Genomic DNA, 350,083 nt, shown 5'->3' with positions numbered 1-350,083 from the left:
CCGGCTGCTGGATGCTTTGGATATCCAGCGCTGCGTGCTGATCGGCAACTCCCTGGGCGGTGCCATTGCCATCAAGTTGGCACTGGACCAGCCGGCGCGGGTCAGCAAGCTGGTGCTGATGGCGCCGGGCGGGCTGATGGAAAAAGAGCAGTATTACCTGCAAATGGAAGGCATCCAGAAGATGGGCGCGGCCTTCGCCGCCGGTGAGCTGAACGATGCCGCGGGCATGCGCCGGCTGCTCGGCCTGCAACTGTTCGACCCGTCGCTGATCAGCGCTGAAACCGTCGATGAGCGGGTCAGCGTAGTCCTGCAACAACCGCGTTGCGTGCTGTCGAGCATGCAGGTGCCGAACCTGGCCAATCGCCTGGGCGAGCTGCAATGCCCGATCCTCGGCTTCTGGGGCATGAACGACAAGTTCTGCCCGGCCAGCGGTGCGCAGACGATGCTGGAAGCCTGCCGCCACATTCGCTTCGTCATGCTCAGCGAATGTGGGCACTGGGTAATGGTCGAGCACCGCGAGCTGTTCAACCGCCAGTGCCTGGACTTCCTCGCGGAGGCCAGACCATGAGCGAGGACCTGCGCCGTCAGTATGGCGCCGAGCTGTACCAGGCCCTGAGCAGCGGCACCACCCTGCAGCCGCTGACCACGTGTTGGCCGCAGATCAGCATCGAGGACGCCTACCACATCTCCCTGCACGTCGTTGAGCAGCGGGTGGCGGCGGGCGATGCCATCGTCGGCAAGAAGATCGGAGTCACCTCCAAGGCGGTGCAGCAGATGCTCGACGTGCATCAGCCGGATTTCGGCTTCCTCACCCGGCAGATGTGGTTCGCCGAGGGCGCGGCGATTTCCCTGTCGACCAACAAGCTGATCCAGCCGCGCGCCGAGGGCGAGATCGCCTTCCTGCTCAAACATGACCTAGTCGGCCCGGGCATCACCGAGCAGGACGTGCTGGACGCCACGGAGTGCGTGATGCCGTGCTTCGAGATAGTCGATTCGCGCATCCAGGACTGGCGCATCCGCATTCAGGATACGGTGGCGGATAACGCCTCCTGCGGCGTGTTCGTGCTCGGCGAACAGCGCCTCGACCCGCGCCAACTGGACCTGCCGAACCTGCGCATGCAGGTGTTCAAGAACGGCAGCCAGATCAGCGAAGGCCTTGGTTCCGCGGTGCAAGGCAACCCGCTGACCGCCGTGGCCTGGCTGGCCAACACCCTCGGCCAGTTCGGTATTCCGTTCAAGGCCGGTGAAATCATCCTGTCCGGTTCGCTGGTGCCGCTGGAGCCGGTAACGGCCGGCGACTGCTTCGAGCTGACTATCGACGGCCTGGGCAACGCCCGGGTGTCCTTCGAGGAGTGAAAATGAGCAAGAAACTCAAAGCCGTGATCATCGGGCCGGGCAATATCGGCACCGACCTGCTGATGAAGATGCGCCGCTCGGAGTGGATCGAGCCGGTCTGGATGGTCGGCGTCGACCCCGAATCCGAGGGCCTCAAACGCGCCCGCGAATTCGGCCTGAAGACCACCGCCGCTGGCGTCGACGGCCTGCTGCCGCACGTGCTGGACGACGATATCCGCATCGCCTTCGACGCCACCTCGGCCTATGTGCATGCCGAGAACAGCCGCAAGCTGAACGAGCTGGGGGTGATCATGATCGACCTCACCCCGGCGGCCATCGGCCCCTACTGCGTACCGCCGGTGAACCTCAAGGCACACGCTGAAAAGCTCGCGATGAACGTCAACATGGTCACCTGCGGTGGCCAGGCCACCATCCCCATGGTCGCCGCCGTGTCGCGCGTACAACCGGTGAGCTACGGCGAGATAGTCGCCACCGTGTCCTCCGGTTCGGTGGGGCCGGGCACCCGGCAGAATATCGATGAATTCACCCGTACCACCTCCGGTGCGGTGGAGCAGATCGGCGGCGCCAAGCGCGGCAAGGCGATCATCGTGATCAACCCGGCCGAGCCGCCGCTGATGATGCGCGACACCATCCATTGCCTGACCGAAGGCGAGCCGGACCAGGCGGAGATTCGCGCCTCGGTGCTGCATATGGTCAAGGAAGTGCAGCGCTACGTGCCGGGCTACAAGCTGATCAACGGGCCGATATTCGACGGCAACAAGGTCTCGATCTTTATCGAGGTCGAAGGGCTTGGTGACTATCTGCCCAAGTCCGCCGGCAACCTCGACATCATGACTGCCGCCGGCCTGCGCACCGCCGAGATGTTTGCCGAAGAGGCGCACAACGGCGCGCTTCAGTTGCCCGCCCGCTAAGTGGAGAAGAATCGATGAATTTGCACGGTAAGAGCGTCACCCTCCATGACATGAGCCTGCGCGACGGCATGCACGCCAAGCGTCATCAGATCTCCCTGGAGGAAATGGTCAAGGTCGCCAGCGGTCTGGATGCCGCCGGCATCCCACTGATCGAGGTCACCCACGGCGACGGCCTGGGCGGCGCCTCGCTGAACTACGGCTTCCCGGCCCATAGCGACGAAGAGTATTTCGCCGCGGTGGTGCCGATGATGAAGCAGGCGAAGATCTCCGCGCTGCTGCTGCCGGGTATCGGCACGGTCGAACATCTGAAGATGGCCCACGACCATGGGATATCTACCATTCGCGTGGCGACCCACTGCACCGAGGCGGACGTGTCCCAGCAGCATATCGGCATGGCCGCGAAGATGGGCCTGGATACCGTCGGCTTCCTGATGATGGCGCACATGCTCAGCGCCGAGAAACTGCTGGAGCAGGCGCGTTTGATGGAGAGCTACGGCGCTAACTGCATCTATTGCACCGACTCGGCCGGCTACATGCTGCCGGATGAGGTCAGCCAGAAGATCGGTCTGCTGCGTGCCGAACTACGCCCCGAGACCGAGGTCGGCTTCCACGGCCATCACAATATGGGCATGGCCATCGCCAACTCCCTGGCCGCGATCGAGGCCGGCGCGGCGCGTATCGACGGCTCGGTGGCGGGCCTCGGTGCCGGTGCCGGCAATACGCCGCTGGAGGTGTTCGTCGCGGTGCTCAAGCGCATGGGCGTGGACAGCGGCGTCGACCTCTACGCAATCATGGACGTGGCCGAGGATCTGGTGGTGCCGATGATGGATCAGCCGATCCGCCTCGACCGCGACGCCCTGACCCTGGGCTACGCCGGGGTCTACAGCTCCTTCCTGCTGTTTGCCAAGCGCGCTGAACAGAAGTACGGCATCTCCGCTCGCGAACTGCTGGTGGAGCTAGGTCGGCGCGGCACCGTCGGTGGCCAGGAAGACATGATCGAGGACCTGGCGTTGACCCTGTCGCGTGCGCGGGGCGTGTTGCCGACTTGAGTGGCTGACAGCTCCAAAGGGAGTCGCCGTGCGACTCCTTGTTGGGCATCGCCTGCGGCTCAGCACCAACCTACGGGAGCTGCGTAAAACCGTAGATACTCTGTTGGACGTCAAGCTTCAGCCAGATGGATTTTGCTGAATAGCTTGCTGGAGTCGAAGGGTTCGCCCAGTTGGATGCAAGCCCAAAGCCCGGTCAGGTACTTGCGCATGACGGCGCATACGGCCTGTATTTTCTTTTTGCCACGGCGTTGTAGGGACAGGTAGAAGGCCTTGGCGTTTGGGTCATGTCGTACCGCGCTCAGTGCCGGCATGTAGAGGGCGCTTCGTAGATAGGCATTACCCGCCTTGCTCAGCCGTGAAGCCTTATTGACGCTACTGCCCGATTGGCACAGGCGGATATCTAGCCCGGCATAGCGACTGACTTGCGGCGCCTTCAGATGCTGGGGCAGGACACTGAGTTCAGCCAGTAACGCAATAGCACTGGCAACGCCAACACCTTTGGCTGCCAGCAGATGCTGAAACTGACTGTTCAACACGGCGTCCTCGGCAATCAGGCGCTGTGCAGCGTTGCTGAGTCGCTCGATGCGCTGATCCAGCCTCTCGACCGCTTCAACTTCGTCTTCAATCAGCAGCGCCAGCGTGTCACGTTTGGAGCGCAAGGCGTGCAGGCGGTTCTTGGCTTGTGTACGGGTCGCGGTCAGCCGATTGATTTGTCGGCCGATGTCACGCAGCGCCATACGGAGGGTATCCGGCGCAGTCCAAGGGGCTGGCGTCATCCGCTCGGCGTACTCGGCCAGGAGGGCCGCGTCTAGCGGGTCGGTCTTGCTTTGCGCCAACTTGAGTTGGGCAAAGTGGTGGAAGCTTTTGGGGTTGATGACAGACACGACGATCCCGGCCTTGCTCAAGGCAACGGCCAAGTCCAAGTAGTAAACGCCGGTGGCCTCCATCACGACTTGGACGGCTTCTAGCGCTTTAATCCGCTCCACCGCCTGGGCGTGCCCCTCGGGCGTTTGCTGGATGTCCAGCTTGCCCCGCGTGCGACCACCCTTTCGCCATGCCAAGACAACTGTCTTGGCACCCACATCCACACCGACAAATACGCTCATTGTTTTCATCTCGCCCGGCATTTGAGCAACAATAGCTACCGGTTCCCCGACCTCGCACTTCTTGCCGCTGCAACCTTGTGATGCGAAGTCCACCTCAATGAGCTGGCTTCCGGATACTCCACGCGGTGGGCAATGAGGCGGGGGGCCAATCTACGGACGAGGTTGAGTGTGAACTCACCTCCAGGTTGGAACGGCCTCCCCAGTAACTGCTTCTCTGCGTCAAGCGCAGGGCCTGAAAGGCTAACCCGGTTGACGGAAAACAACATACAAGGTTGGTGCTGAGCCGCAGGCGATGCCCAACAACCGGCCTGGAAGGCCGGGCTCTATTTGCTTCCGGGAATCCAATTAAACCCAGCACTGCCGACGCCGATCCGCTGGGTTTCGCCAAGAAGCGGCTCTACCTTGACTCAGAAATAACGGTCAGCACACAGGGCCTTTGCTCTTGTAGGAGCGAGCTCTGCTCGCGATGCTTCAGCCGGCCCCCCGCAGTTCGCCAGCGAGCTGGCTCCTACGAAAAGCCCCACCAACCTCATCCCGTCGGACTGAGCATTGCGAGCGATCGGGCTTGGCAGAAAAGCATCGCGGGCATGGCCCGCTCCTACGAGGGCCTACGGTCGATTGTGTGGCGGGCCCATAAAACTGACTCTCAGGGCAGCAACTGGTGGATGGACGGTGCGGGCATAAAACAAGATCCGGCGTAAGCCTGGCAGGCAGTCATTCCCGCCAGCCGGTAGGGCTGGTCTTTCAGCAGCAGGCTCAGGGTTGCCGTGCTGCTGGCGGAGACGAGGATCAGCAGAGCTATCGTGGTTTTTTTCATGGCGGGCCTCGGCATCTATGGGCCGCCGCAGTCAGGCTGTCTCGCCGCTGGGGCTGGCGCTAGGCTTTGTTGTTGTGGAGCCACCTTAGAAGGGCCGCTCGCGGCGGACTTCGTCCGAATGGACTAGACGCCAGAGGAGCCGATTAATGGTCTTGTGCGTGTGCCTCAGCCACGTCGGGCTAGGGCGCCCAGGGCCATGAAAAGCGCGGCGATTGCGCGGGCCTCGTGCAGTTCGCCACGGGCGACCAGTTCGGGAATCTGCGCCAGCGGCAGGCGGATGAGGTCCAGCGGTTCGGGTTCGTCGCCGGGCAGGTAGCAGGGGCTCAGCTGTTCGGCGAGTACCACCCGATAACGGTGGCACAGGTGGCCGGGCGCCAGGGTCAGCTCGCCCAGCTCGGTGAGGCGTTCGGCGCGCAGGCCGACTTCCTCGATCAGTTCGCGTTGTGCCGCTTGCAGGTAATCCTCGTCGGGCTCGGCGCCGCCCTTGGGCAGGCCGAGGACTTTGGCCTCCACCCCCACCGCGTATTCACGCACCAGCAGCACGTGTTCCGGATCGGGCATCGCCACTAGCATCACCGAGCGGTAGCCGGTGCCGCGCAGGCGTTCGTAGACGCGTTGTTGGCCGTTGCTGAATTGCAGGTGCAAGGCCTCAATCTGGAAGTAGCCACTTTCGGCCAGTAGTTCGGTTTTCAGGATGGTCGGACAGGTCCGCATGGCTAGGCCCCCTGCGCTTGGGGAAGGCGTCTCGGTTAGTGCACTTTGCGCGCCGGCGTCCATGCCGCCATCGTCCAAGCGGACTAGCAGACCGTTTTCAACCGTCTGCTCATGGAACTCGGGGTAGGCTGGGTAGAGCGAAGCGAAACCCAGCGCTGCTAGCGTTGGCCCGCTGGGTTTCGCCAAAATCGGCTCTACCCAGCCTACGGACCACGACTGGCAAACGAATTATCCTGGCGGGCGGCTAGCCGAGCGTCGCCACGCTGCGCAGGATCAGCCGTACCAGCATGGTCTGGCGGGTCACGCCGGTTTTGGAGAAGGTCGAGCGCAGGTGCGCGCGTGCGGTGTTGCGGCTGATGCCCAGCTCTTCCGAGGCTTCGTCGAGAGTCAGGCCGTTGGCCAACAGCATGGCCAACTGGGTTTCGGCCGGGGTGAAGTCGAACAGCGCGCGGACGATCTCCTGGGGGGCGCTGGACTGCTGCTCCGGGTCGCTGATAAAGATCACCACCGCCGGGCACTGCTTGCCTTCGCTCCAGGCCGACAGCGGCACCGAGCGCACTATGATGCCGAGATCCGCCCGCCCGGACGGCCGCTGCACGCGCAGGGCCTCGACCACCGAGGGGTTGTTGCTCTTCTGCGAGAGCAGGGCCTGTTTCACCAACCGGCGGAATTCCTGGGTGTCGCGGGCGGTGCCAACCTGCAGGCCATCGTTGACCAGCTTGAGGCCGTCCTTGTCCTGGATCAGGCGGTCGGCGACCTGGTTGGTCTGCAGCACCTTGCCCGTCTCGTCGAGGATGATGGTGCCGACCGCCAGCTGGTCCACCGCACCGGCGTAGAGGTTGCGTTCGGTCTCGATGCGGTTGAGCTGCATGTGGATCTTGATCGAGCGCTCAAGGTGCGGGATGAATTGCGTGAGCAGGGCCTTGTCTTCGCTGCTGAAGGCCGGGCTGGCGCGGCCGCGGCTGATGCGGATGCGGCACTGCGCGCCGTCGCAGGTATTGATGTCGGCGCCGAGGATGTGGAAGACGTCCCCCGGCTCGAGAAAACTCTTGTAGAACTCGGAGTTCAGCCAGTCGTCCTTGGAGACGAACTCCTCGAGGGTGACGACTTGGCGGTTGGGCAAGCCGACGAAGGGGTCAAGGGTGAAGAAATACTTATTGTACGAGGCGATCCCCTCAACCACCTCTGCTGAGGTGCCGTTGGTGGTGACCATCAGACCTTCCACCTGCGCGCTCGGTGGGCGCAGGATGAAGGTGACGTACTTGCTGTCCAGGTACAAATTGAGTTGGTTGAGAAAGGTCGCCCAGGGGATGTTCTCCAGCGGCCCCTGGTAGAGATTGCCGAGCATCTCGCTGAACGTCTCGAGACTGAGTGTGCGAGCCATAAGGGGTACCGTTTTTTATTTTTATGCTGTAGCGAACACTGAGCATAAGCGCTGTCTTCTGCCGAGTGCAACGCCCTGGCTAGAGAGCTGGATAGATGGCGGCAGGGGGTGCCGCCATCCCGACTCAGGCGCTGTTTCCAACGCGGCAGTTGTTGCGCAGGAACTTAGGCGAATTCGCGCGCGCGTACGGCGAAGGTCTTGCGCTCGTTGACCTCGGCCGGCAGCTCGGCGACGTCGGTGTAGAACTGCTGGTACCACTTGCGCAACTGGTAGACCGGGCCGTCGCCGTCGCACAGCAGCGGGTTGTCGACGCGGGTCTTGCTGTGCCAGATCGCCACGTCTTCATAGAAGGCTGCTTGCGCCTGCTCTACGTAGGCCTTGGCCATGGCGCTGTTCTGTTCCTCGCTGAGGCCGGGGATCTTTTTCACCAGTACGCCGTAGCGCAGGGTGAAGCTGTGCAGGTCGATCGGTACGTGGCAGTTGAGCAGGATCGAATGGATCGGCTGGCCGTTCATCTCGCCGGTCATTTCGGTGATCTGGTAAGCCGGGCCGAAATAGGTGGCCACGGTGTTCAGTTCGCTGTCGCCCGACAGCCGTTCGCTGCGCGCGCACATGATCTGGGTCGCCATATGACGCTCGAAGACGTTACTGAACGCCTCCACCGGGGCACCATGCACTGTGCCGAAGTGCGCCATGTCAGCGACGTTGTCGATCAGTTCGCGGCAGTTGGTCGCGATCTGCAGCTCGGCGACTTCCCACTCGGCCCACTCGTCGCTGTAGCTGGCGTCGATCCGCGGGATGCTCTGCTCGGCGATCGGTGAGTTGCCTTCTGGATCGTTCCAGACGAACAGCAGTTGGTTCTCTTCCAGGATCGGCCAGCTCTTGACCTTGGCTCGTGGCGGGATGCGTTTGGCATAGGGGATGTCGTCACACACGCCGTCGGCGCCCCAGCGCCAGGCGTGGAAGGGGCAGCGCAGGGAGTTGCCCTCGACGCAGCCCTGGCTGAGATCGGCGCCCATGTGCGGGCAGTAGCCGTCGAGAATATGCAGCTCACCGTCTTCGCCCTGGAAGGCCACCAGACGGGTACCGAATACGTCCAGCCGATGGGCCTTGCCGTCGCGGTATTGGGCGGCCAGGCCGAGACAGTGCCAGCCACGGGCGTAACGGTCTTCCAGTTGTCTCGTTTCGATGCGATGCAGGGTGCTCATCTTGTTGTTCTCCGGGGCGTTCCTGATTGGGCTGCCGCTGGTTCAGGCAAACCTTGGGCAGCGCTTTTGCACGTTCCGGATTCTGCAACTCCTGTAGCTGAGGGCATCGTCTGAATGGACGATGGCTGGCGCGGCAGAGGCGGCTCTACTGGCGCCAACGCTAAACAGCAGAACAAGAAGCAGGAGTCGCCAATGAGCATTGAACAGGGCCGCGTGGCGGTTATCACGGGTGCGGCCAGCGGCATTGGTCGCGGTCTGGCCGAATATGCCGCAGGGCTAGGCATGCGCCTGGTACTCAGCGATGTGGACGGGCAGCGGCTGCAGGCACTGTGCGCGGAATTGCAGGCACTGGGCGCCGAGGCTGTCGCCTGCGTGACCGATGTCGGCGACCCGGCGCAGGTCGAGCGTCTGCGCGATGTAGCGGTGGAGCGCTTCGGTGGCGTCGATCTGCTGTTCAACAACGCCGGGGTGATGCAGACCGGGCACTGCTGGGAGATCACCCAGGAGCAGTGGCAGCGCATGCTCAGTGTCAACCTGCAAGGCGTGATCAATGGCATTCGCAGCTTCGTGCCGCTGCTACTGGAGCAGGGCCGCCCGGCCCATGTGGTCAACACCGCCTCGCTTGCGGGCCTGGTCAGCAGCCCCTTGATGGCACCCTACAACGTGACCAAACAGGCGGTGGTCGCGCTCTCGGAAACCCTGCATTACGAGCTGAGCCTGCAACAGGCGCAGGTCTCGGTGTCGGTGCTTTGCCCAGGGCCGGTAGCCAGCGAGATCATGGCCTCGGACCAGGTCGCAGGCGCTGCCGGTGCGCAGTTCAACGAGCTGCTCGATACCAGCATCCGCCAGGGCATGACCCCGCTCGAACTAGCCGAACTGGTGTTCACTGCGGTGCGCGAGAAGCGCTTCTGGATACTCCCGCACAAGTTCTTCAAGCCGGCATTGGAGCGGCGGATGCAGAGCATTCTCGAAGAGACCAATCCGCTGTTTCAGTTTGTTGATGAGAAAGGAACCGAGATTGAAGGAGAGCACGATGCCGCTTGATAGCCAGATCGCCGCCGTACTGCAGCAGTTCAGTGGCCTGCCGCAGCAGGATCTCAGCCAGCTGAGTGCCGCGCAGTATCGCCAGTCTGCCGACAACATGATGCAGCCCATCCCCGGCGAGCCCATGGCCGAGGTTCGCGATCTGCGCGTGGCCGGCGCCACCGGCGAGTTGGACGCGCGCCTGTATCGGCCGCTGGACCAGCCGAACCTGCCGCTCCTGGTGTTCTTCCATGGCGGCGGCTTCGTCTTTGGCACTCTGGATACCCATGACAACCTCTGCCGCTCGCTTGCCAAACAGACTGGCGCCGTGGTGGTGTCGATCGCCTACCGGTTGGCACCGGAGGCCAAGTTCCCGGCGGCCCCGCTGGATTGCTACCGCGTCACCTGTTGGCTGGTCGAGCAGGCTCAGGCCCTGGGCGTCGACGCCAGCCGCCTAGCCCTGGCTGGCGACAGCGCCGGGGGCAACCTGGCGCTTGCTGTGAGCCGCCTGGCGGCCGAGCGCAAAGGCCCGCGTATCAGCTATCAATGCCTGTTTTATCCGGTCACCGATGGGCGCTGTGACAGTCCCTCCTATGAGGCCTTCGCCGAGGGCTATTTCCTCACCCGCGAGATGATGCTGTGGTGCTGGCAGCACTATCTGCAGAATCCCGAGCAGGCTGATGACGCACTCGCCTCGCCGTTGCGCGCCGAGGAACTGGACAATCTGCCGCCCACCACCCTGATCACCGCCGAGTTCGACCCGCTGCGCGACGAGGGCGAGGCCTTCGCCAAGCGCCTGCAGCAAGCCGGCGTCGCCACGCGCCTGGAGCGCTATGACGGGATGATCCACGGCTTCGTCAGCATGGCACCCTTTGTCGAGCGCGCGGCCGAAGCCCTGGCGGCGGCGGCCACCGATCTGCGCGCGGCGCTTAACTGAGGGGAGGGCGGAGCATGCAACTGGATACCCCGCAGCAACTGCTCGAGGCCATCCGCCGTGGCGAGATGGTGGTCATCACCGACGACGAAAGCGACAGCGAAGGCTCGCTACTGATGGCGGCCGAGCAAGTCGATGCCAGCGCGATCAATTTTATGGCGCTGCATGCCAGAGGCCTAATCTGCCTGGCCTTGACCGAGGAACGCTGCCAGGCGCTGGGCCTCGGCCTGATGGTGCCGAACTCGCGCGCGCTCCATGGCATGGGCTTTACCGTGTCGATTGAGGCGACCACCGGCGTCTCCACCGGGATCTCCGCCGCCGACCGTGCGCGTTCGATCCAGGTCGCGGTGGATCCGGCCAGCGGCCCCAGCGATCTGGTCCAGCCGGGGCATATTTTCCCGTTGCAGGCGCAGCCGGGCGGGGTGATGCAGCGCGCCGGGCATATCGAGGCCGCCTGCGATCTGGCGCGCCTGGCCGGGCTAATGCCGGCGGCGACCCTGGTCGGCATCCTCAACGAAGAGGGGGAGATGGCCCGAGGTGCCGAGTTGCAAGCGTTTGCTCAGACGCACGGGTTGAGGATCGGCAGCATCGCCGACCTGATCCACTACCGCATCCTGCATGAAGGCACCATCCAGCGCTCCGACGAATATCCGCTGCGCACTCGTCATGGCGAGTTTCGGGTGCTGACCTATCACGATGCCTACAAGGGGCAACTGCACCTGGCGCTGGTCAAGGGCCAGATCAGCACCGAGCGCCCCACGTTGGTGCGGGTGCAGGCGGTCGAGACCCTGCGCGACTCACTCGGCTGCGAGCCCGAGAGCGGGCCGCAGCAATGGAACCTGGAGCGTGCCCTGGCGCGCGTAGCCGCCGAGGGCAGCGGCGTGGTGGTCTTGCTGGCGCAGCAGGAAATCCCGAGCGGCCTGCTCGAGCAACTGCGCCAGCAGGGCGGTGGCAAGCCGCGGCCGCCACAGTTCCCGCAGCGCACCCTGGGCATAGGCGCGCAGATCCTGCGCGACCTCAATGTGCGCAAGATGCGCCTGCTGAGTTTCCCGGTACCTTACAAGGCGGTCTCCGGTTTCGAGCTGGAAGTCGCCGAATTCATCCCCTTCCATCCGGCAACAGGGTGAGGCCGCGATGACAGCCGCGCTGGAAAAACTCTTTGGTCCGGCGCGTTTAGCCGGGCTGACGCTGCGTAACCGGGTGATCAAGACCGCCACCTTCGAGGGCATGTGCCCCGGCGGGGTACCGGGCGAGGAGCTGATCCGCCACCACGCCGAGATGGCCCGTGGCGGGGTGGCGCTGACTACTCTGGCCTACTGCGGGGTGTCGCCGGACGGCCTGACCTTCCCCGACCAGATGTGGATGCACGAGGGCATCTTTGCGCAGCTGCAACGCCTCACCGCCGCGGTGCATGCCGAGGGTGGCGCCGTTTCCGCGCAGTTGGCCCATTGCGGCTTCTTCAGTCGCAACAAGCCCCGCAATATCCCGCGGCCCAAAGGGCCGAGCGCCGGCATCAATCAGTACGGTCTGTTCTCCGGGATTCCCTTCGCCGGCGCCATGACCGCGCAAGACATCGCCAAGACCCTGGGCGAATACGCCGAGGCCGCGGCCTTCGTCAAACGGGCGGGTTTCGATGCGATCGAGATCCACATGGGCCACGGCTACCTGCTCAGCCAATTCATCTCGCCGGCGACCAACAAGCGCCGCGACCAATACGGCGGCTCGCTGGAGAACCGCATGCGCCTACCGCTGGAGGTGCTGGCGGCGGTGCGCGCGGCGGTGGGCGAGGACTTCCCGCTGCTGGCCAAGCTCAACCTCAGCGACGGCTTCGCCGGCGGCCTGAGCATCGAGGAGTCCTGCCGCGCCGCGCAGCTGCTGGAGCAGGCCGGGCTGAACGCCATTGTCATGAGCGGTGGCTCGGTCACCCGCTCACCGATGTATCTGTTCCGTGGCGACAGCCCGCTTGCGGCCATGGTCAAGCTGGAGAAGAACCCGCTGCAGCGCACCGCGATGAAACTGTTCGGCGGCGCCCTATTTCCCGATTCGCCCTTCGAGGAGCTGTATTTTCTCGAACAAGCGCGACGGATGCGCCAGGCCACTCGGCTGCCGCTGGTCTACCTGGGCGGTGTGAGCAGCGCCGAGAGCATGCGCCGAGCGATGAACGAGGGCTTCGACTTCATCGCCATGGGCCGCGCCCTGCTCAATGACCCCGACTTGCTGGAGCGGGTGCGCTCCGACGCACAGCACCGGAGTGCCTGCACCCACTGCAACCTGTGTGTCGCCAGTATGGCGCTACCGGGTGGGGTGCGTTGTGTGCTGAATGCGCCAGGGTGTTTGTAGATTGTGCGTAAGAAGTGGGATGGGTACGAGTCTGGGAGCCCCATGGAGCACTGAAGTTGGTTAGCCGCTTCAGGCAAAAATGCAGTGGGGTGCGGTCCGATCAGCGATGACGCATAACAAAGGTTCTTCCCGGAACTCCGGGGGGTGGCGGTGAACACCGGATAGGCAAGAGGGTGTTAACCCTTCATGTCCCCCGGTAGTCCGTGAAGAACCTTTTTAATGCTTGGCGATCACTCAGGAGAGGAAGCCGCCATCCACATTCAGCGCCACGCCAGTGGTGTAGCTGGACGCATCGCTAGCCAGGTACAGCACGGTGCCGGCCATCTCGCTCGGGTCCGCCACGCGCTTGAGCGGAATCTGCAGCAGAGCGGTATTCAGGATCGCGTCGTTTTTCACTAGGGCGGAAGCGAACTTGGTGTCGGTCAGGCCTGGCAGCAGCGCGTTGCAGCGGATGCCGAACTGCGCGCACTCCTTGGCGAAGACCTTGGTCATATTGATCACCGCAGCTTTCGTCACGGAGTAGATGCCTTGGAAGATTCCCGGCGATACGCCGTTGATCGAGGCAACGTTGATGATGCTGCCTTTGCCGTTTTCACGCATCAGCTTGCCGGCTTCGATGGACATGAAGAAGTAACCGCGGATGTTCACATCCACGGTCTTCTGGAAGGCCGACAAGTCGGTATCCAGCACATTGCAGAACTGCGGGTTGGTGGCGGCGTTATTGACCAGAATGTCCAGGCGACCAAATTGCTCGCGGATTTGCGCAAAAACGCTTTGAATCTGTTCCATCTCGCCGATATGACAGGCGATAGCCGTGGCTTTGCCGCCAGCCGCGATAATCGCGTCAGCTACGGCTTGGCAGCCTTCGATCTTGCGGCTGGAGACGATGACATGGGCGCCTTGCTGAGCCAGCAGTTTGGCGATGGCTTCGCCGATTCCGCGGCTGGCACCCGATACGAAGGCGATTTTGCCGTCGAGGTCGAACAGTGTGGTCTTGGACATGGGGTTCCCCTTGTGATGGGCCGAAAGTTGTAAGCCGGATTACAGCGTCGATTTATTGATGACTTGCAGGCTCATGTGCTCCAGCAGCTTGTTCATCTGAATGAACTGTGCGAAGCGTTTGTCCTGGGTTTGGCCATGGAAGAAACGGTAGTAAATCTGCTGCACGATGCCGGCCAGGCGGAACAGGCCGTAGGTGTAGTAGAAGTCGAAATTCTTGATCTCGATGCCTGAGCGCTCGGCGTAGTAGTCGACGAACTCCTGGCGGGTCAGCATGCCCGGCGCATTACTCGGCTGGCGGCGCATCAGTTGCACCGGCGGCGGGTCATTGGCTTCGATCCAGTAGGCCAAGGTGTTGCCCAGGTCCATCAGCGGGTCGCCGATAGTGGTCAGCTCCCAGTCCAGTACGCCGATGATCTGCATCGGGTTGGCCGGGTCGAGGATGACGTTGTCGAAGCGGTAGTCGTTATGCACGATGCTCGACTTGTGATGGTCGGCCGGCATCTTGTCCTTCAGCCAGGCTTTGGTGGTTTCCCAGGTCGGCGCGTCAGGGGTCAGGGCTTTCTCGTAGCGGTCGCTCCAGCCACCGATCTGGCGCTGTACATAGCCTTCCGGCTTGCCCAGGTCGCCGAGACCACAGGCGTGGTAGTCGACGTTGTGCAGGTCGACGAACTTGTCGATGAAGTTTTTGCACAGACTGGCAAGCCGGAAGGCTATGTACAGCGCCAGATCGGTGGCTGGAGCGACCGCTACGAGAAAGCCCTGACCCCTGACGCGCCGACCTGGGAAACCACCAAAGCCTGGCTGAAGGACAAGATGCCGGCCGACCATCACAAGTCGAGCATCGTGCATAACGACTACCGCTTCGACAACGTCATCCTCGACCCGGCCAACCCGATGCAGATCATCGGCGTACTGGACTGGGAGCTGACCACTATCGGCGACCCGCTGATGGACCTGGGCAACACCTTGGCCTACTGGATCGAAGCCAATGACCCGCCGCCGGTGCAACTGATGCGCCGCCAGCCGAGTAATGCGCCGGGCATGCTGACCCGCCAGGAGTTCGTCGACTACTACGCCGAGCGCTCAGGCATCGAGATCAAGAATTTCGACTTCTACTACACCTACGGCCTGTTCCGCCTGGCCGGCATCGTGCAGCAGATTTACTACCGTTTCTTCCATGGCCAAACCCAGGACAAACGCTTCGCACAGTTCATTCAGATGAACAAGCTGCTGGAGCACATGAGCCTGCAAGTCATCAATAAATCGACGCTGTAATCCGGCTTACAACTTTCGGCCCATCACAAGGGGAACCCCATGTCCAAGACCACACTGTTCGACCTCGACGGCAAAATCGCCTTCGTATCGGGTGCCAGCCGCGGAATCGGCGAAGCCATCGCCAAACTGCTGGCTCAGCAAGGCGCCCATGTCATCGTCTCCAGCCGCAAGATCGAAGGCTGCCAAGCCGTAGCTGACGCGATTATCGCGGCTGGCGGCAAAGCCACGGCTATCGCCTGTCATATCGGCGAGATGGAACAGATTCAAAGCGTTTTTGCGCAAATCCGCGAGCAATTTGGTCGCCTGGACATTCTGGTCAATAACGCCGCCACCAACCCGCAGTTCTGCAATGTGCTGGATACCGACTTGTCGGCCTTCCAGAAGACCGTGGATGTGAACATCCGCGGTTACTTCTTCATGTCCATCGAAGCCGGCAAGCTGATGCGTGAAAACGGCAAAGGCAGCATCATCAACGTTGCCTCGATCAACGGCGTATCGCCGGGAATCTTCCAAGGCATCTACTCCGTGACGAAAGCTGCGGTGATCAATATGACCAAGGTCTTCGCCAAGGAGTGCGCGCAGTTCGGCATCCGCTGCAACGCGCTGCTGCCAGGCCTGACCGACACCAAGTTCGCTTCCGCCCTAGTGAAAAACGACGCGATCCTGAATACCGCTCTGCTGCAGATTCCGCTCAAGCGCGTGGCGGACCCGAGCGAGATGGCCGGCACCGTGCTGTACCTGGCTAGCGATGCGTCCAGCTACACCACTGGCGTGGCGCTGAATGTGGATGGCGGCTTCCTCTCCTGAGTGATCGCCAAGCATTAAAAAGGTTCTTCACGGACTACCGGGGGACATGAAGGGTTAACACCCTCTTGCCTATCCGGTGTTCACCGCCACCCCCCGGAGTTCCGGGAAGAACCTTTGTTATGCGTCATCGCTGATCGGACCGCACCCCACTGCATTTTTGCCTGAAGCGGCTAACCAACTTCAGTGCTCCATGGGGCTCCCAGACTCGTACCCATCCCACTTCTTACGCACAATCTACAAACACCCTGGCGCATTCAGCACACAACGCACCCCACCCGGTAGCGCCATACTGGCGACACACAGGTTGCAGTGGGTGCAGGCACTCCGGTGCTGTGCGTCGGAGCGCACCCGCTCCAGCAAGTCGGGGTCATTGAGCAGGGCGCGGCCCATGGCGATGAAGTCGAAGCCCTCGTTCATCGCTCGGCGCATGCTCTCGGCGCTGCTCACACCGCCCAGGTAGACCAGCGGCAGCCGAGTGGCCTGGCGCATCCGTCGCGCTTGTTCGAGAAAATACAGCTCCTCGAAGGGCGAATCGGGAAATAGGGCGCCGCCGAACAGTTTCATCGCGGTGCGCTGCAGCGGGTTCTTCTCCAGCTTGACCATGGCCGCAAGCGGGCTGTCGCCACGGAACAGATACATCGGTGAGCGGGTGACCGAGCCACCGCTCATGACAATGGCGTTCAGCCCGGCCTGCTCCAGCAGCTGCGCGGCGCGGCAGGACTCCTCGATGCTCAGGCCGCCGGCGAAGCCGTCGCTGAGGTTGAGCTTGGCCAGCAGCGGGAAGTCCTCGCCCACCGCCGCGCGCACCGCCGCCAGCACCTCCAGCGGTAGGCGCATGCGGTTCTCCAGCGAGCCGCCGTATTGGTCGCGGCGCTTGTTGGTCGCCGGCGAGATGAATTGGCTGAGCAGGTAGCCGTGGCCCATGTGGATCTCGATCGCATCGAAACCCGCCCGTTTGACGAAGGCCGCGGCCTCGGCGTATTCGCCCAGGGTCTTGGCGATGTCTTGCGCGGTCATGGCGCCGGCGAAGGGAATCCCGGAGAACAGACCGTACTGATTGATGCCGGCGCTCGGCCCTTTGGGCCGCGGGATATTGCGGGGCTTGTTGCGACTGAAGAAGCCGCAATGGGCCAACTGCGCGGAAACGGCGCCACCCTCGGCATGCACCGCGGCGGTGAGGCGTTGCAGCTGCGCAAAGATGCCCTCGTGCATCCACATCTGGTCGGGGAAGGTCAGGCCGTCCGGCGACACCCCGCAGTAGGCCAGAGTAGTCAGCGCCACCCCGCCACGGGCCATCTCGGCGTGGTGGCGGATCAGCTCCTCGCCCGGTACCCCGCCGGGGCACATGCCCTCGAAGGTGGCGGTCTTGATCACCCGGTTACGCAGCGTCAGCCCGGCTAAACGCGCCGGACCAAAGAGTTTTTCCAGCGCGGCTGTCATCGCGGCCTCACCCTGTTGCCGGATGGAAGGGGATGAATTCGGCGACTTCCAGCTCGAAACCGGAGACCGCCTTGTAAGGTACCGGGAAACTCAGCAGGCGCATCTTGCGCACATTGAGGTCGCGCAGGATCTGCGCGCCTATGCCCAGGGTGCGCTGCGGGAACTGTGGCGGCCGCGGCTTGCCACCGCCCTGCTGGCGCAGTTGCTCGAGCAGGCCGCTCGGGATTTCCTGCTGCGCCAGCAAGACCACCACGCCGCTGCCCTCGGCGGCTACGCGCGCCAGGGCACGCTCCAGGTTCCATTGCTGCGGCCCGCTCTCGGGCTCGCAGCCGAGTGAGTCGCGCAGGGTCTCGACCGCCTGCACCCGCACCAACGTGGGGCGCTCGGTGCTGATCTGGCCCTTGACCAGCGCCAGGTGCAGTTGCCCCTTGTAGGCATCGTGATAGGTCAGCACCCGAAACTCGCCATGACGAGTGCGCAGCGGATATTCGTCGGAGCGCTGGATGGTGCCTTCATGCAGGATGCGGTAGTGGATCAGGTCGGCGATGCTGCCGATCCTCAACCCGTGCGTCTGAGCAAACGCTTGCAACTCGGCACCTCGGGCCATCTCCCCCTCTTCGTTGAGGATGCCGACCAGGGTCGCCGCCGGCATTAGCCCGGCCAGGCGCGCCAGATCGCAGGCGGCCTCGATATGCCCGGCGCGCTGCATCACCCCGCCCGGCTGCGCCTGCAACGGGAAAATATGCCCCGGCTGGACCAGATCGCTGGGCCGCTGGCCGGATCCACCGCGACCTGGATCGAACGCGCACGGTCGGCGGCGGAGATCCCGGTGGAGACGCCGGTGGTCGCCTCAATCGACACGGTAAAGCCCATGCCATGGAGCGCGCGCGAGTTCGGCACCATCAGGCCGAGGCCCAGCGCCTGGCAGCGTTCCTCGGTCAAGGCCAGGCAGATTAGGCCTCTGGCATGCAGCGCCATAAAATTGATCGCGCTGGCATCGACTTGCTCGGCCGCCATCAGTAGCGAGCCTTCGCTGTCGCTTTCGTCGTCGGTGATGACCACCATCTCGCCACGGCGGATGGCCTCGAGCAGTTGCTGCGGGGTATCCAGTTGCATGCTCCGCCCTCCCCTCAGTTAAGCGCCGCGCGCAGATCGGTGGCCGCCGCCGCCAGGGCTTCGGCCGCGCGCTCGACAAAGGGTGCCATGCTGACGAAGCCGTGGATCATCCCGTCATAGCGCTCCAGGCGCGTGGCGACGCCGGCTTGCTGCAGGCGCTTGGCGAAGGCCTCGCCCTCGTCGCGCAGCGGGTCGAACTCGGCGGTGATCAGGGTGGTGGGCGGCAGATTGTCCAGTTCCTCGGCGCGCAACGGCGAGGCGAGTGCGTCATCAGCCTGCTCGGGATTCTGCAGATAGTGCTGCCAGCACCACAGCATCATCTCGCGGGTGAGGAAATAGCCCTCGGCGAAGGCCTCATAGGAGGGACTGTCACAGCGCCCATCGGTGACCGGATAAAACAGGCATTGATAGCTGATACGCGGGCCTTTGCGCTCGGCCGCCAGGCGGCTCACAGCAAGCGCCAGGTTGCCCCCGGCGCTGTCGCCAGCCAGGGCTAGGCGGCTGGCGTCGACGCCCAGGGCCTGAGCCTGCTCGACCAGCCAACAGGTGACGCGGTAGCAATCCAGCGGGGCCGCCGGGAACTTGGCCTCCGGTGCCAACCGGTAGGCGATCGACACCACCACGGCGCCAGTCTGTTTGGCAAGCGAGCGGCAGAGGTTGTCATGGGTATCCAGAGTGCCAAAGACGAAGCCGCCGCCATGGAAGAACACCAGGAGCGGCAGGTTCGGCTGGTCCAGCGGCCGATACAGGCGCGCGTCCAACTCGCCGGTGGCGCCGGCCACGCGCAGATCGCGAACCTCGGCCATGGGCTCGCCGGGGATGGGCTGCATCATGTTGTCGGCAGACTGGCGATACTGCGCGGCACTCAGCTGGCTGAGATCCTGCTGCGGCAGGCCACTGAACTGCTGCAGTACGGCGGCGATCTGGCTATCAAGCGGCATCGTGCTCTCCTTCAATCTCGGTTCCTTTCTCATCAACAAACTGAAACAGCGGATTGGTCTCTTCGAGAATGCTCTGCATCCGCCGCTCCAATGCCGGCTTGAAGAACTTGTGCGGGAGTATCCAGAAGCGCTTCTCGCGCACCGCAGTGAACACCAGTTCGGCTAGTTCGAGCGGGGTCATGCCCTGGCGGATGCTGGTATCGAGCAGCTCGTTGAACTGCGCACCGGCAGCGCCTGCGACCTGGTCCGAGGCCATGATCTCGCTGGCTACCGGCCCTGGGCAAAGCACCGACACCGAGACCTGCGCCTGTTGCAGGCTCAGCTCGTAATGCAGGGTTTCCGAGAGCGCGACCACCGCCTGTTTGGTCACGTTGTAGGGTGCCATCAAGGGGCTGCTGACCAGGCCCGCAAGCGAGGCGGTGTTGACCACATGGGCCGGGCGGCCCTGCTCCAGTAGCAGCGGCACGAAGCTGCGAATGCCATTGATCACGCCTTGCAGGTTGACACTGAGCATGCGCTGCCACTGCTCCTGGGTGATCTCCCAGCAGTGCCCGGTCTGCATCACCCCGGCGTTGTTGAACAGCAGATCGACGCCACCGAAGCGCTCCACCGCTACATCGCGCAGACGCTCGACCTGCGCCGGGTCGCCGACATCGGTCACGCAGGCGACAGCCTCGGCGCCCAGTGCCTGCAATTCCGCGCACAGTGCCTGCAGCCGCTGCCCGTCCACATCGCTGAGTACCAGGCGCATGCCTAGCCCTGCGGCATATTCGGCCAGACCGCGACCAATGCCGCTGGCCGCACCCGTGATAACCGCCACGCGGCCCTGTTCAATGCTCATTGGCGACTCCTGCTTCTTGTTCTGCTGTTTAGCGTTGGCGCCAGTAGAGCCGCCTCTGCCGCGCCAGCCATCGTCCATTCAGACGATGCCCTCAGCTACAGGAGTTGCAGAATCCGGAACGTGCAAAAGCGCTGCCCAAGGTTTGCCTGAACCAGCGGCAGCCCAATCAGGAACGCCCCGGAGAACAACAAGATGAGCACCCTGCATCGCATCGAAACGAGACAACTGGAAGACCGTTACGCCCGTGGCTGGCACTGTCTCGGCCTGGCCGCCCAATACCGCGACGGCAAGGCCCATCGGCTGGACGTATTCGGTACCCGTCTGGTGGCCTTCCAGGCGAAGACGGTGAGCTGCATATTCTCGACGGCTACTGCCCGCACATGGGCGCCGATCTCAGCCAGGGCTGCGTCGAGGGCAACTCCCTGCGCTGCCCCTTCCACGCCTGGCGCTGGGGCGCCGACGGCGTGTGTGACGACATCCCCTATGCCAAACGCATCCCGCCACGAGCCAAGGTCAAGAGCTGGCCGATCCTGGAAGAGAACCAACTGCTGTTCGTCTGGAACGATCCAGAAGGCAACTCACCGATCGCCGAGCAGAGCATCCCGCGGATCGACGCCAGCTACAGCGACGAGTGGGCCGAGTGGGAAGTCGCCGAGCTGCAGATCGCGACCAACTGCCGCGAACTGATCGACAACGTCGCTGACATGGCGCACTTCGGCACAGTGCATGGTGCCCCGGTGGAGGCGTTCAGTAACGTCTTCGAGCGTCATATGGCGACCCAGATCATGTGCGCGCGCAGCGAACGGCTGTCGGGCGACAGCGAACTGAACACCGTGGCCACCTATTTCGGCCCGGCTTACCAGATCACCGAAATGACCGGCGAGATGAACGGCCAGCCGATCCATTCGATCCTGCTCAACTGCCACGTACCGATCGACCTGCACAGCTTCACCCTGCGCTACGGCGTACTGGTGAAAAAGATCCCCGGCCTCAGCGAGGAACAGAACAGCGCCATGGCCAAGGCCTACGTAGAGCAGGCGCAAGCAGCCTTCTATGAAGACGTGGCGATCTGGCACAGCAAGACCCGCGTCGACAACCCGCTGCTGTGCGACGGCGACGGCCCGGTCTACCAGTTGCGCAAGTGGTACCAGCAGTTCTACACCGACGTCGCCGAGCTGCCGGCCGAGGTCAACGAGCGCAAGACCTTCGCCGTACGCGCGCGCGAATTCGCCTAAGTTCCTGCGCAACAACTGCCGCGTTGGAAACAGCGCCTGAGTCGGGATGGCGGCACCCCCTGCCGCCATCTATCCAGCTCTCTAGCCAGGGCGTTGCACTCGGCAGAAGACAGCGCTTATGCTCAGTGTTCGCTACAGCATAAAAATAAAAAACGGTACCCCTTATGGCTCGCACACTCAGTCTCGAGACGTTCAGCGAGATGCTCGGCAATCTCTACCAGGGGCCGCTGGAGAACATCCCCTGGGCGACCTTTCTCAACCAACTCAATTTGTACCTGGACAGCAAGTACGTCACCTTCATCCTGCGCCCACCGAGCGCGCAGGTGGAAGGTCTGATGGTCACCACCAACGGCACCTCAGCAGAGGTGGTTGAGGGGATCGCCTCGTACAATAAGTATTTCTTCACCCTTGACCCCTTCGTCGGCTTGCCCAACCGCCAAGTCGTCACCCTCGAGGAGTTCGTCTCCAAGGACGACTGGCTGAACTCCGAGTTCTACAAGAGTTTTCTCGAGCCGGGGGACGTCTTCCACATCCTCGGCGCCGACATCAATACCTGCGACGGCGCGCAGTGCCGCATCCGCATCAGCCGCGGCCGCGCCAGCCCGGCCTTCAGCAGCGAAGACAAGGCCCTGCTCACGCAATTCATCCCGCACCTTGAGCGCTCGATCAAGATCCACATGCAGCTCAACCGCATCGAGACCGAACGCAACCTCTACGCCGGTGCGGTGGACCAGCTGGCGGTCGGCACCATCATCCTCGACGAGACGGGCAAGGTGCTGCAGACCAACCAGGTCGCCGACCGCCTGATCCAGGACAAGGACGGCCTCAAGCTGGTCAACGATGGCCTGCAGGTTGGCACCGCCCGCGACACCCAGGAATTCCGCCGGTTGGTGAAACAGGCCCTGCTCTCGCAGAAGAGCAACAACCCCTCGGTGGTCGAGGCCCTGCGCGTGCAGCGGCCGTCCGGGCGGGCGGATCTCGGCATCATAGTGCGCTCGGTGCCGCTGTCGGCCTGGAGCGAAGGCAAGCAGTGCCCGGCGGTGGTGATCTTTATCAGCGACCCGGAGCAGCAGTCCAGCGCCCCCCAGGAGATCGTCCGCGCGCTGTTCGACTTCACCCCGGCCGAAACCCAGTTGGCCATGCTGTTGGCCAACGGCCTGACTCTCGACGAAGCCTCGGAAGAGCTGGGCATCAGCCGCAACACCGCACGCGCGCACCTGCGCTCGACCTTCTCCAAAACCGGCGTGACCCGCCAGACCATGCTGGTACGGCTGATCCTGCGCAGCGTGGCGACGCTCGGCTAGCCGCCCGCCAGGATAATTCGTTTGCCAGTCGTGGTCCGTAGGCTGGGTAGAGCCGATTTTGGCGAAACCCAGCGGGCCAACGCTAGCAGCGCTGGTTTCGCTTCGCTCTACCCAGCCTACCCCGAGTTCCATGAGCAGACGGTTGAAAACGGTCTGCTAGTCCGCTTGGACGATGCGGCATGGACGCCGGCGCGCAAAGTGCACTAACCGAGACGCCTTCCCCAAGCGCAGGGGCCTAGCCATGCGGACCTGTCCGACCATCCTGAAAACCGAACTACTGCCGAAAGTGGCTACTTCCAGATTGAGGCCTTGCACCTGCAATCAGCAACGGCCAACAACGCGTCTACGAACGCCTGCGCGGCACCGGCTACCGCTCGGTGATGCTAGTGCGATGCCCGATCCGGAACACGTGCTGCTGGTGCGTGAATACGCGGTGGGGTGAGGCCAAAGTCCTCGGCCTGCCCTAAGGGCGGCGCGAGCCCGACGAGCGGAGGATTACTGCAAGCGGCACAACGCGAAACTTGATCGAGGAAGTCGGCCTGCGCGCCGAACGCGCTCACCGGCTGGGCGAGCTGACCCGGGCGCCCGGCCACCTGTGCACCGTTATCGGGTGGTACTCGCCGAACAGCTGGCCCTGCTTACCTGCCCGGCGGACGAACCCGAACCGCCTGGACCTCATCCGACCTGCCGCTGGCGCAGTTATTCCACGAACTTGGTCGCCCTTGGCGAACTGCAACGAGCGCCCGCGCAATCGCCGCGCTTTTTCAGGCCCTGGCGCCCTAGCGCCGACGGGCTGAGGCACACGCACAAGACCATAATCGGCTTCCGTTCTGGCGTCGCTAGTCCATTCGACGAAGCCGCGCGAGCGGGCCCTTCATAAGGTGGCTCCACAACAACAAAGCCTAGTCGCAGCAGCAACTGGTTGGGTATGGACGGTGCGGGACATAAAACAAGTCCGCGTAAGCCTGGCAGGCAGTCATTCCCGCCAGCCGGTAAAGGGCCTGAGTTCTTCAGCGGGCAGGCTCAGGGTCTCCTGCTGCTGGCGAGACAAGACGAGGCATCAGCAGAGGCTATCGTGGTTTTTTTCATAGCGGGCCTCGCATCCTTATGGGCCGCCCGCAGATCAGGCTGTCTCAGCCGCTGGGCTGGCGCTTAGGCATTTTGTTGTTGTGAGCCCACCTTAGAAGGGCCGCTCGCGGCGACTTCGTCCGAATGGGACTAGACGCCAGCAGGAGCCGATTAATGTCTGTGTGCGATGTGCCTCAGCCACGTCGCGGCAGGCGCCAGGGCCATGAAGCGCGCGGATTGCGCGGCCTCGTCAGTTCGCCAACGGCGACCAGTTCAGGAATCTGCGCCAGCGGCAGGCGGGATGAGGTCCAGCGGTTCGGGTTTCGTCGCCGGCAGGTAGAGGGGCTCAGCTGTTCGGCGCAGTACCACCGTATAACGCCGCCTGGCACAGGTGGCGGGCGCCAGGTCAGCTCGCCAGCTCGGTGAGGCGTCGGCGCGCAGAGGCCGACTTCCTCATACTGTTCGCATGGTGCGCGTGGGCAGTAATCCTCGATCGGGCTCGGGACCGCCGCCCTTGGGCAGGCGAGACAGTTGGCCTCCACCCCCACCGGTATTCCCACGCCCCACAGCAGCACGTGCTTCCGGATCGGGCATCGCACTAGCATCCACCGAGCCGGTTGAGCCGGTGCCCGACGCAGGCGTTCGTAGGACGGCCCGTTGTTGGCCGTTTGCTGAATTGCAGGTGCAAGCCTCAATCTGGAAGGTAGCCACTTCGGCCAGTAGTTCGGTTTCAGGATGGTTCGGACCAGGTTCCGCATGCTAAGGCCCCCTGCGCTTGGGAAGGCGCTCGGTTAGTGCACTTGCGCGCCGCGCGTCCATGCGCCATCGTCCAAGCGGGACTAGCAGACCGTTTTTTCAAAAACCGTCTGCTCATGGAAACTTGGGGTGAGGCTGGGGTTAGAGCGAAGCGAAACCCAGCGCTGTAGCGTGGCCCGCTGGTTTCCAAAAATCGGCTCTACCCAGGCCCTACGGACCACGACTGGCAAACGATTATTCCTGCGGGCGGCTAGCCGAGCGCTCGCCACGCTGCGCATGGTCAGCCGTTACCAGCAATGTCTGGCGGGTCACGCCGGTATTTGGAGAAGGTCCGAGCGCAGGTGCGCGCGTGCGGGGTTCGGCTGAGCCCAGCCTCTTGCGAGGCTTCTGTCGAGAGTCAGGCCGTGGGCCAACAGCATGGCCAACGGGGTTTCGGCCGTAGACGGTGAGTTCGAACAGCGCGCGGACGAGCTCCTGGGGCGGCGCTGGACTGCTTGCTCCGGATCGCGTGAAAAGATCACCAACCCCGGGGGCACTGCTTGCCTTCGCTCAGGCCGACGCGGCCACCGGAAGCGCACTATGATGGCGAGACCCGCCCGCCCGATCGGCCGCTTGCCACGCCGCAGGCTCGACCCCGAGGGTTGTGGCTCTTCTGCGAGAGCAGGGCCAATGTTTCACCAAGCCGCGGGAATCACTGGGGTCGCGGGCGTGCAAACTGCCAGGCCATCGTTTGACCAGCTTTGAGGCCGTTCCTGTTCCGGATCAGGCGGTCGGCGACCTGGTTGTCTGCAGCACCTTTGCCCGTCTCCGAGGATGAATGGCTTTGCCGACCGGCCAGCTGGGTTCCACCGCACCGCGTAAGAGTTGCGTTCGTCTTCGATGCGGCTTGAGCTATGCAAGTGATCTTTGATCAGCGCTCAATGGTGCGGGATGAATTGCGTAGCGGCCTTGTCTTCGTGCTGAAGGCCGGGCTGCGCGGCCGGCGGCTGTGCGGATGCGGCACTGCCGCGCCGTCGCATGGATTGTAGGTCGGCGCGAGGATGTGGAAGAACGTCCCCCGGCTCGAGAAAACTCTTGTAGAACTCGGGAGTTCAGCCAGTCGTCCTTGGACGAACTCCTCGACGGTGGACGACTTGGCGGTTTGGGCAAGCCGACGAAACCGGGATCAAGGGTTGAAGAAATACTTATTGTACAGGCGATCCTCAACCACCTCTAGCTGAGGTGCGTTTGTGGTGACCAATCCAGACCCTTCCACCGTGGCGCGCTCGGTGGCACGCAGGCATGAAGTGGACGGTTACTTGCTGTCCAGTACAAATTGAGATTGGTTGAGAAGGTCGCCCCGAGGGCATGTTCTCCAGCGGGCCCCTGGGAAGATTTGCCGAGCAGTCTCGCTGAAGATCTCGAGACCTGAGTGTGCGCAGCATAAGGGGTACCCGTTTTTTATTTTTCATGCTGTAGCGAACACTGAGCATAAGAGCGCTAAGTCTTCTGCCAGAGTGCAACGCCTGGCTAAGAGTCTGGATTAGATGGCGGCAGGGGGTGCCGCCATCCCGACTCAGCGCTGTTTATCCAACGCGGCAGTTGTTTTGCGCCAGGAGCTTACGCCGCGTATTCTGCGCCCCGCGCGTACGGCGAAGGTCTTGCGCCGTGGACCTCGTGCCGGCAGCTCGGCGACGGCGGTTGTAGAACTGCTCGGGTACCACTTGCGCAGACTGCTTAGAACCGGGGCCGTTCGCCGTCGCACAGCAGCGGAATGTTGTCGACGCGGGGGCTCTTGCTGGGCCAGATCGCCACGTCTTCATAGAAGCTGCTTGCGCCTGCTCTACTAGGCCTTTGGCCATGGCGCTGTTCTGTCTCCTCGCTGAGGCCGGGGATCTTTTCACCAGTACGCCGTTAGCGCAAGATGAAGCTGTGCAAGGTCGAATGGTACGTGGCAGCCTTGAGCAGATACGAATGGATCGGCTGGCCGGTTCATCTCGCGGTCATTTCGGTGATCTGGTAAGCGGGCCGAAATAGGTGGCACGGTGAATTCCAGGTTCGCTGTCCGCGACAGCCGTTCGCTGCGCCGCGCACATGATCTGGGTCGCCAATATGACGCTCGGAAGGACGTTTACTGAAACGCCTCCACCGGGGCACCATGCCACTGTGCCGAAGTGCGCCATGTTCAGCGACGTTGCGATCAGTTCGCGCAGTTGGTCGCATCTGCAGCTCGGCGACGTCCCACTCGGACCCACTCGTCGCTGTAGCGGCGTCGGATCCGCGGGGATGCTCTGCTCGGCGATCAGGGTGAGTTGCCTCTGGATCGTATCCAGACAACAGCAGTTTGGTCTCTATCCAGGATCGGCCAGCGCTTGACGTGTCGTGGGGGTGCGTTTGGCATAGGGGATGGTCGTCACACACGCGTCGGCGCCCCAGCGCCAGGCGTGGAAGGGGCAGCGCAGGGGAGTGCCATCGACGGCAGCCCGGCATGAGATCGGACGCCCAGTTGCGGCAGTAGCCGTCGCCGAGGAATATGCAGCTCACCGTCTTCGCCCGAAGGCCACACAGACGGGTACCGGAATACGTCCAGCGATGGGCCATTGCACTCGCCGGGGTATTTGGGCGGGCCAGGCCGAGACAAGTGCCAGCCACGGGCAAGCGTACGGTCTTCCCCAGTTTGTCTTTCGTGTTTCGATGCGATGCTGCAGGGTTGCTCGCTTGTTTCTCCGGGGCGTTCCTGATTGGCTGCCGCTGGTATCAGGCAAACCGTTGCGCAGCGCGTTTTTGCACGTTCCGGATTTCTGCAACTCCTGTAGCTGAGGGCATCGTTCTGAACATGCGACGATTGGCTGGCCGCCGGCAGAGGCGGCGCGTACTGGCGACAACGCTAAAACAGCGAACAAGAAGGCAGGGGAGCGCCCAATGAGCATTTGAACAGGGCCGGTATTGCGTGAGCGGTTTATCACGGGTGCGGGCCAGCGATTTGGTCGGCGGTGCGGCCGAATATGCCGCAGGGGCTAGGCATGCCCTGGTACTCAGGCGATGTGAACGGCAGGCGGCATGCAGGACTGTGCGCGAATTGCAGGCACTGGGCGCAGAGAGCTGTCGCACTGACAGTGACCGATATGTCGGCGGAACCCCGGCGCAGGTCGAGCTCTGCGACAGATGTAGCGTTGGAAAGCGCTTCTGGTGCGATCCACTTTCGATCTGCTGTTCAACAACCGCCGGGGGTGAGGCAGACGGGCACCTGTCTGGGAGATCACCCAGAAGGCAGTCTGGCAGCGCGAAATCATGCTCAGTGTCAACCTGGCAAGCTGTGAATCAAGGGCATTCGCAGGCATTCAGTGCCGCCTGCCTCTGGAGCAGGGCCGCCCGGCCCATGTGGTCAACACCGCCTCGCTTGCGGGCCTGGTCAGCAGCCCCTTGATGGCACCCTACAACGTGACCAAACAGGCGGTGGTCGCGCTCTCGGAAACCCTGCATTACGAGCTGAGCCTGCAACAGGCGCAGGTCTCGGTGTCGGTGCTTTGCCCAGGGCCGGTAGCCAGCGAGATCATGGCCTCGGACCAGGTCGCAGGCGCTGCCGGTGCGCAGTTCAACGAGCTGCTCGATACCAGCATCCGCCAGGGCATGACCCCGCTCGAACTAGCCGAACTGGTGTTCACTGCGGTGCGCGAGAAGCGCTTCTGGATACTCCCGCACAAGTTCTTCAAGCCGGCATTGGAGCGGCGGATGCAGAGCATTCTCGAAGAGACCAATCCGCTGTTTCAGTTTGTTGATGAGAAAGGAACCGAGATTGAAGGAGAGCACGATGCCGCTTGATAGCCAGATCGCCGCCGTACTGCAGCAGTTCAGTGGCCTGCCGCAGCAGGATCTCAGCCAGCTGAGTGCCGCGCAGTATCGCCAGTCTGCCGACAACATGATGCAGCCCATCCCCGGCGAGCCCATGGCCGAGGTTCGCGATCTGCGCGTGGCCGGCGCCACCGGCGAGTTGGACGCGCGCCTGTATCGGCCGCTGGACCAGCCGAACCTGCCGCTCCTGGTGTTCTTCCATGGCGGCGGCTTCGTCTTTGGCACTCTGGATACCCATGACAACCTCTGCCGCTCGCTTGCCAAACAGACTGGCGCCGTGGTGGTGTCGATCGCCTACCGGTTGGCACCGGAGGCCAAGTTCCCGGCGGCCCCGCTGGATTGCTACCGCGTCACCTGTTGGCTGGTCGAGCAGGCTCAGGCCCTGGGCGTCGACGCCAGCCGCCTAGCCCTGGCTGGCGACAGCGCCGGGGGCAACCTGGCGCTTGCTGTGAGCCGCCTGGCGGCCGAGCGCAAAGGCCCGCGTATCAGCTATCAATGCCTGTTTTATCCGGTCACCGATGGGCGCTGTGACAGTCCCTCCTATGAGGCCTTCGCCGAGGGCTATTTCCTCACCCGCGAGATGATGCTGTGGTGCTGGCAGCACTATCTGCAGAATCCCGAGCAGGCTGATGACGCACTCGCCTCGCCGTTGCGCGCCGAGGAACTGGACAATCTGCCGCCCACCACCCTGATCACCGCCGAGTTCGACCCGCTGCGCGACGAGGGCGAGGCCTTCGCCAAGCGCCTGCAGCAAGCCGGCGTCGCCACGCGCCTGGAGCGCTATGACGGGATGATCCACGGCTTCGTCAGCATGGCACCCTTTGTCGAGCGCGCGGCCGAAGCCCTGGCGGCGGCGGCCACCGATCTGCGCGCGGCGCTTAACTGAGGGGAGGGCGGAGCATGCAACTGGATACCCCGCAGCAACTGCTCGAGGCCATCCGCCGTGGCGAGATGGTGGTCATCACCGACGACGAAAGCGACAGCGAAGGCTCGCTACTGATGGCGGCCGAGCAAGTCGATGCCAGCGCGATCAATTTTATGGCGCTGCATGCCAGAGGCCTAATCTGCCTGGCCTTGACCGAGGAACGCTGCCAGGCGCTGGGCCTCGGCCTGATGGTGCCGAACTCGCGCGCGCTCCATGGCATGGGCTTTACCGTGTCGATTGAGGCGACCACCGGCGTCTCCACCGGGATCTCCGCCGCCGACCGTGCGCGTTCGATCCAGGTCGCGGTGGATCCGGCCAGCGGCCCCAGCGATCTGGTCCAGCCGGGGCATATTTTCCCGTTGCAGGCGCAGCCGGGCGGGGTGATGCAGCGCGCCGGGCATATCGAGGCCGCCTGCGATCTGGCGCGCCTGGCCGGGCTAATGCCGGCGGCGACCCTGGTCGGCATCCTCAACGAAGAGGGGGAGATGGCCCGAGGTGCGAGTTGCAAGCGTTTGCTCAGACGCACGGGTTGAGGATCGGCAGCATCGCCGACCTGATCCACTACCGCATCCTGCATGAAGGCACCATCCAGCGCTCCGACGAATATCCGCTGCGCACTCGTCATGGCGAGTTTCGGGTGCTGACCTATCACGATGCCTACAAGGGGCAACTGCACCTGGCGCTGGTCAAGGGCCAGATCAGCACCGAGCGCCCCACGTTGGTGCGGGTGCAGGCGGTCGAGACCCTGCGCGACTCACTCGGCTGCGAGCCCGAGAGCGGGCCGCAGCAATGGAACCTGGAGCGTGCCCTGGCGCGCGTAGCCGCCGAGGGCAGCGGCGTGGTGGTCTTGCTGGCGCAGCAGGAAATCCCGAGCGGCCTGCTCGAGCAACTGCGCCAGCAGGGCGGTGGCAAGCCGCGGCCGCCACAGTTCCCGCAGCGCACCCTGGGCATAGGCGCGCAGATCCTGCGCGACCTCAATGTGCGCAAGATGCGCCTGCTGAGTTTCCCGGTACCTTACAAGGCGGTCTCCGGTTTCGAGCTGGAAGTCGCCGAATTCATCCCCTTCCATCCGGCAACAGGGTGAGGCCGCGATGACAGCCGCGCTGGAAAAACTCTTTGGTCCGGCGCGTTTAGCCGGGCTGACGCTGCGTAACCGGGTGATCAAGACCGCCACCTTCGAGGGCATGTGCCCCGGCGGGGTACCGGGCGAGGAGCTGATCCGCCACCACGCCGAGATGGCCCGTGGCGGGGTGGCGCTGACTACTCTGGCCTACTGCGGGGTGTCGCCGGACGGCCTGACCTTCCCCGACCAGATGTGGATGCACGAGGGCATCTTTGCGCAGCTGCAACGCCTCACCGCCGCGGTGCATGCCGAGGGTGGCGCCGTTTCCGCGCAGTTGGCCCATTGCGGCTTCTTCAGTCGCAACAAGCCCCGCAATATCCCGCGGCCCAAAGGGCCGAGCGCCGGCATCAATCAGTACGGTCTGTTCTCCGGGATTCCCTTCGCCGGCGCCATGACCGCGCAAGACATCGCCAAGACCCTGGGCGAATACGCCGAGGCCGCGGCCTTCGTCAAACGGGCGGGTTTCGATGCGATCGAGATCCACATGGGCCACGGCTACCTGCTCAGCCAATTCATCTCGCCGGCGACCAACAAGCGCCGCGACCAATACGGCGGCTCGCTGGAGAACCGCATGCGCCTACCGCTGGAGGTGCTGGCGGCGGTGCGCGCGGCGGTGGGCGAGGACTTCCCGCTGCTGGCCAAGCTCAACCTCAGCGACGGCTTCGCCGGCGGCCTGAGCATCGAGGAGTCCTGCCGCGCCGCGCAGCTGCTGGAGCAGGCCGGGCTGAACGCCATTGTCATGAGCGGTGGCTCGGTCACCCGCTCACCGATGTATCTGTTCCGTGGCGACAGCCCGCTTGCGGCCATGGTCAAGCTGGAGAAGAACCCGCTGCAGCGCACCGCGATGAAACTGTTCGGCGGCGCCCTATTTCCCGATTCGCCCTTCGAGGAGCTGTATTTTCTCGAACAAGCGCGACGGATGCGCCAGGCCACTCGGCTGCCGCTGGTCTACCTGGGCGGTGTGAGCAGCGCCGAGAGCATGCGCCGAGCGATGAACGAGGGCTTCGACTTCATCGCCATGGGCCGCGCCCTGCTCAATGACCCCGACTTGCTGGAGCGGGTGCGCTCCGACGCACAGCACCGGAGTGCCTGCACCCACTGCAACCTGTGTGTCGCCAGTATGGCGCTACCGGGTGGGGTGCGTTGTGTGCTGAATGCGCCAGGGTGTTTGTAGATTGTGCGTAAGAAGTGGGATGGGTACGAGTCTGGGAGCCCCATGGAGCACTGAAGTTGGTTAGCCGCTTCAGGCAAAAATGCAGTGGGGTGCGGTCCGATCAGCGATGACGCATAACAAAGGTTCTTCCCGGAACTCCGGGGGGTGGCGGTGAACACCGGATAGGCAAGAGGGTGTTAACCCTTCATGTCCCCCGGTAGTCCGTGAAGAACCTTTTTAATGCTTGGCGATCACTCAGGAGAGGAAGCCGCCATCCACATTCAGCGCCACGCCAGTGGTGTAGCTGGACGCATCGCTAGCCAGGTACAGCACGGTGCCGGCCATCTCGCTCGGGTCCGCCACGCGCTTGAGCGGAATCTGCAGCAGAGCGGTATTCAGGATCGCGTCGTTTTTCACTAGGGCGGAAGCGAACTTGGTGTCGGTCAGGCCTGGCAGCAGCGCGTTGCAGCGGATGCCGAACTGCGCGCACTCCTTGGCGAAGACCTTGGTCATATTGATCACCGCAGCTTTCGTCACGGAGTAGATGCCTTGGAAGATTCCCGGCGATACGCCGTTGATCGAGGCAACGTTGATGATGCTGCCTTTGCCGTTTTCACGCATCAGCTTGCCGGCTTCGATGGACATGAAGAAGTAACCGCGGATGTTCACATCCACGGTCTTCTGGAAGGCCGACAAGTCGGTATCCAGCACATTGCAGAACTGCGGGTTGGTGGCGGCGTTATTGACCAGAATGTCCAGGCGACCAAATTGCTCGCGGATTTGCGCAAAAACGCTTTGAATCTGTTCCATCTCGCCGATATGACAGGCGATAGCCGTGGCTTTGCCGCCAGCCGCGATAATCGCGTCAGCTACGGCTTGGCAGCCTTCGATCTTGCGGCTGGAGACGATGACATGGGCGCCTTGCTGAGCCAGCAGTTTGGCGATGGCTTCGCCGATTCCGCGGCTGGCACCCGATACGAAGGCGATTTTGCCGTCGAGGTCGAACAGTGTGGTCTTGGACATGGGGTTCCCCTTGTGATGGGCCGAAAGTTGTAAGCCGGATTACAGCGTCGATTTATTGATGACTTGCAGGCTCATGTGCTCCAGCAGCTTGTTCATCTGAATGAACTGTGCGAAGCGTTTGTCCTGGGTTTGGCCATGGAAGAAACGGTAGTAAATCTGCTGCACGATGCCGGCCAGGCGGAACAGGCCGTAGGTGTAGTAGAAGTCGAAATTCTTGATCTCGATGCCTGAGCGCTCGGCGTAGTAGTCGACGAACTCCTGGCGGGTCAGCATGCCCGGCGCATTACTCGGCTGGCGGCGCATCAGTTGCACCGGCGGCGGGTCATTGGCTTCGATCCAGTAGGCCAAGGTGTTGCCCAGGTCCATCAGCGGGTCGCCGATAGTGGTCAGCTCCCAGTCCAGTACGCCGATGATCTGCATCGGGTTGGCCGGGTCGAGGATGACGTTGTCGAAGCGGTAGTCGTTATGCACGATGCTCGACTTGTGATGGTCGGCCGGCATCTTGTCCTTCAGCCAGGCTTTGGTGGTTTCCCAGGTCGGCGCGTCAGGGGTCAGGGCTTTCTCGTAGCGGTCGCTCCAGCCACCGATCTGGCGCTGTACATAGCCTTCCGGCTTGCCCAGGTCGCCGAGACCACAGGCGTGGTAGTCGACGTTGTGCAGGTCGACGAACTTGTCGATGAAGTTTTTGCACAGAGCGCGGGTTTGCGCCTCATCCAGTTTTAGCTCAGGTGGCAGGTCGGCACGCAGAATGATGCCGTTGACGCGTTCCATTACATAGAACTCAGCGCCAATCACCGACTCGTCGGTGCAGTGCAGGTAGGCTTTTGGGCAGTAGGGGAAGCCAGCGTTCAGTTGATTGAGAATGCGGTACTCACGGCCCATGTCGTGCGCTGATTTGGCTTTATGGCCAAATGGAGGGCGCCGCAGTACGAACTCCTGATTCGGATATTCGAGCAAGTAAGTCAGGTTTGAGGCACCGCCGGGAAACTGGCTGATGCGTGGCTCGCCCGTCAGGCCGGGAATATGCGCCTTGAGGTACTGGTCAATGATGGCGGAGTCGAGCTCTTCGCCATTGCGGATACGGGTGGACTGGTCAGTAAGCGCCATGCTTATCCCTTCTACTTATGATGGGGGCCTTCGACTATTGGCTAATCTAATGCCGCTAAGGATGCGTCACAAGCTGCGCGGTCCCTTATTGGCGAGCGTGTTGCCTGTTAATCAGCCTGCCTGATTGCTTCCTGATAGCAGGCTTGCGGCGAAAAAAAACCGGAGTCGCAGGACTCCGGTTCTTGGTCACGCAGCAATAGCGTAGATGCTTGCAACCTGTTCAGGGTCGTCGCGAGCGAAGGTCAGGCAAGGCGAAAACAGGCGAGAAAGCGGAGTTGGCTAGAGCCAATGAGCATTCCGACCCTGTTTTCAACGCAGCATCACCGAGCGCAGCAGACTCCTGGGCAGGTTCTCAAACCGGGAACAGCTCGCCCAGCTTCATCGCCAGCATCATGTCGCCTTCAGCGCGCAGTTTGCCGCCCATGAACGCTTGCATACCGTCAGTTTCGCCGCTGGTGATGCCTTTCAGGGTCTCGGTGTTCATGATCAGGGTCACGTTGGCGTTGGCGGCGTCGCCTTGTTGCAGCTCGCAGGTGCCGTCTTTCACTACCAGATAGTGGTTTTCGCCATCTTCAATGTTGAACTGGAATACCAGGTCCAGGCCAGCAGCGGCACCGGCATTGAACTTGGACTGCATGGTTTTGACGATGTCAGCAACTGTGGTCATGGTTCTATCCTTTATAGTTTTCAGGTTTTTCGAGCGGCCTTGCGGGCCACAGTGGGCCGAAACTCAGCGGTAAGTGATGAGTTCCGGCGCCTTCAACAGCTGCAAATGCACATGGCTGTTGAAGGAAGCCAGGGCCACTTCGCGACCGCGGAACTTCAGACGGTTGAGCGAAGTGTTGACGATTTGCCAGTTAAGCTCGAAGGCCTTGTCGGAAGGCACTCCAGTAATCAGTCGCAGCAGCGCGGTGATGGTGCCGCCGGAGGTGAACACGGCAACGCTATCCTTGCTGGAGGCTTGTTCGAGAATGCGTTCGAGACCCGCCTGCACTTTATCGACGAACCCTTGCCAGCTTTCCAGGCCCGGCTTGTCATGTTCGCCGGAGATCCAGCGACCGATCAGGCGCGCGAACAGGCGCTGAAACTCGGCGCGGTTCTGCGCAGCATTCCTTAATACATGCAAGGCTTCTGGCTCTTCGGGAAGCAAGTCCGGAAGCAGGGCGCGGATCACTGCGTCGGCATCGAATTCATTGAAGGCGGCGTCCGTTTCGATTTCCGGCACTGCCAGGCCGACGGCGCTGAACTGGGAAAAGGTGGCCTTGGCGGTGTGCTGCTGGCGGAGCAGATTGCCACTCAGGCAACGATCGAAGCGCACGCCGAGTTCAACCAGATGCTTGCCCAATACTTCGGCCTGGCGAATACCGCGCTCGGAGAGCACATCGTAGTCAGCCGCGCCGAACGATGCTTGACCATGGCGAATCAGGTAAATGCTGCCCACGTTAGCGTCATCCCGCTACGGTGAAAGTTTCGCGAGGGTATGAGGATAGATTGGGCCTGTCAACGAAAAAACATACGCTTGTTTGAATTGCGCTCTGTTGGTTTGTGTCTGTTAGCTGCCACTAAGCGCACCCATGCTAGCCGCTGGCCGGGGACAGACAGCGTCGGTATGCTTGGCTGACATGAGTGCTGCCCAAAACAGGGCGCACGCAAGGAAACTTGAGGGGGATCGCGTGGAGTTTTTAGCCGAGTACGCTGGCTTTCTGGCCAAGACGGTAACGCTGGTTGTAGCCATTTTGGTGGTGCTGGCGGCGATTGCCGTCCTGCGTGGCAAAGACCGCAAGCGCGGCGGTCAACTGGACGTACATAAACTCAACGACTTCTATAAGGCGCTGCATGAGCGTTTGGAACAGTCGGTGTTGGATAAGCACCAACTGAAGGCCATTCGCAAAGAAGAGGCTAAGGCCGCCAAGTTGGCAAAGAAGGCTGGCGAGCAGAAGTCACGGGTCTTCGTGCTGGATTTTGATGGTGATATCAGGGCTTCAGCTACCGAGCACCTGCGCCATGAAGTCACCGCGCTGCTGAGCCTGGCGACGGCGAAGGATGAAGTGGTCCTGCGCTTGGAGAGCGGTGGTGGCATGGTGCACAGCTACGGCTTGGCCTCCTCGCAACTGGCGCGTATCCGTCAGGCTGGGGTTCCGTTGACAGTCTGCGTGGACAAGGTCGCTGCCAGCGGCGGTTACATGATGGCTTGCATCGGCGAAAAAATTATCTCTTCACCGTTTGCCATCCTCGGTTCCATCGGCGTGGTGGCTCAGTTGCCGAACGTCCATCGCTTGCTGAAAAAGCACGAAATTGATTTCGAGGTGCTCACCGCCGGTGAGTACAAGCGCACGCTGACGATATTTGGCGAGAACACTGAAAAGGGTCGCGAGAAGTTTCAGGAAGACCTGGAGATCACTCACGAGCTGTTCAAGAACTTCGTGGCCCGCTACCGCCCGCAGTTGGCCATCGATGAGGTCTCCACCGGTGAGATCTGGCTGGGCCAAGCTGCGCTAGGCAAGCAATTGGTCGACGAACTGAAGACCAGCGATGAATACCTCGCTGAGCGCGCCAAAGCGGCCGATGTGTTCCAGCTGCACTACGCGCAGAAGAAAAGCCTGCAGGAGCGTGTCGGTCTGGCGGCCAGTGTCACGCTCGACCGATTGCTGCTGACTTGGTGGAGCCGGCTCCATCAGCAGCGGTTTTGGTAATCATGCTTCGGCTAATAGGTGCCGGCTAACTGGGTTTCTAGTAAGGAGAGCGAGATGAGCAAATTCAAGGCCCTGCTGGTCAGCGAAGGCGCGGCTGGTGTGTTCGAGCAGAAGGTGGTCGAGCGCGACACTTCCGAGTTGCCGGCCGGCGAGTTGTTGATCCGCGTGCAGTACTCGTCGCTCAACTACAAGGATGCGCTCTCCGCCAGCGGCAACCGCGGTGTGACCCGCAGCTATCCGCATACGCCAGGCATCGATGCGGCGGGTGTGGTGGCTGAGTCGAGCGTGGCTGAGTTCTCTATTGGCGATGAAGTGATCATCACCGGTTACGATCTGGGGATGAACACCTCGGGAGGCTTCGCTCAGTACATCCGGGTGCCGGCCGCCTGGGCGATCAAACGTCCGAAAGGCCTTTCGCTGCGTGAGGCGATGGTGCTGGGGACTGCCGGCCTGACTGCTGCGCTGTGTGTCGACAAGCTGGAGCAGGCGGGGCTGAACGCTGACGCTGGTCCGATTCTGGTTACCGGCGCCACGGGTGGCGTGGGTAGCGTGGCCGTCGCGCTGTTGTCGAGCCTTGGCTACAAGGTCGCTGCGTCCACCGGTAAGGTTGGACAGGGCGAGTTTCTCAAAGGCCTTGGCGCCGAGCAGATCGTCGAGCGTGATGCGCTACAGGCGGGCACGGACAAGCCGATGCTCAAAGAACAGTGGGCTGGGGCGGTGGATACCGTTGGCGGCGATATCTTGTTCAACGTGGTCAAGTCCCTGCAGTACGGCGCCAGTGTGGCGTGTTGCGGGCTGACTGCCGGAGTCGCGTTCAAGGGCAGTGTGCTGCCGTTTATCCTGCGCGGGGTCAATCTGCTCGGCGTTGACTCGGTCGAGTTGCCGCTGGTGGTCAAGGCCTCCATGTGGGACAGGCTGTCCGTGCAGTGGAAGCTGGGAAATCTTGACGCACTGGTTCATGAAGTGAGTCTTGAACAACTGCCGGAAGCAATTCAGCAGATTCTCGCGGGTAAGCTGGTAGGCCGTGTGCTGGTGAGCCTCGGCTGAGCTACTGGCGCCATTGAAGCCAATAAAAAGCCCCGCACTGCGGGGCTTTTTATTATCGCTCGATGCTTCAGACCTTACGGCGACGGAACAACGGTAGCGGCTGGTCAGCAGCGGTCTGGTAGAACTCGGAGAAGTCCTTGAGGCCTTCCAGAGCGTCGTATGGGTCGCGATCCGGGCGCACGGCAAAGGCATCGAACCCACAGCGGCGCATAAAGAACAGCTGGTCGCGCAATACGTCGCCGATCGCGCGCACTTCGCCTTTGTAGCCGTAGCGCTCACGTAGCAGGCGCGCACTGGAGAAGTGGCGACCGTCAGTGAATGCCGGGAAGTTCAGGGCGACCACTTGGAAGTGGGCGAGGTCGTCAGCGATCTCTTCCACTGCTTCATCACTGTCCAGCCATACACCCAGGCCGCCGTCGCGGGCCTTGAGTGCGTGGCTGTGCTCGCGCCAGAGGTTCAGCGGTACGAGCAGGTCGTCGCAGTTGGACAGGCCCTCAAGCGACGCGTCCTTGGGCAGCAGGTGCCAGGTTTCGTCGATGACTTGGTCGTTTTTAATTATTCGCTGCATAAACACGTTCCTTGAAGGGGTCGATGCCGATACGGCGGAAAGTGTCGATAAAGCGCTCGTCTTCGGTGCGCTTCTCAACATAGACATTGATCAGTTTCTCGATCACATCCGGCATTACGTCCTGAGCGAAGGAGGGACCAAGGATTTTGCCGAGGCTGGCGTCACGGCTGGCGCTGCCGCCGAGGGACACCTGGTAGAACTCTTCGCCTTTCTTGTCCACGCCAAGGATGCCGATATGGCCCACGTGGTGGTGGCCGCAGGCATTCATGCAGCCGGAGATGTTCAGGTCGATTTCACCGATGTCGAACAGGTAGTCCAGATCATCGAAGCGACGCTGGATGGCTTCGGCGATCGGAATCGACTTGGCGTTGGCCAACGAGCAGAAATCGCCACCTGGGCAGCAGATGATGTCGGTCAGCAAGCCGATATTCGGTGTGGCGAAACCGTTCTCGCGCAGTTCGCCCCAGAGCTGGAACAGCTTGGCCTGTTCGACGTCGGCGAGAATGATGTTCTGCTCGTGAGAGTTGCGCACTTCACCGAAGCTGAAGCGGTCGGCCAGGTCGGCGATGGCATCCAGTTGCTTGTCGGTGACATCTCCCGGCGCGACGCCGGTAGGTTTCAGCGACAGGGTGACGGCGGCATAGCCCGGTTTCTTGTGGGCAACCACGTTGCGCGCGCGCCAGCGGGCAAAACCCGGGTGCTCGGCATCGAGCTGGGCGAGGGCGGCGTCTTCGTCCGGCAGGGCTTTGTAGCCGGGGTCGACGAAGTGTTTGCCCACGCGTTCGGCTTCAGCTTCGGTCAAGGTGCTGGGGCCGTCCTTGAGGAACGCCCATTCCGCCTCGACCTTCGCGGCGAAGACTTCTGGGCCGAGTGCTTTGACCAGAATCTTGATCCGCGCCTTGAATTTGTTATCGCGACGGCCATAGCGGTTGTACACCCGCAGGATGGCGTCCAGATAAGTCAGTAGGTGCTGCCAGGGCAGGAACTCATTGATAAAGGAACCGACTACAGGCGTACGGCCGAGGCCGCCACCCACGGACACCCGGAAGCCCAGTTCGCCGGCAGCGTTGTGTACGGCTTCTAGGCCGATGTCGTGCACTTCGATCGCCGCGCGGTCGCTGACTGCACCATTCACGGCGATCTTGAATTTGCGCGGCAGATAAGCGAACTCGGGGTGGAAGGTCGACCACTGACGGATGATTTCGCACCACGGGCGCGGGTCGATCAGCTCGTCCTTGGCGACACCGGCGAACTGGTCGGTGGTGGTGTTGCGGATGCAGTTGCCGCTGGTCTGGATCGCGTGCATTTGCACGGTCGACAGCTCGGCGAGGATATCGGGTACGTCTTCCAGCTCTGGCCAGTTGAACTGGACGTTCTGCCGGGTACTGATGTGCGCGTAGCCTTTGTCGAAGTTGCGGGCGATTTGCGCCATCTTGCGAACTTGAGTCGAGGAGAGTAGGCCATAGGGCACGGCAACGCGCAGCATCGGCGCGTAGCGCTGGATGTAGAGGCCGTTCTGCAAGCGCAGCGGGCGGAACTCTTCGCCTGAAAGCTCGCCAGCCAGATAACGGCGGGTCTGATCACGGAACTGCTTAACGCGGCTCTCGATGATGTGTTGATCGTATTTATCGTATACGTACATGAAGTGTCCTGTTTTCAGGCTGCTTACAGCTAATCAGCGCGCACGACCGCGCACTCCTGGCAGAGCCGGGGGAAGATACCAGCTCAGAGTTATGCGCAAAAGTGATGTTTTAGTATATGAACAGAACCAAGAGTGATAAGAGAGGGCGGATGCATAACTGCTCAGCTTGAGCGAGCGGCCTACCTAGTCTTAACTGCAAAGGCGAACCACCGATAACCACAACAACAGGGGAAGCCATGACCGACCATTCCGGCCATTCTGAACATGACAACCGCGACAGCGTGGTGGATGCACGCGCTATCTTCGTTTTAATCCTGCTAGCGGTGGTCACTGCAGTGTTCTGGGTCAGCCACCAGTAACCAATCCTCCCTTCGTGTTTCACCGCCGCCGCCCCTGGCTATAAAGCAGAGGCGGCGCCTTTGTTTTGCGCAGTGTGGATGAGTGGTGACAGAAGGCCGCCATGGAAGTTTTACTCTGCGGCAAGTTTGACAGTGAGTGCTGAAGTTGACGTAGTTAAGGGCCGCGGGGTCAAGATGTTCGCGGTCAACAGCAGATTGACGTCTGGTCAGCGGAGTTTGATAGGTCATGATCGGAGAAGCGATGCGCGATCACAATTTTCGCTGCAGCCACGCTCGACTGAAAGTTAAAGCCCAGCGAAATGCAGCACTAGCTTCACCACACCGAGGATCACCAGTACGAACAGCGTCGTAAAGAGCACACCCAGAATAATGAAATGGCTGGGTTTGCCGCGAGTGAAGTCGCGGGCGCGATTCTTCCCACTCTGCACGCCGAAAGCTGCTGCCAGCACGCTCTGTAGCATCTGCCAGAGCGTTGGGGGTTTGTTATTCGAGTCGTCCATGGAAACCTCCTGATCACAGCATAGTGGTTTAGGCATGTTTGGCAGATTGTAGTTGTGACACGAGCCATCAGGAGAATGCGTAGGTTGGTGCTGAGCCGAAGGCGATGCCCGACAACCGGCCTGCAAGGCCGGGCTGCCAAGCGCGAACCCGAGTAAAGGGAGTCGCGGGGCGACTCCTTGTTGGGCATCGCTGCGCTCAGCGCCAACCTACGAGGCTGTCTCTTGCCTGCGAGTTGTCCTTAGCTGATCGGCATTTTCGCGCATGGCGGGCCTTTTATTTAGTTGTCGTAACCGAGGTTCGGCGCTAGCCAGCGTTCGCTGACGCTCAGCTCCTGACCTTTGCGCGCGGTATAGCTCTCAACCTGATCCTTATCAATTTTGCCGACGGCGAAGTACTGCGCCTGTGGGTGGGCGAAGTACCAGCCGCTGACAGCCGCCGCTGGGAACATGGCGTAATGCTCGGTGAGGAATACGCCGCTCTGACCGTCTTTATCCAGCAGCTCGAACAGCGTGCCTTTCTCGGTGTGATCCGGGCAGGCCGGGTAGCCAGGAGCGGGGCGGATACCGGCGTACTGTTCTTTGATCAGTGCTTCGTTATCCAGTTGCTCATCGCTGGCGTAACCCCAGTAGTTCTTGCGCACCTGCTGGTGCAGCCATTCGGCACAGGCTTCGGCAAGTCGGTCGGCCAAGGCTTTGACCATGATCGAGTTGTAGTCGTCGCCTTTGTCCTGGTAGGCCTTGGCGACTTCCTCGGCGCCAATCCCGGCAGTGGTGATGAAGCCGCCGACGTAGTCGGTTACGCCGCTATCTTTCGGCGCCACGAAGTCGGCCAGGGAGAAGTTCGGTTTGCCATCCGGCTTGATCGTCTGTTGGCGCAGGTGATGCAGCTTGGCCAGCGGTTGGCCGTCCTCGCCATAGACTTCCAGGTCGTCATTCTGCACCTGATTGGCCGGCCAGAAGCCGAAGACGGCGCGGGCCTTGATCAGTTTGCCGTCGATCAGCTTCTTGAGGATGTCCTGGGCGTCGGCGAACAGTGCGGTCGCCGCCTCGCCGACCACTTCATCGGTGAGGATGCGTGGGTATTTGCCGGCCAGATCCCAGGAGATAAAGAACGGCGTCCAGTCGATGTACTCGGCGAGGACGTTGAGGTCGATATCGTCCAGCACCTTGGCACCGGTGAAGGTCGGCACTGTCGGCTGATAAGTCGCCCAGTCGAACGTCGGCTTATTGGCGATCGAGGCCGCATAGCTCAGGCGCTCGGTGCGGGCGCTGCGGTTGGCGGTGCGTTCGCGCACTTCGATGTACTCGAGGCGGGTTTTCTCGACGAAGCCGGCTTTCAGTTCCTTGGACAGCAATTGCGTGGCGACACCGACAGCGCGCGAGGCGTCGGTGACGTACACCACGGCATCGTTCTGATACTTCGGCTCGATTTTCACCGCGGTGTGGGCTTTCGAGGTCGTCGCGCCACCGATCATCAGCGGTAGAGTGAAGCCCTGGCGCTGCATCTCACGGGCGACGTGGACCATTTCATCCAGCGACGGCGTGATCAAGCCGGACAAGCCGATGATGTCGCACTTCTCGGCGATGGCGGTTTGCAGGATCTTCTCCGCCGGTACCATCACACCCAGATCGACGATGTCGTAACCGTTACAGCCCAGCACCACGCCGACGATGTTCTTGCCGATGTCATGTACGTCGCCCTTGACCGTGGCCATGAGGATCTTGCCCTTGGCTTCCGGTTTGTCGCCTTTTTCCAGCTCGATGAAGGGGATCAGGTGCGCGACCGCCTGTTTCATCACACGGGCGGACTTGACCACCTGCGGCAGGAACATCTTGCCGGCGCCGAACAGGTCGCCGACCACGTTCATCCCGGCCATCAACGGACCTTCGATCACTTCGATCGGGCGTGCGCACTGCTGGCGGGCCTCTTCGGTGTCGTCGACGATATTCGTGGTGATACCTTTGACCAGCGCATGCTCAAGGCGCTTGTTCACGTCCCAGGTGCGCCACTCTTCGGTTTCCGCCTCCTTGACGCTGCCGTCGCCCTTGTACTGGTCGGCGATGGCCAGCAGCGCATCGGTGCCGTGCGGGGTGCGGTTGAGCACCACGTCTTCGACTTTTTCCCGCAACTCGTTCGGAATCTGGTCGTAGATCTCCAACTGGCCGGCGTTGACGATGCCCATGCTCAGGCCGTTCTTGATCGCGTAGTACAAGAACACCGAGTGGATAGCTTCGCGCACCGGGTTGTTGCCGCGGAAGGAGAACGACACGTTGGACACGCCGCCGGAGGTCAGGGCGTAGGGCAGGTTGTCGCGGATGTAGGCGCAGGCGTGGATGAAGTCGACTGCATAGTTGTTGTGCTCTTCGATGCCGGTGGCGACGGCGAAGATGTTCGGGTCGAAAATGATGTCCTGTGGCGGGAAACCGACCCGATTGACCAGGATGTCGTAGGAGCGGGCGCAGATTTCGATCTTGCGCTTCTCGGTGTCGGCCTGGCCGTCTTCGTCGAAGGCCATCACCACCACGGCGGCGCCGTAGCGCTTGCACAGCTTGGCGTGATGAATGAACTGCTCGACGCCTTCTTTCATGCTGATCGAGTTGACGATGCCCTTGCCCTGGATGCACTTCAGGCCGGCTTCGATCACTTCCCACTTGGATGAGTCGATCATGATCGGCACGCGGGAAATGTCCGGCTCGGAGGCGATCAGATTGAGGAAGGTCACCATGGCCTTCTTCGAATCCAACATGCCCTCGTCCATGTTGATGTCGATCACCTGGGCGCCGGCTTCCACCTGTTGCAGCGCCACTTCCAGGGCTTCGGTGTAATTGTCCTCGCGGATCAGCCGGGCGAACTTGGCCGAGCCGGTGATGTTGGTGCGCTCGCCGACGTTAACGAACAGCGACTGGCGGTCGATGGTGAACGGCTCAAGCCCGGACAGGCGGCAGGCTTTCGGAATATCCGGAATCACTCGCGGCGGATATTTGCCGACCGCCTCGGCAATTGCCTTGATATGGGCTGGCGTGGTGCCACAGCAGCCGCCGACGATATTGAGGAAGCCCGAGGCGGCAAACTCTTCGACCACCACGGCCATTTCCGTAGGGCTTTCGTCATACTCGCCGAAAGCGTTCGGCAGGCCGGCGTTGGGGTGCGCGGAGACGTGGGTGTCGGCTTTGTCCGACAGTTCTTCCAGGTACGGGCGCAGTTCTTTGGCGCCGAGGGCGCAGTTCAGACCGACCGAGATCGGCTTGGCGTGGCTGATCGAGTTCCAGAACGCCTCGGTTGTCTGCCCCGACAGTGTGCGGCCGGAGGCGTCGGTGATGGTGCCGGAAATCATGATCGGTAATTCGAAGCCGAGTTCTTCATACACCCCTTGCACGGCGAAGATCGCTGCCTTGGCATTCAGGGTGTCGAAGATGGTTTCGATCAGGATCATGTCCGCGCCGCCCTCGATCAGGCCGCGGGTAGCTTCGGTGTAGTTCTCCACCAGCTCGTCGAAGCTGACGTTGCGGTAGCCGGGGTTGTTCACATCCGGTGACAACGAGCAGGTGCGGCTCGTTGGGCCGAGCACGCCGGCAACGAAGCGCGGCCGATCGGGGGTTTCCAGGGTCTTGGCATCTGCCACCTGGCGGGCCAGGCGTGCGCCTTCGACGTTCAGTTCATAGACCAGGCTCTCCATGCCGTAGTCGGCCTGGGACACTTGGGTGGCGTTGAAGGTGTTGGTTTCGAGAATGTCGGCGCCGGCATCCAGGTAGGCCTTTTCGATCGCACCGATCACGTCCGGACGGCTGAGAATCAGCAGGTCGTTATTACCCTTTACATCGCTCGGCCAGTCGGCAAAACGGCTGCCGCGGTAGTCCTGTTCCTCGAGCTTGTAGCTCTGGATCATGGTGCCCATGCCGCCGTCGAGGATCAGGATGCGCTCTTTGAGGGCTTGCTGGAGAGCTTGGAGGCGAGCGCTGCGGTCGGACATGGGTGAATTACCTGATAAAGCATGGAGAAAAATGGTGAGCGGATGATATCAAAGCTGCGCGACTTTGGAGCGTTGTGCTCTTTTGCATGAGCGGCGCTCATGTTGATGAGGTTGGCTTTGCCGTAGTCGAGCCGGCTAAAATCGCCGCCATTGCCAAACAAGGACCAGTTTATGCCGTACCGCGCAATCGTCGGTGCTTTGCTCTTGCTCATCTGCGGCGTCGCGCGCGCGGAGCCCATTTCCTACAGTCGCGATGTTCAGCCGATCTTTACCGAGAAGTGCGTGGCCTGCCACGCCTGTTATGACTCGCCATGCCAACTGAATCTTGGTAGCGGCGAGGGGGTTGGGCGTGGGGCGACCAAGCTGCCAGTGTATGACGGTGGGCGAACCAAAGCGCAGGCCACCACGCGGCTGTTTTTCGATGCGCACGGTACTGCGGCTTGGCAACGCAAAGGCTTTTATTCGGTATTAGATGGGCAAGGCGGCCAAGCCGCGCTGTTGGCGCGGATGCTGGAACTCGGGCAGAAAACCCCACTTGAGCCCAACGCCAAGTTGCCGGAGAGCATTGCGCTGGGTATCGCCCGGCAAAACCAGTGTCCATTGCCAGGCGAGTTCGATGCATATGCCGCCAAACACCCGCGCGAAGGTATGCCGCTCGCGGTGACGGGCCTGACCACGCATGAATACCAGACGCTACAACGCTGGTTGGCTGCCGGTGCATCGGTTGATGAGCAGGCGTTGCTGCCGAGTGCGGCAGAGTCGGCTCAGATCGAGCAGTGGGAAAAACTGCTAAACGCGCCTGGCGCTCGTGAAGATCTGGTGGCGCGCTGGCTTTATGAGCATCTGTTTCTCGCCCACTTGTACTTCGAGGGCGGTGAGCCGGGGCACTTCTTTCAACTGGTGCGCTCGCGGACACCGAGCGGCCAGCCGATCGACCTGATTGCCACGCGCCGGCCGAATGACGATCCGGGTTCGCAGTTTTATTACCGTCTGTGGCCGATCCAAGGTGTGATCGTGCATAAAACGCACATCACTTACCCCCTGGGCGCGAAAAAGCTGGCACGGGTGCAAGAGCTGTTCTATGGCGGCGATTGGCAGGTGGATGCTTCGCCGGGCTACGGGCCGCAGCGCCGAGCCAATCCGTTCGAGACGTTCGCTGCGATTCCGGCCAAAGCGCGCTACCAGTTCATGCTGGATAACGCCGAATACTTTGTGCGCACCTTTATCCGTGGCCCGGTATGCCGTGGGCAGATTGCCACCGACGTGATTCGCGACAACTTCTGGGTGATGTTCCAGGCGCCTGAGCATGACCTCTATATCACTGATGGCAACTACCGCGCCGAGGTTACGCCGATGCTGGCGCTGCCGGGGCAGATCGACGACCTAAGTGGGGTGCTGGGGCTATGGCACTCCTATCGCGACAAGCGTAACGAATATGAAGAACTGCGCCTGGACGCCTATGCCGACGCGGCTCCACCCAGTTGGTCGCATATCTGGGCGGGTAACGATAATGCGCTGTTGTCGATCTTCCGCCAGTTCGATAGTGCCTCGGTGCGCAAGGGCTTGATCGGCGAGATCCCACAAACCTTATGGTGGCTGGACTACCCGCTACTGGAGCGGACTTACTATCAGTTGGTGGTCAACTTCGACGTTTATGGCAACGTTTCCCACCAGGCCCAGACACGGCTGTATTTCGACCTGATTCGCAATGGCGCTGAGCAGAACTTCCTGCGCCTGATGCCAGCCGACTCGCGCGAGGCGATCTTGAGCGATTGGTATCAGAACAGTGGCAAGGTGAAAATGTGGATGGATTATCAAGGCATCGATGACGATAGCCCCACGGGCCTTAAATTGGCTGGTCCGAATCCGAAAAGCACTTTTGCCGCAGCGCTGGCGGAGCGCTACGCAAGCATCAATGCGCGGCCAGACCCGATCAACCGCTGTCAGGCGGGTGCTTGTTATCGAGCCAATATTGCCAAGCCATTGCAGGATGCCGAACAGGCTCTCAGCCGGCTGACGAATAAGCCGGCAGCAGGGCTCAAGGTCATCACGCAGTTGCCGGAAGCGACTCTGCTGCGCGTCGAATTACCCGATGGCAAGCTTGAGATCTACAGCCTGCTGCGCAACCGGGCGCACAGCAACGTGGCTTTTATGCTCGGTGAGGAATTGCGCTATCAGCCAGGATTGGACACCGTAACTGTTTATCCGGGTGTGCTGAGTAGCTATCCCAACTTCATCTTCAACCTGCAAGTCGATGAAGTTCCGGACTTTGTCTTCGCGATGGAGCAAGCCAAGGATGCCGCGGCGTTCGAACAACTGGTGCAACGTTGGGGCGTGCGCCGCAGTCATCCGGAGTTCTGGCGGTACTTTCATGATCTGTCGGGCTACATTCGGGACACCGAGCCGGAGGAGGCCGGTGTGCTGGATATGAACCGCTATGAGAATCTTTAAGCAGTGAGTCCGCGGCCCGGAATGATACTCGGGCTGCGGGCGTTACATTTGTCCGACTAAAACGCTAGGACTTTGCCCTGCAGGGTCGAGTGACGTACACTGCGCCTAAGTTTGCGAGGAGTTGCCATGAGCGCCATTACCATTACCGAAGCTGCCCACGACTACCTGGCTGATCTGCTGAGCAAGCAGAACACCACGGGCATCGGCATTCGCGTTTTTATTACCCAGCCGGGCACGCAGTACGCAGAAACCTGCATTGCTTATTGCAAGCCGGGTGAAGAGAAGCCTGAAGACACCGCCCTGGCGCTGAAAAGCTTCACGGCCTATATCGACGCCTTCAGCGAAGCGTTTCTGGAAGATGCGGTAGTCGACTACGCGACCGACCGTATGGGTGGCCAACTGACCATCAAAGCACCGAACGCCAAGGTGCCGATGGTCAATGCGGACAGCCCGATCAACGAGCGCATCAGCTACTACCTGCAGACCGAGATCAATCCCGGTCTGGCGAGCCATGGCGGCGAGGTCAGTCTGATCGATGTGGTCGAAGACGGCATCGCGGTGCTGAAGTTTGGTGGCGGCTGCCAGGGCTGCGGCCAGGTCGACCTGACGCTCAAAGAAGGTATCGAGAAAACCTTGCTGGAACGCATCCCCGAACTGAAAGGCGTGCGTGATGTGACGGATCACACCAACAAGGAAAACGCCTACTACTAAGTAAGGCGTGCTCCGACAAAAAGGCGGCCTGCGGGCCGCCTTTTTTATGTGCGCCTGCCGCGCGTTTTACGCCGCGAGTGGCCTGCGTGCGGGAATCAGCATCAGCAGGGCAATCACGATCAACGGCAAGACGCCGAGGTTGATCGCAACCCAGCCGATCCCGCTGATCAGCGCACCGGAGGCGAAAGAGGCGCAGGCCGCCACCGAACCGTTGGCGAGCTCCATCAAGCCCTGGGCATGGCCGCGTTCATCGCTGCTGTGGCCTTCAGTCAAGAGTGTGGTGCCGGCGATCAGCATCAAATTCCAGCCCAGCCCGAGCAGGAAGGAGCTGATCAGGAAGTGCGTCTGATTCAGCCCAGCGAGGGCTACGCTGGCGCTGATAAGCAGAATGCTGCTGCCCAGCAGCGCAATGCGTCGGCTGCCGAGTTTGTCCACCAATGGCCCGGCAATGAATGCCGGCAGGAACATGCCGAGCATATGCCATTGAATCACCCGCGAACTGGCCTCCAAGCCCAGCCCACAGAAACTCATCGCCAGCGGCGTGGCATTCATGACGAAGATCATCAGCCCGTGGCCAATCGCAGTCGTGGCGATAGCCGCGCGCACCAACGGTCGCGCTAACAGTTCGCGCATAGCCGCTAATCCGGCTTTGCCCGGTTTTGGCGCGGCGCCTTCGCGCAGTTGTGTCATCAGCAGCAGACCGAGCAGAGCCAGCAGTGCAATTAGCAGGTAAGCGCCGACGAAGGGCGTTGCCAGGGCATTACGTGACCAGAGCGCCAGGCTCGGCGCAATCAGCGCAGCCAACACCCCACCGCCGATCACATACGCGGTGGCGCGACCTTTTTGCGGTTCATCGACGGCTTCCAGTGCGGCAAACCGGTAATACATCGCCGAAGCCTGATAGGCACCAATCGGCAATGCGCCGAGGCAGAAAATGGCGAAGTCGCCGAGCCCCACACCGAGCGCGCTGACCAGCCCGCCGAGCACGCCACAGCCAGTACCGAGCATCAGCCCGGGGCGGCGTCCGTGGCGCTGCATAAACAGCGACAACGGTTGCACGGCGAGTAAATTGCCGAGTACCAGCAAAGCCAGCGGCAGGGTCGCCAGCACATTCAATGGTGCCAACTGCAGGCCTACCAGCGAGGTGAGGGTGATACCAATCATCGAGCAGGACCAATACAGCGCCTGGCCGGCAAATAGCAGGCGGATCGATGGGTTACGCAGTAGCAGCATGGTGGGCCTCCGGCAGAATGACAGTCAGCTACCAGTACTTGGGGTAGTTGGCGCTACGCACTGAGTTGTTAAAAATCAACGCGACCACCAGCAGCATCAGTGCGCCAGTCAGCGTGGGATAGAGCAGGAAGTCCCAGCCCGGAAGTGTCAGGAAAATGATCACCGGGTTGGAACCAGCCGGCGGATGCACGGTGCGGGTCAGCATCATCGCCGCCGCCGGCACCTTGGAGTTTGTTGAACAAAAGCATCGTGACCACTCCTAGTGGCTTAGCGATTAGTAGTGGTTCAGCGGTTAGCGGTACAACCGGCGGGCTTGCGCACTCTTTCGGTCGAGGCGGGAAATTTAGCGAGCGCAGCTGCCGGGCGGCGCGGTCGGGTTACCAGTTCGCCGCCGCAGTTCGGACAGATGCCGTGCAGAACCTTGTCGCTGCAGTCGCGGCAAAAGGTGCATTCGAACGAACAGATCAATGCCGCGTCGGATTCCGGCGGCAAGTCGCGGTCACAGCATTCGCAATTCGGGCGTAGTTGCAGCATTAGGGGCTCCTTAATGAGGTTTTCAGCCGAAGCGTTCGGCATATTCCTGTGGGCTGACGGACAAGTACTTGTGAAAAGTGCGGCGCAGGTTTTCGGGGTGGCCAAAACCGGTCAATCGCGCCACCGTGCTGATCGATGCCTGAGCGTCCTGCAGGAGTGCACGGGCAGCTTCCAGTCGAAGACGCTCGACATAGCGCCCAGGGCCCATACCCAACTCCTGCACGAATACCCGCGACAGAGTGCGCGGCGCCAGCCGTGCCTGTTCAGCCAGTACCTCCAGCGAGAGATCGTCGCCGAGGTGGGCGGGCAGCCAATCGAGCAGGGCAGCCAGCCGAGGGACGCGGCTTGGCTCTGGCGTCAGCAGCGCACTGAACTGCGTCTGCCCGCCGGGACGGCGAAGAAACATCACCAGCCGTCGAGCTACGGCCAAGGCTGTCGCCCGCCCGAGATCGGCTTCCACCAGCGCCAACGCCAGATCGATGCCCGCGGTTACCCCGGCCGAGGTGAATACATGGGCATCGCCATCCTGATTGCGCGGGTCGTAGGTGTGCAGACGGTCAGCCTGGACGCGTACCGCCGGGTGGCTGTCGCGAAGCTCATCGACGTCCGCCCAATGGGTGGTCGCCATTCGTCCATCCAGTACGCCGGCCGCCGCGAGAATCAGTGCGCCGGAGCAGACTGAACCGAGGCGGCGTACTTTGGGTTCGGCGTTGCGCAACCAATCGAGTAGGTCCGCGTCCTGGCACTGAACATCGACACCCTGGCCGCCAGGCACCAGCAGGGTATCCAACTGGGCCGGATCAACCTGTCGCCACATTTGATCGACACACATTCGTAGGCCAGCCGATGTGGCTACCGGGTCTTCTGTACTACCGATCAGGCTCAGCTCATACAGCGCAGGGAGCCCCTGGCGCAGGCGCTCGACATTCGCCGAGGCAAATACCTGCAGCGGACCTGTGACGTCCAGGCTCATGACATTCGGATAGATCAGACAGGCAATCCGGCGTAGAGCTTCCATGGCGCACCTCGATACTCATGGTCGCCAGTGTGCAGCGGTGGAGGAGTGGCGACAATGTCATTGACCGCACAGATATTGCCAAATAGAGGGGCGGGCAGCACTCGTTAAGGATTTTTAGCAGCAGACCTCGCACTACCTTTTCAGCGCTGACCTTGGGGGCAAGGGGAAGCCAATTCCCCGGCGAGAGAGGCTTCCAGCAGTGCCGGGAGGGGCCGTAGTTCGATTTGTTTGCCAAGTGTTTTGGCTGTCGGTGGTGGCGTGGTCGCGGTGAGGACCGACAGCTCTGCGTGGGCTAAGCGAGATAGCCGCCATGCAGGGAAAGGGCCATTCAGAGGGCTCAGCTTAGTTGTTTGAGTTGCCGGCGAGGATGGAGATAGGGGCAGCGGGCTGGCGTGGTTTGAGCAGGTATTACAGCGGTGAACAGGTTTTCGATCCTGCCCACCGCTGCAGAGAGGGTATTGAGCGCTGTGCCGCTTTATTCCGGCATGTGCCAGGGTTGTAGGTCGTAACCCTGCTGACTGAGCTCGTCGCGGGACTTTTTCAGTACGTTGGCCAGTTGTTCTGGGTCGGTATAAATGCTGCTGGACAGTTGTGTACGGCCAAGCAAACGAGTGCTGGTACGGTCGATTACGGTAAGGCTCAGCTCGCCAGTGCCATCTTGTGGAGCCCAGGCGACGCATTGAAACGGTTGAAACGCGCGGCTGGCGATCAACAGTGCTTCGTTAAAACGGAGCGGGGTGTTCATGGGGTCGGTTTCTCCGAGTAGATCCCAATACAGTAAGCGGCCGCCGGCGCTAGACATACGCTGCTGTGGCCTGTCATGGGTGTTGATGATCAGAGTTGACCTGCAAGTCACATTAAGTCGCAGAATTGACGGTGTTTGTCGCGAAAATGACAGGTGTTCGTGGTGTTGGGGATGCTCCAGGACGTTCGGAGGCGTATTTGTAGCTAATGATTCTCCGCGGGTAGTGCCGCGAATGTGCTTTTTGAGCAGCAAATGGCAGTGCTCCGGGCTGACTCATGAACCCGCGTGATGACATTTTTACTGGTGAGTGGCCGTTACGCCCTCCTTTGATCCATGAGACTCATGAAAAAAATCAACACGCCCGAGAGGGCTTTCATCTGCTTGCCAGTTGCGCGGAGAGCCAGCAATGATGGTGGTTCGGCTACCCCTCCTGGCACTGAGCGACTGCTCATGGCGGGTTTTTGTCACTGCCGTTGGTCGGCAAAATTGTTCAAAAAATGAACGGATGCGGGTTTTTCCGTTCAGAATAGCCGGTAGGTGAAGCGGGCTCTGATCCTCACCTACCCCCCAAAGCGGCAGTGAAACCTCATATGCACAAAGTGTGTTGGGGATTTTTATTACCTGAAAATGGAGACAATCGGATGATGAATAGTTCATTCGCTAAGCTCACTTTTATCTCGATATCGTGATACCGCAGGATTAATTAATACAAACTGCTGGATCTTGATTGCAATTTGCATCTATAAAATCCAGTTAAGCCATATTGAATCGTTTGTCGATTCATTATTCGAATAAAGAGGTAACCATGGAACTCAATATAATTGCTTCGTTGTTAGGGCAAAAAGCGACCGTGGAGTTTTTGCGTTTAGGCGTTGTCTATTTCCACCTTATTGCCTGTTGCGTGGCGATTGGACTTGTTTTGACCAGCGACATTGCAATGGTCAAACAACTCCTTAAGGGGGATGCGTCAGGTCAACATGATGACGCCCATATGGAAAGCCTTCAAAAAACAGTAGTGCTTGCTCTTGTAGCGCTTTGGATCACGGGTATTGCTATCGTCGGGATAGACTACGCCGGCAAAGGGATGGAGTATTTCCTCAATCCGAAGTTGCAAGCCAAAATCGGGATCGTTGTGCTGTTGACCTTTAACGGTGCCCTGTTGCATAGCGCTGTATTGCCTGCACTGAAAAAAGCAGGTTCGTTGCTGAAGCTCTCGTTCAGTCTGCGTATGCTGGCGCTTTTCTCGGGAGCGTTGTCGGGTGTGTCGTGGTTCTATGCCGCAATGCTGGGTGTTGGTCGCCCGCTGGCTTGGAAGTACTCGCTTGTAGAACTGCTGGCGGCTTACCCGGTTCTCATCGTAGGCGGGTTCCTGATGATGGTACTGCTCACCACCTGGGCAAGAAACAGGGACACTGCAGAGCGCATGGATCAAGGCGCCTGGGCAGTAAGAAACCCCGCCCTGGCTGCATGGTGAGGCCAAGTTGAACAAGGATGTTCAGTCTTAGTAAATAGTCCCCGTTGTTAGGTGTTATACGACATGGCGGTCTCAAGCTTCAAATGCAACACCTGGATAAGGTGCTGCTAGAAACTTGAGATCGCCATGTTTGCTTTAGGCGTTTGTTAGGCAGCGTTTTGTACTTTCAGTCAGAACCGTTGCGCTCATGCCGATACACACTCACCGCCTCATAAACCGCTTTACGCAACCGGTTTATCCCTCCAATCGGTCGATGTTCCGGCAGCGAATGCCAGGGATTAAACGATAGATTGTCGCAAAACAGATTCTGCTCGGTGCTATCAAAGTCCTGGGCGGGTAGTTTAATGGTCGCAACTGTCTCGAACGGCGCTAATGACTCATCCCACTCGACACTGGTGTCCTCAATGGGCATGTAGTGCTTGGGGTTTTGCCGTTGTACTTGCAAGGCAAAGCAGGCTGGAACGCGGTCGAGGGAGAGTTGCTGATAGAGCGCGTTGCGTAGGAAGTTGGGCAAGTCGTGGTTTTGCTTGGGTAACTCATAGTTCGGGCAATTTTCCGCTGCTGGGATGACGCGGTACTTGATGTTGTTTGGCCCGAGCTTGAACGGGGCAATGGAGCTGTAAGTCGTCGCCACCGGGCTTTCCGGTGCGGGGGCCAGCGTCTTCAGGGCGATGATCAGATGGCGCAGTTCCCAGCTGCGAGGATCCCAGTTGGGAAAGAAGGCCAAGACCTTTTTGCCGCTGGCTTGGGCGGCGAAGTTGCTTTTGTACTCGGCGACGTCACGGACGAAGAACGATGAGTGGTTGAACATCACGAAGTCTTGGTCGCTGGCGGTGCCCTTACTAGCCATCAGCTTCGCGCCGGGCACATCGAGCAGTTTGATTGCCATGCCACGTGCATCGCGGGCACGGTCGAATTGTGGATAGGCGTTGCCGTTGGACAGGCGCATCCAGGCTTGCCAGGTTTTGCCCGGTTCGCTGAACACACCTTGACGCAAGGCTGGGTCGAGTTCCGCTAGTACGGTGAACTCGGCCTTCACGCAGCCGTGGGCTTTGGCGTGGGCGTCACGCAGTACGCGGGTGTTGTCGCGGTGCTGTTCGACGATACGGATGGCATCTTCGATGATGCCCTGGGTGAGGGCGGCTTCACCCGGCGGGATCTGTTCTTCGTTGGACACCGGGCCGGAAAATTTCCAGGCGTAGTAAATCGAGCCAATGCCCCAGCCGCCAAGGCCGACGATCAGCAGAAGCACTGTGAGTTTTCCGAGCAGGTGGCCAAGCCAAAGCCAGCAGCGTTTGAGCATGGGGCGCGTCCTTGTTTGTGATGGGTTATGCCGGGGCTGGGATGTTTTCCCCTCACCCGAGTCCTCTCCCCGGCGGGGAGAGGAGGATTGCGTGGGCAAAGGAGTCTTCCGGGCTTGGGCGTCGAAAGCTCAACAGGCTTCTAGTCCTGGCAACTGGGGCCTGGAGTCCAGGGTTTGGCGGCGATGGGCTGTAGTTGGCCTTCCAACTTGGCATCACCCAGAGTCTTCAGGTATTCGATCAGCGCCCAGCGTTCTTCGGGCTGTAGGGCGCGGCCGATAACGCCATCTTGACGACAGCCATCGCGGAATTCGTGACCGCGGTTACTGTTACCGGTGACGGTGGTTTTGAATAGGAAACCGCCGTCGAACTTCTCGCTGTTAAAGCCAACGTGTTGCGGGTCGTACTCGTGGTTGCCGACCCAGAACTGCTTCGCGCGTTCGGAGACGGGCGAGAGCAGTTGGAACAGCGTTGGCACCGAACCGTTATGCAGGAATGGCGGGGTGGCCCAGATGCCATCGAGCGGGCGAGCCTTGTAGCCACGCTTTTCCTGTACGCCGATGGGCAGGCCGTAGCCGTCCATGCTCCGGCGCTCCTGGGCTTTGATGCCGGCATCCTGATAGGCGCGGTTTTCCACGTAGGCGGTGACGTAGGCCAGGCCTTTAGCGCTGGAGATGCTGGCAAAGTCGACTTCTTCCAGGCTGCCGTCGAGCAATTTGACCCCGAGCTTGTCCAGTTCGGCCTTGCTCCAGCCGAGCTTACTGATATCAAAACGGTGATCGGCGATGTTGTCGGCGGCGGTGGGGTCGGTACCCACGATGCGAGTCGGGACAATGCGCATCCGCCATTCTGGATCGCGGGTTGGCGCCAGACGTTCGTCAAGGGGTTTAGGGTTTGCGGCATGGCAATAGGTGCAATTTTCAGTGAACAGCGCACGACCTTTACTGGCCAGTTCGAGGTCGACCTTACCAAGCACGTCTTCTGGCCAGGTCGGAGGTTTCAGCTGCTTGAGGGTTTCTTCCAAGGTGTGGAGGTCACGCAGGCGCACGCTGGAGGCATAGCGCTCGGCTTCCGGCACGGCGTGGCCGTTGGCTTCAAATAGGCGCAGGGTGGCGCCGACGCCAAGGGATTCGCCGATATTGCGTGCCATCGGCTGCATCGCCGAGCCGTTCCACTGGACCCAGTCGAATTTCCAGATGTCCCAGACTTGCGGGTAGCTGACCGGGGCATTGCCGACACGATAGTTGCCGGGGTCAATAGCATCGCCGAACACGCTGTTGGCGATACGGCCGAAAGCATCGGTGCGCCCGAAGCCCTCTTCGGTGGGGTAGAGGCCGCGGTGGGTGTCGTTCCAGGCCTGTCCGAGGAGGCGGTTAAGTACGACTTTGAAGTCGCTGCGCAATTGGTCGCGACTTTTCGGGTACTGACTACCTAGCACCGTTTTGGCGAAGCGTTTGAACTTCAGTGGGTTGTAGTAGGTAAACGCCATGCTCATGCCGAGCGCTTGCCCAAAGCTGCCACCTCGCAGGGTCGGCACCGTGGAGGCCAGGGAGTGCAGGGCGGCCCCACCATCGATACGCACCGCATGACCTTTATAACGCAACTCGCCGGTGTGGCAGGCGGCGCAGCTGATGTCCAAGTATGGCGCGCCGGATTCGGCATCCTGATGGCGGGCAAACCCGACCGGCAGATTCCCTGGATTAAGTGGCGTGGCTTGCTGCTGCGGCTCAGTTAGAAAGCCAAAGCGCGCGAGGTAATCGGGACTGGCGAATTTGTCTTGGCCGAAAGGTTGTTCCAGCGCGACGAACCAGTCGTAGCGCAGACCTTTCACTTGCGTGCCTTGCGGGGTGTAGTAGTAAGTCTGCCGCGCTTCCGGGCTCCACTGTTCAAGGTAGTGGAGCTGCTCCGGTTGCTGATAGCTCGGGAGGTTAGGGTTGGCAATGTAATAGAAGACCACGGCCAAGCCCGCCAATAGGGCAAACAGCAGCAGCAGTAAGGTGCGGCGGAGGATTTGCATCAGATACTTCCTTGTAGCTTTCTTATTTGTCTGACGTTATGCCAAGCAATCGGGTATTGGCAAGTTGCCATGACTGCGAAGGCAGATTGCCATAGAAATGCCTGTCGAATCGCTCGCTAAGGCATAGCTCCTTGCTCGCGACTCGACATCCATCTGAGCCCGTACAGTGTGAAAGTCTTCATGTGCGCTAAGCGGAATAGGATTTATAGAGAAATGATCCAAACCGCGTCAAGGTTATTGCTAGCGTTACAAGGGCGTGCGCCAAACTATTGTTTTTAATGAATTTACAAAATAATGGCGCCAAGGATGAGATATGTTTGAGGACGTCATACCTGCGCCCCGTCGCCTGTTGGTGGTGGATCCCTGCAATGAATGTGAGCGCCTTGTTGTGTACCTGCGTGCAGGAGGCTGGAGGGTGGAAAGTTGTGCCCTTGAAAAAGCCGTTGAGCGGGACTGCGATGTTGGTTTGCTGCGCCTGCAAGCATTTAGTTTCCGCCCAGAACAGATCAAAGAGTTGATTCGCCACAGTGCGGCAGCATGGATCATCGCGTTGAACCCCAATGAACTGGACATGCACGGCATCGGTGATTTTGTCGGTGAATGGTTTTTTGACGTTCACACGCTGCCATTTGACGTTGCTCGGCTGAAGGTTGCCCTTGGACGCGCCTGCATGGCGCGCCTACGTGAGTTGGGTAGCAACAGAAATCTGGCTTATGAATACGAATTACTGGGTAACAGCCAGCGCATGAAGGAATTGCGCAAGTTGTTGACGAAACTGGGGGCAGTCGCTTTACCCGTGCTTATCCGTGGTGAAAGTGGAACTGGTAAAGAGCTAGTGGCCCGCACCCTTCATGCTCAATCGCGCCGCCCATCCGGGCCATTCGTAGTGCTCAACTGTGCTGCGCACTCCGAGCATCTGCTGCAGTTCGAGTTGTTTGGTCGCGAGGAGGGCGCCTTTACGGAGGGGCTTCGACGCAAAATCGGTTGCATCGAGTCTGCTGATGGCGGGACTTTGTTTCTTGACGAGATCGGCAGCCTTTCTTTGAAGCTACAGGCCAATCTGTTGCGCTTTTTGCACCTTATGCAAAGCGAACGTGTCGGCGCTAGCCCATCTTTTCCTGTCAATGTCCGGCTGCTCGCGGCGACCGCCCTCGATCTGGAAAAGGCTATTCGGCAAAAGCGTTTCCGTGAGGACCTTTACTACCAACTTAATGTACTGAACGTACAAACCGCTCCATTGCGCGAGCGGAGGATGGATATCCCGTTTCTGGCGGATCACTTAGCCAAGCTTTACTCGGCAGAAATCGGCTGTCGTCTGCGCCCCTTCAGCGAGGCGGCACTCGCGGCGATGATCAAGCATCCCTGGCCGGGGAATGTTCGGGAACTGTCCAACCGAGTACGCCGCGCTTTGGTAGTGGCCGAAGGGCGGCAGATTGAGACGGTGGATCTCGGACTGGAAAAAGAGCAGAACATGGGACCTGCCATCGGCACCCTGAACGATTACATCTTCCGAGCGGAGCGCCTGGCGCTTAACGATGTGTTAACCCGCTATTCCAGCAACATGAGCGAAGCGGCGCGTGTGCTGGGGATATCCCGTCCAACGTTTTACCGCTTATTGCACAAACATCAGATACGTTAGAGCCCGCACGACTAATTACTGCTCGGTTTAGTCTGGCTATATGAAATGAGCTGGCCACGGAGCTGCAGGCAGCAGTACGGAGATTTTCTCTACTTGGTTTTTAAAATGCCTAGCCTTTAAAACCTGTGGTCATTAAAACATCAGTTCCGGGCCGAGATAGGTATTGGCCTGATCGATGTCGTCATCACCCAGTGCGCCAATAGCGGCGGCTAGCCGCAGCTTGGAGAGCAGGTAACGCAGTTTCGCTTCGAACAGGTTGCGCCGAGCGGTGAACACCAACTCCTCGGCGTTGAGAATGTCGACGTTGGTGCTGGTGCCCGCAAGAAAGCCCTTTTTCGATGAGTCGAGTGACTTTTCACTTGAGGTCACCGCTTTTTCCAGCGCCCGAACGCGGGCCTCACCACTTTGCACGCCACGAAATTCACGCGTTGTACCGGAGATGATTTCTTCGCGAGCGGCATTGAACTCTTCTTGAGTCTGGTCTCTGGTCGCCACTGCCTGACGAGCCCGTGCACTGACGAAGCCACCGCTGTACAGCGGGATATTCATCTCTACCCCGACCGAGCCATAGTCGTTGCGTTGGTTCAGGGTGGACACCGACTCGCTGTCCGCGGAGGTGTAGCCAAGCACGAAATCCAGTGTGGGCCAGTGCCCGGCTTTGGCTTTGTTCACCTCTTCTTCTGCGGCACTAACGCTGTAACGCCGAGCTTGAAGCACCGGGTTATCGCTTTGTGCCTTGAGAACCCAGTCCGGCAGGCTACTGGGTTCCAGCGGTGGTGTCGGGAAACTTTCGCGCAGAGTGGCGAGTTGCTCGGGCACCTCGCCGAGATATTCCTGTAGCAGACGTCTAGCCACCAGCAGGCTGTCCTGCGCCTCGATCAGCTCGGCCAGTGCCAGGTCCCGCCGTGCAGTCGCCTCATCGACATCGGTAATGGTGCCGTCGCCAAGGTCAAAGCGCCGTTGTGTCGAGGTCACTTGCTCTTCGAAGGCCTTGAGCTTGGCTTTAGCCAAATCAATGGTCTCGTGCGCCAACAGAACGTCGAAATAACGTCCAGCAAGGCGCACTGCGGCATCCTGGCTTTTGGCGTCGAACACCGCCACGCTGTAATCGGCCTGTTGCTTGCCCTGGCGATACTCGGCCATCTTTTGCTTGTTGAAGATGGCTTGGCGCAGTTGCACCGATCCACCCTTGGACTCGTAGTGGAGATCGTCTTCGGTATTGCGCCCTAAGGCGTCCGGTTTTTTCTGGGTGCCGTTGACGTGGTTATCGTATGCGCTGGCATTGATCTGCGGCAGCAGGCCAGCCTTGCCAATTGCGCGGTTTTCTTCACCCGCTTCCTTTTCATGCACAGCCGCCAGGTAGGTTGGTCCCTGGTACTGCAGCAGGTTCCAGGCTTCCCTGAGGTCCAGTGCCTGCACCGGGAGGGAAATACAGGCGAGGCAGGAGAGTATATGTCGAGGGTCCATCTCACTGTTCCTTGAAAGAGCTGTCGAGCCGGTCGATCAGCGGCTTCATCAGATAACTCATCAGGTTGCGCTCACCAGTCTTGATGGTGACGGTAGCTGGCATGCCTGCGCGGATTTGGTTGGCGCCGAGCATTGACATGCCGGCCGGCGTTACTTCGATCTGTGCGAGGTAGAAGGGCTGCTTATTTTCCTCGTTGATCAGCCGGTCGGCCGAGATGGTCAGCACCTTGCCTGGAATGTTGGGGGTCTGCGCATGGTTGAAAGCGGGGAAGGCAATGTCTACCTGCAGCCCTGGAGCCATCTTGTCGATTGCCTGAACAGGGATCATGGCGTCGACCTGTAGAGGCTCATTGGCCGGCACAATGTCCATGATTTTGAAGCCAGGCTGAATCACGCCGCCGATGGTCGAGATATTGAGCCCTTGCACCATGCCATCAATCGGCGAGCGGATTACGGTGTGCTTGACCTGGTAATCAAGCGCTTGTAGCCGGTCGGCAAGCGCGGTGTTTTCCTTTTGTGCGTCAGTCAGCTGCGACTGCACCTCTTTACGGTAATCGTACTCACGCTGGAGGATGCGCAGTTTGAGTTCGGCGACCTGGCTACGGGTGCGAGCAATGTTGTTGAAGTTCTCAGCTTGAGAGGCGTTCAGGTCAGCGGCGCTTCGCTCGAGTTCGAGCATCCGGTTACGCGGTATGTAGCCCTCGGCAGCGAGGCTGCGAGCGCCATCTAGTTCTTGATGAAGGAATTTGAGTTGGCTTGCGCGTGCGCCATAGATTTGCTGCAAACCCTTGATTTGCCCTTCGGCGGATCTGAGAGTCTCTTGCAGGATGCTGACTTCGCCGGCAAGCCCTGTGAGGCGGGTTAAGAACAAGCGGCGCTGTAGGGTGAGTGAGGAGAGGAGGCGTGGGTCTGCCTTGAAGCGCTCGAGCAGCGCCGGGTCGAATGTTATGTCGCTCACGCCATCGCGCTCAGCTTCCAGCCGATTCTCAACAGTCTTGCTGACGATGTACTGGGCGCTGACCACGCCTTGCTCGGAGATCGCCTGGGTCGAATCCAGTCGTACCAGCTCCTGATCCTTCTTAACGCTATCGCCCTCACGCACCAAAATGGCGTCGACGGTGCCGCCTGTAAGGTGCTGGATGGTCTTGCGGTTGCTCGTTACTTTGACTGTGGCTGTAGCGACTACCCCGGCATCCAGCGGTGCCAGCCATGACCACAGCAAGAAGCCACCGAAGCCCAGTAACACGAGCAAAATACCCCAGCGCGCAGGCTTGCGATCGTCGACGTCGATGCCAAGCGCTGCATTGGCCAGGACCAGATTCTTGTGCTCAACATTTAACATGGACATTTAATCTCTCCCTCTAACCGCCGCCAATGTCGGGGCGCCCCCAGTTGGGAGCACACTGGCTTGCCGGAGTGCCGCGAACACCTCTTCGCGGGGGCCGAACATCTGCATGTTGCCATCGCGCAACATCAGCACCTTGTCCACGGTGCCCAGCACGCTCGGTCGATGCGAGATAAGTATGGTAGTGGTGCCACGGCGCTTGAGGTCTTCGAGTACCTCAACCAGTGCTTTCTCGCCGGCGTCGTCGAGATTGGCGTTTGGCTCGTCGAGCACGATCATGGCCGGCTCGCCGTAGAGCGCACGTGCCAGTCCGATGCGCTGTTTCTGGCCTCCGGAAAGCGGGCTGCCATCGACGCCAAGGCGCGTGTCGTAACCCTGGGCAAAGTGCAGGACCATTTCATGCACACCTGCGCGTTTCGCCGCGAGGATCGCCGCATCGCTGTCGATCTCGCCGAAGCGAGCGATATTTTCGGCGATGCTACCTTCGAACAGTTCGACGTCCTGTGGCAGGTAACCTAGCCATGGGCCGAGCTCTTCCTTGTTCCAGACGAATACATCGGCGCCGTCGAGCCGTACCTTGCCCCCTTGCGTTGGCCACACGCCCACCAGCAGGCGGGCGAGGGTTGATTTACCCGCGGCCGAGGGACCAATGATTCCAAGCGTCTCACCGGGCGAGAGGTTGAAGTTCACTCCACGAATGATCGACTGATTGGTGCCAGGCGCACCGGCGTAGGCGTTCTCCACGGCCAGCATTCCCACTGGCCGCTGTAATGGCATCGCAGGCGGGCGAGCAGGGAAGTCATTCAGCAACTGAGTCAGCCGCCCCCACGCTCCGCGGGATACGAGCAACTGCTTCCAAGCGCCAATAGCCTGTTCGACCGGTCCCAGTGCGCGCCCGGTCAAGATCGAGCAGGCGATCATCATCCCGGGGGTGATCTTGCCCTCGATCGCCAGCAGCGCCCCAGCCCCGAGAATCAGTGACTGCAACGTTATCCGTACGAAGCGGCCGATACCGCTGATGTACGCCGCCCGATCGGAGGCCAGCGTCTGCATTTCCAGAATGCGTAGGTGACTTGTGAACCAACGCTTGCTGATGGCCGGGAGCATTCCCATGGCCTCAATGACTTCGGCGTTGCGCAGATTGTTATTGGCGTACGTGCCGGAGCTCTGCGAGGCCTGATTAGCTTCCGCCAGCGGTTTTTTGGTGGCGATCTCCGTCAGGTAGGCCAGCGCTATGAGTATCAGCGAACCGATCAGTGTCATTAGCCCGAGCAAGGGATGAATCAGGTAGGCGACCAATAGATAGATGGGCGTCCAAGGGGCGTCGAAGAAGGCGAACAGGCCGTTGCCGGTGAGAAACTGGCGCACCTGGGCCAGGTCCTGCAATGCCTGGGCGGGGTTGCCGCCCGCTCGACCGAGGTTGCGCTCAAAGGCGGCGGTGAAGATCCGGCGATTGAGCGTCATGTCGAGTCGATTGCCTACCCGGATCAGTACCGTCGAGCGCACCACCTCCAGCAGCGCCATCAACATAAACAGCCCCAATACCAGAACCGTCAGCATCATCAAGGTGGTGACATTGCTGCTGACCAGTGCACGGTCGTAGACCTGCAGCATGTAAACCGCGGGCGTAAGCATTAATAGATTGATTACGCCGCTGAAACCGGCCAATGAGTAAAAGGTGCGGCGCAAACGAAACAAGGCATCCGCAAGCTCAGAACGCGGGTTCGACTGCTTATCCATCGTGGTCATTCCTTGCTGCAGATTCTCTGGGAAATCCTTCGCGGCAAAACCAGTTGACGGAGCGCAGAGCTTTTCCCTTCTGCTTGCCGTCCGATCCTCAAGGATCTTGTACTGATCGTAACCGCCCTAGCTGCTTCCCACTCCAGAGTAGGCGAGGTTCGTCTCTCTGGCGAAACACCTTGTCTATTTTTTGGAATGTTTTGTTCTTTAAAAAGTAGATTTATGTTCTTGAACAGCTAGTTATGGCTTTATTTGCCGCTTGTCGTGGAAGGTGACGGTCGCTTGACACTCATCATTGGTGCGACTTAAGTCTAAGCCAGGGCAACGGTTGGCATGGTGAGCGGCACTGACTAGGGGTGCAGCAGTTGATGTCAGCGCCCCTGGTTAGGGAGAACATCATGAGTACTGCCGTGCACTTGCAAAGAGTGAAGGAGCTTTTCCCGAAACTCGTCTTAGCCCTTGAGTTTCATGGCCCCCCTATGACCTGAGCAACACCACCGACCCAGTCGGTGTGGAGTTGTTATGGGACTGAATTCCCCGTAGTCGAGCACTGCTGAGCGCACGCGATTCAGCACGGACTCGGCGTGGCTGTGATACCAGGTCCTGCCGTTTTTGTTCATTGAGTCCAACACTAAACCACGTGTTTCTAGCCGTCTTTTATGCACGTGGTTTCCTGACTTATTAAGCATCGAGGAAACAGTCATGGCCGATTTCATCAAATCCGATCTTGAGTTCATTCTTCAGCAAATCTTCATCGCCGAGGCGGATGCGGACGGTGCGAGTCTCACTGATTTGCTGCCGAACTCAGTGGTCCCCTTTGGTCTGCGCACGGTCGATGGATCGTTCAACAACCTGCTTCAGGGACAGAGCTTGTTCGGCGCAGCCGACACGCTGTTCCCACGGCTTACCGACTCGGTGTTCCGTCCGGCGGAGGGGGGCACCACCTACAGCCAGACGAGCGGCCTGGTGATCGACTCGCAGCCGCGGATCATCAGCAACCTGATCGTCGACCAGACCATCACCAACCCGGCGGCGGTGCAGGCTTTTGTCGATGCGGGCCTGGGTACCCTGGCCCCCGATGGCACCCTTGTGGACCTCAATGGTGTGCCGATTCCTGCCGGCCAGCCGCTGTTTATCCCCAATACGGCGCCGGACGAGGGCCTGTCGGCGGGGTTCAACGCCTGGTTCACCTTCTTTGGTCAATTTTTTGACCACGGCCTCGACCTGGTGCAAAAGGGCGGCAACAGCACGGTGTTCATTCCGCTGCAGCCTGACGATCCGCTGATCCCAGGCCCGGACGGCATTCTTGGAACTCCCGATGATCTACCGGCAGCCCTACAATTCATGGTGGTGACGCGGGCCACCAACCAGCCCGGCGCCGACGGCATTCTGGGCACCGCGGACGACATCCACGAGCAAACCAACCAGACGACTCCGTTCGTCGATCAGAACCAGACCTACACGTCGCACCCTTCGCACCAGGTATTCCTGCGCGAATATGTGCTGAACGCAGCGGGTGATCCGGTCGCGACCGGACGTTTGATTACCGGTACAGCGGGTGGGATGGCGACCTGGGCCGATGTGAAAGCTCAGGCGCTCACTAAACTCGGCATCGTCCTCGACGATCTCGACGCCCTGAATCTGCCGCTGTTGGCAACCGACGCCTATGGCAACTTCATTCCAGGTGCGAACGGTCTACCGCAGCTCGCGACCGCGGGAGGCCTGGTCGTAGGTAACCTGGGGGCGCCAGTGGATGCCTCCCTCGCGATTCGTACCGGCCACGCGTTCCTTCTCGACATTGCCCACGCCGCCAACCCGCTGAACAGTCAGACCGGTTTGCCGCTAGCTGCGGACTCCGACAGCGCGGTAGGGTTGTCAGAAACGGGCACCTACGACAACGAGCTCCTCGATGCTCACTTCATCGCTGGCGATGGTCGGGTTAACGAAAACATCGCCCTGACGGCCGTTCACCATGTCTTTCACTCCGAACACAATCGCCTGGTCGACCAGACGAAAAGTGTCATCCTTGCCTCCAACGATCTCGCCTTCCTGAACCAGTGGCTCACGAACCCGCTCCCCGCGGGGACGACGTTCCCGCTAACACAACCAGCGATCGACGCCCTGCAGTGGAATGGCGAGCGTCTGTTCCAGGCAGCGAAATTCGGCACCGAGATGCAGTACCAGCACCTGGTGTTTGAAGAGTTCGCACGTAAGGTCCAGCCGATGGTCGATGTCTTCCTTGCTCCGGAAGGCTTCGATACCACCATCAACCCGGCGATCGTCGCCGAGTTCGCGCACGCGGTGTATCGCTTCGGCCACTCGATGCTGCTGGAGACGGTGGATCGCCTCGACACCAACTTCGTCTCCAGCGAGATTGGCCTGATCGCGGCCTTCCTCAACCCGCTCGAGTTTGCCCCAAACGCCATCAGTGCCGATGAAGCCGCGGGTGCCTTGGTGCGCGGCCTGACCCGGCAGCAGGGCAACGAGATCGACGAATTCGTGACGGAGGCGCTGCGCAACAACTTGCTGGGCCTGCCGCTGGACCTGCCGACCATCAACATGGTGCGCGGCCGCGATACCGGCGTTCCTTCTTTGAACGCGGCGCGCCGTGAATTCTATGAGATGACCAGCGACAGCCAACTGAAGCCCTACACCAGTTGGGTCGACCTCTCGCAAAACTTGAAGCACGAGCTGTCGGTCGTCAATTTCATCGCCGCCTATGGCACGCACAGCAGCATCACCGGTGCGACGACGCTGGCGGACAAGCGCGCGGCAGCCTTGAACCTCGTGTTCGGCGATGCAACATTGACCGGGCAGGCTGCGATCGACTTTGACGCAGACCGTCTCGCCTTCCTGAACGGCCCTGCGGCGACCACCGGCGTCGATGCCATCGACCTCTGGGTCGGCGGCCTCGCCGAGAAACAGATGCCCTTTGGCGGCCTGCTCGGCTCGACCTTCAACTTCGTCTTCGAGACGCAGATGGAGGCGCTGCAAAACGGCGACCGTTTCTACTACCTGTCCCGCCTGGCGGGGCTGAACTTCCTCACCGAGATGGAGGACAACTCGTTTGCCAAGTTGGTGATGCTCAACTCCAACGCGACTCACCTGCCGGCCGACATCTTCTCGACGCCGGGCTTTATTCTCGAGGTCGACCCGAGCAAGCAGTTCACCGGTCTGAATGAACCCGGTGCGGACGGCATTCAGGGCACCGGCGACGATGTTGCCGGCGCGGACGGCCGTGCCAACAACTCCGATCCTCTGGGCGGCAGCGCCCTCGTTCCGCTGGTGATTCGCGACAATCCCGCCACCGCGGCACTCGACGCCAACTACCTGCGCTACACCGGTGAAGACCATGTGGTGCTCGGCGGCACGAATCCAGGTAACGCAGCCAATCCCAGCGGCAACGACATCCTCATCGCCAGCATCGGCGACGATACGCTCTGGGGCGATGGCGGCAACGACAGGCTCGAAGGCGGCGACGGCAACGACAATATCGAAGGCGGCGCCGGCGACGACATCATCACCGACATGGGCGGCGACGACACCCTCAAGGGCAACGACGGCGACGACGTCATTCATGGCGGCAACGGCTTCAACCTGATCCTCGGCGGCAACGGCAGCGACTTCATCATCACCGGCGAGGACGTTTCCGAGACCTTCGGCGGCCAGGGCAACGACTTCATCCTCGGCTCCCAGATGAACTTGCCAACCTTCGGCAACGAAGGTGACGACTGGATCGAGATTGGCACCTCGGATGGCGCCGGCGGCGACAACTTCGACCCGCAAGAGGCCGGCACGGTGATCGGCCATGACGTCTTCATCACCGGTGGCGGCTTCGATGAAGTCGACGGCGAAGGCGGCGACGACATCATGGTCGGCTCCGATGGCGAGGACCATTTTGGTGGCGGCGGCGGTTTCGACTGGGCCAGCTACAAGTTCGATCAGTTCGGCGTGAGCGTCGACTTGACCGTCAACGACTTGATTGAACCGCCGGTGGCGCCCTCGAACCAGGGCGTCCTCGATCGGTTCGCCCAGGTGGAAGGGCTGACGGGATCGGCGTTCAGCGATGTGCTGCGCGGCGATGATGCCGACGCGGCCGAGATCCGCACCGGCGATGCGCAGGACAGCACGCTCAACCTTGCCGGCATCGGCCTCATCGACGGTATGCAGGCGTTCCTCAATCAAATGCTCGGGACAGCCGCAGTACCGGTCGTGACCTCGTTCGGCGAGGGCAACATCATTCTCGGTGGCGGCGGCAGCGACATCATCGAGGGCCGCGGCGGCAATGACCTGATCGACGGCGACCGCTGGTTGAACGTGCGCATCGAGGTGGCCAACGATGCCAATGGCAACCCGCCGCCAATCACCAGCGTCAATAGCCTGACCGAGTTGGTGCCCTTTATGCTTTCGGGCGAAATCAAACCCAGCCAGCTGAGCATCGTCCGTGAAATCAACACGGCCGCCGCCGCCTTCGACACGGCCATGTTCTCCGACGTCCGTGCCAACTACGACGTGGCCACCGTGAACGGCGTGACCACCGTCACGCACCTCGTTCGCGACGGAGGTGGAGTCATCATTCCTGGAGGCGTCGGCACCGACGGCATTGACCGTCTCCTCAACGTCGAGCGGCTGCAGTTCGCCGATCAGGCGGTCACCCTGTCCGGGACCAACGCTGGCCCGCAGGGCTTGCTGACGATCAGCGACACCACCCCGGCAGTGAACCAAGTGTTGACCGCCTCGGCGGCGGGCGTGACCGATGCCAACAATCCCGGAGCAATCACCGGTCCCATCAGCTTCATCTGGCAGGTCGAATTGGTCGCCGGCACGGGCATCTTCCAGGACATCGTGGCGCTCGGTGGCGGTAATCCTGCGACCGCGCACGGCAATACCTTCCGCGTCACCCCCGACCTCGACGGGTTGGCGCTGCGCGTCAGGGCCGTCTATCAGGATGCCAATGGCGTACTGGAGAACGTGTTCTCGGCGCCCACCACGGTGGTTACAGGCGTCGTCGCCGTTCCGCTCCCACCGGTGCTTCCAGCCGAGAGTCCAGTCGTCAGCCCAGGCGGTGGCCTCCACCTGATCCGCGCCGACCTGCAGTTCATTCTCGATCAGATAAAGATCGCGGAGAGCCATCCGGACGGTAATGTCCTCGACTCTATCTCGAACTCACGCCTGCCGTTCGGCCTGCGCACGGTTGACGGGACCTTCAACAACCTGGTTCGGGGACAGACCAATTTCGGCGCGGCGGACCAAGACTTCCCGCTGTTGTTGGATCAGCAGTTCCGCAATGAGAATGACGAAGTCCCATTCTTTGGCGTTGGCAACACCAACTACGCCTCGACGACCAACGTCGTCGACTCCGACCCGCGCATCATCAGCAACCTGATAGTCGATCAGACGATCACCAACCCATCGGCGGTGCAGGCCTTCGTCGAAGCGGGGCTGGGTACCCTGGACGTTAACGGTGTGCTCTTGGACCTTAACGGTTTCGCTATCCCAGCCGGCCAGCCGCTGTTTATCCCCAACACCGCGCCAGACGAGGGGCTGTCAGCCGGCTTCAACTCCTGGTTTACGCTCTTCGGCCAGTTCTTCGACCACGGCCTGGACCTGGTCGACAAGGGCGGCAACGGCACGATATTCATTCCGCTGCAGCCAGACGATCCACTAATTGCCGGGGACGATGGCATATTCGGCAACGCCGACGACCTGCCGGCGGCACAACGCTTCATGGTCTTGACCCGAGCCACCAATACAGCGGTTTTTGCCGGCGCGGATGGAGATCTAGGCACGGCTGACGACATCCATTTCCAGAACAACCAGACGACGCCCTTTGTCGATCAGAACCAGACCTACACCTCGCACCCCTCGCACCAGGTGTTCCTGCGGGAATACGTGCTCGTCGATCACGACGCTAATGCTCTAACGCCCTTGCGCCCTGTCGCCACCGGCCGGCTGCTCGATGGTGCCGACGGCGGCCTTCCAACCTGGGCCGACGTCAAGGCGCAGGCGCGCGCCATGCTGGGTATCGAACTGGATGACCAGGACGTACTTAATCTGCCGCTCTTGGCTACCGATGCCTACGGCAAGTTCATTCCGCACCCGAACACCGGTTTCGCGCAGATCGTCGTAGGAGGGGTGCTGCAATCGGGCACGCCGGCCCTGCCGATCGATGCCAGTCTGGCGGACCGCACCGGCCATGCCTTCCTCGATGATATTGCACACCACGCAGCCCCTGGCCTGGTCGACCATGACAACAACCCGGCTACTCCGATGATTCAAAAGGTGGCGGACAGCGATCCCGGTACAACGGATGATGGCAACCCGCTGACGTATGACGATGAGCTGCTCAATCGTCACTTCGCCACAGGCGATGGCCGCGGCAACGAGAACATCGGCCTGACCGCCGTCCACCATGTGTTCCACTCCGAGCACAACCGGATGGTCGAGCACACCAAGGATGTGGTGGTGGCGTCCAACGACGGGAGCTTCGTCAATCAATGGCTGCTTGCTGGCGCCAATCAAATCACGCAGGCGCAGCTCGACGCCATCAATGCGATAGTTGATTCAACCGCCAAAGCCGCGGCCATCGACGCGCTGGGATGGAACGGTGAACGTCTGTTCCAGGCCGCGCGTTTCAGCACCGAGATGCAGTACCAGCACCTGGTGTTCGAGGAGTTCGCCCGCAAAGTCCAGCCGCAAGTCGACGTATTCCTGATGGAAGGCCAAGGCTACGATTCGACGATCAACCCGGCCATCGTCGCCGAGTTCGCCCATGTCGTGTATCGCTTCGGCCACTCGATGCTGACCGAGACGGTGGATCGCCTCGATCCCAACTTCGTGTCGAGTGATATCGGCCTGATCGAGGCCTTCCTCAACCCGGTCGCGTTCAATAATGATGGCGCTCTGACCGCCGATCAGGCTGCCGGCGCCATTGTGCGCGGCATGACCCGGCAGGCCGGCAACGAGATCGACGAGTTCGTTACCGAGGCGCTGCGCAACAACCTGCTGGGTCTGCCGCTCGATCTGCCGACCATCAACCTCGCGCGTGGTCGCGATACCGGCGTGCCGTCGCTCAACGCGGCACGCCGGGAGTTCTACAACTCCACCGGCGACAGCCAGCTCAAGCCGTACGAGAGCTGGGTCGATCTCGCGATGAACCTGAAGCACGAATCGTCGGTGATCAATTTCATCGCGGCCTATGGCACGCATGCGGAGCTCATCGCCGCCGACGTCAACACGCTAGCGGAGAAGCGCGCAGTAGCCGCAGCCTTGGTTCTGGGCGGAAGCGCCGTGATCAATGCCGGGGGCGTCGGGGGCGCAGAGAGGACGTTCGTTGCGGACCAAGCGGACCGCCTCGCCTTCCTCAATAGCACAGGCATCTACGCCAATTTGGCGAACGGTGCGACCACCACCGGCGTCGACGTCATCGACCTCTGGGTCGGCGGCCTCGCCGAGCGGCAAATGCCGTTCGGCGGTCTGCTCGGCTCGACCTTCAACTTCGTGTTCGAGAACCAGATGGAGAAGCTGCAGAACGGCGATCGCTTCTACTACCTGGAGCGCACCGCGGGGCTTAACTTCCTCACCGAACTGGAGAACAACTCGTTCGCCAAATTGATCATGGCCAACACCGATGTAACACGCCTCCCTGGCGACGTGTTCTCGACACCGGGCTTTATCCTCGAGGTCGACCAGACCAAGCAGTTCAACGCAGATCTGGGCAGTGCCGATCCACTCGGCGGCAGCCTCCTCACACCGTTGGTGATTCGGGATAACCCGGCGACGCCGGGCGCCGATACCAACTACCTGCGCTACACCGGTGAAGACCACGTCGTCCTCGGCGGCACGAGTCCAGGTAACCTCGCTAACCCCAGCGGCAATGACATCATCATCGCCAGCATCGGCGACGATACCCTCTATGGCGATGCCGGTAACGACAGGCTCGAGGGCGGCGACGGCAACGATATGATCCTCGGCGGTGCCGGCGACGACATCATCACGGACAAGGGTGGCGACGACAACCTGCAGGGCGGCGACGGCAACGACGCCATCCATGGAGGTAACGGCGTCAACCTGATCCTCGGCGGCTTCGGCAACGACTTCATCGTTACCGGCGAGGACGAGGCGGAGGCCTTCGGCGGCACGGGCAACGACTTCATCTTCGGCGTTAAACCGGTCGAAATGCTGTTCGGCAACGAAGGCGACGACTGGATCGAGCACGGCATGGCCGATGGCAGTGCCGGCGAGAACTTCGACACCCGCGGGTTGGACTCGATCATCGGCAACGACGTCTTCATCGGCGACTCTGTAGCCGACAGGATGTTGGGTGAAGGCGGCGACGACATCATGGTTGGCAACGGCGGCACGGTGGATCGCTATATTGGCGCCTCCGGCTTCGACTGGGCCCTCTTCAAGGACGACCCAGCCGGCGCGAATGTCGACCTGCGCCTGCGCGCCTTCGATGAAACGCCGGTGCCGCCGTCGAACGGGTCGGTTCTTGCTCGGTACGAATCGGTGGAAGGTCTGTCGGGATCGGCGTTCAGCGATATCCTGAAGGGCGATGATGCCGACGCGGCCGCGATTGCCGCCTCAGGCTTCACGGGCAGCGTGCTGACCAATATCGGCCTGATCAATGGTCTGCAGACGTTCCTCGACAACACCATTGGAGATGGCATTACCCCCGTGACCTCGTTCAGTGCGGGCAATATCATCCTGGGCGGCAACGGCAGCGACATCATCCAAGGCAATGGCGGTGACGACCTCATCGACGGCGACCGTTGGATGAACGTGCGCATCAGCGTGCGTGCGAATGCGGACGGAACGGGCGCCGAGATCGCTACCACCGACAGCATGACCGGGATCCTGCAGAACAAGTCTGGGGTGCTGGCGGGCACGCCGGCAGGCCTTACCCTGCAGACGGCCGTGTTTGCGGGGACTATCAATCCCGGCCAGCTCAGCATTGTCCGTGAGATCCTGCCTGGGAATGGCGGCTTCAACTTCGACACCGCCACGTACTCGGGCCTTCTCGCTGATTACTTGGTCACGGAGGTCTTTCACGATAACGGGACGGCCGACACTGCCGACGACTTTAGCTCCTTCACGGTCACGCATCTGCCCGACCCGGTTACGGGAGTCGCCACTGGCATAGACGGCACCGACAGCCTCTTCAATATCGAGCGGCTGCAGTTCAACGATCTGTCGATGGTTCTTGTCGACGGCTTGAACGCCGGACCGCTGGGCCTGGTGACGCTCAACGACAGTACACCTGAAGTCGGCTCGCTACTGGCGGCGTCGGTGGCCGGGGTGAGCGATGCGAACAATACCGCTACTGGCGGCGCCATCACTGACCCCATCGCCTACTTCTGGCAGGCTGATGTTCGCGGCGACGGCGTCTTTGAAGACATTATCGTGGCGACCGGGCTAGGAGACGTACACGCGGAGGGTGCGACCTTCAGGGTAACGGCGGATCTAAATGGGCTGGTGTTGCGAGTCAAAGCTATCTATAAGGACGCTAACGGTGTACTCGAGACTGTGTTCTCGGCACCGACCGCGCCGACTGCGCCATTCTCGGTCCAAGACGCGCCGTTCGGCACCATGCTGATCAGCGACACGACGCCCCTTGCCGGTCAGCAGTTGACCGCAATCAGAGCGTTCACCGATCCCGACGGCCCGGCCAACCCGGCGCTTTCGTATCGGTGGGAAGCAAGAAGCGGTGCAGACCCCTTCACCCCTATCTCTGGCGCGACCCTGGCGACCTTCACACCGACACTGGCGCAGATCGGTCAGCAGCTGCGAGTCGTCGTCAGCTACACCGACGACCTCGGCAAGCTTGAGACGGTGACCTCGGCGGCGACGGGGCTGGTGGGGTCTCTCATCATCGGCACTCTAGGGGACGATGTGCTTAACGGCACGGCGGGCGGCGACGAGATCCAAGGGTTAGGCGGTAATGACGTCATTATCGGTGGGGCAGGTGCCGATACCATGGCCGGCGGCGCTGGCGACGATGTCTATGAAGTCACCGACCTCGGGGACGTTGTGAGCGAACTCGCCGGTGCAGGAGCCGACACGGTCTGGACCTCGCTCGCGAGCTACACGTTGGGTGCGAATGTCGAGAACCTGTTTTTCGGCGGGGTCGGCAACTTCGCGGGCACCGGCAACGCGCTCGCCAACACGATCGTGGGTGGCGCAGGTAACGACACACTCAACGGTGGCACTGGTGACGACGTCATCATCGGTGGCGGCGGTGCCGACACGATGGTCGGCGGCGGTGACAACGATGTCTATGAAGTCACCGAGTTCGGGGACGTGGTGAGCGAACTCGCCGGTGCAGGCTCGGATACGGTCTGGACCTCGCTCGCGAGCTACACGTTGGGTGCTAACGTCGAGAACCTATTTTTCGGCGGCACTGGCAACTTCGCGGGCACCGGCAACGCGCTCGCCAACACGATCGTGGGCGGTGCGGGTAACGACGTCATCATCGGCGGGGGCGGTGACGACTTCATGGCTGGTGGTACTGGACACGATGTCTATGAAGTCACCGATCTCGGGGACGTTGTGAGCGAACTCGCCGGTGCAGGCTCCGATACGGTCTGGACCTCGCTCGCGAGCCACACGTTGGGTGCGAATGTCGAGAACCTGTTTTTCGGCGGCACTGGCAACTTCTCGGGCACCGGCAACGCGCTCAACAACATCATCCATGGGGGCATAGGCAACGACACCCTCAACGGTGGCGCTGGTGGCGACGTCATCATCGGTGGCGGAGGTGCTGACACGATGGCCGGCGGCGATGACAGCGACATCTATGAAGTCACCGAGCTTGGGGACGTGGTGAGCGAGTTCGCCGGTGGAGGCTCGGATACGGTCTGGACCTCGCTCGCGAGCTACACGTTGGGTGCCAACGTCGAGAACCTGTTTTTCGGCGACACTGGCAACTTCTCGGGCACCGGCAATGCGCTCGCCAACGTGATCGTGGGCGGTGCGGGTAACGACGTCCTCACCGGTGGCGCCGGCAACGACACGCTCATCGGCGGCCTCGGCAACGATACTTTCGTGTTTGCCGCGGGTTTCGGCAACGACTCGATCCAGGGCTTCGACGTCGATCCAGCCGGAGGGCAGGACTTGCTGAATATCGCGGGGCTGGGGATCAACAGCGCGACGTTCGCTGCCAACGTGAGCATAGCGGCTGAAGGGGCGGACACGGTGGTTGGGATCGGCGTGGACACCATTCGCCTTGTCGGTGTCAGCAGTGCGGCCGTTGATCAGACGGACTTCAATCTGGCGGTATGAGGAGGCCACCAAAGCGGAGCAAGGCATAAGATGTTTCGGTGTGGGGTGACTAGTCGCTCCACACCGCATTTATTCGGGTCCCAATCGCGAGGCGGAAGCCGTTCCTTAACGGCTTGCCGCATTTCCCACATCCATGTGGGTCACAAGTTCGCTCCCCGAGCCCTATTGACCTTGCATAAGCGGAAGGGAAGACTGGGCTGGCTATGTAGGAATAGCCCCTGATTCTCAGACTGGGGCGAACAAATCAGCGAGACTATTGTCTCAACCGGCTAGGCACATGGGATGCGCCTGCTGCTACCTTCGCGAGAGGGGCCGGGCGTTCAAGGAGGGGACTGAAAAGTGATCGCATGACATGCGATATGCCATTGTTCAACCGGATCTCAGCCGACGTATGCGTGATCAACCACAGCAACCCTCCAATAACAACAATGAAATCGACCTGGTCGAACTGCTTCGATCACTGTTCCAGCAGAAGTACCTGATTTTAGCCGTCGCCAGCCTGGTCACCCTGATGGCGGCTGCTTATGCCTTTCTGGCAACGCCCTACTATCAGGTGCAGAGCGTGTTGCGCCCGGTGGACCAGGGCAGCCTCGATGAATTGAATGGCACCGGCGTCTACGAACTAACCCCGGCCGAGGCATTGAGCCGCGGCGCGGCGGGGCTCTCTTCCTACGAAAGTCGCCTCAAATTCTTCCGTGACCACCAGGAGCTTTTCACTGGGCTGGTCGAACCTGGGCGCTCGCTAGATCAGGTATTCGAAGAGTTCAACCGGTCGGCTTTTACTATGCTGCAGGCTGATCCCAAGAAGCCGAATAGCCTGAGCGAGTCCGTCGGTATATCGCTGACATACCCCCAAGGAGTGGATGGGGTGGCAGTGGTCAACGGTTTGGTTGCCTATGTGCTGGAGGCTGAGCGGGATCGAATTGCCACAGACCTGAAGGTGTTGATAGCTAACCGCTTGTTCGGTCTGGAGCAGAAGATCGAGGCGGCACGGGCAAGCTACGAGGCGAGCAAGCAGGCGCAAATCGCCACCCTGCTTGAGCAGGATGCCTTGCGAAGGGCTCAACTGCAGGATGAGTTGCAGGCCTTGCGCACCGAGTTGAAAACGCGTCGGGAAAGCCGCATCAAACGGCTCGATGAAGCAGCCCAGATAGCCGAGTCGCTGGGTATTCAGAATCCTACCACTCCTTCGGCCATGGCTGACGCTCAGCGCAAGGGACAGGTCGTCCGCACCGAGGTCAACAGCCGAGAAATTCCGCTCTATTTCATGGGCGTCGAAGCCTTGAGGGCTGAGCGACAGGCCTTGAGTGAGCGCCGCTCGGACGACTTTAGCGAGCCGCGAGTTGCCGAGATCGAGAAGGAACTGGCGTTGCTGAGCCGCAATCGCCAGGTCGAGATCCTCGAACAGCGTCATAACGAGGACCTGTACCTCAAGGATCTGGCGGAATGGCGTCAGGAGGCTGCTCAACTAAAAGGGATCAAGTTCGATACCGCCGGATTGCAGTTGGTCAGGGTGGATCAACTGGCGCTCGATCCGCTCACGGCCGTCAAGCCGAAGAAGGCGCTGATCATCGGCTTGGGCGGGGTTGCTGGCCTGATACTCGGTGTTCTTGTGGTTTTGTTACGCAATCTGCTACGGCCCAAGGCGGAGGCCATTGACTCAGACGAAAAATAGACCCGCAGGGTGCGCTATGCGCATCATGGGGCTGCTCAGGTGGTGCGCACTGGCGCCCTCCATGGCTTTTGGTAGGAGCGAGCTTGCTCGCGAAGTTCTTATGCCACCGCCATTCGCGAACAAGCTCGCTCCTACAGGTTCTGTGCTTTTCGAAAGAACTTTCTGCAACAGCTGAGATGGATGTCAAAAGATTCCCGCCCGTCAGCCTGCGAACGCCCAGTCTTTGTCAAGGCTTGTAATGTCATCCACCGCTGGCACAATGCTGCAAAATCTCCGCTAGCGGGAAGGGTGCATAGCCCTTGTGCCAAGCTGCTCCAGATGTGAGAGGCAGCATGGCTGAATAGGACAACAACAAGATTTCAAAGGTCGTTGCCCCCCAGTTGGCGAGCCGGTCACACCCTTTTTGAAGATGGATCTTAGTCGTGAATGCGATCTCTCCCGCGGTACAACAGACATCTAATGATGAAATCGACTTGGCTGCGCTATTTCACGCGCTCTGGGAGCAAAAGCTGCTGATTGCCCTGGTGACCTTGCTGGTCGGCATGGCCGCGGCGGCGTATGCCTTCCTGGTCACCCCCGAATACCAGGTGCAAAGCGTACTGCGCCCCGCGGCGATCAAGGATCTCGATGCCTTGAATCGCACCGACGTTTATGAGCTGACGCCTGAGCAAGCTATGCAGCGCGTCGGGGCTGCGTTGGAATCATATGACAGCCGGCTGGGTTTCTTTCGCGCCAACCAAGGCCTGTTCGAGGCCTTGCGCCAGCCTGGTCGAAGCCTTGAGCAAACCTTTGAACGCTTCAATCAGGAAGCGTTCAAGATGTTGCAGCCCGACCCGAAAAAGACCGAAAAACTGAGCGGCTATGTGGGCGTCCAGTTGACTTACCCCAAGGATGTCAATGGCATCGCGCTCGTCAATGGTTTGGTTGAACATGCGATTCAGTCAGAGCGCGAGCGCATCGATTCAGACCTGAAAACCGTGATCCAGAATCGTCTGAATCAACTTGAGCTGAAGATAGCCGCGGCCCGCGCTAACTACGAGGCGAGTAAGGAAGCCACGATCGCCAAGCTGATCGAGGCCGATAGCCTCAAGCGTGCGGAGTTGCAAGATGAGCTCAAGGCCTTGCGTCAGCAGTCGAAGACCCATCGCGACAACCACATTACCCAACTGGAGGAAGCGATCCGCATCGCCAAGGCGCTGGGTATCAGCAAACCCACGACGCCTTCCGCATTAGGGGAGGGGGAGCGTGCGGGGCAAGGCAGTGTGATCCGTACCGAGGTCAACAATAAGGAAGTTCCGCTCTATTTTATGGGCAACGAAGCGTTGGAAGCTGAGCGTAATGCGCTGCTGCAACGCCGCTCCGACGACTTCACCGAGCCGCGTATCGCGCAGATCGCCAAGGAGCTGCAGTTGCTGGCGCACAATCGGCAGATTGAAGTGCTCAACCAGCGCGAAAATGCAGACCTGTTCCTCAAGGACCTGGCTATCTGGCGCGAGGAGGCCGCGCGCTTGCGGAGCCTTCAGGTCGACGTCTCCGACCTCAAGCTGGTTTCCATCGATCAGGTCGCCGTGGAGCCATTGCGGCCAGTCAAACCTAAGAAAGCGCTGATCCTGGTATCGGGCGTGGTGCTCGGCGGCATGCTGGGCTTGTTCATAGCCCTGCTGCGCAACCTTTTGCGCCGTAAATCCAGCGCTATTGCACCGGCCTGAAAAACATGATTTCCACAGCCCTCATGGTTGGGGCTGTCTCTTGGTAAGCAGGCCGCACGACCTGTAGGAGCAAGCTTGCTCGTGAAAGACGGTGGTGCAAGAGCTTCGCGAGCAAGCTCGCTCCTACAAAGAACACCGCATACAAATTCACCTTAATTAAAGTTCTGATTTACAAGGGGCGAAATGTCCTACACCTTTGGTGCGAGAGCCTGGATTCTACCAGAGGTGGCTTCCCGGGCTCTCGTTTCAAGCGGTGCACTTGTTCGGTGAGTTAAGGCGAGCTATCGTTTACTCGGCTCGTCATAAGTAAGTTGTTGTGGTCAAGGTGTTGGATGGTGTGCTTGTACAGCGCACGGCAAGTATTGCTAGCTGAAAATGTGTGGGCAAAAATTTAAATCTACTGAATAGATTTATATGTCTATCTAGATTTTGTGATCTGTGGGGTTGGAGTGTTATTTTATATTTCTCTAATGGCTTTATTAGTTCCATTTTATCTGTACGAGCTGTTCTTCTGTCAAAAAGTAAAGACTTATGGGGTGGCCATTTTTCTTTCGCTTTTATATTTCGTGCTCGTGGCTGGGTTGCGAGATGATACTGGCTATGATTGGTATGTTTATCACGCAATTTATGATGGGGTTTCCACGAGTTCTGATCTCTCAGACGCTGTAAGTTTTGGGTATGAGAAAGGATCAGAACTGGGTTTTTCTGTTTTCCTGTATTTTTTGAGTTTTTCGGGAGCCGGCTTCTGGTTGCCTCAAATTTTAGTTTGCTTGTTAAATCTCTATGCCTTCGTTCGGCTGAATAATTACCTCGGTAATGGTGCTGTTAAAGGTCTTCTGGTCTATTACTGCTGGTTATTTCTGGTGTTGCAGATGGGCGTTATGAGGATGTCTATCTCATTGTCTATACTTTCCTTGGGGCTAATATATCTGTTGCAAAGAAATAATGTTAAGTTTCTGGTGTGTGTGTGTCTTGCATGTGTGTTTCATGTTTTTTCTTTAATTATTGGTTTTGTCATGTTTTTGGCTAAGCTGAACTTTCCAAGAAGAATTATGGTGCCTGTTTTGCTTGTGTTGTCGGTTTTGTATTTGTCGGGTATTGATACTTTAGGTGTGGTTCTGTATCAGCTTTCTGGTTACATGCCGGGATTCGTTTTTTCAAAAGTTGATTTGTATTTAAGGCTGGGGGATATGTATCAAAGAGGAGTGGGTGAGTTTTTATATAAGTTTTTAATTGTTGTGGTTTTTATTTTTTTGCATTCCAGGTTGGATTGGCTTAGCCGGATTGAACGATATCTCTTAAATTTAAGCTTTATTTATTTAATCTTTTTGCTGCTATTTTGGAAGTATCCAATTTTCCATGATCGCGTTAAATACTTTGTAATCATGCCTTATTTTTATCTTTTTTTTATTATTTTGAATAAATTAAATTTAATTAATAGGCTTTTTTATGGTTCGGCAGTGTTGCTCATGAGTGTCATGATCCTTATTCATGAGGTAACACGGCCAGGATTTTACCCCTATACGCCATATTTCAATATGTATGAACGATGGCTGGGAGGGGGGGGTAATGACGGAGAAGAACGAACACTAAAGTACTATCGAGAATATGAGTTAGAAATGGGGTTGGGTGAGTGAGTTGAGGAGGGCTATTTATATAGGCTGCTCATTTGCGTTTAAGCCGCTATGCTCCCTGGTGGTTTTAAGAGCTTTGGCGGGCAGCTTTGGCGAGGAAGGTTTCGGTTATCTTACGCAGTACATGGCTTTTTTGGCGGTAGTTTTTGGTTTGTCTTTGGGAGGGGCAAGTAACTACTTGATTAAAAATCTTTCTCAAACTAGTCGAGTTGTAGCGTGCGAGAAGGAGGTTTCTGTCGTTTTCAGTTATGGTTTTTTATTCTTATGTTTGCTAGCAATTTGTTTTGTTTTCCTGAAAGGTAGTCTTGAGGAGTTCATATTTTATAGGAGTGTCTCTTGGTGGGTCATATTTTATATTTTGATTGTTTTTTTTATTTCGAATGTTTGCGGAATATTGATGGCTGTAGCGCTGGCGCAGGGGAAAACTAACAGATATGTTCTTGCTAATATAGGTGGGGCGGCATTATTCGTTCTTATAGTAGTTTGTCTGGTTTTGGTTGGCGCTGAGGATGGCATTTATTGGGCTTTGCCACTTTCTTATATTCTTCCTGTGGTATTTTTATATCGTACCTTTGAGGGGAAAATAAGGCTGGACTTTAAACTTCTTTGGGCGAATAGGCGGCTAGTTCAGGTTTTCAGGTTCTGCCTTATTGTCTATGTCGGACTTGTATCTATACCGGTGATCAGTATTCTTGTTCGGGAAAGTTTTCATCAGCAATTTGGAGCGGTTGAACTGAGCTATTGGCAAGTTGCGGTGAAGATCTCAGATACTGTACAGCAGTTTTATGGCATGTTTTGCTCTGCTATACTGCTTCCGTACCTTTCTCGAAAAATAGGAGACTTTCACTTTTCTGGCTGGTTTAAAAAATTGCTTGGGGTTTCGGGAGTTTATTTTCTGGGCGCTCTCATAATTTTTTCATTTCGGGAATATTTTGTGTCTTTGCTATTTGGTGAAGGTTACTCATCAGCAAAGAATTATGTTTCATACTATTTGATAGGTGACTATTTCAGGGTGTGCGCATTGTTTTGTAGTTTTACACTTATATCTGCTGATAGGTTTGGCCGTGCTTTGATTTTTGAGTTTTTGCAAGGTTTGTTGTTTGTTAGTCTGTTCTATTATTTTTCCATGGGGAATAACTCCATTGATGTGGGTTACGCTTATATATTGACTTATTCTATTTGCTTCTTGGTAATGCTTGGGTTTGTGTTTAATTATTTTAATGGGCGAAGGATATGAATTTACTTATTTTGTGTACTAAGTACTCGCTCGAAGAGGGATGCTCTTGGTTGACTGATAGTCTGGCTGAAGAGCTTGTGGAAACACATAAAGTTGTCGTGGTTTGTTTGGATTGGTCGGGGCAGTACAAAAACGATTTCCATATTGTGAAAAATGGTGTTGAGGTTTATGTTTTTTCAACGCAAAGAAAATTCTTCAGAGGGCGATTCGGGAAAATATTAAAGTGGTTTTTCTCAGCGGCATCGATTGCGCCTTCAGTGCGGAGAATATTTAAGGATTTTAATTTCGATCTTGTTGTAAGCTTCTCTCCTGCATTGATTATGAAGCCGCTGCTCAAAGCATACAAAAAACAAGGATGTCTGACTTACCTCATACTTTGGGACTTTTTCCCAATTTATGACTCTGAATTTGGGTTGATACCGAAGCCTTTGAAGCCGGTTCTTAAATTTGTAGAGAATGGTGCTTATAATGACTATGATCGAATTGGTGTTATGTCCCCGGAAAATTTATCTTTTTTGAAGGGAAATTTTAAATTGCGTTCCGAGACTGCGGCAGAGGTTTTAAGTATTTGGGGGCCAAATAATGTCATGGTCCGTAGCTCGCAGAAATATATGGATGCTAGAAAGTCGAATGATTTTTGTGATGATTTAATTTGTGTATTCGGTGGTCAGTTGGTTCGTGGGCGAGGTATAGATAAAGTGATTGAGCTTGCTATTTATGCTAAGCGTCAGAAAATTTCTGCTAAATTTTATATATTTGGTGATGGCCCTGAGCGTGAGAAAATACTGTCAGATATCATCGCGTATGATGTAAGTGATGTTGTAGTGTATAAGGGTTTTAAACCGCGTGATGAGTATATTCGCTTTTTAGTTGGTGCGGATTTGGGGTTGGTTTTTAATTCTGGCGCTGCTGTTGTGCCTACATTTCCATCTAAATCTATCGATTATCTCCGGGCGGCTGTGCCCATTCTTGCATATGTTGAGGATGCCACTGATTTTGGAAATATTTTAGAGGGCAATATAAGAGCGGGCTGGAGTGCTTCACCAAGCAATAATTCAAAATTATTTGAGAATTTTTCTGCAGTTGCTCAAATGACTAGAGAGGATCTTTTTTTAGTTGGCGCCCAAGGGCAGGCTTGGTATTTAGAAAACATGACAGTGCGTAAAATATCGAGTCAGTTAGTTTTGTGCCGCTCAGTCGGTCATGATGAGGAAGATATTAAGATGTAATGCGGTGATTTTTTTGGGGGTGTTGGCATAGGGTTTATTATGTCAAAATAAAGTTTTCTTATGGGTTTTTAACTCTTACAAATGCAATAGGGGGAGCATAATATGTTTGTCGGCAAAACTTTGATGATTACGGGGGGGACTGGGTCCTTTGGTAATGCGGTTCTCAAACGCTTCCTCGACACTGATATCGCTGAAGTCCGCATCTTCAGTCGCGACGAGAAGAAACAGGATGACATGCGCAAGCGCTATGCCAATTCCAAACTGAAGTTCTATATCGGTGATGTGCGCGACTACCAAAGCGTGCTCAATGCGACCCGTGGAGTGGATTACATCTTCCATGCCGCAGCGCTCAAGCAAGTGCCGTCTTGCGAGTTTCACCCGATGGAAGCGGTCAAGACCAACGTGATCGGCACCGACAACGTGCTGGAGGCAGCGATCCAGAATGACGTCAAGCGCGTAGTCTGTCTGAGCACTGACAAAGCGGTATATCCGATCAACGCCATGGGTATTTCCAAGGCGATGATGGAAAAGGTCATGGTCGCCAAGTCACGCAATGACAACAAGACCGTCATTTGCGGCACCCGTTACGGCAATGTTATGGCCTCGCGTGGTTCGGTGATCCCGCTGTTTATCGAGCAGATCCGCGCCGGTAAGCCGCTGACGCTAACCGACCCGAACATGACCCGCTTCATGATGACCCTGGCAGATGCCGTGGATCTGGTGCTGTATGCCTTCGAGCACGGCAACAACGGTGACCTGTTCGTGCAAAAAGCGCCGGCAGCCACTGTAGAAACTCTGGCCAAGGCGCTGACCCAGATGCTCGATATGTCCGAACACCCTATCCAGGTGATCGGCACCCGCCATGGCGAGAAGCTTTACGAGGCGTTGCTCAGCCGCGAGGAAATGGCTTGTGCTGAGGATAGGGGCGAGTACTTCCGTGTGCCCCCGGATCTGCGCGATCTCAACTACGCCAAGTTCGTGGAGCAGGGCGAGGAGAAAATTTCTCGCACCGAAGACTACAACTCACACAATACCGAACGGTTGGATGTGGAAGGTATGCAGCGCTTGTTGCTCAAACTGGATTTCATGCGTGCCATTCAGCGTGGCGAACACGCAACGCCTGAGGAGTGACCGATGAAAGTGCTGATTACTGGTGCCAATGGTTTTGTTGGCAAGAACCTGGTTGCGCACCTGAGTGAGCGTAAAGACATCGAGGTGCTTTGCTTCATACGTGGGGATGATGTTGCTCAGTTGCAGGTATTGATGCCCGAGGTGGACTTTGTGTTTCACCTGGCCGGAGTGAATCGCCCGCAGGATCCGCAAGAGTTCAAGACCGGCAATACCGACCTGACCCAGGCACTCTGTGATGCAATAGAAGCCAGCGGCAAGCTTGTGCCCGTGCTTTACACTTCATCCAGCCAGGCTGAATTGGACAACCCCTACGGCAGCAGCAAGCGTGGTGCCGAAGAGGCGTTGCTCGAGCTGGCCAGCAAGCATGGCTCTGCGGTGTATTTGTTTCGACTGCCCAATGTCTTCGGCAAGTGGGCTCGCCCGAACTACAACTCGGCGGTCGCGACCTTCTGTCACAACATTGCCCGTGATTTACCTATTCAGATCAACGATCTGCAAGCACGCATCAATCTCGTGTATATCGACGATGTGGTCACTCACTTCATCGCGGCGATGGATGGCCAGTCGCTTGGTGAGCCTTTCGTCAGTGTCGAACCGCAATACAGCATCAGCGTAGGAGCGTTGGCCGAGCAGCTGCAGGCATTTCGCGACAGCCGCACAAGCCTGATCAGCGAACCGGTTGGAACAGGCTTGGTGCGTGCGCTGTACTCCACTTATGTCAGCTACCTGCCGCCGGAGCGTTTTACCTATCAGGTGCCCAAGTACGGCGATCCGCGAGGGGTATTCGTGGAAATGCTCAAGACAGGTGATAGCGGTCAGTTCTCCTACTTTACAGCGCATCCTGGAGTGACCCGTGGAGGGCATTACCATCACTCGAAAACCGAAAAATTTCTGGTGATCAAAGGCAAGGCGTGCTTCCGCTTCCGCCACATCGTGTCTGGGGAGTTCTACGAGCTGTTCACCACCGGCGAGCAACCGGAGATCGTCGAAACCGTCCCGGGCTGGACCCACGACATCACCAATGTGGGTGATGAGGAAATGATTGTGATGCTCTGGGCCAACGAGATTTTCGACCGTGAGCGGCCGGATACCTACGCAAGACCGGTAGGGACTGAGGCATAGTATTTCGGCAACTGCGGTTGCTCCGTTGGCGGTGGCAGAGCGTGACAAGGACGTGCCACCATAGGGGCTTTTTTTGTACCTGGGTGCTATCCCGCTCGGTTTTGATGGTTTTGAGTAGAGCTTTGCAATGAATAAACTGAAAGTTGTCACTGTGGTAGGTACCCGGCCGGAAATTATTCGCCTGTCGCGGGTCATGGCCAAGTTGGATCAGTATTGTGACCATGTACTGGTTCATACCGGGCAGAATTACGATTACGAGTTAAACGAGATCTTTTTTCAGGATCTAGGCATCCGCAAACCCGATCACTTCCTCAATGCCGCAGGCGCCAGCGGTGCGGAAACCATCGGCAACGTGATCATCGCCGTGGATCGTGTGCTAGCCGAGGTGCAACCCGAAGCCCTGCTAGTGCTCGGCGACACCAACAGCTGCATGGCAGTAATCCCCGCCAAACGACGCAAGATTCCGACCTTCCACATGGAAGCCGGCAACCGCTGTTTCGATATGCGCGTACCGGAGGAAATCAACCGGCGCATCGTCGATCACACTGCTGATATCAACCTTACCTACAGCACTATTGCCCGCGATTATTTGCTGCGCGAAGGCCTGCCGCCGGACATGGTGATCAAGACCGGCAGCCCGATGTTCGAAGTGCTCAATCATTACCGTGACGGCATCGAGGCCTCGGATGTGTTGGAACGTCTAGGGCTGGAGGCCGGCAAGTTTTTCGTGGTCAGCGCCCACCGTGAGGAAAACATCGACTCTGATAAGAACTTCTTCAAGCTGGTGGATGTGCTTAACACAGTAGCAGCCCATTACGGCTACCCGGTGATTGTCTCCACCCATCCGCGTACCCAGAAGCGAGTGGACGCCATGGGCGTGACGTTCCATGAAAACGTACGTCTGCTCAAGCCGCTGGGATTTAAGGACTACAACAAATTGCAGCTTGTCTCTAAGGCTGTGCTGTCGGATAGCGGCACGATCAACGAGGAGTCTTCGATTCTCAATTTCCCGGCATTGAATATCCGCGAGGCCCACGAGCGGCCGGAAGGCATGGAGGAGGCCGCGGTGATGATGGTTGGGCTTGAAGTCGAGCGCGTGATGCAGGGGCTGCAAGTGCTGGAGAGTCAGGGCTGCGGCGAGGAGCGAAGCCTGCGCCTGGTAGCTGACTACAGCATACCTAACGTGGCGGAGAAGGTGGTGCGGATCATCCACAGCTATCGTGATTACGTCATGCGGACGGTGTGGAAAAGGTACTGAGCAGCATGGCTACCCGTGTTCTCCTATTGACCCAATGGTTTGACCCCGAGCCTACCTTCAAGGGGCAGGTATTTGCCCGCGAGCTAGTCAGACAGGGCTTTGAGGTTGAGGTTGTCACCGGTTTTCCCAACTATCCAGGCGGCAAACTTTATCCGGGCTACAAGCTTCGGCTATTGCAACGGGAGCAGATCGATGGCGTTCAGGTAACGCGGGTTCCGCTGTATCCAAGCCATGACCAGGGTGCTGTTGGGCGTGTGCTCAACTACGTCAGCTTTGCTGCTGCGTCGCTGTGCTATGGGCTGTTTGGTGCCAAACGCCCCGATGTGATCTATGCCTACCATCCTCCGCTGACGGTAGGCATCACCGCGGCGCTGATCCGACTGTTCCGCCGTGTGCCGGTGGTATATGACATTCAGGACATGTGGCCGGATACCCTGCGTGCAACCGGCATGCTCTCCAACGAGAAGGCGTTGAAAGTTGTATCTGCGGTCTGTGACTGGGTATATCGGCGCGCCAATCAGCTGGTGGTGCTGTCTCCGGGGTTCAAGCGCTTGTTGATCGAGCGTGGTGTACCTGAAGGCAAGATTGAGGTGATTTACAACTGGTGTGCCGAAGACTCGCTTGCCACGCCGCTAGGGAGTGTGCCGGTGAGCTTTCCGGGCAATGACAAGTTCCGCGTCCTGTTCGCCGGGAACATGGGCAAGGCCCAGGCTCTGGATGCAGTACTGGATGCCGCCGAGCTGTTACAGGAGCGGGCTCCCGACTTGGTCTTTGTATTCCTCGGTGGTGGTGTCGAGGTGGCGCACTTGCAACAGCTGACTGCAGAAAAGGCGCTGCGTAATGTAACTTTCCTGCCACCAGTCCCGATGACGGAAGTTGGCAGTTACCTTGACGCTGCCGATGCTCTGCTAGTGCATCTTAAAAAAGATCCATTATTTACCATCACTATTCCATCCAAGACTCAAGCTTATATGGCTGTTGGTAAGCCAATCTTGATGGCTGTGGATGGGGATGCTGCGGATCTGGTGCTGGAAAGTGGATGTGGCCAGGTCGCTGAATCGGAGAACCCTGCTTCATTGGCAGAAGCAGCACTCGCTCTCATGCGGGCCAGTGTGGATGAGCGCAATGCCATGGCCGAAAACAGTCGACGCTTCTATCGCGACAAATTATCCCAGAGCGTAGGGGTTGGGCGTTTTGGAGCGATTTTCAATCGGCTCGCGGAGCGCACAAGAGGTACGTAGATGTCTCTCAGCTGGGCCGTATCAGGTTGTTAACGGCCCCAAAACCCATATTTATGGTTTTGGCGCCCCCATATTCATGTAGGCACTGTCGGGGCAGTCAAAATTTTTCAAGGACAGCTGATGCTTAAACGCCTTTTCGATATTGTCGCTTCCGCCTGGGGCCTGCTTTTGCTTTCTCCTGTGATTCTTGTGGTGGCTTGGCAGATCCGCCGCAAGCTCGGTTCGCCGGTGCTGTTCCGTCAGCTGCGCCCCGGTTTGAACGGCAAACCGTTCGAGATGATCAAGTTTCGCACCATGCGCGATGCGATGGATGGCAACGGCAATCCGCTGCCGGATGTCGAACGTATGACATCGTTTGGCAGTTTTTTGCGTTCCAGCAGTCTGGATGAGCTGCCTGAACTGTGGAATGTGTTCAAGGGTGATATGAGTTTGGTCGGCCCGCGCCCGTTGCTGATGGAATACCTGCCGTTGTACAACTCTGGGCAATATCGCCGCCATGAGGCGCGCCCCGGCGTCACCGGCTGGGCGCAGATCAACGGCCGCAATACCCTGAGCTGGGAGGAAAAGTTCAAGTTGGATGTGTGGTATGTGGACAACCAGTCGTTATGGCTGGATCTTAAGATCATTTTCCTGACGGTGAAGAAGGTGCTGGTGCGTGATGGCATCAGCGCTGAAGGGGAGGTGACCATGGGCAAGTTCAGGGGGAGTAAGTCTTGAATCGTCTTGCCATTCTCGGCGCCAGCGGACATGGCAAGGTGGTGGCCGATACCGCCGAGTGTTGTGATTGGCTGAACGTCGAGTTTTTCGATGATGCCTGGCCGGTTTTGCAGGGCAATGGTGCCTGGCCCGTTGTTGGTGACACAGCGGTGCTGCTTGACCGGTTGCATGAGTTTGACGGTGTGGTGGTGGCGATTGGCAACAACCGTATTCGCCATGCCAAGCTGCTTGAGTTGCAGGCGACAGGCGTGCAGATGGTGACATTGGTGCATCCGGCTGCCAGTGTCAGCCGGTATGCGGCCATTGGTGTCGGTTCGGTGGTGTTCGCCGGTGCTGTGGTGAATGCCGATGCCCGGATCGGGCTAGGTGCGATTCTCAATACCGGCTGCAGCATTGATCACGATTGCGTGCTGGGCGATGCCGTGCATGTCAGCCCCGGCGCGCGGCTGGCTGGCGGAGTGCAGGTGGGCGAGCTGAGCTGGATCGGGATTGGTGCCAGTGTGCGTCAGCTGATCCGCATTGGTGCGCGGGTAATGGTGGGTGCTGCTGCAGCTGTGGTGGCTGATGTGCCGGATGATGTGACCGTGGCCGGGGTGCCGGCACGGGTTGTTGTGCGCTGATTTCTCTGGTGGGCCTGCGGCCCGTAATCGCAGCAAGAGGTTGCCTTGCTGCTGTTTCCTTGTTCAATCCCTTCAGGTGGTTGCTGTGCTGAATACTCCGTTTTCCCCCTGGCCTTCCATCACAGAGGAAGAGGCCGATGCCGTTCGTGATGTGATTCTGTCTAACAAGGTCAACTACTGGACCGGGCAGGAATGTCGCGAATTTGAAAAGGAATTTGCTGCATGGGCCGGTACCGGGTACGCCATTGCGCTGACCAATGGCACTGTGGCCCTGGATGTGGCATTGAAAGTTTTGGGGATTGGTGCGGGCGATGAGGTGGTGGTGACGCCGCGTACCTTCCTCGCTTCGGTGTCAAGCATCGTCAATGCTGGCGCAGTGCCGGTGTTTGCAGAGGTGGATTGCGATTCGCAGAACATCACCGCCGAAACTGTCCGTGCAGTGCTGACGCCGCGCACCCGTGCGGTGATCTGCGTGCATCTGGCAGGCTGGCCGTGCGATATGGATCCGATCATGGCGTTGGCGGAAGAGCGGGGCCTGTTCGTCATCGAAGACTGCGCCCAGGCCCACGGTGCGCAATACAAGGGACGTGCGGTCGGTTCCATCGGCCATGTCGGTGCCTGGTCGTTCTGCCAGGACAAAATCATGACCACCGGCGGTGAGGGTGGGATGGTCACCACCAACGACCGTGAACTGTGGTCGAAGATGTGGTCGTTCAAGGATCACGGCAAAAGCTGGGAGGCGGTGTACGAGCGGGAGCATGCGCCGGGCTTTCGCTGGTTGCATGAGAGTTTCGGCACCAACTGGCGAATGCTGGAAGTACAGGCGGTGATCGGCCGCATCCAGTTGCGCCGCATGGCTGACTGGCATGCCCGGCGCCTGGCTAATGCTGAGCGCATCTGGGGCTGCGCTCGCCAGTTGCGTGGTTTGCGCGTACCGGCCATGCCTGAGGGTAGCCTGCATGCGGCCTATAAGTGCTACGTATTTGTCGAGCCGCAGCAGCTCAAGGCGGACTGGAACCGTGACCGCATCCTTGACGAGATTGTCGCCCGTGGCGTGCCGTGCTATTCCGGCTCCTGCTCGGAGGTGTATCTGGAGAAGGCTTTCGACAACACCGGCTGGCGTCCTGCTGAGCGTTTGCCGGTGGCTAGGGAGCTGGGCGAGAGCAGCCTGATGCTCCTCGTGCACCCGACCCTGACTTCCGCCGAGATCGACAAGACTTGTTCGGTGCTGGCTGAGGTTATGCAAGAGGCAACACTTTCTGTTTCCTGAGCGTATCAAGCGAGCAGCGCTTTGATCTACTTTTATCCAAGAGGCCTGGATGGAGAGTTTTCTTGTTTTTTGTCTGTTGTTGGCTGCAGGTTTGAGTTCTTTCATCAGCGGTGTGTTGTGCCGTAATGCCTTGTTTCATCGATTGATGGACGTGTCCAATGATCGCAGCTCCCATCTTCCGCCCACCCCTACGTGGTGGTGGCTTTGCCATAGCCATCAGCCTCATTGCCGTTGTTCTGTGCCTTTGCCTCAACGATCTGGTTGCACCTGATCTTGCATGGGCCCCAATCGGCTCTGGAGGCGTGATCGCCTTGCTGGGTATTGCTGATGACCACCGGAGCTGCTCGTTTTGCCTCTTAGTGCACCGTAAGCGCTCCATAAACTCCACCCTTGGCATGGCAAGACGTCTGGTTTAAAGCGCGCGGAGCAGTTCCAGGGCAGTACGTAGGCTGGGTAGAGCCTCAGCAAAACCCAGCTGGGTTTCACTCCGTTCTACCCAGCCTACGACTCGAGTCGGCAACCGGGATACGAAGGGTGGATCAGCTGCATGCCTAACGTGGCGGAGAAGGTGGTGCGGATCATCCACAGCTATCGTGATTACGTGATGCGAACAGTTTGGAAAAGGTACTGATTGGGCACACAGTATGACGGATAAACCATTGAGGATTCTGGTCGTCACCCAGTATTTCTGGCCGGAGAACATGCGCATTAACAACATGGTTGAAGGTTTTGTCGCCAAGGGCCATGAAGTTACTGTGCTCACCGGTCTTCCCAACTATCCCGAAGGCCAGGTGTTTGCTGCCTATCAGAAAGACCCTGAGCAGTTTTCCAGCTATTTCGGAGCTCGGGTTGTGCGCGTCCCCATACTGCCCCGTGGCCGCCGCAGCATAACTTTGGCGCTCAACTACCTTTCTTTCTTTACCAGTGCTTCGGTACTTGGGGCGTACAAACTTCGTCGACAAGAGTTCGACTCGATCTTTGTCTATGCGGTTTCCCCGATAATGGCGGCTATACCTGCCCTAGTTATTGGCAGGCTGAAAAGGACTCCCGTATTTGTATGGATCCTCGATCTCTGGCCGGAGACTTTGAGCGCGGTTGAAATTGTCAAAAACAAGAGGGTCCTGGCGCTCGTCGGGAAGCTTGTTTCCTGGATCTACAACCGCACTGACTATCTGCTTCTACAGTCGAAGTCTTTTGGCGACAACGTCAGGATGTACTGCACGAAGTATATTGCGCCGGAGCGCCTGGTATATTTTCCCAGTTGGGCAGAGGATGACTTTTCTGGGGACATAGAAGGTCCATCGGATGTTCTGGTACGTGATGACTCAGTCTTTACCATCGTATTTGCCGGTAATCTCGGTGAGGCCCAGGATTTTCCTGCAATTCTCGAGGCGGCAGAAACGATAAAGGCTGAGTTGCCAGTGCGTTGGGCCATCGTGGGGGATGGCCGGGTCAGTGCCTGGTTGCACGAGCAGGTTGCTGCGCGTGGTCTGACCAATGTGTTGTTGTTGGGGCGACACCCTCTAGAGAAGATGCCCCCGTTATTTGCGACAGCCAATGCCTTGCTGGTTTCCTTGAAGACTAACGAGGTATTCGAGAAAACCATACCTGGAAAAGTGCAAGCCTATCTGGCCTCCGGTAAACCAGTGATTGCCATGATTGATGGCGAAGCTGCGCGGGTTATCCTCGAGTCAGGGGCTGGCATGGCCTGTAGCTCAGGCGATGCTGCTGCCTTGGTGGGTATCGTGCGCTCGATGGTGGCGTTGACGCCAGTGCAGCGTGATGCCATGGGATGTGCAGGCAAGCAGTTCTACCTTGAACATTTTTCCAAAGCGAGTCTCTTCGATCGCCTCGAAATGCTTTTCCGGAAAGCCAGCCTGAGAAGGAACGAAAAAAAATGAACAGGATTCTTTTGACCGGAGTGTCTGGCTTTGTCGGTCGCGCAGTGCATGAGCGGCTATCAGTGAGCAACGCAAACGAGTTGATTGTGGCAATACGCGGTTCGTTGACAGGTTTGCCGCAGTCAACTTCAGTGACGCAGATTTCTGCAATTGATGGTGCGACCGATTGGAGCACTGCTTTGCAGGGTGCCCATGTAGTCATCCACAGTGCTGCCCGCGTGCATGTGATGGATGACAAGTCGGCTGACCCCCTAGCGGAGTTCCGTAAGGTCAACGTCGAGGGCACGCTCAATCTGGCTCGGCAGGCAGCGCAGGCGGGTGTACGCCGTTTCATTTTCATCAGCTCAATCAAGGTCAATGGCGAGTCCACGCCGTTGAATGTCCCCTATATCGCAGATGCACAGCCGGCTCCAGCCGACCCTTACGGAATTTCCAAGACGGAGGCCGAACAGGGATTGCGGGCGCTGGCTGCGGAAACCGGGATGGAGGTTGTGATTATCCGGCCGACGCTGGTCTATGGGCCGGGTGTGAAAGCCAATTTCTTGAGCATGATGCGCTGGCTGCACAAGGGCGTGCCTTTGCCTTTTGGCGCAATTCATAACCGACGTAGCCTGGTGGCCTTGGACAATTTTGTTGATCTGATCGTGACCTGCATTGATCACCCCGCAGCGGCGAATCAGACCTTCCTGGTCAGCGATGGTGAGGATCTTTCTACATCCGAGTTGTTGCGCAGAATGGGTGCTGCTTTGGGCAAACCAGCCCGTCTGTTGCCGGTGCCGAGTTGGGTGCTGGAAGCGGGGGCGGCGATGCTAGGGAAGAAAGCTCTTTCCCAGCGGTTGTGCGGCTCGCTGCAGGTCGATATTAGCAAGACACGTGAGTTATTGGGTTGGGCGCCGCCGGTCAGCATTGATGCAGCCCTGCGCAAAACGGCAAAGCATTTTTTGGATCATCGCACGCAATGATGTGGTGTCGCAGAACATGGTCATGCGTATCCGAAAATACGAGACCTGATTGCCGGCGGCGAATCACAAACGCTTGAGTTCAAGGCTTAGTTTGTTCGGGATGCCAGCGGAGCTGGTTGCGTTTGCCAATACGTCGGGTGGGTAGGCGCTGGCCGGGGTGGCTGATTTGCTGATTTTGTCGTTTCCGGCGTGTGCCTGTGGCCCGCATCACGGCGGGGGCGCCGCTCCTACAGGGGATGCGCGTGCTGAGGCTTCGGTGAGTAGCTCTACTGTTGTAGGGGCGCCGCCCTCGGCGCGAGCCTTTGCGCTGTTTGTGGTTTCTGGCGGGCCCAAACAATAAATACATTTCATTGAGTTAATGTACTCATTTATGTACAGTAAGCGGCAGCTTATGAGGAGCCCAGGATGCAAGCCATCAACTACACCACTGCACGGCAGCACCTAGCCGAAACCATGGATCGCGTGAACAACGATAGAACGCCTCTGCTGGTGACACGGCAGAAAGGTGAGCCTGTCGTCATGATGTCCCTGGCCGACTACAACGCTCTCGAGGAGACCGCTTATCTGCTCCGCTCGCCGGCTAACGCGGAACGCCTGATCAAGTCGGTCAACAGCCTGCGTGCAGGTAAAGCAGAAGCACGTCAACTCATCGACGAAGAATGATCGTCGTGAACATCCTCTTCACGCCCGAGGCGTGGGACGACTATCTCTGGTTTCAACAGAACGATAAGGCCGGGCTCAAGCGAATCAACCTGCTGATCAGGGATGCTCAGCGCAGCCCGTTCGACGGCATTGGCAAACCTGAGCCGCTCAAACACAACCTAAGTGGCTTCTGGTCGCGGCGAATCAGCGAGGAGCACCGCCTGGTCTATGCGGTTGATGGTGACGCATTACAAGTCGTGCAGTGCCGCTATCACTACTGATCCCGAACATCCGTTTTTCTTACAGGTTTGCTGTAAACCGGTGCAGCGGTGCGCACAGTATCTGTTGTAGGCGCTCTGCCCTCGGTGCGAGCTTTGGCTTTGGCTGTTGCGTTGGCTTGAGGGTTTTTGGCGGGCCTGTGGCCCGCATCGCGGCGGGGGCGCCGCTCCTACAGGGGTTGTGGTGGAGGGCTAGGCTGCGCTGTGCTGGTGCTGCTGATGTAGGAGCGGCGCCCTCGGCGCGAGCTTTAGATTTTTGGAAGGGAGTTCTGAAATGGCGGAAGGCAAAGGATTTGCTTCCGCGCTATGCAAGGGGCGCTGGTCCTCACCGGGGCATATTTATCTGGTAACCACTGTCACGCGTAATCGTGAACGGGTTTTCAGCGGCTTTGCGGCGGCGCGATCACTGATCCGGGTTTTACGGGATGAGGCAGGGCGGGGTAGTCACGTGACATTAGCTTATGTAGTGATGCCCGATCACCTGCATTGGTTGTTGCAACTGGGGGGCAACGACTCCCTGTCTGTTCTTGTCGGGCGGGTGAAGTCGTTGTCTGCACGGCGGATTGGTCGTTCGATTTGGCAGGCCGGTTTTCATGATCGCGCTCTGCGCCAGGAAGAACATTTGCAGGCGGTGGCGCGTTATGTGGTTGCCAACCCCATCAGAGCGGGTTTGGTTCCACGTGCAGGGCTTTATTCGCATTGGGATGCAGTTTGGTTGTAGCGAGTGCTTGTGTATTGTTTGTGGTTTTCTGGCGGGCCCGCCCGCATCGCGGCGGGGGCGCCGCTTCTGTAAGAGCGTCGCCTCGGCGCGAGCTTTGGTTGTGTGTGTTTAGGGTTTTTTGGCGGGCCAGTGGCCCGCATCGCGGCGAGGGCGCCGCTCCTACAGGGTTGCGGATGCCCTCGGTGCGAGCTTTTGTTTTGGCTGTTTCAGGAAGTTGACCGTTGATGACAATTTGGTGGTTGTTCGGGGTGGTGGCCGGCGTTTCGCTTTTGCTGACCGGTGCATTACGCCGATACGCATTGGCGCGCAACTTGATTGATATTCCCAACGCCCGCAGTTCGCACTCGGTGCCCACGCCGCGGGGCGGCGGGGTGGCGATTGTGCTCAGCTTTCTGGTGGCGCTGCCTCTATTGGCGTCAGTCGGCGTGTTGGCATGGCCGGTGATGTGGGCGTTGCTGGGGGCGGGTGCCTGGATCGCCGTGGTGGGACTTCTCGATGACCATGGTCATGTCGCTGTGCGCTGGCGGTTGTTGGCGCATTTCATCGGCGCTGGTTGGGCACTGGGCTGGTTGGGTGGTTTGCCGCCGCTGGTGATCTTCGGCTTTGACTTGGAACTGGGCTGGCTGGGTTATGCGCTGGCGGCGTTTTACCTGGTCTGGCTGCTCAATCTGTATAACTTTATGGATGGCATTGATGGTATCGCCAGTGCCGAGGCGATCTGCGTGTGCTTGGGCGGCGCGTTGCTCTATCTGTTGCTAGGCGAGGGGGCTACCGCACTGGTGCCCTTGTCGCTGGCGGTGGCGGTGGCGGGCTTCCTGTTCTGGAACTTCCCGCCAGCGCGCATCTTCATGGGTGATGCCGGTAGTGGCTTCCTCGGTATTGCGCTGGGCGTGCTCTCGCTGCAAGCGGCCTGGGTGGCGCCACAGTTGCTGTGGAGTTGGTTGATCCTGCTAGGGGTGTTCATCGTCGATGCCACCTGGACGCTGCTTCGCAGGCTGCTGCGGGGCGATAGGGTGTACGAGGCGCACCGCAGCCATGCTTACCAGTACGCATCGCGCCAATTTGGCAAACACTTGCCGGTGACGCTGGCGGTGGCGGCGCTGAACCTTTTCTGGCTGCTGCCGATTGCGCTTTGGGTCGGGCTAGGTGGAGTGGATGGTGCCTTGGGATTGCTGGTGGCTTACCTACCATTGGTGTGGGTGGCAGTAAGGTTCAAGGCTGGGGAACGGGAGTAGGGCCGACCCTCACCCCCTGATCCCTCTCCTGGCGAGAGTGGGACGGTTGAGTTCGTTGCTGGGCGTTATGAATGCTAACAGTGAGTAGAGTGGAATCCTTGTAGAGGGACGCCGTTTACCCAGTGTTGACTCCGTGCGTGGTTGGGTGGTGTTTGGCGCTGATGATTAACTGCATTGTGGCTGATCTGCTTATTGGCTTGTTAAAGATTTCGAGGATGCTCTTGTGTTAAGGAATGCTGAAAAGTTGCGCGAATGGTTGTTGCAACTGCCGCGTCGTTACAAGCGCTTGTTGCAGGTGACCGCGGATGTGGCGCTGGTATGGGTCGCTTTGTGGGGGGCGTTTGTGGTGCGCCTGGGCACCGACAACCTGATTCAACCGTGGGGAGGGCACCTCTGGCTGTTTGTGGCCGCCCCGCTGATCGCTATCCCGCTGTTCGTGAGGTTCGGTATGTACCGGGCGGTGATGCGCTACTTCGGTAACGATGCGCTGCTCGCTATCGCCAAGGCTGTCACCCTGTCTGCCTTGTTCCTTGCCCTTGCGGTGTATTGGTACCGCGATGCTCCAAAGGTTGTACCGCGCTCAACGGTGTTCAACTACTGGTGGTTGAGTCTGGTGATGGTCGGCGGGTTACGTCTGGGAATGCGCCAGTATTTTATGGGCGATTGGTTTTCAGCCAGCCAACCGATGCCGTTTATGAAGCGTGATGACGGTTTGCCTAAGGTGGCGATCTATGGAGCTGGGGCTGCCGGTAACCAACTGGTGGGGGCCTTGCGTATGGGGCGCGCGATGCGCCCGGTGGCTTTCATCGATGATGACAGCGGCATTGCCAATCGGGTAATTGCCGGACTGCGGGTCTTCAAGCCCAAGCATATCCAGCAGATGATCGAGGAAACGGGGGCGCAGGAGATATTGCTGGCAATTCCCTCGGCCTCCCGCGGGCGCCGACGCGAGGCGTTAGAGTTCCTTGAGCAGTTTCCGCTGCATGTACGCAGTGTGCCGGGCTTTATGGATCTGGCCAGTGGGCGGGTGAAGGTCGATGATATCCAGGAAGTGGATATCGCCGACTTACTCGGGCGTGATGCGGTTCCGCCGCAACAGGAGTTATTCGAGCGTTGCATTCGTGGTCAGACGGTTATGGTGACTGGTGCTGGAGGCTCGATCGGTTCTGAGTTGTGCCGCCAGATCATGGCGAGTGAACCGACAACGCTGCTGCTGTTCGAACACAGCGAATTCAATCTGTACAGCATTCATGCCGAGCTTGAGCAAAGGATCGAGCGTGAGTCCTTGCCGCTACGGCTGGTGCCAATCCTGGGCTCGATCCGCAATTCAGAGCGGCTGCTGGACATTATGCGGACCTGGCAGGTGGGCACCGTCTACCATGCGGCCGCATACAAGCATGTACCGATGGTGGAGCACAACATTGCCGAGGGGGTACTGAACAACGTTATAGGTTCGCTGAACATCGCTCAGGCTGCGGTGAGGGCAGGCGTTGAGAATTTCGTGCTGATTTCCACCGACAAAGCGGTAAGGCCGACCAACGTGATGGGCAGTACCAAGCGTCTGGCTGAAATGGTTTTGCAAGCGTTGAGCCGGGAATCGGTTCCGGTGCTGTTTGCAGACAAGGATGTAGTCCATCAGGTCAACAAGACCCGTTTCACCATGGTGCGTTTCGGGAATGTGCTGGGCTCCTCGGGATCGGTGATCCCACGGTTTTATGCGCAAATTCGTCGTGGCGGGCCGGTGACGGTCACGCATCCCAATATCACCCGTTACTTCATGACCATTCCCGAGGCCGCTCAGCTGGTGATCCAAGCCGGCTCGATGGGGCAGGGGGGAGATGTGTTCGTGTTGGATATGGCCCAACCGGTGAAGATTCTCGAACTGGCGGAAAAGATGATTCATCTTTCCGGCCTCAGTGTGCGTTCGGAGAAGAATCCTCACGGGGATATCGCCATCGAGTTCTCAGGCTTGCGCCCTGGCGAGAAGCTGTATGAGGAGTTGCTTATCGGCGATAACGTCAGCCCGACTGATCACCCTATGATCATGCGGGCCAATGAGGAGCATCTACCCTGGGAGTCTCTCAAGACGGTGTTGGCAGCATTGCTCGAGGCCGTAGAGCAGGACGACTACGCTAAAGTGCGTCAGTTGCTGCGGGAGACGGTCAGCGGCTATGCCCCGGAAGGGGAGATTGTCGACTGGATACATCTGCAGCGCCGGATTGACCTCTGATCGTTGGCAAGTTTGTCAAAGGGGAGGGCGGCTAAGTGAAATCGCTCCATACCCCCCTTTCCCTGGCCAGGCGTTTGGTTTAAAGCGCGGCGGAGCAATTCCAGGGCTGCAGTCGGTGACGGAGGTGGCCAGCGGTAGGCGCTTGAGGATATGGCGCAGGTAGTGGCGCGGGCAGCCGGCTGTTTTGATGGCGGGGTCTGTGGATCGCTTACGTTTCAACGACGCTGAGCTGAAAACAATAAAGGTGTGTGGCGGTTGCCACACACCTTTTTTTTTGTGCGCCCGGCAGGGCGCACTCACTCGGAGGTGAAAGTCCTCTACACACCCGGCAAGGGGAAGTGTTAGCCAGAGGCAAGGGTGCCGCGGGTGACTGCGAATCCGAAGGAAGCCCGAGGCAAAGCGCTGGCCTGACGAACAGGAAGCGGATACGAGGCGACGCATCGGGGTAAGGCAGCAAAAAAGGCCAAAGCCCGGTACTTGCACAGAACGATGCGGCCTATATCCGACAGGCATAAGCGTGAAGGTGGGTGCGTCATACCCGGGGAGATCTGTATGGCTGCCATTGTGCTACTGGCGTCGCGAGGCGTGAGGATGGCCGTACAGAAGTCAGCAGAAGCCATAGTAGGTGCGATTTGACCGAAGGGCCGAACATGAGTGACCGCGATTAGGACGGTAGAGACTCGATGCAGCCGATGAGACACAAGTGCGCGAAAACGCAGCCATAACGTCAGAGCCGGAGCGGAACTCCGGGGGCGGTGTGCATGGCGTTGAGGCGGGCACGGCGGCTACCGAGCAAACGAAAGCGGGGGAGCCATCGCTGATGGAGGCGGTGGTTGATCGAGACAACCTGTGGCTGGCGTATCGAAAGGTCGTCGGCAATGGGAGTCGATGGACTCCCGGTCGAGCGGTTCGCCGGCTGGCTGAAAGTGCACTGGCCAAGCGTTAAAGCAGCGCTAATAAATGGGCAATACATGCCGCAGGCGATACGCGCAATGGACATACCCAAGCCTGCGGGCGGGGTACGCACACTGGGCATCCCGACGGTACTGGACCGCCTGATCCAGCAAGCGCTGCTCCAGACCCTCCAACCGATCTTCGAGCCGGGTTTCTCCGACTCCAGCTACGGCTTCCGGCCGGGGCGCAGCGCCCAGCAGGCAGTACTAGCGGCACAGCAGTATGTGCAAGAAGGCCGCCGCTGGGTGGTGGACATCGATTTGGAGAAATTCTTCGACCGGGTGAACCACGACATCCTGATGTCACGGCTCGCCCGGCGGGTGACGGATGCGCGAGTGCTCAAGCTGATCCGGCGATATCTGGAAGCGGGCTTGATGCGTGACGGGCTGGTCGCACAACGCCGAGAGGGTACACCGCAAGGTGGACCGCTCTCGCCGCTGCTGTCGAATATCCTGCTCACCGATTGGGATCGCGAACTTGAGCGACGTGGCCATGCGTTCTGCCGCTACGCGGACGACTGCAACATCTACGTGCGAAGCAAGGCGGCAGGCGAGCAACTGTTGAAGCAGATGAAGGGGTTCCTTGCGGAGCGCCTGAAGCTGCAAATCAACGAAGCGAAAAGTGCCTGCGCCAAGCCGTCAACGCGCAAGTTCTTGGGATATAGCCTGACGGCCCATCACCAGGCTCGGCTGCGTATCGCACCGCAAAGCCTGCAAAGGCTAATGGCCCGCGTGAAGGAGTTGTTACGTCAAGGACGGGGAAGAAGCCTGACTCATACCATCGAGACACTGAATCCGGTGCTTCGAGGGTGGATCGGCTACTTCCAGTACACGCAGACCAAGAATGCACTGGAGAATCTGGACGGTTGGCTGAGACGAAGACTGCGCTGCCTGCTCTGGCGGCAAGCAAAGCACCGTCAAGGCCGAACCACAATGCTGCGTCGACAGCGCCTGACGGAAGATCGTGCCTGGCGCTCGGCCCGAAACGGACAAGGTCCGTGGTGGAATTCGGGTGCATCACACATGAATGCGGCCTTCCCGAAACGCTTCTTCGACGCCTTGGGCTTGATCTCGCTGCTGGATACCCAGCGGCACCTCCAGCGTCACCCATGAACCGCCGTATGCGGAACCGCACGTACGGTGGTGTGAGAGGGCGGCGGGAGTAATCCCGCTCCCTACTCGATGCCCGATAAAAATAGCGGTTTCATCGTCTTTTACTCAGCCGGACGTTTGCGAAAACGAGTGAGTGTTGAGCGTGCAAATGGGCTATGAAATATTTTGAAATATCTAAGCGGGCTCGACCTTGGTCTTAAAATAAAGACAACAAAAAAATAAAAGCGTTATGTATCAGTAAGATAACTAAAGCATTATTTAATTTTGGAAAATACGACATTCCATTGACACTGTATTTGGGCGGAACTTAAGTAAAGGCAAGTGTGAAAGCCGACGTGGGTGAGGCGCTTAAGAGGGCGCCACAGGTTGTACCCGGCTCAACGGTTAGGGAGAACAACATGGACAGTACTGTTATCGCTCTTGGATTTCTGAAGAGCGCTTCATCGGCCCAGCTTCATGGGCCGCCTTCCCTCTGAAGACACCACAGGTCGTCTGACCTGCTGTTGTCCATGGGGCCGCATCCCCCCGCCGCCAAGCATTGATGAGCGCAAGCAATCCGGCTAGAGCCTGGCGTGCAGTAGCCCCTTTTACCTAAAAAACGACGCTTCTTGTAACGCCAACGCTTAGCCACGTTGTCGCAGCGGACTCGGCTGCATGTGGTTTTCTGACCGTGTTTAGCATCGAGGAAAATAACAAATGGCCACTTTAACGATCAACAAGGCGGATCTTCAGTACATCCTCAAGCAAATCGAGATCGCCGAAGCTCACTCTTCGTACCTCTCCAGCAATCCCAATGCCTCACTAGCCGAGCAGGCGGCCTATCTGCGCACCTTTGTGGAGAGCCCGCTGCTCCCTGAGGGCTTGCGTACGGTTGACGGCTCCCTCAACAGCCTGGTGCCTGGTCAAGAGCTCTTCGGCTCAGCCGATCAACTGATGACACGGCTGCTCAATCCGGTTTTCAACTCGGCGGAAAACGCCCTTTTCGACCCGGATGGCAGTGGGCCATTGGTGGCGGGGTCTCTGACCAGCTACGCACAAACCAGCGGCTTCGTCTTCGACTCGCAGCCGCGGACCATCAGTAACCTGATCGCCGACCAGACCGCCACTAACCCGGCCGCAGTCGCGGCGGCCGGCACTAACCAGACTACCGATCCGGAAGGGACCCTACTCATTCCGAACGTGTCGGCGGATGAAGGGCTGACGGCACCGTTCAACTCCTGGATGACCTTGTTTGGCCAGTTCTTCGACCATGGTTTGGATCTGGTCAGCAAGGGCGGCAGCGGCACCGTGTTTATCCCGCTATTGCCGGGTGATCCACTTTACGTCGAGGGGAGTCAGACCAACTTCATGGTGATGACTCGGGCGACCAACCAACCGGGACCGGATGGGCAGTTGGGCACGGCTGACGATGTGCATGAACATACCAACACCACCACGCCCTTTATCGATCAGAACCAGACCTATACCTCTAACGGCTCGCACCAGACCTTCTTGCGCGAATATGCCCTGAACGCCGAAGGCAAGCCCGTGGCCACTGGCCATATGCTCGACGGGCAGAATGGCGGGCTCGCCACTTGGGCCGATATCAAGGCGCAGGCTGCTCAGGTGCTGGGCATTCAACTGGCCGACTTCGATGTCACCAATGTCCCCATGTTGGCGGTCGATCCCTATGGTGAATTTATTCGCGGCGACAACGGCTATCCGCAGCTGTATGTGCGGGTGCCGGTCAGTGTTGAAAATCCCAATGGCATCGCTCTGGTCGAAGGTAATCCGGCTGCGCCGATCAGCACGGAGTTTGCCATTCGTACTGGTCACGCGTTCCTGGATGACATTGCTCACAACGCCAACCCGTTTGCCAATGGGGTGATGAAAGCAGCCGATACCGACGGTGCCGTCGGTTTGTCAGAGTCGACTGGCTACGATGACGAGTTGCTCAATGCCCACTACATCACCGGTGACGGTCGCGGCAATGAGAACATCGGCCTGACCGCTGTGCATCATGTGTTCCATGCCGAGCACAACCGCCTGGTCGACAGCAACAAGCAAACCATTCTCGAGTCTGGCGACCTGGCCTTTATCAACGAGTGGCTACTGGTCGATGTCGCGACAGTGCCGACTACGCCTGAGGCGATCGCCGCTCTGGTCTGGGATGGTGAGCGGCTGTTCCAGGCCGCCCGCGTCGTCAACGAGATGCAGTACCAGCATCTGGTGTTCGAGGAGTTCGCGCGCACGGTGCAGCCGGCGGTCGACGCCTTCGTGTTCTCCCATACCGCCGAGATCGACCCGGCGATAGTCGCCGAATTCGCCCATGTGGTGTACCGCTTCGGTCACTCGATGTTGACCGAGACCGTCGATCGAATCGGCATGGATCTCGCGACGGGCACTATTGGCGTCAACAATGACATTGGCTTGATCCAGGCGTTCCTCAATCCGTTGGAGTTCGCGGCCAGTGGCGTCGACTCTGGCGCGGCGGCCGGGGCGATCATTCGTGGCATGACCCGTCAGGTCGGCAACGAGATCGACGAGTTCGTGACCGAGGCGCTGCGCAACAATCTCGTGGGCCTGCCGCTGGACCTGGTTTCGATCAATATGGCGCGGGCCCGTGATACCGGCATCCCGTCCCTGAACGTCGCACGCGCGCAGTTCTTCGAGATGACCGGTGACAGCCAGCTGAAACCCTATGTGAGCTGGGTCGACTTTGCGCTGAATATCAAGAATCCGGCGTCGATCATCAACTTCATCGCCGCCTACGGTCAGCACCAATCCATCCTCGATGCCGATACCTTGGCAGCAAAGCGTGCCGCCGCGACCTTGCTGGTCACAGGCGGCATCGGTGAACCCGCTGATCGAGTGGCCTTCCTCAATAGCACCGGTACCTGGACTGCTGCCAATAGTGGGCTGAATAGCGTCGACTTCTGGATCGGCGGTTTGGCCGAAGAGAAGATGCCCTTTGGCGGCATGCTCGGTTCGACCTTCAACTTCGTATTCGAGGCGCAACTCGAAAATCTGCAGAGCGGCGACCGCTACTACTACCTGAGCCGACTCCAGGGCACCAATCTCCTCAACGAGCTCGAAGGCAACTCGTTCTCCGCATTGGTCATGCGCAATACCGATCTCGGTAATCCGAACTCATCGCACCTGCCGGGTCAGTTGTTCGCCGCCGTGGATCATATCCTCGAGATCGAGACCAGCCGGCAGATCGGTGTCGATCCAATCGGGTCCGACCCGATTCTGCAGATGCTCTCGCCCCTGGTGGTCCGTCAAGATCTCGACGGCGATGGCGATAGCGATCTGCTCCAGTACAACGGTGGAGGGCATGTCGTGCTCGGCGGTTCGGCGGAGGATGACGTGCTGCTCGGCGGCGACGGCGACGACACCCTCTGGGGGGACGCCGGCAATGACCAACTGGATGGCGGTTACGGCGTCGATATCATCCACGGCGGCGAGGGCGACGACATCATCACCGACCTGGGGACCGACCTCGGCGCGAGCGACCTCATTCATGGCGATGGTGGCAACGACGTCATCCATGCCGGCAACGGGCTGGATCTGGTTTTCGGCGGTGAGGGCAGCGACTTCATCTTGGCCGGCCAGGACGGCAAGCAGGTGTTCGGCGGCAGGGATAACGACTTTGTCCAGGGGAGCGATGGCAACGACTTCCTGATGGGCAACGAGGGCGACGACTGGATGGAAGGCGGACAGGGTTTCGATACCCTGGCTGGGGAAAACTCCGAGTTGTTCTTCAACAGCCCGGTCATCGGCCACGACGTGCTCGACGGCGGCGGCAACGACACCGACTACGACGGCGAATCCGGCGACGACATCATGGTCCAGGGCTTGGGCATCCAGCGTAACGAAGGGATGTTCGGCTTCGACTGGGCAATCCACAAGAATGACCCGCTGGCGGCCAATAGTGACCTCAACGTGCCGATCTTCACCACGGTGCAGGCCGACATCTTGCGCGACCGCTTCGACCAGGTCGAGGGGCTTTCGGGGTGGCAGTTCAATGATGTGCTGATCGGCGATGACCGCGGCGGGGCCGAAACGGATCCCGAGTTCACCCTGCAGAATCACGAGCTGACCCAGGCCGGTGTCGACCGCATCGCCGGACTTAATGAGGTACTCGGGCAGGCTGCGGCAGCCAACCCCAGCAACGATCCGAACGCCATCCTCTTCGACGGCGGCAACATCATCCTCGGCGGCGACGGCAGCGACCTCATCGAAGGTCGTGGCTTCGACGACATCATCGACGGTGACGCCTGGCTCAACGTGCGCATCGTCGTAGCGGCGGGCCCAAACAACGAAGCGTTCTCGGTCGATAGCATGAGTGCGGTCCAGACCCGCTTGCTTTCTGGCGCAATCAATCCCAGCCAGCTCAGCATCGTCCGCGAGATCCTCCAAGCCGATGGCAGCGGCGACGTCGACACGGCGGTCTACTCCGATGCGTTCGCCAACTATGAGGTGATTGAGAACCTCGACGGCACCTGGACGGTCGCTCATACAGCCGGCACCCTGGCCGACGGCACGGACCTGGTTCGCAACGTCGAGCGCCTGCAGTTCGCCGACCAGACAGTGGTGATCGGCGGTACCAACCAGCTACCCACGGGAAGTGTGACGATCAGCGACTCGACCCCGTCGCGGGGGCAGCTGTTGACGGCGACGACCTCTGCGGTCCTCGACCCCGATGGGGTCGTGGGTTCCATCACCTTCGTCTGGCAAGCCGAGACCGGAGAAGGCGGCTGGGTCGATGTGGGCACTGGCCCGACCTTCCAGCCGGGCACCGCGCAGGTCGGCCAGGTGCTGCGCGTGGTGGCGTCCTTCACCGATGGCCTGGGGGCCCCGGAACGTGTCAGCTCGGCGCCGACCGAACCGGTCATCCTCAACAATACCCCCACCGGACTGCCCACCATCAGCGACACGACGCCGGCGCAGGGTCAGGTACTGACGGCCACGCCTGGAACCCTCGCCGACGCCGATGGGACCGCCGGTGCGGTGTTCAGCTATCAGTGGCAAGTGGGCAGTGGCGCGACCTTTGCGGACATCGCCGGGGCGACTAGTCAGACCTTCACGCCTGGCCAATTGCAGGTCGGCCAGCAGCTGCGTGTCGTCGCCAGTTACACCGACAACCTCGGTGCACTTGAGAGTGTCACCTCCGCGCCGACCGCGGCTGTCGCCAACCTTAACGACGCCCCCACCGGCTCGCCCGTCATCAGCGACACCACGCCAAACCTAGGGCAGGCGCTGACAGCCGCGCCCGGGTCGATCGCCGACGCCGATGGGGTTACCGGCGTAGCGTATACCTATCAGTGGCAAGCGCTCAGCGCTGGGAGCTGGGCGAACATCGCCGACGCGACTGCCGCGACCTTCACGCCCAGCCAGGCGCAGACCGGTCAGCAGCTGCGCGTCGTTGCCACTTACACCGATAACCTCGGTACGCTTGAGCAGGTCCTCTCCGCAGCAACGGCGGTTGTTAGTGATCTAATCATCGGCACCGCCGGGAATGACGTGCTCATTGGTACGGCGTTCGATGACAACATTCAGGGCCTGGGCGGTGATGACGTCATTATCGGTGGCGGAGGTGCCGACACCATGGTCGGCGGCGGTGACAACGATGTCTATGAAGTCACCGAGTTCGGGGACGTGGTGAGCGAACTCGCCGGTGCAGGAGCCGACACGGTCTGGACCTCGCTCGCGAGCTACACGTTGGGTGCGAATGTCGAGAACCTATTTTTCGGCGACACCGGCAACTTCTCGGGCACCGGCAACGCGCTCGACAACATCATCCATGGGGGCATAGGCAACGACACCCTCAACGGTGGCGCTGGTGACGACTTCATGGCTGGTGGTACTGGACACGATGTCTATGAAGTCACCGAGTTCGGGGACGTGGTGAGCGAACTCGCCGGTGCAGGAGCCGACACGGTCTGGACCTCGCTCGCGAGCTACACGTTGGGTGCGAATGTCGAGAACCTATTTTTCGGCGACACCGGCAACTTCTCGGGCACCGGCAACGCGCTCGACAACATCATCCATGGGGGCATAGGCAACGACACCCTCAACGGTGGCGCTGGTGGCGACGTCATCATCGGTGGCGGAGGTGCTGACACGATGGCCGGCGGCGATGACAGCGACGTCTATGAAGTCACCGAGCTCGGGGACGTGGTGAGCGAGCTCGCCGGTGGAGGCTCGGATACGGTCTGGACCTCGCTCGCGAACTACACGTTGGGTGCCGACGTCGAGAACCTGTTTTTCGGCGACACTGGCAACTTCTCGGGCACCGGCAACGAGCTCGCCAACACGATCGTGGGGGGGGCAGGCAACGACACCCTCACCGGCGGGGGCGGGAACGACTTCATGGATGGCGGTCTCGGCAACGATACCTTCGTGTTTGCTGCGGGCTTCGGCAACGATGCGATCCAAGGTTTCGACGCCAATCCGGTCGGCGGGCAGGACCTGCTCAACATCGCAGCGCTCGGCGTTACCGCGGCGAACTTTGCTGCCAACGTAACCATCGCCGATGTCGGCGTGGACACCTTGGTGACGGTCGGCGCGAGTTCAATCGTCCTGGTTGGTATCGCCGACGCGACCACCGTAACCCAAACCGACTTCAACCTGGCGGTATAAGGAGGCCAGTTCAACAAAGCTGAGCTAAAAGCAATTGCGGTGTGTGGCGGTTGCCATGCACCGCAATTTTCATTTCGCAGGGTATCCGTGATTGGCTGTTTAGCTATAGGACGCGCTAAGAACGAAGCTTGTGGCTTGGGCCGCGCTATTACTGACTTAACTGGAACCAGGCCGCCACGGACTCAAGGGCTTGCTGGCGTCGTTGCTGCCAGTCGCCAGTTAAATTGCGGTAGGGCTGCTGGTGACGCTCCAGCCATTCGCAGCAGTCACGATGAAATTGCACGCGCTGTTGCAGCTGTGGTTGGCAGCGCTGGCCATCGTCGACCCAGGGCACGCCCGTGGGGTCGAGGAGCAGGTGCAGGTCGTAGTGCCGTGCGAGCAACTCTTGTTCGAGCCAGTCCGGGCAGTCGCCAAACAGCTCGCGACTCCAGAGCAGGTTGCTTAGCAGGTGGGTATCCAAAATTAGCAGGGCAGGGCGTTCGGCCCGTGCGGCGTCTTCCCAGGCTAGCTGGCCTTGAGCGATGGCCGGGATATCCGCGTAACAGGTATCGCGCCCTTCGCGCTCGATAAAGTAGCGGACGTATTCGCCTACCACTTGGCCGCCGAAAGTGGCCTGGATTTCATTGGCCAACCAGCTTTTACCGCTGGATTCTGGGCCGGTCAGCACCAAGACTTTCATGCGTTAACCAGCGCCGGATCGCGCCGCCAGTCACGCCAGCCCTGTATTGCGAGCAGGGTGAACAGGGCGTACAGCGCAGCAGTCAGATAGAGCGCTTTGGAGATGAACAAGCCGACGAAGAGCACGTCCAGTGCAATCCACAGCGGCCAGCACTCCACGCGCTTCTGCGCCATCCAGACCTGGGCGACCAGGCTGAAGGCCGTCAGCGCTGCATCCATCCACGGTGCGGCGGCATCGGTGTAACTGGCCATCAAATAACCCAGGCCAAGGCTGCCGACGCTGCCAATGAGCAGGCTGAGCAATAGGCCGCCGCGACTCAGGCGGCTGACCAGGCGACCATGCTGTTGCCGACCGCCGCGCGTCCATTGCCACCAGCCGTAGAGTTGCAGGACGGCGTAGACGACTTGCAGCAGCATGTCGGAATACAGCTTCACCTCGAAGAAGATCCAGCTATACAGCAGCACCATCAGTAAGCCGATCGGCCAGCACCAGGGGTTTTGTTTGACGGTGAGCCAGACGGCGATGACGCCAAGCGCGGCGGCGAAGAGTTCCAGGGGAGACATTAACGGCCCTCGGCAGTGGGCGTTGAGCCCGCTCACAGATAAAACGAGAGACGATTGTAACGACTTCAGGCGTTGGCGGCTTTACGCGACGAGGGCGCGGAGTTCTTGCCTGGTAGCTGAACCCGCCGAACTGCGTTTCAACGCGGCAGGCTGAAGCGAAGCAGCTTGAAAACTAGCAAACCAGACTGTCGGCCTGGCGATAGAGCATCAGCAGCTTACGCGTGATGGTCTGCTGGATATCGTCGCGCTCGAAAGAGGAGAGGCGCGTGAGTTTGTTTACCTGCAGGCGGTGCAGGTGGATGTAGGGCATCTGCTGGTCGAACTCACGTAGATCGCCCTTCATCATGATGGGCAGGAAGACATCGCCGATCTTCTTCTGGTTGCTGATGATCTGCGCCAAAGCTTGCTTGAACGGCATGGTCTTGGGCGCTGGGCCACCTTCTTTGATCTGCGTGGTCAGCAACAGCCCGGGTTTACCCAGGACCACGCCCGGCAACACGCACAGCCCGGTCTTGCGCACGGCGCTGGCCTCGATGCCGTGCAGGGTATCGTGAAAGGCATAAGCATTGGGCAGCACCACCATCTTGCGGCCTCGATCGCTGGGGAAGTGCAGGGTGTAGTTGGTATACAGCTGGCGTACTGAATCCGAGTACACACAAAGACGGTTCTCGAACAGTCGAATGAAACGCTCGGCCAGCTCGCGGCGGGCCATGCTGTCCAGATCCCAGACCAGATCCTGATTCTGCGGCTGTTTGAGATCGACTTCCTGGTGTTCCATGTCGCTCATGTGTCCCTCATACGCGAAATTGCCCTAACAAGCGGTTCAACCGTTCGGCCAACTGGTTCAGGTGCTGGCTAGCGCCGCTGGACTGTGCCGCGGCCAGCACATTCCAGCGCATTGTTGTGGGCAAGACTAGCCGACTGGGTAACATTCTGGTTGATATCTTCCACCACGTGCGACTGTTGTAGCGTGGCACCGGCGATCGAGGCATTCAAGCCCGTCAGGTTACGCAGTGACTGCCCGATCAGGCTCAAGCTCGCGCCGGCTTGGCGAGCTTGCTCGACCGTCAGCTGAGACGCGCGACTGCTCTCGTTGATCACCTTTACCTTCAGGGTGGAGAGATCCTGGCCTTCCAGCTTGGGATTGCTCGGATGCATGATCGTCTTCGGCGCCAGATCATTGATCCAAAAATAATCATCGTGGCCGTAGCGCAGGCCGCGAATCAGTTCCATTACCTGCTTCTGCGCCTGTTCACGGCTCAACGTGCCGGCGCTTTCCAAGCCTTGGTAATGCTTGAGGATGCCCGCGACGCTTTCCACCACATGCCGGGCTTTCTGCACTTTGCCGGCGTACAGGTCCGCATGAATCTGCCGCAGCATCAGCACACCGAGGCTGACCAGCATCAGGACGGCGACGGCGAGGATCAGCCACAGCCGGCGGCTGATGGGCGGGTTGCGTAGGCTATTCATGGTCAGGCACTGCTGGTTCTTATTGTTTTGCTGTCAGCGTCAGCGCTGATGCTGGGCTACCAAGAAAGCATTCTGAGTTGGGCAACGCTATTGGCCTTACATAGGCAGCAGCGCTTATTCAGGATGTCTGTTAGCATTTCGGCACCAAAGCGGCAAACCTAAGCGCCCGCGGGTTTGTCGTTCCGCTTTGGAGCCTAATTTGTTGTTCGCGAGTCTCAGACTCGCCGCGCCGCACGACTATCAAATACTTGATTCGCGATGCCTGGCATCGCACTACGGGGGATTGCATGGATCTTTGGAACGCCGCGCAGGCGTTGATTCTGGGTATCGTTGAGGGGCTGACCGAGTTCTTGCCGATTTCCAGTACCGGTCACCAGATCATCGTCGCGGATTTACTGAATTTCGGTGGCGAAAGGGCGATGGCCTTCAACATCATTATCCAGCTCGGCGCGATCCTGGCGGTGGTGTGGGAATACCGGCGTAAGATTCTCGACGTGGTGATCGGCCTGCCAAAAGAGCCGCAGGCGCAGCGCTTTACCAGCAACCTGCTGATTGCCTTCTTTCCAGCAGTCATCCTTGGTGTGGCTTTCGCCGATTTGATCCACAAGTACCTGTTCAACCCGATCACCGTGGCGAGCGCGTTGGTGGTCGGTGGTGTGGTCATGCTTTGGGCCGAGCGCCGCCAGCATCAAGTGCGCGCCGAAAGTGTCGATCAGATGACCTGGAAGGACGCGCTCAAGGTGGGCTGCGCTCAATGCCTGGCGATGATTCCCGGCACGTCGCGTTCCGGCGCAACCATCATCGGCGGCTTGCTGTTTGGCCTGTCGCGCAAAGCGGCCACCGAGTTCTCCTTCTTTCTGGCGATGCCGACAATGGTCGGTGCGGCGGTCTATTCAGGCTACAAGTACCGTGATTTGTTCCAGCAGAGTGATCTGCCGGTCTTCGCCGTTGGTTTTATCACCTCCTTCATATTTGCCATGTTGGCGGTGCGTGCGTTGCTGAAATTCATTGGTAACCACAGTTATGCGGCGTTTGCCTGGTATCGCATTGGCTTTGGTCTGTTGATTCTGGCGACCTGGGAGATGGGTCTGATCGACTGGAACACGGCACAACATTAATCTGCTGGACGCGGTCGGCGGATAGATAAAGGTGTGGTTGTGTTTGGCTAATGCCCAGTTGGCTCACGACTCGGGCTGAGATTTGAGAAGCGGTGTCGCCATGGACGGTGCGCCTCGGCGTAATCCGTCTAGCGAGACCAGTATGTCGCCCACCGAGCGTTACGACAGCCCAGAGCAAACCGCCATTACCGGCGAAACCGTACTGCGCTACCACTATTGCTGGAAGCGCCGGGATCTCGACGGGGTGATGGCGCTCTATCACCCGGATATCGAATACAACGACTTCTTCCAAAACCGCGTGATGCACCTGGCTGAGTTGCGCGACTACGTGCGCGCTACCATGCCGCGTGACCCGGAAGAGGCGCTGGAACATAGCGACCGGATTCGGTTAGATGGGGACACGGCCTTTATCCAATACCGGATCACCTTGCGTGGCGGCGAAGGGCTGGTGTCGTTCCGGGCCAGTGAGGCGCTGACCGTGCGCGATGGCCTGATCTGGCGGGTCAATGAATACGCCTCGCTGGTGCACGAAAGCCGTGAGCCGAGCTCCGCAGCCGACAGTCGTCCGGCGATCAGTCGCCTGGGTCTGTCGGCGCGGCAGCTGAGTTTCCTGGCGCAAGACCTGCAGCAGTATTTCGAGCGCGATCAACCGTATCTCGATCCAGAGCTGAATCTGCAACAAGTGGCGACCAACAGTGGTTACAGCCGCAACCAGATTTCCTATCTGCTCAATCAGGTGCTCGGGCAGAGCTTCTACCGCTATGTGAACCAGGCTCGCCTAGAGCATCTGTTGGCCGCGCTGGAAACGGCCCCGCAGCCGGTACGGATCGACGAACTGGCCTTCGCTGCGGGTTTCAACTCCCTGTCCGCCTTCTATAGCTGCTTCCGCCAGCACACCGGGCTGACGCCCAAAGCCTACTTAAAGCTGAGTGCCGATCAGCAAATTTCTTTGCGGGCACGCGCGCAACTGTAGGAGCGGATTTATCCGCGAACCAGAGCGACTCGGTGTAGCCCCGTCGCGAATAAATTCGCTCCTACACTCCGCAAATTTCTTTGCGGGCACGCGCGCAAGACAAGCCCTGAGCTGAGCCACTAGTCTCTTTCGGAATACAGTCCAACACTGGAGTTTCCGAATGACCGCCTGGCGTGACATCAGCCTGTGGATGGATCAGCTTGACGATGAACTGACCGCGCGCCCGGCACTGGACGGCGCGCTGGAGGCTGACGTCGCGATCATCGGCGCAGGCTATACCGGGCTTTGGACCGCGTACTACCTCAAGCGTCAGGCGCCGCAATTACGTATCGCGATTGTCGAGGCCGAGACCGCCGGCTTTGGCGCCTCCGGGCGCAATGGTGGCTGGCTGATGGGCAACATCCTCGGCGAGGATCGCCTGCTTGCCGGCTTGCCAGCAGAGCAGCGGCGCGCTGCCTACGACCTGCTGCACGGCATTCCCGACGAAGTGGCGGTGGTACTCGAGCGTGAAGGCATCGAGTGTGACTACCGCAAAGCAGGGGTGCTGTACTGCGCCGCGCGCTACCCGGAACAGGAAGCCAGCCTGCGTCAGCAACTCGAGCACCTCTATGGCCAGGGGCTGGACGAAGCGGACTATCGATGGCTGAGCCCCGTTGAACTGAGCCAGCAACTGCGTATCGCCAACCCTTTCGGGGCGATCCACACCCCGCACTGCGCGACCATCCAGCCAGCCAAACTGGTTCGTGGCCTGGCGCGCACCGTCGAGCGAATGGGCGTGCAGCTGTTCGAAAAAAGTCGCGTAACCGACTGGCAACCCGGGCTGATTCGTACCGCGTGCGGCGAAGTTCGTGCCCGCTGGGTGGTGCCGGCGGTGGAGGGTTATTCGGTCACCTTGCCGCCCTTGGGGCATTACCAACTACCGGTGCAGAGCCTGTTGGTCGCGACCGCGCCCTTGCCGGCCGCCACTTGGGCCGAGATCGGTCTGGATCGCGGGCAGGCCTTTAGCGAAAGTAGCCGTCAGGTCACCTACGGCCAGCGCAGCGCAGATGATCGCTTGGTGTTCGGCGCCCGCGGCGGCTATCAGTTCGGCGGCAAACTGCGCCATGACTTCAACCTCACAGAGGACGAAGTTGGCCTGCGCCGCTACCTGTTCGGCGAACTCTTCCCGCAGTTAAAAGAAGTCGAAATCACCCACTCCTGGGGCGGCAATCTGGGCATGTCGCGGCATTTCCACCCACACATGCTCTGCGACCGCAAAAACGGCATCGCGCTGTCCGGTGGTTATGGCGGTGAAGGTGTGGGCGCCAGCAACCTCGGTGGCCGGACCCTGGCGGACTTGATTCTGGCCCAGGACAGCGTACTCACCCGCCAGCCGTGGGTGGTCAAGGACGACACCATTCAATCCCTGAAACCCTGGGAACCAGAGCCCTGCCGCTGGCTCGGCTACAACGCCATCATTCGTAGCTTCGTGCATGAGGATCAGGTGCTCGCCAACCCTCACAGCCCCGTTTGGAGACGCAAGCTCGCCACCCGTCTGGCGGACTTCATGGAAGGTTTAATGCGCTAGAACCTCGCTAGTTACTGGCTAGCGAACGATCAACAAAAAGGTACTCGAACCATGAGCATCACCCACTTTAAAAACACCGCCAGCGTGGCCCTTGCCGACTCAGCTCCGGTAGCCGTGCCCTTGAGCGAGCCTGTCGCCATTGCCTCGACAACCAGCGTGGAAAGACCCGATGGCGTCGAGACCGGCATCTGGGAATGCACGCCGGGGCGCTGGCGCAGGCAAATCGTGCAGCAGGAGTTTTGCCACTTTATCCAGGGGCGCTGCACCTTCACCCCTGACGGCGGCGAACCCCTGCAAATCCAGGCCGGCGATGCGTTGATGCTGCCGGCCAACAGCACCGGCACCTGGGATATTCAGGAAACGGTGCGCAAGACCTATGTGCTGATTTTCTGAAGTCCACTGCAAGAGCCTCTTTGAACAACCGCTGCCCCACAAATCCTTAGCCACAACAAAATCAAAGTAAGGAATAAACATGCGCAAGCTGATAGCCCCGCTGATGCTGATGGCCTCTATGACTCAGGCCGCAGAAACCGTGAAAATCTTTAACTGGTCCAGCTATATCGCGCCGGACACCCTGAAGAACTTTCAGAACGAAACGGGCATCCAGACGACTTACGACGTCTATGACAGCAATGAAACGCTCGACGGAAAGCTGATGACCGGCAACTCCGGGTATGACGTGGTCGGGCCCTCCAACCACTTCATGGCCAGGCAGATTCAGGGCGGTGCCTTGAAGAAGCTGGACAAGAGCCAGTTGCCGAACTGGAAAAACCTCAATCCTGTCTTGCTCAAGGCACTCGAGGCAAACGACCCCGGCAACCAATATGGCTTCCCGTATCTGTGGGGCAGCACAGGCATTGGTTACAACGTGGCCAAGATCAAGGAGGTCCTGGGCGCGGATGCGGTCATCGACTCCTGGGACATCCTGTTCAAACCCGAGAACATGGAGAAACTCAGCAAGTGCGGCGTGGCCATTTTGGACAATGGCCCTGAGGTCTTTCCCATCACCCTGAATTACATGGGGCTTCCGCACCACAGCCAGAACCCGGATGACTACAAAAAGGCCGAGGCGGTACTGCTGAAAATCAGGCCCTATGTGCGTTATTTCCATTCCTCGAAATACACCTCGGACCTCGCGAACGGCGAAGTCTGCATGGTGGTCGGGTTCTCCGGCGATGTTTTCCAGGCCGCCGAGCGTGCCAAGGAGGCTAATAACGGCATCCAGATCGGCTATTCCGTGCCCAAGGAAGGCGCTCCCATGTGGTTCGACATGATGGCCATGCCGGTCGATGCGCCGGATGAAAAAGCCGGTTATGCGTTCATGAACTACCTGCTGCGCCCGGAGGTGATGGCCAACATCAGCAACCATGTGCAATACGCCAATGGCAATGAGCAGGCAGACAGCTTGGTGAACCCGGGGATCAAGGCCGACACCAAGATCTATCCCACTGCTGAGGTGCAGAGGAAGCTATTCGCGCTCGAGGCGATGCCGATGAAAATCGACCGTGTCCGCACTCGTCTGTGGAATACGATCAAGTCCGGTAACTGAGTCGATTGCCCAGTGCCAGATTTCTCGCTGGCGCTGGGCGCTCATTATCAGTTGGCAAAGGCGGGCGAAGGCTTCGCCGGTCTTGTAACCTAGCCGGCCAACGACGGCTAGGTAAGCTCGAAGACCATGGAAGCACGCGGCTCGATCAAAAGCTGGAACGATGATAAGGGCTTTGGCTTCATCACGCCCGAACAGGGCGGTGCACAGGTGTTTGTACACATCTCGGCAATGCGTGGAGATCGTCGGCCACTGCCGGGTGATCGAGTGTTTTTCATTGCCCGCAAGGATGACCAGGGACGCCTGCGCGCCGAGCACATGCGCCTGGATGGCCCTCTGACCCTCGACTCACCAACTATCCGTAGCAAACCCAAACCCGCTAAAGAGGCTGCCAGGCCTCGCCAGCAAACCACGCGCCCAGTTCGTGAACCTTCTTCAGGGTTGCCGCAAAACCTCGGTTTCAAAGCACTGCTGTTTGCCGGCCTCTGCCTGTTGCCACTGCTCGGTTCGATCCAGCTGCTGGCAAACGCCTTCATCTGGCCGCTCTGCGCTTATGGGCTGGCCAGCCTCGTTACCTTCTGCCTATATGCGCATGACAAACAGAGTGCTGAGAAGGGCCGCTGGCGCACACCGGAAAGTACCCTGCATATTGCCGAGCTGATCGGTGGCTGGCCCGGTGCACTGGTGGCTCAGCAGGTGTATCGCCACAAAACCCGTAAAGCTTCCTATCAGGCGGTGTTCTGGGGGATTGTGCTGCTGCACCAGGTGTTTTGGGGGGATTGGTTGCTGTTCAAAAGTGCTTATCTGGGGCCGTTGATACAACCCTGGATGGGGCTGCTCAGGTAGTGGCCCGCTGAGCTCATATCCAGCGGCTAGTGCAGCCCGGACCAGCGAGCTCTGCTCGCTATGCTTCTGTGCCATGCCCGATCGCGAGTAGAAACTCGCTCCTACTAGGCCGCCTTGGCCTGTGCCGTGTTCGCCAGAGTTCGGGTCGATCAGTCCAAGTCGACCAGTAAGCCAACCTGACGAATCTTCGGCAGTTTGCGGACCACCAGCTGGTGGGAGCGGGTCAGCAAGTCTTTCAGCTCCGCATCGCTCAACGGGTAGGGCGCCGTCATGCTGATCCAGTGCGCGCGAGCGAGGTAAGGCGCCGGGCGAATACCTGGGCGGTCGACATAGCCGAGGAACAGTTCGCTATCCACTTTGAACGCCAAGCCATCACCGAGAAAATCTAGGATCGCGATCATCTTATTGCCGGCGATGGAAAACACCCGGTTGCTGCCCCACTTGAGGTCTTCGCGGACGCCGGGCAGTTGCAGCAGGAAGGTGGCGATGGCGGTGGGGGGCATGCTTGGCTCCAAATCGATAAACAGGTTGCTCATACCGGTTGAGCCCAGTCGTTTTTGAAGGCCTCGGTCAGATGTTCGATCCAGGCGCGTACCGCTGGCGACATGCCGCGCCGATGCGGATAGACCGCCTGTAAATAGCCACCGGGTAGTGTCCAGTCGGGCAGTAGACGCAGCAGGCGGCCATCCGCCAACTCCTGCTGGCAATATAACCATGGCAGCAAGGTCATGCCCAAACCCGCCAATGCTGCGGTTTTACGCACAACGAAATCATCAATGCCCAGGCGCGGCTCCAGAGCGATATCGCGCTTGCTGCCATCGGCGCTGAGTAGACGGAAATGCACCTTGCGGTCGGCTTCCGGTGCGCCGAGCACTGGCAGGCCGGCAAGGTCGCTGGGGTCGTTAATCTGCCAGCTTTCAAGCAAGGCTGGCGCCGCGACCAGAGCCATCTGTGCCGGACGCAGTTTGCGCGCGATCAGCGTCGGGTCTTCATCGCCTTCATCGCGCACGCGCAGCGCCACATCGATACCTTCGCCGAGTACATCGACCCGCCGATTGAGTAGCAACATATCCAGTTGCACCTTCGGGTAGGCGCCGAGAAAGTCAGTGATGATCTGCGGCAAGTAGGATTGCGCCAGCGCCACTGGGCAGGACACCCGCAGGCGCCCGCGCGGTTCGCTGGAAAGCGTGGCGACGGCTTCATTGGCCATCTCGGCCTCCAGCAACATCGCCTGGCAATGGCGGTAGTAACGCTCACCGATATCGGTCAGCGACAATTTGCGGGTGCTGCGCTGCAGCAGGCGCGCACCCAGGCGGTTTTCCAGTTCGGCGATGCGCCGTGACAGCCGCGACTTGGGAATGCCCAACAGCCGTCCGGCCGCCGCAAAGCCACCGGCTTCCACCACTTTGGCGAAATAGAACAGATCGTTAAGGTCTTGCATGGCTTTTATCGTCCTATGAGTGGGACGAACTATCACATTTTCACTGACTAATACGCTATTGGTTTCATTGATAGGCTTTGTCCAACTTGATCGCCAACCAGCGATTCCTACTCAGGAGAACGCCATGAAACTTTTGCATATTGATTCCAGCATCCTCGGCGACGCATCCGCTTCGCGCCAACTCAGCCAGAGCGTGGTGACAGCTTGGCAGGCAGCAGAGCCGGCGGCCAAGGTCAGCTACCGTGACCTGGCTGGTGATGCCCTGAGTCACTTGTCGTCTGCCAGCCTGGTGGCTGCGGGTACTCCAACTGAGCTGCGGGATGCCGCGCAGAAACACGAAGCCGAACTGGCTGAGTCGACCCTGCAGGAGTTCCTGGATGCCGATGCCATCGTGATCGGCGCACCGATGTACAACTTCACCGTGCCGACCCAGTTGAAAGCCTGGATCGACCGCATCGCGGTAGCCGGCAAGACCTTCACCTACACCGAGAACGGCCCCAAGGGCCTGGCCGGCGGTAAAAAGGTGGTGATCGTTTCCACCTCCGGCGGTCTGCATGCCGGCCAGCCGACTGGCGTGGCTCATGAAGATTACCTGCTGGTCGTGCTCGGTTTCCTCGGCATCACCGACATTGAAATCGTCCGCGCCCATGGCCTCGCCTACGGTGAAGAGCCGCGCGCCAATGCACTGGCGGGGGCACAGCAGCAGATCGCTGAGCGCTTCGCTACCCTCGCGGCTTGATCGACGCCTAAAACACGGATCCCCGCATTGCGGGGATTCGTGTTTTCACTGTTTACCAGGGTCAGCCGAGCTTACCGGTGCTCTGCTGGGCAAGGTCGTCTTTGAGCAATTTGAGTTCGATGTTCAGGTCGTTCAGATCGCTCGACACCAGTTGGTTGTGGACTTGCTCGAAGTGCACGACCAGCGTTTGCAGAGAGACTTCGATTTCTTGCAGGTGCTGGGCTTTCTGCGCCGAGCTCTCGGTCAAGAGCTGGGCTTTGTCGAAGTAGCCTACCAGCCTGCTGGCGGTGGGTAGGTGATAGGCCATGAAACGCTGCAACTGCCCAAGCCTGCCCGGCTCCTGTTCAATCAGCGCGCTGATAGCGGTGCAATGTCGCAGCAGGGCCTCGCATTCGTCGCCTATGTGGGGGCTGTTCAGCGCCTCGCTAAGCTGGCGCAGGTTGTTCACTTCTCGGCGGAACACCTGGACCAGATCATTGCCCGCTTCCTTGGCGGCTGTCTCAGTCGCGCTTTTCCCCCAGCTTATCTTGTGCCAAGCAGCCCACAGCTTGCTGAATCCCCCGGAGCTGTGGGTCTGATTGGTCTTCACCCAGTCCAATAGCTCTGGAGATGGGGCGTAGATACGACGCATCAGCTCCTGAGCCCTGGGGGTTGCCGTATTCAGGTAGGCCAGCAGCGACCAGCCCAGGCTGCCAAGTACGCTCAGGTTGAGCAGCCATTGGCCTTCGCCCGAGTGATAACTTTCGATCACCATCGCGACCACGAACAGGAACAGACCGGGGTACAGCGGGCGGGTGGCGTAGTAATGGCGGAAGTGCAGGTTTGCCGCGAAAAAAGCGCTGAACACCGGCAGCATGAGCCACAGCAGGGACGCCGTGAGTAGCATGCCGGTGGACAGATTCGCCTTGGTGGCGGCCGCAGCCGGGCTCAGCAGCCTATTCAGGAGCACGCCGGCGAAGGCGCCGCTACCTATGCAACAGCTGGTCGCTACAGCACCCTTGAGCCAGACCCACAGGGTGCGCAGGAAGGGTAGCCCGTGGGCCGGTTTCGAGGTATCGGACATCGGCCTGTTCTCCTCAGCCTTGCAGAGCCCGATCACTCAGCGTCTTGCGCAGTTCGCTTTCCATCTGTTCCAGTTCGTTTTCCGCGGTGACCCGGTCCTGGCGGCCTTGCCTCTGGATTGCCACTACGTCCTGCACGGTACGCAGTAGCAGGTCGTTGGCCTTGCGCAGCGCGGCGACATCGATGACGCCTTTCTGGCTGGCTTTCTCGATGGCGATGGCACTGGTATGCAATTGTTCGGCGTTCTTCACCAACAGTTCATTGGTGACGTCCACCACCTGTTGTTGCAGCTCGTAGGCTTTTTCCTGACGGTGCAGGGCCAGGGCGGTAACGAACTGGGCCTTCCAGGTAGGAATGGCGGTATGGATGGCGGTGTGAATCTTGTCCATTAGCACGGCGTCGCCGTTCTGCACGGTGCGAATCTGTGGCAGGCGCTGAATGGCGGCCATGCGCGCGAGCTTGAGGTCGTGAACCTTGCGCTCCAGGCGGTCAAGGTTCTGCTGGAGATCCTGAATTTTCTGTTGCAGCAGCGGCAGCTCGCTTTCGTTGGTGCCGGCCAGCTGGCTCTGCAGTTTCGGTAGCTCTTCCTGACGGAAGCGCGCGCCGAAGCCATCGCCGGCGCTGATATAGGTGTCCAGGCGCTTAATGAAGTCGACGCCGTTGCCATGCGCCTGATCGAGCAGGGCGATGTCCCGGCGCATGCTTTCCCGCGCGACTTCCAGCTTCAGGGCCACCTGGTCGATCTGCGAGCCCACATCATCGAAGTCACGCAGAAAGCGATCGATCTGTGCCTGCGCAGAGCCGAACAGGCGGGCAAAGAAACCTTTCTTTTCCAGGCTGCCAGGGTCCAGCCGCTGGATGCGGGTGGTCAGATTTAGCAGCAGTTCGCCGGCTTCTCCGGAGTCCTTGACGCGGACTTGCGCGAGGATGCGGCTGGAGAAGGCGCCCAGTTCACGAGTCACCTCATCGCCAAAGGCTAGAACCGCATTGGCCGAGTCCAGGTTGATGTTGTTTTGGATCTGCGCGACCAGAGCTGGATCGACCGTGCTTGTGGCTGCTGGTGCCTGGGCAGAATTGAGGTCGATCAGGTCAGTGGAGGTGGATGCAGAAATGGACATTGTTTTCTCCCTGAATGAGACATTCCCAGTAGTTGGTCCGAGTTGGCGTCCGCTGCCGAGCCACGCGCTCGGTAAACCCTTTGTGGCCTAAGCATAGTCTTGAACTCAGGGTTTCCAGAAAGGCCGGCAACCCAGAAACAAAAACGCCCTGCAACCCGGGGCGTTTTTGTTTGCTGAATGCTGAGCCGCATGCTTCTTCGGCGCGGCTGCTGGAGGCAGGCAGTCGCTGAAACTAATGCTTGGCGCGGGCCAGCCACAGGCTGAGCAGCACCCCAGCCAGCGCCAACAGCGCGGCGCTGAAGAAGATCGACGGATAGCCATAGCCCAAGGCCACGGCGCCCATCAGCGGCCCGGCCATGCCCAGCGCCAGGTCAAAGAACAATCCATAAGCGCTCAGGCCTGCCCCGCGACTAGTGGCCGGGATACGCTCGATTGCTTCGACGCCAAGGGCCGGGTACACCAGCGACAGGCCGAAGCCAGCCAGTGTCGCGCCGAGCAGCGCGAAAGTGGGCGAGGGCGCCAACCACAGCAGCAACAGGCCGACGGTTTCGATAACCATGCAGCTGATGGCCACGTTGAAGCCGCCGTGGTGCTTGATGGCGTTGATGAACAGCAGGCGCGCGGCGATGAAAGCGATGCCAAAGGCGGTCAGGCAGTAGGCCGCGCCACTCCAGCCGCGGCTGCTGTAGTAGAGGGTGACGAAGGTGGTCAGGGTGCCATAGCCGATCGAGGCCAGGGCCAAGCCGGTGCCATAGGGCAGCATGTGCCACAGCACCGAGCGAAAGGGCAGGCGTTCGCCGGCCAGTACTGGCACCGAAGGCTTGCGCCGGATGAACAGCAAACCCAGTGCGGCCAGCAGCATCAAGGCGCTGCCCATGCTCCACAGCCCCAGGCTGTCGACCATCAACACCCCCAGCGGTGCGCCAATGGCGATACCACCGTAAGCGGCGATGCCGTTCCAGGAGATCACCCGCGCGGTATGTTCACCGCCGACCTGACCGATGCCCCAACTGATGACGCTGACCCCGACTACGCCCTGGGTCACGCCGAGCAATACGCGCGCCGCGAGCAAAATAATCAGGCTGAGCAGTGGCAGGCTCTGCAGCGAGGTTGCCAGCAGGGTCAGCAGGCCGCTGGCGACTATGCCGGCTAAGCCGTAGACGGTGGCCTTCTTGGTGCCGAGACTGTCGGCGATGCGTCCGGCCGTGGGGCGGCTGAGCAGGGTAGAGAGATACTGCACGCCGATGGTCAGCCCGGCGATGACAGTGCCGAAGCCGAGTTGCTCGTGCACGTAGCCAGGCACCACGGCGATGGGGATGCCGATGCAGAGAAAGCCCAGGAAGGTGAAAGAAACGATGGAAACGATCTGGCGGGTGATCGCCGTCGAGCTTGGAGTGGCACTGTCTTCGGCAGGCATTTGGGTTCTTCGCAGGCGCGCATACAGAGGTGCAATCATCGCTGCTGCTTGAAATTAAAGAAAGCTAGCTAACGATTTGTTTCGCCGGTCAGGTTGGTGCCGAGCCGAAGGCGATGCCCAACAACCGGCCTGCAAGGCCAGGCTTCCGTGCGCGAGTCTGGGCATAGGGAGTCGCGGAGCGACTCCTTGTTGGGCATCACTGCGCTCAGCGCAAACCTACGATGTTGCCTCTTGCTTGCGAGTTACCCTAAACAAAACGCCCCGTCGAAACGGGGCGTTTTTAGTGACGCGTTACAGCCGTAATCAGACCACAACGCCCTGGCTACGCAGGTAGTCGTCGTAGGTGCCGCTGAAGTCCACCACACCGCTGGCGGACAGCTCGATAATGCGCGTGGCCAGGGAGGATACGAACTCACGGTCATGGCTGACGAAGATCAGCGTGCCCGGATAGTTCTCCAGCGCCAGGTTGAGTGCTTCGATGGACTCCATGTCCAAGTGGTTGGTCGGTTCGTCCATGATCAGTACGTTGGGCTTTTGCAGGATCAGCTTGCCGAACAGCATGCGGCCCTGCTCACCACCGGAAATGACTTTGACCGATTTCAGGATCTCGTCGTTGGAAAACAGCATACGGCCGAGGGTGCCGCGTACCACTTGCTCGCCGCCCTGAGTCCAACGACCCATCCAGTCGAACAGGTTGCTCTCGTCGGCGAAGTCGTCGGCGTGATCCTGGGCGTAGTAACCCAGCTCGGCGCTTTCAGTCCATTTCACCGAACCTGCGTCTGGGCTCAGTTCGCCGACCAAGGTGCGCAGCAGGGTGGTTTTACCAATGCCGTTCGGGCCGATGATGGCCAGGCGCTCGCCGGCTTCCACGGTGAAGCTGAAGCCTTTGAACAACGGCTTGCCGTCGAAGCCTTTGGCCATGTTTTCCACATGCACGGCCTGGCGATGCAGCTTTTTGGTTTGTTCGAAGCGGATAAACGGGCTGACGCGGCTGGACGGTTTGACCTCGGCCAGCTGGATCTTGTCGATCTGCTTGGCGCGCGAAGTCGCCTGCTTGGCTTTCGAGGCGTTGGCCGAGAAGCGGCTGACGAAGGTCTGCAGCTCGGCGATCTGGGCTTTCTTCTTGGCGTTATCGGACAGCAACTGCTCGCGCGACTGAGTGGCGGCGGTCATGTACTCGTCGTAGTTGCCCGGGAACAGGCGCAGCTCGCCGTAATCCAGGTCAGCCATGTGGGTGCACACGCTGTTGAGGAAGTGCCGATCGTGGGAAATGATAATCATGGTGCTGTTACGCGCCGTCAGGATGTTTTCCAGCCAGCGGATGGTGTTGATGTCCAGGTGGTTGGTCGGTTCATCCAGCAGCAGCACTTCCGGGTCGGAGAACAGCGCCTGGGCCAGCAGCACGCGCAGCTTCCAACCTGGCGAGACTTCGCTCATCGGGCCGAAATGCTGGCTCAGCGGAATGCCCAGGCCGAGCAGCAGCTCGCCCGCACGGGATTCAGCGGTGTAGCCGTCCATTTCGGCGAATTCGGTTTCCAGCTCGGCTACGGCCATGCCGTCGTCTTCGCTCATTTCCGGCAGCGAATAGATGCGGTCGCGCTCGGCTTTGACCTTCCACAGCTCTTCGTGGCCCATGATCACGGTATCGATCACGCTGAATTCTTCGTAGGCGAACTGATCCTGGCGCAATTTACCCAGGCGCACGTTCGGTTCCAGCATCACCTGGCCGCCGGAGGACTCCAGATCGCCACCGAGGATCTTCATAAAGGTCGACTTGCCGCAGCCATTAGCCCCGATCAGGCCGTAACGGTTGCCGTTGCCGAACTTGACGGAAACGTTCTCAAACAGGGGTTTAGCCCCGAATTGCATAGTGATATTGGCGGTGGAGATCACGAATCTGGTCCAGGAAGCGAGCGCACGCAGCGCGAAAGGGTCGCGATTGTAGCGGGTTAGGGCGCTGAAGGGCAGTTCTGGAGATAGACGGATTGGGTGGCGCTTTTGCAGCGACTGTTGAAAACGTAGCGAGCGAAGGCTAGGCCAGGCGAAATCAGGTGAGAAAGCGGAGTGTACAAGTCGTACATGAGCATTTTGAACCTGATTTCAACGCCGCATAGTCGAGCGCAGTAGTTTTCAGGTCACTCGCGATAAAACACCTGCACCAGGTGATAGCCGAACTGGCTTTTCACTGGGCCGTGCACTTCACGCAGGGGCTTTTTGAAGATCACCTGATCAATCGCCCGGACCATCTGCCCTGGGCGCACTTCACCGAGATCGCCACCGCGTTTGCCCGAGGGGCAGGTTGAGTACTTTTTCGCCAATACATCGAAGGCCTCGCCATTAGCGATGCGTTTTTTCAGCTCGGCGGCTTCGGCTTCGGTTTTGACCAGAATGTGGCGAGCCATTGCTTTGGCCATGATCGATTTCTCATCTGAACGGATGCTGCATTGTGCCAGGATTGCTCTGCATTTATCGTGCAGCAGCCGCTGCTCATAAGCCTGACCAAGACACGCCGGATGCCGGCGCAGAGTGGCCTAACTAATAACGACAATGCCTTGCGGACGAGTACCCATGGACCTCAATCCAATGCTGAAAATCCTGGCCACCCAGGATGGTTCTGACCTCTATCTGTCCACCGGGGCGCCACCCTGTGCAAAATTCAACGGTGTACTCAAACCTCTTAGCAGCGAGCCGCTGAAAGCTGGCGAAGTCGCGGCCATTGCCGACTCGATCATGGACTCGGCGCAGAAGATCGAGTTCGAGCGTGAACTGGAGATGAACCTGGCCATCTCGCTGGCGAGCATCGGGCGTTTTCGCATCAACATCTTCAAGCAGCGCAATGAAGTGTCCATCGTCGCGCGCAATATCAAGATGGAAATCCCCAAGTTCGAAGACCTCAAATTGCCGGAGGTGCTGCTCAAAACGGTAATGGAAAAGCGCGGGCTGGTGCTCTTCGTCGGTGGCACCGGCTCGGGCAAATCCACCTCCTTGGCGGCGTTGATCGACTACCGCAACCGCAATAGTGGCGGGCATATCATCACCATCGAAGACCCGGTCGAGTACGTGCACCGGCACAAGAAGTCGATCATCAACCAGCGTGAAGTCGGCGTGGACACCCGCAGCTTCCATGCCGCACTGAAAAACACCCTGCGTCAGGCGCCGGATGTGATCCTGATCGGCGAGATCCGCGACCGCGAGACCATGGAACACGCCCTGGCTTTCGCCGACACCGGCCACCTGGCGATCTCGACGCTGCACGCCAACAACGCCAACCAGGCGCTGGACCGCATCATCAACTTCTTCCCGGAAGAACGCCGGCCACAGTTGTTGAACGACCTGGGCAACAACCTCAAGGCCTTCGTCTCCCAGCGCTTGGTAAAAACCAGCGACGGCAAGCGCCGTGCGGCGGTGGAAGTGTTGCTTGGCACGCCGACCATCCGTGACCTGATCAAACGCAGCGAGTTTGGCGATATCAAGGAAATCATGGAGAAATCCAAGAACCTGGGGATGCAGACCTTCGACCAGGCGCTGATCGATCTGGTCCACGAAGGCGTCATCGACGAAGAAGAAGCGGTGAAAAACGCCGACTCGGCGAACAACGTGCGGCTCAAGCTCAAGCTCTACCGCGAGGAACCAGTGGCCCCGGCCCCCGTCGCCGTGCCAGCCGCTGCCGCACCAGCCAAGGTCGCCGATGTCGGCGATTGGAGCCTGGAACTGAAACTCGAAGAGCTGGAAGAACACGCTCCACCGGAAGACCCGGGCCGGCCTGGGATTTGAGCGTAGGTGTAGCCCGGATCGGCGCAACGCTATTCGGGCTTGGCAGCAGCCTTTTGCCTCGAGGCTGCCCAACCTGTACGGATAAATTTATTTCCCGCTGTACTTACCGCTCACGACCGAGGACGCATAGATTCGTGGCTTGCAGTCAATTGCGAACCTGCGATCCGGGAGGATGTGATGCGTATTGCCGTGCTGACGTTCGAGGGTTTCAACGAACTGGACTCCTTTGTTGCCGCGGGTGTGCTCAACCGCATGCGCAGCCAGGGCTGGGAAGCGCAGATCACCTGCCCGCGGCCGTCGGTCACCTCCATGAATGGCGTGGTCGTGCAGGCCCAACAGCCGTTGGAATATGCCAACGGCGCCGATGTGGTGCTGTTTGGTAGCGGTGTCCAAACTCGTGCGATTGCCGAGGATCGTTTCATCCTCGACCGCCTGCAGCTCGATCCGCAGCGCCAGTTGATAGGCTCGCAGTGCTCGGGCGCCTTGCTGATGACGAAACTGGGTCTGCTTGGCGAACTACCGGCCTGCACCGATCTGACCAGCAAACCCTGGGTGATCGAGGCGGGCGTGCGCGTGCTGGACCAGCCGTTCTACGCCAAGGGCAACCTGGCCACTGCCGGTGGCTGCCTGTCGGCCCCCTATCTGGCGGCCTGGGTGATAGCGAAACTGGCGGGCGAGGATGCCTGTGCCTCGGCATTGCATTACGTGGCGCCAGTGGGGGAGAAAGAGGCATTCGTGGAAAGGGCGCTGGCCGTGATTGGCCCTTACCTCTGAACCTGCGAATGGCTGGAGTGGGCTAGTTGGTAGGGCGGGTGGAACCCGCCAATTAAAACAACGCAATAATCTCAGTCGCCCATCGGTGTTTTAACCGCAAGGGTTTCACCCACCCTACAAGGCTGCGTAGCGGTGATGCCTGCGCGGATGCCGCCAGCCGGGGCAAGTGTAACGATGCGCGTTGGCAGCACGCCGTTTACCGCACCTCAGTGTGCATAGACGCAGGATGTAGTTACCGATGTGGCCTGCCTTAGCTGGGACATGACGCTCCCTGCCGTGAGGACCGATGCGCTCGATATCGGCAAACCACTGGCGGCGACGGCCTCGGCGACCCAGGTATTGCAGGTATAGGACAGGGAGTAGCTGCCGCCAGCCCGGTAGAACCGACTGTTGCCATAGAGGCCGGGGCCAAGCGCCTCTACTTCTTCCTTGGGGGAGCGAGTGAAGGTCCTCGCCACGAACGCCAGCAGTTGCCGATACCCGTCTTCCGTGACCCGAAGCTCGATCATTTCACTGCCCGCGAAGTAACGTTGGGGATCCTCGGATACCTTGACGACATGCAGTACGGTTGCCTGCGAGCGGAACAAGGCGCGCAGGGCGAGGCCCAGGGTGACTTCCGGGGCCCGATAGAACCCGGCGTCGCCCCAGCCGATCTCGACGAACTGCGCGTCGGCAAATTCATCTGTAAGTGCGGGAAGCGCCTTCAGCAGATCGCGGCTCGCGATCACCAGCCCGGTATGCCAGCCATGGTTCACCACATAGAAAACCCGCGAGGCACCGCACGGCGCCTCGTCGGTTGGCGGGCCCGGCACGTTGGCACAGCCGAACAGCATCAGGACTACAGCTAGCACTGCGATTCGCATATACAAGGCCTTGGGGGCGGGTTTGCGATCAATATTTTAACCGCGCGGGTTTTACCTACCTTACACGGCTAGTGCTGGCTCAGTGTCGCCAGCATCTTCTCTATCTGGGAATTGAATGGATAGCGCAACAGCGCGTCGTCACGCATGGTGGTCTTTAGATAATGCCAGCGCATGCGCAAATCATTCTGCCAACTCTTCGGATCGACGCTGGTGGGTAGGCTTGCCATCTGCGCCTCAATGGTTTCGCTTAGGGTCAGCAGCTTGCCGGTGTCTTCCTCCGGCAATGGTTTTTCCAGCAAATGGCTGCTGGCCTGGCGCACCTTGCCTAATGCCAAGGCGCGCAGGTTGTCCGCCAGCGAGGGCGAGGCTTGCTGTTCCTGGCCTAATACGAAGTCATCGAATACTCGGACCACTTCCAGCGACTGCCGCACGGCCTTCTTCAGGTCCGTTTCCTCGTTGACGAATGCCTGCCGCACCTTTGCCAACTGTTCCTGATAGAGCGACCAGATGTCGAGCAGGATCCTGGCGTTCTGCTCCTCGGTGATGCGTGCCTGGAGCAGCTTGCCCTGCTGAGCCAGACGTTCGAGGAAACGCTCGTCGCCTGTACTGCCGTACAACAGCAGGTAACGATCGATATCCATCAGGTTGTCCATGATCGACGGCGGCGCGGGTTCGGCCTGAACAGCCGTACAAAGCAGGGAAAACAGAAGGGTGAAGAAGGATGTACGGAGGGAAGATATGAGGGACGACATCGAGGGGAGACCTAAATTAATTGCGATTTTGGCGGGTTAAACCCGCCAATAAAAACAGCGCAATATTGTAGGTTGGCGATTATTGTTTTAATCCGCCCTACAAGTCTGCAAGGCTAAATCAAGAACTTTCCTACGCCGCCCCTCATCACGATTTGGCCGTGGGTATTTGGTTTCTTCTCGCCCAACAAAGAGCCCGGAATGTCCAGGCTTTTTGTTGGGTTATGTACGAGAAGTTAGTGGGTAGGGCGGGTGAAACCCGCCAAACAAAAGAAAAAATAATTTCAGTCTGTCATCAGTGTTTTAACTGCGCGGGTTTCACCCGCCCTACAAGGCTCTGTCCGGTTGACGGCTGGGTTAGCCGATAGGTTGGTAAATGCCCGCCCCATGAGGTGCTGCGCTGAATTCAGGTAAAGCTTCGGCCGCAGCTGAGAACTGCTGTAGCGCGGGGAACGCCGACGCAATAACGACTTCGGGCAGCATTGCTTGCGTGAAGTGCCAGGCTACCGCAGTGGTGACGCCGGCTTGGTTGATTGAGTCGCTCTCTGCAGCAAGCGGCGCTCGCAAGAGCTCCAACTCCAGTGCCTCATAGGCTGCCAGCAACTGACCGGTAACGCGGGATAACCAGGGTTCGTGTTGCTTTTCGGCCGGGCGGAGATTGCGTTCGTAGATGATTTGAACACTCTTCTCGCAGGCGGCGAGAGCCAAACCAATGATGCGCAGAGCACGCTGGCGCTCGCCGATTGTGGCGGGCATGAGAGACCTTCGTGGGCTGGCAAGGCTCTCTGCATACTCAAGGATGAGTGTTGAATCCATCAACACTGTGTCGTCGTCGCAGACGAGAGAAGGCGCCTTGACGACTGGATTGATCTGGCGGAATTGCTCGAAAGTACTGAAAACCGAGATTGAGCAATGCTCAAACGGCACATCGAGCAGTTGTAGCGACACCGCTACACGGCGGACATAAGGCGAATCGAGCATTCCGATAAGTTGCATGGTCTCTCCTTGGCTTAATTCCGGCTAGCGCATCAGTTCAGCCGACCGTAGCCGATGCTTAGTTGATAGGGGGGTAAATCCGCCAATTAAAACAACAAAGTGATTCAGTTTGCGGTCAGTGTCTTAACTGCGTCCTACAAAGTTAGGACGATGCCTTCGCGGATAAATCCGTTCCTACAGGTTTGCTTCATGACGCCGGGTGTCACGTAGGAGCGAATTTATTCGCGAAGGGACCGTATCAATCATGTAAGGGTACATTCATAGCCAGGTGGCGTCCCAGAATGGATAGTCGCCGATACGCGTGACCAGTTTGGCCCTGAGCGGGTTGGCGACGATATAGCGGGCTATGGCTTGTGTATCGTCTTCACGCCGTACGGCTTGGTCATGGTAACCGGGTTGCCAGAGGCGTCTGCTTAGGCCTGTGTGCCGGTTTATGGCCTGTGTGCTGCTGGCCTTCAGGCGCTTCATCAGCTGAGCCAGGCTGCCTTGCCTAAGCGTAACCAGCCAGTGCAGATGGTCCGGCATGACGACCCAGGCGAGCGACTCCACCAAACTTTCCTCAGTACAACGGCGCATCTCCAGGATCAGCAGGCGGGCACAGGCGAAATCTTGGAAAGCAGGAGTTCGTCGCTGGGTAACGGTGGTGATGTGATAGCTACGACCAAGTTCGGAGAAGCGACCTAGACGCAGGTTGCGGGCGTGCGGCGAGTGCTGGATGGGCATTCCGTTGCCTCCTGGGTTTCTGTGGTCGCGAATGAATTCGCTCCTACACGGTGTCCTTGTAGGAGCGAATTTATTCGCGAATGGCTTTTCAATCCCTGAGCTCCGGCAAATCCCGGAACAGCTCCAGCGCCTGCGGGTTGGCCAGGGCGTCGGTGTTTTTCACCGGTTTGTTGTGCACCACGTTGCGTACCGCCAGTTCGACGATTTTACCGCTGATGGTGCGGGGAATATCGGCCACGGCGATGATCTTGGCCGGTACATGGCGGGGCGTGGTGTTGGCGCGGATGACTTGGCAGATGCGGGTTTTCAGCGCGTCGGTCAGCTCAACGCCATCGCGCAGGCGGACGAACAGCACCACGCGCACATCGGCGTCCCATTCCTGGCCGATGGCGATGGACTCCAGCACTTCTTCGACCTTTTCCACCTGGCGGTAGATTTCTGCGGTGCCGATGCGCACGCCGCCGGGGTTGAGTACCGCGTCCGAACGGCCGTGGATCACCAGGCCGCCGTGCTCGGTTTCCTCGGCGTAGTCGCCGTGGGCCCAGATGCCAGGGAATGTTTCGAAATAGGCGGCTTTGAACTTCTCGCCCTGCGGATCGTTCCAGAAGCCCACCGGCATCGAGGTGAAGTGCCTGGTGCAGACCAATTCGCCTTTCTCGCCTTTGACCGGCTTGCCGTCGTCATTCCAAACCTCGACGGCCATGCCCAGGCCCTTGCACTGCAATTCGCCACGCCGTACCGGCAGCACTGGGTTGCCGAGGGCGAAGCAGGAGACGATATCGGTGCCGCCGGAAATCGAGGACAGGCATAGATCGCTTTTGATCTCGCGGTAGACGTACTCGAAGCTCTCGTGGGAGAGCGGCGAGCCGGTGGAGAGGATCGCCTTCAGGCGTTCCAGCTTGTGCGTGCGGCGCGGTTTGATGCCGGCCTTTTCCAGGGCAGCGAGGTATTTCGCGCTGGTGCCGAAGATGCTGATGTTTTCCGCATCGATCAGGTCGATCAGGCGTTCCGCGCCGGGATGGAAAGGTGAGCCGTCGAACAGCACCAGCGTGGCGCCGAGGGCTAACCCTGAGACCAGCCAGTTCCACATCATCCAGCCGCAGGTGGTGTAGTAGAACAGCGTGTCGGAGGCAGCGAGGTCGGTGTGCAGCCCGAGTTCTTTGACATGCTGCAACAGCACGCCGCCAGTGCCATGGACGATGCACTTGGGCACGCCGGTGGTGCCGCTGGAGTAGAGGATATACAGCGGCTGATCGAAACCGACCTGAGTGAATTCGGGTTCGCCGCCGGCTTGGTAGAAGTCCGCCCAGAGGGCGACTTTGGCGGAAGTCTGGAAGTCACCGGCCTTGGCTTCGGCGCGCGAGTAGGGCACCACCACCAGTTGCTTGAGCGAGGGCAGGCGTTCGAGGATTTCATTCAGCTTGCCGGTCAGGTCGAGGTTCTTGCCGGCGTAGCGATAACCGGCCGAGGCGATCAGCACGGTCGGCTCGATCTGGCCGAAACGGTCGATCACGCCCTGGGTGCCGAAGTCTGGCGAGCAGGATGACCAGGTTGCACCGAGGCTGGCGCTGGCGAGCATGCCGACCAGGGTCTGCCAGGTGTTCGGCATAAAGGCTGCGACGCGGTCGCCCAGACCGACGCCGGCGGCCTTCAGGCTGCGTTGCAAACCGGCGACATGCGCGGCCAGCTCGGCGTAGCTCAGCTCCTCGCGCGAGCCGTCTTCGCCAATCGCGATCAGCGCCGGATGCTGGTCGCGACGGCGTAGCAGGTGTTCGGCGAAGTTCAATGTGGCGCCGGGGAACCACTGTGCGCTGGGCATGGCCGGGCCTTCCTCGAGCACGGCCCGTGGCTGGCTGCTGAAACGGATCTCGAAGAACTCGACGATGGCCTGCCAGAAGGCTTCGCGCTGCTCCACGCTCCAGGTATGCAGCGCGGGATAGTCGGCCAGTTGCAGGCTGTGGCGCTGATTGACGAAGCGGCGGAAAGCATCCATCCGGGTGGTGGCGATGCGTTCGGCGGAGGGAGTCCAAAGTGGTTCGGTCATGGCAGAGTCCTGAAGCTTTAAAAGGCAATTCTTGTTGGGAGTGTAAGGGCGAATCTAACTGTCACCTTTACGCCTGGCGACCAGTTCTGGTCGTGGGGCGTCATTGCGCCAGCCAGCCGCCGTCGACGTTCCAGGCTGCACCGCGAACCTGGCTGGCGGCGTCGCTGCTGAGAAACAGCACCAGCTCGCCGAGTTGGCCGGGGGTGACAAACTCCAGCGAGGGTTGTTTTTCCGCCAGCAAGTCGCGGCGTGCACGGTCAAGGTCACCGTCGGCCAGGGCGCGCTGGTCGATCTGTTGCTGCACCAGTGGCGTCAGCACCCAGCCGGGGCAGAGCGCATTGCAGGTGATATTGGTCGTGGCGGTTTCCAGTGCCACCACCTTGGTCAGACCGATCACGCCATGCTTGGCGGCGACATAAGCGGCTTTGTTCACCGAGCCGACCAGGCCATGTACCGAAGCGATATTGACGATCCGCCCCCAGCCGCGTGAGCGCATGCCCGGCAGCGCCAGGCGGGTGGCGTGGAATACCGAGGAGAGGTTGATGGCGATGATCGAATCCCAGCGCTCCACCGGAAACTCGTCCACTGGCGCGACATGCTGGATGCCGGCGTTGTTGACCAAGATGTCGATGCCACCGAAATCGCGCTCGGCGTTGGCGATCATCTCAGCGATCTGCTCCGGGCTGGAGACATCCGCCGGGTGATGGCCGACCTTGCCGCCATGCTTGGCCACCTCGGTAATCGCCGCCGAGGCGTCGCCGAAGCCATTCAGTACCAGGTTGGCTCCGGCCTTGGCCAGGCTCAGTGCTATCCCTAAGCCGATGCCGCTGGTTGAGCCGGTGACCAGTGCGGTTTTGCCTTGCAGACTCATGAACACTCTCCTTACTTGTAGCCCGGATCGTATCCGGGCTACAGACATAAAACGATCTGGGTTAAACGATGCCGGTGGCGTAGAACGTGCCGATCACCACGAACACGGCGAGTGTCTTGATCAGGGTGATACCGAAGATGTCCTTGTATGCCTCGCGGTGGGTCAGGCCGGTAACCGCCAGCAGGGTGATCACCGCGCCGTTGTGCGGCAAGGTGTCCATGCCGCCGCTGGCCATGGCGGCCACGCGGTGCAGCACTTCCAGTGGAATGTTGGCCGCGTTGGCGGCGCTGATGAAGGTCTCGGACATGGCCGCCAGAGCGATGCTCATGCCGCCCGAAGCGGAACCGGTGATACCGGCCAGCAGGGTGACGGTGATGGCTTCGTTGACCAACGGATTGGGAATGCTCTTCAACGCGTCGGCCAGCACCAGGAAACCGGGGAGGGAGGCGATCACCGCGCCGAAGCCGTACTCAGAGGCCGTGTTCATCGCCGCCAGTAGCGCTCCGCCGACGGCGGTTCTGGTGCCTTCGGCAAGCTTGCTGCGGATAGCGGAATAGCCGCACACCAGCACCAGCAGGATGCCCAGCAGCAGCGCTGCCTGCACCGCCCAGATGCCGGTGAGCTTGGCCACTTCGAGCTGGATGGGCGCGGCCATGCCGGCCAGTTGCAAGCTGTGGGTCTTGCCATACAGCGCGGGAATCCAGTGGGTGAATAGCAGGTTCGATATGCCGACCAGGATCAGCGGCGATACCGCCAGCCAGGGGCTGGGCAGCTTGATGTCGTCGGCGGTTTCCGGTTCGTTGCGCAGGGTGCTGCCGTAGCCTTCTCCGGCGCGCTGGGCTTTGCCCAGCTGGCGGCGCAGGTAGAGCATGCCGACGCTGAACACGAACAAGGTGCCGATCACACCCAGCCAAGGCGCGGCCCAGGCGTTGGTGCTGAAGAAGGTAGTGGGGATGATGTTCTGGATCTGCGGCGTACCGGGCAGGGCGTCCATGGTGAAGGAGAACGCACCCAGGGCGATGGTGGCCGGGATCAGCCGTTTGGGAATGTTGCTCTGGCGGAACATCTCGGCGGCGAAGGGGTAGACCGCGAACACCACCACGAACAGCGAGACGCCGCCGTAGGTGAGCAGGGCGCAGACCAGTACGATCACCAGCATGGCCTGGCTAGTGCCGAGCAGACGAATCGCCGCAGCGACGATCGAACGGGAGAAACCGGACAGCTCGATCAGCTTGCCGAATACGGCGCCGAGCAGGAAAACCGGGAAATAGAGTTTGACGAAGCCAACCATCTTCTCCATGAACACCCCGGTAAATGCAGGGGCGACGGCGGAGGGATCGGTGAAAAGAACAGCGCCGAGAGCGGCGATGGGAGCGAACAGAATGACGCTGTAGCCGCGGTAGGCGGCGAGCATCAGCAGAGCGAGTGCTGCTAAGGCGATGATCACACTCATAGAGTGTCTCCTGGCGCTGCTACAGGGCGAATATGGACGTTGCCGTGGCGTCCAGGAGTGATTCGCAATGTGCAGAGAATTTGTTGTTGTTTTCGGCTGCGGCCGTACCGCTCGAATGCTGTTAGCTAGTTTTGTGCCAAGAGATCAAGCTATTGATTTTAAAGGATATTTATAAAATATTAAGCGCTAGGAACGTATTTGTTTCTCGAATCAGAGACAGCGTTGACTGTTTTCTAGGTTAGGTCCTTGATTCTTCAAGCCTAGATGACTGTCTCTGTTTTGAGAATTTGTCTCTGCTTTAGGACGGAATACCCAGGGCGGCCATCTTCTTGTACAACGTCGAGCGTCCGAGTCCCAGGCGCTGTGCGGCTTCGACTACATTGCCTGCGTGCTCGGCGAGGGTGTTGAGGATGAGTTGGCGCTCAAAGTTTTCCCGCGCACTGTGGAAATCGATGGCGGCACCAAGGCTCATGGCCGGGGGCGGGCCTGCCACCTTGCGCGTTTCTGTAGGTGGGCTGAGTGTGCCGATGGCTGCATGCAGGGCGTCGGCGCTAATAACCGCATCGTCGCTATGCAGCGCGGCGCGTTCCAGCACGTTGCGCAGCTCGCGGATATTGCCCGGCCAGCTATGCCGAGCGAGCAGAGGCAGGGCTTCGGCATCCAGTTCGTGGTGGCTATGGCCTTCACTGAGCAGCAACTCGTCGAGGATGGCTTCGCACAGCGCCGGCAGATCGTCGAGACGCTCGCGCAACGGCGGCACCCGGATCGGCAATACGTTCAGACGGTAGAAGAGGTCGGCACGGAAGGTGCCGCGCTGCACGGCGGCTTCGAGATCGCTCGAGGTTGCAGCGATCAACCGCACATCGCTGCGGATCACGTCGTTGGAGCCGACTGGCTCGAACTCTTTCTCCTGCAATACGCGCAGCAGCTTGCTTTGCAGTTGCAGCGGCATATCGCCGATTTCATCGAGGAACAGCGTGCCGCCTTGGGCGATCTGCAGTTTGCCCGGTCGACCCTTGCGGTCGGCGCCCGTGAACGCGCCGGGAGCGGTGCCGAAGAACTCGGCTTCCAGCAGGGTCTCGGGAATCGCCGCGGTATTGACGCTGACGAAGGCCTTGTGCGCGCGGGGCGAAGCGCTGTGGATGGCGTGGGCCAGCAGCTCCTTGCCGGTGCCGGTTTCACCGAGCAGTAGCACCGGCGAGTCGGTGCTGGCGCTACGCCGGGCCCGGCGTTTGACCTCCAGGCTCGGCGCGCTGGTGCCGATAAAGTGGGCAAAACTGTACTTGGCCTGACGCGCCTGCAAGAGCGAACGGGTCGAGGCCAGCTCCTCCTGCATGCCCAGGTAGCGAGTCAGCAGGGGCGAGAGCGAGCGGAGTTCGTCGAACAGGGCAAAACCTATGGCGCCGATGATTTCGCCGGCATCGTCGTGAATCGGCAGGCGCATCACCACCAGCGGATCTTTCGGCGTGTCGAGCATATCCAGCAGGATCGGCTGACCGGTGCTGACGACTTCACGCAAAAGACTGCCGGGAATCACACTCTCGCAAGCCTGGCCGATAGCCGCCTCGGCATTCGGCAGCCCGAAGCGCCGCGCATAGCGCTCGTTCATCCAGACGATCCGCGCATCGCGATCAACGATCACCGTGCCTTCGCTGGACTGCTCGATGATCTCGAACAGCGAACGGATCGCCAGCAGGCGGACGCGCTGGTAATCCTTGAGGCTTTCGACGTCGTTCATAGCTCGTAACTCGGCTGTAATCCAGAGATGTAGGGTGGGCTTCAGCCCAGCAAATATCCGTACGGTGTTCAAGCGGTGGGCTGAAGCCCACCCTTGTATGTTGTTTTCCGTCAACCGGGTTAGCCTTTCAGGCCCTGCGCTTGACGCAGAGAAGCAGTTACTGGGGAGGCCGTTCCAACCTGGAGGTGAGTTCACACTCAACCTCGTCCGTAGATTGGCCCCCCGCCTCATTGCCCACCGCGTGGAGTATCCGGAAGCCAGCTCATTGAGGTGGACTTCGCATCACAAGGTTGCAGCGGCAAGAAGTGCGAGGTCGGGGAACCGGTAGCTATTGTTGCTCAAATGCCGGGCGAGATGAAAACAATGAGCGTATTTGTCGGTGTGGATGTGGGTGCCAAGACAGTTGTCTTGGCATGGCGAAAGGGTGGTCGCACGCGGGGCAAGCTGGACATCCAGCAAACGCCCGAGGGGCACGCCCAGGCGGTGGAGCGGATTAAAGCGCTAGAAGCCGTCCAAGTCGTGATGGAGGCCACCGGCGTTTACTACTTGGACTTGGCCGTTGCCTTGAGCAAGGCCGGGATCGTCGTGTCTGTCATCAACCCCAAAAGCTTCCACCACTTTGCCCAACTCAAGTTGGCGCAAAGCAAGACCGACCCGCTAGACGCGGCCCTCCTGGCCGAGTACGCCGAGCGGATGACGCCAGCCCCTTGGACTGCGCCGGATACCCTCCGTATGGCGCTGCGTGACATCGGCCGACAAATCAATCGGCTGACCGCGACCCGTACACAAGCCAAGAACCGCCTGCACGCCTTGCGCTCCAAACGTGACACGCTGGCGCTGCTGATTGAAGACGAAGTTGAAGCGGTCGAGAGGCTGGATCAGCGCATCGAGCGACTCAGCAACGCTGCACAGCGCCTGATTGCCGAGGACGCCGTGTTGAACAGTCAGTTTCAGCATCTGCTGGCAGCCAAAGGTGTTGGCGTTGCCAGTGCTATTGCGTTACTGGCTGAACTCAGTGTCCTGCCCCAGCATCTGAAGGCGCCGCAAGTCAGTCGCTATGCCGGGCTAGATATCCGCCTGTGCCAATCGGGCAGTAGCGTCAATAAGGCTTCACGGCTGAGCAAGGCGGGTAATGCCTATCTACGAAGCGCCCTCTACATGCCGGCACTGAGCGCGGTACGACATGACCCAAACGCCAAGGCCTTCTACCTGTCCCTACAACGCCGTGGCAAAAAGAAAATACAGGCCGTATGCGCCGTCATGCGCAAGTACCTGACCGGGCTTTGGGCTTGCATCCAACTGGGCGAACCCTTCGACTCCAGCAAGCTATTCAGCAAAATCCATCTGGCTGAAGCTTGACGTCCAACAGAGTATCTACGGGTTGGACGCGGAGCATGGGAACGGTCGGTTCGCAGTTTATCCGGGTTAGGCACGGCGGGCCTTGGCCACTCGCGAGCCGTTGGCGCGGCCGAGTACATCGCAGATACGCTGGCCGGCGGCGATCAGCTTGTCCAGGTCGATGCCGGTTTCAATCCCTAGGCCATTGAGCATGTACAGCACGTCCTCGCTGGCTACGTTACCGCTGGCGCCTTTGGCGTAAGGGCAGCCGCCGAGGCCGGCGACCGAGCTGTCAAACACATTGATGCCTTCCAGCAAGCTGGCGTAGATATTCGCCAGGGCCTGGCCGTAGGTGTCGTGGAAGTGCCCGGCGAGTTTCTCGCGTGGCACCTCGCGGCCGACCACCTCGAACAGCCGGCGCGTGGCGTTCGGCGTGCCGGTGCCGATGGTGTCGCCGAGTGACACTTCATAGCAGCCCATGGCGAACAGCTCGCGGGCCACGCTGGCGACCTGGGCGGGCGCGACTTCGCCTTCATAGGGGCAGCCAAGCACGCAGGAAACGTAGCCACGCACGCGGATGCCGTGCTGCTTGGCGGCGTCCATCACCGGGACGAAACGCTCGAGGCTTTCGTTGATCGAGCAGTTGATATTGCGCAGGGAGAACGCTTCGGTAGCGGCGGCGAACACCGCAACCTCCTTGACCCCGGCCTCGACGGCGGCCTCAAAGCCTTTGAAGTTGGGCGTCAGCGCGGCATAGGTCACGCCGGCCTTGCGCTGGATCTGGGCGAAGACCTCGGCCGAACCGGCCATCTGCGGCACCCACTTGGGCGACACGAAGCTGCCGACCTCAATGTAGCTAAGGCCGGTGGCGGACAGTTCGTCCACCAGACGTACCTTGTCCGCCACGCTGATCGGTTGCTTCTCGTTCTGCAGGCCATCGCGGGGGCCGACTTCGACCAAGCGAACGTGTTTGGGCAGGGACATTAGGTTTCTCCAATTCGATGCAATCACTGTGGGAATGGCGTTGGCCGCGACGCGTCACAGCGTCTTTCGCGGGCAAGCTCATCCTGCAGTTTTGTATTGGCGGTCCTGTGGACCGCTTGTTGGGCATCGCTACGCTCAGCGCCAACCTACGTGGAGCAAGCCGCGTGAGCGGCCTTGCGCAAGGTGAGCTTTAGGCCACCGATACAGCTAAGCCTCTTCCAGCTCCACCAAGATGGTGCCTTCGCTGACCATTTCACCTTCGGCGCAATACAACGCCTTGACGATGCCCGCCTGCGGCGCGCGGATGCTGTGCTCCATCTTCATCGCCTCCAGCACCACCAGGGCGGCACCGGCCTCGACGTTCTGACCGGCTTCGACCAAGACGCGCACGATACTGCCGTTCATGGGGGCAGTCAGCCCGCCATGGTGGTGATGGCTGGCTTCGACCTCGGCGATCGGGTCGAAGTACCGAACCGTCCGCAATTCGCCTTGCCACTCCAGATACAGCGTAGTGCCCTGGCGAATCGCCAGGTGTTGGCGGCGCGTGCCATTGTGCTCGACCACCAGGCGTTCGCCACGCAGTTGAATGGCGCTGTTGTTGCCTGTGCTACGCAGGCGCACGACTTGCTGTTCACCGGCGCAGGTCAGGTGCAGATCGGTTTCAGTCGGCAAGCCCGCGCGCCAGCCGGTGGAAACGGCCCAGGAGGAATGCTGATCATCCTCACGCTGGCGTGCCGGTTCGCTCAGGGCGAAGGCGTGCGCGGCCAGTTGCCAGAATTCGGCGGGCAGGGCGCTGGCTGGCGGCAGCAATTGCTCTTGGTAGCGCGGGATAAAGCCGGTATCCAGCTCCGCAGCGGCGAGCGCCGGATGGGCGAGAACGCGCTGAAGGAACGCCAGGTTGGTTTTCACCCCACCGATGGCGGTTTCACCGAGCATGGCCAGCAGGCGCTGACGGGCTTCCTCGCGGGTCTCACCCCAGGCGATCAGCTTGCCGAGCATCGGGTCGTAGAACGGCGACACCGTATCGCCTTGCGCGACGCCGCTGTCTACGCGGCGGCCAGGGCCGGCTGCGGCTTCGCGATATAGATTGAGCGTGCCGGTGGCGGGCAAGAAGTCGTTGTCCGGGTCTTCCGCATACAGGCGCACTTCGATGGCGTGGCCAATCAGCGGTACCTCGGCCTGCGTCAGTGGCAGCGGTTCGCCGCGGGCCACGCGAATCTGCCAGGCGACCAGATCGAGTCCGGTAATTGCTTCGGTGACCGGGTGCTCCACCTGCAGGCGGGTGTTCATCTCCATGAAGAAGAAGTCACCGCGTTCATCGAGCAGAAACTCCACGGTGCCGGCGCCGACATAGCCGATGGCCTGGGCGGCGCGTACCGCTGACTCGCCCATGGCTTTGCGCAGTTCCGGGCTGAGGCCGGGGGCCGGCGCCTCTTCGACCACCTTCTGGTGGCGGCGCTGGATGGAGCAGTCGCGCTCGTTGAGGTACAGGCAGTTGCCATGCTGGTCGGCGAATACCTGGATTTCCACGTGGCGCGGCTTCAACACATATTTTTCGACCAGCATCCGCGAATCGCCGAACGACGATTGCGCTTCACGCTGGGCAGAGGCCAACGCATGCGCCAGTTCGGCTTCGCGCTCGACCACCTTCATGCCTTTGCCGCCACCACCGGCGGCGGCCTTGAGCAGAACCGGGTAGCCGATGTGTTCGGCGGCGACGCGGAAGGTTTCCACGTCCTGCGCTTCGCCGTGATAACCCGGCACCAGCGGTACGCCGGCTGCTTCCATCAGCGCCTTGGCGGCGGACTTGCTGCCCATGGCGTCGATGGCGCTGGCCGGTGGGCCGAGAAACAGCAGGCCGGCGTTCTCGATGGCGCGGGCGAAGCCGGCGTTCTCCGAGAGGAAGCCATAGCCCGGGTGGATCGCCTGAGCGCCGGTGGCCTTTGCGGCGGCGATCAGTTTGTCGACCAGCAGGTAGCTTTCCGCCGGTTTGGCACCGCCAAGATCGACCGCGATATCCGCCTCGCGCACATGGCGGGCGTGGCGGTCGATGGCGCTGTGGACGGCCACGGTAGTGATCCCCAGGGCTTTGGCTGTGCGCATCACCCGGCAAGCGATCTCGCCACGGTTGGCAATCAATAAGGTGTTAATCATGCTTCGGGCTCCTGCCAGGCGGGTTTGCGCTTGTCGAGAAAGGCGCGCAGGCCTTCTTGCCCCTCAGGGCTGACGCGGATGCGGGCGATGGCGTTTTCGGTATAGCGGCGCAAGGCCGGCGACAGAACACCGGAGCCGGCCTCCTGGAGCAAGGCTTTGCTGGCTTGCATGGCTTGCGGGCTGTTGAGCAGCAAGTTGCTGACCCAGCCGGCCAAGGCTTGATCCAGATCCGTCGGGGCGTAGCACTCGGCGAGCAGGCCCAGTTGCTGGGCTCGCTCACCGCTGAAACGTTCGGCGGTCAGCGCATAACGCCGCGCCGCGCGCTCGCCAATCGCCTGCACCACGAAGGGGCTGATCACCGCCGGGGCCAGGCCGATGCGTACTTCGGACAGGCAGAACTGTGCATCGGCCGCACCAATCGCCATGTCGCAGCAACTGATCAGCCCCAGCGCGCCACCAAAGGCGGCGCCTTGCACCACCGCCAGGGTTGGCAGCTTGAGGTGGTAGAGGTTGTACATCAGCTCGGCCAACTCGCGCGAGTCATTCAGGTTGGCGTTGTAGTCGAGGGTCGCCGAGTGCTGCATCCAGGCCAGGTCGGCGCCGGCGGAAAAGTGCTTGCCACGGCCGCGCAGCAGCAGGAAACGCAGGCTGCGGTCGGCCTGGACGGCATCCAGGGCGAGGATCAGCTCGCGGATCATCTCGGCGTTGAAGGCGTTGTTCTTCTCTGGGCGATTGAGCCACAGCGTGGCAATGCCACTTGGGTCTATTTCCAGCTGGATCGTCTTGAAGTCGGTCATCTTGGCCACTGTCGTTCGTGGTTGTGGAGTGTCAGGACTGCTCCCTCTCCCGTCTACGGGAGAGGGCTGGGGAGAGGGTAGTGCGGCTCGTTTCCCTCTCCCCCGGCCCCTCTCCCACAAGTGGGAGAGGGGAGTAAAACCTCACATACGAAAGACCCCGAACTGAGTCGGCTCGATAGGGGCATTCAGGGATGCGGACAGTGCTAGCGCCAACACCTCGCGGGTTTGCGCCGGGTCGATCACGCCGTCATCCCAGAGCCGCGCGCTGGAGTAGTAGGGGTGCCCCTGGTGCTCGTACTGCTCGAGGATCGGCTGTTTGATCTTCGCTTCGTCCTCGGCGCTGAGGCTGTGCCCGCTGCGTTCCGCTTGTTCGCGTTTGACCTGCGCCAGTACGCCGGCGGCCTGTTCGCCACCCATCACGCCGATCCGCGCGTTCGGCCACATCCACAGGAAGCGTGGATCGTAGGCACGACCACACATGCCGTAGTTACCTGCACCGAAGCTGCCGCCGATGATCACGGTGAATTTCGGCACCTTGGCGCAGGCCACCGCGGTCACCAGCTTGGCGCCGTGTTTGGCGATGCCGCCGGCTTCGTACTTCTGCCCGACCATGAAGCCGGTGATGTTCTGCAGGAACAGCAGCGGAATGCCGCGCTGGCAGGCCAGTTCGATGAAGTGCGCGCCTTTTTGCGCGGATTCGGCGAACAAGATCCCGTTATTGGCGATGATCGCTATCGGATAGCCCTGGATATGCGCGAAGCCGCAAACCAGGGTGGCACCGAACAGCGCCTTGAATTCATCGAATTCGGAGCCATCGACCAGCCGCGCTATCACTTCACGCACATCGAACGGGTGTTTGGCGTCGGCCGGGATCACACCGTACAGCTCATCGCCGGCATACAGCGGCAGACGTGGCGTGCGGGTATTCAGTTGGCCTTGTTTGCGCCAGTTCAGATTGCTGATGCAGCGGCGGGCGAGGGCCAATGCATGTTCGTCGTTCTCGGCGTAGTGGTCGGCAACCCCGCTGGTCTTGCAGTGCACATCGGCACCGCCAAGGTCTTCGGCACTGACCACTTCACCGGTAGCAGCACGCACTAGCGGCGGGCCGGCGAGGAAGATCGTGGCCTGGTTGCGAACCATGATGGTTTCGTCGGACATGGCTGGCACATAGGCGCCGCCGGCGGTGCAGGAACCCATGACCACGGCGATCTGCGGAATGCCCTGGGCGCTCATGGTGGCCTGGTTGAAGAAGATCCGTCCGAAGTGCTCGCGGTCCGGAAATACCTCATCCTGGCGCGGCAGGTTGGCGCCGCCGGAGTCGACCAGATAGATGCACGGCAGGCGGTTTTCTTTGGCGATGGTCTGCGCACGCAGGTGCTTCTTCACCGTCAGCGGGTAGTAGCTACCACCTTTTACCGTGGCGTCGTTGGCCAGGATCATGCACTCGATGCCTTCGACACGGCCGATCCCGGCGATCACGCCAGCGGCGGGCACGTCTTCACCATAGACATCGTGGGCGGCCAACTGACCGACTTCCAGAAATGGCGAGCCGGGGTCGAGCAGGCGGTTGATCCGTTCCCGCGGTAGCAGTTTGCCGCGCGAGGTATGCCGCTCCTGCGCCTTGGCGCCGCCACCTTCATGGACGCGGCCGAGTAGGGCACGCAGGTCGTCGACCTGTTTGAGCATTGCCGCGTTATTAGCGGCGAACTCCGGCGTACGGGTATTGATCTGGGTGTTGAGGATGGCCATGTGGCGCACTCCGTTGTTCTGCTTTTTCTCCCCTCTCCCGCGTGCGGGGCAAAGAGGCATGTTTTTCGAGCCGCCGGCTCGTGTGCCGATGAGCGCCAGAGCGCTTAGCGTTCTGACCGGGGCGCGGAGCGGGGCCGGGGGAGAGGGGCAAGGGAAGAAGGCCGTGCCTGCAGGTTTCCCTCTCCCTCTCCCTAACCCTCTCCCAGAGGGAGAGGGAATTAATCGTGTGTGCAGTCGGTTATCGCGTCTCGTTGAACAGCTCGCGACCAATCAACATCCGGCGGATCTCGCTGGTGCCGGCGCCGATTTCGTAGAGTTTGGCGTCGCGCAGCAGACGGCCGGTGGGGAATTCGTTGATGTAGCCGTTGCCGCCGAGGATCTGGATCGCGTCCAGGGCCATCTGCGTGGCGCGCTCGGCGCTGTAGAGGATTACCCCGGCGGCGTCCTTGCGGGTGGTTTCGCCACGGTCGCAGGCATTCGCCACGGCATACAGATAGGCGCGGCTGGCGTTGAGCTGGGTGTACATGTCGGCGACCTTGCCCTGGATCAGCTGGAACTCGCCGATGCTCTGACCGAATTGCTTGCGGTCGTGGATGTAGGGCAGTACGACGTCCATGCAGGCCTGCATGATCCCGATAGGGCCGCCGGAGAGCACCACACGCTCGTAGTCCAGGCCACTCATCAGCACTTTCACGCCGCCGTTGAGTACACCGAGGATGTTTTCTTCCGGCACTTCGACGTCATCGAAGAACAGTTCGCAGGTGTTCGAGCCGCGCATCCCGAGCTTGTCGAACTTGTTGCTACGCGAGAAACCTTTCCAGTCGCGCTCGACGATGAACGCGGTGATGCCTTGTGGGCCTTTTTCCAGGTCGGTCTTGGCGTAGATCACGTAGGTGTTGGCGTCCGGGCCGTTGGTGATCCAGGTTTTGCTGCCGTTGAGGACGAAGTGATCGCCCTTGCGGTCGGCGCGCAATTTCATCGAAACCACATCGGAGCCGGCATTTGGCTCGCTCATCGCCAGAGCGCCGATATGCTCGCCGGAGACCAGCTTGGGCAGGTACTTGGCTTTCTGCTCGGCCGTGCCGTTGCGGTTGATCTGGTTCACACAAAGGTTGGAGTGGGCGCCGTAGGAGAGGCCGACCGAAGCCGAGCCGCGGCTGATCTCTTCGAGAGCGACCACGTGCGCCAGGTAACCGAGGCCAGAACCGCCGTATTCCTCGCCGACGGTGATGCCGAGCAGGCCCATGTCGCCGAACTTCTTCCACATGTCGGCGGGGAAGAGGTTGTCGCTGTCGATAGCAGCTGCGCGCGGGGTAAGTTCAGCGGCAACGAAGGCTTGAACCTGGTCGCGCAGCATGTCGATGGTTTCGCCGAGGGCGAAGTTGAGGGACGGATAGCTCATGGTTCCACCTATCTGAATTGTATGGTTTACGTTTGATCCATCACGCCTGAGCCGTCACCAGGGCCGCCAGGCAGCGTTCCTCGGCCGTATCCAGCTCCAGCTGCATCTGCTGGATGTCTAGCAGTTGCTGTTCCAGCTGCGCACGGCGTTCGGCAATCTTGTGCATGAAGGTTTCCAGCTGCTTGCGATTGCCGTGGCCGGGGTCGTATAGCTCGATCAGCTCCTTGCACTCGGCCAGGGAGAAGCCGATGCGCTTACCGCGCAAGATTAGCTTCAGCGTGACCTTATCCTTGGCGCTGTAGATGCGTTCCTGGCCACGCCGTTCGGGGTTGAGCATTGCCTGCTCTTCATAGAAGCGGATGGCGCGGGTGGTGATATCCAGTTCGCGGGCCAGGTCGGAAATGCTGTAGGTCGTAGACATGGATGAATGCTCGCAATGCGTTTACCTTTACGTTAACGTAAAGCTACAAAGCAGAACTGTCAATAACCGAACATTGTGTGTGGCAAGCCTGTGAGTTGTGCATCTGATAGAAAGCAGCAGCTTTAAGCCTGCTAACCCACGGGTAAGCTGTCGGGCAAAAGTGTATGCGGCGTAGTTAAGACCAATGCGGTCTTTACTGTCGGAGGGTGTAGGTGTAGACATTTTACAGCGTGCGCGTTTTGACATCGGCCACCGAAGCCCAGCCAGTCGATCGGGGCGGCGTCGATGAAAACCCAGCCGGAGTGAGCGATGAGCCAATCATTTCCAACAAAAATAATAAGCACCGACCCGCTGCGCGACTCCCGACTGGTTCGGGAAAAACTACTGGTCGATGGTCAGTTGCCGCAAGGCCTGCTGCGCGACGAAATCGATGCCTCCTGGCGGCGCAGCATCGGCCATGGCCTGAGCTGCATCGATGAGGAAGCGGTCGGCCTGCACCTGAGCAATGACCTCGAGGTGTTGCTGGCGCAGAACCGCATGCTGATCGATGCCGCAACGCCCGAGTTGGACTACCTGATCGCCCAGCAAGGCAAGGCCGGGCTGATCATTCTCGGCAATGCCGATGCCACGGTGCTGGCCGTCGAAGGGCAAACCGAATATCTCAAGGCTTTCGAGTTACGTGATCTGGCACCGGGCAGCTGCTGGAGCGAAGCGTTGCGCGGCACCAATGCAGTGGGTACCGCCGTGGTGGAGGGCAGGCCGACTTTGATCAACTGTGGCGAGCACTACCTTGACCGCTTGAGCCGGTTCTCCTGCACCTCGGTGCCGATCAAGAATCCGCAGGGCCAAGTCATCGGAGTCATCGACCTGACTCGCGAAGGCGTGCTGGCCCAGCCGCAGGACAGCCTCGCCACCTTGATGCTGGCGGCCAGCAATATCGAAGGCCGGCTGTTTGGCGCCTTCTATCCCGAACAGATCATCCTGGCGTTCCACAGTCGCCAGCAATACTTGGGTTCGGCCTGGCATGGTCTGTTGGCGCTGAGCCTGGATGGTGAAGTGCTGGCGGCCAACCAGCAGGCCTGTGACCTGCTGAAACTGCCACGCGCGAGCCTGATAGGGCGCCGAAGCCAGGATTTTCTCGGCGGCCGCAGCGGGCAGTTCATGTCCCGTTTGCTGCAGGGGACCGTCAGCAGCGTGCAAACCGCCAGCGGCGAGTTTTTTTTCAAGGCGCTGCAGGTTCCGCGCTGCGCCGCAATGGCCACGCCTGCGGCCGCACCGAAAGCCGTGGCGCCGAAACGCCTGCTGCTGGAAGAGCTGGCCGGCAGCAACAGCCGCTTCGCCCGTTCGCTGCGCATGGCTCAGCAAGGCCTGGCGGGCGGCTTGCCCGTACTACTGCTGGGCGAAACCGGCACCGGTAAGGAGGTGGTCGCACGGGCGCTGCATCAGGCCAGTGTGCGTGCCGATAAACCATTTGTGGCGGTGAACTGCGCGGCGATTCCCGAAGGGCTGATCGAGTCGGAACTGTTCGGTTACCGCGAGGGGGCATTCACCGGTTCGCGCAAAGGCGGCATGCTCGGGCGCCTGTTGCAGGCCAATGGCGGCACGCTGTTTCTGGATGAAATCGGCGATATGCCGTTGAGCCTGCAAGCGCGTTTGTTGCGCGTGCTACAGGAGCGCAAGGTGGCACCGTTGGGCGCGGGCGAGGAGTTGGACATCGACGTGGCGGTGATCTGCGCTACGCACCGCGACCTGAAGCAGCTGGTGCAGGAAAAGAGCTTTCGCGAAGACCTCTATTACCGAGTCAACGGTGTGAGCTTGCGGCTGCCTGCACTGCGTGAGCGGGATGACATCGACGGCTTGATCGCCACAGTGCTGAGCAAGCTGGGCGCCAGTCATATCGGCATCGACCAGGCGCTTGGCGAACTGCTCGCCCACTACGACTGGCCGGGCAATATCCGCCAGCTGGAAATGGTCTTGCGCGCCGCGTTGGCCATGCGTGAAGGGGCGGAAACCGAATTGGGTGTGGAACACCTGACCGACAGCCTGCTGGACGATCTGACCGCCAGTTGCCGGCAGCCTTGCAGCCGTATCCGTGAAAACGAGCTGGAGCTGATCCGCAGCTCACTCGAACGGCACCATGGCAATGTGTCCGCCGCGGCCGATTCCCTGGGCATCAGCCGTGCGACCCTGTATCGCAAGCTGAAGCAGTTTCGCGCATGAACGCTGGGCGCTAATTCCGGCGCCCCAGCGTCCCACCTGATTGGATGGCGTTGATCACCGATGTCCAGGTTTTTGCTCCGGCTAATTGAAACAGACGACCCCGCAACCTTTCAGCTGGCCATTGGCTGGCTATTCGGCTTTGTACGCCCGCACCTGCGCGCCATCCTCGGCCTGCTGGCGCTCTCCCTAAGCGCATCGCTGTTGGTGTTGGCGCAGCCCTGGCTGGTCAAGATGCTGATCGACGACGGCCTGTTGGCCAAGGACTTCGGCGTATTGCTGAAGGTGGCGCTGGCGATGATTGCCGTGGGCATATTCAGCACACTGCTGGCCGGGGTTAATCGCTATCTGCATACGCGGTTGTCCGGGCGGATTTTGTTCGCCTTGCGCGATGCGCTGTACCAGCACTTGCAGCAGCTTTCACCGGCGTTCTACGGACGGCGGCGGATCGGCGACCTGCTCTCGCGGCTGGATGGCGATGTCGCGGAAATCCAGCGGTTTGCCGTGGATTCGCTGTTCTCGGCGGTATCCAGCGTAATCGGCCTGCTCGGCGCGGTGGCTTTATTGCTGACGCTGAGCTGGAAGCTCTCGCTGATCGTCGCGCTGTTGATCCCGCTGGAAGTGCTCTGGTTACGCTGGATGCGCCGCAAGGTCGAACGCAATGTGCGCCAGTTGCGCGAGCGCTCGGCAGACGTTTCCTCGTTCCTGGTGGAAACCCTGCCGGCGATGAAGTTCATCCAGGCCGCCGGCCAGCAGCAACGCGAATCCCAGCGCCTGAGACACTTGGGCGACAGCTATATGAGCCAGTTGCTGAAGTTGCAGGTGACCGAGTTCTTCACCAACGCGGTACCTGGCACCCTGACCTCGCTCTCCCGTGCTGGGGCCTTTCTGATCGGCGGCTATTGGGTGATCCAGGGCACCTGGCAACTGGGCGCGCTGATCGCTTTTTCCACCTACCTGGGCATGGCCGTGGGGCCGGTGCAGAGCCTGCTGGGCCTGTACGTAGCGCTGCAACGCATGACCGTCAGCCTGGGCCGGGTGATGGAACTCAAGCGCGAGCCGGCGCAGGTCAGCCAGCCGCAACAGCCCCGCGATTTGCCGGCTGGTGTCGGCGACCTGCGTTTCGAGAATGTCTGGTTCGGCCACGACGAACGCGCGCAGCCGGTGTTGCGCGGGATCGACGCGCACATCCCCGGTGGGCTGAAAGTAGCCATAAGCGGGGCCTCGGGGGTCGGCAAGTCGACCTTGATCGACCTCTTGCAGCGCTTCTACGACCCGGATCAGGGCTGTATCCGCCTGGAAGGTATCGACCTGCGTGAGCTGGATTTGTTTGCCCTGCGGTGGCGCATCGCCGTGGTCAGCCAGGACATCGTGCTGTTTCGCGGCAGCCTGGCCGACAACCTCAGCTACAGCGCGCCCCAGGTCAGTCGCGCGGAAATCGAGAAGGTCGCCCAACTGGCGCAGCTCGACAGCTTGATCGAGTCATTGCCGCACGGGCTGGACAGCCAGCTAGGCGAACGTGGCCAGCAACTTTCCGGCGGTCAGAAACAACGCATAGCTATTGCTCGCGCGTTGCTGCAAGACCCGCTAATTCTGGTGCTGGATGAGGCCACCTCGGCGGTCGATGAGGCCACCGAACGGGAAGTGATCGCCGCCATCGACCAGCTGTTCAGTGGCCGTACGCGGATTCTGATCAGCCACCGGCCCTCGACCCTGGCGCAAGCCGAACTGCGTTTTGAGATGCACGATGGGCAGTTGTTGACCCGCCCCCTCGAGGAGCCCGTCTTGCATGGCCGCTGAGTTGCGCATCGGCATTATCGACAGCGGCCACAGCGCCGCGCAGGCCAGCCAGGTACTGGCTGCACGGCAGTTCTGGCTGGCGGACGAAAGCTTGCAGGAGGGCGAGGCTCAACTGGATTGCCTCGGGCACGGCACGGCGGTGCTGGCCGCCATCGCCGAGCGGGCGGCAGCCGCGCAATTTTGCGTGGCCCAGGTGTTCGGTGAGCGCTGGCTGACCAGCCCGCTGCAAATCGCCGCGGCAATTTACTGGCTGATGGAGCAGGACGTGGCGCTGATCAACCTGAGCCTTGGCGCACGCCAGGATCGTCCGCTGCTACGGGAGGCCTGCCAGGCCGCACAGGCGGCCGGCATCCTGCTCTGCGCGGCAAGCCCTGCGCGGGGCGAACCGGTGTTTCCGGCGAGCTATGCCGATGTGCTGCGGGTGACGGGCGATGCGCGTTGTGAGGGTGCGCAATGGTCCTGGCTGAACAGCCCGCAAGCGGATTTCGGCGCGCCGGTGGCCTCTGTCAGCAGTGGTCTGGCTGGCGCCAGTATTGCCAGCGCCGTGCTCAGCGGGCATGTCGCGGCTTATCTGCTGGAGCATCCCGCCGCCCGCGTGCCGGCAGTGCTCGAACACCTGCGCAGCCAGGCCGCGTTTGTTGGCCCGGAGCGGCGCGGGCTGGTGCCTTGATGGATAAACAGCATGATGAATAAGCAGATCGTCGTGCTCGGCGCTGGCCCGGCTGGCGCGGCAGTGGCCCTGGGGCTCAAGCGCCTGGGCTACGAGGTGTGCGTGGTCAGTGAATGGCGTCGTTTCGCGGCGCTGGAAGGGGTTTCTCAACGGGTGCTGGAGGGCTTGCGCCAGGCGGGGCTGCACCAGGCGCTAGCCAGTGCCTGCGCGGCTTCGCCACGGCAGGTGCGGTGGAACGGCGAAGCACATGCACCGAATGTGGAGCATCTGCTGGACAGGCCGGCATTCGATGCGGCGATTCGTCAGGACCTATTGGCGGCAGGCGTCGAGCTGATCGAGGCACGCGTGCGCGAGCTGAGTTCGACTGCCGAGGGCCATTGCCTGCAACTGGACAGCGCAAGCGGCCCGCAGACCTGTCACGCCGATTTTCTGGTGGAAGCCCGCGGGCGTCAGGCGCCGCTATCCGGCAAAGGCCTGCGCGGCCAGGAAACCCTCAGCCTGCTCAACCACTGGCAGGAACAGCCCGGCCCGGCTCGCTCGGCGGTGGAAAGCCTGGCCGATGGTTGGGCCTGGATGGCCCGCCTGGGCGATGGCCGCTGTTTCTGGCAGCTGACCCTCGATGTGGCCAGCACCGACCTGCCGGAAAAGTCCCAGCTGGCGGAATTTTGCGCAGCCCAGCGCGCGCAATCGACCCTGGTGCGCGAATTGTTCGGCGCGCCGGCCTTGCAACCGAGCGCATTGCATGCGCGCAGTAGCACGGCCACGCTGTGCTTGCAGACCAGCGGCGATAACTGGCTGCGCGTCGGCGATGCGGCGATGGCCGTCGATCCGCTCTCGGGCAATGGCATCTTCCAGTCGCTGTCGTCGTCGTTGCAGGCCCCGGCGGTGATCAACACCTTATTGCAAAAGCCCGAACGGGCGGCGCTGGCCCGACACTTTCATCAGCAGCGGGTGGAGCAACTGTTTCTGCGCTTCGCCAGGATCGGCCGCGACTTTTACGCCATGGAACAGCAGTGGGTCGCGCGGCCGTTCTGGCAGAGCCGGCGCAACTGGCCAGACGACCTGCCGCTGCATGCGCCGGCCGATTACGCGAGTCTGCGGGTGGCGCGGGCGCCGGTGATCAATGGCGAGTTGATCGATGAGGCTGACGTGGTGATAACCGCAGATCAGCCACTGGGGATCTGGCACCTGCAAGGGATCGAGCTGGCGCCGATCGTGCGCGCGCTGCACTCTGCACCGCTAACTGAGGTGCTGGCACCGCTGGCAGCGGAGCAACAGCGGCTGGTGTACGGCTGGCTGCGGGCCCAAGGCTATCGCCAGGCGTAGAGTCGTAGGGTGGGCTTTAGCCCACCGGGATGCCTGTGATGGTGGGCTAAAGCCCACAGGTTTTCTATTGGATCCCCGCCTTCCCGGGGAAGACGACCAGCGAGGGAGAGGGGCAGGTGCGCAATGACAGCTCATTCGACCACCCCTTTGCATAGCCCCCGCCCCTTCATGGCATTCGAACCGGCTGCTCTTGGTTACGCGGAACCCACCTCATTTCCGACCCAATGGGCACTTCAGGCCCCAGGATGTTGCGTCAGCCAATAGTCATCAAGCTGGCATTGCCACCTGCTGCCGCGGTGTTAACGCTGAGTGCCCGTTCGATTACGAGGCGCTCCAGCGGGACCGAGGTTTCACCATGGGACAAGCCTAGCACTCCGACTATTGCGCCCTTGCGCTTGGCTACCTGTTGGCAGACCGCACGCAATTGGTCTGAATCGCCGTGGTGCAATACTGCGTCATAGTCGGCCTCGTCTTTGCTCCAGTCGGCTACCAGCTGGATGCGCGCTTGCACGTCCATGGGCAAGCGGCCAAGCAGGGCGGCGGCTTGCTCCGGCCAGACGCAATGCGCCCCGACTGCAAGCACGGCGGCCAGCTGGATCAGGCGGTCGGCGTCGTTGTCAGCCAGGCAGAGCACCTGTTCTCTTGGCACCAGGCTGTAGGTATTGCGCTCACCCGTGGGCCCCGTCAGCGCTCTGCTTAGCCCGCTCTGGGACTGTTCGGCGAACTCTTTGCAGAGTGCCGCAAGAGCCTCCTCACCGTGGCTGGCAGCCCACTTCTTGAGCGACATGAACGGCTTGGCCAGAGCCTCACGCAGGCGAGCGTCGACCGGAGTGGCGGCGTCTTGCTGCGCAAATGAGCGGGCGATGGCATCCGCTGGTCGAGCCGACAGCAAGCGATACATGTACAGGGGGCCGCCGGCTTTCGGACCGGTGCCGGACAAGCCCTCACCGCCGAACGGCTGCACGCCGACTACCGCACCCACCATGTTGCGATTGACATAGAGGTTGCCGGCCTGGGCACGGTCAATGACCTTGGCGATGGTCTCGTCGATGCGCGTGTGTACGCCTAGGGTCAGGCCATAGCCGGAGCCGTTGATGTGCTCCAGCAAGTGATTGAGATTCTTGCGCTTGTAGCGGACGACGTGCAGCACGGGGCCGAAGATCTCGCGCTCCAGCTCGGCGAAGCTTTCCAGTTCGATCAGGGTCGGTGGGACATAGGTGCCGCGCTGGCTGACGTTCGCCTCGGTGCGTGCCGTCTGGTAGACCTTCCGACCTTTGGCGCGCATGGCCTGGATGTGTTTCTCGAGCCCGGCCCTGGCTTCGGCGTCGATCACCGGGCCTATGTCCACTGCCAGGGATTCCGGGTTGCCCAGGCGGCATTCGCCCATGGCACCTTTGAGCATTTCCAATACGCGTTCGGCCACGTCTTCCTGCACACAGAGCACGCGCAGAGCCGAGCAGCGTTGGCCGGCACTATCGAAGGCAGAGGCGACCACATCGCTGACGACCTGCTCCACGAGAGCGGAGGAGTCGACGATCATCGCGTTCTGGCCGCCGGTCTCGGCAATCAGTGGGATCGGGCGGCCCTGCGCGTCAAGCCGACCAGCGATGTTGCGCTGGAGGAGGCGGGCCACTTCGGTCGAGCCGGTGAACATGACGCCCTTGACGCGATTGTCGCCTACCAGACGGGCACCGACGGTCTCGCCGCGGCCCGGCAGGAGTTGTACAACGCCTTCCGGAATACCAGCCTCGAGGAGGATGCGCACGGCCTGGGCGGCCACCAGTGGTGTCTGCTCGGCCGGTTTGGCCAGGGCAGGGTTACCTGCAGCCAAGGCGGCAGCCACCTGCCCGGTAAAGATCGCCAGCGGGAAGTTCCACGGGCTGATGCAGACCACCGGTCCCAGCGGACGGTGGGTATCGTTGGCGAAATCGTTACGCGCCTGGGCGGCGTAGTAACGCAGGAAGTCCACGGCTTCGCGCACTTCGGAAATGGCGTTGGCAAAGGTCTTGCCAGCCTCGCGAACCAACAGGCCCATCAGGCTCTGGATTTCGTCTTCCATCAGATCTGCGGCGCGCTCCAGGGCGGTGGCGCGCTCGGAGGGCGGGGTTGCCTGCCAGATTGGCGCGACGCTAGTTGCGCACATCAGGGCATTGTCCACGTCGGCCTCGCTGGCTTCCTGGACCTGGCCGACGATGTCGCGATGATCCGCCGGGTTGCGCAGCGGCTGGGAACTGCCGTTCTGCACCGGGCACCCCAGCATTGGCGCTGCCTGCCAGGCCCCATGGCTGCTCGCCAGCAAGGCACTGGACAACGAGCCGAGACGCTGCTCATTGGACAGATCGATGCCGCTGGAATTGATCCGGCCCTTGCCATACAGGTCACGCGGTAGCGGAATGCGCGGGTGCGACAGGCCAAGGGTGCCTTCCTGGGCAGCGGCTTGCTCGATGCTTTCCACCGGATCGGCGACCAGTTCGTCGAGGGAGATGGAGTGGTCGGCAATGCGGTTGACGAAGGAGGTGTTCGCGCCGTTTTCCAGCAGCCGGCGCACCAGATAAGCCAGCAAGGTTTCATGGGTGCCGACCGGTGCGTAGATACGGCACGGACGGTTCAGCTTGCCCTCGGCGATCTTGCCCACCACCTGCTCGTAGAGCGGCTCACCCATGCCGTGCAGGCACTGGAACTCGTATTGGCCCGGGTAGTAGTTCTGCCCCGCAATCTGGTAGATGGCGGCCAGGGTGTGGGCGTTGTGAGTGGCGAACTGCGGGTAGATGGCTCCTGGCGCGGCCAGCAGCTTTCGAGCGCAGGCGATGAAGGACACATCGGTGTACATCTTGCGGGTGTAGACCGGGTAGCCTTCCAGGCCGTCAACCTGAGCACGCTTGATCTCGCTGTCCCAGTAGGCGCCCTTGACCAGACGGATCATCAGACGGTGGCGGCTGCGCCGGGCCAGGTCGATCAGGTAGTCGATCACATAGGGGCAGCGCTTCTGGTAGGCCTGAATCACGAAGCCGATGCCATTCCAGCCGGCCAGCCGCGGCTCGAAGCAAAGGCGCTCGAGCAGGTCCAGGGAAAGCTCGAGGCGGTCGGCCTCTTCAGCATCGACGTTCAGGCCGATGTCGTACTGCTTGGCCAGCAGGGTCAGTTGCAGCAGCTGCGGGTAAAGCTCGTCCATCACGCGCTCGTACTGGGCGCGGTTGTAGCGCGGGTGCAGTGCGGAAAGCTTGATGGAAATGCCCGGTCCTTCATAGATGCCACGGCCCTGGGAGGCCTTGCCGATGGCGTGGATGGCCTGCTCATAGGAGGCCAGATAGCGCTCGGCATCCTGCTTGGTCAGAGCCGCCTCGCCAAGCATGTCATACGAATAGCGGAAGCCTTTGGACTCGCAGTTGCGGGCGTTGGCCAGCGCTTCGGCGATGGTTTCACCGGTGACGAACTGCTCCCCCATCAAGCGCATGGCCATGTCCACGCCTTTGCGGATCAGCGGCTCACCGCTTTTACCGATGACCCGGCTGAGGGCGGTGGACAGGCTGGCCTCGTTATGGGTTGCGACTAGCTTGCCGGTCAGCAGCAGGCCCCAGGTGGCTGCGTTGACGAATATCGACGAGCTACGCCCCAGATGCGGATGCCAGTTGCCCGTGCTGATCTTGTCGCGGATCAGGGCGTCGCGAGTGCCCTTGTCCGGTATGCGCAGCAAGGCTTCAGCCAGGCACATGAGTGCCACACCTTCCTGAGAGGAGAGGGAGAACTCCTGCAAGAGCCCCTGAACTATTCCCGCGCGGCCGCTGGCGCTCTTCTGGTTGCGCAGCTTTTCAGCGATGCCGTAGGCCAGCTTGTGCGCGGCCTTGGCCGTCTCTTCAGGCAGGCGCGCTTGTTCCAGGAGCATCGGCACGACTTCCTGCTCGGGTCGGCGGTAGGCGGCGGTGATTGCTGCACGCAAAACGGACTGCGGCAGGATGCTTTCGGCAAACTCCAGAAAGGGCTGATGCACTGGCTCAGCCAGGGCTTCGCTCAATTCCAGATCACCCTCGTCCAAACGGTCGGCAATGCTTTGCAGCTCGGGCATGCTCATGCCGCTCTCAAGGGTGGTCAGATAGCTGTAGATCGCCTGTTTGATCAACCAGTGCGGCGTGCGCTCTATCTTTTGCGCGGCCTCTTTCAGGCGTTCGCGGGTTGCTTCGTCGAGTTTGACCCCAAAGGTGGTGCTGGCCATGACCTGTCCTGCCTGAATGAGTTGAGCTACCAAATAGTAGGAAATGAACACCAGACCCGGCGGGCTCTGAATAGCCGATCCCTGGTTTTCAGGGTGGCTGAGATCGGCGATAACCCAGACCGATGGCGGTGCCGATCTCGTCCTTACGCAGAGCCGTGGTTATTCGCCCAGATAGGCGGCGGTAACCTTCGGGTCTTGCAGCATCTGCTGGGCCTCTCCGCTCATGCTGATCAGGCCCGAGTCCATCACATAGGCACGATCCGCCGCCTGCAGCGCCAGCCGGGCGTTCTGCTCTACCAGCAGAACGGTCATGCCGGAGGCCGAGATGTCACGGATCACCTCGAAGATCTTCTCCACCATGATCGGCGAGAGGCCCATGGAGGGCTCGTCCAGCAGCAGCAGTTTGGGCTGACTCATCAGTGCCCGCGCCATCGCCAGCATCTGCTGCTCACCGCCGGACAGGGTGCCGGCGAGCTGTTTCGCCCGCTCCTTGAGGCGCGGAAAGAGGCTGAACATGCGCTCGATGTCGCTGGCGATATCCGCATCGTTGCGGCTGTAGGCGCCCATCTGCAGGTTTTCGGTGATGCTCATCCGCGCGAACACGCCGCGCCCCTCGGGCACCATGACCAATTTGCGTTCGAGCAGGTCGTGGGTTTGCAGGCCCTTGATCGACGTGCCTTGATATTCGATATCGCCTGCGCCCCAAGCTTGCAGGCCGGTGATGGCTTTCATGGTGGTCGATTTGCCGGCGCCGTTGGAGCCGATCAGGGTCACCAGTTCGCCCGTTCGGATTTCCATATCCACGCCTTTAACCGCCTGGATACCGCCATAGGCGACTTTGAGTCCGCTGATTTTCAGTATTGTCTGTGTCATGTGCGCAGCCCCCTGGGGCTAAACGGCGGAAGTGCCAAGGTAGGCTTCGATAACCGCCGGATGAGATTTGACGTCTTGCGGCAGGCCCTGAGCGATGACCTTGCCATAGTCGAGAACGGTCATCTGATCGCAGAGCCCCATCATCAATTTGACGTCGTGCTCGATCAGCAGAATGGTCTTGCCGTCGCCACGGATTTTCTCCAGCAGATCGCGCAGCTCGACCTTCTCGGTGGCGTTCATCCCGGCAGCCGGCTCGTCGAGCGCCAGCAGCTTGGGCTCGGTGGCCAAGGCGCGGGCGATCTCCAGGCGGCGCTGATGGCCATAGGAGAGATTGCGTGCTGTGTAGTTGGCGTACTTGCCGATGCCGACGTATTCGAGCAGGTCGTGAGCGATGTTGTCGATCTCGTCCTCCTCGCGGCGGGTGGCTTTGGTGCGCAGGATCGCGCCGAGAATGCCGGCCTTGGTGCGCACATGGCGCCCGACCATGACGTTCTCATGGGCCGTCATGTCGCCAAACAGGCGGATGTTCTGGAAGGTACGGGCAATGCCGATTTTAGCGACCTCATGCACGGCTGTCGGTTTGTAGATCTGGTCATCCAGACGGCATTCGCCAGTGTCCGGGGTGTACAGCCCCGTCACGACATTGAAGAAGGTGGTTTTGCCGGCGCCGTTGGGGCCGATCAGGCCATAGATGTCGCCACGGGCGACCTCGATACCGACGTCGCTAAGGGCTTTCAGGCCGCCGAAGCTCTTACTCATGCCTTTGACTGAAAGCAGGCTGGCTTGCTGGGTCATTGCAGCGGCTCCTTAGACTTGGCTCAGGTCGTTGCCCCGTCTCACGATGGGGCGATCTTCCTTACGGGGCGAAGGCCAGAGGCCAACAGGCCGATACAGCACGATGAGAATTATGGCCAGGCCATAGAGCAACTGGCGCACCACTTCCGCATCGATCAGCACTTTGCCGAAGATCGCGACTTGCAGAGGCGCGACTGTGGCGCGCAGGACTTCCGGCAGCACAGCCAGCAACACGCCGCCCAGAATGACACCAGGGATGTGTCCCATCCCGCCGAGTACCACCATGACCAGAACGGTGATGGACTCCATCAGGCTGAACGACTCGGGCGAGACAAAGCCTTGGAAGGAGCCGAACAGGGCGCCGGCAAGCCCACCGAAGGAGGCGCCCATGGCGAATGCCGTCAGCTTCAGATTGCGGGTGTTGATGCCCATGGCCTTAGCCGCGATTTCGTCTTCACGAATGGCGATCCAGCCACGACCAATCCGCGAGTGCTGCAGCCGGTGGCAGACGAAGGCGACGAGCACCACCACGACGACGAACAGGTAGTAATACAGCACTACCGAATCGAAGCGAACGCCGAAAAACGTATGGCGCATGGAGAAATCGAACCCGAAGAACGTGGCGGGATCGATCCCGGAGATACCCTTCGGCCCATTGGTAAAGTTCAGCGGGCGATCCAGGTTGTTGATGAAGATACGGATGATTTCGCCGAAGCCCAAGGTGACGATGGCCAGGTAGTCACCGCGCAGCCTGAGAGTCGGGGTCCCCAGCAAGATGCCGAAGAACGCGGCCAACAAAGCAGCGCCTGGCAGGATCAGCCACAGGCTCACATGCAATCCGGCAGGAAACATCTGCTGCAGCTCAACGAAATTGTTCGTGAGGTGGGTGGAGCCCAGCAATGCTGCGGCATAGGCCCCTATGGCATAGAAGGCGATATAGCCCAGATCGAGCAGCCCGGCCATGCCCACCACGATATTCAGCCCCAGGGCGAGCATGATGTAGAGCAGGGCGAAATCGAGCACCCGTACCCAATAGTTGCCCCCGACTGCGCCAATGACCAGGGGGGCAACGAGAACCAGGGCAACCAGCAGAATCGGCTTTATAAGATCGCTGCGGGAACCCTGCGTGTGCGGTTGATTCGTCATGATGAGTTTCCCCTTAGGCGCGATCGGATACGCGCTCGCCCAACAAACCCGAGGGGCGGAACACGAGAACGGTGATAAGGACGATAAAGGCGAATACATCCTGGTAGTGGGAGCCGAGTACCCCACCGGTCAGGTCGCCGATATACCCCGCCCCGAGGGACTCGATCAGGCCCAATAGCAGGCCGCCCAACATGGCCCCGCCCAAGTTGCCGATGCCGCCGAGCACGGCGGCGGTGAAGGCTTTCAGGCCGGGCAGGAAGCCCATGTAGAAGTGTGCATTGCCGTAGTTCGTCGCGGTCATCACACCGGCCAACGCCGCCAGTGCGCCACCCAGCATGAAGGTGATGGAGATGACTTTATTCGGGTTCACCCCCATCAAGCTGGCGATGCTGGGGTTCTCCGCCGTGGCCCGCATGGCCCGGCCCAGCTTGGTCTTGTTCACCAGTAGCAATAGGCCGGCCATTACCGCCAGCGACATGCCGATGATGATCATTTCCTTGAGGGTTATGGTGGCTTCGGTGGAGCCGATACTGATCGGATCGGTGGGCAATAGCTCGGGGAAGCTCAAGGGGTTGCGCGACCAGATCATCATGGCGATGGTCTGCAGCAAGACCGAAGCACCAATAGCGGTGATCAGCGGAGCCAGTCGCGGTGCCTTGCGTAGGGGGCGGTAGGCAATGCGTTCGAGTAAATAACTCAAGACTGCGCAGGTCAGCATGGCGATGAGCGACGCGAAGCCCAGCATCAGCCAGGGAGACAGGCCAGGAAAATACGCCTGCAACAGGCTCAAGACCGAAAAGGCGGTAAGAGCGCCGATCATCAAGACATCGCCATGGGCGAAGTTGATGATTCTGAGAATGCCATAGACCATCGTGTAGCCGAGCGCGATCAGTGCATAGATGCTGCCCAGTACCAAGCCGTTGACGACCTGCTGGATGAATAGGTCCATACCGACTCCATGACCGCCCGTACGGCGGCATGCCAATGGCTTCTTGGAGAAGGGGCGCTACCTGTTCGAAGAACAGTCGACCAGGAACTGACGAGGCCACTTCATTTTTGCTTTTGCCCTTTCCCCGAGCGACTCGGACCGCCCAGGGGATTCAGTACGTCTATGCCTGATTAAGCTTAGCCTTGATCACACGACAAGCTGCCAAATCCCAGGCTCCACAGCCAACGCTCTTGAACAGAATCGGCTTGGAGAAGTCGGGTTTGCTGTCGAGAGCAGAGGCTAGAGGCTTGACCCTGGACCAGTCGATATCCGCCTGGATCAGGTCGCCTGCCTCGTGACGGGCACCCAGCGGGTCATCGACATACAGGGTGCTGCCGGCGATGGTGATGGGGGCTATCTCGGCGGCATCCGGCGTGAAGGCGCCCACGCCGATCACCAGGCAACCGGGCTTGGCTAGTTCACTATAGACCGGCGTTTTACTGGTGGTCAGGGTGATCACGACGTCGGCATCTTGGTGGGCCGAACCATCATCGACCTTCACGTCCAGAGCCCCGCGCTGGTAGCGCGCAACGAATGCGGCGGTTTTTGCCGCTTCGTGGCCTCTGACCCGAACCTGGGCTTGCGGAAACATTTCGGCAATGGCTTCGACATGATTTGAAGCTTGTTTGCCCGTGCCGATCAGCAGGATCGACTTCGGCGGCCGCTCCAGCAGGCGAGCAATGGCCAGCATCGTCACGGCGGCGGTGCGACAGCCGGTAACGGTGGGCCGTCCACGGAGAACAGCAGCGTGCCGCGCAGCGCATCGCAACCCAGTACCTGGCCCTGGATGGTCGGCAGACCTTCTTTGGCGTTACGCGGATTGACGTTGACCAGTTTGTGAATCGCAATGTCGTCTGCGCTGGCCGGCATGGACAGCATCACACCACCTTCTTTGAGGGGGACGACCAGGCGCTCGGGGCTGATGATTTTGCCGGCGGCATATTCACGAATGGTTGTGCTTAGCGTGTCGACCAATTCGCGCATCGGCAACAGCTTGGCGGTTTCTTCTTGATTAAAGGTTTTCATCAAAATTTACCGAACCAGAAAGCCGTAGGTCAGAGGATCTTTTTCGTTGATGATCCAGCTGGCGAAGCCGTAGATCTGCGCATTCCCCCTGACCTCGGGGATCACCGCGGGGTAAGCGCGACCGTGGTTTCGCCGAGCACGCGGCCACTGAATACAGAGCCGATGACCGACTCGTTGACGAGCAAATCGCCCCAGCGCGAGCCGACCGCGCTGGTACAGTTGGGCGACACGGCCGGCAGTCCCTGAGCCGGTCGGCGAACGATCGACCTGACGGTCGGCGAAGATGCAGCAGTTGGCCTGAGTCGAACCCGCATGACGGGGAGCGCCATCGATGATGGTGCCGTAGATGTGGTTCAGTTCCGGCACATCGGGGTGGACGACGGGGAAGGCGGCGTTGGCGGGCCCTGTTTGAACCTCGGTCGCCGAAGCTTGATCAGCGGTGGCGACCGAGGCCTCGCTGATCTCAAGGCCCTTGGCGGCGCCCGGAGGTATAGAAGTAGCAAGGCGCCACCAAAGGCGATGTCGCCTTCCACCCGGCCGAAGCCTCCGGACGTATCGACGGCCACGTCACGGCACCACGATGATCGCCCCGCACGGGTCGACCAGCCACTGTCACTCGCCGACCTCAGGTCGATCGTTGCCGACCGGCCACGGACTGCCGCCGTGTCGCCCAACTGTACCAGCCGGATCGGCTCGACGCTGGGCCGATTTGCTCGTCAACGAGTCGGTCATCGGCTCTGTATTCAGTGGCCGCGTGCTCGGCGAAACCACGGTCGGCGCTTACCCCGCGGTGATTCCCGAGGTCAGGGGGAATGCGCAGATCTACGGCTTCGCCAGCTGGATCATCAACGAAAAAGATCCTCTGACCTACGGCTTTCTGGTTCGGTAAATTTTGATGAAAACCTTTAATCAAGAAGAAACCGCCAAGCTGTTGCCGATGCGCGAATTGGTCGACACGCTAAGCACAACCATTCGTGAATATGCCGCCGGCAAAATCATCAGCCCCGAGCGCCTGGTCGTCCCCCTCAAAGAAGGTGGTGTGATGCTGTCCATGCCGGCCAGCGCAGACGACATTGCGATTCACAAACTGGTCAACGTCAATCCGCGTAACGCCAAAGAAGGTCTGCCGACCATCCAGGGCCAGGTACTGGGTTGCGATGCGCTGCGCGGCACGCTGCTGTTCTCCGTGGACGGCCCCACCGTTACCGGCTGTCGCACCGCCGCCGTGACGATGCTGGCCATTGCTCGCCTGCTGGAGCGGCCGCCGAAGTCGATCCTGCTGATCGGCACGGGCAAACAAGCTTCAAATCATGTCGAAGCCATTGCCGAAATGTTTCCGCAAGCCCAGGTTCGGGTCAGAGGCCACGAAGCGGCAAAAACCGCCGCATTCGTTGCGCGCTACCAGCGCGGGGCTCTGGACGTGAAGGTCGATGATGGTTCGGCCCACCAAGATGCCGACGTCGTGATCACCCTGACCACCAGTAAAACGCCGGTCTATAGTGAACTAGCCAAGCCCGGTTGCCTGGTGATCGGCGTGGGCGCCTTCACGCCGGATGCCGCCGAGATAGCCCCCATCACCATCGCCGGCAGCACCCTGTATGTCGATGACCCGCTGGGTGCCCGTCACGAGGCAGGCGACCTGATCCAGGCGGATATCGACTGGTCCAGGGTCAAGCCTCTAGCCTCTGCTCTCGACAGCAAACCCGACTTCTCCAAGCCGATTCTGTTCAAGAGCGTTGGCTGTGGAGCCTGGGATTTGGCAGCTTGTCGTGTGATCAAGGCTAAGCTTAATCAGGCATAGACGTACTGAATCCCCTGGGCGGTCCGAGTCGCTCGGGGAAAGGGCAAAAGCAAAAATGAAGTGGCCTCGTCAGTTCCTGGTCGACTGTTCTTCGAACAGGTAGCGCCCCTTCTCCAAGAAGCCATTGGCATGCCGCCGTACGGGCGGTCATGGAGTCGGTATGGACCTATTCATCCAGCAGGTCGTCAACGGCTTGGTACTGGGCAGCATCTATGCACTGATCGCGCTCGGCTACACGATGGTCTATGGCATTCTCAGAATCATCAACTTCGCCCATGGCGATGTCTTGATGATCGGCGCTCTTACCGCCTTTTCGGTCTTGAGCCTGTTGCAGGCGTATTTTCCTGGCCTGTCTCCCTGGCTGATGCTGGGCTTCGCGTCGCTCATCGCCATGCTGACCTGCGCAGTCTTGAGTTATTTACTCGAACGCATTGCCTACCGCCCCCTACGCAAGGCACCGCGACTGGCTCCGCTGATCACCGCTATTGGTGCTTCGGTCTTGCTGCAGACCATCGCCATGATGATCTGGTCGCGCAACCCCTTGAGCTTCCCCGAGCTATTGCCCACCGATCCGATCAGTATCGGCTCCACCGAAGCCACCATAACCCTCAAGGAAATGATCATCATCGGCATGTCGCTGGCGGTAATGGCCGGCCTATTGCTACTGGTGAACAAGACCAAGCTGGGCCGGGCCATGCGGGCCACGGCGGAGAACCCCAGCATCGCCAGCTTGATGGGGGTGAACCCGAATAAAGTCATCTCCATCACCTTCATGCTGGGTGGCGCACTGGCGGCGTTGGCCGGTGTGATGACCGCGACGAACTACGGCAATGCACACTTCTACATGGGCTTCCTGCCCGGCCTGAAAGCCTTCACCGCCGCCGTGCTCGGCGGCATCGGCAACTTGGGCGGGGCCATGTTGGGCGGCCTGCTATTGGGCCTGATCGAGTCCCTCGGGGCGGGGTATATCGGCGACCTGACCGGTGGGGTACTCGGCTCCCACTACCAGGATGTATTCGCCTTTATCGTCCTTATCACCGTTCTCGTGTTCCGCCCCTCGGGTTTGTTGGGCGAGCGCGTATCCGATCGCGCCTAAGGGGAAACTCATCATGACGAATCAACCGCACACGCAGGGTTCCCGCAGCGATCTTATAAAGCCGATTCTGCTGGTTGCCCTGGTTCTCGTTGCCCCCCTGGTCATTGGCGCAGTCGGGGGCAACTATTGGGTACGGGTGCTCGATTTCGCCCTGCTCTACATCATGCTCGCCCTGGGGCTGAATATCGTGGTGGGCATGGCCGGGCTGCTCGATCTGGGCTATATCGCCTTCTATGCCATAGGGGCCTATGCCGCAGCATTGCTGGGCTCCACCCACCTCACGAACAATTTCGTTGAGCTGCAGCAGATGTTTCCTGCCGGATTGCATGTGAGCCTGTGGCTGATCCTGCCAGGCGCTGCTTTGTTGGCCGCGTTCTTCGGCATCTTGCTGGGGACCCCGACTCTCAGGCTGCGCGGTGACTACCTGGCCATCGTCACCTTGGGCTTCGGCGAAATCATCCGTATCTTCATCAACAACCTGGATCGCCCGCTGAACTTTACCAATGGGCCGAAGGGTATCTCCGGGATCGATCCCGCCACGTTCTTCGGGTTCGATTTCTCCATGCGCCATACGTTTTTCGGCGTTCGCTTCGATTCGGTAGTGCTGTATTACTACCTGTTCGTCGTCGTGGTGGTGCTCGTCGCCTTCGTCTGCCACCGGCTGCAGCACTCGCGGATTGGTCGTGGCTGGATCGCCATTCGTGAAGACGAAATCGCGGCTAAGGCCATGGGCATCAACACCCGCAATCTGAAGCTGACGGCATTCGCCATGGGCGCCTCCTTCGGTGGGCTTGCCGGCGCCCTGTTCGGCTCCTTCCAAGGCTTTGTCTCGCCCGAGTCGTTCAGCCTGATGGAGTCCATCACCGTTCTGGTCATGGTGGTACTCGGCGGGATGGGACACATCCCTGGTGTCATTCTGGGCGGCGTGTTGCTGGCTGTGCTGCCGGAAGTCCTGCGCGCCACAGTCGCGCCTCTGCAAGTCGCGATCTTCGGCAAAGTGCTGATCGATGCGGAAGTGGTGCGCCAGTTGCTCTATGGCCTGGCCATAATTCTCATCGTGCTGTATCGGCCTGTTGGCCTCTGGCCTTCGCCCCGTAAGGAAGATCGCCCCATCGTGAGACGGGGCAACGACCTGAGCCAAGTCTAAGGAGCCGCTGCAATGACCCAGCAAGCCAGCCTGCTTTCAGTCAAAGGCATGAGTAAGAGCTTCGGCGGCCTGAAAGCCCTTAGCGACGTCGGTATCGAGGTCGCCCGTGGCGACATCTATGGCCTGATCGGCCCCAACGGCGCCGGCAAAACCACCTTCTTCAATGTCGTGACGGGGCTGTACACCCCGGACACTGGCGAATGCCGTCTGGATGACCAGATCTACAAACCGACAGCCGTGCATGAGGTCGCTAAAATCGGCATTGCCCGTACCTTCCAGAACATCCGCCTGTTTGGCGACATGACGGCCCATGAGAACGTCATGGTCGGGCGCCATGTGCGCACCAAGGCCGGCATTCTCGGCGCGATCCTGCGCACCAAAGCCACCCGCCGCGAGGAGGACGAGATCGACAACATCGCTCACGACCTGCTCGAATACGTCGGCATCGGCAAGTACGCCAACTACACAGCACGCAATCTCTCCTATGGCCATCAGCGCCGCCTGGAGATCGCCCGCGCCTTGGCCACCGAGCCCAAGCTGCTGGCGCTCGACGAGCCGGCTGCCGGGATGAACGCCACCGAGAAGGTCGAGCTGCGCGATCTGCTGGAGAAAATCCGTGGCGACGGCAAGACCATTCTGCTGATCGAGCACGACGTCAAATTGATGATGGGGCTCTGCGATCAGATGACCGTTCTCGACTATGGCAAGGTCATCGCTCAGGGCCTGCCGCAAGACGTCAAATCTCATCCGGCGGTTATCGAAGCCTACCTTGGCACTTCCGCCGTTTAGCCCCAGGGGGCTGCGCACATGACACAGACAATACTGAAAATCAGCGGACTCAAAGTCGCCTATGGCGGTATCCAGGCGGTTAAAGGCGTGGATATGGAAATCCGAACGGGCGAACTGGTGACCCTGATCGGCTCCAACGGCGCCGGCAAATCGACCACCATGAAAGCCATCACCGGCCTGCAAGCTTGGGGCGCAGGCGATATCGAATATCAAGGCACGTCGATCAAGGGCCTGCAAACCCACGACCTGCTCGAACGCAAATTGGTCATGGTGCCCGAGGGGCGCGGCGTGTTCGCGCGGATGAGCATCACCGAAAACCTGCAGATGGGCGCCTACAGCCGCAACGATGCGGATATCGCCAGCGACATCGAGCGCATGTTCAGCCTCTTTCCGCGCCTCAAGGAGCGGGCGAAACAGCTCGCCGGCACCCTGTCCGGCGGTGAGCAGCAGATGCTGGCGATGGCGCGGGCACTGATGAGTCAGCCCAAACTGCTGCTGCTGGACGAGCCCTCCATGGGCCTCTCGCCGATCATGGTGGAGAAGATCTTCGAGGTGATCCGTGACATCTCGGCCTCCGGCATGACCGTTCTGCTGGTAGAGCAGAACGCCCGGCTGGCGCTGCAGGCGGCGGATCGTGCCTATGTGATGGACTCGGGCCTGATCAGCATGAGCGGAGAGGCCCAGCAGATGCTGCAAGACCCGAAGGTTACCGCCGCCTATCTGGGCGAATAACCACGGCTCTGCGTAAGGACGAGATCGGCACCGCCATCGGTCTGGGTTATCGCCGATCTCAGCCACCCTGAAAACCAGGGATCGGCTATTCAGAGCCCGCCGGGTCTGGTGTTCATTTCCTACTATTTGGTAGCTCAACTCATTCAGGCAGGACAGGTCATGGCCAGCACCACCTTTGGGGTCAAACTCGACGAAGCAACCCGCGAACGCCTGAAAGAGGCCGCGCAAAAGATAGAGCGCACGCCGCACTGGTTGATCAAACAGGCGATCTACAGCTATCTGACCACCCTTGAGAGCGGCATGAGCATGCCCGAGCTGCAAAGCATTGCCGACCGTTTGGACGAGGGTGATCTGGAATTGAGCGAAGCCCTGGCTGAGCCAGTGCATCAGCCCTTTCTGGAGTTTGCCGAAAGCATCCTGCCGCAGTCCGTTTTGCGTGCAGCAATCACCGCCGCCTACCGCCGACCCGAGCAGGAAGTCGTGCCGATGCTCCTGGAACAAGCGCGCCTGCCTGAAGAGACGGCCAAGGCCGCGCACAAGCTGGCCTACGGCATCGCTGAAAAGCTGCGCAACCAGAAGAGCGCCAGCGGCCCGCGCGGAATAGTTCAGGGGCTCTTGCAGGAGTTCTCCCTCTCTCTCAGGAAGGTGTGGCACTCATGTGCCTGGCTGAAGCCTTGCTGCGCATACCGGACAAGGGCACTCGCGACGCCCTGATCCGCGACAAGATCAGCACGGGCAACTGGCATCCGCATCTGGGGCGTAGCTCGTCGATATTCGTCAACGCAGCCACCTGGGGCCTGCTGCTGACCGGCAAGCTAGTCGCAACCCATAACGAGGCCAGCCTGTCCACCGCCCTCAGCCGGGTCATCGGTAAAAGCGGTGAGCCGCTGATCCGCAAAGGCGTGGACATGGCCATGCGCTTGATGGGGGAGCAGTTCGTCACCGGTGAAACCATCGCCGAAGCGCTGGCCAACGCCCGCAACTGCGAGTCCAAAGGCTTCCGCTATTCGTATGACATGCTTGGCGAGGCGGCTCTGACCAAGCAGGATGCCGAGCGCTATCTGCCTCCTATGAGCAGGCCATCCACGCCATCGGCAAGGCCTCCCAGGGCCGTGGCATCTATGAAGGACCGGGCATTTCCATCAAGCTTTCCGCACTGCACCCGCGCTACAACCGCGCCCAGTACGAGCGCGTGATGGACGAGCTTTACCCGCAGCTGCTGCAACTGACCCTGCTGGCCAAGCAGTACGACATCGGCCTGAACGTCGATGCTGAAGAGGCCGACCGCCTCGAGCTTTCCCTGGACCTGCTCGAGCGCCTTTGCTTCGAGCCGCGGCTGGCCGGCTGGAATGGCATCGGCTTCGTGATTCAGGCCTACCAGAAGCGCTGCCCCTATGTGATCGACTACCTGATCGACCTGGCCCGGCGCAGCCGCCACCGTCTGATGATCCGTCTGGTCAAGGGCGCCTACTGGGACAGCGAGATCAAGCGTGCTCAGGTTGACGGCCTGGAAGGCTACCCGGTCTACACCCGCAAGATGTACACCGATGTGTCCTTCATCGCCTGCGCTCGAAAGCTGCTGGCCGCGCCAGGAGCCATCTACCCGCAGTTCGCCACTCACAACGCACCCTGGCGCCATCTACCAGATTGCGGGGCAGAACTACTACCCGGGCCAATACGAGTTCCAGTGCCTGCACGGCATGGGTGAGCCTCTACGAGCAGGTGGTGGGGCAAGATCGCCGAGGGCAAGCTGAACCGTCCGTGCCGTATCTACGCACCGGTCGGCACCCATGAAACCTTGCTGGCTTATCTGGTGCGCCGGCTGCTGGAAAACGGCGCGAACACTCCTTCGTCAACCGCATTTGCCGACCACTCCATCTCCCTCGACGAACTGGTCGCCGATCCGGTGGAAAGCATCGAGCAAGCCGCTGCCCAGGAAGGCACCCTTGGCCTGTCGCACCCGCGCATTCCGCTACCTTACCGCGTTTGACCGGGGATGGCAAGGGCCGGATCAATTCCAGCGGCATCGATCTGCCAATGAAAGCAGCGGCGTCTCGGCTCGTTGCCAGGCCTGCCTGGCAGAGCAGCCATGGGGCCTGGCAGCAGCGCCAAGCGCTGGGCCCGGTGCAGAACGCAGGTTCCCAGCCGCTGCGCAAAGCCCGCGGCATCATCGCGACATCGGTCGGCCAGGCTCCAGGAAGCCAGCGAGGCCGACGTGGGACAATATGCCCGTGATGTGCGCAACTAGCGTCGACGCCATCGCAGGCAACGCCGGCCCCCGAGCGCCGCGCACCGCCCTGGGAGCAGCGCCGCAGATCTGGATCGGAAGACGAAAAATTCCCAGAGCCTGGATGGCCTTATGGTTCGCTCAGAGGCTCGGCAAGGACCTTTTGCCGAACGCCATTTCGAATGCGCGGAGACCGGGACTTCCTGCGGTTACTTTACGCCGCCCAGGCGCTAAACGATTTCGCCAACGCATACCCACCGTCCGCTGGGACCGGTTGGTCTGCATCAGCCCGTGGAACTTCCCGCTTGGTCATCTTTAGGTCTAGGTGGCTCCCGCCTGGCTGCAGGAAAACCCTGCCTGCCAAACCGCCGAGCAGAGACACCACTGGTGGCCGCGCCAGCCTGCGCATCTCTCCTCGAGCTGATATTCCGGATACTGCGATTGCTCACAACTCCTTTGCGGGCCGCGGCTGACGACCCTACGGGCCGTCTGCGTAGGCAACCACATCGGCGTCCAAGCCGGCCGATCATGTTCACCGGCTCGACCGAAGTGGCCCGCCTTCTCCAGCGCATACAGCGCTGGTGGCTTCGACGCGCAGGGCCGCCCGATCCCCTGATTGCCGAGACCGCGGGCGCAGAAAACGCCGGTATGATCGTGCGGACTCCTCCCGCCTCTCGACTGGCAGCAGAGGTCGTGCAGCGCAGTGGTGGGTGCGCCTCTAGCCTTCGATAGTGCCGGCCAACGCTGCCTCGGCTCCTGCGCGGTTGCTCTGTGCTGCAGAAAAGACGTGGCCGAAACGCGTATTGGAAATGCTCAAATGGTGCCAGCGAATGCCGCCTGGGCAACCCGAATCCCTGGCAGTGGAACCTAGCCGGGTGATCGAACGCGAAGCCGGGCCGGGCTCCGAGAAACACACCAGGCCAGGCGCGCCAAACGTCGGAAGATCTACCAAGCACGGCACGCGACCGAGGCGAACGTCAGCCAGCGCGGCACCTATGCTCCCACCGACCCTGATGCGAACTGGAAAAAAGCTTCGCCGAGCTGGAGCGCCGAGATCTTCGGACACCCCGTGCTGCACCGCGGTCGTCCGCTACAGCGCAAGAATCTCAATCACTTGACTGGAGCACCAGTTCAACGGCTCCCGGCTATGGCCCTACCCTAGGCGTACCACACGGCGCCATCGACAAGACCATCGCCAAGGTCATTTGACCGTGCCAGGCCGGGCAACCTCTATGTTCAATCGCCAACATGGTGGCTGCGGTAGTCGGCGTGCGCCGTTCGCGGTAGAGGGTCTTGTCCCGCACCGGTCCGAAGCCCGGCCGGGCCCCCTGTAACATGTAGTCGCTGCTGTCGGCCCTCGAACACCAGCGGCATGCCATTCGCCCCTCATTGCGCAGCAAGACGCCGCCACTCCGGTCGACGGCATCGCCTGCGTGAGGCTTTCCTGGCCAAGCCGTTCATGTCGCTCCAAGAAAGTGGAGCTGCCAGCCACGGTGAGGGAGGGCTCTTGCCGGCACTCTGCAAAAGTTCTGCCGAACAGTCCCAGAGCGGGCTAAGAAAGAGCGCTGACGGGAGCCCCACGGGTCGTGAGGCGGCAATACCTTACAGCCTGGGCCCAAGAGAACAGGTGCTCTGCCTGGCTGACACACGACGCCGACCGCCTGATCCAGGCTGGCCGCCGGCTTGATCCTTTGGGGCGCATGCGTCTGGCCGGAGCAAGCCGCCGCCCGCTGCTGTCCGCTTGCCCATGACGTGCAAGCCGCGGCATCCAGCTTGGTAGGCCGACTGGAGCAAAGACGGAGGGCCGACCTTAATGACGCAGTATTTGCACCACGGCGGATTCAGACCAATTCGTGCGGTCTGCCAACAGGTAGCCAGAAGCGCGCAACGCCAATAGGTCGCGAGTCTAGGCTTGTCCATGGTGAAACCTGGTCCGCTGGAGCGCCTCGTAATCGAACGGGCAACTCAGCGTTAACACCGCTATTGGCAGCAGGTGGCAAATGCCAGCCTTGAATGACTATTGCTGGACGCAACATCCTGGGGCCTGAAGTGGCCCATTTGGTCGGAAATGAGGTGAAGTTCCGCGTTAACAAGAGCAAGCCGTTTCGAATGCCATGAAGGGGCGGGGGCTATGCAAAAAGGGGTGGCTCAATGAGCGTATACATGCGCACCTGCCCTCTCCCGCGCTGGTCGTCTTCCCGGGAAGCGCGGGAGCCAGATAGAAAACCTGTGGGCTTTTAGCCCACCATCACAGGCATCCGGTGGGCTAAAAGCACACTCCTACGACTCACGCCTGGCGATAGCCTTGGGCCGCAGCCAGGCCGTACACCAGCCGCGGTTGCTTCCGCTGCCAAGCGATGCCCAGCACCTCGTTAGCGGTGCAGAGAGTGCAGCGCGCGCCACGATCGCGCCAGCTCGATCCCTTGCAGGTGCCAGACCCCAGTGGCTGCAGTCTGCGGTTACACCACGTCAGCCTCATCGATCAACTCGCCATTGATCACGCGCCGCCCGCGCCACCCGCAGACTCGCGTAATCAGGCGCGGCGCATCACGCGGCAGGTCGTCTGGCCAGCTGCGCCGGCTCTGCCGCAAAACTGGCCGCGCGACCCCACTGCTGTTCCATGGCGTAAAAGTCGCGGCCGATCCTGGCGAAGCGCAGAAGACAGTTGCTCCCAGCCCGCTGCTGATGAACAGTGTCGGGCCAGCGCCGCCCGTCGGGCTTTTTGCCAATAAACGGTGTTGAGTCACCGCCGGGGCCTGCAACGACGACGGACAGCGACTGGAAGATGCCATTGCCCGAGAGCGGATCGACGGCCATCGCGCATCGCCGACGCGCAGCCAGTTAATCGCCGCTGGGTCTGCAAGCACAGCCCGTGGCCCGTGCTACTGCGCGCATGCAATGCGCTCGGTTGCAAGCCGGCGCGCCGAACAATTCGCGCACCAGGGGTTCGATTGCGGCGCGCTGGCTGCGCAAATTCCGCCACGCTGGGAACTTTTCCGGCAGGCGTGTGCTGCCCTACATCGAAGGTCAGCTGCAGAAACCCAGCGGCCAATCCGCCCAGGCGGGCGCATCCCAGGCCCGACATCGGCCAGGCTTTGTCCACCGCCGAGCGAAGCCCGGTCGGCGGTTCCTGCCAGTGGTTGAGCAGGCTGAGGGTTCCTTGGCCGCGCAGAGCCTTTGCCGGATAGCGCGCCTGACGCCGCGGAGCTCCACCAGAAAATCGGCGTGACAGGTCTGCGGCCGCTTGCGCTGTTCCGAGTTGCAGGCAATGGCCCTCGGCAGTTCGAACTCAGCTCGCGCACGCGTGCCTCGATTTCAGCTGACGCCTGCCGCCAATGAGGTTCCTGGACCGAATCGGCATGAATGCCGCCTGTCCACAGGCATGATGCCCACACTTCGGTTGGCATGTGTTTCGCCGTTCCACGCAAGCCTGCCGTGCCAAGCCGCGCAGGCAACTGGCGTAGCGCCTGGGTGCAGCCCCGCCTGGCGCAAGCCCTCCAGCACCGTTTGAGGGTGAAACCCCTTCCCAGCGCCGCGAACGACGCCGATTCACTGACCACGCACACCTCGCGTAGCACAGGCGCTTGAGCCCCAGCCACTGCAGCGCCGAGCCGGGCCAGCGCCGAGCACGACGAATCTTGCTTATCATCATGCTGTTATCCGAGCTCCATCAAGGCACCAGCCGCGCCGCTCCGGCCAACAAACCTGGCCTGGCGTGCGCAGGTGTTCCGAGCCACTGCCGCACGCGGGCGGCGGGCATGCGTCCAGCAGATAAGCCGCGACATGCCCGCTTGAGACGGCGCTGGCAATACTGGCGCCCAAGCCCAGGACCACTTGCTGACAGAGGCCACCGGCGCGCCGAAAATCCGCTTGCGGCTGTTCAGCCAGGACCATTGCGCACCCCTCACAACGGGCGCATCGCCTCCACCGCACCAAGCACATCGGACAAGTAGAGCTCGCCGGAAACACCGTCGCCCCGCGCAGGCTTGCCCGCGCAGAGCAGGATGCCGGCCGCCTGTGCGGCCTGGCAGGGCCGTCCGTAGCAGCGGAACGATCCTGCGATGCGCCAAAGGCTCAGCTTGACAGGCGCCACGTTCCTGCTTCCACAGCCAGTAATTTGCCCGCGATTTTTGCAGCGGCTGGTCAGCCAGCGCTCACGAACACCCTGGCACCACGGCAAAAATTGCGCGGCTGACGCCCGCTCGGCGATGGCGGCAGCACTTCGCCGTGCCGTGCCCGAGGCAATCCTTAGTTGAGCCTCGCCCTTCCTGCCAAGCTTTCGGTCCGCCAGCCAGAACTGCCTTGCAGCTCTAGTACCTGGGCTGGCCTGCGCCGGCCGCTGTGGCCGCATGTCGAGAATGCCCGATGCGCAACTCAGCGGCCATGCAAGACGGCGGTCCTCCTCGAGGGGCGGTCAACAACTCCCATCGTGCATCTCAGAAACGCAGTTCGTGCTGGTCCGCCAGGGTCGGAGGCCGGGGGCTGATCAGAATCCGCGTACGGCCACTGTAACAGCTGGTCGATGGCGTGCGATCACTTCCCGTGTCTGTGGCCCTCATCGACCGCCGAGTGGCCTGCATCCAGCACACAGAATTAGCGCGGTCTTGCAGCCAACGCGCGAGCAATAGCTAATGCGTTGTTTTCTTGACCGCCGGAAAGTTGCTTGGCCCCACGTTCGGCCTAGCTGGCTGTCCAGCCCGTGCGGCTAATGACTCGATCAAGAGCTGTCGAGCTGCGCCCCAGTTTGGGCGACTTTCTCGATTCGCGCGACTGAGCCTGGGCGCCTGTAGCTGAGGTTGGTCGGCTCAGGCTGCCTGACGAAAACAGCACCGGATTCCTGGCTGACCCACGCGATTGCGCCAGCCGTCAAGGGCAATACAAATCCAGCTCACGCAGGTCGAGACCTTCCAGGCGTGATACAGCCCTGATCCGGGTCGCAGAAGCTGCTGCAAGAGGTCGATCAAGGTCAACTTCGCCGACCCCCGAGGCCCCGCTTTTTATGGCTACTTTCAGCCCACCGTGGGGAGTGTGCTCGGCGATCCCGCGCCCAACAGCCGGCTGCGCGCGTTGCGTCGTTGGCCGCAAGCCAGACCATTCTCGAAACGCAGGTCGCCTGACACCAGCGGCAATTCGCGGGGCTGTTGCGGCTGGCTGACCTGCGCCGGGCTCGCGCTTGTGAGTCCCAATCCCCGTCCCTAGCTGACGGGTCATGCGTTGCAGCGGCCTACGTACGTAGCGCCTCAGCAGGGCTCTGCACCGGCCCCACGGCCGAGTGCCAGGTAGGTGGAAAAAGCGATCTAGCGGCGCCCAGTGGCCAGGTGCCCTGGATCACCCAATAGCCGCCGATCAGAAAGCCCCACACGGAGAGCGAGGTCAGGGTGCCAGGTATCCGCGTGGTGAAGAACTCGGTCACCTTGCAACTTCAGCAACTGGCGCGTTGATCGCCTTGTTCCACCTACCTGGGCAGGCCGTGGGGCCGTGTTGCAGAGGCCTGCTGTGGCCTGTACGTAGCGCTTGCAAACGCATGACCGTCAGCCTGGCCGGGGGGAGGGACTCAAGCGGCGAGCCGGCGCAGGGTCAGCCAGCCGCAACAGTCCCCGGCGATGCCGGCTGAGTGTCGGCGACCTTTCGTTTCGAGAATGTCTGGTTCGGCCACGACGAAACGGCGCGCTTAGCCGGTTGTTGGCCGGGATCGACCGCGCACATCCCCGGTGGGCTGGAAAGTAGCCATAAGCGGGGCCTCGCGGGGTGCGGCAAGTCGACCTTGATCGAACCTCTTGCGAGCGCTGCTACGACCCGGATCAGGGCTGATCCGCTCTGGAAGGTATCGACGGTGAGCTGAATTTGTTTGCCCTGCGTGGTGGCAGACGCATCGCCGTGGTCAAGCCCAGGACATCGTCTGTTTCGCGGCAGCCTGCACGACAAACCTCAGCTTACAGCGGCCCAGGCTCAAGTCGCGCGAAATCGAGAAGTTTTCGCCTCCAAACTGGGCTGCAGCTCGACAAGGCTTGATCGAGTTCATTCCGACCCGGGCTCGACACCAGCTTAGGCGAACGTGGCAGCAACTTTCCCGGCGGTCAGAAACAGACGCATAGCTATGCTCGGCCGCACGTTGCTTGCAACGACCGCTTAATTCTGGTGTGCTGTGTCGAGGCCCACCGTCGGGGCGGTCGATGAGGCCACCGAACGGGAAAGTGATCGCGCCATGACCAGCCTGTTCATGCCGTGTACGCGGATTCTTTGATCAGCACCGCGCACCTCGACCCTGGCGCAAGCCGAAACTGCGTTTGAGATGCGATGGGCAGTGTTGACGCCCCCTCGGAGGAGCCCGTCTTGCTATGTCCGCCTGAGTGCGCATCTGGCATTATTCGACAGCGGCCCACCTACGCCGCGCGGCCAGCCAGTACTGGTCTGCAACGCCAGTTCTGGCTTGGCGGACGAGAAGCTTGTCACAGGAGGGCGGAGGCGCAACTGGATTGCCTCGGCACGCACGGCGTGGCTGGCCGCCTCGCCGAGCCGGGCGCAGCCGGCTGAATTTTGCTGCTGGCCCAGGTGTTCGGTCGAGCGCATGGCTGACCACGCCCGCTGCAAATCGCCGCGGCAATTTACGGCTGATGGAGCAGGACGTGGGTCGCTGATCAAACCTTGAAGCCTGGGCGCACGCCAGGATCGTCCGCTGCGACGGGAGGCCTGCCAGGCCGCACAGGGCGCCGGCATCCTGCTCTGCGCGGCAAGCCCTGGCGCGGGGCGAACCTGGTGTTTCCGCGAGCTATGCCATTGCTCTGCGGGTGTCGGGCGATGCGCGTTGTGAGGGTGCGCATATGGTCCTGTGTCTGAACAGCGCAAGCGGGATTTCGGCGCGCTCGTGGCCTTCTGGTCAGCAGTGTCTGGATGGCGCCAGTATTGCCAGCGCCCGTGCTGCTCTCAGCGGGCATGTCGCGTCTTATCTGCGGAGCACGCCCGCGCGCTCGCGTGGCCGCATGCGCGAAACACCTGCGCAGCAGCCGCGTGTTGTTGGCCGGAGGGCTGGCGGCGGGCTGGTGCCTTGATGGATAAAACAGCGATGATGAATAAGTCAGTATCGTCGTGCTCGGCGCTGGCCCGGGCTGGCGCGGCAGTGCCCTGGGCGCTCAAGCGCCTGGGCTACGAGGTGTGCGTCCGTGGTCAGTGAATGGCGTCGTTTCGCGGCGCTTGGAAGGGTTCTCAACGGGTGCTGGAGGGCTTGCGCCAGCGGGCTGCACCAGGGCTAGCCAGTGCCTGCGCGGTTCGCCACGGCAGGTTGCGGCTGGAACGGCGCCGAAGCACATGCTACCGAATGTGGAGCATCTGCTGGACAGGCCCTGCATCTGATGCGCCATCGTCAGACCTATTGGCGGCAGGCGTCGAGCTGATCAGGCCCACGCGTGCGCGTAGCGACGTTCGTACTGCCGTAGGGCCATTGCCTCAAACCTGAGACAGCGCAAAGCGGCCCGCCAAGAGCCTGTCACGCCGATTTCTGGTGGAAGCCCGCGGGCGTCAGGCGCGGCTATCCCGGCAAATGGCCTTGCGCGGCCAGGAAACCCTACCAGCCTGCCTCAACCACTGGCAGGAGACTAGCCCGGCTCCGGCTCGCTCGGCGGTGGAAAGCCTGGCCGATGTTGGGCCTGTGAGGGCCCGCGATCTGGGCGATGGCCGCCGTTTCTGCAGCTGACCCGCGATGTGGCCAGCTAGCGACCTCCGGAAGAATAGTTCCCAGCTGGCGGTAATTTTGCGCAGCCCAGCGCGCGCCAATCGAACCTGCGTGCGGCGAAATGTTTCGGCGCCGCCGGCCTGTGCAACGAGCGTTCATTGCATGCTGCGCAGTAGCACTGGCCACGCTGTGCTTGCAGACCAGCGGGCGATAAACTGGGCTGCGCGGTTTCGCGATTGCGTCGATGGCCGCTCGATCCCGCTCTCGGGCAATGCCATCTCCCAGTCGCTGTCGTCGTCCCGTTGCAGCCCCGGCGGTGATCAACACCTTATTGCAAAAAGCCCCGAACGGCGGCGCTGCCCGACACTTTCTGATCAGCAGCGGGTGGACAACTGTTTCTGCGCTTCGCCTATGGATCGTGCCGCGACTTTTACGCCATGGAACAGCAGTGGGTCGCGCGGCCGTTCTGGCAAGCCGTTCGCAACTGGCCAGACGAACCTGCCTGCTGTCATGCGCCGGCCGTATTCCGCGAAGTCTGCGGGTGGCGGCGGGTCGCCGCTCTTGATTCAAGGGGCGATGTTGATCGAGAGGCTACCGTGGTTGATAACCGCAGATCAACCACTGGGATCTGCACCTGCAAGGGATCGATGCTGGCGCCGATCGTTGCGCGCGCTGCACTCTGCACCCTAACTGAGGTTGCTGGCACCGCTGGCAGCGAGAGCAAACTAGCGGGCTGGTGTACGGGCTGGCTGCGGTGCTTCCCAAGGCTATCGCCAGCGTTAGAGTCGATGCTCGTACTGTGGCTTTAGCCCATCCGGGATTGCCTTTGATCGGTGGCTAAAGCCCACAGGTTTTCTATTTGGGATCCCGCCTTCCCGGGGAAGACGATCCAGCGAGGGAGAGGGCAGGTGCGCAATGACAGGCTCATTCGAACCACCCCTTTGCATAGACCCCCGCCCCCCTTCATGCATTCTGAAACCGGCTGCTCCTTGGTTACGCGGATACCCACCCCTCAATTTCCGACCCAATGTGGCAACTTCAGGCCCCAGGATGTTGCGTCAGCCAATAGTCATCAAGCTGGCATTGCCACCTGCTGCCGCTCTAGGTTGTGTTTAACCCTGAGTGCCCGTTCGATTACGAGGCGCTCCAGCGGGACCGAGTTCACAGACAAAGCCTAGCACTCCACTATTGCGCCCTTGCTCTGCTTGCGCTACCGTTGGCAGACCGCACCGCAATTTTGGTTCTGAAGCGCCGTGGTGTGCCAAATGACTGCGTCATAGTCGGCCGTTCGTCTTTGCTTCCAGTCGCGCTAACCAGTCTGGATGCGCGCTGCACGTCCTCATGGGCAAGCGGCCAAGCCAGGCGGCGGCGTTTGCTCGGCCATGACGCCAATGCGCCCCGCTGCAAGGCACGGCGGCCAGCTTGATCAGGCGGTCGGCCTGCGTCTGTTGTCAGCCAGGCCAGAGCACCTGTGCTCTTGCACCACGCTGTAGGTATTGCGCTCACCGTGGGCCCCGTCAGCGCCGCTGCTTAGCCCCGCTCTGCGGACGTTTCGGCGAACTTCTTGCGAGTAATGCCGCAAGAGCCTCCTCACCGTGGCTGTTAGCCCCACTTCTGAAGCGACATGAACGCTTGGCCAGGAGCCTCACGCAGGCGAGGCGTCGACCGGTTAGTGGCGGCGTCTTGCGCCAAGATGGCTGGCGATGGCATCCGCTGTCGAGCGCGTACAGCAAGCGATACATGTACAGGGGCGCCCGCCGGCTTTCGGACCGGTGCCGAAACAGCCCTTCACCGCCGAACGGCTGCACGCCGACTACCGCACCCCTACCATGTTGCGATTGACATAGAGAGTTGACCGCCTGGGCACGGTCAATGACCTTGGCGTATGTTCGTCGCATGCGCGTGTGTACGCCTAGTGTCAGGCCATCAGCCGGAAAGCCTGTTGATGTGCTCTCAGGCAAGTGATTGAGATTCTTGCGCTTGTAGCGGACGACGTGCAGCACTGGCCGAAGATCTCGCGCTCCAGCTCGGCGAAGCTTTTCTCTAGTTCGATCGAGTCGGTGGGACATACGTTGCCGCGCTGGGCTGAACGTTCTCCTCGTTGCGTAGCCGTCTGGTAGACCTTCCGGACCCTTTGGCGCGCATGGCCTTGGATGTGTTTTCTCGAGCCCGCCTCTGGCTTCGGCGTCGAGCGATTCACCCGGGGCCTTATGCCACTGCCAGTGAGTTCCGGCGTGCCCAGGCGGCATTCGTCCCATTGGCACCTTGAGCATTATCAGATACGTCCGTTCCGGCCACGTCTTTCCCTGCACACCAGAGCACGCGCAATCCGAGCAGGCGTTGGCCGGCACTATCGAAGGCAGAGGCGACCACATTCGCTGAGACACTGCTTCCACGACGAGCGGAGGAGTGCGCGATTTCATCGCGTTCTGGCGCCGGTCTCGGCAATCAGTGGATTCGGGCGGCCCTGACGCGTCAACGACCATCGAGTTGCGCAAATGGAGGAGGCGCGGCGCACTTCGGCGAGCCGCTCTGAAAGCATGACGCCCTTGACGCGATTGTCGCCTACCAGACGGCCACCCGGACGGTCCTCGCCCGCGGTCCCGGCAGGCAGTTGTACAACGCCCTGCGAATACCAGCCTCGAGGGTGCAGTGGATTGGGCGCGCACGGCCTGGCGCGGCCACCAGGGTGGTGCTGCTCGCGCCGGTTTGGCCAGGGGCAGGCGTTACCCTAGCCAAGCCAAGCGGCAGCCACCTGCCCGGTTTAAAGATGCGCCAAGCGGGAAGTTCCACGGCTGATGCAGAAACTGTCCCAGCGGAACGGTGGGGTAATCGGTGGCTTTAAATCGTTACTGCAGCCTGGGGCGGATCGTAGAAACCAGGGTAAGTCACGCTTCGCGCACTTCGAATGGGCGTTGCGAAAGAGTCTTGCCAGCTCGCGAAACCCCAACAGGCCATCAGGTCTCGGGCATTCGTCTTTCCATCAGATCTGCGGCGCGCTCCAGGGCGGTGGCGCGCTCGGGAGGGCGTGCGTCCTGGCCAGATGCTCTGCGCGACGCTAGTCTGCGCCACATTCAGGGCATTTCACTGTCGGCCTCGCTGGCTGCCTGTACCTGGGCCGACATGTCGCGATCTGATCGCCGGGTTCGCAGCGGCTGGGAACTGGCCGCTTCTTGCACCGTGGCAACCCCAGCATTGGCGCGCCTTGCAGGCCCCATGGCTCTCGCCAAGCAAGGCACTGGACAACGAGCCGAGACGCTGCTCATTGACAGATCGATGCGCTGGGAATTGATCCGGCCCTTGCCATACAGCTCACGCGCGGTAGCGGAAGGCGGCGGGTGCGACAGGCAAAGGGTCCTTCCTGGCAGCGGTCTTGGTACTCGATGCTTATCCACCGGATCGGCGACCATTGTCGAGGGGAGATGGATGTCCCAATGCGGGCGTGACGGAAGGAGGTGTTCGCGCCGTTCTCCAGCAGCCGTGCGCCACCAGATAAGCCAGCAAGGTTCATGGGTTGCGCACTCGGTGCGTAGATGACGCACGGACCGGTTCAGCTTCTCCGCGGCGAGCTTGCCCACCACCTTCTGCTCGTAGAGCGCTCCACCCATGCCGTGGCAGGCACTGGAACTTCGTATTGGCCCAGGTAGTAGTTCTGCCCGCAATCTGGTAGATGCGGCCAGGGTGGGGCGTTGTGAGTGCGAACTGCGGTGTAGATGTCTCCTGGCCGGCCAGCAGCTTTCGAGCGCAGGCGATGAAGGACACATCGGTGTTATGCATGTCTTGCGGGTGCTAGACCGGTTAGCCTTCCAGGCCTCAACCTAGCACGCTTGATCTCGCCTGTTCCCAGTAGCCGCCCTTGATGACCAGACGGATCATCAGACGGTGGCGGCTGCGCCGGGCCAGGTCGATCAGGTAGTCGATCACATAGGGGCAGCGCTTCTGGTAGGCTGAATCACGAAGCCGATGCCATTCCAGCCGGCCAGCCGCGGCTCGAAGCAAAGGCGCTCGAGCAGGTCCAGGGAAAGCTCGAGGCGGTCGGCCTCTTCAGCATCGACGTTCAGGCCGATGTCGTACTGCTTGGCAGCAGGGTCAGTTGCAGCAGCTGCGGGTAAAGCTGTCCATCACGCGCTCGTACTGGGCGCGGTTGTAGCGCGGGTGCAGTGCGGAAAGCTTGATGGAAATGCCGGTCCTTCATAGATGCCACGGCCCTGGGAGGCCTTGCCGATGGCGTGGATGGCCTGCTCATAGGAGCCAGATAGCGCTCGGCATCCTGCTTGGTCAGAGCCGCCTCGCCAGCATGTCATACGAATAGCGGAGCCTTTGGACTCGCAGTTGCGGGCGTTGGCCAGCGCTTCGGCGATGGTTTCACCGGTGACGAACTGCTCCCCCATCAAGCGCATGGCCATGTCCACGCCTTTGCGGATCAGCGGCTCACCGCTTTTACCGATGACCCGGCTGAGGCGGTGGACAGGCTGGCCTCGTTATGGGTTGCGACTAGCTTGCCGGTCAGCAGCAGGCCCCAGGTGGCTGCGTTGACGAATATCGACGAGCTACGCCCCAGATGCGGATGCCAGTTGCCCGTGCTGATCTTGTCGCGGATCAGGGCGTCGCGAGTGCCCTTGTCCGGTATGCGCAGCAAGGCTTCAGCCAGGCACATGAGTGCCACACCTTCCTGAGAGGAGAGGGAGAACTCCTGCAAGAGCCCCTGAACTATTCCCGCGCGGCCGCTGGCGCTCTTCTGGTTGCGCAGCTTTTCAGCGATGCCGTAGGCCAGCTTGTGCGCGGCCTTGGCCGTCTCTTCAGGCAGGCGCGCTTGTTCCAGGAGCATCGGCACGACTTCCTGCTCGGGTCGGCGGTAGGCGGCGGTGATTGCTGCACGCAAAACGGACTGCGGCAGGATGCTTTCGGCAAACTCCAGAAAGGGCTGATGCACTGGCTCAGCCAGGGCTTCGCTCAATTCCAGATCACCCTCGTCCAAACGGTCGGCAATGCTTTGCAGCTCGGGCATGCTCATGCCGCTCTCAAGGGTGGTCAGATAGCTGTAGATCGCCTGTTTGATCAACCAGTGCGGCGTGCGCTCTATCTTTTGCGCGGCCTCTTTCAGGCGTTCGCGGGTTGCTTCGTCGAGTTTGACCCCAAAGGTGGTGCTGGCCATGACCTGTCCTGCCTGAATGAGTTGAGCTACCAAATAGTAGGAAATGAACACCAGACCCGGCGGGCTCTGAATAGCCGATCCCTGGTTTTCAGGGTGGCTGAGATCGGCGATAACCCAGACCGATGGCGGTGCCGATCTCGTCCTTACGCAGAGCCGTGGTTATTCGCCCAGATAGGCGGCGGTAACCTTCGGGTCTTGCAGCATCTGCTGGGCCTCTCCGCTCATGCTGATCAGGCCCGAGTCCATCACATAGGCACGATCCGCCGCCTGCAGCGCCAGCCGGGCGTTCTGCTCTACCAGCAGAACGGTCATGCCGGAGGCCGAGATGTCACGGATCACCTCGAAGATCTTCTCCACCATGATCGGCGAGAGGCCCATGGAGGGCTCGTCCAGCAGCAGCAGTTTGGGCTGACTCATCAGTGCCCGCGCCATCGCCAGCATCTGCTGCTCACCGCCGGACAGGGTGCCGGCGAGCTGTTTCGCCCGCTCCTTGAGGCGCGGAAAGAGGCTGAACATGCGCTCGATGTCGCTGGCGATATCCGCATCGTTGCGGCTGTAGGCGCCCATCTGCAGGTTTTCGGTGATGCTCATCCGCGCGAACACGCCGCGCCCCTCGGGCACCATGACCAATTTGCGTTCGAGCAGGTCGTGGGTTTGCAGGCCCTTGATCGACGTGCCTTGATATTCGATATCGCCTGCGCCCCAAGCTTGCAGGCCGGTGATGGCTTTCATGGTGGTCGATTTGCCGGCGCCGTTGGAGCCGATCAGGGTCACCAGTTCGCCCGTTCGGATTTCCATATCCACGCCTTTAACCGCCTGGATACCGCCATAGGCGACTTTGAGTCCGCTGATTTTCAGTATTGTCTGTGTCATGTGCGCAGCCCCCTGGGGCTAAACGGCGGAAGTGCCAAGGTAGGCTTCGATAACCGCCGGATGAGATTTGACGTCTTGCGGCAGGCCCTGAGCGATGACCTTGCCATAGTCGAGAACGGTCATCTGATCGCAGAGCCCCATCATCAATTTGACGTCGTGCTCGATCAGCAGAATGGTCTTGCCGTCGCCACGGATTTTCTCCAGCAGATCGCGCAGCTCGACCTTCTCGGTGGCGTTCATCCCGGCAGCCGGCTCGTCGAGCGCCAGCAGCTTGGGCTCGGTGGCCAAGGCGCGGGCGATCTCCAGGCGGCGCTGATGGCCATAGGAGAGATTGCGTGCTGTGTAGTTGGCGTACTTGCCGATGCCGACGTATTCGAGCAGGTCGTGAGCGATGTTGTCGATCTCGTCCTCCTCGCGGCGGGTGGCTTTGGTGCGCAGGATCGCGCCGAGAATGCCGGCCTTGGTGCGCACATGGCGCCCGACCATGACGTTCTCATGGGCCGTCATGTCGCCAAACAGGCGGATGTTCTGGAAGGTACGGGCAATGCCGATTTTAGCGACCTCATGCACGGCTGTCGGTTTGTAGATCTGGTCATCCAGACGGCATTCGCCAGTGTCCGGGGTGTACAGCCCCGTCACGACATTGAAGAAGGTGGTTTTGCCGGCGCCGTTGGGGCCGATCAGGCCATAGATGTCGCCACGGGCGACCTCGATACCGACGTCGCTAAGGGCTTTCAGGCCGCCGAAGCTCTTACTCATGCCTTTGACTGAAAGCAGGCTGGCTTGCTGGGTCATTGCAGCGGCTCCTTAGACTTGGCTCAGGTCGTTGCCCCGTCTCACGATGGGGCGATCTTCCTTACGGGGCGAAGGCCAGAGGCCAACAGGCCGATACAGCACGATGAGAATTATGGCCAGGCCATAGAGCAACTGGCGCACCACTTCCGCATCGATCAGCACTTTGCCGAAGATCGCGACTTGCAGAGGCGCGACTGTGGCGCGCAGGACTTCCGGCAGCACAGCCAGCAACACGCCGCCCAGAATGACACCAGGGATGTGTCCCATCCCGCCGAGTACCACCATGACCAGAACGGTGATGGACTCCATCAGGCTGAACGACTCGGGCGAGACAAAGCCTTGGAAGGAGCCGAACAGGGCGCCGGCAAGCCCACCGAAGGAGGCGCCCATGGCGAATGCCGTCAGCTTCAGATTGCGGGTGTTGATGCCCATGGCCTTAGCCGCGATTTCGTCTTCACGAATGGCGATCCAGCCACGACCAATCCGCGAGTGCTGCAGCCGGTGGCAGACGAAGGCGACGAGCACCACCACGACGACGAACAGGTAGTAATACAGCACTACCGAATCGAAGCGAACGCCGAAAAACGTATGGCGCATGGAGAAATCGAACCCGAAGAACGTGGCGGGATCGATCCCGGAGATACCCTTCGGCCCATTGGTAAAGTTCAGCGGGCGATCCAGGTTGTTGATGAAGATACGGATGATTTCGCCGAAGCCCAAGGTGACGATGGCCAGGTAGTCACCGCGCAGCCTGAGAGTCGGGGTCCCCAGCAAGATGCCGAAGAACGCGGCCAACAAAGCAGCGCCTGGCAGGATCAGCCACAGGCTCACATGCAATCCGGCAGGAAACATCTGCTGCAGCTCAACGAAATTGTTCGTGAGGTGGGTGGAGCCCAGCAATGCTGCGGCATAGGCCCCTATGGCATAGAAGGCGATATAGCCCAGATCGAGCAGCCCGGCCATGCCCACCACGATATTCAGCCCCAGGGCGAGCATGATGTAGAGCAGGGCGAAATCGAGCACCCGTACCCAATAGTTGCCCCCGACTGCGCCAATGACCAGGGGGGCAACGAGAACCAGGGCAACCAGCAGAATCGGCTTTATAAGATCGCTGCGGGAACCCTGCGTGTGCGGTTGATTCGTCATGATGAGTTTCCCCTTAGGCGCGATCGGATACGCGCTCGCCCAACAAACCCGAGGGGCGGAACACGAGAACGGTGATAAGGACGATAAAGGCGAATACATCCTGGTAGTGGGAGCCGAGTACCCCACCGGTCAGGTCGCCGATATACCCCGCCCCGAGGGACTCGATCAGGCCCAATAGCAGGCCGCCCAACATGGCCCCGCCCAAGTTGCCGATGCCGCCGAGCACGGCGGCGGTGAAGGCTTTCAGGCCGGGCAGGAAGCCCATGTAGAAGTGTGCATTGCCGTAGTTCGTCGCGGTCATCACACCGGCCAACGCCGCCAGTGCGCCACCCAGCATGAAGGTGATGGAGATGACTTTATTCGGGTTCACCCCCATCAAGCTGGCGATGCTGGGGTTCTCCGCCGTGGCCCGCATGGCCCGGCCCAGCTTGGTCTTGTTCACCAGTAGCAATAGGCCGGCCATTACCGCCAGCGACATGCCGATGATGATCATTTCCTTGAGGGTTATGGTGGCTTCGGTGGAGCCGATACTGATCGGATCGGTGGGCAATAGCTCGGGGAAGCTCAAGGGGTTGCGCGACCAGATCATCATGGCGATGGTCTGCAGCAAGACCGAAGCACCAATAGCGGTGATCAGCGGAGCCAGTCGCGGTGCCTTGCGTAGGGGGCGGTAGGCAATGCGTTCGAGTAAATAACTCAAGACTGCGCAGGTCAGCATGGCGATGAGCGACGCGAAGCCCAGCATCAGCCAGGGAGACAGGCCAGGAAAATACGCCTGCAACAGGCTCAAGACCGAAAAGGCGGTAAGAGCGCCGATCATCAAGACATCGCCATGGGCGAAGTTGATGATTCTGAGAATGCCATAGACCATCGTGTAGCCGAGCGCGATCAGTGCATAGATGCTGCCCAGTACCAAGCCGTTGACGACCTGCTGGATGAATAGGTCCATACCGACTCCATGACCGCCCGTACGGCGGCATGCCAATGGCTTCTTGGAGAAGGGGCGCTACCTGTTCGAAGAACAGTCGACCAGGAACTGACGAGGCCACTTCATTTTTGCTTTTGCCCTTTCCCCGAGCGACTCGGACCGCCCAGGGGATTCAGTACGTCTATGCCTGATTAAGCTTAGCCTTGATCACACGACAAGCTGCCAAATCCCAGGCTCCACAGCCAACGCTCTTGAACAGAATCGGCTTGGAGAAGTCGGGTTTGCTGTCGAGAGCAGAGGCTAGAGGCTTGACCCTGGACCAGTCGATATCCGCCTGGATCAGGTCGCCTGCCTCGTGACGGGCACCCAGCGGGTCATCGACATACAGGGTGCTGCCGGCGATGGTGATGGGGGCTATCTCGGCGGCATCCGGCGTGAAGGCGCCCACGCCGATCACCAGGCAACCGGGCTTGGCTAGTTCACTATAGACCGGCGTTTTACTGGTGGTCAGGGTGATCACGACGTCGGCATCTTGGTGGGCCGAACCATCATCGACCTTCACGTCCAGAGCCCCGCGCTGGTAGCGCGCAACGAATGCGGCGGTTTTTGCCGCTTCGTGGCCTCTGACCCGAACCTGGGCTTGCGGAAACATTTCGGCAATGGCTTCGACATGATTTGAAGCTTGTTTGCCCGTGCCGATCAGCAGGATCGACTTCGGCGGCCGCTCCAGCAGGCGAGCAATGGCCAGCATCGTCACGGCGGCGGTGCGACAGCCGGTAACGGTGGGGCCGTCCACGGAGAACAGCAGCGTGCCGCGCAGCGCATCGCAACCCAGTACCTGGCCCTGGATGGTCGGCAGACCTTCTTTGGCGTTACGCGGATTGACGTTGACCAGTTTGTGAATCGCAATGTCGTCTGCGCTGGCCGGCATGGACAGCATCACACCACCTTCTTTGAGGGGGACGACCAGGCGCTCGGGGCTGATGATTTTGCCGGCGGCATATTCACGAATGGTTGTGCTTAGCGTGTCGACCAATTCGCGCATCGGCAACAGCTTGGCGGTTTCTTCTTGATTAAAGGTTTTCATCAAAATTTACCGAACCAGAAAGCCGTAGGTCAGAGGATCTTTTTCGTTGATGATCCAGCTGGCGAAGCCGTAGATCTGCGCATTCCCCCTGACCTCGGGGATCACCGCGGGGTAAGCGCCGACCGTGGTTTCGCCGAGCACGCGGCCACTGAATACAGAGCCGATGACCGACTCGTTGACGAGCAAATCGCCCAGCGCGAGCCGACCGCGCTGGTACAGTTGGGCGACACGGCCGGCAGTCCCTGAGCCGGTCGGCGAACGATCGACCTGACGGTCGGCGAAGATGCAGCAGTTGGCCTGAGTCGAACCCGCATGACGGGGAGCGCCATCGATGATGGTGCCGTAGATGTGGTTCAGTTCCGGCACATCGGGGTGGACGACGGGGAAGGCGGCGTTGGCGGCCTGTTTGACCTCGTCGCCGAACTTGATCAGCGTGGCGACCGAGGCCTCGCTGATCTCAAGGCCCTTGGCGGCGCCGGAGGTATAGAAGTAGAAGGCGCCACCAAAGGCGATGTCGCCTTCCACCCGGCCGAAGCTCGGCGTATCGACGGCCACGTCACGCAGATAGATGAACGACGGCACGTTGACGAAGCGCACGCTGCCACAGGTCGAACCATCCCACTCCACGTAAGCTTCGATAAAGCCGCAGGGCGCATCGATGCCTACCCGCGTTTCAGGCTCTGTGCGTTGCACCCAGCCGAGTTCGACGGCCGTGGTGGCCAGGGCGATCACGCCATGCCCGCAGTGGTCGCTGTAGCCTTCGTTATGCACGAAGATGATGCCGAAGTCCGCCCCTCGGCTTACCGGATCGGTGAGATAGCCGGCATACATGTCAGCGTGCCCACGTGGCTCGAAGATCACCGCTTTACGCAGTTCATCGATGTTGTCCTTGATCCACTGGCGGCGTTCGACGATGGTCTTGCCGGGAAACCGCGGCAGACCACTGGTGACGATCCGGAAGGGTTCGCCACCGGTGTGCACTTCCACCGTGTCAATCATTCTACCTAGCTGCATGACGACCTCTGTCCAGCGCGTTACTGGACTACCTTGAGCTGACCGTTTTCGAAGGTATAGACCGTGCTGGGAGCGCCGGTCAGGTCGCCTTTTTCATCGAAGCGGTATTCGCCGGCGATGCCTTGGTACTGGGTCTTCGGCAGTTGCTTCAGCAGATCCTGCGAGTCGGTGCTGTCGGCCTTTACCATGGCTTCGGCGAGCAGCATCATGCCGTCGTAGAAACTCACGCCGTACACCTGGGTGTCGCTGTTGAAGCGCTCCTTGTACGTCTTGGTGAAGGCCCGGCCTTTTTCCATGCTGTCGAGGGCGATGCCACCTTGTGCGCAATAGACTACCGAGGCATCCGGGCCTGCCAGTCGGCCCATATCCGGGGTGCAGATGCTGTCACCGCCGAGCAATTTGGCCGGCAGCTGGCGCTGGCGCATCTGCTTGACCAGCGGAGCGCCTTGGGCGGCATAGCCACCGAGGAAGATCACGTCAGGCTTCTTGATCTTGATCGAGCCGAGGATGGCGAGGAAGTCTGTCGCGCTCGAGCTGGTGTATTCCTGAGCGATGATTTTTATCCCCTGGCGCTCCGCTTCTTTGCTGAACTCCTCGGCCAGACCCTGGCCGTAGGCCGTACGGTCATCGATCACCGCGGCAGTCTTGGCGTTCAGCTTCTTGGCGGCGTAATTCGCCATGGTGCCGCCAAGCTGCGCATCGCTGGCGCCAATCCGGAAGACGTTGGCGAAGCCTTGAGTGGTGAGCGCCGGGTTGGAAGCCACGCTCAGTATCGGCACCCCCGCACGCTTGTAGACGGCCGAAGCGGGTAGGGCGACCCCCGAGTTATAGGGGCCAAGGACCGCCACAACCCCCTCATCGACCAGTTTTTGGGCAATCTGCACCCCAACACGCGGGTCCCCCTGGTCATCTTCTGAAATCAGTTCGAACTGCAGCTTTTCACCGCCAACGACCACGCCTTTCTGGTTCAGCTCGTCGAGAGCCATGCGCACGCCATTTTCGTTGTCCTTGCCACTGACGGCTTGCGGGCCAGTCAGAGGGCTACTCAGGCCAATCTTTACGACCTGATCTGCCTGGGCAACAGAGACGGCAGAGGCGGCGATAGCGAGTGCAAGAAGGCAGGCGACAGACTGGTTTTTATTTTTCATCGAGTGATCTCCTAGGAGAGGGGGCGGCCAGACTGGCGGCTTGCCGTTTCTATTCCTGTCTTGCCGGTCAATCGACCAATTTACATTGCACTGGTCAGCGTAGCACCAGTCGGATGAGGGAATGCCCCATGCCTATATTTTCTATGTTGAGCAGCACATCGAGTGGGCGTCGGGGTATAGCTCGCAGTTGATGCTTGGTTTTTTATTTTCGGGATCAGATCATGCAAACAGCCATCATCGGCAGTGCCGCACTAGCGGCCTGTGTGGCTGGTTCCATTAATCAACTTCGGCGCCGGAAGCCGCGATCCAGCGTTGCAATGGATCAAAGTAGCCGTGCTACGACTCGTCATTGCGCCTTGCCACGCGACTTCCGGCATCCGAGTTTAAGTTAACGAACTAACCGTACAGGCCACTAGGGTGGACAAATCGCCGAGGCGTTATGTCCACCCTGGGAAACTGTTGGCTTACAAGCGGACCAGCACCGACTTCAGCTCGGTGTAGTGCTCGATGGCCGCCGCGCCCATCTCGCGGCCGACGCCGGACATCTTGTAACCGCCAAAGGGCAGGGCCGGGTCCAGGGCGCTGTGGCAGTTGACCCAGACCGAGCCGGATTTGATCCGCGGGATCATCTTGTGTACCGCCGCGAGGTTGTTCGACCAGATGCTGGCGCCCAGGCCATAGCGGTTGTCGTTGGCCAGGCGGATCGCCTCATCAATATCGTCGAAGGGCATCGCCACCAACACTGGGCCGAAGATTTCTTCCTGTACCAGCGGGCCGCGTTGATCGACATCGACAAGCACCGTCGGTTTGACGAAATAGCCGGGGCCGAATTGCTCGCCACCACAGGCGATGGTGGCGCCCAGCTCACGGCTGCGCTCGATGTAGCCGAACACGCGCTTCTGCTGGCGGGCGGAAATCAGCGGGCCCATGGCCACGCTCGGATCGAGGCCATTACCGAGCTTCATGCCGTTGGCGATGTTGGCGACGTCGGCGATCACGTTGTCGAAGTGCTTGCGCTGTACATACAGGCGCGAGCCGGCGCAGCAAACCTGGCCTTGGTTGAAGAAGATGGCGCTGGCCGCACCGGCGGCCGCTTGTTGCAGGTCGGCATCTTCCAGCACCAGGGTCGGCGACTTGCCGCCCAACTCCAGAGTGACGCGGGTCATGTTGTCCATGGCCGCCTTGCCGATCTGCTTGCCGACTTCGGTGGAGCCGGTGAAGGTCAGCTTGTCGACATCCGGGTTGTGGCTGAGCGCGGCCCCCGCCTCGATACCGGTGCCGGTGACTACGTTGAAGACGCCCGCCGGATAGCCGGCTTCGAGTACCAGTTCGCCGAGCTTCAAGGCCGACAGCGGGGTTTCGTCCGCAGGCTTGAGCACCACGGTGCAACCGGTCGCCAGCGCCGGGCCGAGCTTCCAGCAGGCCAGCAGCAGCGGGAAGTTCCAGGCGACTATGGCGCCGACCACACCGATGGCTTCGCGGCGGATAAAGCCATGGAACTGATCATCCGGCATCAGCGGCATCGACACATCGACGCAAGAGCCTTCGATCTTGGTGGCCCAGCCGGCCATGTAGCGCAAAAAGTCGATAGACAGTTGCACGTCCATCAGCCGTGCCACTTGCGCGCTTTTGCCGTTGTTCAGGCATTCGATCTCGGCCAGTACCTCGGCATCGCGCTCCATCAGATCGGCCAGGCGCCACAGCAGATTCTGCCGTTCGCGTGGGCGCATGCGGCTCCAGGGCGAATCGTCGAAGGCCTGACGGGCGGCCTGCACAGCACTGTCGACGTCAGCCTTGGCTGCGCGGGGCACCTCGCTCAGCACTTCACCGGTGGCCGGGTTACGCACGCTCATGGTCGCGCCACTGGCAGCATTGAGCCATTGCTCGCCGATCAGCATTTTATGCCTACGCTGAATGAACTCGAGCGTCTTCGGGTTGAGGGGCAGGTTAGGTGGCAGGGAAGAACTCATGGAATCAGCCTCAGTTTTGCTCTTGGGTGACAGCTCTTTCGCAACCGTCATGCCAAGCCGGGACCATTTCAATAAGTGCATGAAATTGAAGGGCTTTAATCTTCATTTTGGATCCGAGAGGCAACCTCGCCTGTAACAGTTTGAGACGGCTTGAGACAGCCCTGGAGCAGGCCGGGATGCCAGCCGTCAGGTGCTCTGCGATGGTCTGTCGCAGAGTTATACAGCTGTCGCGAAATTAAACGCCGGACGCTCGAGTCGTAAGTCTGGATATTGTTATAAAAGTCGATCATCTATCTGATTCATAAGAACTTTATAAAGGCTGGCACGCAATGTGTATTTGCCGTGACAGTCGCACGCCTACCTAGTAGCTGGGCAGTGGCGCCAACCATAAGAAAAAAACCGTGGAGGTCTGATTTTGAAGATGACACTACTTCGGCATTACCTGAGCGTCGGAACGCTAGCGCTGGCTGTTGGCGCCGCGTTGCAATCGCCCCAGGCTATGGCTGCAAGGGATGGCGCAACCATCCTCAAAGAGACCTGTCAGGGATGCCACATCCCGGAAGGCGACAAGGACCTGAGCCGCATCAGTCATCAGCGTAAAACGCCCGAGGGCTGGCTGATGAGCATTGCGCGGATGCAGATCATGCATGGTCTGCAGATCGGCGACGAGGATCGCCGCTCCCTGGTCAAATACCTCGCCGACAAACAGGGCCTGGCGCCAAGCGAAACCGATGGCGTGCGTTACGCCTTGGAGCGCCGGCTGAACAGCGTCGAGCAGTTCGACGAGAAATTCACCCAGATGTGCGCACGCTGCCACTCCGGTGCGCGGGTGGCCCTGCAGCGCCGCCCGGCCAAGGAATGGGAGCACCTGGTCAACTTCCACCTCGGCCAGTGGCCGTCGCTGGAATACCAAGCGCAGGCGCGTGACCGCGACTGGCTGGATATTGCGCTGAAAGAGATGGTTCCTGAGCTGGCCAAAAGATACCCGCTGGACAGCCAGGCCTGGACCGACTGGCAGCAACAGCGCCCGGACGCGGCGCAGTTGGCCGGCGAGTGGAGCTTCAGTGGTCACCTGCCGAGCAAGGGCGATGTTCGCGGCCTGATGAGCGTCACGCTCAGCGGCAAGGATGAGTTCAAGGTCAGCCTCAATGGTCAGTACGCCGACGGCAAACCGTTCGACGGCAGCGGCTCGGCAGTTCTGTTCAACGGCTACGAATGGCGCGCCAACCTCAAAGTCGACGGGGTCGCCATGCGCCAGGTGTTCGCCGCCAATGGCGAGGAAATCCGCGGACGGATGTTCGAGACCGAGCACGATGAGCGCGGCCTGGATTTCGTCGCCGCCAAGCAAGGCACGGCGCGCTTGCTCTCGGTACAGCCGGAGTACCTCAAGGCCGGCAGCGAAGCCGAGCTGACGCTGGTCGGCAGCGGCCTGAGCGGCCAGCCGGGGTTCGGTGAAGGTGTCGAGGTGCTCTCGGTGCTGGAGCAGACTCCCGAGCGCGTGCGGGTCAAGGTCAGGGCCGCCAGCAATGCGCCGGTCGGCGTGCGGGTGGTCAGCCTGGGTGCGCTCAAGGGTGCGAGCCTGGCGGTGTACCAGCAGATCAGCGAGGTCAAGGTGGTGCCAGACTTCGCCGTGGCGCGGGTCGGTGACAACGGCGGCTCGACGCCCAAGGTGCAAGGCCGTTTCGAGGCCGAGGCCTGGGGCCAGGGTGCCGATGGCAAGGCTTACCGGATTGGCTTCGTGCCGGCTAAGTGGACGGTGGAGGCCTTCGACGAGCGCGCGGCCGAAGATCAGGACGTCAAGTTCGCCGGGGTCATGAGCGCCGCAGATGGCGTATTCACGCCGGCCGGTGCCGGGCCGAACCCAGAACGCAAGATGTCCACCAACAACGCCGGCAATCTCAAGGTCATCGCTGCGGTGCAGGAGGGCGGGCAGTCCCTCAAGGGCGAAGGCCACATGATCGTCACCATTCAACGCTGGAACAACCCACCAATCCCTTGATCGCGCAGCACCTGGACGGGCGCCGCTCGCTCAGGTCTGAACGGCTGGATTGAGAAGATTCTCGGAGGTTGTAATGGGCGCTATTTTGAATTTGGTTGAACGCAATCTGCACGAAGTGAAAGTCGATGCAGAGCGCATGTTGTTCCACATTCCCAGCAGTTCGCTGTTTCAGACGGATGAGCTGACGGCCGGCATCATCGATGCGTTGCGTCAGCACGCTTGCTCTTCGGATGAGCTGGTACAACGGCTGGCCGGGCGTTTCGTCGATGCTGAGGTGAACGAAACATTGCGTGACCTGATGGCGCTGGAAGTGGTCAGTGATGGCTCGCCGCTGACGCCGGATATCACCGCCAAACGTGTCGAACGTATTGCCTTGAATACCGTCGTGTTGAACGTCAACACCGGCTGCAACCTGAGCTGCACCTATTGCTACAAGGAAGACCTGGACAAGCCTTCTGCCGGCAAGAAGATGCAGCTGGATACCGCCATCGCCTCGGTGGAGATGTTGATCAAGGAGTCGCCGGACGAGCAGCGTTACACCGTGGTGTTCTTCGGTGGAGAGCCGCTGAGCAATCGCAAGCTGATCGAGGAGATGGTCGATTATTGCGAGAAGCGTTTTGCCGAACTCGGCAAGTTCGTCGAGTTCGTCATGACCACCAACGCCACCTTGCTTACCGAGGAAGTGGCCGACTACCTGAATCGTCACCGTTTCGGTCTGTCCATCAGCATCGACGGGCCGAAGACGGTGCACGACCGCAACCGCATCACCGTGGGCGGGCAGGGCACCTATGAGGTGGTCAGAAAAAAGGCCGAGATGCTCCTGGCGCGCTACAACAGCCGCCCGGTTGGCGCACGGGTGACCCTGACGCGCGGCATCACCGACGTCGAGCACATCTGGGATCACCTGTTCAATGAGTTGGGTTTCGCCGAAGTCGGCTTCGCACCTGTGACCTCGGGTGACCTGAGCGACTTCAACCTCAGCTCCGAAGAGCTGGTCGAAGTCTTCGCCAATATGAAGGTGCTCGGCCGGCGTTACCTGGAAGCTGCACTGGAGCACCGCAATATCGGTTTCTCCAACCTGCACCAGCTGATCACCGACATCCATGAAGGCCACAAGAAGGCGCTGCCGTGCGGTGCCGGGCTGAAGATGCTGGCGGTTGACCACAAAGGTGAGCTGAACCTCTGCCACCGTTTTACCGGTTCGGATCTGCCGACCTTCGGCAACGTTCATGAGGGGGTAAAGCAGGTGGAGCTGGGCGACTTCCTCTCGAAGCGCCTGGACCGCACCGGCACCGGCTGCGAAAGCTGCCGCATCCGCAATCTGTGTTCCGGCGGTTGCTACCACGAGAGCTACGCGCGCTACGGCGACCCAACCCACCCGACCTATCACTACTGCGATCTGATGCGCGACTGGGTGGACTTCGGCATCGAAGTCTACAGCCGCATCATGGCCGGCAACCCGGCCTTCATCAGCAGTTACATCACTCCGCGGAAGGCGAAATGAGATGAAGCACCTGAAGCCGATCAATAACAAAGCACAAAAATTGGAACAGGCCGCCCAGGAAGACCGTATCGAGGAGGTGCTGGCGATGAGCACCGTGGTCGGGTGTTCCTCGACTACCGACCCGGGTTGGGAAATCGATGCCTTCGGTGGCGTCAGCTCGCTCTGCCAGCCGATGGAAGCCGACTTGTATGGCTGCTCCGACCCTTGCTGGTGGCCAGCCCAGGTGCCGGACATGATGAGCACCTACCCGGACTGGAACAAGGATGCAATCAGCTCCAACGAGAGCTGGCGCAACCTTGACACCGTATTCCCGAAAGACAAGTAGCCGGCCCAGAACAAGAAGAGGAATTCAGCATGTCATTCAAGCGTTCCGTTGCGCTGCTGGCCGTGCTTGCCAGCGCCTGCTCAATGGCTGCCGTGGCGGCCAGCGACAAGGTATTGGACAAAGACCACGAGTACATGGCGGTCACCAACTACCCGAACAACCTGCACATCATCGACACCAGCACCGATACGCTGTTCAAGACCTGCAACATGCCCGACGATTTCGGCCCGGGGATGCTGCAAATCAGCCCGGACAAGAGCCGGGCCTATGTGCTGAACAATCACTACGCGGACATCTATGGTGTCGAGCTGGATAGCTGCAAGCTGGTATTCCACGCCAAGCTGGCGCAGCGTGGCGATGAAAGCGCTCGGGCGATGTTCTCGATGGCCATCAGTCCGGATGGCAACGAGCTGTACAGCATAGTGAACCCGACCCAGAAGGGCCTGGATCATTACGTCGTCGGCTCGCCGCGTTTGCAGGTGTACTCCACCGCGGCCGGCCTGGATGCCAAGCCGCTGCGCAGTTATCCGGCGCCGCGGCAGACCTACCTGATGCAGATGGCCGATGACGGCACGCTGTTCGTCGCCGGCGCGGACATTTACAAGTTCGATGTGAGAACCGGCAAATACGACGTGGCATTGCCTGTGCGCAACTGGAAACTGCCGAACTACAGTGCTCCCGACGTGCTGTATTTCTGGCCGCACCAGACCAAGAACCGCGACTTCAGCATTCTTTACACCGCGGCCAAGTTCCAGGATGAAAAACAGGACCTGGCCACCGCCGAGTACAAATACGGCTACTTCAACATCAACCTGAAGACCAACAAGATTGAACAGGCGGACTTCGCTTCGCTGACCGAGCTGTACTTCTCCGGCCTGCGCTCGCCCAAGGACCCGAATCTGATGTTCGGCGTGCTCAACCGCCTGGCCAAGTACGACATCAAGCAGCAGAAGCTGTTGCAGGCGGCCGAACTGGAGCACAGCTATTACTGCGTGGCCTTCAATACCGAGGGCAGCAAGCTGTACCTGGCCGGCACCTACAATGACATCGCGGTGTTCGATCCAGATTCGCTGAAGAAGGTCGGCAATATCAAGTTGCCGGGGGGCGACATGGCCATCTCGACCACCCAAGTATTCATTCGCTGACAGGCTCTAACTCCTGCGCCGGGACGAGGAGCCAGAGGTCAGTTTTCCGGCTGGATTGCACGGTCTGCAATCCAGTCTTTATTCCCGAACAACTATAAAAGTGGAATCAGTATGTCTGCACAGAGCTACAGCCAAGGCCGACAGGACAAGTCCCTGCTGGCTATGACCATAGGCGCGGCGTTCGACCTTACAGTTGCGCGCTTTGCCGAACGCGAAGCGCTGGTAGTCCGTCACCAAGCGCTGCGCTACAGCTGGGCGCAACTGGCCGAGGTGGTCGATCGCCATGCCCGCGCCTTGCTTGCCCTCGGCCTGCAAGCCGGCGACCGTCTGGGCATCTGGGCGCCCAACTGCGCCGAGTGGTGCATCACGCAGTTCGCCAGCGCCAAGATCGGCGCCATCCTGGTCAACATCAATCCGGCCTACCGCAGCAGTGAATTGGAGTACGCCCTCAAACAGTCCGGTTGCAAATGGCTGATTTGTGCCAGCGCGTTCAAGACCTCCGACTACCTCGGCATGCTCAACGGACTGCTGCCGGAGCTGGCGCAGTACCTGCCGGGCGAGCTGCGCAGCGAGAAGCTGCCCGAACTACGCGGCGTGGTCAGCCTGGCGGCCGAGCCGCCGGCCGGTTTCCTGCCCTGGGCCGAGCTGTCCGCCATCGCCGCCGCGGTGACGGCGCAGGCGCTGCGCGAGCGGCAGGACTCGCTGCAATTCGATCAGCCGATCAATATCCAGTACACCTCAGGCACCACAGGTTTTCCCAAGGGTGCCACGCTCAGCCACTACAACATCCTTAACAACGGCTACATGGTCGGCGAGAGTCTGGGGCTGACCGAGCATGACCGCTTGGTTATTCCAGTGCCGCTGTATCACTGTTTCGGCATGGTAATGGGTAACCTCGGCTGCCTCACCCACGGTTCCACCATGATCTATCCCGGCGATGCTTTCGATCCGTTGGCCACCCTGGCGGCGGTGGCGGAGGAGAAGGCCACCGCCTTGTATGGCGTGCCGACCATGTTCATTGCCGAACTGGACCACCCGCAACGCAGCGCATTCGACCTGTCCAGCCTGCGCACCGGGATCATGGCCGGCGCTACCTGCCCGGTCGAGGTGATGCGGCGAGTGATCAACGACATGCATATGAAGGAAGTGCAGATCGCTTACGGCATGACCGAAACCAGCCCGGTATCCCTGCAAACCAGCGCGGATGACGAGCTGGAAGTGCGCGTGACCACAGTCGGCCGCACCCAGCCACAACTGCAAAGCAAGGTCGTCGACGAGGCGGGCAACCTGGTTGCGCATGGCCAGATTGGTGAACTTTGCACCCGTGGCTACAGCGTGATGATCGGCTATTGGGGCAACCCGCAGGCCACCGCCGAGGCCATTGATCAAGACGGCTGGATGCACACCGGCGACCTCGCGGTGATGAACGAGCAGGGTTATGTGTGCATCGTTGGGCGCAGCAAGGACATGATCATCCGCGGCGGCGAAAACATTTACCCGCGTGAGCTGGAAGAGTTCTTCTTCACCCATCCAGCGGTAGCCGATGTGCAAGTGATCGGCATTCCCGATCAGAAATATGGCGAGGAAGTCGTCGCCTGGATCAAGTTCCACCCTGGCCACAGTGCCAGCGAAGAGGAGCTGCGCAGCTGGTGCAAGGAGCGCATCGCGCATTTCAAGACGCCGCACTACTTCAAGTTCGTCGAGGCCTTTCCGATGACCGTGACCGGCAAGATCCAGAAGTTCCGGATGCGCGAAATCAGCATCGAGGAATTGAGCGAGGCGGCTGCACAACGGCTTTCTAGCAATCATCGGTAAGAGAAGGGAAAGGACGACTGGTGGCGGCGGGGTACCCGGTGCAGACTATCGCTTTACAGCAGCCCTATAGGCTGCTCGCTGGCCCGCAACCGCTAAGCAGCCCGTCGCCATGACCGTTGAGAAAGGCACTATCTCCGTCAAACAAGTCAATGAAGCCTTGCTTGAACTGCGTCAGCAGGGTGGCGATGAGCTGTCCCTGCTGACGCAGGCGGGGATTGCTCCCGAGCTGTTGAGTAAACCCTATGCGCGGGTTTCGTCCGTGGCGTATTCGCGGCTCTGGCTGTTGATCGCCAAAGCCATGGACGATGAGTTCTTCGGCATGAATGCACGGCGGATGAAAGTCGGCAGCTTCGCCTTCATGTGCCGGACCGCCTTGCACGAGCCGACGCTCGAAGGCGCCCTGAAAGCGGCATTGCGCTTTCTCTCGCTTGTGTTCGATGATCTGCAACCGGTGCTGTCGCGCAAGGGCGGGCTGGCGGAAATCAGCCTGCGCGAGCCGGTCGAGCCGCACTGCCGGGCCTTCGCCTACTTCACCTTGTGGATGATCGTGCACGGGCTGGCCTGCTGGCTGGTGGGGCGCCGCATCCCGATTCTGGCGCTCGACCTACGCTGCACGGCGCCTGACTACCTCGAAGACTACCGAGTGATGTTCACCGACAACCTGCGCTTCTCCCGCCGGCAGAGTCGCCTGTTGTTCAAGGCCGAGTGGCTGGATCTGCCGGTACGCCGCAGCCAGCAGGAACTTCAGGGTTTTCTCGCCGGCGCCCCGGCGAACATCCTGGTCAAATACCGCGACCCGCAGAGTCTGGCGGCCCGCATCAAAGCCTATCTGCGCAGCATCAAGCCCGAACGTTGGCCGGATTTCGAGGCGCTGGCCGGGCACTTCTTCATGGCCGCCTCGACCCTGCGGCGCAAGCTGGCGCAGGAGGGGCAGTCCTATCAGTCGCTGAAGGATCAGGTTCGGCGTGATCTGGCCATCGCCCGGCTGGCCAATGGCGATGGCAACTTCAGCGATCTGGCTTTCGAGTTGGGCTTTGCCGATACCAGCGCCTTCTACAAGGCTTTCAAGAAATGGACCGGTTCCACTCCAGGGCAGTACCGCGTGGTCATGCACTCGGACTCGTCCTGAACAACCCACTCGCCGCTAGCTCTTGCTGTTAACCCCTCCGAGCACTTGCCCCAGGCCAACGGCTTGGGAGCCTGCGCGTCAGCTGTTTAACGTTGCCCCCTGTTGCCTCGCACAGGGGGCAACGCCATACCGTTCAGTCGTCATTCCATCCACTGGAAAGTCACCTTGCCTGCAGCACCGCGCTTACTCGGTATTGTCATGATGCTGGTGTAATTTCCCTGTGCTTCGCGAGCGTGAGCAGGCGCACAAGCATGCCATCGCTGACCAGGACCATGGGTTAATAAATCAAAGCGAACTGGGCAGTAATGAAAAGACCGTTTCGCAACCTATTGGGCGCAAAACGGCCCGGGCAATCTCAGCTCTTTCGCCGTGACCGAGGCCTTGATCGCCGACAGTCCAGCCTCGCGCGGCATAGCTCACGGCTCGTCGGAATAGTTCGTCTGCGCGCTTGCATGCGGGGGAGTCGCATGCTTAACTCGGAAGTCCAGGTCGATTAGTGACCGACTGGTCACGCTGACCATCTAAGACCCCTCGCGCTGTTGTTGTTTGTCTGTGCTGCCCTGCTGGAATCGGAGGAATCCTATGCTTTGATGCACGGAAATCATCCGCTTAACCTCCGTAACTAATTGAAAGTAAATAAGTTGTTAATTTATTCGCCTGGCGCCCAACTGTCAGGTGTGGGAGTTCTGCTGTCTACCATATGGCCTGCGAACAGCCGCTCACGCTGTCCGCTGAGCCCAACTTGTGCCAGAAGGATAACGACATGAAGCCAGAAACTGCCATCGTCGAGATTCACAAGAAGTACAAGGTTTATACCGAGCGCTATCTCAACGACGCCGCCGACAAGACCATCATTCTGGTCAACGGCTCGCTGGCAACCACCGCATCCTTCGCTCAAACGGTGCGTTACTTGCAGCCGCGGTTCAATGTGATTCTCTACGACCAGCCCTACGCCGGCCAATCGCGACCGCACAACCGTCACGGCCAGCCGATCCGCAAGGAGGACGAGGCAGAGATACTGCTGGAGTTGATCGAACACTTCTGTGCCGACCATGTGCTGTCCTTCTCCTGGGGCGGCGCGGCCACCCTGCTGGCACTGGCTCAGCGCCCGCGACGGATCGAGAAGGCGGTGATCAATTCATTCGCAGCGCGGATCAATACGCCGATGCGCGACTACCTGGAGAGCGGCCTGAGCTTTCTCCAGGCCTGCGACCGCTTCAACGTCGGCCGCTTGGTCAACACCACCATCGGCAAGCACCTGCCGTCGCTGTTCAAGCGCTTCAACTACCGCCATGTCAGCAGCCTGGCTGAGCACGAATACATGCAGCTGCACTTTCATATCCGCGAGGTGCTGACCCAGGACACCCAGTGCTACGTCGCCTGCGCCGACGCCATCGAGGTTCCGCTGCTGTTCGTCAACGGCGAATGGGACGAGTACACCTCGGCGGAAGACGCCCGCCTGTTTGCCGGCCATGTCCGTCAGTGCCAGTTCCGCACCATCAAGAACACCGGGCACTTCCTCGATATGGAACACAAGGCGGCCTGGCACGACACCCAGCAGGCCTTGCTCGGCTTTCTGCAGCCGGTTTCCAGCCTGGCCAAGCCGAAGAGCACGCCGCCGCTGGGCAGCCTACACCGCTACGCAGCCAGTGGCCGTCTCTATAGCCACAGTGCGGCACATAGCCACTTGACCCGCTAGAGGGGGCGTGACTCTGGGTTGATTCCTCGCGCGGTAGTTTGGCGTGCCTTGGTACAAGCCCTTTCTGTTTGGCTCTATGACGATAATAAGATGGAGTGTGATCCATGCGAGAGAAACCAGCGGCGGGCGCCTTGCCCGTACCCGCGTCCTTTGAGAATGCAGAACAAAGCGCAATGCTCGGCCTGCGTGGCCGCAATCTGTTCCCCACGTTGCGTACCCTGGCGCTGCAGGGCATCAAGCAACCGATCCACAGCGCCCGCCATGCTCTGGCCCTCGGCGGCCAACTGGGCCGCGTGCTGCTCGGCGATACGTCGCACCAACCCCACGCCCAGGATGCGCGCTTCCAGGATCCATCCTGGCGACTCAACCCCTTCTACCGCCGCAGCCTGCAGGCCTATCTGGCCTGGCAGAAGCAACTGAACGCCTGGGTCGACGAGAGCAACCTGGCGACCGACGACCAAGCGCGCGCGCGCTTCATCTTGGCCCAGCTCGGCGATGCGCTGTCGCCGTCCAACAGCCCGCTCAATCCGCTGGCGGTCAAAGAGCTGTTCAACACCGGCGGCGCCAGCCTGTTCAAGGGGATTCGTCATCTGCTCGACGACCTGGTGCACAACGGCGGCATGCCCAGCCAGGTCAGCAAACAGGCCTTCGAAGTCGGCCGAAATATCGCCACCACCCCCGGCGCCGTGGTGTTCCGCAACGAGCTGCTGGAGCTGATCCAGTACCAGCCGATGAGCGAAAAGCAGTACGCCTGCCCGCTGCTGATCGTGCCGCCGCAAATCAACAAGTACTACATCTTCGACCTCAGCGCGGAGAAGAGCTTCGTCCAGTACGCGCTGAAGAACGGCTTGCAGGTGTTCATCATCAGTTGGCGCAACCCGAACGCCCGCCATCGCGAGTGGGGCCTCTCGAGTTATGTACAGGCCATCGAAGAAGCCCTCGATGTGACCCGCGCCATCAGCGGCAGCAAGGAGGCCCACCTGATGGGCGCCTGCGCCGGCGGCCTGAGCATCGCCGCCCTGCAAGGCCACTTGCAAGCCAAACGGCAGCTGCGCAAAGTCGCCAGCGCCACCTACCTGGTCAGCCTGCTGGACAGTCAGATCGACAGCTCAGCCATGTTGTTTGTCGATGAGCAAACCCTGGAAGCCGCCAAGCGCCGCTCCTATCAGCAAGGCGTGCTGGATGGCCGCGACATGGCCAAGGTCTTCGCCTGGATGCGCCCGAATGACCTGATCTGGAACTATTGGGTCAACAACTACCTGCTCGGCAAGCAACCCCCGGCCTTCGACATTCTCTACTGGAACAACGACAACACCCGTCTGCCAGCCGCCCTGCATGGCGATCTGCTGGACTTCTTCAAGCACAACCCGCTCACCCATCCTGGCGGCTTGGAGGTCTGCGGCACGCCGATCGACCTGCAGAAGGTCACGGTCGACAGCTTCAGCATCGCCGGCATCAACGACCACATCACGCCCTGGGATGCGGTCTATCGCTCGACCCTGCTGCTCGGTGGCGAACGGCGCTTCGTGCTATCCAATAGCGGGCATATCCAGAGCATCCTCAACCCGCCAGGTAACCCCAAGGCCAACTACCTGGAGCACAACACACTGTCGTCCGACCCGCGTGCCTGGTACTTCGACGCGCAGAAGCACGATGGCAGCTGGTGGCCAGATTGGCTGGGCTGGATTCAGGCGCGCTCCGGCGAGCAACGGGAAACCCTGCCGGCGCTGGGCAGCCAGAACCACCCGCCGATGGAGGCCGCGCCCGGCACCTACGTGCATGTGCGCTAAACCTTGAACAGTCTGGCCGGCGCTGAACAGCCTGGCCAACCACCCGCTGGGTTCGATGAACCCGTTCCGCGTGCAATCGGCGTTTGCGCGGGCTGCGTGAGCCTTTGCGGATCATGCAGTTTGCGCAGATGCGTGTTTTCCCGGCGTGTCCAAACCGCTCACTGACAATGGTGGCTTTCGACATTGCCGCCGCCACCCCGCAGCGCGAATATCCGGCTAGCTCTACCCAAGAACAAACCGGAGTGTCATAGCGATGCGCGACTACGTTACTGCCGCAACTGGGTTCGATTACGCCAGCACTGCCAACGCCGACCTTGCGGGCACTCTCGATGCCCTCAATGCCTGTGTCGAATGCTGCGACCGGCATGCCTTGCCGGGGCGGATCGCCTTGTTCTGGGAGGGCCGTGACGGCTTGACCGCGAACTACACCTTCAGCCAGCTCAAAGAACTCTCCGGGCGTTTCGCCAACTTCCTTCACAGCCAAGGCGTGCGCCCCGGCGACTGCGTGTCGGGCCTCTTGCCGCGCACTCCGGAACTGCTCATCACCATCCTCGGTACCTGGCGCCTCGGTGCGGTCTATCAACCGCTGTTCACCGCCTTTGGCCCGAAAGCCATCGAGCATCGGGTGAAGATCGCCGGCCCTCGTGTGTTGGTCACCGACGGCACGAATCGGCCGAAACTCGATGAGGTGGACAGCCCGCCTACCATCGTCACCGTGGGCGGCGCCAAAGGGCAGGGGATCGCCCGTGGCGATTTCAGCTTTTGGGCGGAAATCGAGCGGCATTCCTCAGAGTTCGAGCCGGTCATGCGCACGGCCGAAGATCCGTTCCTGATGATGTTTACTTCGGGCACCACCGGGCCGGCTAAATCTTTGCCGGTGCCGCTCAAGGCGCTGATCGCGTTTATCGGCTACATGCGCGATGCGATCGACCTGCGCCCCGAGGATTCGTTCTGGAACCTTGCCGACCCGGGCTGGGCCTATGGGCTCTACTACGCAGTGACCGGGCCACTGGCGCTGGGCCATCCGACCACTTTCTACGATGGCCCGTTCACGGTCGAAAGTACCTGCCGGATCATCCGCAAATATGCCGTCAGCAATCTGGCCGGTTCACCGACGGCGTATCGCCTGCTGCTGGCCAACGCTGCCGAGGTCGTCCAGTCGATCAAGGGCTGCTTGCGCGTAGCCAGTAGCGCCGGCGAGCCGCTTACTCCTGAGGTGATTCGCTGGTTCGACGATCAGCTTGGCGTGCCCATCCACGACCACTACGGGCAGACCGAGCTGGGCATGGTGCTGTGCAATCACCACGCGCTGGAGCATCCGGTACGCATCGGCGCGGCAGGCTTCTCGGTGCCCGGTCATCGGGTGGTGGTGCTGGACGAGCAGAACCGCGAATTGCCACCAGGCGAGCCGGGCATCCTCGCCATCGACCGGAAGCACTCGCCGCTGTTCTGGTTTCCCGGTTATCTGGGGGAGCCGACCAAGGCCTTTGTCGGTGACTACTACCTGAGTGGCGACACGGTTGAACTGAATGACGACGGTAGCATCAGCTTCGTCGGCCGGGCAGATGATGTGATCACCACGTCCGGCTACCGGATTGGCCCCTTCGATGTCGAGAGCGCGCTGATCGAACATCCGGCAGTGATCGAAGCCGCGGTGATCGGCAAACCGGACCCCGAACGTACCGAACTGATCAAGGCCTTCGTGGTGCTCGGCGTGCAGTACCTGCCCTCAGCGCAGTTGGCCGAAGAGCTGCAGCAGTACGTGCGCAAGCGCCTGTCCGCCCACGCCTATCCGCGTGAAATCGAGTTCGTGCTCGAACTGCCGAAGACCCCGAGCGGCAAGATCCAGCGGTTCCTGCTGCGTAATCAGGAAATCGCCAAACAACGTGAAGCCGAACCGCACGCGGCTGCGCAGTGATTCGGAGTCGATCGACTCAGTACTGATTGATTAAGGAGAACGTTTTGCGTATCGAAGACCGTGTATTCCTGGTGACCGGCGCCAGTTCCGGGTTGGGCTTGGCGACGGCTCAAATGTTGATTGCCAACGGCGGCAAAGTGCTGCTGGCCGATCTGAATGCCGAGGCCGGGCTTGCCCGTGCCGCGGAGTTGGGCCGCAATGCGCGCTTCGTCAAAGCCGATATCACCCAGGAAGCCGATGGCCGTCAGGCGATCGCCTGTGCCCTGGAGTATTTTGGCGCCTTGCATGGCCTGGCCAACTGCGCGGGCGTTGCGCCGGCGGAAAAGGTCGTCGGCAAGCATGGCGTCCACGGCCTGGAGAGCTTTGCCCGGGTTATCGGCGTCAACCTGATCGGCACCTTCAACATGCTGCGCCTGGCTGCCGAGGCTATGTCCCAGGGGCCGGCGGACGAGGGCGGTGAGCGCGGGGTGATCATCAACACCGCCTCGGTCGCGGCGTTCGACGGGCAGATCGGCCAGGCCGCTTATGCCGCCTCGAAAAGCGGCGTGGTCGGCATGACCCTGCCGATTGCGCGCGAGCTGGCGCGCTTCGGTATTCGCGTGATGACCATCGCCCCGGGCATTTTTGCCACTCCGATGCTGACCAGCATGCCCCAGGAGGTGCAGGACTCCCTGGGCGCCAGCGTGCCATTCCCGCCGCGCCTCGGCCGCCCGGATGAGTACGCCGCGCTGGTGCGCCACATCATCGAAAACAGCATGCTCAACGGCGAGGTGATTCGTCTGGACGGCGCCATTCGCATGGCCGCTAAATAAAAGCCATGTCCCAATTACCTGTTGAAGGCAAAACCGTAGGCGTAACCCGACGGGCGACGTATGCGGTGGTGGGAGCAGATGTCGGGTTACGCTGCGCTAACCCGACCTACGCGACTGAGGAGATAAAACATGCGTAATCAACACGATCCAGTCGTCATCGTCAGTGCCGCTCGCACGCCGATGGGTGGTTTTCTGGGGGACTTCAAGGACGTCAGCGCCGCCGAACTAGGCGCCACGGCGATTCGCGCCGCGGTGGCGCGGGCCGGGCTGCAGGCAACGGAGATCGATGAAGTGATCCTCGGCTGCGTGCTGCCAGCCGGACAGGGCCAGGCGCCCGCACGTCAAGCGGCGCTCGGCGCCGGGCTGGCACGCGGCACCGTGTGTTCGACGGTCAACAAAATGTGCGGTTCGGGCATGAAAGCCAGCATGCTGGCGCATGACCTGTTGCTGGCCGGCAGCGCCGAGGTGGTGCTGGCCGGCGGCATGGAAAGCATGTCCAACGCGCCATATCTGCTGGAGCGGGCACGCAGCGGTTATCGCATGGGCCACGGTCGGGTGCTCGATCACATGTTCCTCGATGGCCTGGAAGATGCGTACGACAAGGGCCGGCTGATGGGCACTTTTGCCGAAGAGTGCGCCCAGGCCTATGGCTTTAGCCGTGAGGCGCAGGATGCGTTTGCGCTGGCGTCGCTGAGCCGGGCTCAGCAAGCGATGGCCAACGGCCGCTTTGCCGATGAGATCGCCCCGGTGCAGGCCCAATCCGGCAAGGCTAGCCGTGAAGTGAGCAGCGACGAGCAACCGCCGAAGGCTCTGCCGGAGAAGATTCCAACCCTGAAACCGGCGTTCCGCGAAGGGGGCACGGTGACGGCGGCCAACTCCAGTTCGATTTCCGACGGTGCCGCGGCGCTGCTGCTGATGCGCCTGTCGCAAGCCGAACGACGCGGCCTTACGCCACTGGCGGCGATTCGTGGGCATGCCTCGTTCGCCGATGCGCCAAACCTGTTTCCCACTGCGCCGATTGGTGCGCTGCAGCGGCTGATGCAGAAAACCGGCTGGTCGATGGGTGAGGTCGATCTGTTCGAGATCAACGAGGCCTTCGCGGTGGTCACCATGGCCGCCATGCGCGATCTCGACCTGCCGCACGATAAGGTCAATATCCACGGCGGTGCCTGTGCTCTCGGTCATCCGATTGGTGCGTCTGGGGCGCGAATCTTGGTCACGTTGCTGTCGGCACTGAAACAGTACGACCTCAATCGCGGCGTGGCGGCCATCTGCATCGGTGGCGGCGAAGCCACCGCAATCGCCGTCGAACGACTGCGCTGAGACTGGAGAACAGCATGATTCCCTCGGAACAAGACCTGCAAATCCGCGACGTTGCCCGCCAGTTCGCTCAGGAACGTTTGAAACCTTTTGCCGCCGACTGGGATCGCGAGCACCGCTACCCGGCTGAAGCTTTGCGCGAGATGTCCGCGTTGGGCTTTCTCGGCATGCTGGTGCCGGAGCAGTGGGGTGGCGCGCAAACCGGACACCTGGCTTATGCCATGGCACTGGAGGAAATCGCCGCCGGCGATGGCGCCTGCTCGACCATCATGAGCGTGCATAACTCGGTGGGCTGCATGCCGATCTACAAGTTTGGCAGCGACGAGCAAAAACAGCGTTACCTGACGCGGCTGGCGAGCGGGGAAATCATCGGCGCCTTTGCCCTGACCGAGCCACAGGCCGGCTCCGACGCGAGCGCTCTGAAGACCCGGGCACGCCGCGATGGTGATCACTATGTGCTGAACGGCACCAAGCAATTCATCACCTCCGGGAGCCATGCCGGGGTGGTGATCACCTTCGCGGTGACTGACCCTGCGGCCGGTAAAAACGGCATCAGCGCCTTTATCGTGCCGACCGATACGCCGGGCTACGAAGTGGCACGGGTCGAGGACAAACTGGGGCAGCACGCTTCGGATACCTGCCAGATCGTCTTTAACGACCTGCGCATCCCGGCCGAGCTGCGGCTAGGCGAGGAAGGGCAAGGTTACCGGATCGCCCTGGCCAACCTGGAAGGCGGCCGGATCGGCATCGCCGCGCAAGCGGTGGGCATGGCCCGCGCGGCGTTCGAGGTGGCGCGTGATTACGCCCACGAGCGCGAGACCTTTGGCAAGCCGTTGATGCAGCATCAGGCGGTGGCATTCCGCCTGGCGGATATGGCGACGGAAATCGCCGTGGCGCGGCAAATGGTGCATCACACCGCAGCCCTGCGTGATGCTGGTCTGCCCTGTTTGAGCGAGGCGTCGATGGCCAAGTTGTTCGCCTCGGAGATGGCCGAGCGGGTCTGCTCCGCAGCGATCCAGACGTTGGGCGGTTATGGCTATCTCAACGACTTCCCGGTTGAGCGTATCTATCGCGATGTGCGCGTCTGCCAGATCTATGAAGGCACCAGTGACGTTCAGCGGATGGTGATTGCGCGCAATCTTTGAGCCAGCGCCTCTTCGCGGATTCGCAGCGGGCTACGAGTCCTCTTGATCGCGTGCGCTGAAACTGGGTTTTGGCCTTTGTCGGAGCGAACTCTGCTCGCGATCCGGGTAATGGCTAATCGCGAGTAGAACTCGCTCCTACAGGATTTGCGTTTTCGCCTAGGTCTGTTGTGGTTAAGCCGCTTGGTACTTGAATGAAAGGGAAAAACCGGGTTTCGGCTTTTGTAGGAGCGAGCTCTGCTCGCGATCCGGGTAATGGCTAATCGCGAGTTCAAACTCGCTCCTACATTGATTTCCGGGTAGTAGGGCAGATCACCCTGAACCACTCGCATACCTTCAACGTGTTCAATTCGGCGCTGATCGCCGAGCTGAACCGCTGCTCGACGTTTTGAAAAGCCAGTATGTCTAACCAGGCTGATGATCTCAGCTTAGGGGCACCTTGTCCTTGGCGGCATGGGTACGTTCGAGGCTACACCGTTCAAGTACGAGCATTCCTGTTCTTCGTAGCAACGGATGCGCGGGTTGTGATGTCTAGCCCGCGTGGTGACGTGGACGCTGGGGCATGTAGGAACTGCCTGCCATAGTGGCGCTGTTCGCACAATTAATACGTTAGGTATAGTTTGTTAATTCAATAACGTATATTTCATACCTGGTCTTTAATGGGAAATTGACGGTTATCTGACAGGTATGGTTGGGTAGGTCTTTAGCGAACGCGAATGTCACGGTGGACGAGGCATTCGAAGCCGGCGAGGGCAGCTGCTGCTGATGGAAACGCCTAGCACTCAGGAGAGCATGGTGGACATCGTCCTGCCTGCGCACAGACGGGTGGCTCCTTTCCGCAAGCGCATCTTCATCTGGCCCCAGCTTCTCGGACCGCCACACGCATGAGGCAGCACCGGCCATATGGCACGGTGTTGTCACGGGACAGAACCACAACGCGCAACCGAACACTGATGAGCGCAAGCGCTTCAGCTGGGGTTTCGTGCCGGCTTCTTTCCTATTACCCGTAACTGAACTCTCTTCTCACAAGGGTTAACCACGCCTTTGCAGCCATGACTTATGCATGTGGTTTCTCAACTGTGCTTTGCTCATTGAGGAAACAGAAATGGCCACGCTCAACAAATCGGATTTAGATTTCATCCTGCGGCAGATCCTCTTGGCGGAAGAATCCACCGCGTTAGGTGGAGGTGGATCGCTGGCAAGCCTCATCGGTAGCCCACTCCTTAGCACCGGGGGTTGGGCCGGCGTGGAAGCCGGCCTGAATCTGGTCGACTTCTGGATCGGCGGCCTCGCCGAGAAGCAGATGGTATTCGGCGGGCTGCTGGGTTCGACCTTCAACTTCGTGTTCGAGACGCAGATGGAGGCGCTGCAGGACGGTGACCGCTTGTACTACTTGTCCCGCACCGCAGGTCTCAACTTCCTCACCCAGCTCGAAGAGAACTCGTTCTCCGAGCTAATCATGCGCAACCGTCCGGATGTAAAGCATCTGCCGTTCGACGTGTTCTCGACACCGACCTTCACCTTCGAGGCCGGCAATCTCGGAACCAGTGGGGCAATTTTGGACGACCCCGGCACACTTCAGAATGAGAGTCAGCTGCTCGTCCGCATGCCCGACGGCACCATCAGGTACACCGGGGTAGAACACATCGTCATGGGGGGTACGGAAGGCGCCGACAGGATGCGGGCCAGCGAGGGCGACGACACGCTGTGGGGGGACGGTGGCAACGACCTGCTTCAGGGCGACAACGGCAAAACCCATTTCAGGACAGCTCGTTGATCGGCAACGATGTCATCTTCGGCGGCGGCAATGATGACTACGACGCTGAATCAGGCGACGACATCATGGTCAGCGACGGGGGTATCGAGCGCCATGAGGGCATGCTCGGTTTCGATTGGGTCACCTACAAGGGCGATACGCAGGGCGCCGATGCCGATATGTTCTTTACCGGCTTACTGCCGCCGGATGTCGACAATATCCGCGACCGCTTCGACCTGGTCGAGGGGCTGTCGGGATGGAATCACAACGACATCCTGCGCGGCGATGATTTCGATAGCGCGGCGCTGACGGCGATCGACCCGACCTCGGGCCAGAACAATGCGCTCAACAGCGCAGCGCAGATAGCGCTCATCAATGGCTTGCAGAATCTGCTCGGTGCTGGGGTTACGTCCTTCAGCGGTGGCAACATCATTCTCGGCGGTGACGGCAGCGACCTCATAGAGGGTCGCGGCGGCGACGATCTGATCGACGGCGACGCCTGGCTGAACGTGCGGATAAGCGTGCGTAGCGCGGGCGACCCGAACCTCGAGATCGCTAGCGCCAACAGCATGGCTGAGCTCCAGGCGGCTATGTTCGCGGGCACCCTCAACCCCGGGCAATTGCGAATTGTCCGCGAGATCCTCACACCGACCACCGTCACAGACGACTTTGACAGGGCGGTGTATTCCGATAATTTTGCCAACTATGTGCTGACCAAAAACGCTGATGGAGCTGGACAGTCGCGCATACAGCTGGCACCCAGGCCGACGGCACAGATCTGGTCCGCAACATCGAGGAACTGAGATTCGCCGATCAGTCATTCCTGCTGGTAAACCTGCCGGCAACGGGGACCGTGCAGATCAGCGACACGACACCCGCGGAAGATCAGTTGCTGACGGCATCACCGGCCTTCAGTGATCCGAATGGCGTTAATAACGCTTCGATCAGCTATGCCTGGCAGGCCCAGACCACGCCCGGCGTGTGGACCACAGTAGGTAACGGCTCGACCTTCCAGCCCGGCGATGCCCAGGTCGGTCTGGCCCTTCGCGTGGTGGCCTCCTTCGTTGATGGTCTGGGCCATCCCGAGACTGTCACCTCTGCAGCGACCGCAGCGGTCAGCAACGTCAACGACGCCCCCACCGGCTTGCCCGCCATCAGCGACACCACGCCGACCGAGGGGCAGGTGCTGACGGCCTCGCGCGGAACCATCGCCGATGCCGACGGTACAACCAACGTGGTGTTCAGCTACCGCTGGCAAATGGGCAGCGGTACGACTTTCAACAACATCGCCGGCGCGACCAATGCGACCTTCACCCCCACCCAGGCGCAGGTCAACCAGCAGTTGCGGGTTGTGGTCAGTTACACGGATGACCGGGGCACCCTGCAGCAGGTCATCTCCGCAGCGACAGCGGCGGTTGGCGATTTGCTCATCGGCACCGCCGCTAACGACACCCTCACCGGCACGGCGACCGACGACAACCTGCAAGGGGCGCGAGGGTAACGACACGCTCAACGGCATGGCCGGCAACGACCTGCTCTTTGGCGAAGGCGGTAATGACACGCTGAACGGCGGGGACGGCAACGACACGCTGGACGGCGGGGAGGGTAGCGATCTGCTCAACGGCGGCACAGGTGCCGACACCATGGCCGGTGGCGCGGGCAACGATACCTACGTGGTCGAGAGCGTCCTGGACGTCGTGGCCGAGGCGGCAGGGGCTGGTACCGATCTGATTCAGACCGCGCTGTCGAGCTATACGCTCGGCAACAATGTCGAGAACCTCACCTTCACCGGCAGCGGTGCATTCACCGGCATCGGCAACGCGCTGGCCAACACCATCACCGGGGGCGCCGGCAACGACAGCCTCGATGGCGGCCTCGGCAACGACACACTGATCGGTGGCGCCGGGAACGACTCCTACTACGTCAACACCTCTGGCGATATCATCACTGAGGCGTCCAACGGCGGCAGCGACACGGTGTTCTCGACCAGCAGTTCGTTCACCCTCGGTGCCAGCGTCGAGAACTTCCAGCAGGTAGGAGGGAACGGTACGGCAGTGACCGGTAATGGCCTGAACAACCTGCTGCAGGGCGGGGGCAACGACACGCTCAACGGCGGAGCCGGCAACGACGTGCTGGATGGTGGCAACGGCAACGACAGGGTCACAGGCGGCGCCGGCAACGACTCGATGAACGCCAACAGTGGCAACGATGTCTTCGTGTTCAACGCGGCGAGCTTCGGCAGCGACTCGATCCAGAGCTTCCAGGCCACGCCGTTTCTCCTTCTGTTCGGCCAGGACTTGCTCGACATCTCGGGGCTAGGGATCACCTCGGCCACGTTCGCCGCCAAGGTGGCCATCACGGATGTGGGTGCTGACACCTTGGTTACGATCGGAGCGGACTCGATCCGTCTGGTGGGTGTCAGCAATGCGAACACCATTAGCCAGGCCGACTTCGTCCTGGCGAGCTGAGGAGGTCGCACAATAGCACCGAGTCACCCTTGTACTGCGGAGTGGGGCCTCTACCGCCCACTCCGCAATTTTTTACCCCGGACTAGACAACTCTCGTCATAGAGTTTGCCGTCATTCCCATGGGTCAGAGTTCATTCCTTCACAGGGCGACTTGAGCCTGCTTCTCTTGCATGCTTACCTGCTGCGCAATCTCGATGATCTGCTCGCGCATCCAGCGGTTGGCGGGGTCTTGGTCAGTGCTTTCATGCCAATAAAGGTGGGTTTCCACCGGCGGCACCTCTACCGGCAGGCCGACATAGTGCAGTCCGTGGCGGCGAGCGAAGCGCTCAGGCACGGTGATTGCCATATCAGTGCTCTGCATCACGGTGGAGGCCATCAGGTAGTGCTGCGAGCGTAGGGCGATCTTGCGTTGAATCCCCATTTTGCCCAGGGTCAAGTCGACATAACCCAGGCCACTGCGGCGGCTGGAAATGTGGATGTGGGTCAGCGACATGTATTCGTCCAGGCTGAGCTTATCCTTGGCCAGCGGGTGGCCCTTGCGGATGGCGCAGACATAACGGTCCGCCAGTAGCTTGACGTGGCGTACTTGCGGGTCGGTGTTCAGCGGCGCATCGACGGCGAAGTCGAGGCGGCCAGCTGCCAACTCCTTGGTGGTTTCCCGGCGTTTGGAAAGGAAGCTTTCGATTTGTATGGCCGGAGCCAGGCGCCGTAGACGTTGGAACAGCGGCGGCAGAATCACCTCTTCGGTGAGGTCGGTCATGCTGATGCGGTAGGTCTTGTTCGCCTGTAACGGGTTGAACGTGCGGCTTTCCTGCACCGAAACGCGCAGCAGCGAGAGCGCATTGCGCACCGGGCCGATGATGTTCTGCGCCATTGGCGTCGGCACCATGCCTTGCGCGGTTCGCACGAACAGTGGGTCGTTGAAGGTCTCGCGCAGACGGGCGAGGGCGTTGGAAACGGCCGGCTGGGTAATACCGACGATCTGCCCCGCGCGGGTCAGGTTGGCCTCGGTGTAGATCGCGTCAAAGACGATAAAAAGGTTGAGATCGACCTTGTTTAGATTCATTCCGAACGCGCTCCTGAGGTTATCCAGATCAGCCGATCATATATCGGTTATGAATGTTTATACACGCTGAGAATAGGTTAGATAAATCTTTGTCTCTGTTCTAGGATCATTTCCAACCTCACCCCAATACATCAAATCAGCCGCTCAGAAGGTAACTCCCCATGGATTTCGCCTATTCCCCCAAGGTTCAAGAACTGCGTGAACGCGTCACTGCGTTTATGGATGCGTATGTCTATCCGGCCGAGTCGGTGTTCGAGCGCCAAGTAGCCGAAGGTGACCGCTGGCAGCCCACCGCAATCATGGAAGAGCTGAAAGCCAAGGCTAAAGCCGAAGGTCTGTGGAACTTGTTTCTGCCGGAGTCCGAGCTGGGTGCTGGCCTGACTAACCTGGAATACGCACCGCTGGCGGAAATCATGGGGCGCTCGCTGCTTGGCCCGGAGCCGTTCAACTGCTCGGCGCCGGACACCGGCAATATGGAAGTGTTGGTGCGCTATGCCAACGAGGCCCAGAAGAAGCAGTGGCTGGAGCCGCTGCTGCGTGGCGAAATCCGTTCCGCCTTCGCCATGACTGAGCCGGACGTAGCATCTTCCGACGCCACCAACATGGAAGCCCGCGCGGTGCGCGAGGGTGACGAATGGGTGATCAATGGCCGCAAATGGTGGACTTCCGGTGCCTGTGACCCACGCTGCAAGATCATGATCTTCATGGGGCTGAGCAACCCGGATGCACCGCGCCATCAACAACACTCGATGATTCTGGTACCGACCGATGCGCCCGGCGTGAAGATCGTCCGTCCGTTGCCGGTGTTCGGCTACGACGATGCGCCGCATGGCCACGCCGAAGTGCTGTTCGAGAACGTTCGCGTACCGTACGACAGCGTGCTGCTAGGCGAGGGTCGTGGCTTTGAGATCGCCCAGGGGCGCCTTGGCCCAGGCCGCATCCACCACTGCATGCGCTCCATCGGCATGGCCGAGCGCGCACTGGAATTGATGTGCAAACGTTCTGTCAGCCGTACCGCGTTCGGCAAGCCGCTGGCGCGCTTGGGCGGCAACGTCGACAAGATCGCCGACTCGCGGATGGAAATCGACATGGCCCGTCTGCTGACCCTGAAAGCCGCGTACATGATGGATACCGTCGGCAACAAGGTCGCCAAGAGCGAGATCGCGCAGATCAAAGTCGTGGCGCCGAACGTGGCCTTGCGCGTGATCGACCGCGCTATTCAGATGCACGGTGGCGCTGGCGTCTCCAACGACTTCCCACTGGCTTACATGTACGCCATGCAGCGCACCCTGCGCCTGGCCGACGGCCCGGACGAAGTGCACCGGGCAGCGATCGGTAAGTTCGAGATCGGCAAATACGTGCCGAAAGAACTGCTTAAAAGCAGCCACTAAGACGCGCTAAAACGCACAAGGCCCGCAGATGCGGGCCTTGTGCGTTTTAGCGGGTGGTTTTTGCTGCCGGTGCGGTAAACCGCAGCCTACGGGATTTGCTCAGACGGGTTGGCGATCACCGTCGTCTGACTCGGCGGCAGCCTGCTCGCTCAGCCAATGCAGGCGCTGATGCAGCTGCGCGGCGAAGGTGCGGGCGGCGAGCTCCTCTTGAAAGGTCACGCCGCGTCGGCCCATACGCACCTGCCAGAGCGCGCGGCCGCGCTGTTCCAGGGTTTCGATCTGCACATCCATCGGTTGCTCTCTCAAGCCGGCTTATCGCGGGTCTTCAATAGGGAGAGCAGCACGCCGCCCGCCAATAGGCCGAAGGTTACGCCAAGAGACACCGCGGCGGGAATCTTACCGATCCAGCCGTGCAGGAAAATCTTCCCGCCGATAAAGATCAGCACCAGTGCCAGGGCGTACTTGAGGTAGACGAAACGGTGCATCAGCGCGGCCAGGGTGAAGTACAGCGAGCGCAGGCCGAGGATCGCGAAGATGTTCGAGGTGTAGACGACAAAGGGGTCCTGGGTGATGGCGAACACGGCCGGCACGCTGTCCACGGCGAACACCAGGTCGGCTAGCTCGATCATGACCAGGGCGAAAAACAGTGGGGTGGCGTAAGGCAGCCGTCTGCCGGCAGTGCCCAGGCGGACGAAGAAACGCCCCCCATGCAGATCGTCGGTGACGCGCAGATGGCGCCGGAGAAAACGCAGCAGTGGACTGCGCTCCAGGTCGGGGGGCTGCTCTTCGCGGTTGTAGAGCATCTTCACCCCGGTCAGCAGCAGAAAGGCGCCGAACACATAGAGCACCCAGTCGAACTGCTGGATCAGCACGGTGCCCAGGCCGATCATCAGGGCGCGCAAGACGACCACCCCGAGAATGCCCCAGAACAGCACGCGGTGCTGGTAGCGACGGGGAATGGCGAAGAAGCTGAAGATCATCGCCATGACGAACACGTTGTCCATCGACAGCGACTGCTCGACCAAAAAGCCGGTGTAGAACTCGATGGCGCTTTGCGCGCCGAGTTGCCACCAGACCCAGCCGCCAAACAGCAGGCCAACGCTGAAGTAGCCGCTGTAGAGCAGCAGGCTCTCGCGCATCTCGATTTCATGCTGGTCGCGGTGCAGCACGCCGAGATCGAGGATCAGCAGGCCCAGGACAATGGTCAGGAATACCAACCACAACCAGGTGGCGGTGCCGAGGAATTCGGCGCTGAAAAACGCGTGCAGAGTCTCCATGAGCCCCTCCTTTAATGTCGAAAGTTGACGAATCAACAGTGACTCCGACATCACGGTGAAGACTCACCGCCAGAGGGGCCCGGCGTCACATGGGCGCACTTTAGCAGCGCGCCCGTCACGAGCAGAAAACAGCTGAACTACAAGGTTTTACACGCCCGCAAAAGGCGCGGCACCTGCCCAGCTATTCTAGTAGACCCAGACTTCCACCCGACGGTTCTTCAGCCGGCCATTCTCCGCGCTATTCGCGGCCACCGGCAACTCGTCGCCCAAACCTGTGATGTCACGGAAGATCACCCCTTGCTTGGCCAGTTCACGGCGTACCGTCATCGCGCGCAGTTTCGACAGCAAGGCCGCGCGGGCCTCATCGGCTTTAGGATCACCAAACCCAATCAGCACTACTTGTCGATGCAGCTTGTCTTGGCTTTTCAGGTAGTCCAGTACCCGCTGTAAATCGTGCTGGGCCTTGTTGTCGAGGGTGGCGCTGCCTTCCTGGAAGCGGAAGTTCACCGACAGCCGCTGCGCCTCACGGGCCAGCTGCTGGTAGCTCTGGGGCATCTCCGGCGTCGGCGTGACCTTGATGGCTTGCACCGTCTGCGCGATAAACCCGCTTTGCGCGACGATGGCTTGGCCACGCGGGCTGTGGGCGAACTGCACCAGGGCCTGGGCCCAGGGATTTTGCACGTCGGGCTGGTTATAGAAGAACAGCCGGCGCGACAGCGGATAGTCTTCGGTGGCGATCAGACTGATGGATGGCGGCATCGCTTGCGACTCACCATCGGCAATCGCCAGCGCTTTGGCTTGGCGAATGTAGGGCAGGCCGATAAAACCGATGCCTTGTGCATCCTGGCTGACCGCATCGGACAGCTGTTCGCTGGACTCATAGCGCTTGGCGCCCGCCGCCAGGCTTTTGCCATGGGCCGCCAGCACCAGTTCTTTGAAGGTGTCGTAGGTGCCGGAATTGTCATCGCGGGCGTATAGATGGATCGCTCCGCCGCGTCCACCCAGCGCTTCCCAGGTTTTCACCTCGCCAGCGAAGATCTGTGCCAATTGCGCGGTGCTAAGTGCGGCGAGGGGGTTACTCGGGTGGAGGATGATCGCCAGGCCATCGATGGCGATCACTTGCTCGGCATTGCGGCTTTTGAGATCGCCGAGTGCGACCAGCTCCTGCGCTTCGCTATCTTTAATCGGCCGTGAGGAGGCGGCCAGCTCGGCGCTACCGTCTTTCAACGCGACGAAGCCAGTCCCCGAACCATGCGCGGCGACATCGATCATCACGGTACGGCCATCGCTGGTTTGGCCGACCAGCCGCTGCTCGTTTTCCGTATCCGTGGCCTCTTGGCGGATAGCGCCCAGCCCTTGTTGCTCCAGCAAGCCTTTGACCAGCGCCGGGCCAAGCTTGGCGCCGATGGTGTTGGAGCCCTGGATGCGCAGCGCCGGCATGCCCTGCGGCGGAATCGGCAGGGCGGCGAACACCGACCAGGGCAGGGCATAGCAGAGGAAACCTAGCAGCAAGAAAGTTGCAGTACGACTCCAGGTATCGCGTTCAAGAACAGCCAGGGCGCGCGGCATGCGACAAGCACCTTATATGGATAAGAGGACAGTGCCGCGCAGAATAAGACGAATCCATGGCGCTTTCGTGACAGTGCAGGGTCTTATTGCCACTGAGAAATCAATAGGAAGCAAGGCAAACAGCGAAAATCAGGCGCATAGTAAAATGTGTGGACGCTCAGGAGCCGAAGACATGAAGTGGGATATTCCGTTTCGTGACCGGGTGGAAGCGGGTCAGACTCTTGCCGCTGCGTTGGCGGCGTGGCGCGAGCAAGCCGATGTGCTCGTGCTGGCCTTGCCACGGGGCGGCGTGCCGGTCGCCTATGAAATTGCCAGCGCACTGGCCCTGCGGCTGGATTTGATGCTGGTGCGCAAACTTGGTACGCCCGGTCATAAGGAGTTGGCGATGGGCGCCATTGCCCGCGGCGGCGTGCAAGTGTTGAACGATGATGTCATCCGTCACCTGCACATACCCCCAGCGGCCATCGAAGCGGTCGTGCAAGATGAAGTTCTGGAGCTGCAGCGCCGTGACCTGGCCTATCGGGGCGATCGTCCCGCGCCAGCCTTGGCCGGGCAACGGGTGATACTGGTCGATGACGGACTGGCGACCGGCGCCACCATGCGTGCGGCGATAGCGGCGGTACGCCAACAGGCACCGGCGCGCGTCATAGTCGCCGTACCGGTCGCGCCTGTGGAGACGCTGGCGATGCTGCGTCCTTTGGTCGATCAACTGATCTGTCCGCTCTCCCCTGAGCCCTTCTTTGCCATTGGCCAGTGGTACCTCGATTTCGCCCAGACCACGGATCAGGAGGTGAAGACCTTGCTGAGCCAGGCTTGGCGGAGGGAACAGCGTGACGCTGCGCAATAGCCCTGAGTGCGCAGCCCGCAGGGATGTTTTGCCTACAAATCGAAGACCTGAGTCTTAGGTTTGTCGTGTGTCGAGTCCGGGCGTGTAGCGGACTCGGTGCGTTCCGAACACGACAGGATGACTTGCTCAGAACTTCCTTAATGGGAGCCTATCGACATGAATCAAGAACCGTGGCTGCAACACCGGAGTCTGAGCTTGCCCCTGGCGGATGCCGAGTTGGACGCCGACTTGGCCCTGCCTGCCGGCGCCAGCGGAATCGTGCTGTTCGCCCATGGCAGCGGGAGCAGCAGGTTCAGCCCGCGCAATCGAATGGTGGCGGACTACCTCAATCACCTCGGCCTTGCCACGCTGCTCCTCGATCTGTTGACCGAGGACGAGCATCGCATCGATATGCTCAGCCGTGAGTTTCGGTTCGATATCGCGCTGTTGACGCGGCGGCTGCTAGCCGCGATCGACCACCTACGCCACGACGACGAGTTACGCCAGCTGCCGATCGGTCTGTTCGGCGCCAGTACCGGCGCCGCCGCGGCCCTGAAGGCGGCGGCAGAGCGGGCGAGCGATGTCGCGGCGGTGGTTTCACGCGGTGGCCGCACCGATCTGGCCGGGACGGCACTGCAACAGGTCAAGGCACCCACTCTGCTGATCGTGGGCGAGTGGGATGACACCGTGCTGGCGCTGAACCGCGAGTCCGCCCGGCAACTGCAAGGCCCGCAGCGCTTGGAGGTAGTGCCGGGAGCGAGCCATCTGTTCGAGGAGCCGGGCAAGCTCGAGGTGGTTGCGGAACTGGCCGGTAGTTGGTTGCTGACCCACCTGCAAGCTCAGCCCAAATGAGGTCCGCGCCGCAGCACATCGATGCGAAACTCCGCCTCGTAGGGCGGCACATTGCATTCGATGATATCGCTAGGCGCCACCTGCAGGCGCACCCCGGTGATGTCGGCCTGTATCGGCAGTTTGCACACGCAGCGATCCACTAAAACCGCAGTGCGGATCTCGTTGGCGCCCAGTTGCGCCAAGTAGCTGCTCGCGCGTAACAGGGAATGGCCCTCATACAAGACGTCGTCGACCAGCAGCAGGCGGGTTCGGGGCAGATCCAGTGCCGCCAATAGCGGGTTCTCGGTCAGCGCGGTTTTGGCATGCAGCAGCGTCAGGTCATCGGCGTAGCGCTTCAGTTTGAGCGGGTAGAGCGGCAACTCGGGCAGCCCGAACTGTTGCACCAGGCGCTGCTGCAGCATGCGCGCCAGCGGTTCGCCGCGCCTTAGAATGCCGATCAGTACCGTTTGCCGTTGAGGGGAGAGGAGGGCGATTGTCTGCCTGGCCATCGCCTCCATGACGCTATCGAGTTGCTCTGGCGCATAGAGACAGAAACGCTGTCCGCCGGGTTTCGGCTCCATAGTGGTCCCCCAGGGGGATAGGCTGATCAAATAACGTTAGCCCAGGTCGGCGGACTGCAGTCGACGTGCGGGTTGTCTAACCCAACTCCAGCCAGATCGGCGCATGGTCGGAGGGTTTTTCCATGGCACGCAGGTCGTAGTCCACGCCAGCGGCTTTGATCCGCGGCTGCAGGCCGCTGGAGGTCAGGATCACATCGATGCGCAGGCCGCGCTTGGGCTCGTCTTCGAAGCCCCGGCTGCGGTAGTCGAACCAACTGAAGCGGTCGGCCACGTCCGGGTAGATCTGCCGAAAACTGTCGACCAGGCCCCAGTTTTTCAGGGTGGCCAGCCACTCACGCTCCTCCGGCAGGAAGCTGCATTTGCCGGTCTTCAGCCAACGCTTGCGGTTCTCCTCGCCGATACCAATGTCGCAGTCTTCCGGGGAAATGTTGATATCGCCCATTACCACCAGCGACTGGTTGGGTTGGAACTGGCCTTCCAGCAAGGCCTGCAAGTCAGCATAGAAGCGTTGCTTGGCCGGGAACTTGGTTGGGTGGTCGCGGTTTTCGCCCTGCGGGAAGTAGCCGTTCATTACGGTAACCGGCTGGCCATTGGCGTCGGCGAAGGTGCCCCAGATGAAACGCCGTTGCGCATCTTCCTCATCGCCGGGAAAGCCTTTATGCAGCGCCAGTGGTGCTTGGCGTGAGAGCAGGGCGACGCCGTAGTGGCCTTTCTGTCCGTGGTAATGCACCTGGTAACCGAGGGCCTCGACGTCGGCCAGCGGGAACTGCTCGTCAGAAACTTTGGTTTCCTGTAGACCGATCACGTCCGGCTGATGCTTCTCGATCAGCGCCGCCAGTTGATGTGGGCGGGCACGCAGGCCGTTGATGTTGAAGGAGACGATCTTCATGAGCGGCGGGTCCTGGGCTTTCTACCTTGAGAGCTTGCGATGCTAGCCGATTGTTCGACTGCGCGGCCAGTCATCTGGCAGCTCTGGCGGGGCGGTGCTAACGTGGGGGTGGGCCCCACATAGCAAGGGGTGGGCACCACATAACAAGAAGAGGTCACTGTGCATGCCTGCATCGTCTGTTGCTGTTGCACCCGCTGAAGTTCGACTGCTCGATAGCAGCTTCATCCACGAAGCGCGCTCGTTGCTGTACCACGCCTACCGTCACGAACCTACCTTTGGCTATCTGTTCGAGTCTGAACGCCCCGGCTTCGACCAGCGCGTGCGGTCCACCATGCGCGAACTGGTGCAACAGCATTTCGCCGAAGAACTGCCGACCATTGGTCTGTTGATTAACGATCGTCTGGTGGCCCTTGCGCTGATTGCGCCACCACAACGGCGGTTGGACATCACCGAAAGCTGGGGCTGGCGGTTGCGCATGCTGCTGACTACCGGTGTGCGCTGCACCAAGCGCTATCTGGAGTATCACCACGCGGTGCTTGCCTGCCTGCCGCCGGGGCCGTATCACGTGCTGCCACTGCTGGGGGTGCACCCGGAGTTTCAGGGTAAACACCTTGGCGAGCAGTTACTCGAAGCGCTGCACAACTGGTGCGCCGAGGATGCCGGCTCGCAAGGCGTGGTGCTGGATACCGGCAATCCGCGCTACCTGGAGTTCTACAAGCGCCAGGGTTACGAGGAGATCGGCGAGGTGGCGGTTGGACCGATCATCGAGCACGTGTTCTTTCATCCCAACCCGCAACCAGCCGTGTTGGCCAGTGCCTGAGTCACGCTTAAGTCAACAGGTACCACCCTCTGTAAAAATGCGTTCTAGCCAGCCCTCGAGACTGCCGTGCCGCTCTAGGGTTGCGTTAGTATCGGGTCCATGACAGTTCAAGGCAGATACGGGCTGCCGCTGGTGCTGCTGATCACCTGCTCGGCAGCACGGGCGCAAGACCAGCTGGACGTGCGGACCATGCCAGCCTACAGCTACCACCAGAGGTCAACGAATCAACCCTACGGGCCGCTAGGGCTATTTTTCACACTTAGGCCGCCGGTCTTTGCTGGCGTTGATACAAGAACTCCAGCACCGCCGTCCGATAGTGGTGATACCGCGGATCATTGGCCAGGGCCAGGCGATCACGGGGTCTTTCCAGGCCCACTTTGACGATATCGCCGATGGTCGCCGCCGGGCCGTTGGTCATCATCACGATGCGATCGGACAGCAGCACGGCTTCGTCCACATCGTGGGTGACCATCACCACCGTGCTGTGGGTTTCGCCGACGATGCGCAGCAGTTCGTCCTGCAGGTGGGCACGGGTCAGGGCGTCGAGGGCTCCGAAGGGTTCGTCCATCAGCAGGACTTTGGGCTCCATGGCCAGGGCGCGGGCGATGCCGACGCGCTGTTTCATGCCGCCGGAGATTTCGTTCGGGTGCTTGTGGCTGGCGTGACCCAGGCCGACCAGGTTCAGCGCGGCTTCGCTGCGAGCCTTGAGCCGGGCCTTGTTTTCCTTGGCGCCGAAGACCTTTTCCACCGCCAGGTGGACGTTGCCGTAGCAGGTCATCCAGGGCAGCAGGCTGTGGTTCTGGAACACCACGCCGCGTTCCGGACCGGGGCCGTCGATTTCCCGGCCGTTGCAGATCAGCCCGCCGTCGCTGGCCTCGAGCAGGCCGGCGATCAGGTTGAGCAAGGTGGATTTGCCGCAGCCGGAATGGCCGATCAGGGTCACGAATTCGCCGCTGGCGATGCTCAGGTTGACGTCCGCCAGGGCCTGGAAGCGGCCTTTTTTGGTGTCGAAATCTTTGCTGACGTGGGTCAGCTCAACGAATTTTTCCATGTTCCTTCTCCGGTTTGTAGGAGCTAGCTCTGCTGGCGATCGCTTTTCGCGTTGATGATCGCGAGCAGAGCTCGCTCCTACAGAAATGCTTCAGTTGGCGTAATCGAAGCGTTTGGCGATCAGCAGCAGCGCTTGTTCGAGCAGCAGGCCGATCAGGCCGACGACGATGATGGCGATCAGGATGTGTTCGACGTTGAGGTTGTTCCACTCGTCCCAGACCCAAAAACCCAGGCCGATGCCGCCGGTGAGCATTTCCGCGGCGACTATCACCAGCCAGGCGATGCCCATGGCCAGGCGGATGCCGGTCATCAGGTGCGGCAGGACGGCGGGAAAGAGGATGCGCGTCAGCACCTTCCATTCGCTGAGCTTGAGCACGCGGGCCACGTTCAGATAGTCCTGCGGCACGCTGGCAACCCCGGCGGCGGTGTTGAGGATGATCGGCCAGATGGCGCTGATAAATATCACCCAGATCGAGGCCGGACCGGCTGCCTCGAACACCAGCAGCCCAATCGGCAGCCAGGCCAGCGGCGACACCGGTCGCAGCAGGCTGATGATCGGCGCGAGCATGCCGGCCAGGAAGGCGAAGCGGCCGATGGCAAAACCCAATGGGATACCGATCAGCGCCGCCAGACCAAACCCCATGCCGACCCGGCCGAGGGAGTGGAGGATGTTCCAGCCGATGCCCATGTCGTTCGGGCCGTTGTCGTAGAACGGGTCGGCGAACAGCTCCAGCGCCGAATACCAGGTGGACAGCGGGCCGGGCAGGCCCTCGCTTTTCACCGCGATCAAGGCCCAGACGCCGATAAACAGGGCGATGCCGAGCACCGGCGGGATCACCGCCTTGATCCCGTTGGCGAAGGCCTGCGCGCCAGGCGAGGCCTGACGCGCGGCCACCGGGGGCGTGGCTTTTTCCAGCAGCATGGGTTTTAGGGATGCGTTCATCTCGGGCCTCAGGCTTTTATCGCAAAGGACTGGACATAAGCGGCAGGGTTGGAACCGTCCCAGACCTTGCCGTCAAGCAGGGTGCTGGAACGCATGACGCTGCTCGGCAGTGGCAGGTGCAGGGCGCTGGCCGCTTCGCTAAACAGCGCGGTCTGGTTGATTTTGCCGGCGATGGCGGCATAGTCCGGGTCTTCCTTGATCAGGCCCCAGCGGCGGAACTGGGTCATGAACCACATGCCGTCGGAGTGGTAGGGGTAGTTGACCGTGCCGCCCTTGCAGAAGGCCATGGCGTGTTTGTCCTGCCAGCTGTTGCCGAGACCGTCTTCGTAGTTGCCGAGAAAGCGTTGCTCGATCACGTCCACCGGAGCGTTGACGTAGGCCTTGCCGGCGATCAGCTTGGCGGTGCTTTTCTTGTTTTCCGCGCTGGCTTCGATAAAACGGCTGGCGTCGAGGATGGCCATGATCAGGGCCCGTGCGGTATTGGGGTTTTGCTCGATAAAGGCGCGGGTGGCGCCGAGGACTTTTTCCGGGTGATCCGGCCAGATCTGCTGGGTGGTGGTGGCGGTAAAACCGATCTTGTCGAAGATCGCCCGTGCGCCCCAGGGCTCGCCCACGCAAAAGCCGTCCATATTGCCGACGCGCATATTGGCGACCATCTGTGGTGGCGGCACGGTGATGGTTTTCACGTCCGATAGGGGGTTGATGCCCTGGCTGGCCAGCCAGTAATACAACCACATGGCGTGGGTGCCGGTAGGGAAGGTCTGGGCGAACGTCAGCGGCGCGCCGCCTTTTTTCACGTGGGCGGCCAGCTGCTCGCCGTTGGTCACGCCGGCTTCTTTCAGCTGTTTGGAGAGGGTGATGGCTTGGCCGTTCTGGTTCAGGCCCATCAGCACGGCCATGTCGGTCTGCGGCCCGGCAACGCCCAGTTGCGCGCCGTACATCATGCCGTACAGCACGTGGGCAGCATCCAACTCGCCGGTATTGAGCTTGTCGCGCACGCCGGCCCAGGAGGCTTCCTTGCTCGGGGTGATGCTCAAGCCGTATTTTTCGCCAAAACCCTGGGTGGCGGCGACGATCAGCGAGGCGCAGTCGGTCAGCGGGATAAAGCCGACCTTCAGCGCGGCTTTTTCCGGGGCGTCGGAGCCGGCGGCCCAGGCGGCGCTGCGCATAAAGCTGGGCGCGGACAGGCCCAGGGCGGCAATCCCTCCGAGGGTGCCGGCGGCGGCGATGGATTTTTTCAAGAAATGGCGACGGCTGTTGTTCAGCGGGTCATTCGAATCACGATCAGACATGGTGTTTTCCTTTCAAGAGTGCAAAACAAAAACGGCGCCGCCAGATAGCTCCCAAAACGAGAGTCATCCAGCGGACGCCGTTGTCCGTGATCCGCGGCCCACCGCCGTTGGTGTGCTGCGCAAGAATCTTGAAAAAGGAATTGCAAGGGGCTTGCCAAGTTGCCCTAGGGCTCGGCCAGGACTGCAGTTTTAGGCACTGAATCCGATTTGAAGTAAAATCTAGAATAGGATTTTGTATGTTTTAAATCATGTACTTACAGCAAGTATGTAATCTTGATTATTTCTCTGGATGCCACCCAGGCCGCAGCGCCACTTGCTTGGTTTTTTGCATCATGGCGGAGCGGTGATGGTCGTTGGTCGCCCTAATCGCGGGCATAGCAGGCTGGGTGAAAACTACTGCTCTCGGTTATCCGGCCAGTAAAGGTGTGCGGCGGGTTACGGCTTTGGCTAACCCGCCCTACGAACTGGGCTTCAGCTCAGCTCCAGCCAGATCGGCGCATGGTCGGAAGGTTTTTCCATGGCGCGCAGGTCGTAGTCCACGCCGGCGGCTTTGATCCGCGACTGGAGAGCATTGGAGGTCAGGATCACATCGATACGCAGGCCGCGCTTGGGCTCGTCTTCGAAGCCCCGGCTGCGGTAGTCGAACCAGCTGAAACGGTGCCCCAGATAAAGCGCCGTTGCGCATCTTCCTCATCGCCGGGAAAGCCTTTATGCAAGGCCAGCGGGGTTTGGCGCGAGAGTAGGGCGACGCCGTAGTGGCCTTTCTGTCCGTGGTAATGCACCTGGTAACCGAGGGCCTCGACGTCGGCCAGCGCGTGCGGTCCACCATGCGCGAACTGGTGCAACAGCATTTCGCCGAAGAACTGCCGACCATCGGTCTGTTGATTAATGATCGTCTGGTGGCCCTCGCGCTGATTGCGCCACCACAACGGCGGTTGGACATCACCGAAAGCTGGGGCTGGCGGTTGCGCATGCTGCTGACTACCGGTGTGCGCTGCACCAAGCGCTATCTGGAGTATCACCACGCGGTGCTTGCCTGCCTGCCGCCGGGGCCGTATCACGTGCTGCCACTGCTGGGGGTGCACCCGGAGTTTCAGGGTAAACACCTTGGCGAGCAGTTACTCGAAGCGCTGCACAACTGGTGCGCCGAGGATGCCGGCTCGCAAGGCGTGGTGCTGGATACCGGCAATCCGCGCTACCTGGAGTTCTACAAGCGCCAGGGTTACGAGGAGATCGGTGAGGTGGCGGTTGGACCGATCATCGAGCACGTGTTCTTTCATCCCAACCCGCAACCAGCCGTGCCGGCCGGTGCCTGAATGCTCCTCTGGGGGCTGAAGAGTCCCTTGCCAGACAGGCTCCTGGAATGCGGCTCGGCTCGTGTTAGCATCCGCGGCTATGAATTTTCAAGGAAAGATCTGGCTGTCGATTGCGCTCCTGGCCATCAGCTCGGCAGCCCTGGCGCAAAGCCAGCTGGACGTGCGGATCAAACCGGCCAATTCGACGCTTAAAGCCAACGTTGAAGGTTATGTCGGTGGCGTCGGCGACCGCGATGAGGCTGCCTTGCAGCGTTTTCGACGTGGGGCCGAGGTGCAGGCTCGTAAGGCCGCAGAGGCGCTGGGTTATTACCAGGCGCAGATCGACAGCGAAGTCAAAACCGGCAGGAACCTGAGCTTGATCATTTCGATCACGCCGGGTGAGCCCGTGCACCTGCGCAATGTCACCGTGCGTATTGATGGGCCGGCGGCTCAGCTCAAGACTTTTCGTCTACCCAAGAGCACGCAACTGAAACCGGGTGCGGTGCTCAACCACGGTAGCTATGAAGATGCCAAACGGCTGATCCAGAATCAGGCCTCGCGCTACGGTTTCTTCAGTGGTCGTTTCAGCAGCCAGCGCCTGGCTATCGACCCAGAGGGGGGCGTGGCGGACATTGAGCTGATCTATGACAGCGGCCCGCGTTACGTGCTGGGCCCGGTCAAGTTCGCCGGTGATGCGCCTTTCGATGAAGAGTTGCTGCAGCGCATGGTGCCGTTCAAAGCTAATACCGCCTACGACTCCGAGTTGATCGCCGAGCTTTATCAGAGCCTGCAAGGCAGCGGTTATTTCGAAACGGTGCGGGTAGACGCCGCGCCCGCTCAGGCGCTCAACCAGCAAATTCCCGTACAGGTGCAACTAAGCACGCGCAAGCCGTGGACCATGGGGCTTGGCTTGGGCTTTTCCACGGACGTCGGTCCGCGTGGCAAGGCTAACTGGACGCGGCACTGGGCCAACCCACAAGGCCACAGTTACGGTACGGAAATGGAGCTGTCGGCACCGCGGCAAAGCATCGGCCTGTGGTATGACATTCCCCTCGATCCGCCGCTGACTGACAAGCTGCGCTTCGCCGGCGGCTATCAATATGAAGAGTTCGCCGATACCGACAGCCTCAGCCGACTCCTTACCGTTGGCCCGGAATGGCACAGCAAACTCGACAGCGGCTGGCAGCAGGTGCTCTCGTTGAAATTTCAGCGTGAGGAATACCGTTTAGGCGATGACAACGGCTTGAGCAACTTGCTGATGCCCGGTGTCAGCTACGCCTATCTCCAGAGTGACAATCAGATCGATCCGCACAACGGCTACCGCTTGCAATTCGACGCCTCGGCGGCCAAGGAGGGGCTGCTCTCCGACGCCAACCTGTTGTATGGCACGGCCATGCTCAAGGGCCTGACCACCCTTTGGCAGAACCATCGCTTGCTCGGCCGCCTGCAACTGGGCGGTACGGCAACCGATGACTACGGCTCAATTCCACCCTCTTTGCGTTTCTTTGCCGGCGGCGACCAAAGCGTGCGGGGCTATGACTATCAGACGCTCTCGCCGGAAAACTCGGAGGGTGACCGCATTGGCGGGCGTTATGTGTTCGCCGGCAGCCTTGAGTATCAATACTCGATTGCCGAACGCTGGCGAGTGGCCGCTTTCGTCGATCAGGGCAACGCCTTCCGCTCGTTGGAGTTTCCTACCTTGAAAACCGGCGTCGGCCTGGGCATCCGCTGGGTCTCGCCGGTCGGGCCGCTGCGCCTCGATCTGGCGCATGCGCTGGATGATGACGGCGGCATACGCTTGCACTTCTCCATGGGGCCAGAGCTATGAGACAAGAGCTATGAGGCTTGGGCTGAAAGCCGTTGCCTGGGCGCTGCTCGGCGGTCTGGCGCTGCTGTTACTGGTGCTGACCAGCGTTCTTGCTACGACCTCTGGCAGCCGCTGGGTTCTGGGCTTGGTGCCAGGCTTGCAGGTGGAGAATTTTTCCGGGCATCTGGGCGGGCGCTGGAGCGCCGATCGACTGATCTGGCAGCAAGAGGCGGATCGCGTCGAGGTGAAAGCGCCGCGCTTCGAGTGGTCGCCGCTGTGTCTGGCCAAGCTGACGCTGTGCCTCGACCAGGTTGTGGCCGAACAGGTGCTGCTCGAGTTTGCGCCCAGTACCGAAGAAAGCAGCGAGCCACTGAGCTTGCCAGACCTGAAGCTGCCGCTGGCGCTGCAACTGGATGAAGTCAAAGTCGGCAGCCTGCTGCTCAACGGCAGCGAGCAGTTGCGTGACCTGCAGTTGGCGGCGCATTGGGCGGCCAGCGGCCTGCAACTCGATTCCCTGCGCTTGCAACATGGCCGCTTGCTGGTCGATTTGCACGGCACACTACAACCGCAAGGCGCCTGGCCACTGAATGCCGAAGGTTCGCTGACGCTACCTGCACCCGACAATCAGCCGTGGCAGTTGGCCTTGCAGGTCAATGGCGACCTGCTGAAAAGCCTCAGCCTGAGCGCTGACAGCAGCGGCTATCTGCAAGGCAACCTGCGTGGTGAGGTACAGCCGCTGGCGGAAAACCTGCCAGCCAAGGCCCGCATTAGTGTCAATGCGTTCAAGGTCGCGGCGGACTTAGCCGAAACGCTGGTGCTCAAGCAGGTCGAACTGACCGCCGACGGCGATCTAAACGCGGGCTACCAAGTAAAGGGCACTGCCAGCTTGCCGGGAGAGGGTGGTGCCGTTGCGCTGGCGTTGCAGGGCAGGGTGGATGCCGAGGGCGCCGAGATCGCGGCGCTGGAGCTCAGCACCAGCCCAGAGCAGCACCTGAGCGTTAGTGGCGCGCTCGACTGGCGTGAAAGTCTTACCCTGGATGCCAAGCTCGACTGGCAGGACTTCCCCTGGCGTCGGCTCTTTCCGGCCCTGGACGAAGCGCCGGTGGCGCTGCGCACCTTCAAAGGCGAAGTGCATTACCAGGGCGGCAACTACCTGGGCAATTTCAATGCCGCTCTGGATGGCCCCGCGGGGGCTTTCACCTTGGTCAGCCGGTTGAGCGGCAATCTGACTCAGGTACATCTGCCCGAGCTGCAACTGCTGGCCGGGCAGGGTAAGGCCAACGGTCAGTTGACCCTGCGCTTTGCCGAAGGCCTTGGCTGGGATACCGCCATCGATTTCAGTGATCTCGATCCGGCCTATTGGCTCGCCGAGTTACCCGGAGAGCTGGCTGGGCCGCTGCGTAGCAAAGGCGAGTACAAAAACCAGCAACTGCGCCTGATGGCTGACCTGAACCTCAAAGGCCGCCTGCGCGGTCAACCGGCCCTGATTCAGGCACAAGCCGAGGGCTGCGCTGAGAAGTGGACAGTAGCTGGGCTTAACGTGCGCCTCGGCGATAACCAGATCAAAGGCGCCGGCAGTCTCGACCAGCACTTGGCGGGTCAACTCGACCTGGCACTGCCGCAGCTTGGCCAACTATGGCCGCAGCTGTCCGGTCGGCTCAGCGGCCGCCTAGATCTGGCCGGCACCCTGCAGGCTCCGCAGGGCCAGTTGAATCTGCAAGGGCAGCAATTGGCGCTTGCCGATAAACGCATTCGAAGCCTCACGCTGGCAGCCAAGCTTGATCGCCAGCAACGTGGTGAAGTTGAACTGAACGGCGCGGGTATTCATGCGGGGGATACCTCTCTCGGCCGCTTCAGCGCGACGGGCCGGGGTGATAGCCGTCAGCAACAACTCGATCTGAGTCTACAAGGGCCGCAACTGCAGCTGAGTCTCGACCTGAATGGCAAGCTGGAGCGTGACGCGCTTAAAGGCCTGAATTGGCGCGGCCGGCTGGCCAGTGGCGAACTGCAGAGTGGCGGCCAGAACTGGACATTGCAGCATCCGGCGAAGCTGGAACGCCTGGCGGATGGCCGAGTGAACGTCGGCGCGCATTGCTGGAACTCTGGCGAGGCCAGCCTCTGCGGCGAGGACCAGCGTCTGCTGCCCGAACCGCGCCTGCGTTATCAGTTGAGAAATTTCCCGCTGGACAGCCTGGCTCAGTTGTTCCCCGATGATTTCGCCTGGCAAGGCCAGCTCAACGCCGACCTAAAGCTCGATTTGCCAGCGACCGGCCCCAACGGCCGCGTGTTGGTCGATGCGGGCAGCGGCACCTTGCGCTTGCGCGATAAGGGCCAGTGGCTGGATTTCCCCTATGACCGCCTCACAATGGACAGCACCTTGCGCCCACAGCGTATCGACACTCGGCTGGACTTCCATGGCCCGCAGTTGGGCGAGTTGCTGCTACAAGCGCAGATCGACCCACGACCAACTAGCAAGCCGCTAACTGGCGAGTTTCACCTGAGCGGTTTGGATCTGGCGATTGCGCGGCCTTTTGTACCGATGGTCGAGCGCTTGGCCGGTCACCTGAATGGCAGCGGCACGCTCTCCGGTGGGCTGCTGGCGCCCAAGGTCAACGGTCGGCTGGCATTGGCTGATGGCGTAGTCGCTGGCAGCGAATTGCCGATCAGTCTTGACGCGCTCCAACTACAAGCGTCAATAGCCGGGGAGAGCCTGCAACTCGACGGTGCTTGGCGTAGCGGTAAAGACGGGCAGGGCAAGGTTACCGGGCAGCTGGCGTGGGGCGATGCATTGGATGTCGAGATGCACATCACGGGCAGTCGCCTGCCGGTCAGTGTCGAGCCCTATGCCAATCTGGAGGTTGAATCCGATCTGACCGTGCGCATGGAGGGCGAGCGCCTGGCCGTGGCCGGCAAGGTGTTGGTGCCACGCGGCAAGATTGAGATCCGCGAGTTGCCACCCTCGACGGTCAAGGTTTCCGATGACGCGGTGATAGTCGGCAGCCAAGCCGAGCAAGGCCAGCCTCGCTTGCGCATGGCGATGGATATCGACGTGGACGTCGGGCGCGACAAGCTGAGCTTCGCCGGCTTCGGTCTGAACGCCGATCTGGTCGGCGAGCTGCATATCGGCGACAACCTCGATAGCCGCGGTGAGCTGAACCTGAATAATGGCCGCTACCGGGCTTACGGCCAGCGCTTGAACATTCGCCGCGCACGGCTGTTGTTCGCGGGCCCCATCGATCAGCCTTATCTGGATATCGAGGCGATTCGCAAAGTCGACGCCGTGACGGCCGGGCTGCGCATCAGCGGTAATGCCGAGCAACCGAAAACCGTGGTCTTCTCCGAACCAGCGATGAGCGAGGAGCAAGCTTTGTCCTATCTGGTGCTGGGTCGTCCGCTGAACAGCGGTGGCGGCGATAACAATATGCTCGCCGGAGCCGCGCTGGGCTTGGGGCTGGCGGGCAGCTCATCGATTACCGGCGGGTTAGCGCAGCGGCTGGGGATTCAGGACTTCCAGTTGGACACCGGCGGCACTGGGGTCAATACCAGCGTGGTGGCCAGCGGCAATCTGTCGGAGCGTCTGAGTCTGCGTTACGGCGTTGGCGTGTTCGAGCCCGCGAGTAGCATCGCCCTGCGCTACGAACTGACCAAAAAGCTTTATTTGGAAGCGGCGAGCGGCGTGGCCAGTTCTCTCGATATTTTCTATAAGCGCGATTTCTAGCCCATAGGCTGGGCCAAACCCCGTAGGAGCGGGCCGGTTTTTTGGCCTCGGTGGACCAGTGGTCATGCGTGTGGCGCAGTGAGCTGCTATTCCTTCTCAATCATCTGGTCAACTCGTCCTGAATATCGCAATACCGCTATCGAGGTTCCCTGAAAACCGGAGGTGCGCCACCCTCAGGGGTGGCTATGTTGGGACGCTAGCCATAGGTCGAGTGTCCAGGCTACCTCGCAATGGCGGTTTATCCAGCGCTAACCGACGAGCAGGCCGCCCCCTTGTTAGCTGCGATGGCCAGGTGGTGAAGGAGGTGTCAGATGAGCAAGAGCGAAAAAGGGCGAGTCACCCGCTCGCCTGCCGAGGTGTATGAGGAATTTTTCGTCCCGGCGCTGTTTCAGCAGTGGGGGCGGCGGGTCGCGGCCGAGGCGGGCATAGAACCGGGTGAGCGGGTGCTTGATGTGGCCTGTGGCACTGGTGTGCTTGCCTGCGCTGCGGCCGAGATCGTCGGGCCCGGCGGGGCGGTCGTGGGCCTCGACCCCAACGAAGAGATGCTCGCGGTGGCCCGGCGCAAGAGCGCGCGGGTCGAGTGGCAGGTCGGGCGGGCCGAGGCGCTGCCTTTCCCGGACGAAAGCTTCGATGCGGTGGTCAGCCAGTTCGGCTTCATGTTCTTCGAGGATCGGCGTGCCGCCCTGCGGGAAATGCTGCGGGTACTGCGGCCGGGCGGGCGACTGGCCGTCGCCGTGTGCGATGCGCTCGAGCATTCGCCCGGCTACGCCGCGCTCGCCGAGCTGTTGCAACGGCTTTTCGGCGATAGCGTGGCGGACGCGTTCCGCGCGCCCTTCGTGCTCGGTGATCCGGAACTGTTGCTTACCATTTGTCGCGAGGCGGAGGTTGCCGAGGCGAAAGTCATGCAGCACTTGGGAACGGTTCGCTTCGCCTCGATCAAATCCATGATCTCCACCGAGCGGGCGTGCGTGTGGACGCTTGGCGGCATGCTCGACGACGCGCAGTTCGAGCTGCTACAGAAGGAAGCTGAGCAGGCGCTCCGAGCGTTTGTGACGACCGACGGCGCGGTCGCTTTCGCGATGCCAACCCTCATAGTCACGGCCACCAAGCCGGGCGGCACCGAGTCCGCTTGGGTCTCCTAATGGTGGTGAGGGTGAAGCGCTAGGCAGGCGGTCCAACAAGGCGTGGCGCGTTCGCTTGCGTCAACAGAGCCTAGAGCTTGAGTGTTAGGGCCGGGATTTTCATGGGGTCACTACCGGCCTTGGGAGGGGGCGGCAAATTGCTCGATCGCAGAGGTGAAGAAAATGAACGCAGCAAAAGCTATTACAGCCTCAACCGTGCTCGCTCTAGGGGCGCTTATCGCGGCTCCGGCATTGGCAGCAGAACCGGTCATGGAAGGCCACGTTTCGATTATTCCGTCCGAAGTTAAGTGGGTCGATGCCCCCGCCATCGGACCTGGCGTCAAGATGGCCGTTCTGGAAGGCGATCTGAAGGAAGCCGTGCCGTTCACCTTCCGCATTAAGCTGCCACCCAACTCCAAGATTGCAACCCACACCCATCCCATCTTCGAGCGGGTCACCGTGCTGTCGGGAACCTTCCATTTGGGCATCGGCGAGACGTTCGAACCTGCCAAAGCCAGAGCCTATCCGGCAGGCGGTGTCACCATGATGCCCACAGGCATGCCCATGTTCGCCTTCACTGGTGATGACGGGGCGATCATTCAGATTCACGGCACCGGCCCCTGGGGCATCAATTACCTCAATCCGGCGGAGGACCCCAGAAAGAAATAGCCATCGGCCTAACTGCCGATTCGAGAGGGGCGCGTCATCAGTCTGAAGCGCCCCCAAAGCACTGATAAAAGCCTCATTCAGCGAGGCTTTTCATAGGCTCGTTAGCCCTTTCGTGTTTAACTCATGCCCCCTCACTAACCTCATAAGAAGGATTCAGTTCATGGCTCAAGTAACCCTGCGAGGCACCCCTGTACAAGTCAACGGCGAGCTGCCGCAAGCTGGCCAAAAAGCCCCGGCATTCAGCCTGGTTGGTACCGATCTAAGCGATGTAACCCTGAGCAGCTTGGCCGGCAAGCGCAAGGTGCTGAACATTTTCCCAAGCATCGATACCCCGACCTGCGCCACCTCCGTGCGTAAGTTCAACGCCGAAACCAGCAAACTGGCCAATACCGTGGTGCTGTGCATTTCCGCTGACCTGCCGTTCGCCCAAGCGCGTTTCTGCGGCGCTGAAGGCCTGGCAAACGTGGTCAACCTATCGACCATGCGCGGCGCCGAATTCCTCAAGAACTATGGCGTCGCTATCGCCAACGGCCCGCTGGCCGGCGTTGCCGCTCGTGCAGTGGTAGTGTTGGACGAGAACGACAAGGTGCTGCACAGCGAGCTGGTTGCCGAGATCGGCAGCGAGCCAAACTATGAGGCTGCTGTAGCTGCTCTCAAGTAACACGCTCTCAAGTAACAAGCTGCAACACTTTGAACGGCCTGGCTTCCAGGCCGTTTTCATTTGGCTCTGCCTGAGTTGGCTGCTGCGCAAAACCCTGAGAGCAACGCCGCCCCCGTAGCGAACCTGTGACCCACATGGATGTGGGGAATGCCGCAAGCCGTAGGGAACGGCTGCGGCCTCGCGAAGCCTTTGCGTTGCCTGCATTCGCTAGCAGAGCTAGCTCCTACAACGAGCGGCAGCCCAGCTCGGCATTGGTAAAAGTCAGGGTTAAGTAAAAAGCCGGTAAAGAGGCTTTCCGCCGGGCCTCACAGTGCTTATCGTTCGGGCTCGAATCTAGTAATCGACGATGACCATGAGCTCGCATACCGGTAAAGCTTTCACCTTCAGCACACTTCGCCCCTGGTTAATCACCGCCGCCGCTTTTGCCGGCGTGGTGTTGCTGGTCATCTGGCTATCCACCCCGACTGGTTCGGCCTCGTCCGACGAGGGCAAGGTACGAGGGCGGCCGGGGATGGGACTGCCCGGTGGCGTAGCCGGAATGACCGTGAGTGTCAGCAAGGTAGAACGCGCCGATCTTGACGTGCATTACCACGCGCTCGGCACCGTGACCGCCTTCAATACCGTGAATATCAAGCCCCGGGTCAGTGGCGAATTGGTCAAGGTGCTGTTCACCGAGGGCCAGGAAGTGAAGGCTGGCGACTTGCTCGCCGTGGTCGACCCGCGAGCCTATCGTGCCGCGTTGGCACAAGCCGAGGGCACGTTGCAGCAAAACCGGGCGCAGTTGAAAAACGCCGAGATCGACCTCGAACGCTACCGTGGCCTGTATGCCGAAGACTCCATCGCCAAACAGACGCTGGACACTCAGGCGGCCTTGCTCAGTCAATATGAGGGCACCCTGAAGACTAATCAGGGTCAGGTGGATGATGCCAAGCTGAACTTGGCGTTTACCGAGATTCGCGCGCCGATCAGCGGCCGGCTGGGCTTGCGCCAGGTCGACGTCGGTAACCTGGTCAGCTCCAGCGATACCACGCCGCTGGTGGTCATCACCCAGGTGCGGCCGATTGCCGTGGTGTTCAATCTGCCGCAACAGCAACTCGGAACCGTGGTGCGCCAACTCAACGCCAACCAGGCGTTGCCGGTAGAGGCGCTGGATCGCAATAAGGACCTGACCCTGGCTAGGGGTGAGCTCATCGCCGTGGACAACCAGATCGATACCACCACCGGCACGGTCAAGCTCAAAGCCCAATTTGCTAATAAAAGCGGCGACAACGCCGATCGCTCGCTTTTCCCCAATCAGTTCGTCAACGTGCGCCTGCTCGCCGAGACCCTGCATGACGTACTGCTGATCCCGGCTAACGCTGTGCAGCGAGGCAATGACGGCACCTATGTGTATGTGCTCGGCGAAGGCGACAAAGTCAGCCAGCGCGCGATCACCCTGGGTATCAGCGAAGGCGAAAAAGTTGTGGTGGAAAAGGGCCTGGCAGTCGCAGAGCAGGTCGTAATCGAAGGTACCGACCGCCTGCGCGATGGCATGTCGGTACGTGTCGCCGCGGCTGAGCAAGTGCAGAAAGACCAGGGCGAAGAAGCCGGGCAGAAGCCGTTCGGCCAGGGCGATGGCGCCTCTCAAAGCGCTACATCGCAAGGTACAGAGGGTAAGACCGGGGCCGCGCAATGAATCCGTCGCGCCCGTTCATCCTGCGGCCGGTCGCGACCACCTTGTTGATGGTCGCGATCCTGCTGGCGGGGATCATTGCATACCGCTTTTTGCCGATTTCAGCTTTGCCGGAAGTGGATTATCCGACGATCCAGGTGGTCACCCTGTATCCCGGCGCCAGCCCGGAGATCATGACGTCCTCGGTGACCGCACCGCTTGAAAACCAACTCGGGCAGATCCCCGGCCTGAACGAGATGTCGTCCAGCAGCTCTGGCGGAGCCTCGGTGATCACCCTGCAATTCACCCTGGAAAGCGACCTGGATGTGGTCGAGCAGGGGGTCCAGGCGGCAATCAACACCGCGCAGAACCTGCTGCCCAACGACCTGCCGTACCAGCCCTCGTACAGCAAGGTGAACCCGGCCGATGCGCCAATCCTGACGCTGGCGGTGACCTCGACAAATCTGACGTTGCCGCAGGTACAGGATCTGGTGGACACCCGCTTGGCGCAAAAAATCTCGCAGATTTCCGGCGTCGGCTTGGTCAGCATCAGCGGTGGGCAGCGCCCGGCGGTACGCATTCGCGCCAATCCGATCGCCCTGGCTGCCGCCGGGTTGAGCCTGGATGACCTGCGCAGCACGGTGTCGAACAACAACCTCAACGGCCCGAAAGGCAGTTTCGACGGCCCGACCCGGGCTTCGACCCTGGATGCCAACGACCAGCTCAAATCCGCCTCGGCTTATCGAGAACTGGTGGTGGCGTACAAGAGCGGCGCGCCGCTGCGCATGCGGGATGTTGCCAGTGTCGAGGACGATGCAGAAAATGTCCGCCTCGCTGCCTGGGCCAACACGACGCCAGCGGTGGTGCTGAACATCCAACGTCAGCCGGGCGCCAATGTCATCGAGGTGGTCGACCGCATCAAGGCCATGCTGCCGCAGCTGCAAGCCAGCCTGCCGGGTAGCCTTGAAGTAAAGGTGCTGACTGACCGCACCACGACCATCCGAGCGTCGGTCGCCGATGTGCAGTTCGAGTTGGTGCTGGCCGTCTGCCTGGTGGTGATGGTGACCTTCCTGTTTCTGCGCAATTTCTCCGCCACGTTGATTCCCAGCTTGGCGGTGCCGCTGTCGCTGATCGGCACCTTCGGGGTGATGTACCTGGCCGGTTTCTCGGTCAACAACCTGTCGCTGATGGCGCTGACCATCGCCACCGGCTTCGTGGTCGACGACGCCATCGTCATGGTGGAGAACATCACCCGTTATCTGGAACAAGGTGACGGCCCGCTGGAGGCCGCGTTGAAGGGCTCGAAGCAGATCGGCTTTACCATCATCTCGCTGACCTTTTCCTTGATCGCCGTGCTGATTCCGCTGCTGTTCATGGGTGACGTCGCGGGGCGGCTGTTCCGCGAATTCGCCATCACCCTGGCGGTGGCGATCCTGATTTCCGGCATCGTCTCGCTGACCTTGACGCCGATGCTCTGCGCCAAGCTGCTGCGTCACATCCCCGAGCAAAAGCAAGGGAGTTTCGCCCGTGCGGCCGGCCGCGTCATCGAAGGCATGATCGAGCGTTACGGCCGCGCCTTGAAGATTGTTCTGCGCCATCAACCGCTGACCCTGATGGTCGCCATCGGCACCCTGGTGCTGACCGGGCTGCTCTACGCCTTTATGCCCAAGGGTTTCTTCCCGGTGCAGGACACCGGGGTGATCCAGGGCATTGCCGAGGCGCCACAGTCGATCTCCTTCCAGGCCATGGCGGCGCGGCAGCAGGATCTGTCCAAGGTACTGTTGGATGACCCGGCGGTGGAAAGCCTGTCTTCCTTTATCGGTGTGGATGGCAGCAACGCCACGCTGAACACCGGCCGCATGCTGATCAACCTCAAACCCCACGGCCAGCGCGATGTCAGCGCCACGGAGGTGATCCGCCGGCTGCAACCCAAACTCGATGCTGTCGACGGTATTCGCCTGTACCTGCAACCGGTGCAGGACCTGACCATCGAGGATCGGGTTGCGCGAACCCAGTACCAGTTCACCCTGCAGGACTCCAACCCCGAGGTGCTGGCCAAGTGGGTGCCGCTTCTGGTCGAGCGGCTGCAACAGTTGCCGGAACTCGCCGATGTTGCCAGTGACTGGCAGGACAAAGGCTTGCAGGCCTTCGTCAACATCGATCGCGATAGCGCGTCACGTCTCGGCGTGTCCCTGGCCGATGTCGATAGCGCGCTGTACAACGCCTTCGGCCAGCGGCTGATTTCCACCATCTTCACTCAGGCCACCCAGTACCGCGTGGTGCTGGAAGTGGCGCCGCAGTTCCAACTCGGCCCGCAGGCGCTGGAGAACCTCTACGTCAGCGGCACCGATGGCCAGCAGGTGCGGCTCTCGGCATTGGCGAGCATCGAGGAACGGCACACCTTGCTGGCGATCAACCATATCGCCCAGTTTCCGGCGGCGACCATCTCCTTCAACCTCGCGCCAAACGTTGCGTTGAGCGAGGCGGTGCAGGCGATTCGCGCATTGGAGCAGCAGATGGACCTGCCGGTCGGCTTGCAGACCAGTTTCCGTGGTGCGGCGCAGGCATTCGAGGCGTCGCTGTCGAGCACGCTGCTGCTGATCCTGGCGGCGGTGGTGACCATGTACATCGTGCTGGGGATTCTCTACGAGAGCTTCATCCACCCGGTGACCATCCTTTCCACGCTGCCCTCGGCCGGGGTCGGTGCGCTGCTGGCGTTGATGCTGGCGGGGGAGGAGATCGGCATCGTGGCGATCATCGGCATCATCCTGCTGATCGGCATCGTCAAGAAGAACGCGATCATGATGATCGACTTCGCCCTCGACGCAGAGCGCAACCAGGGCATGAGCCCGGCGGATGCGATCTATCAGGCCAGCCTGCTGCGCTTCCGGCCGATTCTGATGACCACCCTGGCCGCGCTGCTCGCCGCGCTGCCACTGATGTTCGCCGCCGGTGCCGGCGCCGAATTACGGCGGCCGCTAGGGATCGCCATGGTCGGCGGCCTGCTGCTCAGCCAGGTGCTGACGCTGTTCACCACGCCGGTGATCTACCTGGCCTTCGACCGCCTGGCGCGGCGCTTCGGCCAGCGCGGCGCGGTAGAGGCGCACGCATGAGGCGCTTTATCGTAGGGTGGGTTACGCCGCTTTCGCGGCTAACCCACCCTACGGGTGTAGGCCGGCATGAACCTCTCGACGCCGTTTATCCGTCGCCCGGTCGCGACCACACTGCTGACCCTGGCGTTGCTGCTGGCCGGCTGGTTGTCGTTCAGCCTGTTGCCGGTGGCGCCGCTGCCGCAGGTGGATTTCCCGACCATCATGGTCAACGCTGCGATGCCTGGGGCCAGTCCGGAGACCATGGCCTCTTCGGTGGCGACGCCGCTGGAGCGCGCGCTGGGGCGGATCTCCGGCATTAGCGATATGACCTCGACCAGCTCGCTGGGCACGACCACGATCATCATTCAGTTCGAGTTGGAAAAGAACATCGAGGGCGCGGCGCGGGAAGTTCAGGCGGCGATCAACGCGGCCAGTAGCCTGTTGCCCAGCGGCATGCCGAGCAATCCGACCTATCGCAAGGCCAACCCCTCGGACATGCCGGTGATGGTGCTGACGCTGACGTCGGACAGCTACACCCGTGGTGAAATGTACGACATGGCCTCGACCCTGGTATCGCCACGGCTGTCTCAGGTGAAGGGCGTCGGCCAGGTCAGCATCGGTGGTAGCTCCTTGCCGGCCGTGCGCGTGGACCTTAACCCGGATGCCTTGAACCAGTTCGGCATCTCCCTCGATAGCGTGCGCACGGCCGTCGCCAATACCAACTCGAATGGCCCCAAGGGCGCGATCGAGAGCGATGAGCGACAGTGGCAGGTGGACGCCAACGACCAACTGCGCAAAGCCAGCGACTACTTGCCGGTGATCGTGCATTACAGCGCCGAAACGGGCGCTGCTGTGCGCCTGGGGGATATTGCCCAAGTCAGCAATGCGGTGGAGGACGTGCGCAACGCCGGCTTTTCCGGGAAGAACCCGGCGGTGTTGCTGATCGTCACCCGCCAGCCGGGTGCCAACATCATCGAGGCCACCGACGCCATCCACGCGCTGCTGCCGGATTTACAGGAGTTGATCGGGCCGCAGGTCAAACTCAAGGTGATGGACGACCGCAGCCCGAGCATCCGCGCCTCGCTGGATGAGGCGGAGATCACCTTGCTGATCTCCGTCGTGCTGGTGATTCTGGTGGTCTACCTGTTTTTGCGCAGCCCGCGCGCCACGCTGATCCCGGCGTTGGCGGTGCCGGTGTCGCTGGTCGGCACCTTCGCGGTGATGTATCTCTGCGACTTCTCGCTGAACAACCTGTCGCTGATGGCGCTGATCGTCGCCACCGGCTTTGTGGTCGACGATGCCATCGTGGTCGTAGAGAACATCGCCAGACGGATCGAGGAGGGCGAGTCGCCGCTCGAAGCTTCGATCCATGGCGCACGCGAGGTCGGCTTCACGGTGCTGTCGATGACCCTGTCGCTGGTGGCGGTGTTTATTCCGATCCTGCTGATGGGCGGGATCATGGGCCGCTTGTTCCGCGAGTTTTCGGTGACGCTGTCGGCGGCGATCCTGGTGTCGCTGGTGGTTTCCTTGACGTTGACGCCGATGCTCTGCGCACGCCTGCTGAAATCGCACCAAAAGCCAGGGGGGCAGGTTGAGTCGCGCAAGGAAAGCCGCTTGTTCCAGGGTGTCATGCGGCGGTATCAGGGCAGCCTGGAGTGGGCGCTCAGCCATTCACGGCTGATGCTGGTCATCATGGCCGGTTGTATCGCACTGAATATCTACTTGTTCGCCGTGGTGCCCAAAGGCTTCCTGCCCGAACAGGATTCTGGTCGGCTACGCGGTTTCGCGGTCGCCGACCAGAGCATTTCCTTCCAGGCATTACAGCAGAAGATGGACGCTTTTCGCAGCATCCTAGGCGAAGATCCGGCGGTAGCGAACGTTGTAGGCTTTGTCGGCGGTGGGCGCTGGCAATCGAGCAACACCGGTTCATTCTTCGTCACCTTGAAACCCATCGGTGAGCGTGACCCGGTCAATACCGTGTTGGCGCGCCTGCGCGTGAAACTGGCGAAAATACCGGGCGCGGCGCTGTACCTCAACGCCGGCCAGGATGTCCGCCTGGGTGGCCGCGATAGCAACGCCAGCAACCAGTTCACCCTGCGCAGCGATGACCTGAAACTACTGCGTGAATGGGCGCCGAAAGTCGAGGCCGCGATGCGCGCTGTGCCCCAGGTGGTGGACTTGAACAGCGACTCCCAGGACAAGGGCGTGCAAAGCCTGCTGGTGATCGACCGTGACCGTGCCGCCAGCCTCGGCGTGGACATGGCACTGGTGGATGAGGTGCTGAACAACTCCTTCGGCCAGCGGCAGATTGCCAACATCTACAACCCGCTGAACCAGTACCACGTGGTGATGGAAGTCGGCGCGCAGTACCAGCAGAGCCCGGAAATCCTCCGCCAGGTGTACGTCATCGGCAGTGCCGGGCAGCGCGTGCCGCTGGCCGAGTTCAGCCACTTCGAGCCGAGCACCGCACCGCTGTCGGTCAACCACCAGGGGCAGTTCGCCGCCATTACGTTGTCGTTCAACCTGGCGCCGAAAGCGCTGATCGGCCCAACGCGGGACGCGATCATGGCGGCGCTGGTGCCCTTGCAGCTGCCGCTGGATATCCAGGCCAGCTTCGAAGGTAACGCCGGTGCCGTGCAGCAGACGCAAAACAACATGCCCTGGCTGATTGTGCTGGCCTTGGTCTCGGTGTACATCGTGCTCGGCATTCTCTATGAGAGTTACGTGCACCCACTGACCATCCTCTCAACACTGCCGTCGGCAGGAGTCGGCGCGCTGCTGGCCTTGATCATCTGCCGCAGCGAACTGACGCTGATCGCCCTGATTGGCATCATCCTGCTGATCGGTATCGTCAAGAAGAACGCCATCCTGATGATCGACTTCGCCCTGGAGGCCGAGCGCCGCCTGGGCCTGAGCCCGCGCGAGGCGATTCTCGAAGCCTGCGTCAAACGCTTTCGGCCGATCATGATGACTACCTTGGCGGCACTGTTGGGCGCGCTGCCGCTGATTTTCGGAGTCGGTGGCGATGCCGGGCTGCGCCGCCCCCTGGGCATCACCATCGTCGGCGGGTTGATCGCCAGCCAGCTGCTCACGCTGTACACCACACCTGTGGTCTACCTGTACCTAGATCGTCTGCGCCACTGGGTTAATCGCCGTCGTGGCGTGCGGACGGACGCCTCGTTGGAGAATCCGTTATGAGCCTGTATCCATGCCGTCTTTCCCAGGCGTCGGCCCTGGTTGTGGCGATTGCCGCCACGCTGGCAGGCTGCGCCGTTGGCCCGGATTACCAACAGCCGAGTATCGAAGTGCCGGCAAGCTTCAAGCAGGCCGAAGGCTGGCGTATCGCCGAGCCCAGCGATGCGTTGCACCGTGGCGCCTGGTGGGAGCTGTATGGCGATCCGGTATTGGACGGCCTGCAACAGCGGCTGCAGCAATCCAACCAGACGCTGGCCCAGGCCGAGGCGCAATACCGCCAGGCACAAGCCTTGGCGCGCGGCGCGCGCGCGTCGTTTTTCCCTAACCTGTCGGCGAACTTCGGCAAGACCCGCTCGGGCCAGGGCGCTGGCGGCAGCACCGTGCGCCTGGCCGATGGCTCGACCGTCAACAGCGCCAGCACCGGCGGCATTTCCACCAGCTACCAAAGCAGCCTTGGCGTGAGCTGGGAGCTTGACCTCTGGGGCAAGCTGCGCCGGCAATTGGAGGCCGACAGCGCCAGTGCGCAGGCGAGCAAGGCGACCCTCGCCGCGACCAAGCTCAGCCAGCAGTCGCAATTGGCGCAGAGCTACCTGCAATTGCGCGTGCTGGATGCGCAAAAGCGTCTGCTCGATGCCACTGTCGAGGCTTACGCCCGCTCGCTCAAGCTCACCGAGAACCAATACCGCGCCGGGATCGTCACCAAGTCCGATGTCGCCCAGGCACGCACCCAACTGAAAAGCACCGAGGCTCAGGCTATCGACTTGAAATACCAGCGCGCCCAGTTGGAACATGCGATTGCCGTGCTGGTGGGCGTAGCGCCGGCGGAATTCAGCCTGGCAGCGCTGGACAGCTTGCCTAGCCTGCCGGAGATTCCAGCAGCCGTACCTTCGCAACTGCTGCAACGACGCCCGGACATTGCCGCCGCCGAACGCGAGGTGATTTCGGCCAATGCCCTGATCGGCGTGAACAAGGCTGCTTACTACCCGGACCTAACCTTGTCCGCGGCCGGTGGTTACCGCAATGACAGCCTCAGCCAGCTGCTCACGGTGCCGAACCGTTATTGGTCGATCGGCCCGGAGTTCGCCATGACCCTGTTCGATGGCGGGCTGATCCGCTCGCGAGTGGAGCAGGCCGAGGCCAGTTACGATGCAACCGTCGCCAGCTACCGGCAGACCGTGCTGACCGGCTTTCGCGAGGTCGAAGACTACCTGGTGCAACTCGACGTGCTAGAGGAGGAGAGCGGCGTACAGCAGGAGGCCCTGGATTCGGCTCGTGAGTCATTACGGTTGATCAACAACCAGTACAAGGCCGGCACCATCGACTACTTGAATGTGGTCACGGTGCAGACCACCGCGTTGTCCAACGAACGCAACGTCTTGACCCTGTTCGGCAGCCGTCTGACCGCCAGTGTGCAGTTGATCGCAGCCTTGGGGGGCGGCTGGCAGGTGGCGCAATTGGCCGAGCCGGAGCGGGAAAAGTCGGAATAGAGCTGGGCCGGGCGACCCTGTGGGAATTGCTTCAGCCGCGAAAGCGAGACGCGGAGCGTCTCGGGCGGCATTCCCACGCGGAGCGTGGGAACGATCAAAAAGCTGCCGATTAAGTGCGTAAGGCACATTCAAACGCCCGGCCTTGCAGGCCGGTCGTTGGGCATCGTCTCTGACTCAGCGCCAACGGTTTCACGCAGCCTTACAGACAAACGGCGGCCCGTAGGTTGGTGCTGAACGCAGTGATGCCCAACAAGGAGTCGTTAGCGACTCCCCATGCATGGTCTCGAACTTGCTTGAATTCCCGCCTGCGCAGGAATGACGGTGCTCTATACCCGCGCCTCGCCCGGCAGGCCGGATATTCAGCCCAGAACCAACCGCTTTCTGCGTTCTTCAGTGTTAGAAAGCACCCATATAGTCGCGCTTACCCACTTCAACACCGTTGTGACGCAGGAGTGCGTAGGTGGTGCTGACATGGAAGAAGAACTGCGGCAGGCCATAGCTCAAGAGGTAAGCCTGGCCAGTGAATTTCTTCTCTTTCGGCGTACCTGGGCGGGTAACGATCTCACGCGCTTCGTTGCCATCGATCTGGGCGGCGGTGAAGCCATCGACAAAAGCCAGGGTCTTGCTGAGCAAGGCTTGCAGATCAGCAAAAGATTGCTCGTTGTCTTCGTACTTGGGCACTTCTACACCGGCCAGACGGGCCGATACACCACGGGCAAAATCAGCAGCGATCTGCACTTGGCGGGTCAGCGGGAACATGTCTGGGAACAAGCGCGCTTGCAGCAGCGCATTGGGATCGATGCTCTTCGCCGTAGCGTGAGCTTCGGCTTTAACCAAAATATCGCTCAAGCTGTTCAGCATCTGCTTGAACACGGGAATGGATGCGGCGTACAGGGAAATGGTCATAGGACTCTCCGGGATTGAATGTGGGCGTGATTATAACGATTACGCGAATCTGAACCTTGCCGTGTTCGTCTAGCGCGGGGAATTGAGTATTTTTAGCTGCCGGTTGGCCCGCGTGAGAGAAGACATGTTCTGTCCATCCAGCGCTGCCAGGGCTATGAAGCAGTTAAATGTCGGTAAGCAAAAACAGCGATAACCTGCTAATACTCAAGACTGATTTGAGTACTGTAGATGTCGGAATGCATTGCGACTGTCAGGGTGCCGAAAGATGAGGCATCGTGGTTGAAGGCACTGGCAATGATCAGCAGAAGCCCATGGAGGTGTCCTATGAAGTCCCTGATCAGGATTGGCATTGTGGATGATCACCCGCTCTTAAGGCAGGGTGTCGCCGCGACGCTGATAAAAATAGCCGACTTTCAAGTCGTAGAGCAGGGCGCGTGTGCCGAAGACGCTCAGCATATTGCCATGCGCTTTGTGCCCGATGTGCTGTTGATGGATGTGAGTATGCCCGGCGATACCTTTGCCGCGGTACGAGCCATCTCAGTATCCCGGCCGACCGTTAAAGTCTTGATGTTGACCGTGTCTGAATCTGAAGACGATGTGTATTCCGCGCTGGAAGCTGGCGCGCACGGCTATGTGCTGAAAGGGGTGAGCGGCCCAGAGCTTGTGCAGGCAATCAGAAACGTTGCCAGTGGTGAGACCGTCATAACGCCAATGATCGCCAGAAAGCTCCTCAGCAATTTTCGCGGGTCTGAAGAGGGAGAAAAGCAAGTAGCGCTAACCGCACGCGAGGAGCAGATCATTCGAGAGGTATCGACGGGGCTTACCAATCGCGAGGTGGCGATCAAATTCTCTATTAGTGAGAAGACAGTTAAGCACCACATGACGCAAGTCATGTTGAAGCTCCACGCACGCAATCGGGTGGAGGCGGTCACGGCAGCTCAGCAGCATTGGGCGAATCAGAGAGCGTCAAGCATAAGCATGATCCTGCCCGGCACAGACATGCAGGCTGATGACAGCTCGCAGAACTAGTTCAGCGAGCGATCCTGCTTAATTTGCCGGTGGCGGATGGTGATGGCACTCAAGCCACCGCAAAAGCTCGGCGAAGGCATTGATCAAAGATTGAATTGTGCTTTGAGCCTGGTTCCGGCCCCAGGCGCGGAGTCAATGCTGAATACGCCGCCGAGCGACTCGATGCGATAGCGCATACCGACCAGGCCTAGAGGCGTTCTGCCGCGGTTCGCCGCACCCGAACCTGCCGTTGGAATACCCTCGCCCGCATCCTCAATTTGCACTTCAAGCAGGCCCTTGTGGTGAGAGGCGCTGACTTTTTGGCTTTTTCCGCCCGCGTGATGAAAGGCATTGTTTAGCGCTTCTTGGGTGAAGCGATAAATACAGATTTTGTACGGTAACGGAACATCGTCGGGAAGAGGACCAAGCGTCAGCTTCACTTCCGTTTCGGTCCGCAGCTCATGCCGGTGCGCAACCAGCAGCAATTCTTCGCGCAAGCTCAGCTCATTGATTTCTGGGAGTGCCAGCCCGAGGGAGATACCGCGGATTTCACGCAGGGCCTCCTGACCAGCGCTTCTAACCAATTCGAGTACGTTTCCCCCTAAGAGGCCGCTATCCTGCGGGTAACTGTCTTGCAAAACTCCAAGCTCATCGAGGCGCAGGAGAATAAGGGTCAACAGCTGAGCGGGACCATCATGAAGATCGGCGCCGAGACGGCGGAGTGTGAGCTCGTTGATCCTTGAAAACTCGTGATTAGCCGTTGTGATTCGATCTTGCAGGTTGGTGTTCTGCAAGTGCAACTGGGCTTGCTCCTGCATCTGCAACTTGAGAGTCATCTGTTGCCGTTCAATGATCTGGTCGCCACGTCTAACGATGAAGAACAACAGCAAAAGCATAGCCAGCGTTGCCGCGCCGATGACCGACCAGACCTCCTGACGCAGGTTATCGATTTCATGCTCCTTTTCGTAGAACTCGCCGATGGCGAGAATCTGCCCAGAACCGACTTTCCTGAGCGGTACATAGGTTTCATAGAGCGGGATACCCAGGCTGCGTTCATGGTCATGCTCTGAATTATCAAAGGCGGCCAAACGCGTGACGATCTTGCCTTGCATAACCTGTTCGATAGGGTCTTCCGGGTAGTTTCTGAACACCGGCAGTTTGCTGGTGCTGTAGATATTCGTGCCATCCGGCAGCCAGATTTTTATCGACGCGATGTGTTGATTGATCGAGGTGTTTGCCATCAGGTTGTCGACTGCCAGGGTACTCGCGGCAGAGAGTTCTCGGCTCGTGGCCAGCTCCTGGATGTAGGGGGCCAGAAAGGCCTCCATGTAGAGCGCCGCCGCTTCGCCAGCGCTCTGAGTAGCATCGTGCTTGATCCTTTGACTGATGAGATTGCCAACAAACGCCATGGTTATGCCCAGAATGATCGCCGCAGCAATCACGAACTGCATAGAGCGATTTAGCCCTCGCAGTTTATTCCGCGCAGTCTGCCACCACGTATTTGGCTGAGGGAGCGGTGCCCTCGAAGCTGGTTCGAGTGACGCCTGATCCGCGTCCGGGGCAACAGTCTCAGCGTTTGGTTCGACCTTCGCTTCTGTAAACATCCGTGCAACTCCTAGGCGCTCTTGATTGGGCGGTAATACAAAAACGCGAAACGGATAGCTGGAGATTCCTGCGACAAGATTCGTGCAACAAAAGGTTCATGCAACAAAAGATTCGTGCAACAGCAGGTGGTATTGCCCACTACTTGGCTGACCATTGATCCAATCATGGACTAGCACTCTGGGGTTGTAGCGGTTCGGACGGAAACGTCCACACACCTGGCATTCAGGATAGTTTCAATTCACTTTATAGCCCAACCGGGGGAGGGCCTTTTGTAACGCTTAGCCTGTGCCCCGACTCGCTCAATGCTAAGCGGGGGCCGCAAAGTCACCGGCTACCTGCTAGTGGCCTGTGTGGCTAGTTCCATTAGGCAATTCCGGCGCCTGAAGCCCCGATACTGCGTTGCTGCGGATCAAAATAGCCCTGCTATGACTCGTCACGGCGCCTTGTCTCAGGACTCCAGGCATCCGAACTTGAGTTAACCAACTAGCCGTACAGGCCACTAGTGCTCAGGAGTTACATGGGCACTGTGCGTGCCGTAGCCGCAAGTGATTGATAGCTGCTCTGTAAGAGATCACGGAAGGATTCGAAAGCAGCAGTGCCATAGCCCGTGCGCCAGACCAGTTGCGTGTCGATGTTCATCACAGGGTGTGTACGGACCTTAGGTGGTTCGCGCTGCAGTTCGAGCACCGACCTGGGCAGGATTCCTACGCAGGAGCCGGCGCTGATGCAGGCCAGAATGGAGTGGTAGGAGCCGACTTCCTGGACTTTGAGGTTCTTCTGCACACCTTCGACATGGCTGCACAACCAGTTTTCCGCGACCTGGCGATAGGTGCAAGCGCGCGAAAAGCCCGCCAGAGTGCGGATTTTCACATCCGCGGGGCCATGCACGCGTGGGTGCTGAGCCGGCATCACCAGTAGCAACTCTTCAGTGAAAACCGTTTCGCCTTGAAGGCCTGAAGCCAACGCTTCGGCAACCCACTGGCCTGCTGTCAGGGTCACAGGATTGGCGATCAGAGCGCAGTCGAGCCGACGCTCCTGCAAGGCCTCCAGCAAATCACGGCTTGGCCCGGTGGTGACTTCCAGACTGACTCCAGGCCATTGACCGTGATACTGCGCCAGCAGGCTGGGCAGGCGGCTGGCGGCGGTGCTTTCCATCGAGCCAATGCGCAGATGGCCACTGGGAATATCCGGGTGCATTGACTGGCGCGCCTCTTCGGCCAGCGCCAGCAGTTTTTCGGTGTATTCGAGGAAATGCTGTCCTCTATCAGTTAGCGTCATGCGCTTGCCGTCACGGAGGAACAGTTGCACGCCGAGTTCTTCTTCGAGCTGCCGGATTCGCGTGGTCACGTTGGATTGCACTCGATCTAGACGCAGCGCGGCGCGGGTGATGCTTCGTTCTTGGGCTACCGCACGAAAGATCTCTAGAGCTGACAGATCCATGGTGAATTTCCTTGTTCTCATTGTGAGATTATATTTACTAAAATAATCTTTTGCAGAGATACATTGATCAGGCTTTTACCGGCATCGATACCGATGCCTTCTCCAGGTGCTTTTCAGGTGGAATCTAATGAAAGACAAGGCCACGCACATCCCAGGGGTTGAGTTTCCAATCATCCAAGCACCCATGGTCGGTGTCTCAACGCCCAAGCTGGCTGCGGCAGTCTCCAATGCTGGTGGTCTCGGTTCAATAGGCATAGGTGCCAGCACGCCGGAGCAGGCGCGGGCGATGATCAGTGAAACCCGCGTGCTGACCAACAAACCATTCAACGTCAACCTGTTCTGCCACCGCCCGGCCATGGCCAATGCGCAGAGAGAGGCCGCCTGGCTGGAATACCTCAGACCTTACTTCGCGGAGTTCGGCGCCACACCACCCGCAGAACTGAAGGAAATCTACAAAAGCTTCCTGCAGGACGAGGCGATGCTCGAGTTGTTGCTCAGCGAGCGTCCTGCGGTGGTCAGTTTCCACTTTGGCTTACCGCCGCAGGAGCAGATCCGTGCATTGAAGCAGGCCGGCATCATCCTCCTGGCCAGTGCAACCACACCCGCAGAGGCGGCCCTTGTGGAAGAGGCAGAAGTCGATTTCATCGTCGCCCAGGGTATCGAGGCAGGCGGACATCGGGGGGTGTTCGAGCCGGAGCAGGGTGATGAGGGTATCGGCACACTGCCGCTGGTTCGCCTGATAGCGAAGCAGACGCGGCTTCCAGTCATCGCGGCTGGCGGCATCATGGATGGGCAGGGCATCGCGGCAGCCATGGCTCTAGGTGCCAGCGCGGTGCAATTGGGCACCGCCTTCATCCTCTGCCCTGAGTCTTCTGCCAATGCGGCCTACAGGCAAGCGATGAAAAGCGAGCGCGCCAGGCACACGCAGATCACCAGCGTGATATCCGGTCGGCCGGCACGCGGCATCATCAATCGGATGTTCAGCGAGGTCGGGGCGCCCGGGCCGTATCGTCTGCCGGATTACCCGATCACCTACGATGCGGCGAAGGCTCTGCACGCTGCCGCCAGCGCCAGGGGCAGCAATGATTTCGCCGTGCAATGGGCCGGGCAGGGCGCAGCACTCGCCCGTGAGATGCCGGCGGCTGAACTGATCAGGACGCTGGTGGAGGAAATGAATGGTTAGGTTCTGTCAAAAGCCTGAGCGCAACGCTGACCCTGTAGGAGCGAGCATCGCGAGCGAATGTAGGCAACGCAAAGGCTTCGCTAGCAGAGCTAGCTCCTACAGCTTCGCAGGGTGGGTGAAACCCGCGCGGTGATAGCTGATGATTGGCTGAGATTGTTGTGTTGTGTTTATTTGGCGGGTTTCACCCGCCCTACGAACTGCTCGTGCTCAGCCAGGGCGCGCCGCGCCGAAGCCATTGCAGATTGCTGCCTGATGCCTTGTTCAGCCCTGCTTCTTGATGATGGCATCGGCGATGCTGGGTGGTGCTTGTGCGTACCTCGTGAACTCCATTGAGAAGCTCGCGCGGCCCTGGGACATCGAGCGAACATCGGTGGCATAGCCGAACATCTCACCTAGTGGCACATCGGCGCGGACGATCTTGCCCGAGACACCGTCCTCCATGCCGTGGATCAGGCCACGGCGGCGGTTGAGGTCGCCCATGATGTCGCCCATGTACTCTTCGGGCGTCACCACCTCCAGTTTCATCATCGGCTCCAGTAGCACCGCGTCGCTCTTGTGCGACAGCTGTTTGGTGGCCATGGATGCAGCAATCTTGAAGGCCATCTCACTGGAATCCACGTCGTGGAATGAGCCGTCGAATACCGCGGCCTTTAGGCCGAGCAGTGGGTAGCCAGCGAGGACGCCATTCCTCATTTGCTCCTCGATGCCCTTCTGGATGGCCGGTATGAATTCCCTCGGGATAGCCCCGCCCACTACTTCGTTGGTGAACTGCAGCCCTTCCTGGCCTTCGTCGGCCGGCTCGAAACGTATCCAGCAGTGGCCGTACTGGCCGCGCCCGCCGGACTGGCGGACGAACTTGCCTTCAATCTCGCATGTCTTGCGGATGGCCTCCCGGTAAGCCACCTGCGGCTTGCCGGTGTTGGCCTCGACGCTGAACTCGCGGCGCATGCGGTCGACAATGATGTCCAGATGCAACTCGCCCATGCCGGAAATGATGGTCTGCGAGGTTTCTTCGTCGGTTTTGACGCGGAACGAGGGGTCTTCCTGGGCCAGCTTGCCAAGGGCGATGCCCATCCTCTCCTGGTCTGCCTTGGTTTTTGGCTCCACCGCGATGGAGATCACCGGCTCGGGGAAATCCATGCGCTCGAGGATGATCGGCTTGTTCAGGTCGCACAGGGTGTCGCCGGTGGTGACGTCCTTCATGCCGATCAGCGCGGCGATGTCGCCGGCCCGCACCTCCTTGATCTCAGCGCGGTGATTGGCGTGCATCTGTACCATGCGGCCGACCCGCTCCTTCTTGCCCTTGACTGAGTTGAGCACGGCATCGCCCGAGTTCAGCACCCCGGAATAGACCCGAATGAAGGTCAGAGTGCCGACGAAGGGATCGCTGGCAATCTTGAACGCCAGCGCTGAGAAGGGATCTTTGTCATCGGCGTGGCGCTCATCCGCTCGCTCCAGATTGTCTGGATGCACGCCCTTGATCGAGGGGATCTCGGTGGGCGCCGGCAGCAGTTCGACCACCGCATCGAGCACCAGCGGCACCCCCTTGTTCTTGAATGAGGATCCACAGACCGCAGGCACCACCTCGCAGGACAGGGTCCGTTGGCGCAGGCCAGCCTTGATTTCCTCGTGGCTCAGGTCACCTGCATCCAGGTACTTGGTCATCAACTCATCGTTGGCCTCTGCAGCCGCCTCGACCATATTCAAGCGCCACTTTTCGGCCTCATCACGCAGTTCGGCAGGGATATCTTCCTCATGCAAGGTCATACCCTGGTCGTCTTCGCTCCAGTAGATGGCCTTCATCCTGATTAGGTCGATCTGCCCGTGGAAATTCTCTTCCTGGCCTATCGGCAGCTGGATCGGCACTGGTGTGTGGCCCAGGCGTTGTTTGATCTGTCCGACCACGCGCAGGAAATCAGCGCCTGCGCGATCCATCTTATTCACGTAGGCGATACGCGGCACGTGGTACTTGTCGGCCTGACGCCACACGGTCTCGGATTGCGGCTCGACGCCATCGGCACCGCTGAAGACCACCACTGCTCCGTCCAGCACGCGCAGCGAACGCTCCACCTCGATGGTGAAGTCGACGTGCCCAGGGGTGTCGATGATATTGATGCGGTACTTGTCCAACTGCTTGCGCGACCCGGTCCAGAACGCCGTGGTCGCCGCCGAGGTGATGGTGATGCCGCGCTCCTGCTCCTGCACCATCCAGTCCATGGTCGCGGCGCCATCATGCACCTCACCCATCTTGTAGTTGACCCCGGTATAAAACAGGATGCGTTCGGTTGTGGTGGTCTTGCCTGCATCGACATGCGCGACGATACCGATGTTTCGATAGCGTTCGATGGGCGTCGTACGAGCCATGATGTACTCCAAGTCAAGTTATGCGATCGCCACGAGCAATCCACTGCTGGAATCACGGGACAAGGTCAACGTTCTCTAACCAAATGCCAGCACAATCAAAGGCGGGCAGACCGAAAAGCGGCCAATCCGAATCTGCAGCATCTGTGGCGATGCACATATCACTCCGGTACTTCCCCCCGGGAGCCGGTTACGGCTAATCGCAGATATTAATAAGCATATCAGCCCATCCTCAGGCCCTCGGCCGACCTGCTCAGTGGTTAGCCGATTAGCGCTAAAACAGGCTTCACGGCCGCTATCGAGACAAAAGGCATGCTCGCCCTGGCATGGAGAGGGGGGCTTTTCTAACGGCTGGATCTGAAAGTATCTGAATCTAAATATTTACTTACAAAGCCGAATCATTATCATTAGCGCCATAATTCATATAAGGAGCTTATGGTGGCTTTACTGCGCATTAACCCAGTCTCTCTGCTGTTGCTGGGCGTTTTGGTAATACCGGCGTTGCATGCGGAAACGAAAGAAGCTTTGGCCATACCGGCAACTGCCGTTACCAGCGCATACGAAGAGCAAAGCTACATGCCGACCGACAGTCGGAGCGCTCTGAAGATCGATGCGCCGCTGCGCGATATCCCGCAGACGGTGAACGTGATTCCGCAAAGTGTGATCAAGGATCAGGGCGCACAGTCGATGGAGGATGTGCTGAAGAATGTCCCCGGCATCGGCCTGTCCAACGGCGACGGGCAACGCGATCAAGTCACCATCCGCGGCTTCAGCGCCATCGGCGATATGTACATCGACGGCATCCGCGACGACGCGCTGTATTTCCGTGACCTATCCAACATCGAGCGGGTAGAAGTGATCAAAGGCCCGGCTGCGGTGCTCTACGGTCGTGGTTCTTCCGGCGGCCTGATCAACAGCGTCAGCAAGAAGCCCAGCTTCACGCCCAAGCAGGAAGTCGGCGCCACCTTCGACAGCGAGGGCAAGAAGCGCACCCAGTTCGACACCGGCTGGGCCGATCAGCAGCAGAGCGACAAGGCCTTCCGCGTCACCGGTGCGCTGGAAGACAGCGACACCTTTCGCGACGATGCCTACATCGATCGCAAGGCCATCGCCCCTTCGGCCTTCTTCAAACTCTCCGACGATCTCGAACTCAATCTGGGCGCGACTTATCTGTACGACAAACGCCTGATCGACTTCGGCATCCCGGCGCTGGGCAACCGCCCGGTCGACGTCGACCGCGAGAAGCGCTTCGGCTCGGGCGATCCGGACCAGGACTACGCCCGCAGCGAGGTGTACTCCTTCACCGCCGGCCTCGACTATCGCATCAACGACGATTTCACCCTGAGTAACACCAGCCGCTACTACCACTACGACCTGGACCGCAACAACACCCTGGCCGACAGCAGCCCGACGCGCTTCGTCACCGCGCCCAACGGCGAACTGCTGGTCAAGCTCAACCGCGGCAACGTCGCGCGCGACGAATACGGTGTGTTCAACCAGACGGAACTGAAGCAGCAGGCCCAGCTCGCCGGCATGCAGCACAGCCTGCTCTATGGCATGGAACTGGGTCATCAGGACAAACACCAACGGGTGTTCAGCCAGAACAACGTGGCGCGGGTACCGGTATTCCGCGATGCCCTGGTCGCCGTGCCGGAGCACGCCAGCACCCTGTCCTCCAAGGGCACCAACTTCCAGGACACCGCCGGCTTCTATGTGCAGGACCTGGTCGAGCTGAGCTCGCAGTGGAAGGCCCTGCTCGGCGTACGCTACGACATCTTTGGCCAGGAGTACGACGATGATCGCCCGGTGAATACCGATCTCGACCGTACCGACAAGACCTGGAGCCCGCGCGCCGGCCTGGTCTATCAGCCGGATCAGGTGCAGTCCTACTACGTCTCGGTGAGCCGCGGCTACCAGCCCTCCGGCGAGGTTTTCGCCGTCAGCGTGACCAACCAGCATCTCGAGCCGGAAGAAACCACCAACTACGAGCTCGGGGCCAAATGGGACTTCCTCGATAACCGTCTGGCGGTCACCGCGGCGATCTTCCGCCTCGAGCGCACCAACATGAAGACCACCGATCCGGCGAACCCGGCGCTACAGGTGCTCGCTGGCGAGCAGCGCACCGATGGTTTCGAGCTCACCGCTACTGGCCAGTTGAGTGACAAGTGGCAGGTCTATGCCGGCTACGCCTACCTGGACGCGGAAATCACCAAGTCCAACAGCAAGACCAACGGCGTGGCCAACGAAGGCCAGACGCCGACCCTGACTCCGCGTAACAGCGCCAACCTCTGGCTGGTGCGTTCGCTGACCCAGGAATGGCGTGTGGGCATGGGCGCCAACTACGTGGATGACCGCTACACCGCGCTGGACAACGTGGTGGTCATGCCCAGCTACACCACGGTGGATGCTGCGCTGCTCTACAACCTGCCGGAGTGGGACATGGCGCTGCGCCTGCGCAATGTCTTCGACAAGGAATACTACGCCTCCGCTCACGGCTCGGTGGACCTGATCACCCCTGGTGCGCCGCGAACCCTCGAGGTAAGTGCCAACTACAGGTTCTGACAGCCTGCAGAGCGCCCGCCCTGAACACAAACGCCCGGCATTGCCGGGCGTTTGTGTTCAGGGCGGCGTGAAGCCTGGGCTGGATGGACTTGTCGTTGCTCATTCGAGGACGCGGCTACATGCGGTTCCAGCGAGTGGGAAGGGGACGACTCATACACGAGCGGGCGATCAGTGGGCGTCGACGTTCAGGCCGGGTGGAACGTTGTGGGCATAGCACTTCTCCTCGATGTGGCGGCCGATGCGCCAGCCGGCCTCTGCATGATTTCCAGACGATCGGATATTTCCTGCACGCTCAGCATGGCTGCTCCTGCTCTCTAAGAATTGCTGACGGGACGAGATCGTCCGGCTGCCTGCCGTAGGCGTTTTCGAAAGCCTCGGCAAATGAGGCCAGAGCGGATGCGGGCAGGTGGTTGATGCCTGCGGCGCGCTTGCGTCCGCCACCGGTGGCGAAGCGGCGGCAGAATGCATCTGCGGCCAGCGGATGTTCCGGTGGGACGCGCACGCTGACGGTGAAGCCGCTATCGGTATTACTGGAGAGCAGCGCCAGAGCATGGTCCGGGCGCTGGCTCAGTAACCGGTTGGCCAGCACGCCGATCACCCGACGCGCCCAAGGTGCGGCGGGCAGGCGATATAACGTGGCGCCCGGAATCCCGCGCCAGGGTGTCAGGCTGGCTGCCTTGGCCATGTCTGCGCTGTAGCCGTCACGCAGGGTGGCAAAGGTCTCGCTGCTGCGGATGAAGTCGAGCGGGTCGACGAAGGGGCGTAGCGCTTCGGCCAGTTCGGCGGGGTCGAAATGCAAATCGGCGATGCTTTCCCCGTAGGCGTTGTAGTTCAGGTAGAGGCCCAGTTGCTCAAGCTCGGCAATGTGTTCGACGGGCAGGCCGTGGTGTTTCGCCAGCGCCAGCCCGAGCTTCGGAAGCCCATCGCCGAAGGCCGCGACGATCGCCCAGCGGTAATGGCGGCCGCCCAGGTAACGGTTGACCAGCGTGCTGGTGCAGACATCCGCGGCGGTGTCGATGTACGACTCGAAGCCTGGATGAGCCGGCAGTTCCCCGGCGAAGTGATGATCGAAATAGCGGATGCTGGCGCCGTCCTGCAGCAGGCGGGCGACTTCCTCACGGTTCTGCTCGTGGGAGATATCCAGCACTGTGACTCGGTCGCCGCTGCCGGCCTGGACTCGGCGCAGCAGGGCGATGTCGCGTTTGACACCGGTGACCAGCAGCGCTTGCGGTGCTTCGGCAAGGCGTAGTTGTTGCAATGCACACAATCCATCCGCATCGCCGTTGAAGGCAAAGTAATCGGCCATTTTCGTAGAGACTCCGTGGTGGGCGCTCAGCGCCTGTTTACGATCTCGCGAGCTAGAGCCAGACAAGGCACAACGACCAACGGAAGTAACAGCCGAAGGCTGGCCCGAAGGGCGAGCGGAGCGAGTCAAGGGGCCGAGGGAGCGGAGTTTACGAGTTGTAAATGAGCATCCCGAGGCCATTTTTAGGTTCTTCGCGAATTCGTGGGGAAGAGGGAATTGACAGTCGGGGATTAGGTCAATTGGCAGTCGCCAAACACACCAACACCTGCCCGCTGCTGTCAGCATGCATCCTATTGATCTCGCCGCCTTCTGGCCAGGCTTCGACATAGCCGGCCATGTCACGTCCAACTCGATCTTGACTATCACCCTGGAGCGTTCCAAGACCGGCCTGCCGCGCTGTAGCCGCTGCCGGCAGCCTTGTCCGTTGATCCATGACCGACGCCTGCGGCGGGTACGCGACCGCGACCTGTTCGATCAGCGGGTCCAGTTGGTCGTGCCGATACGCCGGGTCGACTGTTTGCGCTGTGGGCGGGTGAATGAGCACGCTGAAGGAACTCTGGTATGCACCCAGTGTACTCGAGGGCTGGCGGCGTTGGCGGGCCTGGCTGCGGGCTGCACTAGCCGCAGCCAAAAAAAGCTGCCTGCCGCACCCGGCGGCCTGAACTGGCTCAGGTCCAGCTCGACGCGCTGACGGTTAAAGCCCGGGCGGCGTTGAGCACCGGCGCCATGCCCTCATTCACAAACGGGATTTGCGGCGCCCCATCGCTTCCACATCCCGGTTCCGCATCCCAAGTAGTCTGAAACTCCCACCCCGGCTGGGAGTATCGGTCGATGCGTAATCCCCGGCGCTTATCCATAGTTGCGGCCTGTAGCAAAAAAAGGCCACCGGCCAGGCCTCGATGACCGGAATTTTCGGGAGTGAATCATGGCTATCACCATTGGAACAGTGACGCTCGACGAGACGACGGGTATACAAAGCCCGGGCAGTCTGGGCGACGACGGCGACGCCGATAACGATGACTTTGGCGTCGGTGCGTTAAGTGGTATCGCGGTACCAGCCCCCTTGGACTCAATTCTTACGGATGCGCTGAACGAGGGCGGATCGGCGCAGGTGCTGGACCCGGCAACCACCACCATCGCGCTGAGTGGCTCCACATTCGCTGACCCGGATGGGACCGAAATTCTTGACTTCACCGGACTGGGCGCTACGCCCATTATCGATGTCAAGTTCAGCCAGGACACGGACGGCGACCCGTTCGATGGCAGCATCACGGCGAAGTACGTCGGTGCCGACCTGCTGGAGCACGACCTGCTGACCGCCGACGGCTACAAGATCTACCTCTACCCCTCAGGCATCAGCAATGACGCCGTCATCGGACGCAAGGCCACCGCTGGCGGCGCGACCGATCCGGACGGCGACATCGTCTTCCTCGCCTACCTGGACACCAACACCATCACTGGCGTTGCAGCCACGGAAGAACTCGATGCCGGCGCCACGGGCGCCAAGATCTGGCTGGTGGAATTCGAGCCGCTTTCACACCCGGACGCTACCAACCCCGATGACGCCGTGACGATTTCCAACCTCTTCGTCACGGTCGACCAATTCAGCCAATTCTCCCTCACAGGCGCGCCCTCCGGCCAGAACCTGTTCCTGATGTTCGGTGATGGCACGCCTGGCGTTGACGACAATGGCGACCCGGCCAATGAAGTGTCGATCATCGTCACCGCCACCAATGCCGTGAATCAGTCCGGCCCGAACCAGGATCCGCTGTTTACGTCTGACGACCTCAACATTACGACCGGCGGCACCGTCAATACCGGCCAGGGCGGCGGTGGCACCACCCTGGGTCACACCAACCAGATGGTCGATCCCGGCGAAGCCTTGGCCTTCACCTTTGTGACCAATGCGGGCACTGCAAATAATGACGTTATCGTTCCCAACCTGGACCAGAACGAGGCCGACGTTGAGAGCAACATCAAGTTCACCGGCCTTCACACCACCACCGGTGCCACCTTTACCATTGTCCAGTTGCAGCAGGACAAGGCCGCCACGCTGACGATCAGCGCGAGCGAGGCCGACTTTGCCCCAGCGGGAGCCTACATCGACGAACTGAAGCTGTTTGACGATGGGTTCGTCAACATCAACTACGTCAAGGTCAGCCTCCAGAAAAAGGTCGGCAACCAAGTGGTGCCGGTGCTGGACCAAAATGGCGATCCCGTCTTTCACGAATTTGGCCCCGCTGATTCCGGCATCCCAGACCCTGTTACCGGTGTCACCGTCACTTTCGATGCCAACGGAACCGTGACCCTGGAGGGTGTCGAAGCTCTCGATGTGATCGAGTACCGCACCGGCGACGCCAGCGGCGCCCTCAACCACAGCCGCGTGGTGATCGCGAACTCGGCCGTTAACCCCGGCAACCAGTCGCACATTGACGCCGCCTTCGACATTGGCCAGTTCGCCCTGCGTAGCTCCGTCTCCGTGACCGAGCCGTTCGCGGCGCTGGTGTTCGAGGACGACGGGCCGACGGCGGACATCGTGGACGGCGGCGGGGCGGTGACGATCGACGAGACGGCCCTCAACCAGAATGACGACAGCGCCGACGGCGCCGACACGACGGCTGTCGCTGCCCTGTTCAGTGGCGTGACCGGCACCGGCACGGATTTGAGCCCCACCGAGTACGCGATCAGCACCACGCCCCTGGCCGACGCATCCGGCAGCGTCTATGGCAATGACGGCCCCGGAACGACCGAGCTCTCGCTTCAGATCGGCGGCATCGACGGCGTGGATGATGGCGACGGCACCAACTCTGGTCTAACCACCACCGCCGGCGCGGCCATCTTCCTCTACTACGAAGGCGATTTGATCGTCGGTCGCTATGACGCGGACAACGATGGCAACACGGGTACCGACGGCAATGAAGAAGCCGCCTTTGCCATAGCGCTCAAGCAAGATGGCAACGTGGCGGTGGCGCAATATGTCTCGCTCACGCACGGCACCCCCGGCAACGGGACGACCCCGCCCGGCAGCTACGACGAAGCGGTTGATCTGACCGGCAAGGTCAACGCGGTGGTGACAGTGATCGACCTCGACGGCGATCCCAGCACCGACTATGTCCCCATCGGCAACGACATCAACTTCGAGGACGACGGGCCGAGCGCGGACGTCGCGGACGGCGGCGGGGCGGTGACGATCGACGAGACGGCCGGCAACCAGGATGACGACAGCGACGCGGCGGCGGTTCTGGCGCTGTTCGACACGGAAGTGACGAACAAGGGCACGGACTTGAGTCCGGCGGAGTTCGCGATCAGCACCACGCCCTTGGCCACCACGGCGCTCAGCAGCTTTGGCCAGGACGAGGAGGGTGCGACGAAAGTGCTGTCGCTGGCGATTGTGGGCGGCGACAACACCGACTCCCTCCTCACCACGACCGACGGCAAGATCATTCGGCTGTTCAAGGAAGGCGATCTGATTGTCGGCCGCTATGACGTGGCCAATGGCGCGGTCACGGGAGCCGATCCGGCGGCGTTCGCGATTGCGCTGCTGCAGGACGGCAACGTGGCGGTGGCGCAGTATGTCTCGCTCACGCACGGCACCCCCGGCGACGGGACGACCCCGGTCGGCAGCTACGACGAAGCGGTCGATCTGGCCGGCCTGGTCAACGCGGTGGTGACGGTGACCGACGGCGACGGCGACACCAGCACCGACAGCTTCGGCATCGGCGACGACATCAACTTCGACGACGACGGGCCGAGCGCGGACGTCGCGGACGGCGGCGGCTCGGTGACGATCGACGAGACGGCCGGCAACCAGGATAACGACAGCGACGCGGCGGCGGTTCTGGCGCTGTTCGACACGGAAGTGACGAACAAGGGCACGGATATGAGTCCGGCGGAGTTCGCGATCAGCACCACGCCCTTGGCCACCACGGCGCTCAGCAGCTTTGGCCAGGACGAGGAGGGTGCGACGAAAGTGCTGTCGCTGGCGATTGTGGGCGGCGACAACACCGACTCCCTCCTCACCACGACCGACGGCAAGATCATTCGGCTGTTCAAGGAAGGCGATCTGATTGTCGGCCGCTATGACGTGGCCAATGGCGCGGTCACGGTAGCCGATTCGGCGGCGTTCGCGATCGCGCTGCTGCAGGACGGCAACGTGGCGGTGGCGCAGTATGTCTCGCTCACGCACGGCACCCCCGGCGACGGGACGACCCCGGTCGGCAGCTACGACGAAGCGGTCGATCTGGCCGGCCTGGTCAACGCGGTGGTGACGGTGACCGACGGCGACGGCGACACCAGCACCGACAGCTTCGGCATCGGCGACGACATCAACTTCGACGACGACGGACCGAGCGCGGACGTCGCCGATGGCGGCGGTTCGGTGACGATCGACGAGACGGCCGGCAACCAGGATAACGACAGCGACGCGGCGGCGGTTCTGGCGCTGTTCGACACGGAAGTGACAAACAAGGGCACGGACTTGAGTCCGGCGGAGTTCGCGATCAGCACCACGCCCTTGGCCACCACGGCGCTCAGCAGCTTTGGCCAGGACGAGGAGGGTGCGACGAAAGTGCTGTCGCTGGCGATTGTGGGCGGCGACAACACCGACTCCCTCCTCACCACGACCGACGGCAAGATCATTCGGCTGTTCAAGGAAGGCGATCTGATTGTCGGCCGCTATGACGTGGCCAATGGCGCGGTCACGGTAGCCGATTCGGCGGCGTTCGCGATCGCGCTGCTGCAGGACGGCAACGTGGCGGTGGCGCAGTATGTCTCGCTCACGCACGGCACCCCCGGCGACGGGACGACCCCGGTCGGCAGCTACGACGAAGCGGTCGATCTGGCCGGCCTGGTCAACGCGGTGGTGACGGTGACCGACGGCGACGGCGACACCAGCACCGACAGCTTCGGCATCGGCGACGACATCAACTTCGACGACGACGGACCGACGGTGTCAGCCAACAACACGGTGCTGCTCGACGACGACGCACTCACGGGCGGCAACCCGGGCGGCTCGGGCGACGATGCGAACTCGGCCGACGTGAGCGGCACTCTGGGCCACGCCTTTGGGCAGGACGGGGCCGGCACGGTGGCCTATCTGACCAGCGGAGCGCCCACAGGCTTCACCTATGTGCCCGATGGCACCAGTCTGTTGGTCAAGCAGGGCACGACCACGGTGCTGACGCTGACGATGGTCGCGGCAACGGGCTTCTACACGGTGGTGCAAGACAACCCGATCCTCCATGCGGCGGGCCTGACCGAGAATAACCAGGCCTTCACCATCACCTACCGGGTGACCGATGGCGATGGCGACACGGCCGATGGCACGCTCTCCATCAACGTCGATGACGACACGCCGGTCGTGACGGCCAAGTCGAGTCTGGTCTACGCGAACACCAGCAATGAGCCACCTGTGACGGACGTTGGTGGAACGGGCGTCTTCGCTTACTCGATTGGCGCGGACAAGCACACCGGTATCTATTCCGCGTTGAACTCTGACTTCTTGTCCGTGGCCCTCACGGGCGTCACGGTGGGCGCGAACGCCATCACCAACAAGGTGGTGAGTTGGGACTCGGAGACTGATAGCCAGGCGGTGTTCAACCTGGCCTTTACCTACGTGTCCAACAATCCAACGCAGGGAGCGACCACCAACGCCACCGGCACGCTGACCTTCGACAAGGTGGCTGACACCTACACCTTGAAACTGGATCAGGAGATTGAGAGCTTCAGCATCCTGAAGACCTCGACCGCGAAGGGTTTTCAAGGCTATGAGCTCAACAGTACGGTGGAAGACAACAGCGGGTTGCCGGACCTCTCTGTGGCCAATCTCGCCGAGGACTTCCAAGTGCAACGTTCATTGATTCCAGGAGCGGCGCAACACCCCCGTCAGTTCACGGCGCGTCAACGTGCCCACCGCCTTCGGCACGAGCGATGTGCACCGGCCGGCGAGCACGCGTCCAGTGTTCCGCTGCCGCTGAGCGTGCCAGCGAACACGCTACAGCCCGGCGAAAGTAAGGACCTGGACTTTTTCACGGTCAATCCGAAGGGGACACCACCCGCACCGGCCATGCTACGCGAAGCGATTTACCTCAAGTTCTTACGGCATCGCCTGGGCGCTGGACAAAGGAGGATTTTGGTGATTGGCTGAGCTGATCGACCCTGACGACCAAAGCACGACGACCCGTGCCTTCATCGTGGACAACAAGGACATCATCCAGAAGAGTTATGGCGGTGGCACCGGTATTGCGAATCCCGCCGAGTATGGAATCGTGCTCGACCAAAATGACGGCGCGGTGATTTTCGAGAGCAACGATTTCAATTTTGGCACCGAGAACTACGAGATCACAGGCGCGCAAGTGCTGGTCTCGACCCAGGGTCTCAGCGGCAGTGGGTACAACTTCAATGGTTTCGTCGCCACCTCGAACGTGACCGGTGACAACGACGGGGCAACCCTCAGCAGTCCGCAGCAGGCCTTCGGCGACCAGAACGGCGAGAAGTCCAATCAGCTGGACACCATCGGTGGGCTGGCGGAGGCGGCCACTTGGGACGGCGACGTCATCAAGATCACCGACATCGGCTTCGTGACCACGACGACGCCGGACGCCCACCTGACTTTCGATGTGGTGCTGGCGGATGCCGACAGTGACGCGACGGCCACGCAGACCCTGGACGTGACGATTGTTGGCGGCGACGGCGTTACTGCCAGCACGGACCCAGATACGTTCGTGATCGGCGACACCGACGTCGACGGGTTGCTCTCCATGGTCATGACGGTCATCGATGGCGGCTTTGCCACCGGCCTTGACACGCTCGACTTCACGGCGGCGGGTTCCGTGGAGAACTACACCGAAGTGCTGGCGCCGGCCACCAACCTGGCGGCGTTCACAGCCGCCGCCGTTACCGCGCTGGACGGCCCGACGAACTACTACTTCGGCCGCGTTGGAGGCGACGGCTACCTGGCATTCGACGGCGACGATGCTGGTATCACCAACATCATCCAGTTGGTCGGTGTGACCGACATGGCATTCACTGACATTGACTGAACGCCGCTGCGGGCACACGGCCTGGCTCCCGCAAGGGGGCCAGGCCGTTTTCATTGGGCCGCTTCGTTCCTGAGCCCACGCGGCCAGACGAGCTTCCCGGGTTCAAGGGGGTGCTGAAGCCTTTGACGCCAAACACGCCAACGCCGCAAACAGCATCTGGCGCTGCAGCACATCAAAACTATTGGTCCAGGGTGTTTTGGGTCGGGCAGATGCTATTGCCGGGATTGCCGGGCGCACAAGAACACGTTTGTCCCCTGCCCGATGACTGCGTGCGCCGCACCGTGGCGCGCGCCAGTCAGTCCAATTCCACCCAAGTGGACTCAGGCGGTTCTTCGTTGTTGGTGAGCCCGTGTTTCAGCGCATACATCAGCAAGTCGATGCGGTTGATGAGATTGAGCTTGTGATAGATGTTGCTGAGGTGGTTGTGCACGGTGTGCTCGCTGATGCCCAGGCGCGCAGCGATGCTCAAGTATTTGGCGGACGGGTCCCCCACGATGGCGCGAATCAGTTCCCTCTCACGCAACGTCAGCTGCGCCTGTTTCGCCTGCTCCAGATTGCATTTCAGGGGTATGTGCCCGTTCGCGGCATAGCCGGCAAGCCCACCGGCCCAGGCTCTATCCAGTCCGATGTCGCGATGGTGGACCTTGATGATGGCCTGGATGATCGATTCCGTCGGGTCTTCCGCCAGCACGACGCCGCGTGCGCCCGCCTCTATCGCCTGGGCAACGGGGACGGCTTCGTACAGGCCCTTGAGCACCAGCACTTTCATTTCGGCGCTGCGGGTGAGTCCCGCGACGACCTCTAGCGGGTCCAGCGCATCCGGAAAGAAACTGAAAAAAATGACATTGGGACGCAACTGATCGGCAAGATCCAGCGCATTGGCATAGGTGGTGGCCTGGCCGCTCACTTCCATCCGGGGCTTCCTGGCATTGATCAGGTCGTGAAGGCCCATGAGAACGAGGGGCCGACAATCGATCAGCATCACGCGTATCGGTTTCATGGGGGCCGACATTCCCTTCAACGCCTCACTGAAAAATGAACCTATTCGTGTTGATGGACAGTCCTTTGTTTATAGGTGAACTCCGGGCAAACTGCCAACGGCTATCTAAGACTTATGTCCTAGGACTTACGTCGCATGCGCCAGCATCGCGCGGCAGTCCTGCGCCGTCGCGATGAGCGGTCGTAACGCGCTATGGCCGCGAGGTGGTCGACCGCATCCGCGTGGATCAGGCCAACGCCCTGCGCCATGACCAGCCGGCCCGCAAAGTGGTCAAGCAAAGCCGTTGGTTGCTGTTGCGCAACCGGGAAAACCTGAAGACCGAACAAGCCGTTCACCTGGAAGAACTCCTGGCAGCCAATCGACCACTGGCGACGGTTTACCTGCTCAAGGATGCGCTGAAGGAACTCTGGTATGCACCCAGTGTGCTCGAGGGCTGGCGGCATTGGCGGGCCTGGCTGCGGCATGCGCAAGAAAGCGGCTTGGAGCCGCTCAAGCGTTTCGCCAGAAACCTCAAACGCTACGCGAGAGGCATTCTGGCGAGTGCGCACTTCCCCATGCATACCAGCTTGCTTGAAGGGGTCAACAACCGCATCAAGGTCATCAAACGCATGGCCTATGGCTTCAGGGATACGGCCTACTTCTTCCTCATAATCAAGGCGGCCTTCCCCGGAAAGATGCGATGAACCATTTTTGACGCCGTATGGCCGACGCGCAGCAGATCGTAGACAGGTTCTCAGCGCATGTATTCGCCGCCGTTGGCATCGAGCAGCGCACCGTTGATCGCGCCGGCATAGTCGGAAACCAGGAACAGGGCGGCCCGGGCGCAGTCGCTGTCGGTCGGCATCCGCCCCCCGGGGATCTGCGCGCTGTACTGGTCGATCACTTCCTGCTCGGCTATGCCGTGGGTGGCGGCAGTCTGGCGGATATGCGCCTGCACCGGTTCGCCCCACATCCAGCCGCACGCCAGGCTGTTGGCGCGAATGCCATGCGCCGCCAGTTCGCTGGCCAGGTAACGCACCGCCACCGCGAGCGAGCCCTTCGACGCGGCATAGCAGGCCCCGCCGGCATAGGGCTTCTGGGCGCCCAGGGTATTGATGATGGCGATGGCGCCGGCCTGTTGCGCCTTCATCTGCGGCAGTACTTCCTGGGTCAGCGTCAGGGTGCCGAACAGGTTGATGTCGAACACTTCGCGCCAGTGCTCCAGGTTGCCCGACTCCACGGGCATGAAGTCGCCATGGATATAGGCACTGTTGATCAGGCCGTCGATCCTGCCGAAGCGTTCCACGCTGGCCTCGACGAAACGCTTGCAGGCGCTGCGGTCACTGATGTCGGTGGGCAGGCGCAGCACCTCGCAGGCACTGCCGATGGCGCGGATTTGCGCTTCGGCGTCGATCAGTTTCTGCTCGGTACGGGCGGCTATGGCTACCCCGGCAGCGCCTTCGCGGGCGGCCTCGACGGCCAGTTTCACACCCAGCCCGGGGCCGATGCCGGAGATCATGATCACTTTGTCTTTTAGCAACATGCTGACGATTCCTTCTGTGGGGGATTCAGATCCGGGTTTCGGCGTTGAGGTGACGGGCGCGGTAGTCCGCGTAATCGTCCTCCAGTTGGCGCTCGCTCAGGCCGAACTGGGCCAGGCTGTAGCCGTGTGCCGCGCGTTTCTCGCGGCCGTTCTGCGCGAGCCAGTCCGCCATCGCCGCGCGCACGTCATCGCCTAGCGGTAGGCCGGCAAAGCGATAGATCCTCTCGATCACGGCCAGCGGGTCGGCCAAGGTGTCCTCGAAGCGCACGTCGAGGAAGCATTCGGCCGGCTGCCCGTCGCGCACTTCCATGCTGTGGCGGATAGCTCGCGCCATGCGGGTGCTCCATTGCGCACCCACTAGGCGCGGATCGGGGCTGTCGCTATACATCTGCCAGAGGGTGTGGACGAAGCTGGCGATGGAGGGAATGGTTTTGCCTGGCTCGCGGTGGGTGAGGATCACCTGCGCACGGGGGAAAGTCTTGAACAGCAGTTCCAGTGTGTGCAGGTGTTGCGGGCTCTTCAGCAGCCAGCGGCGGCCAGCCGGGCGGCCGCGCCGGCGCTGCTGCCACTGGAGGAACTGGAGCATCTTCTTCAGATAGTCGTACACCGGGGTCTGGTCCTGGCGGTCGAGCCAGGCGGTATAGCTGGGCACGTTGGCGTAGGAATCCAGGGCGGACATGAAGGAATGCTCCATGAGCATGAATTCCTCATCGGCCTGCAGCGCGTCCAGTGGGTGAATTGCAAGGATCTGCGGCAGGTACTCCAGCATGCTGGCGACTTCGGCGCAGGCCCGAGCGGTGCGTTGGGCCGGATCGTCGAGGGACTCGCCCGGCAGCGGCGCGGGATAACGGGTTTCCCACCAGGCCGCCGAGTGGAACTGCGGGTCCACCGCCAGGGTCCGTTGCAGCAGGGTGGTGCCGGTGCGCGGCAGGCCGACGATGACCAGTGGATCGTCGAGGGGTTGCTGTTCGATCTCTGGATAGCGTCGGCAGTAGTCTTCGATCACCAGGCGATTGGCTAGCTGGCCGAGCAGTTTCTCGTGCAGCAGGGCCCGGCCCTGGGCGGACAGGCCGGCTTCGTCGCGCAGTGAGTCGAACATCACCTGCAGTGCCTCGCGGTAGTTGCCGGGGCCGAAGTCGCTCAAGCCTCCCGCGCGAGCGCTGGCCTGGGCCAGCAGGCTGTCAACGTCGAATTCCGGGGTCGGTGAAGGGTGGCTGGTCATAGGGCCTCCTTGAGGCTGTCGAGCTTGACCACGCGGGTGGTCGGGTGGACGTGATGGCTGGCGCCGACCCAGCGTAGGCACAGGGTGCCCTGGCGATGTCCGGCGGTTTCGAGCCAGTTCGGCAGGCCGGGGTCACGGGCGCTGAGCACCAGCGTGACGCCACCCTGGTCGTTGTAGCGGGCCGAGTGCTTGTTCAGGCAGATACGGTGGTAGCGGTAGTCCAACGACTCCATCCAGTAGTTGTTGATCTGCAGGTTCCAGAAGTCGCACTCAGGCACTGACTCGACTTCGATGAGCAGCGCTTCGTCGTCGGCGAGGGACCAGTAGGAGTGGTAATAGAAAATGTTCGGATCGCCGCCGACCGACTGGCACAGGGCCTGGTTGGCTGGCGGGAGCTGATTGGGGTGCCGCTGGTAGTCCATGGCCCAGTCGGCGAACAGGCGCGCGGTGTTCTCCACGAAGCTGGCGGCGCGTTGCAGGCCCTGGTGCAGGCGGTGCGGGTCGAGGGCGTCCGGCTGGTTGCTACTGCCGATGCGCTCGATGCGCAATTGCGCAGGCTTCTCCGCTTTGCGATCGAGGAAGGTCTGGCGGACGATCAGGGCGTTGCTTGCCGGTTCCAGGCGCAACCAGTTGCCTGCGCTGGGATGCTGGCTGAGGGTGATCTCGAAACTGCCATCGCTGTTCAGTTCGAGTTGCTCAGCGTCGATGAAGCCGGTGGGCGTCATCGTCCCGTCGGTTTCGTAGCCGCCTTTCTGGGTGCCGAAGCTGAGGTAGGCCACGCTGCCGCGCTGGCCACTGACGCGGTATTCGTTATTACCGTTGAGGCGTGCGTACTGGTAGAGGTTGTCCGGGTTGTCCGCGCCGATCTTGGCGGTTTCGTGGGATGGCGAGAAGAAACCGGGGAAGTCCGGGTCGGCGAACTCGACGTGCATTTCCAGGGCGATCCGCATCAGCCGGCTCAGGTAGCGGAAGCCTTCGGCGCGGGTCTGGGCATCGGCGGGGGCCTCCGGACGGAGGATCTGTTCGCCGCTGCGTTTCAGTGCATCGCAGAAGGTGCTCCATGTCTGGCCGCTGAGCAATTGCTCGTCAATCGAGTCTGTTGCCATGTTGAATCTCCTGTCGCCCTGGGCATCGGGCAGGGAAGGCTGAAACCGGTAGGTTTCGCGGGTACGTAGCGGGGTGGGGCGGTGTATGCCCAGACCACTGCTACGGACGATATAAATGCCGGGCGCTGGCATTCTTCGTCTGACCGGACTAACCCGGCAGATGTCTCTGCCAGCCTCGCAGAGGCGCTGGTATTGAGGGGGTGAAGGGCAGTGCGATGATCGAGCGAGATTTAGTCCGGGTAGACGAGGTGGTTAGTGCAAGGCACTGGGCAAGATGGGGGAGCGGGCTCTTCGCGCCCGGTCTTTTCCCCCTTGTGCCCTCGGCACTTTCCAGCGCAGTGACAGCACCGCGCACAGGAGAATCCTATGTCTGCTCAGAACCTATCCGTCCAGAACCATCTAGTGACTTCAGTGACCGTGGATATCGCCGCACCCGCTGCGCTGGTGTGGGAGGTGCTGGTCGACCTCGAACGTTACCCGCAGTGGAATCCCTTCACGGTCAAGGTCGAGTCGACCTTGCGGATGGGGGAGGCGGTGAACCTGTTCCTGTCTGACCCGACGCACCCGGGCGAGCTGATACAGGTGGTCGAGTACCTGGCGGCTTTCGAGCGCCCAACGCTGCTGTCGTGGGAGATGTACGCCACGGCCGACAACCCTGATGCGGCTCGCCGCGACCAGCACATCGAAGCCACCGGCGAGGCGAGCTGTCGCTATCACACCACCGACCTGTTCCTCGGGCCAACTGCGCCGACGGTGATGGAGCACCATGGTCCCTGGGTCAAGCAGGGCTTCGATGCGATCGCGCATAGCCTCAAGCTCCGGGCAGAGGCGTTGTACCGCGAGCGCGTTTGAAGCGGTTGCCGCTATTCCCGCCGCATCTCGGCTGAGGCGGCGTGCGCGAGGGGCCGTGACAATTCCACGGCCCCTTTTTCGTTGGCTCTGTCCCAGTTACCTGTTGCAGGTACAGCGTCGCCCTGGCTCCCCTCTCCCGTTTACGGGAGAGGGGTTGGGGGAGAGGGTAATCGGCAGCCAAGGCGTGGACCTGATCACTCCATCCCCTCTCCCTAGCCCTCTCCCCAAAGGGGCGAGGGGACAAAAGCAGAGCCCTGTGGCAGCGAGTACGCCGCTCAACAGGTAACCGGGACATAGCTTTTCCGCTCCACGTCCGCGGCGCTTTCCGCGCGCCCTGCGCCCGCCGCGCGGAATATTCCCGGCCCGGAATTCTTAGTCTGGTTAGACGAAGAGTCCGCATCGACGGTTTGAATACCGTGTTCTCCAGCAGGGCCCGACCACAGTGGATAGGCCCGGCAAGACTGAGGAGATCAGAGATGTTGACTCATTTGCAAAGGCTGGAAGCAGAGAGCATTCACATCATGCGAGAGGTGGTGGGCGAGTGTGAAAACCCGGTGATGCTGTATTCGATCGGCAAGGACAGTGCGGTCATGCTGCACCTGGCGATGAAGGCGTTCTACCCGGCCAAGCCACCGTTTTCCCTGCTGCATGTCGACACAACCTGGAAGTTCCGCGAAATGATCGCGTTCCGCGACCAGACGGTCGAACGCCTGGGCCTCGACCTGCGGGTGCATGTGAACCCCGAAGGACTCGAGCGCAATATCAACCCGTTCACCCACGGCTCGGCGGTGCATACGGATATCTGGAAGACCCAGGGACTCAAGCAGGCACTCGACCACTATGGCTTCGATGCGGCCTTTGGCGGTGCCCGTCGCGACGAGGAGAAGTCACGGGCGAAGGAGCGGATCTTCTCCATCCGTTCCGAGCAGCATCGCTGGGACCCGAAAATGCAGCGACCCGAACTGTGGCGCCTGTACAACACGCGCAAACGTAAGGGCGAGAGCTTGCGGGTCTTCCCGATCTCGAACTGGACCGAGCTGGATATCTGGGAATACATCTACCTCAACGATATCCCCATCGTGCCTTTGTATTTCGCCAAAGAGCGCCCCGTGGTGTGCCGCGACGGCACGCTGATCATGGTCGATGACGAGCGCATGCCGCTGCTCCCCGGCGAGGTGCCGGAAATGCGCAAGGTGCGCTTCCGCACGCTGGGCTGTTACCCGCTCACCGGCGCGATCGAGAGCTCGGCGGTAAGTTTGCCGGAAATCATCCAGGAAATGCTGCTGACGAAAACCTCGGAGCGGCAAGGACGGCTGATCGATAGCGATTCGGCCGGTTCCATGGAGAAGAAAAAGCAAGAGGGGTACTTCTGATGAAACAGGCTTCTGATCTGATCGCCGAGGATGTCCAGCGTTACCTGCAATTGCAGCAGACCAAGGGGCTGCTGCGTTTCATCACCTGCGGCAGTGTCGACGACGGCAAGAGCACGCTGATCGGCCGACTGCTGTATGAATCGAAGATGCTCTTCGAGGACCAGCTCGGCCAGCTCGAGGCTGACTCGAAGAAGATGGGTACCCAGGGCGGCGAGCTCGACTTCGCGCTGCTGGTAGATGGCCTTTCCGCCGAGCGAGAGCAAGGCATCACCATCGATGTGGCGTATCGCTTCTTCTCGACGGACAAGCGCAAGTTCATCGTCGCCGACACGCCGGGGCACGAGCAGTACACCCGCAATATGGTGACAGGCGCTTCCACCGCCGATGTTGCGGTGATGCTGATCGATGCACGCAAGGGCCTGTTGACCCAGACCCGAAGACACAGCTACCTGGCTTCCTTGATCGGCATTCGCCAGGTGGTGGTAGCGGTGAACAAGCTGGACATGGTCGGTTATTCCCAGGCGGTGTTCGAGCGAATCGAAGCCGAGTACCGCGAGTTCGCCGCCCAGATTGGCCTGCACAACATCGTCTGCATACCGATGTCAGCCCTGCGCGGCGACAACGTGATCGAGTCCAGTGTGCACACCCCTTGGTACCAAGGACCGACGCTGATGGAGTACCTGGAAAACGTTCCACTTGAAGATGAGACCCTCGGCCAGTCGCCATTCCGTATGCCGGTGCAGTGGGTTAACCGACCGAACCTGAACTTCCGTGGCTACGCCGGCAGCATCGTCTCCGGAGCCATTCGCTGTGGTGAGCGGATTCGCGTGCTGCCCTCGGGCAAGGAAAGCCGCATCGCCAGCATCATCACCACGTCTGGCGAACAGCAAGGCGCGATCTGCGGCCAGGCGGTAACACTGACCCTGGAAGATGAAATCGACATCAGCCGTGGTGACGTGATTGCCCTGAGCGATGCGCCATTGGCGGTCGCCGATCAGTTCGAAGCGACGCTGGTGTGGATGGGCGAGGAGCCGATGCTGCCCGGTCGGCCGTACCTGTTGAAGATCGGCAGCCGCACCCTGGGGATGACCTGCGCAACGCTGAAGTACAAGGTCAACGTCAACACCCTCGAGCAACTGGCAGCCAAGACCCTGGAGCTGAACGAGATCGGCGTCGGCAATCTGAGCCTGGATCAGGCGATTCCTTTCGATGCCTACGCCGACAATCGCGACACCGGCGGCTTCATCGTGATCGACCGCTTGAGCAACAACACGGTCGGTGCCGGCATGCTGCACTTCGCCTTGCGCCGCTCGCAGAACGTGCATTGGCAGGCGATCGACGTAAACCGCCAGGCGCACGCAGCGCTCAAGGGCCAGACCCCCTGCATCCTGTGGTTCACCGGCCTGTCCGGCGCGGGTAAATCGACCATCGCCAATCTGGTCGAGCGCAAGCTGCACGCGCTGGGGCGGCACACCTATCTGCTCGACGGCGACAACGTGCGCCACGGTCTGAACAAGGACCTGGGCTTCTCGGAGGCCGATCGGGTCGAGAACATCCGCCGGGTGGCGGAGGTGGCGCGGCTGATGCTGGATGCCGGGCTGATCACCCTGGTTTCGTTCATTTCGCCGTTCCGTTCGGAGCGTGAGATGGCGCGCAACCTGGCCAGCGATGGCGAGTTCATCGAGATCTTCATCGACACCTCGATCGAGGTCGCCGAGCAGCGCGATCCCAAGGGGCTGTACAAGAAGGCCCGGCGCGGTGAACTGAAGAACTTCACCGGCATCGATTCGCCTTACGAGCCGCCGGTGAATCCAGACATCTGCATCGATACCTGCACCGACACCGCCGAGGCGGCGGCAGAGCGCATCGTCGAGCATGTGCTGGCCAAACTGGGGGGCTGACGGGGCGCAGCGGGATGCCGACGCGGGCGGGTTGCTCGCCCGCGTCGACAACATCGACTGAGCATTAGGGGGGAGAGCATGAAGTAGGCTAAACGGACGATTTACCCATAGGGGCGCTGCTGAATACTCGCAGTACAGGTCGACCAAACCATCGCGAGCCCAGGCTCGGAGAAGGCAAAGCATGATCAGCGAAACGCCATCTGTCACCGCTACGGTAACGCCTGCACTGTATGACATCGCGGCGGTCGATCCTGCTGGCCTGAGCGAGTTTCTCGGGCGCATTTATCAGGGGCCGCAGGAGTCGATACCCTGGTCGGGCTTTCTTGAAATGATCCGCCAGCGACTCGAAGCGAGTTTCGTCACCCTGGTGTTGCGCAACCCTGCGAGTGATCGGCCTGGTCTGATCGTCAACGCCTCGGTCTTTGGTCCCTTGCTGCCGGGAGAGCCTTCGTACAGTGAGCACTACTATTCGATCTGCCCATTCATCGACTGGCCTGTGGATCGGGTGGCGACTGCCGACGAGGTGTTCGGTCCGGCGACCTGGAGTGAGCACGACTTTTACCGACAGTATCTAAAACCGCTCGACCTACGCTACATCCTGGTCGCCAATATCCGCACTGATGCGGGCGTGGACTGCGCGTTCTTCGTCTGCCGCAACCACCTCGACTGCGATTTCGCTGACGCCGAGAAAGCACTCGTGTCCATCCTGCTGCCGCATTTGAAACGGGCGGTCGATTTGCACTCGAGCCTGGACGAGCTGGAATCGGAGCGCATGCTCTATGCCGCAACCATCGACCGCATGCTGGTCGGTACGGTGATCCTCGACGAAAGCGGCAAGGTGATGAAGAGCAATGCAGCGGCGAGCCGTCTGATGGCGGCGAAAGACGGGCTCTACAGCCGGCACGACAAACTCTGCGCGCATTCCGCGAGCGAGAACCGCGCGTTGCAGAAAGCGATTCAGTCGGTACTGCGGCTTCACCTGTGCGGAGCCACCAGCAGCGTCGAGGTTATCGCTTTGTCGCGACCGACCGGGGAGATGCCGCTGAACCTGCTGCTGCGGCCGATTCCACTCAACTACCAGGCCAATGACAGCACCCGTCGCCCGGCGGTCGCGGTGTTCATCCGCGACCCGGCGGATTCGCCGCAGGCCTCGCGCCGGTTGCTGCGCAAACTGTTCCAGCTGACCGCGACCGAAACCGAGGTGGCGTTACTGATGATGGACGGCCTGACCCTCGATGAAGCAGCGGACAAACTCGGAGTGATGAAAAATACCGTGCGGGCCCATTTGCGCGGTGTGTTCGCCAAGACCGGCGCCACGCGTCAGGCTTTGCTGGTGAAAACTCTCTTGAACAGCGTTGTCTCGTTGGCCTGAGCGAACCCGCATCCAGTCGCTCGGAGTATGACGGCGTGGATGAACTACCTCTTCCCATTCCATTGAGCGCTCGCCAAGGCAAAAAGAAGGGCGCTCACTGAGCGCTTTTTTTTTTGCTGGTTGATGCGCAGCCTCCTGAGCACCTGACCCATGCCTGAACGGGCTTTGCCGTTCGATGCGATTGAGGGAGGCACCTGAAGCGAAACAGTCTCAGATCAGGGTATTTCGATTGGATCAGAAGGACCCGATGATCTGCCCGAGTACCGCCATCGCCTGCTCGCTCTGGGCATCCCAAGGGTGACCATAGTTCAGGCGGGCGCAGTTACCAAAGCGCCGGGTGGCAGAGAAAATCGGACCCGGTGCAAGACTGATGCCCTGCGCCAGGGCGAGCTGGAACAACTTCAGGGAATCGACCTGCTCGGGGAATTCGAACCAGAGGAAATAGCCACCAGTGGGGTGAGTCACCCGGGTACTGGCGGGAAAATGCCGGGCAGCCGAGGCCAGCATCGAACCCTGTTGCGCTTCCAGGGCATGGCGCAGCTTGCGCAGGTGGCGGTCATAACCGCCATGTTGCAGGTAGTCGGCGAGGGCCGCCTGGGCAGGTACCGATGGCGAAATCGTGGTCATCAGCTTGAGCCGGCTGATTTGCTCGGCATAGCGCCCGCCGGCCACCCAGCCGACCCGGTAGCCCGGCGCCAGGCTTTTCGAGAACGAACTGCAGTGCATCACCAGACCATCGCGGTCGAAGCTTTTCACCGATTTGGGTGGCTGTGTGCCGAAGTAGAGTTCGGCGTAGACGTCATCCTCGATCAGCGGCACCTGATGCCGCTGAATCAGGGCATAGAGCGCGCGCTTCTTTTCTTCGCTCATGCTCGCGCCCAGCGGGTTCTGCAGGCTGCTCATGCACCAACAGGCCTTGATCGGCAGGCGGGCGAGGCTGTCGGCCAGAGTATCCAGGTCGATGCCTTCGCGCGGATGTACGGGGATTTCCACTGCCTTCAGTTTCAGTCGTTCCAGCACTTGCAGGGTGGCGTAGAAGGCCGGCGCTTCGATGGCGACCAGATCGCCCGGGCTGGTTACCGCCTGTAGGCAAAGGTTGAGCGCCTCCATGGCGCCGCTGGTGATCACCAGTTCGTCCGGCGACAGCATCACGCCGCTGACCATGTAGCGCAGGGCAAGCTGGCGCAGCAGATTGGGATTTCCGCCGGTCATATCGCTGATCACTTCGTGGGGCGACATGTGGCGGATGCTCTGCGCCATGGAGCGGGCGAGGCGCGCAAGGGGAAACAGGTGCGGGCTGGGAAAGGCCGAGCCGAAGGGTACGGTGTTTGGGTCCTTTAATGAACCGAGCACCGAGAACACCAGTTCGCTGACGTCGACCTCAGTGGTTTGCGCCTGACGCGAGCTGATCTCCGGCTCATGCAGCGGGCTCTGCGCATGTTCGCGAACGAAGTAGCCGGAACGCGGCCGGGCATGAATCAGACCGCGATCTTCCAGCAGGTAGTAGGCCTGGAACACCGTCGAGGGGCTGACCCCATAGGTGCGGCTGGCATGCCGCACCGAGGGGACTTTTTCGCCGGGGGCCAATACGCCGGTGCGGATGAGGTCGGCGATTTCATCGGCAAACTTCTCGTAGCGCTTCATCTTGTCCTGGTTCACCGGCAGCGAGGTCTGGAGCAGGCACTTTACTGGCACTTCGAGGAGCATGCGATCACGCTCAGCGATTTATCGGCGAGACGAAGGTGCTCTTGGCGCTGACGCGAATATCTGGATCGTTCAGGTTCGTCACCTCGAAATGCAGCGTCTCGGACGAACTGGCGGCGCGTTCGCTGGTCAGCACCACGCTGAGCGGCAGGTCGACGATTTCTCCCGGCTCCAGACGCAGCTCGCGGGTGCCCTGCAACTCGAAGGGGCCTGAATCGACCAGCGACAGGACGTAACTGCTCGGCTCCTGGGTTTTGTTGATGACCTTGAGGGTGTAGATATTTTCGATCTGCCCCTGGCTGTTCTCGCGGAACAGGCCGCGGTCCTTGGTCACGTCCAGGGATACCAGCGGGCGGGTTTCCAGGGCCCAGACGAAGGCGCCGATCATCATCAACAGCACGGCGGCGTAGCCGAGCAGTCGCGGGCGCAGCAGGTGAGTCTTGCCACCGGCCAGGGCTTGCTCGGAGGTGTAGCGCACCAGGCCGCGCTGGTAGCCCATCTTGTCCATCACGCTGTCGCAAGCGTCGATACAGGCGCCGCAACTGATGCAGTCCAGTTGCAGACCGTCGCGAATGTCGATGCCGGTGGGGCACACTTGTACACACATGGTGCAGTCGATGCAGTCGCCCAGACCTTCGGCCTTATAGTCGGCGTCTTTCTTGCGTGCGCCACGGCCTTCGCCGCGGGCGGCGTCATAGGAGACGTTCAGGGTGTTCTCGTCGAACATCACGCTCTGGAAACGCGAGTAGGGGCACATGTGCAGGCAGACTTTCTCGCGCAACCAGCCGGCATTGAGGTAGGTGGCGGTGGTAAAGAAGAACACCCAAAAAGCGCTGCTCAGGTCCAGCTCGAAGATGAATAAGTCGCGCACCAGCTCGCGGATCGGTGTGAAGTAGCCGACGAACGCTAGCGCCGTGGCCAGGCTCACCGCTAGCCACAGCGTGTGTTTGGCCGAGCGACGCAGCAGTTTGTTCACCGACCAGGGTGCCGCGTCCAGCTTGATACGCTGGTTGCGGTCGCCCTCGATGACTTTTTCCGCCCACATGAACACCCAGGTCCACACGCTTTGCGGGCAGCTGTAGCCGCACCAGACACGGCCGGCGAGCACGGTGATGAAGAACAGGCCAAAGGCACAGATGATCAGCAGTGCCGAGAGCAGGATGAAATCCTGCGGCCAGAATGTGGCGCCGAAAATGTAAAACTTCCGCCCACCCAGGTCCCAGAGCACGGCCTGGCGGTCGCCCCAATTCAGCCAGGCTGTACCGAAGAACAGCAGGAACAGCAAGCCTGCTCCGTACAGGCGCAGGTTACGGAAGAAACCGCTGAAGCTGCGGGTATGGATGGCATCGCCGGCTTGTGCGGGAGTCACTCGCACTGGATTGCGCCTATCGATCGTCTCGACGATCTTGGCGGGAATGCGTTCGGTCATGGCGTTTGCCCCATCAGGCTTTTATCGGATGGGGCGAATGATCGGCGTGGTGCTGTATTGAAAACAGACTCAGATTTTCAAATAAAAACCAGATCAGATGAGTCGCCAGGCGATCCGCCTGATCGATCTGGTGCTTGGCGGGGCGACGCCCGAGCAGGTGGAAGCAGGGGTACCGATCCAGCGGGGCAAGAGTGGGCCTTGCGGCGGTTCGCCGAGACTCGCCTGTAACCTTCGCCGGCCTACCGCGAGCGTCCCATGCTTGCGGTAGGCCGGTCTTGCCAGGGCTTTTCGTGACTGGAGCCCCTCCCGCTCAGTGCTGGGAGGGGAAGACCAGTTGCAGACGGGCTTCTAGGTCGGGAATGCTTTCGGCCAAGGCATGGTCGCCGTGATACAGCATGATCGAGCGCACGATGGCCAGACCAAGGCCGGTTCCCGTCGTGGTGCCTGGCTGCTTGCCGCGATAGAAACGCTCGAACAGGTGCGGCAAGCCCTCGGCAGCGATGCCGGGCCCGCTGTTGTCGACGGTCAGGCGTACGGCTTGTTGGTGCTCTGTTTATTGGATTCCCGCCTACGCGGGAATAAGGAGAAACACCGTGCCTGCGCCCCGTCGTCCTCGCGAACGCGGGGACCCAATAGAGCCGCCTACAATCAGAGTTCACAGGATCAATCGAGCGCTGCTGTTTATTGGATTCCCGCCTACAAGGGAATGACATGAAGACTGCTGTCGTTTGGATCTCCGCATAAGCGGGAATGACGAAGGGGAAACGCCGTGCCTTCGCCCCCTCGGGCTCTCTCATGCTCGGTCGTGCCACTGGGCGTATTTGTTCGTTTGAAAAAATCATCGCCGGCACACCCTCGATAAGGCCGCACACTGATGCTGAAAATCCAGGGCTTATGCAAAAGCTACCCGACTCCCCAGGGGCCGTTAGCGGTGTTGAGGGGCATCGACCTTGAGCTGGAGGAGGGCAGCAGTCTGGCGTTGATGGGCGAATCCGGCAGCGGTAAGAGCACCCTGCTGCATCTGGTCGCCGGCCTCGATCGCGCCGATGCCGGCAGCATCTGCATTGCCGGGCGCTCACTGGCAGCGCTCGATGAAAGCCAGTTGGCGGCGTGGAGGCGCACGGGAATCGGCCTGATCTTCCAGCAGTTCAACCTGATTTCCAGCCTGCGGGTCGAGGACAACCTGGCCTTTCAGGCCCGTCTGGCGGGCCGCCATGATCCGCACTGGCAGGCGGAGCTGATCCAGCGGCTGGACCTTGGCCAGTTGCTCAAGCGCTATCCCGAACAACTCTCCTGCGGGCAGCAGCAACGGGTGGCATTGGGGCGTGCACTGGCCGCCAGACCGCCTCTATTGCTGGCGGATGAACCCACCGGCAGCCTGGATGAGGCGACCAGTGACGAGGTGCTGGACCTGCTTCTGCAACTGCTCGCCGACAGTACAACCAGTCTCTTGATGGTGACCCATAACCCTCGTATGGCTGCGCGCCTGGACCGGCGCGTGACCTTGCATGGCGGCCGCCTGTTGGATCGAGGCGAAGCCTGAAATGCGGATTTTCTACTGGACGCTGAGCGGCCTGTTTAGTCATTGGCGTCGGCATCCTGTGCAGTTTTTCAGTGTATTGACCGGTTTGTGGTTGGCCACCAGTCTGTGGACTGGCGTACAGGCGCTGAACAGCCAGGCTCGGGAAAGTTATGCACGGGCTAGTCAACTGATTGCCGGCGATAACCAATACACTCTCAGCGCACACAACGGCGGGTTATTTGCGCAGCAGTACTTTATTGAACTGCGGCGTGCCGGCTGGCCAGTATCGCCACTCTTGCAGGGTCGTTTGCGCCTGCAGGGAGAGCCCGAGCAACGCCTGCAACTGGTTGGGATCGAACCTCTGACATTGCCAACCGGCACCTCGCTGGCGGGGCAAGCTGTCGACACCCTGGACCTGGCAACCTTTCTCGGCCAACCCGGCCGCACCTGGATTGCGCCCGATACGCTCAAGGCCCTCAACCTTGAAGCCGGGGAGCAACCGCTGAGTGAGGCCGGGCAAGCCTTACCGCCGCTGGAGGTGCGGCCGCAGTTGGCGCCCGGCGTACTGCTGGTGGATATCGGTGTCGCACAACGACTACTCGATGCACCGCAACAGCTATCCCGGCTCTTACTGTCCGGCGATTTCGCCCGAGACAACCCGAGCCTGCCACCTCAGCTGGCCGAACAACTCGTACTGAACCGCCGCAGCGAAGCGGCTGATCTGGGCCGACTTACCGACAGCTTCCATCTCAATCTCACGGCCCTCGGTTTGCTGGCTTTTGTCGTCGGGCTGTTTATCGTGCACGCCTCTATTGGCCTGGCGCTGGAGCAGCGCCGCTCGCTGTTGCGTACCCTGCGGGCCTGTGGGGTAAGCGCCCGTACTCTGCTCGGCGCCCTGGCCTTGGAACTCTGCGGCCTGGCCTTGCTCGGCGGTTTGGCTGGTGTGGTCAGCGGTTACTGGCTGGCCAGTCTGCTCTTGCCGGATGTCGTGGCCAGCTTGCGCGGCCTGTATGGCGCCGAGGTTGCCGGGCAGCTCAGGCTCAGCCCACTGTGGTGGCTGAGCGGACTGGCCATCAGCCTGCTCGGTGCCTTGCTCGCCGGTGCCAGCAGCCTGCTCAGGGCCGCGCGGTTACCGCTGCTGGCATTGGCCCAACCCGAGGCTTGGCAGCAGGCACAGGCGCTATGGTTACGCCGCCAAGCCCTACTGGCTGGGGCACTTGGTTTGCTGGCGCTAATCGCGCTGATTGGCGGCAACAGCCTGATCGCAGGGTTTGTCTTGCTCGCCGGTTTGCTGCTGTCCGCGGCCCTATGTTTGCCGCTGTGCCTGAACTTGCTGCTGGAAGGCCTGCTACCACGCTGCCGTTCGCCGCTGTCGCAGTGGTTTATCGCCGACAGTCGGCAGCAGCTGCCTGGCCTGGCGCTGGCGCTGATGGCGCTGCTGCTGGCGCTGGCGGCGAATATCGGCGTCGGCAGCATGACCGAGGGCTTTCGCAAAACCTTTGACGGCTGGCTCGATCAGCGTCTGGCCGCCGAGCTTTACCTCACCCCCCAAGACCCTCAGCAAGCACTGGCCATAGGCGCCTGGTTGACCCGCCAGCCACAGGTCAGCGCGGTACTGCCGAGCTGGCGGGTCGACCTGCAGCTGCAGGGCTGGCCGGCGCAGCTCACCGGCATACTCGATCACCCGGCCTACCGTGCACACTGGCCACTGCTGAGCACCAGCCCCGATGCCTGGGGCCAGCTGGCCCGGCAAGAGGCCCTGATGCTCAGCGAGCAGTTGGCGCGACGCTTGAACCTGCATGTGGGCGAGCGCCTGAGCCTGGCCACCCCCAAAGGTGAATGGACGCTGGTGGTCGCCGGCATTTATGCCGATTACGGCAATCCGAAAGGTCATCTGCTGGTCAATGTTGCGGGCTTGCAACGCTTCTGGCCGGGGCTGAGCCCGAGCAGCTACAGCCTGCATCTGCCAGCCGCCGAGGTTCCCGAGCTGATGCAGGCCCTGCAGAAGGCATTTGCCCTGGATAGCAGTCGGATTATCGATCAGAGCGAACTCAAGGCCTGGTCGACCCGCGTGTTCGAACGCACCTTTGCCGCCACCGCCGCGCTCAACAGCCTGACCTTGGGGGTTGCCGGTGTGGCGCTGTTCATCAGCCTGTTGACCCTCGGCCAAGCTCGCCTGAGCCAGCTGGCACCGCTCTGGGCGCTGGGGGTGAGTCGACCGCAGCTGGCTTTGCTCAGCCTCGGCCAGACCCTGTTGCTGGCCCTTATCACGCTGCTGCTGGCGGTTCCGCTGGGGCTGTTGCTGGCCTGGTGTCTGGTTGCGGTGATCAACGTGCAGGCGTTTGGCTGGCGCCTGCCGCTGCATGTGTTTCCCGGGCAGCTCCTGCAACTGTTGGCCATGGCCTTGCTGGCCACGCTGCTGGCCGCCGCCTGGCCGCTGTGGAAACTCGGCCGGACAACCCCGGCTGAGCTGCTGAGGACCTTCGCCGATGAACGTTAGCGTTAACCTGGCGCTCCTCGCGGGCGTGCTGCTACTTATTAGCGCCTGCGATGCCGAGCCGCCCACTGGCGAGGGTTTTGCCGGGCTCGGCAGCGAAGCCGCGAACTTTGCCCGCGTCAGCCCAGGCAGGGCTTTCAGTTTTCCGGTGGACCACGGCGCGCATCCGGATTACCGCATCGAATGGTGGTATGTGACGGCCAATCTGGAAGATGAGCAGGGCCGCGCCTGGGGCGTGCAATGGACGCTGTTCCGCAGTGCCTTGCAGCCCGGCTCTGTGAGTGAAGGTTGGAGCAACCAGAACCTGTGGATGGGCCATGCCGGGCTGACCGGCCCTTACGGCCATCGCCACGCAGAAACCTTTGCCCGCGGCGGCATCGGCCAGGCCGGCGTCGACAGTTCACCCTTCAAGGCCTGGATCGATGATTGGCACTTCAGCAGCCAAAAGCCGGCGAACGCAGAGCTGGGGGAGCTGGAACTGCACGCCAAGGGTCGCGCCTTCAGTTATCGCCTGCGGCTGGTCAGTAGCCTCCCGCCAGTCCTGCAGGGCGAGCAGGGTTTCAGCCAGAAGTCCGGACAAGGGCAGGCGTCCTACTACTACAGCCAGCCATTCTTTCAGGCTCAAGGTGCAATCCAGCTGGAGGGTAAAACCTATCGGGTCAAAGGTCCGGCCTGGCTGGATCGTGAATGGAGCAGTCAGCCCCTGGCGCCCGGCCAGCAAGGCTGGGACTGGTTCTCCCTGCATCTGAGCACGGGCGAAAAGCTCATGCTGTTCCAGCTGCGCCATGCCGACGGCGCACACTACCGCGCCGGTACCTGGATCAGCGCCACGGGCCAGACCCGCGTGCTGGGTAATCAGGACATCGTCATGACACCTTTGCAGCAAAGTCACGTCGCGGGTCGTCAGCTACCGACCCGCTGGTCGCTGCGCATTGCCAGCGAGGGTTTCGAGATCACCAGCACCGCTCTGCAGGAAAATTCCTGGATGGATACCCGTTTCCCTTACTGGGAAGGGCCTATTCGTTTTAGCGGCAGCCATCAAGGGGTGGGCTACCTGGAGATGACGGGTTACTGAGGCGCTGGGGCGTGAGCTTACCCAGCTGGATCGGACAACTGCTGACTTGTGCCGATAGATAGGGACGGAGGCACTCTTACCCGGTCTGCTCAGGCTGCGGCGATTCGGCGGCGGGCTCCTGCTGCTGCAGCGTCCACATCTGTGCGTAGCTGCCGCCGGCCTCCAGCAACTCGCGGTGGCTGCCGCTTTCGATGATGCGGCCGGCGTCCAGCACCAGGATGCGGTCGGCATCCATCACCGTGGAAAGCCGATGGGCGATCACCAGAGTGGTGCGGCCGACCTGGATGCGCTCGAGCGCGGCCTGAATGGCCTTCTCCGACTTGGAGTCCAGCGCCGAGGTGGCTTCGTCGAAGATCAGGATGGCCGGGTTCTTCAGCAGGGCGCGGGCAATCGCCACGCGCTGCTTCTCGCCGCCAGAAAGCTTGAGGCCGCGTTCGCCGACTTCCGTCTCGTAGCCATCCGGCAGGCGCACGATAAAGTCGTGGATATGGGCAGCGCGTGCGGCGGCCTCGATCTCCTCGCGGCTAGCCTCGGGACGGCCGTAGCGAATGTTGTAGTAGATGCTGTCGTTGAACAGCACCGTGTCCTGCGGGACTATCGCGATGGCGCCGCGTACCGAGGCCTGGGTCAGCTCGCGCAGATCCTGGCCGTCGATGCGAATGTGCCCGGCATCGATGTCGTAGAAGCGGTACAGCAGGCGGGCCAGGGTGGACTTACCCGAGCCCGAACGGCCGACCACCGCCACCGTGCCGCCGGGCGGGATCTCGAAATCCACCCCATGCAGGATCTCCCGGCGCGGGTCGTAGCCGAAGTACACGTTCTCGAAGCGCACCCGTGGCCGGCTGGGCGCGAGCGGCTTGGCGGCGGGGGAGTCCTGCACGTCCTGGCGTTGATCGAGCAGGCCGAACAGCCGCTCCATATTGGTCAGCGCCTGTTTCACCTCGCGGTACATCATGCCCAGCACGAATAGCGGCGCCGACAGTTGCAGCAGGTAGGCGTTGACCAGCACCAGATCACCGATGGTGAGCTCGCCGGCCACCACGCCGGCGGCGGCCCGCCACATCATGGCGGTGACGCCGAGGGCGACCACCACGGTTTGGCCGAGATTGAGCAGGGCCAGCGACTTGGTTGCCTTGACCCGGGCGTTCTCCAGGTGCCGCAGGTTCTCGTCGTAGCGCGCGGCCTCGTGGGCCTCGTTGTTGAAGTACTTGACCGTCTCGTAGTTGAGCAGCGAGTCCACCGCGCGCTCGTTGGCGCGGGTATCGGCCTCCACCGCGGCGCGGTAGAAGCGGGTGCGCCACTCGGTCACGGCGAAGGTCCACAGACCGTAGGCCAACAGCGTGCCCAAGGTGATGAAGGCGAAGCCCCAGTCGTAAGCCCAGACCAGCACTATCGTCACCAGCAGCACCTCGAGGAGGGTCGGCACTATCGTGTAAAGCGTCCAGTCCAGCAGGTCGGAGATCGCGCTGCCGCCGCGCTCGACGTCGCGGGCCACGCCACCGGTACGGCGGCCGAGGTGGAACTTCAGGCTCAGGCCGTGCAGATGGCGGAACACTTTCAGGGTGATCTGCCGCGAGGCTCGCGCCATGACGCGGGCGAACACCACCTGGCGCAGTTCGCTGAACAGCGTGGTGCCGATGCGCGCCGCGCCGTAAGCGAGGAGCAGGCCGACCGGCAGCATCAGCAGGCTGGGCTCGATATTGAGCCCATCGACGATCTGTTTGAGGGCGATCGGGATGTACAGGTTGACCAGCTTGGCAGCGAAGATCAGTGCCAGCGCCAGCGCGATGCGTCCGGCGTAGGGGCGCAGATAGGGCAGCAACGCGGCGACCACCTCGATGTCACCACGGGCGCTGGGCGCGCGTTCGACCGGCGCGGCGCCGGACTCGTTGTCCTCGGCGGCGTCGGCTGCAGTATCGCTGGAGGGGCGGGCGGGCTGCGCTGCCGGCTTGTCGTCGAGCGCTGTCATATGGCCGCCTGCCCATCTACTCGGAGACAGACCAGACAGACGTTCGCAACGGGCCTGCTGGCTTGCGCCTGGCAAAGTGCAAAGGTGATCTGCGCTTCAGTGAATCTCGACTTTTTCATCGCCGCTCTCCTACCGGGAAAGGAGCCCATGCCGCGACCTTACTCCACTTATTAGCTGTGCTGGAATTTCGGGCCAACGTCAGCTGGGCGCATGGGTCCGCCGGCTCAGCCCGTGTACTACAGGCTGCAACGCGGGAAAAGCCATGGGAGGAGGGCGGATCAATGGGCGACATGAAATCTGTCCACCGAAAGGGCTGAAACCGGCAAATACCCGGTTACTCTCCTGTTATTGCGCGACCAGCACGTCCACTGCATGCGTTGACGTGTAACGGGCCTATATTGATATTGATAAATGTAGGCATTCGAGGCGCCACAGGCCACCGGTGGCATGACGAATCGAGGCTTATCAGAGCGATCGCGATTCGTGGGGTGCAGTTTATAGGTATGTCAGCTGGCTCCCTGACTGACGGGATTCGCGGTTACATCAGCACAAGGCGTCGGATAACTCAGAACGCTTGGAGGTGTCTCATGAGCCAATATCAACGACTGTTCCTTATCTCCGATCCAGCCATGCGCCACTCTGCGGCGCTGCAACGGGCTGTTGCCCTGGCCGGGATCAGCGGTGCAGCGCTGCATATCGCGGCGTTCGTCGAAGCCTCCGGCACCCTGGGATTGCCGGGCATGAGTGAGCACGCTCGCGAAAACTATCTGCAAGAGCATCAAAAGTGGTTGAAGGATGAAGCCGAACAGCTGCGCGCGCAGGGCATCAACGTGACCACAGAGGTGGCCTCGGTTAACAACGTGCTGCAGGAAATACTTCTTCATGTGACGGAAATGCAGCCGGACCTGCTGATCAAGGACGTGCAGCGCGAGCCGGCGCTCAAGCGCGCGTTCATTACCCCGCTGGATTCGCACCTGCTGCGCGAGTGCCCGGTGCCTGTGCATCTGGTCAGCGAGGTCAGGTGCCCGCTACCACGCGTGGTGGTTGCGGCAGTTGATCCATCGCAGCCAGAGATGCAGACCTCGGGTCTCAACGACCGCATCATCGAGGCTGCGAACGGGCTGGCCCTGCAATGCGATGCCGAGTTGCACTTGCTGCATGCCTACGATCAATCGCAGACACACCTCGCCGACGCGGGTGCTGGCGCGGTGACCTTGCCGGGCTTTGCCAGTGACGTACGCCGTTCGCTGCATAAGTCTTTCATCACGCTGGCTGAGCGCTACGGTGTACCACCTGAGCGTCAGCATTTCATCTTGGGGCTGCCGGTCAAGGTTATCGCCGATTTCGCCGCCCACAACCAGGCCGATGTGATTGTGATGGGGAGCATGCACCGCAAGGGGCTGGACAAACTGATCGGCAGTACCACGGAGCATCTCCTGTACCACGTGCCTTGCAGCATTCTGGCGATCAAACCGCAGGTTGCAGGTCTATGAATAAGACGAAGACTAGTAATGGGGGACTATCTATATTGGGTCGAAAGCAGCCTCTTATGAAAGCTTGCTCCCGACCTATAGCCGGCTTTAGAGGTATTTGCGAAACCTGAGGCGATTCATCCTATGGATTCCCGCTTGTCGAAGATTGCCCTGATTAACCTCGATGAGACGCGCGTGCTTTGCCGTGGACCAACGAAGACTCAATAGAGGCTAGTCCGCTAGGCGTAGTGAAATGAAGATGCAAAATGGAGGTGGCGATTCCGTTTGGGATCATTAGTGCGTGTTTTTTTGGATCTTTAGTTCAGAGTACTTCTGGGGGAGCCCAGCAGAGATTGGATCAGGAACAAGCACGAGAGCTTAAGAAACGGCAATCGGAGGAGCAGCGTGCTGATAGAGAACAGGAGCGTCGGATGTCAACGCTTCGCTGGCCGAATCACGACGACCAACGCATGACTCGGGGCCAAGATGACTCGCCACTTCTTTCTCGTATCAGACTTGCACCGGCTCCCACTTACCAGTTTGTACTGGGGCACACAGATTCATTTTCCATAGCCAAAAATATTGCCCCTTCTTTAAACATTCCTAGAGATCAGAACACTATTTGCCTTTAGCAACATGTCGGTCAAAAATCTGCTTATATGTCCCGTCTTTCCGCATTTCAGCCAATGCTCCCTGCATTGTCTTTTGCAACTTTGCCTTTACTTCTAGCGGCGAAGTTCTTTGATAAAACCAGATAGGCCGGCGTTGGTTTGCGTATACGCTTTACAGCGGAATGAATATCTTCTCTACCCCCAATAATTTCGCATAATAGCGCATCACCCCCCAGATCGGCGATGGCCGCAGCGTATTCTTCCGGCATCTAGCTTCTGACGTTCGACATACTCATATCATTAATCATCGAGTTTTATTCTTCCTGCTTTTTGCGCTCCGCTCGAACTCGGCGTTCACAAACACGCCACGGTCTTTTTGTCCTATGGTTTGCCCGTAAGAAGGTCGCAAACACTTGATAAAGAAAAACTCATTGCCTTTTTCTAACAAAAATAATAGAATTCTTAAAATGCCAGAACCCCGACATAAGGCAGAACTCTTTTCGTCTTCCGTTTCGAAAGCGCGAAGCCTTCCGTCAATCTCTCCTTTGACTGAGGGAGCTTTGACTCTGGCCCAAGGATAGACCTGAATTTTGACGTTACCCCGATACGTCTGGCCATTTCATCTATCAAATCAAGATCAACGCCTGTCAGCTTTCCCTTCAGCCAGGTAAGTAAATGGTGGAAATTCGACAGTGGCGCAAGGCAGCCAAGGTTGTCGAAGACTCGCCAGCCTGAACACCATTTGCCGAGCCATAACCCAGAAATAGGCACTGAGCGCGAAGAAAACCTTTTTCAAATAAATAACTAAAATAAAATTGAATAAATCGGACTTAAGTATATAACTATTTCACCGTGATGCTCCTCACCGGATTCAAACCACCGGCTTATACCAGTTGGTTTTAACGGGAACTTCCGATAACGCAAAAAGGGAGTAGTGCATTTATCCAATCAAAAACAAACTCGACTAACCCCTTCCTTACGGCCTACAGACCGGAGGAAACCTGATGAGATTGTTTGTACTCAAACCTATAGACCAGTCCGCGGCGGCCTAGCTAACCGCAGCGACTTCCGCATGGGCTATCGTGATAAGTAACTAAGCACCTAACGTCCGTCTCGCGCTGCCGATCCGTGGGCGACGTCCATCGTACTGCGGCCGGCGGGGGAGCGTGGATGAGAAAACAGCACGCGTTTCGTCTCAATGCCCTGCTTGTCCTGCTGGTGACTGTGCTGCTTGGCTTGCTCGGGGCTCTCGCCTATTGGAGCATGCGTGCGCAGTTGTGCAGCGAGTACAGTTCCCCACGCGCTCTGCCGTGCAGGAGCGCCCTGCAACCAATCTGGTCAATGCTTGGAACTGCGATATACGACCTGCAAGAAAACCTGTCCGGCGAAGTGAAACGCCGCGTGCGGCGATCGCCGTCTACTCGCACGGTTGGCGAGTTTGCAGCTCCGCAGCGGGTGTTGCCGGCGTGCAGGAGCAGCGGCGCCGCATCTCGACCGGCTGGATGCTCGCTGTTCGGCGCGAATGCTTTGAGCCATCAGCTGCTTGGGCGTGTGGCCCGCCTTCGTGCTGTCGCGCAAGGAGATGGCACAGCACCGCTGCGCGAGCAGGTTTGGCGCGCTCGCTGGAATCCCTCGCGCGTGGATCTGTGTTGGCTCGCCGCCTTTTCGTTAGCTTGCGCCTGCTGGTGCCAAGCACTGACCCGCACTGCGCCGATGGGCTACACCATGGCGGCGGAACACCGCGGCCCTCGGAGGTTCCCATGATGCTGCCTGCAGAGCGCAAGGACGATTCGGCGATGTGGTGCGCGGCTTCAACCTTATCGCGCAGCGGCTGGCCGACGACTTGGAGGAGGTCGCCAGGCAGAGGTGGAAATCCGCCTGGCCTAATGAACACCTGAAGCAAACCCAGCGCCCTCCCTGCATACAGGCCGGCAAAAGCTGCAGCGCTGGGCGCCTGTGCGGGGGTGCACCACCCGAGATCCAATTACGCCGCCTCCGGCATCACCCTGACCGGGCCAGCGTGCTGGCCGAGAAACCCGGCGCTTCGCGCCGCAGCTGGACGCCGGCAGCCTGAAAGGAAGTCGACGTACAAAGGCATCTGCAGACGCCCAGGAGAGCGTAGAGCTGATCCTGGCCTAACCCAATCGGCGGCCCATCTGTGCCAGCTTTCAAGCAGGTGGCGGTCGACCAGACAGCGAGCCGCGCGAGTTCAAACCCTCGCGACTATCTTTTATGGACGAGGTTGTCGAGAGCCTGCGGCCCACTATAAACGTTGCCGATCCAGGGTGCGCAACGCCTGTGCGCGCCAGACATCCCAGTGGACGGCTACCCAGGCAGTTGGCCAGGTGCGTGACAACCCTTGCTGGCTCAATGCGCTGACCCATTTGCGCTCCGCAGCGCGCAGCGGGGCAGTCACGCCTCGCGCGCAGCCGAGGGCGATTGGGTGACGCTGCAGTTCGAGGATGACGCAAGGGATTGCACCTGAACACCTGCGCGGAGCTTCCCGATCCATTTTTCACCACTGTCCGTGGCGTCGGCGGCCAGCGTTTGGCTTGCATGTGGTCTACAACATTGTGACCAAGCGAATGGGCGGCCAGATCGACGTGGATAGCAACGCCGGGGGCAGGGCTAACGCCGCTTCACCATTCGGCGCTGCCCATCGTCGCCCCCGCAGCCAGCAGAGAGTAGGCAGCCATGTATAACGATCTCCCACGCGAGAGGACGACTGCGGGTTGACGACAGCGGCGGCGGCGCCGCAGCCGCCGTCGCGCCCTGGCGGCTGCTGTGGTCCCGCGACGAGCCCGATGTGCACCGGGTGGACGCAGCTGGCCTTGCGCGCATTTCCATACAAGGCCGCGGCCTCGAACTGCTGAGTGCCTATTCGGGCAGGAGGGCTCGAGCTGCCTGCGCCGAACGCAGCGGGATATCGCCTGGGGCTCTCGAACGTTGGTGATGGAAAAGATGATGCCGGGCTGCGACTGATCAGCGGGTGCGCGAAGAGCGGCAACGGGCTGGTGCGCATAGTGCTGCGTACCGGCCAGCCGGCCAGGCGCCGGAACAGAGGCGTTGTCCTCGCCTACGACTCCAACGACTACAAGGCAAGACCAACTGACCGTACAAAAGCTCTACACCACGGGCATCGCCTCGTTCGCGCCTACGAGAGCCTGCGTGAACCATCGAAACGCAGCCGCCAGGGCTTTGAGCAAGATCCTCGAACGGCTCGGCGAATCCTCTATCAATTGCACCGCGCGCGAATCCCTCGGGCGTGTGGGGCAGATCGGTGCGCGGCCTCCGCTCGATGTCGGGACGCAGGGCATCCTCTGCGTACGCGCACTGCCCGGCGCGACGCCACCGGTGCTGCAGGTGCTGGGCGCCACCGGCACTTTCGCCGAGCTGGCGAAACGCGACTGCCTGGACCAGAGCGATCCCGTCTACCTGCCGATGCTGCAGGCCATCAACGCGCAACACAGCCTCTATGAGCATCCGAACGAGGTGCTCTATATCCCGACCCAGGCCAACCACGAATTGGTGCTCTATTTCACCCCGCCCTGGCCGCTGGCGGAGGTGGACAAGGATTTGCTGGAGGTGTTCTGCAGCCGCATCGCGGCCGCCTTCGATAATCTGCACTACCACATGCAAATGGCGCGGGCGCAGGAGGCCACGGTGGTGGCGCTGGCGGACCTGGCCGAGTACCACGACAGCGACACCGGCGAGCACGTGCTGCGCGTGCAGCGCTGGACCACGCGGATTGCCCGGCGCATGGCGGAGCGCGGGGATTACCCGGAGGAACTGACGCCGCGCTTCCTGGAGTTGGTCGGCACGGCCAGCATCCTGCACGACGTCGGCAAGGTCGCCACGCCGGACAACGTCCTGTTCAAGCCCGGCCAACACGACCCGGCGCAGCAGCAGGTGATGCGCCAGCATGCCGCCATCGGCGCCGCTATCCTGCAACGGGCGGCGCAGATGGTGGAGGGGCAAAGCTATCTGTCGATCGGCGCCGAGATCGCCGGTGGGCACCACGAGCACGTCGACGGCAACGGTTACCCGCAAGGCCGCCGTGGCAAGCAGATCCCTCTGTCGGCGCGCATAGTGGCGGTGGTGGATGTGTTCGATGCGTTGGTGAACCGGCGACCCTATAAGGAGCCTTGGCCGCTGCCGACGGCCCTGGCCTATATCCGCGAGCGCATCGGCAAGCAGTTCGACCAGAAAGTGGTGGAGGCCTTCCTCGAGGTGGTCGCCGAGGAGTATCCGGATGCTTAGGTTGAGGTACTGACCGCACCCGCACGACCTGGAGCGCGCGCGGTCAAACCTGCAGCAGCGCCGCGGCTGCGCTGGCGCCCAGGCGAGTACCCGGACCTGGCTCTGGAAGTTCCGTTTCACTAGATCGTTTCGACGATCTTGCCTTCGCCCCGGGGTTGAACTTGTGTCTGAAATGTTTCGCCAGGATCAGGATGGCGCGCTGCCGATCAGGGCCGGTTGGGGATGGAACGGCAACGCTGATCGTCCGACGTTTACCCCCTCTATTCTGGTCAACCAAGGTCGCGCCTGCCCTGAAGCCCATGTCGGCCACTTGTTCGTTACCGATGGCCGTATCCAGTTGCCCCCACGCTCTCGCCGGCCAGACCGTTGATCTGCCCGACTGGGAGTCCGCATGACTCTTGTCGACCTGATACCCGTGCAACACCGGCTCGCTCACGTCGCTTTTGCCCAGCAACATGCAAGACGAAGTAGTTCTTAAGGTGGATCGTGTTTCGAATTCGACAGACTTGCCCCCAGACGGCTCGGGTCAATAGATCGGGAGAGTAGGGCGGCCCGATAACGAGTCGCCCGCATGTCTGCCGAAATGCCTCAGTCCCTCGCCGCCACGTCTGGAACCCACGCGGCTAGGTAACCCCTCACGTCCACGTTCTGCGTGCCTTGGACTTGGACCGTGAGGACACCGTTCTTGTCCGTCCTGAGCCGCTCGGGGTGGTAACTCATGGCATCGACGAACCACTGGTTGCGGTGCTTGGGCCCCATGTCGATGGTGATCGTCGTATCCAGCGCCGGGTCATTGCCGGCGACCACGGCCACACCGCTTGTGCGGTCGTTGCCGAGGCGCACGTTCGTGACGAGGTCTTCACCGTTGGTGCCGGTGTTGCTGTTCTCGAAGCGGATTACCTGCTCGCCCTTGGCGAAGTGCTTGCGCATCGTGAGGAGGTTCACGATGTCGTCGTGGTACGGCGTCGGCGTCGACATGTACGGCTGCGTGGACGAGAACAGGTCGCCATAGAAGACGGTCGGCACGGTGTCCTTGGTTGTCAGGAGGATCGCGTACGAGGCAGGGACGTTGTAGGGGGCCCATTGCTTCTGGACGCTATTGCGATCCTCATCGTACTTGGCGAACTGCCGCAACTCGTAGGGCTGCGAGCCCGGCTGCGTGCCACCGGCTTCCTCCGCCGTCAGGGGAATACCTGCGAGGATGTTGTGCTCCTGGTCATGGTTGTTCACGAACGACCAGTTGGGCATAGCTGCGGCGCGATTGACGCGGTCGACGAGCGATGCCGTGAAGGCGTAGCGCAAGGGGGCCCAATCGCGCCCGAAGGAGAAGAGGAAACCCGAGAAGGGGCCCGCATCCATCACCAGCTGGCCGAACTTGTTCGACTGCTGAAAGTCGACCTGCGACGCCACGTAGGACTCGATGTAGCTCAAGTGGTTGTTGACGTCGTCGCCGGCGAAGTACTTCAGCCGTTGCTCCGTTTCGTCGCGCAACACCTGCATGTTGATGTGGGAAGCGGCGTCGATGCGGAATCCGTCGAAGCCGAAGTCGAGCAGGTAGCGTTGCCAGTTCGCCTGTTCCTCACGCACTTCGACGCGGGTGGTGTCGAGGTCGTTGCCCACGAGGAACTCGAAATCGATCAGGTTCTGCCCGATATGCGAGGCGTCGTTGCCGGGACCGTCGAATCGCAGGGTATTGATACCGACTTCGGAGCCTGCTGAGTATCCAGGTTGCTTGGCCAGGTAGGCATCCACCAGTGGGCCGATGGGGTTTGGCGTCATCTTCAAGCCGGCGATGATAGTGGCACGCACCTCATAGTCGGTTCCGGCGAGCCCATTGTTGCGCGCAAAGTCGAGAAAGCTCTCATTGACGACACCGGAGCGTGGCTCGGCGTAGTGGAGGAGGACAGGGCCGTACACCGCATCGGATCCGCTGCTCGCGTTCTCGATCGCGTACCAGCTGTCGGCGGTCAGGTAGCCGTCGACGGTGTTGATCTTGCCGTACCGGGCTGCGTCGCTGGCGGCGAGCCACTCGGGGAGGTAGTTGCGGGAATCATTCGGGCCGAAGTACCGCCACGGCACCTGAGCCGCATCGGTGAGCACGCGGGAGAGTCCCTGGTTCTGCGGCGAGGTGCCGTTGAAGTAGGTGTTGTCCCACTCCTTGATCAAACCGTGCTCGGTCTGCCCCGGTGCGGTGCCCTTGCTGTAGGCGGCGTAGAGCTGGTGGTCGATGGCGGGATTGTTCGGAGTGCCGTACATATCGGTTGCCGTCACGGGGAGCACCTGCCGGCCGGCCAACCCGATGATCTGGTTCGGGACGACGTCGACCTGGACGCGGATGCCTTGGTCGTGCAGGGCACCGATGGCCGTCCTCAGCTCGTCAGCGGTCCCATACTTGGTCGGGCCCTTGCCGTAGGCGCCGAGGTCGTAACGGTCTGCGATAGCGTACCCCTCACCGTACTTCGAATCGGAAGCGGCGCGGTAGGGCGGGGGCGACCAGACGTCCGTGATTCCCCACTGCGCAAGTCGCCCGGCATTCTCGGCCAAGGCCCAGTAGGTTGCGTTGTCGTTCGGTTGATAGAGCGCGAATGCCTGGAGGATGACATGCCCATCGAGCTTATCGCCGGAGACGAAAACATCACCCTGCTCGGCCTGCCGGACCTTGCCTCTGTAGTTGCCCACCTCGACTTTGACGCCGTCCGGGCCTGTGGTGATCGACTGGATACCCAGGAGCTTCTTCCTGCGCTCACGCTGGCTGGGATCCTCGTCCGGGTCGCCGATCTGCGCCTTACGCCACTTCACACCGCCGTTGCCATCGGGCACCTGCTCAATAGTGCCCGCGGGCGGTGCTGCAGTCGCAGTTCCTGACACCAGGCCTGCTATCGCGATGCTGAGCAGGGAAACAGATAAACGTCGACTTACTGATATGTGCATAGTGCTTCCTTTACCGTAGGTGGTGAGAAGGCGGGGCAAGGTCGTTGGCATTGTCCGAAGACATGTCTGTGTTCTGCGGTATATCGACAACGATTGATGTAAACGGCATCTAAGTAGCCACAGATAAATTTTTACTATTTATCCTTTCCGCAGCTGAATCGTTTCACTTGGAGTGTTATGAAAGTATTTCAGGTGCCATCTTTCAATGGTGGCAGAATGATTGCCTAGTGCAGAAAGCTACTTTGATATTCAAATTGAATGCTCGATAAACAACTGAAATACAACGTATTTATTGCGATTATCATAAAATCTAAAGATTGGACTTTCCGTGGAATTTTTTTGTCACGGGAAAGTTACATTGAATAATATTTCGGTGACGTTGCCTGAAAGGTGATGGCAGCATGATATTAGCGTTGCGCTCAATAATTAAGTTGGCGCTCAGAGAATGGTTTTTACGACGAAGCTGATTTGATAGCGCTGCTGCGCAATAAGTGAGTGAACTTTCGTGCTGCGTGGATAGTAAAGATATATGCAGGGCGCAAAGTTCGGAGTGACAGGCACTAAGCAGGGCAAGATTACGACCCAAGCGCGACAGGTCGGATATGGCGATCTCCGAGTATTCGACGCCTGAGCATCGGCAAGACTCGCGCTCCCCCTGTTTCGACCGAGCCATACGAGTTTTCGACAGATTGCCCAGCCCCCGACCCACAAGGCTTTCAGTGGGCTGTCGGGCAGAATGTCGCAGCCAGAGCCGGATAAACCATCCATTCCACTGAAAACGATCGGCGCGTCCTGCCTGATCGGGTCGTGCAACTCCGCAGGCACGATCCAGGCCAAACCATTGGTGATCTTGCTGTCCTTTTACACGTGCGGCAGGGACGGGCTTGATCCACCGGGCTCTGCACTATGCCGAGAGCCAACTCATGCGCCTAGCAGCTGACTCGGCGCTGTGAAACGGGTGTGTAGCGTTCCTTCAGGGCACAACTCTAGCAATGCGAACGCCAGCACCGATGCAGCTTCAGCCTGTTCGCAACGCTTGAAAAACGTCAGATCAGGTGCTGTCATCCCGGCCGAGCCGGCGGCTACTTTCGTACCGGAGGTGACCATCTTGGGTACGAAAACGGTGACGCCGATCCCGTAGCACGTCAGGATTTTATCGCTGAAGGGAAGCGTCGGCACCTTGCCGGGGCCGTGAATGGCCCCGGCAAGGTAAATCCGGTCCAAGCCATCTAACTATTAGTTTGCGAGTTCGGCCTTTTGTTGCCGGGGCTCGTCGCCTTGCCTGCGGCTTCCATGGAGCCCCCACAGCAGGCATACCCCAACCAGTCCGGCAGCCGACAGCGACAGCATCCCCGCTTGCGGATTAGCGAACCAGGTCTCTACATGAGCCTTGAGCATCGGAGCGATTAGCCGCCCCAGCATGCGCTTCGTCGCCATCAAGACCATCGAACAACAGGATATCCAGGCGACGCATCGCATCCGGGCCGGCTTAATCAAACAGCGGACGGCCAAAGCCAATCAGATTCGTGGGCTGGTCGCCGAGTACGGCCTTATCGCCCCAAAAGAACTACTAATGCTACGTCGTGCGATACCGTGCTGGTTGGAAAAAGCAGATAACGGTTTGACGGTACGCTTGCGTCGTTCACTGGATGGCTTGTGGGGCGATCTTTGCGCACTGGATAAGCGCGTGGTCGAGCTCGACGGCGAGATATCTGCAATCGCGGCAAGCGAGCCAACTGCCGTTCGTTTGCAGCAACTGCGCGGGGTCGGCCCGATGATCGCCACTGCACTCGTTGCTGCCATCGGTGATGCCCGTCAGTTTGCCAACGGCCGACAATTGGCCGCCTCGCTAGGATTGACGCCGAGGCAACACAGCTCCGGCGGCAAGGATCGGCTGCTTGGCATCAGCAAACGCGACGATGCATATCTGCGAACACTGATGGTTCACGGTGCACGGTCGGCGCTGCGTACGGCCAAGTCCAAAGACGATCGACAATCGACTCAGCCAGTGGGTCGTCCGTTTAGCTGAGCGATCTCATCCCAATGTGGCCGCTATAGCACTGGCCAACAAAACTGCTCGCATGGCCTGGGCGATGCTGCGCAACGGCACTGATTACCAACCGGATCGGGCAGCGGCCTGATCTACTAAACCGTCACGTTCAACGAGTAAGCAACTCGTCTACCCAGATTACGAAGCAACCCGAACGATGGCAAACCGGTCGAACCGGCGTCGGCAAAACCCTCAACTGTCCAGGTGCGAAAAGCACGTAGAAGCGATTGGGAGCCGGCGCGCGAATAGCCCATCATGGCCCAGCATCAATACGATGCCGCAGTCAGAGGTCGAATATACGTGTGCAGTCGGCACGGGAGCGAAAGCGAAGGGGGCTTGCAATGAGGAGGAGTCCATATACGGACAACCGATCTAGCTACGAACTCAGGGCTGACTCGACCCTTTGTCTTCTGGCGTCATCAAGAAGGTGGGCTTCGCAAACTTAACTTTTAATTGCTCTCGCTAGTCGCCAGTTTGTGCTGAAAGCTTTCGAGGAACACGTTTTCAGCGATGGTCGTCTTCTGCTCACGGTTCCACAGGAGATAAATATCCACGTCCACAATGCCTTCAGCAGGGGGGAGGCGCCACAATAAGCCTTCGTCAATGTCATTACTCAGCACATGCTCTGGCAGACAGCCAATGCCGAATCCTGCACAAACCAGACGGCGAATCTCCTCAAAGCTGGATGAAGAGGCAACGATTCTGCCGGTGAAGCCTTGCTGGTCGCGGAAGACCGCCAGAGGGGAAAGATTTCCTCCAATCTGGTCGCTTGTAAAAGTCACGAAGTCCTCACTCTGTAACAACTCGAGCGCTATGTCACTCCGCCCAAAGAAACGATGACGCTTCCCGCAGAAGAATGCATACCTCTGACGTAATAATTGCCGCTGCTCCAATTTAGCTTGGGGAATACGGCACAGGCCCAGTCCGGCTGTTGCCGTCTTTTGAAGTAGTGAGCTGATGATGTCGGAGCTTCGCATTACCTCGATCTCCAACTCGACACGCGGGTGGTCCTGGTGAAACTCAGCGAGGAACTCCTCATACAACAGGGACTGGACTCGGCTGATGCTGAGTAACCTCACCTTGCCAACTACCCCATCGTGTCGATCTTCAACAGCGGCACTTATCCGCGAAATATCGCCATAGATATCAGTCGCGATGCGCAGTACCTCTTCGCCCGCAATTGTCAGGTCGAACCTTGGGCCACGCCGCAGTATTAACGCGCAATCGAGCTGCTCCTCCAAGCGCTTGAGGGCTTGGCTCACAGCGGACTGAGTGATGTGCAGACGCGCAGCCGCACGACTGATGCTGCCCTCTTGGCCAATGACGAGATAGGTGCGCAGCAGGTTCCAGTCCAGCCGATCGTTCAGAAAGCGTCGCCCCTCCCACCTGTTGACCAATGAGTCAGATTGCGACGGCGGGATGGACATAACAACTCCATGTATTAGTCAGGCTAATACGGCGAATAAGAATTAGAAAATTGACTAATCATAGCCTGGGGGCGATAAAGCTGCAAAGCGCCAATAGAGCGCAACCGGATACAGTCCAGAAAACCGCCTTACAAAGAATCTAAGAGGGCACTTGCATGCAACGCACCTCCAATCAGCCGCGGCGAGCCGCGGCTGCGGCCTTCATTGGCACGACCATCGAGTTCTACGACTTCTATATCTACGCGACCGCTGCAGCTCTCGTGCTCGGGCAGATCTTCTTCCCCAGCGAGGATCCCATGCTGAGCACGTTGGCTGCCTTCGGCACCTTTGCCGTCGGGTTCATCGCTCGTCCCATGGCCGGGATGGTCTTTGGGCATCTGGGCGATCGCCTGGGCCGCAAGAAGATGCTGCTCTTCACCATGTTTCTCATGGGGATAGCGACAACCGGTATTGGCCTGCTACCAAGTTATGCCACAGCTGGAATCTGGGCCCCTATCGGGTTGGTTGCCCTCCGCTTCATTCAGGGCATCTCCGTGGGTGGCGAGTGGGGCGGCGCCGTGTTGATGGCCAGCGAGCACGCTCCGGCCGGGCGCAAAACCTTCTATGCGTCCTTCGCCCAACTGGGTAGCCCTGCCGGGTTGCTACTGGCATTGATTGCCTTTCGCCTGGCGACCTCGCTGGAGCAGGAAGACTTCCTGGAGTGGGGCTGGCGTATTCCCTTCCTGGCCAGTGGCGTTCTGATGTGCGTCGGCTTGGTGATTCGCTTTGGTGTACAGGAATCGCCCGAATTCAAGGAAGTGCGAGAGAACAACGAGACGGCCAAGTACCCGGTTCTGGAAGTCATCCGCACCTGCTGGAAACAGATATTGTTTGCTGCGGCGGCAGTCACCATTGGCTCTGCAGGCTTTTTCTTCACCAATACTTTCATGATCACCTACGTGACCCAGTATCAGGGGATCGCTCGCTCGACCATTCTCGACTGCCTCTTTCTGGTCACCATCATTCAGTTCATATCCCAACCCTGCTCGGCATTGCTCGCCGAGCGAATCGGTGAAGGGCGGTTCCTCAAGCTGGTGGCCCTGCTGTGCATGGCCGTGCCCTATCCGATGTTCCTGTTGGTTGGAACGCAGAACCTCATTCTAATGACCCTGGGAATCTCCATGGCAGTGGTGACCCTTTCTGCTCTGTACGCGGTGATCGCGGGCTACATGTCCCAGGCATTCCCGGCACGTCTGCGCTATTCGGGTATCTCGATCGCCTATCAATTGATTTGCGCAGTGGCAGGGGGTACGACCCCACTGATCGGGACGCTGTTGGCCAGCAAATTCGCTGGGCAATGGCTCCCATTGGCCGTGTACTTCACGCTTCTTTCCGCCGTATCCCTGATTGGGGTCTGTGGTCTCGCCCGCCTGCGTGGCGAGACCGATGCGACCCCAGCTCTCGCTCGTTAACTAGGAGAACTCATGAGCAAGCCCGACAACATGTGCGATGTCGAATGGCAGGCGCGCTGCGAGCTGGCGGCCCTGTATCGAATGGTCGCGTATTTCCGCATGACCGATCTGATCGATACCCATATCACTTTGCGTATTCCTGGACCGGAACATCACTTCCTGATCAACCGTTACGGTGTGATCTTCGATCGGATGAGAGCATCGGACCTGGTGCGGATCGACCAACTCGGCAACGTGGTGGATAGCGCATTTGGCGAGCGCCGGGTGAATGCTGCTGGCTTCGTGATTCATTCTGCGATTCATATGGCTCGTCCTGACCTCAAGTGCGTCGTTCACACCCACACGGCGGCTGGCATTGCGGTATCCGCGCAGGAGCATGGGCTGCTGCCAATCAGCCAGCATGCGCTCAAGTTCTACGGCAAGCTCGCCTACCACACCTATGAGGGTATCGCGCTCTCATTGGATGAGCGTGAGCGCCTGATTGACGATCTTGGTCCGCACAAGGCGATGATTCTCAGAAATCACGGTCTGCTCGCCGGTGGCGGAAGCGTGGCCGAAGCCTTCCACGAAATCCACTTCCTCGAACGAGCTTGCCAGGCCCAGGTCCAGGCCCTGTCAGGTGGTTCGAAGTTGCTGTTCCCCTCCGAGGACGTCCGCCAGCACACCGCTGCGCAATTCGAGCGCGATGAGGCGAATGAGATCGTCAACTTGAGTTGGCAGGCGGCACTGACACTGATTCAGGATCAACGCGAGTCCTACTGCTCATGAAACCGCTGGTTCTGTTATCGAGCGATACGCTGCTGCTTGGGCAGTTGCGCGCTGCGTTCGCCCGCCAGGCGCCTGAACTTCAGGTGGTACTGGCTGATGACCCGGCCGCGAAGGACGCGGAAATCGCTGCCTGCTGGTTTCCACCGGTGGGGAGCCTGGCGTCGCTGCCAGCACTGAAACTGATCCACTCCGTGGCGGCAGGGGTGGATCACCTCGACGCAGATCCCGAACGTCCGGCTTTGCCGGTCTGTAGGGTGGTCGATCCTGCGCATCGGCAGGGCATGGCCGAGTACGTGCGCTGGGCAGTGCTGCACTACCACCGTGATTTCGACCGGGCGCTGGAGCAACAGAGCCGGCAGCTCTGGCGGCGCCATCCACAGGTCCCCGCGTCCGTCTACAAGGTGGGCGTGATGGGGCTTGGTTCTCTGGGGGGCGCCATCGCCGCGGAACTGGCCGAAGCCGGCTACGCCGTGCGCGGCTGGGCCCGCACCGAGAAACCGCTCGAGGGTGTCGAGACCTTTGCCGGCGAGGCCGGGTTCGCCGCCTTTCTGAGTGGCTTGGACCTGCTGGTCAATCTGCTGCCCCTGACCGAAGCGACCAAAGGCATCCTCTGCACTGCCACTTTCAACGCCCTTAAACCGGGCGCCGCGATCGTCAATTGCGGGCGCGGGCAGCACCTGCGGGGCGACGACTTGGAACAGGCGCTGGCTGAGGGGCAATTGCGCGGCGCGCTACTCGATGTGTTCGAGAAGGAGCCGCTACCGCTCGACAACCGGCTGTGGACTACCCCCGGGGTCATCATCACGCCGCATATGGCCTCGGCCGCCTCCCACGATTGTATCGCCCGGCAGATTGCGGAGAACGCCAGGCGCCTGGCCGAGGGCCTGCCACTTATAAACCTGGTCGACCCCCGGCTCGGCTACTGACGGGCGCCCGATTGGCAATCCCAGGACAGAAAAGGCTGTTTCACCCAGCCGCCAATGAGAGGAATCAAGCATGTTGAAGAGTAACGGCGAACGGCTGTGGGACAGCCTGATGCAGATGGCCAAGGTCGGGGCCACGGAAAACGGTGGCAACTGCCGGCTGGCGCTGTCGGCCGAGGATCGCGCCGGTCGCGAGCTGTTCGTAAGCTGGTGCCGGGAGCTCGGCATGTCGATCAAGGTTGACCGCATCGGCAACCTCTTTGCCCAGCGCGAAGGCAGGAACGGCGCGCTGCCGCCGGTGGTCATGGGCAGCCATCTGGACACCCAGCCCAAGGGTGGCCGTTTCGATGGTATCTATGGTGTGTTGGCCGGCCTGGAGGTGGTGCGTAGCCTGAGGGACCAGGGCATCGAGACTGAAAAGCCCATTGAGATCGCGGTCTGGACCAACGAAGAAGGGGCACGCTTCACGCCTGCCATGCTCGGTTCTGCAGTCTTCACCCAGGTGTTGCCGCTGGAAAAGGCCCTGGCGATTAAGGATGCCGACGGCATCAGTATGAAGGAGGCTCTCGAGCAGTCCGGATATGCCGGCGAGGAACCGCTGGCGAGAGCCTTCGACGCCTATTTCGAAGCGCACATCGAGCAAGGTCCGATTCTCGAGGACAACGGCTTGCCCGTAGGCGTGGTCACCGGTGGCCAAGCCATCTGCTGGCTGGATGTCGAAGTCCAGGGCGTGCCCGCCCATGCTGGCACTACGCCCATGCCCCTGCGCAAGGACGCCTTGTTCGGCGTCGGCGAGATGATCGCCGCGCTCGAGCAACTGGCCAGGGATTTCGCCCCCAAGGGCCTGGTCACGGTTGGCCAGTTGAACATCGCCCGGTCTTCGCGCAACACCATCCCCGGCCGGGTTGCCTTCACCCTGGACCTGCGTCATCACCTGGACGAAGAAATCGCCGCCATGGAGGCGAGTGCCCGCGACCTCATCGTCACCATCGCCACCAAGCGCGGCCTCGCCGTGAGTGTCGAGCGGCACTGGCTGAGCCCGGCGACCCCCTTTGACGACGCCTGTATCGCCGCCGTGAGGAACGCGGTCGAGACCCTGGGCTATCCCCACCAGGACATCGTCAGCGGCGCCGGACACGACGCCATCCACCTGGCCCGCCATTGCCCGACCACTATGGTGTTCATCCCGTGCGTCGGCGGCCTCAGTCATAACGAGGCCGAAGACGCCTTGCCGGACGATGTCAGCAAGGGCTGCGATGTATTGCTCAACGCGGTATTGAGCCGAGCGAACAGGATCTAAAGCAGTACCACGCAAGAAAAGTCGCCAGCTGGCTGTTTCCGGCCAGTTGGCGGCACGGGCCCTGTTTGCCCAAAAAACAACAACAAGACCCAGTTACAGCAATGCTTCTAACTGCCTAGAACAATTAAATCCACAATACCCAAGCGGTAAAAGACGGGAGAAAGGCATGAACAGCCCAGCGTGCTCCACGGTTGGTACTCACCAGCCCGCAAAACAAACAGACATGAAGAAAGTAGCAGTCGCCAGCGTCATCGGCACCACCGTCGAATGGTATGACCTGTTCATATTCGCCACGGCCTCCGCCCTGGTGTTCAACAAGATCTTCTTCCCCGGCTTCGACGCCCTGGTCGGGACACTCCTGGCATTCGGTACCTTCGCCTCCGCCTATGGTGCGCGCATCGTCGGCGCCGCGTTGTTCGGCCACTTCGGTGATCGCCTCGGGCGCAAATCGATGCTGCTCATCTCCCTGCTCACCATGGGCGCCGCCACCTTCGCCATCGGCTTGCTCCCCGACTATCAAACCATCGGTGTCTGGGCGCCCATCCTCCTGCTGACCCTGAGGATCATCCAGGGCTTGGCGCTAGGTGGGGAATGGGGCGGTGCGGTGCTGATGGCCGTCGAGCATGCCCCGCTCAACAAGCGCGGCCTGTATGGCTCCTGGGTGCAGATCGGCGTGCCGTTGGGCACGATGCTGGCCAACCTCGCGTTCCTGCTCATCGCCGCGACGCTGCCTGCGGAAGAGATGCTGTCCTGGGGCTGGCGCGTGCCTTTCCTGGCGAGCATTCTGCTGGTCGGGGTGGGGCTATACATCCGTCTGAACATCACCGAGACCCCGGCCTTCCAGTCGGTGGAAAAGGCCCATAGCCAGGTCAAGGTGCCGCTGTTCGAAGTCTTCAGGAAGTACTGGAAGCAGGTCCTTCTCGGCGGCGTCGCCACCATGTCCACCGGTGCCTCGTACAACATCATCGTCGCCTTCGGCCTCACCTACGGCACTCAGACGCTGGGTTTCAGCCGTGGCGAAATGTTGTCGGTGGTGCTCGCCGCCTGTGCCTGCTGCGTTGTGATGCTGCCGTTTTTCGGTGCACTGTCGGACAAGTACGGGCGCAAGCCGGTGATAGTCGGCGGCATCATCGCCGAGGCCCTGGTGGCCTTCCCCATGTTCTGGCTGATGGACACCAAGGAACTGCCCTTCGTATTCCTCGGCTACCTGCTGCTGATGACCGCGTTCGCCGCGAACTACGGGCCGATTGCCACCTTCCTGGCCGAACTGTTCGGCACCAAGGTGCGCTATTCCGGGTTGTCGATCAGTTACATGCTGTCCGGCTTGCTGGGCAGTGCGGCAACGCCGCTGGTGACCACCTGGCTGCTGGCGATGACCGGCAAGGGCTCCTCGGTCGCCTGGTACATGATCGGTTCCGCGGTGATTTCGCTGATCGCGCTCCTGCTGCTGACCGAGACATTCAAGAAAGACCTCGGCGTCCTCCCCGAGCAGTCCCGAACCGGGAAAGCGGCAACTGCCAACTGAAACCGGCCGGTGCTGATCGGCACCGGCAAGCCAACTCACTACCCACCCAGACATCCTGCCAGCGACAGAGGATCGTTGCGTGCTGTCGCGGGCGGATTCCTGAGCAGACTGAATGAGCACGTTCAGATGAAAAAATCGATTCAACGCTTTAGCTTCGCCGCCGGCGCTTTGTCGCTGCCGCTCAGTCAGCCGGTATTGGCGGACTTTTTCGAGGACAGCCAGGCGATGCTCGGGCTGCGCAACTTCTACTTCAACAACGATTTCCGCAACCGGGCCGGCAGTGCCGGCCAGAGCAAAACCGAAGAGTGGGTTCAAGGCTTCATGCTCAACTTCAGTTCCGGTTATACCGAGGGCAGCCTCGGTGTGGGGCTGGATGCCATCGGCCTGGTGGGCCTGACGCTGGACAGCGGCGCCGGACGCCATCGTGGCAGTTCGATGATCCCCAGGGATGGGGAGGGTGCTGCGGATGAATGGAGTCGCCTGGGGCTCACGCCGAAACTGAAGTTCTCCAAGACCGAGGCCCGCTACGGCACCCTGATGCCCAAGCTGCCGGTGGTTACTTACAACGATGGCAGGCTGCTGCCGCAGACCTTCGAAGGTGGACAGATCACCTCGAACGAGCTCGATGAGCTGACCCTGACGGCCGGGCGCCTGGAACACGCTACCGGGCGCGCTTCCAGCGATCGCACCGGCCTGGCCGTCATGGGCGGCACCCAGGAGAGCAACGAATTCCTGCTTGCCGGCGCGGACTATAGGTTCAGCCCGGAGCTCACTGCGCAGTATTACTTCGGCAATCTCGAGGACTACTACAAGCAGCACTTCCTGGGCCTGGTTCACTCATTCCCGATCGCTGAAGGGCAGTCCTTCAAGACCGAACTGCGCTACTTCAAAACCGCCTCCGATGGGGCCAACAGCTCGGCCTCGGGGCGCGCTTCCGGCTACAAGGTCAGTGGCTTCAGCGAAGAGGGCACGGGTGAAATCGACAACCGCACCTGGAGCGCCGCCTTCACCTATGCCATCGGCGGCCATGCCCTGACCGCCGGCTACCAGCGCGTATCCGATGGCAGCAACTTTGTACAGCTCAACCAGGGCTCGCTGCCGGGCAAGGGCGCCGGTGGCGCGAGCCTGTACCTGCACACCGACCGGATGCTCGCCAGCTTCAACCGGGCAGGGGAGCGGACCGGTTTCGCGCAGTACAACTATGACTTCGCGGCGGCCGGCATTCCGGGTTTGAAAGCCTCCGTCATATACCTGAAGGGCGACAACATCCAGAGCTATTCCGGTAACGAGAAGTCCGAATGGGAGCGTGACATCGCGCTCGACTACGTGATCCAAGGCGGCGCGTTCAAAGGGCTGGGCATCGGCTGGAAAAACGGGCTGCTGCACTCTGAAGTGGACCCGAACCAGGAGCAGAACCGCCTGATCCTGAGTTACAGCTTTGCGCTTTTCTGACGATTGAGCGCATCCGTCGCGAGCCTGGCCGGCGGTGGATGCCTTTCGCCAGTCGTAATGGCTTCAACGCAGGTCAACCAGACAACCAACGAGGCAACTCATATGAAGCGAATCAATTCAGCCCCCGGCACCATCGGTCCGGTGGGGCCCTATTCCCAGGCAGTCGTCTCCGGCAACCTGGTGTTCACCGCCGGGCAGATTCCTGCGCTGGATAGCCTGGCTGAGCAACCCGCCAGCTTTGCCGATCAGGTTCGGCAGACCTTCAGCAACCTCGAGGCAATTCTCAAGGAAGCCGGCTCCAGTCTGAGCCATATCGTCAAGGTCAACGCCTACCTCACCGATCCCGCCCTGCTCGAGGAGTTCAACCTGGTCTACCGGGAAATCCTCGGTCATGCGCCGCCGGCTCGCACCACGGTATGCGTGCAACTCTGGGGTGTTTCCCTGGAGATCGACTGCATCGCCGAGCTGGTTTCCTGAATCGATCAACGGGTGGGTACTGCAATGACTGAACAACTGATCGAGCAACTGGGCGAGGTGAGCTTCGCCACCCTCGGGCATTTCCTCGAAGAGGGATTCGTCGATCACGCCATTCGTGCAATGGTGCCGAACATCAGGTTTGTCGGCCGGGCGGTCACTCTTCGCGTTGCCGACGCCGACGCCATCGCGGTGAACCGCGCATTGGCAACCTTGCGGCCTGGCGACGTGCTGGTGATCGACATGGCGGGCGATTGGTCCCACGCGCCCGTGGGCGCGGTGACCCAATGCGCGGCGCAATGTGCAGGTGCGGTGGGAATAGTGGTGGACGGCGTGGTGACGGATATCGCGGAACTCCGTGCGGCCGGCCTGCCGGTGTTCGCCCGCGGCACCAGCCAGCTGACAACCAAGCTCCATGGCACATCGGAAAGCGCGACTAACGTGCCGGTGATGTGCGGGGGAGTGCACGTAGGGCCGGGTGATCTGGTGATGGCGGACGACAATGGCGTGCTGGTGCTGGACACCGCTGTTGCGGCCGAGGTGATCGAGCGGGCGCTGGCCTCGGATCGCGCGGAGCCCGAGATTCTGGCCCGGTTGAGGGCTGGGGAGTCGGTTGGCACGGTACTGGCGTAGCCCTCGCTTGACGGCCGTGCTCGGCTGATGCGCTGAGCCAGGCTCGATGGCACGAGGAGTACGCATGCTGAGGCGCGGAACAGGGATGTGTTTTTTCGCGACAGATTCGGCTGTTATCCGTGATCCAACAGCATAAACAGGCAACCCAATGGCCTTTTGTTGGCCAGCCAAGGGCTGTACAGCAGCACCGCGTTGCGCAGCTTCACTACCCAGGAGTCCGGCGGTACGGCCAAAGCCGTGGTCAGTGGCATTGAGGACAGTGGTGTAGCAATCTTCAATCTGATGCTGCCTACCGGTGCGTGAGTATCTGGCGGCGCTGGATAAATCCGATGAAGAGCGAAAAGCGCCGAAGAAAAAATCGTTGGCCGATCCGGCCTCGCAGTGGACCGCCGCCCCAGGACGCCCGGCCTACTACGCCTACTCGATCAACTACCTGATCGACGTCGAGGCAGGCGTCATCGTGGACGTCGAGAGAACCGGATAGGCGAGTAATCTGCCGGGCTAAGAATGCGTCGGGGAGAGTCATTCCGAACAGCAACAGGGGCTGCATAGTCAGCTCCAGGTGGCTCACGACCGCACCCTTCGCCACACAGATCATTTGGACAAATGTTGTTTATATAACAATATAAAAGCGCAATTGTACTTATTTTACTCGCATGAATACGTTATTGTTGTTTATATAACTATATGCTTTTCAGTCACCTGGAGTTGATCCCATGCATCCCCGCGTTCTTGAGGTAACCGAGCGCCTGGTCGCGCGCAGTCGCGCCACACGCGAGCGCTATCTGGCCATGATTCAAGCGGCCGCCAGCGAGGGGCCGCAACGCGGCAAGCTGCAGTGCGCCAACTTCGCCCACGGGGTGGCTGGCTGTGGGGGCGGTGACAAGCAGCGCCTGCGCCTGATGGATGCCGCCAACGTGGCCATCGTCTCGGCCTATAACGACATGCTCTCCGCCCACCAGCCCTACGAGCATTACCCCGAGCAGATCAAGCAGGCGCTGCGCGAGATCGGCTCGGTCGGCCAGTTCGCCGGCGGCGTGCCAGCCATGTGCGATGGCGTGACCCAGGGCGAGCCTGGCATGGAGCTGGGTATCGCCAGTCGCGAGGTGATCGCCATGTCCACGGCGGTGGCGTTGTCGCACAACATGTTCGACGCGGCCCTGTGCCTGGGCATCTGCGACAAGATCGTCCCTGGCCTGCTGATGGGTGCCTTGCGTTTCGGTCATCTGCCGACCCTGTTCGTGCCGGGCGGGCCCATGGCCACGGGGCTTTCGAACAAAGAGAAGGCTGATGTGCGGCAGCGCTACGCCGAGGGCAAAGCCAGTCGCGACGAACTGTTGGAGGCCGAAATGAAGGCCTACCACAGTCCAGGCACTTGCACCTTCTACGGCACCGCCAACACCAACCAGATGTTGATGGAAGTGATGGGGCTGCATTTGCCCGGTTCATCCTTCGTCAATCCCAGCACCCCGCTGCGCGATGCCCTGACCATCGAAGCCGCGCGGCAGGTCACCCGCCTGACCCGGCAGAGCGGGCAGTTCATGCCTCTTGGCGAGCTTGTCGACGAGCGTGTGTTGATCAACTCTATCGTGGCGCTGCATGCCACTGGCGGCTCCACCAACCACACCCTGCACATGCCGGCCATCGCTCAGGCTGCCGGCATCCACCTGACCTGGCAGGATATGGCCGATCTCTCCGAAGTGGTGCCGACCCTGGCTCACGTCTATCCCAACGGCAAGGCCGACATCAACCACTTCCAGGCCGCCGGCGGCGTGGCCTTCCTGGTCCGCGAGCTGCTCGATGCCGGATTGCTGCACGAAGACGTCAATACCGTCGTCGGGCGTGGACTACGGCGCTACACCCAGGAGCCTTTCCTCGAGGATGGGCAGTTGGTGTGGCGTGAAGGAGCAAGCAAGAGTCTCGACGAAAACATCCTCCGGCCGGTGGCGCGGCCGTTTTCACCTGAGGGCGGTCTGCGCTTGATGGATGGCAACCTTGGCCGTGGCGTGATGAAAGTCTCCGCCGTGGACCCCGAGCACCAGATGGTGGAGGCGCCAGCGCGGGTGTTCCATGACCAGCAGGAGCTGGCTGATGCCTTCAAGGCCGGTGAGCTGGAGCGCGACATGGTTGCGGTCATGCGCTTCCAGGGGCCGCGGTCCAATGGCATGCCGGAGTTGCACAAGATGACGCCGTACCTGGGCGTGCTGCAGGATCGCGGCTTCAAGGTGGCGCTGGTGACCGATGGGCGCATGTCCGGCGCATCCGGGAAGATCCCGGCGGCCATCCATGTCTGCCCCGAGGCCTACGATGGCGGTCCGTTGGCGCGGGTGCGCGACGGTGACATCATTCGCGTCGATGGCCGTGCCGGGACCTTGCGGATCCTGCTCGACCCCGACGAGTTCGCCGCCCGCGAGCCTGCACGCGGCGACCTGGATGCGGGCGTCGGCTGCGGCCGCGAACTCTTCGCCTTCATGCGCATGGCCTTCAGTTCGGCCGAGCAGGGGGCGAGTGCCTTTACATCCAGCCTGGAGAGCCTGAAGTGAAACTGGCGTTGGTTGGCGATATCGGCGGTACAAATGCGCGCTTCGCCCTGTGGCGCGACGAGCGGTTGGAGTCGGTACGGGTGCTGGCCACCGCCGACTTCACCTGCCCCGAGCAGGCGATTGCCCGCTACCTGGCCGACCTGGGTCTGGCGCCAGGCAGCGTCGCCGCGGTCTGCCTGGCCTGCGCCGGGCCGGTAAGCGGCGAGCACTTCCGTTTCACCAACAACCATTGGCGCCTCGCGCGCACGGCCTTCTGCCGCGAACTGCAGGTGGACGAGCTGTTGCTGATCAACGACTTTTCCGCGATGGCGCTGGGCATGACCCGCTTGCGCGAGCACGAGCGCCTGCAGGTTTGCCCCGGCATTGCCGAACCCGGCAGCCCGGCGGTGGTGATAGGTCCGGGCACCGGGCTGGGCGTTGGCACCCTGCTAGCGCTGGACGACGGTCGCTGGCAAGCGCTGCCGGGCGAGGGCGGGCATGTCGACCTGCCGATCGGCAGCCTGCGCGAAGCGGCGCTCTGGCAGCAGCTGTTCAGTCAGCTGGGCCATGTACGCGCCGAGGATGTGCTCAGTGGCAGCGGCCTGTTGCAGCTCTACCGCGCGGTCTGCGCCCTGGACGGTCATGCGCCGCGGCTGGCTTCGCCGGCCGAGGTCAGCGCCGCGGCCCTGGCCGGGGAGCCTGTGGCGGTCGAGGTACTGGAGCAATTCTGCGCCTGGCTCGGACGGGTCGCCGGCAATAATGTGCTGACCCTTGGCGCACGCGGCGGAGTGTATATAGTCGGGGGGGTGGTGCCGCGCTTCGCGGCCTTCTTCCAGGCCAGCGGCTTCGCCCGCAGCTTCTCCAGCAAGGGCTGCATGAGTGGTTATTTCGAAGGCGTGCCGGTGTGGCTGGTGACGGCCGAGTACCCCGGCCTGGAAGGGGCGGGTGTGGCGCTGCAGCAGGCGTTGGCTTCTGCACTGTGATTTCAGCGGCAGGCCGGAAGGCCTGTCGATGTGGGCAATAACAAGAAAAGGACGGCGGACGTGAGCCAAGCCGGAAAATCCATTCTCCTGGTCGATGACGATCAGGAAATTCGCGAACTGCTGCAGACGTACCTGAGCCGTGCCGGCTTCCAGGTGCGTACGGTCGCCGATGGCGCCGGCTTCCGCCAGGCCATGGGCGAGTACGCTGCGGACCTGGTGATCCTCGATGTGATGCTGCCCGACGAGGACGGCTTCAGCCTGTGCCGCTGGGTGCGCGAGCATCAGCGACTGGCACAGGTGCCGATCATCATGCTCACCGCCAGTTCCGACGAGGCTGACCGGGTGATCGGTCTGGAGTTGGGCGCCGATGACTACCTCGGCAAACCCTTCAGCCCGCGCGAGCTGCAAGCGCGGATCAAGGCCCTGCTGCGGCGGGTTGGCTTCGGCCAGGAGCGCGCCGTAGTGGAAGTGCTGGCGTTCGACGAGTGGCGCCTGGACATGATCAGCCACCGCCTGTTCCACATCGATGGCGAGGAGGTGATCCTCTCTGGCGCCGACTTCGCTCTGCTCAAGCTGTTCCTCGATCACCCGCAGCAGATCCTCGACCGCGACACCATCGCCAACGCCACCCGTGGCCGCGAGGTGATGCCGCTGGAGCGCATCGTCGACATGGCGGTGAGCCGTCTGCGCCAGCGCTTGCGTGACACCGGCAAGGCACCAGGGCTGATCCGCACGGTGCGCGGGGCCGGCTACCTGCTCGCGGCGCAGGTGACGCCGCACAGCCATGCGTAGCTGGCGCCGCTTCCTGCCGGTACCACGCTCGCTACTCGGGCGCATGCTGCTGTTGACCCTGCTGGTGGTGTTGCTGGCGCAGGCGCTGTCCAGTGTGATCTGGCTCTCGCAGTTGCGCGCCAGCCAGATGGAGGGCCTGCTCACCAGTGCGCGCAGCCTCGCCCACTCGATGGCGGCCAGCGTCAGTTACTTCCGCTCCCTGCCGCTGGGTTACCGGCCGCTGGTGCTGGATCAGCTGCGCAGCATGGGCGGCACACGCTTCTTCGTTTCCCTCAACGACAAGCCGCTGCAGATGCGAGTGCTGCCGCCCACACCGCGCAAGCGTGCCGTGCTGAATGCCGTGGATGAGGTGCTGCGCGAGCGCCTGGGCAAGTCGGTGGACCTCTCCGCGCAGTTCGTCAGCCCGGACGACCTGCGCATCTTCAATAGCGGCCTGAAGCTCGACGAACTGCCGCGCTCCTGGGCGCACTATGCCTTGAGCCTGGAGCCGGTGAATCCGCCGGTACTGGTCACGCAGATCCAAATCGCCCCCAACGAGTGGCTGTACCTGGCATCCCTAATGCCGGAGCCCTACGTCAGCCTGGAGGACCAGGGCCTGCCGGCGCAACAGCTGTGGTTCATCCTGCTCACCAGCAGCTTTCTGCTTCTGTTCATCGGCATCCTGGTGCACTGGCAGAGCCGGCCGCTGAAGCGTCTGGCAGTGGCGGCGCGGGAGATGTCGCTGGGCGCCACGGTGGAACCGCTGGCCGAGGCCGGCGGCAGCGAGGTGGTGGAGGTGAGCCGGGCCTTCAACAGCATGCGCGAGAGCATCAGCCGTTACCTCAGCGAGCGCAGCCAGTTGTTCAGCGCCATCTCCCACGACCTGCGCACCCCCATCACCCGCCTGCGCCTGCGTGTCGAGCTGCTGGAGGACGAGAACCTGCAGGCCAAGTTCGGCCGTGACCTCGACGAGCTGGAGCTGCTGGTGAAGGGCGCGCTGCAATGCGTGAAAGACACCGATATCCACGAGAACATCGAGCAGGTCGACCTCAATTATCTGCTGCATGGCCTCATCGAGCCCTATCTGGGCGGCGGCCGGGTGACCCTGGAGGGTGAGGCGCAGGCCAGCTACCCCGGCAAGCCGTTGGCGTTGCGCCGCTGCATCGGCAACCTGGTCGACAACGCGCTGAAGTACGGGCAGCGCGCGCACTTGCATATTGAGGACAACGCCGAAGCCTTCGTCCTGCATGTGGACGACGAGGGGCCAGGGGTACCGGAGCAGCGCCTGGAGCAGGTCTTCGAGCCGTACTTCCGCCTCTCCGGGCAGCAGCAGGGTTATGGCCTGGGGCTCGGCATCGCGCGCAACCTGGCGCACAGCCACGGCGGTGAGCTGAGCCTGCGCAACCTGCGCGAGGGTGGACTGCGTGTAACCCTGTGGTTGCCTCGGCATGCAGGGTGATCGGCAGTGCCGTTGGGAGCGCTGCGCGCACCTTGTTGGGCTGGGGGGAGGGAGGGTTGGTGTGACTCGGTCTTTCACTCATATCCTGATGCATCGACTCTGCAGGCAGGCTTTTGTAACCACCCGGTGACCATTTGCTATCCCTTTGTTACCCGCCGCCGAATGGACCGTGGGTAGACTGATTTTCAGCGCAGGCACTCAGACTTGCGCAGGCATAACAACAAGAAAGGTACCGCGTCATGAATGCGTTCTCCCGCCTAGCCGCTGTCGTTTCCCTCGCCTCGCTGTTCCCTCTCGCCGCGCTCGCCGGTGAAGTCGAAGTCCTGCACTGGTGGACCTCCGGTGGCGAAAAGCGCGCAGCCGATACTCTGAAGAAACTCGTCGAAGAAAAAGGCCACACCTGGAAGGACTTCGCCGTTGCCGGTGGTGGTGGCGAAGCGGCCATGACCGTGCTGAAGACCCGTGCGGTTTCCGGCAATCCACCATCCGCCGCGCAGATCAAGGGGCCGGATATCCAGGAGTGGGGCGAGTTGGGCCTGCTCGCCGAGCTGGACGAAGTCGCCGACGAAGGCAAGTGGGACACGCTGCTGCCCAAGCAGGTGGCCAACGTCATGAAGTACGACGGTCACTACGTGGCCGTGCCGGTGAACGTGCACCGGGTCAACTGGCTGTGGATCAACCCAGAGGTATTCAAGAAGGCCGGCGCCACGCCGCCGACCAGCCTCGATGAATTCTTCGCCGCCGCCGACAAGCTCAAGGCGGCCGGTTTCATCCCGATTGCCCACGGCGGCCAGCCCTGGCAGGACGGCACAGTTTTCGAGGACCTGGTGTTCAGCATCCTCGGCCCGCTGGGCTACCACAAGGCCTTCGTCGAACAGGACAAGGCGACCCTGACCAGCGACAAGATGGTCGAGGTCTTCGCCACCCTGAAGAAGCTCCGCGGCTATATCGATGCCGACGCCGCCGGGCGCGACTGGAACAGCGCCACCGGCCTGCTGATCGACGGCAAGGCCGGCATGCAGCTCATGGGTGACTGGGCCAAGAGCGAGTGGAGCGCCGCCGGCAAGGTAGCCGGCAAGGACTACCAGTGCCTGCCGTTCCCCGGCACCCAGGGTAGCTTCGCCTACAACATCGACTCTCTGGCCATGTTCAAGCTCAGCGACGAGGACGATCGCAAGGCGCAGAACGATCTGGCGCGCACGGTGATGGATCCGCAGTTCCAGCAGTTCTTCAACCAGAACAAGGGCTCCATTCCGGTCCGCCTGGACCAGGACATGAGCAGCTTCGATACCTGTGCGCAGCAGTCCATGAAGGACTTCAAGGAAGCTGCGGCGGGTGACGGGTTACAGCCGAGTCTGGCCCACGGCATGGCCGCTTCCAGTTACGTGCAGGGCGCTGTCTTCGATGTGGTGACCAACTTCTTCAACGACCCCGCCGCCGACCCGAAAAAGGCCGTGCAGCAACTGGCTGCCGCGATAGCCGCGGTGCAGTAAGCGGTCGGGCCGCCTGAGCCAGGCGACCGCCTCGTAGGGCGGGTGAAACCCGCCATTAAGCAACCTCACGTCCCCGGTGCATGCCCTCGCGCATGCGCCACGGGAGCGGCCGCGCCGCGTTTCTCCCGAGGGGGGAAGGCCGTCGTTTGGTGAAAGGTTCCATCGCAACACCAACGGAGTTACCCATGAACTCAATCGCAGTCTTCGCCAAGGCCTCGCCGCTGGACGCGCTGCAACGCTGGCTACCCAGGCTGGTGCTGGCGCCGAGCGTGCTGATCGTGCTGGTCGGCTTCTACGGCTACATCCTCTGGACCTTCCTGCTGTCCTTCACCAACTCGCGCTTCATGCCCAGCTACAAGTGGGTCGGGCTGCAGCAATACGAACGCCTGCTGGGGAATGACCGCTGGTGGGTAGCCAGCCACAACCTGCTGGTGTACGGCGGGCTGTTCATCACCATCAGCCTGGTTATCGGCGTGGTCCTGGCGGTGCTGCTGGACCAGCGCATCCGCCGCGAGGGCTTCATCCGCACCGTCTACCTGTACCCCATGGCACTGTCGATGATAGTCACCGGCACCGCCTGGAAGTGGCTGCTCAACCCCGGCCTTGGGTTGGACAAGCTGCTGCGCGACTGGGGCTGGGAAGGCTTGCGCCTGGACTGGCTGGTGGACCCGGACCGGGTCGTCTACTGCCTGGTGATCGCCGCCATATGGCAGTCCTCGGGCTTCGTCATGGCGCTGTTCCTCGCCGGCCTGCGCGGCGTCGATCAGTCGATCATCCGCGCCGCCCAGGTGGATGGCGCGAGCCTGCCGACAATCTACCTGCGCATCGTGCTGCCGAGCCTGCGTCCGGTGTTCTTCAGCGCACTGATGATTCTCGCGCACATCGCCATCAAGAGCTTCGACCTGGTGGCGGCGATGACCGCTGGCGGCCCTGGCTACGCCTCTGACCTGCCGGCGATGTTCATGTACGCCCACACCTTCACCCGTGGCCAGATGGGTCTCGGCGCCGCCAGCGCGATGCTCATGCTCGGCGCAGTGCTGGCGATCATCGTGCCCTACCTGTACTCCGAACTGAGGAACAAGCGCCATGACTAGCCTGGCTGGAAAACCCTCCTTCAGCTTCAGCCGCCTGGCCGTCTACGCCACCCTGATTCTGGCCTGCGCCGTCTACTTGGTGCCGCTGGTGGTCATGCTGCTGACCAGCGTCAAGACCCCGGACGACATCCGCAGCGGCAACCTGCTGTCCTGGCCGGACATGTTCACTCTGATCGGCTGGATCAAGGCCTGGGACAGCATCGGCGGTTTCTTCTGGAACTCGGTGAAGATCACCGTGCCAGCGGTGCTGATCTCCACGCTGCTTGGCGCGCTCAACGGCTACGTGCTGTCGATGTGGCGCTTCCGCGGCTCGCAACTGTTCTTCGGCATGCTGTTGTTCGGCTGCTTCCTGCCGTTCCAGGTGGTGCTGCTGCCGGCGTCCTTCACCCTCGGCCAGTTCGGCCTGGCCAATACCACCGCCGGCCTGGTGCTGGTGCATGTGGTCTATGGCCTGGCTTTCACCACGCTGTTCTTCCGCAACTTCTACGTAGGCATTCCTGCTGCCCTGGTAAGCGCCGCGCGGCTGGACGGCGCGGGGTTCTTCACCATCTTCGGGCGCATCCTGCTGCCGATGTCGGTGCCGACCATCATGGTCTGCCTGATCTGGCAGTTCACCCAGATCTGGAACGACTTCCTCTTTGGCGTGGTGTTCGCCAGCGGCGATACGCAGCCAATCACGGTGGCCCTGAATAACCTGGTGAACACCAGCACCGGAGCCAAGGAATACAACGTCGACATGGCCGCCGCGATGATCGCCGGCCTGCCCACCCTGCTGGTCTACGTGCTGGCCGGCAAATATTTCCTGCGCGGGCTGACTGCCGGCGCCGTCAAAGGTTGAAGGCTGCTGCGCCTGCTCGCGACGCTTTCAAAAGTGGAGAAATGACATGGCTACCCTCGAACTGCGCAACGTCAACAAGTCCTACGGCAGCGGCCTGACAGACACCCTGAAGAACATCGAGCTGAAGATCGACTCCGGCGAGTTCCTCATCCTGGTGGGGCCTTCCGGGTGCGGTAAATCTACCCTGATGAACTGCATCGCCGGCCTCGAAAGCATCACCGGCGGGGCGATCCTGGTAGACGAAGCCGACATCAGCGGCATGAGCCCCAAGGATCGCGACATCGCCATGGTGTTCCAGTCCTACGCGCTGTACCCGACCATGAGCGTGCGCGACAACATCGCCTTCGGCCTGAAGATCCGCAAGATGCCCCAGACCGCCATCGATGAAGAGGTGGCGCGGGTGGCCAGGCTGCTGCAGATCGAGCACCTGCTGGCCCGCAAGCCCGGCCAACTCTCCGGCGGCCAGCAGCAGCGCGTGGCCATGGGGCGGGCGCTGGCGCGACGGCCGAAGATCTACCTGTTCGACGAGCCGCTGTCGAACCTCGACGCCAAGCTGCGGGTGGAGATGCGCACCGAGATCAAGCTGATGCACCAGCGCCTCAAGACCACCACGGTCTACGTCACCCATGACCAGATCGAGGCCATGACCCTCGGCGATAAGGTCGCAGTGATGAAGGATGGGGTGATCCAGCAGTTCGGCACCCCGCAGCAGATCTATAACGACCCGGCGAACCTGTTCGTCGCCAGCTTCATCGGTTCGCCACCGATGAACTTCATCCCCCTGCGCTTGCAGCGTCGCGACGGTCAGCTCTGGGCGCTGTTGGACAGTGCGGGTGGCCGCTGCGAACTGCCGCTGGGCGCGCTGGAAGAGGGGCTGGAAGGGCGCGAGGTGATCCTCGGCGTGCGCCCCGAGCAGATTCTCCTTGCCTCGGGCAACGCCTCAGGCATGCCCAGCATCCGAGCCGAGGTACAGGTCACCGAGCCAACTGGCCCCGACACCCTGGTCTTCGTCGAACTCAACCAGACCAAGGTTTGCTGCCGCCTGGCGCCGGATGTCGCGCCGCAGGTGGGCGAGACCCTGGAGCTGCAGTTCGATCCGGACAAGGTGCTGCTCTTCGATGCGCAGAGCGGCGAGCGGCTGGGCCGGCTGGGAAAGGTGCGTAGCCCTGAGCGGTCGGCCAGGGTCGCGCAGTTCAAGGGGCGTTGAAAACAGCCGGGGCGCCTGATGGCGCCCTGGTGCGGCAATCCATCGAAGTACAACAATAAAAATCTGGAGTGCATATGAACACGACGATCAAAGGTTTGTGGGTACTGCCCTGCGCGCTGTTCGCACTTTCAGGGGCGGCGCAGGCGCTGGAGTTCAGCGGCTACGTGCGCAGCGGTGTCGGCGACTCGGTCGAGGGCGGCACGCAATCCTGCTTTCAGCTGCCCGGCGCGCAGTCCAAGTACCGCCTGGGTAACGAGTGCGAGCAGTACATCGAGCTGGACCTGCGCCAGGACCTGCTCAAGCTGGACGACGGCTCTGTGATCAGTGTCGAAGGTATGGCCCAGCTGTACAACGAGTACGGCCATACGCCGGAGTTCACCGGCGACCACGGCTTCGCGCGGATGAACCAGATGTACGCCGAGTGGAGCAAGATGCCGGCACTCAACGGCGGCTCCTTCTGGGCCGGGCGCCGTTTCTACAAGCGTAACGACATCCACATCTCCGACTTCTACTACTGGAACCAGAGCGCCACCGGCTTCGGCCTCGACGAAGTGATGATCGGCGACCGGAAGTACAGCTACGTGTTCTCGCGCAAGGACAACTACGACCAGAAGCCCTACATCAACCGCCACGACTTCAACGTCGGCGGCTTTCAGACCAATCCCGGCGGCGAAGTGGAAGTGGGCGTCAGCTATATCGACAAGCCGGACAGCACCGACGCCCACAGCGGCTGGGCGCTGGCCATGCAGCACAAGCAGATCGAATTCCTCGGCGGGGTCAACACCCTGGCTCTGCAATACGGCGAAGGCCCCGGCACCGGTCTGGGCTACACCGGCGACCCGACCCTGGACGACAGCGCCAAGAGCTGGCGCGTCGTGGAGTTCTTCGACTGGCAGGTGACGCCACGCTTCGGCGGCCAGTTCGAGGTCGTCTACCAGAAGGACACCCGCCCCGATGGCGACGATCAGAACTGGCTGTCAGTTGGCGTGCGTCCGAGCTACGCCATCACCGAACAGTTCAAGCTGGTTACCGAATTGGGTCGCGACCAGGTCGAGGCCCCCGGCGGCACCCGCAAGCTGACCAAGTTCACCGTAGCGCCGACCTGGTCACCTGCCGGCCCGGGCTTCTGGGAGCGCCCGGAAATCCGCCTCTATTACACCTACGCCAGTTGGAACGAGGCGGCGCAGCGCGCGGCCAGCCAGATGGCTGCGGGCTCGGCGCTTTCCGATACCGGCGCCTTCGGCAGCGACCTGCACGGATCCAACTTCGGCGTGCAGATCGAGTACTGGTGGAAATGATTTCGCTCAGGAGTCCCGATGTCGGCCGATGAGTCGCGTCGCGCCAGTCTGAAGCAGGCGCGGGCGGGGGAGGTTGCCGACCATCCCCTGTCTGCCCTGTTCCGGCCGGCTGCCCGTCAGGTGTTCCGCTGGATCGAGCACCAGGGGCGCGAACTGCTGCTAGTGGAGCATCCGCGCTGCCAGGCGGTGTTCAGTCGCCAGGGCGGGCAGTTGCTGCATTTCCAGCCGCGCGGCGAGCGGCCCTTGCTCTGGTGCGCCTCGCGCTGGCCGAAGATCGGCGCCATACGCGGCGGCGTGCCGGTGTGTTGGCCCTGGTTCGGTCGCCATCCCGGCGAGGGCGGCTGGCCGCACCATGGCTGGGCGCGCCTCAGCGACTGGCGCCTGTTGCACAAGGATGCAGACGACACCGGCGTGCGCCTGCACTGGCGGCTGGAGCTGCACGAGTGGCAGGTGGAGCTGCACACGGAGCTGGGCGAGGGCATGTCCCTCGAGTTGAGCACACGCCATCGCGACAGCGAGCCCTGCATGCTCAGCCATGCGCTGCACGCCTACTGGCGCGTCAGCGATGTGGCGCGAGTCGGGCTGCGGGGCCTGAATGGCGCCGAGGGCCGTGACCTGCTGGTGCGCGAGCCGTGCCGGCAGCAGGGCGAATTGCGCATAGCCGATGGCTGTCATCGCATTTTCCGCCGTGGCGGAGTGGTGCGCCTGCAGGATCCGGGTTGGCAGCGACGCCTGTGCATCGATGGTGGAGGGAGCGCCAACACCGTGGTCTGGCATCCCGGTAGCCGCCCGCTGAGCGATGTCGGCTGGACCGAAGGGCTGGGTTTCGTCTGTGTGGAGGCGGCCTGTTGCGATACCGACAGCCTGACCCTGGCGCCGGCGGAGGAGGCGCGGCTGACGCTGCGGGCTTGGGTTGGGTAGTGAATTTGCGTTGAGTAGCCCGGACGTAGGGCGGGTGAAACCCGCCGAATGGAGCACCGCGCGATGGTCAAGCGGCTTGCACCCGCACTGTGGGGTCAGAGTGAGAGTGAGAGTGAGAGTGATGGGGCCGCGTCGGGGATCAGTCAGTAGGGCGGGTGAAACCCGCCGAATGGGACGACGCACGGTGGTCATGCGGGTTTCACCCGCACTGTGGAGGAAGAGTGAGAAGGCAGCCTTGGGGCTCAGTTTGGCTCTTCGTCGCTCGGGTAGCGGCTGGCGTTGAGGCTCTCCTTGATCTTGCGCAGGTGTGGTTGGAAGTCCACGCCACGGCGCAGGGTCATGCCGGTAGCAAGCACGTCGAGCACGGTGAGCTGGATGATACGCGAGGTCATCGGCATATAGATGTCGGTGTCCTCCGGCAGCGGGATGTCCAGGCTCAGGGTGCTGGTCTTGGCCAGCGGCGAGCCGGCGGCGGTGAGGCCGAGCACTGAAGCGCCGTTCTGCCTTGCCAGGCGTGCCACTTCTACCAAGTCGCGGGTACGGCCAGTGTAGGAAATGATCACGAAGAGGTCGCCGGTATGGGCCACCGAAGCCAGCATGCGCTGCATCAGCACATCGGAATGGGCGGACACCGCGAGGTTGAAGCGGAAGAACTTGTGCTGGGCATCGAGGGCCACGGAGGCGGACGCGCCGAGGCCGAAGAAGTGGATCTGCCGCGCCTGGATCATCAGGTCCACGGCGCGGCTGATCAGTTGCGGATCGAGGCTCTGGCAGGCGCTGTCCAGCGAGGCGATGGCGCTGCCGAAGATCTTCCGGGTGTAGGCCTCGGGGCCGTCGTTGGCTTCCACCGCGCGGCTGACATAGGCGGCGCCGCTGGCCAGGCTCTGGGCCAGTTGCATCTTCAGTTCCGGGTAGCCGTTGACGCCGAACGAACGGCAGAAGCGGTTCACCGTCGGCTCGCTGACCTGCGCCGCCTGGGCCAGCGCGGCGATGCTGTAGCGGGTGGCTTGCTGCGGGGCCTGGAGGATCGCTTCGGCGACCTTGCGCTCGGCCTTGTTGAGTTCTTCGAGGCGGTTCTGGATCTGCTCCAGCAGGTTGTGCATGCGGTCCATGTCGGTTCCTGGGAAAGGCAATGCATTCGGTGGCCTATCGTACTGAGCGCTTCCGGTCGGGGCCATCGGAATCTGAGTTATGTATAAATGTAGTTTTATTACTACACCGCGTATTGATGAATCGTTTCATTAGGTGTATTTCTAACGCTGTATTAGGTAGAAGAACAAATATTATGACCTCAATTACTGTCGAGCCCTGCACCATCGCCCTCTTCGGGGCCTTGGGTGATCTTGCGTTGCGCAAGCTGTTTCCCGCCCTTTATCAACTGGACCGCGCCGGCCTGCTGCATGCCGAGACGCGCATCCTTGCCCTGGCCCGCGAAACGGGCGAGCCGAGCAGCCACCTGTCCGCTATCGACGAGCACCTGCGCCGCCACGTGCCGGCACGCGAAATCGATGAAGTGGCCATGCAGCGCTTCATGGCGCGCGTGGACTACCTGACGATGGATTTCCTCCAGGCCGAGGACTACGCCGCACTGGCAGACAAGCTGGGGCGCGTGGAGCGGCTGATCGCCTACTTCGCCACGCCCGCCTCTGTGTACGGGGCGATTTGCGCCGGACTGGCGCAGACCGGGCTGACGGATGTGACCCGGGTGGTATTGGAGAAGCCCATCGGCCACGACCTGGCGTCATCGCGCAAGGTCAATGATGCTGTCGCGCTGCACTTCCCGGAAAACCGCATCTACCGGATCGATCACTACCTGGGCAAGGAAACAGTGCAGAACCTGATCGCCCTGCGGTTTGCCAACAGCCTGTTCGAGACGCAGTGGAATCAGCACCACATTTCCCATGTCGAGATCACCGTGGCGGAGCAGGTGGGCATCGAGGGCCGCTGGGGCTACTTCGACGAGGCCGGCCAGCTGCGCGACATGATCCAGAACCACCTGCTGCAGTTGCTCTGCCTGATCGCCATGGACCCGCCCAGCGATCTCTCGGCGGACAGCATCCGCGACGAGAAGGTCAAGGTGCTCAAGGCACTGGCGCCGATCACCGTCGAACAGTTGGGACAGCAGGTGGTGCGCGGCCAGTACATCGCTGGCAGCATCCTCGGCAAGACAGTGCCGGGCTACCTGGAGGAAGACAACGCCAATGCCCAGAGCGACACCGAAACCTTCGTCGCGCTGCGAGCGGAAATCCGCAACTGGCGCTGGTCCGGTGTGCCCTTCTACCTGCGCACCGGCAAGCGCATGCCGCAGAAGCTGTCGCAGATCGTCATCCACTTCAAGGAGCCGCCGCACTACATCTTCGCCCCTGAACAGCGCCCGATAATCAGCAATCGCCTGATCATCCGCCTGCAGCCGGACGAGGGCATTTCCCTGCAAGTGATGACCAAGGACCAGGGCCTGGACAAAGGCATGCAGCTGCGCAGCCGCCCGCTGCAGCTGAGCTTCTCCGATACCTACCGGAGCTCGCGGATTCCGGATGCCTATGAGCGTCTAGTGCTGGAAGTCATGAAGGGCAACCAGAACCTCTTCGTGCGCAAGGACGAGATCGAGTACGCCTGGAGGTGGTGCGACCAGCTGATCGCCGGCTGGCAGCGGCAAGGCGACTCGCCCAAGCCCTATGCGGCGGGTAGCTGGGGGCCGGTGGCCTCGATTGCATTGATCACTCGCGATGGCAGGAGTTGGTATGGCGATCTGTAATCTCGACCTGCCGGTGCAGGTCACCGGACTCAGCCTGAACAGCCCCGAACAGTTGGCCATTGAGCTGGCGCTGGCGGTGGCCCATGCCTTGCGCATGGCCATCGAGGCGCGTGGCGTGGCATCCCTGGTGGTATCCGGCGGGCGCAGCCCGATCGCCTTCTTCCAGCGTCTGTCCAGCCAGGAGCTGGACTGGTCGCGGGTGGCGGTGAGCCTGGCGGACGAGCGCTGGGTGCCGGTCAGCCATGCCGACAGCAACGAGGGCCTGGTCAAGCGCCATCTGTTGCGCGGTCCGGCCGCCAAGGCACGTTTCATCGGTCTGTATCAGTCGGCGCAGAGCCTGGAGGACGCAGCGCAACTGGCGGACCAGGTTCTGGCCGAGCTGCCGCAGCCCATCGACGTGCTGGTGCTGGGCATGGGCGAGGATGGCCACACCGCATCGCTCTTTCCCGGCAGCCCGAACCTCGCGCTGGCGTTGAGCACCGACTGTCCGCAGCGGTGCCTGCCGATGCATGCACCGAGCGTGCCCCGGCAGCGCCTGAGCATGCCGCTGGCCTTGCTCGCCAGCGCACGCCTGGCGCTGCTGGCCGTGCAGGGCCATGCCAAGGTGGCGACCCTGGCCGAAGCCCTTGCCGGAGTAGACCAGGCGCAGATGCCAATTCGCGCCTTTCTCCATCGTCCCCTCGAGATTTATTGGTGCCCATGAGCCAGAAGGATCAGCCGATATGACCAACGTCCAGAATAGTAGGGTGGCAAGCCACGGGGCCGCTCCGAGCATGGCCGAGAAGGCCGCACAGATCGACAGGCTGTGCGAACAGGCGCGCATCCTGCCCGTCATCACCATCGAGCGCGAGGCGGACATCCTGCCGCTGGCCGATGCCTTGGCCGCGGGCGGCCTGCGTACATTGGAAATCACCCTGCGCTCCGAACTTGGCCTGACTGCGATCCGCATGTTGCGCGAGCAGCGCCCCGAGTTGTGCGTCGGTGCAGGTACGGTGCTTGATGAGCAGATGTTGGCCGATGCCGAGGCGGCGGGGGCGCAGTTCATCGTCACTCCCGGCTGTACCGCCGAGCTGCTGCAGGCCGGCGTGCAGAGTCCATTGCCTGTGCTGCCGGGGATTTGTAGCGCCTCGGAGATCATGCTCGGTTATGCCTTGGGCTATCGCCGTTTCAAGCTCTTCCCTGCCGAGGTATGTGGCGGTGTCGCGGCTCTCAAGGCACTTGGCGGGCCTTTTGCCGGTGTGCGTTTCTGCCCGACCGGAGGTGTTAACCCAGGCAATGTGCAGAGCTACATGGCGCTGTCCAATGTGATGTGCGTAGGCGGCACCTGGATGATGGACAGCAGCTGGATACGTCAGGGCGACTGGCAACGCATCGCCGCCTGCAGCGCTGAGACCCTGCGACTGCTGGCCTGACCCCGCAGCGTGCCGGCCACGGCCGGTACGACGGATCGACGGATTACCCAACCCGGCTCCCCGTGAGCGCCTTCCCCCGAGGGATGAGCAATGACTAACAACAATAACCTTGATGCCCTGTTTCCTACCGCTGCCGAGATTCCCGAGCGCTACCGCCCGGGCGAACCGATAGTCCAGCGTGAATACCTGGTGAATGGCGAACTGCGCAACTGGAGCGGGCCGTTGGCGATCGTGCGCAGCCCGATTTTCCTGAAGACGGAAAACGGTGATGAACAGGTGCAACTGGGTAGCACGCCGCTGCTCGATGCCGACGCCGCACTGACTGCGTTGGACGCTGCGGTGCAGGCCTACGATCACGGTCAGGGCGCCTGGCCGACCATGCGTGTGGCCGAACGCATCCAGCATGTGGAGACCTTCCTGGCGCGCATGCGCCAGCAGCGCGAGGCGGTGGTCAAGCTGCTGATGTGGGAGATCGGCAAGAACCTCAAGGACTCGGAGAAAGAATTCGACCGCACCTGCGACTACATGGTCGACACCATTGAGGCGCTGAAGGAGCTGGACCGCCGCTCCAGCCGCTTCGAGCTGGAGCAGGGCACCCTCGGCCAGATCCGCCGCGTGCCGCTGGGCGTGGCGCTGTGTATGGGCCCCTACAACTACCCGCTGAACGAGACCTTCACCACCCTGATCCCGGCGCTGATCATGGGCAACACCGTGGTCTTCAAGCCGGCTAAGTTCGGCGTGCTGCTGATCCGCCCGCTGCTGGAGGCCTTCCGCGACAGCTTCCCGGCCGGGGTGATCAACATCATCTATGGCCGTGGCCGCGACACCGTCAGCGCGCTGATGGCCAGCGGCAAGGTCGACGTGTTCGCCTTCATCGGCACCCACTCGGGTGCCAGCGACCTGAAGAAGCTGCACCCGCGTCCGCACCGCCTGCGCGCGGCGCTGGGCCTGGATGCGAAGAACCCCGGCATCGTGCTGCCGCAGGTCGACCTGGACAACGCGGTCAGTGAAGCCGTCACCGGCGCCTTGTCGTTCAACGGCCAGCGCTGCACGGCACTGAAGATCCTCTTTGTCCACGAAGATGTGCTGGAGCCGTTCCTCGACAAGTTCTGCGCCAAACTGGCCACACTCAAGCCGGGCATGCCCTGGGAAGATGGCGTGGCGCTGACGCCGTTGCCCGAGCCGGGCAAGGCGGACTTTCTCTCCAGTCTGTTGCACGACGCCACCAGCAAGGGCGCGCGGGTGGTCAACCCCGGCGGTGGCGCGAGCCGCGAGAGCTTCTTCTACCCGGCGCTACTCTGCCCGGTGAGCCCGGACATGCGCCTCTATCAGGAGGAGCAGTTCGGTCCGCTGATTCCGGTGGTGCCGTACCGCGAGCTGCAGGAAGTGATCGACTACGTGCTGCACTCCGACTACGGCCAGCAACTGAGCATCTTCGGCAATGACCCGGCGCAAGTGGGCCGGCTGGTGGATGCCTTCGCCAACCAGGTGGGGCGCATCAACCTCAACGCGCAGTGCCAGCGCGGGCCGGACACCTTCCCCTTCAACGGGCGCAAGAACTCGGCGGAGGGCACCCTTTCCGTGCATGACGCGCTGCGTACCTTCTCCATTCGCACCCTGGTGGCCACCAAGTTTCAGGAAGACAACAAGGAGTTGATCAGCGAGATCATCCGCAACCGCGAGTCGAGTTTCCTGACCACCGATTACATCTTCTGAAAGCGCTGGCGGAGCCGACCCGGTTCAGGCCGGGTCTAGGAGCCTGTCGGACTTAGCGCTGTCCTACTGCGAAAGCCTGGATATTGGCCCGTTTTCCCACTCAGCCTCGTTAAAGAGAGTGACTATTCGTCTCGCCCGAGTGAAAAAAACGTTCTCAATCCCAGACTTTCTCGCTACGGACGTCTAAGCCCGACAGGCTCCTAGGCGTCGCTTGAGGCTGCGCGGCACGGCCTGAACGCCGGGCTGGTAGTGCTCCTGCTCCACCGCCGCCAAGACCAGTTGCAGGACCTGCGCCGCGATCACCTCGTGCTGCTGGTACATGGAGTTCACTGGCAACGGCAGGAAGTCCAGCAGCTGGGTGTCGCCGAAGGTGCCGACGCGCAGTTGCCCCGGCCAGTCGCCGCGTTCGCGCAGCGCGTCGAGCACCCCCGCCAGCAACACGTAGGCGGTGGTGATCAGGGCATCCGGCAGGTAGCCGAGGCGGTCCAGAAGATCGCCCATCAGGCGCCTGCCGCAGTCGCGGCTGAAGCTGTCGCCATGCTCGATCAGCACCTCACCGGAGAAACCGGCCACGGCCTGCTGGAAGCCGGCGCAGCGCTCCTTGCTGATGGTCAGCTCCGGGCGCGCGCCGAGCAGGGCGATATGTCGGGGCGGCGGCTGCAGCAGGCTCTGGGTGAGTTGCAGGCAGGCCTGGCGATCGTCGCTGACCACCGAGCAGAAGCGTTGCGGGTCGAGCACGCGGTCGACGGCGATCACCGGCAATCCTTCATCGAGCAGGCGGCGGTAGCTGACATCGCCCTCCGGCAGGCAGCTGGCAACTATCAGGGCGTCGCAGCGGCGCGCGCGGAACAGCTTGAGCAACTGGCGCTCGCTCTCCGCTTCGTCGTCGGAGCTGGCGATCAGCAGCTGGTAGCCGCGGGCCCGCGCGCCCTGTTCGAGGAGCTTGGCGATGCGCGCGTAGCTGGGGTTCTCCAGGTCCGGGAGGATGAAGCCCAAGGTGCGGGTCTGCCGGCTGCGCAGGCCGGCGGCCTGCGGGTTGGGCTTGAAGCCATGCTCGTCGACCACCGCTTGCACCCGCTCCACGGTGGCCGGGCTGATGCGTTTCTGCTCGGCCTTGCCGTTGATCACGTAGCTGGCCGTGGTCACCGAGACGCCGGCCAGGCGGGCGATATCGCTGAGTTTCAAGCGTTGTGCTCCTCATAGACGAATAAGTTTCATCGGCTGGGCTTCAAGGATCGAAGAATATCGAGTAACGTGCCATCTTAGTTTAGTGAAACGATTCAGCAAGTGCTCTGTCCAGTTTTACCGCAACCGCTCCGGCGATTGCCAGCGCTTCAGCTGATGGATCGAAGACAACTACAAAAGGGCCAAAAGGCTCGCGGTGGAGGTAACAGAAATGCTCGAACTAACGCCTGAGCAGATAGCCATGGGCCTGTCGGCTATGGACAAGTCCACCGCGCTGCAGATGCTGGCCGAGCGGCTGCAGGCCGACGGCCTGGTCGCCGATGGCTATCTGGCCGGCTTGCAGGCCCGCGAAGGGCAGGGCTCGACCTACCTCGGCCAGGGCATCGCGATTCCCCACGGTACCCCGCAGACCCGTGACCTGGTGCACGCCACCGGGGTGCGCCTGCTGCAATTTCCCGACGGCGTGGACTGGGGTGACGGGCAACTGGTTTACCTGGCCATCGGTATCGCCGCCAAGTCCGACGAGCACCTGCGGCTCCTGCAACTGCTCACCCGCGCCCTCGGCGAGGCCGACCTGGGCAGCGAGCTGCGCCGTGCGCAAAGCCCGGAAGAGGTACTCAAGCTACTGCAGAGTGCGCCGCAGGAACTTGCCCTGGACGACCAATTGATCGGCCTCAGCGTACCGGCGGAAGATTTCGACGAACTGGTGCTGCAGGGCGCCCGTCTGCTGCGCCGGGCTGACTGCGTGGGCAGTGGTTTCGCCGCCACGCTGTTGCATGGCGAACCCCTGCCGCTAGGCGACGGCCTCTGGTGGCTGAACAGCGACCAGGCGGTGCAGCGTCCCGGGCTGGCCTACCTGACGCCGGACAAGCCGTTGCGCTATCTCGACCAGCCACTCAGCGGTCTGTTCTGCCTGGCCAGCCTGGGTGATGCCCACCAGGCTCTGCTGGAACGCCTTTGCACGTTGCTGATCGAGGGACGTGGCCGCGAACTGGCGCGTGCCACCCAACGCCGCGCGGTACTCGAAGTCCTCGGCGGCGACTCGCAGATGGATTGGCCGAGCCTCTGCGTGCCGCTGGCCAACGCCCATGGCCTGCATGCGCGTCCGGCCAAGGAGTTGGTGCAGCTGGCCAAGGAATTCGACGGCGAGATCCGCGTACGGGTGGCTGACAGCGGCGCCGGCGCGGTCTCGGCGAAAAGCCTGAGCAAGCTGCTCAGCCTCGGCGTCCGCCGTGGCCAGGTGCTGGAAATCTTCGCCGAGCCGGGCATCGCCGCCACGGCTCTGCCGGCCTTGCAGGCGGCCATCGAGCAAGGCCTGGGCGAGGAGGTGGAGGCGTTGCCGACCAGTCAACCCCAACTCGTCGAGGCCGAGCCGGAAGAGCTGCCGCTGCAGGCCCCGGCGGCCGGCAGCCTGCTCCAGGCGGTGCCCGCCGCGCCGGGCATCGCCATCGGCCCGGCGCATATCCATGTGCACAAGGCCTTCGACTACCCGCTGCGTGGCGAGTCCCCGGCGCTGGAGCGTGTGTGCTTGCAGCAGGCCCTGGCCCATGTGCGCGGCGAGATCGAAGGGCTGGTGCTGCGCAGCGAAGTCAAGGCGATCCGCGAGATCTTCGTCACCCACCTGGAAATGCTCGCCGACCCCGAGTTCGGCGACGAAGTAGAGACCCGCCTGAAGCAGGGCGAAAGCGCCGCCGCGGCCTGGATGACGGTGATCGAAAGCGCCGCAGCCCAGCAGGAGAGCCTGCACGATGCGCTGCTCGCCGAGCGCGCTGCCGACTTGCGCGACATTGGCCGCCGCGTGCTCGGCCAGCTCTGTGGCGTGGAGGAGGTGCCCGAGCCGGACGAACCCTACATCCTGGTGATGGACGAGATGGCCCCCTCGGATGTGGCACGGCTGGACCGCACCAAGGTGGCCGGCATCCTCACCGCCCGTGGCGGCGCCACTTCCCACAGCGCCATAGTCGCCCGCGCCCTGGGCATACCTGCCCTGGTCGGCGCCGGCGCCGCCGTGCTGCTGCTGGCACCGCGCACGCCGTTGCTGCTCGACGGTCAGCGCGGCCGTCTGGCGGTGGCGCCGGACAACGCCATGCTGGAGCGTGCCCGCCAGGAGCAGGAAGGCCGCGAGCGCCGCCTGCACGAAGCCGAGACACGCAAGCTCGAGCCGGCGCAGACCCGCGACGGCCATGCCGTGGAAGTCTGCGCCAACCTCGGCGACAGCGCCGGCGCGGCCAAGGCGGTGGCCGAAGGCGCCGAGGGTGTCGGCCTGCTGCGCACCGAGTTCATCTTCATGGCGCACCCGCAGGCGCCGGACCTGGCGACCCAAGAGGCCGACTACCGGCGCATCTTCGACGCCTTGGGCGGACGCCCGCTGGTGGCGCGCACCCTGGATGTCGGCGGCGACAAGCCGCTGCCTTACTGGCCGATCCCCGAGGAGGAGAACCCCTTCCTCGGTGTGCGCGGTGTGCGCCTGACCCTGCGCCGTCCGCAGCTTATGGAGACCCAGCTGCGAGCCCTGTTGCGGGCCGCCGACGGCCGCCCGCTGCGGATCATGTTCCCCATGGTCGGCAGCGTCGAGGAGTGGCGCCAGGCCCGCGACATGACCCGGCGCCTGTGCGAGGAGATCCCCCAGGCGGACCTGCAACTGGGAATCATGGTCGAAGTGCCCTCGGCGGCCCTGATCGCCCCGGTGCTGGCCCGTGAGGTGGACTTCTTCAGCATCGGCACCAACGACCTGACCCAGTACTGCCTGGCCATCGACCGTGGCCATCCGACCCTCTCGGCTCAGGCCGACGGCCTGCACCCGGCGGTGCTGCAATTGATCGACATAACGGTGCGCGCGGCCCATGCCCAGGGCAAGTGGGTAGGCGTCTGTGGCGAGCTGGCTGCGGACCCGCTGGCGGTGCCCTTGCTGGTGGGCCTCGGCGTGGATGAATTGAGCGTTTCCGCGCGCAGCATCGCCGAGGTCAAGGCGCGGGTGCGCGAGATCAGCCTGTCGGCGGCCCAGGAGCTGGCCGGTACGGCACTTGGCCTGGAGAGCGCAGCGGCGGTGCGCGCCCTGGCGGAGACATTCTGATGGCGCGCATCCTGACCCTGACCCTGAACCCGGCCCTCGACCTGACGGTGCGCCTGGCGCGCCTCGAACCCGGCCAGGTCAACCGCAGCGAGACCCAGGCCAGCCAAGCAGCCGGCAAGGGTCTCAATGTCGCCCAGGTGCTCGCCGACCTTGGCCACAACCTGACCGTCGGCGGCTTCCTCGGTGCCGACAATCCCGCAGCCTTCGAGGCGCTGTTCGCCCGGCGCGGTTTCGTCGACGGCTTCATCCGCGTGCCCGGCGAAACCCGCAGCAATATCAAGTTGGCGGAAAGCGACGGGCGCATCACCGATATCAATGGCCCAGGCCCGGAGGTCGACGAACTGGCCCAGATCACCTTGCTGGGGCGCCTCGACAACCTGGCCGCCGGCCACGATCTGGCGGTGGTGGCCGGCAGCCTGCCGCCCGGGGTCAGCCCCGAATGGCTGGCCGAACTGCTCAAGCGCCTCAAGCGTCTGGGCCTGCGGGTGGCGCTGGATACCAGCGGTGCCGCCCTGCGCGCAGGACTGGTGGCGGCGCCCTGGCTGATCAAGCCGAATACCGAGGAACTGGCCGAGGTCTGTGGCCGGCCGCTGGAGTCGTTCGCTGCTCAAGCCGAGGAGGCCGCGCGTCTGCAGGCCCAGGGCATAGAACAGGTGGTGATCTCCCAAGGCGCCGAGGGCGTGCGCTGGTTCGCCCCGGACCAGGCATGGCTGGCGTTGCCGCCCAGGGTGACAGTGGCCAGTACGGTGGGGGCCGGCGATTCGCTGCTGGCCGGCATGCTGCATGGGCTGCTCAGCGGTTGGCCGGCACAGCGCACCTTGCGCTGCGCCACCGCCATCGCCGCCCAGGCAGTGACCCAGGTCGGCGTCGGCATCGGCGATGCCGTGCAGTTGCAACAACTCGAAAGCGCAGTGGTCGTGCATGCGTTGCCAGAACAACAAGAGGTGCCCAGATGAAACTCGCCATAGTCACCGCCTGCCCGAACGGCATGGTCACCAGCGTGCTCTGTGCTCGCCTGCTCGATGCGGCAGCCCAGCGCCTGGGCTGGAGCACCGGTGTCGAGGTGTTCGATCCACAGCATCCGGACCGCCAGCTGTCGGCCGCCACCCTAGAGTCGGCCGACTGGGTGCTGGTGGTAAAAAGCGGCGCGCTGGATCTTGCCCGCTTCGTCGGCAAGCGCCTGTTCCTGGCCACCCCGGCCGAGGCCCTCCGAGACAGCGAAGCCTTCCTGTTACGCGCCGCCGTTGAGGCACAGATGCACGAGGCCAGCGCCCAGCCGCCGGCCGCCACGGTGCCCGCTGTTGCCGCAGCCAGGCCGCGGGTGGTGGCAGTGACCGCCTGTCCGACTGGGGTGGCGCACACCTTCATGGCCGCCGAAGCGTTGAAGCAGGCGGCGCAGCGCCTCGACTACGAACTGCAGGTAGAAACCCAGGGCTCGGTGGGCGCTCGCGACCCGCTCAGCGCGGCCGCCATCGCCGCCGCCGACGTGGTGCTGCTGGCCACCGATATCGAGGTGGATATCGCCCGCTTCGCCGGCAAGCGCGTGTTCCGTTGTGGCACCGGGGTGGCCCTGAAACAGTCCGAGGCGACCCTCAAGCGCGCCCTGGCCGAAGCCCTGCTGCAGGAGCCGAACCGCGCCGGCAGCGCCCAGCAAGGCGCGGCCAAGGCCGAATCGAAGGGCGCCTACAAGCACCTGCTGACCGGCGTCTCCTACATGTTGCCGATGGTGGTGGCGGGGGGGCTGATGATCGCTCTGTCCTTCGTCTTCGGCATCGAGGCCTTCAAGCAGGAAGGCAGCCTGGCCGCCGCGCTGATGCAGATCGGCGGCGAAACCGCCTTTAAGCTGATGGTGCCGCTGCTGGCTGGCTACATCGCCTATTCCATCGCCGACCGGCCGGGGCTGGCGCCGGGGATGATCGGCGGGCTGCTGGCCGGCAGCCTGGGAGCCGGTTTCATCGGCGGCATCATCGCCGGCTTCCTCGCCGGCTACTCGGCCCGCGCGATCAACCGCTGGGCCAAGTTGCCGCCGAGCGTCGAGGCGCTGAAGCCGATCCTGATCATCCCGCTGCTGGCCAGCCTGTTCACCGGCCTGGTGATGATCTTCGTGGTCGGCAAGCCGGTGGCCGGCATGCTCGCCAGCTTGACCCATTTCCTCGACACCATGGGCACCTCCAACGCCGTCCTCCTTGGCCTGCTGCTGGGCGGGATGATGTGCGTCGACCTCGGCGGGCCGATCAACAAGGCCGCCTATGCCTTCTCCGTCGGCCTGCTCGCCTCGCAGAGCTACGCGCCGATGGCGGCGACCATGGCTGCCGGCATGGTGCCACCCATCGGCATGGGCATCGCCAGCCTGCTGGCGCGGCGCAAGTTCGCCCAGAGCGAGCGCGAGGCCGGCAAGGCGGCGCTGGTGCTGGGCCTGTGCTTCATTTCCGAGGGCGCCATCCCCTTCGCCGCCAAGGACCCGCTGCGGGTGATCCCGGCGAGCATCGCCGGCGGTGCGCTGACCGGTGCGTTGACGATGTACTTCGGCTGCAAGCTGATGGCGCCCCACGGCGGCCTGTTCGTCATGCTCATCCCCAACGCCATCAACCATGCGTTGCTCTACCTGCTGGCGATAGTCGCCGGCAGCCTACTCACCGGCATGCTCTATGCGCTGCTCAAGCCTGGCGAAGCGCCGGAATTGTTAGTCGAAGGTAAGAAGGTGGCCTGACTGGCTGTTGACGTCGGTTCTCACATCAAGGGTTGGGCACAAGCTGTCCGACCGTTACTACAAGAGTTGACTTAATGCCCAGAGCGCTCAACAAGGACACTCGACTCTGTATGTCACTGTCCGGCCGGCCGGGAAACTTCGGCACGCGTTTTCACAACTTCCTCTACGAGGCACTGGGTCTGGACTATGTCTACAAGGCCTTCACTACCCGCGACCTGGCGGCGGCCATCGGTGGCATCCGGGCCCTGGGTATCCACGGGTGCGCCATTTCCATGCCGTTCAAGGAAACGTGCATCCAGTATCTGGATGAGCTTGACCCTTCGGCAGCGGTGATCCAGTCGGTCAACACCATGGTCGCAGACGATGCCCGGCTGAAGGGCTACAACACCGACTATATCGCCGTCGCCAGTCTGCTACGCAGCCATTGTCTCGACACATGCTGGACCTTCGCCCTGCGCGGCAGCGGCGGGATGGCCAAGGCGGTGGCCTACGCCTTACGCGATAGCGGTTTTCGCAGCGGATTCATCGTGGCCCGCAATGAGGCGGCGGGGAGGGCGCTGGCGGACGCCTGTGGTTACGATTGGGTGCCGGAACTAGGTGAACTGCGACCGGAACTACTGGTGAATGTCACGCCGATCGGCATGCAGGGTGGCCCGGAAGCCGAGACGCTGGCCTTTGAAGCAGACGCCATAGCGTGCTCCCGGAGCCTCTTCGATGTGGTCGCCATCCCGGTGGAAACACCACTGATCCGCTTTGCTCGCGAACTTGGCAAGCCGGTGATAACCGGCGCGCAAGTGATAGTCCTACAGGCGGTCGAGCAGTTCGTGTTGTACACAGGGATACGGCCCGACGCCGAAACGATCGATCGGGCTGCTGTCTTCGCCCGGTGCTGAGACGCGGCAGGCTTTTCCGGATGTATCCCAACCGCTCTCGTGCCGCTCGAACGCAGCACTATCGTCACCCTGTTGGCCATTCGCGATGGAAGTGGCGGCATTGACCTGTTTGCGCCGTGGAACGGACCTTCCCTGGCGTTATGAACTGAACCATCTGCTCCCCGCTAGCCATCGCTACCAGGCTGCAACCACGTGCGCGCGGATCGTCCCAGATTTGCGCGTGCATGAACGAAAACTCTCCAGGCTTGATTACCGTGCATACCCAAAAACAACATCACCGCACACCCCTGAACGCGACCCAGTTGGACAGCTGGCAAGCACTGGCTGCTCATCGCCAGGAGCTGCAAAATTTCAAGATGCGTCAGGCCTTCGCCGAAGACCCGAAGCGCTTCAAGCGCTTTTCCTTCAGCGCCTGCGGCCTGTTCCTCGACTTCTCGAAGAACTTGATCCGTGAGGACACCCTCGACCTGCTGGTCAAGCTGGCGGAGGAAGCCCAGCTCAACGACGCTATCGCCGCCATGTTCCGCGGCGAGGAGATCAACGCCTCCGAGCGCCGCCCGGTGCTGCACACCGCGCTGCGCCGGCCGATTGCGGACAAGGTGCTGGTCGACGGCAAGGATGTGATGCCGGAAGTCCATCGCGTGCTGCAGCAGATGACCGAACTGGTCGGCTACGTGCACAACGGCTTGTGGCGCGGTTACACCGAGAAGCCGATCACCGACGTGGTGAACATCGGCATCGGCGGCTCTTTCCTCGGTCCGCAATTGGTCTCCGAGGCCCTATTGCCGTTTGCTCAGAAGGGTGTCCGCTGCCACTACCTGGCGAATATCGACGGCAGCGAATTCCGTGAACTGGCCTGTCGGCTGAACGCGGAAACCACGCTGTTCATCGTCTCCTCGAAGACCTTCAGCACCCTGGAAACCCTGAAGAACGCCCAGGCAGCACGCGCCTGGTACCTGGCCCAAGGCGGCAGCGAAGAAGAGCTGTACCGGCACTTCATCGCCGTTTCCAGCAACACGCAAGCGGCTGTCGCCTTCGGCATCCGTGAAGAGAACATCTTCCCGATGTGGGACTGGGTCGGCGGGCGCTACTCGCTGTGGTCGGCGATCGGCCTGCCGATCGCCATGGCCGTCGGCATCGCCAACTTCAAGGAGCTGTTGTCCGGCGCCTACAGCATGGACCAGCATTTCCAGACGGCCCCCTTCGAGCGCAACATTCCGGTGCTGCTGGGCCTGCTGGGGGTCTGGTATGGCGACTTCTGGGGTGCCCGCAGCCACGCCATCCTGCCCTACGACTACTACCTGCGAAACATCACCGACCACTTGCAACAGCTGGACATGGAGTCCAACGGCAAGAGCGTGCGCCAGGACGGCACGCCGGTCTCTGCCGGGACTGGCCCGGTGATCTGGGGCGGTGTCGGCTGCAACGGCCAGCACGCCTATCACCAGCTGCTGCACCAGGGCACCCACCTGATCCCCGCGGATTTCATCGTCCCGGTGAGCAGCTACAACCCGGTGGCCGACCACCATCAGTGGCTCTACGCCAACTGCCTGTCGCAGAGCCAGGCGCTGATGCTTGGCAAGTCCCGCGAGGAAGCCGAGGCCGAGCTGCGTGCCAAGGGTTTGCCGGAAGATGAAGTACAGCGCCTGGCGCCGCACAAGGTGATCCCCGGCAACCGGCCGAGCAACACCCTTGTGGTGGAGCGCGTCAGCGCCCATCGCCTGGGTGCACTGATCGCCATGTACGAGCACAAGGTCTACGTGCAAAGCATTCTCTGGGGCATCAACGCCTTCGACCAGTGGGGAGTGGAGCTGGGCAAGGAATTGGGTAAGGGCGTCTACTCGCGCTTGGTTGGCAGCGAAGAGTCACAAGCCGAAGATGCCTCGACCCAGGGTCTAATCGACTTCTTCCGCAGTCGGCATCGGGGGTGAATTGCCAGGGGCGGAGTTAAGGCCGATCGTGACGAGCAAAGATTGCACTTGAAGCTGGTGTCAACCAATCAGGTCTGGACCGAACAATTTGGTCAAACCATGGGCAAGGAACATGGCGCCTAGTGCCAGTCGCAGCGCCAGGGCGGCGTAGGGAGCGGTACGGTTATCGATCATGCGGGTTCTCCAGGAGAGAGGGACGGCTGATCTCCAGTTCATTGGCGATCTCCAGGGTGGAAACGTTCGGTTCGCCCTGCTGATTGAACAGGGTGAGGGCACATTCGAGGATGCGGTCGCGGGTTTTCATCCAGTCTTCTTCTGCTGGCCGCCGGAAGGCGGGCGGTAACTGGCCGGGCGGTCTCCGGCCAGTGCTCTCAAGGTTTAAGTCAAGGTTTAGCGCGCATGCACATAGGTGCCGGGCGCGGCCTCCATCGGCGGGTGGCTCTGGTTGCCCAGCGCCAGCAGGGCTGCGCGCTGCTCACCAGAACGCGCCTGAATCCATCCCAGCCACTCTGGCCACCAGCTGCCATCGTGCTTCTGCGCGTCGAAATACCAGGCACGCGGGTCGGACGACAGTTTGCCATTCTCCAGGTAGTTGGCCTTGGGGTTGCCCGGCGGATTGAGGATGCTCTGGATATGCCCGCTGTTGGACAGCAGGAAGCGCCGCTCGCCGCCGAGCAGCAGGGTCGAACGGTAGACCGTGCTCCAGGGGGTGATGTGGTCGTTGATGCCGGCGATGCTGAAGCTGTCGACCGTGACTTTCTGCAGGTCGATCGGCGTGCCGCAGACTTCCAGGCCGCCGGCGTGGCTCAGTGGATTGAGCTTGATGAAGTCCAGCAGATCGCCATGCAGGGCGGCCGGCAGGCGGGTGTTGTCGTTGTTCCAGTAGAGGATGTCGAAGGCCGGGGGTTGCTTGCCGAGCAGGTAGTTGTTGACCCAATAGTTCCAGATCAGGTCATTCGGGCGCATCCAGGCGAAGACCTTGGCCATGTCGCGGCCATCCAGCACGCCTTGCTGATAGGAGCGGCGCTTGGCGGCTTCCAGGGTTTGCTCATCGGCAAACAACATGGCTGGGCTGTCGACTTGACTATCCAGCAGGCTGACCTGGTAGGTGGCGCTGGCGACTTTGCGCAGCTGCCGTTTGGCCTGCAGGTGGCCTTGCAGGGCGGCGATGGTCAGGCCGCCGGCGCAGGCGCCCATCAGATGGACCTCCTTGCTGCCGCTGATGGCGCGAGTCACGTCGAGGGCTTCTTCGAGGGCCTGGACATAACTCGATAGGCCCCACTCGCGGTGGCGGGCGTCCGGGTTGCGCCAACTGAGGATAAACACCTGTAAGCCGTTCTTCAGCGCGTACTGGACGAAGCTCTTCTCCGCGCTGAGGTCGAAGATGTAGTACTTGTTGATCTGCGGCGGCACGATCAGCAGCGGGCGGGCGTACTGCTTTTCGCTCATCGGCTGGTACTGGATCAACTCCAGCAGCTCGTTGCGAAACACCACGGCACCGGGGGTGGTGGCGATATTCCGGCCTACTTCGAAGGCCTGTTTGCTCACCTGGCTGGGCATGCCGCCGTTGTGCAGCAGGTCGTCGAGCAGGTGGCCGATGCCCTTGAACAGGCTGGCGCCGCCGGTGTTGAGCAGCTCTTTGATCGCCAGCGGGTTGAGCGGGTGGTTGGACGGTGACAGCGCATCGCCGAGCAGGGCCAAGATGAAGCGCGCGCGGGCTTGGTCGTCGGCCGCCAGGTTGCTCTCGTCGACCCAAGCGTTCAGCTGCTGCTGCCAGGCCAGGTAGGCCTGCAGGCCGCGGCGGTAGAAGGGGTTGAGGTGCCAGGACGGATCGCTGAAGCGCGTGTCCTGGGGATTGGGCTTGTGCGGTGTGTCGCCAAGCAGCACACGCCCCAGTTGGCCGCCGAGGGCCAGAGCATGGCGGGTGCTGTGGATTGGCTGGCGCAGGCCCTGCAGGGCCAGGGTGCGCAGCGCGGAGAACAGATTGCGGCCGCGCAGGCCGACCATGGCGCTTTGTTCGGCAGTCATAAAAGACGAGGGTACGGGCAAAGAGCCCGCCGCTGGTTTCTCTCGCATGGAGCACACTCCGTCGTCATACCGTCATAGAGCCAAACAGAAAGGGCTTGCACCAAGGCGCGTTGGAGATGAATCCAAACTGCCGCGCCAAGAATCAACCCAGAGACACGCCCTCTCTGATGGGACAAGTGGCTATGCGCCGCGCTGTGACTATGCGGTCTGCGCAGCGGTGTCGGCTGTCCAGAGCCGCGCGTGCTTCGGCTTGGCCAGTCTGGAAACCGGCTGCAGAAAGCCGAGTAAGGCCTGCTGGGTGTCGTGCCAAGCCGCCTTGTGTTCCATATCGAGGAAGTGCCCGGCGTTCTTGATGGTGCGGAACTGGCACCGACGGACATGGTCGGCGAAAAGGCGGGCGTCTCTCGCCGTGGTGTACTCGTCCCACTCGCCGTTGACGAACAGCAGCGGGATATCTATGGCCTCGGCGCAGGCGACGTAGCACTGGGTATCCTGCGTCAGCACCTCGCGGATATGAAAGTGCAGCTGCATGTATTCGTGCTCGGCCAGGCTGCTGACATGGCGGTAGTTGAAGCGCTTGAATAGCGACGGCAGGTGTTTGCCGATGGTGTTGTTGACCAAGCAGCCGACGTTGCAGCGGTCGCAGGCCTGGAGAAAGTTCAGGCCGCTCTCCAGATAGTCGCGCATCGGCTCATTGATCCGCGCTGCGAATGAATTGATCACCGCCTTCTCGATCCGTCGCGGGCGCTGGGCCAGCGCCAGCAGGGTGGCCGCGCCGCCCCAGGAGAAGGACAGCACATGGTCGGCGCAGAAGTGTTCGATCAATTCCAGCAGTATCTCTGCCTCGTCTTCCTTGCGGATCGGCTGGTCGTGACGGTTGTGCGGTCGCGACTGGCCGGCGTAGGGCTGGTCGTAGAGAATCACATTGAACCGCGGCTGCAAGTAACGCACCGTTTGGGCGAAGGATGCGGTGGTTGCGAGCGAGCCGTTGACCAGAATGATGGTCTTGTCGGCGGCGTCGTTGAGATAGCGCTCGGTATAAACCTTGTACTTCCTGAAAATTTCGACGATGGCAGTTTCCGGCTTCATGTCGTTATCCTCCTGGCACAAGTTGGGCTAAGCGGACAGCGTGAGCGGCTGTTCGCAGGGCTATATGACTGACAGCAGAACGCCTGCACCTGACAGTCGAGTGCCAGGCGAATAAATTAATAACTTATTTACTTTCAATTTGTTACGGAGGTTGTTCGGGTGAATTTCGTGCGTCAAAGCATGGGATTTCCCCGATTCAACCAGGCAGCACAGACAAACAACAACAGCGCGAGCGCGCTTAGATGGTCGTTGTGACCAAATGGTCACTAGTTGACCTGGGGTTCAGAGTTAAGCAGGCGACCCCCCCGCATGCAAGAAAGCAGACAAATTATTCCGACGAGCCGACGTTGTCCCGAAATTCCAGCACAGCGCATGAGTAGAGTGCGGTCGCGGCGTTGGCTGCTTTCCCAGCAGGAGAGCAGTGATGAGAAAGTCGAGATTCACTGAAGAGCAGATCACCTTTGCCTTGCGCCAAGCCGAGGCCGGCATGCCGGTGGCGGAGGTCTGCCAGCAACTCGGGTCGCCGAGGCCACGTTCTATGTGTGGAAGAAGAAGTACAGCAACCTCGGTGTGCCGGAGCTCCGAGAGCTGCGCCAGCTCAGGGACGAAAATACGCGGCTCAAGCAACTGGTTGCCGACCTGACCCTGGATCGGCTCCTCTGGGAAGTGATCAAAAAAAAGATCTAAGGGCGGCTCGCCGCCGCAAGCTGGCCCAGTGGATTCAGGAGCGTTTCCAGATCAGTCGCATGAGCCTGCATCGCGGGCCTGCACCGGCCCCAAACCGTGCCAACCAGTCATGGAGCATGGACTTCGTCCACGACCCGTTGCAGAACGGGCTAGCTGGAGCTGTTGGAAAAGGGGAGGGCTTGCCAGGAAAGGCGAGATGCTGGGTCAGCTGTCCCTTAGCCCGCAGTGAAAGTCGGTGGTTATACGACTGCATGGGCTGCGAACTCAAAGCCCGTTGCTGCCCGAATACGCCGACCAGAAAAATCACCCGCCACCTCAATGAAGCAGCGCGCGACGTTGCTCGCCAGATCGCCACCACGCCGCAGTATCTCCAGTCACGTAAAGATCGAAAGAAGGTGGAAATGCTGTTCGCCCATCTCAAGCGCATCCTGCGCCTGGATCGTCTTCGGCTCCGAGGGCTGAGTGGTGCACAAGATGAATTTCTACTGGCAGCCACTGCCCAGAATTTACGGCGAATGGCCCTGTGGTTGATGCCGAAAATGCCAAAAGGGGTAGATGTGCTCGCGATTTGACCGGCGCAAGGTCAATCGCCTTCACGGCGAGTCCTGATATTCGGTCGTTGACACTCGGGCTGATAGCACTAATCTAAAGATGTGGGAAAATTTCCCACGCAACGATGATAACTGGCTCTGAAGGATCGTGCGGAAACCGCAGTTGCTTGTTCATGCTGCAGATAGATGGCCGCGCCGGTTGGCCGGCCGCTCCAATGAGCGGCGGGGAATTCACTGGTTATTGCGTTCGATACGGAAATGACTACGCAACTCCAAGCGGAGGTGCATCATGCTATTCAAGAAATGTTTGTTGGCTCTGGCAATTGGCGGAGTCCTGTCGGCATCGACGGTCCTGGTGCCCGATTACGTCAGTAGTTTCTCCAGCGTGTATGCCAAAGATGGCGGCAGCGGCGGTGGCGGAGGCGGTGGCTCCGGTGGCGGTGGCTCCGGTGGTGGCGGCTCTGGTGGCGGTGGCTCCGGTGGCGGCGGCTCCGGTGGCGGTGGCTCCGGTGGCGGCGGCTCCGGTGGCGGCGGCTCTGGTGGTGGCGGCTCAGGTGGCGGTGGCTCCGGTGGCGGTGGCTCCGGTGGCGGCGGCTCCGGCAGCGGCGGATCCGGTGGCGGCGGCTCCGGCAGTGGAGGCTCCGGAGGCGGTGGCCACGGCGGTGACGGCGGAGGCGGTCACAGTGGTGGCAGTGGTACCGGTAGCGGCGGCCATGGCGGTGGTGGACATGGTAGCGATGGCGGCGGCCATGGTGCAGCGGGCCATGCCGGTGACGGTCATGGAGGCCCGGGACACGGCGACGCTGACCATGGGGGTATCGCTGGGAACAGAGGCCCAGGCAATGCCCATGACAACGACGCTGACAACGACGCTGACAACGATGCTGACAACGACGCTGACAACGACGCTGCAGATGCAGCCAGGGACGCTGCCAGAGCTGATGCAGATGCAGCCAGAGATGCTGCTAGAGACGCTGCGGATGCAGCCAGGGACGCTGCCAGAGCTGCCGCAGATGCGGCCAGAGACGCTGCCAAAGCGGCTGGCGTAGAGGGCGCAGATGCAGCCAGAGATGCTGCCAGAGCTGCTGCAGACGCAGCCAGGGACGCTGCCAAAGATGAGGCAGATGCAGCCAGAGACGCTGCCAGAGCTGCGGCAGATGCAGCCAGAGACGCTGCCAGAGCTGCGGCAGATCCAGCCAGAGAGGCTGCCGAAGACGCCGCAGATGCAGCCAGAGAGGCTGCCGAAGACGCCGCAGATGCTGCTAGAGAGGCTGCCGAAGACGCCGCAGATGCTGCTAGAGAGGCTGCCGAAGAGGTCGCAGATGCTGCGAGAGAGGCTGCGGAGGAAGCCAATGAAGCCCCTGACGCACCGGACGCACCGGACGCACCGGATGTCGACGTGGTTGAGGTACAGCGCTAGGCCAGCGAGTTCCGAAATGAACACGCAGGCATACCCGTAGAAAACGTCCCGGGAGCTTGAGGGACGCATCAACCGAGAGTCGCAAGCCCTGAAGAGTCGCGGGGCTTGCGACTCCTTCATGGAGCGCACGCGGGCGATGAACCGGGCGACGATCGCTCCGGGTTTTGTGGCGCGGGGCCGGTAAGTGAGACGGATGTACTGCTCTAGGCGATGGAGGCGGGATTGCCGAGTATCTCGGGCGAAAAGCTGGGCTGACCGCTCAGGGGAGTTTTTAGCTATCAACAGTTTTTAAGGAATGCATTGATGCAATTACCCACCTTGCCTCCCTCTCTACTGCCGGCGCTGAAGCACGTAATGCGCCCATTGGTGAGGCTGATGCTCAAAAAGGGGGTCACCTATGTCAGATTTGCCGACCTGCTTAAGGAGATATTCGTTGATGTAGCCGAGCGCGAATTTCGCCTCGACGACAAGCCTCCGACCGACAGCAGGATCAGCCTGCTGACGGGGGTGCATCGCAAGGATGTCAGGCGCCTGCGGGGCAAGGCGGTCGGACGGGAGGCCAGCCTGCCCGAGGATATTTCGTTTGGGGCTCACTTGGTCAGTGTCTGGCTGAATAATTCGCCGTTCTGCGAGCAGCCCAGCCGGCCGCTGCCGCTGGCCCGCCTGGCCAGCATTGGTGGCGAGTGTTCGTTCGATGGGCTGGTGGCTCAAGTCAGCAAGGATATCCGTGCCCGCGTTGTACTGGACGAGTGGCTTCGTCTGGGCATTGTGCGAATGGACGACCAGGACCGGGTCCTCCTGGAGACGATGGCATTCATTCCCCAAAGGGGATTTGACGAGAAGGCAGCCTATTTCCAGCACAACCTCCACGATCATGCCTGCGCCGCCGTGCACAACCTTACCGACGACGGGGCGCCTTTCTTCGAGCGCAGTGTCCACTACGACAGCTTGTCGTCAGCCGGTGTCGACCAACTGCGCGAAGCCGTCAGTGCGGAAGGCATGCAGGTGCTGATCGGTTTTAACCAACTGGCCGCCGAACTGGAAGAACGGGACGTTCCGAACCCCGACTCCAGGCAGCGCATCACCATCGGCCTTTATTTCTACACTGAACCCAATCCGTCAGCAGTACCCAACCCGACAACGGCCAGTTCGTCATGAACACTGCCACGCGCTTGCTGTGTGCCTTCGCTTTCATTTGCGGACCATTACTGCTGACTTCTCCCTCGCTGAGCGCCGCACCGGTTTGCCTTGAGCCGGGCGGCATGGGAGGAACAGGAGCCGTTGCCACCGGCGGTATCGGCGGTACTGGCGCCCCGGCCTATAACGGTGGCATAGGAGGTACCGGCGCGTCCGACAACGGTGGAATAGGTGGTACGGGCATTGTGGGAACTATCACCGGATTCGGCTCTATCTGCGTGAACGGCGTGGAAGTGCACTTCGATAACAAGGCTTCGCTCAGTGAGAACGGTGTATCTGCCAGCAGCAACCAACTGGCCATTGGCCAAGTCGTGGCGGTGGAGGCCCGCAAATCACCACGAGGGCTCGAGGCGCGGAGCATCGCGATCCTCCATGCCTATGAAGGTCCGATCTCGGATGTGGCAACAGGCGCTGCTCCAATGCGGGTGATGGGGCAGCCCGTTCGCGTTGCCGCAGGGGCCCGTGTGGCTGAAGGTCTACGCATCGGCGAGCCGGTACGGGTCAGTGGATTGCGCAATTCCCAGGGCATCGTTGTCGCCAGCCGGATCGATCGGGCACCGAAACTGGCGCAGGTCAGCGCCATCGGTGCGATCGACCGAACCGGTAATCTGCAAGGTTTGGCCCTTAGCAAGCCGCTGACACCCAGCGAAGAGGTCTTGGTGCGCGGGACCTGGAATGGCAGGCAACTGAATGTCATCCAGACGCGTAGCGATCCTGGCATGCCCTTCGCCGGACGGGTGCGTAACGCGCTGGTGGAAGGATTGGTGCGCGGACAGCAGGGAAATCGCATTGAGTTCGGCGGATTTATTGCCTATGTGGACAGTAGTACGTCCTATTCCGGCGGGCAGGCCGCCGACCTTGCGGTCGACCAGCGTATCCGGGTGACCGGCGTGTTCGGCAAGGGGCGGGATATCCGGGCCGCGCGCATCGAAATCTCCCGGGAGCAGCCCGCAACCTCCATCCGGGAGGGTTCCGGCCACCAGGGCTCGTCTACGGATGAAACCGAGCAACACGAGAATAGCGGCTCCGGTCGGGACGGCACCGAGTCACGCGAGCGTAGCAGCGATGGCGAGACGCGGGAGAGAATCGAACGGAGCGACGATGGCGAGACCCGGGTGAGAATCGAGCGGAGAGAGGAATCTGCGTCCGGCGAATTGGAACGTCGCGAGCGGATAGAGACACGCGATTCCGGTGACCGCCTGGAAACCCGGGAGCGGATAGAGATTTTCGAGAACGGTGTGCGGGTCGAGCGGATCGAGAGAATCGAGAGAATCGAACGGTCGGACCGTGTTGATAAACCGGAACGGGTTGAACGCGTAGAGCGTGTGGACAAGCCTGAACGCGTCGAACGACCAGACAATGTTGAACAGGTGGAGCGGGTCGAGAAGGTGGACCGGTCCGGGCCCAACTAGAGGCCGAATCGATCTCTGCTGGAGGCAGGCATATGCCCAAACGGATGACAGATAGCCGGCTAAGCTAAGCAGGGCCAGCGTCCTGGAAGGAATAGGGGTAACCGGGCTCCATGAAGGTTCCGTCAGGGCAGGGCAATGATTGTGATGTGAACTTCGATGTCTGGATCGCAACGAGGTAAACATGAGAGCTGCTCGCCTGATCATGCCGGGCCTTTTGGTGTCCCTGGTCTTGCCGGTCCTTGCCGATGAGTTCACGGTTTCTTCAGGGCTTGATTACTCGCGGGGGAAATACGGGACCCCGACAACCAGCGAGACTTGGTATGTCCCGGTGGTCGCTAAGTATGAAACCGGTCCCATGATCTACAAGTTGACCATCCCGTACCTGCGCATCACCAATCCCTCGGTAGGGCCGGATGGCGAACCATTGCCAGGGGACTGCGGCAGCGTTGAAAAAGGCCTGGGGGACACTGTGGCGAGTGCGAACTTCGCGCTGTTGGACGGCAGTCGAGGTGATGGGCTGATCGTGGAGCTGATCGGCAAGGTAAAGCTGCCGACAGCCGATGAAGAAAACTGCCTCGGAACCGGCAAGACTGACTTCTCCGCCCAGTTCGACCTCACGCAGGCCTTCGGGGTTATCAGCGGCTTTGCTACTTTGGGCTGGAAGAAGTTCGGCGATCCCTCGGAAACTAACCTCCGCGATCCGATTTTTGCCTCGCTCGGCTTCGTTACCCGACTAGCGCCTGCGACTTCCGTGGGGGCGGCCTATGACTGGCGACAGAAAGTGACTGCCGATGGCGATGGGATCCAGGAATTCACCCTGTTCCTGACCCAAAGGCTCAGCCCATCCTGGAAGGTCCAGTTGTATGCACTCAAAGGGTTTTCCGATGCCAGCCCTGACTCCGGCGGTGGGTTGCTGCTCAGCCACTCGTTTTGAAGTGCTTGCGTGTGGTTTACCCAGACCACTATGTCCGTGATTCACCCCCTTTTCTCGGGGCTCGAGTCTTTTCCTCTCCCGCAAAGCATGTCCGTCTTGGTCGAGCGGTTTTAACTATGGCAGACAGCGTTTCACGATTGAGACCATTCGAGGATTAATACGTTTGGCCGACGCTGATTCACAAAAGGTGGCTGGTTAAATGGGCCGCTTGCGATTGTTCTTCGCCGGAATTTAATAGTGGCTGCTGGCGAGTCCGAGATGAATCAAAGCACGGGCTATGTGCCACCCTCTGCCGGCGTCTCGCCAGGTAGATCTTGCGGGCGATGCACACAAAAGGAGTGACGATCAGGCTATAGATCGTCAGGTAACGATCGCGATCGCGCTCCCCGGTGCCGAATCGGATAGGTTCTGGTGTCGAGGTGGTGACGTAGAGCGTACCGAACATCCAGTCCCACAACGACAGGTTGGTCGCGAAGTTTTTGTTGAAGTGCCGGGGCGCGTCACTGTGGTGGATCTGGTGCTGGGCCGGGCTGTTCAGCACATGCTCGATTACCGCTCCGAACGACAGCCAGACATGGCTGTGTCGGAGGTTCGCTGCCAGCGCGTTGAAGATGAACACGAGATAGGTCACGCCGAACAGGGTGTAACGGCTGATCTCCCCGCCACAGGCGTACCAGAAGACACCGGCGTAGGCACCGAGGCAGATGGTGGCAGCCAGTTTGTCGGCAATATTTTCGACAAAGTGAATCCGGCTCGCGGTCACCGGCACCAGCACGGACGCCGAGTGATGGACCTTGTGAAATTCCCACAGCCACCGGGAATGAAAGGCCCGATGGGTCCAGTAATGGCTGAAATCGCGCACCAGAAACAGCCCCAGCCCGTAGAGCAGAGAGAGCGAGAGGTTCTCACCCAGTTGCGGGCGTGCGCCCCACAGGCTAGTGAAAAAGGCGATGTAATCTGCGGAGTTGAGGATGTAGGGGGCAAGCAAACCAACCAAGGGCAACACCAGAGCGACTTTGAGGATGGCGCGCACGAAGTAGTAGCGGTAATCCAGCAGCGCCGAACGATGGAAATTGACCCGGCTGCCACCGATAAACTGCCAGAACGAGCAGGCATCGGTCAGCCCGCGATGCTTTCTGAAGTGGAATAGGCCATAGGCGACGGTGCAGGACACGAAGAGAAACAACACGCCAAAGCGGCCGTTAAGATCGAAAGTGCCAGAAAACTGGTTGGTGACCGGTTCGATCAGGAGGGCATAGATAAACGAGAAAATACCCACAGTCGACCTCCGTCAAAGGGGCGGGATTATATGAAAAATGCGAATCGTTAGCACTATTTATACGTGCTGTTCGGCTGATGCTGGGCGCATCGAGGGGGAAGGAAGCACACGGTGCCCAAGAGCACTGGGGGGGACGTTGTCCCGAAATTCCAGCACAGCGATATCCATGAACGGGACGCGCTTCAGGCGGATAATCAGCAGGCGTGGTTCGGTAGGCGAATGCCCACAGGCTAAGTCGATCGTCTTTGGACTTGGCCGTGCGCAGCGCCGAGCGTGCGCCATGCACCAGTCTCAGTTTTAGTTCGGAAGCGTCAGGAAAGTCCTGCATTTGCTTCGGGCACACCCGGGAAAGCAGTCAATATAGGCCAGATAGTTCCAGCTTTGTTACGCCGCAAGATGGAGGAATGACTTCCGTCGCATCGAGTACAACGTTTACCAGTGAGCCATGGTGGAGCGTCTCCGAAAGCCAATTCGGTTCAGCGAACGGTGATGAAGACAAATTCCAAAACGGTAAAGTCCGCATCATTTTTGACGTTTGCTTCCTGTTTTTTTCGAGTTTTAGTTCGGTGCGCTTTTTTCGAGTTTTAGTTCGGCGCACTATAACCTGTCGTTTAACATAATATACATTATGCGAATCGCGGGCATGTTCAGCGATGTTGCGGTTCCCAACAATTATTCTACGCTCAACCGCAACACCGACCCTGATATGAGGCAGCTTCAGCTGTTGCAGCTATGCCACGTCTGCGTTTGCGTGATCCTATTCTGCCTCCGGCGTTAGTCGGCTGGCTGTTGCTCGACAGTCTGGGTCGGCCTCGGTACTGGTCGACCGTTTGGACCGCCCTTGCCGGTGCTGAATTGGCCGACTCAACGTTGTCGGCGCGACTGGCGACCCTGGAACAGTTCTATCAATCGGTTGCGAGTCAATGTCGTCAGGACTGCTTGGACCGGCTGATCACCCAACTCGATTTCGACTTGCTCGAAACTTGTCTGGAGGGCTACTTCGTCAGCTTGTGCAATCGTGGTGCGCAAGACCGCACGGATCACAGTACCGCGTGGCGTGCAGTGCTTGGCTTTGTCGAGGACTGCCTGCAGCGCCTGGTCAAAAACAATCCCGACAGAAGCAGCATGTGGCTCCTGAATAACCGACTCCAGCGCCTAGAGCAGCTCTATCATTCACTGAACCCCCGCAAAAAACGCCCGGCCGAAATTGCCCGGGCATTACCCAGTGGCGTGATCGAAGACTTATATCAACTGATCGACCCGCTATCAGCACGAAACCCGTTCCGCACCGAAGCACTGCGTTGGCGTAATTTTGTCATCGTGCTTTTGATGCTGCATCAAGGCCTGCGTCGCGGTGAAACTCTGGTGCTGGCCCTCGATGCACTGAAAGATCAAGTCATGCCGAAAAGCCCCCAGAGTGTCAGGTACTGGTTGGATGTCATCGAGAATCCCTATGAGCCATCCGACCCGCGGTCTGAGTCGCCGAACCTAAAGAACGCTTACGCGGTACGGCAGCTTCCCGTAGCACCTGTTATTGCTTCAGCTATCCAAACCTTCGTGAACAACTACCGCATTGGCGCCGCACACAGCTATCTTTTTTCGTCACAAGAAGGCTCGCCACTTTCAAATCGATCAGTCAACGCCATGTTCCAAGTCCTGTCGAGCCACTTGTCCCCTGCAGCTAGACAGGAATTGTTTGATCGCCGAAAAGCTCAGCAGATCAAACCCCATGATATGCGCCATACCTGCGCCACCGTTCGATTGAAACAGTTTGTGGATGCGGGTGAAGAAATGGACATGGCCATTCAAAAGCTGAGGGTTTTCTTTGGTTGGTCACGCACTTCGCAAATGCCCCAACGCTACGCCCGGGCGTACTTTGAGGACCGTCTGGTGACCGTATGGGCCGACTCCTTTGATTTGCACATCGACGCGCTGCGTCAACTCGGTGGAGTAACGAAGAATGCATGAGCCTGCACGCAATTCTTCAGCGATATCTGCGTTGGAGGTAGCGGTATCAACGCTGCCACAGCTTCCCTCGTTACTCCGATATTGGGATGACTTTGCTGAAGTCTGGAGAACAATCCGTGATACCTCTCTGGATGAATGGCGTTTGGAGGCCGATGGAAAAATAGAAATGTTAGCATTTCACAACTTTGAACCGCCAGTATTCAAACTCTTGCTTAAGCATTGGCTGGTCTGGGCACTAGGGAAACATGCATGTGCAACAGTTTCTATACGCTTTAGTGCGATATCCAGGTTGGAAAGTGACAAGATTAAAGCATTCATGGAGATCCTGCTTTTGGATCCATTGGAGATCCGCGAAAGGTGGCATCTGACAGTACGGCCGATATGTAGTAATCTTAAACTCCACGCGATGAAATCGATGCTTTGTTTCTGCTGTGAGTTTTACCTTGGCAAGCTCAATCCCGGCCTCAGAGACTTTATTGGTGCGTTTGGAGCTTATCCGCCTGACAAATATGCGAGCGTGCGTCAGGGTGATGTGTTTCTTTCGCTACCTGAAGAGGTGGCCATTACCGCGTATTTAGACGACCTCAGTGCCAAGGTTCGAAGTCATTCGATCATTTCAACTAACGAACTGCGCAATGCATGTATTCTCAGTATTTCTTACCAGCACGCCATGCGCCCGATTCAAATTGCCAAGCTACGGCTTTCTGACGTCACCGTTCATCAACTGACGGATGGGCCAAGCGTTCAACTGCTGTTTTATCGTGCCAAACAGCGCAATAACGGCAGACGCTATTCAATGTTGAGAACAATAAAGCGGGAATGGTGCTGGCTTTTCGATGAGTATCATAAACGCCGTACAAGCGATTTAAAGGGAAGTGCATTTGTAGTCGGTAAAGGAGCCCTACTCAACTCTTACTTCGGTCTAAATCCCCCTTCAGTTCGAAATGTAATCAAGACCATTACAAAATCACTTTCAGGGATCGCTCGACCGGCCACAGACCTCAGGCACAGCGCTGCCCAACGTTTGGTGGATGCGGGCGCATCACACACGGAATTAGCCGAGTTCATGGGCCACGCTTGGTCAGAAACCGGATTGGCGTATTTTGATGCTTCTCCCGTGCAGGCCGAGCGCGTTAACCGGGCCTTGGCGCTGTCCCCCATTTACAGCAAGGTAGCCGAGGTCGCGCGGACCCGTAAAATTGATATGCCTGCCCTTCTTGCCCTGCCACCTGAACATCAGATTGGCGCGGTGCCTCATGGTATCCCAATAGCCGGAATTGGAGCCTGTGACCTAGGACAGTCCCTCTGTGCCAAGAATCCTGTTCTATCTTGTTACACCTGCAGTAAATTTTTAGCTGTCCGCGACTCTCAGATTCATCAAGAGGTGCTGGAGAGTTTGCGACCAGTAGTTCTGCAGTTTTATGATGCTTCCCGTGGTGAAAACTTCACCCCAGCCTATATGCAGTTGCGAACAACCTTGGAGTCAGTTCAACGCGTAATTTCGGAAGTGGAAGACGAGGAGTAATTATGAATCACCACTTCAAAAATTATGTGGAATTCAATAAAAAATGCGCCAGTGAGCAAGGGATCTCTTGGCCAGTTAAAACCAACTATAACGGCTGCATTGATCGTGATAAAGCGTGGGCATTAGATGAGTTGTGCGGCAGCAATGGTCGTCCGACGTATTGGTTGTCCGATTTGGGAATGGACGAGAAATGTCTTGCGCTAGTCAATGAAAGACGACGCGTGACTGGTCAATCCGTACTGATAAAAAAAGCGCTGTCTCCGGCCTGGCAAGATTTTATCAAGGCCGCCATCATTGATCAGATCTTTATCCGAAAAAACAAAGCTGGCCATGTGGCTATGAGCATAATCCGGCCGATACGGGTGATCGCAACCTGTGCGCTCGAGGTGGAACCATGGGATTTGACCCAGGAGCATATTGCCTTAGCCCAAGCGGTGGCGTTAGAAAGTCAAAGCTCCGGACAGTTGGCTCGCCTAGTGACCGCAGTCGTTCGTAATATAATCGACCTCAACTTTCTCACCGACCGCGCGCCGTTACTATCGAAACTGCTTAACTCACCGTTGAGTAGATCAGCACGAAAGCCACTTCCCGGAGATATGCGTCAGAAATTGGCTCAGCGCAAAGCAGCGGAGAAATTACCGGAACGCCGAGCGTTCTGGGAATTGGTGCGGATTGTGTTCACTGAAAAACCACTGACGTTTTATGATGAACTTCGCTTTGCACAGCTTAAGATTTTGGTGTTGTGTGGACTGCGTATTGGAGAAGTACCCTATATCCCCGTCGACTGGATGCGCACCTACCATTATTTGGATAAAAAAGGCCGGCCGGCCGGCGAAGCGGGTGGATTTTCAGATTCCATTGCTCTTCGATATTTCGTCGAAAAGCGAGAACTAAGTGATGAGGAAGGTTCCCTACTCTATCCGGACATCCAACATATTCCCCGCATGTTCGAAGAGTCCGTGCGAGAAATATTAGGGCACATAAGCACATTGACTGCGCCTTTGCGGGCTCGCCTGAAACAACAAATGGAGCAAGGGCGGTTACTGACGGACTATAGATTAGATAAACTTGTGCCAGTGTATGAGCTCTTTCCATATTTGACTGGCAATCCATTTATTTACGTCGACTCCGAGCAATCAGTTTTAACTGAGCGCTATCGACGCACTTATGATATCGAGGTCCTCGAGGAAATTAAACGGCGCCAATCAGCACGGGCGCAGCATAACGGCAAGATACGACCCCAGGTACATCGGTATTTCTATAATCTGAATCTAGGCAACAACTCGATACTTAAATTTCGCGACGCAACTGGACAGCCGTGCAAACCTGATTATTCAAACGGCTACTTCCTTGTAAGCGAGGTTGAGTCCTATATCAGACAACATCTTCCTGCAAAACTATCCGACCTAACAATGCTTCGCACTACCACAGGCAAGATAGCCACTCACGAAATGTTGTTCCTCGCGCCCAAGCGTTCGCTACTTGAGGGGCGCAATGGCGGTATCTGTGATTTAACCCGATACATTGGCATCGGTACCGTGACCGCGGGCGACCTTCAAATGAACTTGTACGATCGACATATCGATGGGGCCACAATCTTCCAGCGTTATGGTCAAACGGACGAAGACCGAAAACTGACGATTAACTCACATACTTTTCGCCACCTGCAAAATAGCGAACTTTTTAGGCTAGGGGTAGCTGACACTATAATCACCAAGCGCTTTGGACGCCGGAGCGTTACTCAAAGCTACGTCTATGACCATCGAAGCCTGGCTGAGGAACTACAAGCCATCGAACTTCCGGAAGCAGCACAAGCAGTGCTGGGAGAAAACTCGTCGATGGTATTGGCGATGATTAATAGTGGAAAAATTTCAGGTTCATTAGTGGACGAATTCAAAAAAATTCAACGAAAACTTGGCGATCAAGCTGCTTTTGAGTTTCTCGCTGCGGAAGCAGATGGTTTCCACACAACACCTTATGGATTTTGCATGAACAGCTTTATGGTCAACCCGTGCCCAAAACATTTGGAATGTTACAGCGGTTGTCGACACCTCTCTAGTTCTACACTGCCTAACCATCGAGACAACCTTGCTCGATTACAAGATCAATTTATGATTGCGGTCCGCCAGATTGAAAGTCGCCCTAGCAACAGCATTGGTCGAGATAATCAGCTTCAGCATGCCAAGAGCAGGCTGACAAACATACAACAAATTCTTTCCTCCGAACCAGGCTCTAAACCATTTGCTGATGGTGAAGACTTATCTACACCACTCGAAGAACCACCGGACATTTTCTATGAGTGAACCAGAAAGACCGACGCGTCGTAGCCGCCAGGCAGCAGCGCTTGATGCTAAAATTTCAAACCGCCTCAAAGTGATGCTGGAAGAGAATGAATATATTACTCACCGGGCAGTTGTCCGCGCAGTTGAGGGACTCGGTGCCGCCTCTACGCTGACACGTGATACCTACCGGCGAGAATTAGTTGCGTATTATCAAGAGCTCCAGCGACAGCGGACCCAGTGGATTCAACGCGCCAGAAAAAACTCTCAGAGTCGCTTGCTGAATGAACTCGCACTGAAGGACCAACAAATCCGCGAACTTGAACAACAGGTCGCTCTATTGTCAGCCTCCCATAAAGCACTGATACTCGCTGTCGGTGAAATGGGCGGAATTGAGGCGTGGCGTCGCTTTTTTGCGTCTTACGATCAGGCAAAAGATGGAGTCTCAAAGCTCTCCTGATAGCAGCCAGTTTTGTCAGTGTCCGCTGGTTGATAATCTGATTCTGTTGGTTTATGCATTCGCGCGCGCTGTCTGGCCTAAGCGCCCCTGCATGAGCGAGATGAGCTTTTTCGATTTCGAACACGTAGGCAAACGTAAGCAAACCCGCCCGAACGGTTCCTGGCCGAGATGGATCAGGTGGTACCCTAGTCCGGGAAACTAAATCTCCAAAAAAAAAACGAAAGTAATTCTTTGAAGTCCCCTACGGTTCGGGACTTTTAATATTTACTGTAAGTGTCCAGCCATTCCTGAATGTTCTTGCAACGTAAGAAAAGTGGGACTATCTGGCCAGCTTTGACTGCTAACGTGGGTTTCTCGGAGCCTAATGTGAGTCTTCGTGGAGGGCTTGCGACGAATCCTTACCCTGAGGAACGCTTCGCGTCACGTACCTGAGGCAGGAGCCGTATGCGGTAGTTCCGCACGTACGGATCTGTGCGGGGGGTGGCAGGTAACTGCCATCCCTACCGCGACCGAACAAGACAAAGGAGCCGCGACCTCGCGCGCTGGTGCAGCCAACGTGCCAGGCGAACCTGTCCCTTACTGGTATACACCGTACTCGAGCCGCGTCAGAAAGGCGGCCAGCTGCTCGTAGTCGGCGGGCTCTTTGATTAGGTCCAAAGGGATCCGCCGGTCTAGCCCTATTGCCGGGGCGGTTAGCCAGCGTTCTGCTTCGATGGCCGAACCGAACAGCTCTTCCGCGCGGGCGGAAACGGCGAACAATCTTAGCAACCGCTCCCCTTGGGCGGGATTGAGGCGCGCAGAAGGCTCGTTCAGCCAACGCCGCAATGTTCGATCAGAGACACCAAGCGCAAGGCAAACCACGTGACGCTTCCGAAGAAGTGGCATGCGCTGGGCGGCGTGAAGCAGCTCGTTGAGCGGCATACTGGTGCCGGGCACTGCGAAAGCTTCTGCTGAAAGCCCGGTCCGTGACGCTTGTTCGACCGCTCGCCGCGCCAAGGATTCCACTGCGGCGGCGGATGACTCGCGAGCTACATTCATCTTAATAGTCCTCGGTGCACTGCCGGCCCCCTGCCCTCGCACCATGAGGAGCCGCGTGTCGCTTCTATGGGAGACAGCGGTAAAGCCAGCCTCCCAACGGAAGCTGGCACAGACCGGGCTTCGTTGCCAGTATGGGCGCTGGGAGAGGCATCACTAGGGCGGCTTCGGGATTTTACGCCGGCGGCACTTGTGAGGCACCCTGCAGTGACGAAGGGTGGTCACTGACACAAGTGCCGACACCGTTTACGCTCCGGCTTGGGGCGTGAGTGCAGACAGCCAACCTGCTCGCCCTGGGTAAGCTTAGGCCGGAAGCGAGGATAAGCATGGCTACCCAAATCCCTAGGAGGCTTGGCCAATGAGGTGGAAATTGATTTGCCGCGACGCCGCTGACGGCAGCGGTGACCTGATCCTTGAGCTGCCGGACGACCTACTCCAGGCCGCCGGATGGAAGGTGGGCGACATCCTTGAACTGGAGGGCGTCCAGGCCAATGGCGGCGCTATTCAACTGACGAAGACTGTACTGTGCGACGTGTGTGGCACTAGCACTACCGAAACCGGACATGGTGTGCTTCAGGCGCAGTGGCGAGATGGCGAGTGCGAAGGGCTGCGCCTGTGCAAGGCCTGCTTCAGCTACGCAATGGCCACACTCCGCCGAGAGCATGAGGTACGCCACCTGTTTGACGAGGGGGAGCAGTGATCCAGGACTGCGATTAAAGCCGGCGCCTTAGATCCTAGAACACCCACGTGGCAAGATCGCCCACGTCCCCTTCATTCAAATGGACGGATCTCTGGAAGATTGAGACGCCGGGCAGTTTGTCTGATGCGCCTCACTCTCGAAGTGGTGGGTCATTGCAGCCAACTGTCGACTACTGTAGCACCGAATTCCTGCTTCCAGGCCTTCAATACCTTGTGGTTACCGCCCTTGGTCTTAACCACTTCGTTGGTGTGCGGATTCTTGTAGCGTTTGACCTGGCGCTCACGCCGCTTGGCCTTCGCGGGCGCCCCAGGCTTCGCACGTCCTGCCGGCGGTAAATCATGCTCCACAAGAAGTATGGCTGGCGACAACCGGTCATGCTCGAGGGCATCGTTTGATTGATCGTGGAATACATCTCCAAGAAGACATGACCTCGATGCGTCCTAGTGGTCGTAAATGTGGGCTGCGGAGTACCGGCCCGCGGACAAGGCCCGCAACACTGGTCCAATCTCGGTAGGACTGCGCTGGGCAGAGCTGGGCCAGCGCTCTGAAGCTTTGTCCCTGATAGCCGCGATCCATCTTGCTACCGGGCAGAAAGGCTTACGTACCCTCCTCCGCGCCTAGATGTGTTCGCCCAGCAGGCCGGCACGGTTCATAACTGCAGTCGGCCCTCATCAGCACTCCAGCAAAGCACAACAGCCGAACGCTCTGGTCGGGATTAAGGAAACCATCTGAAGTAGACTTCCCGCTTCTGGTGAAATACGCGGCCCCCGTTGCACAAGTTTCCGTCCTGATGAAGCAGATGACCTTCGCTGACGCCGAGTACGCCGGCAAGCGCAAGCAGACGCGCAAGGAGTTGTTCCTAATCGAGATGGATCAGGTGGTGCCCTGGAAGGATTACCGGTGAACCGGCGTGTCCGCGGCACGTTCTTATGTGGGGATGTCGGAGCGCTCACCTGGATTTCACCTGCTCAGCTATGAGGTCAAGGTCGAGATCGAGGGTTGCGACTACCCTGCTCTCGCGGCCGATTGCCAATACCGGCTTCGTATTACCTAACCTGGAACCGTAACAACTTCCACAAGGCGCAGGGCCGGATCTTCCAGCGCTGGCTGCTTGCGCGCAGGCGGGATCGGCAGAACGTGACGGATCGGCTGCTGGAGCAATAGGAAGCGGTCGGTGGCCTCCCCTCATTCCTCAGGATGTCGCACTGCCTCCTTGCGCAGCGCCGCCGGCGTCACCCCAAAGCGCTTGCGCACGATCTTGGCCAGGTAGCTGGTGTCGGTGACGCCGATCTCGTCGGCGATCAGCGCGAGGCTGTGGCTGGAGTTGAGCAGGCGCCACTGCACATGGCGCAGGCGCATCTCGGCCCAATACGCGCTGGCCGTCACGCCATGACTGGCACGGAACCGGCGGTCGAGCTGGCGGCGGGAGATGTCGACGCCCGCGGCCAGTTGCTCGATGGAACGGTCGGATGCCATCCAGAGCCGCATCAGGGCGATGGCGCGATCGACAGGGCCCATTCCGGAGCCAGTCGCTTCCCGGGATTTCAACTGGTGCTGGCTGCTGCGGGTCTCGTCCACCAGCATGTCGGCCAGCCCCTTCAGCGCGCGCGTCCGCCCGCAGCCCCGCGCCAGCAGTTCCACCACCAGGTCGATGGCGGCCAGGCCCCCGGCGCAGGAGATGCGATTGCCATCGATGCAGTAGAGTTGCTCGCTCACCACCGGAATCCGTGGATACGACGCGCGAAATTCCTGCTCGTGCCGCCAGTGCACCGCCACCTTATGGCCGGCCAGCAGCCCGCAGGCGGCGAGCAGGAAGCAGGCATTGTCGATGGTCACCAGCTTCACACCCTGGGCAGCCGCATCGCGCAACAGCCTGCGATAGGTCGGCGCCAGGGCCTCGGTAGCGCTGGCACTGCGTCCGCCGAACAGCACCAGGTAGTCGTAGTCGCGGAAGCGGATGTTCGCTGGAGTGACCTCGACGCGCACCGCAGCCCCACTACTGGACTCCACCTGCCCCGCCTCCTGCCCGAGGATGGTCCAGGTGCAGTAGCGCTGACGGCTGTAGTCCTCCTCGTCGCCGGTGAAGCGCAGCTTGTCGAGGAAGCCGCCGAAGGGAAGCATGGCGAAGCCCGGCAAGGGCAGGAGCAGGAAACGGAGGTCGGGAGTTATGGCGTCGGCACGCATAGCGAGAGCGTCCAGCTGTTACCGAATAAGGTCCAGATTCTACCTCAGGCAATTCTCACCGGACTCTAGACTTGCGCCCATGCTCCACGAGGAACGACGCATGGCTCTGCAAACCTGGTTCATCTACGCCCTCGCCATCCTTGGCCTGTCACTGACACCCGGGCCAAACGGCTTGCTGGCGCTCACCCATGGTGCCATGTATGGATCGCGCCGGGCGCTTTACACCATCACTGGCGGCGTCAGCGGGTTCAGCGCGCTGATCGCGCTGGCCATGTTCGGCCTGGGCGCCCTGCTTCAGACCTCGTCGGAGGTCCTGGTGGTGCTCAAATGGGGCGGCGGCGCCTACCTGCTGTGGCTCGGTATCCAGCTCTGGCGTGCACCCGCGCTGCAGCTCAGCCCCATCACCGGCGCCGGCGCACCGGGCGCGGCAACCCTGTTCCGCCAGGGCTTCCTGTCGGCGGTGTCGAACCCGAAGGTACTGCTGTTCTACGGCGCCTTCCTGCCGCAATTCATCGATCCGCAGCGCTCGCTGGTGTCGCAGTTCATCGTGATGGCGGCTACCTTCGCGGTAACCGAGTTCCTGGTGGAATACCTCCTGGCGCGGCTCGCCTTCAAGGTCCGTCCGTGGATGGAGCGCGGCGGCAAGAGCTTCAACCGCGGCTGCGGCACGCTCTTCGCCCTGATCGGCGCGGCGTTGCCGCTGACGCGCTAGCGGACGATCGGGAGGTGAGGCACGCGACCTCCCAACTCCCCTCTCGCGATC

248 protein-coding genes and 23 pseudogenes are annotated in these 350,083 nt (G+C 60.9%); 159 read left to right on the top strand and 112 right to left on the bottom strand.

Annotated elements, in window-relative coordinates:
* From D3879_RS26210 to dmpG, 4 genes are all read left to right on the top strand, one after another.
* Positions 1 to 568 (top strand): alpha/beta fold hydrolase (locus D3879_RS26210; RefSeq protein ID WP_119957052.1); only part of this gene is annotated, 568 nt, incomplete at its 5' end.
* On the top strand, positions 565 to 1,356 hold the full coding sequence (locus D3879_RS26205) for a fumarylacetoacetate hydrolase family protein (protein ID WP_119957051.1): 792 nt from the start codon (positions 565 to 567) through the stop codon (positions 1,354 to 1,356). The genes D3879_RS26210 and D3879_RS26205, both read left to right, overlap by 4 nt.
* 2 nt (positions 1,357 to 1,358) lie before the next feature.
* The gene (locus D3879_RS26200) at positions 1,359 to 2,267 is read left to right on the top strand and encodes an acetaldehyde dehydrogenase (acetylating) (RefSeq protein WP_119957050.1); all 909 of its coding nucleotides are present in this window, start codon (positions 1,359 to 1,361) and stop codon (positions 2,265 to 2,267) included.
* A gap of 14 nt (positions 2,268 to 2,281) precedes the next feature.
* Positions 2,282 to 3,316 (top strand): 4-hydroxy-2-oxovalerate aldolase, encoded by a 1,035-nt coding sequence (gene dmpG / locus D3879_RS26195; RefSeq protein ID WP_119957049.1) that lies wholly within the window; start codon positions 2,282 to 2,284, stop codon positions 3,314 to 3,316.
* A 110-nt stretch (positions 3,317 to 3,426) separates the two neighbouring features.
* On the opposite strand, the gene D3879_RS26190 is transcribed toward dmpG, so the two are convergent.
* The 5 genes from D3879_RS26190 to D3879_RS26175 all read right to left on the bottom strand — a co-directional run bounded on the left by D3879_RS26190 (position 3,427) and on the right by D3879_RS26175 (position 8,545).
* A complete protein-coding gene (locus D3879_RS26190) occupies positions 3,427 to 4,422 on the bottom strand; it encodes an IS110 family RNA-guided transposase (RefSeq protein ID WP_119952286.1) in 996 nt (331 codons plus the stop codon).
* A gap of 646 nt (positions 4,423 to 5,068) precedes the next feature.
* Positions 5,069 to 5,239, bottom strand: a complete 171-nt coding sequence (locus D3879_RS26645; RefSeq protein ID WP_158592130.1) for a hypothetical protein — start codon at positions 5,237 to 5,239, stop codon at positions 5,069 to 5,071.
* A 165-nt stretch (positions 5,240 to 5,404) separates the two neighbouring features.
* Positions 5,405 to 5,953 carry an ADP compounds hydrolase NudE gene (gene nudE / locus D3879_RS26185; protein ID WP_119957048.1) on the bottom strand — a complete coding sequence of 183 codons (549 nt, stop codon included), beginning with the start codon at positions 5,951 to 5,953 and terminating at the stop codon, positions 5,405 to 5,407.
* 244 nt (positions 5,954 to 6,197) lie between these two features.
* Positions 6,198 to 7,337 (bottom strand): helix-turn-helix transcriptional regulator, encoded by a 1,140-nt coding sequence (locus D3879_RS26180; protein WP_119957044.1) that lies wholly within the window; start codon positions 7,335 to 7,337, stop codon positions 6,198 to 6,200.
* 164 nt (positions 7,338 to 7,501) lie between these two features.
* Complete coding sequence (locus D3879_RS26175) at positions 7,502 to 8,545, bottom strand: 3-ketosteroid-9-alpha-monooxygenase, oxygenase component (RefSeq protein WP_119957047.1); 1,044 nt, start codon at positions 8,543 to 8,545, stop codon at positions 7,502 to 7,504.
* A gap of 192 nt (positions 8,546 to 8,737) precedes the next feature.
* On the opposite strand from D3879_RS26175, the gene D3879_RS26170 reads away from it, so the two are divergent.
* The 4 genes from D3879_RS26170 to D3879_RS26155 are packed head-to-tail and all read left to right on the top strand — an operon-like array spanning position 8,738 to position 12,842.
* Positions 8,738 to 9,589, top strand: a complete 852-nt coding sequence (locus D3879_RS26170) for an SDR family NAD(P)-dependent oxidoreductase (RefSeq protein WP_119957045.1) — start codon at positions 8,738 to 8,740, stop codon at positions 9,587 to 9,589.
* Entirely contained in the window at positions 9,579 to 10,505 is a 927-nt protein-coding gene (locus tag D3879_RS26165) for an alpha/beta hydrolase (RefSeq protein WP_119957041.1), read from the top strand. Before D3879_RS26170 ends, D3879_RS26165 begins: the two co-directional genes overlap by 11 nt.
* Positions 10,506 to 10,519: 14 nt before the next feature.
* The gene (gene ribB, locus D3879_RS26160) at positions 10,520 to 11,629 is read left to right on the top strand and encodes a 3,4-dihydroxy-2-butanone-4-phosphate synthase (protein WP_119957046.1); all 1,110 of its coding nucleotides are present in this window, start codon (positions 10,520 to 10,522) and stop codon (positions 11,627 to 11,629) included.
* Between the two features lie 7 nt (positions 11,630 to 11,636).
* Positions 11,637 to 12,842, top strand: coding sequence for an NADH:flavin oxidoreductase (locus tag D3879_RS26155; RefSeq protein WP_119957040.1), 1,206 nt, complete (start codon positions 11,637 to 11,639; stop codon positions 12,840 to 12,842).
* Between the two features lie 234 nt (positions 12,843 to 13,076).
* Here D3879_RS26155 and D3879_RS26150 read toward each other — a convergent pair whose 3' ends face one another.
* Together D3879_RS26150 and D3879_RS26145 are read right to left on the bottom strand one after the other, a co-directional pair.
* Positions 13,077 to 13,844, bottom strand: coding sequence for an SDR family oxidoreductase (locus D3879_RS26150; RefSeq protein WP_119957039.1), 768 nt, complete (start codon positions 13,842 to 13,844; stop codon positions 13,077 to 13,079).
* Positions 13,845 to 13,883: 39 nt separating this feature from the next.
* A pseudogene (locus D3879_RS26145) lies at positions 13,884 to 14,540 on the bottom strand (phosphotransferase family protein); the annotation flags it as partial.
* On the opposite strand from D3879_RS26145, the pseudogene D3879_RS26140 reads away from it, so the two are divergent.
* Positions 14,532 to 15,119: pseudogene (locus D3879_RS26140) on the top strand (phosphotransferase family protein); the annotation flags it as partial. The pseudogenes D3879_RS26145 and D3879_RS26140 sit on opposite strands and share 9 nt — an antisense overlap.
* 39 nt (positions 15,120 to 15,158) lie before the next feature.
* Positions 15,159 to 15,926: an SDR family oxidoreductase gene (locus D3879_RS26135; RefSeq protein ID WP_119957039.1), complete on the top strand. Its 768-nt coding sequence runs from the start codon at positions 15,159 to 15,161 to the stop codon at positions 15,924 to 15,926.
* Between the two features lie 234 nt (positions 15,927 to 16,160).
* On the opposite strand, the gene D3879_RS26130 is transcribed toward D3879_RS26135, so the two are convergent.
* The 4 genes and pseudogenes from D3879_RS26130 to D3879_RS26115 form a co-directional block, all read right to left on the bottom strand.
* Positions 16,161 to 17,366 carry an NADH:flavin oxidoreductase gene (locus D3879_RS26130; protein ID WP_119957040.1) on the bottom strand — a complete coding sequence of 402 codons (1,206 nt, stop codon included), beginning with the start codon at positions 17,364 to 17,366 and terminating at the stop codon, positions 16,161 to 16,163.
* A gap of 7 nt (positions 17,367 to 17,373) precedes the next feature.
* Positions 17,374 to 18,482 (bottom strand): annotated as a pseudogene (ribB, locus tag D3879_RS26125) (3,4-dihydroxy-2-butanone-4-phosphate synthase).
* 14 nt (positions 18,483 to 18,496) lie between these two features.
* On the bottom strand, positions 18,497 to 19,423 hold the full coding sequence (locus D3879_RS26120; RefSeq protein WP_119957041.1) for an alpha/beta hydrolase: 927 nt from the start codon (positions 19,421 to 19,423) through the stop codon (positions 18,497 to 18,499).
* A complete protein-coding gene (locus tag D3879_RS26115; RefSeq protein ID WP_119957045.1) occupies positions 19,413 to 20,264 on the bottom strand; it encodes an SDR family NAD(P)-dependent oxidoreductase in 852 nt (283 codons plus the stop codon). The genes D3879_RS26120 and D3879_RS26115 overlap by 11 nt, the downstream gene beginning before the upstream one ends.
* A 192-nt stretch (positions 20,265 to 20,456) precedes the next feature.
* Here D3879_RS26115 and D3879_RS26110 point away from each other — a divergent pair.
* The 6 genes and pseudogenes from D3879_RS26110 to D3879_RS26075 all read left to right on the top strand — a co-directional run bounded on the left by D3879_RS26110 (position 20,457) and on the right by D3879_RS26075 (position 31,680).
* Positions 20,457 to 21,499: pseudogene (locus D3879_RS26110) on the top strand (3-ketosteroid-9-alpha-monooxygenase, oxygenase component).
* Positions 21,500 to 21,663: 164 nt separating this feature from the next.
* Positions 21,664 to 22,803 carry a helix-turn-helix transcriptional regulator gene (locus D3879_RS26105; RefSeq protein ID WP_119957044.1) on the top strand — a complete coding sequence of 380 codons (1,140 nt, stop codon included), beginning with the start codon at positions 21,664 to 21,666 and terminating at the stop codon, positions 22,801 to 22,803.
* A 5,094-nt stretch (positions 22,804 to 27,897) separates the two neighbouring features.
* Complete coding sequence (locus D3879_RS26090; RefSeq protein ID WP_119957042.1) at positions 27,898 to 28,428, top strand: SDR family NAD(P)-dependent oxidoreductase; 531 nt, start codon at positions 27,898 to 27,900, stop codon at positions 28,426 to 28,428.
* Complete coding sequence (locus D3879_RS26085; protein ID WP_119957041.1) at positions 28,418 to 29,344, top strand: alpha/beta hydrolase; 927 nt, start codon at positions 28,418 to 28,420, stop codon at positions 29,342 to 29,344. Before D3879_RS26090 ends, D3879_RS26085 begins: the two co-directional genes overlap by 11 nt.
* A 14-nt stretch (positions 29,345 to 29,358) precedes the next feature.
* A pseudogene (gene ribB, locus D3879_RS26080) lies at positions 29,359 to 30,467 on the top strand (3,4-dihydroxy-2-butanone-4-phosphate synthase).
* Between the two features lie 7 nt (positions 30,468 to 30,474).
* Positions 30,475 to 31,680, top strand: coding sequence for an NADH:flavin oxidoreductase (locus D3879_RS26075; RefSeq protein WP_119957040.1), 1,206 nt, complete (start codon positions 30,475 to 30,477; stop codon positions 31,678 to 31,680).
* A 234-nt stretch (positions 31,681 to 31,914) separates the two neighbouring features.
* On the opposite strand, the gene D3879_RS26070 is transcribed toward D3879_RS26075, so the two are convergent.
* The 4 genes from D3879_RS26070 to D3879_RS26055 form a co-directional block, all read right to left on the bottom strand.
* Positions 31,915 to 32,682 carry an SDR family oxidoreductase gene (locus tag D3879_RS26070; RefSeq protein WP_119957039.1) on the bottom strand — a complete coding sequence of 256 codons (768 nt, stop codon included), beginning with the start codon at positions 32,680 to 32,682 and terminating at the stop codon, positions 31,915 to 31,917.
* Between the two features lie 39 nt (positions 32,683 to 32,721).
* Positions 32,722 to 33,789, bottom strand: a complete 1,068-nt coding sequence (locus tag D3879_RS26065; protein WP_119957038.1) for a phosphotransferase family protein — start codon at positions 33,787 to 33,789, stop codon at positions 32,722 to 32,724.
* A 352-nt stretch (positions 33,790 to 34,141) separates the two neighbouring features.
* A complete protein-coding gene (locus D3879_RS26060) occupies positions 34,142 to 34,456 on the bottom strand; it encodes an SCP2 sterol-binding domain-containing protein (RefSeq protein ID WP_119957037.1) in 315 nt (104 codons plus the stop codon).
* A 63-nt stretch (positions 34,457 to 34,519) separates the two neighbouring features.
* Positions 34,520 to 35,230 carry a histidine phosphatase family protein gene (locus D3879_RS26055; protein WP_119957036.1) on the bottom strand — a complete coding sequence of 237 codons (711 nt, stop codon included), beginning with the start codon at positions 35,228 to 35,230 and terminating at the stop codon, positions 34,520 to 34,522.
* Between the two features lie 232 nt (positions 35,231 to 35,462).
* Between D3879_RS26055 and sohB the strand changes: the two genes are divergently transcribed.
* Positions 35,463 to 36,482: a protease SohB gene (gene sohB / locus D3879_RS26050; RefSeq protein ID WP_119957035.1), complete on the top strand. Its 1,020-nt coding sequence runs from the start codon at positions 35,463 to 35,465 to the stop codon at positions 36,480 to 36,482.
* 54 nt (positions 36,483 to 36,536) lie between these two features.
* Positions 36,537 to 37,529, top strand: coding sequence for a YhdH/YhfP family quinone oxidoreductase (locus D3879_RS26045; protein WP_119957034.1), 993 nt, complete (start codon positions 36,537 to 36,539; stop codon positions 37,527 to 37,529).
* 67 nt (positions 37,530 to 37,596) lie between these two features.
* Here the strand turns inward: D3879_RS26045 and D3879_RS26040 are convergent, their stop codons facing one another.
* Both D3879_RS26040 and D3879_RS26035 read right to left on the bottom strand, forming a co-directional pair.
* Complete coding sequence (locus tag D3879_RS26040; RefSeq protein WP_119957033.1) at positions 37,597 to 38,097, bottom strand: DUF934 domain-containing protein; 501 nt, start codon at positions 38,095 to 38,097, stop codon at positions 37,597 to 37,599.
* A complete protein-coding gene (locus D3879_RS26035) occupies positions 38,081 to 39,739 on the bottom strand; it encodes a nitrite/sulfite reductase (RefSeq protein WP_119957032.1) in 1,659 nt (552 codons plus the stop codon). Before D3879_RS26035 ends, D3879_RS26040 begins: the two co-directional genes overlap by 17 nt.
* Positions 39,740 to 39,975: 236 nt before the next feature.
* On the opposite strand from D3879_RS26035, the gene D3879_RS27595 reads away from it, so the two are divergent.
* Entirely contained in the window at positions 39,976 to 40,098 is a 123-nt protein-coding gene (locus D3879_RS27595; RefSeq protein WP_274381409.1) for a hypothetical protein, read from the top strand.
* A 284-nt stretch (positions 40,099 to 40,382) separates the two neighbouring features.
* Here the strand turns inward: D3879_RS27595 and D3879_RS26030 are convergent, their stop codons facing one another.
* From D3879_RS26030 to D3879_RS26435, 3 genes are all read right to left on the bottom strand, one after another.
* Complete coding sequence (locus D3879_RS26030; RefSeq protein WP_119957031.1) at positions 40,383 to 40,598, bottom strand: DUF2970 domain-containing protein; 216 nt, start codon at positions 40,596 to 40,598, stop codon at positions 40,383 to 40,385.
* 278 nt (positions 40,599 to 40,876) lie between these two features.
* Entirely contained in the window at positions 40,877 to 44,569 is a 3,693-nt protein-coding gene (gene metH / locus D3879_RS26025; RefSeq protein ID WP_119957030.1) for a methionine synthase, read from the bottom strand.
* Entirely contained in the window at positions 44,509 to 44,781 is a 273-nt protein-coding gene (locus D3879_RS26435; protein ID WP_147411250.1) for a hypothetical protein, read from the bottom strand. The genes metH and D3879_RS26435 overlap by 61 nt, the downstream gene beginning before the upstream one ends.
* On the opposite strand from D3879_RS26435, the gene D3879_RS26020 reads away from it, so the two are divergent.
* Both D3879_RS26020 and nfuA read left to right on the top strand, forming a co-directional pair.
* Entirely contained in the window at positions 44,741 to 47,020 is a 2,280-nt protein-coding gene (locus D3879_RS26020) for a fatty acid cis/trans isomerase (protein WP_119957029.1), read from the top strand. The two genes, D3879_RS26435 and D3879_RS26020, sit on opposite strands and share 41 nt — an antisense overlap.
* 126 nt (positions 47,021 to 47,146) lie before the next feature.
* Positions 47,147 to 47,731 (top strand): Fe-S biogenesis protein NfuA, encoded by a 585-nt coding sequence (nfuA, locus tag D3879_RS26015; RefSeq protein WP_119957028.1) that lies wholly within the window; start codon positions 47,147 to 47,149, stop codon positions 47,729 to 47,731.
* 66 nt (positions 47,732 to 47,797) lie between these two features.
* On the opposite strand, the gene D3879_RS26010 is transcribed toward nfuA, so the two are convergent.
* From D3879_RS26010 to D3879_RS25990, 5 genes are all read right to left on the bottom strand, one after another.
* On the bottom strand, positions 47,798 to 48,961 hold the full coding sequence (locus tag D3879_RS26010; RefSeq protein WP_238474342.1) for an MFS transporter: 1,164 nt from the start codon (positions 48,959 to 48,961) through the stop codon (positions 47,798 to 47,800).
* 31 nt (positions 48,962 to 48,992) lie between these two features.
* Positions 48,993 to 49,172: an HPP family protein gene (locus D3879_RS26005; RefSeq protein ID WP_119957100.1), complete on the bottom strand. Its 180-nt coding sequence runs from the start codon at positions 49,170 to 49,172 to the stop codon at positions 48,993 to 48,995.
* A gap of 77 nt (positions 49,173 to 49,249) precedes the next feature.
* Positions 49,250 to 49,498 (bottom strand): DUF1272 domain-containing protein, encoded by a 249-nt coding sequence (locus D3879_RS26000; protein WP_119957026.1) that lies wholly within the window; start codon positions 49,496 to 49,498, stop codon positions 49,250 to 49,252.
* Between the two features lie 22 nt (positions 49,499 to 49,520).
* Positions 49,521 to 50,516: a GlxA family transcriptional regulator gene (locus tag D3879_RS25995; RefSeq protein ID WP_119957025.1), complete on the bottom strand. Its 996-nt coding sequence runs from the start codon at positions 50,514 to 50,516 to the stop codon at positions 49,521 to 49,523.
* A gap of 475 nt (positions 50,517 to 50,991) precedes the next feature.
* On the bottom strand, positions 50,992 to 51,261 hold the full coding sequence (locus D3879_RS25990; RefSeq protein ID WP_119957024.1) for a hypothetical protein: 270 nt from the start codon (positions 51,259 to 51,261) through the stop codon (positions 50,992 to 50,994).
* A gap of 805 nt (positions 51,262 to 52,066) precedes the next feature.
* Between D3879_RS25990 and D3879_RS25985 the strand changes: the two genes are divergently transcribed.
* A complete protein-coding gene (locus D3879_RS25985) occupies positions 52,067 to 52,735 on the top strand; it encodes a hypothetical protein (protein WP_119957023.1) in 669 nt (222 codons plus the stop codon).
* Positions 52,736 to 52,901: 166 nt separating this feature from the next.
* On the opposite strand, the gene D3879_RS25980 is transcribed toward D3879_RS25985, so the two are convergent.
* Both D3879_RS25980 and D3879_RS25975 read right to left on the bottom strand, forming a co-directional pair.
* Complete coding sequence (locus D3879_RS25980; RefSeq protein ID WP_119957022.1) at positions 52,902 to 54,038, bottom strand: catalase family protein; 1,137 nt, start codon at positions 54,036 to 54,038, stop codon at positions 52,902 to 52,904.
* A 140-nt stretch (positions 54,039 to 54,178) separates the two neighbouring features.
* Positions 54,179 to 56,053 (bottom strand): di-heme-cytochrome C peroxidase, encoded by a 1,875-nt coding sequence (locus tag D3879_RS25975; RefSeq protein ID WP_119957021.1) that lies wholly within the window; start codon positions 56,051 to 56,053, stop codon positions 54,179 to 54,181.
* A 313-nt stretch (positions 56,054 to 56,366) separates the two neighbouring features.
* Between D3879_RS25975 and D3879_RS25970 the strand changes: the two genes are divergently transcribed.
* Positions 56,367 to 57,692, top strand: a complete 1,326-nt coding sequence (locus tag D3879_RS25970) for a sigma-54-dependent transcriptional regulator (protein WP_119957020.1) — start codon at positions 56,367 to 56,369, stop codon at positions 57,690 to 57,692.
* A 132-nt stretch (positions 57,693 to 57,824) separates the two neighbouring features.
* Here D3879_RS25970 and D3879_RS25965 read toward each other — a convergent pair whose 3' ends face one another.
* The 3 genes from D3879_RS25965 to D3879_RS25955 are packed head-to-tail and all read right to left on the bottom strand — an operon-like array spanning position 57,825 to position 62,244.
* Entirely contained in the window at positions 57,825 to 59,159 is a 1,335-nt protein-coding gene (locus D3879_RS25965) for a TolC family outer membrane protein (protein WP_119957019.1), read from the bottom strand.
* 1 nt (position 59,160) lies between these two features.
* The gene (locus D3879_RS25960) at positions 59,161 to 60,507 is read right to left on the bottom strand and encodes an HlyD family type I secretion periplasmic adaptor subunit (RefSeq protein WP_420800953.1); all 1,347 of its coding nucleotides are present in this window, start codon (positions 60,505 to 60,507) and stop codon (positions 59,161 to 59,163) included.
* Positions 60,508 to 62,244: a type I secretion system permease/ATPase gene (locus D3879_RS25955; protein WP_119957018.1), complete on the bottom strand. Its 1,737-nt coding sequence runs from the start codon at positions 62,242 to 62,244 to the stop codon at positions 60,508 to 60,510.
* Positions 62,245 to 62,946: 702 nt separating this feature from the next.
* Here D3879_RS25955 and D3879_RS25950 point away from each other — a divergent pair.
* The 22 genes from D3879_RS25950 (at position 62,947) to D3879_RS28040 (ending at position 105,029) form a co-directional block, all read left to right on the top strand.
* A complete protein-coding gene (locus D3879_RS25950; RefSeq protein ID WP_119957017.1) occupies positions 62,947 to 73,527 on the top strand; it encodes a peroxidase family protein in 10,581 nt (3,526 codons plus the stop codon).
* Positions 73,528 to 73,918: 391 nt separating this feature from the next.
* Positions 73,919 to 75,202: a Wzz/FepE/Etk N-terminal domain-containing protein gene (locus tag D3879_RS25945; RefSeq protein ID WP_119957098.1), complete on the top strand. Its 1,284-nt coding sequence runs from the start codon at positions 73,919 to 73,921 to the stop codon at positions 75,200 to 75,202.
* 422 nt (positions 75,203 to 75,624) lie between these two features.
* Entirely contained in the window at positions 75,625 to 76,911 is a 1,287-nt protein-coding gene (locus D3879_RS25940; RefSeq protein ID WP_119957016.1) for a Wzz/FepE/Etk N-terminal domain-containing protein, read from the top strand.
* 536 nt (positions 76,912 to 77,447) lie between these two features.
* Positions 77,448 to 78,548: an EpsG family protein gene (locus tag D3879_RS25935; protein ID WP_158592129.1), complete on the top strand. Its 1,101-nt coding sequence runs from the start codon at positions 77,448 to 77,450 to the stop codon at positions 78,546 to 78,548.
* Positions 78,541 to 79,782 carry an MATE family efflux transporter gene (locus D3879_RS25930; protein WP_119957014.1) on the top strand — a complete coding sequence of 414 codons (1,242 nt, stop codon included), beginning with the start codon at positions 78,541 to 78,543 and terminating at the stop codon, positions 79,780 to 79,782. Before D3879_RS25935 ends, D3879_RS25930 begins: the two co-directional genes overlap by 8 nt.
* On the top strand, positions 79,779 to 81,011 hold the full coding sequence (locus tag D3879_RS25925; RefSeq protein ID WP_119956382.1) for a glycosyltransferase: 1,233 nt from the start codon (positions 79,779 to 79,781) through the stop codon (positions 81,009 to 81,011). Before D3879_RS25930 ends, D3879_RS25925 begins: the two co-directional genes overlap by 4 nt.
* Positions 81,012 to 81,113: 102 nt before the next feature.
* Positions 81,114 to 82,142 (top strand): polysaccharide biosynthesis protein, encoded by a 1,029-nt coding sequence (locus D3879_RS25920; protein WP_119957013.1) that lies wholly within the window; start codon positions 81,114 to 81,116, stop codon positions 82,140 to 82,142.
* 3 nt (positions 82,143 to 82,145) lie between these two features.
* On the top strand, positions 82,146 to 83,264 hold the full coding sequence (gene wbjC / locus D3879_RS25915; protein ID WP_119957012.1) for a UDP-2-acetamido-2,6-beta-L-arabino-hexul-4-ose reductase: 1,119 nt from the start codon (positions 82,146 to 82,148) through the stop codon (positions 83,262 to 83,264).
* A 127-nt stretch (positions 83,265 to 83,391) separates the two neighbouring features.
* The gene (gene wecB / locus D3879_RS25910) at positions 83,392 to 84,522 is read left to right on the top strand and encodes a non-hydrolyzing UDP-N-acetylglucosamine 2-epimerase (protein ID WP_119957011.1); all 1,131 of its coding nucleotides are present in this window, start codon (positions 83,392 to 83,394) and stop codon (positions 84,520 to 84,522) included.
* 5 nt (positions 84,523 to 84,527) lie between these two features.
* Entirely contained in the window at positions 84,528 to 85,763 is a 1,236-nt protein-coding gene (locus D3879_RS25905) for a glycosyltransferase family 4 protein (RefSeq protein ID WP_119957097.1), read from the top strand.
* Positions 85,764 to 85,883: 120 nt separating this feature from the next.
* Positions 85,884 to 86,480 carry a sugar transferase gene (locus D3879_RS25900; protein WP_119957010.1) on the top strand — a complete coding sequence of 199 codons (597 nt, stop codon included), beginning with the start codon at positions 85,884 to 85,886 and terminating at the stop codon, positions 86,478 to 86,480.
* Positions 86,477 to 87,100, top strand: coding sequence for an acetyltransferase (locus D3879_RS25895; RefSeq protein ID WP_119957009.1), 624 nt, complete (start codon positions 86,477 to 86,479; stop codon positions 87,098 to 87,100). The genes D3879_RS25900 and D3879_RS25895 overlap by 4 nt, the downstream gene beginning before the upstream one ends.
* 85 nt (positions 87,101 to 87,185) lie before the next feature.
* On the top strand, positions 87,186 to 88,370 hold the full coding sequence (locus tag D3879_RS25890; RefSeq protein ID WP_119957008.1) for a DegT/DnrJ/EryC1/StrS family aminotransferase: 1,185 nt from the start codon (positions 87,186 to 87,188) through the stop codon (positions 88,368 to 88,370).
* A gap of 644 nt (positions 88,371 to 89,014) precedes the next feature.
* The gene (locus tag D3879_RS25885; protein ID WP_119957007.1) at positions 89,015 to 90,271 is read left to right on the top strand and encodes a glycosyltransferase family 4 protein; all 1,257 of its coding nucleotides are present in this window, start codon (positions 89,015 to 89,017) and stop codon (positions 90,269 to 90,271) included.
* Complete coding sequence (locus D3879_RS25880) at positions 90,268 to 91,233, top strand: UDP-glucose 4-epimerase family protein (RefSeq protein WP_119957006.1); 966 nt, start codon at positions 90,268 to 90,270, stop codon at positions 91,231 to 91,233. The genes D3879_RS25885 and D3879_RS25880 overlap by 4 nt, the downstream gene beginning before the upstream one ends.
* A gap of 405 nt (positions 91,234 to 91,638) precedes the next feature.
* On the top strand, positions 91,639 to 91,896 hold the full coding sequence (locus tag D3879_RS25875) for a type II toxin-antitoxin system prevent-host-death family antitoxin (RefSeq protein ID WP_119957005.1): 258 nt from the start codon (positions 91,639 to 91,641) through the stop codon (positions 91,894 to 91,896).
* Positions 91,897 to 91,901: 5 nt separating this feature from the next.
* On the top strand, positions 91,902 to 92,156 hold the full coding sequence (locus D3879_RS25870; RefSeq protein ID WP_177412496.1) for a Txe/YoeB family addiction module toxin: 255 nt from the start codon (positions 91,902 to 91,904) through the stop codon (positions 92,154 to 92,156).
* 271 nt (positions 92,157 to 92,427) lie between these two features.
* Positions 92,428 to 92,874 (top strand): REP-associated tyrosine transposase, encoded by a 447-nt coding sequence (locus D3879_RS25865; protein ID WP_119957004.1) that lies wholly within the window; start codon positions 92,428 to 92,430, stop codon positions 92,872 to 92,874.
* A gap of 224 nt (positions 92,875 to 93,098) precedes the next feature.
* Positions 93,099 to 94,109 carry an MraY family glycosyltransferase gene (locus tag D3879_RS25860; protein WP_119957003.1) on the top strand — a complete coding sequence of 337 codons (1,011 nt, stop codon included), beginning with the start codon at positions 93,099 to 93,101 and terminating at the stop codon, positions 94,107 to 94,109.
* A 223-nt stretch (positions 94,110 to 94,332) separates the two neighbouring features.
* Positions 94,333 to 96,339 (top strand): polysaccharide biosynthesis protein, encoded by a 2,007-nt coding sequence (locus tag D3879_RS25855; protein WP_119957002.1) that lies wholly within the window; start codon positions 94,333 to 94,335, stop codon positions 96,337 to 96,339.
* A gap of 833 nt (positions 96,340 to 97,172) precedes the next feature.
* Positions 97,173 to 98,405 (top strand): group II intron reverse transcriptase/maturase, encoded by a 1,233-nt coding sequence (gene ltrA / locus D3879_RS25845; protein WP_238474328.1) that lies wholly within the window; start codon positions 97,173 to 97,175, stop codon positions 98,403 to 98,405.
* Between the two features lie 696 nt (positions 98,406 to 99,101).
* The gene (locus tag D3879_RS28040) at positions 99,102 to 105,029 is read left to right on the top strand and encodes a peroxidase family protein (protein ID WP_119957000.1); all 5,928 of its coding nucleotides are present in this window, start codon (positions 99,102 to 99,104) and stop codon (positions 105,027 to 105,029) included.
* Positions 105,030 to 105,177: 148 nt separating this feature from the next.
* On the opposite strand, the gene D3879_RS25835 is transcribed toward D3879_RS28040, so the two are convergent.
* The 4 genes and pseudogenes from D3879_RS25835 to D3879_RS27985 form a co-directional block, all read right to left on the bottom strand.
* Positions 105,178 to 105,708, bottom strand: a complete 531-nt coding sequence (locus D3879_RS25835; protein ID WP_119956999.1) for an AAA family ATPase — start codon at positions 105,706 to 105,708, stop codon at positions 105,178 to 105,180.
* Positions 105,705 to 106,271 carry a nicotinamide riboside transporter PnuC gene (pnuC, locus tag D3879_RS25830; protein ID WP_119956998.1) on the bottom strand — a complete coding sequence of 189 codons (567 nt, stop codon included), beginning with the start codon at positions 106,269 to 106,271 and terminating at the stop codon, positions 105,705 to 105,707. Before pnuC ends, D3879_RS25835 begins: the two co-directional genes overlap by 4 nt.
* 172 nt (positions 106,272 to 106,443) lie before the next feature.
* Positions 106,444 to 107,058: a hypothetical protein gene (locus D3879_RS25825; protein WP_119956997.1), complete on the bottom strand. Its 615-nt coding sequence runs from the start codon at positions 107,056 to 107,058 to the stop codon at positions 106,444 to 106,446.
* A gap of 320 nt (positions 107,059 to 107,378) precedes the next feature.
* A pseudogene (locus tag D3879_RS27985) lies at positions 107,379 to 107,741 on the bottom strand (cache domain-containing protein); the annotation flags it as partial.
* A gap of 287 nt (positions 107,742 to 108,028) precedes the next feature.
* Between D3879_RS27985 and D3879_RS25815 the strand changes: the two are divergent.
* From D3879_RS25815 to D3879_RS25790, 6 genes are all read left to right on the top strand, one after another.
* Positions 108,029 to 108,859, top strand: coding sequence for an undecaprenyl-diphosphate phosphatase (locus D3879_RS25815; RefSeq protein ID WP_119956996.1), 831 nt, complete (start codon positions 108,029 to 108,031; stop codon positions 108,857 to 108,859).
* 142 nt (positions 108,860 to 109,001) lie between these two features.
* Entirely contained in the window at positions 109,002 to 109,832 is an 831-nt protein-coding gene (locus D3879_RS25810) for a helix-turn-helix domain-containing protein (RefSeq protein WP_119956995.1), read from the top strand.
* Between the two features lie 160 nt (positions 109,833 to 109,992).
* Entirely contained in the window at positions 109,993 to 111,399 is a 1,407-nt protein-coding gene (locus tag D3879_RS25805) for an NAD(P)/FAD-dependent oxidoreductase (RefSeq protein WP_119956994.1), read from the top strand.
* A gap of 51 nt (positions 111,400 to 111,450) precedes the next feature.
* Positions 111,451 to 111,792 carry a cupin domain-containing protein gene (locus tag D3879_RS25800; RefSeq protein WP_119956993.1) on the top strand — a complete coding sequence of 114 codons (342 nt, stop codon included), beginning with the start codon at positions 111,451 to 111,453 and terminating at the stop codon, positions 111,790 to 111,792.
* A gap of 79 nt (positions 111,793 to 111,871) precedes the next feature.
* A complete protein-coding gene (locus D3879_RS25795) occupies positions 111,872 to 112,948 on the top strand; it encodes a polyamine ABC transporter substrate-binding protein (RefSeq protein ID WP_119956992.1) in 1,077 nt (358 codons plus the stop codon).
* A 126-nt stretch (positions 112,949 to 113,074) separates the two neighbouring features.
* On the top strand, positions 113,075 to 113,791 hold the full coding sequence (locus D3879_RS25790) for a DUF1294 domain-containing protein (RefSeq protein ID WP_119956991.1): 717 nt from the start codon (positions 113,075 to 113,077) through the stop codon (positions 113,789 to 113,791).
* Positions 113,792 to 113,940: 149 nt separating this feature from the next.
* Here D3879_RS25790 and D3879_RS25785 read toward each other — a convergent pair whose 3' ends face one another.
* Complete coding sequence (locus tag D3879_RS25785) at positions 113,941 to 114,294, bottom strand: MmcQ/YjbR family DNA-binding protein (protein ID WP_119957095.1); 354 nt, start codon at positions 114,292 to 114,294, stop codon at positions 113,941 to 113,943.
* A 29-nt stretch (positions 114,295 to 114,323) separates the two neighbouring features.
* Complete coding sequence (locus tag D3879_RS25780; protein ID WP_119956990.1) at positions 114,324 to 115,232, bottom strand: LysR substrate-binding domain-containing protein; 909 nt, start codon at positions 115,230 to 115,232, stop codon at positions 114,324 to 114,326.
* A 124-nt stretch (positions 115,233 to 115,356) separates the two neighbouring features.
* On the opposite strand from D3879_RS25780, the gene D3879_RS25775 reads away from it, so the two are divergent.
* Positions 115,357 to 115,971, top strand: coding sequence for an FMN-dependent NADH-azoreductase (locus D3879_RS25775; protein WP_119956989.1), 615 nt, complete (start codon positions 115,357 to 115,359; stop codon positions 115,969 to 115,971).
* 61 nt (positions 115,972 to 116,032) lie between these two features.
* Here the strand turns inward: D3879_RS25775 and D3879_RS25770 are convergent, their stop codons facing one another.
* The 5 genes from D3879_RS25770 to D3879_RS25750 all read right to left on the bottom strand — a co-directional run bounded on the left by D3879_RS25770 (position 116,033) and on the right by D3879_RS25750 (position 121,982).
* A complete protein-coding gene (locus tag D3879_RS25770) occupies positions 116,033 to 117,034 on the bottom strand; it encodes a 5-bromo-4-chloroindolyl phosphate hydrolysis family protein (RefSeq protein WP_119956988.1) in 1,002 nt (333 codons plus the stop codon).
* Positions 117,035 to 117,047: 13 nt separating this feature from the next.
* Positions 117,048 to 118,151 (bottom strand): toxic anion resistance protein, encoded by a 1,104-nt coding sequence (locus D3879_RS25765; RefSeq protein WP_119956987.1) that lies wholly within the window; start codon positions 118,149 to 118,151, stop codon positions 117,048 to 117,050.
* A gap of 232 nt (positions 118,152 to 118,383) precedes the next feature.
* Positions 118,384 to 119,568, bottom strand: coding sequence for an MFS transporter (locus D3879_RS25760; RefSeq protein WP_119956986.1), 1,185 nt, complete (start codon positions 119,566 to 119,568; stop codon positions 118,384 to 118,386).
* A 303-nt stretch (positions 119,569 to 119,871) separates the two neighbouring features.
* A complete protein-coding gene (locus D3879_RS25755; protein ID WP_119956985.1) occupies positions 119,872 to 121,461 on the bottom strand; it encodes an ABC-F family ATPase in 1,590 nt (529 codons plus the stop codon).
* A 242-nt stretch (positions 121,462 to 121,703) separates the two neighbouring features.
* Positions 121,704 to 121,982 (bottom strand): peptidylprolyl isomerase, encoded by a 279-nt coding sequence (locus D3879_RS25750; protein ID WP_119956984.1) that lies wholly within the window; start codon positions 121,980 to 121,982, stop codon positions 121,704 to 121,706.
* Positions 121,983 to 122,136: 154 nt separating this feature from the next.
* On the opposite strand from D3879_RS25750, the gene D3879_RS25745 reads away from it, so the two are divergent.
* Complete coding sequence (locus tag D3879_RS25745; protein ID WP_177412491.1) at positions 122,137 to 123,342, top strand: PilT/PilU family type 4a pilus ATPase; 1,206 nt, start codon at positions 122,137 to 122,139, stop codon at positions 123,340 to 123,342.
* 177 nt (positions 123,343 to 123,519) lie between these two features.
* Positions 123,520 to 124,116: a DJ-1/PfpI family protein gene (locus D3879_RS25740; RefSeq protein ID WP_119956983.1), complete on the top strand. Its 597-nt coding sequence runs from the start codon at positions 123,520 to 123,522 to the stop codon at positions 124,114 to 124,116.
* Positions 124,117 to 124,322: 206 nt separating this feature from the next.
* On the opposite strand, the gene D3879_RS25735 is transcribed toward D3879_RS25740, so the two are convergent.
* The 8 genes from D3879_RS25735 to D3879_RS25700 form a co-directional block, all read right to left on the bottom strand.
* A complete protein-coding gene (locus D3879_RS25735) occupies positions 124,323 to 124,979 on the bottom strand; it encodes a TIGR02117 family protein (protein ID WP_119956982.1) in 657 nt (218 codons plus the stop codon).
* 68 nt (positions 124,980 to 125,047) lie between these two features.
* Positions 125,048 to 125,731 (bottom strand): hypothetical protein, encoded by a 684-nt coding sequence (locus tag D3879_RS25730; protein WP_147411246.1) that lies wholly within the window; start codon positions 125,729 to 125,731, stop codon positions 125,048 to 125,050.
* 354 nt (positions 125,732 to 126,085) lie between these two features.
* The gene (locus D3879_RS25725; RefSeq protein ID WP_119956980.1) at positions 126,086 to 126,724 is read right to left on the bottom strand and encodes a glutathione S-transferase; all 639 of its coding nucleotides are present in this window, start codon (positions 126,722 to 126,724) and stop codon (positions 126,086 to 126,088) included.
* A gap of 258 nt (positions 126,725 to 126,982) precedes the next feature.
* Positions 126,983 to 127,447: an REP-associated tyrosine transposase gene (locus D3879_RS25720; protein WP_119956979.1), complete on the bottom strand. Its 465-nt coding sequence runs from the start codon at positions 127,445 to 127,447 to the stop codon at positions 126,983 to 126,985.
* An 88-nt stretch (positions 127,448 to 127,535) separates the two neighbouring features.
* Positions 127,536 to 129,491 (bottom strand): acetoacetate--CoA ligase, encoded by a 1,956-nt coding sequence (locus D3879_RS25715; protein ID WP_119956978.1) that lies wholly within the window; start codon positions 129,489 to 129,491, stop codon positions 127,536 to 127,538.
* 100 nt (positions 129,492 to 129,591) lie between these two features.
* Positions 129,592 to 130,362, bottom strand: coding sequence for a 3-hydroxybutyrate dehydrogenase (locus D3879_RS25710; protein ID WP_119956977.1), 771 nt, complete (start codon positions 130,360 to 130,362; stop codon positions 129,592 to 129,594).
* Positions 130,363 to 130,423: 61 nt separating this feature from the next.
* Positions 130,424 to 131,815 carry a GntP family permease gene (locus tag D3879_RS25705; RefSeq protein WP_119956976.1) on the bottom strand — a complete coding sequence of 464 codons (1,392 nt, stop codon included), beginning with the start codon at positions 131,813 to 131,815 and terminating at the stop codon, positions 130,424 to 130,426.
* A gap of 298 nt (positions 131,816 to 132,113) precedes the next feature.
* Complete coding sequence (locus D3879_RS25700; protein WP_119956975.1) at positions 132,114 to 133,553, bottom strand: sigma-54 interaction domain-containing protein; 1,440 nt, start codon at positions 133,551 to 133,553, stop codon at positions 132,114 to 132,116.
* A 363-nt stretch (positions 133,554 to 133,916) separates the two neighbouring features.
* On the opposite strand from D3879_RS25700, the gene D3879_RS25695 reads away from it, so the two are divergent.
* A complete protein-coding gene (locus D3879_RS25695; protein WP_119952286.1) occupies positions 133,917 to 134,912 on the top strand; it encodes an IS110 family RNA-guided transposase in 996 nt (331 codons plus the stop codon).
* Between the two features lie 66 nt (positions 134,913 to 134,978).
* Here the strand turns inward: D3879_RS25695 and D3879_RS25690 are convergent, their stop codons facing one another.
* From D3879_RS25690 to D3879_RS25665, 6 genes are all read right to left on the bottom strand, one after another.
* Positions 134,979 to 135,875 (bottom strand): hydroxymethylglutaryl-CoA lyase, encoded by an 897-nt coding sequence (locus tag D3879_RS25690; protein ID WP_119956974.1) that lies wholly within the window; start codon positions 135,873 to 135,875, stop codon positions 134,979 to 134,981.
* A 207-nt stretch (positions 135,876 to 136,082) separates the two neighbouring features.
* Positions 136,083 to 138,029, bottom strand: coding sequence for an acetyl/propionyl/methylcrotonyl-CoA carboxylase subunit alpha (locus D3879_RS25685; protein ID WP_119956972.1), 1,947 nt, complete (start codon positions 138,027 to 138,029; stop codon positions 136,083 to 136,085).
* Positions 138,026 to 138,826: a gamma-carboxygeranoyl-CoA hydratase gene (locus tag D3879_RS25680; RefSeq protein ID WP_119957093.1), complete on the bottom strand. Its 801-nt coding sequence runs from the start codon at positions 138,824 to 138,826 to the stop codon at positions 138,026 to 138,028. The genes D3879_RS25685 and D3879_RS25680 overlap by 4 nt, the downstream gene beginning before the upstream one ends.
* A 141-nt stretch (positions 138,827 to 138,967) precedes the next feature.
* A complete protein-coding gene (locus D3879_RS25675) occupies positions 138,968 to 140,575 on the bottom strand; it encodes a carboxyl transferase domain-containing protein (protein ID WP_119956971.1) in 1,608 nt (535 codons plus the stop codon).
* Positions 140,576 to 140,813: 238 nt separating this feature from the next.
* Positions 140,814 to 141,977: an isovaleryl-CoA dehydrogenase gene (locus D3879_RS25670; RefSeq protein ID WP_119956970.1), complete on the bottom strand. Its 1,164-nt coding sequence runs from the start codon at positions 141,975 to 141,977 to the stop codon at positions 140,814 to 140,816.
* Positions 141,978 to 142,017: 40 nt separating this feature from the next.
* Positions 142,018 to 142,398 carry a MerR family transcriptional regulator gene (locus D3879_RS25665; protein ID WP_119956969.1) on the bottom strand — a complete coding sequence of 127 codons (381 nt, stop codon included), beginning with the start codon at positions 142,396 to 142,398 and terminating at the stop codon, positions 142,018 to 142,020.
* 309 nt (positions 142,399 to 142,707) lie between these two features.
* Between D3879_RS25665 and D3879_RS25660 the strand changes: the two genes are divergently transcribed.
* From D3879_RS25660 to qhpG, 4 genes are read left to right on the top strand one after another with little or no spacing between them, the layout of a single operon-like run.
* A complete protein-coding gene (locus tag D3879_RS25660) occupies positions 142,708 to 144,618 on the top strand; it encodes a sigma-54-dependent Fis family transcriptional regulator (protein WP_119956968.1) in 1,911 nt (636 codons plus the stop codon).
* 60 nt (positions 144,619 to 144,678) lie between these two features.
* The gene (locus D3879_RS25655; RefSeq protein WP_119956967.1) at positions 144,679 to 146,415 is read left to right on the top strand and encodes an ABC transporter ATP-binding protein; all 1,737 of its coding nucleotides are present in this window, start codon (positions 144,679 to 144,681) and stop codon (positions 146,413 to 146,415) included.
* Positions 146,405 to 147,085, top strand: a complete 681-nt coding sequence (qhpE, locus tag D3879_RS25650) for a subtilisin-like serine protease QhpE (protein WP_119956966.1) — start codon at positions 146,405 to 146,407, stop codon at positions 147,083 to 147,085. The genes D3879_RS25655 and qhpE overlap by 11 nt, the downstream gene beginning before the upstream one ends.
* Positions 147,086 to 147,097: 12 nt before the next feature.
* A complete protein-coding gene (gene qhpG, locus D3879_RS25645; protein ID WP_119956965.1) occupies positions 147,098 to 148,411 on the top strand; it encodes a flavin-dependent monooxygenase QhpG in 1,314 nt (437 codons plus the stop codon).
* Between the two features lie 253 nt (positions 148,412 to 148,664).
* On the opposite strand, the gene putA (D3879_RS25640) is transcribed toward qhpG, so the two are convergent.
* The 8 genes from putA (D3879_RS25640) to D3879_RS25610 all read right to left on the bottom strand — a co-directional run bounded on the left by putA (D3879_RS25640) (position 148,665) and on the right by D3879_RS25610 (position 157,911).
* A complete protein-coding gene (gene putA / locus D3879_RS25640) occupies positions 148,665 to 152,621 on the bottom strand; it encodes a trifunctional transcriptional regulator/proline dehydrogenase/L-glutamate gamma-semialdehyde dehydrogenase (RefSeq protein WP_119956964.1) in 3,957 nt (1,318 codons plus the stop codon).
* 159 nt (positions 152,622 to 152,780) lie between these two features.
* Positions 152,781 to 153,494, bottom strand: coding sequence for an ABC transporter ATP-binding protein (locus D3879_RS25635; RefSeq protein WP_119956959.1), 714 nt, complete (start codon positions 153,492 to 153,494; stop codon positions 152,781 to 152,783).
* Positions 153,495 to 153,512: 18 nt separating this feature from the next.
* Entirely contained in the window at positions 153,513 to 154,289 is a 777-nt protein-coding gene (locus tag D3879_RS25630) for an ABC transporter ATP-binding protein (protein WP_119956958.1), read from the bottom strand.
* A gap of 12 nt (positions 154,290 to 154,301) precedes the next feature.
* Positions 154,302 to 155,435, bottom strand: a complete 1,134-nt coding sequence (locus D3879_RS25625; RefSeq protein WP_119956957.1) for an ABC transporter permease subunit — start codon at positions 155,433 to 155,435, stop codon at positions 154,302 to 154,304.
* Between the two features lie 13 nt (positions 155,436 to 155,448).
* Entirely contained in the window at positions 155,449 to 156,384 is a 936-nt protein-coding gene (locus tag D3879_RS25620) for a branched-chain amino acid ABC transporter permease (RefSeq protein ID WP_119956956.1), read from the bottom strand.
* A 160-nt stretch (positions 156,385 to 156,544) separates the two neighbouring features.
* Positions 156,545 to 157,114 carry a Rossmann-fold NAD(P)-binding domain-containing protein gene (locus tag D3879_RS25615; protein ID WP_274381407.1) on the bottom strand — a complete coding sequence of 190 codons (570 nt, stop codon included), beginning with the start codon at positions 157,112 to 157,114 and terminating at the stop codon, positions 156,545 to 156,547.
* Between the two features lie 2 nt (positions 157,115 to 157,116).
* Complete coding sequence (locus tag D3879_RS27585; protein WP_274381406.1) at positions 157,117 to 157,449, bottom strand: Rossmann-fold NAD(P)-binding domain-containing protein; 333 nt, start codon at positions 157,447 to 157,449, stop codon at positions 157,117 to 157,119.
* A gap of 6 nt (positions 157,450 to 157,455) precedes the next feature.
* A complete protein-coding gene (locus tag D3879_RS25610; RefSeq protein WP_238474341.1) occupies positions 157,456 to 157,911 on the bottom strand; it encodes a proline racemase family protein in 456 nt (151 codons plus the stop codon).
* Between the two features lie 247 nt (positions 157,912 to 158,158).
* On the opposite strand from D3879_RS25610, the gene D3879_RS27580 reads away from it, so the two are divergent.
* The 10 genes and pseudogenes from D3879_RS27580 (at position 158,159) to D3879_RS27380 (ending at position 165,004) form a co-directional block, all read left to right on the top strand.
* Positions 158,159 to 158,338 (top strand): proline racemase family protein, encoded by a 180-nt coding sequence (locus D3879_RS27580; RefSeq protein WP_274381405.1) that lies wholly within the window; start codon positions 158,159 to 158,161, stop codon positions 158,336 to 158,338.
* Between the two features lie 6 nt (positions 158,339 to 158,344).
* Positions 158,345 to 159,250 carry a bifunctional Delta(1)-pyrroline-2-carboxylate/Delta(1)-piperideine-2-carboxylate reductase gene (lhpI, locus tag D3879_RS25600; protein WP_119956955.1) on the top strand — a complete coding sequence of 302 codons (906 nt, stop codon included), beginning with the start codon at positions 158,345 to 158,347 and terminating at the stop codon, positions 159,248 to 159,250.
* A 160-nt stretch (positions 159,251 to 159,410) separates the two neighbouring features.
* Positions 159,411 to 160,346, top strand: coding sequence for a branched-chain amino acid ABC transporter permease (locus D3879_RS25595; RefSeq protein WP_119956956.1), 936 nt, complete (start codon positions 159,411 to 159,413; stop codon positions 160,344 to 160,346).
* 13 nt (positions 160,347 to 160,359) lie between these two features.
* Positions 160,360 to 161,493, top strand: a complete 1,134-nt coding sequence (locus D3879_RS25590) for an ABC transporter permease subunit (RefSeq protein WP_119956957.1) — start codon at positions 160,360 to 160,362, stop codon at positions 161,491 to 161,493.
* Between the two features lie 12 nt (positions 161,494 to 161,505).
* Positions 161,506 to 162,282, top strand: coding sequence for an ABC transporter ATP-binding protein (locus D3879_RS25585; RefSeq protein ID WP_119956958.1), 777 nt, complete (start codon positions 161,506 to 161,508; stop codon positions 162,280 to 162,282).
* A gap of 18 nt (positions 162,283 to 162,300) precedes the next feature.
* Complete coding sequence (locus tag D3879_RS25580; RefSeq protein WP_119956959.1) at positions 162,301 to 163,014, top strand: ABC transporter ATP-binding protein; 714 nt, start codon at positions 162,301 to 162,303, stop codon at positions 163,012 to 163,014.
* A gap of 159 nt (positions 163,015 to 163,173) precedes the next feature.
* Positions 163,174 to 163,728 (top strand): hypothetical protein, encoded by a 555-nt coding sequence (locus D3879_RS27395; protein WP_238474327.1) that lies wholly within the window; start codon positions 163,174 to 163,176, stop codon positions 163,726 to 163,728.
* The gene (locus tag D3879_RS27390; protein WP_238474326.1) at positions 163,671 to 164,210 is read left to right on the top strand and encodes a hypothetical protein; all 540 of its coding nucleotides are present in this window, start codon (positions 163,671 to 163,673) and stop codon (positions 164,208 to 164,210) included. The genes D3879_RS27395 and D3879_RS27390 overlap by 58 nt, the downstream gene beginning before the upstream one ends.
* Positions 164,096 to 164,800, top strand: a pseudogene (locus D3879_RS27385) (proline dehydrogenase family protein); the annotation flags it as partial. The gene D3879_RS27390 and the pseudogene D3879_RS27385, both read left to right, overlap by 115 nt.
* Positions 164,801 to 164,812: 12 nt before the next feature.
* A complete protein-coding gene (locus tag D3879_RS27380) occupies positions 164,813 to 165,004 on the top strand; it encodes a hypothetical protein (RefSeq protein WP_238474344.1) in 192 nt (63 codons plus the stop codon).
* Positions 165,005 to 167,788: 2,784 nt separating this feature from the next.
* Here the strand turns inward: D3879_RS27380 and D3879_RS25565 are convergent.
* From D3879_RS25565 to D3879_RS25515, 11 genes and pseudogenes are all read right to left on the bottom strand, one after another.
* Complete coding sequence (locus tag D3879_RS25565) at positions 167,789 to 168,058, bottom strand: hypothetical protein (RefSeq protein WP_119956961.1); 270 nt, start codon at positions 168,056 to 168,058, stop codon at positions 167,789 to 167,791.
* A 1,087-nt stretch (positions 168,059 to 169,145) separates the two neighbouring features.
* Positions 169,146 to 169,334 carry a hypothetical protein gene (locus D3879_RS25560; RefSeq protein WP_119956960.1) on the bottom strand — a complete coding sequence of 63 codons (189 nt, stop codon included), beginning with the start codon at positions 169,332 to 169,334 and terminating at the stop codon, positions 169,146 to 169,148.
* Between the two features lie 4,634 nt (positions 169,335 to 173,968).
* Positions 173,969 to 178,065, bottom strand: a pseudogene (gene putA, locus D3879_RS26765) (bifunctional proline dehydrogenase/L-glutamate gamma-semialdehyde dehydrogenase PutA).
* A 159-nt stretch (positions 178,066 to 178,224) separates the two neighbouring features.
* Positions 178,225 to 178,938, bottom strand: a complete 714-nt coding sequence (locus D3879_RS25550) for an ABC transporter ATP-binding protein (protein WP_119956959.1) — start codon at positions 178,936 to 178,938, stop codon at positions 178,225 to 178,227.
* Between the two features lie 18 nt (positions 178,939 to 178,956).
* Positions 178,957 to 179,733 carry an ABC transporter ATP-binding protein gene (locus D3879_RS25545; RefSeq protein WP_119956958.1) on the bottom strand — a complete coding sequence of 259 codons (777 nt, stop codon included), beginning with the start codon at positions 179,731 to 179,733 and terminating at the stop codon, positions 178,957 to 178,959.
* Between the two features lie 12 nt (positions 179,734 to 179,745).
* Complete coding sequence (locus D3879_RS25540) at positions 179,746 to 180,879, bottom strand: ABC transporter permease subunit (RefSeq protein WP_119956957.1); 1,134 nt, start codon at positions 180,877 to 180,879, stop codon at positions 179,746 to 179,748.
* Between the two features lie 13 nt (positions 180,880 to 180,892).
* Entirely contained in the window at positions 180,893 to 181,828 is a 936-nt protein-coding gene (locus D3879_RS25535; RefSeq protein ID WP_119956956.1) for a branched-chain amino acid ABC transporter permease, read from the bottom strand.
* Between the two features lie 160 nt (positions 181,829 to 181,988).
* A complete protein-coding gene (gene lhpI, locus D3879_RS25530; protein WP_119956955.1) occupies positions 181,989 to 182,894 on the bottom strand; it encodes a bifunctional Delta(1)-pyrroline-2-carboxylate/Delta(1)-piperideine-2-carboxylate reductase in 906 nt (301 codons plus the stop codon).
* 6 nt (positions 182,895 to 182,900) lie between these two features.
* A complete protein-coding gene (gene lhpH, locus D3879_RS25525) occupies positions 182,901 to 183,908 on the bottom strand; it encodes a trans-3-hydroxy-L-proline dehydratase (protein WP_119956954.1) in 1,008 nt (335 codons plus the stop codon).
* A 20-nt stretch (positions 183,909 to 183,928) separates the two neighbouring features.
* On the bottom strand, positions 183,929 to 185,056 hold the full coding sequence (locus tag D3879_RS25520) for a branched-chain amino acid ABC transporter substrate-binding protein (protein ID WP_119956953.1): 1,128 nt from the start codon (positions 185,054 to 185,056) through the stop codon (positions 183,929 to 183,931).
* 464 nt (positions 185,057 to 185,520) lie between these two features.
* Positions 185,521 to 187,026: an aldehyde dehydrogenase family protein gene (locus D3879_RS25515; protein ID WP_420800952.1), complete on the bottom strand. Its 1,506-nt coding sequence runs from the start codon at positions 187,024 to 187,026 to the stop codon at positions 185,521 to 185,523.
* 421 nt (positions 187,027 to 187,447) lie between these two features.
* Between D3879_RS25515 and peaA the strand changes: the two genes are divergently transcribed.
* From peaA to D3879_RS25435, 15 genes and pseudogenes are all read left to right on the top strand, one after another.
* On the top strand, positions 187,448 to 189,025 hold the full coding sequence (gene peaA / locus D3879_RS25510; protein ID WP_119957091.1) for a quinohemoprotein amine dehydrogenase subunit alpha: 1,578 nt from the start codon (positions 187,448 to 187,450) through the stop codon (positions 189,023 to 189,025).
* A 73-nt stretch (positions 189,026 to 189,098) separates the two neighbouring features.
* On the top strand, positions 189,099 to 190,529 hold the full coding sequence (peaB, locus tag D3879_RS25505; protein WP_119956952.1) for a quinohemoprotein amine dehydrogenase maturation protein: 1,431 nt from the start codon (positions 189,099 to 189,101) through the stop codon (positions 190,527 to 190,529).
* Position 190,530: 1 nt separating this feature from the next.
* Complete coding sequence (gene qhpC / locus D3879_RS25500; RefSeq protein ID WP_119956951.1) at positions 190,531 to 190,854, top strand: quinohemoprotein amine dehydrogenase subunit gamma; 324 nt, start codon at positions 190,531 to 190,533, stop codon at positions 190,852 to 190,854.
* A gap of 29 nt (positions 190,855 to 190,883) precedes the next feature.
* Entirely contained in the window at positions 190,884 to 191,999 is a 1,116-nt protein-coding gene (gene peaD / locus D3879_RS25495) for a quinohemoprotein amine dehydrogenase subunit beta (RefSeq protein ID WP_119956950.1), read from the top strand.
* A gap of 111 nt (positions 192,000 to 192,110) precedes the next feature.
* Complete coding sequence (locus D3879_RS25490; protein ID WP_119956949.1) at positions 192,111 to 193,814, top strand: AMP-binding protein; 1,704 nt, start codon at positions 192,111 to 192,113, stop codon at positions 193,812 to 193,814.
* A 109-nt stretch (positions 193,815 to 193,923) separates the two neighbouring features.
* Positions 193,924 to 194,943, top strand: a complete 1,020-nt coding sequence (locus tag D3879_RS25485; protein ID WP_119956948.1) for an AraC family transcriptional regulator — start codon at positions 193,924 to 193,926, stop codon at positions 194,941 to 194,943.
* Positions 194,944 to 195,706: 763 nt separating this feature from the next.
* Positions 195,707 to 196,642, top strand: a complete 936-nt coding sequence (locus D3879_RS25480) for an alpha/beta fold hydrolase (RefSeq protein ID WP_119957090.1) — start codon at positions 195,707 to 195,709, stop codon at positions 196,640 to 196,642.
* Positions 196,643 to 196,746: 104 nt separating this feature from the next.
* A complete protein-coding gene (gene phaC, locus D3879_RS25475; RefSeq protein ID WP_119956947.1) occupies positions 196,747 to 198,432 on the top strand; it encodes a class II poly(R)-hydroxyalkanoic acid synthase in 1,686 nt (561 codons plus the stop codon).
* 253 nt (positions 198,433 to 198,685) lie between these two features.
* On the top strand, positions 198,686 to 200,350 hold the full coding sequence (locus D3879_RS25470) for an acyl-CoA synthetase (protein ID WP_119956946.1): 1,665 nt from the start codon (positions 198,686 to 198,688) through the stop codon (positions 200,348 to 200,350).
* Positions 200,351 to 200,394: 44 nt separating this feature from the next.
* The gene (locus D3879_RS25465) at positions 200,395 to 201,162 is read left to right on the top strand and encodes a 3-hydroxyacyl-CoA dehydrogenase (protein WP_119956945.1); all 768 of its coding nucleotides are present in this window, start codon (positions 200,395 to 200,397) and stop codon (positions 201,160 to 201,162) included.
* Between the two features lie 129 nt (positions 201,163 to 201,291).
* On the top strand, positions 201,292 to 202,485 hold the full coding sequence (locus D3879_RS25460; protein ID WP_119956944.1) for an acetyl-CoA C-acyltransferase: 1,194 nt from the start codon (positions 201,292 to 201,294) through the stop codon (positions 202,483 to 202,485).
* A gap of 14 nt (positions 202,486 to 202,499) precedes the next feature.
* Positions 202,500 to 203,627, top strand: a complete 1,128-nt coding sequence (locus D3879_RS25455) for an acyl-CoA dehydrogenase family protein (protein WP_119956943.1) — start codon at positions 202,500 to 202,502, stop codon at positions 203,625 to 203,627.
* A gap of 1,102 nt (positions 203,628 to 204,729) precedes the next feature.
* Positions 204,730 to 205,401 (top strand): peroxidase family protein, encoded by a 672-nt coding sequence (locus D3879_RS25450; RefSeq protein WP_158592128.1) that lies wholly within the window; start codon positions 204,730 to 204,732, stop codon positions 205,399 to 205,401.
* On the top strand, positions 205,398 to 206,183 hold the full coding sequence (locus D3879_RS25445) for a hypothetical protein (RefSeq protein ID WP_119956941.1): 786 nt from the start codon (positions 205,398 to 205,400) through the stop codon (positions 206,181 to 206,183). Before D3879_RS25450 ends, D3879_RS25445 begins: the two co-directional genes overlap by 4 nt.
* 221 nt (positions 206,184 to 206,404) lie before the next feature.
* Positions 206,405 to 207,848, top strand: a pseudogene (locus D3879_RS25435) (calcium-binding protein); the annotation flags it as partial.
* Between the two features lie 139 nt (positions 207,849 to 207,987).
* Here the strand turns inward: D3879_RS25435 and D3879_RS25430 are convergent.
* Positions 207,988 to 208,914, bottom strand: a complete 927-nt coding sequence (locus D3879_RS25430) for a LysR family transcriptional regulator (protein WP_119956938.1) — start codon at positions 208,912 to 208,914, stop codon at positions 207,988 to 207,990.
* A 161-nt stretch (positions 208,915 to 209,075) separates the two neighbouring features.
* Between D3879_RS25430 and D3879_RS25425 the strand changes: the two genes are divergently transcribed.
* Positions 209,076 to 210,305, top strand: coding sequence for an acyl-CoA dehydrogenase (locus tag D3879_RS25425; RefSeq protein ID WP_119956937.1), 1,230 nt, complete (start codon positions 209,076 to 209,078; stop codon positions 210,303 to 210,305).
* Positions 210,306 to 210,404: 99 nt separating this feature from the next.
* Here the strand turns inward: D3879_RS25425 and D3879_RS25420 are convergent, their stop codons facing one another.
* The 3 genes from D3879_RS25420 to D3879_RS25410 all read right to left on the bottom strand — a co-directional run bounded on the left by D3879_RS25420 (position 210,405) and on the right by D3879_RS25410 (position 213,151).
* Complete coding sequence (locus D3879_RS25420) at positions 210,405 to 210,596, bottom strand: hypothetical protein (protein WP_119956936.1); 192 nt, start codon at positions 210,594 to 210,596, stop codon at positions 210,405 to 210,407.
* 11 nt (positions 210,597 to 210,607) lie between these two features.
* The gene (locus D3879_RS25415; RefSeq protein ID WP_119956935.1) at positions 210,608 to 211,582 is read right to left on the bottom strand and encodes a TerC family protein; all 975 of its coding nucleotides are present in this window, start codon (positions 211,580 to 211,582) and stop codon (positions 210,608 to 210,610) included.
* A 186-nt stretch (positions 211,583 to 211,768) separates the two neighbouring features.
* Positions 211,769 to 213,151 carry a substrate-binding domain-containing protein gene (locus D3879_RS25410; protein WP_119956934.1) on the bottom strand — a complete coding sequence of 461 codons (1,383 nt, stop codon included), beginning with the start codon at positions 213,149 to 213,151 and terminating at the stop codon, positions 211,769 to 211,771.
* 172 nt (positions 213,152 to 213,323) lie between these two features.
* Here D3879_RS25410 and D3879_RS25405 point away from each other — a divergent pair, with 172 nt between their 5' ends.
* Together D3879_RS25405 and D3879_RS25400 are read left to right on the top strand one after the other, a co-directional pair.
* Complete coding sequence (locus tag D3879_RS25405) at positions 213,324 to 213,998, top strand: phosphoribosyltransferase (protein ID WP_119956933.1); 675 nt, start codon at positions 213,324 to 213,326, stop codon at positions 213,996 to 213,998.
* A 156-nt stretch (positions 213,999 to 214,154) separates the two neighbouring features.
* On the top strand, positions 214,155 to 214,829 hold the full coding sequence (locus tag D3879_RS25400) for a dienelactone hydrolase family protein (RefSeq protein ID WP_119956932.1): 675 nt from the start codon (positions 214,155 to 214,157) through the stop codon (positions 214,827 to 214,829).
* Here D3879_RS25400 and D3879_RS25395 read toward each other — a convergent pair.
* Together D3879_RS25395 and xthA are read right to left on the bottom strand one after the other, a co-directional pair.
* Complete coding sequence (locus tag D3879_RS25395; protein ID WP_119956931.1) at positions 214,817 to 215,389, bottom strand: phosphoribosyltransferase family protein; 573 nt, start codon at positions 215,387 to 215,389, stop codon at positions 214,817 to 214,819. The two genes, D3879_RS25400 and D3879_RS25395, sit on opposite strands and share 13 nt — an antisense overlap.
* 76 nt (positions 215,390 to 215,465) lie before the next feature.
* The gene (gene xthA, locus D3879_RS25390) at positions 215,466 to 216,278 is read right to left on the bottom strand and encodes an exodeoxyribonuclease III (protein ID WP_119956930.1); all 813 of its coding nucleotides are present in this window, start codon (positions 216,276 to 216,278) and stop codon (positions 215,466 to 215,468) included.
* 163 nt (positions 216,279 to 216,441) lie between these two features.
* Between xthA and D3879_RS25385 the strand changes: the two genes are divergently transcribed.
* The gene (locus D3879_RS25385; RefSeq protein ID WP_119956929.1) at positions 216,442 to 217,098 is read left to right on the top strand and encodes a GNAT family N-acetyltransferase; all 657 of its coding nucleotides are present in this window, start codon (positions 216,442 to 216,444) and stop codon (positions 217,096 to 217,098) included.
* A 259-nt stretch (positions 217,099 to 217,357) separates the two neighbouring features.
* Here D3879_RS25385 and D3879_RS25380 read toward each other — a convergent pair whose 3' ends face one another.
* From D3879_RS25380 to D3879_RS25365, 4 genes and pseudogenes are all read right to left on the bottom strand, one after another.
* Positions 217,358 to 218,149: an ABC transporter ATP-binding protein gene (locus D3879_RS25380; protein WP_119956928.1), complete on the bottom strand. Its 792-nt coding sequence runs from the start codon at positions 218,147 to 218,149 to the stop codon at positions 217,358 to 217,360.
* 90 nt (positions 218,150 to 218,239) lie between these two features.
* Positions 218,240 to 219,091: a nitrate ABC transporter permease gene (gene ntrB / locus D3879_RS25375; protein WP_119956927.1), complete on the bottom strand. Its 852-nt coding sequence runs from the start codon at positions 219,089 to 219,091 to the stop codon at positions 218,240 to 218,242.
* 8 nt (positions 219,092 to 219,099) lie between these two features.
* Positions 219,100 to 220,383: a CmpA/NrtA family ABC transporter substrate-binding protein gene (locus tag D3879_RS25370; protein WP_119956926.1), complete on the bottom strand. Its 1,284-nt coding sequence runs from the start codon at positions 220,381 to 220,383 to the stop codon at positions 219,100 to 219,102.
* 471 nt (positions 220,384 to 220,854) lie between these two features.
* Positions 220,855 to 221,192, bottom strand: a pseudogene (locus tag D3879_RS25365) (exonuclease/endonuclease/phosphatase family protein); the annotation flags it as partial.
* On the opposite strand from D3879_RS25365, the gene D3879_RS25360 reads away from it, so the two are divergent.
* The 10 genes from D3879_RS25360 to D3879_RS25310 all read left to right on the top strand — a co-directional run bounded on the left by D3879_RS25360 (position 221,139) and on the right by D3879_RS25310 (position 239,079).
* Entirely contained in the window at positions 221,139 to 221,699 is a 561-nt protein-coding gene (locus D3879_RS25360) for a GNAT family N-acetyltransferase (RefSeq protein ID WP_338014913.1), read from the top strand. The pseudogene D3879_RS25365 and the gene D3879_RS25360 sit on opposite strands and share 54 nt — an antisense overlap.
* A gap of 79 nt (positions 221,700 to 221,778) precedes the next feature.
* The gene (locus D3879_RS25355) at positions 221,779 to 223,506 is read left to right on the top strand and encodes an autotransporter assembly complex protein TamA (RefSeq protein ID WP_119956924.1); all 1,728 of its coding nucleotides are present in this window, start codon (positions 221,779 to 221,781) and stop codon (positions 223,504 to 223,506) included.
* 10 nt (positions 223,507 to 223,516) lie between these two features.
* Positions 223,517 to 227,203 (top strand): translocation/assembly module TamB domain-containing protein, encoded by a 3,687-nt coding sequence (locus D3879_RS25350; RefSeq protein ID WP_119956923.1) that lies wholly within the window; start codon positions 223,517 to 223,519, stop codon positions 227,201 to 227,203.
* A 311-nt stretch (positions 227,204 to 227,514) separates the two neighbouring features.
* Positions 227,515 to 228,345, top strand: coding sequence for a methyltransferase domain-containing protein (locus D3879_RS25340; RefSeq protein WP_119956922.1), 831 nt, complete (start codon positions 227,515 to 227,517; stop codon positions 228,343 to 228,345).
* Between the two features lie 162 nt (positions 228,346 to 228,507).
* Positions 228,508 to 228,993 (top strand): cupin domain-containing protein, encoded by a 486-nt coding sequence (locus D3879_RS25335; protein ID WP_119956921.1) that lies wholly within the window; start codon positions 228,508 to 228,510, stop codon positions 228,991 to 228,993.
* Between the two features lie 160 nt (positions 228,994 to 229,153).
* Positions 229,154 to 229,654 (top strand): thiol peroxidase, encoded by a 501-nt coding sequence (tpx, locus tag D3879_RS25330; protein ID WP_119956920.1) that lies wholly within the window; start codon positions 229,154 to 229,156, stop codon positions 229,652 to 229,654.
* Between the two features lie 352 nt (positions 229,655 to 230,006).
* The gene (locus tag D3879_RS25325; RefSeq protein ID WP_119957089.1) at positions 230,007 to 231,329 is read left to right on the top strand and encodes an MdtA/MuxA family multidrug efflux RND transporter periplasmic adaptor subunit; all 1,323 of its coding nucleotides are present in this window, start codon (positions 230,007 to 230,009) and stop codon (positions 231,327 to 231,329) included.
* The gene (locus tag D3879_RS25320; RefSeq protein ID WP_119956919.1) at positions 231,326 to 234,418 is read left to right on the top strand and encodes an MdtB/MuxB family multidrug efflux RND transporter permease subunit; all 3,093 of its coding nucleotides are present in this window, start codon (positions 231,326 to 231,328) and stop codon (positions 234,416 to 234,418) included. The genes D3879_RS25325 and D3879_RS25320 overlap by 4 nt, the downstream gene beginning before the upstream one ends.
* A 66-nt stretch (positions 234,419 to 234,484) precedes the next feature.
* Positions 234,485 to 237,595 (top strand): multidrug efflux RND transporter permease subunit, encoded by a 3,111-nt coding sequence (locus D3879_RS25315; RefSeq protein WP_119956918.1) that lies wholly within the window; start codon positions 234,485 to 234,487, stop codon positions 237,593 to 237,595.
* Positions 237,592 to 239,079, top strand: coding sequence for an efflux transporter outer membrane subunit (locus D3879_RS25310; RefSeq protein WP_119956917.1), 1,488 nt, complete (start codon positions 237,592 to 237,594; stop codon positions 239,077 to 239,079). The genes D3879_RS25315 and D3879_RS25310 overlap by 4 nt, the downstream gene beginning before the upstream one ends.
* A gap of 396 nt (positions 239,080 to 239,475) precedes the next feature.
* Here D3879_RS25310 and D3879_RS25305 read toward each other — a convergent pair whose 3' ends face one another.
* On the bottom strand, positions 239,476 to 239,985 hold the full coding sequence (locus tag D3879_RS25305) for a DUF1993 domain-containing protein (protein WP_119956916.1): 510 nt from the start codon (positions 239,983 to 239,985) through the stop codon (positions 239,476 to 239,478).
* 324 nt (positions 239,986 to 240,309) lie between these two features.
* Between D3879_RS25305 and D3879_RS25300 the strand changes: the two genes are divergently transcribed.
* On the top strand, positions 240,310 to 241,014 hold the full coding sequence (locus D3879_RS25300; protein WP_119956915.1) for a response regulator: 705 nt from the start codon (positions 240,310 to 240,312) through the stop codon (positions 241,012 to 241,014).
* An 83-nt stretch (positions 241,015 to 241,097) separates the two neighbouring features.
* On the opposite strand, the gene D3879_RS25295 is transcribed toward D3879_RS25300, so the two are convergent.
* Together D3879_RS25295 and D3879_RS25290 are read right to left on the bottom strand one after the other, a co-directional pair.
* Positions 241,098 to 242,444 carry a sensor histidine kinase gene (locus tag D3879_RS25295; RefSeq protein WP_338014912.1) on the bottom strand — a complete coding sequence of 449 codons (1,347 nt, stop codon included), beginning with the start codon at positions 242,442 to 242,444 and terminating at the stop codon, positions 241,098 to 241,100.
* Positions 242,445 to 243,111: 667 nt separating this feature from the next.
* Complete coding sequence (locus D3879_RS25290; RefSeq protein WP_119956913.1) at positions 243,112 to 244,038, bottom strand: LysR family transcriptional regulator; 927 nt, start codon at positions 244,036 to 244,038, stop codon at positions 243,112 to 243,114.
* 127 nt (positions 244,039 to 244,165) lie between these two features.
* On the opposite strand from D3879_RS25290, the gene D3879_RS25285 reads away from it, so the two are divergent.
* Positions 244,166 to 245,221, top strand: coding sequence for an NAD(P)H-dependent flavin oxidoreductase (locus D3879_RS25285; RefSeq protein WP_119956912.1), 1,056 nt, complete (start codon positions 244,166 to 244,168; stop codon positions 245,219 to 245,221).
* Positions 245,222 to 245,482: 261 nt separating this feature from the next.
* Here the strand turns inward: D3879_RS25285 and fusA are convergent, their stop codons facing one another.
* A complete protein-coding gene (fusA, locus tag D3879_RS25280; protein WP_119956911.1) occupies positions 245,483 to 247,585 on the bottom strand; it encodes an elongation factor G in 2,103 nt (700 codons plus the stop codon).
* Positions 247,586 to 248,017: 432 nt separating this feature from the next.
* Between fusA and D3879_RS25275 the strand changes: the two genes are divergently transcribed.
* Complete coding sequence (locus D3879_RS25275) at positions 248,018 to 250,144, top strand: TonB-dependent receptor (protein WP_119956910.1); 2,127 nt, start codon at positions 248,018 to 248,020, stop codon at positions 250,142 to 250,144.
* Between the two features lie 292 nt (positions 250,145 to 250,436).
* Here D3879_RS25275 and D3879_RS25270 read toward each other — a convergent pair whose 3' ends face one another.
* Positions 250,437 to 251,450: a DHH family phosphoesterase gene (locus D3879_RS25270; RefSeq protein ID WP_218567869.1), complete on the bottom strand. Its 1,014-nt coding sequence runs from the start codon at positions 251,448 to 251,450 to the stop codon at positions 250,437 to 250,439.
* 283 nt (positions 251,451 to 251,733) lie between these two features.
* On the opposite strand from D3879_RS25270, the pseudogene D3879_RS27375 reads away from it, so the two are divergent.
* The 3 genes and pseudogenes from D3879_RS27375 to D3879_RS25260 all read left to right on the top strand — a co-directional run.
* Positions 251,734 to 252,000, top strand: a pseudogene (locus tag D3879_RS27375) (ISL3 family transposase); the annotation flags it as partial.
* Positions 252,001 to 252,375: 375 nt separating this feature from the next.
* Positions 252,376 to 257,595 carry a beta strand repeat-containing protein gene (locus D3879_RS25265; protein ID WP_119956909.1) on the top strand — a complete coding sequence of 1,740 codons (5,220 nt, stop codon included), beginning with the start codon at positions 252,376 to 252,378 and terminating at the stop codon, positions 257,593 to 257,595.
* Positions 257,588 to 258,490 (top strand): hypothetical protein, encoded by a 903-nt coding sequence (locus D3879_RS25260; RefSeq protein ID WP_119956908.1) that lies wholly within the window; start codon positions 257,588 to 257,590, stop codon positions 258,488 to 258,490. Before D3879_RS25265 ends, D3879_RS25260 begins: the two co-directional genes overlap by 8 nt.
* Before the next feature lie 295 nt (positions 258,491 to 258,785).
* Here D3879_RS25260 and D3879_RS25255 read toward each other — a convergent pair whose 3' ends face one another.
* Positions 258,786 to 259,502, bottom strand: a complete 717-nt coding sequence (locus D3879_RS25255) for a response regulator transcription factor (protein WP_119956907.1) — start codon at positions 259,500 to 259,502, stop codon at positions 258,786 to 258,788.
* Positions 259,503 to 259,669: 167 nt separating this feature from the next.
* Between D3879_RS25255 and D3879_RS25250 the strand changes: the two are divergent.
* A pseudogene (locus D3879_RS25250) lies at positions 259,670 to 260,173 on the top strand (transposase); the annotation flags it as partial.
* A 50-nt stretch (positions 260,174 to 260,223) separates the two neighbouring features.
* Here the strand turns inward: D3879_RS25250 and D3879_RS25245 are convergent.
* Genes D3879_RS25245 through D3879_RS25235 form a run of 3 tightly spaced genes read right to left on the bottom strand, consistent with a single transcriptional unit; the run spans position 260,224 to position 263,340 of the window.
* Complete coding sequence (locus D3879_RS25245) at positions 260,224 to 261,012, bottom strand: SDR family oxidoreductase (RefSeq protein ID WP_119956906.1); 789 nt, start codon at positions 261,010 to 261,012, stop codon at positions 260,224 to 260,226.
* A gap of 25 nt (positions 261,013 to 261,037) precedes the next feature.
* Positions 261,038 to 262,234 (bottom strand): sulfotransferase family protein, encoded by a 1,197-nt coding sequence (locus D3879_RS25240; protein WP_119956905.1) that lies wholly within the window; start codon positions 262,232 to 262,234, stop codon positions 261,038 to 261,040.
* Positions 262,231 to 263,340 carry a DUF1214 domain-containing protein gene (locus tag D3879_RS25235; protein ID WP_119956904.1) on the bottom strand — a complete coding sequence of 370 codons (1,110 nt, stop codon included), beginning with the start codon at positions 263,338 to 263,340 and terminating at the stop codon, positions 262,231 to 262,233. The genes D3879_RS25240 and D3879_RS25235 overlap by 4 nt, the downstream gene beginning before the upstream one ends.
* 366 nt (positions 263,341 to 263,706) lie before the next feature.
* On the opposite strand from D3879_RS25235, the gene D3879_RS25230 reads away from it, so the two are divergent.
* The 4 genes from D3879_RS25230 (at position 263,707) to D3879_RS25215 (ending at position 268,838) form a co-directional block, all read left to right on the top strand.
* Positions 263,707 to 264,192 carry an SRPBCC domain-containing protein gene (locus D3879_RS25230; RefSeq protein ID WP_119956903.1) on the top strand — a complete coding sequence of 162 codons (486 nt, stop codon included), beginning with the start codon at positions 263,707 to 263,709 and terminating at the stop codon, positions 264,190 to 264,192.
* Positions 264,193 to 264,653: 461 nt separating this feature from the next.
* Complete coding sequence (gene cysD, locus D3879_RS25225) at positions 264,654 to 265,565, top strand: sulfate adenylyltransferase subunit CysD (RefSeq protein ID WP_274381412.1); 912 nt, start codon at positions 264,654 to 264,656, stop codon at positions 265,563 to 265,565.
* Positions 265,565 to 267,466 (top strand): sulfate adenylyltransferase subunit CysN, encoded by a 1,902-nt coding sequence (cysN, locus tag D3879_RS25220; RefSeq protein ID WP_119956901.1) that lies wholly within the window; start codon positions 265,565 to 265,567, stop codon positions 267,464 to 267,466. The genes cysD and cysN overlap by 1 nt, the downstream gene beginning before the upstream one ends.
* A gap of 181 nt (positions 267,467 to 267,647) precedes the next feature.
* On the top strand, positions 267,648 to 268,838 hold the full coding sequence (locus tag D3879_RS25215) for a helix-turn-helix transcriptional regulator (RefSeq protein WP_119956900.1): 1,191 nt from the start codon (positions 267,648 to 267,650) through the stop codon (positions 268,836 to 268,838).
* 234 nt (positions 268,839 to 269,072) lie between these two features.
* Here the strand turns inward: D3879_RS25215 and mapR are convergent, their stop codons facing one another.
* Positions 269,073 to 270,482, bottom strand: a complete 1,410-nt coding sequence (gene mapR / locus D3879_RS25210) for a GntR family transcriptional regulator MpaR (protein WP_119957088.1) — start codon at positions 270,480 to 270,482, stop codon at positions 269,073 to 269,075.
* A gap of 73 nt (positions 270,483 to 270,555) precedes the next feature.
* Positions 270,556 to 271,971 carry a cytochrome c oxidase accessory protein CcoG gene (ccoG, locus tag D3879_RS25205; protein ID WP_119956899.1) on the bottom strand — a complete coding sequence of 472 codons (1,416 nt, stop codon included), beginning with the start codon at positions 271,969 to 271,971 and terminating at the stop codon, positions 270,556 to 270,558.
* Between the two features lie 103 nt (positions 271,972 to 272,074).
* On the opposite strand from ccoG, the pseudogene D3879_RS27370 reads away from it, so the two are divergent.
* Positions 272,075 to 272,227: pseudogene (locus D3879_RS27370) on the top strand (PhoH family protein); the annotation flags it as partial.
* Positions 272,228 to 272,281: 54 nt separating this feature from the next.
* Here D3879_RS27370 and D3879_RS25200 read toward each other — a convergent pair.
* Positions 272,282 to 272,500, bottom strand: a pseudogene (locus D3879_RS25200) (ATP-binding protein); the annotation flags it as partial.
* Between the two features lie 345 nt (positions 272,501 to 272,845).
* Here D3879_RS25200 and D3879_RS25195 point away from each other — a divergent pair.
* The 3 genes from D3879_RS25195 to D3879_RS25185 are packed head-to-tail and all read left to right on the top strand — an operon-like array spanning position 272,846 to position 277,065.
* Positions 272,846 to 273,514 (top strand): ABC transporter ATP-binding protein, encoded by a 669-nt coding sequence (locus D3879_RS25195; protein ID WP_119956897.1) that lies wholly within the window; start codon positions 272,846 to 272,848, stop codon positions 273,512 to 273,514.
* Position 273,515: 1 nt separating this feature from the next.
* Positions 273,516 to 275,993: an FtsX-like permease family protein gene (locus D3879_RS25190; RefSeq protein WP_119956896.1), complete on the top strand. Its 2,478-nt coding sequence runs from the start codon at positions 273,516 to 273,518 to the stop codon at positions 275,991 to 275,993.
* Complete coding sequence (locus tag D3879_RS25185) at positions 275,983 to 277,065, top strand: lipocalin-like domain-containing protein (protein WP_119956895.1); 1,083 nt, start codon at positions 275,983 to 275,985, stop codon at positions 277,063 to 277,065. The genes D3879_RS25190 and D3879_RS25185 overlap by 11 nt, the downstream gene beginning before the upstream one ends.
* A gap of 76 nt (positions 277,066 to 277,141) precedes the next feature.
* Here the strand turns inward: D3879_RS25185 and D3879_RS25180 are convergent, their stop codons facing one another.
* A complete protein-coding gene (locus D3879_RS25180) occupies positions 277,142 to 279,034 on the bottom strand; it encodes an ABCB family ABC transporter ATP-binding protein/permease (protein WP_119956894.1) in 1,893 nt (630 codons plus the stop codon).
* Positions 279,035 to 279,621: 587 nt separating this feature from the next.
* Here D3879_RS25180 and D3879_RS25175 point away from each other — a divergent pair.
* Positions 279,622 to 280,527: a universal stress protein gene (locus tag D3879_RS25175; RefSeq protein ID WP_119956893.1), complete on the top strand. Its 906-nt coding sequence runs from the start codon at positions 279,622 to 279,624 to the stop codon at positions 280,525 to 280,527.
* A 658-nt stretch (positions 280,528 to 281,185) separates the two neighbouring features.
* Here D3879_RS25175 and D3879_RS26425 read toward each other — a convergent pair.
* Positions 281,186 to 281,386, bottom strand: coding sequence for a hypothetical protein (locus D3879_RS26425; protein WP_147411242.1), 201 nt, complete (start codon positions 281,384 to 281,386; stop codon positions 281,186 to 281,188).
* A gap of 2,899 nt (positions 281,387 to 284,285) precedes the next feature.
* Here D3879_RS26425 and D3879_RS25170 point away from each other — a divergent pair.
* Both D3879_RS25170 and D3879_RS27365 read left to right on the top strand, forming a co-directional pair.
* Positions 284,286 to 285,377, top strand: a complete 1,092-nt coding sequence (locus tag D3879_RS25170) for an HD domain-containing phosphohydrolase (RefSeq protein WP_158592124.1) — start codon at positions 284,286 to 284,288, stop codon at positions 285,375 to 285,377.
* Between the two features lie 172 nt (positions 285,378 to 285,549).
* Entirely contained in the window at positions 285,550 to 285,747 is a 198-nt protein-coding gene (locus D3879_RS27365) for a ubiquitination-like system serine protease family protein (protein WP_338014914.1), read from the top strand.
* Positions 285,748 to 285,965: 218 nt separating this feature from the next.
* Here D3879_RS27365 and D3879_RS25160 read toward each other — a convergent pair whose 3' ends face one another.
* From D3879_RS25160 to D3879_RS25155, 3 genes and pseudogenes are all read right to left on the bottom strand, one after another.
* Positions 285,966 to 288,308: a glycoside hydrolase family 70 protein gene (locus D3879_RS25160; protein WP_158592123.1), complete on the bottom strand. Its 2,343-nt coding sequence runs from the start codon at positions 288,306 to 288,308 to the stop codon at positions 285,966 to 285,968.
* Positions 288,309 to 289,070: 762 nt separating this feature from the next.
* Positions 289,071 to 289,169: pseudogene (locus D3879_RS27360) on the bottom strand (molybdate ABC transporter substrate-binding protein); the annotation flags it as partial.
* 60 nt (positions 289,170 to 289,229) lie between these two features.
* The gene (locus D3879_RS25155) at positions 289,230 to 289,532 is read right to left on the bottom strand and encodes a hypothetical protein (protein ID WP_119956890.1); all 303 of its coding nucleotides are present in this window, start codon (positions 289,530 to 289,532) and stop codon (positions 289,230 to 289,232) included.
* Positions 289,533 to 289,710: 178 nt separating this feature from the next.
* Here D3879_RS25155 and D3879_RS25145 point away from each other — a divergent pair.
* A pseudogene (locus tag D3879_RS25145) lies at positions 289,711 to 290,449 on the top strand (IS110 family RNA-guided transposase); the annotation flags it as partial.
* Positions 290,450 to 290,807: 358 nt separating this feature from the next.
* Here D3879_RS25145 and D3879_RS25140 read toward each other — a convergent pair.
* Positions 290,808 to 291,785: a LysR family transcriptional regulator gene (locus D3879_RS25140; protein ID WP_119956888.1), complete on the bottom strand. Its 978-nt coding sequence runs from the start codon at positions 291,783 to 291,785 to the stop codon at positions 290,808 to 290,810.
* A gap of 155 nt (positions 291,786 to 291,940) precedes the next feature.
* Here D3879_RS25140 and D3879_RS25135 point away from each other — a divergent pair, with 155 nt between their 5' ends.
* The 19 genes and pseudogenes from D3879_RS25135 to D3879_RS25045 all read left to right on the top strand — a co-directional run bounded on the left by D3879_RS25135 (position 291,941) and on the right by D3879_RS25045 (position 312,897).
* Positions 291,941 to 293,236 (top strand): MFS transporter, encoded by a 1,296-nt coding sequence (locus D3879_RS25135; RefSeq protein ID WP_119956887.1) that lies wholly within the window; start codon positions 291,941 to 291,943, stop codon positions 293,234 to 293,236.
* 12 nt (positions 293,237 to 293,248) lie between these two features.
* Positions 293,249 to 294,004: a class II aldolase/adducin family protein gene (locus tag D3879_RS25130; RefSeq protein ID WP_119956886.1), complete on the top strand. Its 756-nt coding sequence runs from the start codon at positions 293,249 to 293,251 to the stop codon at positions 294,002 to 294,004.
* Positions 294,001 to 294,930: a 2-hydroxyacid dehydrogenase gene (locus tag D3879_RS25125; RefSeq protein ID WP_119956885.1), complete on the top strand. Its 930-nt coding sequence runs from the start codon at positions 294,001 to 294,003 to the stop codon at positions 294,928 to 294,930. The genes D3879_RS25130 and D3879_RS25125 overlap by 4 nt, the downstream gene beginning before the upstream one ends.
* A gap of 70 nt (positions 294,931 to 295,000) precedes the next feature.
* The gene (locus D3879_RS25120) at positions 295,001 to 296,227 is read left to right on the top strand and encodes a Zn-dependent hydrolase (RefSeq protein WP_119956884.1); all 1,227 of its coding nucleotides are present in this window, start codon (positions 295,001 to 295,003) and stop codon (positions 296,225 to 296,227) included.
* Positions 296,228 to 296,393: 166 nt separating this feature from the next.
* Positions 296,394 to 297,752, top strand: coding sequence for an MFS transporter (locus tag D3879_RS25115; protein WP_119956883.1), 1,359 nt, complete (start codon positions 296,394 to 296,396; stop codon positions 297,750 to 297,752).
* 126 nt (positions 297,753 to 297,878) lie between these two features.
* The gene (locus D3879_RS25110) at positions 297,879 to 299,204 is read left to right on the top strand and encodes an OprD family porin (RefSeq protein ID WP_119956882.1); all 1,326 of its coding nucleotides are present in this window, start codon (positions 297,879 to 297,881) and stop codon (positions 299,202 to 299,204) included.
* Positions 299,205 to 299,306: 102 nt separating this feature from the next.
* Positions 299,307 to 299,681 (top strand): RidA family protein, encoded by a 375-nt coding sequence (locus tag D3879_RS25105; RefSeq protein ID WP_119956881.1) that lies wholly within the window; start codon positions 299,307 to 299,309, stop codon positions 299,679 to 299,681.
* A gap of 24 nt (positions 299,682 to 299,705) precedes the next feature.
* Entirely contained in the window at positions 299,706 to 300,311 is a 606-nt protein-coding gene (locus tag D3879_RS25100; RefSeq protein ID WP_119956880.1) for an RraA family protein, read from the top strand.
* A gap of 295 nt (positions 300,312 to 300,606) precedes the next feature.
* A pseudogene (locus D3879_RS25095) lies at positions 300,607 to 300,789 on the top strand (IS5/IS1182 family transposase); the annotation flags it as partial.
* A gap of 238 nt (positions 300,790 to 301,027) precedes the next feature.
* Positions 301,028 to 302,854, top strand: a complete 1,827-nt coding sequence (edd, locus tag D3879_RS25090) for a phosphogluconate dehydratase (protein WP_119956878.1) — start codon at positions 301,028 to 301,030, stop codon at positions 302,852 to 302,854.
* Positions 302,851 to 303,816 (top strand): glucokinase, encoded by a 966-nt coding sequence (locus tag D3879_RS25085; RefSeq protein ID WP_119956877.1) that lies wholly within the window; start codon positions 302,851 to 302,853, stop codon positions 303,814 to 303,816. Before edd ends, D3879_RS25085 begins: the two co-directional genes overlap by 4 nt.
* A 60-nt stretch (positions 303,817 to 303,876) precedes the next feature.
* The gene (locus D3879_RS25080) at positions 303,877 to 304,608 is read left to right on the top strand and encodes a response regulator (protein WP_119956876.1); all 732 of its coding nucleotides are present in this window, start codon (positions 303,877 to 303,879) and stop codon (positions 304,606 to 304,608) included.
* Positions 304,601 to 306,046 carry an ATP-binding protein gene (locus D3879_RS25075; protein ID WP_119956875.1) on the top strand — a complete coding sequence of 482 codons (1,446 nt, stop codon included), beginning with the start codon at positions 304,601 to 304,603 and terminating at the stop codon, positions 306,044 to 306,046. Before D3879_RS25080 ends, D3879_RS25075 begins: the two co-directional genes overlap by 8 nt.
* Positions 306,047 to 306,285: 239 nt before the next feature.
* On the top strand, positions 306,286 to 307,539 hold the full coding sequence (locus tag D3879_RS25070; protein WP_119956874.1) for an ABC transporter substrate-binding protein: 1,254 nt from the start codon (positions 306,286 to 306,288) through the stop codon (positions 307,537 to 307,539).
* Positions 307,540 to 307,724: 185 nt separating this feature from the next.
* Positions 307,725 to 308,633 (top strand): carbohydrate ABC transporter permease, encoded by a 909-nt coding sequence (locus D3879_RS25065; protein WP_119956873.1) that lies wholly within the window; start codon positions 307,725 to 307,727, stop codon positions 308,631 to 308,633.
* Positions 308,626 to 309,471, top strand: a complete 846-nt coding sequence (locus D3879_RS25060) for a carbohydrate ABC transporter permease (RefSeq protein ID WP_119956872.1) — start codon at positions 308,626 to 308,628, stop codon at positions 309,469 to 309,471. Before D3879_RS25065 ends, D3879_RS25060 begins: the two co-directional genes overlap by 8 nt.
* Positions 309,472 to 309,517: 46 nt before the next feature.
* Complete coding sequence (locus D3879_RS25055) at positions 309,518 to 310,678, top strand: ABC transporter ATP-binding protein (RefSeq protein WP_119956871.1); 1,161 nt, start codon at positions 309,518 to 309,520, stop codon at positions 310,676 to 310,678.
* Positions 310,679 to 310,752: 74 nt separating this feature from the next.
* A complete protein-coding gene (locus tag D3879_RS25050) occupies positions 310,753 to 311,976 on the top strand; it encodes a maltoporin (RefSeq protein WP_119956870.1) in 1,224 nt (407 codons plus the stop codon).
* Between the two features lie 18 nt (positions 311,977 to 311,994).
* Positions 311,995 to 312,897 (top strand): D-hexose-6-phosphate mutarotase, encoded by a 903-nt coding sequence (locus D3879_RS25045; protein ID WP_119956869.1) that lies wholly within the window; start codon positions 311,995 to 311,997, stop codon positions 312,895 to 312,897.
* 242 nt (positions 312,898 to 313,139) lie between these two features.
* On the opposite strand, the gene D3879_RS25040 is transcribed toward D3879_RS25045, so the two are convergent.
* Entirely contained in the window at positions 313,140 to 314,000 is an 861-nt protein-coding gene (locus D3879_RS25040) for a MurR/RpiR family transcriptional regulator (RefSeq protein ID WP_177412495.1), read from the bottom strand.
* A gap of 182 nt (positions 314,001 to 314,182) precedes the next feature.
* On the opposite strand from D3879_RS25040, the gene zwf reads away from it, so the two are divergent.
* The 4 genes from zwf to D3879_RS25020 all read left to right on the top strand — a co-directional run bounded on the left by zwf (position 314,183) and on the right by D3879_RS25020 (position 318,780).
* Positions 314,183 to 315,652 carry a glucose-6-phosphate dehydrogenase gene (gene zwf, locus D3879_RS25035; RefSeq protein ID WP_119956867.1) on the top strand — a complete coding sequence of 490 codons (1,470 nt, stop codon included), beginning with the start codon at positions 314,183 to 314,185 and terminating at the stop codon, positions 315,650 to 315,652.
* The gene (pgl, locus tag D3879_RS25030) at positions 315,639 to 316,355 is read left to right on the top strand and encodes a 6-phosphogluconolactonase (protein ID WP_119956866.1); all 717 of its coding nucleotides are present in this window, start codon (positions 315,639 to 315,641) and stop codon (positions 316,353 to 316,355) included. The genes zwf and pgl overlap by 14 nt, the downstream gene beginning before the upstream one ends.
* Before the next feature lie 19 nt (positions 316,356 to 316,374).
* Entirely contained in the window at positions 316,375 to 317,064 is a 690-nt protein-coding gene (locus tag D3879_RS25025; RefSeq protein WP_238474323.1) for a bifunctional 4-hydroxy-2-oxoglutarate aldolase/2-dehydro-3-deoxy-phosphogluconate aldolase, read from the top strand.
* A 90-nt stretch (positions 317,065 to 317,154) separates the two neighbouring features.
* The gene (locus tag D3879_RS25020) at positions 317,155 to 318,780 is read left to right on the top strand and encodes an NADP-dependent glyceraldehyde-3-phosphate dehydrogenase (RefSeq protein WP_119956864.1); all 1,626 of its coding nucleotides are present in this window, start codon (positions 317,155 to 317,157) and stop codon (positions 318,778 to 318,780) included.
* Between the two features lie 183 nt (positions 318,781 to 318,963).
* Here D3879_RS25020 and cra read toward each other — a convergent pair whose 3' ends face one another.
* Entirely contained in the window at positions 318,964 to 319,965 is a 1,002-nt protein-coding gene (gene cra / locus D3879_RS25015; RefSeq protein ID WP_119956863.1) for a catabolite repressor/activator, read from the bottom strand.
* Between the two features lie 211 nt (positions 319,966 to 320,176).
* Between cra and ptsP the strand changes: the two genes are divergently transcribed.
* The 5 genes from ptsP (at position 320,177) to pgi (ending at position 328,572) form a co-directional block, all read left to right on the top strand.
* Positions 320,177 to 323,038: a phosphoenolpyruvate--protein phosphotransferase gene (gene ptsP, locus D3879_RS25010; protein ID WP_119956862.1), complete on the top strand. Its 2,862-nt coding sequence runs from the start codon at positions 320,177 to 320,179 to the stop codon at positions 323,036 to 323,038.
* A complete protein-coding gene (gene pfkB / locus D3879_RS25005) occupies positions 323,038 to 323,994 on the top strand; it encodes a 1-phosphofructokinase (RefSeq protein ID WP_119956861.1) in 957 nt (318 codons plus the stop codon). Before ptsP ends, pfkB begins: the two co-directional genes overlap by 1 nt.
* The gene (locus D3879_RS25000) at positions 323,991 to 325,748 is read left to right on the top strand and encodes a fructose-specific PTS transporter subunit EIIC (RefSeq protein ID WP_119956860.1); all 1,758 of its coding nucleotides are present in this window, start codon (positions 323,991 to 323,993) and stop codon (positions 325,746 to 325,748) included. The genes pfkB and D3879_RS25000 overlap by 4 nt, the downstream gene beginning before the upstream one ends.
* 74 nt (positions 325,749 to 325,822) lie before the next feature.
* Positions 325,823 to 326,641: a shikimate 5-dehydrogenase gene (locus D3879_RS24995; protein WP_119956859.1), complete on the top strand. Its 819-nt coding sequence runs from the start codon at positions 325,823 to 325,825 to the stop codon at positions 326,639 to 326,641.
* A gap of 224 nt (positions 326,642 to 326,865) precedes the next feature.
* Positions 326,866 to 328,572 carry a glucose-6-phosphate isomerase gene (pgi, locus tag D3879_RS24990; protein ID WP_119956858.1) on the top strand — a complete coding sequence of 569 codons (1,707 nt, stop codon included), beginning with the start codon at positions 326,866 to 326,868 and terminating at the stop codon, positions 328,570 to 328,572.
* Between the two features lie 81 nt (positions 328,573 to 328,653).
* On the opposite strand, the pseudogene D3879_RS24985 reads toward pgi, so the two are convergent.
* From D3879_RS24985 to D3879_RS24970, 4 genes and pseudogenes are all read right to left on the bottom strand, one after another.
* A pseudogene (locus D3879_RS24985) lies at positions 328,654 to 328,746 on the bottom strand (DoxX family membrane protein); the annotation flags it as partial.
* Positions 328,739 to 328,876, bottom strand: a pseudogene (locus tag D3879_RS24980) (TetR/AcrR family transcriptional regulator); the annotation flags it as partial. The pseudogenes D3879_RS24985 and D3879_RS24980, both read right to left, overlap by 8 nt.
* An 86-nt stretch (positions 328,877 to 328,962) precedes the next feature.
* Positions 328,963 to 330,648, bottom strand: coding sequence for a class II poly(R)-hydroxyalkanoic acid synthase (phaC, locus tag D3879_RS24975; RefSeq protein ID WP_119956857.1), 1,686 nt, complete (start codon positions 330,646 to 330,648; stop codon positions 328,963 to 328,965).
* Between the two features lie 150 nt (positions 330,649 to 330,798).
* Positions 330,799 to 331,689 (bottom strand): alpha/beta fold hydrolase, encoded by an 891-nt coding sequence (locus D3879_RS24970; RefSeq protein WP_119956856.1) that lies wholly within the window; start codon positions 331,687 to 331,689, stop codon positions 330,799 to 330,801.
* A 424-nt stretch (positions 331,690 to 332,113) separates the two neighbouring features.
* Between D3879_RS24970 and D3879_RS24965 the strand changes: the two are divergent.
* The 7 genes and pseudogenes from D3879_RS24965 to D3879_RS24930 form a co-directional block, all read left to right on the top strand.
* Positions 332,114 to 332,373, top strand: a pseudogene (locus D3879_RS24965) (transposase); the annotation flags it as partial.
* Between the two features lie 248 nt (positions 332,374 to 332,621).
* Positions 332,622 to 332,948, top strand: a pseudogene (locus tag D3879_RS24960) (transposase); the annotation flags it as partial.
* Positions 332,949 to 333,316: 368 nt separating this feature from the next.
* Complete coding sequence (locus D3879_RS27720) at positions 333,317 to 333,976, top strand: hypothetical protein (protein ID WP_177412489.1); 660 nt, start codon at positions 333,317 to 333,319, stop codon at positions 333,974 to 333,976.
* A 21-nt stretch (positions 333,977 to 333,997) separates the two neighbouring features.
* The gene (locus D3879_RS24945) at positions 333,998 to 334,387 is read left to right on the top strand and encodes a hypothetical protein (RefSeq protein ID WP_147411240.1); all 390 of its coding nucleotides are present in this window, start codon (positions 333,998 to 334,000) and stop codon (positions 334,385 to 334,387) included.
* 263 nt (positions 334,388 to 334,650) lie between these two features.
* Positions 334,651 to 335,505 carry a DUF6502 family protein gene (locus D3879_RS24940; protein WP_119956853.1) on the top strand — a complete coding sequence of 285 codons (855 nt, stop codon included), beginning with the start codon at positions 334,651 to 334,653 and terminating at the stop codon, positions 335,503 to 335,505.
* Positions 335,502 to 336,956 carry a DUF5666 domain-containing protein gene (locus D3879_RS24935; RefSeq protein ID WP_274381404.1) on the top strand — a complete coding sequence of 485 codons (1,455 nt, stop codon included), beginning with the start codon at positions 335,502 to 335,504 and terminating at the stop codon, positions 336,954 to 336,956. The genes D3879_RS24940 and D3879_RS24935 overlap by 4 nt, the downstream gene beginning before the upstream one ends.
* A gap of 181 nt (positions 336,957 to 337,137) precedes the next feature.
* Positions 337,138 to 337,890 carry a hypothetical protein gene (locus D3879_RS24930; protein WP_119956852.1) on the top strand — a complete coding sequence of 251 codons (753 nt, stop codon included), beginning with the start codon at positions 337,138 to 337,140 and terminating at the stop codon, positions 337,888 to 337,890.
* Positions 337,891 to 338,068: 178 nt separating this feature from the next.
* Here D3879_RS24930 and D3879_RS24925 read toward each other — a convergent pair whose 3' ends face one another.
* Positions 338,069 to 339,169: a sterol desaturase family protein gene (locus D3879_RS24925; RefSeq protein WP_119956851.1), complete on the bottom strand. Its 1,101-nt coding sequence runs from the start codon at positions 339,167 to 339,169 to the stop codon at positions 338,069 to 338,071.
* Positions 339,170 to 339,901: 732 nt separating this feature from the next.
* Between D3879_RS24925 and D3879_RS24920 the strand changes: the two genes are divergently transcribed.
* From D3879_RS24920 to D3879_RS24905, 4 genes are read left to right on the top strand one after another with little or no spacing between them, the layout of a single operon-like run.
* The gene (locus tag D3879_RS24920) at positions 339,902 to 341,137 is read left to right on the top strand and encodes a site-specific integrase (RefSeq protein WP_119956850.1); all 1,236 of its coding nucleotides are present in this window, start codon (positions 339,902 to 339,904) and stop codon (positions 341,135 to 341,137) included.
* Entirely contained in the window at positions 341,130 to 342,662 is a 1,533-nt protein-coding gene (locus tag D3879_RS24915) for a site-specific integrase (RefSeq protein WP_119956849.1), read from the top strand. Before D3879_RS24920 ends, D3879_RS24915 begins: the two co-directional genes overlap by 8 nt.
* A gap of 2 nt (positions 342,663 to 342,664) precedes the next feature.
* Entirely contained in the window at positions 342,665 to 344,965 is a 2,301-nt protein-coding gene (locus D3879_RS24910) for a hypothetical protein (protein ID WP_119956848.1), read from the top strand.
* The gene (locus D3879_RS24905) at positions 344,958 to 345,401 is read left to right on the top strand and encodes a hypothetical protein (protein ID WP_238474322.1); all 444 of its coding nucleotides are present in this window, start codon (positions 344,958 to 344,960) and stop codon (positions 345,399 to 345,401) included. Before D3879_RS24910 ends, D3879_RS24905 begins: the two co-directional genes overlap by 8 nt.
* A 576-nt stretch (positions 345,402 to 345,977) precedes the next feature.
* Here D3879_RS24905 and D3879_RS24895 read toward each other — a convergent pair.
* On the bottom strand, positions 345,978 to 346,439 hold the full coding sequence (locus D3879_RS24895) for an antitoxin Xre/MbcA/ParS toxin-binding domain-containing protein (protein ID WP_158592121.1): 462 nt from the start codon (positions 346,437 to 346,439) through the stop codon (positions 345,978 to 345,980).
* 355 nt (positions 346,440 to 346,794) lie between these two features.
* Between D3879_RS24895 and D3879_RS27715 the strand changes: the two genes are divergently transcribed.
* Complete coding sequence (locus D3879_RS27715; protein WP_338014911.1) at positions 346,795 to 347,136, top strand: GATA-type transcription factor; 342 nt, start codon at positions 346,795 to 346,797, stop codon at positions 347,134 to 347,136.
* Between the two features lie 149 nt (positions 347,137 to 347,285).
* On the opposite strand, the pseudogene D3879_RS24885 reads toward D3879_RS27715, so the two are convergent.
* Positions 347,286 to 347,435 (bottom strand): annotated as a pseudogene (locus tag D3879_RS24885) (histone-like nucleoid-structuring protein, MvaT/MvaU family); the annotation flags it as partial.
* 491 nt (positions 347,436 to 347,926) lie between these two features.
* On the opposite strand from D3879_RS24885, the pseudogene D3879_RS24880 reads away from it, so the two are divergent.
* Positions 347,927 to 348,028 (top strand): annotated as a pseudogene (locus D3879_RS24880) (IS5/IS1182 family transposase); the annotation flags it as partial.
* Positions 348,029 to 348,321: 293 nt separating this feature from the next.
* On the opposite strand, the gene D3879_RS24875 reads toward D3879_RS24880, so the two are convergent.
* Positions 348,322 to 349,320, bottom strand: coding sequence for a GlxA family transcriptional regulator (locus tag D3879_RS24875; RefSeq protein ID WP_119956844.1), 999 nt, complete (start codon positions 349,318 to 349,320; stop codon positions 348,322 to 348,324).
* A 100-nt stretch (positions 349,321 to 349,420) separates the two neighbouring features.
* Here D3879_RS24875 and D3879_RS24870 point away from each other — a divergent pair, with 100 nt between their 5' ends.
* Positions 349,421 to 350,032 carry a LysE family translocator gene (locus D3879_RS24870; protein WP_119956843.1) on the top strand — a complete coding sequence of 204 codons (612 nt, stop codon included), beginning with the start codon at positions 349,421 to 349,423 and terminating at the stop codon, positions 350,030 to 350,032.
* Positions 350,033 to 350,083 lie beyond the last annotated feature (51 nt).

This window comes from Pseudomonas cavernicola (assembly GCF_003596405.1).
Classification (GTDB): domain Bacteria; phylum Pseudomonadota; class Gammaproteobacteria; order Pseudomonadales; family Pseudomonadaceae; genus Aquipseudomonas; species Aquipseudomonas cavernicola.
This window is presented reverse-complemented; position numbering and strand designations above follow the sequence as displayed.

What these genes read in the sequence shown, in the direction of transcription:
- D3879_RS26135 (WP_119957039.1), top strand. Translation starts at nt 15,159, where the DNA reads ATGTCCAAGACCACACTGTTCGACCTCGACGGCAAAATCGCCTTCGTA.
- D3879_RS25995 (WP_119957025.1), bottom strand. Translation starts at nt 50,516, where the DNA reads ATGGAAGCTCTACGCCGGATTGCCTGTCTGATCTATCCGAATGTCATG.
- D3879_RS25295 (WP_338014912.1), bottom strand. Translation starts at nt 242,444, where the DNA reads ATGCAGTTCGTGATTGCTGCGGCGATCATTCTGGGCATAACCATGGCG.
- peaD (WP_119956950.1), top strand. Translation starts at nt 190,884, where the DNA reads ATGTCATTCAAGCGTTCCGTTGCGCTGCTGGCCGTGCTTGCCAGCGCC.
- D3879_RS25055 (WP_119956871.1), top strand. Translation starts at nt 309,518, where the DNA reads ATGGCTACCCTCGAACTGCGCAACGTCAACAAGTCCTACGGCAGCGGC.
- nfuA (WP_119957028.1), top strand. Translation starts at nt 47,147, where the DNA reads ATGAGCGCCATTACCATTACCGAAGCTGCCCACGACTACCTGGCTGAT.
- D3879_RS25660 (WP_119956968.1), top strand. Translation starts at nt 142,708, where the DNA reads ATGAGCCAATCATTTCCAACAAAAATAATAAGCACCGACCCGCTGCGC.
- D3879_RS25370 (WP_119956926.1), bottom strand. Translation starts at nt 220,383, where the DNA reads ATGTCTGATCGTGATTCGAATGACCCGCTGAACAACAGCCGTCGCCAT.
- D3879_RS25720 (WP_119956979.1), bottom strand. Translation starts at nt 127,447, where the DNA reads ATGCCCATCCAGCACTCGCCGCACGCCCGCAACCTGCGTCTAGGTCGC.
- D3879_RS26645 (WP_158592130.1), bottom strand. Translation starts at nt 5,239, where the DNA reads ATGAAAAAAACCACGATAGCTCTGCTGATCCTCGTCTCCGCCAGCAGC.
- ccoG (WP_119956899.1), bottom strand. Translation starts at nt 271,971, where the DNA reads ATGACCGAACGCATTCCCGCCAAGATCGTCGAGACGATCGATAGGCGC.
- D3879_RS25590 (WP_119956957.1), top strand. Translation starts at nt 160,360, where the DNA reads ATGACGAATCAACCGCACACGCAGGGTTCCCGCAGCGATCTTATAAAG.
- ribB (WP_119957046.1), top strand. Translation starts at nt 10,520, where the DNA reads ATGCAACTGGATACCCCGCAGCAACTGCTCGAGGCCATCCGCCGTGGC.
- D3879_RS25615 (WP_274381407.1), bottom strand. Translation starts at nt 157,114, where the DNA reads ATGCTGGCCATTGCTCGCCTGCTGGAGCGGCCGCCGAAGTCGATCCTG.
- nudE (WP_119957048.1), bottom strand. Translation starts at nt 5,953, where the DNA reads ATGCGGACCTGTCCGACCATCCTGAAAACCGAACTACTGGCCGAAAGT.
- D3879_RS25490 (WP_119956949.1), top strand. Translation starts at nt 192,111, where the DNA reads ATGTCTGCACAGAGCTACAGCCAAGGCCGACAGGACAAGTCCCTGCTG.
- D3879_RS25485 (WP_119956948.1), top strand. Translation starts at nt 193,924, where the DNA reads ATGACCGTTGAGAAAGGCACTATCTCCGTCAAACAAGTCAATGAAGCC.
- D3879_RS26155 (WP_119957040.1), top strand. Translation starts at nt 11,637, where the DNA reads ATGACAGCCGCGCTGGAAAAACTCTTTGGTCCGGCGCGTTTAGCCGGG.
- D3879_RS25380 (WP_119956928.1), bottom strand. Translation starts at nt 218,149, where the DNA reads ATGGAAAAATTCGTTGAGCTGACCCACGTCAGCAAAGATTTCGACACC.
- D3879_RS25595 (WP_119956956.1), top strand. Translation starts at nt 159,411, where the DNA reads ATGGACCTATTCATCCAGCAGGTCGTCAACGGCTTGGTACTGGGCAGC.
- D3879_RS25925 (WP_119956382.1), top strand. Translation starts at nt 79,779, where the DNA reads ATGAATTTACTTATTTTGTGTACTAAGTACTCGCTCGAAGAGGGATGC.
- D3879_RS25470 (WP_119956946.1), top strand. Translation starts at nt 198,686, where the DNA reads ATGCGCGACTACGTTACTGCCGCAACTGGGTTCGATTACGCCAGCACT.
- D3879_RS25735 (WP_119956982.1), bottom strand. Translation starts at nt 124,979, where the DNA reads ATGCGAATCGCAGTGCTAGCTGTAGTCCTGATGCTGTTCGGCTGTGCC.
- pgl (WP_119956866.1), top strand. Translation starts at nt 315,639, where the DNA reads ATGGCGATCTGTAATCTCGACCTGCCGGTGCAGGTCACCGGACTCAGC.
- D3879_RS26065 (WP_119957038.1), bottom strand. Translation starts at nt 33,789, where the DNA reads ATGGCGCTTACTGACCAGTCCACCCGTATCCGCAATGGCGAAGAGCTC.
- D3879_RS25695 (WP_119952286.1), top strand. Translation starts at nt 133,917, where the DNA reads ATGAGCGTATTTGTCGGTGTGGATGTGGGTGCCAAGACAGTTGTCTTG.
- D3879_RS24970 (WP_119956856.1), bottom strand. Translation starts at nt 331,689, where the DNA reads ATGAAGCCGGAAACTGCCATCGTCGAAATTTTCAGGAAGTACAAGGTT.
- D3879_RS25270 (WP_218567869.1), bottom strand. Translation starts at nt 251,450, where the DNA reads ATGGCCGATTACTTTGCCTTCAACGGCGATGCGGATGGATTGTGTGCA.
- D3879_RS25880 (WP_119957006.1), top strand. Translation starts at nt 90,268, where the DNA reads ATGAACAGGATTCTTTTGACCGGAGTGTCTGGCTTTGTCGGTCGCGCA.
- D3879_RS25455 (WP_119956943.1), top strand. Translation starts at nt 202,500, where the DNA reads ATGATTCCCTCGGAACAAGACCTGCAAATCCGCGACGTTGCCCGCCAG.
- pgi (WP_119956858.1), top strand. Translation starts at nt 326,866, where the DNA reads ATGAACGAAAACTCTCCAGGCTTGATTACCGTGCATACCCAAAAACAA.
- D3879_RS27720 (WP_177412489.1), top strand. Translation starts at nt 333,317, where the DNA reads ATGCCAAAGATGGCGGCAGCGGCGGTGGCGGAGGCGGTGGCTCCGGTG.
- D3879_RS25050 (WP_119956870.1), top strand. Translation starts at nt 310,753, where the DNA reads ATGAACACGACGATCAAAGGTTTGTGGGTACTGCCCTGCGCGCTGTTC.
- D3879_RS25760 (WP_119956986.1), bottom strand. Translation starts at nt 119,568, where the DNA reads ATGCCTGCCGAAGACAGTGCCACTCCAAGCTCGACGGCGATCACCCGC.
- D3879_RS25905 (WP_119957097.1), top strand. Translation starts at nt 84,528, where the DNA reads ATGGCTACCCGTGTTCTCCTATTGACCCAATGGTTTGACCCCGAGCCT.
- D3879_RS26090 (WP_119957042.1), top strand. Translation starts at nt 27,898, where the DNA reads ATGCTCAGTGTCAACCTGGCAAGCTGTGAATCAAGGGCATTCGCAGGC.
- D3879_RS26030 (WP_119957031.1), bottom strand. Translation starts at nt 40,598, where the DNA reads ATGGACGACTCGAATAACAAACCCCCAACGCTCTGGCAGATGCTACAG.
- D3879_RS25540 (WP_119956957.1), bottom strand. Translation starts at nt 180,879, where the DNA reads ATGACGAATCAACCGCACACGCAGGGTTCCCGCAGCGATCTTATAAAG.
- D3879_RS25450 (WP_158592128.1), top strand. Translation starts at nt 204,730, where the DNA reads ATGGCCACGCTCAACAAATCGGATTTAGATTTCATCCTGCGGCAGATC.
- D3879_RS25100 (WP_119956880.1), top strand. Translation starts at nt 299,706, where the DNA reads ATGACTGAACAACTGATCGAGCAACTGGGCGAGGTGAGCTTCGCCACC.
- D3879_RS26075 (WP_119957040.1), top strand. Translation starts at nt 30,475, where the DNA reads ATGACAGCCGCGCTGGAAAAACTCTTTGGTCCGGCGCGTTTAGCCGGG.
- D3879_RS26040 (WP_119957033.1), bottom strand. Translation starts at nt 38,097, where the DNA reads ATGCAGCGAATAATTAAAAACGACCAAGTCATCGACGAAACCTGGCAC.
- D3879_RS24870 (WP_119956843.1), top strand. Translation starts at nt 349,421, where the DNA reads ATGGCTCTGCAAACCTGGTTCATCTACGCCCTCGCCATCCTTGGCCTG.
- D3879_RS26150 (WP_119957039.1), bottom strand. Translation starts at nt 13,844, where the DNA reads ATGTCCAAGACCACACTGTTCGACCTCGACGGCAAAATCGCCTTCGTA.
- D3879_RS26200 (WP_119957050.1), top strand. Translation starts at nt 1,359, where the DNA reads ATGAGCAAGAAACTCAAAGCCGTGATCATCGGGCCGGGCAATATCGGC.
- cysN (WP_119956901.1), top strand. Translation starts at nt 265,565, where the DNA reads ATGAAACAGGCTTCTGATCTGATCGCCGAGGATGTCCAGCGTTACCTG.
- D3879_RS24995 (WP_119956859.1), top strand. Translation starts at nt 325,823, where the DNA reads ATGCCCAGAGCGCTCAACAAGGACACTCGACTCTGTATGTCACTGTCC.
- D3879_RS25775 (WP_119956989.1), top strand. Translation starts at nt 115,357, where the DNA reads ATGAAACTTTTGCATATTGATTCCAGCATCCTCGGCGACGCATCCGCT.
- D3879_RS25180 (WP_119956894.1), bottom strand. Translation starts at nt 279,034, where the DNA reads ATGACAGCGCTCGACGACAAGCCGGCAGCGCAGCCCGCCCGCCCCTCC.
- D3879_RS26105 (WP_119957044.1), top strand. Translation starts at nt 21,664, where the DNA reads ATGGCTCGCACACTCAGTCTCGAGACGTTCAGCGAGATGCTCGGCAAT.
- D3879_RS25235 (WP_119956904.1), bottom strand. Translation starts at nt 263,340, where the DNA reads ATGGCAACAGACTCGATTGACGAGCAATTGCTCAGCGGCCAGACATGG.
- D3879_RS25985 (WP_119957023.1), top strand. Translation starts at nt 52,067, where the DNA reads ATGGAACTCAATATAATTGCTTCGTTGTTAGGGCAAAAAGCGACCGTG.
- D3879_RS25195 (WP_119956897.1), top strand. Translation starts at nt 272,846, where the DNA reads ATGCTGAAAATCCAGGGCTTATGCAAAAGCTACCCGACTCCCCAGGGG.
- D3879_RS25835 (WP_119956999.1), bottom strand. Translation starts at nt 105,708, where the DNA reads ATGAAAGTCTTGGTGCTGACCGGCCCAGAATCCAGCGGTAAAAGCTGG.
- D3879_RS25970 (WP_119957020.1), top strand. Translation starts at nt 56,367, where the DNA reads ATGTTTGAGGACGTCATACCTGCGCCCCGTCGCCTGTTGGTGGTGGAT.
- edd (WP_119956878.1), top strand. Translation starts at nt 301,028, where the DNA reads ATGCATCCCCGCGTTCTTGAGGTAACCGAGCGCCTGGTCGCGCGCAGT.
- D3879_RS25975 (WP_119957021.1), bottom strand. Translation starts at nt 56,053, where the DNA reads ATGCAAATCCTCCGCCGCACCTTACTGCTGCTGCTGTTTGCCCTATTG.
- D3879_RS26435 (WP_147411250.1), bottom strand. Translation starts at nt 44,781, where the DNA reads ATGAGCAAGAGCAAAGCACCGACGATTGCGCGGTACGGCATAAACTGG.
- lhpI (WP_119956955.1), bottom strand. Translation starts at nt 182,894, where the DNA reads ATGAAAACCTTTAATCAAGAAGAAACCGCCAAGCTGTTGCCGATGCGC.
- D3879_RS25620 (WP_119956956.1), bottom strand. Translation starts at nt 156,384, where the DNA reads ATGGACCTATTCATCCAGCAGGTCGTCAACGGCTTGGTACTGGGCAGC.
- lhpH (WP_119956954.1), bottom strand. Translation starts at nt 183,908, where the DNA reads ATGCAGCTAGGTAGAATGATTGACACGGTGGAAGTGCACACCGGTGGC.
- D3879_RS25680 (WP_119957093.1), bottom strand. Translation starts at nt 138,826, where the DNA reads ATGACCGACTTCAAGACGATCCAGCTGGAAATAGACCCAAGTGGCATT.
- D3879_RS28040 (WP_119957000.1), top strand. Translation starts at nt 99,102, where the DNA reads ATGGCCACTTTAACGATCAACAAGGCGGATCTTCAGTACATCCTCAAG.
- D3879_RS26035 (WP_119957032.1), bottom strand. Translation starts at nt 39,739, where the DNA reads ATGTACGTATACGATAAATACGATCAACACATCATCGAGAGCCGCGTT.
- D3879_RS25040 (WP_177412495.1), bottom strand. Translation starts at nt 314,000, where the DNA reads ATGCACAACCTGCTGGAGCAGATCCAGAACCGCCTCGAAGAACTCAAC.
- D3879_RS25395 (WP_119956931.1), bottom strand. Translation starts at nt 215,389, where the DNA reads ATGGAGCCGAAACCCGGCGGACAGCGTTTCTGTCTCTATGCGCCAGAG.
- qhpE (WP_119956966.1), top strand. Translation starts at nt 146,405, where the DNA reads ATGGCCGCTGAGTTGCGCATCGGCATTATCGACAGCGGCCACAGCGCC.
- D3879_RS25245 (WP_119956906.1), bottom strand. Translation starts at nt 261,012, where the DNA reads ATGTTGCTAAAAGACAAAGTGATCATGATCTCCGGCATCGGCCCCGGG.
- wbjC (WP_119957012.1), top strand. Translation starts at nt 82,146, where the DNA reads ATGAAAGTGCTGATTACTGGTGCCAATGGTTTTGTTGGCAAGAACCTG.
- pfkB (WP_119956861.1), top strand. Translation starts at nt 323,038, where the DNA reads ATGGCGCGCATCCTGACCCTGACCCTGAACCCGGCCCTCGACCTGACG.
- D3879_RS27365 (WP_338014914.1), top strand. Translation starts at nt 285,550, where the DNA reads ATGTTTCGCCAGGATCAGGATGGCGCGCTGCCGATCAGGGCCGGTTGG.
- D3879_RS25790 (WP_119956991.1), top strand. Translation starts at nt 113,075, where the DNA reads ATGGAAGCACGCGGCTCGATCAAAAGCTGGAACGATGATAAGGGCTTT.
- D3879_RS25730 (WP_147411246.1), bottom strand. Translation starts at nt 125,731, where the DNA reads ATGTCGTCCCTCATATCTTCCCTCCGTACATCCTTCTTCACCCTTCTG.
- qhpC (WP_119956951.1), top strand. Translation starts at nt 190,531, where the DNA reads ATGAAGCACCTGAAGCCGATCAATAACAAAGCACAAAAATTGGAACAG.
- D3879_RS25415 (WP_119956935.1), bottom strand. Translation starts at nt 211,582, where the DNA reads ATGGAGACTCTGCACGCGTTTTTCAGCGCCGAATTCCTCGGCACCGCC.
- D3879_RS25215 (WP_119956900.1), top strand. Translation starts at nt 267,648, where the DNA reads ATGATCAGCGAAACGCCATCTGTCACCGCTACGGTAACGCCTGCACTG.
- D3879_RS25825 (WP_119956997.1), bottom strand. Translation starts at nt 107,058, where the DNA reads ATGAGCGACATGGAACACCAGGAAGTCGATCTCAAACAGCCGCAGAAT.
- D3879_RS25785 (WP_119957095.1), bottom strand. Translation starts at nt 114,294, where the DNA reads ATGCCCCCCACCGCCATCGCCACCTTCCTGCTGCAACTGCCCGGCGTC.
- D3879_RS25635 (WP_119956959.1), bottom strand. Translation starts at nt 153,494, where the DNA reads ATGACACAGACAATACTGAAAATCAGCGGACTCAAAGTCGCCTATGGC.
- D3879_RS26115 (WP_119957045.1), bottom strand. Translation starts at nt 20,264, where the DNA reads ATGAGCATTGAACAGGGCCGCGTGGCGGTTATCACGGGTGCGGCCAGC.
- D3879_RS25710 (WP_119956977.1), bottom strand. Translation starts at nt 130,362, where the DNA reads ATGAGTCTGCAAGGCAAAACCGCACTGGTCACCGGCTCAACCAGCGGC.
- D3879_RS25350 (WP_119956923.1), top strand. Translation starts at nt 223,517, where the DNA reads ATGAGGCTTGGGCTGAAAGCCGTTGCCTGGGCGCTGCTCGGCGGTCTG.
- D3879_RS25110 (WP_119956882.1), top strand. Translation starts at nt 297,879, where the DNA reads ATGAAAAAATCGATTCAACGCTTTAGCTTCGCCGCCGGCGCTTTGTCG.
- D3879_RS25240 (WP_119956905.1), bottom strand. Translation starts at nt 262,234, where the DNA reads ATGACCAGCCACCCTTCACCGACCCCGGAATTCGACGTTGACAGCCTG.
- D3879_RS24895 (WP_158592121.1), bottom strand. Translation starts at nt 346,439, where the DNA reads ATGAATGTAGCTCGCGAGTCATCCGCCGCCGCAGTGGAATCCTTGGCG.
- D3879_RS26045 (WP_119957034.1), top strand. Translation starts at nt 36,537, where the DNA reads ATGAGCAAATTCAAGGCCCTGCTGGTCAGCGAAGGCGCGGCTGGTGTG.
- D3879_RS25125 (WP_119956885.1), top strand. Translation starts at nt 294,001, where the DNA reads ATGAAACCGCTGGTTCTGTTATCGAGCGATACGCTGCTGCTTGGGCAG.
- D3879_RS25795 (WP_119956992.1), top strand. Translation starts at nt 111,872, where the DNA reads ATGCGCAAGCTGATAGCCCCGCTGATGCTGATGGCCTCTATGACTCAG.
- D3879_RS25075 (WP_119956875.1), top strand. Translation starts at nt 304,601, where the DNA reads ATGCGTAGCTGGCGCCGCTTCCTGCCGGTACCACGCTCGCTACTCGGG.
- D3879_RS25700 (WP_119956975.1), bottom strand. Translation starts at nt 133,553, where the DNA reads ATGAACGACGTCGAAAGCCTCAAGGATTACCAGCGCGTCCGCCTGCTG.
- D3879_RS27585 (WP_274381406.1), bottom strand. Translation starts at nt 157,449, where the DNA reads ATGAAAACCTTTAATCAAGAAGAAACCGCCAAGCTGTTGCCGATGCGC.
- D3879_RS25255 (WP_119956907.1), bottom strand. Translation starts at nt 259,502, where the DNA reads ATGTCGGCCCCCATGAAACCGATACGCGTGATGCTGATCGATTGTCGG.
- lhpI (WP_119956955.1), top strand. Translation starts at nt 158,345, where the DNA reads ATGAAAACCTTTAATCAAGAAGAAACCGCCAAGCTGTTGCCGATGCGC.
- D3879_RS25105 (WP_119956881.1), top strand. Translation starts at nt 299,307, where the DNA reads ATGAAGCGAATCAATTCAGCCCCCGGCACCATCGGTCCGGTGGGGCCC.
- D3879_RS25655 (WP_119956967.1), top strand. Translation starts at nt 144,679, where the DNA reads ATGTCCAGGTTTTTGCTCCGGCTAATTGAAACAGACGACCCCGCAACC.
- D3879_RS25190 (WP_119956896.1), top strand. Translation starts at nt 273,516, where the DNA reads ATGCGGATTTTCTACTGGACGCTGAGCGGCCTGTTTAGTCATTGGCGT.
- D3879_RS26085 (WP_119957041.1), top strand. Translation starts at nt 28,418, where the DNA reads ATGCCGCTTGATAGCCAGATCGCCGCCGTACTGCAGCAGTTCAGTGGC.
- phaC (WP_119956857.1), bottom strand. Translation starts at nt 330,648, where the DNA reads ATGCGAGAGAAACCAGCGGCGGGCTCTTTGCCCGTACCCTCGTCTTTT.
- D3879_RS25130 (WP_119956886.1), top strand. Translation starts at nt 293,249, where the DNA reads ATGAGCAAGCCCGACAACATGTGCGATGTCGAATGGCAGGCGCGCTGC.
- D3879_RS25865 (WP_119957004.1), top strand. Translation starts at nt 92,428, where the DNA reads ATGGCGGAAGGCAAAGGATTTGCTTCCGCGCTATGCAAGGGGCGCTGG.
- D3879_RS25715 (WP_119956978.1), bottom strand. Translation starts at nt 129,491, where the DNA reads ATGACCGAACCACTTTGGACTCCCTCCGCCGAACGCATCGCCACCACC.
- D3879_RS24910 (WP_119956848.1), top strand. Translation starts at nt 342,665, where the DNA reads ATGAATCACCACTTCAAAAATTATGTGGAATTCAATAAAAAATGCGCC.
- D3879_RS25885 (WP_119957007.1), top strand. Translation starts at nt 89,015, where the DNA reads ATGACGGATAAACCATTGAGGATTCTGGTCGTCACCCAGTATTTCTGG.
- D3879_RS25740 (WP_119956983.1), top strand. Translation starts at nt 123,520, where the DNA reads ATGCGTATTGCCGTGCTGACGTTCGAGGGTTTCAACGAACTGGACTCC.
- D3879_RS25965 (WP_119957019.1), bottom strand. Translation starts at nt 59,159, where the DNA reads ATGGACCCTCGACATATACTCTCCTGCCTCGCCTGTATTTCCCTCCCG.
- D3879_RS26190 (WP_119952286.1), bottom strand. Translation starts at nt 4,422, where the DNA reads ATGAGCGTATTTGTCGGTGTGGATGTGGGTGCCAAGACAGTTGTCTTG.
- D3879_RS25355 (WP_119956924.1), top strand. Translation starts at nt 221,779, where the DNA reads ATGAATTTTCAAGGAAAGATCTGGCTGTCGATTGCGCTCCTGGCCATC.
- D3879_RS26060 (WP_119957037.1), bottom strand. Translation starts at nt 34,456, where the DNA reads ATGACCACAGTTGCTGACATCGTCAAAACCATGCAGTCCAAGTTCAAT.
- D3879_RS25000 (WP_119956860.1), top strand. Translation starts at nt 323,991, where the DNA reads ATGAAACTCGCCATAGTCACCGCCTGCCCGAACGGCATGGTCACCAGC.
- D3879_RS26170 (WP_119957045.1), top strand. Translation starts at nt 8,738, where the DNA reads ATGAGCATTGAACAGGGCCGCGTGGCGGTTATCACGGGTGCGGCCAGC.
- D3879_RS24920 (WP_119956850.1), top strand. Translation starts at nt 339,902, where the DNA reads ATGCCACGTCTGCGTTTGCGTGATCCTATTCTGCCTCCGGCGTTAGTC.
- D3879_RS25290 (WP_119956913.1), bottom strand. Translation starts at nt 244,038, where the DNA reads ATGGATCTGTCAGCTCTAGAGATCTTTCGTGCGGTAGCCCAAGAACGA.
- D3879_RS25515 (WP_420800952.1), bottom strand. Translation starts at nt 187,026, where the DNA reads ATGAGTTCTTCCCTGCCACCTAACCTGCCCCTCAACCCGAAGACGCTC.
- D3879_RS25955 (WP_119957018.1), bottom strand. Translation starts at nt 62,244, where the DNA reads ATGGATAAGCAGTCGAACCCGCGTTCTGAGCTTGCGGATGCCTTGTTT.
- wecB (WP_119957011.1), top strand. Translation starts at nt 83,392, where the DNA reads ATGAATAAACTGAAAGTTGTCACTGTGGTAGGTACCCGGCCGGAAATT.
- D3879_RS25140 (WP_119956888.1), bottom strand. Translation starts at nt 291,785, where the DNA reads ATGTCCATCCCGCCGTCGCAATCTGACTCATTGGTCAACAGGTGGGAG.
- D3879_RS25400 (WP_119956932.1), top strand. Translation starts at nt 214,155, where the DNA reads ATGAATCAAGAACCGTGGCTGCAACACCGGAGTCTGAGCTTGCCCCTG.
- D3879_RS25990 (WP_119957024.1), bottom strand. Translation starts at nt 51,261, where the DNA reads ATGAACACCCCGCTCCGTTTTAACGAAGCACTGTTGATCGCCAGCCGC.
- D3879_RS25750 (WP_119956984.1), bottom strand. Translation starts at nt 121,982, where the DNA reads ATGGCCAAAGCAATGGCTCGCCACATTCTGGTCAAAACCGAAGCCGAA.
- D3879_RS26130 (WP_119957040.1), bottom strand. Translation starts at nt 17,366, where the DNA reads ATGACAGCCGCGCTGGAAAAACTCTTTGGTCCGGCGCGTTTAGCCGGG.
- D3879_RS25285 (WP_119956912.1), top strand. Translation starts at nt 244,166, where the DNA reads ATGAAAGACAAGGCCACGCACATCCCAGGGGTTGAGTTTCCAATCATC.
- D3879_RS25175 (WP_119956893.1), top strand. Translation starts at nt 279,622, where the DNA reads ATGAGCCAATATCAACGACTGTTCCTTATCTCCGATCCAGCCATGCGC.
- D3879_RS26020 (WP_119957029.1), top strand. Translation starts at nt 44,741, where the DNA reads ATGCCGTACCGCGCAATCGTCGGTGCTTTGCTCTTGCTCATCTGCGGC.
- D3879_RS25765 (WP_119956987.1), bottom strand. Translation starts at nt 118,151, where the DNA reads ATGTCCATTTCTGCATCCACCTCCACTGACCTGATCGACCTCAATTCT.
- D3879_RS26070 (WP_119957039.1), bottom strand. Translation starts at nt 32,682, where the DNA reads ATGTCCAAGACCACACTGTTCGACCTCGACGGCAAAATCGCCTTCGTA.
- D3879_RS27395 (WP_238474327.1), top strand. Translation starts at nt 163,174, where the DNA reads ATGGCCAGCACCACCTTTGGGGTCAAACTCGACGAAGCAACCCGCGAA.
- D3879_RS25690 (WP_119956974.1), bottom strand. Translation starts at nt 135,875, where the DNA reads ATGTCCCTGCCCAAACACGTTCGCTTGGTCGAAGTCGGCCCCCGCGAT.
- D3879_RS25980 (WP_119957022.1), bottom strand. Translation starts at nt 54,038, where the DNA reads ATGCTCAAACGCTGCTGGCTTTGGCTTGGCCACCTGCTCGGAAAACTC.
- D3879_RS25860 (WP_119957003.1), top strand. Translation starts at nt 93,099, where the DNA reads ATGACAATTTGGTGGTTGTTCGGGGTGGTGGCCGGCGTTTCGCTTTTG.
- D3879_RS25745 (WP_177412491.1), top strand. Translation starts at nt 122,137, where the DNA reads ATGGACCTCAATCCAATGCTGAAAATCCTGGCCACCCAGGATGGTTCT.
- D3879_RS25805 (WP_119956994.1), top strand. Translation starts at nt 109,993, where the DNA reads ATGACCGCCTGGCGTGACATCAGCCTGTGGATGGATCAGCTTGACGAT.
- D3879_RS25070 (WP_119956874.1), top strand. Translation starts at nt 306,286, where the DNA reads ATGAATGCGTTCTCCCGCCTAGCCGCTGTCGTTTCCCTCGCCTCGCTG.
- putA (WP_119956964.1), bottom strand. Translation starts at nt 152,621, where the DNA reads ATGGCCAGCACCACCTTTGGGGTCAAACTCGACGAAGCAACCCGCGAA.
- D3879_RS25305 (WP_119956916.1), bottom strand. Translation starts at nt 239,985, where the DNA reads ATGACCATTTCCCTGTACGCCGCATCCATTCCCGTGTTCAAGCAGATG.
- D3879_RS25875 (WP_119957005.1), top strand. Translation starts at nt 91,639, where the DNA reads ATGCAAGCCATCAACTACACCACTGCACGGCAGCACCTAGCCGAAACC.
- D3879_RS25920 (WP_119957013.1), top strand. Translation starts at nt 81,114, where the DNA reads ATGTTTGTCGGCAAAACTTTGATGATTACGGGGGGGACTGGGTCCTTT.
- D3879_RS25310 (WP_119956917.1), top strand. Translation starts at nt 237,592, where the DNA reads ATGAGCCTGTATCCATGCCGTCTTTCCCAGGCGTCGGCCCTGGTTGTG.
- D3879_RS25535 (WP_119956956.1), bottom strand. Translation starts at nt 181,828, where the DNA reads ATGGACCTATTCATCCAGCAGGTCGTCAACGGCTTGGTACTGGGCAGC.
- ntrB (WP_119956927.1), bottom strand. Translation starts at nt 219,091, where the DNA reads ATGAACGCATCCCTAAAACCCATGCTGCTGGAAAAAGCCACGCCCCCG.
- D3879_RS25900 (WP_119957010.1), top strand. Translation starts at nt 85,884, where the DNA reads ATGCTTAAACGCCTTTTCGATATTGTCGCTTCCGCCTGGGGCCTGCTT.
- metH (WP_119957030.1), bottom strand. Translation starts at nt 44,569, where the DNA reads ATGTCCGACCGCAGCGCTCGCCTCCAAGCTCTCCAGCAAGCCCTCAAA.
- phaC (WP_119956947.1), top strand. Translation starts at nt 196,747, where the DNA reads ATGCGAGAGAAACCAGCGGCGGGCGCCTTGCCCGTACCCGCGTCCTTT.
- dmpG (WP_119957049.1), top strand. Translation starts at nt 2,282, where the DNA reads ATGAATTTGCACGGTAAGAGCGTCACCCTCCATGACATGAGCCTGCGC.
- D3879_RS25120 (WP_119956884.1), top strand. Translation starts at nt 295,001, where the DNA reads ATGTTGAAGAGTAACGGCGAACGGCTGTGGGACAGCCTGATGCAGATG.
- tpx (WP_119956920.1), top strand. Translation starts at nt 229,154, where the DNA reads ATGGCTCAAGTAACCCTGCGAGGCACCCCTGTACAAGTCAACGGCGAG.
- D3879_RS24930 (WP_119956852.1), top strand. Translation starts at nt 337,138, where the DNA reads ATGAGAGCTGCTCGCCTGATCATGCCGGGCCTTTTGGTGTCCCTGGTC.
- D3879_RS25185 (WP_119956895.1), top strand. Translation starts at nt 275,983, where the DNA reads ATGAACGTTAGCGTTAACCTGGCGCTCCTCGCGGGCGTGCTGCTACTT.
- D3879_RS25060 (WP_119956872.1), top strand. Translation starts at nt 308,626, where the DNA reads ATGACTAGCCTGGCTGGAAAACCCTCCTTCAGCTTCAGCCGCCTGGCC.
- D3879_RS25810 (WP_119956995.1), top strand. Translation starts at nt 109,002, where the DNA reads ATGTCGCCCACCGAGCGTTACGACAGCCCAGAGCAAACCGCCATTACC.
- D3879_RS25950 (WP_119957017.1), top strand. Translation starts at nt 62,947, where the DNA reads ATGGCCGATTTCATCAAATCCGATCTTGAGTTCATTCTTCAGCAAATC.
- D3879_RS25780 (WP_119956990.1), bottom strand. Translation starts at nt 115,232, where the DNA reads ATGCAAGACCTTAACGATCTGTTCTATTTCGCCAAAGTGGTGGAAGCC.
- D3879_RS25160 (WP_158592123.1), bottom strand. Translation starts at nt 288,308, where the DNA reads ATGCACATATCAGTAAGTCGACGTTTATCTGTTTCCCTGCTCAGCATC.
- D3879_RS25670 (WP_119956970.1), bottom strand. Translation starts at nt 141,977, where the DNA reads ATGAGCTATCCGTCCCTCAACTTCGCCCTCGGCGAAACCATCGACATG.
- D3879_RS25420 (WP_119956936.1), bottom strand. Translation starts at nt 210,596, where the DNA reads ATGGATGTGCAGATCGAAACCCTGGAACAGCGCGGCCGCGCGCTCTGG.
- D3879_RS25675 (WP_119956971.1), bottom strand. Translation starts at nt 140,575, where the DNA reads ATGGCCATCCTCAACACCCAGATCAATACCCGTACGCCGGAGTTCGCC.
- D3879_RS26005 (WP_119957100.1), bottom strand. Translation starts at nt 49,172, where the DNA reads ATGATGCTGACCCGCACCGTGCATCCGCCGGCTGGTTCCAACCCGGTG.
- D3879_RS24875 (WP_119956844.1), bottom strand. Translation starts at nt 349,320, where the DNA reads ATGCGTGCCGACGCCATAACTCCCGACCTCCGTTTCCTGCTCCTGCCC.
- D3879_RS25045 (WP_119956869.1), top strand. Translation starts at nt 311,995, where the DNA reads ATGTCGGCCGATGAGTCGCGTCGCGCCAGTCTGAAGCAGGCGCGGGCG.
- D3879_RS25630 (WP_119956958.1), bottom strand. Translation starts at nt 154,289, where the DNA reads ATGACCCAGCAAGCCAGCCTGCTTTCAGTCAAAGGCATGAGTAAGAGC.
- D3879_RS25460 (WP_119956944.1), top strand. Translation starts at nt 201,292, where the DNA reads ATGCGTAATCAACACGATCCAGTCGTCATCGTCAGTGCCGCTCGCACG.
- D3879_RS25300 (WP_119956915.1), top strand. Translation starts at nt 240,310, where the DNA reads ATGAAGTCCCTGATCAGGATTGGCATTGTGGATGATCACCCGCTCTTA.
- D3879_RS25945 (WP_119957098.1), top strand. Translation starts at nt 73,919, where the DNA reads ATGCGTGATCAACCACAGCAACCCTCCAATAACAACAATGAAATCGAC.
- mapR (WP_119957088.1), bottom strand. Translation starts at nt 270,482, where the DNA reads ATGAAGCGCTACGAGAAGTTTGCCGATGAAATCGCCGACCTCATCCGC.
- D3879_RS24940 (WP_119956853.1), top strand. Translation starts at nt 334,651, where the DNA reads ATGCAATTACCCACCTTGCCTCCCTCTCTACTGCCGGCGCTGAAGCAC.
- D3879_RS24945 (WP_147411240.1), top strand. Translation starts at nt 333,998, where the DNA reads ATGCTGCCAGAGCTGCTGCAGACGCAGCCAGGGACGCTGCCAAAGATG.
- D3879_RS25800 (WP_119956993.1), top strand. Translation starts at nt 111,451, where the DNA reads ATGAGCATCACCCACTTTAAAAACACCGCCAGCGTGGCCCTTGCCGAC.
- D3879_RS25385 (WP_119956929.1), top strand. Translation starts at nt 216,442, where the DNA reads ATGCCTGCATCGTCTGTTGCTGTTGCACCCGCTGAAGTTCGACTGCTC.
- D3879_RS25565 (WP_119956961.1), bottom strand. Translation starts at nt 168,058, where the DNA reads ATGGCCGTCGATCCGCTCTCGGGCAATGGCATCTTCCAGTCGCTGTCC.
- peaA (WP_119957091.1), top strand. Translation starts at nt 187,448, where the DNA reads ATGACACTACTTCGGCATTACCTGAGCGTCGGAACGCTAGCGCTGGCT.
- D3879_RS25405 (WP_119956933.1), top strand. Translation starts at nt 213,324, where the DNA reads ATGAAGTGGGATATTCCGTTTCGTGACCGGGTGGAAGCGGGTCAGACT.
- D3879_RS24915 (WP_119956849.1), top strand. Translation starts at nt 341,130, where the DNA reads ATGCATGAGCCTGCACGCAATTCTTCAGCGATATCTGCGTTGGAGGTA.
- qhpG (WP_119956965.1), top strand. Translation starts at nt 147,098, where the DNA reads ATGATGAATAAGCAGATCGTCGTGCTCGGCGCTGGCCCGGCTGGCGCG.
- D3879_RS25430 (WP_119956938.1), bottom strand. Translation starts at nt 208,914, where the DNA reads ATGAATCTAAACAAGGTCGATCTCAACCTTTTTATCGTCTTTGACGCG.
- D3879_RS25335 (WP_119956921.1), top strand. Translation starts at nt 228,508, where the DNA reads ATGAACGCAGCAAAAGCTATTACAGCCTCAACCGTGCTCGCTCTAGGG.
- D3879_RS25265 (WP_119956909.1), top strand. Translation starts at nt 252,376, where the DNA reads ATGGCTATCACCATTGGAACAGTGACGCTCGACGAGACGACGGGTATA.
- zwf (WP_119956867.1), top strand. Translation starts at nt 314,183, where the DNA reads ATGACCTCAATTACTGTCGAGCCCTGCACCATCGCCCTCTTCGGGGCC.
- fusA (WP_119956911.1), bottom strand. Translation starts at nt 247,585, where the DNA reads ATGGCTCGTACGACGCCCATCGAACGCTATCGAAACATCGGTATCGTC.
- D3879_RS25665 (WP_119956969.1), bottom strand. Translation starts at nt 142,398, where the DNA reads ATGTCTACGACCTACAGCATTTCCGACCTGGCCCGCGAACTGGATATC.
- D3879_RS25625 (WP_119956957.1), bottom strand. Translation starts at nt 155,435, where the DNA reads ATGACGAATCAACCGCACACGCAGGGTTCCCGCAGCGATCTTATAAAG.
- D3879_RS26165 (WP_119957041.1), top strand. Translation starts at nt 9,579, where the DNA reads ATGCCGCTTGATAGCCAGATCGCCGCCGTACTGCAGCAGTTCAGTGGC.
- D3879_RS25545 (WP_119956958.1), bottom strand. Translation starts at nt 179,733, where the DNA reads ATGACCCAGCAAGCCAGCCTGCTTTCAGTCAAAGGCATGAGTAAGAGC.
- peaB (WP_119956952.1), top strand. Translation starts at nt 189,099, where the DNA reads ATGGGCGCTATTTTGAATTTGGTTGAACGCAATCTGCACGAAGTGAAA.
- D3879_RS25580 (WP_119956959.1), top strand. Translation starts at nt 162,301, where the DNA reads ATGACACAGACAATACTGAAAATCAGCGGACTCAAAGTCGCCTATGGC.
- D3879_RS25425 (WP_119956937.1), top strand. Translation starts at nt 209,076, where the DNA reads ATGGATTTCGCCTATTCCCCCAAGGTTCAAGAACTGCGTGAACGCGTC.
- D3879_RS24935 (WP_274381404.1), top strand. Translation starts at nt 335,502, where the DNA reads ATGAACACTGCCACGCGCTTGCTGTGTGCCTTCGCTTTCATTTGCGGA.
- xthA (WP_119956930.1), bottom strand. Translation starts at nt 216,278, where the DNA reads ATGAAGATCGTCTCCTTCAACATCAACGGCCTGCGTGCCCGCCCACAT.
- D3879_RS26425 (WP_147411242.1), bottom strand. Translation starts at nt 281,386, where the DNA reads ATGCCGGAAGAATACGCTGCGGCCATCGCCGATCTGGGGGGTGATGCG.
- D3879_RS25325 (WP_119957089.1), top strand. Translation starts at nt 230,007, where the DNA reads ATGAGCTCGCATACCGGTAAAGCTTTCACCTTCAGCACACTTCGCCCC.
- D3879_RS25065 (WP_119956873.1), top strand. Translation starts at nt 307,725, where the DNA reads ATGAACTCAATCGCAGTCTTCGCCAAGGCCTCGCCGCTGGACGCGCTG.
- D3879_RS25020 (WP_119956864.1), top strand. Translation starts at nt 317,155, where the DNA reads ATGACTAACAACAATAACCTTGATGCCCTGTTTCCTACCGCTGCCGAG.
- D3879_RS27715 (WP_338014911.1), top strand. Translation starts at nt 346,795, where the DNA reads ATGAGGTGGAAATTGATTTGCCGCGACGCCGCTGACGGCAGCGGTGAC.
- D3879_RS26120 (WP_119957041.1), bottom strand. Translation starts at nt 19,423, where the DNA reads ATGCCGCTTGATAGCCAGATCGCCGCCGTACTGCAGCAGTTCAGTGGC.
- D3879_RS25520 (WP_119956953.1), bottom strand. Translation starts at nt 185,056, where the DNA reads ATGAAAAATAAAAACCAGTCTGTCGCCTGCCTTCTTGCACTCGCTATC.
- D3879_RS24905 (WP_238474322.1), top strand. Translation starts at nt 344,958, where the DNA reads ATGAGTGAACCAGAAAGACCGACGCGTCGTAGCCGCCAGGCAGCAGCG.
- D3879_RS25480 (WP_119957090.1), top strand. Translation starts at nt 195,707, where the DNA reads ATGAAGCCAGAAACTGCCATCGTCGAGATTCACAAGAAGTACAAGGTT.
- D3879_RS25815 (WP_119956996.1), top strand. Translation starts at nt 108,029, where the DNA reads ATGGATCTTTGGAACGCCGCGCAGGCGTTGATTCTGGGTATCGTTGAG.
- D3879_RS25960 (WP_420800953.1), bottom strand. Translation starts at nt 60,507, where the DNA reads ATGTCCATGTTAAATGTTGAGCACAAGAATCTGGTCCTGGCCAATGCA.
- D3879_RS25725 (WP_119956980.1), bottom strand. Translation starts at nt 126,724, where the DNA reads ATGCAACTTATCGGAATGCTCGATTCGCCTTATGTCCGCCGTGTAGCG.
- D3879_RS25685 (WP_119956972.1), bottom strand. Translation starts at nt 138,029, where the DNA reads ATGATTAACACCTTATTGATTGCCAACCGTGGCGAGATCGCTTGCCGG.
- D3879_RS25410 (WP_119956934.1), bottom strand. Translation starts at nt 213,151, where the DNA reads ATGCCGCGCGCCCTGGCTGTTCTTGAACGCGATACCTGGAGTCGTACT.
- ptsP (WP_119956862.1), top strand. Translation starts at nt 320,177, where the DNA reads ATGCTCGAACTAACGCCTGAGCAGATAGCCATGGGCCTGTCGGCTATG.
- D3879_RS26175 (WP_119957047.1), bottom strand. Translation starts at nt 8,545, where the DNA reads ATGAGCACCCTGCATCGCATCGAAACGAGACAACTGGAAGACCGTTAC.
- D3879_RS25705 (WP_119956976.1), bottom strand. Translation starts at nt 131,815, where the DNA reads ATGAGTGTGATCATCGCCTTAGCAGCACTCGCTCTGCTGATGCTCGCC.
- D3879_RS25315 (WP_119956918.1), top strand. Translation starts at nt 234,485, where the DNA reads ATGAACCTCTCGACGCCGTTTATCCGTCGCCCGGTCGCGACCACACTG.
- D3879_RS25115 (WP_119956883.1), top strand. Translation starts at nt 296,394, where the DNA reads ATGAACAGCCCAGCGTGCTCCACGGTTGGTACTCACCAGCCCGCAAAA.
- D3879_RS25320 (WP_119956919.1), top strand. Translation starts at nt 231,326, where the DNA reads ATGAATCCGTCGCGCCCGTTCATCCTGCGGCCGGTCGCGACCACCTTG.
- D3879_RS25585 (WP_119956958.1), top strand. Translation starts at nt 161,506, where the DNA reads ATGACCCAGCAAGCCAGCCTGCTTTCAGTCAAAGGCATGAGTAAGAGC.
- D3879_RS26205 (WP_119957051.1), top strand. Translation starts at nt 565, where the DNA reads ATGAGCGAGGACCTGCGCCGTCAGTATGGCGCCGAGCTGTACCAGGCC.
- D3879_RS25135 (WP_119956887.1), top strand. Translation starts at nt 291,941, where the DNA reads ATGCAACGCACCTCCAATCAGCCGCGGCGAGCCGCGGCTGCGGCCTTC.
- D3879_RS25230 (WP_119956903.1), top strand. Translation starts at nt 263,707, where the DNA reads ATGTCTGCTCAGAACCTATCCGTCCAGAACCATCTAGTGACTTCAGTG.
- D3879_RS25025 (WP_238474323.1), top strand. Translation starts at nt 316,375, where the DNA reads ATGACCAACGTCCAGAATAGTAGGGTGGCAAGCCACGGGGCCGCTCCG.
- D3879_RS27390 (WP_238474326.1), top strand. Translation starts at nt 163,671, where the DNA reads ATGTGCCTGGCTGAAGCCTTGCTGCGCATACCGGACAAGGGCACTCGC.
- D3879_RS26000 (WP_119957026.1), bottom strand. Translation starts at nt 49,498, where the DNA reads ATGCTGCAACTACGCCCGAATTGCGAATGCTGTGACCGCGACTTGCCG.
- D3879_RS25550 (WP_119956959.1), bottom strand. Translation starts at nt 178,938, where the DNA reads ATGACACAGACAATACTGAAAATCAGCGGACTCAAAGTCGCCTATGGC.
- D3879_RS25275 (WP_119956910.1), top strand. Translation starts at nt 248,018, where the DNA reads ATGGTGGCTTTACTGCGCATTAACCCAGTCTCTCTGCTGTTGCTGGGC.
- D3879_RS25770 (WP_119956988.1), bottom strand. Translation starts at nt 117,034, where the DNA reads ATGTCCGATACCTCGAAACCGGCCCACGGGCTACCCTTCCTGCGCACC.
- pnuC (WP_119956998.1), bottom strand. Translation starts at nt 106,271, where the DNA reads ATGTCTCCCCTGGAACTCTTCGCCGCCGCGCTTGGCGTCATCGCCGTC.
- D3879_RS27595 (WP_274381409.1), top strand. Translation starts at nt 39,976, where the DNA reads ATGACCGACCATTCCGGCCATTCTGAACATGACAACCGCGACAGCGTG.
- D3879_RS26180 (WP_119957044.1), bottom strand. Translation starts at nt 7,337, where the DNA reads ATGGCTCGCACACTCAGTCTCGAGACGTTCAGCGAGATGCTCGGCAAT.
- D3879_RS25340 (WP_119956922.1), top strand. Translation starts at nt 227,515, where the DNA reads ATGAGCAAGAGCGAAAAAGGGCGAGTCACCCGCTCGCCTGCCGAGGTG.